This is a genomic window from Streptomyces mirabilis, from assembly GCF_018310535.1.
Lineage (GTDB): Bacteria > Actinomycetota > Actinomycetes > Streptomycetales > Streptomycetaceae > Streptomyces.
This window is the reverse complement of sequence record NZ_CP074102.1, coordinates 4,577,058-5,036,768: the sequence shown is the minus strand read 5'-3', so window position 1 is coordinate 5,036,768 and position 459,711 is coordinate 4,577,058. Positions and strand designations below refer to the sequence as shown.

General features: G+C 70.3%; 394 protein-coding genes, 5 tRNA genes, 23 pseudogenes and 1 riboswitch (2 of these 423 running past the window's edge). Of the genes and pseudogenes, 191 read left to right on the top strand and 231 right to left on the bottom strand.

The window, feature by feature from the left end:
• Positions 1-379: the 3' portion of a TetR/AcrR family transcriptional regulator gene (locus SMIR_RS22365; protein WP_422664457.1), read on the top strand. The gene continues 206 nt to the left of window position 1, outside the view; only the last 379 of its 585 coding nucleotides appear in the window; its start codon lies off the left edge, out of view; its stop codon occupies positions 377-379.
• Positions 380-427: 48 nt separating this feature from the next.
• On the opposite strand, the gene mfd is transcribed toward SMIR_RS22365, so the two are convergent.
• Entirely contained in the window at positions 428-3,958 is a 3,531-nt protein-coding gene (gene mfd, locus SMIR_RS22360) for a transcription-repair coupling factor (protein WP_168492412.1), read from the bottom strand.
• Positions 3,959-4,310: 352 nt separating this feature from the next.
• Here mfd and SMIR_RS22355 point away from each other — a divergent pair, with 352 nt between their 5' ends.
• Positions 4,311-5,747 (top strand): DUF2079 domain-containing protein, encoded by a 1,437-nt coding sequence (locus tag SMIR_RS22355; RefSeq protein WP_212727286.1) that lies wholly within the window; start codon positions 4,311-4,313, stop codon positions 5,745-5,747.
• A 109-nt stretch (positions 5,748-5,856) separates the two neighbouring features.
• Here SMIR_RS22355 and SMIR_RS22350 read toward each other — a convergent pair whose 3' ends face one another.
• Together SMIR_RS22350 and SMIR_RS22345 are read right to left on the bottom strand one after the other, a co-directional pair.
• Complete coding sequence (locus SMIR_RS22350; RefSeq protein ID WP_212727285.1) at positions 5,857-8,424, bottom strand: ABC transporter permease; 2,568 nt, start codon at positions 8,422-8,424, stop codon at positions 5,857-5,859.
• Positions 8,421-9,209: an ABC transporter ATP-binding protein gene (locus tag SMIR_RS22345; RefSeq protein WP_067376193.1), complete on the bottom strand. Its 789-nt coding sequence runs from the start codon at positions 9,207-9,209 to the stop codon at positions 8,421-8,423. The genes SMIR_RS22350 and SMIR_RS22345 overlap by 4 nt, the downstream gene beginning before the upstream one ends.
• A 409-nt stretch (positions 9,210-9,618) precedes the next feature.
• On the opposite strand from SMIR_RS22345, the gene SMIR_RS22340 reads away from it, so the two are divergent.
• From SMIR_RS22340 to SMIR_RS22330, 3 genes are all read left to right on the top strand, one after another.
• Entirely contained in the window at positions 9,619-11,112 is a 1,494-nt protein-coding gene (locus SMIR_RS22340; RefSeq protein ID WP_249938632.1) for an MFS transporter, read from the top strand.
• A gap of 212 nt (positions 11,113-11,324) precedes the next feature.
• Positions 11,325-11,822, top strand: coding sequence for a DUF485 domain-containing protein (locus SMIR_RS22335; RefSeq protein WP_168492418.1), 498 nt, complete (start codon positions 11,325-11,327; stop codon positions 11,820-11,822).
• A 32-nt stretch (positions 11,823-11,854) separates the two neighbouring features.
• Positions 11,855-13,465 (top strand): sodium/solute symporter, encoded by a 1,611-nt coding sequence (locus SMIR_RS22330; protein ID WP_168501085.1) that lies wholly within the window; start codon positions 11,855-11,857, stop codon positions 13,463-13,465.
• A 68-nt stretch (positions 13,466-13,533) separates the two neighbouring features.
• On the opposite strand, the gene SMIR_RS22325 is transcribed toward SMIR_RS22330, so the two are convergent.
• From SMIR_RS22325 to SMIR_RS22315, 3 genes are all read right to left on the bottom strand, one after another.
• Positions 13,534-14,421 carry a cellulose-binding protein gene (locus SMIR_RS22325; protein ID WP_212727284.1) on the bottom strand — a complete coding sequence of 296 codons (888 nt, stop codon included), beginning with the start codon at positions 14,419-14,421 and terminating at the stop codon, positions 13,534-13,536.
• Between the two features lie 187 nt (positions 14,422-14,608).
• The gene (locus tag SMIR_RS22320) at positions 14,609-17,407 is read right to left on the bottom strand and encodes an SUKH-4 family immunity protein (RefSeq protein WP_212727283.1); all 2,799 of its coding nucleotides are present in this window, start codon (positions 17,405-17,407) and stop codon (positions 14,609-14,611) included.
• A gap of 7 nt (positions 17,408-17,414) precedes the next feature.
• Positions 17,415-18,401: an SMI1/KNR4 family protein gene (locus tag SMIR_RS22315; protein WP_168492422.1), complete on the bottom strand. Its 987-nt coding sequence runs from the start codon at positions 18,399-18,401 to the stop codon at positions 17,415-17,417.
• A gap of 228 nt (positions 18,402-18,629) precedes the next feature.
• Here SMIR_RS22315 and SMIR_RS22310 point away from each other — a divergent pair, with 228 nt between their 5' ends.
• Both SMIR_RS22310 and SMIR_RS22305 read left to right on the top strand, forming a co-directional pair.
• Positions 18,630-19,139: a YwqJ-related putative deaminase gene (locus SMIR_RS22310; RefSeq protein WP_168492424.1), complete on the top strand. Its 510-nt coding sequence runs from the start codon at positions 18,630-18,632 to the stop codon at positions 19,137-19,139.
• Positions 19,140-19,221: 82 nt separating this feature from the next.
• A complete protein-coding gene (locus SMIR_RS22305; protein WP_168492427.1) occupies positions 19,222-19,755 on the top strand; it encodes an SUKH-3 domain-containing protein in 534 nt (177 codons plus the stop codon).
• Positions 19,756-19,995: 240 nt separating this feature from the next.
• On the opposite strand, the gene SMIR_RS22300 is transcribed toward SMIR_RS22305, so the two are convergent.
• Positions 19,996-21,303, bottom strand: coding sequence for a sensor histidine kinase (locus SMIR_RS22300; RefSeq protein WP_168492429.1), 1,308 nt, complete (start codon positions 21,301-21,303; stop codon positions 19,996-19,998).
• Between the two features lie 166 nt (positions 21,304-21,469).
• Here SMIR_RS22300 and SMIR_RS22295 point away from each other — a divergent pair.
• The 7 genes and pseudogenes from SMIR_RS22295 (at position 21,470) to SMIR_RS22265 (ending at position 27,162) form a co-directional block, all read left to right on the top strand.
• Positions 21,470-22,326, top strand: a pseudogene (locus tag SMIR_RS22295) (hypothetical protein).
• A 27-nt stretch (positions 22,327-22,353) separates the two neighbouring features.
• Positions 22,354-22,425 (top strand) — tRNA-Gln (locus SMIR_RS22290).
• 115 nt (positions 22,426-22,540) lie between these two features.
• Positions 22,541-23,989 carry a bifunctional UDP-N-acetylglucosamine diphosphorylase/glucosamine-1-phosphate N-acetyltransferase GlmU gene (glmU, locus tag SMIR_RS22285; RefSeq protein WP_168492431.1) on the top strand — a complete coding sequence of 483 codons (1,449 nt, stop codon included), beginning with the start codon at positions 22,541-22,543 and terminating at the stop codon, positions 23,987-23,989.
• A gap of 149 nt (positions 23,990-24,138) precedes the next feature.
• Positions 24,139-25,113, top strand: a complete 975-nt coding sequence (locus SMIR_RS22280) for a ribose-phosphate diphosphokinase (protein WP_168492433.1) — start codon at positions 24,139-24,141, stop codon at positions 25,111-25,113.
• A gap of 162 nt (positions 25,114-25,275) precedes the next feature.
• Positions 25,276-25,866: a 50S ribosomal protein L25/general stress protein Ctc gene (locus SMIR_RS22275; RefSeq protein ID WP_168492436.1), complete on the top strand. Its 591-nt coding sequence runs from the start codon at positions 25,276-25,278 to the stop codon at positions 25,864-25,866.
• Between the two features lie 81 nt (positions 25,867-25,947).
• Positions 25,948-26,559 carry an aminoacyl-tRNA hydrolase gene (gene pth / locus SMIR_RS22270; protein ID WP_168492438.1) on the top strand — a complete coding sequence of 204 codons (612 nt, stop codon included), beginning with the start codon at positions 25,948-25,950 and terminating at the stop codon, positions 26,557-26,559.
• 105 nt (positions 26,560-26,664) lie between these two features.
• On the top strand, positions 26,665-27,162 hold the full coding sequence (locus tag SMIR_RS22265; RefSeq protein ID WP_168492440.1) for a hypothetical protein: 498 nt from the start codon (positions 26,665-26,667) through the stop codon (positions 27,160-27,162).
• A 92-nt stretch (positions 27,163-27,254) separates the two neighbouring features.
• Here the strand turns inward: SMIR_RS22265 and ppc are convergent, their stop codons facing one another.
• Positions 27,255-29,987 (bottom strand): phosphoenolpyruvate carboxylase, encoded by a 2,733-nt coding sequence (gene ppc / locus SMIR_RS22260; RefSeq protein WP_168492450.1) that lies wholly within the window; start codon positions 29,985-29,987, stop codon positions 27,255-27,257.
• Between the two features lie 340 nt (positions 29,988-30,327).
• On the opposite strand from ppc, the gene SMIR_RS22255 reads away from it, so the two are divergent.
• On the top strand, positions 30,328-31,338 hold the full coding sequence (locus tag SMIR_RS22255) for an acyl-CoA desaturase (RefSeq protein WP_168492453.1): 1,011 nt from the start codon (positions 30,328-30,330) through the stop codon (positions 31,336-31,338).
• Complete coding sequence (locus SMIR_RS22250) at positions 31,335-32,015, top strand: TetR/AcrR family transcriptional regulator (RefSeq protein WP_168492455.1); 681 nt, start codon at positions 31,335-31,337, stop codon at positions 32,013-32,015. The genes SMIR_RS22255 and SMIR_RS22250 overlap by 4 nt, the downstream gene beginning before the upstream one ends.
• Here SMIR_RS22250 and SMIR_RS22245 read toward each other — a convergent pair.
• Together SMIR_RS22245 and SMIR_RS22240 are read right to left on the bottom strand one after the other, a co-directional pair.
• Positions 32,012-32,395 carry a VOC family protein gene (locus tag SMIR_RS22245; RefSeq protein WP_212727282.1) on the bottom strand — a complete coding sequence of 128 codons (384 nt, stop codon included), beginning with the start codon at positions 32,393-32,395 and terminating at the stop codon, positions 32,012-32,014. The genes SMIR_RS22250 and SMIR_RS22245 overlap by 4 nt on opposite strands.
• Positions 32,396-32,399: 4 nt before the next feature.
• Positions 32,400-33,209, bottom strand: coding sequence for a trans-aconitate 2-methyltransferase (locus SMIR_RS22240; protein ID WP_168492461.1), 810 nt, complete (start codon positions 33,207-33,209; stop codon positions 32,400-32,402).
• Positions 33,210-33,298: 89 nt separating this feature from the next.
• Here SMIR_RS22240 and tamR point away from each other — a divergent pair, with 89 nt between their 5' ends.
• Positions 33,299-33,796: a MarR family transcriptional regulator TamR gene (gene tamR, locus SMIR_RS22235; RefSeq protein ID WP_054233026.1), complete on the top strand. Its 498-nt coding sequence runs from the start codon at positions 33,299-33,301 to the stop codon at positions 33,794-33,796.
• Here the strand turns inward: tamR and SMIR_RS22230 are convergent.
• The gene (locus tag SMIR_RS22230) at positions 33,755-34,522 is read right to left on the bottom strand and encodes a LuxR C-terminal-related transcriptional regulator (protein WP_054233027.1); all 768 of its coding nucleotides are present in this window, start codon (positions 34,520-34,522) and stop codon (positions 33,755-33,757) included. The two genes, tamR and SMIR_RS22230, sit on opposite strands and share 42 nt — an antisense overlap.
• Before the next feature lie 256 nt (positions 34,523-34,778).
• Between SMIR_RS22230 and SMIR_RS22225 the strand changes: the two genes are divergently transcribed.
• Positions 34,779-35,234, top strand: coding sequence for a GNAT family N-acetyltransferase (locus SMIR_RS22225; protein WP_211118727.1), 456 nt, complete (start codon positions 34,779-34,781; stop codon positions 35,232-35,234).
• Between the two features lie 132 nt (positions 35,235-35,366).
• Here the strand turns inward: SMIR_RS22225 and galK are convergent, their stop codons facing one another.
• Genes galK through galT form a run of 3 tightly spaced genes read right to left on the bottom strand, consistent with a single transcriptional unit; the run spans position 35,367 to position 38,541 of the window.
• Positions 35,367-36,509 carry a galactokinase gene (gene galK, locus SMIR_RS22220; protein ID WP_168492465.1) on the bottom strand — a complete coding sequence of 381 codons (1,143 nt, stop codon included), beginning with the start codon at positions 36,507-36,509 and terminating at the stop codon, positions 35,367-35,369.
• 8 nt (positions 36,510-36,517) lie between these two features.
• Complete coding sequence (galE, locus tag SMIR_RS22215; protein WP_168492470.1) at positions 36,518-37,480, bottom strand: UDP-glucose 4-epimerase GalE; 963 nt, start codon at positions 37,478-37,480, stop codon at positions 36,518-36,520.
• Positions 37,477-38,541: a galactose-1-phosphate uridylyltransferase gene (galT, locus tag SMIR_RS22210; protein ID WP_168492472.1), complete on the bottom strand. Its 1,065-nt coding sequence runs from the start codon at positions 38,539-38,541 to the stop codon at positions 37,477-37,479. Before galT ends, galE begins: the two co-directional genes overlap by 4 nt.
• 153 nt (positions 38,542-38,694) lie before the next feature.
• Here galT and SMIR_RS22205 point away from each other — a divergent pair, with 153 nt between their 5' ends.
• Both SMIR_RS22205 and SMIR_RS22200 read left to right on the top strand, forming a co-directional pair.
• The gene (locus tag SMIR_RS22205; RefSeq protein WP_211118728.1) at positions 38,695-40,374 is read left to right on the top strand and encodes a sodium:solute symporter family protein; all 1,680 of its coding nucleotides are present in this window, start codon (positions 38,695-38,697) and stop codon (positions 40,372-40,374) included.
• Between the two features lie 20 nt (positions 40,375-40,394).
• Entirely contained in the window at positions 40,395-40,706 is a 312-nt protein-coding gene (locus SMIR_RS22200; protein ID WP_168492476.1) for a hypothetical protein, read from the top strand.
• Positions 40,707-40,749: 43 nt separating this feature from the next.
• On the opposite strand, the pseudogene SMIR_RS43650 reads toward SMIR_RS22200, so the two are convergent.
• Positions 40,750-41,109 (bottom strand): annotated as a pseudogene (locus SMIR_RS43650) (hypothetical protein); the annotation flags it as partial.
• A 134-nt stretch (positions 41,110-41,243) separates the two neighbouring features.
• On the opposite strand from SMIR_RS43650, the gene SMIR_RS22190 reads away from it, so the two are divergent.
• Positions 41,244-42,524 (top strand): ATP-binding protein, encoded by a 1,281-nt coding sequence (locus SMIR_RS22190; RefSeq protein WP_168501086.1) that lies wholly within the window; start codon positions 41,244-41,246, stop codon positions 42,522-42,524.
• Positions 42,525-42,573: 49 nt separating this feature from the next.
• Here SMIR_RS22190 and SMIR_RS22185 read toward each other — a convergent pair whose 3' ends face one another.
• The 11 genes from SMIR_RS22185 to rsmI all read right to left on the bottom strand — a co-directional run bounded on the left by SMIR_RS22185 (position 42,574) and on the right by rsmI (position 56,965).
• Positions 42,574-43,278, bottom strand: a complete 705-nt coding sequence (locus tag SMIR_RS22185) for a helix-turn-helix transcriptional regulator (protein WP_099922224.1) — start codon at positions 43,276-43,278, stop codon at positions 42,574-42,576.
• A gap of 225 nt (positions 43,279-43,503) precedes the next feature.
• A complete protein-coding gene (locus SMIR_RS22180; RefSeq protein ID WP_212727281.1) occupies positions 43,504-45,348 on the bottom strand; it encodes a BamB-related PQQ repeat family beta-propellar protein in 1,845 nt (614 codons plus the stop codon).
• A gap of 91 nt (positions 45,349-45,439) precedes the next feature.
• Positions 45,440-47,287, bottom strand: a complete 1,848-nt coding sequence (locus SMIR_RS22175) for a BamB-related PQQ repeat family beta-propellar protein (RefSeq protein ID WP_168492478.1) — start codon at positions 47,285-47,287, stop codon at positions 45,440-45,442.
• Positions 47,288-47,525: 238 nt separating this feature from the next.
• Complete coding sequence (locus SMIR_RS22170; RefSeq protein ID WP_168492480.1) at positions 47,526-49,334, bottom strand: ABC-F family ATP-binding cassette domain-containing protein; 1,809 nt, start codon at positions 49,332-49,334, stop codon at positions 47,526-47,528.
• A gap of 166 nt (positions 49,335-49,500) precedes the next feature.
• Positions 49,501-50,862 carry an acyltransferase family protein gene (locus SMIR_RS22165; RefSeq protein ID WP_168492482.1) on the bottom strand — a complete coding sequence of 454 codons (1,362 nt, stop codon included), beginning with the start codon at positions 50,860-50,862 and terminating at the stop codon, positions 49,501-49,503.
• A gap of 110 nt (positions 50,863-50,972) precedes the next feature.
• Positions 50,973-51,908, bottom strand: coding sequence for a 4-(cytidine 5'-diphospho)-2-C-methyl-D-erythritol kinase (locus SMIR_RS22160; RefSeq protein WP_248002951.1), 936 nt, complete (start codon positions 51,906-51,908; stop codon positions 50,973-50,975).
• Complete coding sequence (rsmA, locus tag SMIR_RS22155; RefSeq protein ID WP_212727280.1) at positions 51,905-52,831, bottom strand: 16S rRNA (adenine(1518)-N(6)/adenine(1519)-N(6))-dimethyltransferase RsmA; 927 nt, start codon at positions 52,829-52,831, stop codon at positions 51,905-51,907. The genes SMIR_RS22160 and rsmA overlap by 4 nt, the downstream gene beginning before the upstream one ends.
• A 117-nt stretch (positions 52,832-52,948) precedes the next feature.
• Positions 52,949-54,370 (bottom strand): resuscitation-promoting factor, encoded by a 1,422-nt coding sequence (locus SMIR_RS22150; protein WP_248002952.1) that lies wholly within the window; start codon positions 54,368-54,370, stop codon positions 52,949-52,951.
• Positions 54,371-54,509: 139 nt separating this feature from the next.
• Positions 54,510-55,382 (bottom strand): TatD family hydrolase, encoded by an 873-nt coding sequence (locus SMIR_RS22145; RefSeq protein ID WP_168492486.1) that lies wholly within the window; start codon positions 55,380-55,382, stop codon positions 54,510-54,512.
• A gap of 90 nt (positions 55,383-55,472) precedes the next feature.
• A complete protein-coding gene (locus SMIR_RS22140) occupies positions 55,473-55,907 on the bottom strand; it encodes a hypothetical protein (protein ID WP_212727279.1) in 435 nt (144 codons plus the stop codon).
• 200 nt (positions 55,908-56,107) lie between these two features.
• Positions 56,108-56,965 (bottom strand): 16S rRNA (cytidine(1402)-2'-O)-methyltransferase, encoded by an 858-nt coding sequence (rsmI, locus tag SMIR_RS22135; RefSeq protein ID WP_168492490.1) that lies wholly within the window; start codon positions 56,963-56,965, stop codon positions 56,108-56,110.
• A gap of 94 nt (positions 56,966-57,059) precedes the next feature.
• Between rsmI and SMIR_RS22130 the strand changes: the two genes are divergently transcribed.
• Entirely contained in the window at positions 57,060-58,799 is a 1,740-nt protein-coding gene (locus tag SMIR_RS22130; protein WP_168492499.1) for a dolichyl-phosphate-mannose--protein mannosyltransferase, read from the top strand.
• Positions 58,800-59,087: 288 nt separating this feature from the next.
• Here SMIR_RS22130 and SMIR_RS22125 read toward each other — a convergent pair whose 3' ends face one another.
• From SMIR_RS22125 to SMIR_RS22115, 3 genes and pseudogenes are all read right to left on the bottom strand, one after another.
• Positions 59,088-59,957 carry an META domain-containing protein gene (locus SMIR_RS22125; RefSeq protein ID WP_168492501.1) on the bottom strand — a complete coding sequence of 290 codons (870 nt, stop codon included), beginning with the start codon at positions 59,955-59,957 and terminating at the stop codon, positions 59,088-59,090.
• A 39-nt stretch (positions 59,958-59,996) separates the two neighbouring features.
• Positions 59,997-60,164: pseudogene (locus SMIR_RS22120) on the bottom strand (pyridoxine 5'-phosphate oxidase C-terminal domain-containing protein); the annotation flags it as partial.
• Positions 60,165-61,009: 845 nt separating this feature from the next.
• Entirely contained in the window at positions 61,010-61,417 is a 408-nt protein-coding gene (locus tag SMIR_RS22115) for a hypothetical protein (RefSeq protein WP_212727278.1), read from the bottom strand.
• 873 nt (positions 61,418-62,290) lie between these two features.
• On the opposite strand from SMIR_RS22115, the gene SMIR_RS44360 reads away from it, so the two are divergent.
• The 10 genes and pseudogenes from SMIR_RS44360 to SMIR_RS22065 form a co-directional block, all read left to right on the top strand.
• On the top strand, positions 62,291-63,169 hold the full coding sequence (locus SMIR_RS44360; RefSeq protein ID WP_168492507.1) for a hypothetical protein: 879 nt from the start codon (positions 62,291-62,293) through the stop codon (positions 63,167-63,169).
• A gap of 551 nt (positions 63,170-63,720) precedes the next feature.
• Positions 63,721-65,361, top strand: a complete 1,641-nt coding sequence (locus SMIR_RS22105) for a penicillin-binding transpeptidase domain-containing protein (RefSeq protein ID WP_168492509.1) — start codon at positions 63,721-63,723, stop codon at positions 65,359-65,361.
• A gap of 97 nt (positions 65,362-65,458) precedes the next feature.
• The gene (locus SMIR_RS22100; RefSeq protein ID WP_168492511.1) at positions 65,459-67,129 is read left to right on the top strand and encodes a penicillin-binding transpeptidase domain-containing protein; all 1,671 of its coding nucleotides are present in this window, start codon (positions 65,459-65,461) and stop codon (positions 67,127-67,129) included.
• Between the two features lie 292 nt (positions 67,130-67,421).
• Complete coding sequence (locus tag SMIR_RS22095; RefSeq protein WP_168492513.1) at positions 67,422-67,928, top strand: YbaK/EbsC family protein; 507 nt, start codon at positions 67,422-67,424, stop codon at positions 67,926-67,928.
• Positions 67,925-68,701, top strand: coding sequence for a DMT family transporter (locus SMIR_RS22090; protein WP_168492515.1), 777 nt, complete (start codon positions 67,925-67,927; stop codon positions 68,699-68,701). Before SMIR_RS22095 ends, SMIR_RS22090 begins: the two co-directional genes overlap by 4 nt.
• 321 nt (positions 68,702-69,022) lie before the next feature.
• Positions 69,023-69,595: pseudogene (locus SMIR_RS22085) on the top strand (methyltransferase domain-containing protein); the annotation flags it as partial.
• 527 nt (positions 69,596-70,122) lie between these two features.
• Positions 70,123-71,346 carry a S53 family peptidase gene (locus SMIR_RS44355; protein ID WP_168492517.1) on the top strand — a complete coding sequence of 408 codons (1,224 nt, stop codon included), beginning with the start codon at positions 70,123-70,125 and terminating at the stop codon, positions 71,344-71,346.
• Positions 71,347-71,701: 355 nt separating this feature from the next.
• Positions 71,702-71,900, top strand: a pseudogene (locus SMIR_RS22075) (peptide-methionine (S)-S-oxide reductase MsrA); the annotation flags it as partial.
• Between the two features lie 536 nt (positions 71,901-72,436).
• Positions 72,437-72,922 carry a hypothetical protein gene (locus tag SMIR_RS22070; protein ID WP_212727277.1) on the top strand — a complete coding sequence of 162 codons (486 nt, stop codon included), beginning with the start codon at positions 72,437-72,439 and terminating at the stop codon, positions 72,920-72,922.
• A gap of 183 nt (positions 72,923-73,105) precedes the next feature.
• Positions 73,106-73,483, top strand: a pseudogene (locus SMIR_RS22065) (replication initiator); the annotation flags it as partial.
• Between the two features lie 150 nt (positions 73,484-73,633).
• Here the strand turns inward: SMIR_RS22065 and SMIR_RS43635 are convergent.
• The 4 genes from SMIR_RS43635 to SMIR_RS22045 all read right to left on the bottom strand — a co-directional run bounded on the left by SMIR_RS43635 (position 73,634) and on the right by SMIR_RS22045 (position 77,040).
• Positions 73,634-73,792 (bottom strand): hypothetical protein, encoded by a 159-nt coding sequence (locus tag SMIR_RS43635; protein WP_248001964.1) that lies wholly within the window; start codon positions 73,790-73,792, stop codon positions 73,634-73,636.
• 92 nt (positions 73,793-73,884) lie between these two features.
• Positions 73,885-74,871 (bottom strand): hypothetical protein, encoded by a 987-nt coding sequence (locus tag SMIR_RS22055; protein WP_212727276.1) that lies wholly within the window; start codon positions 74,869-74,871, stop codon positions 73,885-73,887.
• A 97-nt stretch (positions 74,872-74,968) separates the two neighbouring features.
• Positions 74,969-75,448: a hypothetical protein gene (locus tag SMIR_RS22050; RefSeq protein WP_212727275.1), complete on the bottom strand. Its 480-nt coding sequence runs from the start codon at positions 75,446-75,448 to the stop codon at positions 74,969-74,971.
• A 143-nt stretch (positions 75,449-75,591) separates the two neighbouring features.
• Positions 75,592-77,040 carry a recombinase family protein gene (locus tag SMIR_RS22045; protein ID WP_212727274.1) on the bottom strand — a complete coding sequence of 483 codons (1,449 nt, stop codon included), beginning with the start codon at positions 77,038-77,040 and terminating at the stop codon, positions 75,592-75,594.
• A gap of 26 nt (positions 77,041-77,066) precedes the next feature.
• On the opposite strand from SMIR_RS22045, the pseudogene SMIR_RS22040 reads away from it, so the two are divergent.
• Positions 77,067-77,189 (top strand): annotated as a pseudogene (locus tag SMIR_RS22040) (EamA family transporter); the annotation flags it as partial.
• Positions 77,190-77,214: 25 nt separating this feature from the next.
• Here the strand turns inward: SMIR_RS22040 and SMIR_RS22035 are convergent.
• Positions 77,215-77,571: an SsgA family sporulation/cell division regulator gene (locus SMIR_RS22035; RefSeq protein ID WP_168492518.1), complete on the bottom strand. Its 357-nt coding sequence runs from the start codon at positions 77,569-77,571 to the stop codon at positions 77,215-77,217.
• Between the two features lie 204 nt (positions 77,572-77,775).
• Between SMIR_RS22035 and SMIR_RS22030 the strand changes: the two genes are divergently transcribed.
• The 6 genes from SMIR_RS22030 to SMIR_RS22005 all read left to right on the top strand — a co-directional run bounded on the left by SMIR_RS22030 (position 77,776) and on the right by SMIR_RS22005 (position 82,670).
• Positions 77,776-78,816 (top strand): energy-coupling factor ABC transporter permease, encoded by a 1,041-nt coding sequence (locus SMIR_RS22030; protein ID WP_168492521.1) that lies wholly within the window; start codon positions 77,776-77,778, stop codon positions 78,814-78,816.
• 1 nt (position 78,817) lies between these two features.
• Positions 78,818-79,579 carry a cobalt ECF transporter T component CbiQ gene (gene cbiQ / locus SMIR_RS22025; RefSeq protein ID WP_212727273.1) on the top strand — a complete coding sequence of 254 codons (762 nt, stop codon included), beginning with the start codon at positions 78,818-78,820 and terminating at the stop codon, positions 79,577-79,579.
• On the top strand, positions 79,567-80,328 hold the full coding sequence (locus SMIR_RS22020; RefSeq protein ID WP_168492526.1) for an energy-coupling factor ABC transporter ATP-binding protein: 762 nt from the start codon (positions 79,567-79,569) through the stop codon (positions 80,326-80,328). Before cbiQ ends, SMIR_RS22020 begins: the two co-directional genes overlap by 13 nt.
• A 10-nt stretch (positions 80,329-80,338) precedes the next feature.
• Positions 80,339-80,818, top strand: coding sequence for a MarR family winged helix-turn-helix transcriptional regulator (locus SMIR_RS22015; protein ID WP_168492528.1), 480 nt, complete (start codon positions 80,339-80,341; stop codon positions 80,816-80,818).
• Between the two features lie 150 nt (positions 80,819-80,968).
• A complete protein-coding gene (locus SMIR_RS22010) occupies positions 80,969-81,430 on the top strand; it encodes an organic hydroperoxide resistance protein (RefSeq protein WP_101404570.1) in 462 nt (153 codons plus the stop codon).
• Positions 81,431-81,497: 67 nt separating this feature from the next.
• Positions 81,498-82,670, top strand: a complete 1,173-nt coding sequence (locus SMIR_RS22005; protein ID WP_168492532.1) for a serine hydrolase domain-containing protein — start codon at positions 81,498-81,500, stop codon at positions 82,668-82,670.
• A gap of 187 nt (positions 82,671-82,857) precedes the next feature.
• Here SMIR_RS22005 and SMIR_RS22000 read toward each other — a convergent pair whose 3' ends face one another.
• From SMIR_RS22000 to SMIR_RS21990, 3 genes are all read right to left on the bottom strand, one after another.
• Positions 82,858-83,868, bottom strand: a complete 1,011-nt coding sequence (locus SMIR_RS22000) for a helix-turn-helix domain-containing protein (protein WP_168492536.1) — start codon at positions 83,866-83,868, stop codon at positions 82,858-82,860.
• A 137-nt stretch (positions 83,869-84,005) separates the two neighbouring features.
• On the bottom strand, positions 84,006-86,237 hold the full coding sequence (locus SMIR_RS21995; protein WP_168492540.1) for an MMPL family transporter: 2,232 nt from the start codon (positions 86,235-86,237) through the stop codon (positions 84,006-84,008).
• Positions 86,238-86,349: 112 nt separating this feature from the next.
• Positions 86,350-86,937: a TetR/AcrR family transcriptional regulator gene (locus SMIR_RS21990; protein ID WP_168492542.1), complete on the bottom strand. Its 588-nt coding sequence runs from the start codon at positions 86,935-86,937 to the stop codon at positions 86,350-86,352.
• A gap of 303 nt (positions 86,938-87,240) precedes the next feature.
• On the opposite strand from SMIR_RS21990, the gene SMIR_RS21985 reads away from it, so the two are divergent.
• Positions 87,241-90,645 carry a S41 family peptidase gene (locus tag SMIR_RS21985; protein WP_527252134.1) on the top strand — a complete coding sequence of 1,135 codons (3,405 nt, stop codon included), beginning with the start codon at positions 87,241-87,243 and terminating at the stop codon, positions 90,643-90,645.
• Between the two features lie 160 nt (positions 90,646-90,805).
• Here SMIR_RS21985 and SMIR_RS21980 read toward each other — a convergent pair whose 3' ends face one another.
• From SMIR_RS21980 to SMIR_RS21965, 4 genes are all read right to left on the bottom strand, one after another.
• Positions 90,806-91,045 (bottom strand): hypothetical protein, encoded by a 240-nt coding sequence (locus SMIR_RS21980; protein ID WP_168492546.1) that lies wholly within the window; start codon positions 91,043-91,045, stop codon positions 90,806-90,808.
• Positions 91,046-91,131: 86 nt separating this feature from the next.
• Entirely contained in the window at positions 91,132-92,016 is an 885-nt protein-coding gene (locus SMIR_RS21975; RefSeq protein ID WP_168492548.1) for an SDR family oxidoreductase, read from the bottom strand.
• Positions 92,013-92,942: an alpha/beta fold hydrolase gene (locus SMIR_RS21970; protein WP_168492550.1), complete on the bottom strand. Its 930-nt coding sequence runs from the start codon at positions 92,940-92,942 to the stop codon at positions 92,013-92,015. The genes SMIR_RS21975 and SMIR_RS21970 overlap by 4 nt, the downstream gene beginning before the upstream one ends.
• The gene (locus SMIR_RS21965; protein ID WP_212727272.1) at positions 92,939-94,513 is read right to left on the bottom strand and encodes a flavin-containing monooxygenase; all 1,575 of its coding nucleotides are present in this window, start codon (positions 94,511-94,513) and stop codon (positions 92,939-92,941) included. Before SMIR_RS21965 ends, SMIR_RS21970 begins: the two co-directional genes overlap by 4 nt.
• Before the next feature lie 161 nt (positions 94,514-94,674).
• Here SMIR_RS21965 and SMIR_RS21960 point away from each other — a divergent pair, with 161 nt between their 5' ends.
• Entirely contained in the window at positions 94,675-95,301 is a 627-nt protein-coding gene (locus tag SMIR_RS21960; RefSeq protein WP_168501089.1) for a MerR family transcriptional regulator, read from the top strand.
• Here SMIR_RS21960 and SMIR_RS21955 read toward each other — a convergent pair.
• Positions 95,289-96,092: an exodeoxyribonuclease III gene (locus tag SMIR_RS21955; protein WP_168492554.1), complete on the bottom strand. Its 804-nt coding sequence runs from the start codon at positions 96,090-96,092 to the stop codon at positions 95,289-95,291. The two genes, SMIR_RS21960 and SMIR_RS21955, sit on opposite strands and share 13 nt — an antisense overlap.
• Before the next feature lie 58 nt (positions 96,093-96,150).
• Here SMIR_RS21955 and SMIR_RS21950 point away from each other — a divergent pair, with 58 nt between their 5' ends.
• Positions 96,151-96,636, top strand: coding sequence for a GNAT family N-acetyltransferase (locus SMIR_RS21950; RefSeq protein ID WP_168492556.1), 486 nt, complete (start codon positions 96,151-96,153; stop codon positions 96,634-96,636).
• An 80-nt stretch (positions 96,637-96,716) separates the two neighbouring features.
• Here SMIR_RS21950 and SMIR_RS21945 read toward each other — a convergent pair.
• From SMIR_RS21945 to galU, 7 genes are all read right to left on the bottom strand, one after another.
• Positions 96,717-96,790: transfer RNA gene (locus tag SMIR_RS21945), tRNA-Ala, on the bottom strand.
• 85 nt (positions 96,791-96,875) lie between these two features.
• Positions 96,876-98,195: a divisome protein SepX/GlpR gene (sepX, locus tag SMIR_RS21940; protein WP_168492558.1), complete on the bottom strand. Its 1,320-nt coding sequence runs from the start codon at positions 98,193-98,195 to the stop codon at positions 96,876-96,878.
• 177 nt (positions 98,196-98,372) lie between these two features.
• Complete coding sequence (locus SMIR_RS21935; protein ID WP_101404558.1) at positions 98,373-99,026, bottom strand: GNAT family N-acetyltransferase; 654 nt, start codon at positions 99,024-99,026, stop codon at positions 98,373-98,375.
• On the bottom strand, positions 99,023-99,535 hold the full coding sequence (locus SMIR_RS21930; protein WP_211118730.1) for a MogA/MoaB family molybdenum cofactor biosynthesis protein: 513 nt from the start codon (positions 99,533-99,535) through the stop codon (positions 99,023-99,025). The genes SMIR_RS21935 and SMIR_RS21930 overlap by 4 nt, the downstream gene beginning before the upstream one ends.
• Positions 99,532-100,011, bottom strand: coding sequence for a cyclic pyranopterin monophosphate synthase MoaC (gene moaC / locus SMIR_RS21925; RefSeq protein ID WP_053852462.1), 480 nt, complete (start codon positions 100,009-100,011; stop codon positions 99,532-99,534). The genes SMIR_RS21930 and moaC overlap by 4 nt, the downstream gene beginning before the upstream one ends.
• A 61-nt stretch (positions 100,012-100,072) precedes the next feature.
• A complete protein-coding gene (gene glp / locus SMIR_RS21920) occupies positions 100,073-101,395 on the bottom strand; it encodes a molybdotransferase-like divisome protein Glp (protein ID WP_212727271.1) in 1,323 nt (440 codons plus the stop codon).
• A gap of 4 nt (positions 101,396-101,399) precedes the next feature.
• The gene (galU, locus tag SMIR_RS21915; protein ID WP_101404554.1) at positions 101,400-102,302 is read right to left on the bottom strand and encodes a UTP--glucose-1-phosphate uridylyltransferase GalU; all 903 of its coding nucleotides are present in this window, start codon (positions 102,300-102,302) and stop codon (positions 101,400-101,402) included.
• Positions 102,303-102,434: 132 nt separating this feature from the next.
• Here galU and SMIR_RS21910 point away from each other — a divergent pair, with 132 nt between their 5' ends.
• Positions 102,435-103,010 carry a 5-formyltetrahydrofolate cyclo-ligase gene (locus tag SMIR_RS21910; protein ID WP_422664456.1) on the top strand — a complete coding sequence of 192 codons (576 nt, stop codon included), beginning with the start codon at positions 102,435-102,437 and terminating at the stop codon, positions 103,008-103,010.
• Between the two features lie 90 nt (positions 103,011-103,100).
• On the opposite strand, the gene SMIR_RS21905 is transcribed toward SMIR_RS21910, so the two are convergent.
• Positions 103,101-105,866 (bottom strand): penicillin acylase family protein, encoded by a 2,766-nt coding sequence (locus SMIR_RS21905; RefSeq protein ID WP_168492561.1) that lies wholly within the window; start codon positions 105,864-105,866, stop codon positions 103,101-103,103.
• A gap of 304 nt (positions 105,867-106,170) precedes the next feature.
• Here SMIR_RS21905 and SMIR_RS21900 point away from each other — a divergent pair, with 304 nt between their 5' ends.
• The 6 genes from SMIR_RS21900 to mscL all read left to right on the top strand — a co-directional run bounded on the left by SMIR_RS21900 (position 106,171) and on the right by mscL (position 112,044).
• Positions 106,171-107,727, top strand: a complete 1,557-nt coding sequence (locus SMIR_RS21900; RefSeq protein WP_168492563.1) for a potassium/proton antiporter — start codon at positions 106,171-106,173, stop codon at positions 107,725-107,727.
• Positions 107,728-107,990: 263 nt separating this feature from the next.
• Entirely contained in the window at positions 107,991-109,253 is a 1,263-nt protein-coding gene (locus SMIR_RS21895) for an MFS transporter (protein ID WP_168492565.1), read from the top strand.
• 68 nt (positions 109,254-109,321) lie between these two features.
• Complete coding sequence (locus SMIR_RS21890) at positions 109,322-109,636, top strand: FmdB family zinc ribbon protein (RefSeq protein ID WP_168492567.1); 315 nt, start codon at positions 109,322-109,324, stop codon at positions 109,634-109,636.
• Positions 109,637-109,770: 134 nt separating this feature from the next.
• Positions 109,771-110,604 carry an S-methyl-5'-thioadenosine phosphorylase gene (locus SMIR_RS21885; RefSeq protein ID WP_168492569.1) on the top strand — a complete coding sequence of 278 codons (834 nt, stop codon included), beginning with the start codon at positions 109,771-109,773 and terminating at the stop codon, positions 110,602-110,604.
• A gap of 186 nt (positions 110,605-110,790) precedes the next feature.
• Entirely contained in the window at positions 110,791-111,423 is a 633-nt protein-coding gene (locus tag SMIR_RS21880; protein WP_249938458.1) for a hypothetical protein, read from the top strand.
• A gap of 150 nt (positions 111,424-111,573) precedes the next feature.
• The gene (gene mscL, locus SMIR_RS21875; protein ID WP_212727270.1) at positions 111,574-112,044 is read left to right on the top strand and encodes a large conductance mechanosensitive channel protein MscL; all 471 of its coding nucleotides are present in this window, start codon (positions 111,574-111,576) and stop codon (positions 112,042-112,044) included.
• Between the two features lie 211 nt (positions 112,045-112,255).
• Here the strand turns inward: mscL and SMIR_RS21870 are convergent, their stop codons facing one another.
• Positions 112,256-112,456, bottom strand: coding sequence for a hypothetical protein (locus SMIR_RS21870; RefSeq protein ID WP_168492573.1), 201 nt, complete (start codon positions 112,454-112,456; stop codon positions 112,256-112,258).
• A gap of 104 nt (positions 112,457-112,560) precedes the next feature.
• Between SMIR_RS21870 and SMIR_RS21865 the strand changes: the two genes are divergently transcribed.
• The 4 genes from SMIR_RS21865 to SMIR_RS21850 all read left to right on the top strand — a co-directional run bounded on the left by SMIR_RS21865 (position 112,561) and on the right by SMIR_RS21850 (position 117,180).
• Positions 112,561-113,805 carry a low temperature requirement protein A gene (locus tag SMIR_RS21865; RefSeq protein ID WP_212727269.1) on the top strand — a complete coding sequence of 415 codons (1,245 nt, stop codon included), beginning with the start codon at positions 112,561-112,563 and terminating at the stop codon, positions 113,803-113,805.
• A complete protein-coding gene (locus tag SMIR_RS21860; RefSeq protein WP_168492578.1) occupies positions 113,802-114,833 on the top strand; it encodes a P1 family peptidase in 1,032 nt (343 codons plus the stop codon). The genes SMIR_RS21865 and SMIR_RS21860 overlap by 4 nt, the downstream gene beginning before the upstream one ends.
• A gap of 273 nt (positions 114,834-115,106) precedes the next feature.
• Positions 115,107-116,273 carry a L,D-transpeptidase gene (locus tag SMIR_RS21855; RefSeq protein ID WP_168501092.1) on the top strand — a complete coding sequence of 389 codons (1,167 nt, stop codon included), beginning with the start codon at positions 115,107-115,109 and terminating at the stop codon, positions 116,271-116,273.
• A 157-nt stretch (positions 116,274-116,430) separates the two neighbouring features.
• On the top strand, positions 116,431-117,180 hold the full coding sequence (locus SMIR_RS21850) for a DUF6227 family protein (RefSeq protein WP_168492580.1): 750 nt from the start codon (positions 116,431-116,433) through the stop codon (positions 117,178-117,180).
• A 10-nt stretch (positions 117,181-117,190) separates the two neighbouring features.
• Here the strand turns inward: SMIR_RS21850 and SMIR_RS21845 are convergent, their stop codons facing one another.
• The 4 genes from SMIR_RS21845 to SMIR_RS21830 all read right to left on the bottom strand — a co-directional run bounded on the left by SMIR_RS21845 (position 117,191) and on the right by SMIR_RS21830 (position 121,538).
• Positions 117,191-117,448: a hypothetical protein gene (locus SMIR_RS21845; RefSeq protein WP_168492582.1), complete on the bottom strand. Its 258-nt coding sequence runs from the start codon at positions 117,446-117,448 to the stop codon at positions 117,191-117,193.
• A gap of 88 nt (positions 117,449-117,536) precedes the next feature.
• Entirely contained in the window at positions 117,537-119,621 is a 2,085-nt protein-coding gene (locus SMIR_RS21840; protein ID WP_168492584.1) for a PTS fructose transporter subunit IIABC, read from the bottom strand.
• Between the two features lie 205 nt (positions 119,622-119,826).
• Positions 119,827-120,780, bottom strand: a complete 954-nt coding sequence (gene pfkB, locus SMIR_RS21835; RefSeq protein WP_212727268.1) for a 1-phosphofructokinase — start codon at positions 120,778-120,780, stop codon at positions 119,827-119,829.
• Positions 120,777-121,538: a DeoR/GlpR family DNA-binding transcription regulator gene (locus SMIR_RS21830; protein WP_054233089.1), complete on the bottom strand. Its 762-nt coding sequence runs from the start codon at positions 121,536-121,538 to the stop codon at positions 120,777-120,779. Before SMIR_RS21830 ends, pfkB begins: the two co-directional genes overlap by 4 nt.
• Positions 121,539-121,763: 225 nt before the next feature.
• Between SMIR_RS21830 and SMIR_RS21825 the strand changes: the two genes are divergently transcribed.
• The 4 genes from SMIR_RS21825 (at position 121,764) to fxsT (SMIR_RS21810) (ending at position 129,084) form a co-directional block, all read left to right on the top strand.
• The gene (locus SMIR_RS21825; protein WP_212727267.1) at positions 121,764-122,570 is read left to right on the top strand and encodes a toll/interleukin-1 receptor domain-containing protein; all 807 of its coding nucleotides are present in this window, start codon (positions 121,764-121,766) and stop codon (positions 122,568-122,570) included.
• Entirely contained in the window at positions 122,567-124,078 is a 1,512-nt protein-coding gene (locus SMIR_RS21820; protein ID WP_168492588.1) for a VMAP-C domain-containing protein, read from the top strand. Before SMIR_RS21825 ends, SMIR_RS21820 begins: the two co-directional genes overlap by 4 nt.
• A gap of 186 nt (positions 124,079-124,264) precedes the next feature.
• Positions 124,265-125,245, top strand: a complete 981-nt coding sequence (locus SMIR_RS21815) for a MoxR family ATPase (protein ID WP_212727266.1) — start codon at positions 124,265-124,267, stop codon at positions 125,243-125,245.
• A complete protein-coding gene (fxsT, locus tag SMIR_RS21810) occupies positions 125,242-129,084 on the top strand; it encodes an FxSxx-COOH system tetratricopeptide repeat protein (RefSeq protein WP_249938457.1) in 3,843 nt (1,280 codons plus the stop codon). The genes SMIR_RS21815 and fxsT (SMIR_RS21810) overlap by 4 nt, the downstream gene beginning before the upstream one ends.
• 44 nt (positions 129,085-129,128) lie before the next feature.
• Here the strand turns inward: fxsT (SMIR_RS21810) and SMIR_RS21805 are convergent, their stop codons facing one another.
• The 3 genes from SMIR_RS21805 to SMIR_RS21800 all read right to left on the bottom strand — a co-directional run bounded on the left by SMIR_RS21805 (position 129,129) and on the right by SMIR_RS21800 (position 132,799).
• A complete protein-coding gene (locus SMIR_RS21805) occupies positions 129,129-130,901 on the bottom strand; it encodes an HEXXH motif domain-containing protein (RefSeq protein WP_212727265.1) in 1,773 nt (590 codons plus the stop codon).
• Positions 130,902-130,909: 8 nt separating this feature from the next.
• A complete protein-coding gene (locus SMIR_RS45145; protein ID WP_494486397.1) occupies positions 130,910-131,107 on the bottom strand; it encodes an FxSxx-COOH-like cyclophane-containing RiPP peptide in 198 nt (65 codons plus the stop codon).
• Between the two features lie 114 nt (positions 131,108-131,221).
• The gene (locus tag SMIR_RS21800) at positions 131,222-132,799 is read right to left on the bottom strand and encodes an MFS transporter (RefSeq protein WP_211118731.1); all 1,578 of its coding nucleotides are present in this window, start codon (positions 132,797-132,799) and stop codon (positions 131,222-131,224) included.
• 61 nt (positions 132,800-132,860) lie between these two features.
• Between SMIR_RS21800 and SMIR_RS21795 the strand changes: the two genes are divergently transcribed.
• Positions 132,861-133,904, top strand: coding sequence for a helix-turn-helix transcriptional regulator (locus SMIR_RS21795; RefSeq protein ID WP_212727264.1), 1,044 nt, complete (start codon positions 132,861-132,863; stop codon positions 133,902-133,904).
• Between the two features lie 33 nt (positions 133,905-133,937).
• Here the strand turns inward: SMIR_RS21795 and SMIR_RS21790 are convergent, their stop codons facing one another.
• Both SMIR_RS21790 and SMIR_RS21785 read right to left on the bottom strand, forming a co-directional pair.
• Positions 133,938-134,537 (bottom strand): TetR family transcriptional regulator, encoded by a 600-nt coding sequence (locus tag SMIR_RS21790; protein WP_168501095.1) that lies wholly within the window; start codon positions 134,535-134,537, stop codon positions 133,938-133,940.
• 630 nt (positions 134,538-135,167) lie between these two features.
• The gene (locus SMIR_RS21785; RefSeq protein ID WP_168492597.1) at positions 135,168-136,169 is read right to left on the bottom strand and encodes a sigma-70 family RNA polymerase sigma factor; all 1,002 of its coding nucleotides are present in this window, start codon (positions 136,167-136,169) and stop codon (positions 135,168-135,170) included.
• 169 nt (positions 136,170-136,338) lie between these two features.
• Here SMIR_RS21785 and SMIR_RS21780 point away from each other — a divergent pair, with 169 nt between their 5' ends.
• On the top strand, positions 136,339-136,878 hold the full coding sequence (locus SMIR_RS21780) for a GNAT family N-acetyltransferase (RefSeq protein WP_168492599.1): 540 nt from the start codon (positions 136,339-136,341) through the stop codon (positions 136,876-136,878).
• Positions 136,879-136,915: 37 nt separating this feature from the next.
• On the opposite strand, the gene SMIR_RS21775 is transcribed toward SMIR_RS21780, so the two are convergent.
• The gene (locus SMIR_RS21775; protein WP_168501096.1) at positions 136,916-137,677 is read right to left on the bottom strand and encodes a dioxygenase family protein; all 762 of its coding nucleotides are present in this window, start codon (positions 137,675-137,677) and stop codon (positions 136,916-136,918) included.
• A 179-nt stretch (positions 137,678-137,856) separates the two neighbouring features.
• On the opposite strand from SMIR_RS21775, the gene SMIR_RS21770 reads away from it, so the two are divergent.
• Positions 137,857-138,366: a MarR family winged helix-turn-helix transcriptional regulator gene (locus SMIR_RS21770; protein ID WP_168492601.1), complete on the top strand. Its 510-nt coding sequence runs from the start codon at positions 137,857-137,859 to the stop codon at positions 138,364-138,366.
• A gap of 191 nt (positions 138,367-138,557) precedes the next feature.
• On the opposite strand, the gene SMIR_RS21765 is transcribed toward SMIR_RS21770, so the two are convergent.
• Both SMIR_RS21765 and SMIR_RS21760 read right to left on the bottom strand, forming a co-directional pair.
• Complete coding sequence (locus SMIR_RS21765; RefSeq protein WP_211118732.1) at positions 138,558-140,108, bottom strand: MFS transporter; 1,551 nt, start codon at positions 140,106-140,108, stop codon at positions 138,558-138,560.
• 158 nt (positions 140,109-140,266) lie between these two features.
• Entirely contained in the window at positions 140,267-140,911 is a 645-nt protein-coding gene (locus tag SMIR_RS21760; RefSeq protein WP_168492605.1) for a TetR/AcrR family transcriptional regulator, read from the bottom strand.
• 581 nt (positions 140,912-141,492) lie between these two features.
• Here SMIR_RS21760 and SMIR_RS21755 point away from each other — a divergent pair.
• Both SMIR_RS21755 and SMIR_RS21750 read left to right on the top strand, forming a co-directional pair.
• Complete coding sequence (locus tag SMIR_RS21755; protein WP_168492607.1) at positions 141,493-142,776, top strand: M6 family metalloprotease domain-containing protein; 1,284 nt, start codon at positions 141,493-141,495, stop codon at positions 142,774-142,776.
• A gap of 128 nt (positions 142,777-142,904) precedes the next feature.
• A complete protein-coding gene (locus SMIR_RS21750) occupies positions 142,905-144,806 on the top strand; it encodes an IclR family transcriptional regulator domain-containing protein (RefSeq protein ID WP_168492609.1) in 1,902 nt (633 codons plus the stop codon).
• Between the two features lie 117 nt (positions 144,807-144,923).
• On the opposite strand, the gene SMIR_RS21745 is transcribed toward SMIR_RS21750, so the two are convergent.
• Positions 144,924-146,501, bottom strand: coding sequence for an MFS transporter (locus SMIR_RS21745; protein WP_212727263.1), 1,578 nt, complete (start codon positions 146,499-146,501; stop codon positions 144,924-144,926).
• A gap of 174 nt (positions 146,502-146,675) precedes the next feature.
• Between SMIR_RS21745 and SMIR_RS21740 the strand changes: the two genes are divergently transcribed.
• The gene (locus SMIR_RS21740; RefSeq protein ID WP_168492612.1) at positions 146,676-147,425 is read left to right on the top strand and encodes a TetR/AcrR family transcriptional regulator; all 750 of its coding nucleotides are present in this window, start codon (positions 146,676-146,678) and stop codon (positions 147,423-147,425) included.
• 68 nt (positions 147,426-147,493) lie between these two features.
• Positions 147,494-147,566, top strand: a tRNA-Arg gene (locus SMIR_RS21735).
• A 71-nt stretch (positions 147,567-147,637) separates the two neighbouring features.
• Here the strand turns inward: SMIR_RS21735 and SMIR_RS21730 are convergent.
• The 7 genes and pseudogenes from SMIR_RS21730 to SMIR_RS44960 all read right to left on the bottom strand — a co-directional run.
• Positions 147,638-148,228 (bottom strand): annotated as a pseudogene (locus SMIR_RS21730) (site-specific integrase); the annotation flags it as partial.
• 18 nt (positions 148,229-148,246) lie between these two features.
• On the bottom strand, positions 148,247-148,921 hold the full coding sequence (locus SMIR_RS21725) for a DUF4328 domain-containing protein (RefSeq protein WP_168492613.1): 675 nt from the start codon (positions 148,919-148,921) through the stop codon (positions 148,247-148,249).
• Positions 148,922-149,282: 361 nt separating this feature from the next.
• Complete coding sequence (locus SMIR_RS21720; RefSeq protein WP_168492614.1) at positions 149,283-149,750, bottom strand: hypothetical protein; 468 nt, start codon at positions 149,748-149,750, stop codon at positions 149,283-149,285.
• A gap of 368 nt (positions 149,751-150,118) precedes the next feature.
• On the bottom strand, positions 150,119-150,793 hold the full coding sequence (locus SMIR_RS21715) for a hypothetical protein (protein ID WP_168492615.1): 675 nt from the start codon (positions 150,791-150,793) through the stop codon (positions 150,119-150,121).
• Positions 150,794-151,136: 343 nt separating this feature from the next.
• Positions 151,137-151,607, bottom strand: a complete 471-nt coding sequence (locus SMIR_RS21710) for a hypothetical protein (protein WP_168492616.1) — start codon at positions 151,605-151,607, stop codon at positions 151,137-151,139.
• A gap of 1,609 nt (positions 151,608-153,216) precedes the next feature.
• A complete protein-coding gene (locus tag SMIR_RS21700; RefSeq protein ID WP_248002958.1) occupies positions 153,217-153,711 on the bottom strand; it encodes a hypothetical protein in 495 nt (164 codons plus the stop codon).
• Positions 153,712-153,926: 215 nt separating this feature from the next.
• Complete coding sequence (locus tag SMIR_RS44960; RefSeq protein WP_168492618.1) at positions 153,927-154,145, bottom strand: lactococcin 972 family bacteriocin; 219 nt, start codon at positions 154,143-154,145, stop codon at positions 153,927-153,929.
• Positions 154,146-154,255: 110 nt separating this feature from the next.
• Here SMIR_RS44960 and SMIR_RS21690 point away from each other — a divergent pair.
• Positions 154,256-154,402 (top strand): annotated as a pseudogene (locus tag SMIR_RS21690) (ISAs1 family transposase); the annotation flags it as partial.
• A gap of 281 nt (positions 154,403-154,683) precedes the next feature.
• Positions 154,684-154,761: pseudogene (locus SMIR_RS44955) on the top strand (Imm32 family immunity protein); the annotation flags it as partial.
• Between the two features lie 591 nt (positions 154,762-155,352).
• Here SMIR_RS44955 and SMIR_RS21685 read toward each other — a convergent pair.
• Positions 155,353-156,810 (bottom strand): amino acid permease, encoded by a 1,458-nt coding sequence (locus SMIR_RS21685; protein ID WP_211118733.1) that lies wholly within the window; start codon positions 156,808-156,810, stop codon positions 155,353-155,355.
• 336 nt (positions 156,811-157,146) lie between these two features.
• Here SMIR_RS21685 and SMIR_RS21680 point away from each other — a divergent pair, with 336 nt between their 5' ends.
• A complete protein-coding gene (locus SMIR_RS21680; RefSeq protein WP_168492630.1) occupies positions 157,147-157,881 on the top strand; it encodes a FadR/GntR family transcriptional regulator in 735 nt (244 codons plus the stop codon).
• A 74-nt stretch (positions 157,882-157,955) separates the two neighbouring features.
• Entirely contained in the window at positions 157,956-159,428 is a 1,473-nt protein-coding gene (locus tag SMIR_RS21675) for an APC family permease (protein ID WP_168492632.1), read from the top strand.
• Between the two features lie 192 nt (positions 159,429-159,620).
• Here SMIR_RS21675 and SMIR_RS21670 read toward each other — a convergent pair whose 3' ends face one another.
• Together SMIR_RS21670 and SMIR_RS21665 are read right to left on the bottom strand one after the other, a co-directional pair.
• Positions 159,621-160,418, bottom strand: a complete 798-nt coding sequence (locus tag SMIR_RS21670) for a bestrophin-like domain (protein WP_211118734.1) — start codon at positions 160,416-160,418, stop codon at positions 159,621-159,623.
• Between the two features lie 1,326 nt (positions 160,419-161,744).
• Positions 161,745-161,972, bottom strand: a complete 228-nt coding sequence (locus SMIR_RS21665) for a hypothetical protein (protein WP_168492634.1) — start codon at positions 161,970-161,972, stop codon at positions 161,745-161,747.
• A gap of 109 nt (positions 161,973-162,081) precedes the next feature.
• On the opposite strand from SMIR_RS21665, the gene SMIR_RS21660 reads away from it, so the two are divergent.
• Together SMIR_RS21660 and SMIR_RS43630 are read left to right on the top strand one after the other, a co-directional pair.
• A complete protein-coding gene (locus SMIR_RS21660; protein WP_168492636.1) occupies positions 162,082-162,375 on the top strand; it encodes a hypothetical protein in 294 nt (97 codons plus the stop codon).
• Between the two features lie 203 nt (positions 162,376-162,578).
• Positions 162,579-162,802 (top strand): annotated as a pseudogene (locus tag SMIR_RS43630) (ISL3 family transposase); the annotation flags it as partial.
• A 407-nt stretch (positions 162,803-163,209) separates the two neighbouring features.
• Here SMIR_RS43630 and SMIR_RS21650 read toward each other — a convergent pair.
• Entirely contained in the window at positions 163,210-163,944 is a 735-nt protein-coding gene (locus tag SMIR_RS21650; RefSeq protein ID WP_168492638.1) for a dienelactone hydrolase family protein, read from the bottom strand.
• 370 nt (positions 163,945-164,314) lie between these two features.
• Between SMIR_RS21650 and SMIR_RS21645 the strand changes: the two are divergent.
• From SMIR_RS21645 to SMIR_RS21635, 3 genes and pseudogenes are all read left to right on the top strand, one after another.
• A pseudogene (locus SMIR_RS21645) lies at positions 164,315-164,452 on the top strand (IS21-like element helper ATPase IstB); the annotation flags it as partial.
• A gap of 95 nt (positions 164,453-164,547) precedes the next feature.
• Positions 164,548-165,099 carry an SMI1/KNR4 family protein gene (locus tag SMIR_RS21640; protein ID WP_212727262.1) on the top strand — a complete coding sequence of 184 codons (552 nt, stop codon included), beginning with the start codon at positions 164,548-164,550 and terminating at the stop codon, positions 165,097-165,099.
• A gap of 134 nt (positions 165,100-165,233) precedes the next feature.
• Positions 165,234-165,524: a DUF4265 domain-containing protein gene (locus tag SMIR_RS21635; protein ID WP_168492643.1), complete on the top strand. Its 291-nt coding sequence runs from the start codon at positions 165,234-165,236 to the stop codon at positions 165,522-165,524.
• 274 nt (positions 165,525-165,798) lie between these two features.
• Here the strand turns inward: SMIR_RS21635 and SMIR_RS21630 are convergent, their stop codons facing one another.
• A complete protein-coding gene (locus tag SMIR_RS21630; RefSeq protein ID WP_212727261.1) occupies positions 165,799-166,008 on the bottom strand; it encodes a hypothetical protein in 210 nt (69 codons plus the stop codon).
• A 360-nt stretch (positions 166,009-166,368) separates the two neighbouring features.
• Positions 166,369-166,544, bottom strand: a pseudogene (locus tag SMIR_RS21625) (DUF2000 family protein); the annotation flags it as partial.
• Here SMIR_RS21625 and SMIR_RS21620 point away from each other — a divergent pair.
• Entirely contained in the window at positions 166,519-166,683 is a 165-nt protein-coding gene (locus tag SMIR_RS21620; RefSeq protein ID WP_168486601.1) for a hypothetical protein, read from the top strand. The pseudogene SMIR_RS21625 and the gene SMIR_RS21620 sit on opposite strands and share 26 nt — an antisense overlap.
• A gap of 217 nt (positions 166,684-166,900) precedes the next feature.
• On the opposite strand, the gene SMIR_RS21615 is transcribed toward SMIR_RS21620, so the two are convergent.
• Positions 166,901-167,203: a putative quinol monooxygenase gene (locus SMIR_RS21615; protein WP_168492645.1), complete on the bottom strand. Its 303-nt coding sequence runs from the start codon at positions 167,201-167,203 to the stop codon at positions 166,901-166,903.
• Positions 167,204-167,535: 332 nt separating this feature from the next.
• Positions 167,536-168,498 (bottom strand): carbohydrate kinase family protein, encoded by a 963-nt coding sequence (locus tag SMIR_RS21610; protein ID WP_168492647.1) that lies wholly within the window; start codon positions 168,496-168,498, stop codon positions 167,536-167,538.
• Between the two features lie 247 nt (positions 168,499-168,745).
• On the opposite strand from SMIR_RS21610, the gene SMIR_RS21605 reads away from it, so the two are divergent.
• From SMIR_RS21605 to SMIR_RS21590, 4 genes are all read left to right on the top strand, one after another.
• Positions 168,746-169,762, top strand: a complete 1,017-nt coding sequence (locus SMIR_RS21605) for a sugar ABC transporter substrate-binding protein (RefSeq protein WP_212727260.1) — start codon at positions 168,746-168,748, stop codon at positions 169,760-169,762.
• A gap of 128 nt (positions 169,763-169,890) precedes the next feature.
• Positions 169,891-170,886, top strand: coding sequence for an ABC transporter permease (locus tag SMIR_RS21600; protein WP_168492651.1), 996 nt, complete (start codon positions 169,891-169,893; stop codon positions 170,884-170,886).
• A complete protein-coding gene (locus SMIR_RS21595; RefSeq protein ID WP_168492653.1) occupies positions 170,883-171,719 on the top strand; it encodes an ATP-binding cassette domain-containing protein in 837 nt (278 codons plus the stop codon). The genes SMIR_RS21600 and SMIR_RS21595 overlap by 4 nt, the downstream gene beginning before the upstream one ends.
• Positions 171,720-171,794: 75 nt before the next feature.
• Positions 171,795-172,817 carry a LacI family DNA-binding transcriptional regulator gene (locus SMIR_RS21590; protein ID WP_168492655.1) on the top strand — a complete coding sequence of 341 codons (1,023 nt, stop codon included), beginning with the start codon at positions 171,795-171,797 and terminating at the stop codon, positions 172,815-172,817.
• 512 nt (positions 172,818-173,329) lie between these two features.
• On the opposite strand, the gene SMIR_RS21585 is transcribed toward SMIR_RS21590, so the two are convergent.
• Both SMIR_RS21585 and SMIR_RS21580 read right to left on the bottom strand, forming a co-directional pair.
• Positions 173,330-173,833 (bottom strand): hypothetical protein, encoded by a 504-nt coding sequence (locus SMIR_RS21585; RefSeq protein ID WP_168501098.1) that lies wholly within the window; start codon positions 173,831-173,833, stop codon positions 173,330-173,332.
• Between the two features lie 2 nt (positions 173,834-173,835).
• On the bottom strand, positions 173,836-175,164 hold the full coding sequence (locus SMIR_RS21580) for a molybdopterin-dependent oxidoreductase (protein WP_248002960.1): 1,329 nt from the start codon (positions 175,162-175,164) through the stop codon (positions 173,836-173,838).
• 307 nt (positions 175,165-175,471) lie between these two features.
• Here SMIR_RS21580 and SMIR_RS21575 point away from each other — a divergent pair, with 307 nt between their 5' ends.
• Positions 175,472-175,915, top strand: coding sequence for a GtrA family protein (locus tag SMIR_RS21575; protein WP_248002961.1), 444 nt, complete (start codon positions 175,472-175,474; stop codon positions 175,913-175,915).
• Between the two features lie 54 nt (positions 175,916-175,969).
• On the opposite strand, the gene SMIR_RS21570 is transcribed toward SMIR_RS21575, so the two are convergent.
• Positions 175,970-176,707, bottom strand: a complete 738-nt coding sequence (locus tag SMIR_RS21570) for a flavodoxin family protein (RefSeq protein WP_168492659.1) — start codon at positions 176,705-176,707, stop codon at positions 175,970-175,972.
• A gap of 196 nt (positions 176,708-176,903) precedes the next feature.
• On the opposite strand from SMIR_RS21570, the gene SMIR_RS21565 reads away from it, so the two are divergent.
• The 5 genes and pseudogenes from SMIR_RS21565 (at position 176,904) to SMIR_RS21550 (ending at position 182,172) form a co-directional block, all read left to right on the top strand.
• Positions 176,904-178,595, top strand: a complete 1,692-nt coding sequence (locus tag SMIR_RS21565; protein WP_168492661.1) for an acetolactate synthase large subunit — start codon at positions 176,904-176,906, stop codon at positions 178,593-178,595.
• Positions 178,596-179,586: 991 nt separating this feature from the next.
• Positions 179,587-179,976, top strand: coding sequence for a hypothetical protein (locus tag SMIR_RS21560; RefSeq protein WP_212727259.1), 390 nt, complete (start codon positions 179,587-179,589; stop codon positions 179,974-179,976).
• A gap of 467 nt (positions 179,977-180,443) precedes the next feature.
• Positions 180,444-181,739 (top strand): annotated as a pseudogene (locus SMIR_RS44615) (DUF7933 domain-containing protein); the annotation flags it as partial.
• Positions 181,737-181,946, top strand: a pseudogene (locus SMIR_RS43620) (chaplin family protein); the annotation flags it as partial. The pseudogenes SMIR_RS44615 and SMIR_RS43620, both read left to right, overlap by 3 nt.
• Positions 181,947-182,111: 165 nt before the next feature.
• Positions 182,112-182,172 (top strand) — tRNA-Leu (locus SMIR_RS21550).
• A gap of 506 nt (positions 182,173-182,678) precedes the next feature.
• On the opposite strand, the gene SMIR_RS21545 is transcribed toward SMIR_RS21550, so the two are convergent.
• The 6 genes from SMIR_RS21545 to SMIR_RS21520 form a co-directional block, all read right to left on the bottom strand.
• On the bottom strand, positions 182,679-183,458 hold the full coding sequence (locus SMIR_RS21545) for a polysaccharide deacetylase family protein (protein WP_168492665.1): 780 nt from the start codon (positions 183,456-183,458) through the stop codon (positions 182,679-182,681).
• 52 nt (positions 183,459-183,510) lie between these two features.
• A complete protein-coding gene (locus SMIR_RS21540) occupies positions 183,511-184,680 on the bottom strand; it encodes an acyltransferase family protein (protein WP_248002962.1) in 1,170 nt (389 codons plus the stop codon).
• A gap of 14 nt (positions 184,681-184,694) precedes the next feature.
• Positions 184,695-184,853, bottom strand: coding sequence for a hypothetical protein (locus SMIR_RS21535; RefSeq protein ID WP_168486603.1), 159 nt, complete (start codon positions 184,851-184,853; stop codon positions 184,695-184,697).
• 97 nt (positions 184,854-184,950) lie between these two features.
• Entirely contained in the window at positions 184,951-185,967 is a 1,017-nt protein-coding gene (locus SMIR_RS21530) for an ABC-2 membrane transporter-related protein (protein WP_249938455.1), read from the bottom strand.
• Positions 185,964-186,875, bottom strand: coding sequence for an ATP-binding cassette domain-containing protein (locus SMIR_RS21525; protein WP_212727258.1), 912 nt, complete (start codon positions 186,873-186,875; stop codon positions 185,964-185,966). Before SMIR_RS21525 ends, SMIR_RS21530 begins: the two co-directional genes overlap by 4 nt.
• Entirely contained in the window at positions 186,872-187,318 is a 447-nt protein-coding gene (locus tag SMIR_RS21520; RefSeq protein ID WP_212727257.1) for a GntR family transcriptional regulator, read from the bottom strand. Before SMIR_RS21520 ends, SMIR_RS21525 begins: the two co-directional genes overlap by 4 nt.
• Positions 187,319-188,695: 1,377 nt before the next feature.
• Here SMIR_RS21520 and SMIR_RS43615 point away from each other — a divergent pair.
• The 3 genes from SMIR_RS43615 (at position 188,696) to SMIR_RS21510 (ending at position 190,972) form a co-directional block, all read left to right on the top strand.
• Complete coding sequence (locus SMIR_RS43615; RefSeq protein WP_249938454.1) at positions 188,696-189,664, top strand: trypsin-like serine peptidase; 969 nt, start codon at positions 188,696-188,698, stop codon at positions 189,662-189,664.
• Positions 189,661-190,173 carry a hypothetical protein gene (locus SMIR_RS43610; RefSeq protein WP_249938453.1) on the top strand — a complete coding sequence of 171 codons (513 nt, stop codon included), beginning with the start codon at positions 189,661-189,663 and terminating at the stop codon, positions 190,171-190,173. Before SMIR_RS43615 ends, SMIR_RS43610 begins: the two co-directional genes overlap by 4 nt.
• A 187-nt stretch (positions 190,174-190,360) precedes the next feature.
• On the top strand, positions 190,361-190,972 hold the full coding sequence (locus SMIR_RS21510; protein WP_168492675.1) for a DUF4232 domain-containing protein: 612 nt from the start codon (positions 190,361-190,363) through the stop codon (positions 190,970-190,972).
• Positions 190,973-191,034: 62 nt separating this feature from the next.
• On the opposite strand, the gene SMIR_RS21505 is transcribed toward SMIR_RS21510, so the two are convergent.
• The 4 genes from SMIR_RS21505 to SMIR_RS21490 form a co-directional block, all read right to left on the bottom strand.
• Positions 191,035-191,676, bottom strand: a complete 642-nt coding sequence (locus tag SMIR_RS21505) for a hypothetical protein (protein WP_168492676.1) — start codon at positions 191,674-191,676, stop codon at positions 191,035-191,037.
• Positions 191,677-191,737: 61 nt separating this feature from the next.
• The gene (locus tag SMIR_RS21500) at positions 191,738-192,220 is read right to left on the bottom strand and encodes a DUF6114 domain-containing protein (protein WP_248002964.1); all 483 of its coding nucleotides are present in this window, start codon (positions 192,218-192,220) and stop codon (positions 191,738-191,740) included.
• A 77-nt stretch (positions 192,221-192,297) separates the two neighbouring features.
• On the bottom strand, positions 192,298-192,921 hold the full coding sequence (locus SMIR_RS21495; RefSeq protein ID WP_168492677.1) for a DUF6230 family protein: 624 nt from the start codon (positions 192,919-192,921) through the stop codon (positions 192,298-192,300).
• A gap of 267 nt (positions 192,922-193,188) precedes the next feature.
• On the bottom strand, positions 193,189-193,635 hold the full coding sequence (locus SMIR_RS21490) for a DUF7144 family membrane protein (RefSeq protein ID WP_422664455.1): 447 nt from the start codon (positions 193,633-193,635) through the stop codon (positions 193,189-193,191).
• A 180-nt stretch (positions 193,636-193,815) separates the two neighbouring features.
• Between SMIR_RS21490 and SMIR_RS44950 the strand changes: the two genes are divergently transcribed.
• The gene (locus SMIR_RS44950; RefSeq protein ID WP_422664454.1) at positions 193,816-194,343 is read left to right on the top strand and encodes an LmrA/YxaF family transcription factor; all 528 of its coding nucleotides are present in this window, start codon (positions 193,816-193,818) and stop codon (positions 194,341-194,343) included.
• On the opposite strand, the gene SMIR_RS21485 is transcribed toward SMIR_RS44950, so the two are convergent.
• The 6 genes from SMIR_RS21485 to SMIR_RS21460 all read right to left on the bottom strand — a co-directional run bounded on the left by SMIR_RS21485 (position 194,241) and on the right by SMIR_RS21460 (position 200,808).
• Positions 194,241-195,737: an FAD-binding oxidoreductase gene (locus SMIR_RS21485; RefSeq protein ID WP_212727256.1), complete on the bottom strand. Its 1,497-nt coding sequence runs from the start codon at positions 195,735-195,737 to the stop codon at positions 194,241-194,243. The two genes, SMIR_RS44950 and SMIR_RS21485, sit on opposite strands and share 103 nt — an antisense overlap.
• A gap of 361 nt (positions 195,738-196,098) precedes the next feature.
• The gene (locus SMIR_RS21480) at positions 196,099-197,487 is read right to left on the bottom strand and encodes a S53 family peptidase (RefSeq protein ID WP_168492679.1); all 1,389 of its coding nucleotides are present in this window, start codon (positions 197,485-197,487) and stop codon (positions 196,099-196,101) included.
• A 219-nt stretch (positions 197,488-197,706) separates the two neighbouring features.
• On the bottom strand, positions 197,707-198,099 hold the full coding sequence (locus tag SMIR_RS21475) for a hypothetical protein (RefSeq protein WP_211118736.1): 393 nt from the start codon (positions 198,097-198,099) through the stop codon (positions 197,707-197,709).
• A gap of 172 nt (positions 198,100-198,271) precedes the next feature.
• A complete protein-coding gene (locus SMIR_RS21470; RefSeq protein ID WP_212727255.1) occupies positions 198,272-198,502 on the bottom strand; it encodes a hypothetical protein in 231 nt (76 codons plus the stop codon).
• Between the two features lie 61 nt (positions 198,503-198,563).
• The gene (locus SMIR_RS21465; RefSeq protein WP_248002965.1) at positions 198,564-199,739 is read right to left on the bottom strand and encodes an acyltransferase family protein; all 1,176 of its coding nucleotides are present in this window, start codon (positions 199,737-199,739) and stop codon (positions 198,564-198,566) included.
• Between the two features lie 334 nt (positions 199,740-200,073).
• Positions 200,074-200,808: a rhomboid family intramembrane serine protease gene (locus SMIR_RS21460; RefSeq protein ID WP_168492684.1), complete on the bottom strand. Its 735-nt coding sequence runs from the start codon at positions 200,806-200,808 to the stop codon at positions 200,074-200,076.
• Positions 200,809-201,018: 210 nt separating this feature from the next.
• Here SMIR_RS21460 and SMIR_RS21455 point away from each other — a divergent pair, with 210 nt between their 5' ends.
• Positions 201,019-201,702 (top strand): GntR family transcriptional regulator, encoded by a 684-nt coding sequence (locus SMIR_RS21455; RefSeq protein WP_248002966.1) that lies wholly within the window; start codon positions 201,019-201,021, stop codon positions 201,700-201,702.
• Positions 201,703-201,796: 94 nt separating this feature from the next.
• On the opposite strand, the gene SMIR_RS21450 is transcribed toward SMIR_RS21455, so the two are convergent.
• Positions 201,797-202,639 (bottom strand): calcium-binding protein, encoded by an 843-nt coding sequence (locus tag SMIR_RS21450; protein ID WP_168492686.1) that lies wholly within the window; start codon positions 202,637-202,639, stop codon positions 201,797-201,799.
• Between the two features lie 161 nt (positions 202,640-202,800).
• On the bottom strand, positions 202,801-204,003 hold the full coding sequence (locus tag SMIR_RS21445) for an MFS transporter (protein ID WP_168492688.1): 1,203 nt from the start codon (positions 204,001-204,003) through the stop codon (positions 202,801-202,803).
• Between the two features lie 102 nt (positions 204,004-204,105).
• Between SMIR_RS21445 and SMIR_RS21440 the strand changes: the two genes are divergently transcribed.
• Positions 204,106-205,071 (top strand): ArsR/SmtB family transcription factor, encoded by a 966-nt coding sequence (locus SMIR_RS21440; RefSeq protein ID WP_168492690.1) that lies wholly within the window; start codon positions 204,106-204,108, stop codon positions 205,069-205,071.
• A gap of 47 nt (positions 205,072-205,118) precedes the next feature.
• On the opposite strand, the gene SMIR_RS21435 is transcribed toward SMIR_RS21440, so the two are convergent.
• Positions 205,119-206,051, bottom strand: a complete 933-nt coding sequence (locus SMIR_RS21435) for an SMP-30/gluconolactonase/LRE family protein (RefSeq protein WP_248002967.1) — start codon at positions 206,049-206,051, stop codon at positions 205,119-205,121.
• 111 nt (positions 206,052-206,162) lie between these two features.
• Here SMIR_RS21435 and SMIR_RS21430 point away from each other — a divergent pair, with 111 nt between their 5' ends.
• Both SMIR_RS21430 and SMIR_RS21425 read left to right on the top strand, forming a co-directional pair.
• Positions 206,163-206,669, top strand: a complete 507-nt coding sequence (locus tag SMIR_RS21430) for a glutathione peroxidase (RefSeq protein ID WP_168492694.1) — start codon at positions 206,163-206,165, stop codon at positions 206,667-206,669.
• A gap of 105 nt (positions 206,670-206,774) precedes the next feature.
• Positions 206,775-207,623 carry a MerR family transcriptional regulator gene (locus SMIR_RS21425; protein WP_422664453.1) on the top strand — a complete coding sequence of 283 codons (849 nt, stop codon included), beginning with the start codon at positions 206,775-206,777 and terminating at the stop codon, positions 207,621-207,623.
• A 159-nt stretch (positions 207,624-207,782) separates the two neighbouring features.
• Here SMIR_RS21425 and SMIR_RS21420 read toward each other — a convergent pair whose 3' ends face one another.
• Both SMIR_RS21420 and SMIR_RS21415 read right to left on the bottom strand, forming a co-directional pair.
• Entirely contained in the window at positions 207,783-209,711 is a 1,929-nt protein-coding gene (locus SMIR_RS21420) for a DUF8823 domain-containing protein (RefSeq protein WP_168492698.1), read from the bottom strand.
• 308 nt (positions 209,712-210,019) lie between these two features.
• Positions 210,020-212,665: a D-alanyl-D-alanine carboxypeptidase gene (locus tag SMIR_RS21415; RefSeq protein ID WP_212727254.1), complete on the bottom strand. Its 2,646-nt coding sequence runs from the start codon at positions 212,663-212,665 to the stop codon at positions 210,020-210,022.
• A 230-nt stretch (positions 212,666-212,895) separates the two neighbouring features.
• On the opposite strand from SMIR_RS21415, the gene SMIR_RS21410 reads away from it, so the two are divergent.
• The 3 genes from SMIR_RS21410 (at position 212,896) to SMIR_RS21400 (ending at position 215,382) form a co-directional block, all read left to right on the top strand.
• The gene (locus SMIR_RS21410) at positions 212,896-213,651 is read left to right on the top strand and encodes a GOLPH3/VPS74 family protein (RefSeq protein ID WP_101404483.1); all 756 of its coding nucleotides are present in this window, start codon (positions 212,896-212,898) and stop codon (positions 213,649-213,651) included.
• Between the two features lie 416 nt (positions 213,652-214,067).
• A complete protein-coding gene (gene relB / locus SMIR_RS21405) occupies positions 214,068-214,925 on the top strand; it encodes a type II toxin-antitoxin system RelB family anti-toxin (protein WP_212727253.1) in 858 nt (285 codons plus the stop codon).
• Between the two features lie 247 nt (positions 214,926-215,172).
• Positions 215,173-215,382, top strand: coding sequence for a DUF397 domain-containing protein (locus SMIR_RS21400; protein WP_067372206.1), 210 nt, complete (start codon positions 215,173-215,175; stop codon positions 215,380-215,382).
• A 144-nt stretch (positions 215,383-215,526) separates the two neighbouring features.
• Here SMIR_RS21400 and SMIR_RS21395 read toward each other — a convergent pair whose 3' ends face one another.
• Positions 215,527-216,366, bottom strand: coding sequence for a hypothetical protein (locus SMIR_RS21395; protein ID WP_168492703.1), 840 nt, complete (start codon positions 216,364-216,366; stop codon positions 215,527-215,529).
• Positions 216,367-216,485: 119 nt separating this feature from the next.
• On the opposite strand from SMIR_RS21395, the gene SMIR_RS21390 reads away from it, so the two are divergent.
• Positions 216,486-217,271 (top strand): SDR family oxidoreductase, encoded by a 786-nt coding sequence (locus SMIR_RS21390; protein WP_168492705.1) that lies wholly within the window; start codon positions 216,486-216,488, stop codon positions 217,269-217,271.
• Positions 217,272-217,629: 358 nt separating this feature from the next.
• The gene (locus tag SMIR_RS21385) at positions 217,630-219,210 is read left to right on the top strand and encodes a sodium:solute symporter family protein (protein WP_099922095.1); all 1,581 of its coding nucleotides are present in this window, start codon (positions 217,630-217,632) and stop codon (positions 219,208-219,210) included.
• A gap of 131 nt (positions 219,211-219,341) precedes the next feature.
• Here SMIR_RS21385 and SMIR_RS21380 read toward each other — a convergent pair whose 3' ends face one another.
• From SMIR_RS21380 to SMIR_RS21360, 5 genes are all read right to left on the bottom strand, one after another.
• Complete coding sequence (locus SMIR_RS21380) at positions 219,342-220,457, bottom strand: ADP-ribosylglycohydrolase family protein (protein ID WP_212728387.1); 1,116 nt, start codon at positions 220,455-220,457, stop codon at positions 219,342-219,344.
• Positions 220,458-220,760: 303 nt separating this feature from the next.
• Positions 220,761-220,913, bottom strand: coding sequence for a hypothetical protein (locus tag SMIR_RS43600; RefSeq protein WP_248002968.1), 153 nt, complete (start codon positions 220,911-220,913; stop codon positions 220,761-220,763).
• A 77-nt stretch (positions 220,914-220,990) separates the two neighbouring features.
• Positions 220,991-223,384, bottom strand: coding sequence for a tetratricopeptide repeat protein (locus SMIR_RS21370; protein ID WP_212727252.1), 2,394 nt, complete (start codon positions 223,382-223,384; stop codon positions 220,991-220,993).
• A 28-nt stretch (positions 223,385-223,412) separates the two neighbouring features.
• Positions 223,413-223,988: a hypothetical protein gene (locus SMIR_RS21365; RefSeq protein WP_168492709.1), complete on the bottom strand. Its 576-nt coding sequence runs from the start codon at positions 223,986-223,988 to the stop codon at positions 223,413-223,415.
• A gap of 92 nt (positions 223,989-224,080) precedes the next feature.
• Positions 224,081-226,666 (bottom strand): bifunctional FO biosynthesis protein CofGH, encoded by a 2,586-nt coding sequence (locus tag SMIR_RS21360; RefSeq protein ID WP_168492711.1) that lies wholly within the window; start codon positions 226,664-226,666, stop codon positions 224,081-224,083.
• Between the two features lie 240 nt (positions 226,667-226,906).
• Here SMIR_RS21360 and SMIR_RS21355 point away from each other — a divergent pair, with 240 nt between their 5' ends.
• Positions 226,907-228,454: a CehA/McbA family metallohydrolase gene (locus SMIR_RS21355; protein WP_212727251.1), complete on the top strand. Its 1,548-nt coding sequence runs from the start codon at positions 226,907-226,909 to the stop codon at positions 228,452-228,454.
• A 163-nt stretch (positions 228,455-228,617) separates the two neighbouring features.
• Here the strand turns inward: SMIR_RS21355 and SMIR_RS21350 are convergent, their stop codons facing one another.
• The 4 genes from SMIR_RS21350 to SMIR_RS21335 all read right to left on the bottom strand — a co-directional run bounded on the left by SMIR_RS21350 (position 228,618) and on the right by SMIR_RS21335 (position 232,030).
• Entirely contained in the window at positions 228,618-229,346 is a 729-nt protein-coding gene (locus SMIR_RS21350; RefSeq protein ID WP_248002969.1) for a TetR/AcrR family transcriptional regulator, read from the bottom strand.
• Between the two features lie 41 nt (positions 229,347-229,387).
• Positions 229,388-230,305: an SDR family NAD(P)-dependent oxidoreductase gene (locus SMIR_RS21345; protein WP_168492713.1), complete on the bottom strand. Its 918-nt coding sequence runs from the start codon at positions 230,303-230,305 to the stop codon at positions 229,388-229,390.
• A gap of 28 nt (positions 230,306-230,333) precedes the next feature.
• Positions 230,334-231,092, bottom strand: coding sequence for an SDR family oxidoreductase (locus SMIR_RS21340; RefSeq protein ID WP_168492715.1), 759 nt, complete (start codon positions 231,090-231,092; stop codon positions 230,334-230,336).
• A 95-nt stretch (positions 231,093-231,187) separates the two neighbouring features.
• Positions 231,188-232,030, bottom strand: coding sequence for an alpha/beta fold hydrolase (locus SMIR_RS21335; protein ID WP_168492717.1), 843 nt, complete (start codon positions 232,028-232,030; stop codon positions 231,188-231,190).
• Between the two features lie 85 nt (positions 232,031-232,115).
• On the opposite strand from SMIR_RS21335, the gene SMIR_RS21330 reads away from it, so the two are divergent.
• A complete protein-coding gene (locus SMIR_RS21330) occupies positions 232,116-232,736 on the top strand; it encodes a sigma-70 family RNA polymerase sigma factor (RefSeq protein WP_168492719.1) in 621 nt (206 codons plus the stop codon).
• A 57-nt stretch (positions 232,737-232,793) separates the two neighbouring features.
• Here SMIR_RS21330 and SMIR_RS21325 read toward each other — a convergent pair whose 3' ends face one another.
• From SMIR_RS21325 to SMIR_RS21295, 7 genes are all read right to left on the bottom strand, one after another.
• The gene (locus SMIR_RS21325; RefSeq protein WP_168492721.1) at positions 232,794-233,375 is read right to left on the bottom strand and encodes a hypothetical protein; all 582 of its coding nucleotides are present in this window, start codon (positions 233,373-233,375) and stop codon (positions 232,794-232,796) included.
• Between the two features lie 155 nt (positions 233,376-233,530).
• Positions 233,531-235,006 carry an aldehyde dehydrogenase family protein gene (locus tag SMIR_RS21320; RefSeq protein WP_249938452.1) on the bottom strand — a complete coding sequence of 492 codons (1,476 nt, stop codon included), beginning with the start codon at positions 235,004-235,006 and terminating at the stop codon, positions 233,531-233,533.
• A complete protein-coding gene (locus SMIR_RS21315; protein ID WP_282190391.1) occupies positions 235,003-236,787 on the bottom strand; it encodes an N-acyl-D-amino-acid deacylase family protein in 1,785 nt (594 codons plus the stop codon). The genes SMIR_RS21320 and SMIR_RS21315 overlap by 4 nt, the downstream gene beginning before the upstream one ends.
• Entirely contained in the window at positions 236,747-237,865 is a 1,119-nt protein-coding gene (locus tag SMIR_RS21310; RefSeq protein ID WP_097285170.1) for an LLM class flavin-dependent oxidoreductase, read from the bottom strand. The genes SMIR_RS21315 and SMIR_RS21310 overlap by 41 nt, the downstream gene beginning before the upstream one ends.
• A gap of 117 nt (positions 237,866-237,982) precedes the next feature.
• Positions 237,983-238,759 (bottom strand): SDR family NAD(P)-dependent oxidoreductase, encoded by a 777-nt coding sequence (locus SMIR_RS21305; protein ID WP_101404461.1) that lies wholly within the window; start codon positions 238,757-238,759, stop codon positions 237,983-237,985.
• Between the two features lie 53 nt (positions 238,760-238,812).
• Positions 238,813-239,718, bottom strand: a complete 906-nt coding sequence (locus tag SMIR_RS21300) for a TIGR03619 family F420-dependent LLM class oxidoreductase (protein ID WP_168501106.1) — start codon at positions 239,716-239,718, stop codon at positions 238,813-238,815.
• Between the two features lie 38 nt (positions 239,719-239,756).
• Entirely contained in the window at positions 239,757-241,028 is a 1,272-nt protein-coding gene (locus SMIR_RS21295; RefSeq protein ID WP_168492727.1) for an amidohydrolase family protein, read from the bottom strand.
• A gap of 275 nt (positions 241,029-241,303) precedes the next feature.
• On the opposite strand from SMIR_RS21295, the gene afsR reads away from it, so the two are divergent.
• The 4 genes from afsR to SMIR_RS21270 all read left to right on the top strand — a co-directional run bounded on the left by afsR (position 241,304) and on the right by SMIR_RS21270 (position 246,440).
• Positions 241,304-244,264 carry an SARP-family global regulator AfsR gene (afsR, locus tag SMIR_RS21290; protein ID WP_212727250.1) on the top strand — a complete coding sequence of 987 codons (2,961 nt, stop codon included), beginning with the start codon at positions 241,304-241,306 and terminating at the stop codon, positions 244,262-244,264.
• Between the two features lie 228 nt (positions 244,265-244,492).
• On the top strand, positions 244,493-244,663 hold the full coding sequence (locus tag SMIR_RS21285; RefSeq protein WP_168492731.1) for a hypothetical protein: 171 nt from the start codon (positions 244,493-244,495) through the stop codon (positions 244,661-244,663).
• A gap of 202 nt (positions 244,664-244,865) precedes the next feature.
• Positions 244,866-245,054 carry a hypothetical protein gene (locus SMIR_RS21280; RefSeq protein WP_168492733.1) on the top strand — a complete coding sequence of 63 codons (189 nt, stop codon included), beginning with the start codon at positions 244,866-244,868 and terminating at the stop codon, positions 245,052-245,054.
• A gap of 432 nt (positions 245,055-245,486) precedes the next feature.
• Positions 245,487-246,440 (top strand): hypothetical protein, encoded by a 954-nt coding sequence (locus SMIR_RS21270; RefSeq protein WP_168492735.1) that lies wholly within the window; start codon positions 245,487-245,489, stop codon positions 246,438-246,440.
• 2 nt (positions 246,441-246,442) lie between these two features.
• Here SMIR_RS21270 and SMIR_RS21265 read toward each other — a convergent pair whose 3' ends face one another.
• Positions 246,443-248,038 carry a FadD3 family acyl-CoA ligase gene (locus SMIR_RS21265; protein WP_168492737.1) on the bottom strand — a complete coding sequence of 532 codons (1,596 nt, stop codon included), beginning with the start codon at positions 248,036-248,038 and terminating at the stop codon, positions 246,443-246,445.
• Positions 248,039-248,140: 102 nt separating this feature from the next.
• Here SMIR_RS21265 and SMIR_RS21260 point away from each other — a divergent pair, with 102 nt between their 5' ends.
• Genes SMIR_RS21260 through SMIR_RS21250 form a run of 3 tightly spaced genes read left to right on the top strand, consistent with a single transcriptional unit; the run spans position 248,141 to position 250,509 of the window.
• On the top strand, positions 248,141-249,289 hold the full coding sequence (locus SMIR_RS21260) for a lipid-transfer protein (RefSeq protein ID WP_168492739.1): 1,149 nt from the start codon (positions 248,141-248,143) through the stop codon (positions 249,287-249,289).
• Between the two features lie 9 nt (positions 249,290-249,298).
• Complete coding sequence (locus SMIR_RS21255; protein WP_168492741.1) at positions 249,299-249,730, top strand: Zn-ribbon domain-containing OB-fold protein; 432 nt, start codon at positions 249,299-249,301, stop codon at positions 249,728-249,730.
• Positions 249,706-250,509 carry an enoyl-CoA hydratase/isomerase family protein gene (locus tag SMIR_RS21250; protein WP_249938451.1) on the top strand — a complete coding sequence of 268 codons (804 nt, stop codon included), beginning with the start codon at positions 249,706-249,708 and terminating at the stop codon, positions 250,507-250,509. Before SMIR_RS21255 ends, SMIR_RS21250 begins: the two co-directional genes overlap by 25 nt.
• Positions 250,510-250,773: 264 nt before the next feature.
• Here the strand turns inward: SMIR_RS21250 and SMIR_RS21245 are convergent, their stop codons facing one another.
• Both SMIR_RS21245 and kbpA read right to left on the bottom strand, forming a co-directional pair.
• The gene (locus SMIR_RS21245; RefSeq protein WP_168492743.1) at positions 250,774-253,098 is read right to left on the bottom strand and encodes a serine/threonine-protein kinase; all 2,325 of its coding nucleotides are present in this window, start codon (positions 253,096-253,098) and stop codon (positions 250,774-250,776) included.
• Positions 253,099-253,258: 160 nt separating this feature from the next.
• Positions 253,259-254,011 (bottom strand): AfsK-binding protein KbpA, encoded by a 753-nt coding sequence (gene kbpA / locus SMIR_RS21240; protein WP_168492745.1) that lies wholly within the window; start codon positions 254,009-254,011, stop codon positions 253,259-253,261.
• Between the two features lie 166 nt (positions 254,012-254,177).
• On the opposite strand from kbpA, the gene SMIR_RS21235 reads away from it, so the two are divergent.
• Positions 254,178-254,813 carry a TetR family transcriptional regulator gene (locus SMIR_RS21235; RefSeq protein WP_101404450.1) on the top strand — a complete coding sequence of 212 codons (636 nt, stop codon included), beginning with the start codon at positions 254,178-254,180 and terminating at the stop codon, positions 254,811-254,813.
• 85 nt (positions 254,814-254,898) lie between these two features.
• Here the strand turns inward: SMIR_RS21235 and SMIR_RS21230 are convergent, their stop codons facing one another.
• Together SMIR_RS21230 and SMIR_RS21225 are read right to left on the bottom strand one after the other, a co-directional pair.
• On the bottom strand, positions 254,899-255,411 hold the full coding sequence (locus SMIR_RS21230) for a nitroreductase family deazaflavin-dependent oxidoreductase (protein ID WP_168492746.1): 513 nt from the start codon (positions 255,409-255,411) through the stop codon (positions 254,899-254,901).
• Positions 255,411-256,601, bottom strand: coding sequence for an acyl-CoA dehydrogenase family protein (locus SMIR_RS21225; RefSeq protein WP_168501108.1), 1,191 nt, complete (start codon positions 256,599-256,601; stop codon positions 255,411-255,413). Before SMIR_RS21225 ends, SMIR_RS21230 begins: the two co-directional genes overlap by 1 nt.
• Before the next feature lie 114 nt (positions 256,602-256,715).
• Here SMIR_RS21225 and SMIR_RS21220 point away from each other — a divergent pair, with 114 nt between their 5' ends.
• Positions 256,716-257,882 (top strand): acetyl-CoA acetyltransferase, encoded by a 1,167-nt coding sequence (locus SMIR_RS21220; RefSeq protein WP_168492748.1) that lies wholly within the window; start codon positions 256,716-256,718, stop codon positions 257,880-257,882.
• Between the two features lie 64 nt (positions 257,883-257,946).
• Here the strand turns inward: SMIR_RS21220 and SMIR_RS21215 are convergent, their stop codons facing one another.
• From SMIR_RS21215 to SMIR_RS21200, 4 genes are all read right to left on the bottom strand, one after another.
• Positions 257,947-258,897 carry an AraC family transcriptional regulator ligand-binding domain-containing protein gene (locus tag SMIR_RS21215; protein ID WP_168492750.1) on the bottom strand — a complete coding sequence of 317 codons (951 nt, stop codon included), beginning with the start codon at positions 258,895-258,897 and terminating at the stop codon, positions 257,947-257,949.
• A 192-nt stretch (positions 258,898-259,089) separates the two neighbouring features.
• Positions 259,090-260,430 carry a COG1361 family protein gene (locus SMIR_RS21210; RefSeq protein WP_248002971.1) on the bottom strand — a complete coding sequence of 447 codons (1,341 nt, stop codon included), beginning with the start codon at positions 260,428-260,430 and terminating at the stop codon, positions 259,090-259,092.
• Positions 260,427-260,606 (bottom strand): DUF397 domain-containing protein, encoded by a 180-nt coding sequence (locus SMIR_RS21205; RefSeq protein WP_168492752.1) that lies wholly within the window; start codon positions 260,604-260,606, stop codon positions 260,427-260,429. Before SMIR_RS21205 ends, SMIR_RS21210 begins: the two co-directional genes overlap by 4 nt.
• Positions 260,603-261,433, bottom strand: coding sequence for a helix-turn-helix domain-containing protein (locus tag SMIR_RS21200; RefSeq protein WP_248003659.1), 831 nt, complete (start codon positions 261,431-261,433; stop codon positions 260,603-260,605). The genes SMIR_RS21205 and SMIR_RS21200 overlap by 4 nt, the downstream gene beginning before the upstream one ends.
• Positions 261,434-261,504: 71 nt before the next feature.
• Here SMIR_RS21200 and SMIR_RS21195 point away from each other — a divergent pair, with 71 nt between their 5' ends.
• Positions 261,505-261,912, top strand: coding sequence for a hypothetical protein (locus SMIR_RS21195; RefSeq protein ID WP_168492754.1), 408 nt, complete (start codon positions 261,505-261,507; stop codon positions 261,910-261,912).
• A 10-nt stretch (positions 261,913-261,922) separates the two neighbouring features.
• Positions 261,923-262,594 carry a pyridoxine/pyridoxamine 5'-phosphate oxidase gene (locus SMIR_RS21190; RefSeq protein ID WP_168492756.1) on the top strand — a complete coding sequence of 224 codons (672 nt, stop codon included), beginning with the start codon at positions 261,923-261,925 and terminating at the stop codon, positions 262,592-262,594.
• Here SMIR_RS21190 and SMIR_RS21185 read toward each other — a convergent pair.
• Entirely contained in the window at positions 262,531-263,511 is a 981-nt protein-coding gene (locus tag SMIR_RS21185) for a LysR family transcriptional regulator (protein WP_168492758.1), read from the bottom strand. The genes SMIR_RS21190 and SMIR_RS21185 overlap by 64 nt on opposite strands.
• A gap of 207 nt (positions 263,512-263,718) precedes the next feature.
• Here SMIR_RS21185 and SMIR_RS21180 point away from each other — a divergent pair, with 207 nt between their 5' ends.
• Positions 263,719-264,624: an SDR family oxidoreductase gene (locus SMIR_RS21180; protein WP_212727248.1), complete on the top strand. Its 906-nt coding sequence runs from the start codon at positions 263,719-263,721 to the stop codon at positions 264,622-264,624.
• 18 nt (positions 264,625-264,642) lie between these two features.
• Here SMIR_RS21180 and SMIR_RS21175 read toward each other — a convergent pair whose 3' ends face one another.
• Positions 264,643-265,542 (bottom strand): GNAT family N-acetyltransferase, encoded by a 900-nt coding sequence (locus SMIR_RS21175; protein ID WP_212727247.1) that lies wholly within the window; start codon positions 265,540-265,542, stop codon positions 264,643-264,645.
• 152 nt (positions 265,543-265,694) lie between these two features.
• On the opposite strand from SMIR_RS21175, the gene SMIR_RS21170 reads away from it, so the two are divergent.
• On the top strand, positions 265,695-265,961 hold the full coding sequence (locus SMIR_RS21170) for a hypothetical protein (protein WP_168492764.1): 267 nt from the start codon (positions 265,695-265,697) through the stop codon (positions 265,959-265,961).
• 253 nt (positions 265,962-266,214) lie between these two features.
• Here the strand turns inward: SMIR_RS21170 and SMIR_RS21165 are convergent, their stop codons facing one another.
• The 3 genes from SMIR_RS21165 to SMIR_RS21155 form a co-directional block, all read right to left on the bottom strand.
• A complete protein-coding gene (locus SMIR_RS21165) occupies positions 266,215-266,838 on the bottom strand; it encodes a GNAT family N-acetyltransferase (protein ID WP_212727246.1) in 624 nt (207 codons plus the stop codon).
• A gap of 30 nt (positions 266,839-266,868) precedes the next feature.
• The gene (locus SMIR_RS21160) at positions 266,869-267,357 is read right to left on the bottom strand and encodes a Zn-ribbon domain-containing OB-fold protein (protein ID WP_211119047.1); all 489 of its coding nucleotides are present in this window, start codon (positions 267,355-267,357) and stop codon (positions 266,869-266,871) included.
• 70 nt (positions 267,358-267,427) lie between these two features.
• Positions 267,428-267,880, bottom strand: a complete 453-nt coding sequence (locus SMIR_RS21155; protein ID WP_168492770.1) for a DoxX family protein — start codon at positions 267,878-267,880, stop codon at positions 267,428-267,430.
• Between the two features lie 255 nt (positions 267,881-268,135).
• On the opposite strand from SMIR_RS21155, the gene SMIR_RS21150 reads away from it, so the two are divergent.
• Positions 268,136-269,437, top strand: a complete 1,302-nt coding sequence (locus tag SMIR_RS21150; protein WP_249938450.1) for a flavin-containing monooxygenase — start codon at positions 268,136-268,138, stop codon at positions 269,435-269,437.
• 43 nt (positions 269,438-269,480) lie between these two features.
• Here the strand turns inward: SMIR_RS21150 and SMIR_RS21145 are convergent, their stop codons facing one another.
• A complete protein-coding gene (locus SMIR_RS21145) occupies positions 269,481-270,824 on the bottom strand; it encodes a COG1361 family protein (RefSeq protein ID WP_212727245.1) in 1,344 nt (447 codons plus the stop codon).
• Positions 270,825-271,091: 267 nt separating this feature from the next.
• Between SMIR_RS21145 and SMIR_RS21140 the strand changes: the two genes are divergently transcribed.
• Positions 271,092-273,317 (top strand): acetate--CoA ligase family protein, encoded by a 2,226-nt coding sequence (locus tag SMIR_RS21140; RefSeq protein ID WP_168492774.1) that lies wholly within the window; start codon positions 271,092-271,094, stop codon positions 273,315-273,317.
• A 73-nt stretch (positions 273,318-273,390) separates the two neighbouring features.
• On the top strand, positions 273,391-274,224 hold the full coding sequence (locus SMIR_RS21135; protein WP_212727244.1) for an enoyl-CoA hydratase/isomerase family protein: 834 nt from the start codon (positions 273,391-273,393) through the stop codon (positions 274,222-274,224).
• Between the two features lies 1 nt (position 274,225).
• On the opposite strand, the gene SMIR_RS44345 is transcribed toward SMIR_RS21135, so the two are convergent.
• Positions 274,226-274,357 carry a hypothetical protein gene (locus tag SMIR_RS44345; RefSeq protein ID WP_282190314.1) on the bottom strand — a complete coding sequence of 44 codons (132 nt, stop codon included), beginning with the start codon at positions 274,355-274,357 and terminating at the stop codon, positions 274,226-274,228.
• A gap of 104 nt (positions 274,358-274,461) precedes the next feature.
• Between SMIR_RS44345 and SMIR_RS21130 the strand changes: the two genes are divergently transcribed.
• The gene (locus tag SMIR_RS21130) at positions 274,462-275,079 is read left to right on the top strand and encodes a flavin reductase family protein (protein WP_212727243.1); all 618 of its coding nucleotides are present in this window, start codon (positions 274,462-274,464) and stop codon (positions 275,077-275,079) included.
• Positions 275,080-275,116: 37 nt separating this feature from the next.
• On the opposite strand, the gene SMIR_RS21125 is transcribed toward SMIR_RS21130, so the two are convergent.
• Entirely contained in the window at positions 275,117-276,514 is a 1,398-nt protein-coding gene (locus SMIR_RS21125) for an MFS transporter (RefSeq protein WP_168492780.1), read from the bottom strand.
• A 71-nt stretch (positions 276,515-276,585) separates the two neighbouring features.
• Here SMIR_RS21125 and SMIR_RS21120 point away from each other — a divergent pair, with 71 nt between their 5' ends.
• Positions 276,586-277,632, top strand: a complete 1,047-nt coding sequence (locus SMIR_RS21120) for a GlxA family transcriptional regulator (protein WP_212727242.1) — start codon at positions 276,586-276,588, stop codon at positions 277,630-277,632.
• On the opposite strand, the gene SMIR_RS21115 is transcribed toward SMIR_RS21120, so the two are convergent.
• The 4 genes from SMIR_RS21115 to SMIR_RS21100 form a co-directional block, all read right to left on the bottom strand.
• A complete protein-coding gene (locus tag SMIR_RS21115) occupies positions 277,513-278,811 on the bottom strand; it encodes an MFS transporter (RefSeq protein ID WP_168492784.1) in 1,299 nt (432 codons plus the stop codon). The genes SMIR_RS21120 and SMIR_RS21115 overlap by 120 nt on opposite strands.
• A 364-nt stretch (positions 278,812-279,175) precedes the next feature.
• Positions 279,176-280,225, bottom strand: a complete 1,050-nt coding sequence (locus tag SMIR_RS21110; RefSeq protein ID WP_168492786.1) for a Zn-dependent alcohol dehydrogenase — start codon at positions 280,223-280,225, stop codon at positions 279,176-279,178.
• A gap of 10 nt (positions 280,226-280,235) precedes the next feature.
• Positions 280,236-281,381 carry an acyl-CoA dehydrogenase family protein gene (locus SMIR_RS21105; protein ID WP_168492788.1) on the bottom strand — a complete coding sequence of 382 codons (1,146 nt, stop codon included), beginning with the start codon at positions 281,379-281,381 and terminating at the stop codon, positions 280,236-280,238.
• Between the two features lie 78 nt (positions 281,382-281,459).
• Complete coding sequence (locus SMIR_RS21100) at positions 281,460-282,374, bottom strand: SDR family oxidoreductase (protein WP_168492789.1); 915 nt, start codon at positions 282,372-282,374, stop codon at positions 281,460-281,462.
• A gap of 99 nt (positions 282,375-282,473) precedes the next feature.
• Here SMIR_RS21100 and SMIR_RS21095 point away from each other — a divergent pair, with 99 nt between their 5' ends.
• Positions 282,474-283,400: a cyclase family protein gene (locus SMIR_RS21095; protein ID WP_212727241.1), complete on the top strand. Its 927-nt coding sequence runs from the start codon at positions 282,474-282,476 to the stop codon at positions 283,398-283,400.
• A 427-nt stretch (positions 283,401-283,827) separates the two neighbouring features.
• On the opposite strand, the gene SMIR_RS21090 is transcribed toward SMIR_RS21095, so the two are convergent.
• The 4 genes from SMIR_RS21090 to SMIR_RS21075 form a co-directional block, all read right to left on the bottom strand.
• A complete protein-coding gene (locus SMIR_RS21090; protein WP_248002973.1) occupies positions 283,828-284,310 on the bottom strand; it encodes an ATP-binding protein in 483 nt (160 codons plus the stop codon).
• Between the two features lie 476 nt (positions 284,311-284,786).
• The gene (locus SMIR_RS21085) at positions 284,787-285,716 is read right to left on the bottom strand and encodes an acyl-CoA dehydrogenase family protein (RefSeq protein WP_212727240.1); all 930 of its coding nucleotides are present in this window, start codon (positions 285,714-285,716) and stop codon (positions 284,787-284,789) included.
• 9 nt (positions 285,717-285,725) lie between these two features.
• On the bottom strand, positions 285,726-286,880 hold the full coding sequence (locus SMIR_RS21080; protein ID WP_168492795.1) for an acyl-CoA dehydrogenase: 1,155 nt from the start codon (positions 286,878-286,880) through the stop codon (positions 285,726-285,728).
• Positions 286,881-286,887: 7 nt separating this feature from the next.
• Positions 286,888-288,081: an amidohydrolase family protein gene (locus tag SMIR_RS21075; RefSeq protein ID WP_168492797.1), complete on the bottom strand. Its 1,194-nt coding sequence runs from the start codon at positions 288,079-288,081 to the stop codon at positions 286,888-286,890.
• Positions 288,082-288,241: 160 nt separating this feature from the next.
• Here SMIR_RS21075 and SMIR_RS21070 point away from each other — a divergent pair, with 160 nt between their 5' ends.
• Positions 288,242-289,747, top strand: a complete 1,506-nt coding sequence (locus tag SMIR_RS21070; protein WP_212727239.1) for a class I adenylate-forming enzyme family protein — start codon at positions 288,242-288,244, stop codon at positions 289,745-289,747.
• A 45-nt stretch (positions 289,748-289,792) separates the two neighbouring features.
• Here SMIR_RS21070 and SMIR_RS21065 read toward each other — a convergent pair whose 3' ends face one another.
• Complete coding sequence (locus SMIR_RS21065; RefSeq protein ID WP_168492801.1) at positions 289,793-290,305, bottom strand: EF-hand domain-containing protein; 513 nt, start codon at positions 290,303-290,305, stop codon at positions 289,793-289,795.
• 155 nt (positions 290,306-290,460) lie between these two features.
• Positions 290,461-290,844: an STAS domain-containing protein gene (locus tag SMIR_RS21060; protein ID WP_168492803.1), complete on the bottom strand. Its 384-nt coding sequence runs from the start codon at positions 290,842-290,844 to the stop codon at positions 290,461-290,463.
• A gap of 395 nt (positions 290,845-291,239) precedes the next feature.
• Here SMIR_RS21060 and SMIR_RS21055 point away from each other — a divergent pair, with 395 nt between their 5' ends.
• Positions 291,240-291,821 carry a sigma-70 family RNA polymerase sigma factor gene (locus SMIR_RS21055; protein ID WP_168492805.1) on the top strand — a complete coding sequence of 194 codons (582 nt, stop codon included), beginning with the start codon at positions 291,240-291,242 and terminating at the stop codon, positions 291,819-291,821.
• Complete coding sequence (locus SMIR_RS21050; RefSeq protein WP_248002974.1) at positions 291,818-293,245, top strand: zf-HC2 domain-containing protein; 1,428 nt, start codon at positions 291,818-291,820, stop codon at positions 293,243-293,245. Before SMIR_RS21055 ends, SMIR_RS21050 begins: the two co-directional genes overlap by 4 nt.
• A 151-nt stretch (positions 293,246-293,396) precedes the next feature.
• Here SMIR_RS21050 and purU read toward each other — a convergent pair whose 3' ends face one another.
• Both purU and SMIR_RS21040 read right to left on the bottom strand, forming a co-directional pair.
• Entirely contained in the window at positions 293,397-294,278 is an 882-nt protein-coding gene (gene purU / locus SMIR_RS21045) for a formyltetrahydrofolate deformylase (RefSeq protein ID WP_168492807.1), read from the bottom strand.
• A gap of 142 nt (positions 294,279-294,420) precedes the next feature.
• Positions 294,421-294,867, bottom strand: a complete 447-nt coding sequence (locus tag SMIR_RS21040) for an SCO4402 family protein (RefSeq protein WP_101404420.1) — start codon at positions 294,865-294,867, stop codon at positions 294,421-294,423.
• A 171-nt stretch (positions 294,868-295,038) separates the two neighbouring features.
• On the opposite strand from SMIR_RS21040, the gene SMIR_RS21035 reads away from it, so the two are divergent.
• Positions 295,039-296,367, top strand: coding sequence for an ABC transporter substrate-binding protein (locus SMIR_RS21035; RefSeq protein WP_168492809.1), 1,329 nt, complete (start codon positions 295,039-295,041; stop codon positions 296,365-296,367).
• A gap of 39 nt (positions 296,368-296,406) precedes the next feature.
• Here SMIR_RS21035 and SMIR_RS21030 read toward each other — a convergent pair whose 3' ends face one another.
• Together SMIR_RS21030 and SMIR_RS21025 are read right to left on the bottom strand one after the other, a co-directional pair.
• Complete coding sequence (locus tag SMIR_RS21030) at positions 296,407-298,170, bottom strand: hypothetical protein (protein ID WP_212727238.1); 1,764 nt, start codon at positions 298,168-298,170, stop codon at positions 296,407-296,409.
• A gap of 225 nt (positions 298,171-298,395) precedes the next feature.
• Positions 298,396-299,781 (bottom strand): NsdA family TPR-like regulatory protein, encoded by a 1,386-nt coding sequence (locus SMIR_RS21025; RefSeq protein WP_168492813.1) that lies wholly within the window; start codon positions 299,779-299,781, stop codon positions 298,396-298,398.
• 298 nt (positions 299,782-300,079) lie between these two features.
• Here SMIR_RS21025 and SMIR_RS21020 point away from each other — a divergent pair, with 298 nt between their 5' ends.
• The 3 genes from SMIR_RS21020 to SMIR_RS21010 all read left to right on the top strand — a co-directional run bounded on the left by SMIR_RS21020 (position 300,080) and on the right by SMIR_RS21010 (position 303,236).
• Positions 300,080-300,742, top strand: a complete 663-nt coding sequence (locus SMIR_RS21020) for a bifunctional DNA primase/polymerase (RefSeq protein ID WP_168492815.1) — start codon at positions 300,080-300,082, stop codon at positions 300,740-300,742.
• Positions 300,743-300,834: 92 nt separating this feature from the next.
• Entirely contained in the window at positions 300,835-301,629 is a 795-nt protein-coding gene (locus SMIR_RS21015) for an ABC transporter ATP-binding protein (RefSeq protein WP_168492817.1), read from the top strand.
• Positions 301,626-303,236, top strand: coding sequence for a transporter (locus SMIR_RS21010; RefSeq protein ID WP_168492819.1), 1,611 nt, complete (start codon positions 301,626-301,628; stop codon positions 303,234-303,236). Before SMIR_RS21015 ends, SMIR_RS21010 begins: the two co-directional genes overlap by 4 nt.
• A 78-nt stretch (positions 303,237-303,314) precedes the next feature.
• Here SMIR_RS21010 and SMIR_RS21005 read toward each other — a convergent pair whose 3' ends face one another.
• A complete protein-coding gene (locus tag SMIR_RS21005; RefSeq protein ID WP_168492821.1) occupies positions 303,315-304,190 on the bottom strand; it encodes an alpha/beta fold hydrolase in 876 nt (291 codons plus the stop codon).
• A 959-nt stretch (positions 304,191-305,149) separates the two neighbouring features.
• Complete coding sequence (locus tag SMIR_RS21000) at positions 305,150-305,842, bottom strand: iron-dependent transcriptional repressor DtxR (protein ID WP_054235646.1); 693 nt, start codon at positions 305,840-305,842, stop codon at positions 305,150-305,152.
• A gap of 275 nt (positions 305,843-306,117) precedes the next feature.
• Here SMIR_RS21000 and SMIR_RS20995 point away from each other — a divergent pair, with 275 nt between their 5' ends.
• Complete coding sequence (locus tag SMIR_RS20995; RefSeq protein ID WP_168492823.1) at positions 306,118-306,873, top strand: SIS domain-containing protein; 756 nt, start codon at positions 306,118-306,120, stop codon at positions 306,871-306,873.
• 113 nt (positions 306,874-306,986) lie between these two features.
• Here SMIR_RS20995 and SMIR_RS20990 read toward each other — a convergent pair whose 3' ends face one another.
• The gene (locus tag SMIR_RS20990; RefSeq protein WP_212727237.1) at positions 306,987-308,372 is read right to left on the bottom strand and encodes a PAS domain-containing protein; all 1,386 of its coding nucleotides are present in this window, start codon (positions 308,370-308,372) and stop codon (positions 306,987-306,989) included.
• A gap of 250 nt (positions 308,373-308,622) precedes the next feature.
• Between SMIR_RS20990 and SMIR_RS44945 the strand changes: the two genes are divergently transcribed.
• A complete protein-coding gene (locus SMIR_RS44945) occupies positions 308,623-309,072 on the top strand; it encodes an RRXRR domain-containing protein (protein ID WP_422664452.1) in 450 nt (149 codons plus the stop codon).
• Between the two features lie 465 nt (positions 309,073-309,537).
• Positions 309,538-310,593 (top strand): isopenicillin N synthase family dioxygenase, encoded by a 1,056-nt coding sequence (locus SMIR_RS20980; protein WP_168492827.1) that lies wholly within the window; start codon positions 309,538-309,540, stop codon positions 310,591-310,593.
• A 69-nt stretch (positions 310,594-310,662) separates the two neighbouring features.
• On the opposite strand, the gene SMIR_RS20975 is transcribed toward SMIR_RS20980, so the two are convergent.
• Positions 310,663-311,763, bottom strand: a complete 1,101-nt coding sequence (locus tag SMIR_RS20975; protein ID WP_168492829.1) for a citrate synthase 2 — start codon at positions 311,761-311,763, stop codon at positions 310,663-310,665.
• A 434-nt stretch (positions 311,764-312,197) separates the two neighbouring features.
• Between SMIR_RS20975 and pdxH the strand changes: the two genes are divergently transcribed.
• Positions 312,198-312,836: a pyridoxamine 5'-phosphate oxidase gene (gene pdxH, locus SMIR_RS20970; protein ID WP_168501113.1), complete on the top strand. Its 639-nt coding sequence runs from the start codon at positions 312,198-312,200 to the stop codon at positions 312,834-312,836.
• 12 nt (positions 312,837-312,848) lie between these two features.
• Here the strand turns inward: pdxH and SMIR_RS20965 are convergent, their stop codons facing one another.
• The 10 genes from SMIR_RS20965 to SMIR_RS44340 all read right to left on the bottom strand — a co-directional run bounded on the left by SMIR_RS20965 (position 312,849) and on the right by SMIR_RS44340 (position 323,940).
• Entirely contained in the window at positions 312,849-313,451 is a 603-nt protein-coding gene (locus SMIR_RS20965) for a TetR/AcrR family transcriptional regulator (RefSeq protein ID WP_168501114.1), read from the bottom strand.
• 101 nt (positions 313,452-313,552) lie between these two features.
• The gene (locus SMIR_RS20960) at positions 313,553-314,296 is read right to left on the bottom strand and encodes an enoyl-CoA hydratase family protein (protein WP_168492830.1); all 744 of its coding nucleotides are present in this window, start codon (positions 314,294-314,296) and stop codon (positions 313,553-313,555) included.
• Positions 314,293-315,900, bottom strand: a complete 1,608-nt coding sequence (locus SMIR_RS20955; RefSeq protein ID WP_168492831.1) for a 4-coumarate--CoA ligase family protein — start codon at positions 315,898-315,900, stop codon at positions 314,293-314,295. The genes SMIR_RS20960 and SMIR_RS20955 overlap by 4 nt, the downstream gene beginning before the upstream one ends.
• Positions 315,901-315,933: 33 nt before the next feature.
• Positions 315,934-317,067: an acyl-CoA dehydrogenase family protein gene (locus SMIR_RS20950; protein WP_168492832.1), complete on the bottom strand. Its 1,134-nt coding sequence runs from the start codon at positions 317,065-317,067 to the stop codon at positions 315,934-315,936.
• A gap of 108 nt (positions 317,068-317,175) precedes the next feature.
• Positions 317,176-319,023 (bottom strand): acetyl/propionyl/methylcrotonyl-CoA carboxylase subunit alpha, encoded by a 1,848-nt coding sequence (locus SMIR_RS20945; RefSeq protein WP_168501115.1) that lies wholly within the window; start codon positions 319,021-319,023, stop codon positions 317,176-317,178.
• 58 nt (positions 319,024-319,081) lie between these two features.
• On the bottom strand, positions 319,082-320,680 hold the full coding sequence (locus SMIR_RS20940) for an acyl-CoA carboxylase subunit beta (protein WP_168492833.1): 1,599 nt from the start codon (positions 320,678-320,680) through the stop codon (positions 319,082-319,084).
• Entirely contained in the window at positions 320,677-322,374 is a 1,698-nt protein-coding gene (locus tag SMIR_RS20935) for an acyclic terpene utilization AtuA family protein (protein WP_212727236.1), read from the bottom strand. Before SMIR_RS20935 ends, SMIR_RS20940 begins: the two co-directional genes overlap by 4 nt.
• Positions 322,371-323,165, bottom strand: a complete 795-nt coding sequence (locus SMIR_RS20930) for a TIGR03084 family metal-binding protein (protein ID WP_168492834.1) — start codon at positions 323,163-323,165, stop codon at positions 322,371-322,373. The genes SMIR_RS20935 and SMIR_RS20930 overlap by 4 nt, the downstream gene beginning before the upstream one ends.
• A 257-nt stretch (positions 323,166-323,422) precedes the next feature.
• Positions 323,423-323,725: a nuclear transport factor 2 family protein gene (locus tag SMIR_RS20925; protein WP_248002975.1), complete on the bottom strand. Its 303-nt coding sequence runs from the start codon at positions 323,723-323,725 to the stop codon at positions 323,423-323,425.
• Positions 323,695-323,940, bottom strand: coding sequence for a nuclear transport factor 2 family protein (locus SMIR_RS44340; RefSeq protein ID WP_248002976.1), 246 nt, complete (start codon positions 323,938-323,940; stop codon positions 323,695-323,697). The genes SMIR_RS20925 and SMIR_RS44340 overlap by 31 nt, the downstream gene beginning before the upstream one ends.
• 130 nt (positions 323,941-324,070) lie before the next feature.
• Between SMIR_RS44340 and SMIR_RS20920 the strand changes: the two genes are divergently transcribed.
• Complete coding sequence (locus SMIR_RS20920; RefSeq protein ID WP_168492835.1) at positions 324,071-324,682, top strand: TetR/AcrR family transcriptional regulator; 612 nt, start codon at positions 324,071-324,073, stop codon at positions 324,680-324,682.
• Here SMIR_RS20920 and SMIR_RS20915 read toward each other — a convergent pair.
• The 4 genes from SMIR_RS20915 to SMIR_RS20905 form a co-directional block, all read right to left on the bottom strand.
• Entirely contained in the window at positions 324,638-325,666 is a 1,029-nt protein-coding gene (locus SMIR_RS20915) for an EamA family transporter (RefSeq protein ID WP_168492836.1), read from the bottom strand. The two genes, SMIR_RS20920 and SMIR_RS20915, sit on opposite strands and share 45 nt — an antisense overlap.
• Before the next feature lie 89 nt (positions 325,667-325,755).
• On the bottom strand, positions 325,756-327,960 hold the full coding sequence (locus SMIR_RS20910; RefSeq protein ID WP_168492838.1) for an ABC transporter ATP-binding protein: 2,205 nt from the start codon (positions 327,958-327,960) through the stop codon (positions 325,756-325,758).
• A 125-nt stretch (positions 327,961-328,085) separates the two neighbouring features.
• On the bottom strand, positions 328,086-328,217 hold the full coding sequence (locus tag SMIR_RS44335) for a hypothetical protein (protein ID WP_256258009.1): 132 nt from the start codon (positions 328,215-328,217) through the stop codon (positions 328,086-328,088).
• Between the two features lie 242 nt (positions 328,218-328,459).
• Positions 328,460-331,498, bottom strand: a complete 3,039-nt coding sequence (locus SMIR_RS20905) for an FAD-binding and (Fe-S)-binding domain-containing protein (protein WP_168492840.1) — start codon at positions 331,496-331,498, stop codon at positions 328,460-328,462.
• Positions 331,499-331,783: 285 nt separating this feature from the next.
• Between SMIR_RS20905 and SMIR_RS20900 the strand changes: the two genes are divergently transcribed.
• The 7 genes from SMIR_RS20900 to serC all read left to right on the top strand — a co-directional run bounded on the left by SMIR_RS20900 (position 331,784) and on the right by serC (position 338,764).
• Positions 331,784-333,541 carry a sensor histidine kinase gene (locus SMIR_RS20900; RefSeq protein WP_212727235.1) on the top strand — a complete coding sequence of 586 codons (1,758 nt, stop codon included), beginning with the start codon at positions 331,784-331,786 and terminating at the stop codon, positions 333,539-333,541.
• Entirely contained in the window at positions 333,538-333,945 is a 408-nt protein-coding gene (locus SMIR_RS20895; RefSeq protein ID WP_054235659.1) for a roadblock/LC7 domain-containing protein, read from the top strand. The genes SMIR_RS20900 and SMIR_RS20895 overlap by 4 nt, the downstream gene beginning before the upstream one ends.
• On the top strand, positions 333,942-334,289 hold the full coding sequence (locus tag SMIR_RS20890; RefSeq protein WP_101404396.1) for a DUF742 domain-containing protein: 348 nt from the start codon (positions 333,942-333,944) through the stop codon (positions 334,287-334,289). Before SMIR_RS20895 ends, SMIR_RS20890 begins: the two co-directional genes overlap by 4 nt.
• The gene (locus SMIR_RS20885) at positions 334,270-334,914 is read left to right on the top strand and encodes a GTP-binding protein (RefSeq protein WP_212727234.1); all 645 of its coding nucleotides are present in this window, start codon (positions 334,270-334,272) and stop codon (positions 334,912-334,914) included. Before SMIR_RS20890 ends, SMIR_RS20885 begins: the two co-directional genes overlap by 20 nt.
• Entirely contained in the window at positions 334,911-336,134 is a 1,224-nt protein-coding gene (locus SMIR_RS20880) for a cytochrome P450 (protein WP_168492844.1), read from the top strand. The genes SMIR_RS20885 and SMIR_RS20880 overlap by 4 nt, the downstream gene beginning before the upstream one ends.
• Entirely contained in the window at positions 336,131-337,351 is a 1,221-nt protein-coding gene (locus SMIR_RS20875) for a cytochrome P450 family protein (RefSeq protein WP_101404394.1), read from the top strand. Before SMIR_RS20880 ends, SMIR_RS20875 begins: the two co-directional genes overlap by 4 nt.
• A gap of 294 nt (positions 337,352-337,645) precedes the next feature.
• A complete protein-coding gene (serC, locus tag SMIR_RS20870) occupies positions 337,646-338,764 on the top strand; it encodes a phosphoserine transaminase (protein ID WP_099922014.1) in 1,119 nt (372 codons plus the stop codon).
• Between the two features lie 59 nt (positions 338,765-338,823).
• Here serC and SMIR_RS20865 read toward each other — a convergent pair.
• Positions 338,824-339,084, bottom strand: a pseudogene (locus SMIR_RS20865) (cellulose binding domain-containing protein); the annotation flags it as partial.
• A gap of 18 nt (positions 339,085-339,102) precedes the next feature.
• Positions 339,103-340,089 (bottom strand): WD40 repeat domain-containing protein, encoded by a 987-nt coding sequence (locus tag SMIR_RS20860; protein WP_168492848.1) that lies wholly within the window; start codon positions 340,087-340,089, stop codon positions 339,103-339,105.
• Between the two features lie 138 nt (positions 340,090-340,227).
• Here SMIR_RS20860 and SMIR_RS20855 point away from each other — a divergent pair, with 138 nt between their 5' ends.
• Entirely contained in the window at positions 340,228-340,902 is a 675-nt protein-coding gene (locus SMIR_RS20855; protein WP_168492850.1) for an SGNH/GDSL hydrolase family protein, read from the top strand.
• Here SMIR_RS20855 and SMIR_RS20850 read toward each other — a convergent pair.
• Positions 340,890-341,366, bottom strand: a complete 477-nt coding sequence (locus tag SMIR_RS20850) for a nuclear transport factor 2 family protein (protein ID WP_168492852.1) — start codon at positions 341,364-341,366, stop codon at positions 340,890-340,892. The genes SMIR_RS20855 and SMIR_RS20850 overlap by 13 nt on opposite strands.
• Positions 341,367-341,492: 126 nt before the next feature.
• Between SMIR_RS20850 and SMIR_RS20845 the strand changes: the two genes are divergently transcribed.
• Entirely contained in the window at positions 341,493-342,071 is a 579-nt protein-coding gene (locus SMIR_RS20845; protein ID WP_212727233.1) for a Uma2 family endonuclease, read from the top strand.
• A 60-nt stretch (positions 342,072-342,131) separates the two neighbouring features.
• Positions 342,132-343,124 carry an aldo/keto reductase gene (locus SMIR_RS20840; protein WP_212727232.1) on the top strand — a complete coding sequence of 331 codons (993 nt, stop codon included), beginning with the start codon at positions 342,132-342,134 and terminating at the stop codon, positions 343,122-343,124.
• Positions 343,125-343,377: 253 nt separating this feature from the next.
• Here the strand turns inward: SMIR_RS20840 and thpR are convergent, their stop codons facing one another.
• The 3 genes from thpR to SMIR_RS20825 all read right to left on the bottom strand — a co-directional run bounded on the left by thpR (position 343,378) and on the right by SMIR_RS20825 (position 346,123).
• Positions 343,378-343,950: an RNA 2',3'-cyclic phosphodiesterase gene (gene thpR / locus SMIR_RS20835; protein ID WP_212727231.1), complete on the bottom strand. Its 573-nt coding sequence runs from the start codon at positions 343,948-343,950 to the stop codon at positions 343,378-343,380.
• Between the two features lie 107 nt (positions 343,951-344,057).
• A complete protein-coding gene (locus tag SMIR_RS20830) occupies positions 344,058-345,341 on the bottom strand; it encodes an MFS transporter (RefSeq protein ID WP_212727230.1) in 1,284 nt (427 codons plus the stop codon).
• 344 nt (positions 345,342-345,685) lie between these two features.
• Positions 345,686-346,123 carry a MarR family winged helix-turn-helix transcriptional regulator gene (locus tag SMIR_RS20825; RefSeq protein ID WP_054235179.1) on the bottom strand — a complete coding sequence of 146 codons (438 nt, stop codon included), beginning with the start codon at positions 346,121-346,123 and terminating at the stop codon, positions 345,686-345,688.
• Positions 346,124-346,266: 143 nt separating this feature from the next.
• On the opposite strand from SMIR_RS20825, the gene SMIR_RS20820 reads away from it, so the two are divergent.
• Positions 346,267-346,449, top strand: coding sequence for a ribbon-helix-helix protein, CopG family (locus tag SMIR_RS20820; RefSeq protein WP_101404380.1), 183 nt, complete (start codon positions 346,267-346,269; stop codon positions 346,447-346,449).
• A 39-nt stretch (positions 346,450-346,488) separates the two neighbouring features.
• Here the strand turns inward: SMIR_RS20820 and SMIR_RS20815 are convergent, their stop codons facing one another.
• Positions 346,489-347,940: an NCS2 family permease gene (locus SMIR_RS20815; RefSeq protein ID WP_168492862.1), complete on the bottom strand. Its 1,452-nt coding sequence runs from the start codon at positions 347,938-347,940 to the stop codon at positions 346,489-346,491.
• A gap of 282 nt (positions 347,941-348,222) precedes the next feature.
• Between SMIR_RS20815 and SMIR_RS20810 the strand changes: the two genes are divergently transcribed.
• The 3 genes from SMIR_RS20810 (at position 348,223) to SMIR_RS20800 (ending at position 351,297) form a co-directional block, all read left to right on the top strand.
• Positions 348,223-348,501 (top strand): DUF2530 domain-containing protein, encoded by a 279-nt coding sequence (locus SMIR_RS20810; protein WP_075027055.1) that lies wholly within the window; start codon positions 348,223-348,225, stop codon positions 348,499-348,501.
• A 133-nt stretch (positions 348,502-348,634) separates the two neighbouring features.
• Complete coding sequence (locus SMIR_RS20805) at positions 348,635-351,034, top strand: cation-translocating P-type ATPase (protein ID WP_168492864.1); 2,400 nt, start codon at positions 348,635-348,637, stop codon at positions 351,032-351,034.
• 32 nt (positions 351,035-351,066) lie between these two features.
• On the top strand, positions 351,067-351,297 hold the full coding sequence (locus tag SMIR_RS20800) for a DUF7683 domain-containing protein (RefSeq protein ID WP_168492866.1): 231 nt from the start codon (positions 351,067-351,069) through the stop codon (positions 351,295-351,297).
• Positions 351,298-351,383: 86 nt separating this feature from the next.
• Here SMIR_RS20800 and SMIR_RS20795 read toward each other — a convergent pair whose 3' ends face one another.
• The 5 genes from SMIR_RS20795 to SMIR_RS20775 form a co-directional block, all read right to left on the bottom strand.
• Positions 351,384-352,148, bottom strand: a complete 765-nt coding sequence (locus SMIR_RS20795; RefSeq protein ID WP_168492868.1) for a calcium-binding protein — start codon at positions 352,146-352,148, stop codon at positions 351,384-351,386.
• A 104-nt stretch (positions 352,149-352,252) separates the two neighbouring features.
• The gene (locus tag SMIR_RS20790) at positions 352,253-353,176 is read right to left on the bottom strand and encodes a hypothetical protein (RefSeq protein WP_168492870.1); all 924 of its coding nucleotides are present in this window, start codon (positions 353,174-353,176) and stop codon (positions 352,253-352,255) included.
• A gap of 239 nt (positions 353,177-353,415) precedes the next feature.
• Positions 353,416-354,264: a DUF5707 domain-containing protein gene (locus SMIR_RS20785; RefSeq protein WP_168492872.1), complete on the bottom strand. Its 849-nt coding sequence runs from the start codon at positions 354,262-354,264 to the stop codon at positions 353,416-353,418.
• Between the two features lie 263 nt (positions 354,265-354,527).
• On the bottom strand, positions 354,528-357,737 hold the full coding sequence (locus SMIR_RS20780) for a sacsin N-terminal ATP-binding-like domain-containing protein (protein WP_212727229.1): 3,210 nt from the start codon (positions 357,735-357,737) through the stop codon (positions 354,528-354,530).
• 333 nt (positions 357,738-358,070) lie between these two features.
• Positions 358,071-358,997, bottom strand: a complete 927-nt coding sequence (locus tag SMIR_RS20775; RefSeq protein ID WP_168492876.1) for a DUF3027 domain-containing protein — start codon at positions 358,995-358,997, stop codon at positions 358,071-358,073.
• A gap of 476 nt (positions 358,998-359,473) precedes the next feature.
• Here SMIR_RS20775 and SMIR_RS20770 point away from each other — a divergent pair, with 476 nt between their 5' ends.
• From SMIR_RS20770 to SMIR_RS20755, 4 genes are read left to right on the top strand one after another with little or no spacing between them, the layout of a single operon-like run.
• Complete coding sequence (locus SMIR_RS20770) at positions 359,474-360,904, top strand: MFS transporter (protein WP_212727228.1); 1,431 nt, start codon at positions 359,474-359,476, stop codon at positions 360,902-360,904.
• Positions 360,905-360,963: 59 nt separating this feature from the next.
• The gene (locus SMIR_RS20765) at positions 360,964-361,449 is read left to right on the top strand and encodes a DUF2771 domain-containing protein (RefSeq protein WP_168492880.1); all 486 of its coding nucleotides are present in this window, start codon (positions 360,964-360,966) and stop codon (positions 361,447-361,449) included.
• Positions 361,450-361,475: 26 nt separating this feature from the next.
• On the top strand, positions 361,476-362,213 hold the full coding sequence (locus SMIR_RS20760; RefSeq protein WP_249938448.1) for a futalosine hydrolase: 738 nt from the start codon (positions 361,476-361,478) through the stop codon (positions 362,211-362,213).
• Positions 362,191-363,054, top strand: coding sequence for a 1,4-dihydroxy-6-naphtoate synthase (locus SMIR_RS20755; RefSeq protein WP_168492882.1), 864 nt, complete (start codon positions 362,191-362,193; stop codon positions 363,052-363,054). Before SMIR_RS20760 ends, SMIR_RS20755 begins: the two co-directional genes overlap by 23 nt.
• Positions 363,055-363,145: 91 nt before the next feature.
• On the opposite strand, the gene SMIR_RS44330 is transcribed toward SMIR_RS20755, so the two are convergent.
• Positions 363,146-363,529 (bottom strand): cold-shock protein, encoded by a 384-nt coding sequence (locus SMIR_RS44330; RefSeq protein ID WP_067371847.1) that lies wholly within the window; start codon positions 363,527-363,529, stop codon positions 363,146-363,148.
• A 207-nt stretch (positions 363,530-363,736) separates the two neighbouring features.
• Between SMIR_RS44330 and SMIR_RS20745 the strand changes: the two genes are divergently transcribed.
• A complete protein-coding gene (locus SMIR_RS20745; RefSeq protein ID WP_168492884.1) occupies positions 363,737-364,003 on the top strand; it encodes a hypothetical protein in 267 nt (88 codons plus the stop codon).
• On the opposite strand, the gene SMIR_RS20740 is transcribed toward SMIR_RS20745, so the two are convergent.
• Together SMIR_RS20740 and SMIR_RS20735 are read right to left on the bottom strand one after the other, a co-directional pair.
• Positions 363,979-364,641, bottom strand: coding sequence for an HAD family hydrolase (locus SMIR_RS20740; RefSeq protein ID WP_168492886.1), 663 nt, complete (start codon positions 364,639-364,641; stop codon positions 363,979-363,981). The two genes, SMIR_RS20745 and SMIR_RS20740, sit on opposite strands and share 25 nt — an antisense overlap.
• A 64-nt stretch (positions 364,642-364,705) precedes the next feature.
• On the bottom strand, positions 364,706-365,761 hold the full coding sequence (locus tag SMIR_RS20735; RefSeq protein WP_212727227.1) for a hypothetical protein: 1,056 nt from the start codon (positions 365,759-365,761) through the stop codon (positions 364,706-364,708).
• A 264-nt stretch (positions 365,762-366,025) separates the two neighbouring features.
• On the opposite strand from SMIR_RS20735, the gene SMIR_RS20730 reads away from it, so the two are divergent.
• Together SMIR_RS20730 and SMIR_RS20725 are read left to right on the top strand one after the other, a co-directional pair.
• Positions 366,026-368,614 carry a helicase C-terminal domain-containing protein gene (locus tag SMIR_RS20730; protein WP_212727226.1) on the top strand — a complete coding sequence of 863 codons (2,589 nt, stop codon included), beginning with the start codon at positions 366,026-366,028 and terminating at the stop codon, positions 368,612-368,614.
• 75 nt (positions 368,615-368,689) lie between these two features.
• A complete protein-coding gene (locus tag SMIR_RS20725) occupies positions 368,690-370,333 on the top strand; it encodes a DNA repair helicase XPB (protein WP_101404365.1) in 1,644 nt (547 codons plus the stop codon).
• Here the strand turns inward: SMIR_RS20725 and SMIR_RS20720 are convergent.
• Together SMIR_RS20720 and SMIR_RS20715 are read right to left on the bottom strand one after the other, a co-directional pair.
• Positions 370,291-371,379 (bottom strand): glycosyltransferase 87 family protein, encoded by a 1,089-nt coding sequence (locus tag SMIR_RS20720; protein ID WP_248003662.1) that lies wholly within the window; start codon positions 371,377-371,379, stop codon positions 370,291-370,293. The two genes, SMIR_RS20725 and SMIR_RS20720, sit on opposite strands and share 43 nt — an antisense overlap.
• Before the next feature lie 161 nt (positions 371,380-371,540).
• Entirely contained in the window at positions 371,541-371,735 is a 195-nt protein-coding gene (locus SMIR_RS20715; protein ID WP_168492889.1) for a hypothetical protein, read from the bottom strand.
• A 341-nt stretch (positions 371,736-372,076) separates the two neighbouring features.
• On the opposite strand from SMIR_RS20715, the gene SMIR_RS20710 reads away from it, so the two are divergent.
• Positions 372,077-374,119, top strand: a complete 2,043-nt coding sequence (locus SMIR_RS20710) for a HelD family protein (protein WP_212727225.1) — start codon at positions 372,077-372,079, stop codon at positions 374,117-374,119.
• A 78-nt stretch (positions 374,120-374,197) separates the two neighbouring features.
• Here the strand turns inward: SMIR_RS20710 and SMIR_RS20705 are convergent, their stop codons facing one another.
• Positions 374,198-374,902, bottom strand: a complete 705-nt coding sequence (locus tag SMIR_RS20705) for a copper homeostasis protein CutC (RefSeq protein WP_212727224.1) — start codon at positions 374,900-374,902, stop codon at positions 374,198-374,200.
• A 455-nt stretch (positions 374,903-375,357) separates the two neighbouring features.
• Between SMIR_RS20705 and SMIR_RS20700 the strand changes: the two genes are divergently transcribed.
• The 3 genes from SMIR_RS20700 to SMIR_RS20690 are packed head-to-tail and all read left to right on the top strand — an operon-like array spanning position 375,358 to position 378,424.
• Positions 375,358-376,041: an HD domain-containing protein gene (locus tag SMIR_RS20700; protein ID WP_212727223.1), complete on the top strand. Its 684-nt coding sequence runs from the start codon at positions 375,358-375,360 to the stop codon at positions 376,039-376,041.
• Positions 376,042-376,070: 29 nt separating this feature from the next.
• The gene (locus SMIR_RS20695) at positions 376,071-377,300 is read left to right on the top strand and encodes a Cmx/CmrA family chloramphenicol efflux MFS transporter (protein ID WP_168501120.1); all 1,230 of its coding nucleotides are present in this window, start codon (positions 376,071-376,073) and stop codon (positions 377,298-377,300) included.
• A gap of 20 nt (positions 377,301-377,320) precedes the next feature.
• Positions 377,321-378,424, top strand: coding sequence for a GNAT family N-acetyltransferase (locus SMIR_RS20690; RefSeq protein ID WP_249938447.1), 1,104 nt, complete (start codon positions 377,321-377,323; stop codon positions 378,422-378,424).
• A gap of 33 nt (positions 378,425-378,457) precedes the next feature.
• Here SMIR_RS20690 and SMIR_RS20685 read toward each other — a convergent pair whose 3' ends face one another.
• Both SMIR_RS20685 and SMIR_RS20680 read right to left on the bottom strand, forming a co-directional pair.
• Positions 378,458-378,724, bottom strand: coding sequence for a DUF4031 domain-containing protein (locus tag SMIR_RS20685; RefSeq protein WP_101404360.1), 267 nt, complete (start codon positions 378,722-378,724; stop codon positions 378,458-378,460).
• Positions 378,721-379,116, bottom strand: a complete 396-nt coding sequence (locus tag SMIR_RS20680; RefSeq protein WP_168492893.1) for a DUF8819 family protein — start codon at positions 379,114-379,116, stop codon at positions 378,721-378,723. Before SMIR_RS20680 ends, SMIR_RS20685 begins: the two co-directional genes overlap by 4 nt.
• A gap of 55 nt (positions 379,117-379,171) precedes the next feature.
• Here SMIR_RS20680 and SMIR_RS20675 point away from each other — a divergent pair, with 55 nt between their 5' ends.
• The 4 genes from SMIR_RS20675 (at position 379,172) to SMIR_RS20660 (ending at position 383,276) form a co-directional block, all read left to right on the top strand.
• On the top strand, positions 379,172-380,095 hold the full coding sequence (locus tag SMIR_RS20675) for a MurR/RpiR family transcriptional regulator (RefSeq protein ID WP_168492895.1): 924 nt from the start codon (positions 379,172-379,174) through the stop codon (positions 380,093-380,095).
• Positions 380,096-380,240: 145 nt separating this feature from the next.
• Positions 380,241-381,191 carry an N-acetylmuramic acid 6-phosphate etherase gene (murQ, locus tag SMIR_RS20670; RefSeq protein WP_168492897.1) on the top strand — a complete coding sequence of 317 codons (951 nt, stop codon included), beginning with the start codon at positions 380,241-380,243 and terminating at the stop codon, positions 381,189-381,191.
• 16 nt (positions 381,192-381,207) lie between these two features.
• Entirely contained in the window at positions 381,208-382,692 is a 1,485-nt protein-coding gene (locus SMIR_RS20665) for a PTS transporter subunit EIIC (RefSeq protein WP_168492899.1), read from the top strand.
• Positions 382,689-383,276 (top strand): hypothetical protein, encoded by a 588-nt coding sequence (locus SMIR_RS20660; RefSeq protein WP_168492901.1) that lies wholly within the window; start codon positions 382,689-382,691, stop codon positions 383,274-383,276. The genes SMIR_RS20665 and SMIR_RS20660 overlap by 4 nt, the downstream gene beginning before the upstream one ends.
• Positions 383,277-383,321: 45 nt before the next feature.
• Here the strand turns inward: SMIR_RS20660 and SMIR_RS20655 are convergent, their stop codons facing one another.
• The 3 genes and pseudogenes from SMIR_RS20655 to SMIR_RS20645 form a co-directional block, all read right to left on the bottom strand.
• Positions 383,322-384,692: a phosphoribosyltransferase family protein gene (locus SMIR_RS20655; RefSeq protein ID WP_212727222.1), complete on the bottom strand. Its 1,371-nt coding sequence runs from the start codon at positions 384,690-384,692 to the stop codon at positions 383,322-383,324.
• Positions 384,679-385,867 (bottom strand): annotated as a pseudogene (locus SMIR_RS20650) (CapA family protein). Before SMIR_RS20650 ends, SMIR_RS20655 begins: the two are co-directional and overlap by 14 nt.
• Before the next feature lie 9 nt (positions 385,868-385,876).
• Positions 385,877-387,418, bottom strand: coding sequence for a subtype B tannase (locus SMIR_RS20645; protein WP_248003663.1), 1,542 nt, complete (start codon positions 387,416-387,418; stop codon positions 385,877-385,879).
• A 554-nt stretch (positions 387,419-387,972) separates the two neighbouring features.
• On the opposite strand from SMIR_RS20645, the gene SMIR_RS20640 reads away from it, so the two are divergent.
• Positions 387,973-388,521, top strand: coding sequence for a zinc metalloprotease (locus SMIR_RS20640; RefSeq protein ID WP_248002979.1), 549 nt, complete (start codon positions 387,973-387,975; stop codon positions 388,519-388,521).
• A complete protein-coding gene (locus tag SMIR_RS20635; RefSeq protein WP_212727221.1) occupies positions 388,518-389,186 on the top strand; it encodes a hypothetical protein in 669 nt (222 codons plus the stop codon). Before SMIR_RS20640 ends, SMIR_RS20635 begins: the two co-directional genes overlap by 4 nt.
• Before the next feature lie 73 nt (positions 389,187-389,259).
• On the opposite strand, the gene SMIR_RS20630 is transcribed toward SMIR_RS20635, so the two are convergent.
• A complete protein-coding gene (locus tag SMIR_RS20630; protein WP_212727220.1) occupies positions 389,260-389,934 on the bottom strand; it encodes a hypothetical protein in 675 nt (224 codons plus the stop codon).
• Entirely contained in the window at positions 389,931-390,446 is a 516-nt protein-coding gene (locus tag SMIR_RS20625) for an RNA polymerase sigma factor (protein ID WP_248002980.1), read from the bottom strand. The genes SMIR_RS20630 and SMIR_RS20625 overlap by 4 nt, the downstream gene beginning before the upstream one ends.
• Positions 390,447-390,591: 145 nt before the next feature.
• Here SMIR_RS20625 and SMIR_RS43585 point away from each other — a divergent pair.
• A pseudogene (locus SMIR_RS43585) lies at positions 390,592-391,083 on the top strand (hypothetical protein); the annotation flags it as partial.
• Between the two features lie 30 nt (positions 391,084-391,113).
• Here SMIR_RS43585 and SMIR_RS20620 read toward each other — a convergent pair.
• The 6 genes from SMIR_RS20620 to thrC form a co-directional block, all read right to left on the bottom strand.
• Entirely contained in the window at positions 391,114-392,673 is a 1,560-nt protein-coding gene (locus SMIR_RS20620; RefSeq protein WP_168492911.1) for a carboxylesterase/lipase family protein, read from the bottom strand.
• Between the two features lie 154 nt (positions 392,674-392,827).
• Complete coding sequence (locus SMIR_RS20615) at positions 392,828-393,952, bottom strand: NADH:flavin oxidoreductase (RefSeq protein WP_168492913.1); 1,125 nt, start codon at positions 393,950-393,952, stop codon at positions 392,828-392,830.
• A 190-nt stretch (positions 393,953-394,142) separates the two neighbouring features.
• Complete coding sequence (gene groL / locus SMIR_RS20610) at positions 394,143-395,765, bottom strand: chaperonin GroEL (protein WP_101404348.1); 1,623 nt, start codon at positions 395,763-395,765, stop codon at positions 394,143-394,145.
• A gap of 384 nt (positions 395,766-396,149) precedes the next feature.
• Positions 396,150-396,356: a cold-shock protein gene (locus SMIR_RS20605; RefSeq protein WP_019057200.1), complete on the bottom strand. Its 207-nt coding sequence runs from the start codon at positions 396,354-396,356 to the stop codon at positions 396,150-396,152.
• Between the two features lie 460 nt (positions 396,357-396,816).
• Positions 396,817-397,092, bottom strand: coding sequence for a MoaD/ThiS family protein (locus SMIR_RS20600; RefSeq protein ID WP_168492915.1), 276 nt, complete (start codon positions 397,090-397,092; stop codon positions 396,817-396,819).
• Between the two features lie 102 nt (positions 397,093-397,194).
• Complete coding sequence (gene thrC / locus SMIR_RS20595; RefSeq protein WP_211118739.1) at positions 397,195-398,523, bottom strand: threonine synthase; 1,329 nt, start codon at positions 398,521-398,523, stop codon at positions 397,195-397,197.
• Positions 398,524-398,540: 17 nt separating this feature from the next.
• Positions 398,541-398,688: riboswitch (SAM riboswitch) on the bottom strand.
• A gap of 179 nt (positions 398,689-398,867) precedes the next feature.
• On the opposite strand from thrC, the gene SMIR_RS20590 reads away from it, so the two are divergent.
• Both SMIR_RS20590 and SMIR_RS20585 read left to right on the top strand, forming a co-directional pair.
• Positions 398,868-399,812, top strand: coding sequence for a glucosyl-3-phosphoglycerate synthase (locus SMIR_RS20590; RefSeq protein ID WP_101404345.1), 945 nt, complete (start codon positions 398,868-398,870; stop codon positions 399,810-399,812).
• Positions 399,813-399,925: 113 nt separating this feature from the next.
• The gene (locus SMIR_RS20585; protein WP_212727219.1) at positions 399,926-401,323 is read left to right on the top strand and encodes an alpha,alpha-trehalose-phosphate synthase (UDP-forming); all 1,398 of its coding nucleotides are present in this window, start codon (positions 399,926-399,928) and stop codon (positions 401,321-401,323) included.
• 108 nt (positions 401,324-401,431) lie between these two features.
• Here SMIR_RS20585 and otsB read toward each other — a convergent pair whose 3' ends face one another.
• The 3 genes from otsB to SMIR_RS20570 all read right to left on the bottom strand — a co-directional run bounded on the left by otsB (position 401,432) and on the right by SMIR_RS20570 (position 403,881).
• Positions 401,432-402,307 carry a trehalose-phosphatase gene (otsB, locus tag SMIR_RS20580; RefSeq protein ID WP_168492919.1) on the bottom strand — a complete coding sequence of 292 codons (876 nt, stop codon included), beginning with the start codon at positions 402,305-402,307 and terminating at the stop codon, positions 401,432-401,434.
• Positions 402,308-402,401: 94 nt separating this feature from the next.
• Positions 402,402-402,629 (bottom strand): DUF3263 domain-containing protein, encoded by a 228-nt coding sequence (locus SMIR_RS20575; protein WP_101404342.1) that lies wholly within the window; start codon positions 402,627-402,629, stop codon positions 402,402-402,404.
• Positions 402,630-402,663: 34 nt separating this feature from the next.
• The gene (locus SMIR_RS20570; protein ID WP_248002982.1) at positions 402,664-403,881 is read right to left on the bottom strand and encodes an ABC transporter substrate-binding protein; all 1,218 of its coding nucleotides are present in this window, start codon (positions 403,879-403,881) and stop codon (positions 402,664-402,666) included.
• A 209-nt stretch (positions 403,882-404,090) separates the two neighbouring features.
• Here SMIR_RS20570 and SMIR_RS20565 point away from each other — a divergent pair, with 209 nt between their 5' ends.
• The 3 genes from SMIR_RS20565 (at position 404,091) to SMIR_RS20555 (ending at position 407,269) form a co-directional block, all read left to right on the top strand.
• Positions 404,091-405,047: an ROK family protein gene (locus tag SMIR_RS20565; protein ID WP_168492923.1), complete on the top strand. Its 957-nt coding sequence runs from the start codon at positions 404,091-404,093 to the stop codon at positions 405,045-405,047.
• The gene (gene nagA / locus SMIR_RS20560) at positions 405,047-406,192 is read left to right on the top strand and encodes an N-acetylglucosamine-6-phosphate deacetylase (protein WP_168492925.1); all 1,146 of its coding nucleotides are present in this window, start codon (positions 405,047-405,049) and stop codon (positions 406,190-406,192) included. The genes SMIR_RS20565 and nagA overlap by 1 nt, the downstream gene beginning before the upstream one ends.
• A gap of 147 nt (positions 406,193-406,339) precedes the next feature.
• Positions 406,340-407,269: a 1-phosphofructokinase family hexose kinase gene (locus SMIR_RS20555; RefSeq protein ID WP_212727218.1), complete on the top strand. Its 930-nt coding sequence runs from the start codon at positions 406,340-406,342 to the stop codon at positions 407,267-407,269.
• Between the two features lie 553 nt (positions 407,270-407,822).
• Here SMIR_RS20555 and SMIR_RS20550 read toward each other — a convergent pair.
• Complete coding sequence (locus SMIR_RS20550; RefSeq protein ID WP_168492929.1) at positions 407,823-408,788, bottom strand: carbohydrate-binding protein; 966 nt, start codon at positions 408,786-408,788, stop codon at positions 407,823-407,825.
• A gap of 117 nt (positions 408,789-408,905) precedes the next feature.
• The gene (cdgB, locus tag SMIR_RS20545; protein WP_212727217.1) at positions 408,906-410,630 is read right to left on the bottom strand and encodes a diguanylate cyclase CdgB; all 1,725 of its coding nucleotides are present in this window, start codon (positions 410,628-410,630) and stop codon (positions 408,906-408,908) included.
• 430 nt (positions 410,631-411,060) lie between these two features.
• Between cdgB and SMIR_RS20540 the strand changes: the two genes are divergently transcribed.
• The gene (locus tag SMIR_RS20540) at positions 411,061-411,570 is read left to right on the top strand and encodes a flavin reductase family protein (RefSeq protein ID WP_168492931.1); all 510 of its coding nucleotides are present in this window, start codon (positions 411,061-411,063) and stop codon (positions 411,568-411,570) included.
• A 32-nt stretch (positions 411,571-411,602) separates the two neighbouring features.
• On the opposite strand, the gene SMIR_RS20535 is transcribed toward SMIR_RS20540, so the two are convergent.
• From SMIR_RS20535 to arfB, 3 genes are all read right to left on the bottom strand, one after another.
• Entirely contained in the window at positions 411,603-412,577 is a 975-nt protein-coding gene (locus tag SMIR_RS20535; protein ID WP_212727216.1) for a sigma-70 family RNA polymerase sigma factor, read from the bottom strand.
• Between the two features lie 84 nt (positions 412,578-412,661).
• A complete protein-coding gene (locus SMIR_RS20530; protein WP_054235132.1) occupies positions 412,662-412,949 on the bottom strand; it encodes a hypothetical protein in 288 nt (95 codons plus the stop codon).
• A 90-nt stretch (positions 412,950-413,039) separates the two neighbouring features.
• Complete coding sequence (gene arfB / locus SMIR_RS20525) at positions 413,040-413,477, bottom strand: alternative ribosome rescue aminoacyl-tRNA hydrolase ArfB (RefSeq protein WP_212727215.1); 438 nt, start codon at positions 413,475-413,477, stop codon at positions 413,040-413,042.
• A 196-nt stretch (positions 413,478-413,673) separates the two neighbouring features.
• Between arfB and SMIR_RS20520 the strand changes: the two genes are divergently transcribed.
• The 4 genes from SMIR_RS20520 to SMIR_RS20505 all read left to right on the top strand — a co-directional run bounded on the left by SMIR_RS20520 (position 413,674) and on the right by SMIR_RS20505 (position 416,504).
• The gene (locus SMIR_RS20520) at positions 413,674-414,249 is read left to right on the top strand and encodes a TerD family protein (RefSeq protein ID WP_101404331.1); all 576 of its coding nucleotides are present in this window, start codon (positions 413,674-413,676) and stop codon (positions 414,247-414,249) included.
• A 204-nt stretch (positions 414,250-414,453) separates the two neighbouring features.
• Complete coding sequence (locus SMIR_RS20515) at positions 414,454-415,089, top strand: MPN domain-containing protein (protein WP_212727214.1); 636 nt, start codon at positions 414,454-414,456, stop codon at positions 415,087-415,089.
• Between the two features lie 4 nt (positions 415,090-415,093).
• The gene (locus tag SMIR_RS20510; protein WP_168492937.1) at positions 415,094-415,915 is read left to right on the top strand and encodes an SgcJ/EcaC family oxidoreductase; all 822 of its coding nucleotides are present in this window, start codon (positions 415,094-415,096) and stop codon (positions 415,913-415,915) included.
• A gap of 70 nt (positions 415,916-415,985) precedes the next feature.
• Entirely contained in the window at positions 415,986-416,504 is a 519-nt protein-coding gene (locus SMIR_RS20505; protein WP_168492939.1) for a GNAT family N-acetyltransferase, read from the top strand.
• Between the two features lies 1 nt (position 416,505).
• Here the strand turns inward: SMIR_RS20505 and SMIR_RS20500 are convergent, their stop codons facing one another.
• Complete coding sequence (locus tag SMIR_RS20500) at positions 416,506-417,927, bottom strand: M1 family metallopeptidase (RefSeq protein WP_248003664.1); 1,422 nt, start codon at positions 417,925-417,927, stop codon at positions 416,506-416,508.
• Positions 417,928-418,122: 195 nt separating this feature from the next.
• On the opposite strand from SMIR_RS20500, the gene SMIR_RS20495 reads away from it, so the two are divergent.
• A complete protein-coding gene (locus SMIR_RS20495; protein ID WP_075027404.1) occupies positions 418,123-418,623 on the top strand; it encodes a hypothetical protein in 501 nt (166 codons plus the stop codon).
• A gap of 29 nt (positions 418,624-418,652) precedes the next feature.
• Here the strand turns inward: SMIR_RS20495 and SMIR_RS20490 are convergent, their stop codons facing one another.
• A complete protein-coding gene (locus tag SMIR_RS20490; RefSeq protein WP_168492943.1) occupies positions 418,653-419,354 on the bottom strand; it encodes a pentapeptide repeat-containing protein in 702 nt (233 codons plus the stop codon).
• Between the two features lie 180 nt (positions 419,355-419,534).
• On the opposite strand from SMIR_RS20490, the gene SMIR_RS20485 reads away from it, so the two are divergent.
• Positions 419,535-420,515 (top strand): zinc-binding dehydrogenase, encoded by a 981-nt coding sequence (locus tag SMIR_RS20485; RefSeq protein ID WP_168492944.1) that lies wholly within the window; start codon positions 419,535-419,537, stop codon positions 420,513-420,515.
• A gap of 57 nt (positions 420,516-420,572) precedes the next feature.
• Positions 420,573-422,081, top strand: coding sequence for an MFS transporter (locus SMIR_RS20480; protein ID WP_168492946.1), 1,509 nt, complete (start codon positions 420,573-420,575; stop codon positions 422,079-422,081).
• Here SMIR_RS20480 and SMIR_RS20475 read toward each other — a convergent pair.
• The 3 genes and pseudogenes from SMIR_RS20475 to SMIR_RS20465 all read right to left on the bottom strand — a co-directional run.
• Positions 422,070-422,450, bottom strand: a pseudogene (locus tag SMIR_RS20475) (GNAT family N-acetyltransferase); the annotation flags it as partial. The gene SMIR_RS20480 and the pseudogene SMIR_RS20475 sit on opposite strands and share 12 nt — an antisense overlap.
• Complete coding sequence (locus SMIR_RS20470; protein ID WP_249938630.1) at positions 422,351-423,493, bottom strand: aKG-HExxH-type peptide beta-hydroxylase; 1,143 nt, start codon at positions 423,491-423,493, stop codon at positions 422,351-422,353. The gene SMIR_RS20470 and the pseudogene SMIR_RS20475, both read right to left, overlap by 100 nt.
• A gap of 458 nt (positions 423,494-423,951) precedes the next feature.
• On the bottom strand, positions 423,952-424,122 hold the full coding sequence (locus tag SMIR_RS20465) for a hypothetical protein (protein WP_212727212.1): 171 nt from the start codon (positions 424,120-424,122) through the stop codon (positions 423,952-423,954).
• A 195-nt stretch (positions 424,123-424,317) separates the two neighbouring features.
• Between SMIR_RS20465 and SMIR_RS20460 the strand changes: the two genes are divergently transcribed.
• From SMIR_RS20460 to SMIR_RS20445, 4 genes are all read left to right on the top strand, one after another.
• The gene (locus SMIR_RS20460; RefSeq protein ID WP_212727211.1) at positions 424,318-424,620 is read left to right on the top strand and encodes a trypco2 family protein; all 303 of its coding nucleotides are present in this window, start codon (positions 424,318-424,320) and stop codon (positions 424,618-424,620) included.
• A 3-nt stretch (positions 424,621-424,623) separates the two neighbouring features.
• Positions 424,624-425,739 carry an effector-associated domain 2-containing protein gene (locus SMIR_RS20455; protein WP_212727210.1) on the top strand — a complete coding sequence of 372 codons (1,116 nt, stop codon included), beginning with the start codon at positions 424,624-424,626 and terminating at the stop codon, positions 425,737-425,739.
• Positions 425,740-425,870: 131 nt separating this feature from the next.
• Positions 425,871-426,041 carry an FxSxx-COOH-like cyclophane-containing RiPP peptide gene (locus tag SMIR_RS20450; protein ID WP_168492960.1) on the top strand — a complete coding sequence of 57 codons (171 nt, stop codon included), beginning with the start codon at positions 425,871-425,873 and terminating at the stop codon, positions 426,039-426,041.
• A 17-nt stretch (positions 426,042-426,058) separates the two neighbouring features.
• On the top strand, positions 426,059-427,873 hold the full coding sequence (locus SMIR_RS20445; protein WP_168492962.1) for an HEXXH motif domain-containing protein: 1,815 nt from the start codon (positions 426,059-426,061) through the stop codon (positions 427,871-427,873).
• 10 nt (positions 427,874-427,883) lie between these two features.
• On the opposite strand, the gene fxsT (SMIR_RS20440) is transcribed toward SMIR_RS20445, so the two are convergent.
• The 3 genes from fxsT (SMIR_RS20440) to SMIR_RS20430 form a co-directional block, all read right to left on the bottom strand.
• Entirely contained in the window at positions 427,884-431,768 is a 3,885-nt protein-coding gene (gene fxsT, locus SMIR_RS20440) for an FxSxx-COOH system tetratricopeptide repeat protein (protein ID WP_168492964.1), read from the bottom strand.
• 391 nt (positions 431,769-432,159) lie between these two features.
• Positions 432,160-433,581 (bottom strand): VMAP-C domain-containing protein, encoded by a 1,422-nt coding sequence (locus tag SMIR_RS20435; RefSeq protein WP_168492966.1) that lies wholly within the window; start codon positions 433,579-433,581, stop codon positions 432,160-432,162.
• Positions 433,582-433,755: 174 nt separating this feature from the next.
• Positions 433,756-433,832 (bottom strand) — tRNA-Thr (locus SMIR_RS20430).
• Positions 433,833-434,057: 225 nt separating this feature from the next.
• Between SMIR_RS20430 and SMIR_RS20425 the strand changes: the two genes are divergently transcribed.
• From SMIR_RS20425 to SMIR_RS20415, 3 genes are all read left to right on the top strand, one after another.
• The gene (locus SMIR_RS20425; RefSeq protein WP_054232444.1) at positions 434,058-435,194 is read left to right on the top strand and encodes an ABC transporter ATP-binding protein; all 1,137 of its coding nucleotides are present in this window, start codon (positions 434,058-434,060) and stop codon (positions 435,192-435,194) included.
• 248 nt (positions 435,195-435,442) lie between these two features.
• Positions 435,443-435,892: a hypothetical protein gene (locus SMIR_RS20420; protein WP_054232443.1), complete on the top strand. Its 450-nt coding sequence runs from the start codon at positions 435,443-435,445 to the stop codon at positions 435,890-435,892.
• A 95-nt stretch (positions 435,893-435,987) separates the two neighbouring features.
• On the top strand, positions 435,988-436,719 hold the full coding sequence (locus tag SMIR_RS20415) for a nucleotidyltransferase family protein (RefSeq protein WP_101404320.1): 732 nt from the start codon (positions 435,988-435,990) through the stop codon (positions 436,717-436,719).
• An 84-nt stretch (positions 436,720-436,803) separates the two neighbouring features.
• Here SMIR_RS20415 and SMIR_RS20410 read toward each other — a convergent pair whose 3' ends face one another.
• From SMIR_RS20410 to SMIR_RS20385, 6 genes are all read right to left on the bottom strand, one after another.
• Positions 436,804-438,489, bottom strand: coding sequence for a DoxX family protein (locus SMIR_RS20410; protein ID WP_249938446.1), 1,686 nt, complete (start codon positions 438,487-438,489; stop codon positions 436,804-436,806).
• Positions 438,490-438,655: 166 nt separating this feature from the next.
• A complete protein-coding gene (rlmB, locus tag SMIR_RS20405; RefSeq protein ID WP_075026990.1) occupies positions 438,656-439,597 on the bottom strand; it encodes a 23S rRNA (guanosine(2251)-2'-O)-methyltransferase RlmB in 942 nt (313 codons plus the stop codon).
• Between the two features lie 141 nt (positions 439,598-439,738).
• A complete protein-coding gene (cysS, locus tag SMIR_RS20400; RefSeq protein WP_101408003.1) occupies positions 439,739-441,139 on the bottom strand; it encodes a cysteine--tRNA ligase in 1,401 nt (466 codons plus the stop codon).
• Between the two features lie 142 nt (positions 441,140-441,281).
• Complete coding sequence (ispF, locus tag SMIR_RS20395; protein ID WP_212727209.1) at positions 441,282-441,791, bottom strand: 2-C-methyl-D-erythritol 2,4-cyclodiphosphate synthase; 510 nt, start codon at positions 441,789-441,791, stop codon at positions 441,282-441,284.
• A complete protein-coding gene (gene ispD, locus SMIR_RS20390) occupies positions 441,781-442,533 on the bottom strand; it encodes a 2-C-methyl-D-erythritol 4-phosphate cytidylyltransferase (RefSeq protein ID WP_054232437.1) in 753 nt (250 codons plus the stop codon). The genes ispF and ispD overlap by 11 nt, the downstream gene beginning before the upstream one ends.
• Before the next feature lie 429 nt (positions 442,534-442,962).
• Complete coding sequence (locus SMIR_RS20385) at positions 442,963-443,445, bottom strand: CarD family transcriptional regulator (protein ID WP_003953493.1); 483 nt, start codon at positions 443,443-443,445, stop codon at positions 442,963-442,965.
• A 646-nt stretch (positions 443,446-444,091) separates the two neighbouring features.
• Here SMIR_RS20385 and SMIR_RS20380 point away from each other — a divergent pair.
• Complete coding sequence (locus SMIR_RS20380; RefSeq protein WP_168492970.1) at positions 444,092-444,793, top strand: copper chaperone PCu(A)C domain-containing protein; 702 nt, start codon at positions 444,092-444,094, stop codon at positions 444,791-444,793.
• A gap of 92 nt (positions 444,794-444,885) precedes the next feature.
• On the opposite strand, the gene phoP is transcribed toward SMIR_RS20380, so the two are convergent.
• Positions 444,886-445,557: a two-component system response regulator PhoP gene (gene phoP / locus SMIR_RS20375; protein WP_010985401.1), complete on the bottom strand. Its 672-nt coding sequence runs from the start codon at positions 445,555-445,557 to the stop codon at positions 444,886-444,888.
• A gap of 5 nt (positions 445,558-445,562) precedes the next feature.
• Positions 445,563-446,840 (bottom strand): two-component system sensor histidine kinase PhoR, encoded by a 1,278-nt coding sequence (gene phoR / locus SMIR_RS20370; RefSeq protein WP_054232435.1) that lies wholly within the window; start codon positions 446,838-446,840, stop codon positions 445,563-445,565.
• Positions 446,841-447,066: 226 nt separating this feature from the next.
• Here phoR and phoU point away from each other — a divergent pair, with 226 nt between their 5' ends.
• Both phoU and SMIR_RS20360 read left to right on the top strand, forming a co-directional pair.
• Positions 447,067-447,756, top strand: a complete 690-nt coding sequence (gene phoU / locus SMIR_RS20365; RefSeq protein WP_067371613.1) for a phosphate signaling complex protein PhoU — start codon at positions 447,067-447,069, stop codon at positions 447,754-447,756.
• Positions 447,757-447,928: 172 nt separating this feature from the next.
• Positions 447,929-448,081 (top strand): hypothetical protein, encoded by a 153-nt coding sequence (locus SMIR_RS20360; RefSeq protein WP_167552125.1) that lies wholly within the window; start codon positions 447,929-447,931, stop codon positions 448,079-448,081.
• 349 nt (positions 448,082-448,430) lie between these two features.
• On the opposite strand, the pseudogene SMIR_RS44610 reads toward SMIR_RS20360, so the two are convergent.
• Positions 448,431-448,619, bottom strand: a pseudogene (locus tag SMIR_RS44610) (DUF4265 domain-containing protein); the annotation flags it as partial.
• A gap of 357 nt (positions 448,620-448,976) precedes the next feature.
• Here SMIR_RS44610 and SMIR_RS20350 point away from each other — a divergent pair.
• Both SMIR_RS20350 and SMIR_RS20345 read left to right on the top strand, forming a co-directional pair.
• Positions 448,977-449,363, top strand: a complete 387-nt coding sequence (locus SMIR_RS20350; RefSeq protein ID WP_168492972.1) for a VOC family protein — start codon at positions 448,977-448,979, stop codon at positions 449,361-449,363.
• A gap of 718 nt (positions 449,364-450,081) precedes the next feature.
• Positions 450,082-451,065, top strand: a complete 984-nt coding sequence (locus SMIR_RS20345) for a tetratricopeptide repeat protein (RefSeq protein WP_212727208.1) — start codon at positions 450,082-450,084, stop codon at positions 451,063-451,065.
• A 163-nt stretch (positions 451,066-451,228) separates the two neighbouring features.
• On the opposite strand, the gene SMIR_RS20340 is transcribed toward SMIR_RS20345, so the two are convergent.
• From SMIR_RS20340 to SMIR_RS44940, 4 genes are all read right to left on the bottom strand, one after another.
• A complete protein-coding gene (locus tag SMIR_RS20340; protein WP_168492976.1) occupies positions 451,229-451,624 on the bottom strand; it encodes a hypothetical protein in 396 nt (131 codons plus the stop codon).
• A gap of 665 nt (positions 451,625-452,289) precedes the next feature.
• Positions 452,290-452,784 (bottom strand): hypothetical protein, encoded by a 495-nt coding sequence (locus SMIR_RS20335; RefSeq protein WP_168492978.1) that lies wholly within the window; start codon positions 452,782-452,784, stop codon positions 452,290-452,292.
• A gap of 935 nt (positions 452,785-453,719) precedes the next feature.
• Complete coding sequence (locus tag SMIR_RS20330) at positions 453,720-454,097, bottom strand: hypothetical protein (RefSeq protein ID WP_212727207.1); 378 nt, start codon at positions 454,095-454,097, stop codon at positions 453,720-453,722.
• Positions 454,094-454,252 carry a hypothetical protein gene (locus SMIR_RS44940; RefSeq protein ID WP_168492982.1) on the bottom strand — a complete coding sequence of 53 codons (159 nt, stop codon included), beginning with the start codon at positions 454,250-454,252 and terminating at the stop codon, positions 454,094-454,096. The genes SMIR_RS20330 and SMIR_RS44940 overlap by 4 nt, the downstream gene beginning before the upstream one ends.
• Before the next feature lie 50 nt (positions 454,253-454,302).
• Here SMIR_RS44940 and SMIR_RS20320 point away from each other — a divergent pair.
• The 3 genes and pseudogenes from SMIR_RS20320 to SMIR_RS20310 all read left to right on the top strand — a co-directional run.
• Positions 454,303-454,963 (top strand): annotated as a pseudogene (locus SMIR_RS20320) (replication initiator); the annotation flags it as partial.
• Positions 454,956-455,192, top strand: coding sequence for a helix-turn-helix transcriptional regulator (locus tag SMIR_RS20315; RefSeq protein WP_168492984.1), 237 nt, complete (start codon positions 454,956-454,958; stop codon positions 455,190-455,192). The pseudogene SMIR_RS20320 and the gene SMIR_RS20315, both read left to right, overlap by 8 nt.
• Positions 455,192-455,791, top strand: a pseudogene (locus SMIR_RS20310) (phage integrase central domain-containing protein); the annotation flags it as partial. The gene SMIR_RS20315 and the pseudogene SMIR_RS20310, both read left to right, overlap by 1 nt.
• 491 nt (positions 455,792-456,282) lie before the next feature.
• On the opposite strand, the gene SMIR_RS20305 reads toward SMIR_RS20310, so the two are convergent.
• Positions 456,283-457,938, bottom strand: a complete 1,656-nt coding sequence (locus SMIR_RS20305) for an FAD-binding oxidoreductase (protein ID WP_249938445.1) — start codon at positions 457,936-457,938, stop codon at positions 456,283-456,285.
• A 533-nt stretch (positions 457,939-458,471) separates the two neighbouring features.
• Positions 458,472-458,927: a GNAT family N-acetyltransferase gene (locus SMIR_RS20300; RefSeq protein WP_248002987.1), complete on the bottom strand. Its 456-nt coding sequence runs from the start codon at positions 458,925-458,927 to the stop codon at positions 458,472-458,474.
• A gap of 201 nt (positions 458,928-459,128) precedes the next feature.
• Between SMIR_RS20300 and SMIR_RS20295 the strand changes: the two are divergent.
• A pseudogene (locus SMIR_RS20295) lies at positions 459,129-459,711 on the top strand (site-specific integrase) (its annotated part continues 14 nt past the right edge of the window); the annotation flags it as partial.

The following is a 459,711-nucleotide window of genomic DNA, read 5'->3' as shown; positions in this document are numbered from 1 at the left end:
CGAGGGCCACGCGCTGTTGTCGGCCGCGCTCACCGAGGCCACGGACCTACGGGACGCGGGCGTCCACTACGTACGCTTCGCGCGTGAGCACCCCGCGCACTTCCAGGTCATGTTCACGCCGGAGCTGCTGCGCGAGAACGACCTGGAGCTGACCACGGCCCGCGCCCTGACCGCGGACCGCCTGCGCCAGGCCGTCTCCGACCGAGTGCCGGAACCGGGCACCGACCCCCGCCTCGCCGGAGTCGCCGCCTGGTCCCTGGCCCACGGCTTCGCCACGCTGCTCCTCGGCCACAACCTGGACGGCGCGCTCGGCGACCAGGACCCCGAGGAGGTCTTCCGCACCCTGACGGGAATGCTGTTCCAGCCACCGTCGGCGTGACCTTGGCCTCCACCACCAGCGTGCCGATCCGTACGACTCCTCCAACCCCTACGACCCGAGAATCGTCGCCAGGAACTCCCCGGTCCACCCCAGCAACTCCCGCCCGACCAGCGGCTTCCCGCCGACCTTCGCCGTCTTCGGGCGGGGCACCAGGAGCTGGTGGGCGGCCGGCTTGATGACCGTGCCCGGGTAGAGCCGCTTGAGGCGGAGTTCCTGGGACTCGCGCAACTCCGCCGGTGCGAAGCGGATGTTGTTGCCCTGGAGCACGACCTCGCCGACGCCGCACGCCCGCGCGAGCATCCGCAGGCCCGCGACGAGCAGCAGGTTCTCCACCGGCTCGGGCAGCTTGCCGTAGCGGTCGGTGAGTTCCTCGCGTACGGCCTTGACGTCCTCCTCCGTGTTGGCGGAGGCGATGGCGCGGTAGGCCTGCAGACGCAGCCGCTCGCCCGGCGCGTAGTCGTGCGGGACGTGCGCGTCGACCGGCAGCTCGATCTTGACCTCCAGGGGCGGCTCCTCCTCGACTCCGCCTTCCAGGGAGGCCCGGTAGTCCGCGACCGCCTCGCCGACCATGCGGACGTACAGGTCGAAGCCGACGCCCGCGATGTGACCCGACTGCTCGCCGCCGAGCAGATTGCCCGCGCCGCGGATCTCCAGGTCCTTCATCGCCACGTACATGCCCGCGCCCATCTCCGTGTGCTGGGCGATGGTCGCGAGCCGCTCGTGCGCGGTCTCCGTCAGAGGCTTCTCCGGCGGGTACAGGAAGTAGGCGTAGCCGCGCTCACGGCCTCGGCCCACCCGGCCGCGCAACTGGTGCAGCTGCGAGAGACCGAAGTTGTCGCCGCGCTCCACGATCAGCGTGTTGGCGTTGGAGATGTCGATGCCGGATTCGACGATCGTGGTCGACACCAGCACGTCGAACCTCTTCTCCCAGAAGTCGACGACCACCTGCTCCAGAGCCTGCTCCCCCATCTGGCCGTGCGCCGTCGCGATACGCGCCTCGGGGACAATCTCACGCAGCCGCGCCGCCGCCCGGTCGATCGACTCGACCCGGTTGTGGATGTAGAAGACCTGGCCCTCGCGCAGCAGTTCGCGGCGGACGGCCGCGCCGATCTGCTTCTCCTCGTACGGGCCGACGAAGGTCAGCACCGGGTGCCGCTCCTCCGGCGGGGTGGTGATCGTGGACATCTCCCGGATGCCCGTCACCGCCATCTCGAGCGTACGGGGAATCGGGGTGGCGGACATCGTCAGGACGTCCACGTTGGCGCGCAGCTTCTTCAGCTGCTCCTTGTGCTCGACGCCGAAGCGCTGCTCCTCATCGACGATGACCAGGCCCAGGTCCTTGAACTTGGTCTCGGCGGAGAACAGCCGGTGGGTGCCGATGACGACGTCCACCGCGCCGTCCCGCAGGCCCTCCAGGACGGCCTTCGCCTCCGTGTCGGTCTGGAAGCGCGACAGGGCGCGGACGTTCACCGGGAACTGCGAGTAGCGCTCGGAGAAGGTCCCGAAGTGCTGCTGCACCAGCAGCGTCGTCGGCACCAGGACCGCGACCTGCTTGCCGTCCTGCACCGCCTTGAAGGCCGCGCGGACCGCGATCTCCGTCTTGCCGTAGCCGACGTCGCCGCAGATCAGGCGGTCCATCGGGACCGTCTTCTCCATGTCCTCCTTGACCTCGGCGATGGTCGTGAGCTGGTCGGGGGTCTCCGCGTACGGGAAGGCGTCCTCGAGTTCGCGCTGCCAAGGGGTGTCGGAACCGAACGCATGACCGGGGGCCGCCATGCGCGCGCTGTACAGCTTGATCAGGTCCGCCGCGATCTCCTTGACCGCCTTCTTGGCGCGCGCCTTGGTCTTCGTCCAGTCGGCGCCGCCCAGGCGGTGCAGGGTGGGGGCCTCGCCGCCGACGTACTTGGTGATCTGTTCCAGCTGGTCGGTGGGGATGTAGAGGCGGTCGCCGGGCTGGCCGCGCTTGGCCGGGGCGTACTCCACCACCAGGTATTCGCGAGTCGCGCCCTGGACGGTCCGCTGCACCATCTCGATGTAGCGGCCGACACCGTGCTGCTCGTGCACGATGTAGTCGCCCGCTTCGAGCGTGAGGGGATCGATGGTCTTGCGGCGGCGGGCCGGCATGCGCGCGCCGTCCTTGCCTGCCGCCTTCTGGCCGGAGAGGTCGGTCTCCGTGAGGACGGCGAGCCTGAGCGCCGGGTCCACGAAGCCGTAGTCGATCGAACCGCACGCGACCTGCACCACGGCGGGCGTCAGCTCGGTCAGCTCCGCGTCGAGGCGGGCCGCGATGCCCTCACCGCCGAGGACCTCGACGGTACGGGCGGCGGGGCCGTGCGCCTCGGTGACGTACACCGTGCGCCAGCCGTCCGCGAGCCAGCCCTTGGTGTCGGCGAGCGCCCTGGCCGTGTCGCCGCGGTAGGTCTCGGGGGCGTGCATGCCGAGCTTGAGGGTGTCCGCGTCCAGTTCCTCGTCGGCCGCGAACGGCGACACCGACCACCACATCATGTCCAGCTCGCGCGCCCGGTCGCGGACGTCCGCGATGGCCCACAGGGAGGCCGCGCCGACGTCGATGGGGGCCTCGCCGCCCCCGGCCGTCGCCGCCCAGGACGCCTGCAGGAACTCGTGCGAGGTCGCCACCAGGTCCGCGGCCCGCGTCCGCACCCGCTCCGGGTCGCAGACGACGGCCATCGAGCCCTTGGGCAGGACGTCGAGCAGCAGTTCCATGTCGTCGACGAGGACCGGAGCCAGCGACTCCATTCCTTCCACGGCGATGCCCTCGGCGATCTTGCCGAGCAGTTCGCCCAGCTCGGGGTGTTCCTCGGCGAGCCGGGCCGCCCGTCGGCGCACCTCGTCCGTCAGGAGCAGCTCGCGGCAGGGCGGCGCCCACAGTCCGTGCTCGGCGACCTCGAGGGAACGCTGGTCGGCGACCTTGAAGTAACGGATCTCCTCGACGTCGTCGCCCCAGAACTCCACCCGGAGGGGGTGCTCCTCGGTGGGCGGGAAGACGTCCAGGATGCCGCCGCGCACGGCGAACTCGCCGCGCTTCTCGACGAGCTCGACCCGGGAGTACGCGGCTGCCGCGAGCGCCTCGACGATCCCGCCGAGGTCAGCGCTCTGCCCCGTCCGCAGGGCGACCGGCTCCAGGTCTCCCAGGCCCTTGACCTGCGGCTGAAGCACCGAGCGTACCGGGGCGACGACGACCGACACCGGGCCGGTCTCGGGGTCGTCCGGGCGCGGGTGCGCCAGGCGGCGCAGCACGGCGAGACGGCGGCCGACGGTGTCCGACCGGGGGGAGAGCCGCTCGTGCGGGAGCGTCTCCCACGACGGGTACTCCACGACCGTGTCGGCCGGGAGGAGGGACCTGAGCGCCGCGGCCAGGTCCTCGGCCTCGCGTCCCGTCGCCGTCACGGCCAGTACGGGGCGGCCGGCGTCGCGGGCCAGGGCCGCCACCGCGAAGGGGCGGGCGGCGGGCGGGCCGACCAGGTCGATGTGCATCCGGTTGCCGTCGGTGGCGGCCTTCACCGCTTCCGCGAGGGCGGCGTCCTTGACGACGGCGTCGAGCAGACCGTGCAGGCTCATGAAGGGCTTCCATCCCGGAGAGAGGGCAACGCGAACCGCCCGACACGTCTCGACGGGCCGGGGTTGTCCAGCCTACGACGGCGCCGCGCTCCCTGTGAGACGCAAGAGGTGGACGGGTCCGGGCAGGGAATCGGGGCGCAGCCCCGTCTTGGGGGCGCGGGGCTGTGTCTATATGCGGCTCCGCCGCGGGGCGCGCCCAGCCCCCACCGGCCCGCAGCCGAACAACCCGGCCCAGCCGACTCCGTCCCACCCCACTGGAAGTGACCCGCACCACACCCCACCCCCAACCGTCAACCACTTCCCACGTCCCCGGCGTATACCCCGTGACACGTGATCACGTACCGGGAGCCGCATGAGCTCGAACCCGACCCCCGCCGACACCGCCACCGCCCCAAGAACCGACAGCGCTCCCATACCCCCGCCGGTCACGGCCGTCCCCGGCCATGACCGGCGCCCTCGCGACCCCCAGCTCCTGGCGGTCCTGTTCTTCACCGCGTACGCGACCCTGTCGGTCTGCCGCTGGCGGCATCTGGCGACCCGTTCCTGGGACCTCGGCATCTTCGAGCAGGCCGTCCGCGCCTACGCCCACCTGCGCGCCCCCGTCGCCGATCTCAAGGGCCCGGGCAGCAACCTCCTCGGCGACCACTTCAGCCCGGTCACCGCCCTCATCGCGCCCGCCTACCGCCTCTTCCCCACCCCGGTCACCCTCCTCGTCGCCCAGGCCGCGCTGCTGGCCCTGTCCGCGGTCCCGGTCACCCGTGCCGCCGCCCGGCTCCTCGGCCGCTCCCGGGGACTCGCGCTGGGCCTCGCGTACGGGCTGTCGTGGGGGATCCAGCGCGCCGTCGACTTCGACTTCCACGAGATCTGCTTCGCCGTCCCGCTGATCGCCTTCGCCCTGGAAGCGGTCCTGGAGCGACGGTGGCGCGCGACCCTCCTGTGGGCGTTCCCGTTGGTCCTCGTCAAGGAGGACCTCGGGCTCACCCTGGCCGCGATCGCCCTGGTCGTCGCGGGGCGGGCCCGGAAGGCCGCCCCGCGTACGGCCCTGTGCGCGCTCGGGGGCGCCGCCCTCGGAGTGCTGGCCGCGGTGCTCACCCTCATGGTGGTGATCCCGGCGTTCAGCACCGCGGACACCTACCCCTACTGGGACAAGGCTGGCGGTGATCCCCTCGACGGCCTGGGCACCAAAATCCGCACCCTCGCCTGGCTGCTGATCCCCACCACCGGTCTGCTCGCCCTGCGCTCCCCGCTCCTCCTGGTCGCCCTGCCGACCCTGGGCTGGCGTTTCCTCTCCTCCGACCCGCACTACTGGGGCACGGACTGGCACTACAGCGCCGTCCTGATGCCGGTCCTCTCCCTCGCCCTCGCCGACGCGCTCTCCCGGGCCCGCTGGAGCCCGCGCCCGTGGCTGCGCTCGTACGCGCTGCACCTGCCCACGGCCGTCGTCGCGGCCGCGCTCGCGCTGACGACCTCGCTCCCGCTGTCCGTGCTGGGCGAGTCCGCCGCGTATCGCAAGCCCGCGCGCGTGAGTGCCGTCGAACGGCTGCTGGCGCGAGTCCCGGACGGGGCGAGCGTCGAGGCGAACGTCGGCCCGAGCAGTCGGCTCGTCGCACGCTGCCGGGTCTTCTGGACGGGCGGCACCGGTGGCGTCACCCCGGACTTCATCGCCCTCGACGACTCCGACCACTCGATCCAGGACGTCCAGGCGTACGCGGGCCGCCTGCACCCCCGTGCCGCGTACGACGTCGTGGGCGCCGCCTACGGCTACGTACTGCTGGAGCGGCGCACCTGAGGCACCGCGTACGGCCGCGGGCCCGGCCCAGGAGGTGATGTCCTCCTGGGCCGGGCCCGTCCCCCGTAACCCCCGTATACGGTGGCTTTGCGGCGGCTGCTGCTGCCGGCTAGTCGGTGGCGATGGCGTTCAGTACGTTCATCCGGCCCGCCCTGAACGCCGGGATCAAGGCGGCGAACAGGCCCACGAACGCCGAGCCGATGAAGACCCCGATGATGGTCGGCCAGGGGATCTCCAGGACCTTCAGGCCTTCCAGGGCGAGGAGCTTCTGGGCGGTGGCGCCCCAGCCCATGCCCAGGCCGAGGCCGAGCAGCGCGCCGAAGAGGGCGATGACGACCGACTCCAGGCGGATCATGCGGCGCAGCTGGCGGCGGGACATCCCGATGGCACGCATCAGGCCGATCTCGCGTGTCCGCTCCACCACCGACAGGGCGAGGGTGTTGATCACGCCGAGGACGGCGACGACGATCGCGAGGGCGAGCAGGCCGTAGACCATGTTCAGGAGCTGGCCGATCTGGTCCTTGAGCTCCTGCTTGTAGTCGCTCTGGTCGCGGACCTGGTACTGCGGGTACTGCTCCATGGACTTCTTCAGAGCCGCGTACGCCTGCTTCTCCTGGCCGTTCTTGGCGCTGGCGAACATGATCTGGTCCGGCGGGATCCGGTTGGCCGGGAGGTACTTGCGCATGGTCTCGGTGCTGAGGTACCGCGCGCCCTGGTCGATGGCCACGTTGTCGTCGGTGATCGCGGCGACCTTGAGCTTCGCCGTGCTGCCGCCCTTGAAGGCGACGGTCAGGGTGTCGCCGAGCTTGACGTGGTGCTTGGTGGCGAACTTCGAGCCTACGGACATGGAGTCCTTGCCGTAGGCGGCGGTCAGTTCACCGGCCGTCGTCTTGCGGTGCAGGTCCTGTGCGTAGGTGGGGTCGGCGGCCGTGACGCCGTCGCTGTCCGAGGATCCGTCGGGGGCGACGATCTCGGCCTCGATGTCCCGGTAGTGCGTGACGTGTTCCAGGCCGGGCGTCGTCTCGATGGCCTTCGCCGCCTGCGGGACGATCCGCTGGTTGCCCTGGATGATGAAGTCGGTGCCGACCGTCTTGTCGAGTTCGTCGGTCGCGGAGGCGACCATGGACGAGCCGACGACCGACAGGCAGGCGACGAGGGCGAGGCCGATCATCAGGGCCGCGCCGGTGGCTCCGGTGCGGCGCGGGTTGCGCAGCGCGTTGCGTTCCGCCATCCGTCCGACGGGGCCGAAGAAGCGCAGCAGTACCGCGCTGATGACCCGGACCACACCGCCCGCGAGCAGCGGGCCGATGATGACGAACCCGATCAGGGTCAGGACGACTCCCGCGCCCAGCACCAGCGAACCGTCGCTCGCCTTGTCGGCATTGGCCGCCGTGAAGAGCGCGAAGGTTCCGGCGCCGGTGAGGACCAGGCCGATGATGCCGCGGACGAGACCGGCCTTGCCGTCCGCCGGTGTGCCGGCGTCGCGCAGTGCGGCCATCGGGGAGACCTTGCCGGCCCGGCGGGCGGGCAGGTAGGCGGCGAGGACGGTGACCACGACACCGAGCACGAGTCCGATGACCGGGGTCGTCGCCTTGACCGTCAGATCGCGGGTGGACAGGTCCATGCCCGCCGCCGACATGAGCTTCATCAGGCCGACCGCGAGGCCGACGCCCGCGCCGACGCCGAGGATCGAGCCGAAGACGCCGAGCAGGGTCGCCTCGACCAGGACGGACCGGTTGACCTGCTTGCGGGACGAGCCGATCGCCCTCATCAGGCCGATCTCGCGGGTGCGCTGGGCGACCAGCATGGAGAAGGTGTTGATGATCAGGAAGATGCCGACCAGGAAGGCGATCCCGGCGAAGCCGAGCATGGCGTACTTGATGACGTCCATGAAGGAGCCGACGCCGGAGCGGTTCTCGTCGGCGTACTCCTTCTGCGTCTGCACCTTGTACGCGCCGGCGCCGATCGAGGAGATGACGTTCTGCTTGAGCGTGTCGTTGGCGACGCCGGTGGCGGCGGAGAGGTTGATGTGGGTGAACCGGCCGGTGGCGCCGAGCAGTTCGCGCTGGGCGGTGGCGGTGTCGAAGTAGACGACGGCGGCACCGGGGTTGGTCACCTTGAAGGTGGCGATGCCGACGATCCGGGCCTTGAAGTCACCGGTGACGGCGATGGTGCGCAGTTCGTCGCCGAGCTTGAGGTGGTGCTTGTCGGCGGTGTCGGCGTCGACCATCGTCTCGGTCGGCCCGCGCGGGGCGCGACCTGAGGTGATCTCCATCGAACGCAGGTCGTTGCGCGTCCAGTTACCTGCGATCGTCGGGGCCCCGGTGCTCGACCCCATGTTCTTGTTGGCGCTGTTGACGACGGTCACGTTCATCGAACTGACCGCGCCCTCGGCGTACTTGACGCCCTCCGTCTTCTTGGTCCGCTCCAGGACCGAGGCGGGCAGCGAGTCGGGCCTGCCGTTCTGCGGGGTGCTGTCGGTCTTGGCCGCCTTCGGCGAGACGGTGACGTCGGAGGAGGTGGCGGCGAACAGCTTGTCGAACGTCGTGTTCATGGTGTCGGTGAACACCAGCGTGCCGCAGACGAAGGCCACGGACAGCAGCACCGCGACCGCCGACAGTGCCATCCGCCCCTTGTGCGCGAAGAAGTTGCGCATCGAGGTCTTCAGGACGGTCATGACGTACGCCCCCGCGCGTCGAAGTCCTTCATACGGTCGAGGACCTGATCGGCCGTCGGCTGGTACATCTCGTCGACGATCCGGCCGTCGGCGAGGTACAGCACGCGGTCCGAGTACGAGGCCGCCACCGGGTCGTGCGTCACGATCACGATGGTCTGGCCGAGCTCGTCCACCGAGCGGCGCAGGAAGCCCAGCACCTCGGCGCCCGCCCGGGAGTCGAGGTTTCCGGTCGGCTCGTCCCCGAAGATGATCTCGGGCCGCGCGGCGAGTGCCCGCGCCACCGCGACGCGCTGCTGCTGGCCGCCGGAGAGCTGGCTGGGCCGGTGCTTGAGCCGGTCGGCGAGTCCGACGGTCTCCACGACCTGGTCGAGCCAGCCCTTGTTCGGCTTGCGGCCCGCGATGTCCATCGGCAGCGTGATGTTCTCTATCGCGTTCAGCGTCGGCAGCAGGTTGAACGCCTGGAAGATGAACCCGATGCGGTCCCGGCGCAGCTGCGTGAGCTTCTTGTCCTTGAGCCCGGTGATCTCGGTCTCGTCGAGGTAGATCTGGCCACTCGTCACGGTGTCGAGTCCGGCGAGGCAGTGCATCAGCGTGGACTTGCCGGACCCCGAGGGGCCCATGATCGCGGTGAACTGCCCCCGCGCGATGTCCACGTCGACCTGGTCCAGGGCGACGACCCGGGTCTCCCCGGACCCGTACGCCTTGACGACCTGCCGCGCCCGCGCGGCAACGGCCGTACGCCCTCCAGTGCCCCCGTGCCTGGGAATGGTCACAGCCGATGTCACGGTGTATCTCCTATGTCGGTCAGCGGACGAAGTGCTCTTCGCTACGTCGGTAAGTCTGGTGGCGGGGGGTGGCCCGGCGCGCTGGTGCCCAGCGCAGTCTTCTACGGGGGAAAACCCCACCCCCGTGGGTCCGGCCCACCGCCCTCAGCGGCATAAAGCCAGGTTAAGGACGGCCCCGCCCCGTCTCGTCCTCCGCCGGTACGAACGCCCCCCGAGCCCTAGTGGGGAGAGACCCCTAGGGGCAGTCCACCCTTCGGTGGAGTCGCTCTCGGGGTTGCCTCCACCCTCAGTCCCAGTCAGCGTCCACCCTCCCGCTACGTGAAGGTCAAGTGAGATGGTGGGGGACGGCGGATAGGTGCAGGGGGAACCGATCAGGGGAGGCGCTCCAGTGGGCCAGGGGGACACCGGAATACGGGCCGCGGGGACGAAGCACCCATCGACCTCGCGCAGCCGCAGGGGTGCCGTCGTCGCCGCCCTGATGCTCTCCATGGCGCTGGCCGCGCTCGACTCCACCATCGTCTCCACGGCCGTACCGCAGATCGTCGGCGACCTCGGCGGCTTCTCCGTCTTCTCCTGGCTGTTCTCGGGCTATCTGCTCGCGGTGACGGTCACCCTGCCGGTGTACGGGAAGCTCTCCGACACCTTCGGCCGCAAGCCGGTCCTCGTCGCGGGCGCCACCGTCTTCCTCCTCGGCTCGCTGCTGTGTGCCACCGCCTGGAACATGGCCGCGCTCATCGCCTTCCGGATCGTGCAGGGCCTGGGCGGCGGCGCGTTGCAGGGCACGGTGCAGACGCTCGCCGCGGACCTCTACCCGCTCAAGGAGCGCCCCAAGATCCAGGCCAAGCTGTCCACGGTGTGGGCGACCTCGGCGATCGCGGGCCCCTCCCTCGGCGGGGTTCTCGCGGCGTACGCCGACTGGCGCTGGATCTTCCTCATCAACCTGCCGATCGGCGCGCTGGCGCTGTGGCTGATCGTCCGCCACCTGCACGAGCCGGTACGGGAGTCCTCCGGCCGCCGCCCCCGGATCGACTGGGCGGGCGCGCTGGCCGTCTTCGCCTGCGGCGGTGTGCTGCTCACCGCGCTGGTGCAGGGCGGGGTCGCCTGGGACTGGCTGTCGGCCCCGTCGCTCGCCCTGTTCGGCACGGGACTCGCGCTGATCGCTGCCGTGGTCGTGATCGAACGCCGGGCGGCCGAGCCGATCATCCCCGGGTGGGTGTGGCGGCGCCGCACGATCGCGGCCGTCAACCTGGCGCTCGGCGCACTGGGGTTGCTCATGGTCGCCCCCACGGTGTTCCTGCCCACGTACGCGCAGGCGGTCCTGGGCCTCGCACCCGTCGCCGCCGGATTCGTGCTCTCCGTGTGGACGTTGAGCTGGCCGGTGTCGGCGGCGTTCAGCCAGCACGTCTACGGGCGGATCGGCTTCCGCAACACCGCGATGCTCGGCATCGGCACCGCGACCCTGATCCTGCTCGCCTTCCCCTTCCTGCCCTACCCCGGCGAGCCCTGGCAGCCGGCCCTGCTGATGCTCCTGCTGGGCGGCGCCCTGGGCCTCTTCCAACTCCCCCTGATCATCGGCGTCCAGTCGACGGTCGGCTGGGAGGAACGCGGCACGACGACGGCGTCGGTCCTCTTCTGCCGCCAGACCGGCCAGACCGTCGGCGCGACCCTGTTCGGCGCGATCGCCAACGGGGTGCTGGCCGCGCGGCTCGGCGGCACGGGGGACCTGGACGCGGTGACGCGGGCGCTGGACTCGGGCGCGCCGGCCGAACACGTACGCCGCGCGGTCGCCGCCGCGGTCCACGCCGTCTACCTGGGCGCGGCAGGCGCCGCCGCACTCGCCTTCCTGGTCCTGCTGTTCGTGGCACCGCGGCGCTTTCCGGTCATCAAGAATCCCGGGGACTGACGAGACTCGAACCGAGGGCGGAGCGAACTGTTGATGAACGCCCGGTGTAAATGCAGGTAACACCCCGGGTCACCGAAGTAAGCGCATACCGACCGCTCAGTTTGGTGAAAGCCTCACGCATACCGGCTACCTGCGAGTAGCGTGCGTGCCTCGCCCACCCCCCAACTCCCTGCGGTCCGCACCGGGCCCGAGCCACGCAAGGAGATCACGGGATGCAAGACGCGTTCTCGTCCCCCGAGCACCAGAGGCGGCACCAGCCGCCGTACGACCCGCTCTACCCACCGCCGCACCCGTCCCCGTACCCGTCCCCCCGCCACACGCCCCCCTCGCACCTCACCTATCCCTGGCAACCGCAGCCCCAGCCACCCGAGCCCGAGAGAAAGCGACAACCGCGTCACCACGCACTCGGCAGGCACAGCGACATCCGCGTCCTGCGCGGCGCCTACCGCTGGCAACGGCGGGTCGCGACGCTCACCGCACTCGGCTACTTCACCCTCTTCCTCCTCCTGTCGGCGTTCGCGCCGGGGCTGATGACGAGCGAGGTGTCCGGCGGGCTGCCGACCGGACTGCTGCTCGGCCTGCTCCAGGTGCCGGTGACCTGCCTGGCGATCGGGCTGTACGAGTACACGGCGCGCCGACGCGTCGACCCGATCGCGGACCGGATCCGCCGGCAGACCCAGCTGGACGCGAAGCGGGAGGCGACCCGATGAGCCAGGTACCCGAGGTGACCGCCCTGACGAGCATGGTCGGGTTCAGCAGTTCCGCACGGGCCATGTCACTGGTGGCGTTCACGGCCGTCGCCACGATCACACTGCTGCTGTGCGTGATGACCGGCCCGGACCGCGACGACCTCGACGAGTTCTACACGGGCTACGGCTCCCTGTCGCCGATGCGCAACGGCCTCGCCATCGCCGGGGACTACATCTCCGCCGCGACCGTCCTCGGCACCGGCGGCGTCATCGCCCTCGCCGGGTACGACGGTGTCGTCCTCGCCCTCAGCACCGCCCTGTCGCTGATGCTGCTGATGTTCCTGCTGGCCGAACCGCTGCGCAACGCGGGCCGGTTCACCATGGGCGACGCGCTCGCACGACGGATGCCGGGGCGCGCGGTACGCATCACGGCGTGCGCCGCGACCCTCGTCGCCCTGCTGCCGCTGATGCTGGTCCAACTCGCCGGCGCGGGCGATCTGCTGGCCTTCATCCTCGGTTTCTCCAGCGACTCCCTCAAGACCGGCTGCATCATCGGCCTCGGCACACTGATGATCAGCTACGCGGCGATCGGCGGCATGAAGGGCACCGCCCTCATCCAGATCCTGAAGATCGTGATGCTGCTCGGCTCGGGCACCGTGGTCTCCGCCCTCATCCTGCAGCGCTTCGGCTGGGACCCCGGAGCCCTGTTCGACACCGCCGCCCGCAACAGTGGCGTCGGGACCGCCTTCCTGCACTCCGGTCTGCAGTTCGCGGGCGGACCCAACCCCCGTATCGACATGATCAGTTCGGAGCTGACCGTGGTCCTCGGCGGCGCCTGCCTGCCGCACATCACCATGCGCATGTACACCGCGGGCAGCGCCCGTCAGGTCCGCCGCTCGATGTCCTGGGCGGTGCCCTGCGTGGCCGTCTTCGTGCTGGTCATCACGGTCGTCGGGTTCGGGGCCACGGCGCTGATCGGACGGTCCGTGATCGCGGCCGCCGACCCGCAGGGCAACACGGCGTACCTGCTGGGATCCAGGGCCGCGTTCGGACCGGACGTGTCGACGGCCGAGACCCTCCTCTTCACGACCGTGACGACGGCGATCTTCCTCACGCTCCTCGCCTCGGTCGCCGGGATGATCCTCGCCTGCGCCAACTCCCTCGCCCACGACGTGTTCGCCGGGCGGATCCGGGAGCTGTCCCCGCGCCGCGAGATGACCCTCGCCCGGGTCTCCGCGCTCGCGGTCGGCGCGCCTGCGATCCTGCTCGCCACCCTCGTCCAGCACCGCAGCCTGCAACCCCTGGTCACGCTGTCGTTCTGCCTGGGCGCCTCGGCCATAGCGCCCGCGCTGGTCTACGGCCTCTTCTGGCGCCGCTACACCCGCACGGGCCTCCTGTGCACCCTCATCGGCGGAACGCTGACCGTCCTGATCCTCATGACCGGCACCAACCTGGTCTCCGGCTCCCCCACTTCGGCCTTCCCGGAGGCCGACTTCAACTGGTTCCCGTTCACCACCACCGGCCTCGTGTCCATTCCCCTCGGCTTCGCCTACGGGTGGCTGGGGACGGTGATCTCCGGGCGCCGTAAGGCGGAGGAACAGCGCAGACAGTACGAGGCGGTGGAGGGGTGGATCCTGGCGGGGGCGGTACGCAGGACCCCGTGAGGGGCGCGGGGAACTGCGCGACCAGCCACAACCCGCCCGCAGCGTAGGAACAACCCACACCTCGCCCACTACTCCACCGGTGCCCGCCCCATCAGCGTCACGAGACTCGTACGCACTTGATCCATCTGCGCCCGTACGTCGTCCCATCGCTCCCCGTGCTCGCGCAGCACCCGCTCGGTCTCGCGGGCGATCCGCTCCTCCTGCACCCTCGCCTCGGCGAGCACCTCGGCGGCCTGTGCCATCGCATCCTCCTGCCCGTGCCGAGCGAATTCCTCCGCCTCGGCCAGGGCACGCTCGGCCTCGGCCAACGCGGCCTCGGCGCGCACCCCCCGCTTCACGTGGTGCGCGTCGAGCGCGGCCGCCCGCTCCACCGCCGCACGCTCCGCCTCCTCCCAGCGCTCTGCGTGTTCCCTCTCCTGCTCGGCGAGGAAGCCTTCGGTGCGCTGCCGCACCTCGCGCAGCGCCGCCAGCACCTCCCCCCGGCCCTCCTTGACCGCGCGACGGGCGGCGATCCGCATCTCGTCTGCCTCGGCGCGGGCGGCGAGAAGACGGTGCCGGACGCGTTCCTCGGCCTCGCCGCGCAGTTCGTCGGCGTACGCCTGCGCCTCCTCACGCATCCGCCGCCCCTCCGCCTCGGCATCCTCGACGGCCAGCCGGGCCGCGCTCCGCGCGTTCTCGCGCACCGCCGCGGCCTCCTCCTCGCCGAGCTCGCGAATCCGGCAGGCGCGCTCGCCGAGCCTCTCGTACGTCTGCGGGGACAGCCGTGCCACGACCTCCCGCAGCCGCTCCACCTCCGCGTCCATCTCCTTGGCCAGGACGGTCAGCCGGGCGGCCCGTTCCCAGGCGGTGTCGCGGCCCCCCGAGAGCGCAGCGAAGTACGCGTCGACCTGCTCGGGACGGTAACCGCGCCCCCGTACGGCCACGAAGCCGTGCGGCGACACCGATGCGCTGCTCATCCCTGGACCCCTCTCCGCTGTGCGACGTACAACACGATTTGGCGCACATCTTGGTGGATCAGGCGTAAGTGTTCATAACGCGACACTCCGCGCATTCGTAGCGGTCAGCCGCGTAAAAAATGGGTTGGACCCGGTCATACGACCGGGTCCAACCCCTTCGACTCCCTGACGGACACTCAGCGGCGCATCACAGCAAGCCGTCCCACATCTGCTCCAACAGCACCGACCACCAGCTCTCCGGCGAGCCGAGCGCCGCCGGGTCGAGCGAGGCGAGCTGCGCCTGGAAGTCGACGGTCCAGCGGCCCGCCTGCTCCTGGTTGAGCCCGAACCGCAGCCGCCACATCCGGCCGAGCAGGGCCAGACAGCGCGCGAACTCGGGCAGCCCCGTGTTCACGAACTGCGGCGGCACCGAGGAACCGCCCGGACCCGCCTCCACCGGCACGGCCACGATGTTCGCGGTGCCGTACTGGACACAGATCGCCTTGCCGAAGTCACTGCCCATGACGAGGTACGAGCCCGCGTCCGCGGCCGGCTGCACCCCACGCTCCTGCGCCAGCTCGGCGAGCGTCGGCACCGGACGGCCCGGCTGCGCCTGTGCCCAGAAGAACGGGCCCATGTCGACCGGCAGTCCGGCCACCACCAGCGTGTGCGCCACGATGTTCGGCACACCCTGCCGCGACACCGCGGCCTGGTCGAACCGGAACAGACCCGGCCCGAACGCCGCCGCCAGCTCCTGCCCGATCGCCTCCGGCGGAACCGGCGGCGCGGGCTGCACCGGCGGAATCGGCGCACGCACCGGCGCCGGACGCGCGGGACCGTCCGCCACCTGGTGCAACTCGCCCTGGTGTGCGAGGAGTTGGTGCATGCCCTGCTGACGGCTCGCGTGATCCGTGCCGTACGGCGCGATGCTGGTGATCCGCGCCTGCGGCCAGCTCTCCCTGATCATCCGCGCGCAGTACGCGCCCGGCAGCTCGCACGACTCCAACTCCGTGTGCAGCTCCAGCACTTGCTGCGGCGGAACGTTCATCGCGCGCAGCTCGTGCAGGATCTGCCACTCCGGGTGCGGGGTCCCCGGCGCGGAGCGCCGGATCAACTGCTGCTCGGAACCGTCCTGCGCGCGGTAGCGCAGTACGGCCTGATACCCCGGCCCGACGGTCGGCTGACCGGCCTGCGGGTAGCCGTACGCCGGAGGCTGCTGCCCCGGGGGCGACATCGGCTGACCAGGCATGGGCTGACCAGGCATGGGCTGACCGGGCATCGGCTGACCGGGCATGGCTTGTCCCGGCATCGGCTGCGGCGCGCCCGGGGGCATGCCGGGGGCCTGCGGGGGCGGCGGTACACCGGGACCGGCGACCGGGGGGCCGGCCGGAGGACCGGCCAGCATGGTGGCGGCGTGGTGGACACCCCCGGGAGGCGTACCGCCCGGAGGCTGCGGAGCGCCGGGCGCGGCAGGTGCACCAGGAGGCTGGGGCGCACCGGGTCCGCCCGCGGGCGGACCCGCCAGCATGGTCGCGGCGTGATGGACACCCCCGGGGGGCGTACCGCCCGGGGGCTGCGGAGCGCCGGGCGCGGCAGGCGCACCAGGAACTCCGGGCCCGTTCGGGCCGAGCTGCGAGACGAGTTGCGTCGGTACGTACCCGCCCGCCGGGGTGCCCGGAGCACCGGGCCCGGACGACGGCGGCGGGGGCGGAGGCGGTGGGGCGCTCCCCGGCCGCGCACCCGGTACGCCGGGGGCGCTCGGCGGAGGCGGCGCGCTCACGCCCCCACCCCGCGCGCCCCTCGGCGGCGCCTGCGCCTTGCTGGTCGCGGCGTCGGCGATGTCACCGGCGTTCGGCGGCAGCGGCCGCGGCGGCGCGACGGGGGCCTGCCCCTGCGGGTACCCGTACCCGGGCGCACCGGGCGGGGGCGTGCCCTGCGGACCGCCCGGAGGCGGAGGGGGAGGAGGAGGCGTCCCGAGAGCACCGCCGGGCCCCTGCGGGTAGCCGTACCCGGCCGGCGGTCCAGAAGGAGGCGTGCCCTGCGGAACACCAGGGGCCGGCACAACCGGAGCACCAGGGGCCGGCACACCCGGAGGCGGCGTGCCCGGCATGCCCGGTGCACCCGGGCCGGCCTGCGGGTAGCCGTACGACGGCGGGGCCGCGGGGGCGTCGACCGCGGGCGCCTGCGCCGTGCGCGGGAGTTGGCTGCCGCCGGACATCAGAGCCGTCTTGGCGTCCGGGGTCACACCGGGCGGCGTACCCGGACCCGCCTTGTCGTCGACGTCGGTCAGCGGCGGCGCGAACACGGTCGCCGGCAGCGGCACGGAACGGTCCTCACCCCCGTCCCCGGCGGTGTCCGTCCCCGCCCACGGAGTCGCCGAAGCGGGCACGCCCGGCGCCCCCACGGCGTCTCGCGGACCCGCGTCCCGCTCGTCACCGGCCGCGGCGGCGGGCCACGGCGGCGGCGCGTCCGAAGGAGAAGAAGAGGGGGAAGAAGGGGAAGAAGGGGCAGGGGGAGAAGAGGGGGAAGGCGTCGTCGAACCACCCGCCGCGGAAGCCCCGTTGGCGTGGGGGCCCGCGCCGGGGCCCGCACCGTTCGCACCGCCGGACGTCGCACCCGCCCGCCGATCCGGAATGCCCAGCTTGTCCGCCGCCTCCTGCAACCACTCCGGAGGGCTCAACAAGAACGACGTCTGGTTCAGATCCACCCGGGCCGGAGGCGCCGGAGCCGCTTCCGGGGCCGCCTGCGGCACCCCGTACTCCTCCTCGTACCGGCGGATCACCTCACCGACCGGCAGTCCGGGCCAGAGCGTCGCCTCCCCGCTGTCCCGCGCGATGACGAGCCGCTGCGCGCCACCGTCGGAACGCGGACCGTCGACGCGGTCCTCGGCCCACACCACGAACCCGAGTTCGAACTCCCGCACCCTCACCTCACGGTGCTGGTACCCGGGCACCTCGCCGTTGATCCACTCTTCCGCGCGCTCCTGCGCCTGCGCGAAGGTCACCATCGGACGTTCACTCCCCCAGGGAAGAGACGGGAACGGCGCGCGCGAAGCCACCGTCCACCATCAGGTTCGCCACCGTCGCCAACTCCGGCGGATTGCCCGCGAGCCGGGACAGGAACTGGTCGAAGTCGGCGCCGCAGGGCAGCAACAGCCGCTGCACGCGCTCGGCCGGCGGCCAGGCGTCCTGGTCGCGGGCATCGTCGTACGCGCAGAACCAGACCGACCCGATCGCGTCGCCCTTCACCTTGACGGCGAGCAGGCCGCCCTGCACGAATCCGACGCACAGATAATCCTTGGTCAGATGGTCGCGCAGGCACTTGTTGATGTAGACGAGGTCGTTCACGGCGGCTTCCTCGCGCACCGTGAAGAACGGCTGGTCCACCAGCAGACCCAGCTCCGCGTCGAGCGCGGCACCGACCGGCGCGCACCCGCCCGCGGCCTTCAGGAAGGACCGATAGGCACCCGGCAGCCGATAGCCGAGATCCTCCTCGACCCCGAGCACCTGCTGCTCGCTCACCGCGACCGACGCCTTCGGCAGCCCGAAGTGCGCGGGCCGCGTGTCCTGCAACGGCCGCGTCCCCCGCTTGCCGTGATCGACGGCCGCCGTCGCGATACCGCCGTGATGCCTCAACAGCGCCTTGACCTCCACGGGGACGAGCTCCAGGCGCCGCGTGCCCCGCACGTGGTGCCAGGTCCATCCATGCGGAGTGGCCACGGGCGCAATCGTGTCCCACAGGTCGTGCCCCGAGGCGGCGAGCGCGGCGTTCGCCGACACGTAGTCCGTCAACCGCAGTTCGTCCACGCCGAAACCCTCCGGGGGTTCGGCGATCTCCGCGGCGGCACGCGCGTACGGCGAGAAGTCGGGGTAGCCGTGCGCGTCGACCCGTACACCTCTGGGGTGGCGAGTGGCCCGGACCGGGTCCGGGAAATGCACGACCTGCCCGGCGTAGGCCGCGTTCGGCGGCGCGGCTTGCTGCCCGAGCCGACCTGTCGTCATGGCGGTTGCCCCCTGCGGCGTTCTCAATAGCTGTATGGATCGCGGATATCGACAGCCTATGCGGTTGGAAGACACCGGTCACCGGGCCTCCAGTTCCGTGACCTGCCGTCACCCCGCCGTGACGGTATGACGAAGCCCGGGCGTGTCGCGCGCCCCAGCTTCCGCACCCGCCACGCCATTTGGCAGTCTGTAGCCGCATCGGGGGATGCACGGGAGGGAAGAACGATCATGAACGCGACACATACGGGCACGTCCGGGGACCCAAGGGTCGGCTGGAGCAGTGCCGAAGCAGCCCACGCACCCACCCTCCTGCACCGCCGCGACGGCATACTTCCCACCGTCGCCGCCGCCCTCTCCGTGCGCGGAGCCACCCTCACCGGCACCGCCGCCCGCGGCGACCAGCCGCCCGCCCTTCACCCGCTGGTCCAGGACTTCCTCGACACCCTCACCAGCGCGCAACGCGACCGCTTCACCGGCCGCTGCGCCGAAGCGATCCTCATCTCCCGGCACATCACCACCATCGACGCCACCCGCAGCAAACGCGCCGCCCGCAAGCCGATGACCAACGGCGAGGCACGCAAGGCCCTCAGACAGGCCAAACTCACCGCACGCCGCATCCGCGAGGACGGCGACCCGCTGCACGGCAGTTTCGCCGCACCCTGCCGCGCCTGCACGGCGCTCAGCGACCACTTCGGCGTCCGCGTCGTCGACCCGACCGCGACGACCGGCGGCTCCTGAACTCCCCCATCCCCGCACCCGTACGTACGACGGCGCCCCCGCCAGCGCGCCGATGTCCCGACCCTCGACGAACGAAGGGCAGATGCACGCCGACCGCTCCTCCTCCCCCAAGCTCTCGGCTCCGCTCGAGCAGGGGGGACCCTCAACACGCTTCTCCGTACCCGTGGACGCCGCGCTGCGCTCCGCGGGCTGGCAGCCCGGACGCTGGGACATAAAGCAGGCCGAGTACTGGGCCGACGCACTACGGGGACACGAGTCGTCCGCGGGACACCGGCACGCCGTGTTCCCCGCGGCGGTGGAGGCATGGGCGGAATTCGGCGGACTGCGCGTGAAGCCCTCCGGCCCCGGCCGCCAGCTCGCCCCCACCGCGCTCCACTTCGACCCCCTGCACGGCCTCCACATGGCCCGCACCCTCGGCGACCTCGGCCGCGCCCTGGGCACCGAGGTCTGCCCTCTCGGCGAGGAGTCCGACTCCCGCGCCCTGCTCGCCATCGACTCCGAGGGCCGCGTCTACGCACTCGACCACACCGGCGACTGGTACCTGGGCCCCGAGATCGACACCGCCCTCACCACCCTCCTGTCAGGCGTCGCCCCGGTCCGCCTGACCGTCGCCTGACCGCCACAGGGAGGGTTCTTCCGCCGCGGGCCGGTGGGGGCTGGTCGCGCAGTTCCCCGCGCCTTTAAAAGCCCTCCAGCCCGTCCGGCGTTCGAGGGCGCGGCCGTTCCAGCCCGATGCAGGGGGCCGGGGCGCAGCCCCGCCCCCAGGGGCGCGGGGCTGTGTATACATGCGGCTCCGCCGCGGGGCGCGCCCAGCCCCCCACCCACCCGCAGCCAACGACCGCGCCCCCCGAAGGGCCTACGCCGGGATCACCGCCGACACCCGGAACCCACCCGAATCCGTCGGCCCGGACACGAACACTCCCCCCAGCGCGGCAACCCGTTCCTTCATCCCCACCAGACCGTTACCACCACTGGGCAGATGCATGGCCGACGCCGACCCCGGCTCCGGCGGACACTCGTTCTCGACCTGCATCGCGATCTCCGCGTCCCGATGAGCGAGCCGGACATACGTCTTCGCCCCCGCCGCATGCTTGTGCACGTTGGTCAGAGCCTCCTGAACCACCCGGTACGCCGTCTGCTCGATCTCCGCCGCGTACCCCCGGGTGTCACCCTCCACCGAGAGATCCACCACCATCCCCGCAGCCGCCGACTGCCCGACCAACTCGTCCAGCTCGGCAAGACTCGGCCCCTCGGCCCCGTCATCGACCGCCCGCGAGGCCGCCGCCGCAGCCGCCACCCCCACGGCCGCCAACGGCACCGCCCGCACCCGCACGGACGACAACCCGTCCCCCGTACGCAGCACACCCAACATCTCGCGCAACTCCGTCAACGCCTGCCGCCCCATGTCCCCCACCAACGCGGCGTTCTTCACGGCCTTCTCGGGATCCTTCCGCGCCACGGCCTGCAGCGCCGCCGCGTGCACCACCATCAACGACACCCGGTGCGCCACCACGTCGTGCATCTCACGCGCGATCCGCGTCCGCTCCTCGTTGCGTGCCCACTCCGCCCGCTCCTCCGCCCGCTCGGCGAGCAGCTGCAACTCCCGCTCCAACGAGTCCGCCCGCTCCCGCAAGCTCTCCATCAGCCGCCGCCGCGCCCCCACGTACAGCCCGAGCAGGACGGGCGGCGCGGTCATCCCGATCGCGGTCGTGATGGAGACGAACGGAACGAACCAGTCCCCCATCGTCACGTCCCCACGCACCATGCCCTGGTGCGCCCGCACGAACGTGACGATCAGCATCCCCGCGAAGGACATCCCCGCGAGCGCCCCGATGATCCGGCGCGGCAGCTCGGACGCGGCCAGCGTGTACAGCCCGACGAGTCCCATCAGGAACCCCATCTGGGCGGGCGTGATGGCGATCGACACCAGCACGACCGCGATCGGCCAGCGTCGGCGCAACAACAGCGCGGAGCCGGCGACCAGCCCGAAACCCACGCCCACCGGAACCGGCAGGCCCGCGTCGCGCGCGAACGGAATCCCCTCGATCGCGCACTCCACCGCCGACACCGACGCGAGGCTCGCGTCCAACACGGCACTACGCCATCTGACCCACCACCACGGCCCGGTACCGGCCGCGGTGTGCTCTTCCCCCGTCGTGGTCATGCGTCCAGCCTACGTTCGCACCCCGCCCCATTTCCGGTGACTTTCACCTCCTGGCCTACACCACTCTCCGCAATCGAACAGAAGCGAAACCCACCGGTATCCCTCGAACTGCTGATTCCCTCACCGTTCACCCCCGGAAGATCACATTCCGCCGGACGGTATGCCCATGACACATCCACAGAACAAGTACGCGGATTTCGAGACCTTGCGCGAACGAGTGATCGCGCTGCGCCGGGCGGGACTCAGCCTCCGCCAAATCCGGGACGAACTTCAGGTCCACAACAAGGAGACCCTCCAACGCCTCGTCGCGGGCAAGCCGCCCCCGGAGTGGACGAAGCGCCCGAACGCGAAGGACGACCTGCGGGACAGGGCTCGTGAGCTGCGGGGGCAGGGCTGGACGTACAACGAGATCCAGGCGGAGCTGGGCTGCTCGAAGAGTTCGGTTTCGCTATGGGTGCGGGATTCGCCCCACCCGGAACCCCGTTGCACCCCGGAGGAACAGCGAGCCCGCATGAACGCGGGGCTCGCACGACTGCGCGCCGAGCAGGACCGGGTACGCGAGGAAACCAAGCGAGCGGCGGCCGCAGCCATCGGAACACTCACCGACCGCGAACTGTTCCTCGTGGGCGTCGGCTTGTACTGGGCCGAGGGCGCCAAGGACAAGCCGTACAGCCGCCGAGAACAAGTTCTCTCGTCAACAGCGACCCAGGGATGATCTCCGTGTTCCTCGCCTGGCTCGACCTGCTCCAGGTAGAACGGGAACGCCTGCGCTTCCGCTTCATGATCCACGAGTCCGCCGATGCGCCCGCCGCCGAGCGCTACTGGGCGGATCACGTGGAGGCCGACAGCGGCTCCTTCAACAAGAGCACACTCAAGAAGCACAACCCGAAAACGGTCCGCAAGAACGTCGGCGACAACTACAGGGGGTGCCTCGTGATCTACGTTCTCCAGAGCGCCGATCTGTACCGTCGCATCGAGGGCGCCCGGTACGGCATAGTGTTGGGTGCCGACTCGGCGACCTGACCAAATGTCCGGTTTAGTCGAGTTTCATCCCCCGTGGTGTAATTGGCAGCACTGTGGCTTTTGGTGCCATCTGTCCGGGTTCAAGTCCTGGCGGGGGAGCAATGCTCAGTTCGGGCCCTGACAGCACTGTCAGGGCCCGCTCTCATGTCCCCCCTGAAACACCCCGGTATCCTGCGGATGTCCACCCCACCCCATGAAGCCGAAGGGCATCCCCGTGAGCGCCAATCGCCCGGCAGCCGTCGTCGTTCTCGCAGCGGGTGAGGGCACCCGTATGAAGTCGGCCACACCCAAGGTCCTGCACGAACTGTGCGGCCGCTCCCTGGTCGGCCATGTGCTCGCGGCCGCACGCGCGTTGGAGCCCGAGAACCTGGTCGCCGTGGTGGGTCACGCCCGCGAGAAGGTCACCGCGCACCTCGCCGAGATCGACCCCGGCGTACGGACGGCCGTACAGGCCGAACAGAACGGCACCGGCCACGCCGTACGGATGGGCCTGGAGGAGCTGGGCGGCGTCGTCGACGGCACCGTCGTCGTGGTCTGCGGCGACACCCCGCTGCTCAGCGGCGGGACCCTGCGGCAGCTCGCCGCCACCCACACCGCCGACGGCAACGCCGTGACCGTGCTCACCGCCGAGGTCCCCGACGCCACCGGCTACGGCCGCATCGTGCGGGACGGCGCCAGCGGCGCGGTCACCGCGATCGTCGAGCACAAGGACGCGAACGAGGCGCAGCGCGCGATCCGTGAGATCAACTCCGGGGTCTTCGCCTTCGACGGGCAGCTCCTCGCGGACGCGCTCGGGAAGGTGCGGACGGACAACAGCCAGGGCGAGGAGTATCTGACCGACGTCCTCGGGATCCTGCGCGAGGCCGGGCACCGGGTCGGGGCGGCCGTCGCCGGCGACCACCGCGAGATCGCCGGTATCAACAACCGCGTCCAGCTCGCTGAGGCCCGCCGCATCCTCAACGACCGGCTGCTCACCGAGGCCATGCTCGCCGGAGTGACCGTCGTCGACCCCGCCTCGACCTGGATCGACGTGACCGTCACCTTCGAGCAGGACGCGATCGTCCACCCGGGCACCCAGCTCCAGGGCGCCACGCACCTCGCCGAGGGCGCCGAGGTCGGCCCCAACTCCCGCCTCAAGAACACCACGGTGGGCGCGGGGGCCCGCGTCGACAACACCGTCGCCGACGGCGCCGAGGTCGGGCCGCAGGCGACCGTGGGCCCGTTCGCGTATCTCCGTCCGGGCACGCGCCTCGGTCTGAAGGCCAAGATCGGCACGTACGTGGAGACGAAGAACGCCACGATCGGCGAGGGCACCAAGATCCCGCACCTGTCCTACGTGGGCGACGCGACGATCGGTGAGTACTCGAACATCGGTGCGGCGAGCGTCTTCGTGAACTACGACGGACAGGAGAAGCACCACACCACCGTGGGCTCCCACTGCCGTACCGGTTCGGACAACATGTTTGTGGCTCCTGTCACGGTCGGGGACGGCGCGTACACCGCGGCGGGCTCCGTGATCACCAAGGACGTACCACCCGGTTCGCTGGCCGTGGCCCGTGGCCAGCAGCGGAATATCGAGGGTTGGGTGGCTCGCAAGCGTCCCGGAAGCGCGGCCGCGAAGGCGGCGGAGACGGCCTCCCGGGAGCCGGAGGGCGACGCCTGACCGGAAACAGGTGCGCCCGACACGGCGTACCGTGATAAATGCGCACTCGCATAAATGCGCACCCGCACCCCCAGCTGAGAAGGCTTCTCGCGCTCCAGTTGAGAAGAGTCCTCACGCCCCAGCTGAGACACCTCTGAGGAGACAGTGCTGTGACCGGGTTCAAGACGACCGGCGAGAAGAAGATGATGTTCTTCTCCGGCCGCGCCCACCCCGAGCTTGCCGAGGAGGTCGCCCATAAGCTGGGTGTCGGGGTTGTCCCGACGAAGGCCTTCGACTTCGCCAACGGTGAGATCTACGTCCGCTACCAGGAGTCCGCGCGCGGCGCCGACTGCTTCCTGATGCAGAGCCACACGGCTCCCATCAACAAGTGGATCATGGAGCAGTTGATCATGATCGACGCTCTGAAGCGGGCCTCCGCGCGGAGCATCACCGTGATCGTGCCCTTCTACGGTTACGCGCGGCAGGACAAGAAGCACCGTGGACGTGAACCGATCTCGGCGCGCCTGATCGCCGACCTGATGAAGACGGCGGGCGCCGACCGGATCCTCACGGTCGACCTGCACACCGACCAGATCCAGGGCTTCTTCGACGGTCCGGTCGACCACCTCTTCGCGCTGCCGATCCTGGCGGACTACGTGGGGGCGAAGGTCGACAAGTCGAAGCTCACCATCGTCTCCCCGGACGCCGGCCGGGTGCGCGTCGCCGACCGCTGGTGCGACCGCCTGGACGCCCCGCTGGCGATCGTGCACAAGCGCCGCGACAAGGACGTCGCCAACCAGGTCACCGTCCACGAGGTCGTCGGTGACGTGAAGGGCCGGGTCTGTGTCCTCGTCGACGACATGATCGACACCGGTGGCACGATCTGCGCCGCCGCCGACGCCCTCTTCGCGCACGGCGCGGAGGACGTCATCGTCACGGCCACGCACGGTGTGCTCTCCGGCCCGGCGGCCGACCGTCTGAAGAACTCCAAGGTCAGCGAGTTCGTCTTCACGGACACCCTGCCGACCCCGGGCGAGCTGGAGCTCGACAAGATCACGGTCCTTTCGATCGCGCCGACGATCGCCAACGCGGTCCGTGAGGTCTTCGAGGACGGCTCGGTGACGAGCCTGTTCGAGGAGCAGTAAAGATCCTTTTGGGTGTGGCCTCCCTGCCGAGTAGACTGCTCAAGTTGCTCGGCGAGGGAGGCCGCACTTTTTTTGTGCGGCGGTCCGTTATCGACGCGCTCTTCGTAGCAGGCCGATTGTTTGGCCGGGTGACCCCCTTCCCCAGATCTACGAGGAGTGCACATGTCCGAGATCAAGCTCGCCGCCGAGACCCGTACCGAGTTCGGCAAGGGCGCCGCCCGTCGCATCCGCCGTGACAGCAAGGTTCCCGCCGTGGTCTACGGCCACGGTGCCGAGCCCGTCCACATCACGCTGCCGGGCCACGAGCTGCTGCTCGCCCTGCGCACCCCGAACGTCCTGCTCTCCCTGGACATCGAGGGCAAGACCCAGCTGGCGATCCCGAAGGCCGTCCAGCGCGACGCCATCAAGGGCTTCCTCGAGCACGTCGACCTGCTCCTCGTGAAGCGCGGCGAGAAGGTCACCGTCGAGGTGTTCGTGCAGACCGAGGGCGAGCTCGCCCCGGGCAGCTTCCTGCTCGAGCACGTGCTGAACACCCTCACGGTCGAGGCCGAGGCCACCCACATCCCGGAGTCGGTCACCGTCTCCATCGCGGGCCTGGAGGCCGGTGCCTCCATCCACGCCAAGGACATCCCGCTGCCCAAGGGCACCACGCTGGCGATCGACGAGGACGCGGTCGTCCTGCAGGTCCTGTCCGCGCAGGCGGAGGAGCCCGCCGAGGGCGAGGCCGCGGGCGACGAGGCCGCCGAAGCCTGATCGGCCTGATTCCCCCGGAATCTTCATCTGTGTCGGCCGCCGCTCCCCTCCGGAGCGGCGGCTGCCGCGTATCAAGGACACATGGGAGACACCGACGTGACGACCGATGCGGGCGCCCCCTGGCTGATCGTGGGCCTCGGCAACCCCGGCCCCGAGTACGCCATGAACCGGCACAACGTGGGCTTCATGGTCGCCGACCTGCTGGCGGAGCGGATCGGCGGCAGGTTCAAGCGGGCCGGCAAGGCACAGGCGCAGGTGATCGAGGGGCGCATCGGCCCGCCGGGCCCGGCGAACCGCCGGGTGATCCTGGCCAAGCCGATGTCGTACATGAACCTGTCCGGCGGCCCGGTGACCGCGCTGCGGGACTTCTACAAGGTGCCGACGGCGAACATCGTCGCGATCCATGACGAGCTGGACATCGACTACGGCGTCCTGCGCCTGAAGCTCGGCGGTGGCGACAACGGCCACAACGGGCTGAAGTCGATGACGAAGGCGATGGGCTCCGACTACCACCGGGTGCGGTTCGGCATCGGGCGTCCTCCGGGGCGGATGCAGGTCGCCGACTTCGTCCTGAAGGACTTCTCCTCGGCGGAGCGCAAGGAACTCGACTATCTCGTGGACCGGGCCTCGGACGCCGTGGAGTGCCTCGTCATCGAGGGGCTGGAGCGGGCGCAGGGCACGTACAACTCCTGAGCGGTTCCCGGGAGCGGTCGATGTACGCGTACAACTGCCGACTTGTCGCCCACCGGAACCGGCCGGAGTTGACCGGGCGCGCAGCCATGGCCAAGGATCGCCGCCATGCCTGCCGTCGCCGCACATCGAGGCTCCCGTCGGAGCGCACATCCGGCGCTGCGGTTCGGGCGGCTCGCGGCGATGGGCACGGTCGCGGCGCTGATCCTGATCGCCGGCGTCTGGGGTTCCTGGGGTACGGCCCAGCACGTGATGCTGAGCAAGGGCCGGGAGCAGGGGACGATGACCGTGGACGAGTGCTCCGGCGATGTCTGTACGGGGACGTACGCCCCGACCTCGACGGGGTCCAGGGCGCGGGCACGCGTCACCATCGACGAGGCGGTCGCGGTGCGCAAGGGCCGGACGTACACGGTGACCGTGAAGCCCGGGAGCAGTGATGTCGTCCGTAGCGGTCCGGCGGGCGTTCTCTACGCCTGGGTCCCGCTGGGTGGCGCTCTGTTGCTCGCCTCGGTGGTGGTGGCGGGTGGCCTGCGGCTGCGGCGGGCGGCGTGGGTGCTTGCGGGGGCGGGGATCGTGCAGCTGACGGCCACGTTCCTGGTTCTGTGACCTGTTCTTGAAGTGACAAGTGCCCCAAATGAGGGGTGCCCGGCGTTCGTACGAACGCCGGGCACCCCTTTTTTGCGTGAGTCCCGCAGGTGTCAGCCGGTGTTGCGCAGTCCGGCCGCCACTCCGTTGACCGTCAGGAGCAGCGCACGCGAGAGCAGCGGGTCCGGCTCGGCGCCGGCCGCGGCCTCGTCGCGCTGGCGCTTGAGGAGCGCGACCTGGAGGTAGGAGATCGGGTCCAGGTAGGCGTCGCGGATGGAGAAGGTCTGCTGGAGGACCGGGTTGGTGTCCAGGAGCTTCTTGCCGCCGGTGACGCGCAGTACCTCGCGGACGGTCAGCTCGTGTTCGGCCTCGATGGTGGCGAAGACGTGCTTGAGTTCGTCGGGGACGAGGGTGTCGACGTAGTGGCGGGCGATCCGCAGGTCGGTCTTCGCGAGGGTCATCTCGACGTTGGAGATGAAGTTCTGGAAGAAGTGCCACTGCTCGTGCATCTCGTCGAGCACGGTGTCCAGGCCCGATTCGCGCAGGGCCTTGAGGCCGGAGCCGACGCCGAACCAGCCGGGCACGATCTGCCGTGACTGGGTCCAGCCGAAGACCCAGGGGATGGCCCTGAGGCCGTCGAGACCGGCGCCGCTGTCGGGGCGGCGGGAGGGCCGCGAGCCGAGGTGCAGGTCGGCGAGCTGGTCGACGGGCGTGGCGGCGAAGAAGTACGCCGGGAGGTCCGGGTCCTCGACGAGTCGCCGGTAGGCGTTGTGGGCGGCGTCCGAGACGACGTCCATGGCCGCGTCCCAGCGCGCCAGCGCCTCGTCGGACTGACGGGGGGCGGTGTGCAGGGCGGAGGCCTGGAGGGTGGCGGCGACGGTGAGTTCCAGGTTCTCGCGGGCGAGCGAGGGCACGAGGTACTTGTCGGAGATGACCTCGCCCTGCTCGGTCACCTTGATCTCGCCCTCCAGCGTGCCCCAGGGCTGCGCGAGGATCGCGTCGTGGGAGGGGCCGCCGCCGCGGCCGACGGTGCCGCCGCGGCCGTGGAAGAGACGCAGGCGTACGCCGTAGCGGTGGGCGACGTCACGCAGGCGGCGCTGGGCGCGGTGGATCTCCCACTGGGAGGTCGTGATGCCGCCGAACTTCGAGGAGTCGGAGTAGCCGAGCATGACCTCCTGGACGTCCCCGCGCAGCGCCACGAGGCGGCGGTAGGAGGGGTCGGAGAGCATGTCCTCGAGGATCGTGTCGGCGGCCTTCAGCTCGTCCGTCGTCTCCAGGAGCGGGACGATGCCGATCTTGGCCCAGCCGGCGTGCAGGTCGAGCAGGCCCGCCTCCCGCGCGAGTACGGCCGCGGCGAACACGTCGTCGGCGCCCTGGCACATCGAGATGATGTACGACTCGATGACCTCGGGTCCGAAGATCTCCAGGGCCTTCTTGACCGTCCCGAAGACACCGAGGGTCTTGGCTCCGGCGGCGTCGAGGGGCGCGGGGGTCGGGGCGAGCGGGCGACGGGAGCGGAGTTCCTTGGCGAGGAGCTTGGCGCGGTAGTCGCGGGGCATGTCGACGTAGCGCCAGGATTCCTCGCCGAGGCGGTCGAACAGCTGGCCGAGGGCGTGGTGGTGGGCGTCGGCGTGCTCGCGTACGTCCATGGTGGCGAGCTGGAGGCCGAAGGCGGCCAGGGTGCGGATGGTGCGGTTCATCCGGCCGTCGGCGAACAGAGCGCCGCGGTGCTCGCGCAGCGAGGTCTGGATGAGGGTGAGGTCGCGCAGGAGTTCGCCGGTGCCGAGGTAGTCGCGGCCGTCCTCGTGCGGGGTGCCCTTGGCGAGGCGCTGCTTGGTGTTCTCGAGCTTCTGCCGGATGCAGGTGGCCTTGAGCCGGTAGGGCTCCTCGGCGTTGAGGCGCTTGTAGCGGGGGCTGATCTCGGGGAGCCGCTCCAGGTCGGTCTGGAGGGATTCGAGGAGCTCCTCGGTGGCGCCGGTGTAGCGGATGGAGTTGGAGAGGAAGCCGCGGAGTTCGTCGATGACGTCCAGGGCGTCATTGATGCCGTGTTCGTGCTGGAGGATCAGGACGTCCCAGGTGACGGCCGGGGTGACGTTCGGGTTGCCGTCGCGGTCGCCGCCGATCCAGGTGCCGAAGGTGAGCGGCCGGGTGTCGTCCGGGAGCTGCACGCCGACGCGCTCCAGCTCCGCGGTCAGATCCTCCAGGACGTCGCCCACCGCGCCCGCGTGCAGCTCGTCGAGGTAGTAGATGGCGTTGCGGGCCTCGTCCGCGGGCTCCGGGCGGACCACGCGCAGTTCGTCCGTCTGCCACACCAGGTCGATGTTCTCGGCCAGCCGGGTGTCGTAGCGGCGGCGGTCGGCCTCGATGACGGGGGTCTCCAGGAGCGCGGCGATACGGCGCAGCTTGTTGAGGACCGAGCGGCGGGCGGCTTCCGTCGGGTGGGCGGTGAAGACCGGGCGAACGTTCAGGTTCTTGACGGTCTGCTTCAGGTGTTCGGGGTCGGCGTCCTTGAGCCGGTCCGCCGTTCGGGCGAGGAGTCCGCCCTCGGCGGCCCGCTTGGCGCGCAGCTCGCGGCCGCGGTGCACCTGCTCGGTGACATTCGCCAGATGGAAGTACGTGGAGAAGGCGCGGACCAGCTTGGCCGCGGTCTCCAGCTCGGTGCCGCGCAGCAGCTCGGCGGCTGCCTCGCCGTCCTCGCGGGTCAGGCGGCGGACCTTCTCGACCAGTTCCAGGAGCTCGGGGCCCTCCTGACGGACGAGGGTCTCACCGAGCAGGTCGCCCAGGCGGCGGATGTCGGCGCGCAGCTCGCTGCTGGTCGTCGTGGTCTGGTCGTCGGCACTGCTCACAGGTGCGGCTCCTTGCAGTGTGGAAGCTCGGCTGAAGAGTGTGGAAGCTCGTCTGAAGCTCGTCAGGGAGGGAACCCGGATGGCGGCCGCGCGGCGGGGTGCCGCTTAGGGACGTGGCATCCGGGAAGAAAACAGAACGGACCGCGCTGTCCGACCGAATCCAAGGATAGGTGTCCATGCGGACGCGCAGGCTGTTGGGCTCTTGCCGCCGGGCTGCGCGCTGCCATACTTACGACGCCGTAAGTTACGGATGCGTAGGGCCTCCCGTCAGCTGGCAGGAGGACTCTGGGATCCCGTACCCGGCCACCTCCCCCGCCCTCGAACCCCACAGGGGATGCTCATGCCCTCGAGTTCCGACGTGATCGACGACGCCCCGCGGTCGCACAACGACGCCTCGCTCCCCGCCGCCACGCTGGGTGGCGAGCGGAAGGGGTCACTCGAACAGATCACGCTGCTTCTCTTCATCGCTGTTCCGTTCGTAGCCCTTGTGGCAGCGGTGCCGCTGGCCTGGGGCCGGGGGGTGAGCTGGCTGGACATCGGCCTGCTGGTCTTCTTCTACTACCTGGGTTGCCACGGCGTCACGATCGGCTACCACCGCTACTTCACGCACGGCTCCTTCAAGGCGAAGCGCCCGCTGCGGATCGGGCTGGCGATCGCCGGTTCGATGGCGGTCGAGGGCCCTGTGGTCCGCTGGGTCGCCGACCACCGCAAGCACCACAAGTTCTCCGACGCCGAGGGTGACCCCCACTCGCCGTGGCGCTACGGGGAGACGGTGCCGGCCCTGATGAAGGGCCTGTGGTGGGCGCACATCGGCTGGATGTTCGATGAGGAGCGGACCTCGCAGGAGAAGTACGCGCCGGACCTGATCAAGGATCCGGCGATCCGTGCGATCTCGCGCCAGTTCATCTACTGGACGGTGCTGTCCCTCGCCCTCCCCCCGCTGATCGGCGGTCTGGCGACGATGTCCTGGTGGGGCGCGTTCACCGGCTTCTTCTGGGGCTCGCTCGTGCGGGTGGCGCTTCTGCATCACGTCACCTGGTCGATCAACTCGATCTGTCACGCGGTGGGCAAGCGCCCCTTCAAGTCGCGGGACCGCTCGGGCAACGTGTGGTGGCTGGCCGTGCTCTCCTGCGGTGAGTCCTGGCACAACCTGCACCACGCCGACCCGACCTCGGCGCGGCACGGCGTACAGCGCGGCCAGGTCGACTCCTCGGCGCGGATCATCCGCTGGTGCGAGCAGCTCGGCTGGGCGTACGACGTGCGCTGGCCGTCACGCTCGCGTATCGATTCGAAGCGCAACACGGACGGGTCGGCCTCCCGGGGCAAGACGGAGACCGCTGAAGCGGCATGATTGACGGTGTGGCGACCGACTCCAGCAGCACCCCGAGCAGCAGTGAAAAGCCGCGGCGTGCGCGCCGCACCCGCATGACCGGTGCGGAGCGCCGTCAGCAGCTGCTGGAGATCGGTCGCACCCTGTTCGCGGCGAAGGGCTTCGAAGGGACGTCGGTGGAGGAGATCGCGGCGAAGGCCGGCGTCTCCAAACCGGTGGTCTACGAGCACTTCGGCGGCAAGGAGGGGCTGTACGCGGTGGTGGTGGACCGCGAGATGCGCCGGCTGCTGGACATGGTGACCGGCTCCCTCACCGCCGGTCACCCCCGCGAGCTGTGCGAACAGGCCGCGTTCGCTCTCCTGGACTACATCGAGGAGTACACGGACGGCTTCCGCATCCTGGTCCGCGATTCGCCCATCCCCCAGTCGACGGGTTCGTTCGCCTCGCTGATCTCGGACATCGCCACCCAGGTGGAGGACATCCTGGGCCGCGAGTTCAAGGTGCGCGGCTTCGACCCGAAACTGGCCCCCCTCTACGCCCAGGCCCTGGTCGGCATGGTCGCCCTGACGGGCCAGTGGTGGCTGGACGTCCGCAAGCCCCGCAAGGCGGAGGTGGCGGCCCATCTGGTGAACCTGGCCTGGCACGGCCTGGACGGTCTGGAGCCGAAGCCGCGTTTGATAGGGCATCGCAAGTCCTAGGACCCGAGCCGCTCCACGGATCCGAGCGGCTCAAGGAACTCCAGTCGGTTGCCGACGGGGTCCTCGGAGTAGAAGCGGCGGTGGCCGGGGAGGTTGTCGTCCCAGGTGACCTCGGCCTTGTGGGCCCGCAGGCGGGCGGCGAAGGCCTCGATGCCGGTGACGCGCAGCCCGGGGTGGGCCTTCTTCGCGGGCCGGAAGTCCTTCTCGATCCCCATGTGCAGCTGCACGGCCCCCGCCCGGAACCAGCAGCCGCCGCGGGCGGCGAGGACGGGCGGTTTGGGGATCTCGGTCATGCCGAGAACCTCGACGTAGTACACGCGCAGGAAGTCCTCCGAGCCGGGCGGGGCCGCGAGCTGGACGTGGTCGATGGCCGCCAGCATCCGCTCACGCTTCCTTGTGCGCCACGGCGAACAGGCGACGGAAGGGCAGCACCGTGCCGTACGGGGCCGTCGGATAGGCGTCGCGGAGCAGGTCGCGGTACTCGGTGACGAAGGCGTCGCGGGCCTCCGGGTCGTCGGCGAGGGCCGTCAGCACCGGGCGCAGCCCCGTTCCCTTCACCCAGTCCAGCACCGGATCCACACCGGTCAGGATCTGCTCGTACGTCGTCTGCCAGACGTCCGCCGCGCAGCCGAGGCGGGTCAGCCGGTCCAGGTAGACCAGCGGTTCGTGGACGGAGTCCTCGTGCCGCAGGACGCCTTCGAGGCGGTCCTTCCAGCGGGCGGAGGCGGCGAGCTCGCGCATCAGGGCGTGCAGGGGCGCGTCGATGTTGTCGGGGACCTGGAAGGCGAAGGTGCCGCCGGGTGCCAGTGCGGCCACCCAGTCGCGGAACCGCTCCACGTGCCCCGGCACCCACTGCAGCGCCGCGTTCGACACGATCAGGTCGTACGTCTCTGTCGGCGCCCAGGTCGTCGCGTCCGCGTGGGCGAAGTCGAGGCGTCCGCCGCCGGCCGTGGGGCCCGCGTACGGCTCGGTCCTGGCGAGCATCTCGGGTGAGTTGTCGTACCCGGTGATGTGCGCGGTGGGCCAGCGGTCGGCGAGGAGGACGGTCACGTTGCCCGGGCCGCAGCCGAGGTCGGCGATGCGGGGCGGGGTGCCGGGGAGGTCGGGGACCCGGGCGAGGAGGTCGGTGAACGGGCGGGCGCGGTGGCCGGCGTGGCGCAGGTACTGGGCGGGGTCCCAGGTGGGAGTGGTCATGTCTGCTACTTTCCCCTCAGACTTATCTCGACGTCAAGAGACTTGATATCAAGAGACTTCATGTCGACACAACCACTACACTGATCGTCATGGAGGACGAGGTCGATCGGCTGGTCGCAGCATGGCGCCGGGAGCGCCCTGACCTCGACGTGGAACCGCTCGAGGTACTCAGCCGGGTGAGCAGGCTCGCCCGGCACCTGGACCGCGCCCGACGGCTGGCGTTCTCCGAGCACAGCCTGGAGCCCTGGGAGTTCGACGTGCTGACCGCACTGCGGCGCGCGGGCTCCCCGTACCAGCTCTCCCCCGGCCAGCTGCTCACGCAGACGCTCGTCACCTCCGGCACGATGACCAACCGTATCGACCGGCTGACGAAGAAGGGCCTGGTGGAGCGCCTCCCGGACCCGAGCGACCGCCGGGGGGTACTCGTGCGCCTCACGGACGAGGGACGGGACCGCGCCGACCAGGCGCTCGCCGGTCTCCTCGACCAGGAGCGCGCGATCCTGGCCGAACTCAGCAAGGCGCAGCGCGGTGAACTCGCGTCCCTGCTACGCCAGCTGACCGCCCCGTTCGACAACATCCCCGGCTAGGTCGACGGGCCCGACCCCGGCCCGGCGAGCGAGGGCGACCGCGGCGAGCGTCGAGTGGACGCCCAACTTCCCCAGCACGTTCTGCATATGGGTACGGACGGTGTGCGGGGAGAGGAACAGCCTCTCCGCGACGGCCTTCCGCCCCAGCCCCGCGACCATGCACCGCAGCACTTCCCGCTCCCGCGGCGTGAGCGATTCGACCAGCCGCTCGCTCTCGGTGCGGTGCTTGCGCGCGGCGGTCAACTCCCGCAGTACGCCCGTGAGCAGGGCGGGCGGAAGATGCGTCTCGTCGCGCAGCACACCCCGTATGACGGTCAGGAGCCGCGACAGGGAACAGTCCTTGGCGACCCACCCCGAGGCGCCGGCCTGCAGTGCGAGGGCGGCGCGGCGTGGATCGTCCTTCTCGGCGAGCACGACGATGCGTACGCTCGGCTGTCCCGAACGGACGCCGGCGACGAGCGAGATGCCGTCGACGAGCCCGTCCTCGTTGCCCTCCTGGACCGGTACGGCAGGACGGGCGCCGGGCAGATTGCCGCCCAGGTCGGCGTCGACGAGCAGCACGTCGAATCTGCGGCCCTCCGCGGACGCCCGCTCCAGGCAGCGCAGCGCGGCCGGGCCGCTGCCGGCGGCGGACACGTCGACGTCGGGCTCGGCGGCCAGGGCGGCGGCGAGCGACTCGGCGAAGATGCGGTGGTCGTCGACGACCAGGACACGGATGCGAACCACTGATACCCCCACTGGTCGGGGGACGGACCGGCGCAGGTACGACACCCGAAGTGATCCCGAGCCCGCTCGAACTCGGAAAACGGAGTGCCGCAGCCGCACGGCCGCCGCCGTGCTGGAACTGCTACCCCCACTTCGGGCGTCGTACCCGACTGTCGCGCCCCCTGATCAGCACCGGCCCCCACCGGCGCTGTTCACAGGGTACGACCAGGGGCGGGCAGCGGAAGGCAATTTGCAGAACTGATTGGCCAGCGCGTTTATGGTGAGCCGTATGTTTCGTATGGAGACAGGAGACGACAAAGACCGGCGTGATCTGCTCCGCCGGCGACTGCGCGACACGAACACAGCGGCGTCCCCGATCCTCCGCGCGCTGCGCGGCACCCCCGCCGAACGGGAACTTCCGCTCCACGTCTGGGCCTTGGACGCCGACGGGGCGCTCGCGGGCGGGCTCGTCGGTCACACCTGGACGACGTGGCTGCACGTGACGTACCTCTGGGTGGACACCCCCCACCGCGGCGCGGGCCTCGGCGGCCGGCTCCTCGCCGAGGCCGAGCGCCTCGCCCACGAGGAGCGCGGCTGCCGCAACTCCCGCCTGGAAACCTGGGACTTCCAGGCCCCCGAGTTCTACAAGAAACACGGCTACGAGGTGGTGTGCGTGATCCCCGACTATCCGCCGGGGATCACGGAATACACCTTGACCAGACGCTTGCCCTGACCAGAACCCCCTCGCCTTCAAGCACCGGTCACCCCGAGGCTCTTAGGGGCGCGGGGCTGTCACATCATGCGGCTCCGCCGCGTGGGCGCGCCCAGCCCCCACCCACCCGCAGACAAAGAACAAACCCGAGCGTCAGCTCACCCGGCGGGCGCCAGCCGAAGGCACCGCCGGGAAGACGCGGGGAGCCGTGTAACCGGCGGAGCCGAACGCCTCGGTCACCGCCTTCGTCACCGTGTCCACATCCGCCGACTCCACCAGCACGATCGCCGAGCCACCGAAACCGCCCCCCGTCATCCGCGCACCCAGCGCCCCCGCGGCGTTGGCCGTGGCGACCACGAGGTCCAGCTCCTCGCAGGAGATCCGCAGGTCGTCCCGGAGCGAGGCGTGCCCGTCCGTGAGGACCGGCCCGATGGCCCGGACGTCCCCGGCGTCCAGCAGCGCGATGACCCGCTCCACCCGGTGGTCGTCCGAGACGACGTGGCGGACATACCGGCGTACGCGCTCGTCCGAGAGGCGCGCAAGCGCCGCGTCGAGCTCCTCGTACGCGACATCCCGCAGATGCGACACCCCGAGCTGCCGCGCGCCCTCCTCGCACCCCTCGCGCCGCTCGGCGTACGCCCCGTCGCCCAGCGCGTGCTTCACGCGCGTGTCGACGACCAGCAACTCCAGCCCCAGGGAGGCCAGATCGAAGGGGACCTGCCGGATGGACAGATCGCGGCAGTCGAGGTGCAGGGCGTGCCCCTCGGTGCAGCACGCGGACGCCGTCTGGTCCATGATCCCGCAGGGCACGCCGACGAAGTCGTTCTCGGCGCGCTGGGCGAGGCGGGCCAGTTCGGGCCCGGTGAGGCCGAGTTCGTACAGGTCGTTGAAGGCGAGCGCCGTCACGACCTCCAGAGCGGCGGAGGAGGACAGGCCCGCCCCCGTCGGCACGGTCGAGGCGAGGTGCACGTCCGCGCCCGTCACCGCGTGTCCCGCCTCGCGCAGCGCCCACACCACGCCCGCCGGGTACGCGGCCCAGCTGGTGTTGGTCAGCGGCGCCAGCTCGTCGACGTGCAGTTCGACGACCGGGCCCTCGATGTCGGCGGAGTGCAGCCGCAGCACCCCGTCCGTGCGCCGCGACACCGCCGCCACCGCCGTGTGCGGCAGGGCGAGCGGCATCACGAACCCCTCGTTGAAGTCCGTGTACTCGCCGATCAGGTTGACCCGCCCGGGCGCCGCCCAGACGCCTTCCGGTGCGGTCCCGTACAGCTCCTCGAACCCCTCGCGTACGCCCACCGAATTACCTACCGCTCCTTGTTCTGAGCGAACGCCCACGCGTCCGCGACGATCCCCGCGAGATCCGCGCGGGACGGGTTCCAGCCGAGCCGCTCGCGCGCGGTCGCCGCCGAGGCGACGAGCACGGCCGGGTCACCGGCCCGGCGCGGGGCCGTGACCTCGGGGATCGGGTGCCCCGTGACCTGGCGGACGGTCTCGATGACCTCGCGGACGGAGAAGCCGTTGCCGTTGCCGAGATTGCAGATGAGGTGCTCACCGGCGGTGGCCGCCTCGACGGCCAGCAGGTGGGCGTCCGCCAGGTCCGCCACGTGGATGTAGTCGCGGATGCAGGTGCCGTCCGGCGTGGGGTAGTCGTCGCCGAAGACGGAGATCGCGTCCCGCCGCCCCTGCGCGACCTGGAGGACGAGCGGGATGAGGTGCGACTCGGGGTCGTGGCGCTCACCCTGCGCCCCGTAGGCGCCGGCCACGTTGAAGTAGCGCAGCGACACCGCGCCCAGTCCGTGGGCCGCCGCCTCGCCGGTGATCATGTGGTCGACGGCGAGCTTGGAGGCGCCGTAGGGGTTGGTGGGCTTCGTCGGCGCGGACTCGACGATCGGGGTCTGCTCCGGCTCGCCGTACGTGGCGGCGGTGGAGGAGAAGACCAGCTTGCGCACGCCCGCCTCGCGCATCGCCGCGAGCAGCGCCATGGTGCCGCCGACGTTGTTGTCCCAGTACTTCTCGGGCTTCACGACGGACTCGCCGACCTGCGAGAACGCGGCGAAGTGCAGCACGGCGTCGTACGAGGAGTCCAGCCACTTACCGGCGTCACGGATGTCGCCCTCGATGAAGGCGGCCCCGGCGGGCACACCCTCACGGAAGCCCGTCGACAGGTTGTCGAGGACCGTCACCTCGTGACCGGCCTCGATCAGATGCTGCGCGACCACGCTGCCGACATAACCCGCGCCACCCGTGACCAGGTACTTCCCACTCATGAACTCGCTACCTCTCGCAGTCGCTGAGCCGCGGCTTCCGGCGGCACGTCGTTGATGAACACGCTCATGCCGGACTCGGAACCCGCGAGGAACTTCAGCTTGCCGGAAGTGCGGCGAATGGTGAAAAGCTCAAGGTGAAGCGCGAAGTCGTCCCTGCTCACACCTTCGAACTCCTCCAGCGCGCCGAAAGGCGCCTGGTGCCAGGCGGCGATGTACGGCGTCGGAGGCTCCCCTTCACCGAAGATCCGGTCGAAGCGCCTCAAGAGTTCCAGATAGACCTGGGGGAACTCTGTGCGCGTCTCCTCGTCGAGCCCGAGCAGGTCGGGCACCCGCCGCTTGGGGTAGAGGTGGACCTCGTAGGGCCAGTGGGCGGCGTACGGCACGAAGGCGACCCACCGCTCGGTCTCCAGGACGATCCGGTCGCCCTCGGCGAGCTCGCGTGCGACGACGTCGTCGAAGAGGTTCTCGCCGCCGGTGGCCTCCTTGTGCGCGGCCAGCGAGCGCAGCATCAGGGCCGTGCGCGGGGTGGTGAACGGGTAGCCGTAGATCTGCCCGTGCGGGTGGCCGAGGGTGACGCCGATCTCCTCGCCGCGGTTCTCGAAACAGAAGACCTGTTCGACAGAGGAGAGGTGGGACAGCTCCGCCGTGCGGTCCGTCCACGCCTCCAGGACGAGCCCCGCCTGCTCCTCGGTGAGGTCGGCGAAGGACGAGTCGTGGTCGGAGGTGAAGCAGACGACCTCGCAGCGCCCGGAGTCGCCGGCGAGCGAGGGGAAACGATTCTCGAAGACGACGACGTCGTACGAGGAGTCCGGGATCTCGCTCAGCCGGTCGCCCTGCGAGGGGCACAAGGGGCACTCGTTCGCCGGGGGGTGATACGTGCGTCCCTGGCGGTGCGAGGCGATCGCGACCGAGTCGCCGAGCAGCGGGTCGCGGCGCACCTGGGAGCTGGTGACGGTGGGCTCCAGCGGGCGGCGGTCCACCGCGTCACGCACCGTGTCGTCGCCCGAGTCGTAGTAGATCAGCTCACGACCGTCAGCAAGCCGGGTCGAGGTCTTCTTCACCGCTGGACTCCTCATCCACACCACACCCAACCATCAAACATAACCGAACACAACAAACCACAAAGCAACAGGAACGTCAATGCCTGCGGGGGTTTGGGGGGTGTCTGTGAAGCTTGGGCAGCGTCATGCGACTCATGGGGCATGGATACGGGCATGCATGCCCCCACATACCTCGCCGCAGGGCTCCGGCTCCCCACGAACGGGCTCGACTACACGATCCTCGGCATCTACTTCGTCGTCGTGCTCGGCATCGGTTTCGCCGCCAAGGCCTCGGTCAAGACCAGCCTCGACTTCTTCCTCTCCGGGCGTTCACTGCCCGCCTGGATCACCGGCCTCGCGTTCATCTCCGCCAACCTCGGCGCGACCGAGATCCTGGGGATGGCCGCGAACAGCGCGCAGTACGGCGTCTACACCGTGCACTGGTACTGGATCGGCGCGATCCCCGCCATGGTGTTCCTGGGCCTGGTGATGATGCCGTTCTACTACGGCTCGAAGGTCCGCTCGGTCCCGGAGTTCCTGCTCCTGCGCTTCGACAAGGCGGCGCACCTGCTGAGTTCGATCCTGTTCGCCTTCGCGGCGATCCTGATCGCGGGCGTCAACCTGTACTCACTGGCGATCGTGGTCGAGGCGCTGCTCGGCTGGCCCCAGTGGGTGGCGATCGTGATCGCGGGGTTCTTCGTACTGGCGTACATCACACTCGGCGGCCTGTCCTCGGCGATCTACAACGAGGTGCTGCAGTTCTTCGTGATCCTCGCGGCCCTGATCCCGATCGCCGCGCTCGGCCTGAAGCGGGTCGGCGGCTGGGACGGTCTGACCCACTCGCTCGACAAGACCCACGGCAGTGACTTCACCACCGCCTGGGGCGGTACGGGCATCGGCCATGTGAACCCGCTGGGCGCGAACTGGCTGACCATCGTCCTCGGCCTCGGCTTCGTCCTCTCCTTCGGCTACTGGACGACGAACTTCGCGGAGGTGCAGCGCGCGCTCTCGGCGAAGAACCTGTCGGCGGCCCAGCGCACCCCGCTCATCGCGGCGTTCCCCAAGATCTTCATCGTCTTCCTGGTGATGATCCCGGGCCTGGTGGCGGCCGTCCTGGTCCCCAGGATCGGCACGAGCGGCTCGAACCTCCAGTACAACGACGCGGTCCCGTACCTGATGCAGGAACTGCTGCCGAACGGCGTGCTGGGCATCGCGGTGACGGGACTCCTGGCGGCCTTCATGGCGGGCATGGCGGCCAACGTCTCGTCGTTCAACACGGTGTTCACGTCGGACATCTGGCGGCGGTACGTCGTGACCGACCGGGAGGACTCCTACTACGTCCGCTTCGGCCGCCTGATCACGGTGATCGGCGTCCTGGCGTCGATCGGCACGGCGTTCCTGGCGTCGTCCTTCTCCAACATCATGGCCTACCTGCAGACCCTCTTCTCCTTCTTCAACGTGCCGATGTTCGTGGCCTTCATCGTCGGCATGTTCTGGAAGCGCGCGTCGGCGAAGTCGGGATTCTGGGGCCTGCTGGCAGGCACGACGGCGGCGATGGTCAACTACTTCGTCATCTACAAGCAGGGGATCATCGCCATCCCCTCCGACCAGGGAGCCAACTTCGTCTCGGCGATCGCGGGCTTCGTGGCCGGCGCGGTGGTGATGGTCACGGTCTCCCTCTTCACGGCCCCCAAACCGGCGGAGGACCTCCAGGGCCTGGTCTACGGCACCGTCTCCCCCGGCATGGCCGAGCCGCCGGCCGTGGGCGACGACGCGTGGTACCGCAGGCCGGCACTGCTGGGCTGGGGCGCGCTGATCCTGGCGGCGGCCTGCTACATCCCGTTCTCGTTCTGACGCAGGAGGCCTGAGCAACCATGTCCGACCACTATTCGGACCGCGATGTCCAGCGCGAGGTCACGGAGCTGGAGCATCAGTCCGCGACCGCGACCCGCCTCTTCGACATCCGCACCATCATCGGCGGCCTGTTCGTCGTCTACGGCGTCATCGTCACCCTGGCGGGCCTGACCGCCTCCGACGCCGAACTCGCCAAGGCCCAAGGCGTCAACATCAACCTCTGGACCGGCCTCGGCATGCTCGCCCTGGGCGTGTTCTTCCTGCTGTGGCTGTGGCTACGGCCGCTGGCACCGCCGGTGCCGATGCCGGAGGAGGAGCCTCCGTCGGAGTAACCGGTGTCGGGCGGGGCTGGAGTGCGCCGGGGAACTCCGGCCCCGTACGGCTACGCGGACCCAGTGGTCCCAGCATCGCAGCGGCATCCGCCCCCTTACCATGCGTAATCGCCGAAAACACCGCGCGGGTGACGTCCCGTGCCGCCTCCGCCTCGTCCGCGATCACCGGCACGTGGTCGGGCCCGAGGACCAGCGGCCGTACGACCGGCGAGGACCGTCCCGGCAGACCGAACCGGATGGGCTGGGCCGCCCACCGGGCGGTGGAACGACTCTGGGTCATGACGATCAACACCGGCTCACAGCGGTACTTCTCGTGGAGGTACGAGAGGTAGTACGGCCAGCTCCCGCGCTTCCTCTCGTCCTTCTTGCCCTGCGACTCCAGCACGAGCAGGTAGTCACCTTCACCTCCTCCACCACATAAGGACCGGCAGGCTCGGCACGCCCCTGGCTTGATCGTGGGGGCCGCCCAGTCGCCCGGTATGTGGTCTGCCCGGAGAATGAGGAGGGGCAGGAGCGTGGGCCGGCGAGGTGGCGATGATGCCGACATGGCGACTGCGGGACTTCCGCGACGACGATCTGGACCGTGCCATCCAGATCTGGGACCAGGACCGGCAGACGGACGACTCCCCTCCGGTGTTCCCCGTCTCCGAGGTCATGGCCGTGGCCCGGGTCGGCGGCCCCGCGGTGGTCGCCGTGGTCGGCGACGACCTGGTGGGCATGGCGGTGGCGCAGGCCCAGGGTGAGCGGGCCTGGATCACGCTGGTGGCGCTCGCTGGGAACTGGCGCAGCCGGGGCATCGGCAGCGCCCTGATCGCCGAGCTGGAGCGACGCCTTCGCCCGCAGGGGATCCGTCGGATCGGTGCGCTGCTCGCCCCCGGGGCCACCGGAACCGCGGCGCTGGAGAACTCCGGCTACCGGGCCCGGGACGGACTGGTCTTCTACGAGAAGGTCGAGCACCTCGGCGCGAGCGACGCGGGTCTGCTCGCGGAGCTGGGCGGGCGGGTGCAGCCGGTCGGGCTCTGGGCCGCCCTCGCGGGGATGGAGCGGGAGAAGGAGACCATCGAGCGGCGGATCGTGCTGCCGCTGGCCGAACCCGCACTGGCCGACCGGTACGGGGTGGCGCCGCCGAAGGCGGTCATCCTCTTCGGGCCGCCGGGCACCGGCAAGACCAGCTTCGCGAGAGCCGTCGCCTCCCGGCTGGAGTGGCCGTTCGTGGAGCTCTTCCCGTCCCGGCTCGCCGCGGGCTCCGCCGGGGGCCTGGCGGCCTCGCTGCGGGACACGTTCCACGAGCTGGCGGGGCTGGAGACGGTGCTCCTGTTCATCGACGAGGTCGAGGAGATCGCCGGCGTCCGCTCCGGTGTGGCCGTCGACCCCGGCCACGGCGTCACCAACGAACTGCTCAAGCTGATCCCCGGCTTCCGCGACCACGACGACCGGCTGCTGATCTGCGCCACCAACTCCGTCCGCTCCCTCGATCCGGCGTTCCTGCGCCCCGGCCGGTTCGACTACGTCATCCCGGTCGGTCCCCCCGACGCGGCCGCCCGGGAAGCGATCTGGCGGCGCTACCTGGGCCGGGCCGCCGACGGGGTCGGGCTGCACCGGCTGGTGGAGGCCAGCGAGATGTTCACCCCCGCCGACATCGAGTTCGCCGCCCGCAAGGGCGCCCAGGCCGCCTTCGAACGCGAGATCACCGACCGTCAGGGCACCCCGGCCGACACCGAGGACTACCTCGCCGCCATCGCCGACACCCGTCCCTCGCTCACCGAACAGGCGCTCACCGAGTTCAGAGAGGACATCGAGCACCACATACGCATGTGATGCCGGGTTCTCCCGAGCGCGATCGGCGCCCGTGACGTCGTCGTCGGTCTCAGCCGGCGTCCTCCGCCGCGCCGCCGGGAGACGTCGGCACCGGCCCCGCCCGGTCCAGCAGTCCCGTCCTCGCGGCCAGGGCGGCCGCCTCCAGCCGCGACCCCACCCCCAGCTTCATCAGCACCCGCTGGACATGGGTCCGGGCGGTCGACGGAGCTATCCCCATACCGGCCGCGATGAGCCTCGTGTCCTCCCCGTCCGCGACCCTCACCAGGACCTCCACCTCGCGTGGGGTGAGCATCTGCAGAAGCCGCTGGCCCTCGTCGTCCGGTTGGGCGGCGGGGTTCAACAGCTCGCTGAAGGCGCCCTGGAGCAGGGCGGGGGCGACCGCCGCCTCGCCCGCCCTGGCCTTCATGATGGCGCGCTCGACTCCCTCTATGCGCTCGTCATGGCGTACGTAGCCCGACGCACCCGCGGCGAACGCGGCGGCGATGCCGCGCGGGTTCGGGACCGGGCCCAGGACCAGGACCGCCACCTGCGGACGCTCCCGTTTGATCCTGATCACCGGGTCGAAGATTCCCGGCTCGGCGGGTGTCGCCGTTCCGATCAGGCACACCTCCGGTGCCCTGGTGATCACCAGCTCCGCCGCTCCCGCGGCGGGCGCCGCCGCGGCGAGCACCCGGTGCCCCCGCAGTTTCAACGCCGAGGCCAACGCCTCGGCGAGCAGTCGGTGGTCGTCGACCACCATGAGCCGCACTCCCATCGAGCAACCCCCCAGTCCCCCCAAGCATCCCCACTGGTTCCCCGTGGATTAGGAGCCCCCCGGCTCTCCATCCCCCGGAAGCTACACGCTTGTTCGACGTTGCGCTTCCCCTACTGGTGAGAAGTGCCCCGGAATATCGAAATTCCTCGCATTCGGGAGTGATGAGGGGTAAGCGAACGGCCCCGTCCCTGAGCTGGGACGGGGCCATGGTCAAAAGAAGTTGACCTATTGCGAGCCGAACGCGATCACCAGGTATTCCTTCTCGGAGTCGCTGTACGGCTTGTGGGCGTAGATCCCGGACATGTACAGGTGACCCTTGCTGTAAAGGATCTCGGCGTAGTCCGGGAGCATGCTCGTCTCCGCGTCGTGGACCGACGCGGTCGCCGGGTTCTCCAGGAGTTTGGTCTCCTTGAAGGAGGTGCCGTCGATGCTCACGATCTGACCGCCCTTGTCGTAGGGCGGCCGCTTGTACGCCAGGAGGTTGCCGCCGTCCATGCGCAGCGGGGAGATGTCGTAGCCGTCGCCCGCGTCCGCGCGCTGGCCGGTCTGCTTGCCGGTGCCCAGGTCGAAGGCGACGATCTCGTTGATCTGGCCGGACTCGCCGCCGTCGTGCTGCTCGGTCGGGATGTAGAGCTTGTCGTTGCCGACCACCAGTCTCGCGCAGCTCTCGATCCTGGTGATGCCGTCGCACTTGGCCGCGTACGTCTTGCCCGGCGCGGAGATCCTGGTGCGCAGCTGACCGGTCTTGTTGTCGATGGAGAAGAAGTCCGAGATGCCGCTGCCGTCACCGGCGGAGTCGCCGACGTCGGCGGCCACCACCAGCGGGTTCGTCGACACGACGCTCGCGTACTCGATGCCGGGCGACATCTTGTACTCCGAGATCACCTTCCCGGACGTCGGGTCGATGGTCTGGATGTGCAACTGCCGCGTACTGCCGTACTCGCCGCACTTGCGGACCGCGACCAGCTTGTCGCCGCCGCCGTACCCGGCGTCGTAACAGCTGTCCGTGGGCTTCGGGACCCACAGCGCCTTGCCGGTGGAGATGTCGAACGCGGCGCCACCGTTGGTGCTGCCCACGGCGACGGTGTTCGCGCTGGTGGTGACGTTGTCGAGGCTGATCTTCTGGTCACCGGACTTGACCGACTTCGTCCACAGCAGCTTGCCTGCGGCGAGGTCGAGGGCGGAGACCTCGCTGCAGCCGTGCGAAGGCTTCGCCTTGGTCGGCATGGCGGGCTCGTAGACGATCGCGGTCCGGCCGGAGTCGGTGGTGTGGCGGCTGGCCGTGCACACCGGGCCGGGGAGCTTGATCGTCCAGACCTTGGCGCCCGAGTCGGGGTCGTAGCCGTTGATCTCGGCGTTGCCGCTCTTGGCGTACACCTTGTCGGTGAGCCAGGAGCCGACGGTGGACACGCTGCTCTCGGCGGGCACGGCGGGCGCGGGGACCTGGAAGAGGACCTTGGAACTGGTGTTGGCGGGGACCTTCTCCTTGCCGGTGGAACCGGTGGTCTTGTCGCCGCCCGAGCCGCCCTTGCCTCCGGTGCCGCCGCTCGTACCGGAGGAGTTGTTCTTGCTGTCGTCCTTGCCGGAGCTCGCGTACCAGACCCCGCCGCCGATGATCAGCGCGACGGCCGCGACGGCCGCCACGATGATGACCACCTGGCCGTTCAGTTTCCGCCCGCCGCCCCCGCCCTGGGGAACCTGGGGCTGCATCGGATAGGTCGGCGGTTGCTGCGGATAGCCGTAGCCGTACGGGGGGCCCGGGGGCTGGGCGGGCTGCTGGCCGGGGTAGCCGTATCCCGGCTGGGCCGGGGGTCCCTGAGGAGGCCCCTGCGGGGGCGCCTGCGGGTAGCCGTAGCCGGGACCCTGCGGAGGCTGCGGGGCGCCGAACCCACCGGGCGGCGGAGCCTGCGGCGCACCGAAGCCGCCCGGCGGAAGGTCCTGGGGGGCTCCGAAGCCACCCGGCGGCGGGTCCTGGGGCGCACCGAAGCCGCCCGGCGGAGGGTCCTGCGGGGCGCCGAAGCCGCCCGGCGGGGGCTGGTTCGGCGGTGGTGGGGGCGGCGGCTGGCTCATGACGTGTCTACCTCGGATGCGGATGCGTTGGGGACGGAGATGCCGGAGACGAAGAAGGTGGCGAACGGGGCGAAGGTGGCGTGCGCGTGCGTCACTTGCCGTAGGCCAGCATCAACTTCTCCTTCGACTGGTCGTTGCCCGTCAGCCGGGTGGTGGAGATGTAGAAGCGCCCGTCCACGTAGTCGACCGCCTTCGAGAAGAAGCCGTTCTCGACCGACGCCGTGCCCTGCGGGTTCTGCAGCAGCTTGGTGGGCTTGTGGCTGCTTCCGGTCGTGGGGATCGACACGATCTGCCCACCGGCGTCGTACGACGGCTCGACGTACGCGATCAGCTGCGTCCCGTCCATCTTCAGCGGCAGCATCGACTCGGCGGCCGGGGACTTGACGCGCCACTTCTCCTTGCCGGTCGACAGGTCGAAGGCGACGATCTCGTTGGCGCCGCTCTTCGCCTCGGTCGGCAGATAGAGCGTGTTCGCGTCGGCGGCGGTGCCGAAGCAGCCCGTCAGATCGCGGTCGAGGATGGCGAAACCGCACTCCGGCCTGAAGGCGTCGCTGCTCTTGAGCTGTGAGCGGACGGCGCCGTTGTCCTTGAACGTGGTGACGTTGACCTTCTTCTGATCCTTGTTGGTCATGTAGATGACGACGGGATCGACGGAGTAGGTGCGCTCGACCGTCCAGCCCTTGGGGATCTTCGTGGTCCACTTGGCCTTGCCGGTGGCCGGGTCCAGCTCCTGCACCTCGTCGTGCTCGGTGTCGGTGGCGGCACCGCAGGAGGCGACGGACAGCAGCTTGGCGCCGCCCGCGAACGCGGCCGGGTAACAGGCCTGGCCGTAGTTCGTCTTGTCCCAGAGCTTCTTGCCGCTGGTGATGTCGTACGCCGTGCCGGACTGCGAGCGGCCGACCATCAGCGTCTTGCCGGTGACCGACAGATCGACGGTGAGCGTGCTGTCGAAGAGCGCTCCGTCGGCGACCTTGCCGCTCCAGCCCTTGGCACCGGTCGCGAGGTCTATCTGCTGGAGCTGGTTGCACTTGGCGTTGTCGCCGGCACCGCTCTTGTACGCCACGACGACCTTGTCGTCGGACGTCTTCTGCGGGGTGACCGCGCAGATCGGCTGCGGGAACGTGATCGGGTCCCAAGTGGGCTTGCCGTCCCCGACGTTGTACGCGAACACCTGCTTGTACGCGGCCTTCACCGCCGTCTTGTCGGTGATCCACAGGCCGGGGGCGTCGGCGCCTGAACCGGGCGCGTCGGGCGCCTGCTTGTACCAGAGCACCTTCGCCTCACCGGCCTGGCGGCCCGCGTTGAGGTTCTCGGGGTCCCCGCCGCCGTTGCCGCCGCCGTCACCGGGGTTGACCGGATCGGCGGAGGAGGAGGCCTTCCCGCCCTTGCTGTCCTGGGCGACCGGCTTCTTGCCGTCGTCGCCGCCCCCGCCGCTGACGGCCCAGACGGTCCCGCCGACGACGAGCAGCGCGGCCACGGTGGCGCCGATGACCACGGCCGGGCGGCCCTTGAAGGGGTTCTTGGAACCACCGGGAGGAGGCGGAGGGGTGCCCGGGCCGCCGGGGCCGCCCGGGTACTGCGCCTGGCCCGGATAGCCGTATCCGGGCTGCTGACCGTAGGCGGGCTGCTGACCGTACGGGCCGGGCTGGGCGTACGGCCCCGGCTGCTGCGGCGGTTGTGCGTACGGGCCCCCCGGCTGCTGCGGCGGTTGTGCGTACGGGCCGGGCTGGGCGTAGGGCCCGGGCTGCTGCGGATATCCGTAACCGGGCGCCGGCGGACCGGCGGGCGGAGGGGGCGCGCCCTGGGGCGCGTTGGAGGGTGCGCCGAACCCGCCCTGCGCCGGTGCCGCCGGTGGAACCGGTGGCGTCGACGGCGTCGGTGGCTGGTCCTGCGGTGCTCCGAAGCCACCCTGCGGCGGCTCACTCGGCGGCTGACTCATCAGCGCGTTCCCCCTCATTCACTGATGTGGCGCCCCACCGGCGGCGCGGTCGGCGGCGCCGATTTCGCGCCACACCGGTGGTTCTCAGACTGTTCTCAGACGGACCTTTCTATCACTCTGGAGACCTCGAACCAGGGGCCGGTACTCCCCCTGTTCCCAAGGGAGGACCGGCCCGTGATGCCCTCGTTACGCGCCTTCACGCGCCCTTCACGGGACGCGCGCGCCGCCTGCCAGAGGCTTACGCGTCTTCCGCGAGCTCCAGCCAGCGCAGCTCCAGTTCCTCGCGCTCACCGGTCAACTGACGCAGTTCGGCGTCGAGTTTGGCGACCTTCTCGAAGTCCGTGGCGTTGTCGGCGATTTGGGTGTGGAGCTTGCTCTCCTTCTCGGAGATCTTGTCGAGCTGACGCTCGATCTTCTGCAGCTCCTTCTTCGCGGCGCGGGCGTCGGCGGCGGAGGCGGCCCTGGCGGACGGCGCGGGCGCGGCGGCGAGTACGGCGGCCGCGGCGACCTCCTCCATGCGCTTGCGCCGCTCCAGGTACTCGTCGATCCCGCGCGGCAGCATCCGCAGGGTGCTGTCGCCGAGGAGCGCGAACACGTTGTCCGTCGTGCGCTCGATGAAGAACCGGTCGTGGGAGATCACGATCATCGAGCCGGGCCAGCCGTCGAGCAGGTCCTCCAGCTGGGTCAGCGTCTCGATGTCGAGGTCGTTGGTGGGCTCGTCGAGGAAGAGGACGTTGGGCTCGTCCATGAGCAGCCGCAGCAGCTGAAGCCGCCGCCGCTCACCACCGCTGAGGTCTCCGACGGGCGTCCACTGCTTCTCCTTGTTGAAGCCGAACGTCTCGCAGAGCTGCCCCGCGGTCAGCTCGCGCCCCTTGCCCAGGTCGACCCGGTCACGGACGGCCTGCACGGCCTGCAGCACCCGCCAGGTCGGGTCGAGCTCGGCGACCTCCTGCGACAGATAGGCGAGCTTGACGGTCTTGCCGGTGCTGATCCGCCCGGCGACGGGCTGCGTCTCCCCCTCGCTGCGGGCGGCCTCGGCCATGGCTCGCAGAAGAGAGGTCTTGCCGGCTCCGTTCACACCCACGAGCCCGACCCGGTCGCCGGGCCCGAGCTGCCAGGTGAGGTGCTTGAGCAGGACCTTCGGGCCGGCCTGCACCGTCACATCCTCAAGATCGAAGACCGTCTTGCCCAGCCGCGAGCTGGCGAACTTCATCAGCTCGCTCTTGTCGCGCGGCGGCGGCACGTCCGCGATCAGCTCGTTGGCGGCCTCGACACGGAAGCGCGGCTTGGAGGTACGGGCGGGGGCGCCGCGCCGCAGCCAGGCCAGCTCCTTGCGCACCAGGTTCTGCCGCTTGACCTCCTCGGTGGCGGCGATGCGCTCACGCTCCGCGCGCGCGAAGACGTAGTCGGAGTACCCGCCCTCGTACTCGTACACCGCGCCCTTCTGCACGTCCCACATACGGGTGCAGACCTGGTCGAGGAACCACCGGTCGTGGGTCACGCACACCAGCGCCGACCGCCGTTCCCGCAGGTGCTGGGCGAGCCAGGCGATGCCCTCCACGTCCAGATGGTTGGTGGGCTCGTCGAGGATGATGAGGTCCTGCTCCTCGATGAGCAGCTTGGCGAGCGCGATACGGCGGCGCTCACCGCCGGAGAGCGGGGCGATGACCGTGTCGAGCCCCTGCGGGAACCCCGGCAGGTCCAGCCCGCCGAACAGCCCCGTCAGGACGTCCCTGATCTTGGCGTTGCCCGCCCACTCGTGGTCGGCGAGGTCGCGGATGACCTCGTGCCGGACGGTGGCGGTGGGGTCGAGTGAATCGTGCTGGGTCAGCACCCCCAGATGCAGCCCGCCGGAGTGCGTGACGCGGCCGGTGTCGGCCTCCTCCAGCTTGGCGAGCATGCGGATGAGGGTGGTCTTGCCGTCGCCGTTCCGCCCGACCACACCGATCCGGTCGCCCTCGCTGACGCCGAGGGAGACTCCGTCGAGCAGGGCACGGGTGCCGTACACCTTGCTGACGGACTCGACATTGACCAGGTTGACGGCCATTTCTCTCCTGAACAAGGGGGACGATCGACCCTCAAGGGTAGTCCGGCTCCCTCACCTCCCGAGCCACACGGGTGGGGGCCCGGGGCGCAGCCCCGGCCCCCAGGGGCGCGGGGAACCGCGCGACCGGCCCCCACCGGCCCGCAGACAACGCACCCGCCCCGCATATTCACGCGGCCACGGCCGCAGGCCGCCCACGTCCCGCCCGCTCCACCAGCAGCCACCCCGCGAGCGTCATCGCCACGGCGACCGGAGCCGTCACCCGGACCACGATCAGTACCGCCGTACGCCCTTCCAGCAACCCGCCGAACCCGACCATGGAGAGCCCGAGCACCCCGAAGAGGCACAGCGTCACGCCGAGCGCGGCGGCCGGCCGCGCACCCGCGGACGGTGCCCCCGGCTCCCGTACGACCGCCGCAGAGGGCTGTTCGAACCTCCGGAACACGGTGACGAGCAGCGCCGTCACCACACCGGCCACCACCACCCGCACCGGCACCTGGGCCCACCACGCCCCCGTCGCGGGCTCCGGCAGCCGTACGCCGAGGGCCAGCAGCGCCCCGTACACACCGAGCATCGCGGTGAGGTGCCACAGGAAGGCCGTCATGGACACGCCGTTGGCCGCGACGACCGCACGCCACACCCGCGGCCGGCGCAGCCACCGCTGCGCGGCGCCCCGCAGCAACTCCACCCCGCCGACCAGCCACAGCCCGTGGCACAGCAGCGCGAAGGTGGGCGGCGCCATGTTGGAGATCTTCTCGCCGGGCATCCCGACCATGGACAGCGGATACGGCCCGTACGCCACCAGCGCCACTGCCCCGGCGAGCCCTGCGCCCGCGAGGAGGTAGGGACGTCCCAGCTTCCCGTCCGCGCGCAGGAATCCGAGCTGATGGACGGCGAGCCAGACGAACGCGAAGTTCAGGAACTCCACGTACGGCACACCGAACCCGAACCGCAGCACGTCCACGAGTCCGGCCGCGGCGACGAGCCCGCCGAACGCGCCCCACCCGTACCGCTCGTGCAGCCGCAGCAGCGGCGGCGTGAAGGCCACCATCGCCAGATAGATCCCTATGAACCACAGCGGCTGGGCAACGAGTCGTAGCGACACGTCCAGCAACCCGCCTTCCCTGCCCGCGAGTTGCAGAGCGAGCGCGAGCGCTCCCCACACGCCGATGAACACCACGGTCGGCCGCAGCAGCCGTTGCAACCGGGCGCGCAGGAAGACGGAGTAGAGAGCCTCTCCCCCGTTCTCCCCGGCCTTGCGTCGCAGCGAGCGGTACGACAGTGCGTGCGAGAAGCCGCCGACGAAGAAGAAGACGGGCATCACCTGGAGGGCCCAGGTGAGCAGCTGGAGGCGGGGTTCCACGGCGAGCAGGTTCCCGACCTCGGCCCGTCCGTCGCCGCGCACCGACACGGCGGCCATCAGCCAGTGCCCGAGCACCACCGTGCCGAGCGAGGCGACCCGCAGCAGGTCGACGTACTTGTCGCGCGAGGCGGGTGTGGCCGCGGCGAGGGCGTGAGCGCTTGATGCCATACGAGTACGGTCGCGCCGTCCGCCGCTACGGCGTCAGCGCGCCCGTACTCAGTTTGCCTCTGAGTACCGCGACCCCGTGACGTGCCTCTGAGTACCGGCGCCCGTGCGGGTCAGACGGCCGTCGCGCCGGGGGCGGGCCCGTCGGTGACCCGTACCGTCCGGCAGGTGCCGGAGGCGCGCAGCGCGTCGGCGACCGCGCGCGCGGCCTCGGCGTCCGCCGCGAGGAAGGCCGTGGTCGGCCCCGAGCCGGAGACCAGGGCCGCGAGCGCACCGGCGTTCCGCCCCGCGGCGAGCGTGTCGGCGAGGGCCGGGAAGAGGGAGAGGGCGGCGGGCTGGAGGTCGTTGGAGACGGCGCGGGCGAGGGCCCCGGCGTCCCCCTTGGCCAGCGCGTCGAGCAGCTCCTGCGAGGCGACCGGCTCCGGGATCCGCACTCCCTCGTTCATCCGGTCGAACTCCCGGAAGACCGCCGGGGTCGACAGCCCGCGCTCGGCGATCGCGAAGACCCAGTGGAAGGTCCCGCCGACCTCGAGCGTCCGCAGCTGCTCGCCCCGTCCGACGCCCAGCGCCGCCCCGCCCACCAGGCTGAACGGCACGTCACTGCCCAACTCGGCGCAGATGTCGAGGAGTTCCTCACGTGAGGCGTTCGTCCCCCACAGGGCGTCGCAGGCGAGCAGCGCGCCGGCACCGTCGGCGCTGCCGCCCGCCATGCCGCCCGCGACCGGGATGTCCTTGGCGATGTGGAGGTGGACGGCCGGTTCGATGCCGTACCGGCGGGCGAGTTCGAGGGCCGCACGGGCAGCCAGGTTCGTGGCGTCGAGGGGGACCTGGTCGGCGTCCGGGCCCTCGCAGGTGATCCGCAGCTCGTCCGCCGGCACCACGGTGACCTCGTCGTACAGCCCTACGGCGAGGAAGACGTTGGCCAGGTCGTGGAAGCCGTCGGGGCGGGCGGCGCCGACGGCGAGCTGGACGTTGACCTTGGCGGGGACTCGAACGGTCACGACGTCCGTGCCCGTGCCCGACTTGGGCTCGGTCTTCGACTCCGTCACGGCTGAGTGCTCTCCTTGTTCTCTGCCTTGCTCTCGGCGTTCTCGGCCTTGCTCTCGGCGTTCTCGGCCTTGTTCTCGGCGATACGGGCGAACTCCTCCACCGTCAGCGACTCCCCGCGGGCCTGCGGTGAGACCCCGGCGGCGACGAGCGCGGCCTCGGCGGCGGCCGCGGAACCGGCCCACCCGGCGAGGGCGGCGCGCAGCGTCTTGCGCCGCTGGGCGAAGGCGGCGTCGACGACCGCGAAGACCTCGCGCTTGGAGGCCGTGGTCCTGATGGGCTCGGCGCGCCTGACGAGCGACACGAGGCCGCTGTCGACGTTCGGCGCGGGCCAGAAGACGTTCCGTCCGATGGAGCCGGCCCGCTTCACGTCGGCGTACCAGTTGGCCTTGACGCTCGGCACGCCGTACACCTTCGAGCCGGGGTCGGCGGCGAGCCGGTCGGCGACCTCGGCCTGCACCATCACCAGCGTGCGCTCGATGGTCGGGAAGGTGCCGAGCATGTGCAGCAGCACGGGTACGGCGACGTTGTACGGGAGGTTCGCGACGAGGGCGGTGGGGGCGGGGCCGGGGAGCTCGTTCACGTGCATGGCGTCGGTGTGCACGAGTGCGAAGCGATCGGCGCGGGCCGGCATACGGGCGGCGATGGTCGCCGGGAGCGCCCCCGCGAGTACGTCGTCGATCTCCACGGCGACGACCCGGTCGGCCGCCTCCAGCAGCGCGAGGGTCAGCGAGCCGAGGCCGGGGCCGACCTCGACGACCACGTCGTCGGCCCGTACGCCGGCGGTGCGCACGATGCGGCGCACGGTGTTGGCGTCGATCACGAAATTCTGGCCGCGCTGCTTGGTGGGCCGCACACCGAGGGCACCCGCGAGCTCGCGGACGTCGGCGGGGCCCAGGAGGGCGTCGGGGGTGGGGCTGTTCACGCCCCAAGACTACGGGGGTGCGGGCCGCGCCCCGCAGGGACGCGGGGCGTTGCTGGCTGTGCGGCTCCGCCGCGTGGGCGCGAGCAACCCCCACCGGGCCCGCAGCCGGAGAACCCGTCAGCTGTGCAGATGGGCTCCGCAGTGGGGCCACGGGCTCGCGCCCCGGCGGACGTACAGCTTCTTCGCCCGGCGGGTCTGCTCCGCGGCCGGCGCGTCCTGGGGCCGCCCGGACCCCCCGAGCGTGTGCCAGGTGTGGGTGTCGAACTGGTACAGGCCGCCGTAGGTGCCGGAGGGGTCCACGGCGCCGGGGCGACCGCCGGACTCGCACGCCGCGAGCCCGGACCAGTTCAGATGGTCCGCAACCTGCGCGGAATCGGGCCGCGGCTTCGTACCGACCCGCACCACCTGCCCCCGCGGCTCCCGCACCACCTCGTCCCCGAGCCTCCGCGGCTTCTGCCTGACCCCGTTGACGGTCCGCAGCAGGTAGGTGACCCGCCGGGTCCCGGGTTCCCCGGCCCGGTCGACGACCTCGGTGCCACGGAACAGCGAGGAGTCGTTCGTCCGTGTCGTCCGGAAGGGGATCGCCTCCTCGCGGACCTCCTGGGTGCCGGTGATCCGCATGACGCTGACCGTCTGTCCGTCCCGGGGGAAGCTCCCCGACGGGACGGACGTCGTGTCCTCGCCGTGGAGGGTGATCCCGGCCTCCTCGACGGCCTCGCCGACGGTCGCCGCGTTCGTCCGGATCGTCCGCGCCCGCCCGTCCGCCATGATCGTCACCGTCCGCTCGGTGCGGACGTCGAGCGCGAGGCCCTCCCGGCCGATGCGCCGGGAGCGCGAGGTCGACAGGTACGCCCCCTCGCCGCGCACCCCGAGCTGCTGGAGCGCCCCGTCCACCGTGTGCGCCGTCGTCCACACCTCGTGCGGCTGTCCGTCGAGGGTGAGCCGCACGGGCCGCCCGTAGTGGACCGCGATCTCGTCGCCGCTGGTCAGCTCGGTGCCGGGGGCGGGCGCGACGACGTCGTGCTCGCCGACGCGCACGCCCTCCTCGGCGAGGAGTCCGGTCACATCGTCGGCGAAGGTGTGCAGCGTGCGCGCCTTCCCGTCGACGCTGAGCTCGATGGCCTTGTCGTTGGCGACGAAGGCGGAGGCGCCACCGGCGAGGAAGGCGACGACCAGCGCCTGGGGCAGCAGCCGCCGCAGCGGGTCGGGACGCTCGGCGGCGCGCCGGCGCCGGGCGGCGCGCCGGGCAGCGGCCCGCCCGCCGGACCGGGGCTCCCCCTCCGACTCCTCCGTCGGATCCCCGAACGCCTGCGTCCGCGTCCGCACCAACGTCGGTGTCTGCGTCTGCCGGGGCAGTATCGGCTCGGTCGGCGCCTGGGACGCCGCCAGCGCCTCGTACGCGGGCCGGTAGGTGTCCACGTAGCCGCCGCGGTACGGGCTTCCGGCACCGTACGGCGACTGTTCACCACTCTCTCGGTCCTCGAACGACGTTTCAGTCAGGCCATACGTCTCGTACTGCGACTTGGGCGAGTTGCTCACGACGACACGCTCCAGGAGATCCGGATCGGGCGACCAGAACCTAGCGGAGCGGTCGTCACTCTCCCAAGCAACGCGGCTACGCTGTGTCGCGACACTGCCCTGAGGTGTGACCCGGAAAATTGGCCGGAAGCGTTATCCCTCAGTAACCGAAGGCCCGCGCCGTGTTCACAGAGAGCGCCGTTGCCAACGTGTCCTCATCGATGCCCCGCACGGCCGCCATGGCGCGCACCGTGACCGGAATGAGATAAGGCGCGTTAGGCCGTCCGCGGTACGGGGCGGGGGTCAGGAAGGGCGCGTCGGTCTCGACCAGGACGAGCTCCAGGGGGGCCGCGGCCAGCGCGTCGCGCAGTGGCTGGGCGTTCTTGAAGGTCATGTTTCCGGCGAAGGACATGTAGTACCCGGCCTGGGCGCAGATTTCGGCCATCGCCGCGTCGCCGGAGTAGCAGTGGAAGACGGTCCGCTCGGGCGCGCCCTCCTCCTTCAGGACGCGCAGCACGTCGGCGTGCGCGTCGCGGTCGTGGATGACCAGGGCTTTTCCGTGCCGCTTGGCGATCTCTATGTGGGCGCGGAAGGAGCGCTCCTGGGCGGCCTTGCCTTCGGGGCCCGTACGGAAGTAGTCGAGCCCGGTCTCGCCGACGCCCTTGACCTGGGGAAGGGCGGCGAGGCGGTCGATCTCGGCGAGGGCCTCGTCCAGGGCGCCGTCGCCGCCGGGCCCCCGTGCGCCCTGGCGGGACCAGCCGTCGGGGTCGCCGTGCACGATACGGGGTGCCTCGTTGGGGTGCAGGGCGACGGTGGCGTGGACGGCCTCGTACGCGGCGGCGGTCTCGGCCGCCCAGCGGGAGCCCTTCAGGTCGCAGCCGACCTGGACGACCGTGGTCACGCCGACCGAGGCGGCCTTGGCGAGTCCTTCGTCGACGGTGCCGGACTGCATGTCGAGGTGGGTGTGCGAGTCGGCGACGGGGACGCGCAGCGGCTCGGGGAGCGGTGGCGCTTCGGTCTTGTCGGAGGGCATGCCTCGATCCTACGAAAGGAGAGCATGCCCCCGATCCCGCGAAGGGTGCGGGCCGGACCTCACCCGGGCGAGGTCACCGCGCTCCCGCGATCAGCCCGCCTTGCGGTGGTGGAAGGGGTGCAGCAGGTCGGAGAGGTGCCAGTGGTGGGGTTCCTTGGGCACGGCCGGCTGGTCGAGGGCCTCGTCGTGGACCTGCTCGTCGTGGGCCTGCTCGGGGTGGGCCGACACCGGGCGGTGCGTGTGCTGGTGCATGGAGTTCTGGACGGAGGACACCTGTCCGGCGCGCATGATGCGCACCACGTGTCCGTCGCAGTTCTGGCAGGAGGGCCGGCTCAGCGGGGACGGCACGACATGGCCGTCCGCCACGTACATCACGAACTCGCCGCCCTCGGCGTCGCGGTGGTGCTCTATCTCGAACGACTGCTCCCAGCCGTGCCCGCAGCGCATGCATGCGAAGGAATACGACTCGTTGACGACGGCGGTCGCCGCGCTGCGGCTGCCGGTCTGCCCTGCGATCTCACTCATGCCAGCTCCTGCTGTTCCGCTGGACAAGCGCCCCCGGTCGGCGGGGGCGAGGGACGGGTACGTCCCTTCGACCAGTGGACGCTTCTCCGGGCGGGAACGCATCAGGCCTGTCGACTATTGGAGTCGTTTTGGCCTTTCCTTGTCGGAATGCCTCGGAGACACGGCCTGAGCTTTGCTTTCCGTGCCGGCCCTTTGCTCTTCTATGGGGCGCTGTGCGCCGCGTTCTTTGCCGCGACCACCGCATCGAAGACGTCGCGCTTGGGAATTCCGGCCTCGGCCGCGACCGCCGCGATGGCCTCCTTGCGGCGCTCTCCCGCCTCTTCCCGCACCCGCACCCTGCGCACCAGTTCGGCCGCGTCAAGTTCCTCGGCGCCCTTCTCCGGCGCGCCCTCGACCACCACCGTGATCTCCCCGCGTACGCCCTCGGCGGCCCAGGCCGCCAGCGCGCCCAGCGGCCCGCGCTTGATCTCCTCGTACGTCTTGGTCAGCTCGCGGCAGACGGCGGCCCGCCGACCGTCCCCGAAGACCTCGGCCATCGCGGCGAGGGTGTCGTCGAGGCGGTGCGGGGCCTCGAAGTAGACCATCGTGCGGCGCTCGCCCTCGACCTCCCGCAGCCGGGACAGCCGCTCGCCCGCCTTTCTCGGCAGGAACCCCTCGAAACAGAACCGGTCGACGGGCAGCCCGGACAGCGCGAGCGCGGTGAGCACGGCGGACGGGCCGGGTACGGCGGTGACCTTGATGTCCTTCTCGACGGCCGCGGCGACCAGCCGGTACCCGGGGTCGGAGACGGACGGCATCCCGGCGTCGGTCACCAGCAGCACGCGCGCCCCGCCGGCCAGCGCCTCGACGAGTTCGGGCGTACGGGCGGCCTCGTTCCCCTCGAAGTACGACACCACGCGCCCGGTGGGCTGCACGCCCAGCGCCTGGGTCAGCCGGCGCAGCCTGCGGGTGTCCTCGGCTGCGACGACGTCCGCGCCCGCCAGCTCCTGGGCGAGCCGGGGCGGGGCGTCGGCCACGTCGCCGATGGGGGTGCCGGCCAAAACAAGGGTTCCTGTCACGGTTCCATCCTCGCAGGGGCATTCGGCGGCAGCCGCATCCACCCATTAGGCCCGTGCACGGGACTCCCACAGACCTGTTCCCTACGATGGCGCGGTGACCAGTACCGCGTCCTCCACGGACACCCGGCAGGGCCAGGCAGCCGAAGAGCGGCGGCCGTCGTGGCAGCAGCGGCTGCGCCGCTTCGGATATACCGCGCCTCCAAGAAGCGATGTGCGTGATCGGCTCGTGCCGCCGTACGCCGAGCCCAGTCCCCGGATCTGGGCTGCGTTCGGGCTGCGCCACGAGGTCGCGGAACGCATCACGCGCTGGTCGGGCTGGGGCGGCCCGCTGCTCGTGACCCTGATGGCGGGGCTGATGCGGTTCTGGAACCTGGGCAGCCCGAAGGCGGTGATATTCGACGAGACGTACTACGCCAAGGACGCCTGGGCGCTGATCCACCGCGGGTACGAGGTCAACTGGGACAAGAACGCCAATGACCTGATCCTGCAGAACAACGGACACGTCGGCATCCCCTCCGACGCCGCCTATGTGGTGCACCCCCCGGTCGGCAAGTACGTCATCGGGCTCGGCGAATGGATGTTCGGCTTCAATCCGTTCGGCTGGCGTTTCATGACGGCGCTGCTCGGCACGCTGTCGGTGCTGCTGCTGTGCCGGATCGGGCGCCGGATGTTCCGCTCGACGTTCCTGGGCTGTCTGGCGGGCACGCTGATGGCGGTGGACGGGCTGCACTTCGTGATGAGCCGCACCTCGCTGCTCGACGGTGTGCTGATGTTCTTCGTGCTGGCGGCCTTCGGCTGTCTGATCGTGGACCGCGACCGGTCACGCGCCCGACTGGCGGCAGCCCTGCCCGCGGACGCGGACGGTCTCGTACGCCCCGACGCGCACATCGCCGAGACCACCCGCCTCGGCCGGCGCCCCTGGCGCTGGACGGCCGGTCTGATGCTGGGCCTGGCCCTCGGCACCAAGTGGAGCGGCCTGTACGTCCTCTTCGCGTTCTGCCTGATGGCGGTCCTGTGGGACGTCGGCGCGCGTCGGGTCGCGGGCGCCCGCCACCCGTACCTGTCGGCCCTCAAGCACGACACGGGCATCACGTTCCTCGCGACGGTCCCGGTGGCGATCGCCACGTACTTCATCTCCTGGACCGGCTGGATCCTCTCCCCCACCAACGGCAAGGGCGGCTACTTCCGCAACTGGGCCGCGACCGACGGCAAGGGCGGCAGCTGGACCTTCCTGCCCGACTGGCTGCGCAGCCTGTGGCACTACGAGCACGAGGTGTACGAGTTCCACGTCGGCCTCTCGTCCCCGCACACCTACCAGTCGAACCCGTGGAGCTGGATCGTCCTGGGCCGCCCGGTGTCTTACTTCTACGAGTCCCCGCTGCCCGGCAAGGACGGCTGCCCGGCGGACGCGGGCGGCAAGTGCGCCCGCGAGGTCCTGGCCCTGGGCACGCCCCTCCTCTGGTGGGCCGCCTGCTTCGCGATCGTCTACGTCCTGTGGCGCTGGGCGTTCCGCCGCGACTGGCGGGCGGGCGCGATCGCCTGCGGCATCGCGGCCGGCTACCTCCCCTGGTTCATGTACCAGGAGCGCACGATCTTCTTCTTCTACGCCATCATCTTCGTCCCGTTCCTGTGCCTGGCGGTCGCCATGATGATCGGCGCGATCCTCGGCCCACCCGGCTCCACGGAACGCCGCCGCGTCATCGGCGCGGCGAGCGCGGGCGTCCTGGTCCTCCTGATCGCCTGGAACTTCATCTACTTCTGGCCCCTGTACACGGGCACCGCGATCCCCATAGACCAGTGGCGGTCACGGATGTGGCTGGACACCTGGGTCTAGCTGGGCAGACGTAGCAAGGGGGCGCGGCAATCTGCCGCGCCCCCTTGGTCGTTGTTGGCCGTTGGCGGTTGTCGTTGGTCGCCCTCGCACGGCCCGAGGACGGCCCAGCTCTGGGCCCGGGAGATTTACAGACCGCGCGGCGGTCAGAACGTGAGCAGGGTCTTCGGCCGCGAAAAGCCCTGGTTCCCCATGGATGCCCCAGAGGCTCCCTCAGGGTCGGGTGCGGACCGCCGGCCGGCGAGCCGCACCGACTGTGAATCCAGACCCCTGGGCGCGGCGGTGTGCCGGTCACCTCACCCGGATGAAGTTGTAGGCGAGGCCGTCGAGGCCGGGGGTGCGGTCTACGAAGGTAATGTCGCGCGAGGCAACGACCGAGAACGTGCGCGGGTCCTGGTCGAGCAGGCCGTCCTCCTGGGACATGATCTTCCGTGAGCAGGTCCGGTGCGTGGTGCGGGTGAGCGGGTACAGCGTGACGTGCTCGCCTGCGAAGGCGGCCCGGCCCTTGAAGCCGTTGCAGCCTCCCTTTCCGGTGACCGTGCCGTCCCGGTGGAAGACGAAGTAGACCTCTTTGCCGGCCGTCATGTCGACGGGGGTGTCGGCGACGTCCAGATATTCGATTTGCCACGCCGCTCCGAAGAGCCCCTGAGGCCACAGCATTTGCAGCGCGACATAGTCGCCCCTCTGGTTCTTCAGGGTCATCGAGAATTCGTCGACCCGCTCGGCCACCGCCAGGGGGCCGCCGGTGAAGATCTTCCGCATCCGCTGCTCGAAGGCGCGCTCCTTCGCCGGACACGCGTCGTCCGGCGTCGCCCCCGACGTGTCCGTACCGACGGTGAGCGTCGTGGCGGTGACCGTGGCCGACGACTTGAACGGCGTGCATCCGTAGTCGCCCACGGCCGTGTTGTCGTAGCCGAACTCGACCCACGCGCCGGCGTCCGGCGGTGCGTCGATGTTGCGCCCGTCGACCGTGACCCAGTCGACCCGCCAGCGTGCGCCCAGGAGCCGCCCGCCGTAACCGCCCGGCCCCGTCGGCATGGTCCACGGCGTGGGCCGGTCCGGGGCCTTCCCCCCGCTCCCCGCCCGGGGCGAGCACGCGGTGACGGTGAGCAGAGCGACGAGCAGTGCGCCGAGAAAGGCGCCGGTCCGGTACATGCGCATGCCGATTCAGACCTCCGACCCACCTTCGGGGTTGCCCCGTCAGGGCCACAGCAGTTGCCGCGACCACCCCTCCGAGTCGTTCTTGCGACGGTAGGCCAGACGTACGTGCCTGCGGGCCGTATCGCCCTGGAAGAACTCCACATCCTCGGGCGGGAGGCGGTACAGCGTCCAGGTCGCCGCCGCGGCGTGCGGCTCCCGCCGGGCCCGCCCGCGACCGCGTCCCGGTCTGGCCCTCGCGACCTCGACGTGCGTCTCCGCTGATGCGAGCGCTGACATCCGGGTGGGCTGAGAGCTCGGCAGCTTTACAGTCCCCTCAAGATCGCCCGATCACGCGGGCCCCGACCAGGGGTTTTCTGTTTCTGTAGGGAGCGGCGGTTGATCGCCGTCCACGTCTCGTCCAAGGCACGCTCGCCTCACAACACGTCAGATCCCGGCTTGTTCGAATGGTCACCGGTGGCCGACGGCCCACACCCCCCGAAGCCGCCCTCGCGCTGCACGGAATCTCACGATCAAACCAGCCGAATGTAACTCTCCCCGGGATCCTGGCAAGGCACGACTCGCCATTGTCAAAGAAAGCGAGCCGTACCCTCGAAGACAAGCTCATCACGGGACCATGCAGAAATACGCGCGAGGTGACAGAGAGATGGCAAGATACAGGCGCCAAATCGCGTCCCGAATCGCTCCACTGGTTCGGATAGTTTCATGACCACCTCACGGCCACTATCCGTGACAGCGACAAGGCGGTCAATTCCCACCGCACACCGTGCCACTACGGACACAGGTGAGTCATCGGAATATCCGTAGGAGAAATTAACCATTGACTCCAGTGCAATAGGGCTTGTCCCACCGCCGCTGTCGATGAGGCGATCGCCACGAAACACATCAAGAAACGTGGCAATCACGCCTTCTCTGACCAGGCCGGCGCGCACCACCCATCGCATGTCCCCGGATTGACCAGTTAGTACCTCATCAAGGTCGTCCGCTGTGCCCACTCCCCATCCTTCCCAGTGAGGTGTGGCCCACCACCCTGGGGGGCCACACCTCACAGCGTTCTACCGGTGGATCCGAGCTGCCGGCTCGCCGTCGATGTTGTCCCAGTGGACGCTCACGACGTCACCATCGTTAAACGTGCGAGGCCTCTTGTAGCTGTACCAGTAAACGCCTGGTCCGTCCCCGTCAGGGCAGATGTTGTACCCGGTGTAGAGGAAACCCCAATTCCTGTGGTAGTGGGGGGCTGTGCATCCCACGTTCCCGAATCCCGAGGCGTTCATCTGTGTCACTCGGAGCCCGGTGCCGACCACGTCCAGGCACGTATCGGCGTCGCATTTGGATGCCGAGTTCGGATGGGCGACGATACCCATCGCCGCCGCGTCGTCGGGGTGAGCGTTGATGTATTCCTGAGACATCCATCCCCCGACGGCATCCCCCTCGGCGGACTCTACCCGGACATTGCCCTGCACAACTCCTCCGGTGTCAGCTTGGGCTGTCCCGAGCGTTAACGCGGACAGAGCGACTACCGTACTCGCGATTGCGAAGAATCTTCCCGCGGGCATCATGTTCCCCCATGGTCGCAGTGGTCGACTGCTTTCTTCGAACAGCGACGTTACCTGTGGGGTGCTAGTGACAGACAGCGAATCTCGGACATTCTTCGCCGTTCCTGGTGCTACAGGGACAGCGCCCCGGCGAAAGTCCATTGCATCGCGTCACGGAACGTCCTCTTCATGAGCCTCGCAAGGTGCGGTCCCTCACTCTCTGCGTGGACCACACCATCGGACATGGATGCCTCCAATAGGCGTCGCTCGTCGCCGTGTCGATTAGCCACCTCGACACGGTGTACGGGCGAACGATTCAGGCGGCACAACGTGGCCGAGACAGTTTTACAGCGGGCTACGCCCACCGTCTGCCACCTGCGGTTTTCCCTGAGCCCCCCTGCGCGTTTCCCGCTCCGGACGTACACGCACCTGATGCCGAATAGTGAGGGACGTACGCGAAAGGCCGTCGACAGCCTCTATGTCAAGTCCTCGCATGGAACCTCCGAGAAGCGCGCAGCGTAATCGCAGTGGTATCGCCGGCTTGGAGAGGCGAGGGGCCCCGGTCGCATTGCGTGCGACCGGGGCCCCTCGTTCCCGCCAAGGGCCTCCCCGCTCGCGGCACGCCGCTTCATCAGGGTCTCCACGTGGGCGACCGTGCAGATGGTTGCGCTCCGTTAGACCGATCGCTTGATCGTTCGGCGCGTTTGCCGCCAGGGCCGCCCAGCGGCGAAAAGCTGCCAGAGGATGCCCGAAAGCGGGATTCCCCATCCATTCGCTTGCTTCTCCGAGGAGTAATTGAGCATGAGTGCTGAGAACCGCACCCGGTCCGGCATGGGGCCGCTGCCCAGACAGGGCAGGTGGCGCGCCGGCGGTGCTGCGGCGTCGCTGGCCCTCGGGGTGCTTGGTTTCGCCCAACCTGCGCTTGCGGCCCCGTTGAGCTCTCTGTCGGCGCCCACGACCTCGGTAGGTGCCGTCGGCGGCGGTGACTGCCGGGACGACAGGAGTGCTCGCGGCGGCGCGCCCAGCTTCCGGGGCGACGGCCACGGACACAACGACAAGTGCAAGGTCGGACCACAGGGGCCGCAGGGACCGCAGGGCGCCACCGGATCGGAAGGACCTCAGGGCTCCACCGGCTCGCAGGGCTCGCAGGGCGTCACCGGACCGCAGGGATCGCAGGGCACCACCGGACCACAGGGAACCACCGGCTCGCAGGGCTCGCAGGGCGTCATCGGGCCGCAGGGAACCACCGGACCACAGGGAACCACCGGCTCGCAGGGCGTCATCGGGCCGCAGGGCGTCATTGGACCGCAGGGCGCCACCGGACCACAGGGCACCACCGGACCACAGGGCACCACCGGACCGCAGGGACCGGCAGGATCCGAACCGGTCTTCGGTCAGTTCCTCTCGACCCAGATCGTGCACGGCGCGACGCTCACTTGTGCGAGCACCACCACGAGCGCGTCCTCTACAACGTGCAATGGGCTAAAGATCAACGGTCTCGACGTCCAGCTCGCGGCTGGCGAAGCGACAGCCATCTGCAATGCCGTCACCGGTAAGGGCTACAGCTCGGGGAGTGGGTTCGGCACCGCCGCGACCCCCTACGTCATCTGGACCGGCACGACATGGGCACTCAGCTCGGCCGGCGCCCCGCCGATGCAAACTCTCAACTGCAATCGTTGAGCAGCGAGGCCGGTAGACGGCAAACCGCCCGCCGACAAACATGGGCCGTGAAAGTGCGCAAAACGGCAAATAGAGACGCGTGGGGGGTGTGTCCGCTGCGCAGCGTTCTACCCGCGAGGTGAGCCCCCATCCGGCCGACCGCTGGCCAGGGCGCCCCCTACGCCGCTCAAGATCACGGCCCACAGACGGCCCAGGCCGCCTGATACGTCTCCAGTCAAAGCAAAACACCCAGTTCAGAGCCCCGCGAGGGCTCCTCGCGCGGACTTCATCTACTTCTGGCCCCTGTACACGGGCACCGCGATCCCCATAGACCAGTGGCGGTCACGGATGTGGCTGGACACCTGGGTCTAGCTGGGCGGGTGCACGACGATGGCGCGGCGGGTGACTGCCGCGCCATCGTCGTTCCCTGCCGCGCCATCGTTGCTGTGTCTAACGATTCGGAGAATCTCCGCCCCACGTGTCACTCCTCCCGCATACAGTGCCCTGCAGACCGGCTTTTCTGAACGCGTTCAGAAGTTCGGGGGAGGGGTCCACGGGGAGGGTTTCGCGCGATGCGCAAGGGGGCAAAGGCCGCCGTCATCGGCAGTGTGTTCGCCGTGATGGTGGGGGGTGCCGGATACGGCGCCTTCAATGTGATGTCGGCGCTCAACGGGAGCGGGGGCGGGGGCTCGGGGAGCGGCGGACCCGCGGCCGTGAAGACGGGGCCGCCGAGCAGCGCGGAGGTCAAGGAGACCTCGACGAAGTTCTTCGCCGCCTGGGAGCAGGGTGACGCCGCCAAGGCCGCCGCCTACACCAACTTCGCCCAGAAGGCGCAGGAGTTGCTGGCTGGTTACCGCGACGACGCGCACCTCACCGGTGTGAAGATCACCCCGGGGGCGGCGGCGGGAGCCACCGTGCCGTTCTCCGTCAAGGCGACGGTGTCGTTCGAGGGGAAGTCCAAGCCCTTCGCGTACGACTCCCGGATGACCGTCGTGCGCGGCGAGACCACTGGGAAGGCGCTGGTCGACTGGAAGCCGTCCGTCGTGCATCCCGAGTTGCAGGAGGGAGACACGCTGGTCACGGGCGAGTCGGCGAGCCCGCCCATCGAGGCCGTGGACCGGAACAACGTTGTCCTGACGAAGGAGAAGTACCCCTCGCTGGGGCCGATCCTGGACGCGCTGCGCGAGAAGTACGGCGACACGGCGGGCGGTACGGCCGGAGTCGAGCTGGCGATCCATCACGCGACCGAGGGCGCGGGGGACACCGCCCTGGTGACCCTCGCCAAGGGCAAGGCCGGCAGGCTGCGCACCACCCTCAGCGCGAGCGTGCAGGCGGCGGCGGAGAAGGCGGTCGCCCGGTACGCCGAGTCGTCCGTGGTGGCCGTGCAGCCGAGCAGCGGCGAGGTGCTGGCGGTCGCCAACCACCGTGCGGACGGCTTCAACGCGGCCTTCCAGGGCACCCTGGCCCCCGGCTCCACGATGAAGATCATCACCGCGGCGATGCTCATCGACAACGGCGTGACCACCATGAACGGCCCGGCGCCCTGCCCGGAGACCGCGACCTGGCAGAGCCAGACCTTCCACAACCTCACCAACCTCGCGCCGAACGAGAAGGCGAGCCTCGCCAACAGCTTCATGCGGTCCTGCAACACGGCCTTCGTGAAACTGATCGACGAGAAGCCGCTCACGGACGAGTCCCTGACGACCGAGGCACAGACGCGCTTCGGCCTCGGCCAGAACAACTGGAAGACCGGCATCCCCTCCTTCGACGGCAGCGTCCCCGCCTCCGGCGGCCCGGACCGCGCGGCGAACGCGATCGGCCAGGGCCAGGTCCAGATGAGCCCGCTGAACATGGCGTCGGTCACGGCGACGGCGATGACGGGCACCTTCCGGCAGCCGGTCATCGTCTCGCCCAAGCTCGACGACCGGGAACTGGCGACGGCGAAGGGCCTGCCCAGCAGTACGTCCGCGCAGTTGCGCGCGATGATGAACCTCACCGCGACCAGCGGCACCGCCGCCCAGGTGATGGCGGGACTCGGCGGCAACATCGGCGCCAAGACCGGCTCCGCCGAGGTCGACGCCCAGTCCAAGTCGAACAGCTGGTTCACCGGCTATCGGAACGACATCGCGGCCGCCGCGATGACCCAGCAAGGCGGTCACGGGGTGGACGCGGCCGGTCCGATCGTCGCAGCTGTGCTACGAACGGGCGGCTGAAGTCACCCTTGACAGGGCGGGACCCTAGGGTGGGGGCTCTCGTTGAGGAGCATGAGGGTGCCGGGGGACTTGGGGAACAGGCGGAGGATCGAAAGCTGTGGGGAACAGAAGGCGCGTCGCCGAGCGACGAAAGACGAAGCCCGCCGTGGTCGGCGGGCTGATCGCGGTGGTCGTCGGCGGCGGGGCGTTCGGCGCCTACAGCCTGTACGCCGGCGGGGCGTCGGCCGAGGACCGTACGTCGGAGACCGCCGCCCACAAGGCCGTGAAGACCGGTCCGCCGTCGGCGGCCGAGGTCACGGCGCTGTCCACGCGGTTCCTGACCGCCTGGCAGAGCGGTGACGTCACGAAGGCGGCCGCCGCCACCGACGACTCGGCGGCCGCGAAGACCTTGCTGACCGGCTACGGCAAGGACGCCCACATCACCGGCGTCAAGCTCACGCCGGGCACGGCGTCCGGGGCCTCCGTCCCCTTCTCCGTCAAGGCCACCGTCACGTACAAGGGCAAGAGCAAGCCCCTGGCGTACGACTCGAAGCTGACCGTCGTGCGCCGCGCCAAGGACGGTGCGGCGCTGGTCGGCTGGCAGGCGTCGGTCGTGCACCCCGACCTCCAGGACGGCGACCGTCTGGTCACCGGTCCGGCGGGCACTCCCCCGGTCACCGCCCTCGACCGCGACGGCGGCGAGATCACCACGGCCAAGTACCCCTCGCTGGGCACAGTGCTGGACGGGCTGCGCGAGAAGTACGGCAAGATCGCCGGCGGCAAGGCGGGCATCGAACTGCGCGTGGCCCGCAAGGCCGCCGCCAAGGGCACCCAGAAGACGCCCGACAAGACCCTGGTGACCCTCAGCGAGGGCACCCCGGGGACCGTGAAGACCACGCTCAGCCCGACCCTCCAGGCGGACGCCGAGCAGCAGGTCGCCAAGAAGGACCGGGCGTCGGTGGTCCTGATGCGGCCCTCGACGGGCGAGATCCTCGCGGTCGCCAACACCAGCCACGGCTTCAACACGGCCTTCCAGGGCTCGCTGGCCCCCGGCTCCACCATGAAGGTCATCACGTCGTCGCTGCTCATCGACAAGGGGCTCGCCTCGGCCGACAAGCAGCACCCGTGCCCGAAGTACGTGACGTACGGCGGCTGGAAGTTCCAGAACGACGACAAGTTCGAGATCAAGGGCGGCACGTTCAAGGCGAGCTTCGCGCGCTCCTGCAACACCGCCTTCATCAGTCAGGCCAAGAAGCTGTCGAACTCCGACCTGACGAACCAGGCGCAGCAGTACTTCGGCCTGTCCATGAACAACTGGGCCATCGGTGTCCCGTCCTTCGACGGCTCGGTCCCGGTCCAGTCCGCGGCCCAGATGGCGGCCTCGCTGATCGGCCAGGGCGGGGTCCGCATGAACCCGCTGAACATGGCCTCGGTCGCCTCCACGGTCAAGACGGGCGTCTTCCACCAGCCGTACCTGGTGTCCCCGACGGTCGACAACCGCAAGCTGGCGACGGCCTCCCGCACCCTCCCCGCCACCACCCTCGCCCAGCTCCGCGAACTCATGCAGTATACGGCGGCGTACGGCACCGCCGCCGAGGCGATGTCCGGCCTCGGCCCCGACTACGGCGCGAAGACCGGCTCCGCGGAGGTCGACGGCCAGAAGAAGCCCAACGGCTGGTTCACCGCGTGGAAGGGCGACCTCGCCGCGGCGGGCGTCGTCCAACAGGGCGGCCACGGCGGCGACACGGCGGGCCCGATCGTGGCGGCACTGCTGAAGGCGGGAAGCTAGCCGGGCGGGGAGCCAGGGCACGTCCGGGCGGGCAGTCAGGACCTGTCCGGGCGGGGAACGGGTCGGCCCCGGGAGCGGCTCGGAGGCGCTCGGGGGCGATGCCAGTGGGGACTTCTACGCTCCGCGCATGACGTTCTCCCCTCCCCCAGGGCTGCCCGCAGGCCGTGCCGTCCCCGACGGCTCCCCCGTCATGTGACGCTTCTGGTGGGACTGGGGCCGGCACGAGACCCGGCACCCCGGCGCATCGGAACTCGCTCGCGTGCCTCCTGCACCGACCGATAGCGTGCCGCCCATGACGACCGACGCCGCCGAAGAGTCCGGAGCCCACCCCCGTTTCGCCGAGGCCCTGGAGGAGCTGGGCCTCGCTGACCTGCTGCCGCGCATCCGCCGCTTCCCGGACGCGACCCGTACCGCCGCCGAGGCCGCCGCCGCGATCGGGTGCGAGCTGAGCCAGATCTGCAAGTCGCTGATCTTCGCCGCGGACGGGGTCCCCGTGCTCGTACTCATGGACGGGGCGTCGCTGGTCGATCTGGAGCTCGTGCGGCGGGAGCTCGGGGCCGGAAAGGTGACGCGGGCCAAGGTCGATCTCGTACGGGAGACGACCGGGTACGCGATCGGCGGTGTGCCGCCCTTCGGCCACCGTACGAGGACGCGGGTGCTCGCGGACCGTTCGCTGCTCGACCACGACGTGGTGTGGGCCGCGGCCGGCACCCCGTACACCGTGTTCCCCATGGACCCCAAGACGCTGGTCGCGCATGCGGGCGGCACGCTGGTGGACGTGCGCGAGCAGCACCTGTGACCCCACTGGTCACCGCGGCGGTGCTGCTCGCCGCGGTCACCCACGCCAGTTGGAACGCGATCGCGCATCGCATCACCGACAAGCTCGTCGGGTTCACGCTGATCGCGGGCGGCGGGATGCTGATCGGGCTGGCGCTGATGCCGTTCGTGGCGGTGCCGGCGGCCGGGGCGTGGCCGTATCTGCTCGTGTCGGCCGGGATCCACGTCCTGTACTACGTCCTGCTGATGCGCTCCTTCCGGCTGGGCGACTTCGGGCAGGCGTATCCGATCGCCCGCGGGACCGCCCCGCTGGTCGTCACCGTGCTGGCGGCCGTGTTCGCGCACGAGGTGCCGAACGCCTGGGCGGCGGCGGGGATCGCGGTGTCGTGCGCGGGGCTGACGGGGGTCGCGCTGTGGGGAATGCGCGGGCGGTGCCCCAACTGGGCCGCCATCGGCGCGGCGTTGGCCACCGGTCTGTCGATCGCCGCGTACACCGTCGTGGACGGACTCGGCGTACGCGCCTCCGGTTCCTCGCTCGGGTACATCGCCTGGCTGATGGCGGTGCAGGGAGTCGTGATCCCGGCGTACGCCGCCTACCGCCTGCGCTCCCGGCTCGTCCCCGTCCTACGGCCCTTCGTCACCCTGGGGCTGCTCGGCTCGGTGCTGTCCGTGGCGGCGTACGCGCTGGTGCTGTGGGCGCAGTCGCGCGCGGCGCTGGCCCCCATTTCCGCCCTGCGCGAGTCCTCGGTCAATCCCCGCTCATGCGGTAATAACTTCGCTGTTCAGGGCTGCTGAGCCCGGCCCCAGGCCGCGGGGCCAGAGTGCGCGTTCGTGAGCCCGTCGGACCAGTCGGTCTCCGACCAGGCGGTGTCTGCCAGAGCGTGAGGTGGGGTGGTGGCAAGGGGCGCGACCTGCTGGACTTGGCCCATGGAGACTGCCGCTGCCGACCGTCCGTCGGCCACGTACGACCGCATCGGCATCGGGTACAGCGACATCCGACGGCCTGATCCCCGACTGCATGCCTTGATCGGCCAAGCGCTGGGAAGTGTCCACACCGTCCTCAACATCGGCGCCGGCACCGGTTCCTATGAGCCGGAGGACGCCGACGTCACAGCCGTCGATCCCTCTCAAGTCATGCTCGACCAACACCCTGGGACGAAGAAGGTGCTGGCCGGAGCCGAAGCACTGCCGTTCGCGGACGGCTCCTTCGACGCGGTCATGGCCATCATGACCGTCCATCACTGGCCCGACCTGCACCGCGGACTCGCCGAACTACGTCGCGTCGCCCGCAGGCAGGTCGTCTTCACCTGGGATCCGACGCACCGGCCGGAGTTGTGGCTGCTCGAGGAGTACCTGCCGGAGATCCGTGAGCTGGACCACGCCCGCTTCACCCCTCTGGCAGAGGTAGCCGAGGCGCTCGACGCGCACACTGTCACGCCCTTTCCCATCCCGCACGACTTCACCGACGGCTTCCAGTGCGCCTACTGGCGCCGACCGGAGTGCTACCTCGACCCGGTCATCCGCCAGGCCAGCTCCACCTTCGCCCAGCTGCCGCCCTCGGTCGTGGAACCGGCGATCGCTCGTCTCCGCGCCGACCTCGCCTCCGGCACCTGGCACCGCCGGCACGCCGACCTGCTGGACCGGCAGAGCATGGACTACGGATACCGGCTGCTCATCGCAGGCACGTAGCCCCGGCAGCCCTCAACACCACATCAGTCAACCCTCCTTCATGCAGTAATAGCTTGGCTGGTCAGGGGGCTGGCTGAGGCCATTCCGTACGCCTCGTCCGCCGGGCGCGCAGCATCGGCCAGTGCTGTGATCGGGAAGGCTCACCGGGTTCGATGCGTGCCTGCCCGAGGGCAGTGCAGTCCCCGGCATCGGGGAGTGGGCCGACCTCGGTGACGACTCCAGTCCACCAGCCCGGTTGATCGGTGGCCTGCCGCGAGACTTCCAGGTCTCGGTGGGTGCGCTCTTCGTATGGGTCGGGCGGTGAGCTGTACGGGTGGTTCGCATACGCCATCTGACGGCTTACCAGGTGACGTTCAGGCTGCCGTGCCGCTCCCGCACTGACAGTGGGCCGCACGGCAGACGCCGTGACGGGACGCGCGGACAGGTGCCGACACTGCGGCAGGACGGGTGAGGCCGCCGACCCGGATGTCCGGCGGCAGCAGCCCGCCAGAGAAAAGGGGACAGCCGTCCGGCCCCGAAGGAGTGTCATGCACGGTGCCCGCCCGATCCGGTCGCTGCTGGCCACGGTCCTCACGGTGGTGGGTCTGGCCGCCATCCCACCGACCACACCCGCCTTTGCGGCGCCCGCTGGTTCTCAACCGAGCGACCAGGGTGTCTGCACGCAACCGGTTGCGCCTGACCAGACGGCCTGCCTGGCCACGATCCGCACCGACGTGCCACCCATGTCCTCCGTCCCGCCGAACGCGAAGCCGCCCGGCTACGGTCCCCGGGATATCCGCAGTGCCTACGACCTTTCCGACCGCCACGGCGGCGGCAGGACCGTGGCTATCACCGTCGCCTTCCACAACCCCAACCTGGAAAGCGACCTGGCGGTCTACCGCCGCCAGTTCAACCTCCGGCCCTGTACGAAGGCCAACGGCTGCCTCCGCCAGATCAACCAGCGCGGCGGCCTCACTCCCCCGTCCGGCACCAACAGCGGCTGGGCACTGGAGTCCGCACTGGACGTCGACGCAGTGAGCGCGGCCTGCCCGGACTGCCGGATCCTGGTCGTCGAATCCGACGACAACTTCCTCAGTAACCTGCTCACCGCGGTCGACCAAGCCGTCACGCAGGGCGCCAAGGTCGTCTCGAACAGCTGGGGCCTTACCGTCGGGGAGACCCCTTCCGAAACTTTGTTCGATCACCATTTCAGTGACCACCCCGGCGTAGCCTTCACCTTCGCCGCGGGCAACGGCGGATACGGAACGACCTACCCGGCTGCCTCGCCCTACGTCACCTCGGTGGGCGGCACATCCCTGAACCGAGCCCGCAACCGCCGCGGCTGGACCGAGAGCGCCTGGTCCCGCACCGGCTCCGGCTGCTCCCTCTACGAGCCCAAGCCGCCTTTCCAGCACGACCCGCTGTGCGCCAACCGCACCATGAACGACGTCTCCGCGGTCGCCGACCCCGCGACCGGCCTTGCGGTGTACAACACCTTCGGCTCGTCCGGCAGAGGCTGGCAAATCGTCGGCGGCACCAGCCTGTCCAACGTACTGGTCGCCGCCATGTACGCCCTGGCCGGCAACCCCACGCCCGGTACGTACCCCAACTCCTACCCCTACGCCCGCCCGTATGCCTTCAACGACATCACCACCGGGTCCAACGGCACCTGCGGCGGCACCTACCTGTGCACCGCCGCCCCCGGATACGACGGACCGACCGGCGTTGGCACCCCGCACGGCGTCGCCGGACTGAGAGGCTGGGCCTGGTAGACGTCGACGGAGTCACGCCCTCGCGTCACACCCACGCACCGCCCACCGGGACGCGTGAACCGATCAGACCGGCTCACGCGTCCCGGAATTCGTCCGGCGTATCCGAGTGACCGTGCTACCGCTGATGAACCACCGAGAAGGTAGCGAGCCGCCGTCAGCCCTCCTTGCCCCGCTCCAGCCCGCTGGCCGCACCGCGGGCCCATGAGGCAGGCGCAGGGGAAAACGGCGGGTCTCACGATCTCAGTCAACTGCCGTTCATGCGGTAATAAGTTCGCTGGTCAAGGGGCGGCGTGAGGCAAGTCCGTAACCCCGGTCTCGTCCCGCGCCATGAGTCCTCGGTACGGTCTACGGCAACATCGAGACAGGGATCCTCCCGCAGGGGGTGGGGCTTCTACCCGGCCGAGGACTACCACCAGCAGTACCTTTCGGGCAGCAAAAACCCGGACGGGTACTGCGGGCTGGGTGGGACGGGGGTCAAGCTAAGTACCCTGTTCGGGACGAACTGGGGGGCGTCTTGCCCGACGGGGGTCACCCCCGCGCCGAACGCTGAATAGCAGCAGGGTGTGACCTTCTGATCCCCTTCCTTGATCAAGGAAGGGGATCAGTGCTGCTGTCCCTCGCAACTGCGAGTCAGTCCCGCTCGCCCGCTTCGGCTATTTCCGAGTTACAAGTTCCTCTACGGCTTCAAGTGCCCGCGCGAGCGCGGGCTGGCCCCTGGGCTTCGGCCCCTCTGCGCCTCCGGCGGGGGATCAGCCGGCACCGGGATGGAGGGGGCGCCGTACGCGGCCGCGGGTTCGTAGTCGCGAGAGCTTTCATGTCCCTCGCATGCTTGTCAAGTCAGTCACTGGTGTCTGACACCAGTGACTGACATCAACAGCGGCGAGCAACGGTGGACAGCGCCGAACCTCTGCGAACCGTCCACCCGGGCGGAAAGCCGATCGGCTCAGCACATCAAACCGCCATGATCGACCTGATAGGGATGAGGGCAGATCTCAAAATCTGCTTCCAGCGTCAGCGCTCCTGGGGTGAGCCCTGAGCCACTTGGAGCATCGCGCTAGCATCCCGCATGCCCATTCCGTGGAGATCCAGCGTGGACGTATTCGCGCGCATTTTGAGACAGCGTGCAGTCGAGCCCGAGTCTGTACGCGACGTCGACGCCGCCTGGGATGCCTTCGGTGAGTTCCTCCAGGTCGAGGTCGAAGGAATCGAGCGTCTTGAGAACGCTGGTGACGGCTTCATCGTCGAATGGGGCAGGTGGGGCTGGAACGACGACCAGCCTTCGATGTCCTTTGGGCGACTGCTTGCGGTCAACGGTGCCGACGACCGTGATGCCCCCGACCGGCAGCCGGAGTACTGGAAAGTCGAGCTGCAGCTCGTCTTCGGCGAGGACCCGGCATGGTCAGCGCTCGACAGCCTCGGGCATCAGGACACCGGGTTCGACTACGCCGCGATCGGCATGCCCAGGACTGTCGCGTTGGGAGAGATGCGCCGGTTCATCGAGTCTTACCCCCAGCTGGCGGCCATGTGGCGAGCCGAGCCCATTCGCAGCAACCTGACCCTGGAGCAAGCGGGCTAGCCGCCGAGCCCGGTACAGCACGGAAGTACAGCAACCGCAGCGACCGTCACCGGTCCAACAGACACCGCGCAGGGCCGCGCAGGAACCGCAATGACTGCCTCTGACCGATCCACTTTGAGCTACGGATCAGGTGTTGTCACTGGCCCGTAGCTCTGAGCGCAGGAGACAGGCGCCGGCACCGACCACAGGCTCACGGCCTGGGAAGACATCGACGCAGTCCCTGTCACCGACCACGTGCGGGCGCTCATGCGCACCTGCTGGCGCCTCGGCGGTCTGCCCGAACATGCACCCCTGAACCTCCGGGCCTGGGCCCACACCCTCGGCTACCGCGGCCACATCCTCACCAAATCCCGCGCCTACTCGACGACCTACGCGGCCCTTCGCGCCGACCGCGCTGAACACGTCGGTCCCGACACGGTGCCCGGCACGGCCACGGATGGGCACTGGCGCTACGTCGGCTCCGGCCACACCCCCGGCGCCGCACTCCTGGCCGCTGGAATCGCCGAAGACATCGCCACGAACCGTGAGATCGCCCGTGAAGAGCGTGAGGTGGCCCGGTGACGAGATGCCAGAGCGAACAGTGGGCTCGGGCGGTCGAGCGCCAGGCGGCCAAGTTCCCCACACGGATAGGGCCGAAAAGCGCTACGCGTCTCGCGCGGCTCCTCGGCCCTGCACGGAAGGATTCCTAGAAGATGATTGATTCCAAGGGGCTCAGCGGCGGCCTCGCCGGTCCTCGTAGTTGACGAAGAAGCTCACAACAATGAGCAAGCCGAAAATCCCCACGGCGAAGGTACCGAGGATCGTCCAGATCCCCTTGCCGTCCAACGCGGAGCGCACCCCACCGGCGAGCCCGCCGACGGACATGCTCATGCCGAGGACTAGAAACCGCGAACCCTGGGGTTTCAGCCAGTGCCGCAGGTCCGGGCGGCGGCGCCCACGCGTGGGTGGGCCGGCGGAGTGCGTCATTGGTATCTCACCTTTCCCGGTTCTGCCGGGGCGTCCACATGGGTGTCGCCCGGGGTCCTCGGCTGGTTGGGCGTGTAGTAGAAGTCGATCCCCGTCGCGACCGCAGCGACCGGCGCGCTGAATATCTTCTCTCCGAACTTGCCGATCGTGTTGATGAACGTGGGGCGATGGTGTTTTCCGCGTACGTTGCTCAGGATCGAGCCCTTGGCGAGGTCCGCGCTGGCCTTGCCGCCGGCCGCGGACGGGGCGCCGCCGATCAAGCCCTGTATCGCGCCGTTGATGTCTCCGTGCAGGAACGCCTCGCCACCACCCATCCAGGAGCGGTAACTGAGGAACTCGGCAATGGGCTTGATGGTGCCGCTGCCCCACTTCGCGGGCGGCGTGTACTCCACCGAATCCGTCTTCGTCTGCTGCGCCTGTCGGGCGTCGGTGCTCGCGTCCTTGAGGGAGCCGTAGTACGTGCTGCCGAACTCGTGCTTGTCCTTGGCGAGTTGCCACAGGCCCCAGGAACAGGTCGAGTCCGCTTCCGCTGCGCGGGCGATGATCGCATCGATGCGGCGTTGCAGGGCGTCGAAGTCGTCCTGGATCACCACGGACTCGGGATCCCCGTGCGACATTCGCTGGGGCTGGACGCTACGGCTCAGCGTGCCGTCGGCATGGATCGTGATGCCTGCGGGAGGATTCTCGCAGAGAACCTTCAGGTCGTCCCTGGCCGCCTTGATCTTGTCGTGCGCGGAACTCAGCAGGTTCCCGACGCTCTCCGCTTCGGTGACCGCGTCGGTGAACTCGTCCGACACCCGGACGACGAACGGCTTGGTGACGGAGGCGTTCTCGCCCTTCCACTCGGTGCCCTGGGCCAGGCTGCGCATACTCCCGGCCTCTTTGGCGACTTTGTTCAGCAGGGCCGCCATGGCGGCCCAGTCGTCTGCCGCCGACTGCAGCGGTGAGAGATTTACGTGGAAAAGTTCTTCGAAGGTCGGCACCGGCTCCCCCTGTTGGTCCCGGCGTCGCCGCCGGCGTTTTCCGGAGGGTTCCCGGTCCGCTCCGGAATCCCTCCGCCCCGCACACACTGACCAGACGTCACATGATGGGACCGTCCGCCTTCGGGACGTGGGGCGCGTCGGAGTCCGAGGTGGGCGGCGGCACGTCGAGGTACTCGGAGATCTTGGAGACCTGCATCTGCGCGGCAATGAAGTGATCGTCCTGCTTCGACGACTTCACCGAGTAGTCGAGATGGTTGGAGATCTGAGCGCAGGCGTCGACCAGCACCTGAAGCTGCCCCTGCCAGCCCTCTTCGGCCTTGGTCAGTGCGGCGCCCATGTCGAACCCGTCGTTCTCCAGGCTCTTCGCGGCGGCCTCGGTGTGTGACTGCGCATGCTTGCCGGCGCTCGACAAGTGCTGGTGCAGCAGGAACGCGGCATGCCCGATCTTCCCCATGTCGTCGTACCTGAGGATCAGGTCCGCGCCATCGGGCGACGATCCGCCGGCATCCGTGGGCACGCTGTCCAGCCGCATCGCGGACTTCGCCTTCAGTTCCGCCCACTCCTGATCGAACGACATGCTTTCACGCCCCCGATATCGTTGATCAAGCAAGGCTACCCCTGAAGGCGCATCCAAAGATTGCTGGCAGCGGTAGGAGGGCGTTAAGGGGAGTGCGGCCAGCCTCAGTGAGCTGTACAGCTCGCCACTCCTGCCCTCTCTGGCTAGTCCAGCGGGTTCGGCTTGATGTCCACCCGGTTGGTGTCGAACCCCCTGCCCTTCCTCGTCGGTGGGAGTACGACTACGGCCGCGAACAGGAAGCGGTAGATCGCGTTCATGCGCTCGTAGTCCTCGTCCTCCTCCAGCTTCTTCCAGTTGGCTTCGGCCTCCGGACCAGCAATCCCCTCCAGGACGGCGATCGGCCTCTTCACCGTCTTCCGCTGGCGCTCCTTCATCCGCTTGAGAACGACGGCGCGCATGGCGTGGAACTCGGCCGTCGTGAAGTCGTCATCCGTGAGCCACAGCTGTTTCAGCTCTTCCAGCTTCGCTCGGTCCTTCTCGTCCGCGAGAACATCGGCCTCGGGGCGCGTGGTCGCGGCGGGCTCATAGCCGGAGGTGTCCAACTTGGTCAGGACCTTGATTGCGACGTCCCGCGCGAAGGTTTCGAGAGGCACTGCGGACACGGATCGATTGCACTTCTGCTGATCAACGTCGTCGGCGCGAGTGCATCGGTAGTTGGCGTACCGGACGGTGTTCGTGCCACCCATGCGGGCTCCGCACGCGCATGCCACCACTCCGCGCAGCACGTAGTACCGGGTCGGGCGCTTCTGCTTGTCCCTGGCTTGCGCGGCCCGATACTCCCTGAACCGCTGAACCTCGTCCCACTGGCCGCGATCGATGATGGCGGTCCACGTCCCGGTTCCCACTTCCTCGCCCTGGTGGATCCGAACACCCGCCACGAAGTTGGACGACAGCAGATGTCGGACGTTCTCCGGCTGCCACGTCTTGCCCTTGGACGTCGTCACTCCCCGCGCGGTCAGGTCCTGGGCAATGCCCAAGGGTGACTCACCGTCCAGATACCGGCGGAAGACCTCGCGGACGATCTCCGCCTCTTCCTCGATGATCGCCTGACCGTTGCCCGTGTAGCCGTAGGGACGATTACCCACATGCGGCTTGCCCTCGCGGGCCTTGTCCTTCAGGGCGTCCTTCAGCCGTCGTGACGAGTCGTCGGAGGAGCGGCAGGCGTGGGCCACCTCGATACGGAGGATGAACCGGTCGTCGGGGTCCGACAGGTCGCGTCGGTTCGCCTCGCCGTGCAGGAGTACGCGCTTGTCGTCGGCTATCGAGAGAAGCTCTTCGAGGTCCTTGGGCTGCCGCATGAGGCGGTCGGGGTGGTAGACGATGACGTGCCGGATCTCTCCATCCCCCATCGCCCTGAGCATCTCTTCCCACCCGGGCCGCTTGCGGTTGCGCTGCCACGCCGAACGGTTGTTGTCCACGTAGATGTGGGCCGCCTCGACACGGAGCTGAAGCCGTTCGGCGATCTCCCGGCAGATGCGTTCCTGTCGGTCGACTCCGGTCTGGTCCTCGTCCTTGGTGTGGGAGATCCGGCAGTAGATCGCTGCGGGCTCGCCCGGGGTGACGGCAGTCTTGGCTAACTTGGATCGGCTCATGACAAATACTGTATGAGCCGGGTATGACATCGATCATCGTCGGCGCGGCGATCGGGGCGGTCTTCTTCAAGGAGCGGTTCGGGGCGCCCCGGATCGCGGCGGCGGGGCTGCTGGTGGTGGGAATCGGTCTGATGCTGCACGCGGGCTGATGCCGCACGCGGGGTGGACCGAACGTCAGTGAGCCACCGGAGTCACCGCTGTGTACGTACGACGGAGGAAGCGGATCAGAACCTTCGAGTCGAACTGCACCACCGACACCCCTTGCGCGGAGTGGAACTCCACGACCGCCTGCACCCGGCCGCACGGCCACACGCGTACGTCGCCGGACTCGACCGGAGCGCGCAGGCCTCGTTCGAGGAGCTCCCGGGGGAAGGCCCACTCGTGGGGGCCGGGCAGCGTCATGTGAACCTGCCGGGGATCGGCGTCGGGGTCGTAGCTGAGGGCCACCGGGACGACCTGGTGTTCGTCCTCGGCGGAGTCTGCCGTGTCGGTGACGATGTGGGCGCGTGCGTACTGTTCGACGGCAGACATGAACCGACTCCTTGCGCTGCGTTACCTGTGTGGAATAGATGAATCCGTCACCTCTCCAATGTCGCACATTCCGGAGATTTCGCCCACGGACTCCCTTACTCACCGGGTTCCCGGATCGGCCCCCGCCATGCATCGCCGCCCCGCCGCTATTCATGGACGCCTCGCTCTTGCAACTCATTCGCAACAAGGCACTATCATCGAACGGTGCATGTGCCTGACGGATTCATCAACGCCCCGGTCTCCGCGGTCACCGGAGTGGTCGCCGCCGGCGCCATCGCCGTGAGCCTGCGGGGCGCCCGCCGCGAACTCGACGAGAAGACCGCGCCGCTCGCCGGCCTGGTCGCCGCCTTCATCTTCGCCGTACAGATGCTGAACTTCCCGGTCGCTGCCGGGACCAGCGGACATCTGCTCGGCGGCGCGCTCGCGGCGATACTCGTCGGCCCCTTCACCGGGGTCCTCTGCGTCTCCGTGGTCCTGCTGATGCAGGGCATCCTCTTCGCCGACGGCGGCCTGACCGCTCTCGGCGTGAACATCACCGACATGGCGATCGTCACGACGGTCGTCTCGTACGCCGTCTTCCGGGGCCTGGTGAAGGTCCTGCCGCGCAAGAAGCGCTCCATCACCGTGGCGGCCTTCGTCTCCGCGCTCCTTTCCGTCCCGGGCGCCGCCGTCGCCTTCACTCTCATCTACGCCCTCGGCGGCACCACCGACGTCCCGATCACCAAGGTCGCCACCGCGATGATCGGCGTGCACGTCCTCATCGGCATCGGCGAGGCCACCATCACCGCTCTCACGGTCGGCGCGGTCATCGCCGTACGACCGGACCTCGTGCACGGGGCGCGCGGTCTGCAGCAGCGGCTGAAGCTGCGCGTCGGCGGTGAACTGGTCGACGCACCCGCGCCCGCCGTCCCCGTGGCCGCCCGGACCTCCCGTCGCAAGGTGTGGGCGGTCGGCCTCGTCACCTCCCTCCTCCTCGCGGGCTTCGTCAGCTTCTACGCCTCCGCGAGCCCCGACGGCCTGGAGAAGGTCGCCAAGGACCAGGGCATCGACAAGAACACCAAGAAGCACCACACCGAGGACTCCCCGCTCGCCGGGTACGGCGTCAAGGACATCTCCGACGCCCGGATCTCCGGCGGCCTCGCGGGCGTGATCGGCGTCGGCGTCACCGTCGTCGCGGGTACGGGGATCTTCTGGGCGGTGCGCAGGCGCCGCAGCGCCGACGTCTCCCCCGCGCAGGTGGCCTGAGGTGGGCGCGGGCCACGCGCACAGGCTCTACCGGCACGGGCACTCCCCCGTGCACGCCCTGCCCCCGCACACCAAACTCGCCGCGACCTTCGCCTTCGTCGTCGTGGTCGTCTCGACCCCACGCGAGGCGATGTGGGCCTTCGCGCTGTACGCCGCACTCCTGGCGGCGGTGGCGTACAAGGCCCGGGTACCGGCCGCCTTCCTGCTCAAGCGGCTGCTGATCGAGATCCCGTTCGTCGCCTTCGCCGTGCTCATGCCGTTCGTGGCGCAGGGCGAGCGGGTGGACGTCCTCGGCCTGTCGCTCAGCGCGAACGGCCTGTGGGGCGCCTGGAACGTCCTCGCCAAGGGCACCCTGGGCGTCGCCGCCTCCGTACTCCTCGCCTCGACGACCGAACTGCGCGAACTGCTGCTGGGGCTCCAGCGGTTGAAGCTGCCCCCGCTCCTCGTGCAGATCGCCTCCTTCATGATCCGCTACGGCGATGTCATCACCGACGAGATGCGGCGGATGCGGATCGCACGGGAGTCGCGGGGCTTCGAGGCCCGGGGTGTACGGCACTGGGGCGTCCTCGCGAAGTCCGCGGGCGCGCTGTTCATCCGCTCCTACGAGCGCGGGGAGCGCGTCCATCTCGCCATGGTGAGCCGGGGGTACGCCGGTTCGATGCCGGTCATCGACGAGGTGACCGCATCCCGGGCGCAGTGGTCGTACGCCCTCGCCCTCCCGTTCGCCGCCCTTGTCGTCTGCCTGCTGGGATGGACCCTGTGACCCCCTCTCTGGAAGTGGCCGGACTGGCCTTCGCCTACCCCGACGGCCACCAGGCCCTCTTCGGCGTCGACTTCCGCCTCGGGCGTGGCGAGCGCGTCGCGCTGCTCGGCCCGAACGGCGCCGGCAAGACCACCCTCGTCCTCCATCTCAACGGCATCCTGACCGGCGGCGCCGGAACCGTGACGGTGGCCGGACTCCCGGTCGGCAAGCGGCACATGGCGGAGATCCGGCGCAAGGTCGGCATCGTCTTCCAGGACCCGGACGACCAGCTCTTCATGCCGACCGTGCGCGAGGACGTGGCCTTCGGGCCCGCCGCGGCCGGACTGAAGGGCGCCGAGCTGGAGGAGCGCGTCCGTACGGCTCTGGAGCGGGTCGGCATGGCGGACTTCGCCGACCGTCCCCCGCACCATCTGTCGTTCGGACAGCGACGCCGGGTGGCCGTCGCGACCGTCCTCGCCATGGAGCCGGAGATCCTCGTTCTCGACGAGCCGTCCTCCAACCTCGACCCGGCCTCGCGCCGCGAACTCGCCGACATCCTGCGGTCGTTGGACGTCACCGTCCTCATGGTCACGCACGACCTGCCGTACGCCCTCGAACTCTGCCCCCGGGCGCTGATCCTGAGCGACGGCGCGATCGCCGCGGACGGGAAGACCGGTGAGCTGCTCTCCGACGACGAGCTGATGCGCACCCACCGCCTGGAGCTTCCCTTCGGTTTCGATCCGCGCTCGACAGCCGTGCGTACTCCGTGACAATGGGCGCGTGACGAAACAAGGGGACCAAGAGGACTTCGGATCGGCCGGGTCGCTGTTCCTCGACGACCAGCTGTGCTTCGCGCTGTACGCGGCCCAGCGCGCGGTGACCGCCGCGTACCGCCCGCTGCTGGAGGAGCTCGGCCTCACCTACCCGCAGTACCTCGTCCTGCTGTTCCTCTGGGAGCGTGGCGAGACCACGGTCAAGGAGCTGGCGGGCGCGCTGCGGCTGGACTACGGCACGGTGTCGCCGCTGCTCAAGCGCCTGGAGTCGGCCGGTCTGGTCCGCCGTGAACGCTCGGCGCGCGACGAGCGGTCGGTGCTGGTGGCGGTCACCGGGCGCGGCGAGGCACTGCGGGAGCGCGCGGCGGGCGTACCGCGGGCGCTGCTGGCGTCGACCGGACTCGCCGGGGACGAGGTGGCCAGGATGCGACAGGAGCTGTGGGGGCTGGCCGAGCGCGCGGACGGTGCGGCGGGGCGCGGGCGCTGACCTGCCCGTCCGGAACGGAGCAGGACAGGGCGGGACGGGGGTTACCGACGGTTTCTACCCCCTGGTAATCATGGCTTCCGTACCGGCCGGTACCTTGTGCACGATGTACTTGTGCACTTCTGTGTTTTCCGTCCTGGGGGAGGTCCCGCCATGATCGATGGCACCGCTGTCGGCGACACCGCTGTCGACACTCGTCCGACGAAGATCATGTACGTCGCCGAGGCCACCGCGCACGGCGGCCGGGACGGCTATGTCACCAGCCTGGACGGCCAGATCGAGCTGAAGGTCGCGATGCCTCCCGCGCTCGGCGGTGACGGCAACGGCACCAACCCCGAGCAGCTCTTCGCGGCCGGGTACAGCGCCTGCTTCCACAACGCGCTGGTGCTGGTGGGCCGCCGCGCCGGACTGGACCTGACCGGCTCCACCGTCGCCGCGAAGGTCGGCATCGGACCCAACAAGCAGCGCGGCTACGGCCTCGCGGTCGCACTGAGCGTCTCGCTGCCCGTCCTCGACCAGGACGTCGCGACCAAGCTCGTGGACGCGGCTCACGAGGTCTGCCCGTACTCGAACGCGACCCGGAACAACATCGAGGTCACGATCCTGCTCGGCTAGGAATCGAGCCTTCCGCGTGCGTGTTGCATCCAATGTTGAGGGTGGCCGGGCGACAGGGAGTACGGACGTGAACGTGAACGGCGAAGTGGCCGAGGGCTTCGAGCCGGTCAGGGAAGCGTTCATACGCAACTTCGAGACGCTCGGGGAACGGGGCGCGGCGGTCTCCGTGTACCGGCACGGGCACAAGGTCGTCGACCTGTGGGGCGGCGCGCGGGACGTGGACGGTACGGCGGATTCGGCGCCCTGGGAGCACGACACCGCCCACGTCATGCACTCGGCGACGAAGGGCGTCGGGGCCGCCGTACTCCTGATGCTGTACGAGCGCGGCGAGCTGGACCTGGACGCACCGGTCGGGGAGTACTGGCCCGAGTTCAAGGCTCGGGGCAAGGAACGGCTTCTGGTCCGGCATGTGCTGTCGCACCGGGCGGGCGTGCCCGTGGTCGACACGCCGCTGACCCCGGCCGAGGCCGCGGACCCGGACCGTACGGCCGCGTCGATCGCGGCGCAGACCCCCCTCTGGGAACCGGGCGCGGACCACGGCTACCACCCCCACACCTTCGGCTGGATGCTCTCCGAACTGGTCCGCCGCGTCACCGGCGGCCGGGGCGTGAGCGAGTTCATCGCGACGGAGATCTCCGCCCCGCTCGGCCTGGACCTCTGGGTCGGGCTGCCGGAGGCCGAGGCCCACCGGGTGGGCCGCGCGGGCCGAGTCGATGCGCCCGAGCCGTCGAGCGCCCTGCGCACCCGCCCGAAGCGGTCGGTGGCCGAGGCCTACAAGGACCCGGACTCGACGACCGTCCGCGCCTTCGCCGCGATCACCCCACCGCCCGACGACAACGACCCCGCCTACCGTGCGGCGGCCCTCCCCGCCTCCAACGGCATCGCCACGGCCGACGGTCTCGCCCGCTTCTACGCCGCCCTGATCGGCGAGCTGGACGGCACCCGCCTGTTCACCCCGGACACGGTCGAGCTGGCCCGCGCCGAGGCGTCCGCGGGACCGGACCGCACCCTGGTCATCAGCACCCGTTTCGGCCTCGGCTACATGCTCCACGGCACCGCATCTCCGCTGCTGGGCCCGGCCTCGTTCGGCCACCCGGGCCGCGGCGGCCCACTGGGCTTCGCGGACCCCGAGTCGGGCATCGCCTTCGGCTACATCACGAACGGCTTCCGCAAGACGGTGACGGCGGATCCACGGGCGCAGGCGCTGGTACGGGCGCTACGGGCGGCGCTGTCGTCGTAGCCGACCGGGGCGGGGCCGCGTCGTAGCCGACCGGGGCGGGGCCGCGTCGTAGCCGACCGGGGCGGGGCCGTGCCAGGACACCCCTGCGATCCTGGCCCGCCCCTTCCGGTCCGCCCGTCCCTCGCCGCGCGGCGATCACCAGAATGCGCGGCCGACCGCCCGTCTGTCGTTGGCGCACAGTCGCCACCTACTTGGCGCAGGGTCCACGGCCTTCCGAGTGTGCCTCGCGGTCCTCGGCCATCGTCCTCCTGCGCAGTTCGCTCGGCGGGACGCCATGTGCGGTGCGGAAGGCCCGGGTGAACTCGGCGGCGCGGGGGAAACCCCAGCGGGCGGCGACGGCATGGACCGGCATCGCGCGCAGCGCCGGGTCGGCGAGGTCGCGGCGGGCGTTCTCCAGCCGCTGATCGCGGATGTAGGAGGCCACGGTGAGGCCCTCGGCCTGGAAGAGGCGGTACAGATGGCTGCGCGAGATGTGGTGCGCGGCGGCGATCCGAGCGGGGGTCAGCTCCTGGTCGCCCAGATGCCGGCGGATGAACGCCTTGATACACAGGATCAGCGTCCGGCCGCGGGTCTCCGGCGGCAGCAGGACCTCGGCGTCCAGGGCGCCCGCGAAGACGGCCGTGACCAGATCGGCGAGGACCGTTCCCAGCCGGGGTCCGTCCGAGGGCTGGTAGGAGCCGGTGTCCGAGGCCAACTGGACGAGGAACTGCGCCAGGAGCGCGCCGACTCCCTCGCGGCCCGAGATCCGGCCGCCGATCACCCGGTCGGCCCGGTTCGCGGGCAGCGCCACCAGCGACCGCGGGATCTCGACTCCCACGAGGCTGACCGGGTCCGCGCCGGTGTGTATCTCGTACGACCGTGAGGAACAGTTGGTGTGGATGTCGTTGACCCGGTAGGCGGCCTGCTGTCTGTCCCAGGCGGCCGCTCCCTCTCCCCGCAGCAGGAGGGAGAGGTGGTACACCTCGGGATCGGACTGGCGGATCAGCTTCGGTGTCCGCCGGAAGACCAGATGGTCGAAGGTCGCCGGCCAGACCGTGACGTCCCCCAGCCCGATCATGCGCTGGTGTGCGCGGTAGTCCGCCGTGCGGTCGCTGGCCAGCTGCATGGGCGCGTGCGTACGGCCCATGCGCTGCGTCCACGCCTCGAACCGGTCACCGACCGGCAGGTCCGCGGTTTTGAAGACCGACTCGTGCAACACGATCAGCGGACCTCCTGGTGAGAGGGAGCCTGGGACCGGATGATTCCACAACCAGGAGCAAGAGTGAGGGGCACCCCGCCGCAACGCGGGGTGCCCCTCAGCACATCAGTCAGTCAGCCTGACAGACAAGTCAGGCCTCAGACCCGTACCAGCTCCCGGTCCTCGTCCCGGCCCCCGTCGCCGGGGCCCCGGCCCTTCTCCTCCGCCGTGCGCAGGCCCTCGCCCTCGACGTCCACGTTGGGAAGCGCCCGGTCCAGCCACTTCGGCAGCCACCAGGCCTTCTTCCCGAGCAGGGCCAGCACCGCCGGGACGATCGCCATGCGGACCACGAACGCGTCGAAGAAGACCGCGATCGCGAGGCCGAAGCCGATCATCTTGATCATCGACTCGCTGGAGCCGATGAAGCCGGAGAAGACGGCGATCATGATGACCGCGGCCGCCGTGACGACCCGTGCGCCGTGCTTGAAGCCGGTCACGATCGCCTGGTGGGGCTTCTCCCCGTGGACGTACGCCTCACGCATCCGGGTCACGAGGAACACCTCGTAGTCCATCGCGAGACCGAAGACGACACCCACCATGAAGATCGGCATCATCGACATGATCGGGCCGGTTTCCTCGACGCCCAGGAGGCCGGACAGCCAGCCCCACTGGAAGACGGCGACAACCGCGCCGAGCGCCGCCATCACGCTCAGCAGGAAGCCGAGCGCCGCCTTCAGCGGGACCAGGACCGAGCGGAAGACCACGATCAGGAGGAGGAAGGCGAGGCCGACGACCAGCGCGAGATACGGGATCAGCGCGTCGTTCAGCTTCTGCGAGAAGTCGATGTTCATCGCGGTGGTGCCGGTGACCAGCACCTTCGCGTCGGTTTCGGTCGAGATGGTGCCGCCCGCGTCACGGATGGCGTGCACCAGGTCCTCGGTCTTGACGGAGGACGGCTTGGAGTCGGGGATGACCGTGATCGTCGCGGTGTCCCCGGCCTTGTTGAACGCCGCCGGGCTGACCGACACGACGTCCTTCATGTCCTTGACCGTGTCGGTGACCTTGGTCGCCGCGGCCTTGGGGTCGTCGCTGGACTTGCCGTCCACGACGAGCATCAGGGGACCGTTGAAGCCGGGACCGAAGCCGTCGGACAGCACGTCGTACGCCCGGCGCTGCGTGGTCGACGTCGGCTGCGAACCGTCGTCGGGCAGACCCAGTTCGAGCGAGGCCGCCGGGAGCGCGGCGGCGCCCAGGCCGATCACGCCGAGCACCAGCACGGCGAGCGGCCGGCGCACGACGAAGCTCGCCCAGCGGGTGCCCATGTTGGGCTTGCCCTCCTTCTTCACGGCACGCCCGCCGCCGAGCAGCTTGCTCTTCTTGCCCGCGGGCTGGACCTTGCGGCCCGCGTAGCCCAGCAGGGCCGGAATCAGCGACAGCGCGATCAGTACGGCGATGGCGACCGTGCCCGCCGCCGCGACACCCATCTTCGTCAGCATCGGGATGTTGACGACCGACAGACCGACCAGCGCGATCACGACCGTCAGACCGGCGAAGACGACCGCCGAACCCGCCGTACCGACGGCCCGTCCGGCCGCCTCCTCGCGCTCCCGGCCCTCGGCCAGTTCGGCGCGGTAGCGGGAGACGATGAAGAGGGCGTAGTCGATGCCGACCGCGAGGCCGATCATCATCGCCAGGGTGGAGGTGGTGGTGCCCAGGTCCAGCGCGTTCGCCAGCGCCGTGATCGTCGAGACGCCGATACCGACGCCGATCAGCGCGGTCAGCAGCGGCAGCCCGGCCGCGATCAGCGAACCGAAGGTGATGACGAGCACGACCGCGGCGACCGCGATACCGATGACCTCGGTCGACCCGGTCTCCGGCGTCGCCTGGAGCGCGTCACCGCCGACCTCGACGCTCAGCCCGGCGTCCCGCGCCTGCTGCGCGGCCTCCTCCAGGGCGGTCTTCGAGGAGTCCTTCAACTCCATGCCGGACACCTTGTACTTCACCGAGGTGTAGGCGACCGACCCGTTCTTGCTCACCGCGTGGGACTTGAAGGGGTCGGACACGGAGGTGACCTCCGAGCCGTCGCCGAGCGCCTTGACGGTCTTCTCGACGGTCGCCTTGTTGGCCTTGTCACCCATCTTCTCGCCGGCGGGTGCCTTGAAGACCACGCGGGCGGTCGCGCCGTCGGCGCTCATCCCGGGGAAGCGCTGTTCGAGCAGGTCGAAAGCTTTCTGCGCCTCGGTGCCGGGGATCGAGAAAGAGGACGCTCCCGCGGTGGGCGCGGAGGCGGCGCCGACACCCGCCAGCGTCAGCAGGGCCACCCATATCAGGGCGACGAAATGGCGTCGCCTGAAGGCGAATCGGCCGAGTTTATAGAGGAATGTGGCCACGAGGGCGTACTCCCGGTCAGGTCGTTTGCTGGCAGCTGGGCAGGGGAGATCAGCCCGACGACGTGAGCGGTCGCGTCAGGTGCACGTAGGCGTTACTGAAGGTCGGGCAGGCTCAGGCGCCGAGAGCGGGGAGGATCACGGCGTCCATGTACGAGGTGAGGAAGTCCTGGGTGGGTGGCAGCTCGTCGACGATGCCGCGCACCGCGAAGGCGCCGATCATCATGTGCAGCACGTAGTCCTGAGCGGGGTTGTCCGCCCGGATCTCACCCCGGTCGACGGCACGCCGCAGGATCTCGCGGAGCATCTCGGTCTCCGGCTCGATGATCCACTCGCGGAAGGCGCGCAGGAGATCGGGGTTCCCGTGCAGTGCCGTGGCCAGACCCCGCATCAGCGCGGAATTCTGCTCCATGTGGCAGTCGTCCTCACGCCTCACCATGGCGTGGAAGTCGCCCCGCAGGGACCCGGTGTCGATGTCACTGGTGATCGGCTTCTCGTGCCGCAGCGCCTTCACGACGAGCTCGGCCTTGCCGCCCCACTGGCGGTAGAGGGTGGCTTTGCTGGACCGGGTACGGGCGGCGACGGCGTCCATGGTCAGGGCGTCGTAGCCGACCTCCCGGAGCAGTTCGAGCACGGCCGCGTACAGCTCGGCCTCACGCTCGGGAGTGATCCGACTGCGACGCACCGTTGCGACTTCAGCCATCCCACTCACCTTCTCTGCCCCGGACGACACGGTTTCGTACACCCATGAAGATACCCCGAGATTCAAAGAAACGAAACCGTTTCGTACGTGTGCTGGGTCACGCACACCCGAAAGGACACCTACTCACAAGTTGCCGGGCGCCTCCGGGAGGAAAAGCATGGGTAGGTGAGCGACGCGTATGAGAAGGCGACCACGGACCAGGCGCCCCCCGGGGACAGCGCGACCACCAGGGGCAACGCATCCGGCTATCTCCGTTTCCCCCATCTCAGCGGCGACCGCCTCTGCTTCGCCGCCGAGGACGACCTGTGGATGGCCCCCCTCGACGGGCCGGGCCGCGCCTGGCGGCTCACCGTCGACCGGACCAAGGTCGGCCACCCCCGCTTCTCCCCCGACGGCCGGCTCATCGCGTACACGAGCTGGCGCAGCCTCGTGCCGGAGATCCATCTGGCCCCGGTGGACGGCGGTCCCTCCCGCCGGCTCACCTACTGGGGCAGCGCGGACACCCAGGTCTGCGGCTGGTCGCCGCCCGACAAGGACGGGCACAGCGACATCCTCGCCGTCGCCTCCCACGGCCAGCCCTTCTCGTACTTCACCTGGGCCTACAAGGTCCCCACCGACGGCGACCCCGGCGGCGCACTCCCCTGGGGCCCGGTCTCCGCCATCCAGGTCGCCGACCTCGACGGCGAACACAAGACGCTCCTGCTCACCGGCACCCCGCCGCACGAACCCGCCGCCTGGAAGCGCTACCGGGGCGGCGCCACCGGCCGGCTCTGGCTGCACGGACGGCGACTGCTCGCCGACCTCGACGGCCACCTCGACTCCCCCATGTTCGTCGGCGGCCGTATCGCCTTCCTCTCCGACCACGAGGGCATCGGAAACCTGTACTCGTGCGCGTACGACGGTGGCGAACTGCGCCGCCACACCGACCATGACGCCTTCTACGCCCGGCACGCCTCCAGCGACGGCACCCGGGTCGTCTACCAGTGCGCCGGGGACCTGTGGATCGTCGACGACCTGTCCCCGGACTCGGTCCCGCGCCGCCTCGACGTCCGCCTCGGCGGTCCGCGCGCGGGACGCCGTACCTACCAGGTGCCCGCGGCGCAGCACGTGGACGGCATCTCGGTCGACGAGACGGGCCGGGCCAGCGCCGTCGTCGTACGCGGCAGCCTGCACTGGCTCACCCACCGAGACGGCCCCGCGCGCACCATCGCGGACACCCCCGGCGTACGCGTCCGGCTCCCCGAGATGCTCGGCTCCGGCGGCCGGATCGCCTACGTCACCGACGCGGACGGCGAGGACGCCGTCGAGATCGCCTTCCTCCCCCGGGCCTCCGGCCAGCGCGAGCCGCGCCGCCTTGCCTCCGGCGAACTGGGGCGCGTGCTGGAGATGGTCTCCGACCCGCAGGGCGAACGCCTCGCGATCGCCTCGAACGACGGACGACTGCTGATCCTCGACGCGACGGAGGAGTCGGGGACCACGTCCACGTCCCCGACGGAGCCCGCGGAAGCCTCCGTGACAGAGCCCGACAGCACCTCAGAGCCGGAGTCCGAGGACACCTCACGGACAGAGTCCGAGGGCACCTCGCAGACGGGGTCCGAGGAAGCCTCCCGGACGGAGCCCGGCGACACCTCACCGACCGAGGCCGAGGGAGCCTCCCGGACGGAGTCCGAGGACTCCTCACCGACCGAGCCCGAGGGAGGAGAGGTCACCGAGCTGATCACCTCGATCAACGGGCCGGTCCGGGACCTCGCCTTCTCCCCGGACGGGGCCTGGCTGACCTGGTCGCACCCGGGGATCGGCCGCTCCCTGCGCCAGATCAAGATCGCGCGCATAAAGGACCGGCTCATCGCCGACGTCACCAACGGCCGCTTCGAGGACGAGAACCCCGTCTTCACCCGCGACGGCCGCTACCTCGCCTTCCTCTCCTGGCGCGGCTTCGACCCGGTGTACGACGTCCACACCGGCGACCTCTCCTTCCCGCTCGGCTGCCGCCCCTACCTCGTCCCCCTGTCCTCCGCCACCCCTTCCCCCTTCGCGCTCAACCCCGACGGGCGGCCCGTCGCCGGGGGCCTTGACCCGATCGAGGACGAGAGCGCGGACGGCGCGGTGAGCGTCGAACTGGAAGGCCTGGAGAGCCGGGTGACCCCCTTCCCGGTCACCGCCTCCAAGTACTCGGCGCTGCACCCGGTCGCGGGCGGCGGCCTGGTCTGGCTGCGCTGGCCGATCTCGGGCGCCCTCGGCGAGACCTTCGTCAACCCCGACGACACCTCCGGGCGGCCGACGCTGGAGTTCTTCAACATCAGCAAGGCGAAGAAGTCCGAACTCGTCCAGCACCTGGACTGGTTCGCGGTCAGCGGCGACGGCTCCCGGCTGGTCGTCGTGGACGAGGGCGACCTGCGAGCGGTCCCCTCGACCGAGGTCGGTGACTCCGACTCGACGGTCTGGATCGACCTGCGGCGCATCATCCACGAGGTGGACCCGCCCGCCGAGTGGCGCCAGGCCTACGCGGAGGCGGGCCGCCTCACCCGCGCCTACTTCTGGGAACCCCACATGTGCGGCATCGACTGGGACGGTGTGCTCGCCCAGTACCGCCCGCTGGTCGAACGAATCGCCTCCCCCGACGACTTCGCCGACCTCCTGCGCGAGGTCCTCGGCGAACTCGGCACCTCCCACGCGTACGTCGCCGCCGCCCGCCGCAACGAGGGCCCGGCCCACTACCAGCGCTGGCAGGGCCTGCTCGGCGCCAACTTCGTCCGCCGCGACGGCAGCTGGATGCTGAAGCGGATCCTCCCCGGCGACTCCTCCGACTCCAAGGCCCGCTCACCGCTCGCCGGCACCGGCATCCGCGAGGGCGCGGTCCTCACCCACGTCGACGGCCGCCCGGTCGACCCGGTCACCGGCCCCTACCCCCTGCTCGCGGGCGCGGGCGGTACGACGGTGGAGCTCACGTTCATCCCGGCGGCGGGCGAGGGGCACTCACGCCGGGTGGCCGTCGTCCCGCTGATCGACGAGCGCCCCCTGCGCTACCAGGACTGGGTGGCCAAACGCCGCGAGGTCGTCCGGGAGTTGAGCGGGGGCCGGTGCGGCTACCTCCACATCCCCGACATGGGCGGCTCGGGCTGGGCCCAGTTCAACCGCGACCTGCGCCTGGAAGTCTCGCGCCCCGCGCTGATCGTCGACGTACGCGGCAACGCGGGCGGCCACATCAGCGAACTCGTCGTGGAGAAGCTCACCCGCACGATCCTCGGCTGGGACCTGACACGCAACGCCCAGCCGGTGTCGTACGCCTCGAACGCCCCGCGCGGCCCGATCGTCGCCCTCGCCGACGAGGCGACCGCCTCCGACGGCGACATGATCACCGCCGCGTTCAAACTGCTGAAGCTCGGGCCGGTCGTCGGCCAGCGCACCTGGGGCGGAGTCGTCGGCATGACCGGCCGCCACCGCCTCGGCGACGGCACGGTGATCACGGTGCCGATGAACGCGGCCTGGTTCGACGCGTACGGCTGGTCCGTCGAGAACCAGGGCGTCGCCCCGGACCTGGCGGTCCTGCGCACCCCCCTGGACTGGGCGGAGGGCCACCACACCGAAATGGACACCGCCATCCAACTGGCCCTCGACCTCCTGACCACCCACCACGCGGCCTCCCCACCCGACTACACAAACCCCCCCGACAGATCAAGACCAAAACTCCCCCCGAGATCTCAATAGGGGCAGGGGCAAGCGCCCTGAAGGGGCGCGGGGAACTGCGCGCCCAGCCACATCGAACCCGCACCCGACAACGCACCCCCCGACGCCAACCAAAAGCGTGGGGCGCCCCCAACAATCAGGGGCGCCCCACAACTCCGGCCTAAGCCGGCGCAGCGAACCGTCAGACGTCGTAGTCCTGGTCGAGCCGGTCCTTCGCCTCACGCTGCAGGCGCTCGGCCTCCGGGATCGACCGGTCGCCCCTCTGCGGGGAACGCTCGCCCGTCTGCGGGGTACGCGCACCCGGCTGCGGGGAGTGCTCGCCGGGACGGGCCTTCTCGTGGCCCGTGTCCTGGCCCATCTTCTTCTTGCCCTGCTGCTTCATCTGCTCGGCCTTGTTCTGCATCTGGTCCTTCTTGCCCATGAGGTTTCACTCCCATTTGTGGGTGAGGGGGATCGGGCTCGACCAGACTGACACGCGCCGACTACGCACGCATTTCGATCAGCTACTCACGGTGATATTCCCTGTTGGCGCTGCTCGTCGGCCGCCCCTCCGGCACCCACGAGCCCCGTACCCACGCCCTTGAGCCGCGGCTCGAACCGCCGCATCTCCCGCTGTCCGACCGCCCCGATGATCCCGGGGAGGTAGCCCCGGACGCCCTGCATCCCGCGCAGCCACCACTGTGCGTACACATGACTGGACCGCCGCTCGATCCCCGCGACGATACGGTCGACGGCCGGCCCCAGCGGATACGTCTTGTTGGACGGCCACGGCAGCCGCTGCCTCAACTCCCGCATCACCTCGTCCTGATCGGCTCCGCGCACCATGTCGGTGTCGGTCCAGGACAGGTAACCGACCCCGACCCGTACGCCCTTGTGGCCGACCTCGGCGCGCAGACTGTGCGCGTACGCCTCCACGCCCGACTTGGACGCGCAGTACGCCGTCATCATCGGCGCCGGGGTGATGGCCGCGAGCGAGGCGATCTGGAGCAGATACCCCCGGCTCTCCATCAGCACGGGCAGGAACGCCCGCGCGGTGACCGCCGATCCGATGAGGTTGACCTCGATGACCCGCCGCCAGGCGACGGGATCGGACTCGACGAAGGGACCGCCGTTCGCCACACCGGCGTTGGCGACGACGATGTCGACCTTCCCGAACCGTTCCTTCACCTCGGCCGCGACCTGGGCCATCGCCTCATGGTCGGTGACATCGGCGTACCAGAAGCCGCTTTCGCCGTGCAGCCGGTCCGAGACCTGCTTGAGCGCGTCCGGCTCCAGGCCGACCAGCGCGACCTTGGCACCGCGCGCGGAGAGCTTGCGGGCGAGGAGTTCGCCGACGCCCCGCGCGGCCCCCGTGACAACCGCGACCTGCCCTTCCAGGCTCACCTTGGTCATGCGCTGCCCTCCTTGATCTCTGCGTAGGTGGAGACGAGTTCGCGTATGCGGGCGGTGACCAGTTCCGGCGCCTCCACCGGTGTCATGTGCCCGAGCCCGGTCAGCTCGGTGATGCCGACACAGTTCGGCAGGGTCGCGACCAGGGCGCGCGCGTGCACCACGGGCGTCAGCCGGTCCGCCGTACCCACCACCACGGCCGTCGGCACCGCCAACGCCCGTACGCCGTGGTCGAGATCGAGCAGGTCGAGCACCTTCGACCAGGCGTGCCGCACCTTGCGCGGACAGGCGTGCACGATCCGCGCGCACGCCTCCACCATGCCCGGTGACGAACCGGCGCCCATGGTCGCGTACTTGAGGATCCGCCGGGCGACCGGTGTGACGGGCCCGAGCGGCGCGGCCGACCCGAGGATCCTCTTGGTCACCCGGGTCCGCAGCCATCCGGCCGGCATCGGCACCACCCGCGCCTCGGCCACCAGCCGCGAACTGCCCGTGCTGCACAGCAGAGCCGCCACCGCGTGCTCCCGGAATCGCGGCCGCGCCGAGGCGGCCATCAGCGTCATCCCACCCATGGAGTGCCCGACGAGCACGGCCTTCTCGCCGGGCGCGAGCGTGGCCCCGAGCACGGCTTCCAGGTCGTCGGCGAGCGCGTCCGCGGTGCACGTCTCGCTCACGGGACTGCGTCCGTGCCCGCGCTGGTCGTAGGCGATCACCCGGTGGTCGACGGCGAGATCCCGTATCTGCGCCGCCCAGAAGGCGGTCGAACAGGTCCAGCCGTGCGCGAGGACGACGATGGGCGCGGCCGGATTGTCCTCGGGTCCGTGCACCTCCACGTGCAACCGGGCGCCGTCGGCGGAGACGGCGGTCAGTTCGCGCGCGGGCGCGGGCGGCGCGTACGCCCCGTGCTCCACATGAGTCAGTCGGCTCACGCTCCCGCCTCCACCTTCTTGGTGCCCTTTGTGCCGGAGTTCTTGGTGCGCGACTCGGTTGTGCTCGGCTCGGTTGCGCTCGGCTCGGGGACGCTCGGCTTGGGGGCGCGCAGCACCTCGTACTCTCCCAGGTCCACCCGCCGGGTGGCGCTACGGAACTCGGTCGTCGTGCCGGGCCAGATGGTGGTGTTGCGGCCGTTCGCGTCGAGGTACCAGCTGGTGCAGCCGCCGGTGTTCCACACGGTGCGCAGCATCCGCTCCTGGACCCTGTCGTTCCAGCCCTCCACGGCGTCGGGGCGGGCGTCGAGAGCCGCGCGTCCGCCCAGGACGTCCAGCTGCCGCATGTAGTCGGCCATGTAGTTCAGCTGGGACTCGATCATGAGGATCATGCTGGAGTTCCCGAGCCCGGTGTTCGGGCCGATGATCGTCATCCAGTTGGGGAACCCGGCCGCGGTGGCCCCGCGCAGCGACTTCATGCCGCCGCGCCACGCCTCCGCGAGCGTCCTGCCCTCCGCTCCGACGACGCGGTCCGCGATCGGCATGTCGGTGACGTGGAAGCCCGTACCGAAGATGATCGCGTCGACCTCGGCCGTGCTGCCGTCGGCGGCGACGAGCGTGGAGCCGTCGATCTTGGCGAGCCCGGAGGCCACGACGTCGACGTTGGACCGGGTGAGCGCCGGATAGTAGGTGTTGGAGAGCAGGATCCGCTTGCACCCGATCCGGTAGTCGGGGGTCAACTTGGCCCGCAGCGCCGGATCCTGGACGGCCCGCGTCATGTTCCGCCTGGCCAGCCGCTCGACGAGGCCCAGCTCGCCCGGCCGCTTCGTGAACGCCTGGACCTGCAGCTCCCTGATCCCCCACAGCAGTCCGCGCCGGGCCTGTGTGGTGAAGGGCAGCTGCTTGTGCAGCCACCGTTCGGCGCCGGTGATGGCCCGGTCGACCCGGGGCATCACCCACGGCGGCGTGCGCTGGAAGAGGGTCAGCCGGGACACGTCCGGCTGGATGGCGGGCACGATCTGGATGGCGGAGGCGCCCGTGCCGATCATGGCGACGCGCTTGCCGCGCAGGTCGTAGTCGTGGTCCCAGCGGGCCGAGTGGAAGACCTTGCCGGGGAAGGAGTCGATCCCCGGTATGCCGGGGATCCTGGGATCGGAGAGCGGCCCGGTCGCGGACACGACGACATCGGCGGTGAGGAAGCCACGGCTGGTCTCGATCCCCCACCGGAACTTCTCCCGGTCCCACGTCATCATCTTCACTTCGGAGTCGAAGCGCAGATGCGGGCGCAGCCCGAAGACGTCGGTGACGTGTTCCAGATAGGCCCGGATGTGCTCCTGCCCCGAGAAGGTGCGCGGCCAGTCGGGGTGGGGCGCGAACGAGAACGAGTACAGGTGCGAGGGCACATCACAGGCGCACCCCGGGTAACTGTTGTCCCGCCACGTACCCCCGACGCTCCCGGCCCGTTCCAGGACGACGAAGTCGGTGATCCCTTCGCGGCGCAGCCGCACCGCGGCCCCCAGACCGCCGAACCCGGACCCGATCACCGCGACGCGCACATGCTCGTGCTCGGTCATCCCGACCATCCCACGCCTCCCTAGCCGCCCGACCCTGCCAGTGAACACTGGCGCAATGGGAGACTAGAGCAGCTCCGTACTGATGGGTAGGGTTGCGACCACGAAAGTTACCGACGGTACGACGTAGGGTTTCGCACGTGGCGGAGAAGCGTGAGTACCGGATGGAGGAGCTGGCCAAGGAGGCCGGCATCACCGTGCGCACCCTGCGCTTCTACCGGGAGCGCAAGCTGATTCCGCCGCCCCGCCGCGAGGGCCGTATCGCCTGGTACGACCACACGCACCTGGCCCGTCTGCGCACGATCTCGGCGCTGCTCGAACGCGGCCACACCCTCAGCGGCATCGCGGAGCTGGCCGAGGCCTTCGACCACGGACGTGACGTCGGTGAACTCCTCGGTCTGGGCGAGCCCACCGAGGAGACCCCCGTCCGCCTCTCCCCCGAGGAGCTCGCCGACGTCTTCGCCGGCCAGGCTACCCCGGAGAACCTCGCCGCGGCCCTCGACCTCGGTTATCTCGGCACCGACGGGGGTGAGATCGTCCACATCAGCCGCCGCCTGCTCGATGTCTCGGCGGCCCTGGTCCGCGAGGGCATCCCGCTGGCCGACGTCCTCACCGCCGCCCGCCGCGTCCGCGACCACGCCGACGCCCTCGCCGACCTCTTCGCGGGCATCGTCCTGACGGAGAACCGCACCACCGAGGACCTCAAACGCCTGCGCCCGCTGGCGAAGAGCGTGGTCGAGGCGGAGCTGTCGATGGCCCTGGACCGGCGGCTGCGGGACTACAGCTCATAGACGACCGTCACCGGCGCATGGTCGGACCAGCGCTCCGCGTGCGTCGCCGCCCGCTCCACGAACCCCTTCACGGCCTTGCCCGCGAGCCCCGGCGTCGAGACGTGGTAGTCGATGCGCCATCCGCTGTCATTGTCGAAGGCCCGCCCTCGGTACGACCACCACGAGTACGGCCCCTCGACGTCCGGGTGCAGCGCCCGTACGACGTCGACGTACCCGCCGTCGCCCTCGTCCAGGACCCGCCCCAGCCACTCGCGCTCCTCGGGCAGGAAGCCGGAGTTCTTCTTGTTGGCACGCCAGTTCTTGAGGTCGGCCTCCTGGTGCGCGATGTTCCAGTCGCCGCAGACGACGACCTCGCGCCCGTCGGCGGCGGCGCGCTCGCGCAGCTCCTTCAGATGGGCGAGGAACTCGTCCATGAACCGGACCTTCTCGTCCTGCCGTTCGGTTCCGACCTCGCCGGAGGGCAGATAGAGGCTGGCGACGGTGACACCGGGGAGGTCGGCCTCGACGTACCGTCCACTGGAGTCGAACTCCTCGGACCCGAACCCGATGCGCACCCGGTCGGGCTCGCGCCGGGTGTACAGGGAGACGCCCGCACGCCCCTTGGCGGCCGCGGGGGCGTGCACGACGTGCCACCCCTCCGGCGCCCGCACCTCCTCGGGCAGCTGCCCGGGCTCGGCCCGCACCTCCTGAAGGCACAGCACGTCCGCGTTGGTCTCCGCGAGCCACTCCACGAAGCCCTTTTTCGCGGCGGCCCTGAGCCCGTTCACATTCACCGAGGTAACAGTCAGCACCCGGGCACGATACTTAATCCATTCCACCCAGAGGGCGCATACATGTACGATACACCGCATGAGTATCCGCCCGGTCCCGTACGACCACCCCGACGCCGTCAAGCTCAACGACCAGGTGCAGGCCGAATACGCCGAGCGCTACGGCGATGAGGGCGACGTCACACCGCTCGACGCGTCGATGTTCAAGCCGCCGCTCGGCCTGTACCTCCTCGCCTACGACGAGCGGGACCGCCCGATCGCGTCCGGCGGCTGGCGCAGCCAGGACAGGAACGACGAGGGGTACGCGGACGGCGACGCCGAGCTCAAGCGCATGTACGTGACCCCTCAGGCCCGCGGTCTCGGCCTCGCCCGCCGCATCCTGGCCGCCCTGGAGAACGACGCCCGCACGGCCGGCCGCACCCGCATGGTCCTGGAGACCGGCGCCAAGCAGCCCGAGGCGGTCGCCCTGTACCTTTCCAGCGGCTACGAGCCCTGTGCCAAGTTCGGCTACTACCGCTTCCACGAACTCAGCCTCTGCTATGCCAAGCCGCTGGCCATTCGGTGAACACGACTCGGTGAACGAGAGAGTGTGGCCGCACAGGCAAGAACCCCGCCGGACGAATCCGACGGGGTTCTGAATTGCAGTGGACCTGAGGGGATTTGAACCCCTGGCCCCCTCGATGCGAACGAGGTGCGCTACCGGACTGCGCCACAGGCCCTTGCAACGAGTGAAACTCTAGCATCCCCGTCGGGGTGCTTGGAAATCCGTTCCTGGCTGGTCAGCCGGGGCTCCCGAGCTCCTGGTCATTCGTTGGCGGCGCGCGGCCGTTCGCCGTCCTCGTACTGGTCGAACAGCGGAGTGCGACCGCGCTCACGGGCCCGCCGGGCGGACGCGGCGCGTCGGGCGTCACTACGGCCGTCGTCGGCGGCCTCGGCCGTCTCGGCGGCTTCGTGGCCCTCCTCGGCGGCGGGCTCCGCCTCCGGCTCGCTCGGCTCGACGGCGCTGGAGCGCGCCGAGCTCCACGCGTCCGGCGCCCCCAGATCGACGCTGGACGTGGCCCTGGGCGCGACCGGCGCGGTCACGTACGTCGGCAGCGGAACCGGCACCGGGTCCCAGCTGTCGCCCCGGCCGGGGCCCCGCTGACGCTCCCGCTGCTGGTCGACCCACTCGGCGTGGTCGGTCTGCTCGACGAGGGCGCGGCGGTCGGCCGCGAGCGCGGACAGTCCTGGGTCGGTCTCCGGCTCGGGGCTGTCGTCGGGCTCGTCGGCGCCGGGGTCGAGGGTGGGCCGCCGGCGCGGCTGCCGCTCCCTGAGCCGCTGCGCCGCGGCCTCGGCCCGGCGCCGGTCCATGGTGTACGTGAAGCGCCGTCGCTCCTGGGCGCGCAGGTACACGATGTACGAGCTCAGCATCAGGGCGGGCACGCCGGGCGCCCAAAGGAACGCGAGCCCCCCGACGGCCGCCACGATCGCGCCGAGCGTGAAGGCGAGGAAGAGCATCACGGTCGTACGCCGCCGGCGCGCGAGCACCTTCGAGCGCCGGGCGCGCGCCGCGGCCTCCGCCGCGGAGGCCCGCCGCGCGGCCGGGACCCTGGAGGCCCCGGAGTTGGCCGAATCCGATCCCGAACCCGATCCCGAACTCGACTCCGACGCCGAACCCGACGACGGCGCCGAACCGGACCCCGACCCCGGTTCCTGCGCCGACGACTTCGGCGCGGGTTGGGCCGACTGCTGCGGCACCGCCCGGCCGGCCGCCGAGGAGCCCTGTGGGGCACCCTGCCGGGCGGCGGCCTGTGGCGCCTGCTGCGGTTCGGGCCGGGCGGGCGGCGGGAGTTGGGCCTTGGTCTGCTGCCGGACCGGAGGCATGGCGAAGGCCCGGACGTCCACCGAGTCGGTGACGGCGTCCGGATCGGCTCTGGGCTCCCCCTCTTCGGCGGAGCGCGCCCGCAGGTCCTTGGCGTACCGGCGCTCCATTCCCGCCCGTCCGGACAGCAGCCGGATGGCGGTGCTGAAGCGTTCCGTCGGACGGGCTTCATTCAGCTCGTCCTGCCTACGGAGCCACATCGGCACCAAGTAGGCGGCCCAGGCCCCGACGATGACTGCGTAGATGAGGCCGCTGCTGCTCACGCCTCACACGGTAGAGGGGTTTGCATGAGGCCATCTGCCAATTCGGCCGGTGTGTCGCACGATCCGGCTGATATTTCGAGCTTTTTTTGTGACCGATGCGATCAGCGGGCCGCAGGGAGCGCGAATTTAATGCCCCGAGCCGATCAGACACCGATCAATTTCGAACACACATTTCATTTACTGAGTGCCGGGCTTGCTCTGGTTCTCCGAACGGGCCTGCATCGATCGTGCCCGCCGCCAACGCCCCAGCAACCCCTCCGGCACCTCTTCCGCGGTGAGCGCGAAGACGAGATGGTCCCGCCAGGCACCGTCGATGTGGAGATAACGCGGCCGGAGCCCTTCCTCGCGGAATCCGAGTTTCTCCACGACCCGGCGGCTCGGCCCGTTCTCCGGGCGAATGCAGACTTCGATGCGGTGCAGTCCGACCGTGCGGAAGCAGTGGTCGGTCACCAGCGCCACGGCCGTCGGCATCACTCCGCGCCCCGCCACCGACTGGTCCACCCAGTAGCCGATGTGCCCGGAGCACATCGATCCCCAGGTGATCCCGGCGACGGTCAGCTGCCCGACCAGACGGCCCTGGTACTCGATGACGAAGGGCAGCATCCGGCCCGCGTTGGCCTCGGCACGCAGATGCCGGACCATCTGGCGGTAGGTCGGCCGGTGCGCTATCGGACCGCTGGGCGTGGGCGGCGGAATCGTCGCCTCCCAGGGCCGCAGCCAGTCCCGGTTGCGCCGGTTCACCTCGCGCCAGGCCCGCTGGTCGCGCACCTTTATCGGCCGGAGGACGACATCGCCGTCCACCAGCTCGACGGGCCAGGATGGGCTGTTCAGCTCGCACCCCCACTGCCGCTGGGTCTGGGGTGGTCGCCGCCACGGATCTGGTCGACGGCGTGGATCAGAAGGGGCTCCAGAACGGCCAGGCCGTCCTTCACCCCGCCGGTGGAACCCGGCAGGTTGACGATCAGCGTCCGTCCCGCGACTCCGGCGAGCCCCCGGGACAGCGCCGCCGTGGGCACCTTCTCTCTCCCGAACGCCCTGATGGCCTCGGGAATGCCCGGCACCTCGTGATCGAGCACGCGCCGGGTCGCCTCGGGCGTCCGGTCGGTGGGCGAGATCCCGGTCCCGCCGGTGGTCACGATCACGTCGTACCCGCCGTCGACACCCGCGCGCAGTGCCGCTTCCACGGGGTCGCCGTCCGGCACCACCCGGGGGCCGTCGACCTCGAAGCCGTACGCCGTGAGCCCCTCGGCGATCAAGGGGCCGCCCTTGTCCTCGTAGACCCCCGCGGCGGCTCTGTTCGAGGCCGTGACCACGAGCGCGCGGTATGACAGCGCCGTCATGCCCGGCTCCAGTCGCCCGACTTTCCGCCCGTCTTCTCTTCCACCCGTACGTCCGTGATGACCGCCCCCTTGTCGACCGCCTTGACCATGTCGATCACGGTGAGGGCCGCCACGCTGACCGCGGTGAGGGCCTCCATCTCGACGCCCGTACGGTCGGTCGTCTTCACGGTGGCGAGGATCTCGACGGCGTCGTCCGCGACCGACAGATCAAGCTTGACACCCGAGACCGACAACGGGTGACAGAGCGGGATCAGATCCGGGGTGCGCTTGGCGCCCATGATGCCCGCGATGCGCGCGGTGGCCAGGGCGTCGCCCTTGGGGACGCCCTCACCACGCAGCAGTTCGATCACACGGGGCGAGACCAGGACACGACCGCTGGCGCGGGCGGTGCGCGCGGTCACGTCCTTCCCGGAGACGTCGACCATGCGGGCGGCACCCGCCTCGTCGATGTGGGTCAGTCGGTCCTGCGTACTCATGTCTGCGCGGCGCTCCCGGTCGGGCCTCTTGTGCGCGACACGGTACCGCCACTCGGGGCACTCAGCCGAGCAGGACCACTTCGACCTCGGTGCCGGGCTCGACCGAGGTGACGTCCTCGGGGACGACGATCAGCGCGTCGGCCTGGGCGAGGGCCGCGACCAGGTGGGATCCGGCGCCGCCGACCGGGGTCACCTTGCCGTCGGCGTACCTCCCGCGCAGGAACTGCCGACGGCCGTCCGGCGAGGTCAGCGCCTTGCCCGTCTCCAGGGTCGCCCTGGTGGTGGGGCGGTGGATGTCGTCCAGGCCCGACAGCGTGCGGATCGCGGGGCGGACGAACAACTCGAAGGAGACGTACGAAGAGACGGGGTTGCCGGGGAGCGCGAGCAACGGGGTGTGCTCGGGGCCGATCGTGCCGAAGCCCTGGGGCTTGCCGGGCTGCATGGCGAGCTTGCGGAAGTCGATACCGCTGCCCTCCTCGTCCTCGTCGCCCACCGAGGACAGTGCCTCCTTGACGACGTCGTACGCGCCGACGCTCACGCCGCCCGTGGTGACCAGCAGGTCCGCGCGGATGAGCTGGTCCTCGATGGTCGCGCGGAGCGTCTCGGCGTCGTCGGCGACCGCGCCCACCCGGTAGGCGATGGCCCCGGCGTCGCGGGCGGCGGCGCACAGGGCGAAGCTGTTGGAGTCGTAGATCTGGCCGGCGCCCAACGGCTCGTCGGGCTGGACGAGTTCGCTGCCGGTGGACAGGACGACCACGCGTGGGCGCGGGCGCACGCGTACGGTGCCGCGGCCGATCGCGGCCAGCAGGCCGATCTGCGGCGGGCCGAGGATCGTGCCGGCCTCGAGGGCACGGTCCCCCGCCTTCACGTCGCTGCCCTTCGCGCGCACATGCGCGCGTGCCTCGGCCGGGCGGTGGACGCACACCTGGCCGGAGGCGCCCTCGGGGGCCGCGCTGCGGGCGCGCATCCCGGAGACGGGACCCTCCCCCAGGCCGCCGTCGGTCCACTCCACCGGGACGACGGCCTCGGCGCCGGGCGGCAGCGGGGCGCCGGTCATGATGCGGGCGGCCTCACCGGGGCCCACATGGAGCTGCTCGCCCTGGCCGGCCGCGACGTCGCCGACGACCGTGAGGACCGCCGGATACTCCTCGCTCGCGCCCGCGACATCGGCGACCCGGACCGCGTACCCGTCCATCGAGCTGTTGTCGAACGGCGGCAGGGAGACCGGCACCGTGACGTCCTCGACCAGGACACAGCCCTGGGCGTCGAGGAGTTGCAGCTCGATGGGTTCGAGAGGGCGAACGGTCGCGAGGATGTCCTCCAGGTGCTCGGTCACCGACCAGAGATGGTCCTGGCCGGTGACACGGGTCGCGGCGCTGCTCAAATTCCTACATCTCCTCGGCTACGTAACTGCGAAGCCAGGTCCGGAAGTCCGGGCCCAGGTCCTCACGTTCGCACGCGAGCCTGACAATGGCACGCAGATAGTCGCCGCGGTCGCCGGTGTCATAGCGGCGGCCCTTGAAGACGACGCCGTGCACGGGGCCGCCGACCTTCTCGTCCTGCGCAAGCTGCTGGAGGGCGTCGGTGAGCTGGATCTCGCCACCGCGGCCCGGCTCGGTCTTGCGGAGTATGTCGAAGATGTGCGGGTCGAGGACATAACGCCCGATGATCGCGTAGTTGCTGGGCGCGTCCGCCGGGTCCGGCTTCTCGACCAGGCCCGTCACCTTGACGAGGTCGCCCTCCGCGGTGGTCTCGACGGCCGCGCACCCGTAGAGGTGGATCTGCTCGGGCGCGACCTCCATGAGCGCGATGACGCTGCCGCCGTGCTGCTCCTGGACCTCGACCATGCGGGCGAGGAGGGGGTCGCGGGGGTCGATCAGGTCGTCGCCGAGGAGCACGGCGAAGGGCTCGTGGCCGACGTGCGGAGCCGCGCACAGGACGGCGTGGCCGAGGCCCTTGGGGTCACCCTGGCGCACGTAGTGCATGGTGGCCAGGTCGCTGGACTCCTGGACCTTGGCGAGCCGGTCGGCGTCACCCTTCTTCTGAAGGGCGGACTCCAGCTCATAATTGCGGTCGAAGTGGTCCTCAAGGGGGCGCTTGTTGCGGCCGGTGATCATCAGGACGTCGTCGAGACCCGCCGACACGGCCTCTTCGACCACGTACTGGATCGCCGGCTTGTCGACGACCGGCAGCATCTCCTTGGGAGTGGCCTTGGTGGCCGGCAGGAACCGGGTGCCGAGGCCTGCTGCGGGGATGACAGCCTTGCTGATCCTGGGGTGCGACTCAGTCATGCGCGTAACCATATCCGGTGGCTATGAGCGCAATCTGTTGGTCCCGTTAAATAGCTCTCATATGAGCACATAAGGAACGGTACGGAGTGAGCTGTGAGCCACGTGGGACGTGCGGCAGAGCCTGACAAGCGAATGTTGCGGCGAGGATTCCTCGCGGTGAGAAGCAGATTGACACCCTACGACCTGCGGGAAGCCGCCGGGACCCTGGCCCTGCGGGCACTGGAGCTGCCGGAGCTGGCGCACGCGCGCACGGTGGCGGCGTACGTCTCCGTGGGGAGCGAGCCGGGCACCCTCGCACTCCTCGACGCGCTCCACGCGCGCGGGGTGCGCGTGCTGCTGCCGGTCCTGATGGCGGACAACGACCTGGACTGGGGCGCGTACGCCGGAGAGGGCTCCCTGGAGCGTGTCCAACACGGCGGCAGGATGGCTCTCTTGGAGCCGGCGGGCGAGCGGCTCGGTCCCGAGGCCGTCCAGGACGCCGACGCCGTCCTGCTGCCCGGCCTGGCCGTGGACCGGCGTGGAATGCGTCTGGGTCGCGGCGGCGGCTCGTACGACCGCGTACTGGCCCGCCTTGAGCGCGCGGGGGCCGATCCCGCGCTGGTGGTGCTGCTGTACGACGCGGAGGTCGTCGAGCACGTCCCGGCGGAACCTCACGACCGTCCCGTCCACGCGGTGGTGACGCCTTCGGGGGTGCGTCGCTTCGGCTGACGGGCCCGGGTAGGCGAAAGGGCCCTCCACACGTGCGTGGAGGGCCCTTTCACCTGTCGCCGTCAGTGACTCACGGTCGCCGTCGGTGGCTCACGGCTTGAGCACCAGGGTGTCGCTCGTGCTCTTGTCGACCGCCTTGTCCGAGAAGGACCACGGCAGCAGTTCGCCCTTGGCCCACTTGTCCGTCTGGTCGGTGTAGTGGGCGCTGTAGGCGTGCCCGGAGGCGCCGGAGAGGTTGATCCACTTCGACTTGTCGAAGTCGTCGAGGTTGACCACCATCCGCATGGACGGCACCCAGACCACTCCGTAGCCGCCCGCGGCGTTCCAGCCGGTCGCGTTGACCGTGGCCTCGCCGCCGCTGAGCTTCCAGGGGCCGCGGTTGAGCATGTACTGCAGGACGCCCGGACCGTCGGTGCCCATGGTCTGGTTCTTCAGGAACAGGCGGTGCAGCCGGCCCCAGCTCCAGGTGTCCATGTCCTTGCCGAGCTTGGCGGTCAGCTCCCAGCGGGCGTCCTTCATGGCCCGCGCGAACAGCTGGTCGCGATTGCCGGCCGCATCGTCGAGGCGCGTCTTGGGCGCCTTCCACCAGTCGTTGTTCTGGTCGTCGATGATCTTGCGGACCACCTCGAACCAGCGGTCCCCGCCGTCAGGCTGCGCCTGGTCCGCCTCACGCTGACCGCACTCGCGCACGGTCTGGTTCTCGTCCGCGGGACCGGTGGTGTCGACCGGGGCGACGTTCAGGCACTGGCCCTTGACCCGCAGCTCCTTGGGCAGCTTGTTGCCGAAGGCGAGCTTGAGGATGTTGCGCCAGGTCGCGTTGAAGTACGCGGCCGCCGCGGAGTCGGCGTCCTGGGTGTAGTCCCAGCCCTCCAGGAGCTTCTGCGCCTCGCGGACGTTCTTGTCGGCGACGTCGATCTTGAGCAGCTTGGGCACGATCAGCTTGGCGATCTCGCTGCTGTCGTCGAGCTGCATCTGACGCATGTCGTCGGTCGAGATCTTGCCGCCGCCCTTGATCTTCGCCTCGATGAGATCGGTGATCCGCTGGCTGCGCGTTCCGTAACCCCAGTCCGTGGTGAGCGTGTAGGGGTACTTGTCCTTGTCGACGACCGCCTGGTTGGCGGTCACGATGTAGCCGCGCTTCGGGTTGTACTCGTAGGGCAGCTCGGACTGCTTGATGTAGCCGGTCCACGTGTACTTGGAGTCCCAGCCGGGCGACGGGAGCGAGCCGTCGTCGCCCTTCGACCGGGTCGGGATCTTGCCGGGCAGCTGGTAGCCGATGTTGTCGTTGGTGTCGGCGTAGATCAGGTTCTGCGAGGGCACGTCGAAGGACGCGGCCGCCTTGCGGAACTCGGACCAGTTCGACGCCTTGTCCAGCTGGAAGACTGCGTCCATCGAGTTGCCCGGGTCCAGGGCGGTCCAGCGCAGCGCGATGGCGTAGCCGTCGCCGCGGTCGGGCGCCCCGCTGTCGACGGTGGCCTTCTTGCCGACCTTGACCAGTTCGTCGTCGCGGTCGGAGAGCAGCGGCATCCCGTCCTTGGTCTCCCGGACGACGATCGTCTTGTTCGCGCCGCCCGCGACCTTGATCGTTTCCTTGCGGGTCGTGAAGGGCAGCACCTTGCCGTCGTACTCGTAGCCCTCGCCGGTGATCTTCTCCAGGTAGAGGTCGGTGACGTCGACCCCGGAGTTGGTCATGCCCCAGGCGATGTCCTGGTTGTGGCCGATGACCACGCCGGGCATGCCCGCGAAGGTGTAGCCGGAGACGTCGTACTGGCACTTGCTGGAGACGCTCGTGCAGTGCAGGCCCATCTGGTACCAGACCGAGGGCAGCGAGGCCGACAGGTGCGGGTCGTTGGCCAGCAGCGGCTTGTTGGTGATCGTGTACTTGCCCGCGACGACCCAGGAGTTCGAGCCGATGCCGTTGCCGTTCACACCGACGGCGGTGGGCACGTTGTCGAGCACGTTGTAGAGCTTGGAGAGCTGGCTCTGCAGGCCATTGGGCGCGGTGGCGTTCCCCGCGAGGCCGGTGCCCGACGTGGACTGCGTCCCGCTGCCCGACGTCGTGCTGCCGCCCTGGACGTACGACCCCGTGACGCTGTCGTACTGGCCCTCCTGGGTGATCGTCTTGTTCCGGCTGTACGGGTACTCCGGGTACAGGTCGGCGATCTGCTTCGGGCCCAGGCGGCTGGTCATCAGGGAGCGGTCGATCTCTTCCTGCATGTTGCCGCGCAGGTCCCAGGCCATCGCCTTCAGCCACGCGACCGAGTCGACCGGGGTCCACTCCTGGGGCTTGTAGTCGTTGGTGAAACCAAGGGCCGCGTACTCCAGGGAGATGTCCTTGCCGTCCTTGCCCCTCAGGTAGGCATTGACTCCCTTGGCGTACGCCTGGAGGTACTTCTTCGTGGAGGGCGACAGCTTCGTGTCGTACTCCTCCTTGGCAACCCGGTCCCAGCCCATCGTGCGCAGGAACTCGTCGTTCTTGACCTGGCTCGAGCCGAACATCTCGGACAGCCGGCCCGAGGTCATGTGACGGCGTACGTCCATCTCGTAGAACCGGTCCTGCGCCTGGACGTAGCCCTGCGCCATGAACAGGTCCTCGTCGGACGAGGCGTAGATCTGCGGGATCCCGTTGCCGTCCCTCTTGACGTCCACGGGACCCGACAGCCCGTCGAGCGTGAGGGAGCCCTTGGTCTGCGGGAAGGAGGCGCGGACGGTACTGACCCCCCAGTAACCGCCATAGGCAACGCCTCCGAAGAGGGCCAGAACCAGGACGATCAGGACCAGTCGGGCCTTGCGCCCCTTCTTCCTGCCGGACTTGCCCGGCTTCTGGCCGGAAGAGGCGGTGGTGTTCGGGGGCATCGCTGTCCTTGCTGTCCTAACGCGAGCGGCAGGCGGTCCTGGAGTGCTGGAGCAACCATAGGCGCAGGGCCCGACGCGCCTTGACGCGGAGTCGGGTACAGGACGGACGAGCGTTCGATCTCAGCCTCTCGAGCGTCAAGAAAGCGTCAAGAGTTAGGTAAGGTAACGAAGTACTTGGCCTCATGTACCGACTTCGGGTGTTCGGATCGACGTGCTCGGATGCACGCGATCACTTCGATTCCACGCGTCGACCGCGACGCGATCACATCGAATCGACGTGTTCACATCCACACGTTCGAATCCAGTGCCCGGATTGGCGAGAAGGGAACAGCCGCTGACTGTCCACCACCTCAACCAGCTCCTGCTCGTCTGCTCGCTCGTTCTGCTCGTCGCGGTGGCAGCGGTTCGTATCTCTTCGCGCAGCGGGCTCCCCAGCCTGCTCGTCTACCTCGGCATCGGCATCGCCATGGGCCAGGACGGGGTCGGCAATGTCCACTTCAGCAACGCCGAACTGACCCAGGTCATCGGATACGCGGCCCTGGTCGTGATCCTGGCCGAGGGCGGCCTCGGCACGAAGTGGAAGGAAATCAAGCCGGCGCTGCCCGCGGCCACCTCGCTGGCACTGGTCGGCATCGCGGTGAGCGTCGGAGTGACGGCCGCGGCCGCCCACTACCTGATCGGCCTGGAGTGGCGGCAGGCGCTCATCATCGGCGCGGTGGTGTCCTCGACGGACGCGGCGGCCGTCTTCTCGGTGCTGCGGAAAGTACCCCTGCCCGCGCGCGTGACGGGCATCCTGGAGGCCGAGTCCGGCTTCAACGACGCCCCGGTGGTCATCCTCGTCGTCGCGTTCTGCACGGCGGGCCCCGTGGAGCACTGGTACGTGCTGCTGGGCGAGATAACCCTGGAACTGGCCATCGGCGCGGCCGTCGGCCTCGCGGTGGGCTGGCTCGGCTCCTGGGGTCTGCGGCACGTGGCGCTGCCCGCCTCCGGCCTCTACCCGATCGCCGTGATGGCGATCGCGGTCACCGCCTACGCCGCCGGCGCGCTCGCGCACGGCAGCGGCTTCCTCGCCGTCTACCTCGCGGCGATGATGCTCGGCAACGCCAAACTGCCGCACTGGCCCGCCACCCGAGGCTTCGCCGAAGGGCTCGGCTGGATCGCCCAGATCGGCATGTTCGTCCTGCTCGGCCTGCTGGTCACCCCGCACGAGATGGGCGACGACATCATGCCGGCCCTCGTCATCGGCCTGGTGCTCACCATGGTGGCGCGCCCCCTGAGCGTCGTGGTCAGCCTGCTGCCCTTCCGCATTCCGTGGCAGGAGCAGACGCTGCTGTCCTGGGCGGGCCTGCGCGGCGCCGTACCCATCATCCTGGCGACCATCCCTATGGTGAGCGGCATCGCGGAGAGCCGCCGGATCTTCAACATCGTCTTCGTCCTGGTCGTCGCCTACACCCTCATCCAGGGCCCCACGCTGCCCTGGCTGGCCCGGAAGCTGCGGCTGGGCGAGTCCGAGGGCGCCGCCGACCTCGGGATCGAATCGGCACCCCTGGAGCGGCTGCGCGGCCATCTGCTGTCCGTCGCGATCCCGAAGGGCTCCCGCATGCACGGCGTGGAGGTGGCCGAGCTGCGCATGCCCTCGGGGGCCGCCGTCACCCTCGTCGTGCGCGACGGGACCTCCTTCGTGCCGCTGCCCACGACCGTCCTGCGCCGCGGCGACGAGCTGCTCGTGGTGGCCACCGACCCGGTCCGGGACGCGGCCGAGCGACGGCTGCGCGCGGTGGGTCAGGGCGGCAAGCTGGCGGGCTGGCTGGGCCTCGCGGGCAACGGCGCCGGACCGCACTCCCGACATTCCGGACAGTAAACGGGACATTAAGGGGCGATGTGCATTCGCAGGCGAACACCGCCATGGTGCTCACTTTCACAGGCACCGCAGCACTCGCCCCTGTACGATGAAGGCACACCTTGATCGAACCAACTCTGCCTGAAGCAGAGCTGGCGCGACCGTATGGCGGTCGTGACGCCCTCGCAGTGGGCGGCGCGGCATCTACCGCAGTTCCGCGCAAGAGGACAGCTCTCGGCGCCCCCCGCACGGGCGCGCTACCAGGCGGCAGAAAGGCACGGGCCGTGGCATCCACGGTCACCTCCCGCCCCGGGTACGGACAGCTGCTGCGCACCCGCGGCGCCTGGACGTTCCTGCTTCCCGGCTTCGCCGCACGTCAGCCCTTCGCGATGCTGACGCTCTCCCTCGTACTCCTCGTCCAGCACACCACCGGCTCGTACGGGGCCGCCGGCGCCGTCGCCGCCGTCACCGGCGTCTCCATGGCGCTGTTCGCACCCTTCACCGGCCGTCTCGCCGACCGCCACGGCCAGCGGGCCGTCCTGCTGCCCGGCGTCTTGGTGCACGCCCTGGCAGGCCTCTCCCTGACGACGCTGGCGCTGACGGACGCCCCCTTGTGGGCCCTTTTCCTCGCCGCCGTGCCGACCGGCGCCTCGGTGCCCCAGGTCGGGCCCATGGTGCGCGCCCGCTGGGGCGTGAAGCTCCAGGACTCGCCCCTGATGACCACCGCGGCGGCCTTCGAGTCCGTCACGGACGAGCTGACCTTCGTGTTCGGCCCGCTGCTCGCCACGGCGCTGTGCACCGCCGTGCACCCGGCCGCGGGCCTGCTGACCGAGGCCGGGCTGACCCTGATCGGCGGTCTCCTCTTCGCCGCGCAGAAGAGCACCCAGCCCGCTGTCGCAGCCGCCGGGCACACGCGCGTGGAGCACGGTTCCGCGCTGCGGGTCCCCGGAGTGCGCGTGCTGATCGTGACCTTCCTGGGCATCGGCTCCGTCTTCGGCGGTATGCAGGTCTCGCTCGCCGCGTTCAGCGAGTCGATCGGCGAGCCCGGCCTGAACGGCGTCCTGTACGGCGTCTTCGCCGCGGGCAACATGCTCTCCGGCGTCGTCTGCGGAGCCATCGCCTGGAAGGTGGCCCCGCAGCGGCGGCTCGTCATCGGCTACGCCGCCCTGGCGCTCGCCGCGTGCGGACTGTGGGCCGCGCACTCCGTGGTCGTGCTCGCCGCGATCGGCCTCCTGGTCGGCATGTGCATCGCTCCGTCTCTGATCACCGGCTACACGCTGGTCGAGGGCCTGGTCCCGGCGGGCGCCCGCACCGAGGCCTTCACCTGGCTGACCGGCGCCGTCGCGCTCGGCCAGGCGGCGGCCGTCACGGTCGCCGGACAGCTGGAGGACCGCCTGTGGAACGGTGCCGGATTCCTGGTACCGATGGCCGGTACGGCACTGGCGCTGGCGACCTTGCTGGCCCTGCGCTCACGGCTGGCCACGCGGCCCTCCGGACGCACCGTCGCACGTGGCGTCGGTCACCGAGTGCCGGTGACAGTGGACTGATCTCGCGGAATACGTCAGTATGGATCGTCGTTAGCACTCATTGAGTGAGAGTGCCAGGAGGAAGACAAGTGCCGACCTACCAGTACCAGTGCACCGAGTGTGGCGAGGGCCTCGAGGCGGTGCAGAAGTTCACCGACGATGCCCTGACCGAGTGCCCCAACTGCGGTGGACGCCTGAAGAAGGTGTTCTCGGCCGTCGGCATTGTCTTCAAGGGCTCCGGCTTCTACCGCAACGACAGCCGTGGCTCGTCGTCGAGCAGCTCGCCGGCGTCCAAGCCGTCGACCTCCTCGCCCTCGCCGTCGACGACTTCGTCGTCCTCGTCGTCCTCGTCCGACTCGAAGTCGTCGGGCAGCGGCTCGTCGAGCAGCAGCTCGGCCGCGTAGAACTTTCTGCCGGGGACCCCATCGTCGTACGACGATGGGGTCCCCGGCATTTTCGGGAGCAGGGCACCCGGCGTCGGGGCAGGGGCCTCGACGTTTTCCGAGGCAGGCCTTCGAAGCCCGCTACTGTGCTTGTCATGGCGAACGCAGAGATCGGTGTCATCGGCGGCTCGGGCTTCTACTCCTTCCTCGACGATGTGACCGAGATACAAGTCGACACCCCCTACGGGCCGCCGAGCGACTCCCTGTTCCTCGGCGAGATCGCCGGGCGACGGGTCGCCTTCCTTCCCCGCCACGGCCGCGGCCACCATCTGCCGCCGCACCGCATCAACTACCGGGCCAACCTCTGGGCGCTTCGTTCCGTCGGCGCCCGTCAGATCCTCGGACCCTGCGCGGTGGGCGGACTGCGCCCCCAGTACGGGCCGGGAGCGCTGCTCGTGCCGGACCAGCTGGTCGACCGTACGAAGACACGGACGCAGACGTTCTTCGACGGGCTGCCGCTGCCGGACGGCACCGTGCCGAACGTCGTGCACGTGTCGCTGGCCGACCCCTACTGCCCCGTCGGCCGCAAGGCCGCCCTCGAAGCGGCGCGCGGGCGCGACTGGGAGCCGGTGGACGGCGGCACACTCGTGGTGATCGAGGGACCGCGGTTCTCCACCCGCGCCGAGTCGCTGTGGCACCAGGCACAGGGCTGGTCCGTGGTGGGCATGACCGGCCACCCCGAGGCCGCGCTCGCCCGTGAACTCGAGCTCTGCTACACCTCGTTGACCCTGGTCACCGACCTCGACGCGGGCGCGGAGGCCGGCGAGGGCGTCTCGCACGACGACGTGCTGAAGGTGTTCGCGTCGAACGTGGACCGGCTGCGGGACGTGCTGTACGACGCGGTGGCGGCACTGCCGGAGAACGGGACGCGGGACTGTCTGTGCACGAAGGCGCTGGGTGGCATGGATCCGGGGTTCGAGCTGCCGTGACGGTGGCCCCGACGGGCGCTCGATGGGCGCTGACGGGCACTGACGGGCGTTTTCACGTGGTGGAACTTCCCGTTCGGGTGAGGGAGTTGTCCACAACTCGTCGGTAGTCCACCGGCGCCGACGGGCTCCGCCGTGAGGCCTCATCGTGGGATCGCAAGCCGATCTCTCGTCGCAGATGGTGGTCCCATGACACAGCACGCTCCTCTTGTACGCCCGCAGGACACGGATCTCGTACGAGCGCCGGGCACGGATCCTGTACGTCCGCCCGGTGTGGACGCGCCTCCGATCCGCGAGGTGCCGCAGTTCGCCCCCGTGCACGTGCGCGGCGGGCGGTACCGGCTGCGGCGCCTCACCCGTCACAAGCGGCGGGCCGTGGCCGCGGGGCTCGCCGTCACGGCGGCGGCCCTCGTGGCGGCGGGCCCCGGTGAGGCCGGGCGGGCGCGGGGCCATCCGACGGCGGCTCCTCCGTCCAGGTCCGCTTCCTCCTCCATGTCCTCTTCTCCCTCTTCCCCTTCCGCTTCCGCTTCCGAGTCCGTGCGGGGGCGGGGGCGGGGCGCGGTGGAGATGGTGGCGGCGCCGGTGCGGATCGCCGACGCGGCCACGGTGCGGCTGCTCAGGCCGGGTGACCGGGTCGACGTGATCGCGGCGGACGGTGGCAGCGAGGCCCGTGTGGTCGCGGCCGGGGCGCGGGTGGCCGAGGTCCCGGACTTCGCCGCCGGCGAGACCGGGGCGCTGGTGGTCCTCTCCGTGCCCCGGGCCACGGCAGCGCGACTGGCGGGCGCGGGCACGACGGCACGGCTGGCGGTGACACTGTGTTGAGCGTCGTGCGCAATGCCGTACTGACGGCCTCCCTGGATATCGAATCGGTGTCAACTCTCTCGATCGTGCTACCGAATTGGACAGCTCCGGCGGGCCCTGCCGTAGGTTGCGGAGCTGTTTGTTCCACAACTTGTGCAGAGGGGCCTCTTGGTGAGCGAGAAGAAGCAACCCGGTGTCTGGGAGGGCTTCAAGGCCTTTCTGATGCGGGGCAACGTCATCGACCTGGCCGTCGCGGTGGTCATCGGTGCGGCCTTCACCAACATCGTCAACTCGGTGGTGAAGGGCATCATCAACCCGCTGGTGGGCGCGATAGGCACGCAGAACCTCGACAGCTACAGCTCCTGCCTCAAACCTCCCTGCACCGGCACCGGGGACACGGCTACGGGCATCCGGATCATGTGGGGCTCCGTGCTGGGCGCCACGCTCAGCTTCGTGATCACCGCGGCCGTCGTCTACTTCCTGATGGTGCTGCCGATGTCGAAGTTCCTGGCCCGGCAGGCGGCCCGGCAGAAGGCGAAGGAGGGCGCCCAGGAGGTCATCGAGGTGTCCGAGCTGGAGGTGCTCAAGGAAATCCGCGACGCCCTGGTGGCCCAGCGCGGTTCGGGCAACAGCCACAACTGACGACGGAGGCCGGGGCCCCGCTCGGATCGCTCACGGACCGACTCCTGAAAGCCGGGGCCGGGCTCCGGAAGCGCGGGGGCCGACGCCGGACCATGGGAGTCGGGCTCCGGAAGCGCGGAGGCCGACTGCGGACGACAGTCGGGCTCCCGAAACACGGGGCCCAGCTGTGGACAGTCGGGGTCGGCGTCAGGCGGCGCCGCGGCACGGCGGCTCAGATGTGGTGCGGCGGCTTCTCGTCGAGGAACCTCTTCAGGTCCGCCGCGCTGTCACCGTCACCGCCGGACTGCTCACCCCATCCCCGGTCCGTGTCGTCCGAGGACTGCTGGCTCAGCGGGTCGTCGAAGATCAGCGCGGGCTTCGGAGCACGCGGTGCGGACGCGTCACGCGGTTCGGGGGCGGCGGCGGTACTCATGCGTCCCAGAGTACGCCGACGGGCCGCCGGCCCACCCCGGTACGGCCGCGTCCTCCGGCCGCCAACCCGAGCGACCTGGACTCTTTTCTGCTGTGCTTGGCCCCATGACGTCCAGCGCCGCTTCCGAACCCACCCCGACGCCCAGGACGGCCCGCCTCGGGCCCCTGCGCAGAATGACCGCCCGCAGGAGGGACGAGGCGCACCGCGTCGCGTCGCCGCTGGAGCTCTTCTTCGACCTGTGCTTCGTCGTGGCCATCGCCCAGGCGGGCAGCGAGCTGGTGCACGCCGTGGCAGCGGGACACGCGGGCGAGGGCATCCTCAACTACGCGATGATCTTCTTCGCGATCTGGTGGGCGTGGATGAACTTCACCTGGTTCGCCTCGGCCTACGACAACGACGACGCGCTCTACCGGATCGTGACGCTGGTGCAGATCGCCGGTGTCCTGGTCCTCGCCGCCGGGGTGTCGCAGGCGTTCGAGAACCATGTGTACCTGGCCGTCTGGCTCGGCTACGCGATCATGCGGTTCGCAATGATCGCCCAGTGGCTGCGGGTGGCCCGCAGCACGGAGGGCCCCGAGAGAACGATGGCGCTGCGGTACGCGGGCGGTGTGCTGCTGTGCCAGATCGGCTGGCTGGGGCTGCTGGTCCTGCCGGAGTCCGGGCGTCCCTGGGTGTTCCTGGTGATGGCGATCGCCGAGATGTGCGTCCCTGTGTACGCGGAGAAGGACTTCGTCACCTCCTGGCATCCGCACCACGTCTCCGAGCGGTTCGGCCTGTTCACGATCATCGTGCTGGGCGAGACGATCGCCGCGTCGACGATGGCCGTGAAGTCGGCGGTGGACGAGCACGACGCGCTGGGCGAGCTGTTGCCGATCGCCTCCGGTGGACTGCTGGTCGTCTTCTCCGCCTGGTGGATCTACTTCGTGGTGCCCATCCACGGGCATCTGCGGTCCAACAGACAGTCGTTCCTGTGGGGATACGGCCACTACCTGATCTTCGCGTCGGCGGCCGCGATCGGCTCGGGCCTGGAGGTCGCGGTCGAGCAGGCGGTCGGCAAGGCACAGATCTCGACGCTCGCCGCGTCCGCCGCGGTGACACTGCCGACGGCGCTGTACTTCCTCACGGTGTGGCTGTTGCACGCGCGCTATTTCAAGGTGGGCATCGCACAGCAACTCGTCCTGCCGACGACGGCGTTGCTGGTGATCCTGTGCACCTTCCTGCGCAGCTGGGCGGTGCTCGCGGCGGGCGTCGTGGCGGCGCTGTCGGTGGCGGTCGGGGTGGCCCTGACGGCACGGATGGTCACAAAGGAGGGGGCGGGGACCGCGGGGCGGGAAACACTGGAGGCATGACAGTTGACGCTCTGACGGATGTCGCGGGGCTGCGCGTGGGACACGCGACGCGTACCGGCGACGGTTGGCTCACCGGCACCACGGTCGTGCTCGCCCCCGCGGGCGGCGCCATCGCGGCCGTGGACGTACGCGGCGGCGGGCCCGGCACCAAGGAGACCGACGCGCTGGACCCCCGCAACCTGGTGCAGAAGGTGGAGGCGGTCGTACTGACCGGCGGCAGCGCGTACGGCCTGGACTCCGCGTCCGGGGTGATGGCCTGGTTGGAGGAGCGGGGCCGCGGGGTGCGGGTGGGCCCCGATCCGGCCCACGTCGTGCCGGTCGTGCCCGCCGCCTGTGTCTTCGACCTGGGCCGCGGCGGCGACTTCCGGGCGAGGCCGGACGCGGCCACGGGCCGGGCCGCGGTCGAGGCTGCCGACGCGAGCGGGCCGGGCGCGCCGGTGCCGGAGGGGTGCGTGGGCGCCGGGACGGGGGCGACGGTCGGGCGGATCAAGGGCGGGGTCGGGACGGCGAGCGCCGTGCTCGACTCGGGGATCACGGTGGCCGCGCTGGTGGTGGCCAACGCGGCGGGTTCGGCGGTGGATCCGGAGACAGGGGTGTTGTACGGGGAGTTGTTGCGAGACGGTCGTACGGCGTATCCGTCCGCCGAGGTCCACGAGGCGGCGCGGCAACGGCTCGCCGAAGCCGCCGCGAAGAACGCGCCTCCCCCGCTGAACACCACGCTCGCCGTCGTCGCCACCGACGCCGACCTCACGCGCGCCCAGGCCCACAAGCTCGCCGGCACGGCACACGACGGCATCGCACGCGCCGTCCGCCCGGTCCACCTCCTGAACGACGGCGACACGGTCTTCGCCCTGGCCACGGGCGACCGCACCCTCAATCCCGACAACCCTCTGGCCCTCAACGAGATCCTCGCGGCGGGCGCGGATCTGGTCACCCGGGCGATCGTCCGCGCGGTACGAGCGGCCGACCCGGTGGACGGACCGGGCGGGGTGTGGCCGTCGTACGAGGAGCTGTACGGGAGCGCCTAGGACTGGCCCTGGCCCGTGGTTCCGGGTGGCCTGGTGCTTCCGCTGACGCCAAGTGGGGCCAGCGGCAAGGGGAGTTCGCTGTGGGCCCGATGGGGATTGTCCCGGTTCTGTCACGTGATCGTGTTGGGCCGGGGACGGTGGGAACCCTTCGCGGCAGCGCTCGCTCTTTCTCCACGCACTGGAGCGGATCACGCACATCACGAGAAACTGGAGCAGCCCGTGGCAACGCCGAACATGACAGCGCGGCGCGCACTGGGGGCCTGTGCCGCCCTGATGGTCGGCGCCCTCACCCTGACCGGCTGCGGCGGCAACGCCAACGCCGACGCCAAGGACGGCAAGGACGGCGGCACCTCGGCCAAGACGTCCACGGCGAAGATCGTCATCTCGGCCAAGGACGGTTCGACGGACGCGTCCATCAACGCGACCGGCGTGAAGGTCAGCGACGGCAAGCTGACCGACGTCAAGATGACGGTGTCGGGGTCCGGGACGGCGGTGCCGGGGGCGATCACCGCGGACGGGACCGGCTGGAAGCCGACGGCGCAGTTGGAGCGCGGGACGAAGTACCAGATCTCGGCGACCGCGAAGGACGCGAGCGGACGCACGGCCGCCGCCAACTCCATCTTCACGACGGTCTCCTCGAGCAACAGCTTCATCGGCACGTACACGCCCGACAACGGCACCACGGTCGGCGTCGGAATGCCGGTGTCGTTCAACTTCAACAAGGTGATCAGCAACCAGAAGGCCGTGCAGTCGCACATCACGGTCACCTCCAGCAGCGGGCAGCAGGTGGTCGGGCACTGGTTCGGCTCGCAGCGGCTCGACTTCCGGCCCGAGGCGTACTGGAAGGCCGGTTCCAAGGTCACGATGAAGATCGACCTGGACGGCGTCGAGGGCGCGAACGGCGTCTTCGGGGTGCAGAAGAAGACGGTCACCTTCACCATCGGTCGCTCCCAGGTCTCCACGGTCGACGTCAACACGCAGACCATGACGGTCGTGCGTGACGGCACGACGCTCAAGACGGTGCCGATCTCGGCGGGCAGCCCGGAGCACACCACGTACAACGGTCAGATGGTGATCTCCGAGAAGTTCGTCCAGACGCGGATGAACGGCTCGACGGTGGGCTACGGCGGCGAGTACGACATCCCGGACGTGCCGCACGCGATGCGACTGACGTCTTCGGGGACGTTCATACACGGCAACTACTGGTACAACCGCGGGAACCCGCCCTTCGGACGGCAGGGCACCAGCCACGGATGTGTCGGTCTCGCCGATGTACAGGGCGCGCAGGGCGACACCAGCGCGAAGTGGTTCTACGACAACTCTCTCGTCGGGGACGTCGTAGTGGTGAAGAACTCGCCCGACAAGACCGTCTCGCCGGACAATGGACTGAACGGCTGGAACATGTCCTGGAGTGCGTGGACCACGGGAAGTACGGTCTGACCTGGGGCCGTTGACGTCACGGCGGGCCGCGCGGGAACTTGCCGCGCGGCCCGCTCGTTTTCTCTCCGTACGTTTTCTCGGTTCGCAGGATTGATGTCCGACCGAGGGGCTACGGTATGCACCCACAAGGTGACATGCAGCAACGCCGGGAGAAGCCTTGAGCGTTCCGTACGAGACAGCAGCGTACGAACCACCCGAGTCGCCCGAGTCTCCGGAGGAGCACCTCGAGCGGCTCCTCGGCCGTGCCCTGAACTCCTTCGAGCTGCCCGACGAGACGATAAGGCGGCTCGACTGCGCGCTGGCGCACGACAGTTCGCTGCACTCCGCGCACCACAGCGCGGGGCTGCACCGCGAGACGTACCGGCACACCTGGCTGCTCGCCGACGGCTCGGCGGTCACGTTGTGGGAGCTCGTGCACAACACGGCGCTCGGGAGTGAGCCGCAGCACGAGGTGTATGTCGACGAGGAGGAGCTGCGCGCCGCGACGGCCCGGCTGCCGCTGCCGCCGGACGCGCCGGACTTCGAACTGCCCGTGATGGTCCATCTGCCGCCGGTCCCCGAGCCGCGGCACGTCTACCTGACGGACGACTCGGCGGATCACGCGCGGCGGTTGCTGCGGCGGGCGGAGAACGCGGACCGGCCGGGGGCCGACATCACGACGCTGCTGCTGCGCACCGCGTTCGCGCACCAGATCACCCAGGCCTTCGGGCGCCCCTGCCGGGCGGGCCAGGTCGGGCTGTGCTTCTCGCTCTACGAGCACGCGTTCCTGCTCCGCGGCGGCCAGGAGATCTCCCTGTGGGAGGTCGAACACACGGCGACGCCGGACGGCCGGCACATGTGCGAGGTCTATCCGACGGAGCACGCGGCGCGGGCCGCCATGGAACGCCGGGCGGCACGGCTCGCCTAGGACCTGTTCGTCAGGGGCGGCTGTCGCTGAACTGGCGTACCAGGCCTGCGAACGCGGCGTGTTCCTCGGGGGTGAGTTCCACGGACTCCGCGGCGGGGCCTGACCGGCGCTGACGCGGCATGGCGCGGAGCAACTGTCCGTGGGGACGCACGGCGACCTCGGTGCGGGCGCGGCGCAGCAGGCGGGACAGGCCGACGACCCAGATGACGGTCGCGAGGGCGAGGACGGCCACGCCCATCAGCTGGAGGATCGACACATGCTCAGGCATGCCCTCCAGTAGACACCACGGTCCGGGACTTTGGCCCCGGACCGTGACGTATCTCGCAGATGCCCTAAAAGGGCGAGTAGTTGGCCGTTCAGGCCGCGACCGGCTCCTTGGAGTCGACCGTCGTCGCTATCGCGGCGTCGGCGGCCCCCTTACCGGTCCCCTCGGGGGCCTGCTTGCGCATGCCCTTCAGGACGACCACCAGGGCGGTGGTGACACAGACACCGGCCGCGATGGCGATCAGGTAGAGGAACGGGTTGCCGATCAGCGGGACCACGAAGATGCCGCCGTGCGGGGCGCGCAGCGTGGCGCCGAAGGCCATCGACAGGGAGCCGGTGACCGCGCCGCCCACCATGGCGGAGGGAATCACGCGCAGCGGGTCGGCCGCCGCGAACGGGATCGCGCCCTCCGAGATGAAGGAGGCGCCCAGGACCCAGGCCGCCTTGCCGTTCTCCCGCTCGGTCTGGGTGAAGAGCCTGCCGCGCACGGTCGTGGCGAGTGCCATGGCCAGGGGCGGAACCATGCCCGCCGCCATCACGGCCGCCATGATCTTCATCGCCGAGTCGCTGGGGCTCGCGACCGCGATACCGGCGGTGGCGAAGGTGTACGCGACCTTGTTGACCGGGCCGCCGAGGTCGAAGCACATCATCAGGCCGAGCAGCGCGCCGAGCAGGACGGCGTTGGTGCCGGTGAGGCCGTTGAGCCAGTCGGTCATGCCCTTCTGCGCGGAGGCGATGGGCTTGCCGATGACCACGAACATCAGGAATCCGACGATCGCCGCGGAGATCAGCGGAATCACCACCACCGGCATGATGCCGCGCAACGACGCCGGGATCTTCACCTTCTGGATCCCGATCACCACACCACCGGCGATGAGACCGGCGGCCAGACCGCCGAGGAAGCCCGCGTTGATGGTGAGGGAGATCGCGCCGCCGACGAAGCCGGGCACGAGTCCTGGGCGGTCCGCCATGCCGTAGGCGATGTAGCCGGCCAGGACCGGGACGAGGAAGCCGAAGGAGACGACGCCGATCTGGAAGAACAGCGCGCCCCAGCTGTCCGCCTGGGTCCACAGGAAGTGGTCCATGACCGACGGCGCCTTGTTGATCTTGTAGCCGCCGATCGCGAAGCCGAGGGCGATCAGCAGACCGCCCGCGGCGACGAACGGGACCATGTAACTGACGCCGGACATCAGCCACTTGCGGAGCTTGGTGCCGTACCCCTCGGTGGAGTCGCCGGAGCGCTCCACCGGCGTACCGGGCGCGGAGCCCGCGCTGACCTCGCCGCGCGCGGCCTTGCCACGCACCTCGGTGATCAGCTCGGCGGGCTTGTTGATGCCCGCCTTCACACCGACGTCGACGGTCGGCTTGCCGGCGAACCGGTCCTTGTCCCGTACGGGCACGTCGTGCGCGAAGATCACTCCGTCCGCGGCCGCGATGACCGCCGGGTCGAGCCGGGTGAAGCCGGCCGAGCCCTGCGTCTCGACGACGACCTCGACGCCCGCCTCGCGGCCCGCGTTCTCCAGCGACTCGGCCGCCATGTAGGTGTGCGCGATGCCGGTGGGGCAGGAGGTGACGGCGACGATCCGGAACGGACGCTCGCTCGTGGTGGTACCCGTGGCGGTGTCGGCGGAGGCCGCCGCCGACACCGCCACGGAGTCCTTGGAGCCCTCGGAGCCCTCGGAGTCCTCAGCGCTCCGGGCACTCTCGGGCGCGGTCGAGGCCGCGGCCGCCGGGGACTCGTCCCCGCGGATGAGCGCGGCCGCGGCCGCCGCGTCGTCCACGGCCCGCAGCGCGGACGTGAACTCGGCGTTCATGAGCTGACGGGCCAGCGACGACAGGATCGTCAGATGCGCGTCGTCGGCGCCCGCCGGGGCGGCGATCAGGAAGATCAGGTCGGCGGGGCCGTCCGGCGCGCCGAAGTCGATCCCGGCCGCGCTGCGCCCGAAGCCGAGCGTCGGCTCCGTGACGTGAACGCTCCGGCAGTGCGGGATGCCGATCCCGCCGTCGAGGCCGGTGGGCATCTGGGCCTCGCGGGCGGCCACGTCGGCGAGGAAGCCGTCGAGGTCGGTCACCCGCCCCAGGGTCACCATGCGCTCGGCGAGGGCGCGTGCCGCCGCCTCTTTGGTCTCGGCGGACAGGTCGAGATCGACCAGGTCCGCGGTGATCATCTCGCTCATCGCGGGCTCCTTCGCACGCGTATCGCCCGGGGGAAGTGGTGGGCGGGGGTGGGGACGGGGGTGCCGCACTCAAAGAGGGCGGGGTCTGCGGGTGTGGCGGAGGCGGGGCCGGGGAAACCCCGCCTCATCAGGGCCTGTTCAGGGGGTGCGACCGCGGCGGTACCGGTCGTCGGAACAGCTGGATTCGTCAGAGCAGCTGGGTTCGTCATGACACGGGCTCCGTGAGTACGCGGTCCGCGGGGACCTCCGACGTGACGGTCACGGCGGAGGGGTCGAGGTCTGCCGGGCCCGGCATCACACTGCCGGGCAGCTGTACGGCCGCAGCGCCATGGGCGACGGCGGAGGCGAGGGCCTCCGGGCCGCGGCCACCGGCGATCAGGAATCCGGCGAGGGAGGAGTCACCGGCGCCCACGTTGCTGCGTACGGCATCCACCCGGGCGCTGCCGAACCAGGCGCCCGCGCCGTCCACGAGCAGCTGCCCGTCCGCGCCGAGGCTGGCGAGCACGGCGTCGGCGCCCATTTCACGCAGTTCCTCGGCGGCCTTGACGGCGTCGCCGACGGTGGTGAGGGGGCGCCCGACGGCTTCGGCGAGCTCCTCGGCGTTGGGCTTCACCACGTCGGGCCGCTCACGCAGCGCCGCGAGCAGCGCGGGGCCGGAGGTGTCCAGCGCGATCCGGGCGCCCGCCGCGTGGGCGCGGGCGACGAGGTCGGCGTACCAGGAAGGACCGAGTCCGCGCGGCAGGCTGCCGCAGCAGGTGATCCAGTCGGTGTCGCCGGAACGATACTGCTGACGCACCGTCTCCAGGAGCAGCTCCGCCTCGGCGGCGGTGAGTTCGGGACCGGGGGCGTTGATCTTCGTGAGCGTGCCGTCCGGCTCGGCGACCGAGATGTTCGAGCGGGTGGCTCCGGCGACCGGGACCGGCGCGACCTCGATGCCCTGCGCGTGGAGCAGCTCGGCGACGAGCGCGCCGGGCGCACCGCCCAGCGGCAGTACGGCGATCGTGCGCTGCCCCGCCGCCGCGACCGCGCGCGAGACGTTCACGCCCTTGCCGCCCGGGTCCATGCGTTCGCCGGTGGCCCGGATGACCTCGCCGCGGTCGAGCGACGGGACCTCGTACGTACGGTCGAGGGAGGGGTTGGGGGTGACGGTGAGGATCATGCGCGCACTACTTCCGTGCCACCGCGCTCGATGTCGGTGGCGTCTTCGGGGCTCAGCCCGCTGTCGGTGATCAGCAGGTCCACGTCGCTCAGGTCGCCGAAGCGGGCGAAGTGCTCCTGGCCGTGCTTGGAGGAGTCGGCGAGCAGCACCACGCGGCGCGCGGCGCGGATGGCCGCGCGCTTCACGGCGGCCTCGGCGAGGTCGGGGGTGGTCAGTCCGTGCTCGGCGGAGAAGCCGTTGGCGGCGACGAACAGGACGTCGGCACGGATCTCGGCGTACGCGCGCAGCGCCCAGGCGTCCACGGCGGCGCGCGTACGGTGCCGGACGCGCCCTCCGACCAGGTGGAGCTGGATACCGGGGTGGTCCGCGAGGCGGGCCGCGATCGGCAGGCTGTGCGTGACGACGGTGAGCGTCGCCTCCAGGGGAAGGTCCCCGGCGAGCCGGGCGACCGTGCTGCCCGCGTCGAGGATCATCGTGCCCTGGTCCGGCAGCTCGGCGACCGCGGCCTGGGCGATGCGGTCCTTCTCGTCGGCCGCGGTGGACTCGCGCTCGGCGAGGTCGGGCTCGAAGTCCAGCCGCCCGGCCGGTATGGCACCACCGTGCACCCGCCGCAGGAGGCCCGCGCGGTCGAGTGTCTTCAGATCGCGGCGGATGGTCTCCGCGGTGACCTGGAACTCCTCGGCCAGCGAGAGCACGTCCACCCGACCGCCGTCACGGGCGAGCCGGAGAATCTCCTGCTGCCGCTCCGGTGCGTACATGTCCGTTCGCCTCCGATTACTGTGCGGCCGATGCCCGAACTTGTGGTTTCGCTTGGAGGCTACGCCCGGATTTCCGGAAAGTAAACAGGTTCGGGCGGCAGGTGGACACAAACGGGCATCCAGGTGGGCCCCTCCGCCCCGCTCGTTCCGGCCTCGCAGAAGCCCTGACGCCGTGTCATCGCGTCCGTATCCTGGATTGCGGGACACAACTTCTCGGGGGGTGTTGTGGACAGGGACGGTCTCCGCGCCCGCCCGGACCATGACTGGCAGCAAGCCGTGGTCCAGGCGCTGTGCGATTCCCCGGTCCTGGGCGACCGCAGTGCCCGCGCGATGCTGGCCGAGCTGATCGGCGACCGGCTGGGGCGGCCGGTGGTCCTGCGGGAACAGGCGACCACGCAGCTGCAGCTGCTCGAACTGGTGCGGTTCTGCGTCCGCGAGGAGCTCGCGGCGCACCACGGGCTGTCCGCGCTGGCCGACGCGGTGTCACTGCTGGAGGGCCACAGCCGGACGGCCGACGCCGTCGGTGAGCTCGTACGGGAGCACGTCGTACGGGAGCACGTCGTACGGGCCGCATCGCCACAAGCCCCCTCGCGCACCGACCGCCCTGTTCACCTGTTCCTCTCCTGCGCCGTCACCGATCTCGCATGGGCCTCCTGGATCGCCTGGCACCTGGAGGATGCGGGCGTCGGCGTACTCCTCGACCTGCTCGACGGACCGCTGAGCGGTCTGGAACAGTGCGAACGCGCTCTCCCCGTCCTGTCCCCGGCCTACGTCGGCTCCGCACCCGTCCAGCAGGCCTGGCAGGCCGTGCACCACCGAAACCCCGAGGGCATGGCCGCGTTGCTGGTGCCGGTCATGGTGGAGCCGTGCCGGCTCCCGTGGCCGCTGTCCACGGTCGCGTACACCGACCTCGCGGGCCTCGGCGAGGACGAGGCCCGCACCCGGCTGCTCGACGCCGTCGGCGTCACCCGAACCATCCCCACCAGGCACGCCGCACCTCCGCGCTTCCCCGACCCGGCGGGCCGACGTTGACGGGACAGGGCGGCGCGGGCCGCCACAACCCGGCGTTACGGATACGCGAGCGGATCGGCGAGGAGACCCTCGACGCACTGCTCGCGGTCCCCGCGCTCCACGACCGCTATGCGCGCGACCTGCTGACCGATCTGGTGGGCGAGGCACTGGGGCGCCGGGCCGACCTGCGGGAACAGGCCACCGTGCCGCTGCAGCTGCTGGAACTGTTCCGTTTCTGCACACGCCACCAGGACGGACTGTCGGCGCTCGCTCGGAAACTGCAGATGCTGGAGCCGGGCTGCCCCCAGGGACCCGTCGTGCAACGGCTCGCCGACGAATGGACGGCCGTGGACTCGCTCGACGGCCTGCCGGAGGTCACCGGCTCCTGGCAGTTCCTCGGTGCCACCCTGGGCACGCCGGCCATGTCGTACGCCATGCGGACGGCCCTCGTCCGGACGGCCACCGAGGCCAGGGTCTGCGCACCGCCGCCGCACGCCGACACCTGCTGGCACGACTTCCTGCACATGGCCGGGCAGGGAGCTCCGCGGGGCGGGCTGCCACCGTGGATGGTCTACCTCGACCGCGCTGCCGACGCGATGGGCCACCCCGTCGCGGTCGAGCTGCTCGCACGCAACCGGCAGTGGGCCCTGAGCTGCGGCCTGGCCGAGCTGCTCGACCTCGACCGCGCCCGGACTCCGGCGCCACCGCCGGCGGTCAGGCCGGGCCAGGAGTACCTGGCGATCCACATCGCGCCGGACCCGCTGGAGAACGGGCTCTACACGGTCTCGCACTCCCTCATGTCCGACGCGGGCGGCCCGAACTGGCAGCACGGCGACCCGATGCAGCGGGTGCCGACCGACGGGCTGCAGCAGGCCGTGACCCGCATCATCAAAACGGTCGAAGGAGGCGGCGGCGACCGGCTGGCCCATGTGTGGCTGGAGTTCGTGCTCCCCTTCGAACTGCTCAACCTGCCCGTCGACCGGTGGCCCCGGGACACCACCGAAGTACCGAACGTGCCGCTCGCGGTGGACTACCCGGTGGTCGTGCGCAGCCTGGACCGGCTGCAGAACCGGGACTGGTACCGGTTCTGGCGCACCCGATGGCAGCAGCTGGCGCGCGACGAGCACCCGTCGAAGTCGGTGTACGTCAACGTCGCGCACCAGAACGGCAACCATCTGCGCGGCCTGGAGGCCCGACTCGGGGACGACGAGCACTGCGTGGCCCTGGTGCTGAGCGAACCGCCGCTGCCCGACCACGGCAACGGCCGCCGGGAGCTGCACGCGGCCCTGCGCAGTGGGCTGCCCGTGGTGATCTGGCACCGCGAAGGCCGCTCCACCAAGGAGTTCCGCGGTGTCCTCGACGGGCTCCTCACCGACGGCCTGTCGCGGTTCCCGGCCAAAGTGGCCGCCTACCGCCGCCGTGCCGCGATCGACGCCGCAGACGACGAGGACGCCGCACACATCGGCCGCCACCTCGCGGTCCTGTGGGACGACCCCGACCGCAAACCCGTGCGCCCCGAGCCACCGTGACCACGGACCAGCAGTGCCGATCCATGATCCACGGACCAGCAGTGCCGATCCATGATCCATGGATCAGCAGTGCGGTTTCATGACCACCGACCAGCAGTGCGGATCCACGACCACCGACCAGCAGTGCGGACCGGCGCCACCGGTCCGTTCATCGCAGCCCAGTCGCCGTACGGAGGGACGCCGTTCATGCCGCCGAACAGCCAGTCGTGGGGACTGTACCGAGGCACGGGGCTGCCCGGTGCCACACCGGAGGAGTGGCCCCAGGCACCGGCCTGGCGCAGCTTCGGCGGCGGCCCCGAACTCCCCCCGCCACCCGTCGACGACCCGTGCGCCCCCGCGGCGCTGGGCACCATCAGGCAGCCACTGCCGGCTCCGCCGGACGAGGTGGCACGGGTGAACGTGGCGCTGCACCTGCGCCGCCCCCTGCTCGTCACGGGCGAGCCCGGCACCGGCAAGTCGTCCCTCGCCTACCGCATCAGCGAGGAGCTCGGCCTCGGCCGCGTCCTGCGCTGGCCGATCACCTCTCTGAGCACACTCCGGGAGGGCCTGTACGACGGCCCGTACGAGGGTCATGACGTGGGCGAGTACGGCGGTGGGATCCGGCTCGGGCCACTGGGTACCGCCTTCCTGCCGTACCGCAGGCCCCGTGTGCTGCTGATCGACCGGCTGGACCGGGCCGAGATCGGCCTGCCCGAGGACCTGTGCACGGTACTGACGGCCGGAGGGTTCGCCCTGCCCGGCGCCGGCTCCACCGGCCCACGGGTGTCGTCCCACGACGATCCGTCGGCCGCGGTGCCGCTGCCGGACGGAGCGGTGCGCTGCCGTGCCTTCCCCGTGGTGGTCATCACCACCACGGGTGAGCGGGATCTGCCATCGGATCTCGTACGCCGCTGTGTGACCCTGCGGTCCCAGCGGCCCGGCCCGGACCTGCTGCGCGCCATCGCCGCGAACCGGTTCCCGACGGAGCCCGGACGTCCCGGCCCGGCGCCGGACGCCGTGGACGCCTTCGTCGAACGGGCCGCCGCCGCCGAGGGACCGGTCCTTGAACGGTTCCTGGACGCACTCCGCCTGGCCGCCGACGGTGTCCTCCAGGCCGTGGCGGAGGGCGGCAACTGGCAGGAGGCCGTCGACACCCTCTGGCAGTGGACCGCGCCGGAGGAGCCATGACCGGGCCCGGCCCGTTTCCCGCGGCTCTCCCACCGGGGCTCCCGGAGGCCCTGCGGCACATAGGCACCGCGCTCGGCCGCACCGCCGTCCGGGACGTGGCGGTGGTGGCCGACGCCGGGCCGACGATGGGGATCTGGCACCGGACGGTCCACGAGCTCGCCACGGCACTGCATCGGTGCGGGACCTTCGGCCGGATCACCACGCACAGGCTGCCGCACGGGCACAGTGCCGACCCGGCGACCCTGCCGCGTCACCGTGCGGGCACCCGGCTGACCCTGCTCCTGACCGACGGCGCGGGCCCGCGCTGGCGCAGCCACGAGGTGGAACCGCTGCTGCGCCGCTGGGGCCAGTCCGGACCGCTCGCGCTGATCCACCTGTTGCCGCACCCGGTGTGGCACGCGACGGGACTGCGCGGCTGGCAGGTGCTGCTGCGCTCGCCCGCCCCGGGCGTGGCCAACCACCGGATGCGGTGGCGGCCCCGCGGCCTGGGCCCCGATGTCCACGGCCTGCCGCCCGCCCACCGCCCCGACGTGGCGGTGCCCGTGCTCGAACTCACCCCCCGCTGGCTGGACGCCTGGTCCGGCCTGCTGGGCGGGGGCCCGCCGTCGTGGCTGCCGATGACGGTGATGTTCCCCCGCGCACGCGTACCCGCCGGTCCGACGGCGGCGGAGCCCGTCCCCACCCCGGCGGCTCGGGTGGCGCGCTTCCAGTCGTCCGTGCCCCGGAGCGTGTTCACGCTCGCCACCATGCTCTCCGCGATACCCCTCAGCGCCGGGCTGATCGAGGAGGTGCGGGGCGCGCTCCTGCCCGGCACCTCCCTCACCGACGTCGCCCACCTGCTGGTGCACGGCCTGGTCCGGCCGGCGGACGGCGGGCACACCACCTTCGCGTTCGCCCCCGGGATCCGCGAGGAGCTGCTGGCCACCGGACGGCGTACCGATGTGGTGCGAGTAGTCGAGTTGATCGGGGATCGCCAGGGATCCGGCGGGGAACACTTGTGGCGACTGCCCCGGTTGCTGCGCGGGGCCGCCGTGCACCGACTCCCGCCGGTCGACGCGGAGTCCGGGCCGTGGCTCATGGCGGAGAGCGCTGTGCTCCACGCCCTGTCCGGGCCGTTCCTGGAGCCGGCGAGGGAGGTCGACGAGGCCCTCGCGGCCGCCCCGGCCGATCGGAAACGCCCGCAGCGCGCACAGCAGCACGGCACCACCACACCCGCACCATCCACAGCACCCAGCGATGCCGCCGCCCGGCCCCCGGGCGACGCCGACCGTCGGACCGATCAGGGGAAGAGGAGGCCGGTGATGCCGCAGCAGGCCCCGGCGAGCACGGTGGGCAACGGACGTACCAGGAGCACGCCCACGATCTGGGGAAACATCCCGCCCAGAAATCCGAACTTCACGGGCCGCGAGGAACTCCTCGACAAGCTGCACCAGCGGCTGCTGCGGGAGAAGGCGACCGCCGTGCTGCCCCACACGCTGCACGGCATGGGCGGCGTCGGCAAGAGCCTGCTGGCCGTCGAGTACCTCTACCGTCGTATGGCGGAGTACGACGTGGTCTGGTGGATCTCCGCGGAGCGCACCGCGCAGATCTCCCTGTCCCTGGTGGAACTGGCACCGCGCCTGGGCCTGCCGACCGGGTCCGACGTCTCCTCGACCGTCGCCTCGGTCCTGGAGGCGCTGCGCATCGGCGTGCCCTACACCAACTGGATCCTGGTCTTCGACAACGCCGAAAGCCCGGAATCCGTACGGCAGTTCTTCCCGGCCGGAGGGCCGGGCAACATCCTCGTCACCTCGCGCAACCCCCAATGGGCCTCCGTCGCCCGGCCGCTGGAGGTCGACGTCTTCATGCGGGAGGAGAGCAAACAGCTGCTGCGCGTACGCGGACCGGAGATCAGCGACGCGGAGGCCGACCGGCTCGCCGAGGCACTCGGTGACCTGCCGCTCGCCATCGAGCAGGCCGCCGCCTGGCACGCGGAGACGGGCATGCCCGTGGACGAGTACCTGCGGCTGCTCGACGAGAAGCGCGTGGACCTGCTGCGCGGCACCGCGCCGCTCGGCAACCAGCATCCGGTGATAGCCGCCTGGAACATCTCCCTGGACCGGCTGGAGGCCAAGAGCCCGGCCGCGTACCAGCTGCTTCAGGTGTGCTCCTTCTACGCGCCCGAACCCATCGCGCGAACCATGTTCATGCGGATGCCGCCCAGTCCCATCACCCCCGAGCTGGACACCGCCCTGGAGGATCCGATCCGGCTCGGCCAGGCCATCCGCGACATCGGCCGCTACTCCCTGGCCCGCTTCGACCACCGCACCAACTCCCTCCAGATGCACCGGCTGGTGCAGGCGGCGCTGCAGTTCCGGATGACCGAGGAGGACCGGGCCACCATGCGGCACGGGGCGCACATGCTGCTGGTGGCGAGCGACCCCAACGACCCCAGCAACGCGCTGCGCTGGGATCGGTACGGCGCGCTCTATCCCCACGTGGTCGTCTCCGGCGCGGTGCAGTCCGACGAGACCTGGGTGCGCAGGCTGGTGGTGAACGAGGTCAAGTACCTGCGGCGCTGGGGGGACTACGAGTCCTGTCTGGAACTCGCCCGAACCGCCTACGACGACTGGTCCGGTCGCCTGGGCGCGGAGCACACCCAGACCCTGCAGATCGCTCGCTGGCTGGCGTTCCTCCAGTTCAGCATGGGCCGTTACAAGGAGGCTGCCGAGCTCAACACGAAGACGCTGGAAGCACATCTCAGGTCGCTGGGTCCCCACCACCAGGACACGTTCGCCGCGCTCGGCAACGTCGCCATAGACCACCGCGTGCGCGGCGCGTTCACCGAGGCCCTCCAACTCTCCGACTCCGTGCACCAGCAGTCCCTGCAACTCATCGGTCCGGACGACCCGGAGACTCTGCGGGCCGCGCACAACCTCGGCGTGAGCCTGCGCCTGGTGGGGAAGTTCGCCCGCGCCTACGAACTGGACCAGCAGACCTGGCGCAACCGCATCCAGATCTTCGGCCAGGACCACATCGACTCACTGAGCACCTGGCTCGGGATGATCGTCGATCTTCGTGAACTCGGCGACTACGAAACAGCGTTGACCTACCACCGTGAGATCACCGAGCAGGCCACCACGCTGCTCGGCGGCAGCAACCCGTTCACCCTGTCCTGCATCCGCCTCCTGGCCGTCGCCCTGCGCAAGGCCGGCGAGCACGAGGAGGCCGCGGCGACGGCGCAGCGCATTCGCGCGGAGCTCGTACGCCGGTACGGCGACCGCAACCCCGAGTCGATGGCCGCCACCCTCGAACTGACCATCCACCTGCGCCACCGGGGAGACCTGGAGGAAGCACTGCGTCTGGGTACGGCGATCTGCCGGCGGTACGAGGAGACGTACGGCAAGCACCACCCGCATGCCCTGTCCGCCGCTGCGAACCTCGCGATCACGTATCGGCTCCTGGGCGACGCCGCGGCCGCACAGTACATCGACGCCGTGGCCCTCGATCAGCTCACACAGACTCTGGACGCGACGCACCCCTCCGCGCTGGTGTGCCGCACCAATCTCGCCAGCGACCACTACGCGCTCGGCGACGCGGCCGGCGCGCTGGACCTCGACACCGAAACACTCCGCAGGTCCCGGGAGGTCTTCGACGACGAACACCCCTCCACTCTGGCCTGCGCCGCGAACCTCGCCATGGATCTACGGGCCGTGGGACGGGACGAGGAGGCGGAGACACTGCACCGCGACACCCGCGACCGTCTCCACCGCACCTTGGGCAGCGGCCACCCGGCCGTCGCCCAGGCCGCGGACTGGGACCACCGCGCGGACTGCGACATCGATCCGATGCCTCTGTGACAAAATCCGCGCCGCCCGGCTCGGGACCGGCCCGACACGTGCCCCTACTCCGCGAGCCAGTGAGCCAGAAGCACCGGATCGGGCGGGGTGGACAGCGACCGGCTGACGGCCAGGGCCAGTTCGGGCCGTTCGATCAGGGCGGTCCCGGCGGCTCGCTCGCCACACTCGGCCAGCGCGAGGCCAAGTCCGGCCCAGGCGGCGGGTCTGGCGACCGGACCCATGAGTTCCTCGGTGTACAGCTTGACCGCGGTCGCGGCGTCGCCGTCCACCAGCGCCAGATCGGCGTGGACGACACCCGGCACCCTCCTCGCCGGGTTCTCCGCCGCGCGCAGGGCGTCGAACTCGCCGGGGGCGATGAGGCTGAGGCGCGCCAGCAGCGCGAGCGTGTCGAGCCGACAGGCGCCCGAATCGGCCCGCAACGCGCGCTCGGGGCGCATGCCGACATCCACGCGCCGCTCCGCCCGCCAGCTGTCAGCCAGCTCCCTCGCATGCGCCGGGGGCACATGGAGGTGATGCACACGCCAGGTCGCACGGTGGTGGACCACCGCGAGGTGCGCAAGGCGCTGTTCACGCGCTCCCACCGGCTCCGCATGCCAGGGCGCGGTCTGTTGGTCCAGGCCGCCGATCAGCGAGCGCCCCAGGGGAGTCAGTGCGGGGTGGTCGCGCAGGGTCCCGAGCACCGTGCGGACAGCGCTCCGCCACAGCGCGTACTCGAAGCCCGCAAGTCCTTCCGGACCGCGCGTGCGCCAGTAGTGCGCGACCCCCGAGAAGGCATAGGCCCCATGGACCAGCCCCCCGAGGGGGCGCGGATCGTCGCGCCAGGGCGCGTAGAACAGGTCGTCGCACTCATCGAAGAGCGGCGTGAGAAAGATGAGGCCGTTGAGCAGGGTGTGCCGGAACTCATGCAGGACGGCGACCCCGAGCTGCGCCGGTAGGACGTCCTCGTCCTCGTCCGGCTCGGACAGCAGCAGGCACCCGAACGCGTCGCTCGACGAAGCCGCCCGTGCGCGCAGCCGCTCGCCCCGCGGCAGTGGAACGACGGAACGCAAGCCCGCGGCCAAGGCCAGGGCGCCGTCCGTGTGATCCTCCACCAGTACCGGCCACATGCGCTCGAACCAGCGCTGCCAGGAAGCGAACTGCGCGGGAGCGAGACGTCCGGGCGCCGTCAGCTGCGGCACCGGTGCATAGGGTCCGAGGTCGTCGAGGGCGAGGGTGAGGCCGACTCCCGCGTGTTCCGCGCGCAGCCACCGCTGCCCCTCCCATCCCGGGGCGTCGGTCTCCGTCTCGTCCGGCACCGTCACGGTCACGCCGCCCGCGCCGACCCGGACCACCCCGTCCCGCCCCCACACCTCGGCGGTCCCCCAGAGATCGCCACCGACCGTGGCCCGGCCAAGGCCTGGCAGGAACACCCGCCCCTCCCGCACCGGCACACACGCACGGAAGTCGGCCCCGGCGGCGATGAACACGGCTGCCGCCAACTGTCCGAGGAACCCCAGCTCCACGTGCAGCGGTGTCTCGATCTCGGTCGCCGCCGGATCCGGGCGGGACAGTCTGCGCAGCAGGCTCGCCGCCCACACCCCCACCTGCGGGTCGAGGAGCACCGTACGGAAGGCCGTCGGGTCCGCCCGCTCGGCGGCTTCGAGCAGCTTCCAGGCCCGACGGACGTCGTCGGCGTCCGCCGCCGCGTCCAAGATCGCGCGCAACAGCAACAGTCGTCGGCTCGACTCCGCCTCAAGCAGAAATCCGACGGCTTCCTCGTTCTCGGTGACGGAGTTCAGCGCGTCCAGGACGGGGTTGGAAAGGTGGTGAAGACGCATCCGCGGGCCTAACCGCCTTCGCTGCCCGCGATCGTGGACACGGGACGGCCGACGCGATACGTCAAGCGCTCGATCGACGGCCGTAGAACGGCGTCATCAAGGGCCGCGACCTCCTCGAGCGAAAGTGCCGACAACGTGGGAAGCCAGGATCGCGGCGCCCCGGACACCACCGCTTCACGGGGGGTGACGTGTTCCCTCGATGACATGGCGTCACCGTATATCAACGTGTGCTCTCAAGAAACGCTGAACCACTCCCCAGCGAGGTGTGCCCGCCCTCCGGCGGAGGACGGGCACACAACCAGGGCGTCGGCACCAGGACGTCAGCCCAGCAGCACCGGCTCACTGTCGGACACCGGGGCGCCCGCGGCCGGGTTCGCGCTCTCCCGCTCGCCGGCCGGGTTGTCCTCCTCCGCCCCCTCGACATGCTGCGCCGGCCGCTTCGGCAGCGCGAACATCAGCAGGAAGATCGCCACCATCACCGCCACGACCCAGCCCAGCGCGTGCTGGAAGCCGTTGACGAAGGCCGGGCCCACCTGGGCGCGGGTCAAGTGGTCGCCGATCTGTCCGAAGAAGACCACGGACACCAGGCCGAGTCCGAGCGCGTTGCCCATCTGCTGCACGGTGTTGATGAGCCCGGACGCCGAACCGGAGTGTTCGCGCGGTACCTCCGACAGCACCGCGTCGGTCAGCGGGGCCACGATGAAGCCCATGCCCGCGCCCATGACGACCAGCGGAAGCGCCATCTGCCAGGAGGCGATGGACAGGCCGTACCGCTCGGACTCCCAGATGTAGAGCAGCACCCCGGCCGCCATGATCAGCGCGCCCGCCTGGAGCACCTTGCGCCCGAATCGCGGGACGAGCAGCTGCACCGACATGCCCGCCGCGGCCGAGACCGCGATCGAGAACGGGACCCCGGTCAGCCCCGCCCGCAGCGGCCTCCAGCCCAGGCCGACCTGCATGTACAGCGTCCAGACCAGGAAGAAGATGCCGAGGCCGACCCCGAAGACGGTCTGGACGGCGATGCCCGCGGCGAAGCTCTTCACCTTGAACAGGGACAGCTCGACCAGCGGCGATCCGTCCCGCGCCGCCTTGCGCTTCTCGTACGCCACCAGCGCCGCGAAGACGAGAAGGGCGCCGCCCATCGACACGTACCCCCACAGCGGCCAGCCCAGCTCACGCCCGCGTGTCAGCGGGTAGAGCAGCATCAGCAGGCCCAGCGTCACGAGGGCCACGCCGACGAGGTCGAGCTTGAGGGCCTTCGGGGCCTTGGACTCGCTGATGAAGCGTCGTCCCAGGATCAGCGCGGCGATGCCCACCGGCAGGTTGATGAGGAAGATCGGCCGCCACTCCAGACCGAAGAGGTTCCACTCGGTGAGCAGCGCGCCGAGGAGAGGGCCGGACACGGCGCCCAGACCGACGATCGCTCCGAAGAGACCGAAGACCTTGCCCCGCTCGTGCGCCGGGAAGGTCGCGTGCACGATCGACAGCACCTGCGGCACCATCAGCGCGGCCATCCCGCCCTGAAGAATGCGCGAGGCGACCAGCATCTCCGGGTTCGCGGCGAAGCCGCACAGCGCGGAGGCGATCGTGAAGCCGCCTATGCCGACCAGGAAGAGCCGCTTGCGGCCGTGGATGTCGCCGAGCCGTCCACCGGTGATGAGCCCGGCGGCGAAGGCGAGCGCGTAGCCGGCGGTGATCCACTGGATCTGGCTGAAGGACGCGCCCTCGTCCCGCTGGATCGAGGGAATCGCGATGTTGACGATCGTGACGTCGACCAGGTCCATGAAGGCCGCGGTCATCACGATGGCGAGCGCGAACCAGCGCCGCCGGTCGGCCACGGCTGCCGGTCCCTGCGGCGGCTCGGCCGGACTGCTGAGAGTGGTCTCGGTGGAGGTCATGGCTTGAAGGTAGACCCCTATTAGGTCAGATCACGTCCTAGATGTGCGGCACCCTGGAAACATGACGACGGACACCCCGGCCCGGCTCCTCCAGCTGCTCTCCCTCCTCCAGACGCCCCGCGAATGGCCCGGCGGCGAGCTCTCCGAGCGGCTGGGCGTGTCCCGGCGTACCGTCCGCCGCGACATCGACCGGCTCCGGGAGCTGGGCTATCCGGTGCAGGCGACGAAAGGGGCCGACGGCGGGTACCGGCTGGTGGCGGGCAAGGCGATGCCGCCGCTCGTGCTCGACGACGAGGAGGCGGTGGCGATCGCGGTGGGGCTGCGGGCCGGCGCCGGGCACGCGGTCGAGGGCGTCGACGAGGCCTCCGTACGGGCCCTCGCCAAACTGGAGCAGGTCCTGCCGTCCCGGCTGCGTCACCGGGTGTCCACACTCCAGGCCGCGACCACCCCGCTGACCAGCGGGGACGGGGCGAGCATCGCGCCCGAGACGCTGACCGTGATCGCCGCGTCGGTGACCGGGCGGGAACGGCTGCGGTTCGCCTACCGCTCCGGGGACGACACCCCCTCACGACGCCTGGCCGAGCCCTACCGCCTCGTCTCCACCGGCCGCCGCTGGTACCTCGTCGCCTACGACCTCGACCGCGACGACTGGCGCACCTTCCGCGTCGACCGGATCGCCGAGCCCTTCGCGATCGGCGTCCGTTTCGCGCCACGCGAACTGCCGACGGGGAGCGCGGCCGAGTACCTGCGGCAGTCGATGTACGGGCGCCAGGAGACGTACGACTTCGAGGTCGCCTTCGCCGCGCCCGCCGCGTTCGTCGCGGCCCGCCTGCCCAAGTGGTTCGGCGCGCCCGAGCCGATCGACGAGCGCAGCTGTCTGCTGCGTTCCTCCGCCGGGGACTCCGTGGAGTGGCTGGCGGTACGGCTCGCGATGGTCGACTGCGAGTTCTCGGTGCGACGGCCGGCTGAACTGGTCGAGTGCGTACGGGAGTTGGGCGGGCGCCTGACTCGGGCGGCAGGTGGCTCGGAAGACGGGTCGGGGGGCGGGACGGAAGACGGGTCGGAGGGCGGTCGCCGGGAAGGGCGCGGCGTCAGGGCCGGGTGAGCCCCGCGCGGGCCCGACCGGTCCGCGGCGCGCTCACACGGCTCCCCAGGGGAAGTCGCGCAGGGCTTCCAGATGGCGTACCGCGAGCGCGACCGGCCCGGCCGGACCGTCGGCCGGTTCGTCCCCGGCGGCCCAGGCCTCCACCGCCACGCGAACGGCCGCACCGGCCACGGCGGCACCGAGCCGGAACTCCGCCCTGCCACCGGCCAGGGCACCCACCCCGCCGCCCGCCGCGGAAGCCCTCGCCTCCAGCACACGCGCCAGTGTCCGCTCCGCGCCCTGACAGGCCTCGCCCCACACCCTCAGCAGCGCCGGGCTCCCCTCGGCCAGCCGAAGCAGGGCGCGAGCCCAGTCCATGGACTCCGGTCGCACCCCGACGCCCGGGGTGAGGGTCTGGACGACGGCGTGGCGAAGCGCCTCCGGCACGGACAGGTCGGCCGGGGCGTCGCGTACGGCCTCGGCCCACTTCTCGACGCCCGCGGAGAAGAGCGGGGCGAGGCATTCTTCCTTGCTGGCGAAGTAGCGGTAGAAGGTGCGTGGCGCGACACCGGCGGCGCGGGCGATGTCCTCGGCGCGGGTGGCGCGCAGACCGTGCCTCATGAAGAGCCCCGCCGCGGCCCGCGCGATCTCCATCCGGGTGGCGGCCTTGCGTCGCTCCGTGAGCGAGAGCCCGGGAGCGGCGGCCACGTCGGAGCGGACCTCGTCAAAACCCCCGGCACGAGCGGCCGACGACGAACCCCCCGGAACGCGGGGGTCGGACGCGCGGGCCGCACGGTTGGTACCGGTCACGGACGGCAGGTTATGCCCCTGTGGCACAATCTGCCATCCGGGTCACCCCGGGGTTCAGGTACGGGGTGGCCCGTCAGGCTGCCCGAAAACCACCGCTGCCCGGGAACGAGTCCCGGACCATCCCCCGAACGAGCCCCGACCGACCCCGACGAACCCTGCGCAAAAAGGAGCCGAGCCCCGGCGCCAGGGGGGGGAAGGCGCCGAAGCTCGGCTCTGGAGAGTCCCGGCGCGGGGGGGGAGTGCGTCGGGACTCGGTTCTGGGGGGTCTTGGGGCTTCGCCCCGGGACCCTGAACCCTGGGCCCTGAAGTCTTGTGCCCAGAGCCCAGCGAGTTAAGCGGCGTTACATGGCCATGTCCGGTCGACTTATGGCCGACCTTCGGCCATCAGGTCCGTCAGATCCGTCGAACCCGTACGAACCATACGTGGCGCACCAACCACATGAACCACGCAAACCGCACGAACCACGGACATTCTTAAGCCACCGCGTCAAAACCGGTGTCGCGAGCCAGCTTCTTCAGCTCCAGCAGCGCGTGCTTCTCGATCTGTCGGATGCGCTCACGGGTGAGCCCGTGCTCCTTGCCGACCTCCGTGAGTGTGCGCTCCCGGCCGTCGTCGATGCCGTACCGCATCTTGATGATCGAGGCAGTGCGCTGGTCCAGGCGACCGATCAGGTCGTCGAGCTCCTCGCTGCGCAGCAGGGTGAGGACGGACTGCTCGGGCGAGACCGCGGAGGTGTCCTCGAGGAGGTCACCGAACTGGGTGTCGCCGTCGTCGTCCACCGACATGTTCAGCGAGACCGGGTCGCGGGCCCAGTCCAGGACGTCCGTCACACGCTCCGGGGTCGAGTCCAGCTCGGCGGCGATCTCCGCGTGCTCGGGCTCGCGCCCGTTCTTGCGGTTGAACTCGCGCTGCACGCGACGGATCCGGCCCAGCTCCTCGACCAGGTGCACGGGGAGGCGGATCGTGCGCGACTGGTCGGCGATGGAGCGGGTGATGGCCTGACGGATCCACCACGTGGCGTACGTCGAGAACTTGAAGCCCTTGCGGTAGTCGAACTTCTCGACCGCGCGCACCAGGCCCGCGTTGCCCTCCTGGATCAGGTCGAGCAGGGGCAGGCCGCTACGGGGATACCGCCGGGCCACGGCGACGACCAGCCGCAGGTTGGAGCGGATGAAGACGTCCTTGGCCCGCTCCCCCTCGGCTATCAGCGCCTCGAGCTCCTCGCGGGTCGCGTCCGCCTTGGGGGCATCGACCTCGTCGTCGAGGATCTGCCGAGCGAACACACCCGCCTCGATGATCTGGGACAGCTCGACTTCCTTGGCGGCGTCGAGCAGCGGCGTACGCGCGATCTCGTCGAGGTACATGCCGACCAGGTCGCGGTCGGCGATTTCGCCGCCTACGGCGCGAACACTGCGTGCCGCGTCGCTGGTCTCGCCGGTGGCGGACTGACGACGGGCGACGGCACGGGTTGCCATGCGTGCTCCCTTGCGATGGTGGGCTTGCGGGTCCTAGTGGCGGCTCGGACACTCTTCCGAGTGCCCGGCATCCGAAGGAAACAACGACTGGAATCCGGACAGAATTCCCAACCCGCCCCCCTCTTTTTCTGATCATGCAGTACCCTGTGCCGCCACAGTGGGAGGTCGGATGCCAACGGAACGTACAGAGGTGCAGGTCAGGCCAGGAGTCGAGGCCGACCTCGACGCCCTCACGGCCATCTACAACCACTACATCCGTGAGACGCCCATCACATTCGACACTGCCGTCTTCACCTCGGAAGAGAGACGCCCTTGGCTGCTCTCCCACCCTGAAGACGGCCCGCACCGCCTGATGGTTGCCACGGACACGGACTCACAGGGGACTCCCGGGAACGCACAGCGAATTCTGGGATACGCCACATCCAGCGCCTTCCGCCCCAAGCCCGCCTACGCCACGTCCGTCGAGGTCACCATCTACCTCGCCCCGGACGCGGGCGGCCGGGGCGTCGGCACGCTGCTCTACAAGGCCCTCTTCGAGGCGCTCGCCGACGAGGACGTGCACCGCGCCTACGCGGGCATCGCCCAGCCCAACGAAGCGTCCGTGCGGCTGCACGAACGCTTCGGGTTCCGGCACGTCGGCACGTACCGGGAGGTGGGCCGGAAGTTCGGCCGGTACTGGGATGTGGCCTGGTACGAGAAGGGCCTCTAGCGGGAGGTCCTCCGGATCAGCCCGAAGGACCGCTGGATCAGCCGAACTGGACCGACCGCTTGGCCAGCCCCAGCCAGAACCCGTCGATCACCGACCGCTGCTCGTCCAGTTCGCCCGTGGCGTCCGCCGCGCCCATCGCCACGAAGAGCGGAGCGAAGTGCTCGGTACGGGGGTGGGCCAGGAGGCCGGCCGGGGACTTGCGGCCGAAGTCGAGCAGGGCGTCCCAGTCACGGGCGTCCAGGGCGCGGTGGCCCCAGTCGTCGAACTCGACCGACCAGGAGGGAATGCCGCCCTGGCGCAGCGCGGCCAGGTTGTGGGTGAAGAAGCCGGAGCCCACGATCAGGACGCCCTCGTCGCGCAGCGGCGCCAGCTTGCGTCCGATCTCCATCAGCTTCACCGGATCGAGGGTCGGCATGGAGATCTGCAGGACAGGGATGTCGGCGTCGGGGAACATCTCGACGAGAGGAACGTAGGCGCCGTGATCGAGGCCGCGGTCCGGGATGTCCTGGACGGGAACGCCGGGGGCGCGCAGCAGCTTCCGTACGGACTCGGCGAGTTGGGGGGCGCCGGGAGCCGCGTACCGGACCTGGTAGTAGTGCTCGGGGAAACCCCAGAAGTCGTAGACGAGCGGTACGGTCTGGACCGCGCCGAGGGCCAGCGGGGCCTCCTCCCAGTGGGCGGAGACCATCAGGATCGCCTTGGGACGGGGCAGTTCGGCGGACCAGGCGGCCAGCTCTCCGGGCCAGATCGGGTCGTCGGCGAGCGGCGGTGCGCCATGACTGAGGTAGAGGGCGGGCATGCGCTCCTGCGGCGCACGCCCCTCGGTGACGGCAGACGTGGCGACAGACATGGCGGCTACTCCCTCCGGGGGGTCCATCGTAAGACCGATTGGGAAGTTATTTGAAGTCTCAAGCTTCCATGCGGAACCATACTCCCGATTTGTTTAACATTCAAGAAGGGGCTCGTACAGTGGAGTGCATGAATACGGCATCCGCTTCCGCTGAAGAGCCGCGCTGGCTCACCGACGAGGAACAGCGCACCTGGCGTGCGTACATGAACGCCGCCACCCTCCTCGAGGACCATCTCGACCGTCAGCTGCAGCGCGACGCGGGCATGCCGCACGTCTACTACGGTCTGCTCGTCCAGCTCGTCGAGGCGCCGCGCAGAAGGCTGCGGATGACCGAGCTGGCCATGAACGCGAAGATCACCCGCTCGCGCCTCTCGCACGCGATCGCCCGCCTGGAGAAGAACGGGTGGGTGCGCCGCGAGGACTGCCCCTCCGACAAGCGGGGCCAGTTCGCCGTCCTCACCGACGCCGGTTACGAGGTGCTGAGCAAGGCCGCGCCGGGCCATGTCGACGCCGTACGGCAGGCCTTCTTCGACCGGCTCACGCCCGAACAGCACAAAGCCCTCGGCGAGGCCATGCGGATCATCGCCGAGGGGCTGCAGCCGAAGGACGCGGGCGCGGACCTGCCTTGGCTGCGTTGACGGGTTGACGGGTTGGCGGTTGGCGGGTTGGCGGTTGGCAGGGGGTGGACGTGGGTCCGCCCCGGCTCCGATGAACTCGGAACCGGGGCGGACCCTGGGATTCGTACGGGCGAGGCGTCCCCACCCCGCGCCCGTACGCGAAGCACCTGAAGCACCGGAGGTACCAGCGGCGGTACGGGCGGTACGGGTGATCAGTGGGCGATCACCGGCACCTTGACCTCGTCCTCGACACCGTCGCCCGCGCCGGAGGCCGCGGACATGTCCGGGCGGCCGGTGTTGACGAGGGTCGCGGCGATCGTGGCCGCGACCACCAGGATGCCGACGGCGAACCAGATGGCGTTGGTGTAGCCGTTCACCATGCCCTGCAGCTGGACGAGCTGCTGCTGCGGCTTGGAGGCGGCACCGGCGATGTGGTCCTTGATGTACGAGGTGGTCGCCGAGGCGGCGATCGTGTTCAGCAGGGCCGTACCGATCGCGCCGCCCACCTGCTGCGAGGTGTTGACCATCGCGGAGGCGACACCGGCGTCCTTCGGCTGAACACCGTACGTGGCCAGGGACATGGCGGGCATGAACGCCGTACCCATACCGAGGCCGAGCAGCAGCTGGGCCGGGAGCAGCAGACCCGCGTAGGAGGAGTTGATCTCCATCTGGGTCAGCAGCAGCATGCCCACGGCGGCCAGGGCGAAGCCCGGTGCCATCAGCAGCCGCGGCGGGACGCGGGTCATCAGACGAGCGCCGATCTGGGTGGAGCCCGTGATCATGCCCGCGATCATCGGCAGGAAGGCGAAGCCGGTCTTGACCGGCGAGTAGCCCTTCACGATCTGCAGGTAGTAGGTCAGGAAGAGGAACAGGCCGAACATCGCGATGATCGCGAGGCCGAGCGAGAGGTAGACACCGCCGCGGTTGCGTTCGGTGATCACGCGCAGCGGCAGCAGCGGGGCCTTGACCTTGGACTCGGTGAAGACGAAGGCCGCGAGCAGCACCGCCGAGGCGACGAACAGACCGATGGTGGTGGAGTCGCTCCAGCCGTTGGACTCGGCACGGGTGAAGCCGTAGACCAGGGAGACCAGGCCCAGGGTGGAGAGGATGACACCGGGGATGTCGAGCGGCGAGCGGTTGCGGCCGCCGGCCGGCTCACGGATGACGAAGTACGCACCCAGGGCGGCGATGATCGCGAACGGGATGTTCACGAAGAACGTCCAGCGCCAGTTCAGGTACTCGGTGAGGAAGCCGCCGAGGATCAGGCCGACGGCGCCACCGCCACCGGCGATCGCACCGTAGATGCCGAACGCCTTGGCGCGCTCCTTGGCGTCGGTGAACATCACCGCGAGCAGCGAGAGCGCGGCGGGGGCGAGCAGTGCGCCGAACGCGCCCTGCAGCGCGCGGGCGCCGAGCAGCATCGCCGAGCTCTGCGCGGCGCCGCCGAGGGCGGAGGCGCCCGCGAAGCCGATCAGACCGGTGACGAAGGTGCGCTTGCGGCCCCACAGGTCGGCGATACGGCCGCCGAAGAGCAGCAGACCGCCGAAGGCGAGGGCGTAGGCCGTGATGACCCACTGACGGTTGCCGTCCGATATCCCCAGGTCCTGCTGGGCGGAGGGCAGCGCGATGTTCACGATGGTCGCGTCGAGGACGACCATCAGCTGGGCGAGCGCGATGAACGCGAGCGCTTTCCAGCGGTTGCTGTGTGCGTCGGCGAGTTCGGCCGCCGACTTCGCCGAGGCTGAGGTGCCTGTTTCAGACATGGGGATACCCACTCCGGTACTTCGCAGTGAAAAGGTGAGGGAAAGTCACGGGAGCCGGCGGCTCGTCTTCGTCGACGGCCGCAAGCTTCCGGAAGCTTGTCGGACTAAGGACTGGCGCTGTGCGCCGATCTCATCGGTCGGGCTGGTCTGGCTGCTGGTCAGGCTGTTCGCAGATCCTCCACGGTGGCCGCCACTCCGGGCAGTACGGAGCGGGCCGGTGCCCGCAGACCGTCCAGGAACAGCTGCAGATGACGGTGCACGAAGCGGTCGATGCCCTGGCACGCGGTGCCGGGCAGCGGCCGGGTGAGCTGACTGACGGCGATCATCACGTCGCCGGACTCGACGTCGGGACGCAACTGCCCGGCCTCGCGGGCGCGCCTCATCAGCGCCTCGATCATCTCCATGGTCCGCTCGCGTGCGGCGAACAGATCCGGATGGTGCTGATCGAAGGCTTCGGAGAGCATGGGGCACAGGGCGCCGATCCGCTCGTCCGCCGCGAAGTGCACGAAGTCGCTCAGCGCCTGGAAGGCGTCGCCGCCCTCGGCGAGAGCCGACTCGATCCACTCCGACGTGCGGTCCATGACCGAGCAGACGACCTCCCGCGCGAGCGCGTCGCGGTCCGGGAAGTTGCGGTACACCGTGGCGTTGCCGACACCGGCGCGGCGGGCGATCTCGTCGAACGGCACGTCGGGGCCGAACTCGACGAACATCTCACGCGCGGCGGCGACGATCCGCTCCCGGTTGCGCAGGGCATCGGCGCGGGGCCGGGGCACGCGACGCTTCACGGGGGTGGCGGTCTCCACGGCGTACTCCTCAGACGTAGGTGTAGGAAGACTGTGGCGCGATCCGGGGAATCCATCCCCGTTTCGCTCGGACACATGGCTAAACGGGGAAACCGTCCCCGGTTATTTCCCGCATTCCCAGAGATTCGATGTGACCTGCGTCACTTGATATCGGGGGTGGTGCGCGGCCGGGCGGGCGGCCTGGAGTCCGGCGTCCGGCGCGGCGCGCGTCTGGCGTCCGGCGCGCGGCGTCCGGCGCGCGGCGTCCGGCGCGCGGCGTCCGGCGCGCGGCCAAGTATCCGCCGTGAGTACCGGCGGAGCATACGGCGCGGCTCCCGGCAGAGCATCTGGCGACTTCCAGCGGAGCATCCGGCGCGGCGTGGCGGGGCCGAACATCCGCGGCGGCCCGCGGCTCGGCATCCGCGCCTGAGCGTCCGCCTCGGCCCCTGGTCAAACCTCTGACGCGGCTCCCGTCACCCCTACCCCGGCAAGAAACCCACGTTCGGGCGCTTCCAACGCGCGGCCCCGCGTCCCCCGTCACAGGGTGATCGCACAGGGTGCAGCCGGTGACCAGGCGGCTGCCGTGAGCGAAGGGCCCATGCATGCAGCCGATGCAGCCCACCAGCCGCCGGATACGCTCGCGCCGCGTGGCCGCCCTCGCCACAGTGACCCTTCTGACGCTGACGGTCAGCACCTCCGCCGGCACCGGTCACCTCCCGGCGGGCTCCACGACGGCGGGCTCCATCGCGCTGGCCCGCTCCACGGCGCTCGGTCCCTGCATGATCAGCGGCGCGATGGGCGTACAGATGGGAGAGGGCATACCGACCCAACCCGGGTACGCCCGCTCCACCGGCACCGTCCGAGCCCTCACCCTGATGGTCGACTTCTCCGACGCGCCCGGCCCGGGTAGCGCACTCGACCGGCTCGCCGAGTTCTTCCCGCAGACCCAGAACTGGTTTCGCACCAGTTCCTACGGCCGCCTCGACTACCGCCCCGAGACCCCCATCCACCACTGGCTGCGCATGCCCAAGCCCTTCAAGGCGTACGGCATAGAACGCGGCGCCCCCTTCGACCCCGGCTACCGTGATCTGGTCCAGGACATAGTGGCCACGGCCGACCCCGAGGTGGACTTCCGCTCGTACGACCTCCTGAACGTGCTGGTGACGCCGAACGCCGGGCCCTCCGCCCTGGACACCGTCCTGTCCGTCACCTTCGCCGGCAACACCGAGGCACCCATCGCCGACGGCGTCCCCGTCTCCAACGCGTCCTTCGTCTACAGCCGCCAGGACGACGGCTCCGGCTCCTACGCCGAGACCGGCTACCGGGTACTCCCCCACGAGAACGGCCACACCTTCGGCCTGCCCGACCTCTACACCCCGGAGGGCGGAGGCGCGGTCGGCCACTGGGACATCATGAGCGAGGACTGGGGAGCCGACAACGACCTCCTCGGCTGGCACAAGTGGAAGCTGGGCTGGCTCGACGAGTCGCAGGTCAGATGCGCCGCGTCGCCCGGGACGACGGAGTACACCCTGACCCCGCTGTCCCGGCCCGGCGGCGAGAAGCTGGTCTTCGTACCCACCAGTACCAAGACCGGGTACGCCTTCGAACTGCGCACCCACGACGGCAACGACGCCGCCGTCTGCCGCCCCGGCATTCTCATCTACAAGGTCGACGCGGGCGTGGACACCGGAAACGGCCCCATCACCGTGTACGACTCCAAGCGCCACAGCGGCGGCTGCACCCGCAGCCCCAACGTCCACGCGGAGCTCTCCGACGCCCCCTTCACCCCCGGCGAGTCCTTCAAGGACCCCAAGACCGGCATCACGATCTCGGTCACGGCGACGGATCCGAACGGTGACTACCGGGTGTCCGTCACACGCCACTGACCGGTCTCTCCCCCGCCGCTCCCGGCCTCCGACCTGCTGACCTGGCCGTGCAAGGACTACGGTGTCTGTTCTGAGTCTCTTCGGAGATCCGCGACTGCGTCTCTTCAGAGATCCACAACGGAGAGCCCATGCCATCGAACGTCGCACCGGCCCCCGGGACCGGCACCAGCAGCGCCGCGGGCGCCGACGCCGTGGTGCCCGCCGAGGCCGTCACCCCCCTCATCCGCGGTATCGCCGTACTGCGGCGGCTGACCGACGCCGGCGGGGTGTCCAGCCTCAGCGGTCTGGAGCGGTCCACCGGACTCGCGCGCTCCACCGTCGACCGGATCACCGCGACCCTGGCGCGCCGGGGGTACGTACGCCTGGACGGCCGCGACGCCGTCCTGGCCCCCCGTCTGATGGAACTCGGCAACGCCTACCTGGCCGCCCTGCGACTGCCCCGCCTCCTCGACGCGCACGCCGACGCCCTCGCCGACGAGCTCGACGAGTCCGTCTCGCTCGCGGTCGGCGACCAGGACGGCATCCGCTTCATCCACCAGGCGACCCGGCGCCGCGCCATGTCGCTGAGCTTCCGCATCGGCGACCTGCTGCCCGCCGAACGCACCGCCCCCGGCCCGCTGTTCGCCACCGAGTGGGGCGAACGGGAGTGGGCGCGGTGGCACGAGCGGCGCGCGGCCGACCCGGAGGACCGGGGGTTTCCGGCAGTCCCGGCACGAAGCCGGCCGATCGAGTACGGCGAGGACGACCGGAACGACGAGAAGGACAGGAGCGGCGCGAACCGCACGAACGGCAAAAACGGCAGAGCCCTTGTGGACGGGAAGGACCTCGCGGGCGGGAAGGAACTCAGGGTCGGCAAGGACCTCACAGTCGGCAAGGGCCGCACGGCGGGCAGACCGGAGGAGCCGGACGCCGGCCGATACGCACGTCGACTCCCCGCCCTCGGCGACGACTTCGAGGAGCGTACGGCCGAGGCGCGGGAGGCCGGCTGGGCGCTGGACGACCAGTTGATCGAACCGGGCCTGGTCGCCCTCTCCCTGCCCGTACGGGAGGCGGGCCGCATCGCCTGTGTGGTGAGCGTGGTCAGCCACACCAGCCGGCACACCGCGGCCGATCTGCGCGACACCGTGCTGCCCCGGCTGCGGGAGGCCGTCGCCGCGATGGAACGGGAACTGCGCGAGGCACAGCACGCCGAACCCGACGTACCCCGCCCCACCGCCGCCCCCTCCGGCCTCGCCGTCTGGACCGGCGCCTCCAAGCAGGAACTGGGCCGGGAGTTCATCGAGTCGCTGGCCCGGGGCCTCACCGTCATCACCGCCTTCGGCGAGGGCCGCGCCGAACTGAACCTCACCGAGGTCGCCCAGGCCACCGGGCTCGCCCGAGCGACCGCCCGCCGCGCCCTGATCACCCTGGAACACCTCGGATACGTCACCGCGCACGACCGCGTCTTCCGCCTCACCCCCCGCGTGCTGGGCCTCGGCTTCCCTCCCCTGTCGCGGACCTCGCTCGCCGAGATCGCCGCCCCGCACCTCACCGAACTCTCGCAGCGGCTGCACGACTCGGTGTCGCTGGCGATCCTGACCGGCGACGAGATCCAGTACACGGGCCGCGTCTCCACCAGCCGCGTCATGAGCGTCCACATCACCATCGGCACCCGCCTGCCCGCGTACCCCACCGCGCTGGGCCGGGTGATGCTGGCGGACCTGCCCGAGCCGCCGCTCACCGAACTGCTCCCGTTGACCCCCCGCACGATCACGGACCCCGCTCGGCTGAAGGCCGTCCTGGACCGCGTACGAGAAGAGGGATACGCCCTGGTCGACGAGGAGTTGGAGGTGGGGCTGCGCTCGGTCGCGGTGCCGGTGCGCGAGCGCGGTGGGCGGGTCGTGGCCGCCGTCAATGTCGCGATGCACAGCAGCCGCCGTACGCCCGAGGAGTGCGTCGCCGAGGTGCTGCCGGAGTTGCGGGCCACGGTGGGGCGGATCGAGGAGGACCTGTGGGTGGCGGGACGGTTTCGGCGGGTACCGCGGACGTGACGCATGGGCGCGTACCCCTTCTGAAGACCGTTTGAGCACGTGAACGCCCGTGTCCGGGCCACGGGCAGGTGGTCCGGACACGGGCGGGAGCATGTGCAGGGGGAGTGACCCCGGGCGTCAGTGGGTGACCCCCGCGAGCCCGGCCTCCGCGGCCTCGGACCCACCCTCGTCCGACGCGGCCTCAGACCCACCCTCGTCCGACGCGGCCTCGCACGCACCCTCGTCCGGGGCTCCGGCGGGCCTGCCGTCCCGCATCAGGAAGACGGCGAGAACGGCCGCGACCAGGACTCCCGCCCCGCCCGCCAGGAAGCTCGCCGACATCGCGCTGGTGAAGGCGTCGTGGGCGGAGGCGAGGAGGGGCTTGTCGCCGGTGCGGGCGACGACGGCGAGGGCGTCGCCGATCGAGTGGCGGGCGGCGGCCGGGGCTGCGGCGGGCATGTGGCCGGTGAAGGTGCTGGAGAGGACCGCGCCGAGGACGGCGACACCGAGCGCGGCGCCGGCCTGCTGGACGGTGTCGTTGAGCGCGGAGCCCACACCGGCGTGCTCGTCCGGGATCGCGCCCATCATGGCCGCCATCGCCGCGGGCATCGTCAGCCCGCCACCGGCGCCCATGAGGCACATGGCACCGGCGAGCACTCCCCACCCACTCTCCGGGTTCAGCGTGGACAGCAGCCCGAACCCGGAGGCGATGACGAGAAGTCCGAAGACCGCCATGGCGCGGTTGCCGGTCTTCGGCAGCAGGGCGGCGCCGACGCTGTTGAAGGCGAGGGTCGCGAGGGCCAGCGGGGTGAAGGCGAGACCGGTCTGGGTGGCGGAGTAGCCGAGGACGAACTGCAGGTACTGGGTCAGCACCAGCATCAGGCCGCCCTGGGCCAGGGTCAGCAGTACGAGGGAGAAGCTGGCGCCGGTGAAGACACGGTTGCGGTAGAGCGAGACCGGGATCATCGGCGAGGAGCAGCGGCTCTCCCACACCCCGAACCCGACCAGCCCGAGCACCGCGACGCCGAGCGAGAACTGCGTGCCCTGCTGACCCAGCCCGCCCTTGGGAAACTCGATGATCGTCCAGATGAGCGCGGTCATGCCGACCATCGACAGCACCATGCCGATCGGGTCGGCCTTGCGCCAGGGCCCCTTGGACTCGGGCATGAGGACCAGCGCGGCGATGATCGCGAGACCGGCGATGGGAATGTTGAGGAGGAAGACGACCCCCCACCAGAAGTGGGCCAGCAGCGCGCCCCCGACGACCGGACCACCGACGAGCCCGACCATGGCGACGGCGCTCCAGGCGGCGATGGCCTTGGGCCGCTCGGCGTCGTCGAAGACGGTGATCAGGATCGACAGCGTGCTGGGCATGATCAGTGCGCCCCCGACGCCCATCAGCACCCGCCCCAGGATCAGCGCCCCGGGCGTGGCGGCCTCCATGGCCACCACCGAGGCCGCCCCGAAGAGCGCGAGCCCGATGACCATCACCTTCCGCCGCCCGAACTTGTCGGAGAGGCTGCCCGCGGTCAGCAGCAGCCCGGCGAAGACCAGCATGTACGAGTCGAGGATCCACTGAAGGTCCTGGGCACTGGCCTTGAGGTCCTCGGCGATCGTCGGGATCGCCACGGTGAGAACCATGTTGTCGACGACCAGCACCAGGGTGCTGAGGCACAACACGATCAGGATGAGCCAGCGGCGCGGATGACGGTCCATCTCACTACCTCTCGAACGGCGGGCCGAGTCGCACACACCGTGCGCTCCGCGGAACACCGTACGGCGATGCGCACACTGTATGCAAGAGAGAACGACGTACGAAAACATCGCCGCCTGTACGCACCCTGCGCATGCTGTGCGCTACGGTGGCCGGACCGGGAGAGAGGAAGCCGAATGCCCCCCCAGAAGCAGGCCGAAGCGGAGCCGCCGCCGCCCGTCCAGTCGGTGTGGACCCGCCCCCGGGCCGGCCGCGAACAGCCGGCGCTGAGCCGGGACCAGATCGTCGCCGAGGCGCTACGCCTGCTCGACTCCGACGGCATCGACGCCCTGAGCATGCGCAAGCTCGGCACCCGCCTCGGCGCCGGAGCCACCTCGCTCTACCGGCACGTGGCCAACAAGGACGAGCTCATCGAGCTGGCCATCGACGAGATCTACGGCGAAATCGAAATCCCCCGGTCCGCCGACCCCGCGACCTGGCGCACGGACGCGACCCTTTGCGCCCAGAGCCTGCGCGCGACGATGCTGCGCCACCCGTGGATCGCCTCGGTGCTCGGCGAGATGGGCATGTCGTACCTCGGCCCGAACGCGATGCGCCTGGCCGAGTTCCTGCTCGCCCTCTTCACCCGCGCGGGCCTGCCCACGACCGAGGCCGACCAGGCCGCCTCGACCCTCGTCGCCTACGTCACCGGCATGGCCACCAGCGAGGCCGCCTACCTCAACGTCCTCGCCCGCAGCGGCCACACCGAACAGCAGTACGTGGAGAGCCTCTGGCCCACCGCCGAACAGGCCGCCGAGTCCTACCCCCACCTCCGCGAGGGCTACGCCGAACAACGCGGCAAGGACCCCCGCACCACCCGCGACGAGAATTTCCGGTACGGCCTCGACCGCGTCCTGGACGGCCTGGAAACCCGAATCACCCGCTGACCGAACGCCAGAACCCCCACCCCACCGAATCCGCTACGCTAGTCGCCGGGTCTCACCGAGATCCCCCCGCCTTCGTAGCTCAGGGGATAGAGCACCGCTCTCCTAAAGCGGGTGTCGCAGGTTCGAATCCTGCCGGGGGCACAAGGGCAAAGGCCCCGGACCGATCATGGTCCGGGGCCTTTGACATCCACAGCTGACATCAACGAGCACGGTCACTGACGACCGGGACGCCTCCTGAGCAGCCGATCCATGTGACTCATGGCCTCGCGCTGCGTGTCCTGCACGACGTGCGTGTAGACGTCCATGGTGATGCTGATCTGGCTGTGCCCGAGGATCTCCATCACGACGCGGGGCGCGACTCCGGCCGCCGTGAGGAGAGTGGCGGTGCCGTGCCGGGCGTCGTGCAGCCGGACGACGCGGATGCCGGCGGAGTCGGCGATGCGGGTGAAGGAGCGGTAGACGTTCCGCGGCTCGACCTGGCGGCCGGTGCGGGTGGTGAAGACGTAGCCGGATGCCTGCCACTTCTCCCCCGCCTTGGCGCGTGCCGCGGACTGCCGCATCCGGTGCCAGCGCAGCGGGGCGATGCAGAGCGCGGGCAGCGGTACGGCGCGACGGCGGCGGCTCTTCGGATCGTCGTCGTACAGGACGCCACGGCGGCGCTGCGTCTGCTGACGGACGTACAGGACACGATTGTCGAGGTCGAGATCGGACCAGCGGAGGCCGATGATCTCGCCCCGGCGGAGCCCCATGGCAATGGCCAGCACGAAGGCCGCGTAGAGCGGGTCCTTGCGGGAGGCGGCGAGGACTGCGCCCCGGGACCTTCAGGATGTCGTTTGGCCCGTCGCCCAGACCTCAGCGGGCGCTATCGCAGCGGCCCGCTCCAGCCTGCGAATGAGCTGCCAGACGACGACGATCGACATCCCTGCGGCGCAGATGTACAGACCGTCGCTGAACATGATCTGCCGCAGGGCATGACGAGCCTGGGCCGCGCTGACAGCCTTCTTCAGATCCGCGGAGGCACCGCTGTACGCATTAGCCGCGATGAGGACAGACAGCCACCATGCCGCGAGCAGGGGATGTCCCCGACGACGCTGCGGTTCCGGCCGGCTGGCAGCCCACAGGTCGTTGACGAACATCTTGGGTACGAAGAGCTGCGCCACCGGTATCACCCACCCGAAGACCAGCCACGCCCTGCGCCGCCGCTGTCCCTTGCGCCAGAGCACGTCCGCGACGTCGCGCATGTTGGCGAGCCAAAGGCTGAACTGGAGCAGGGCCATGACGAGCAGAGCGGTCCGCCAGCCCGTCAGATTTCTGAAATACGTGTCGACCTCGACCAACGGGTTGTTGACGTACGGCCCTGCCGCCATCGGTCCGGCCAGCAGTTGGTACTTCTGCCACGCTGCCAGCCCGGCCGCGAGGGTCACCAGCGCGAACGCGGCGAGGGCGCCGGAGGCGAACCGGGCCTGCCCGCGCGGCACCTTGATCGATCCGGACACTTCACACCTCCTGGAGACCGCCCGTTCGGACTTCCCGCAGGTCGGCAGCGGATCTTAACCCTCAGGGAAGCGAATGCAACAGCGTCTTTGCAGGTCAAGACCGCCACAAGGAGCTGACACCAACAGGCGCGAACGTTGGCGGGCAACGCCGGATCCTTACGACGGCTCATCCTGCGACCACCAGGAGAAGACGAAGGCGGTCAAGTCCTCGTATTCGACCTGATAAGGATGAGGACAGACCTCAAAGTCTTGGACTCGTACGGGCGCCGTCCTCGCTGTCGGCCGGCGCACACCTTGACTCGGTCATTGAGACTCCGCCGACCTTGCGAATCCGGCCGTACGCCCTCGTCTATCAGGCTGACTAGCCGCGCCCTATCGCAAGATCCGCTCGCGCCGCCGCGTGGAGAACGTTCAGGGCCGTGACCAGAGGGACATCCTTGAGGGCGTCCTCCCCGTTGGCGGGATTGCGTGTCACTCGGAGTAGATCCCAGGCTCGCTGATTAACGACGTGGGCAGCAGTGGCAGCAGCTTCGTCGCTCAGCAGGATGAAGCTCTCAAAAAGGATCGATCGTTTGGCCTCGATCGCCTCCATCTCCGCCAGCGCACCGGTTGTATCCTCCTCCCGGTCACGAGCCCGCAAAGCTTCCCTGGCGGCTCTCATGATCTCTTTGACGCATGAGATGTACTCGATGTAGGTATCGAGCTTCCTCTCATCCCAACGGGTAGTCATCGTTCGTCGGAACTTTGCCCGCTCGGCTATCGCCGTCGCTAGGTAGGACGTCAGGGCGCCGATGAGGACGCCGACCAAGGTGACAATCTGGGTGGCCATGCCGATCAAGTTACTGGCCGCCGAAGTCGTGTGTGCCACAGCCGTGCCACATGGTGCGGTCAGTCACGGTCAACGATGGTTCACCGCAGTCGAGATACCCCACTGGACGACGGACCCTCGGTGCGTGGTGTGACCTGCCTGCCTCCGCTATCCCGCACCACCAGGCTTACAAGGCAGCGGTCAGGGCCGTGCTGTACAGCAGTGAAGTACAGCAACCACGGCGACCAAAGCCGACTCTCACCGCACCTGAGGAGCCGAGTGGCCAGCCCGGCAGACCTCAGCGACCGCTCCGCCCATAGTTCGCATCCAGGGGCTGAAGGCCAGGCGCCCCCTAGGGGACCCGGAGAACTACTGACTGGCAAGAGCTCTTAATCCGTTTCCCTCCGGTAGCAGTCTGGAGATTTGCTAGAGGAGTGGAACTTGGGCAGGTCATCGCGGAAAAAGAAGATCTGCCGTTGCTCTGCACCGCGGTTTTCATCGGCGGCTTTCTTTGAAACAACCAGGCAGAATTTCTTGGTCAAAGGATTATGATTCTCTGACCGGCTCAGCTGAAGCGACCCCTCGTACTGGCCGGGTTGGAAGGTCCAGTTATCGGCCCAGAAGTTTAGCGTGGGCTGCTGAGGTTTGTCCTGACTGACAATGAATGGGGCGGGGTCGCTGGTCCAGCGATAGTTGACCTTGTCTGAAGCGAAATCGTATACGTATGTTCCGGTTTCGTGCCAGTAGAAAATCGGCTTCTTCAAAGAGGAAATCGAGCCGACGGGAGTCAGTTGCAGATGTGCATCACGAATCACCTCGACGTCCTGGGTCTTGAACCTGGTGGACACCGTCGGCTGAATCTGGAAACCGATTCCATTGCCTACCGGTCCAACGCGCAACAGGTGAGGAAGTGTCGCATCGACTCTGGGCTTCTGTTGGAGTTCAGCGAAGTTGTAGCTTGACAAAGCAAGCGCAACAACAGCGGCTAGTGTGGCAGCCCACTTGTGCACACTGTCGAATCGCGTTCTTCGAGACTCCGTCGCCCTCTCATCCGTGCCGTTCACACTTCTACTCTATGCCGAGATCAAAGTCGTCGGTCTGCTGTATTGCTCCATTTGGACAGCACAATTAACACCTTGGCCCGCCAGCCAACCGCTCACTCTCGCACTCTCCGATGCCTGCAACGATCCTGCGCGGCGGACCCTGGGAGCTCCTAACACGATCATGCTCGGGTCTTCTTGAGACGTCTCCTGCAGACGAGGTCGCAGGCACCAAGGCCGCATTGAGTCGCTGTGGACTACCCGTGGACGGGTGACGCTCGCTCAAGCGCCCATGAAGCCCTGACCAGCCATCTTGTTGAGGAGCGAAGGGGCCTCCGGAGCCGTCGCGGTAGTGGTGCCGCAGAGTTCAGCGCAGGGACCGCCGCTCGTCTACGTGGCGTGCCGGCACACCCAGGAACACGTCGGGCATCGCAGAGCCATAAAGGATGTTGAACGTCTCCAGTCGATAGGACCAGCCCCCGTCACAACGGCCGACGAACCGGTAGTTGATCTGCCATTGCAGCCATTGGCCGGGAGCCAGACGAACGGCAGGCGGGCGCCGGTTGCGTCGTGGCATGGCAAACATGCTCACCTCTGGAGGATCCACGCGCAGTAGCCCATCGACCTCGCGGAGGATCGTCCCGGGTGCCGACAGATCCCGCATCTGTATTCGAGGCTCAAAGGAATCGGACTCCCGCATGGCGACCTCGTGGAGGGCAGAACTCAAGCCCGGAGGCAGCAAGAAGGCCGTCGGGGCGGCGTTTCTGTGAGCAGCTTCAGAACCGCCACGCGACTTCTTCGTCCACGACGTGCGCACTCGCTGAACGACAGCATCCATGGGCCCAATCATCGGTCGGGACGCCGCACTGCGGCCACAGAGTTACGTGTCGTGCCAGAACCGTGCCAGATCCTACGGGGAACCACGGGGAACACCAGGCAACGTTTCGGCACCATCCCTCGCACTGTCGCGGCTCCGCCGCAGGTCAGCCGAGCAACGGCTCCTAGACCACCTCAGCTTCCCAAGCTGAGAGCCTTGAGGAGGTGGACTCGGCTGTGCCCTGCGACCCGGCCAGCATGACTTGCTGTGGTCGACGGCAGGACGGCGTGGCTGAGGCCAGTGGGGGTGCAGCGAGGCATACGCGTGCGTGGTCGGTCGGCGCACCCGCCGTCGTGGCTGACTGTCGTCGGCTGAGGTTCGTGCCACTGCCGTGCCAGATGCAGGGGGCAGCCACGGTCAACAGAGGTGTTTCGCAGTTGAGTTCCTGACAGCTCGTCTCACGGTGACCCAACGATGGGAGGACGAGAAGAAGAACCAACTGTATTGCGTTGATAACCTCGACCAGCTATCCCGAGGTCGTGACGAATGGCGGCATGGAATCCGTCACGCGATGTTCGGTACCTCCTATACGACTTTTCCCACTCCGCTGCATCCACGTCAATCAATCCGCGTGCGTAGTCACTCAGTTGCCACAAGGCCGAGCGAAACGCGTGTGCAGCCCTACCAACTTGCTCATCTCCGAGCATTTGTACTGTTTCGTATGCGAGCGCCAGGTGCCTATCGGATTCGGCGATCTCTTTCATCCCGTCTTCAACAGAAACGGGAGGGGGACCTTCGAGAAGATTTCTTGTCGTAGCAAGCGAACGCGCAGCCCCAACCTGAATATGTGCTACATGAATTAGCTCTCGGTAGGCCTCGAATCGGCGCTGGCTCCACTCCCGTTGCACATCCCGCTTCCACCGGAATCGCTCAGAAAGCGCACTGCCGGCGAAGGAGACGACCCCACCGATCACTACGCCTATCAAGGCTGGAAGTTGAACCGTCAAGCTCACGTGTCCCCCAAATAGACCGGTAGCCCTCGATCGAGCTGGCCCATCGACTCCTCTATGTGTGCCGCCAAGTAGTCTGCCCCGCAGCGTGCTTGCCCAGCCCCTCCCTTGCGGTTAGGGCCCTACGGCACTTGCCGGGCCGGACGACGCGGGCAAAGTGCTCGCAGGAGAGCGCTCAGAGCCCCTCACTGGTGGTTCCTCCGCACGAGCACAGCACCGGGCGAGTGTCTAACTGCGCGACAACAGCGGCGGACAACCACGGACGTCTGCGGACCATCAGCACAGGTGAAGGACACACCGACCCAAGGCACCGCCCTCACCCAAGTTGCTTCGGGACGAAGAAGTCCTGGCACCAGACCGACCAGAGCACGCTGGTGCGGTGGGAGCTTGCAGCGGCGGTCACCCTTACGGGTGACGATGAGCATGGTGACCCACTCGACCAGGGCACGGGGCAGGTCGAGTGCGGCAGGTCAGGAAACCAACAGGGCTGCCGTGCCAGCGAGTTGAGACGTCGAACACCTCCCTCAACGGCACGGGGGCCTTGTCCGTTGCGGACGGTTACGTCGTCACTCGATCAGTGGTCACGCTAAACACTTCAGTGGCCACGCTGAAACACCTCGCTAGCCAACGCCCACCCCGGCGGAGCGATTACGGCGAGACCTCCACCAACCCCAGACCGTGTGGCCCACCAGAGCGACCGCAACGGCAACAGCCGTGAACCGAACGGTGGTCCAGGTACCCAGAACAACCTGACTCGGCCCGCGCGACTCCGTCTCCAGACGCATGGAAGTCTCATAAAAAGCCACCAGGGGAATAAGCAGCCGGAAGAACAGGCCGCCGATGCCCGGCACCTGCGCGAGGTTCCCCAGGAACCCAAGGGGTGCTCCGAAGAAGAATGCCAGCACACCCCAGAGGGCAATTCCGGATGACCCCGCACCCGAGGAATCCAGTCCACCCAGGGAGGCCAGGCTTCCCTTAGTCAGGTAGTAGGTCACGACACCGATAGCCAGCCCCAGAGACGCGAGAACAACCGATTCGATTTTAGACCAGCGGAAATAACCCACCAGAAACGCGTAACAGGCCCACGGCCACCCACCGGTGAAAACGGCGCCCACGGCCGCACCTGGACTGCCGCCCCAATGCTCAGCGGTAGGCCCTATCAGGCCAAGCAACAAGCCAAGCCCGAGTGGCACCGCAAACGACGCGGCCCGAGCACCCCAAAAGTTCACTCTCTCCCCTTCCGGCCCTAATGCGCCATTACTCCGGGCGCGTGTGCGCCCGGAGTAATGGCCCACCCGAGGGAGATCAACCCTCATCACGGCGGACAAATTTATGCATTATCGTAATATGCGTAGCAGGTATATGCCGCACCTTGTGTGTGGTTGGCGTAGGAAGTCTGCCCCTTCGCCACCCAGCCACTTGAATGGTCGATGTTGATGACCCTGACCGTTGACTTGTGAGTCACATCCGCGATGTAGTTCGAGTAGCACTTCTTTCCAGTTCCACCCGACACCGATTCGGACCCATAGCACCACTTGCCATGAGTCACATTCTCGCAGGTATTCAGGCCGATTTACGGCCCCGGCACGACCTGAAACCGTTGTCGGGCGGTGGTATTCACGGGCGGGGCCATGAACGCGCGGCCACGGCACGCGTGTTGTCAGGGCCCATAACACCCCCGCCGTCCTGGCCACCGTCCGCGACCTGATCCGCGGTGCTCTCAAGCTGGCCGGGCACGTCAACATCACCTTCGCCCGACGCGCCCACACCGACCAAAACCAAGTCCTCGCCCTCTACGGCATCACAAGATCACCCCGGACATCCAGGGGAGAACGCCGGGGCCCTGGTCGTCAACGTCGAGCACGACGACCCAGTTGGTCCGTGCCACGCGCTGCGCCCGGACCGCCACAGGTGACGCACGCCAGATAGCCGCAAATGGACTGGCTAAGGTCGGTGGGGGTAGAGCGAGACACAGGCGCCTGGTCGGTTGGCGCGCCCGCCGTCGTGGCCGGCTGTCGTCGGCAAGCGCTGCCGGGTTGCAGACCCTGGTCGGCCACCTCCTCCCGCTCGACTAGGACGGCACACCGGACGGTGCTCATCTCCACTTGGAGGAGGACAACGGGCTCGAAGAAGGCTCCGTAGGCCTGGTCTTGAACAAGCCCTAGACGCCCTGAGGTTCCCAAGCTGAGGGCTTCCGGCCGTCGCAACGGGCTGGCCGTCGCCGCTTGCTCTGGTCGACGAACACCCCCATAGCGTGGCTGACGTCGGTGGGGGTGCAGCGAGGCATACGCGTGCGTGGTCGGCCGGCATACCCGCCGCCGTGGCTGACTGTCGTCGGCTGAGGTTCGTGCCACAACCGTGCCAGATGCAGGGGTCAGCCACGGTCAATGGCGGTGTCGCGCGGTCGAGTTGCCAGCCACCACAAGACGTATCGAAGCCGCAGGTCACCAGCAAGGCACCCCCGCCTCTGTCCTAAAGCGGGTGTCGCAGGTTCGAATCCTGCCGGGGGACAGGACCTGGGGCCGACTCAGGAGGGGTTTCCCTCCCGGGCCGGCCCTTCGTCCTGTTCGAGACGATCGACGACGGTCCGGTCACGGTGGCCGGTCAGGCTGCCCGCCCTGCGGCCCGACGAAGACGTGTCCGTGGCAGAGGCACGCCGACGGCAGGATTGACCGCCAGGCAACGGGACTGGACCGCACCGCCGAGGACGTGACTGAGGACGACGTACGCCTTGCGGACCGACCGCGGGCCGGCCCCTACGACGGGGTTACCGCGCTGTGCCTCCTGTTCCGGCCCAGTCGCCCGCGGACCAGCGCGACGGCCACCACGCCCATGGCCACCAGGGTGGACAGGACCACCTGGTCGCGGCCGCCGCCCGCGGCCGTGTCGGTCAGCATGTAGCCCAGCACGAACGTGATCAGGGCGATGGTGGCCCAGGTCAGGTAGGGGTACAGCCACATCTTGACAATCAGCTTCTCCGGCGCCTCCCGCTGGATGATCTTGCGCATCCGCAGCTGGGAGAAGCAGATCACCAGCCAGACGAACAGGGCGATCGCGCCGGAGGAGTTGAGCAGGAACTGGAAGACGGTGTCCGGCCAGAGGTAGTTGAAGCCGACCGCGATGAAGCCGAAGACCACCGAGGCCAGGATGGCCGACTGCGGCACGCCGCGGCCCGTGGTGCGGCCGAGGGCGGCCGGGGCGTCACTGCGCCGGCCGAGGGAGAACGCCATGCGCGAGGCGGTGTACAGGCCGGAGTTGAGGCAGGACAGCACGGAGGTCAGCACGATCGCGTTCATGATCTGGGCGGCGTGCGGGATGCCGATGGAGCTCAGCGCGGCGACGTACGAGCCGTCCTTGAGGATCGCCGGGTCGTCCCAGCGCAGCAGAGACACCACGATCAGGATCGACCCGAGGTAGAACACCGCGATCCGCCAGATCACGCTGTTGGTCGCCTTGGTGACCGCACCCTGCGGGTCCTGGGACTCACCGGCCGCGAGCGTGACGATCTCACTGCCCATGAAGGAGAAGACCACCATCAGGACGCCGGTGAGGATCGCCCCCGGCCCGTGCGGCAGGAACCCGCCGTGCGCGGTCAGGTTGGAGAAGCCGGACGCCGGGTGGTCCGAGCCGGGTAGCAACCCGAAGATCGCGAGGGCGCCGACCACGATGAACGCGGCGATGGCGACGACCTTGATGCCGGCGAACCAGAACTCGAACTCGCCGTAGGAGCTGACCGAGGCCAGGTTGCTGGCGGTGAGGATGACCATGACGATCAGGGCCCAGCCCCACTGCGGGACCGCCGGTATCCAGCCGGCCAGGATCTTGGCGCCTGCTGTCGCCTCGACCGCGAGCACCACGACCCAGAAGAACCAGTACAGCCAGCCAATGGTGAATCCGGCCCAGCGGCCCAGCGCGCGGTCCGCGTAGGCGGAGAACGAGCCGGACGTGGGGTTGGCCGCGGCCATCTCGCCGAGCATGCGCATGACGAGGATGACGAGGACTCCGACGAGCGCGTAGGAGACGAGGATGCCGGGGCCCGCGGCGGCGATGCCGGCGCCGGAGCCGACGAAGAGGCCCGCGCCGATGACACCGCCGATCGCGATCATCGACAGGTGGCGGTTCTTCAGTCCGGCCTGCAGGCCGGAGGATCCTGCCGGGGCGCTTTCGGTGGTGGTCACGGGGTCTGCGGCGGAAAGAGGGGGACGTGTAGTCATCTCGACATCCAGGGAGGGGGTGCGGAAGAGGACATGCGTCGGCGAGCCGGGGCGGGGGTGACCGCGCAGCTTCGCCGAAGGGGGACGAGCGTCGTGACCGGGAAATTAGTTCATGACGATCGAAAAGAACAAGACTTGTATAAGTGTTCACCTTGCTCTATTTTTCGTGCAGCGCGGAGCCGCCCCATCTGTGGTGGCTGTCGCGTCGTCCCCTGTGTTCCGGCCCCCGTGGGAGCCCTCATGCACAACACACCGCGGCGTGGTCGCGAGAACCTCCGCTGCGCACGGCGCCACCGCCCGCCATGACCCCGCTCAGCAGGCCGTTAGGGTGACGTCGTGGTGAATGCAGCGGGCAAGTTCGGGCCCTACGACCAGCCGGGCCAGGCACGGCCGGCGCCGGTCGCCGGGATGCGGAACGCCCCTCTCCTGTCCGGCAGGGGCCAGACCGGTTCCGAACTCGTCCGATCACGGATCGCCCTGCAGGTGCGGCTGAAGTCCGTGTCACCGGGCGACCGGCTGCCGGACGCCGGCGTCCTCGCCGAGGAGCTGGGGATCAGTGAGATCACCGTGCGCCGCGCGCTGGAGGGGATGTGCCAGGACGGCTTGCTCGACCGCCGACGAGGCCGGGCGGGCGGCACCTTCGTCGCGCCGGGCTGGGATACGGTCGTCGCCCTGATGCACGACGCCGACGAGGCGGCCTCACTGAACGCGTTCCACCTGCTGCTCGAATGCGGCCTGGTGGCGCACAGTGCGGGCGAGCTCCCGGTCGACCGGCTCGAAGGGCTGCGGACGCTCGTCGACGAGATGGACCTGGCCGATGACCCGGCAAGACTGCTCGAACTGGAGGCGCGCTTCCATCTCGACCTCGCGGAAGCGCTCGGCGGCCCCGGAATCCGCGAGTTCGCGGGCGACCTGCTCGGTCGCCTGTGCCTGCTGCTGCCCGCTCCGACGCCCGCGGTGGTACGGGCACAGAATCGCTGCCACGCCGAACTGCTTGCCGAGCTCGGCCGCGGCGCGATGGACCCGGCCGTGCGAGCTGTGAAGCAACACCAGCATGTCCGCCCGAGCTGACGCCCGGTCGCGCCGACCCGAGTACCGGCAACGCGCGCCGCTCGCCCCGCCACACCGCGGAAGGAACTGCCGCCATGTCTGACCCCGGAGCCGTCGGCCCGTCGTCGACGTCGGGCCCCGCCGACAGCACGCCCCAGCGCCTGCGCGGTGGCGTTCTCGGCATGGCGGACATCGCCGCCGCCACGATGGCCAACGTCGGCCCGGCCATGAGCTTCTTCTTCGGCTTCGCCTTCCTCACCACCACTGCGGGTATCGCGTCCCCGCTGACCATCACCGCCGCGGGCATCGCGGTCGCGCTGCTCGGCAACACGCTCGCCGAGTTCTCCCGGGCGCACCCCTCGGCGGGCAGCTTCATCACCTTCGTCGGCAAGACCTTCGGGCCGGTCAGCGCGGTGACCACGGCCCTGCTCGCCGGGCTGGGCTACATCATCGCGATGGCCTCCGTCATCGCGATCTCGGGCGGGTTCGTACAGATCACCCTGCACCACTACACCGGCGTCGAGCTGCCGTGGATCATCTGGACGCTACTGCTGACCGGACTGTCGGTGGTGCTGATGCTGCGCGGGGTGGTGGTCTCCACCAAGTGGGCCGGCTACTTCTTCGGCGTGGAGATGCTGGTGCTGGTCGTCGTCTCGATCGCGGCGATCGTCGAACACCGCGGCCACCTCTCCGCCGACCCGTTCCTGCCCGGCCACATCCGCCACGGCCTCAGCGGCCTGGCAGCGGGCTTCCCGCTGGCGGTGTACCTGTTCGTCGGCTGGGAGAACTCGGCGGCGCTGGCCGAGGAGACGGAGAACCCGCGGCGCAACGTCGGCCGCGCCGTGTTCTTCTCCATCGCGATCATGACCGTGAGCTACATCCTCTTCTCCTACGCCACGGTGACCGGCTTCGACTACGACGTGGCCAGGCTCGGCGACGCCCGTATTCCCTTCATCGCCGTCGCCGACGACACGCTCGGAGCGCTGGCGTTCGTCGCCTACGTCGGGGGCTTGACCTCCACCCTCGGCGTACTGATCGCGGGCATCAACTCCCAGGCCCGCCTGGTGTTCAACGCGGGCCGCGAGGGGCTGCTCCCGTCCTTCTTCGGGTACGTGCACCCCACCCGCCGCACACCGACCAACGCAATCGTCACCTTCACCGCCACCGCACTGCTGATCATCGGAGGCTGGGGCCTGGGCCATGTCCTCGGGTCCGACGGCGGCTCGATGAACCCCGTGGTCTTCTTCACGGAGTCCTCGAGCCTGGGCGCCATCCTGATCCTGCTGGTCTACCTCGCGTCCAACATCGCCCTGCCGCTGTACTACCGCAGGTACCGTCCGCAGGAGTTCCGGACGGTCCGGCACCTGGTGCTGCCCGCGATCGGCGCCCTGGCCATCCTGGTTCCGCTCTACTACCTGGCCAAGCCCGGACAGCCCGCGCCGTACAACTGGTTTCCCTACGCGGCACTGGCCACCCTGCTCGCCGCCATCGGCTACGCAACGCTCCTGGTCCGCCGCGACCCGAGCCTGGCCGAACGCGTCGGTTCCGTCGTCGCCGACGCAGAGTGAGCAACTTCCGGCCGGAACGGATTCAGCACACATCAGGCCGGGAAACCCCGCAAACACCTGAGAACCACGGAGGGGTGTTTCCCAGGCGCAGCATTCGACGTTCCCGCAGGTCAAATGCCGCGCAGCTCGGCCGTGACGCCCGCCGCTTTCCTGGCCTGGACCCAGTCGTCGGCTACTGATCGCGCCCGTCCCCTACGGCCCGCCGTCGAAGAAGCCGGACTTCAGGTCCCCGATGACGGCGTCGAGTGGACGCCCACTGACGATGAACGGTCCACTCCAGGGCGCGCTGAGTGCGAAGAGCAACGCCAGGCTCAGCCCGACCACACTCGCAACACCTACGATCAGCAGTGACGTTCGCAGGCTGCTGCGGAAGACCAGTGCGCCGGAGTTCACGATCAAGGCCAGTCCGCTGACCACAAGCGTGACGACGTAGAGCGCGGGAACGTCGCGCGAGGCGGCCGCAATGCGGGCGCGACGACTACTGGTGACACCGTCCATGGAAACCACCAGCTCCGTGCCTGTCGGGGTTCCCACCTCGGAGCGGGCCGCCTCGGCGCGCACACTCCGCTCCAGCCGTGCGATCGCGCGTCCGGTGGCGGGGTCGTCACCGGACGCCGCTGCTGCAGCCTCCCACTCCCTGGCACGAGTGGTCTGCAAGTAGTCCAGCAGTGCCGCATGGATCGGCTCCGACTGGACTCGCGGACTTGTCGCCGCCCATGCCAGGCGGGAGGCCGCGGCCGCCTCGTCGCTCACCAATCCCTCGGCTGCGCGCAGGTAGCCGGCCTCGCTGGCCAGTGTGAGTGCCGCAAAGATCGCGAAGGCAGCGCCGAGTGTCGGCATCAGGGGTGTGGCGATCTGCGGCACCCGATCCCGTTCCTCGACCGGTACGAGCACCCTGACGCCGACCCGCGCCAAGGCCGCGACCAGTAAGGCCAGTAAGAGCCAGCCCACAACCAGCACCACCGCCGGCCGCGAGGTCAACCAGTTCACCACATCACCTACAGCGCGTTACCGCGAGCGCCCTGCGGCGGCGGCACATCGGCCCCCCGCGACCTGGAGCTCCTCGTCGATCACCTTTAATGAACGCTCCATGATCACAGGTCGAAGATCTTTGAAGCTCGCGACGCCCGGCACGGCATCTCGTTTCGTTGGTCAAACAGCCGAATACGGCCCAGTACGAGGCTGTACTGACAACGACCGCCGCGCCCCTCTTACTTTCCGTCTCATTCAGCCTCGTTCACCGTCGCTCAGCCGGGACCGGAAGCCGATCCCAATCCGGTGGTGAGCCGCCCATGAACGCAGGTGAACGCCCCCGTACACACACCCACACCCAACCAGCCCGGTGGGAAAGCGTGCACGAAGACGGACGAGTCAGTACTGGCGCTTACAGTCCAGGACATGACCATCAGACCATCTGTACGCTGGCGGGCCCGCGTGGACGACGAGGCAAGGGAACTCGCCTCCGGGGCGCGAGACCCGAGCGACGCCTTCTGGTCTGAACTCTTCCCTGAGTCACTGCTGACGGGGACGGACAAGGCGCTACACGCGTTCGAGTCCGATGTGCAGACGCTCCAGGACCAGGCCGACGGTCACGGGTCGGTCCTCACGGCTTGCTCTGGTCGACGAACACACCCCGACAGCGCGGCTGAGGCCGGTGGGGTGCAACGAGGCACGCGCGCGCCTCGTCGATCGGCGCACCCGCCGTCGTGGCTGACTGTCGTCGGCTGAGGAACAGACGAGCCCGAGCCCAGACGAGCCCGAGCCCACCTCTGAGGAGAAGTGCCCAGTCACCCGCCCGCGGCCAGCACATAGAGGGTGTGCATCCTGGGCGGCACGACGAATGCCGGCGGCCCGTACGTGAAGGTGCACTTCCGGCTTGAGATCGAAGACGACTGGCCCCCGGCGTCGGTGGAGAGTCTGTGGGCCGTCGACCAGGGCGACGGCACCGCACGGCTCGACAACACCCCTGGTTCGTTCAGGAAATCGCCTGCGGCGACATCGTGGAGGTCGAGCCCGACGAGGAGGACGTGTGGCTTTGTCGAGCAGTAGTGGGCTCTGGCTCTCGTTGTGTGGAGCGTGACGCTGCGTACACGACGTCGTGGGCAGCGCAAGGCTGTTGATGGCGCCGGGAGCCGCCGTTATCTAGTGGTCGCCGGACATCTGCGCAGTTCAGCGATGGTCTCGGTCGTTGAGGCACGTTAGGCACATCCTCATGCCGTCCGAGGCGAACCGTGGGCGAGGCCCGGGGCTATAGTCTGCGGCGAAAAGCGGGAGCCCGAGAGATCGCGTCGGGAGTGGGGGACTCATGACCTTCGACTACGGACGGGTCGCGGCCACCGCGGCACTGGCACTCGCAGCCTGTTTGGGCCTGGCGGCCTGCAACGACGGTTCCGGCCCGGCAGCGAGTGCGAGCGCCGCGGCTACGGCTGCCCGGAGTGCGTCGGGATCCGCAACGTCCTCGGCCTCGCCCACACCGACGGACTCGCAGGCGGTGACGGCATCCGCCAGCCCGACCGCGGTGGCGAGCACCTCTCCGGTCCCCACCGCCAAAGCGGTGGCCGGCGTCTCCCGGCCGACGGCAACGCCGAGCGCCGCCGCTGCCGTCCCTGCCGCGTGTAAGAACCTGGCGGTCCAGGCCGACGTGAAGTCTGCAGTGACCCAAACCTGGGAGCACGCCAAGAGGGTCAGCCACATCCAGCCGAAGCCCGGCAACTTCTACTACGGCAGCTGCGGCACCACGCTATACGCAGCCGTCCGCTTCGAAGCTGGTGCCGGCGCGACAGGCGACGACCGGGTCCAACTCCAGGACGAGGGCTCGGGCCTGCAGTCCTTCCGGTTCACCCCCAGCACCGGGTGGTGGTTCGTCGGCTCCGACGGTTATCCGGCCACCGATGACTGCTCGCGGTTCGCGCCCGTCGCCCTGGCACGCCAGTGGAACTGCTCCTGAACGGAGCCTCACCCGGCGGCCGAGCAGTGCGGCCCTGGCGGGGGTGCGGTTCTTCTTGACGGAGTCAGCCCAAACAATCGCGACCTCAGGATGTTTGAGGCGGATCCGGAGCAGCGGCTGGCGCCCGCGCGCCGAACCGGTCCCGTCCCCGTCCCCGTACCGTCCGTCCGGCAGGCAGGCAGGCAGGCAGGCAGGCAGAACGTCTACCGGCCTGGATCGCCCAGCTCATGACGATGCCCTGCCCAGCCTGCACCCCTTCGCATCCCACCTCGAACGCGACCTCGACGCCGTCGTCGCCGGACTCACCCTCCCCTGGGACTCCGGCGTCGTCGAACGACACGTCAACTGGATCAAGATGCTCAAGCGCCAGGTGTTCGGCCGGGCCAGCTTCGCTCTGCTCCGCAGGCGCGTCCTGCTCTACTCGTGAAGCGGAGCCGAATCCTCAACGAGTCCGAAGCCCTCCGGAAACCCTTCCAGGAACTCCCACCGAGCCGGATCCGTCTACGGGTACGTCGACATCAACATGGTCTCCCAGTACGTCAGCGAGATGAGGTCTGGCATCCCATCACACGCCTCAGCACGGTCGGTGAGCCCTCCACACAACGAGAGCCAGAGCCAGAGCCCGAGGAACCGACAGCACCTGTAGACGAGTTTGGGCAGCACTCGAAGCTCTGCAGAAATCGAACAGTTCATGACTTCAGGCAGCACGGGCCCCTGCCGGGAGTTCAGCAGGGGCCCACGGTGCAGAGAGCTGCGGAAGGCCGGGACCTGTCCTCGCTGAGCGGCATGCCGGCCGACGTCAGCTAGCGTCTGCTGCCGGTCCGACGGCCCGGCTCACTTCAGATGTCGGGTGAAGAACTGGGCCGCGGCGTCCCCCGCGAACTGCGGGACACCGGTGTGCCCGCCGAGATGGGCGTGCAGGGACTTCTCCTTGGAGCTGAAGGCGTCGAACAGGTCCAGGGCCGCCTGCCGGTTGTTCCCTTCGTCGTCCCACTGCAGCAGGACGTGCAGCGGAATGGTGACCTGCCGGGCCTCATCGAACATGGCGCGAGGCACGAAACTCCCGGCGAACAGAACGGCGGCCGAGATGCGAGGCTCGACCACCGCCAGCCGGATGCCGATGGAGATCACTCCCCCCGAGTACCCGACCGGACCGCCGATCTCGGGCAGCGAAAGGAGGGCGTCCAGGGCGGCCTGCCATTCCGGGACCGCCTTGTCGACCAGCGGGAGGATGAGGGCGTCGACGATCTGGTCGCTGACCGGCTCGCCGGCCTCCATCGCCCGGCGCAGGTCAGCGCGGGCCTGCTCGGCGGCGGGCCAACGGGGCCGGTCGCCGCTTCCGGGGAGCTCGATGGTGGCCGTGGCGAAGCCCTCCGCCGCGCAGTGCCGGGCCCGGGCCGCCAGTCGGGGGTACATCTTGCGCAGCCCGAGGGGAGGGTGGCCGAGCAGGAGCAGCGGCGCCGGTGCGGATGCCGATGCGGGTGTCCACAGGATGCCGGGGATCTCGCCGAGGGTGAATTCGCGTTCGAGGACGCCGTCGTCGAGGCGTTGTTCGGAAGTGAAGTCCATGGTCGTGCCTTTCGGGAGTGCGCTTGAACGGCGCTCCCGGACGACCTATCGCCCGACCGTGACCCCGGAGGGGAGCACCCATGTCGATACTGCGTTCACGGGTACCACCTCCTCGTTCTCTCGCACGGCCTCCGGAAAAGTAGCAGCGGTCGCCGTGGTCCGCCAACGGGTTTTTGCGGAGGCTCCGTGGCCGGATGCCACGAGGCACTGCGCAGAGCTACTTGGGGTGTCGTCGCGACTTCCCGAGTGGCCGCTCTGCGACGGCGGGGTGCACTGGCGCTGTCGTTTCTCGGTTCTGGCACAGATCTTGGGGAGCCGTCGCGGAGGGTGACGATGTCGTTCGATTGAAAGGGTGGTCACGAACCCCGGCACCTTCACCGACCCTCGGCTCTGCGCGGCCATCGTTGACCGCCTCGCCTTCAACGGCACCATCATCGAGACCGGCACCGACTCCTATCGCCTCGCCGGCACTCGAGCCCGGGCTGAGGAACCCGCCAAGGTCGGCTGAGTGCGATGGCTGCCGATCTCGACGTGAGCGACGAGGGGGTTGGACGAGGGGCTTGAGGGACATCGGAACGAAGACCGGTGCTAAAAGACTGTTGTATGTGGGTTCAGCGAGTGATCGAACTGACCGGGTGGGAGCCGCTCGGGATCTCCGTCGACTGGGCGGCGATCGAGGGAGAGCTGGGGGTTCCGCTGCCGGAGGACTACAAGGAGCTCTACGAGGCGTTCGGCGGCGGCGTCTTCAGTGATTCCGTCTACTTTCTGGGGCGCGACGAGGGCGTCGTGTTCGACTTCCTGACACAGTGGCGGGTCTCCCTGTCGGTCGACCAGGACAGCAGGCTCGGAGAGGTCTCCGCCCTCGATCCCTGTGCGATCTACGCGCCGGGCGGCAAGGGGTTGGTTCAGTGGGGCTCCACCGAATGGGCCGACGAGTACTGCTGGCTGATCGATGCCGAGCGGCCGGGCGATTGCCCCGTCCTCGCGCGGTCCGATGACGGCGGCTCATGGGACCGGTACGACATGTCCACCTCTGAGTTCCTCTACCGCGTCCTTGCCGATGCCGATTTTCGACCTTTCGGGATCGCGCAGTACGACCTCGGCACGACGTTCAAGCCCGGCTCCGGCGACCCCTTCGACGGCCAGCCGCTCTGACGAGAGGCTGGCCGTCCCACGTTCGTGGACACGACGGTGCCGTCGTTCCTCATCGAGACCCTGAGCCAGGTGATCACCAACTGGCTGCGGAACCGGTCGCCAAACGCTGTTCCCAGAGATCAACGAAGACAGTCGTGCGGTGGGCCGACGCCGTGGTTCGTGGCTCGGGGAACTGCAGCATTCGCCTCATCGTGCTGTGTGAGGGCGGCTCGGGAGCCGCACGGCAGAGCGTGATCAACGCGTTTCGGGAACTCGGCGTCGACGGCGAGGGGTTCGAGCGCTTCCGCATGGTCGCCCTGGACGTCCCGCCCACCGCCGATCTCGCCAAGGTGCAACGGCTGCTGAACCACGGAGTTGTCAAGGAGTGGTGGCACATGGAAAAAGGGTGCGTTACCGCGGAGTGGCGGGCTGCTTCCTCCGATTGAAGCCGACCATGGACTCCATGGCTGGGCCGTCCGAGGTCGCTCAACAGGGACCAACGACGACCGCTCAACCGCAGACGAGACCCGCCCCGAGCTGCGAAAACCCAGGCCACCAACATCCCCGGCAAGACTCAGGGCAAGAAGAAGCAACCCCTGACGATCAAGCCCCCTACCAGCGAAGACCCGCGGGTAGGGGGCGTGTCGCTGTGGACGCCGACCGGCGGTCAGGCTGCCGGTATCAGCGATCCCGCGATGAGGAAGTTCCGCGATCTGACGATCAGAAGGAGACGGTGACGCCGACCTGGTGGTACTGGCCGACGGCGTCCAGGACCCCGTCCTTGACCGCGCCGAACTGAGCCACGAGGTCCGAGCTGCTGGTCGCCGTGGGGCCGGCGGCGATGCCGACCTGCGGGCTCAGGCCGCCGGAGACGGTGTCGAGCTCGGCGTCAGAGATTTCAAGGGTCTGAACCTGGGGAGCGGAGTTCATGATGAAACTGCCCTTCGTATGGATGTTCCACAAGGGGGAGCGGCCAAGCTGGGGATAGCCGGTGGGCCGCGACCGCAGGCGCGCGCCATCCGTTTCCGGACGTCTTGGCGCGATCCCGGCGGCGCGAAGGATCAAATCACGGAGGGTGCCCGGCATCCAGTCGGTCGCCGCTCCCAGCACGGCAATTGAGACGGTCGGCTACTCATCCCTGCACGCACGCACACGAATTGAGGGCAGCTTCTCTACATGTAGCCCCGCACAGGAAACCGACAGCTATTGCCACGGCAGCCCCGACCAGGACAACTCCGTACCAATAGAACGCACCCGTGCCGCAGTTGCGCATTCGCTGTGCAGATTCGGTCACGTATGCATCCGCGCGCCCTTCCGCACCTTGTCCACCGCGTCCCGCGGCCCGTACACCGCCGGCTCCATCAGGTCCAGCTCCTCCGTCGGCACGGCCCGACGGCGGCACGATTGTCGCGGTCGTAGCCGGTCGCGAAGAGGTCGGAGGTGAAGACTGCACGGGGCCTCTGCCTGTACACAGCCACGGGACCGCCGAGCAACAACGTGAGGCTCTACGCGACGACGGTCCCGCCGACCGAGGGCAAGCAGGTCGCCTTCGTCGGTCTCCCCGACATCGAGCGGATACACATCTTCGCCGCCGCGATCAGCTGACCGCGGGCCCTGTCCTGCTCTGCCACGCCGGCCAGGCGCGGCAGAGCACGGCTGACCAGCAAAGCAGAGCGCGGCGGACCGTTCCTCCACAACCGCTCCGGCACCTCCACGACCCGGTGGTGCATGCACGCGTACAAACCCCGTCGACCCGGAGTTGGAGCAGCAGTTCGATCTTTCTGCGCTCCAGTTCCGGGTCGCCGCCGGTGTTCAGCGCCCGTTACGGATGCGTGGCCAGCGGATCGAGGAACGTCAGTACGGAGGCGTCCTCCTCGATCAACGGGGTGAGGGCGGCGTTGAACGGGGCACCGTACGGGGCGTCCAGGTGTGCCTTGAAGGCGTCCTCGTCCCGGTAGACCTCGAAGATCCAGTATCCGCGCGGGTTTGCCGCCTTGGTGTAGACGTCGAAGGCCAGGTTGCCTTCCTCTTCCCGCACCTTCAGGGCGTAGTCCCGGATCAGGCGGGCGACCTCCTCCTCCGCTCCCTCTCGGGCGGTGAACTCGGCGAGCAGGGTCTTCTTCACGGTTTCGTGTCCTTGTCAGTGAGCGGAGTCGAGGTGCCAGGCGACGGCGTTGCCCAGATTCACCGAGCCGATCCCTCGCATGCGGGCATGCCGGGTTACGCGTACAGGGCTCAGGATGTCTCCTTGTCCCCCGGCCATCCGCGCAGCGGTGACTGCGGCCCCGGCGTGGACGGACCGAAAGCCCCGGGCCGAGGCCGGCGTCCACGCCGCCCACCGGGGGTGTCATCGTCGACTTGTGTCATCGATGACATCGAGTGTCCGATTATGAAGCGCAATCCGGCCAGTGCGTCAATGGTTCGGGCGCGATTGCTCCGGTGCGGACCGACAGACCATCAGGCGTCGCCGACGGTCGCGAACCGCGCCAACTGGTTCGGCCACGGCGGGTTGGGGCCGGCAACCGAGCAGGTCAGGGCCGCGACCTGCGCGGCGAACAGGCAGGCTGCCTCGACATCGCCGAGACGCAGGTCCGTCAGCCTGCCGCCGAGGAGTCCGTGGGTGCCGAGGTGGTGCAGCAGTCCCGCGGTGAAAGAGTCACCTGCACCGACCGTGTCGACGACCGGCGTCGCCACCGCGGGCACCTGCACCCGCTCCCCGTCGAGTGAGGCCAGGGCGCCGTCGACACCGCGTGTGATCACGACGAGCCGCGTACCGGCGGCATGCCAGATGTCGCACGCCTGCTCGGGCGGTGTTCCGGGCAGGAGGAGTTCCAGGTCGTCCTCGCTCAGCCGCAGTACATCCGCGAGGGCGCACCAGTGCGCCAGCCGGGCGCGGTAGACCTCGGGGTGCACCAGGAGCGGGCGGACGTTGGGGTCGATGCTGATCGTGGCCCTAGGCGCGGCGGCAGCCAGGAAGTCCTCCAGCACGGCAGCTCCGGGCTCCTTGACCAGGGCCAGCGAGCCGGTGTGCACACAGGCGGTGTCGGCCAGGTCGACGCCGACCAGCTCCGCACTGGTCCACTGCCAGTCGGCGGTGGCCTGGGCATGGAAGGAGAACGCAGCCTGACCCTCGGCGTCCAGTTCGGCAACAGCCAGCGTGCTGGGCTCGGCGGCCGCGACGGCGTACGACAGGTCCACGCCGGACGCCTCGAGATGGGCCCGGAACAGGCGGCCGAACACATCGCCGGACAGGCGTGCCAGGAAGCGGGCCGGGGTACCCAGCCTGGCCAGGGCCACCGCCGTGTTCGCAGGTCCGCCGCCGGGCAGCACCCGCAGGGCGAGCTCATCCGGGGCGCTTGCGGGTTCGGTGAAGGCGTCCGCGACGCACTCCCCCAGGACGGTGATCTGGCGCGGGCTCATGGGCTGCTCTTCTCTCGGAATGCGCGGACAGAAACAAGCACGTCCCGGGCAGCCAGTGAACGGTTTCGGGCGGGCGACGGCCGCGGGCGTTGCCGATTTGTGACGGGCGCAAGGCATTGACGTTGCCGGGGAACGGAGTCCATCATCCTCGCCAAGCAGTGTCAACGATGACATAAGTCAACGATGACACCGAGGGACGGCATGCCCCGATGCCGGCCGTTCGCCCGCAATCCCGCAGGAGTCGTTCATGTCACGCATCTCTCGTCTGCCCTCCCCCTTGCTCAGAGCCGCTGCCTGCACGGGTGTCGCAGCCCTCGCCCTGACCGCCTGTGGATCCGGATCGGGATCGGGCACCACGAGCACCGGATCGGGCAGCGTCAAGGTCGGTCTGATCACCAAGACCGACACCAACCCGTTCTTCGTGAAGATGAAGGAGGGCGCGGAGAAGGCCGCCAAGGAGAATGGCGCCCAACTGTCCACCGCGGCAGGCAAGTTCGACGGGGACAACGCAGGTCAGGTCACGGCCATCGAGAACATGGTCGCCGCCGGCGTGAAGGGCATCCTGATCACCCCGAGCGACTCCAAGGCGATCGTGCCCGCGATCCAGAAAGCCCGCGCCAAGGGTGTCCTGGTCATCGCCCTGGACACCCCGACCGAGCCGGAGAGCGCGGTCGACGCCCTCTTCGCCACCGACAACCTCAAGGCCGGCCAGCTGATCGGCGAGTACGCCAAGGCCGCCATGAAGGGCAAGACGGCGAAGATAGCCGCCCTCGACCTCGCGCCGGGTGTCTCCGTCGGCGTCCAGCGGCACAACGGATTCCTGAAGGGCTTCGGCGCCACCGAAAAGGACGTCGTGTGCGCCCAGGACACGGGTGGCGACCAGGCCAAGGGCCAGACCGCGATGGAGAACTGCCTGCAGAAGGCGCCCGGCATCAACGTCGTCTACACCATCAACGAACCGGCGGCCCTGGGTGCGTACACCGCGCTGAAGGCCAAGGGCCGGGAGAAGGACGTCCTGATCGTCTCGGTCGACGGTGGCTGCACCGGCACCCAGGCCGTCAAGGACGGCAAGATCGCCGCGACTTCGCAGCAGTACCCGCTGAAGATGGCCGCCGAGGGCGTCAAGGCCGTCGTGACGTACGCCAAGGACGGCAAGAAAGCGTCCGGTTACACCGACACCGGCGTCACGCTGATCACCGACAAGGCGCAGGACGGGGTCACGTCGAAGGACACCGCCTACGGCCTGGACAACTGCTGGGGCTGAGCCGCTCACCCACCCCTGGCCGCCATTTCCAAACCCCTCAGCGGGGCGGCCGGCCCCACCTCCCCGACCGGGGACGGCCGCCCCCTTGTCCTCCCACCGGGACTTCTGTCTTCCGACAAGGACTTCGCATGACAGCCACGACCACGCCGTACGCCGAGCTCAAAGCGCCGACCACGGCCCGCAGACTGCTCACGGCACCGACCACCGGCCCTCTGGTCGCCCTCCTTCTCGCCTGCGCCTTCTTCGCCCTCTCGACCGACCAGTTCCTCACCGGCGGCAACTTCTCGCTGATCGTGCAGCAGGTGATGGTCGTCGGCACCCTCGCCATCGGACAGACCCTGATCATCCTCACCGCGGGCATCGACCTGTCCTGCGGAGCCGTGATGGCGTTCGGCAGCATCATGATCGCCAAGATGGCCGCCGAGGGCTCCCTGCCGCCGCTCGTCGCCATCGCGCTGGGCATAGCGGTCTGCGGCGGCTTCGGGCTGCTCAACGGGCTGCTGGTGCAGAAGATCCCGCTGCCGCCGTTCATCGTCACCCTCGGCATGCTCAACGTGGCGTTCGCGCTGACCCACATCTACTCCGAGGAGCAGACGGTCACCAACCTGCCCGGCCCGCTGACGGCCCTCGGGCAGACCTTCCCGCTCGGCCACACCGACATCACCTACGGCTCCCTGGTCACCATCGCCCTGTTCCTCCTGCTCGCCTACGCGCTGAGCAGCACCGGCTGGGGCCGGCACGTCTACGCCTTGGGCAACAGCCAGGAAGCGGCGCGGCTGAACGGTATCCGCACCTCCCGGCTGACGATCGGTATCTACACCGTGGCGGGTCTGCTGTACGGGATCGCCGCCCTGCTGCTCATCTCCCGCACCGGAGTCGGCGACCCCCAGGCGGGACAGACCGACAACCTCGACAGCATCACCGCCGTGGTCCTCGGCGGCACCAGCCTCTTCGGCGGACGCGGATCGGTCCTGGGCACCTTCATCGGCGTTCTCATCGTCGGCGTCTTCCGCAACGGCCTCCAGCTGATGGGCGTCGCCTCCATCTACCAGACCCTGATCACCGGTGTTCTGGTGATCCTCGCGGTGACCGTCGACCAGATCTCCCGGAAGAAGGCCCAATGACCGCCACCACTTCCCCCACACCCGTTCTGCAGGCCCGTGGTCTGGTCAAGCGCTACGGGCACGTCACCGCCATCGACGGCGCCGACTTCGACCTGCTCCCCGGCGAGGTCCTCGCCGTCATCGGCGACAACGGCGCCGGCAAAACCAGCCTGATCAAGGCCCTCACCGGCGCGGTGGTCCCCGACGCCGGCGAGATACGCCTCAACGGGGAGCCCATCACCTTCTCCGGCCCGCAAAGTGCCCGAGCCCACGGCATCGAGACGGTCTATCAGGACCTCGCCGTGGCGGCCTTCATGGACATCGCCTCGAACATGTTCCTCGGGCGTGAGCTCCGCCGTCCCGGCGTGCTCGGCAGTGTCTTCCGCATGCTGGACAAGAAGCGGATGCGGCAGGAGGCCGCCGAGCACATGGCCGACCTGAAGATCGGCCTGCGCTCGCTGACGCAGTCGGTGGAGACGCTCTCCGGCGGACAGCGGCAGGCCGTTGCGGTCGCCCGTTCCGTCGCCTGGGCCCGCAGCGTCGTCGTCATGGACGAGCCCACCGCAGCCCTCGGCGTCAAGGAGTCCGGTCAGGTCCTGGACCTCATCCGCCGCGTTCGCGACAAGGGCATGCCGGTCGTTCTGATCAGCCACAACATGCCCCACGTCTTCGAGATCGCCGACCGGATCCACGTCCACCGGCTGGGCCGGCGCGCTGCCGTGATCAAGCCGTCCGACTACTCCATGGCCGAGGTCGTCGCCATCATGACCGGCGCGCTCAGCATCGACGAGGCCGGAGATACTGTCGTAGCGGATTCCAAGGCCGCGAAGGCCGCCGGAGTCCAGGCCACCTGACGGCACAACCCAGCTCTCGCAGTTTCCGGCCGAGGCCGCGGCCGGAACCGAGAGCCCTCAGGAGACGGTTTCTCCATGGCAGCGAACCGCCGCCCCACCCTGGCCGACGTCGCCCGCGAAGTCGGCGTCAGCGCCAAGACGGTCTCCCGAGTCCTCAACGAGGACGGACCCGCCTCCGCGCAGACCAGGGAACAGGTGCTGGCCGCAGTGGCCAAGCTCGGCTTCCAGCCGAACCTGATGGCCCGCAACATCCGCGTCGGCGGCCCGGACACCACCATCGGCCTGGTCATTCCCGACCTCGCCAACCCCTTCTTCGGAGCCGTGGCCCGAGCCATTGAGGACACCGTCCGCGACCGCGGACTGACCCTGCTCATGGGCTCCTCCGCGGACGACCCCGATCGCGAACGCGCCCTGACGGACAAGTTCCTCGCCCGGCGGGTCAGCATCCTGATCGTCGTTCCGTCCGTCGGCGCGGACCACTCCCACCTCAAGTCCCACCGCACGGCGGGACTGCCCGTCGTCTTCCTCGACCGCCCCGGAGCCGGCCTCGCCACGGACAGCATCGTCAGCTCCAACCGCGCCGGAGCCCACGACGGCGTCGCCCACCTCATCGCCCACGGCCACCGGCGCATCAGCTTCGTCGGCGACCTGCCCCCGAAGCTGTACACCCGCCGTGAACGTCTGGCCGGCTACCGCTCCGCGCTGCAGGAAGCCGACATCCCCTACGACCGCTCACTCGTCACCAACGCCCACGACCAGCAGGGCGCCGAGGCCGCGACCGCCCAACTCCTCGGCCTGGCCGATCCCCCCACTGCCCTGTTCGCCGGCAACAACATCATGGCGCTGGGCATCGTGGCCGAACTGGCCCGCAGCAAGCGCAAGGATGTCGCCGTCGTCGCCTTCGACGACGTAGCGCTGGCCGAGGCACTCGAACCGGCCCTGACCGTCGTCGCCCAGGACGCGGAAGAACTCGGCAGAACAGCGGCCACCATGGCGCTGGCACGACTCGACGGCGACCGCTCCCGCGCCCGCACCATCACCGTTCCCACACGACTGATCGTCCGAGGCTCGGGGGAGCAACCCGTGCCCAAGCCATAGGCGGCTTCCCCTGTCCAGGCAAAACTCCTACAGCGGGTGTCGCAGGTTCGAATCCTGCCGGGGCATCATTCACTATCTCTCTGACGCGTAAATACGAACCGGCGTGGGCATAACCGCAGGTAGCTGACCTCGCCTCCTGCGTTGCCACCCCGCGGCACGGTGTTGATCAAGGGCTACGGGGCGTTCGTCCTGCCCATTTACCCGTCCCACGGCGGGCGGCGAAGCCGCCCTGGGTCGCTGACCTGGGGTTTCTCTCCCAGTCAGGGGTCCTGCTCGGCCTCGGACGTCTCGTCCGGGGCCGTTTGCGTGAGCGGTGTGCTCGGTGTCGTAACCGCCCGGCTGTTGCTGACCCACACGGTCGGCGTACCACCGTGGGCCGCTCGTGCCGGCAGTGCACCGGCATTCGGATCCGGCGCCCGTCCACCAGCCGCAGATACACCGGTCCGCGGCCGGGTCGCAGGGCAGCGCGTAGGGATCCTCGCCGACGCCGTACAACTCGTCCTCGTCGGTCGTCACGGTGTGGCCCCATGACCTGTGGCGGGTCGGTTCTCGTCGCCGCGGCCGGCCCGCCGGACGCGGCGAAGCCTGAGCGCGAGGGCCACTGCGGAGGCGGCGAAGAGCACGCCGGTGATCGCCAGCCATCGACCGAGGTAGACGTCGTAGGACAACCCGGTGTCACCGGGGTAGGGGACCGCAAGTCGGAAGACGAGGGGGAACCAGACCAGCAGGAGCAGACCGGACAGGAAGGCGGGGACGCGCAGGTAGTTGATCCACGGCACCGTCGGTCCGGCGGCAGCGCGATGCCGTAGTACGGAGAGGGCCGACAGGTCGGCCAGCGAGTACAGGGGCAGCAGGATCAGGTCGTGGAGGATGGCGGCACCGACGAACCAGATCGCCACCTGCAGCGGCTGTACGGCGAACAGACGCACCATGGCGTAGCCGGTGAGGGCGAACGAGGCGATGAGGACGAGAAAGTGCAGGGGGCCTGAGCCGTACCAGCGGACGAATCGTGCCATGGTCACGCCCTGAAGGTGAGCCGGTGGACCCACTTGGTGTTGTTCACGCCGGGGTTGGCCGGGACGATGATGCGGGCCGGGTAGCCGTGGTCGAGTGAGAGGTCCGCGCCGTTGACGCGGAGGGCGAGCAGTGCTCGGGGGTCGCGGATCTGATTGCCCCGCAACACCACCCTGGTGAAGGGGCCGGGGGGTTGGATGGATTCGACCAGAACGCTTCCGGCGGCGGACATGCCGGCCATGGCGGCGAGGTCGACCAGCCGGAGGCCGCTCCAGTGCTGGTCGTCGGTTGACCATCCCTCCACGCAGGCGATCGGCAGTGCGGCGGCATGCCGGGGCATCGCCAGGAGCTGCTCGCGGGTGAAGATCAGTGGCTCTCCGCGTCCGTGGATCTCCAGTCGCCAATCCGGTCCGACGAGCGCGGGCGTGACGCCGACGGCCGCCGCCGTCTTGTTGATCTGGAAGCTGCTGGGGCCGCTGCCCGGATCGCGGTTGTGCGGTGCGAGGAGAGCGGTGCCGCGCAGCCGGCCGCCGATGCTCTGGCCGGCGGTCACGGCGAGCAGGAGCAGCGATCCCGCTCCCACCATGCCCACCGCGCCGCGGCGCGTCATCGTCGGCGGGGCGGGAGCGGCTGCCACCAGGCCGTCGGGGTCGGGTGGTTCGGGCAAGGTGTGGGCGAGGTCGGTGCGCAGTTCGGCGCCCGGGCTGCGAGAGCGCAGGGCCCGGGTCATCCGGCCGAGTCTGAGGCACACGTGGACGACGAAGGCGGCGATGAACACCCAGGCGCCGTAGAAGTGCAGGCGGTAGAACGAGCCCGGGAAGACGTAGTAGAGCTGGATGTTGAAGATGCCGGTGACGAACTCGAAGATGACCCCGCCGACCAGCGTCAGCAAGGACAGCCGCTCCAGGCCATGGGCGACGGAGCGCACCGGCAGCCACTCGAACAGCTTCGGGATCACCGACCACAACTTGGCCAGCAGCACCGGCACCAGGACCACACCCAGCGTCACGTGCACGCCCTGGAGCAGTCGGTAGAGCCAGTACGGGTGCGTGGGCCAACTGAAGAGGTAGAAACCCAGTACGCCCTTGTCCGGGGTCTCGTCGTTGAGGGGGCTCAGCCCGGGGTTGTAGGCGGCGTAGGAGAGCAGTCCGGTGATGAACAGCAGCGGGATGCCGATCAGCAGCACCAGGCCGAACACCGAGGTCAGCCAGGGCCCGCGAATCGGACTGCGCCAGAACCCGGGGCGGAACGGACCCGGCGGCGGGGGCGTCCGGCCGATGCGCCGCGCCGCCGCCCGGGTTCGCGTGGTGGCAGCCGCCAGAGCAGCCTCCACGCGCTCACGCCACGCCCGCGTGCGGTCTCCGTCCGATCCCCGACGTTGCGACTCATCGGATGGAGCCGGCCCCGACGGCCGTCCACCACTTTTCATCGGCCGTCTCCTCCAGTCGCCGAGCAGCCCCCATGACGGGGCGATCCCATGCCGCGACCTGTGCCTGACGAACAGGACACTCACAAGCTGACACAGGCCAGGGCGGCTGTCCGGCCCTGAGGTGCATGCGGGTGTCTGTCACCGGCCGAACGGTCGAAGAACTGCTTCAAGTGGTCCCCCGGGTCCCCGGGTCCCGGCTCATGATGGACAGGTGCGACGCCTCAGCGCAGGGCACGGCGCCTCCGACCGACCCGGCCGCGCCACCCTGACCAGGCAGGTTGGCTGGTTCGCCATGATCGGCATCGCCTCCACGGCGGGTCAGGCCCTGCTGTACTGGGTGCTGCGCCACTGGTCGCCTCCTCTCGTGGCCAATCTGGCCTCCCTCAGCGTCGTCACCGTCCTCAACACCGAGGCGAACCGGCGGCTGACCTTCCGCGGCTCTCCGGTCCGTGCCGTCCAGGCGCACCTGGCGGCGGGCGTCTTGTTCGTCCTGGCGTACCTGGTCACGTCCGGAGCAGTCCTGCTCTTCCGCCACTACCGGCCCACCGCCTCACCCGCACACGAGACCCTGGTGCTGGTACCGAGCTTCGCCCTGGTGACGGTGGTGCGCTTCACCTTGCTGCGTCTGGTCGTCTTCGGAGGCCACCACCGCTGAGTCCCTCACATCGACGTGCCCGGCACACCGCCAGGAGACCGAACGCGTGAATCCCTAGCGGTGCTCGGGGTTCTCGTAGTCGCGGCGGCAGCCGGCGTCCCAGGCGGTGCGCTGGTTGCCGTAGGCCGGGATGCCACCCAGGTCCTTCAACGCCCGGGCCAGATGCAGCAGGTTCCAGGTCATGAAGGTGGTGTTGCGGTTGGTGAAGTCGTTCTCCGGACCGCCCGAGCCGGGATCGAGGTACGAGGGGCCGGGACCCGCCTCACCGATCCATCCGGCGTCGGCCTGGGGTGGGATGGTGTAGCCCAGATGCTGGAGGCTGTAGAGCACGTTCATGGCGCAGTGCTTGACTCCGTCCTCGTTGCCGGTGATCAGGCATCCGCCGACACGGCCGTAATAGGAGTACTGGCCGGCGTCGTTGAGCAGGCTGGAGCAGGAGTAGAGGCGTTCGATCACCTGCTTCATCACCGAGCTGTTGTCGCCCAGCCAGATGGGGCCGGCCAGCACGAGAATGTCGGCCTCCATGACCTGCTGGTACAGGTCCGGCCAGACGTCCGTCTCCCAGCCGTGCTCCGTCATGTCGGGCCACACACCGGTGGCGATGTCGTGGTCCACCGCCCGTACGACATCCACGTGCACTCCCTGCGCGTCCAGGATGGCGGTGCACCGGTCGATCAACCCCTGAGTGTTACTCGTCTCCGGCGAGCGCTTGAGGGTGCAGTTGATCACCAGCGCCCGCAAGTCGTCGTACCGGGCCGGCGGCGCGTCGGTAGCGGGCGACGAAGTAGTCACACGGTCCTCCCAGAGCCCTTGCGCCACGCGGCGCGCGGCGGCGATTCCGTGTCCAGCGTGCGGGCCGTCCCTGGCAGCCGCCACCACAACTCATCCGAACAGCCCGGGCGAGGTGGGGACGTAGGTACCCGAACGGCCGCCTCGCTCGGCTGCTGATGAGTGGCCGGGGCCGGCGGAGCGTGCCTACGTTCGTCTCATGGGTACCGAAGGATCGACCGATGCGCGGACCACGGCAGCGGTGGAGGACGTCGCGCACCTGTTGGTGCGCTGTCTGCGGGCCGAAGGCGTGGAGTACGTCTTCGGAATCCCCGGCGAGGAGAACATCCGGTTCGTCGACGCGCTGAACGGCTCCGGGATCCGGTACGTCCTGGTGCGCCACGAGCAGGCTGCCTCGTTCATGGCGGAGATCTACGGGCGGCTGACCGGCCGCGCCGGGGTGTGCTCAGCCACGCTGGGACCCGGCGCGATCAATCTGCTCCTCGGTACCGCGGACGCCATGACCAACAGCGCGCCGATGGTGGCCCTGGCCGCCCAGGGGTCCCTGCGGCGCATCCACAAGGAGTCACACCAGATCATCGACCTGGTGTCCATGTTCGCTCCCGTCACCCAGTGGGCAGCCCAGATCGAGTGTCCGGACGCGGTGCCGGAGATGACGCGCAAGGCGTTCAAGACCGCCCAGAGCGAGCGTCCCGGCGCCGTGTTCCTGGCGGTGCCGGAGGACATCGAAGCGGAGCGTCCCACCGAGCCGCTGGCACCCCTGCAGATCGATGCGGTGCGCGCCGACGCGCCGTCCCCCTCCCAGATCGCGCGGGCGGTCGAGGTGCTCACCGCCGCGCGGCACCCCGTGGTGCTGGCGGGCCACGGCGCCGCCAGAGCCGGGGCCTCGGCCGCCCTGGTGCGGTTCGCCGAACGGCTGGACATCCCGGTCGCGACCACGTTCCACGGCAAGGGCGTCTTCCCCGACGACCACCCGAACGCCCTCGGCACGGTCGGCTTCATGCGCCACGACTACGGCAACTTCGGCTTCGACGCGGCCGACGTACTGATCTGCGTGGGCTACGAGATCCAGGAGTTCGACCCGGCCAAGATCAACCCGAACGGCGACAAGCGGATCCTTCACGTGCACCGCTTCCCCGCTGAGGTCGACGCCCACTACCCGGTGGCAGTGGGCGTCAAAGGGGACCCCTCACAGGCCCTGGACGCGCTTGCCGCAGCACTGCCCGACGGACTCACCTACGACTCGGGAAGCAGCGAGAAGATCCGTACACTGCTCGACGAAGAACTCCAGTACGGACGCGACAACGACGCTTTCCCTCTGGTGCCGCAGCGCGTGGTGCACGATGTCCGCACCGCGCTGGACCGCCACGACATCGTGCTCGCCGACACCGGCGCCGGAAAGATGTGGATGGCCCGCCTCTACCCGACCTACGAACCGGACACCTGCCTGGTCTCCAACGGCCTGTCCACCATGGGCTTCGCGCTGCCGGGTGCCATCGCCGCCAAGCTGGCCCGGCCGGACCGGCGAGTCCTGGCGATGATGGGCGACGGCTCGTTCCTGATGAACTCCCAGGAACTGGAGACCGCCGTCCGCGAGCGCGTCCCGCTGGTCGTCCTCGTCCTGGTGGACCAGGAATACGGCCTGATCACCTGGAAGATGGAACTCGAACTCGGCCGCCACAGCCACACCCGGTTCACCAACCCGGACCTGGTCGCCTACGCCGCAAGCTTCGGCGCACGCGGCTACGCGATCGAAGCCGCCGACCAGCTGCTGCCCGTACTGCGCCGCGCCCTCGACGACGACACGGTTTCCGTGATCGCGTGTCCCGTCGACTACTCCGAGAACCTGCGCCTGACCGACAGACTCGGCAGTCTCCACGGCCCCTTCTGACGCGTCATGACGTGCAGTCGTCCCCCTCTTTCCGTCCGTCCCAGACCCCGGGCGGGTTCGATCAGCCGACTGAGTCCCCGAAGGCGGGTGTACATCAGCAACCTGACCGGGTCGACCATGTGGTACCAGTCACCGCAGACGTTCAGCGACCCCGTCACCGGCAGGTACCGCACCGCGACGTCCTCGTGGCGGGCCAGGCCCGACGACTTCAGCATCGCCTCCTCCGGACGGCCACCCGACGCTCCCCGGACAAAGGGCCTTGAATCGCAGACGGGGCGGGCCGACGTGCCGCGCATGGCGTAATGAGCCACTGCGGCGACTTCCCAGGTCACCTCGTGCGGTCGAACGGGCCTTCGCGCGTGCCCGATGCGTGAGCGGACTGTCCGACACATGGCGTGATGCGCGGGATCGAGCACGAAGCCGCGTGGTGCCGACCAGGTGAAACAGCACCACGCAGCAGCGCCGGACACCACCTGGCAAGGATTCGATCCCACTCCTGGCGGGTGTCACAGGTTCGAATCCTGCCGGGGGCACAGCGAGAAGGGCACCTACGGATCGCCGTAGGTGCCCATTTGCATACAGGTCTGACGACCGGCTCACCCGACACCCTGCTGCCGATCGACCGGTCGCCGCGGACCACAACGGGTCCCCCGAACAGAGGCCTCCCGTCGTTACTGAAGCCATTGGGCCGTTCGAAGGAGTTGAGGCAGCGAGACAGCCAAGAGTGTCACGGACTGTCAGCTGCCCTTTTTCCTGCTCTCAGCGTGATTCCAAGCCAGGACAGAGCCGACACCGAGTCCCCTCCCCAGCGTCAATGGCCCATACAAGGGAGAGTTACGGATATATCTGCACTTTGTAACGCGAATCGTTTCCTTGGTCTGGTGTCGCAGTGGAGGGCCACAGTGTGGGCCTCGGCACCGAGCCGGGAATTACGGATTGCACGCCCGGCCCCGACCAGGGTCGGTGTGCACGAACGTGAGGTGACAGATTCATGTCTGTTTCTCGTACGACGATCCGCCTGATCGCCACCTGTGTGGCTTCGGGCGCACTCGTCGGCGCGGCCGCCATGCCGGCTCTGGCCGCCGGAGCCGGCCACGACCGCGACAACGGGAGGGGTTACTCGCACAGTCACAGGAGCGACCACGACCACGACGGCCACTTCGGCGACCGGGACCGGGGCCGGGGCTGGGGCTGGGGCTGGGACCGGGGCCACGACCGGGACCGGGACCGGGATCGGGGCCACGACCGGGACCGGGACCGGGACCGGGGCTGGGGCTGGGACCGGGGCCACGACCGGGACCGGGACCAGGACCGGGGCGGGCGCCACGGCTGGTACGGCGACCAGCACCGGGATCAGGACCGCTACCTCGGCCACCACTGACCCGCCTTGGAGGCTGTGCTCTGACGCGGAGGCCCACACCCTCTGCCACCCGTCGTCACAGCCGGCACGGCCGCTACACCCAGCCGGAGGGCCGAAGACTGTTCCTTGCAGTCTTCGGCCCTCCGGCCACTTGTCGCACCAGTCGACGGCAGCAGCCAGAGCGCACCCGGATCGAATCCCTAGAGCGGGTGTCGCAGGTTCGAATCCCGCCAGGGGCACAGCAAGAAGGGCCGGCTCAGGAGGGGTTTCCTCCAGGGCCGGCCCTTGGCCGCTTCCGGTGCCATGCACTACGTCCGAGCGACGTCCTTGTTCTTGCTGTCCGAGGGGTCTCCCCGTGTATGGCGAACTCAGAGAAAGCGAGCGCGGACATCGGGCCGTCCGTCTAACCGACACCCATAAGATTCACCGGATCAAATTCTGATATGCGCCTACAGGATTGGCTCCGAGTGCGACCAATACGGTGAAAAATGCAGTCGCCATGCTCGCCGGTTGTCTTCTTTTGGCGGCATGTGCTGGGATGTCGGCGACATGCCCTTTCGGAGTGCATAGTAAATGGTCTGGGCCGCCTCATTTCAGCCCGTGCCCGCTGTTGCTTGTACGCCGTGGCAATTGGAAAAGAGGTGGCGGCAATTTCCGTGGTGAAGCTTTCTTGGTGTACGCGCACCGCATCAGTGGCCCTGATGGCACTTGCGATCACGAGCGCTCTAGCGACCGCTCAAGCCCAGGCCCTGGGAAATCCGGCGCGCGTGGACGCCCTTCGCGCATCCGGCACCCCGGGAGTCCCGCAGGCCCCGGTCACGGTGTTCGTCGAGAACTTCGAAAACAACACAGGCGACACCCCGACTTTCCTGGAGGACTACGTTGGGGCTCCACCGCTCAACGAGAGGTACACGGCCGACCCACCGTGGCTTGACCACGGACAGTGCAACGGCATCATCCTGAACCAGACTGGCGCTGATCAGCCTGACTGCCGGTGGGTGCAGTATTTGAAGGACATGGCCAATGCGCTGGGGCAGGTCGGCGGGATGAATCCGCCGACCAACCACGCGGTGTCGGCGTACAGCGACACTGTGAACCCTGGCTCCGACCGGGTGGAATTCCGGACCGAGCAGCCGATCCCGATCGCGAAGCCGAATCGCTACATCACCTTCGCGGTGGACGTAGCTGCGGATAATTGCGCACTCGAGAATCCGCTGCTGAAGTTCTATCTGACCGGCAGTGGTCCGGACATCCCGACCTTCACCACCCCCATCAATCCCTGTACCGACCCCAAATCCAAGCCCTACCCCGGAGGAATGAGAGGGCTCAAGGCCGGGTCGTTCGCCGGCGACAGAGCCGTACTGTTCAACGGCACCCAGTTGGGCATCAAGATGCTCAATGGGCAAGGAGGATCGAACGGCAACGACCACGCCTTCGACAACATCCGGATCCTGGATGCGACTCCGCAGCTGGACAAGTCGTTCAGTCCCGCCACCATTGACGAGGGCGGCACCTCGACGCTCACCATGACGGTGACCAACACCAGTGAACTGGCGGCGAAGAACGACTTCGCCCTCACCGACAGCCTGCCCGCGGGCGTGAGCGTGGCCCCGTCCCCCAACGCGTCGACGACCTGCGGCAACGGCACGGTCTCCGCGGCGGCGGGGGGCTCGTCCGTCGCTCTGACCGGCGGCGACCTGGCCGCCGGCGACAAGTCCTGCACGGTCACGGTGAATGTCACCGCCGACAAGGCGGGAACCTACGTCAACCGCCCCGAAGCGATCACCACGGTTGGCCTGAATCCCCCGGGCCCCGCGACCCTGACCGTCAAGCAAAAGGGAGCAACAGCGGCGGGCACCGCGACAGGCTCGGGCGGTCTGCTGTCCGGCAATGTGGTGCAGGTACCGGTGGACATCCCGGTCAACGCTTGCGGCAACTCCGTGAACGTCATCGGACTGCTCAACCCGGCGGCGGGAAACGCCTGCGTCAACGGCTAGCCGACCAGGTCACTCGCCGCGCCGGGACCGGGCGGGTCCCGGCGGGCACAGATCGTCCGGCCGACATCACCAGTTGACACCAACGGCGCTGAACGAGGGCGGACAAGGGCAACTCTGCCCGCAGGGGCAGACAGCCATAAGGGCCCGTTCCGTGAGGTCGCCCCACGCAGCGATCGAACCCCTCAAGCGGGTGTCGCAGGTTCGAATCCTGCCGGGGGCACAGCGAGAAGGGCCGACTCGGGAGGGGTTTCCCCCCGGGCCGGCCCTTGGCCCATGGCGTCCAGGTCGTTCTCATGCGAACTCCTACAGCGGGGGTCGCAAGTCCGAGTCCTGCCGGGGTGCAACAGCAAAGGCCCCGGACACACCGCACGCACGGCCGGCGGGCTGTGCGTGCGGGTTCCTGAAGAGGTCGGCGGCGCCCCGACTCGTGTCGGTTCAGCTGCGGGTGCTGGACGGTCCCGAGGGCTTCGGCCTCCGTCGGTGCCGGCGCCGCCGCTGATGAACAGGTGTCCGTGCGGAGCGTCCACGACCATGTGCGCGAAGTGCGCGATCGGCAACGGTACGTCCGACGCCACGTACGAGTCGACCACGCCGGGACCGATGACGGTCGTCAGTCCCAGGAGCAGCGCTGCGGCGGTCGGCGGCGAGAATCTCGCCAGCTTCATGAAAGGCCCCCGCATAACCTTCACGATCAAGGAGCGCAACTTAACACGGGGAAGGGGTTGTTCAAGGCCGGTAGACCATCCCCGGCTGGGGCTTGGCAGGGGCGAGCAGCTGCGACACCGTGACGATGGTGTAGCCGCGCTGCTTGAGCGCCTTGATGATTCCCGGGACGGCGGGCACGGTCCCTTTGTGCAGGTCGTGCAGCAGGATGATGCCGTCGCGGTGGGTCTGGTCGAGCACCCGTTTGGTGATCAGGGCCGAGTCGGTCGTCTCGTAGTCCTTGGCCGTGACACTCCACAGCACCTGCGCCAGTCCCAAGTCCCGGCAGATCTTGGCCACCTCGCGGTTGGTGCGGCCCTCCGGCGGACGCATCAGGATGGGCCTGGTGCCAGTGATCTTCTCGATGGCGCTCTGTGTCCGGGTCAGCTCCTGACGGGCGTCGTCCACGTCGATATCCGTCAAAACCTCGTGATACCACGTGTGATTGCCGATTTCGTGCCCCTCATGCGAGATGCGGCGCAGGATCTCGGGATACTTCTCGATGTGGCCCTTGCCCTGCACGAAGAACGTCGCGTGCAGATCCTCCTGCTTCAGGATGTCCAGCAGCTTGGGGGTCGTCAGGCTGGGACCGCCGTCGAAGGTGAGAGCCACGCACTTCGCCTTGCGGCAGTCGACGTTCCCGGCCACCGATCCCGATGCCTTGCCGCGGGCGGCTCGTGGCGAGGTGTGATCGTAGGTCGTGACCGTCAGGGCCAGAATCAGCGCGACGGCCAGGGCGGCGGCCACGGCTGATGCGACGGCGATGAGTATTCGAGACCGTCGTATTCGCACGTTCAGGGGCATGCGAGACCTTTCCCTGGATCGAGTTGTTGCTGCAATTGGTTATTGACGACCTTCACGGCGCCCAGGTTGCTCTCGGCGCGGCAACCGTGGGACCACTCGAACCCGCTACCGCGTGCGGATGAACCCCGGCTTCGGCGAGGTCTCGCAGGTGCAGGTCAACTGTCAGGCGTTGCCTCAGGAGGCGTCCGAGCCGACGCTCCACCCACGTGTGGACCAGCGCGGCCAGACCCAGCATGCAGATGACGGACACCGCCATCGAAGGCAACGGCCCCAGCCCTGGAACTGCCTTGATCAAGCCCTTGGCCAAGGGAATTCCGATGCTTTGGTGGACGAGGTAGAAGGGGTAGGTGAGCCCCCCGGCGGTGACCAGCCAACGCCATTGCAGTCCCGCCAACGGTCCGACGCCGGCCAGTGCCAGCAGCCCGAGACAGAGTGTGACCATGGCCGCGCACACGGCCCAGGAGGGCCGGCCCTCGCCGGGGGACGTGGTGGCATGGTCGGCGACCCGGAATTCGAGCACGGTGAGTTCGTAGCACCAGGCGAAACCCAGCAGAAGCCACAGCAGGAGGTTCCGTCCGAACCTGCGCATGAGGTAGAGCACGATCCCGGCGACGAAGAGGCCGATGTACCGGGTCAGCACGAATTCGTTGAGCAGTGGCGAGTGAAGTTCAAGGGTGATGACACCGGCCAGGAGCCAGACTCCGCAGAAGGCCACCATCCGCCGATAGGACAGACCGGAGATGAGCAGCACGGCCATCAGGAGGTAGAAGCGAGCCTCCACCCAGAGTGTCCAGCTGACTCCGCTGACCAGTTTGACCCCCAGTGGCCCCGGAACCATCGTCAGGTTTCCCAGAACTGTACGAGTGTCGACGTGTGTGGCGGCAGGCCAATGGCCCATCCGTGCGACCAGGACAAGCACGACGACCAGGAGCACCGCGCACCAGTAGGCCGGGAAGAGCCGTGATATGCGGGAGACGGTGAACTGTGCGGGAGTCCGTCCCCAGCAGCTCATGCAGATGACGAATCCGCTGATGATGAAGAAGAACTCGACGCCGAGCCAGCCGTAGCGGCTGACCTCATGCAGTAACGGGGCGAAGTCTCTGAGCTCGGTCTTTCCCCAGAAGTGCGGGGTGGGCGTCCCCAGAAAGTGATACGCAGCCACCATCACCGCTGCTGCCAGGCGGAGCCCGTCTATTGCGGCCAGGCGCGTCTGAGTGTCCACATTCCGGGGGCACCTCACTTCTTGGCAGCCATCAGATTGTCGGGCGAGATGTCGGTGCCGTAGAGGTTGCCGGTATCGAGGTGGTCGATGAAGCGCAGGGCGTAGCCGGTCCTGTGGGTGGCGGCGGCACGGCTGTTGCGCAGTTTCTTCGGTGACGTGGCGTCGGCGGGCATGGTGAAGTGACCTCCGTACTGAGGGAATCGTTGAGGAGGGGCCCGGATCGAGGGGCACCCCTGATGTGGGAACGGCAGACGCGATGCTGCGGCGCAGTCAGATGCGACGGCGCAGAAGCAGCACGGTGACGGCCGTGAGCAGGAGGGCGAGGCCGCCGAGGACGGCGGTGTCGGTCCACTGGAAGGTCCAGTAGTCGCCGACCGGGTTGGCTTCGTAGAAACGGGCGACGTACCCGTGCTGCGCCATGCACTCCCTGAGCTCGGCGCCCGAGGGGAAGGGGCAGTTCAATACGTCGTCGTGGCGGCCGGAGGCGGTGATCAGGCCGTAGTGGCCGGTCGACCACTTCTCGCCCATCGGCGGCTTGGGAACGCTGCCGGCGCTTACGTACGTATGCGGCGAGACCAGCAGGCGCGTCCTGTGCGACCACTCCAGCAGCAGGGTCGTCGCCCCGGTCACCAGGAGGGTCAGGCCCATCGCGGCCAGGACCCGACGGGCCAGCAGACCCAGCAGCGTGCCGGCCGCCAGGCCGAAGAGAGCGGCGGCCACGACGCGCGGGCCCGAGCCGCTCAGGGCCGTGTTGTCGTACCAGAACAGGCCGTAGCTGCGGTCGGCGGCGGGTCGCCACCACCATGCGAGCACTCCCGCGAGCAGGCCGGAGACGGCCACCGTGGTCGCCGCGGCGAGGGCGATCCGGGAGGCGAACCACTGGCCGCGGCTTATGCCCTGGGCAAGGACCATGCGGTGCGTGCCCAGTTCCCGGTCCCGGCCCAGCAGTGGGGCGCCCCAGAAGACGCCGATCAGGACGGGCAGGGCGATGTTCGACATCCCCAGGTACTTCAGCGGGTCGGTGTCCAGCAGCACGGGCAGGCCGGTGTCGGGGCGCGTGCAGTACAGCGGCCCGGTGCCGCAGTGGTCGAACAGCCCGCTGTGCAGGGCGTCCAGCATGCCCGAGCGGGAGTACACGGCGATCGCCGCGGCGGCGGCCAGAAGGGCCGCGCCGGCGCCGACCAGCACTCGCTGCTGACGCCACGCGAGCCAGAGGGAACCGTTCCAGAGGGAACCGTTCCGGAGGGAACCGTTCCGGAGGGAACCGTTCCGGAGGGAGTCCTTCACGCCGCGGCCTCCGTCAGCTCGGCGTCGGTCGGGCGCACCGTGTCGTCGGCATGGAGGTAGCCGATCAGGATGTCCTCCAGCCTGGGCCGCTCGACGTGCCAGTCGCCGCGCAGTGGCCCTTGCTGCCGTACCAGGGCGGTCAGCTGTCGGCCACCGGCCCGGCGGTGCACGACGGTGTGCCGTGCGGCCAGGGTGTCGGCCTGGTCGGCGTGCCCGGTCAGTACGGCGTGGTTCTCGCGCAGTGCCTCGGCGTCCTCGCTCAGCTCGATACGCCCGTCCCGCAGCACCAGTACCCAGTCGCAGGTCTGCTCCAGTTCGGGCAGGACGTGCGAGGACAGCACAATGCTCGTGCCGCGCTCGGCGGCCTCGGCCATCAGCGCCGCCATGATCTCAGCGCGCGCCACGGGGTCGAGGTCGGCCATCGGCTCGTCGAGCAGCAGCAGTTCGGGCCGTTTGCCGAGCGCCAGGGCGAGCGCGACGCGGGTGCGCTGCCCGGGGGACAGCTCGCCGACACGGGCCGCGAGTGCGATGCCGCCCTCGCGGACGGTCCGCTCGGCGGCAGCCTGGTCCCACGAGAAGTTCAGCTTCCGCCCCATCCGCAGGGTGTCCGCCACGGTGAAGCGGGGGTAGAGCGGCTTGTCCTGGGTGAGCAGAGCGACTCGGGCGCGGGCCTCGGGAGTCCCCGGGGCGGCGTCCAGTACCTGTATCTCCCCGGTGCGGGGCCGCAGCAGGCCGCCGGCCAGGTGCAGCAGGGTGCTCTTGCCGGCGCCGTTGCGTCCGACAAGGGCGGCGACACGGCCCCCGGGCACGGTGAATTCGCAGTCCCTCAGGGGCCAGCCGCCCCGCGCCCGGTACCGGAATCCGAGTCCCGTGGCGCGCAGCGCGGCGGGCGCGTCAGGCCCGGTCATGCGTCCTCCTCTTCCGCTCCCGGTCGCCCGGGGTGTTGATGTCTGTCCTGCTCGTTGTCGCAGGCGTCCAGGGTGGCGGTGACCAGGGCGAGGATGTCGGCCCGTTCGAGCCCTGCCGCCCGTGCACGTGCCGTCCAGGCGGTGAGGTCCGCGCGCAGGGGCGAGTCGTCCTCCGCGCCGGGCCGCGCGAGCGACCGGGTCACGAAGGTCCCCAGCCCGCGGCGCAGTTCGACCAGACCGGCCTGCTCCATGTCGCGGTAGGCCCGCAGCACGGTGTTGGGGTTGATGGCGGTCGCCGCCACCACCTCCCTGGCCGTGGGCAGCTTGTCCCCGACCCTCAACGTGCCCATCCGAAGCGCCCGTTCGGTCTGCTCCACGATCTGCACGTAGGCCGGTACGCCGCTGCCACGGTCGATCCGGTACTCGATCACATCACCTTCCATGACCACAGCATGCCGCCCACGCCGCGCTCAGTACGCTTGTGTTAATGAATTAATACAAGCATGGTGGAGGCGTGGCAGGGATGTCAACCAAGAGCACTGCCCGAGCGGCCCTCGTCGCCCCTGTTCCGCCGAGGCTCGACGAAGGGCGTGGTGACGGCCGTCACCGCTTGGGACGCAGCAGGGCTGATGCTCGGGTCGCGCCGCTGCGGGTGAGGGGTCTCGCGTTTCCACGTCTCAGGACACAGCCTCCAGCCCTCAAGTTATGCTCAATTCCCTGGTCTTGATTCGAGAACTCATGCGAGCATCGCGTGGCCTGCTGCCATCCGACCAGGCGGCGGGCATGATTCAGGGGGAATCTCCATGCTCTTTTCGCCGAATTCGCCGGCGTACCGCCATGACCACCGTGCACTGGCAGCTGTCGGCGCGGCGCCCGTCTCATCGAACCGGGCTTTGCCGTGCGAAGCCGTGCAACGTCCGGCCCAGCTGGGACACCACTGCCAAGTCTGATCGCGCCTACCCATGTTCCTGGGTGCTGCTCACCAGCGAGACCGCTGAAGACCCCGCGAAACAAGGCCCAATTCCGCGCCGCGGTGGCCAGTTTCGGCGAGTGCGATAAACGAGAAGCGAAATTCCCAGGGCGGCGGCGCGGCCGAGCCGCCACCAGCACCACCTCGTGACATCAAGGGAATGGCGGCCGTAGTGCTGCTGCGTGCCGTTGCGTGCACTGACCACCTTATCCATCGCGTTACCGCCGGCTTTCCGCGGAACTACTCGGGACAGTAAGTCAATTCTGCACCCTGCGAGTCGGCGGAAGGTCGATTCTTCGTGCTCAGATTCCGTGAAACCCACAGGAGTGGAACGTTGTCGTACCGAAGACACCTGCCAGCCGTCGCCGCGCTGTGCGCGGTCGTGCTCGGCGCTGCGGCCCCGACCACATGGGCTGTGTCACCGTCACCGCGTCCGTCCTCCGTCGCGGACCCTGCCACGCCGACCACCACGAACAAGCCTCGGTCAGCCGCGTCAGCGTCCGCGCCTACGCGGAGCCCCTCTGCGGTCGTCTCTCCGCCCGCGGGCTCATCCCCGCCCGCAGTCTCATCCCCGTCGGCGACCCCGTCCCCGTCGGCGACCTCGTCCCCGTCTCCGGGTGCTGCTGCGGGCCAGGAGGCTCAAGAGGCCGCCAAGTACTGGACCGCACAGCGCATGGCCGACGCCCAGCCGCTGGACGCCCTACGGTCAGCACCGTCCGCCCACAAACATGCAACGTCAGCGGCGGGGAACGCCTCCCAGAACGGCACCCTGTTCGGTGGAACCCGCCTCGTAGGAACGTTCTTCGGCTCCAGCAGCACAACCGGTACGAACTGGTCGTGCACCGGCAGCGTGATCGATACCCCGGCCAGGAACGTGATCCTCACCGCAGCACACTGCGGACTTGGCTACAGCAACAACTACATCTTCGTACCGAAATTCATCAAGGGCGCGGGACCCGACCAGCAGCCCTACGGCATCTTCCACATCCAGCACATCTTCATCGACCCCCGCTACATACCCGACAAGGGCCATTCGTCGACCAAGAAGCCCTGGTCCGATCTGGACACCGCGTTCGCGCGCGTCTCGGCGAATCAGCGCGGCCGGCAGCTCCAGGACGCCGTGGACGGAGGGCTGACCTTCACCCAGCCGACCGGCTACAACCACAAAGACATCACGGTCGTGGGCTATCCGGGCAAGGACCACAACGGCGCCGGACAGGCCATCAAGTGCACCGTACCGACGGCGCAACTGCCGGGGTTCCGTCAGATGTCGATGACCTGTGGCGGCTACTACGGTGGCGTTTCCGGCAGCCCGTGGATCACCGACTACCAGGACGACGCACGTTCCGGCCATGTCATCGGCAACCTCGGTGGCTACAACGGCGGCGGCAACGACGCGGACGTCGACTACATCAGCTATGCCCCGGCGTTCGGTTCCGACGCCGCCAACCTCCTGGCCGACGCCGTAGCCAACCGGGAGCCTCCGTCCAACCTGCCCCCGTACCAAGGCATCCAGGCGAAGCTCCCTGGAGGAGCGGCGCTGTGGCAGCACGCGAAGCTGCTGGCCTCGGGCGACTACACGGGGACCCGCCGCAGCGACATGATCGTGGTCTGGTCCGACGGCGAAGTCACCCTGTACCCCGGTGACGGCAAGGGCGGGTTCCTCCCGGAGAAACGGCTTCAGGCGCCCAACTCCACCTGGACACACGCGGAAACCATCACAGGCGGAGACTTCACCGGCTCCGATCTTTCCGACCTCATGGTGCGCTGGTCCGACGGTGAGTCACCCTCTATCCGGACGTCAGCGCTTCGGGCATGACCGGAGAAGTCCAGATGGCACCCTCCGGCTCCATCTGGAAGAACGCAATTCAGATCTCGGCCGGACAGTTCCACAACGGCAAGTACGCCACGGACCTGATGGTGCGCTGGGTCGACGGCGAACTGACCCTCTACACCTATGTCGGTGCCGGCACCTTCGGGACCGAGAACCGCCTTATGGCTCCGAACGACATCTGGAAGAACGCCACCTTGCTGACCAGTGGGAACTTCAGCGGCAAGGCCAACTGGGACGTCCTCGTACGCTGGGTGGACGGCGAGCTCGACACCTACGTGGCCACCTCGACCGCGGGCCTCGGCGCCGAGTCCCGCATGCGCGACCCCAACGACCTGTGGAAGCACGACCTGGTCATGACGGCAGGCAACTACACGCCCAATTCCTTCAACGACGACCTGATCGTTCGTTGGTCCGACGGCGAGACCACCCTGTACGCCGATACTGCGTACACCTCCCTCGGTACCGAGAACACGCTGGTCTACCCGGGCACTTGACACTCACGGCAGTTCCGCAGGACCCAACGGCCGCCTCGCGCGGCACCGGTTGCGTGCGCCGACCAGGTAGGCACTGTCGGGCGAGGCGGCCCGCGCGTACTGATACACAGAATTTTCCGGCCGCTGACTGTGACCGCGGCGCCCAACCGTTCGTCAAACGGATAGACCATGCATTCAGGGGGGAACGATGCGAGCGACCACACGTCTCACCGCCGGATTGGGAGTGCTCATGGTGGGCTTGACTGTGACGGCCTGTGGCCACAAAGCCGGAGAGGGCAGGACCACCACTCCCGCAAGTGGCGTGGCAAGTCCGTCCGTTCCGTCCGCCACTTCCTCCGAGGCTCCGAAACCGGCCGAGTGCCGAACCGGTTCTTTGACGTGGACGCTGGTCCTGCTCCCCACGAAAAGCAGTAGTCGGCGCAACGCACTTTTGACCGCTGCCAACAATGGGCCCAAGACCTGCGTGTTCGCCGGATACCCGGGTTTCAGCGTCCACAACGGGAAGGCGAACAGCCTTGAGGGCGTCGGCCACGGACACCCCAAGCCGGTCACCCTGCACAAGGGGGCAAAAGTGACGGTCGGCCTTCAATACACCCCCCGCGGTGCGAAAGGCGCCGGCGACTATTGCGTCAAGGAGGGCGAAGCGCTGGTCTCGGCGCCACACAACCCCGACCGTGAGCGCACGAACGTCCCCGTCATGGACACACATCATGCGGCGGCCCAGATCGACGCCTGCGGCGACTCCATCTCCCTGTCACTACCGCATGACACGACGACACCCACAGCCACTACAAAATGAGTCCGTGCCCCGCGTGGGGAGGGCGGATCACGCGTTCTGGGTCCTTTCCGCCCTGCCGCAGGTCACCCGGCCGCGACGCTGAGGGTCGGCCCGGCGATGGACATGTCGCCGCTGAGCTGGGCGACCTGTGAAACGGTCACGTTCTCGAAGGTGATTGTGCGGGTGGGAACGGCGGGGTGGGAGAGCCACGGGGGCAGCGCGTCGGGCGTGACGGTGACGCTGCGGTCCGCCGGGAGCGGCTCGCCGCCCAGTCCGACGAGCGTGCCGGAGAGTTTCTGGGTGTACAGAGTCACGTCCTTGCCCTGGACCGTGGACGTGGTCGCGGGCTTGGCCCGCAGACGCATCGCCGCGCGGCCGCGGCCCGCCGTCAGGTCGAGGTCGCCGAAGTCCAGCGACCGTGCGGTGAACTTCAACACCCGCTGGGCCCCGGACGCAGCCCGGACGGTGACCACGCCGCGGAAGGCACTGCCGTGGAGCACGAGTCTGTCCGCGCGTAGCACCCAGGGGACGTTCGCCGGACGGTCCGGCAGTCGGGCGACCGGCGTGCCGGCACCCGCTGGTGCCTTGGACGTGCGGATGCCGCCAGGGGCGAGCAACGCCTTCGAGGCCGCTGGTGTGGCGAGCTGTAGGACCAGGGACAGGGCGGCCACCGCCAGCGCGCAGGCGAGGGGCCGCAGCAGTTGGCCGGCCGAGCGGCTCTTCACCGCACTGCTCAGAGGACAGGGATCGGACTCCGGCCCGCTTGCCGCACAGCCGGTCAGGGCGTCACTTGCCACCGTGGTCCTCACCCGCGGGGCTGGGGGTTGACGCACGGTTCGCTGCGGGCTGCGAATCGGCGGCGCCCGTCGGAGGAATCCAGGCACAGGCCAGGGATCCGCCGATCAGGCCGGAAACCAACCCGATGAGGAGGCCCCCGAAATTGGCGACGGGAAACGAGATGAGGGCAAGCAGAATGACCGTGATCCCTGCGAATACGCGCACCTGCTGGTGGAACCAGAGGGAGATGGCCAGGGTCACGAGCAGAACCCCGATGATCAGCGACCCCGCGCCGGCCGAGGTCGACAGTGCCAGTGGGATGGCGCCGAAGTTCAGGTGCGCGTACGGAAAGTAGAGGATGGGCAAGCCCGCTGCGAAGGTGAACAGTCCTGCCCAGAAGGGACGTGCGTCCCGCCAGGTCCTGAATCCTCGTCGGGCGTCGGTGGCGGCGACGCGCAAGTTCCGGCGTCTGCCGAATCGTTCGAAGAACACGTGGGCTTTCCATGATGTTCGGCGGGCGGGAGTGTGCGACGAGCGGGCGCGAAGGGTGCGTGTTTCGTGCCGATGGGTCAGAAGCACTCGTGGTGGCCTTGCCTGAGCCGCACATCGAGGTCCGGAACGTTGAACGTGGCGGCCGAGACTGCGACCGTGGTGAAGTGCACGTCCCTCAGGAAGGCGGAATCCGCCTGCTGAGCAAAGCCGTTGGGATCGAAGAACCGGGACTTCCTGTCCTGCCGGCTGATCGGGCCCTTGCTGACCGCTCCCGCCGCCACACCGATGTCGAGGTCGTCGAAATTCGCCTGGCTGCTCGACAGGGATGTCGCGTCGAGGAACAAGTTCTTCGCCTCGACCCGCCTGCGTTCGCCGCCGGTGACCCTCAGCGTGTACGGGCCCAGGACCGGGATCGGGACCACCACGGACTGGCACAGCCCGCTGATCTCCGCACGGCTGGCCCCGGTGACCACGACCGGCACGAGTGCGCCCTTCCTGCTCACGTCCACCATGCCGTAGATGCTCAGACCACGGACGTCCAGGGTGTCCAGGGCCACCTGGAACTTCTGACCGGAGATGAGGAACGACGCGGCCAGTGCTCCTTGCGCCATGCCGATACCGAGCGCTGCGGCGGCCATGGCACTCGGGACGAGAATGCCGGCAAAGCGCTTCCAGGAGGTCCTGCCGGCGCGGTGCAGCATCCCCGTCTCCTCCAGTCATGAGATGGACCCGCCAGTGCCGGACAGGGGTAGGCGACGTCCCTTTCTCTAGTGGCGGATCCTAGGCTTCCCGGCGCGGCAGGCGACGGCACGTCGGGTCGGCCGGACGGGTGATGCGGTTTCCGTTGCGGCATCCGGATGACACGCGGTGCGGTGACGCCGTCGATGTCTCCGGTCTGCCGACGATCGCCGAGTGGTCCGAGACCTGGCCGGCGCAAGCTGTGCAGCGTGCCACCGCCGTGGACCTGCTCAGGCCTTCCGTCCGTCGTCGGCCTCTCTGTGCATACCCGTGCACAGAGCCCAGACGACGAAGACGTTGACGGCGACCAACGTCAGGGCCCACAGGGGGTAATACGGCACCCACAGGAAGTTGGCGATCGCGCCGAGCCCTGCCACGGATACACCGAAGAAGCGCGCCCACAGCGCTCCGCTGAGCACGGCGCACCCCGCTAGGACGATGACGATGCCCAGAATGAGGTGCACCCAGCCCCAGCCCGCCAGACTGAACTCGAACGCGTAGTGACGCGTCGCGATGAACAGGCTGTCCTTGGAGATGGCCGCGATTCCTTCGAAGATCGCCATCGCACCACCGAAGATCATCAGTGCCGCTGCGAAGACGGTGGTGTTCGACGTGGGCGCATGCCACGGGCGCGGGTTGGCATGGGCCGTTCCGGATCGGACGGCGTCACCGGCCATGTCGGCCTCCTTGGGTGGCAGGGCCATCCGGTCAGCCGAGCTCCCGGAGCGGCGTGATCCCTCTCAGCCTGGCACGACAACACTCCGTCGGCATTTTGGAGCTGTGGCGCGCCGACTCCGTCCGTCCCCGGCCCGGGGAGCCCCGCAACGGCGGAAAGCAGGCCCGCACTCATACCCGCAGTGCAGACCCCGACTGCCCTCGTCGCCGCCACCGAGGCGTTCGACCGCTGGGAGCAGTTGCTCGCCGAGGCGCCGCGCGAGCACGGCGCCGCCCCCGGCCAGGCTCCCGGGCTCGCGACCCTCATCGTGGCATCTGTCGAGGGCGCCATCGCCATGTGCCGCGCCAAGCGCAGCATGGAGCCCCTGGACCAGGTCGCACAGCGACTCGAAGCCCTGATCCTCGGCGCGCTCGACGGGCCGGTGCGACAGGCGTCCCGGTCTGAGGATTCGGGACGCCTGCCAGGACAGTCCCCAGGCGCTGGAACCCGACTCGCGCGACCGGCGCGAACCGGTCGGCCTCGGGCACGAGCACCGCGTCCGTCGACAGCGAGAAGGGCCGGCTCGGGAGGGGTTTCCTCCGGGGCCGGCCGTTTCCGTTGCTTCGGTCAGCAGGACGCGGGCGGGATGCTCTGCTCGTACCGGAAGACGTTGCGAGGGTCGTACTTCGCCTTGATCTTGCGCAGCCGGTCGAAGTTGGATCCCCAGTAGGCGGTCTCCCAGTCCTGCATTCCGATGTTCGGCACGTTGACGTACGCGCCGTTCACGTAGGACCGCAGTGCCTGGCTGAACTCGGCGATCCAGGCCTGGGCCTGCGGGGTGAGTGGGTCGCAGACGCCTGGTTGTCCTGTACGAGGCCCCCAGCCGGCGCCGGGCTCGGAATAGAACAGCGTGTCCCGGTGCGGGAACGACGAGCCGCCGCGGGGCTCCTTCTTCACCGCCCCGCCGAAGGCCTGGGTGAAGAAGTTACTGTCGTCCGTGGGGGCGTCTCGCATGAATGAGGCGACTACACTGATCGCCTTCTTCGGGAACGGCTTGCTGGAGAACTGCGAGAAGAACTTCCAGTTTCCGGGCTCGGCGCTGGTCGGAACCTGGAATCCCGCGTATACGTCGCCCCAGTTACCGACCTGTACCGAGACACTGGGATTGCCGACCGACAGGATCGGAGCCAGCTGCGCCCTTACCTCTTCCGCCGACCCTTCCGCGAGAACCCCGAACAACAGGATCTGGTTTTTGTGGATCTCGAGCTGGGTTCCGAGGCGCTTGTCCGCGAACAGCGCCGTACGCTGCCATGCGTCGAAGACCCCGTGGAGGTCCCCGATGCCTTCCCATGTCGCCTGCAGATAGGCGACGCTCTTCAGTGGAGACGCCTTATAGGTGAGTGAGGTGACGATGCCGAAGTTGCCGTTTCCCGCTCCGCGGAGCGCCCAGAGCAGGTCCGAGTGGTTCTTCAGATCCGCCCTGATCACCTTGGCGCAGTCGGCACCCGACGGCACGACGACCTCAGCCCCCGTCAGACTGTCGCAGGCCATGCCGAGGTAGCGGACGAGGAAGCCGAAGCCGCCGCCGAGCGTCGCACCGGACAGGCCTACGCGGCCCTCCGTTCCGGTCGTCACCGCGAGGTCCTTCTTCGCGAGTGCGGTCACCGCTTCCAACTGGTTGAGCCCGGCACCGAGGACCGCGGTACGAGAGTCGGTGTCGATGTCGACCGACTTCAACTCGCTGACGTCGATCACGATGCCGTTGTCCACGTTCGACCAGCCCTCAAGGCTGTGGCCGCCGCTCCGCACCCGCAGCGCGACGTTGTTCTGCCGCGCCCACGTGAGGGCGTTGACCACGTCCTGGGTCTCCTGGGCATAGACGATGACCAGCGGATAGTGAGAGAAGAGCTCGTCCCAGCCGAGGCTCGCATCCGCGTACCCGGGATCGTCGGGACGGACGATGCGGCCGGTCAGCTTCGCCGGCTTGCATTTCGCGTTTCCGGCCCCTTCGGTCTCGGCGCTCGCGCCCGGGGCTTCTGCGGCCGCGATGCCCGGGAGAACCACCGCGCCGGCACCGGCGGCCGCCGTCGCTTTGAGCAGGCCGCGACGAGAATAATCGTGCATGGTCCGTATCCTCTCGACCGAACTGCGCCAGTATTCGACTAAGGCTAATACTGTCCGCCGACCGGCGCGTGACATCCTTGTGGACAATCCTTGGGACCCGCACCGCAACAAGGGCGACCGTGGCCGCTTTGTCCGACACGCTAATTGAAGAAGTCGGCAGCATATCGAAGGAGGACAGGCGCAAGCGGACATGAATCAGCCTGCGCCAATTTCGAGTATTTCGATAATCTCAGCCTGAATCCACCGACTTGATTTCTACAGATAAACAGACGGACGGCCCGGGTGTGGAACCCGGGCCGTCTCAGGGGTGAATCTCAGGGGCAACTCTCAGGGGACGAAACCCCGGTGCAGCGGTATGGCGTCAGCCGCGGTGGCTCGCCCGGGCGAGGGCGGGCACGAAGCGGAGGGCGTCGACGGTGCCGACGCCGGTGGCCATGTCGTAGCCGTTGACGGCCTTGTAGCCGGTGACGCCTTCGTAGGTGTTGTTCGTGCCGTCGTTCACGTCGACGATGCCGGTGCTCTTGTCGTGGTGGGCGGAGCGCTTGGAGAGGGCGTACAGCGCCTCGTTGATGTTGCCCACCCGGTGGCCGGCCGCCTGGTCGGCGAGGGCGATGATGCCCGAGAAGAGCGGGCTGGCCTCACTGGTGCCGCCGGTGACGTCCCAGCCGATGGCGGTCGGGTCGTAGCTGGAATAGATCCAGGCACCGCCGTTGACCGCGGCGGCCAGCGACACGTCCGGGGTGCCGCGGCGGGCGCCGACGACGTTCTTCACACCGCTCTGGAAGGCCGGGCGGGAGAAGACGTGGGACTGGCCGCCGCCGCCCGAGCCGTAGTCGTTGTAGACGCTGTCGGGCTTGACGCGCCGGCCCTTGTCGTCCAGGTGGAGCTGGGTGCCGCCGATGGAGGTGACCAACGGGTCCGACGAGGGCCAGGAGTTGACGCGCTTGTTGTAGTAGGTCTTGCCGTCCGCCTTCAGGTCGGTGGCGCCGCCGTCGCCGGAGGAGGCGAGGACGGTCACGTGCTTGCGGTTCGCGTCCTGGAAGGCGTAGCGCAGCTTCTTGATGCTGGAGAAGTCGCCCTTGTCGAAACCGGGGAAGGTGTCCTCGGTGGCGCCGAAGCTCTGGCTGATGACGTCGCCGACGCCGTGGTCGATCATGTGCTTCTCGGCGTCCATCATCTCCGGCAGACCGGTGACGCCCTCGGTCTCGGCGACCGCCGTCTCCACCAGGACTATCTTGGCGTCGGGCGCCACGGCGTGGGCCATCTCGACGTCGAGGGTGGTCTCGCCGGCCCAGCCGGTCATGTCCGAGTTCTTGGGGTCGAACACGGGGACCTTGCCCCACTTGACCACGTTGACCTTGGTGCTGCGCAGACCGAACTGCTTGCTGTAGACGTCGAGGTCGTGCTGGATCGTCGGGGAGCCGAACGAGTCGACGATGACGATGGTGCGCCCCTTGCCCGTGATGCCCTTCCGGTACAGCGCGTTGAGGTCGTACGCGGTGCGGTACTGGAGCGGGTTGTAACAGGCGATGTGCCACTTGGCCTGGCACTGCTCACTGGAGAGCGGGCTCGCCACGTCGCGGACCAGGGTGTGCCCGGCGATGGCCGGGACGGCCTTGGTGTGCGGTACGGCGGCGGGTGCGGCGGCGGTGACGCCGGCCAGCGGAGCGGTCGCCAGCGCGGCGACGGCGAGGGCGGCGGTGGCGGCCGTGGAAGCCGCGACACCGCGCCCGGTACGGGATATGCGCATGAGTCCCCCTGGGTGGTCCTGAGTTGCACGGAATGGTCTCCGTGCATCTCATCGAGTGAGACATGCACAGGACAAGACCATTGAACTGTCGATGCCGAACCCTTTACCCAAACAGCACCTCCGGTGCGAAGGGACTGCCTGGCCAGCACATTCGTGGCGCGCGGACGAAGCCGACGCCCGTACGGCCCTCACAGGCTGCTCATGGCTGCTCATGGCTGCTCATGGGGCCTGCCCGAGGAGCTCCTTCATGCCGTACGGGTACAGCCACGGGCTGTGGTCACCGGCTTCGAGTCGGTCGAGCGCGATCAACGCGTCCGCCGCTGTCTTGCAGCGCGGATGCCGCGTGGCGAAGGCGGCGATGCGGGCTCGCTGGGTGGGCAGCCAGGCGGCGATCACCTGAGGGTCGCCGTCGTACCACCACGTGAACCGGGACTCCTCCCAGAGGAGTTCGGTCGCCCAGTCGAGGCCGAGGCGGACGAGCCCGGCGTCCGCCTCGGAGCCGGAGAGCCCGGCCATGTGCTCCAGCCACGGCTCCAGTTCACCCGTCGCCTGCGCGATTCCCGCCAAGAGGTCGGAGATGTCCGAGGGAGACCGACCGTCGACCAGAGCCATAACCAACAGCGCGCGGAAGGCCTCCTCCACCACGGCGTTCGGGCGCCGGCCAGTCGACGAACCTCGCCCCGTCCCGGCCGAGATGGCCGATTTCCGCGGACGGATCGATGTCGGGGCCCTCCGGCCCCCAATAGCGCAGCGCACGCGGCATGAGACGACGCCACAGGACGACCTACTGGTCCGCGTCCCAGTGGCCGACGACCTCACGCATGAAGTGTCCGAGGAGATCGTCCGATACGTCGGCGGGATCGCCACCGAGAATGCGCAGCTCCGACTCCGCAGTGCAGTAGGTGCAGCCGTCCACCGGGCTGTCGAGACCGGGAGGTGCCGCGAAGACCCGGTCGACCTCGGCGAGCGCGTGCCGCCACCGTGCGTACGGATCGAGGTCGGGAGAAACGGCCATGGCACGACCTACCGCGGGGACTCCACCAGGGGGAACCCGGCGAAGAGATGGACTCTACCCGTCAAGAGCGCGGCGTCGGCGGCTGCGGGCCGAACGCGGCGGTGTTCAGCGAGCGCCGCATGGCCAGCGCGATCGGGCGCTCGACGAAGCGGTGCACGAGGTACGACAGGACGATCAAAGCGGTCACGGTGGCCACGACCAGCGCCGAGGGGTCGATCCGGTGGCCGTAGTGGTGGGCGACGGTCATTCCGATCGTGTCGTGCAACAGGTACAGCGGGAAGGTCATCGCGCCCGCGACGGTCAGCCCGCGCCAGCGGATCCGGCGGGTCCCGCCGAGCGCGATGGCGCCCATCACCAGGAAGAACCCCGTGGTCACGAGGATCAGCCAGCCGCGCCACGGCGACCAGGTGGCCCAGTTGACGCGGCCGCCGTGGGGCGCCAGCAGGAAGTGCAGCGCCAGCAGCCACGACATGGCGACGATCCCCCACAGCAGCGGCGTCGGCCGGTAGCGGTGCATGAGGTAGAAGGCCATGCCGGCGATGAAGTACGGGGCGGACGTCGGGTTCACGATCAGCGTGAGCAGCGGGATGTGAGCGCTGGGCGCCAGCACCGCGGCGACCGTCCACAACCCGCAGAAGATCACCACCCGCTGGTGGGTGAGGCCCTTCCACACCACGACCGCGAACGTGAGGTAGAAGCAGAGTTCCGGCCAGAGCGTCCAGTAGACCGGATCCAGGTTGGCGACACCGAGCGGAGTCTGCAACATCGTGAAGTTCGCGAACAGCACCCGCGGGTTGGGGTGCCCGAACGGGGTGTCGGCGAAGTAGATGACGCACGCCGACACCATGATCGCGATCCAGTACATCGGGTACAGACGGGTGACGCGTGAGATGAAGAAGTCACGTGGGGTGCGCCCCCATGCGCTCATGCAGATGACAAAACCGCTGATCAGGAAGAACAGGTCGACGCCGAGCCGTCCGAAGGCGAAGTAACCGTGCGCCTCCGGGAAGGTGCTCCGGTACGGGCGACCCCAGACGACGACCATCGCCCCGGGGGTCTGGCCGACGAAGTGGAAGAGGACCACCGACAGCGCCGCCAGGAATCGCAGCCCGTCCAACGCGGCGAGCCGGTCCTTGCGGGCGCCCGGCCTGACCGGGATCACCCGTGGCGCGGGGGCCGCCTGCGGCAACGGCGCCTCTTCCACGACCGCCGCCTCGAGCCCCTGTCTCGTGGCCACGCCGGCCAGTCCCCTGCGATCATCCGCCTGGGTCATGCGTCTCCCGTTCCAGGGTCGTCCTTCTTTCGCGGACAGGCCGCGGAAGCCCCCGATCACGTGCCCGACGGCCAAATGACAAGGTTGCCGGATTTGTGCCCTTCAGGGTGGATGACGGCGCCGCCGAGGCCCACGGATGGCGCGTACCCACTGTCCACCGCGCAATACGGGCCTGTCCGTGTGAGCCGGGACGCATACGGCGGGGGTCCGAGGCAGCGGTGTGCGGTGTCTCGTGGATCAGCGGGCAGACAGGCGAGGGCGGGGCTCTGCGGGCCGGGAGTAGGGCGAAGGGCGGGTTCTAGAGCAGGCCCAGGTCGCCGAGTTCCTTGTGGAGGTCGGCGCGCGGGTTGTCGGCGCGGGGCTGAAGGGCGCCGCGGGTGGTCGGGCCGGTGCCGCCGCCGGAGTGGGTGTCCTTGGCGGGCCGGGGGCGTCGGTCCCGGAAGAGCCAGGCCCCGACCAGGCCGCCGATCAGGCCGCCGAGGTGTCCCAGCCAGCTCACCCCCGGCGTCCCCGGCACCGCCACGGTGAGCATGTAGGCGAAGGAGGCCGCCATGACGACACCGATCAGCGTGTCGATCAGGTGCCGGTCGAAGAGCCCGCGTACCACGACATAGCCGAAGTACCCGAAGATCAGGCCGCTGGCGCCGACCGTGTCCACGTTGCCCTGCTCGAGGAACCAGACCGTGAGACCGCTGGTCACCACGATGAGCAGGCTCAGCCCGAGGAAGCGGACCACACCTCGGTAGGCGGCCAGGAATCCGAAGACGAACAGCGGTCCCGAGTTGCTCTCGATGTGTGCCCAGTTCCAGTGCAGGAAGGGTGCGGTGAGGATGTCGGGCAGCGTGCCGATGTCGCCGGACACCACTCCGTAGTCCCGCGAGAGTGCGTAGTGGTCGGCGAAGTTCGCGAGCTGCGCCAGCCAGAGCAGCGCGAGGAATCCGAACATCACGAAGAACGCCTTCCGCGCCTCCGCGATCATCTGCTCGGGACCCATCGGCCCCGTACCGACCCGATCCCGTTCCGCCCCGCCCATGGCACGCTCCCCTCCCCGGCGGATCCGCATCCGCTCCACGACCACACCCCCAGAATGCCAGCAGCCACCGGGCCCGGATCCCAACTGCCGGGGCCAGATTGTTGACGATTTTGTGTACCCATCCTACGGTCGGTAACCATCTCCAAGGAGAGCGGAGAGCTCAAGGAAGCCCGAGGCGCTCCAGGAGTTCGAGACCGAAGGAGTACGTACGTGTCCCCAGCTACCGGCAGTGCCAAAGGCAGCGGCGCCGCGGCCAAGGAGCAGGCCCTCGTCGCGCTGCGCAGGGCCATCCTCGCCGGTGACATGGCGCCAGGACAGCGCCTGGTCGAGGCCGAGTTGGCCGAGCAGTTCGATGTCACGCGGGCCAGCGTGCGGGCCGCGCTGGTCGATCTCGCCGCCGACGGTCTTGTGGAGCGGATCCGCAACCGCGGTGCCCGGGTCCGTACCGTGTCCGTGAGCGAGGCGGTGGAGATCTACGAGTGCCGCATGGTGCTCGAAGGGCTGTGCGCGGCCAAGGCCGCCGAACGGGTCACCGATGAACAGAGCACGCACCTCCTCGCGCTCGGCGAGCAGTTGCGCGCCGCCGTCCAGGCCGCCGAGCCCCTGAAGTACTCCGACCTCAACCGCCAACTGCACGACTTCGTCAGGGACATCTCCGGCCAGGACACCGCCGCCGAACTCCTCACCCGCCTGAACGCGCAGATCGTCCGCCACCAGTTCCGGCTGGCCCTGCAGTCCGGGCGCCCCCAGGTCTCCCTGGGCGAACACCTCGCCCTCGTCGAGGCCATCGCCGCGCGTGATCCGCAGCGCGCCGAGGCGGCCGCCCGCGCTCATGTGGCCAGCGTCATCGAGGCCCTGCGCGCCGTCGAGGGGTCCGGGACGGGCAAGGCCTGACCTCAGGGGGACGTTCCGGCTCTCGGCCCCGGGGGAGACCGAGAGCCTGTCGGGCCGGCGTTCCTCACGCCCGCCCGGCCACCCCGCGAACGGGTCAGTTCTGGTACGTCTTGTTGCGGCCGGGACCGCCGGACAGGAAGTCCTTGCCGGCGCCTCCGTGCAGGACGTCGTTGCCGCTGTTGCCGTACAGCTTGTCGTCGCCCGCGCCGCCGTACAGGGTGTCGTTGCCGCGGCCGCCCTGGAGGAGGTCGCGGCCCGCGTTGCCGTACAGCTTGTCGTTGCCGTCGTCGCCGAACAGGGAGTTGTCGCCGCTCGTCCCCGACAGGCTGTCGTTGCCCGCGCCGCCATGGCACTCGGCGCTGCAGTTGACGAGGGTGTCGTTGCCCGCGCCGCCGTTCGCACCCTCGTCGTAGACCCCGCCGCCGCCGGAGAGACGGTCGTTGCCGCCCTGGCCGTAGAGGACGTCGACGCCGTGGCCGGTCAGGGTGTCGTTGCCCGGCCCGCCGTAGATCCTCGTGTACCCGCCGCTGGTGTTGCTGGTCGTCGCGGTGTCGTTGCCGTCTCCGAGGTCGACGATCAGGGAGTCGAGGTCGGACGCCGAGGTATTGGGCTCGGTCACCGTGCAGACCGCCTTGGTGTCGTCGCCGCCGGCCGGGCGGACGCAGCCCGCGCCGAGGGAGATCTTGACGGTGTCGTCGAAGGTGTAGATGAAGTCGCTCAGCTGGGAATCCGGGTCGGTCGCGCCGAGCGCCCAGGAGATGGACAGATGGTTCGTCTGACCGGCGGCCGCCTTGTAGTACAGCTTCTGGCCGACGACGACCGCGGTCGCGCTCCTGGCGGGCGCGGCGTGTGCCACGGGGGCGGCGACGGTCACGGCCACGGCGGCGGTGGCGAGCGCCAGCGCCCTCGGCAGAGCGGTGATGCGGCGACTGAACATGGTCGGTTCTCCTCCACGGGGCCCGATGGGCCCAACGGGGCCCTGGGGGCCGATGAGGTCCGCGCGTATGTCTGTGTGTATGTCTGTGCGCGTGTGGTCATCCCGTTCGACGACGTCCTCCGAGGGCGAGTTGTGGCTGTCATCGCACAACCTTTTGGGGTTCAGAGGGAGTTCACTTCTGGTTGCTTCTGTTGTGGTGTGGATACTTCCGTGCGTTGGCGGGGGCCCGAAATCAGCAGTGTCGCCGCGACCGATGTGATCGCCATCACCGTCATCGCCGTTCCGGGTGAGGTGAGTTGGGCGACCGTTCCCGCCAGTGCCGCGCTCACCCCCTGCATCGTGAGCATGCCCGAGGAGTGCAGTCCCAGGGCGTGCCCGCTCAGCTCGTCCGGGGTCAGGGCCATCAGGCGTTCCTGCTGGATCAGACTCGCCCCGAAGCCGACCGAGGCGAGGGCGACCGCGCCCGCCGCCACCGCCACCCCCGGCCCCAGCGCGAACGGCAGATACGGCGTCGCCAGGAGCAGCAGGAACGGAATGCCCAGGCGGCCGCGGACCGCGGGCGGGATGAACCGGCCCGTCGTCACATCGCCGACGAACATGCCGAACGCCGCGAAGGCGAAGAGCAGACCCGCCCGGTCCGGGGCGTACGACACGTACAGGGACTCGCAGCCGACGATCAGACCGTTCGGGATCCACAGGAGCAGATACGTCGTCCGGCGCCGGGGCGCGGACCACAGCAGCGCGTTGGTGCGCCAGGTCTGCGCGATCGAGGGGCGGCCGGTGGCCCTCGGCGCCCGCCGGGTCATGCCGAGGCGGGTGACCAGCGCCGCCGCGAGATACAGGGCCGCCGCGCTCGCCAGAGTGATCCTCGGCGAGAGCACCGCCACCAGGACGCCGCCCGTCGCGTAGCCCGTGATCTGCGCGAGGCCGGCCACCATGTTCATGACCGAACGGCCCAGCAGAAAGCCGTCCTTGGACAGGATCTCGTTCAGCAGACCCCAGCGGACACCGCCGCCGAGGGACGAGACCAGACCCAGGACGAAGATCAGGAGGAACAGCCCCAGGACCGGGAGTCCCGGCGTCGCCATCACCGCCGTACCGACGGCGAAGGACAGCGCGATGGCCGTCATCGTGGCGCGCGGCGCCAGCCGGTCCGCCGCCGACAGCAGGGTGGTCGCGCCGACCACCTGCGCGAGCTGCGGCCCGAACATGCTCACCGCCGACAGCAGCGGCGAGTCCGTCGCCCTGTACACCAGCGTCCCGACGGCCAGGCCGCCGATCGTCGAAGCCGCCGAGTTGAGCGCGGAGGACAGGAAAAGAGGGGTGAACTCCCGGGTGCGGAAGAGGTCGGAGTAGCTGCGCATGCACGGAGTCTCGGGTGGCGCCCGGCGTGGTCGTATTGTTTCGCGGAGAAGCGAAACCACGCAGGGCAATGGACCGCGACGGAGAAGCGGTGGGAGGTGCGGATGGGCTGGTGGCAGATCAACGCCGACACCCTCGCCCGCACCCGTTTCGTGCTCTCCCCGCTCGCCGAGACCTTCGCCGCCGTCAAGCTGCTGCACGCGCGGACGGCCGCGCACCCTGGGGAGCGGGCCTGGCTCGACGTCCATCTGCCCGCGTACAAAAGGCGGCTGGCCGGTGACCCCGTCACCGCGCTGCTCATACGCTCCGGACTCGGGCGGGACTGGATCGCCGACTTCCTGACGCCGACGCCGCGCGGCGAGACCGACTTCGAGGAGGAGGTCGCCCGGGTGCGGGAGGCGTCGGCCGCGGACGCCCGGGCCCATCTCGGCGTCTCCCTTGCCGGACCGCTGCCCGCCGCCCTGCACCGCGACGACCTCCCGGAGCGCGCCGCGGACCTGCTCACCCACGTCTGGACCGAGGCCGTACGCCCCTACTGGGACCGGCGGCGGCGCGTTCTGGAGGCCGATGTCGTCGCCCGGACCGCGCAGTTGAGCCAGGGCGGCTGGGCGGCGGCCCTCGACGCGCTGCGGCCGGGTACGCGCTGGCTCGGCGACAACCGGCTGCAGGTCAATCTCCACGAGTACCCGCCACGCGAGATCTCCGGCGCCGAGCTGGTGTTCGTACCGATCACACCGCAGCGGCACGGCTGGGTGTCATGGGAGGAGCCGGACCGGTACGCCGTCGTCTACCCCTGCTCGGGCGTACTCGCCGACACCGGCCCCGAGGCCGTGCCGGAGAGTCTGGGCGCGCTGCTCGGACCCGCCCGCGCCGGGGTCCTCGTCCTCCTCGACTCCCCCATGAGCACGACGCAGTTGGTGGCCCTGACCGGGCAGGGTCTCGGCTCGGTCGGACGCCATCTGAAGGTGCTGCTGGACGCCCGGCTGGTGCGGAGGGGGCGAGCCGGGCGGTCGGTGCTGTACTCCCGTACGCCCGCCGGGGAGGTACTCGTGAAGGCCCAACGGGAGTAGGACGGGGGACGGAAGGAGCGAGTGCCGCGGGGCAGCGGTGTGCCGATTCACCGGTGCCGCTGGATGCGAGGGGCGCCGGTCACCGACATCATCAGCGAGTACAAGGACGTGGACGCCGTGATGAAGAGGCGGTTGTTCTTGGGGCCGCCGAAGGTGATGTTGGAGACCCTCTCGGGGACCAGGAGCCGGCCGATGAGGGTGCCGTCGGGGTCGTAGCAGTGCACCCCGTCGTCCAGGGCGGCCGCCCACAGCCTGCCCTCGTCGTCGAAGCGGATGTTGTCGAAGTGGACGCCACTCTTTGCTTCCGCGAACGTTCTCCCGCCCGTGAGGGTGCCGTCGTCGCGGACGTCGAAGACGCGGATGCGGGCGGCGCGGGAGTCGGAGACGTACAGCTGCCGTTCGTCGGGCGAGAAGACGACGCCGTTCGGCCCGTCGAAGCCGTCCGCGGCGAGCCGTACCTCGCCGGTCCCCGGTTCCAGGCGGTAGACGTGGCACGCGCCGATCTCCGACTCGGCCCGGTGGCCCTCGTAGTCGCTCAGGATCCCGAAGTCCGGGTCGGAGAACCAGACCGAACCGTCCGACCGTACGACCGCGTCGTTCGGGCTGTTGAGCCGCTTGCCGTCGTAACGGTCGGCGAGGACCGTGACCGATCCGTCGTGCTCCGTCCGGGTCACCCGGCGGTTGCCCTGCTCGCAGCTGATCAGGCGGCCCTCGCGGTCCAGGGTGTTGCCGTTGCTGTTGCCCGCGGGGGTGCGCAGGACGCCGACCGTGCCGGTGGGCTCGTCCCAGCGCAGGATGCGGTCGTTGGGGATGTCGCTCCAGATCAGCTGGCGCCAGGCGGGCACGTACAGCGGCCCCTCGGCCCAGCGGGAGCCGTCGTGGAGGACCTCCAGCCTGCCGTCGCCGTTCGTGCAGCGGCCGGTGACGAAGCGGTCGTCGAGTACCTCGTAGATGCCCTTGATCGTGTTCGCTGTGGTCACGTTCGCGACCTTACCGAGCGGACGGGGACCCGGCCGGGCGGACGCTGAGCGGATGCGGGGCGGACGACGGGCGGCGGCCGGGGCGACATCGAGCGGAGTTAGCATCCGTTTATGACTACTGACAGTTCAAGCAGTTCCGTGCTCGACGTCCAGATCGATTCCCTCCAGGGCGGCTCCGCGGACCTCGGGCAATACCGCGGCAAGACCGTGCTCATCGTGAACGTGGCCTCCAAGTGCGGGCTGACACCTCAGTACGCGGGGCTGGAGCGGCTGCACGAGCAGTACGCGGGGCGGGGCTTCACGGTGCTCGGTGTGCCCTGCAACCAGTTCATGGGGCAGGAGCCCGGCACCTCCGAGGAGATCGCCGAGTTCTGCTCCGCGACCTACGGCGTCACCTTCCCGATGACCGAGAAGGTCGACGTCAACGGGGACGCCCGGCACGAGCTGTACCAGCGTCTTGTGGACACCGCCGACGGCGAGGGCCACAGCGGTGACATCCGCTGGAACTTCGAGAAGTTCCTGATCGCGCCGGGTGGAGACGTCGTGGCGCGGTTCTCGCCGCAGACCGAGCCGGAGTCGGCGGAGGTCGTGGCGGCGGTGGAGAAGGCGCTCGCGTAACTCCGGGTTCCGCTCTTGAGAGCCGTTGGTTGACCTTGCCCCTGGGGCAGGGAGCAGCGTCCTTTGTCACCGGGCCGAAGGCTCCCGGTGACGGAGGATGGGCTCGTGCAACAGGAACTGCTCACGATCGGCGCGTTCGCCGCCCGCGCGCGGCTCTCGCCGAAGGCGCTTCGGCTGTACGACCGGCTCGGACTGCTCGCTCCGGCCCACGTCGACGAGGTCAGCGGATACCGCTACTACCGCGCCGACCAGGTCGAGCGCGCCCGCCTGGTCGCGCTGCTGCGGCAGCTCGACATGCCGCTCGCGCGGATCGCCGAGGTGGTGGAGGTCGGGGCGGCGCAGGGCGCGGTGCTCCTCGCCACGTACTGGGCGGATGCCGAGACCCGGTTCGCTTCGCAGCGGACGCTCGCCGAGTACCTCCGTGGACGGCTGTCAGGGAGGAGTACCGACATGTACGGGAAGTTCGTGGTCGAGACGGTGGATGTGCCGGAGCGGGTGGTGCTGACGGAGAAGCGGCACACGCTGGCGGATGAGCTGCCGGTCTGGATTCCGGCCTCGCTGGCACGGCTGGAGGACGGGGCGCGGGAGTGCGGCGGGACGACCGGCTCGCCCTTCGTCGTCTATTACGCCGAGGTCAGCATGGAGAGTGACGGGCCCGCCGAGTCGTGCGTGCCGGTCGCCGACGAGGAGGCTGCGCGGGCGTGGGCCGATAAGCGGGGGCGGGCGTCGGGGATCGGGGTGCGGGTGGAGCCGGCGCGGCGGCTCGCGTACGCGCGGATCACCAAGGCGCAGGTGGCTCATCCGCAGATCATCGCCGCGTTCGAGGCGGTCGAGGCGTGGATCGGGGAGCGGGGGCTGTCGTACGACGGTCCCTGCCGGGAGGTGTACTTCGCGGACTGGGATGCGGCGGGTCCGGAGGACGCGGTGTGTGACGTGGCGTTTCCGGTGAAGTGAGCCGCGGGCGGGGCGGGCACCGGGGGTTCTCGCCCCCGGTGCCCGCCCACGGGCTGAAAGATGCGCGCCGACGCTCTCAAGCGGCGCGGGGAACTGCGCGACCAGCCCCCACCGGCCCGCAGCCGAAGCACTCCACGCGGAAGGTGGCCGTGGGGCGGGTCAGCGCAGTTCCTCGGGGCACGGCGTCCCCCGGGGGAGTTGGTACGGGGCCGCCAGGCGGTAGGTGCCGGGGGCGGGGGCCAGGAGCTCCGTCCACTTGTCCCCGGAAGCGTTCTCCGGGGTTTCCATGAGGCAGCCGTTGAGGTTGTCGTACGTCTTCGGCTTGCCCTCCGCACGGTGCTTGGACTTCTGCGTCTCCTGCGGCGGCTTCACGCTCTTGCCCTTGGCGTCGACGAGCCCGAGCCACGGGGAGTACGGAATGCGGATGAGGACGCGGCCCGCCTTCTTCACCTCGATGGTCAGTTCGCCCTGCTCCGCCCGGTCGACGACGGCCGGCGGATCGGCCAGCGGCGTGGGGTCCGTGACCGAGAAGAGCTGCCAGTTCGCGTCGCCCCAGATCTGGCGGAGGTAGGGCATGCCGCGCTGGACCAGCCGCCGCTCGCGTTCGCCGCCGTCCCCGTCCGGTTCGCCCTTGGGCAGCACCACGTAGTGGACGGCCCAGCGCTGAAGCCACTCGTGGTAGTTCGCGGAGTTGAGGGTGTCGTCGTAGAAGAGCGGGTTGCGCTCCATGTCGGCCTGGCGGTTCCAGCCGCGGGCGAGGTTCACGTACGGCGCGAGCGCGGACGCCTCGCGGTGGGAGCGGGCGGGGACCACCTCGACGCGGCCCTTCTCGGCACCGACCACCTGGAGCTGGTTCACCAGCGGAGCGAGTTCGCGGGCCCAGGACGCCGCCGGTGTCGTATGGACGATGTCGTCGACCGACTTGAAGCCGATCCACCCGACGAATCCGGCGAAGGCGAGGACGGTCACGTACCACTTGCGTGACTTCGGCACGGTGAAGGGGAGCGCGGCGAGCAGCACGACGCCCTCGAGCAGCATCGCCAGGCGGGTGATGTTCGAGCCGATCTGCGAGCTGATCAGCCACACGAGGAGCACGGCGAGGCCGTACACCGCCGCCGTGATCCGTACCGTCTTCCACTCCTTGGGAACGAGCGCGAAGACCAGTCCGGCGGAGATCAGTGGCAGCGAGGCCGAGCCGAAGGACATCGGCTGGGTGCCGGAGAAGGGGAACAACCAGGCCGAGAGCGCGACGACGACGGTCGGCGCGATGCCGAGCGCGTACGCGCCGGGGCGGCGCTTCTGGAGGAAGAGGGCGGCCGCGACCAGGCCCACGAACAGTCCGGCCACCGGCGACGCGGCGGTCGCCAGCGCGGCGAGCGGCGCCGCGCACAGGGCCTTCGCCCAGCGCTTGTAGCGCCAGCGGTGCGGCCAGCAGAAGACCACGGCGGCCGCGGCGAGCCCGAAGACCATGCCGAGGCCGTACGTCACCCGCCCCGATATCGCGTTGCAGATGAGCGCGAAGACACCCGCGAAGGCCGGCGCCAGCGGCTGCCGTATCGCGCGGCTGCGGATGAGGATCATCGTCAGCAGGCCCGCCGAGATCGTCCCGGCGATCATCATCGTCGTACGGACGCCGAGGACCGACATCAGATACGGCGACACCACGCTGTACGACACCGGGTGCATACCGCCGTACCAGGCGAGGTTGTACGCCGAGTCCGGGTGCCGTCCGACGAACTCCGCCCACGCGTCCTGCGCCGCGAGGTCTCCGCCGCTGTTCGCGAAGGTGAAGAACCAGACGACGTGCAGGAGGCCGGCCACGACGGTGACGAAGGCGACGGGGTGACGCAGGGCGAAGGCCTTGAGGCGGGTACGCCGCCTCTGGACCGCGGACTCCCGCGTCAGCGACTCCGGCGTCACGGGCTCCCGCGGCTCGTCGTCCGTGAGGCTGCCGTCAGCGGGGGGGCCGTCGGTGGCGTGTGCGGGCAGCCGTATTCGCGAGCCCGGTCCGCGATCCGGTTCAGGACCTGGTCCAGGGCCAGGGCCAGGATCGGCGTCGTCGGCGTGTGTCGGCTCCGCTGTCGCCACTGCAAGGCTCCCGTGTCCCGTTTTCTCGTGTTCGGCCCGGGACCCGCGGCCCGCGACCTGCCCCGATCTCGCGACGCTAGCACGCACCCCGCCGGGGAGCTCCCGGGTGGGGCGCCCCGACGGGGTGCGGTGCGTTCGTGCCGCGCTCACGGCGGGCTCACGGCGCGTTCACATGGCGTTCGGGGCGCTTGCGGCGTACGGGGGATACGCCCCCTGCCGGAAGCGCGCCCCACTCGTACGCCCGTACCCGTACCCGTACGCCCGTACCCTCCTGTGTACGTCCACTCGGGCTCGCTGTGTACGGCCGCTCAGCTCACGCGGGTCAGCTTGGCGCCGAAGCCCGGCTCGACGAGGTCCTTCTGGAGCTCGACGGGAACCTGCACGGCGCTGCTGCTGCCGCCGTCACCCACGGTGAGCGAGCCCACCTTGGTGCCGGCCTTCGCGGAGTGCGGCAGTTCCGAGGAGACGAACGACAGCTTGACCTTGAGCCCCGCCCAGCCGACCGCCGTGACGTCCTTGGTGATCACGACCGGCGTACGGCCACCGAGCCCGTCGTCGACGTAACCGACGACATCGCCCTTCTTCAGGATCGTCGCGGACTTCAGCGAGGCCTGCGCGGCACGGATCAGCTTGTCGCCCGCGGCCAGGGCGCCGCCGAGGATGGTGTTGTCGTTGCCGCCGGGGCCCTGGCTGATCACCGCTCCGACGATGGTCCGCACCTCGCCGCCGATCTCCTTGGTCGCCGCGAAGACGAGGTTGCCGCCGGCCGCGGTGGTGGTGCCCGTCTTGATGCCGATGACGTTGTTGGAGCCGACGAGGTGGTTCCAGTTGCTGTGCCTGGTGCCCTTGTAGTCGGTGTACTCCATCATCCGGGCGACCTCGCGGAAGGAAGCGTCCTTCATCGCGGCCTTGGCCAGCTTCACCTGGTCCGCGGCCGTGCTCACGGTCGTCTTCGTCAGGCCGGACGGGTCGGTGTACGTCGTGTTCGTCATCCCGAGTTCCTTGGCCGCGGCGTTCATCTTGGCGACGAAGGCCGTCTCGGAACCGGCGTCCCAGCGGGCCAGCAGCCGGGCCACGTTGTTCGCCGAGGCGATCAGGACGCCCTCCAGGGCCTCCTTCTGCGTGATGGTGTCGCCCGCGTGCACGTTGACGGTCGACTCGTCGCCGGCGTCCGACTGATCCTCGGCCTTCTGGTCCACCTTGATCTTCGCGCCGTCGCCGGACTTGATCGGGTGGTCGCGCAGGATCAGGTACGCCGTCATCACCTTGGCGACGCTCGCGATGGGCGCCGCCTTCTGCTCGCCGGACGTGCCGAACGAACCGATGCCCTGGACGTCGAGCGCGCCCTGACCGGAGGCCGGCCACGGGATGGAGGCGCCGCCGCCGCCGAAGGTGTAGCTGGATTCGGCGGTGAGGTCCAGCGTGGGGGTCGGCACCGGCCGGAGCGACTGTGCGACCGCAAAGATGACCGCAAGCAGCAGGACCAGCGGCGTCCAGATCTTCACCCGGCGCGCGAGCGTCCGCACGGGGGTCTGCGGGGGCGGCGGCGTGTTCGTCAGCTCGGCCAGCAGGTCCAGCGGCGGCTTCGGCGGCAGCGGCTGCTGCGTGGTGCGCTCGGGGCCGACCTGCGGGAGGGCGGCGGTGGCGTCGGCGGGGGCCACCCTGGTGGGCGAGGAGGAGGCGGAGGGAACGGACGGGGTCGCGGTGGTCTTCGGCTTCACTCTCGACACGGGTTCGTCGAGGGGCTTGAGGGCCACGAATTTGCTGGTGCGCTCGGACGGGGTCTCGGGCCTCGGCCGGTCCGCCTTGGGCTGGTCGGCCTTCGACTCGTCCACGGGCTTGTCGGTGGCCGGCTTGGCGCCGCCCAGCTTGAGCATGGTGGTGGGCTGGTCCACCGCCGGGCGCTTCGGCGCCTTGAAGATGGCGGTGGGCTGGTCGACGGGGGGCTCGGGCGCGTCGTCGGTGTCCGGGGCGTCCTTCGCCGACGGCAAGTCGTCGGCGGACGTCGAATCGTCCGCGGCCGGCGTGTCCTTGGAGCCCTCGACGTCCGAGGGAGCCTCGGGGGTCGCGGAATCTTCGGGGTCTTCGGAGGACTCGGAGGACTCGGAGGACTTCTTCGAGGTCTCAGAGGTCTCGGACGCGTCCTTCGGAGAGTCCTTCGCCTCCGGCTTCGAGTCCTCGGTCTCGGACTCCGTCTCGGACTCGGTCTCGGACTCGGCGTCCGACGTGGACTTCGCGTCCGTCTTCGGTTCGGCGTCGGCGTCATCCGCCGCCGTGCCCTCGGCCTCGACCTCGGCATCAACTTCGGCCTCGACCTCGGCATCAACTTCGGCCTCGACCTCGGACTTGGCGTCAGAGTCCGCGTCGGAGTCGGAGTCGGAGTCGGCATCAGCGTCGGCATCGGCATCGGCATCGATGTCGGCACTGGCGTCGGCCCCCGAAGCCGACTCCCCGTCAGCCTCGTCCTCAGCCCCAGCCTCAGCCTCAACCTCGGCCCCAGCCCCAGCCTCAGCCCCCGTCCCGGCCTCGGCCCCGTCCCCCTCCGCCGCCGCAACGGCCTTCTCCGCGCCCTTGGAGGCCTTGGAGGCCTTGTCGGAGTCCTCCGGGCCCGTGGAGGCTTCCGGAACCTCGGACTCCCCCTCAGGGGCCTCCTCGTCCGCCCCTGCGACCCAGGCGGCCACGGCCTCGCGCAGTCGCGCGTCCTCCGCGGGGCCCTTCCCCCCGGACCCGGCGGAACCTTCCGCCAACGCCCGCGTCGAGAACACCGCCGTCGCCTGATCCACCCGTACCGTGGCGGCCCGTTCTCGGGCCACCGCCAGACGGGGATCGGCCGACGCCGCCGCCGCGGCGGCCCGGCTCGGGCCCGGAACCGCGGCCGGGGTCCCCGGCGTCGCTTCTGCCGACGAAGCCGACGACTCGTGCTGCTTCGACCTGTCGGGGGACTCGCCCGCCACCGATGCCTCCTCCGTGCGCCACCCACCGGGCGCCCAACGAACCGTGAACCCTTGTCCCGCCGCCCGGACATCGCTGTCCGAACCATGTACCAGTGTCCTGTGTGCGGGCTTAACCCCTGCGGTAGACGAGAACGACATACCTGCTGGTTCCATCACGAACCGGTCAGGCACTCTCGACAGACCAATGTGAGAGGGGTCACCCTGTCATTCATCCACGCGGGGAGGCATGGATGGGCAGGAGCCGCAGAACTCTTCCGGAAGAGCTTCTGCTGCTGGCGTTGGACCCGACCACGGGTACCACCGCACAGCCGCAGTCGCTCGACCTCGGTCTGGCCGGAGCACAGCTAGTAGAGCTGGCGCTGGCCGGACGGATAGCCCCAGACGGGGATCGTATCGCCGTGGTGCAGCCACGGCCGACTGGAGATCCAACACTGGACTGTGCGTTGGAACTGCTTCGCCGACGCGGAGCACCCGTACGCGCGGTCAACTGGATTGGCGGACCCCGACTGGGGCTGCGCCAGACCTACCTCTCGCATCTGGAGAGGTGCGGCATGGTCCATGCCGTGGCCGGCCAGATGTGCGGGGTGCTTCCGACAACTCGCTACCAAGCGACGGACACGGAGATCAGCCGGGAGATCAAGTCCCGGCTGGACAGCGCGATCCGCACCGGCGTACCGCCGGACCCGCGGACCGCGGCGCTCGCCGCGCTGGCCCATGCGGTCGGTCTCGGCAAGCACCTGTATCCGGGCAACGAGGGACGCTCGTCCCGCTCCCGGCTACGGGACCTGATCAGGCATGACCCCATGGGCGGCCTCGTGGCCCACGCGGTCATGGACGTTCAGAACGGTGTGGGTGCACAGCCACGCCGCAACCCGGCACCGGCAGGCCGCCCGGCCACCGCCGGAGTCAGGTCCGCACCGGAACCCGCCCACGGCGTTCCGATGCAACCGCGCCACGGTTCCATGGCGCGCGCCGTGGTCCACTGAGCCGCAGTCCCACGGCGCCACCAGGCACCGCACGCACCACCACGCACAACAGCACCGCCAAGCACCACAAAGAGCACCGCCACGCACCACCAGCACGACCCCAGCGCCGCACCGCAGTCCCCAAGACCCGGTTCGGGAGCCGCTGGCTCGCGCGGGACGGTGGGGCCGTACGTCCGGACGACGACACGGCTCCACCGTCCCGCGCGGCCGCATTTCGCGGGCGTCGCGCATATGCGGGCGGTACGAGTGAAGGCGACGTACGCGTACGCGATCTGCGCGATATGTACGCCAGATCTCCGAACGGGCGTGTACCCAGCGCATATCCGGTGTTTTCCAGCGGTAGAACGCACCTTGGTGGCAGTCTGCTCAACAGCAGATACGCAAAGTAGAGGCCCGCAGCCGGAGGTGCACGTCCCGTGGCGTCCAATGTCAATCCCACCGTCCGGCGGCGCCGGCTGGGCCAGGAGCTGCGCCGGCTCCGCGAGCTCAAGGGCATGACGGCCGAAGAAGTCGCCGAGCGGCTGCTGGTCTCGCAGTCGAAGATCAGCCGGCTGGAGAACGGACGGCGCAGTATCAGCCAGCGTGACGTCCGCGATCTGTGCGGGGTCTACGAGGTCGAGGACCACCGGATCGTCGACTCCCTGATGCAGATGGCCAAGGACTCGCGCCAGCAGGGCTGGTGGCACTCCTTCGGCGACATCCCGTACAGCGTCTACATCGGGCTGGAAACCGACGCCGCGTCACTTCGCGTCTACGATCCCCAGGTCGTCCCCGGTCTCCTGCAGACCCGGCCGTACGCCGAGGCGCTGATCGCGGGCGCGCTGCCCGAGACCGCTTCCGGTGACATCGACAAGCGCGTCCAGGTGCGCCTGCGTCGACAGGAACGTATCTCCGCCCCGGAGAACCCGCTCCGGCCGTGGACCGTTCTCGACGAGGCCGCCCTGCGTCGCGTCGTCGGCAACCGCTCCGTCATGCGCGACCAGCTGGAACACCTCGTCGAACAGTCCCAGCTCCCGCACGTCACCGTGCAGGTGATCCCCTTCGACATGGGCGCTCACCCGGGACTCAACGGGCAGTACGCGATCCTGGAGTTCCCCGACGCGGCCGACTCCAGCGTGGTCTACATCGAGGGCGTCACCAGCGACCTGTATCTGGAGAAGGCGAACGACGTCCAGAAATACAGCGTGATGTACGAGCATCTGCGGGCGCAGGCCCTGAACGTGGAGCAGTCACGGCAGTTCATCGCGGACATCGCCAAGGAGTACGCGCGCTGACGCGCACCCCTGAGAACGGGCCCCGGCGGGAAAGCGCCGGACACTACACCCTCACCACGCCAGGACGGAAGACTCCACTGGAATATGCCACCCGGACGAGTGAACGGTCACTTCGCCCGCCGATGTTGGCGAGTAGCGTCGATCACGCCATCGAGCAACAACGTTGGCGCAAACCGCACGGCGAGTTCCGTAGCGAACCCGCAGTGCGGTGACAGCAACTCTCAACAACTGGCTATCCGGAGCGAACATGGCAATCCAGCAAGGCGCCACGGACACGTGGACCAAGTCCTCCTACTCCACCGGCAACGGCGCATGTGTCGAGGTCAAGTCCCCGGTTCTCGCGGCGATGGCCGTACGGGACTCCAAGGTGCCCGCGGGCCCCACGCTGGCGTTCCCCGCGGACTCGTGGAACGCCTTCGTGGCCGAGGTCAGCCGGGGGGCTTTCGACCTCGCCTGATGCGTCGACATCTGCACCCACCACCACAACTGCACCGACCAACCGCATACGCACCACCGAAATAGCCCTCTCGACTGGCCCGCCGTCCTGGCCGAGGGGGCTAACCCCCTTTTTGGGCTCGGTTCGCCTCCGGGGCGCCCCCGTTCACCTCAGACGATCCACGTACCTGTCCGTCCCCGGCACCGTCGGAATGAACGGGGCCACCAGCTCCACCTTCCCCAACCCCCCTTCCGCGACCGCTTCCTCCAGTCCGCCGAAGTGGTCCTCCCAGCACTCCCTCGGGTCCGTCTCCAGGAACCACAGGAGGGTCAGCCGGGTGTCGACGCCCTCGACCTGCTTCACGTAGGTCATACGGTCGCCGGGGAGTGGGGTGGGGCGGAAGAGGGTCACCATCGCGGCCGGGGAGCCCGCCAGGCGCCGGGGAAGGTGGCGGGCGCGCAGCCACTCCAGCAGTTCGGCGCGCCGGTCGGCGGAGTCGGCGTCGACGACCTGGAGGACGAGGCCCGCGTAGGGGTGGTCCAGAGCGTGGAAGTCGCGGGGGCCGGCGGCGCCGTCGCGGTACACCGTGGCCTCGTGGTCCTGGAAGGCCGTGAAGACATGTGTCCGGTCCTGGTACACACGGCCGTCGCGATTCAGCCGTTTGTTGATGCCGACGGTCCACCTCATGTGGTCGTCGTAGCGGCCCTCGGTGACCCAGTACGTCGAGAGGTAGCAGCCGGCGGTGACCGGCTGGGCGACCGCCGACTTCTCGGGGTACCGCAGGAGTTGCAGATCGCGGGTGGCGACCCAGCGGCGGCCCGCGTACATCCAGGGCATGGCCATCGCGCCGGCGTAGTAGTGGTCGTCCTCGTACCAGCGGTTGTACGCGTACTCGTGGCCCGGATGCGGCTCGACCATGGTGATCAGGGCGTGGCCCGGGTGGACGCCGTACGGGCCGAGGGCGGCCAGTTCCGCGTACACCTCGCTACGGGTCTCCTCCGACATGACGATCCCCTTCCTCGCTCTTCCTTCCTCCGCCGGACGCCCATACTCTGACGCCCCGTCAGACAATGCGCCAGAGCCACGTCAGGGCGAACCGAGCCACAAAGAAGGGGAGGCCTCGGATGTCACTGCTTGCGGGGAAGACGGTCATCGTCTCGGGGGTCGGCGCCGGGCTCGGCCATCAGGTCGCGGCGGCCGTCGTACGGGACGGGGGCAACGCGGTACTGGGGGCGCGCACGGAGGCCAATCTCGCCTCGTCCGCGGCCGAGCTCGACCCGGACGGCGCGCACACGGCGTACCGGGCCACGGACATCACGGACGAGAAGCAGTGCGAGGCGCTCGCGGAGCTCGCGGCGGAGCGGTTCGGGCGGATCGACGCGGTGGTGCACGTGGCGGCCTGGGACAGCTACTTCGGCGGCCTGGAGGACGCGGATTTCGCCACCTGGCAGTCGGTCATCGACGTGAATCTGCTGGGCACCCTGCGGATGACCCGGGCCTGCCTGCCCGCGCTGAAGGTGTGCGGCGGCTCGGTCGTCATCATCGGGACGCAGTCGTCGGTGGCCGCGCCGAGCCAGGTGCGGCAGGCGGCGTACGCGGCGTCCAAGGGCGCGCTGACGAGCGCGATGTACTCGCTGGCGAGGGAGCTGGGCCCCCATCGCGTCCGCGTGAACACCGTGCTGCCGGGGTGGATGTGGGGGCCGCCCGTCGAGGCGTACGTCCAGTTCACGGCACACACCGAGGGCGTGCCGGAGGCAGACGTCCTGAAGCGGCTCACCGAGCGGATGGCGCTGCCCGAGCTGGCCACGGACGGGGATGTGGCGGACGCCGCGGTGTTCCTGGCGTCCGACCGGGCACGGGCGATCACGGGCCAGTCGCTGCTCGTGAACGCCGGCGAACTCATGCGCTAGCGGAACCGGTGGTGGATTCGAGTCGGCCGTCCCCTCCCAGCCGCGCGGGACCCGCATCCCGTACGTCTGATCGACTTGTCGGTGTGAACCTGCCTGTGTGGTCTGACGAAGTGCCCGCTCATGGTGTGGTCCACGTCACGAGCACGACAACAGCCGTACGGGTAAAGTGGAGGCAAAATCGTTCTGCTTTCTGATCTGTGTTCATATCTGTGACCGGGAAAGGTCTTGACCGCCCCCTCCGAACGGCGGTTCAATCCCCAAAGTCCCCGCTCCCGCACGGGGGCGCCGCCCATGTACGTACTGGCGAAGTGCCGTCCGGTATCTGCAGGTTCACAAGGCGGACCCCTGGAGGGGGCACATGAACGGCTTCGACTGGGCCGTCCTGGTCGCGTACTTCGGCGTCATGACCGCGATCGGTGTCTGGTCCCACAAGCGTGTGGACGACGTCAGCGACTTCTTCACCGCGGGCGGCAAGATGCCCTGGTGGCTGTCCGGCATCTCGCACCACATGTCGGGCTACAGCGCGGTGATGTTCACCGGGTACGCCGGCATCGCATACACGTACGGCATCACCTCGTACGTCACCTGGGCGCTGCCCATCGCCATCGGCGTGCTGCTCGGCGCGAAGCTGTTCGCGCCCCGGCTCAACCGGCTGCGCTCCCGGCTGCACGTGGCCTCACCGCTCGAATACCTCAAGGACCGCTACAACGTGCCGACGCAGCAGGCACTCGCCTGGTCGGGCATCCTGCTGAAGATCGTGGACGTCGGTGCGAAGTGGGCGGCGATCGCGACCCTGCTGAGCGTCTTCACCGGGGTCACGCTCACCCAGGGCATTCTCATCACCGGTGGCATCACGGCCGTGTACTGCACGATCGGCGGTCTGTGGGCGGACGCGCTGACGGAACTGGGCCAGTTCGTGATCCAGTTGCTGGCGGGGCTCTCGATGCTGATCATCGTACTGAACAAGATCTCCGACCAGGGTGGCCTGTCCAAGGCTCTCGACTCGCCGAAGCTGCACGGTCACGCGAACGGATTCGCGGGCCCGTACCTCACCGTGTTCTTCATCGCGTACCTGTTCATCAAGCTGTTCGAGTACAACGGCGGGATGTGGAACCAGGCCCAGCGCTACATGGCGACGGGCAGCGCCAAGCAGGCCACGAAGTCGGCCTTCCTGTCCGCCGCGCTCTGGTTCGTGTGGCCGGTGATCCTGTTCATCCCGATGTGGCTGTCGCCGCTCCTCGTCACGGCGAAGAAGCCCGACGGCTCGGACGCGTACGGTCTGATGACCGAGCAGCTCCTCCCCCACGGGTTGCTGGGCCTGGTCGTGGTCGGCTTCTTCTCGCACACGATGGCCATGTGCTCGTCGGACGCGAACGCGATCGCCGCGGTCTTCACCCGGGACGTGGCCCCGGTGCTCTCCAAGGCCGCTCGTGCCTGGGACACCCGGACCGGGCTCATCGCGGGGCGGATCACGACCGTCGCCTTCCTCGGGTTCTCGATGGCGGTGGCGACGCAGGTCAACTCCCCCACGTTCAAGGACATCATCACGGTCGTCATCAAGTGGGTGGCCGGGCTCATGGGGCCGATCGCGATCCCGTTCATCCTGGGCCTGCTGCGGCCGTTCCGTAAGTCCGGCCCGACGGCGGCGCTCATCAGTTGGGCCTGTGGTCTGCTCGCGTTCTTCTTCGTCAACTACAACCTGGACTTCTCCCAGCGCACCGATGTGAAGCTGGAGTATCAGGTCTCCGTCCCGATGGTCATCTCCCTCGTCCTGTACATCCTCATCGGCTTCCTGAAGCCCGAGGACACGCCGGAGCGGGACGCGATCATCGAGAAGATCAACACGGATGACGACGGGGACGGGGCCGCTGCCGCGGCGATCCCGGCCCCGGCGGAAGCCGCGGACGGGGCCGGCACCGCCAGCCCGTCCGGCGTCTGAGAACCCCCGGCGGCCGGCAGTCGTCCGACTGCCGGCCGCCGGGGGCCTCAACCGGGCCGTCGTTCGGCTGCGGGGCGGTGGGGGCTGGTCGCGCAGTTCCCCGCGCCCCTGGGGCGGGGACGAGGAACGTCTCAGGCCCGCGGGTAGCGGGCCAGCCAGCCCGGTGCGGAGCCGCCTGGGCCGTGCAGGGCCGGGCCCTGGGTCATCTCCATGGCGAAGTCGTCCGCCAGGGCCAGCATCGTGGGACGGCCCTCCAGCTCGGCCAGCCAGGCCGGCGGGAGGGCCGTCTCGCCGTGCAGGGCCCCGAGTAGCCCCCCGGTGAGGGCGCCGGCCACCCCAGAGGGCCCACTCTGGTTCACCGCGAGGCACAGGCCGTGCCGGATGTCCTCCCCCACCAACGCGCAGTAGACGGCGACCGCGAGCAACCCCTCCGCCGTACCGTCCCCGGCGAGTTCCTCGACGCGCCCTGGCGTCGGCATCCCCTGCCGCACAGCCCCCAGCGCATGCTGGAGCGCGTCCGCGACGGGCTGCTGCCCCGGCCGCGCCGCGAGAATCGCGAGCGCCCGCTGCACGGCCCCGTCGAGGCTCTCGCCGCGGGCCAGCGCGTGCACGATGACGGCGTACGCGCCCGCCGCGAGGTACGCCGTGGAGTGCCCGTGCGTCTGCGCGGCGCACTCGACGGCGAGCTGCATCACGAGCTGCGGCTCCCAGCCGACGAGCAGCCCGAAGGGCGCGGAGCGTGCGGCCGCCTCGGGCCCGACCTCGCCGGGGCTCTTGGGCGCGTCCAGCGTGCCCATGATGTCGTCGCCGAAGCCGATCAGGCAGGAGCGGGCCGGGTCCCGGCGCGCGTACAGCCACTCCTCGCGGGCCAGCCAGCCGTCGTCCTTGCGGCGCTCGTCGGGGCCCCAGTCGCTCTGGGTGGCCGCCCAGCGCCGGTACGCCCGGTGGAGGTCGGTGGGCGGATGCCAGGCGCCGGTGTCACGGCGTACCTGGGCACGTATCAGACCGTCCAGGGTGAAGAGGGTCAGCTGGGTCAGGTGGGTGACGGCGCCGCGCCGGCCGTGCCCGAAGGCGAGGTCGACCAGCCCCTCCACGCCGTGGGCCTCCCGGATCCCCTCCAGGGTGAGCCCGTCGACCGGCGCCCCGAGGGCGTCCCCGACGGCCGCGCCCAGCAGGGTCCCGCGTACCCGGCTACGGAAGTCCTGCTGCTCCGCACGGCCCCAGACGGCACCGGCTGTCGCACCCACCGAGACCTCCCCAGGCACAGTCCGTACGTCCGACAGCTCAGCACTGTAATCGACCGGGAACGGTCCGTTCAGGGCACGATCGGTATACGGAGTGTGGGGCGAGTGAACCCGCCCGGTCAGGTTGCGACGGCTCCCTCGGCGACGTGGCCTTGGTGAGGGCCTGGATCCACTCGGTCCTCCGGGGAGGCCGATGGTCAGCCGTACCAGGTCACGCAGACGGGCGGCACGTTCCGGGTGTCGCTCGATCGCCACGAACACCGCCCAGGAGTGGACGAAGGCCCGCAGTGGCGCGAGGCTCTGCGTCTACTGGGCATTCGTCGTGGCTTCGAAGAGGTGTTGTGTGAGGGCGCGGACGCGGCTCGGCGCGATCCGCGCGACCGCTGCCCGCAACGCGTCCGGGTTGAGTTCCGGCATGGGAATCAGCGGTCCGTACGGGCCGTTGGTCTGGGCGCTCACGGTGACCTCCGGTGCGGGTGGCTCGGCCCTCGTACGGTACCGGCGGAGGGGGTGTTGCGCTGCTGCGGCTGCGCCTGTCATGCGGATTCTCCGGGGCCCAGGAGGCGGGCGCGCAGGGCGCCGGCCCACTCGTAGGAAGGGCGGAGCTCCAGCGCGCGGTCCAGGGCGGCGAGTGCCTCCTCACGGCGGCCCAGGTCGGCCAGCGCCGCGCCGCGGCTGGCGTGGGCCGAGGCGTACTCGGGATCGATGGTGAGCGCCTCGTCGTAGTCGGCGAGGGCCTCCTCGTGGCGGCCGGCCACTCGGAGGGCGTCGCCACGTTCGCAGTGGCCCCAGCCCCAGTCGGGCCAGAGGGCGAGGGCCCGGTCGAGGTCGGCCAACTGGCGGTCGTGTTCGGCCAGTCCACGCCAGACCCGGGCCCGGCGGCCCAGTGCCCAGGCGTAGTCCGGCTTGAGGTCGAGCGCGCGGCCGAAGTCGGCGAGGGCCGCATCGGGGTCTCCGGCGCGCTCGTGGGTGGCGCCTCGGGAGGCCCAGGCGAAGGCGTTGGCCGGGTCGCGTCGAATGCCTTCGCTCAGGTCCCGGACCGCCTCGTCGTCATGGCGCAGGAGGCGGTGGTGCTCGCCGCGCAGGACGATGTTGTTCGGGTTGTCCGGCTCCAGCTCCACCACGCGCTCGACGTCGGCGAGTGCGCCCTCGTGGTCGCCCAGGCCGCCGCGGGTCAGGGCCCGCCCTCGGTGGGCCCGCACCAGGTACGGGTCCAGGGCGAGGGCGCGGCCGTACTCCTCCAGGGCGCGCTCGTAGGCACCGTCCCGCGCGAGAAAGTCGGCCAGCTCCGCCCGCGCCCGCGCCCGCCAGGGCTCGTCGCCCCGTGCCCGCCCGAGCAGGAACCGGAGCACCTCGGGCTTGCCTCCCTCGTCGAGCACCCGCGTCAGGTCGCTTCCGCAGGCCCGCACGGCCTGGGCGTCCGTGTCCTGTCCCGCGTCGGCCAGCAGCCGCATCCAGCGCCTCACCAGGTCGTCCGCCTGACCACAGGCATCCACGACGTCGGTGAGGACGGCGGGAAGCGCGGATCGGGGTGCGGCGCACAGCAGGTGGTACGACTCCGCGAGCCGCAGCTCCCGCCAGTCCTCGTCGGCCCACTCGTAGCCGTCCTCCAGCCTGGCCTCGGTCTCCTCCCGCCACCCGGCGAAGGCCGCCGCGAGCCGCTCGTGCCGCTCGGCCCACCGCCTGGGCGAGCCCTTGCGCTGGAGGCGCAGCATCGGGGCCCGTACGACGTCGTGGTACTGCATCCGGTCGCCGCGTTCGTCGACGAACGGTCGTTCCCGCAACCAGCCGTAAAGGACGTCGAGTTCGATATCCGTACCGTCCACCACCGCCCGGAACACGTCCGCGTCCAGGCGCCGCGGCAGCGCACACGCCAGAGCGACCGCGCGCCGCACCGGGTCCGGCTCCCACTTCAGGAACCGCTCCACCGCCGTCGTGCTCGGGTCTCCCACGTCGTCCGGATCGGCCGGCCGGGTCTCCGCGAGGGTCGACACCAGCACCGGCAGCCCGCCCGTGAGCCGCAGCACCTCGTCGACAACCGGCTCGGCCACCACCCCTTTGCCGGCGAGCAGCCCCCGTGCCTCCGCCTCCGTGAACGGCCCGAGCGGCACGTCCGTCATGAAGTCCGCGAAGCCGCCCCAGCGGGCGGTGTCGAAGGGCCGTTGGCCGGAGGTGACGATGACGACGTCGGCGGACAGAGTGCCGTAACGGTCGGTGGTGATCACCTCGTGCAGCCAGCCGTCGAGGAGCGGCCCGGTGCGTTCGTAGGTGTCGAAGAACAGGACGATCCAGGGCGCCGTCGACGCCGCCTCCGACAACTCGCCCAGCAGCACCGGCGTCAGCACCCGTTCGGGTGTCAGGACCAGCTGCACGTCCTCTTGGCTGCGGAAGCGCGCGCTGAGACTCGCCCGCAACCTGTCAGCACTCTGGGCGAGTTGGCCCGCGTCCAGGGCGCCCGCGAAGGCGCCCACGCCCGGCACCATGCCAAGTCCGACCAGTCCGGCGCGTGCCACCACCAGACCGGCCGCCGAGGGCTCACCGGGTTCGGTGTCGACCAAGGCGACCGTCTCGGCCTCGTGCCGCCGCTCCCGGTGAACGGCGAGCAGCCGATCCAGTTCCTTGAACCTCCGGCCCTGCAGACCGAGTTGGCGACTGATCGCGCTCATGGCCTCGGGCACGCTACCGACGCTCTCGTCGACGTACGCCGTCAAGGCCCCGCGGTCCCGGGCGATCTGCTCGAACTCCCTCACCAGGAAGGTCTTTCCGACCCCCGCGTTGCCGTGCACATGGAAGAGGAAGCGGTGGCGTTCGTCCTCGGGCGGCAGCTCCAGGTTCCGGTGGAAGACGGCCCGTTCGTGGCTTCGCCCCACGAATCCCGCCCGTCTGCGCCGAGCGATCAGCTCCTGCATCGACGGCCGCGCACGCCCCATCCGCCAGCCCCCTCCATCGCCCTGGCCGTTACTTCACCACGGAGACCTTCGTACCCTTGCTGCCGAACGCCCAGACGGCGTCCCCGTCCGCGCTGTGCATGCGGATCCCGCCGGTCTTCACGCCCGCCGCGGGCTGTGGCGAGGAACCGTCCTGGGCGTTGGAGAACGCGATGTTCACGCCGGAGGCGACGGTGAAGTAGACGATGTTCTCGACCTTCGTGCCGTCCGTCCCCGTGGTGGAGGCGACGGTGGTCGACACCGCGTACCGGCCCGGCGCCGGGCTCACCGTGCCCGGCCACACCGCGAAGGTGCGTCGGACGGCCTCGCCGGTGTCGACCAGCCACACCCGCCGCTGGGCGAGCGAGTAGACGATCCGCCGTCCGGTGCCCGAGCCGTCGGGCACGGCGACCGGGTCGGCCTTCCTGGGCGAGGCGGAGGGCCGCGGGCTCGCCGACGCGGACGGCTTCGCCCCGGCGGCGTGGGCGGCTGTCGGGTGCGCGCCTTGGTCGGCCTGCGCGGCCAGGGCGGTGACGCCCACGATCGCCGCGGCGGTCAGACCGGTGACCCAGATCCAGGAGGGAAGCCGTCGGGCAGGCACGGACACGCAACTCCTCAGGCTCACAAGGCTTCTGTGCCCTCCACCGAGGGTCGGATCATCGTACTCCGACGCGCCCGGGCCACCGCACGCTTCGGCCGTCAATCCAGGACCGGCAGCAGCTCCGGCAGGTGCCCGTCCGACACCTCCGCCGCTCGCTGCCGTTCCTCGGAGACCTCCCCGTACAGGGTCGTCCGCGGCTTCGCCGGACGCCCGGCCGCCTCCGCGACGGCGACGAGGTCCTTGACGGACTTGTACGAGCCGTACGAGGAGCCCGCCATCCGGGAGATGGTCTCCTCCATCAGCGTGCCGCCGAGGTCGTTGGCGCCGGAGCGGAGCATCTCCGCCGCGCCCTCGGTGCCCAGCTTCACCCAGCTGGTCTGGATGTTGGGGATGTGCGGGTGGAGCAGGAGGCGGGCCATGGCCACCACGGCTCGGTTGTCGCGGGTGGTCGGGCCCGGGCGGGAGATGCCCGCCAGGTACACCGGCGCGTTGGTGTGGATGAACGGGAGCGTCACGAACTCGGTGAAGCCGCCGGTCTGCTGCTGGATGCGGGCCAGGGTCCGGAAGTGGCCGAGCCAGTGGCGGGGCTGGTCCACATGCCCGTACATCATCGTGGACGAGGAGCGGATGCCGAGCTCGTGCGCGGTCGTGACGACCTCGATCCAGGTCGCCGTGGGCAGCTTGCCCTTCGTCAGGACCCAGCGGACCTCGTCGTCGAGGATCTCCGCCGCAGTGCCGGGGATGGTGTCGAGGCCCGCCTCCTTCGCGGCGGTCAGCCACTCACGGATGGACATCCCCGTACGTGTCGCGCCGTTGACGACCTCCATCGGGGAGAAGGCGTGCACGTGCATGCCGGGGACGCGCTCCTTCACCGCCTTCGCGATGTCGAAGTACGCCGTACCCGGCAGGTCCGGGTGGATACCGCCCTGCATGCAGACTTCCACGGCCCCCAGGTCCCAGGCCTGCTGGGCGCGGTCGGCCACCTGGTCCAGCGACAGCGTGTACGCGTCGGCGTCCGTGCGGCGCTGGGCGAAGGCGCAGAAGCGGCAGCCGGTGTAGCAGACGTTGGTGAAGTTGATGTTCCGGGTGACGATGTACGTGACGTCGTCGCCGACGGCGGACTTGCGCACGTCGTCCGCGATCCGGCAGAGGGCGTCGAGCGCCGGACCGTCCGCGTGCAGCAGGGCGAGCGCCTCGTCGTCGGTGAGCTTCGTCGGGTCGTCGGCCGCGGTCGCGAGAGCCGCCCGTACGTCGGTGTCGATGCGGGAGGGCACCATCCCGGGCGCCGCCGCCTCCCGCAGCGCCTCCCAGTCGCCGTACACGAGGTCGAAGTCGTCCCGGCGGTCGCCGGTGCGCCCCTCGGTGTCGATGGTGTGGTGCAGATCGGTGCGCCCCGACGCCGTGAAGGCCTCCTCCGGCTCCTGCCAGGGGTGCCCCTCGACGACGGCGTCCTCGAGGGCGAGCCCCGTCTCCGGGTCCGCGAGCGCCCGTACGTGCGGCAGCAGCCGCGGGTCGAGCCAGGGCTCCCCGCGCTGCACGAACTCGGGGTACACACACAGCCGCTCGCGCAGTTCGAAGCCGACGGCACGCGACTGCTCGGCCAGCTGCTCGATCTGCGGCCAGGGGCGCTCGGGGTTGACGTGGTCGATGGTGAGCGGCGAGACCCCGCCCCAGTCGTCGATCCCCGCGCCGATCAGCCGCCCGTACTCACTGTCCACCAGGTTCGGCGGGGCCTGGAGGCAGGCGGCCGGTCCCATGATGTGCCGGGCGACGGCCACCGTGGCGACCAGCTCGTCCAGTTCGGCGTCCGGCATCCCGCGCATCGCCGTGTCCGGCTTGGCGCGGAAGTTCTGGATGATCAGTTCCTGGATGCCGTGGTAGGACCGGGACACGCGGCGCAGCGCGAACAGCGACTCGGCACGCTCCTCGTACGTCTCCCCGATCCCGATCAGCAGCCCGCTGGTGAAGGGAACGGACGACCGCCCCGCGTCCTCCAGGACCCGCAGCCGTACGGCGGGCTCCTTGTCCGGAGACCCGTGGTGCGGACCGCCGGGCTCGCTCCACAGCCGCGTCGCCGTCGTCTCCAGCATCATGCCCATGCTCGGCGCGACGGGCTTGAGCCGCTGGAAGTCGGTCCAGGACATCACCCCCGGGTTGAGGTGAGGCAGCAGCCCCGTCTCCTCCAGGATCCGGATGGAGATGGCACGGACATACGCGATCGTGTCGTCGTACCCGTGCGCGTCCAGCCACTCCCGGGCCTCGGGCCAGCGGTCCTCGGGCTTGTCGCCGAGCGTGATGAGGGCTTCCTTGCAGCCGAGTTCCGCGCCGCGCCGGGCGACGTCGAGGACCTCGTCCGGCGACATGAACATCCCGTGCCCGGCGCGGCGCAGCTTGCCCGGCACGGTGACGAAGGTGCAGTAGTGGCACTTGTCACGGCACAGCCGGGTCAACGGGATGAAGACGCTCTTGGAGTACGTGATGACGCCGGGCCGGCCGGCCGCCTCCAGGCCCGCGTCCCGCACCCGGGCGGCGGACGCGGCGAGGTCGTCGAGGGCCTCGCCGCGCGCCTGGAGCAGCACCGCGGCCTCGGTCACGTCGAGGGCGACGCCGTCACGGGCGCGTTTGAGGGCGCGACGCATGGAGTTCTCGGTCGGGCCGGTTCCGGAGGTCGCGGTGGTCGTCATCCTTCGAGCATACGATCGTGGTGATCAGGCATTACAGGGCGTGGCCGTATTCCTCCGGGGCGGCAGATCGTTACAGGCTGCCACTGGCACCCCGCGCGGGTCGGGCCCTGGCAGGCGCGCCGCCTCCCCGAAAGCTGTCGATTTCCTTCCCTTGCCCCGCAGTTCACAGCCGACTACCAGGGTTGTACGTGCCAACGTGCACCACCCATGTCACTCTCACGACACCCTGGGAGCAGCAGCATGTGCGAGGACGACCACGGCATCGAGAGTTTCGACGGAATCGGCAGACGCGCGCTGTTCGTGACGGGGGCGGCGGCCGCCCTTACGTTGGGAAGCGTGACCTTCGCGAGCGGCTCCGAGGCGACCGACCGTACCGAGACCCGTACGGTGTCCGGCACCCTGCCCACCGGTTCACCGGACTTCGTGTACCTCCCGGTGGAGGTCCCGCGCGGCGTGCGGGAGATCCACGTCGCGTACACCTACGAGAAACCGTCCGTCCCGGCCGGCACCGCGGGCAACGCGCTCGACATCGGCCTCTTCGACGAGCGCGGCACGGCACTGGGCGGCGAGGGCTTCCGCGGCTGGTCGGGCGGCGCGCGCACCGAGTTCTTCGTCCGCGCGGACGACGCGACGCCGGGCTACATCCCCGGCCGGATCCACCCCGGCACCTGGCACATCGCGCTGGGCCCCTACACGGTGGCGCCGCAGGGCCTGCCGTACGAGGTCACGATCACGCTGACGTACGGGGAGCAGGACGCCACCCCGGTCCCGGCGTACCCGCCGTCCCGTGCGAAGGGCCGGGGCCGCGCCTGGTACCGGGGTGACTGCCACCTCCACTCCTGGTACTCGGACGGCCGCCGCACCCCCGCGGAGATCGCCGCGCTGGCGCGCGCCGCGGGCCTGGACTTCATCAACACCTCGGACCACAACACGCACTCCTCGCACCCCCACTGGGCGGACCAGGCGGGCCCCCATCCCGACGGCGAACTGCTGATCCTGCTGGGCGAGGAGATCACGACCCGCAACGGTCACGTGGTGGCCCTCGGCACGGACCCCGCCACGTTCGTCGACTGGCGCTACCGGGCCCGCGACAACCGTTTCGGCCGTTTCGCCCGTCAGATCCGTCGCGCGGGCGGCCTCGTCGTCCCCGCCCACCCCCACGCCACCTGTGTCGGCTGCGGCTGGAAGTTCGGCTTCGGGGAGGCGGACGCGGTGGAGGTGTGGAACGGCCCGTACACCCCCGACGACGAGGTGACCCTCGCGGACTGGGACAACACACTGGTGGCGGCCGTACGTTCGGGCACCCCCGACCGCTCCTGGCTCCCGGCGATGGGCAACAGCGACGCCCACCGCGACCCCGATCCGGTCGGCAGCCCGCAGACGGTCGTCCTCGCCGACGACCTGACCCGCGAGGCCATCCAGGAGGGCCTGCGCGCGGGCCGCTCCTACGTGGCGGAGTCGAAGGTGGTGTCGCTGTCCTTCACGGCGACAGGCTCGAAGGGCGAGCACGCCGGGATCGGCGAGCGCCTGCGGGTCGCCCCCGACACCCCGGTCACCGTCCGCCTGGAGGCCACCGGCGCCCCCCGTTGCACGGTCCGCTTCGTCACCGACCAGGGAGTTCTTTTCACGAGCGCCCCCTTGCCCGTCTCGGGTTCCGGGACGGTGGAGTGGAACACGACGGCGCAGTACGCGGCCTACGTACGGGCGGAGTTGCGCCACGAGACGGCGGCGGGGCCGGTGCCGGGGGCGTTGGCCGCGTTCACGAACCCGATTTTCCTGGGGGCTTGAGCCGGCCGGGGCGACACCGCCGTCGGCGGCGGAACTGTCCCGGCACTCACGGGCCGAGGGCCGGCAGCGTCACGTGTTCGGGCGGCATCCGGCGTCGTACTCAGGTTGCCGCGAGGCCGTGACCTGTCGTGGCCCGTCGTGGCCCGTCGTGGCCTGAGTACGGCTATTCCGGTGTCGTGTTGGAGAGACGGTCCAGCCACTCGCCCAGGAGGGCGGACTCGCCCGGGGTGAAGTCCTGCCTCGGGGTCTGGCGGAGGAGGGCGGCGAGGTGGGTGGCGGTGGCGGGGAGTACGTCTTCCTCTTTCGCTTCCTCCTCGCCGGCGGACGCGGTCTCCGGCCCCGTCGCCTCCGGGGTGAAGACCACCGCGTGCACCGCGTCCCGTATCCGCCGGGAGAGCGTCTCGTCCGTGAAGGTCGCCTGGCGGGAGACCAGCATCAGGGAGACGCCGACGTTGGCAGACATGATCATCTGGGCGGCGAGTTCGGGGGCCAGGCGCAGCTTGCCCTGTTCGGCCGCGCGCCGGAGGTCCGCGGTGAGGATGCGGTGGGACTCCAGGGCGGCGGCCGGCGGCGTGCGCATCGCCGGGGAGTTCATGAGGCGGTACAGGTTCGGGTTGCGCAGGGCAAAGTCCGTGTGGGTGTCCCAGCCGTCGCGCAGGTCCTGGATCGGATCCGTGCCGGGCCTGCGGCTGCGCTTGGTCGTCAGGTACTTCTCGTACCCGTGGTCGACCACCGCCGACAGCAGGCCCTCCTTGTCCCCGAAGTGGCGGTAGAGGGCGGGGGCGCCGACCCCCGCCGCCTCGCAGACCGCCCGGGTGGAGACGTCCCCGTCGGGGGAGTTCGCCACCAGCTCGGCCGCCACTTCGAGGATGCGCGCTTTCGTACTGCTCACGGACGTACTCACGGTAGCGACGTTATCCGAGTCGTCCGAGGTCACGCCGTCTCCTTCTGCGCTACGGGGGACAGCAGGTCCGCCAGGCCGATCCGGGTCAGGAACTCGGCGCGGACACGGTCCGCGACCACGCTGACCTCCTGCGAACCGTCGTCCGCCGGGTCTACGTGCACCCGGAAGGGACGCTTCCCGTACGGGGTGTCCACCACGTCGACGATGGCGTCGGCGACGAGCGACACGTCCGCGTCGGGCGGCGTGAGGGCCGCCAGGCGTCCCGCGACCTGGTCCATCAGGCCCGCGTAGTGCTCCTCGTAGGCGGGCAGCACGGTCTGTTCGGAGGGGTGGCCGCCGCTCGCGAAGTGGTTCGTGCCCGAGGTGAACGCGCCCGGCACCACGATCGTCGTCTCGATGCCGAAGCGGGCCAGCTCGGCGGCGTACGACACGGCGAGCGCGTCCATCGCGGCCTTGGCGGCGAAGTACGGCGCCAGGTACGGCGGGGTGCCGCCGCGCGTGGAGGTGGAGCCGACCCACAGCAGCAGGCCGTGGCCCTGGGCCCGCAGGTGCGGCAGCGCGGCCCGGTTGACGCGCTGGGTGCCCAGCACGTTCGTGTCGTGGACCGCGGCCAGTTCGGCGGGCGTGAAGGCCTCCGCCGGGCCGGTCACCATGTGCCCGGCGTTGTGGACGAGGACGTCCAGCCGGCCGGCCCCCGCCAGCACCGTGGCGATCGCCGCGTCCGCCGACTCCTGGGAGAGGACGTCGAGTTCGACCGTACGGAGGTCCACCGCGTGCTCGGCGGCGTACGCCTCGGCCTCCGCGACCCGGGCCGCGTTGCGCCCGCCGGTGTCCCGCATCGCGGCGTACACCGTGTGTCCGGCGCGGGCGAGGGCACGGGCGGACAGCGCGCCGAAGCCGGATCCGGCCCCCGTGATGACGATCGTCTTGCGCGAAACAGCATCCATGACCGAACTCCTTCTGGATTGGGGTGGGTTACGCGATGCCGCCGTTGGCCCGCAGCACCTGGCCGTTGACCCAGCGGCCCGCGGGACCGGCGAGGAAGGACACCACGTCGGCGATGTCCCGGGGGGTGCCGAGGCGCTCCAGCGGCGGCTGGGCCGCCATCCGCGCGATGGTCTCCTCGTCCTTGCCGTCCAGGAAGAGGGCGGTGGCGGTCGGGCCGGGGGCCACGGCGTTGACGGTGACGTCCCGGCCGCGCAGCTCACGCGCGACGATCAGGGTCATGGCCTCGACGGCACCCTTGGTGGCGGCGTACGCGCTGTACCCGGGGATCGCGAGCGCCAGCACGGAGCTGGAGAAGTTGATGAGCGCGCCGCCCGCGCGCAGCCGTCGTGCCGCCTGCTGGTCGACGACGAACGTGCCGCGGATGTTGGTGCGGTGCATGCGGTCCAGCGTGTCGAGGTCGAGGTCGACCAGGGGCGCGAGAACCATGACACCGGCCGCGTGGACGACGACGTCCACCCCGCCGAAGGCGGATTCGGTGGCGTCGAAGAGGGCGGCCACCTCGGTCTCGTCGGCCACGTCGGCGCGGACGGCGATCGCTTCTCCGCCCGCCTCGGCGATCGCGGCGACGGTCTTGTCGGCCTCGGCCTCGTTGCCCGCGTAGTTCACGACGACGGCGTAACCGTCGGCCGCGAGGCGCTCGGCGGCCTCCCGGCCGATTCCGCGGGATCCGCCCGTGACGACGGCCACTCGGCGGGACGTTCCCGACGTGCTGGAGTGCTCGGTCATGACGATGCTCCTCGATGTCGCGGGGTAGCGGCGTTCACCACCCGACGAGAGCAACGCTAACACTATTTCGATAGCAACGCTACCGTCAGCCGCGCTCAGCCCAGAAACGCCGCTACGGTCGCCACGAACCGCCCGGCGTCGTCGAGCCAGGGGTAATGACCGGCCCCCGGCTGCACGACGAGTCGCGCGTCGGGGAACAGCCCCGCGAACTCGGCCGTCGCCCCGGGCGGGCTGTTCAGGTCGAACTCCCCGGTGAGCAGCAGGGCGGGGGCCCGGCAGACGGCGAGCGCGGCGCGGGTGGCGGGCGGGTCGAAGGCACCCTCGGCCGCGAAGAGGGCCACGGCTTCCGCGTTGCGCGGCCGGGCCGCCGTATGGTGCCGGCGCGCCGCGGCGTCCCAGCGGCCCCAGAAGAAGGGGGCGATGGCCTCCCAGTCGCTGCCCGTTCCGGCGCCGATCGCCTCCAGGGCCCCGAACGCCGCCGGGAACCAGGGCTCGTCCTCTCTGAGCCGCGCGAGTGCGCGCCGCGCCTCCCCCGTGACCTCGATGCCGACGGCCCGGGTGCCGGGGCCGATCAGGGCGAGCCTGCCGACGCGCTCCGGATACCGGGCCGCGTACTGCGTCACGACGTTCGCTCCGGCGGAGTGGCCGAGCAGGTCGAGCCGGGCCGGCCCGAGGTGCGCGCGCAACGCCTCGACGTCGTCGACCAGGCGGTCGCAGCGGTAGCCGGCGATGTCGTGCGGGAGCGCGGACCGGCCGGTACCGCGCAGGTCCAGGACGGCCAGCCGACGGTGGGCGGAGAGGCCTCCGAGGTCACCGAGGTAGCGGGAGTCCGTGGGGCCGCCGGGGACACAGAGGACCGGATCGCCGCCGCCCCCGTTCCCGCCTCCCATCAGGCGGTAGGCGAGGCGGGTTCCATCAGGTGCGGTGAAGGTGGGCATGGCACGGATCCTGACAGCCATAACCGAGTTATACAACCAGGTTATGGCTCGGCTGAGACACTCGACCTCGGTATATAACCGAGCTATGGCAGCCGAAGAGGACACGCGTCGAACCCCCCAGCCCCCGACCGGGCCCCTGACCGAGGCGCAGGCCGAGCGGATGTTCGCCGACATGAACGACGTCATCCGCGCGGGCGAGGAGATGCGCCGGCTACGCGCCGAGATGATCAAACTCTTCGCCGGTCTCGGCTGGACCCAGGACAGGATCGCCCACCTCACCGGCATGAGTCAGCCCGCCGTGTCCAAGCAGGTCACCAAGCACAAGGGGGACGATCCATCACCCCCGCCTCGCCTCTCCCTCGACCAGCACGACACCCCCTGGCTCCAGGGACGCCTCTGGGGCCTCGCCGAGGAGATCTCCGAGACCCTCCACGACACCGCCCACTGCACCCGCCACCTCAACGCCGTCGCCCGGGGAAAGAAGCACTTCACACCCCAGAGCGTCGACGAACTCCGGCGCCTGGTCGAGGAGGACCTGCGGCTGCACCGGGCCACTCTGCCCGGCGGCCACCGGCACGCCTACGACGAGATCAGCCGCGCCCTCGACCTTCCCGGCCCCACGACGGCCAACCCCACCGAATCGGCCTCCGTACGCCGCACCCTGGCCCGCCAGATCCAGCGCGCCAACCTCAGGGAGGATGCCTGAGCACCCCATCGGGGCCGGTGTTTCCATGTTCGCCGTACTCACCACGCCGGACAGGCCCTAAGGCTCCTTCGTCGCCCGAGCCCGGTCGCGGGCCCACGCACCCGCGCCTACCAGCACGGCCACCCCGGCTCCGTACAGGGGCAGCCACAGGGTCGTCGTGGCCGCCAGGCAGTCGGCGACGGCCTCATCGCTCTGGGCCTGCTGTGCGTACGCCAGGGCGGCGCCGTCGCGATCCGCCAGGTTCGCCAGCGCGGCCTCCGACTTGATGGCCTCGTACCTGCCTTTCCCCTCGCACCCGCTACGCGTGCCCGACATCGGAAACAGCCAGGCCCAGCGCTGCATCATGGGGGCCAGTGCGATCGCCACGCACAGGCCGACGACCAGCGAATACGCGACCAGCCCGCGCATGTATGCCGACCGGATGCCGGGCGTCCATGCCGACCGCCGCTGAAAGGCGAAGATCACGGCGAGAAGCGTCACCCCGATGTACGTGGAGAACCACTGCCAGGAACCCTGCGCGAGTGCGAACGTCAGCACAGCGGCGAGTCCGATGCCGATGACCCCGGCCTGGCCTGCGCTGTCACCTCCCGCTCCGGTGGATGCCGCCCTTCGGGTTACTTGAGGGCTGGGGTGGTTCATGGGCCTCTCCTGCCGGGTGGGAGTCATCAGCATCCGCCGCGTGACGCCGCGAGCCCCGGAACCATGCCGGACGGGTTCGGCACCCCGCCCGGATGACGCACCCCGCCGGTCCGGGCAGGCCCAAGGCCTGTCCGGCCGGTCATGCCGCAGAGGCCCTAGTTCCCCGACGGCCACACGATCGCCTGCACCTCGCTGTACGCGTGCAGTGCGTACGACCCCACGTCCCGCCCCACCCCGCTCTTCTTGAAGCCGCCGAACGGCGCCTCCATGTTGCGGCCGACGGTGTTGACGCCCACCCCGCCCGCACGCAGCGCGCGGGCGACGCGGAAGGCGCGGGCGACGTCGCCCGACCAGACGTAGTCGATCAGCCCGTAGTCGCTGTCGTTGGCGAGGGCGATGCCTTCCTCCTCGTCGTCGAAGGGCACGACCACGACGACGGGCCCGAAGATCTCCTCGCGGACCACCCTCATGTCGGGGGTGCAGTCCGCGAGGAGGGTCGGGGCGACGTAGAAGCCGCGGTCGTACGGGGGGCGCGTGCCGCCCGTGACGATCCGCGCGCCCTCCTTGCGGCCGAGTTCGACGTAGGCCTCGACCCGGTCCCGGTGGGCCGCCGAGATGACCGGCCCGACGACCGTCCCGGGCTCCCGCGGATCCCCGACCGTCAACCGCCCGGCGTACGCGGCCAGTTGCTCGACCAGGCGGTCGTGGACACCCCGCTGTGCGATCACCCTCGTCGGCGCCGTGCAGATCTGGCCGCTGTAGAAGGAGAACGTCGTGCCGATGCCGAGCACCGCCGACTCGACGTCCGCGTCGTCGAAGACGACCGCCGCGCCCTTCCCGCCCAGCTCCATCAGCTGGCGTTTCATCCCCCGCCCGCACACCTCGGCGATGCGCTGCCCCACCGCCGTCGAGCCGGTGAAGCTGACCATGTCCACGTCCTCGCAGTCCACGGCCGCCTCGCCGACCTCCGCGCGCGAACCGCTCACCACGTTCACGACACCCGCCGGTACGCCCGCCGCCTCCAGGACCTGAGCCATCCGGTACACGGAGAGCGGGTCCTGCGGGGCGGGCTTCACGACCACCGTGTTGCCCATGGCCAGGGCGGGGGCGATCTTCCCGGCCGGGTTGGCCCAGGGGTTGTTGTAGGAAGTGACGCAGGTGACCACGCCGACCGGCTGGCGGACGGCGAGGGCGCCCATCACCGCCGCCTTCCCGAACGGCCCGGCCTCGTTGATCTGCGGCGGCAGCGGCTGCTCGACGGGCTCCACGCGCGCGTAACGCCGGAAACGGGCCGCGCCCACCCCCACCTGCATCCCGCGCGCGGTCCCGGTCGTGGCACCGCTCTCGGCCTGGGCGAGATCGGCGTAGGGGAGGAAGTTGCGCCGGATGATGTCCGCCGCCCGGCCGAGGAGCGCCGCGCGCTCCTCGGGGGGCGTCCGTGACCACGGGCCGAAGGCCTCCCGGGCCGCGGCGGCGGCCGCGTGCACCTGCCTCCGCGAGGCCTCCGGCGCCATCCCGACGACACCCTCCGTCGCCGGGTCGATCACCTCGTAGTGCCCGTCGTCGGGCTCCACCCAGGAGCCGCCGATGAACAGCCGCCGCTCGTCGCCCGCCCCCCGCACATCGGTCACCGCGTGCTCACCGTCTGCGTGTCCCGCCCGGAGCGGAGAACCTTCCCGGGGACGGCGCCCGTCACCACGTCCCCCCGGATCGACTCGACGCCGTTGACCCAGACCGCCGTGATGCCGATCGCCTTGGAGTCGAGTCGCGGGCTGTCTCCCGGCAGGTCGTGCACCAGGGTGGCCTTGCCGGCGTCGATGCGCTCCGGGTCGAACAGCACGAGGTCCGCATGGAAGCCCTCCGCGATCCGCCCGCGTTCCCTCAGTCCGAAGAGCCGCGCCGGGTCGTCCGTGAGCATCTTCACGGCCGCCTCCAGGGTGGTCAGCTTCCGCCCGCGCAGACAGTCCCCGAGGAACCGGGTCGTGTACGGGGCCCCGCACATGCGGTCCAGATGGGCCCCCGCGTCCGAGCCGCCGAGCATGACGTCCGGGTGCTGCCAGGTCTCGGCGCGCAGCGTCCAGGAGTCGGTGTCGTTGTCGGTGGGCATGGGCCACAGCACCGTCCGCAGGTCGTCGTGCGCGCAGATCTCGACCAGGCACTCGAAGGGTTCCTGGTGGCGCCGGGCCGCGATGTCCTTCACGACCTGCCCGGTGAGGCCGTCGTTCGCCGGGCTGTAGGTGTCCCCGATGACGTACCGGCCGAAGTTGGCGAGGCGGCGGAAGACGCCCGCCTCCTTACTGTTCGCCCGGGCCAGCATCTCGGCCCGCACGGAGAGGTCCCGCAGCCGTGCGATGCGCTCCGGGACGGGCAGGGCGAGGATCGGCCCCCACCCGGGGATCAGGTTCAGCGCGCAGAACGTGCCCAGGGACATGTTCATGGGGGTGAGGATCGGCATGGTGAGGGCCACCACCCGGCCGCCCGCCTTCCGCGCCCGTTCGCTCGCGACCAGTTGCCTCGGCACGCGCTCGGGGACGGCGGCGTCGACGGTCAGCACGTTCCAGTTGAGCGGGCGGCCCGCCGCGGCGCTCATCTCGACGAAGAGGTCGATCTCGTCGTCGCTGAACTGGTCGAGGCAGCCGGCGACGATCGCCTCGATCTGGGTGCCCTCGTGCTCGCCGACGGCCCTGCTCAAAGCCAGCAACTCCGCAGGTTTCGCGTGCCGGGACGCCACCGGTTTCCCGTCGCCGTCGGAGTGGGTGGAGGACTGGGTGGTGGACAGGCCCCAGGCTCCCGCCTCCATCGCCTCGTGGAAGAGGGCGAGCATCTGCTCCAGCTGTTCCCCGGTCGGCTGCCCGCCCACCGCGTCCGCGCCCATGACGTACCGCCGCAGCGCGCAGTGCCCCACCATGAAGCCCGCGTTGACGGCGATCCGCCCCTCCAGGGCGTCGAGGTAGTCGCCGAAGCTGTGCCAGTTCCAGGGCGCCCCCTCCTCCAGGGCGACCAGCGACATCCCCTCGACCTTGGACATCATGCGGCGCGTGTAGTCGGCGTCCTCGGGCCGTGCCGGATTCAGCGGGGCGAGGGTGAAGCCGCAGTTGCCGCCCGCGACCGTCGTCACCCCGTGGTTCAGGGACGGGGTGGCGTAGGGGTCCCAGAAGAGCTGGGCGTCGTAGTGCGTGTGCGGGTCGACGAATCCGGGGGCCAGGACGAGACCGGAGGCGTCCTCGCTCGTGCGGGACGCCTCCGTGACGGTGCCGATCGCGGCGATACGGCCGTCGCGGATGGCGACGTCCGCGGTGTAGCCGGGCGCGCCCGTGCCGTCCACGACGGTCGCGCCCTTGATGACGTGGTCGAGCATGGCCGCACCCTCCTCAGACCGCTTGCCGGAAACGGGTCGTCCGGTGCACCGGATCCGTGTCGATCTTCGGAATCACGTGCTCGCCGATCAGCCGGATCGTCTGCAGGGTCTCCTCCTTCGGGACCCCGACCGGCAGCCCGAAGGAGAGCTGGTCGGCTCCCGCCTGCTCCCACCGCTTGCACTGGGTGAGCACCTCGTCCGGGTCACCACAGATCAACAGCTCCTCCTCGATGAGGAGTTCGACGAACTCCGCGTTGTACTCGGGGAGCGTCTCCGGCCAGACGGGGAAGCCCTCGGGGCGCGGGAAGGTGTCGTGGTAGCGGAAGACGAGGGAGGGGAGGTAGTGCAGTCCGCCGCCGACCGCGATCCGTATCGCCTCGTCGTGGGTCGGCGCGCAGATGGCCGTCGTCGTCACCATCACGTTGTCGTTGACGAAGGCCCCGACGGGCTCGGCGTCCACGATGGCGGTCTTGTACTGCTGGAGCACCCACTCCATGTCGGAGACCTTCTGCACGCTGAAGCCGAGCACGCCCAGGCCCTTGCGGGCGGCCATGGCGTACGAGGGTGGCGACCCGGCGGCGTACCACATCGCGGGGTGCGCCTTCCCGTACGGCTTGGGGAGCACCTTGCGGGGCGGGAGCTGCCAGTGCTTGCCCTGGAACCCGACGTACTCGTCCTGGAGCCACATCTTCGGGAACTCGGCGATGGTCTCTTCCCAGATCTCCTTGGTGTAGTTCATGTCGGTGATGCCGGGGAGGAAGCCGAGGATCTCGTGGCTGCCCGCGCCCCGTCCGCTGCCGAACTCGAAGCGGTTCTCGCTGAGGTGGTCGAGCATGGCGACCTTCTCGGCGACCTTCACCGGGTGGTTGACCTGGGCGAGCGGGTTGAAGATGCCCGAGCCGAGGTGGATGCGGTCCGTGGCGTGGGCGAGATAGCCGAGGTAGACGTCGTTCGCCGAGAGGTGCGAGTACTCCTCCAGGAAGTGGTGCTCGGACGCCCAGGCGTACTTGAAGCCGGACTTGTCCGCCTGGATGACGTACTCGGTCTCCTCCATCAGCGCCTTGTGCTCCGCGAGCGGGTCGGTCTCGGCGCGCTTGCCCACGTATCCCTGTACAAAGAGCCCGAATTCCAAGGAGGTTCACCGTCCCCACATTCGTATCTGACGTTCCGTCAGATCTACTTGCCGCCGACTGTTGCACCGAGCCCGTGAAGCGTCAATAGCTGACGAACCGTCAGCTGGTGCTGGGCCTCACAGAACGCTGACCCCCGCCAGCCACCCCCCGTCGATCACGAACGGCTGCCCGGTGATGTACGAGGAGTCCTCGGAGGTCAGGAAGAGGGCGAGCCGGGCGACCTCCTCGGGCCTGCCCACCCGCCCGAGCGGCACGAGCTTGCTGTACAGCTCGTCCAGGGCCCTGGTCATCTCCTCCGGGTCGGCCGTCGGGTCGAGCTGGGCCGGGTTCGACATGGGGGTGTCGACGGCGCCCGGGCAGATGGCGTTGACCCGTATCCGCTGGTGCGCCAGCTCCAGGGCGGCGACGCGGGTGAGGCCGAGGATGGCGTGCTTGGTCGCCGTGTACGTGCCCACGGCCGCCATCCCGGTCATCGCGGTGTACGAGGCCGTGTTGACGATCGTGCCCCCGCCGGCCGCGGCGATCTCCCCCGCCACCGTCTTGATCCCGAGGAAGCAGCCGACCTGGTTGACCTGCACGACCTGGAGGAACTCGTCCAACGGGGTGTCCACGAGGGCGTTGAAGCGCAGGATGCCCGCGTTGTTTACCAGCCCGTCGATCCGCCCGTACGCGCCCTTCACGGCGGCGACGGCGGCCGCCCAGTCGTCCTCCCGGCCCACGTCGAGGTGGACGTAGAGCGCGTCCAGCTCCTTGGCCACGTCCTCGCCCCGGTCGTCGAGCACGTCCGCGACGACGACCCTGGCACCCTCCGCGGCGAACAGCCGCGCCTCCTGCTCGCCCTGCCCGCGCGCCGCCCCGGTGACGATGACGACGCGTCCGTCCAGCTTGCCCATGCCCTGACTCCCTGCTTGAGGTGAGGCGCGATCTGGTTGAGATGGGGTGCGATCTAGTTGAGGTGGGGCGCGACGTCGGCGCCGAACGCCGCGATCTGGTCGACGAGCTCACTCAGCCCCCGCGCCCGGAACCGCACCTGGATCTGGTGCACCCCCATCGCCCGGTACGCCCGCAACGACTCGGCGACCGCCTCCGGGGCCCCGCTCACGGTGCGCCGCCCGACCTGCCAGCCGGGCGTGCCGACATACAGGGGCTCGGTGATGGCCCCCACGACGAGAGGCGCGGAGATCCCCGCCTCCTCCCTGATCCGGTACAGGCGGGCGATCTGCTCCGGCAGCCGCTCGCGCGGATCCCCCTGCGGCAGCCAGCCGTCGCCCCGCAGCGCGGCCCGGCGCACGGCGGCGGGCGAGGAGCCGCCGACCCAGATGGGCACGCGCTCCTGCGCGGGCCTGGGCCGCTGCCCGAGCCCTTCGAAGTCGTACAGCTTCCCGTGGTGCACGGGGAACTCGTCCGCCCCCAGGGCGGCGCGCAGCGCGTCGATGGACTCGTCGAGCACCGCCCCCCGCCGCGCGAAGTCGGCGCCCACCGCCTCGAACTCCTCCTCCACATGCCCGGCGCCGACCCCGAGGATCAGCCGCCCGCCGGAGAGGTGGTCGAGGGTCGCGTACTGCTTGGCCGTGATCAGCGGATGCCGCAGCCCGACGACCGCGACATGACTGAGCAGCCGTACGCGCTCGGTCACGCCCGCGAGGTAGGCGAGGGTGGCGACGGGGTCGTACCAGATCGTGCTCATGGCGTCCGCGAGACGGCGCGGCACGGCCACGTGGTCGCAGCTCGCCACGTACGCGAAGCCGGCACGGTCGGCGGCGCGGGCGACGGCGACGAGCTCGCCGGGACCGGCCGCCGCCTCCCAGGGTTCGGCGTAGATCGTGCTCTGGGACTGGATCGGGAGCTGCATCCCGTAGAGCAGGGGCGCCGGGTTCGACGGGGACTGGTTCAACGGGGACCACCCGGCCCGGCCCAGAGCCCGTCCTCCGTCAGCCCCAGCAGCTCGATGGCGTTGCCCCGGACGATCCGTTCCACCACGTCCGCGTCCAGGTGCCCCATCTGGGCCTCGCCGACCTCGCGGGACTTGGGCCAGGTGGAGTCGGAGTGGGGGTAGTCGGTCTCGTAGAGGACGTTCGGGACCCCGATGGCGTCGAGGTTCCGCAGGCCGAACGCGTCGTCGAAGAAGCAGCCGTAGACGTGGCCGGCGAAGAGTTCGGACGGCGGGCGGTGGACCTTGTCGGCGACGCCGCCCCAGCCGCGGTTCTCCTCCCAGACCACGTCGGCGCGCTCCAGGATGTAGGGGATCCACCCGATCTGGCCCTCCGCGTACATGACCTTGAGGTTCGGGAAGCGTTCGAACTTGCCGCTCATCAGCCAGTCGACCATCGAGAAGCAGCAGTTGGCGAAGGTGATGGTGGAGCCGACGGCGGGCGGCGCGTCGGCCGAGGTCGACGGCATTTTGCTGCTGGAGCCGATGTGCATGGCGACGACCGTGCCGGTCTCGTCGCAGGCGGCGAGGAAGGGGTCCCAGTCGTCGGTGTGGACGGAGGGCAGCCCGAGGTGGGGCGGGATCTCGGAGAAGGCGACCGCGCGGACGCCACGAGCGGCGTTGCGGCGCACTTCCGCGGCGGCGAGTTCCGGGTCCCAGAGGGGTACGAGGGTGAGCGGGACGAGCCGGCCGTGGGCCGCCGGGCCGCACCACTCCTCCACCATCCAGTCGTTGTAGGCCTTCACTCCGAGCAGGCCCAGCTCGCGGTCCTTGGCCTCGGTGAAGGTCTGGCCGCAGAAGCGCGGGAAGGTGGGGAAGCACAGGGCGGACTGGACGTGGTTGACGTCCATGTCGGCGAGGCGCTGGGGGACGTCGTACGAGCCGGGGCGCATCTGCTCGTACGTGATGATCTCCAGCCGTATCTCGTCCCTGTCGTAGCCGACGGCGGTGTCGAGACGGGTGAGGGGTCGGTGCAGGTCCTCGTAGACCCACCAGTCGCCGACGGGTCCGTCGTCGCCGGGGCCGCCCATCACCGGGGCGAACCTGCCGCCGAGGAAGGTCATCTCCTTCAGCGGCGCGCGGACTATGCGGGGTCCGGTGTCCTGGTACTTCGCGGGGAGGCGGTCGCGCCAGACGCCGGGTGGCTCCACCGTGTGGTCGTCCACGGAGATGATCTTCGGGAACGGGGGCGCGGGCGCCTGGGCGGCCTCAGTGGTCCTCGTGGTCTCCATACGGCTCACGGTAGCGCCGATCTGACGACCCGTCAGCTATCCGTCGGCCACCTGTCGCCGACCCGTCGGCCGCCCACCCCGCCGCCGTACGCCCCCGCACGCCTCTGGAATGGGCGGCTCTGTGCGGAGATGTGCGCAGAGGTTGTGAGAGCCCTGTGATCCCCCGTGCCTGTACGGTGTGCGGGCCTGTGATCGCTGTCTCGCACGGCTGACGCATCCGCCATGAACAAGGCAAACTGGCCCCGTAGTACTGACGGTTCGGCAGGGGGACGGCGATGGACGGTGTACCGCGAGTGCCGGAGCAGCGACGTGCCGGGGAATCGGCGGCGTTGCGCTTCAGCGTGCTCGGCCCGGTGCGCGCCTGGCACGGCGAGGATTCCTTGCCCACGGGGTCCCCGCAGCAACGCGCCCTGCTGGCCGCGCTGCTGCTACGGGAGGGCCGGACGGCCACGTCCGGCGAGCTGATCGACGCCCTGTGGGGCGAGGAGTCCCCGCCCCAGGCGCTGGCCGCCGTACGGACGTACGCCTCCCGGCTCCGCAAGGCCCTGGACCCCGGCGTCCTGATCAGTGAGTCCGGCGGCTACGCGATCCGGCTGGCCGGGAGCGACAGCTCTCTCGACCTCGCCGAGGCCCAGGAACTCGCCGCCGACGCCGAGAAGGCCAAGCACTCCGGAGACCTGCGCTCCGCCCGCGACCTGCTGAACCGGGCGCTGGGCCTGTGGGACGGGGAGCCGCTGGCGAGCGTGCCCGGGCCCTACGCAGAGACACAGCGGGCGCGCCTGGAGGAGTGGCGGCTCCAACTCCTCGAATCCCGCCTCGACATGGACCTGGAGCAGGGCTGCCACGCGGAGGCGGTCTCCGAACTCACCGCCCTGACCGCGGCGCACCCCCTGCGCGAGCGGCTGCGCGAACTGCTGATGCTCGCCCTGTACCGCAGCGGGCGGCAGGCCGAGGCGCTCGCCGTGTACGCCGACACGCGCCGCCTCCTCGCCGACGAGCTCGGCGTGGACCCGCGCCCGGGCCTGAAGGAGCTCCAGCAGCGGATCCTCCAGGCCGACCCGGGCCTCGCGGAACCCTCGGCCCCGGTGGCCGAGCCCACCGCGGCACCGGTCCGCCCCGCCCAACTCCCCGCCACCGTCACGGACTTCACGGGCCGCGCGTCCTTCGTCCAGGAACTGAGCGACGTCCTGGCCTCCGCCTCCTCCGCCGAGGGCGAGGGCCAGGTCATGGCCGTCTCGGCGCTCGCGGGCATCGGCGGCGTGGGCAAGACGACCCTCGCCGTGCACGTGGCCCACCAGGCGCGCACGGCGTTCCCCGACGGGCAGTTGTACGTCGACCTGCAGGGTGCGGGCCAGCGGGCGGCGGAGCCGGAAACGGTCCTCGGCGCGTTCCTGCGTGCCCTGGGCACGGCGGACTCCTCCATCCCCGACTCCCTGGAGGAGCGCTCGGCGCTCTACCGCTCGGTCCTGGACGGCCGCCGGGTCCTGGTCCTCCTGGACAACGCCCGCGACGCGGCCCAGGTCCGCCCACTCCTGCCCGGCACGGAGGGCTGCGCGGCCCTCGTCACGTCCCGGGTACGGATGGTGGACCTGGCGGGCGCCCACCTGGTCGACCTCGACGTGATGTCCCCGGAGGAGGCCCTCCAGCTCTTCACGAAGATCGTCGGCGAGGAGCGGGTGGCGTCGGAGCGCAAGGCGGCCCTCGACGTCGTCGCGGCCTGCGGCTTCCTCCCCCTCGCCATCCGTATCGCGGCCTCCCGGCTGGCCGCACGCCGCACCTGGACCGTCTCGGTCCTGGCGGCGAAGCTCGGCGACGAGCGCCGCCGCCTGGACGAGCTCCAGGCCGGCGACCTCGCGGTCAAGGCCACCTTCGAACTCGGCTACGGCCAGCTGGAGCCGGCCCAGGCCCGCGCCTTCCGCCTGCTGGGCCTGGCCGACGGCCCCGACATCTCCCTCGCCGCGGCGGCCGCCGTCCTCGACCTCTCGATCGACGACACCGAGGACCTCCTCGAATCCCTCGTCGACACCTCCCTCCTGGAGTCCGCCGCCCCAGGCCGCTACCGCTACCACGACCTCGTACGCCTCTACGCCCGCGCCTGCGCGGAACGCGACGAACAGCCCCCGAGCGAACGGGACGCGGCGATGTCGCGGTTGCTGGACTTTTATCTGGCGACGGCGGCGGGGGTGTACGCGCTCGACCGGCCCGGCGACCGGTTGGTGGAACACCTTGAGGCCACGGAGTACCCGGGCCTGGTGTTCGAAGACCGCCACCAGGCCCAAGACTGGCTGTACGCGGAAGCGGTCTGCACGCTGGCCTGCGTACGGCAGTCGATCGGCGCAGAGACGTTGGCACGGGCCGTCGACCTGCTGTGGGCCGCCTGCGACCTGGCCGAATCGGGCGCGAACTCCAAGGAGTACGAGGACATCGCCCAAGCCGCGGGCGCCGCCGCGCGGCAGATCGGCGCCACCCGGGCGGAGGCACGAGCGCTGACGACCCTCGCCTTCGTTCACCACATCACCGGCCGCTTCGATCCGGCCGACCAGGCCGCGACCCGCGCCCTGGAACTGGCCCTGGCCTCCGCCGACCCGCTGACGAGCTGCTGGTCGTCCAACATCCTCGGCGTGATCGCGCTCTACCAGAACCGGCACGAGGACGGAGAGGCGCACCTGACGCGCGCCATCGAGAACTTCCGCACCTGCGAGGATCGCCCCGGCGAGGCGAGCGCCCTGTGCAACCTGTCCCGCATCCACCTCGCCCAGGGCCGCACCGCGAGCGCGGTGGCGCTGGCCCAGCAGGGCACGGCCATGTACGACGACATGGGGCACGCCCTGAAGGGCGCCAACGGCCGATACGCACTGGGCCTGGCACTCACCCAGAGCGGCCAGCTCGCCCAGGCCGTCGACCGCCTCCAGGAAGCCCTGAACGTCTTCCGGGACAGCCGCCAGCGCCTCTGGGAAGGCATGACCCTGTTCCGGCTCGCCGAGGCCGATCTCGCCGCCCGACGCCCCGCGCAGGCCGCCGCGAACGCCGAGTTGGCGCTGACAGTGCTGCGAGGGATCGGCGGCGACTGGCGGCGCGGCAACGTGCTCACGGTGCTCGGTCGCGCCCTGAGCTCGATCGGGCAGATCGGTCGCGCACAGGTCTGCTGGCGTGAGGCCCTGGACCTCTTCGAGGCGATGGGCGCCCCGGAGGCCGACGAGGTACGGGCTCTCCTCAAGCCCCTCGCCGTCGCATAGGGCCTCGTCGCAGGCCTCACGCCTGGACGTTCATCATTCGTTTATCGCCGCGCGGCACTCTCAACGAGTCGATCCGTCGCGTCGGGGGGCAGACGGGATGACAGTCGGCCGCACCTCTAAGGTGAACCGGCCCAGAAGTGCCCGCCCGGCGGCCCTCGGGGGAGTTGCCGGGCGGGCGCTTTACGCCTTACCGCCCTACCGCATCGAAGAACTGCAGGGGAGCCAGTCATGACCGACACCAACAGCACCGACAACGTCCACGCCACCGACGAGCCCACGGCCACCACGGACAACGTCCACGCGACCAGCGAGCCCCTCACCGGCAAGAACCCGATCGCCCCGGCCGAGACCGGCGACGCCACCACGGACAACGTCCACGCCACGGACGAGCCGGTCTAAGCCCGACCCGGGGGGACACCGAGCTCACACCACACGGGGATCGGCCGCGGCGGCGCGGAGGGGGAGCCGTCGCGGCCGATGTGTGTCAGGTGCATGGTTCAGGTCAATCCGTGGCGGGAACCGTTCGGCCCTCTCGAACAACCGCCCCACCGGCCACTAGCGTCACTTGGAGTTCGGAACTCCCCTCTCTCCAAGAGCTGGAATGACCCGTACCAAGAAGGTCCTCGTGACTCTGGCTGTCGCAGCCGCTGCTGCTGGTGGGGCTGCTGCTCCAGCCTTCGCCGACCAGCACGCCACGGTAGTCACGCCGCAGGACCAGCACGCCACGGTCATCACGCCGCAGGACCAGCACGCCACCATCGTGACCCCGCTGGACCAGCACGCCACCTGATCAACGCCTCAAGCCACACTGCGGGGCCGAGCCAAAGCTCGGCCCCGTTCGCGTCCAGCCCCCTCAAACCGCCCAGCTCTTCAACACCACCGCAACACTCCCCGCCGTGCAGCTCTCCTCCTTCAGCTCGGCAGCCACGGTGACGCTCCAGGTCGCCGTCGGCCTCCCCGCCGTCATCCCCGTCCGGGACTCGAAGCTCCAGGACGGCCCCGTACTCCTAATCACCCGCCCCTGCCCCGCTAACCCCGCACCCCACTGGGCGTTTGGCAGGTTTGGGCCACCTATGCCGCCCGATGACCGCCAGATCACCCCACCGCAGCAACCCCACGTCGGCCCAAACCCGCCAATCCCCAACCCGCCAGCCCGGCCCCGTGAGGCTCGGTTGTCCACAGGGGGGAACGGCTGGGGGGCTGCTCCGGGATCCTCGGGGGTGTGGAGCTGAGGGAGCTGGTCGAAGGGGGCGTGTTGCTCACCTCGCGTGCCCGGGAGGCCGGGTGGGCGCGGAGGTCGCTTCTCCGGGCGCTCGGAAGGGAGGGGTGGACCCGGGTTCAGGCAGGGGCCTGGATCGAGCCGGGCCGGGATGCGGACTTCGCCACTCGGCTGCGGGCCGTGCAGCTCCTCAAGCCGCGGCTCGTCGTGAGTCACCGTTCGGCGACCGCGCTCTGGCGGATCGAGACGCTCACCCCGAGGGCCGAAGGGACCCTGGAGTTCATCGATCCCGAACTCACCCTCCGCAGCGGCGGGACGGGCGTGCTCGTACACCGCATGCCTCTCGGCGCGGGAGACGTGGTCCGGTGTGAGGGCCTGCGCGTCACGGGCGCCGACCGTACGCTCGCCGACCTCCTCCGGGCCGGTCCCCGCGACGAGGCTCTCGTCTCCGTCGAGTCGGCCCTGACCTGGCGGAGGGTCGGAGGCGTCCGCCGCGCGCCGGTCACGACCGCCGCCCTGGTCTCCCTCGCGCTCGAAGCGCCCATGCGGGGCGCGGAAAGCGGCCGCGGACGGCTGAAGCTCGCCGATCCGAACTCCGGCTCCCCCGCGGAGACCGTCGCGCGCCTGCGCCTGCACGACGCGGGCCTTCGGCCCGAGAGCCAGGCCGAACTCCGTACGCCCGACGGCCGCCGCCGCTATCTGGACTTCCTGTTCCGAGCCGAGGGGCTGGCCGTCGAGATCGAGGGCTACGCGTACCACGGCACACGCGAGTCGCACCGCCAGGATGTCGCCCGCTTCAACCAGGTACTCCAGTGCCCGGAGGTGCTTCTTCTCCTCCGCTACACCGCCGCGGACGTCTTCCACCGTCCCTCGATGATGATCGAGGAGATTCGCGCCGCCCTCTCCCGGCTCCGAGATCGCGGCCGTGACCGTGACTCAGGAATCCCCGCGCCCTAGCTTCAGAAGGTCCCGGACCGTAGCTCCCCCTTCACCACCTTCCCGCTCGCGTTCCGCGGGAGTTCCCGTACGAATTCCACCGTCCGCGGGACCTTGTAGTTCGCCATCTCCCGGCGGGACCAGGCGAGGAGGTCGTCGGAGGTGAGGGCGGAGCCCTCCCGCCGTACGACATACGCCTTGCCGACCTCGCCCAGCCGGCCGTCCGGTACGCCGATCACCGCAACGTCCGCGATGTCCGGGTGGAGGCCGAGGAGTTGTTCTATCTCGGCGGGGTAGGCGTTGAAGCCGCCGACGATGAACATGTCCTTGATGCGGTCGGTGATGCGGAGGTTGCCGGCCGGGTCCAGGACGCCCACGTCGCCGGTGCGCAGCCAGCCGTCCGGGGTCAGGACGCGGGCGGTCTCCTCGGCGTCCTCGAAGTAGCCCCGCATCACGTTGAAGCCGCGGACCAGCACCTCGCCCGGGGTTCCCGCCGGCGCCTCGACGCGCACCTCCACGCCCGGGATGGCGCGTCCCGAGGTCGACGCGATCACGGACGACGGGTCGCCCCGGCGGCACATCGTCACGAATCCGCTGGCTTCCGAGAGGCCGTACGCCGTCAGGACCGTCTCCACGCCCAGTTCGGTGTGCAGGCGTTCCACCAGGCGCAGCGGGACCACGGCGGCTCCGGTCACCACCAGCCGCAGCGTCGACAGGTCGTACGACGCCCGCGCCGGGTGGTCGAGGAGGGACTGGTGGAGGGTCGGCGGGCCAGGCAGGACCGTGACCCGTTCGGACGCGATGTTCGCCAGCACCGTGTCCACGTCGAACACCGGCTGCGGGATCATCGTCGCGCCCCGCATCAGACAGGCGAGCACCCCGGCCTTGTAGCCGAAGGTGTGGAAGAAGGGGTTCACGATCAGGTAGCGGTCCTCCCGGCGCAGACCGGCCAGCTCGCACCACACCTCGTACGCCCGCAGGCTCTGCGCGTGCGTGATCACGGCGCCCTTGGGCCGGCCCGTCGTACCCGAGGTGAAGACGATGTCCGACGGCGCCGATCCCGGCACGGCCGCCGCCCGTTCCCGCACCTCCGCCGCCCCGACACCCTCCCCGTCCGCCAGGAAGTCCTTCCAGGTGCGGAAGTCGGCGGGGGCGTCGTCGGCCAGTACCACCACCTGTTCGAGGTGCGGCAGTCCGGGGAGGGGGCCGTTTCCGGCGCTCTCCCCCTCCTCCCCCGCCGCCCGTCGCAGCGACGCCACGTACGACGTCCCCAGGAACGTCCCCGTCACGAACAGCAGCCGCGCGCGGCTCCGGGACAGTACGTACGCCGCCTCGGCGCCCTTGAAGCGGGTGTTGAGCGGGACGAGCACCGCGCCCGCCGACACCGCGCCGAGGGCGGAGACGATCCAGTCCAGGGTGTTCGGCGCCCAGATGGCGACCCGGTCGCCGAGCCGTACGCCGTTCGCGAGGCAGGCGGCCGCCGCACGTTCGACGCGGGCGCCCAGCTCGGCGTAGGAGATCCGCGTACGGCCCTCGATGACGGCCTCGCGGTCCGCGAAGCGCGTCGCCGCCGACCGCATCAGCCCCGGGATGCTGCCCCACTCCAGGTCTCCGCGCATCTCACGCCTCCGTAGGCACGAACCCCACTAGCTGACTACCCGTCAGATTAGCTGTAGCCTGACGGCCTGTCAGCAGTCGGGCCCTTCCGTGGAGGTGCACCCATGCCGGGGATCAAGGACGCCACCGCCGTCGTCGGCATCGGTCAGACCCCCTTCGCCAAGCAACTCCCCGAGCCCGAGAAGACCTTGGCCTGCCGCGCGATCCTCGCCGCCCTCGACGACGCCGGAATCGCGCCCTCCGAAGTCGACGGGCTCGCCTCCTACACCATGGAGGAGACCGACGAGGTGGAGGTCGCGAAGGCGGTCGGCCTCGGCGATCTCACCTTCTTCAGCAAGGTGGGCTACGGGGGCGGCGGCTCCTGCGCCACCGTCGCGCACCTCGCCGCCGCCGTCGCCACCGGCCAGGCGACGGTGGGCGTGGCCTGGCGGTCACGCAAGCGCGGCAGCGGGCCGAGGCCGTGGAAGAACACCGCCGTCCAACTGCCCACCCCCGCCCAGTGGACCCGCCCCTTCGGGCTGCTCAGACCGGCCGACGAGATAGGCGTGCTGGCTCGTCGCTACATGCACGAGTACGGCGCCACCCGCGACCACCTCTTCAACGTCGCCCTCGCCTGCCGCAACCGCGCCAACCAGAACCCCGCCGCGATGATGTACGAGCGCCCGCTGACCCGCGAGATGTACATGACCTCCCGCTGGATCAGCGAACCCCTCTGCCTCTTCGACAACTGCCTGGAGACGGACGGCGCGTTGGCGTGCGTGATCGTGTCCGCCGAGCGCGCCCGGGACTGCCGGCAGCGCCCCGTGTACGTCCACTCCGCCGCCCAGGGCCTGCCCGCCCAGCACCACGGCATGGTCAACTACTGGAACGACGACCCGCTCACCGGCCCCGCCTGGACGGCCGCCCGGCACCTGTGGAAACACGCCGACTTCACCCCGGACGACGTCGACGTGGCCCAGATCTACGACGCCTTCACCCCCCTCGTTCCGCTCTCCCTGGAGGGCTACGGATTCTGCGGACGCGGGGAGGGCGCGGCCTTCACGGAGGGCGGCGCCCTGGAGATCGGGGGCCGGCTGCCCCTCAACACCGGCGGGGGCGGACTCAGCGAGGCGTACGTCCACGGCTTCAACCTCATCAACGAGGGCGTGAAGCAGTTGCGGGGCACGAGCACCGCCCAGGTCCCCGGGGCCGCCACCTGCCTGGTCACGGCGGGGGAGGGCGTCCCCACCTCCGCGATCCTGCTGCGGAACTGAGGAGCCGAGATGACCGAGCCCCTTCTCACCCCCGTCCTCGACGACGACGGCGCGCCCTTCTGGGGGTACGCCGCCCAGGGCGAGCTACGGATCCAGGCATGCGCCGACTGCGGCGAGCTGCGCTTCCCGCCCCGCCCCTGCTGTCCCCACTGCCAGTCCTTCGGCAGCGAGTGGCGACGGATGAGCGGACTGGGCCGCGTCTGGTCGTACGTCGTCCCGCACCCGCCGCTGCTCCCGGCGTACGCGGCCCTGGCCCCGTACAACGCGATCGTCGTCGAACTCGCCGAGGCACCTCACATCCGCCTGGTCGGCAACCTGGTCACGGCCCCGGGCGCACCGCTCGACTCCTTCCCCCCGGACCGGATCCGGATCGGAGCGCGGGTACGGGTGGTGTTCAGCGGGGAGGGGCTGCCGCAGTGGGTTCTGGACGGCCGGTCGTGAACGGCGGCGCGCTGCGGATCGCGGCGGACAAGGACACCGGCGTCGCGGTCCTCACCCTGGACCGCCCGGAAAAACTGAACGCCATCGACGAGGCCCTGGCGTCCGAACTCTCCGCCGCCTGGCTGGCGTTCCGCTTCGACGACTCGGTACGGGCCGTCGTCCTGACAGGGGCGGGCGAACGGGCCTTCTCCACGGGCCTCGACCGCACCACCGAGACCCCCCAGCCCGCCTCCCCCTACATGGTGGACGACCCGCTCCTGCGCATCGGCCCGAAGGCCAACGACCTGTGGAAGCCGGTCGTCGCGGCCGTGCGCGGGATGGCGTGCGGAGGGGCCTTCTACCTCCTCGGGGAGGCGGAGTTCGTCGTCGCCGACGAGACCGCCACCTTCTTCGACCCGCACACGACGTACGGCATGGTCAGCGCGTACGAGTCCGTGTACGCGGCGCACCGGATGCCGTACGGGGAGGCGGCGCGGATGGCACTCATGGGGAACGCCGAACGGATGTCCGCGCGGCGGGCGTACGACATCGGGTGGGTGTCCGAACTCACCCCGTCCGGTGGTGCGTTGGAGGCCGCCGTCCGCTGCGCCACGGTGATCGCCTCCTACCCCTCCGAAGGAGTGCAGGGCACCGTCCGCGCCCTGTGGACGGCCCACGAGGCCGCCCGCGCCCACGCCTTCACGCAGGCGCCGCACCTCATCTCCCTCGGCAACCTGCCCCCGGCCCGGCAGACGGAGTTGTTCTCCGCACGACGACCGAACGGGTTCCGGGTGCGGTGATTCGGCTGTGGCCGAGTGGGGGCTGGTCGCGCAGTTCCCCGCGCCCCCAAAAGCCTCCGGCCGACCGGCGTTCGAGAGCGAGGCCGCTCAATCCGACGCGGGGGCCGGGGCCTGGGGCCCGGGCGCAGCCCCGCCCCCAGGGGCGCGGGGAACTGCGCGATCAGCCCCCACCGGCCCGCGGCCGAAGAAACCGTCCGGGGTCTGGGGCGGAGCCCCGGGTACGGGATGGGACGGGTAGGGGCGGGCGGGGAAAGGCCGGTCACCCTACGCCGTGCGGGCCGTCCCCGTCCCCTTCTCCGCGTCCAGCGCGTACACGCACCGGTCCTTGCTGCACGCGTACACCACCCCGTCCTTGACCACCGGTGCACCGGTGATCTCCCCGCCCGTCGCCAGCTTCCAGCGGAGCCGGCCGTCGTCCGCCTTCAGGGTGTAGAGGAGATGGTCCGTGGAGCCGAAGTGGATGCGGCCCTCGGCGACCGCCGGCGCGCCCACGACGTCGCCCCCGGCCTGGAAGCGCCACTTCGGGGTGCCGGTGACCGCGTCGAGGGTGTACAACCCCTTGCCGCTGCCGACGTGGACGTGGCCGGCGGCGACCAGGACGGGATCGATCGAGGACCGGGCCTCGGTCGCGATGCGCCAGCGGTCGCGACCGTCCGTCGCGTCGAGGGCGTACACCGTGCCGAGGTAGTCGGCGAGGTAGACGCCGCCTCCCGTGACCGCGGGGCCCGGCACGAAGGTCGGCGGGGAGAGGAAGACCGCGGGGGCCTCGAAGTGCCAGCGGACGTGCCCGCTCGCGACGTCGACGGCGAGGACGCGGGTGCCCGCGGAGATGTAGACGTAGCCGTCGGGGGCGGACGTGATCCGTACGGGTACGCCTCCGCACGACGCCGCGTCGCCGATCGGGTACGACCACCGCTCCTCACCCGTACGGGCCTCCAGGGCACGCAGCCGGGCGTCCTTCCAGACGTACACCGTGCCGTCGTGGACGGCGGGCCCGGCCTCCGGGGACTCGAAGTCGGTCTGGGCGCCGGTGATCTCCCAGAGTTTCTGGCCGTTGGAGGCCTCCCAGGCCTGGACGCCGCCCCCGCGCGTACCGGTGATGACGGTCCCGCGGTCGGCCTTCAGGGAGTACACCCAGGCGTCCGTGGACAGCCGCCACAGGTCCGCGCCCTCCCGCGCGTTCAGGGCGAAGAGGGTGGGGCCGTCGGAGGCGTGGATGCGGCCGTCCGCGACCGCCATGGACCAGGCCACGTCCCGCGTCTTGAAGCGGCGGCGGCCGGTCGCGACGTCCAGGGCGTGGACTTCGAAGGAGGTGACGTAGACGAGGTCGCCCGCGACCGAGGGCGTACCCCAGACGTCGTTCGACATACGGAAGCGCCAGGGCCGCCAGCCGGACGGGGAGTCCGGTGCGGGCGGCGGAGCGACCACCGGAGCGGGGTCGGCGCCGTTGACGCCGACGCGCGGTCGGGACCAGGAGGCGGCGAGGCCCGCCTCCGGAGGAGGTGCCTTCACGGCGGCGGCACGGGCGTCGGCGACACGCGGCCCGGGGCCGATGGGCACCTGGCCGCCCGCGAGCCGTACGGGGCCGGCGTCGGGCGCCCCGACGGGCACGGGAGCGTGCGAGGGCGGCGGAGGAAGGGCGGGGCGTCCGCCACCGCTGCGACCGCCGGAGGACGGGGGCTTCAGCGCCGGACGGCCCCCGCGGCGCGCCTCGATCAGGCCTACCGCCCGCTCGGGCAGCCACGCCGACGCCGTACCGCTGTCGTCGGAGCCGGAGCCGAAGAGGTGGGGTGCCAACTGGGCCTGGAGGTCGGCGGGGTTGGGGCGGCCGGTCGCCTCCATCTGCATACAGGACTCGATGAGGGGGCGCAGCTCGTCCGGGAGGCCCTCCAGGTCGGGGCCCTCCCGCAGCAGCATGAAGACCGTCTCGACCGGGTTGGCGCCGTGGAAGGGCGCATGCCCCGTGGCGGCGAACACCAGCATCGAGCCGAGCGAGAAGACATCGCTCGCACCGGTGACGCTGCGCGAGTCCTTCGCCTGTTCGGGGGACATGTAGGCCGGGGTGCCGACGGCGACGTTCGTCATCGTCAAACGGGTGTTCGAGACACCGGAGGCGATACCGAAGTCGATGACCCGCGGCCCGTCCTCCACCACCAGCACGTTCGAGGGCTTCAGGTCACGGTGGACGAGCCCGGCGCCGTGGATCGACTGCAGCGCCTCCGCGACGCCCGCGGCCAGCCAGCGCACCGCCTGGGCCGGCATCGGCCCGCACTCGTTCACTATTTCTTCGAGGGAGGGCGCCGGAACGTACGCGGTGGCCAGCCACGGCACGGCCGCGCGCGGATCGGCGTCGACCACGGCCGCCGTGTAGAAGCCGGAGACCGCTCGCGCGGCCTCCACCTCACGAGTGAAGCGGACCCGGAACAGCTGGTCCTCGGCGAGCTCGGTCCTGACCGTCTTGATCGCCACGCGCCGGCCCGAAGCCGAGCGCGCGAGATAGACCAGCCCCATGCCGCCGGCACCCAGCCGTCCCAGCACCTCGAACGGCCCGATCCGCCGCGGATCGTGCTGTGTCAGCTGATCCACCACTTGCCTGCCACCTCCCCGTACGAGCCACGTCATCCACGTATGAACGCGGCCCCGTGCAGCGTCTCACCACCGCACCGCCATGGCGGCACGCACCCCGATTCTTCCTGTCCGGGCCACAGGTTGCGAACCCGGGGGCGGAACGGGGTGTCTCGGGACAAAATCACCGGCCCCGTACCTGGAGTACGGCGAACGACGCCCCTTGATTGTCCGTGACGACGGCCGCCCTTCCGTACGACGTGTCGAAAGGGGGCGTCTGGACGCGTCCGCCGAGCCGGTTCACCGTACCGAGAACCGCGTCGACGTCCTCCACTCCGAAGTGCACGAGGAAGTGCGGCGGCATCTCGGCCGGGAAGACCGCGGAGACCGGGGCGCGGCCGAAGTCCGGCGAGGCGTCGGGGCCGAACAGGGCCTCATGGAACAGGGTGCCGTAGAAACGGTCGACGGTTTCCGGGTCCCGCGCGTACAGCTCGGCCCAGCAGAAGGAGCCCGGCTCGTGCCGCTTGCCGAAACCGGGGTGGGTGCCCGCCTGCCACAGGCCGAAGACCCCGCCCTCGGGATCGGTCGCGAGGGCGGCCGTACCGTAGGGGCCCAGCTGGGTGGGCGCGGTGATCACCTGCCCGCCGGCCGCCTGGATCCGGGCCGCGAGCGCGGCGGCGTCCGGGGTCGCGAACGACACCGTCCAGACGGTGGGCATCCGGCCGTCCCGCTTGGGGGTGAGGGCGGCGACGGGCTCCCCGTGATGGCGCGCCCACACGCCTTCCATGTGCGGCCCGAACCCCTCCCCGAAGGTCCAGCCGAACAGCTCACCGTAGAAGCGCCTGCCCGCCTCCACGTCGGGAAGCTGCGCGTCGACCCAGCAGGGGACGCCCTCCGAGTAGGCGTGCGTTGCGTCGGATGCCCGGGATACGGCCATGCGGCCAAGTTAACGGCCTTTCATCCACTCCGCGCGACGACCCGGACACCCTCAGGCATCCCCCAGGGCCCCCACTCGCCGCCCGCACTCCCCCACGCACCCCATTTGCAGTCGGCCGAATCGCGCTCCGATCACCCCTCGGTAAGCTGACGGCATGACAGGACAAGTGCGTACCGTCGACGGCCGCGTGGCCGGACGGCGAGGGCAGGCGACCAGGCAGAAACTGCTCGACTGCCTCAGTGAAATGCTCAGCTCGTCGCCGTACCGGGACGTCAAAGTCATTGATGTCGCCCGGAAGGCGGGCACGTCGCCGGCGACTTTCTACCAGTACTTTCCGGACGTCGAAGGCGCCGTTCTGGAGATCGCCGAGCAAATGGCCGCGGAGGGCGCCGGGTTGACCCAGCTCCTCGAAGGGCGCTCCTGGGTCGGCAAGGCCGGCTGGGCGACCGCGCAGGAACTCGTGGACGGTTTCCTGGAGTTCTGGCGGAAGAACGAGGCGATTCTGCGCGTGGTCGACCTGGGCGCCGCCGAGGGCGACAAACGCTTCTACAAGATCCGCATGAAGATCCTCAACTCGGTGAACAACTCCCTCTCGGACTCGGTCGCCGAGCTCCAGTCCAAGGGCAAGGTCGACAAGGACGTGAACCCCGGGGCGATCGCCGGTTCGCTCGTCGCGATGCTCGCCGCGGTGGCCTCGCACCAGAAGGGCTTCCAGACCTGGGGGGTCAAGCAGGCCGAACTCAAGCCGAACCTGGCGCTCTTGGTGCACCTCGGGGTGACCGGGAAGAAGCCGACCAAGTAGCGCGACCGTATCTTCTGGGGCTCCTGTTCGGCCCAAATCCTGTCATGCGGGCGGCAGTCCACTTCGTGGACTGCCGCCCGCTGCACTATGCGCCGCGGCGCACGATGCGAAACAGCCTGATCTCACGATCGATCCGCGCCTGGTACGTGGCGTACGGCGGCCAGAACGCCAGCACCGCCTTCCAGACCGCGTCCCGCTCCTGCCCCTCCAGCAGACGGGCCGTCACGGGGATGTCCTCGCCCTGCCAGCTGATGACGGCGTCCGGATGGGCGAGGAGGTTGGCGGTCCAGGCCGGATGATCGGTGCGCCCGAAGTTGGACCCGATGAGAATCCAGCTGCCTGCCCCCTTTTGCCCCTGTGCCCCCTCTGGCATACAGGCCAGTGGCGTGCGCCGCTCGAGCCCGCTGCGGGCCCCCCGCACGGTCAGCACGATCCCCGGCAGCAGCTGCGCGCTGAGCAGCACCTTGCCGCGCGTCAGCCGGTGCACCGCGCGGTCGAGGGCCGGGACGAGGTGCGGGGCGACCCGGGCGAAGGCCCGCGTCGAGGACACCTTCTGCACACTCCGTACGACGGCTCGTGACCGGATTCCCGGCGCCATCAGACCGCCACCTCCGCACCGTCGAAGAGCCGCGCCGCGTCGGCGGCGTACGCACGCAGCCGGTGCACGGGCCCGAAGAGCAGTTCGTCGCCGGCCGCGCGCTTGAAGTACAGCTGGGCCTCGTGCTCCCAGGTGAAGCCGATGCCGCCGTGCAGCTGGATCGCCTCGGCGGCGGCCGTGCGCAGCGCCTCCAGGCCCTGGGCGAGCGCGAGCCCGCCGACCCGCTCGCCCCCGGCCCCCGCCGCCCAGGCGGCGTAGTACGCGGCGGACCGCGCCGCCTGCACCCGCACGTACACATCCGCGAGCCGGTGCTTCACCGCCTGGAAGGACCCGATCGCCCGCCCGAACTGCTCCCGCTGCCGCACGTGGGCGACGGTCCGCTCCAGCGCCCGGTCGGCGGCTCCGACGGCTTCGACGGCGAGCAGGGCGGCGGCGCTGTCCCCGACGGAGGCGAGCGCGCCGAGCACGTCGCCTTCCTCCTCGCCCAGCAACTCGGCCCGCACCTGCCGCAGTTGCACCCGCCCCTGCGCACGCGTCTCGTCCAACGACGTCTGCCGCATCCGCACGAGTCCCTGGGCGCCCTCCGTCACGAGGAAGATCCGGGTCCGGGCCCGGGCGAACCCCCCGGTGTGCGCGGCGACCAGCAGGAGCCCGGCGCTGTGCCCGTCGAGGACCTGTTCCACCTCTCCGTAGAGGCGCCAGCCGCCCTCCTCGCCCCGCCGGGCCTGTACGCCCCCGGCCCGGCCGCCGCCCGCCCAGTCCCCGGCGTTGTCGCCGACCAGGCCGAGCGCGGTGGGAAGCCCGGCGCCCGGTACCGCGAGGGCGGCGGTCAGCTCACCGGCCGCGATCCCGGGCAGCAGCGCGGCGCGCTGTGCGCCGGTGCCGAGGGCGAGGATCAGCGGGGCCGCGAGGGCGGCCGTGGCGAGCAGCGGCGAGGGCGCGAGGGCCCGCCCCGACTCCTCGCAGGCGAGGGCGAGGTCGGCGAACGAGCAGCCGACCCCGCCGTACGCCGTGGGCAGGGCGAGCCCCGGCAGCCCAAGCTGCTGTGCGAGTGCTTCCCAGAGCCCGGTGTCGTATCCGACCCCGGTGCGCACGGCCGACCGCACCTCCTCCGGACCGCAGCGCTTGAGCAGGAGTTCCCGCAGGGTGCGGCGGATCTCGTCCTGTTCGGCGGTGAAACGGGCGTCCATGGCCAGGCCCTTTCTCCCGATCTGACGGTCCGTCACATTAGCGCCGTGCGGTACGGATGCCCAGAGCCGTGACGACCTCCCGCGCGCCGCCACATCTGATGTACCGTCAGATTCATGACTCCGGGGAAGCGCAAGGTCGCCGTCGTGGGTGTCTCCCTCTCGGACTGCGGTCGCGTGGACGACGCGACGCCCTACGCCCTGCACGCCCAGGCCGCCAGGCGTGCGCTGGCGGACGCGGGGATGGACCGCTCGCTGGTCGACGGATTCGCGTCGGCGGGCCTCGGCACCCTGCCGCCGGTCGAGGTGGCCGAGTACCTGGGCCTGCGCCCCACCTGGGTCGACTCCACCGCTGTCGGCGGTTCCACCTGGGAGGTCATGGCCGCGCACGCGGCGGACGCGATCGCGGCGGGCCACACCCGCGCCGTCCTCCTCGTCTACGGCTCGACCGCCCGCGCCGACATCAAGGCGGGCCGCCGCACCGGCAACCTCTCCTTCGGCGCCCGGGGTCCTCTCCAGTTCGAGGTCCCCTACGGCCACACACTCATCGCCAAGTACGCGATGGCCGCGCGCCGCCACATGCACGAGTACGGCACGACACTCGAACAGCTCGCGTCGGTGGCCGTCCAGGCCAGGGCGAACGCGGCGCTGAACCCGGAGGCGATGTTCCGCACCCCGATCACCACCGACGACGTCCTGTCCGGCCCGATGATCGCCGACCCCTTCACCAAGCTGCACTGCTGTCTGCGCTCCGACGGCGGCGCGGCGGTGCTGCTGGCGGCCGAGGAGTACGTACGGGACTGCCGTACGGCCCCCGTGTGGATCCTCGGCACCGGCGAGCACGTCTCGCACACGACGATGTCCGAGTGGCCGGACTTCACGGTCTCCCCCGCGGCGGTGAGCGGACGCCTCGCCTTCGAGCGGGCGGGGGTGCGGCCCGACGAGATCGACGTGGCCGAGATCTACGACGCCTTCACCTACATGACCCTCGTGACCCTGGAGGACCTGGGCTTCTGCGCGAAGGGCGAGGGCGGTCAGTTCGTGGAGAAGGGGCGCCTGACGGTGGGCGGAGAGCTGCCCGTGAACACGGACGGGGGCGGACTCTCGGCCCAACATCCGGGCATGCGGGGCCTGTTCCTCCTGGTGGAGGCCGTACGGCAACTGCGCGGGGAGGCCGGGGAACGGCAGGTCAGGAAGGCGGGCGGACGCCTCCCTGAGCTGGCGGTGGCCTCCGGGACGGGCGGGTGGTTCTGCTCGTCGGGGACAGTGGTGCTGGGGCGGTAGGGGCCGGTGGTGCTCGGACGGTCGGCCCCGTCGGCGCTGGGGCGGACAGGGGCCGGGCAGCGGTTCAGCGTGCGGCCCAGCGGCGTCTGGCCCGGCGCAGGGCGCGGGCGTCGGAGTAGCCGAGGAGACCGGCCTTGCCGCCGGAGGGCGCGGCCGGGTGCCGGTGGAGCCGCGCGAACTGCGCCTGCCGGGCGCGGTCGAGCTCATGGCGCCAGGTGGTGCCCGCCTCGGCGAGCCGGCGCTGGAGAGTTCTGGGGCTCGTCGTCAGCCGTCGCGCGACGGAGGTGAGGGAGAGGGTGCCCTCCGCGAGCGCCGCGGCGGCCAGCGCCTGCTGGACGCGGTCGGGCCAGCTGGTGGGGCGCGGCTGGATGCGCGGCAGCAAGGCGGCGTGGCGCTCCATGATGGAGGCGAGGGCGGGATCCGCGGTGCGCAGCGGCAGCTCCAGATCGGCGGCACGCAGGGTCACGCTGTCGGTGTCGGCCCCGTACGTGATCCGGGTGGTGCCGAGGAAGTCGCTGAACATGGTGGACCTGCGCGGTGCGCGCTGCCGCAGGCTTACCTCCACGGCTCCGATCGGCCGTCCGGTCGCCCAGCGGGAGCGGGAGAGCAGGTCGGACATCCCGGTCTGGATGGCCAGCTCCCGCCCCCGGTCCTCGTCCTCGGCCAGCGAGAACGTCACCCGCACGACTCTCTCCGTGGCGGCCACGACGGCGCACTGCCCCACACCGGTGATCAGGTCCACATACCGCCCGCTCGCCGCGTAGCCCTCCCCGAGAGTCCGTGCCGTGGTGAACAGGTAGTCGTAGACACCGAGTTGGCCGGGCGCGAAGTCGGCGCCGACGCGCAGTCCGACGTCGGGCACACCGTGGTGGTGCTCGGCCAGTACCAGGGTCCGCAGGAAGCAGTCGTTGGCGACGGTGATGTCGTCGCTGTCCATGGCCCACGCCGGGATCCCCGCTTCCCGGGCGAGGCGGCCGGCCTCGTATCCGGTTCCCGCCGTTCTCGCGAGCACCATCTTCGGCAGGGCAACGCTGTACAAAACAGGCACCTCACAACACCGCGGCGGTGACTGGCGTGTTCAGCCGCGTCGCTGACACGTTCGGTCCTCCCGCACAGGCCGATCCGCGCCACATCTTAGAGGCAGCGGAAAACGCGACAGCCCCTTCCGTTCCCTGGCGTCACGGGGGTGCGCCAGGGACACGGGAGGTCAGGGCAGAACGGTGACAGGAGCCGTGTCGTTGGCCGGGTTCGGGTCGCGGCGGCCGGTGGACGGCTCGGTGTCCTGGAGGGCCACGCCGCCCTGCCCCGGCCCGTCGAGGCTCAGGGTGAACTCGAAGTCACGGGTCTTGCCGGGGTCGAGTCGGCCCACGAGGCAGCTGTACGCCGGGCCGTCGGAGTCGCAGTACGGCTCGTACGCGTCCTCGTCGATGGCCTCCATGGGTTCTTCCAGCACGGTGCCGGGCGGCGGCGTGAACAGCAGCTTCGTACCGGCGCCGGGGATGCCGGGCCCGTTGTTGCGGACCTTGAGCCGCAGCGAGCGCTTCGTGCCGGGGCTGCCCCGCAGTTCGACGTCGAAGACCTCGTAGTCGGCGTGGGTGTCCAGACGCACGTCGGTGAAGACGCCTCCCTCGGCGAACGTGCCGTCGGTGTCGTCGGCGCCGCGCACGGCCTCGGCGGTCAGGGGTGGGCCGTCACCGTGGTCGCCGCCCGGCGGCACCACGGTGTACTGTCCGGGCCCCGAGTCCAGCGGCCAGGCCTCCTGACTGAAGGAGCCGTACATCCGCGTCTTCGACGCGCGCAGGCGCAGGGCCGGATGCAGGACGACGGACCCACCCGGCGGGACACGCAGGTCGGGAAACCGGCAGACGGCCGTGTGGCCGTGATGCTGAGGCGGGTAAAGGCAGTTGGCGTACCGCTGCCGGAAGTCCAGGTCCCCGGAGCCGAGTTCGAGGGCGAGCCCCTTCACCGGCACCTCGCCGTCATTGCGGACGACGACCGGTACGGTCACGTCGGCGCCGGGGCGCACGTCCTTGATGACCTTGAGTGTTCGCACCTTCACCACGGGCTCGCCGACCACGACCCGGGTGCGGGTGGTGAGCGTCTTCCCGTCCTTCGTGGTGAACGTGAAGCGCACGATGCCGGTGTCGCCGGGTTTGCTGCCCTCGGCGGCGACCGGGTGGACACGGTCCAGGTCCGACCAGCTGTCGTAGGCACCGCTGACGTCGCAGATGGCACGCACGGTGTCGTTGATGCACCGGGTCCCGCCCTTGCGCAGGCCGACCGCCTTCAGCCGTACGACGCCCTCGGACCCGCGCACGTCGACGGTCAGCCGGTGATCCTGCGTGCCGTAGCGGCTGGTCGCCTTGACGTCCTCGGCCTGCAGATGGAACGGCATCTTGGCCTTGGGCCCCGATTTGTCACCGACGGGACGCAGATAGAAGACCTCGGGGGCGGAGATCGAGGACTTGGGGTCCTCCGCGAGGGGGCCGCAGGCGGCGAGGGGGAGCAGGAGGGCGCCGCTGAGAGCGACGCCCGCTGAGCGCCTCAACGGACGGTACGGAGGAAGGCCGTCCAGGTGGTGGGGGTGACGGCGAGGGTGGGGCCGGTGAGGTTCTTTGAGTCGCGGATGTGGACCGTTTCGGAGCGGGTTGCTATTTCGAGGCATTCGCCGCCTTCATTGCCGCTGTAGCTCGACTTGAACCAGGCCAATTCGGTCGCGTTCACAGTTCTCCCGCTTTCTGCTTGATGAGCTTTGCGGACTCCCAGGGGTCGAGCGCCTCCGCCCGCAGGATGCCGAAGAGGTCGAACAGATCGGATACTTGCTCCGGCTTATGGATCAACCTATCGCCGCCGCGCGCCTCCTCGTACACCAGATTGCGCCCCTCCTCGGTACTCATCAGCTTCAGTGGCCCCATCAGCCCGGCGTGCGTGTACCGCTTGGTCGGCATCACCTGAACCGTGAGGTGGTGCTTCATCCTCAGGCTGCACTGCAGGATGTGCTCTAACTGCTCCCTCAGCACTTCCTCGCTCCCGAGATCTCGCTCCAGAACCGACTCCTCGATCACGTATCCCACGTACGGCGGCGGGTTGCGCCTGAATACCGACTGCCGTTCCAACCGAGCCGATACATGGCGCTCGATCTCCTCCTCGGTGTACGCCGGTCGCCGCGCTTCGTACAGCGCCCGCGCGTACGCCGGTGTCTGAAGCAGCCCAGGGATGAGCATCGTTTCGTACGCGCTGATCACCCGCGCTCGCCGCTCCAGCCGCACCCAATCAAGGAATGTCGGCGGGTACTTCTCCCTCTCGATGATCTCGATGCACGCGAGCAGCGCACCCTTCGCATCCAGCCCCTTGTCCGCATCCTTGAGGAACTCGATCGGCGGGATCCGCTCGGCCCTCTCGTACGCTCCGAAGATCGACTCGGAGACGAGCAGCAGCTCACCGGCCTCCTTCTGCGTAAGCCCCCGCACCCCCCGCTGAATGCGCAACAGCTCCCCCACCAACCTGCGCCCCACGGACGCCCCACCATTCGCCCCCACAACGACCACCATCCTCCCCACAACCGGCAATGTGGACCGTGTCCACCTAGTCACGCTACGCAACCACCGGCACGCTCATGGTCATGACGAACAAACTCACCCCGAATTGGGTCCCGAGGTCCGGTCTTCAACTACGCCTCGCCGGGGTCCACTTCGACGCCATCCGCGTGTGCGGCGTACGCGGGGAAGCCGTGCTGCACCACCTCGTCGCGCTCACCGACGGTCACCCCGGACCGGTCGTCAGGGAATCCAACGGCTGCCGCTGGACGTACTTCCTGCTGGCACCCGGCGAGGGCGCGGAGCACGCCTGGCCGCCCGGCGCCCGCCGGTTCACGCGTTCGGCGCACGACGAGTACGTGGGCGTACCCGCGCCGGAGGGGAACACATACCCCCTGAGCTGGGGGCATGGCGCACCGGAGGTGGGTGAGTTCGTGGACGCGGAGCTGCTGCACGGGGTGCTCACGGCGCAGCTTTGTCGGACCTCCGAGTGATACTTGGGGCATGGGAACGGATCTTCACGAGCTGCTCAGGTCACTGCGGGTGTGGGACGTAGAGCTGCCCTCCTTCGACCCGGCATCCACACCCGCCGAACCGCTCCCCCTGTTCACGGAGTGGTTCGCGGACGCGGTCGCGGCGGGGCAGAGCGAACCGCACACGATGTCGCTGGCGACGGCGGACGAGGACGGGCTCCCCGACGTCCGGATCGTGATGCTGCACGGCGCGGACGCGGACGGCTGGGCCTTCGCGAGCCATGTCACCAGCCGCAAGGGCCGCCAGCTGGCCGCGCGCCCGTACGCGGCTCTGGGGTTCTACTGGCCCGCCCAGGGCCGTCAGATCCGGCTGCGGGGGCCGGTCGAGGTCGCCCCGGCCGAGGAGGGGCAGGCGGATCTGCACGCCCGTTCGACGGAGGCGCTGGCCGCCGCGCTCGTGGGCGGGCAGAGTGAAGTGCTGGGTTCCGTAGCGGAGTTGGGGCGGGTCTCGGACGAGGCCTGGGACCGCGCTCAGCGCGAGCCCGACGCCCCGGCCCCGACGTGGACCCTCTACCGCCTCCGGCCGGAAGAGGTGGAGTTCTTCCAGGGAGACGCGAGGCGTCGGCACGTACGGCTCGTCTACCGCCGTACGGAAGCCTCTCCGGAGGGCGGAGGCTGGCGCAAGGAGCTGCTCTGGCCCTGAGACCCGGGACCGGTCAGGTGGGCCTGGGCGCACTTGCGGAAGGCCGTCACGAGGCGGCTGCGGTCGTCGGCGCGGGTCGCGAGCACGACGTGGCTCGGTTCGACGCCGTGCAGGGGGACCGTGGTGAGGTCGGGGCGGATGGTGTCGACGCGCGGGTCGGCCGGGACGATGCCCACGGCCTGCCCGGAGGCGATGAATTCGAACTTGTCCTCCAGGGCCTCGATGAGCGGACCGTCGGGCGCCCGGCTGCCGTCGGGGCGCGGGTCGATGCGCCAGAACGCGTTCCAGGACGCGTCGGACACCCGGGGCAGGGGTTCGTCGGCGATGTCGTCGAGGGTGACGGATTCCTTGCCGGCCAGGCGGTGGTCGACAGGGACGAGGAGCACGCGGGGCTCGTCGTAGAGGATCGTGACGTGCAGCTGGTCGGTCCGCATCGGAAGGCGGGTCACGGCCACGTCCACCCGGTGCTCGACCAGGGCCGCGTGGGCGTCGTTCCAGACGAGGTGCTGGGCGACCACCTCGGCGTCCGGGTGCAGCCGGCGCATCTCGCGCACCGCCGGGGTGACGATGATGCTGGAGGTGTAGCCGATGGTGACACGGCTGGGCTGGGCGGCGGCCCGGGTGCGCGCCGCGGCCTGAGTGGCCGAGCGCAGCAGCGCCTTGGCCTGGGGCAGGAAGACCTCGCCGGCCTCGGTGAGCCGGCTGCCCTGCGGGGTGCGGTCCAGCAGCCGGGCGCCGAGCTGCTGTTCGAGGCGGCGGATCTGCCGGCTCAGGGACGGCTGGGCGATGCACAGGGCGGCGGCGGCACGGCCGAAGTGCCGGTGCTCGGCGACGACCGTGAAGTACCGCACGAGGCGCAGATCGAGGTCGACCGGAGGCGAAGGCTGCTGCTGCTGCGGCGACGAGTCGGACGTCATGCCTTCATGGTATTCCCCGCACGCATCGGGTGACAGCACGCTTCGGGCATTGAGCTGTGGTGATACCTGAAACGCATGCACTGTTTCGAAACAGGCCTTGGACGCGGATCCCCACGTGGCCGCACGGTGGATCCGGAACCACCGGACGGAGAACCGACAGGCGGGGAACCGCCGGGCCGGACCTCATCACCCCTTTTGGAGTGCACCATGCGTGTGTTCGTCACCGGAGCCACCGGATTCGTCGGCAGCGCCGTCGTACGCGAACTGCTGGACGCGGGACACCGGGTTCTCGGCCTCGCCCGCTCGGACCGGGCCGCCGCGTCGCTGACGGCCGCGGGGGCGCAGGCGCACCGCGGCGCCCTCGACGACCTCGACAGTCTGCGGGCGGGCGCGGACGCGGCGGACGGCGTGATCCACACGGCGTTCCAGCACGGCTCCTCCGACTTCGCGGCCGCCGCCCGGTCGGAACTCCGTGCCATCCAGCGGCTCGGTGAGACGCTCGTGGGATCCGGTCGGCCCTTCGTCGTGACCTCCGGGACCGCCGGTCTCACGCTCGTGCCGGGCCGTGTCGCGACCGAGGACGACGAGCAGGATCTCTCGTCGCCCGCGGCGGCCCGGATTCGCGCGGAGGCGGAGACGCTGTCGTTCGCCGAGCGCGGTGTGCGGGCCTCGGTGGTGCGGCTGCCGCCGTCGGTGCACGGCGAGGGGGACCACGGCTTCGTCCCGCAGATCATCGCCGTCGCCCGCGCGAAGGGCGTCTCCGCCTACCCCGGCGACGGCTCCAACCGCTGGGCCGCCGGGCACCGGCTCGACGCCGCGCACCTGTACCGGCTGGCCCTGGAGGAGGCACCCGGCGGAGCGCGGCTGCACGCGATCGGCGACGAGGGCGTACCGGTCCGCGACATCGCCGACGCCGTCGGCCGGTACCTGAAGCTGCCGGTGGCCGCCGTCCCCCGCGAGGAGGCGGCCGACCACTTCGGCTGGCTCGGACACTTCTTCTCGATGGACCTACCGGCGTCGAGCACCCTCACGCAGAAGCGACTGGGATGGCGCCCCGTGCGGCCCGGCCTCGTCGAGGACCTCGAAGAGGGCCACTACTTCACGCAGTCGTAGACGGGTTGTCGTAGCCGGCTACTTCACGAAGTCGTGGACGGCGAAGTCGGCGACGGGGCGGTATCCGATGCGCTGGTAGAGGCCGTTGCTGGTCGGATTGGCGAGGTCGGTGAAGAGGAGCACCTCGTCCGCTCCGGTGGCCAGCGCGGCCCTGCTGACCTCGGCGGTGGCGGCCCCCGCGTAGCCGCGTCCGCGCAGGGGTGCCGGGGTGTAGACGGGGGCGATCCGGATCTGCCCGGCGATCAGGGGTGTCACTCCGGCCATGGCCACCGGCGTACCGTCCGGCGTCTCCCAGAGCGTGACGCCGCCGTACGCGATTCGGCTCTCGGCCCAGCGGTCCGGGTCCTGCCTCTCGTTCCGCCCGAAGATCCCGGCGAACTCGGAGTACCAGCGCGCGACAAGCGCGTGGTCGCCCTCACCGGCCACCCGGGCGCGGCCGGGCGGGACGGGCGTCGGCGGCGTGAGCGTGCCGAGCCGGTACAGGCGTTCGCTTCTCCTGAGTTGGGCCCGCGCGCCGGCATGGCGCTCCCAGGCGGCGGCGAAGTCCGCGGCCGTTTCCACCGGACCGCCGACGCCCGGGAACGAGTACCCCTCGTCCGCGAGCCGCGCGGCCAGCGCGTCGATGTCCTCCGCCGGGAGGTCGGTGAGGTTGAGCTGGTACGGCGGAGTGTGGAACAGCACGGCCGACACTCCACCGCCCCCTGCCCCGACCCCGTCACCATCCGCATCCGCGTCGGCGAGCCGCCCGAAGAACGGAGCCTCCTCCCCGTACACGTCCGGCCCTCGTCTGCGCAGCGCGTCGGTCACGGACAGCGCCACGGTGTGCGCCGCGGGCCGCGAGCGCAGGAAGTCCCCCGCGCTCGTGAGGAATTCGTCCAGATCACGGGTGAACACCCAGCCGTGCGCGTCACGAGTCATACCCGGCATGATCCCGCTCACGGCATGCCTGGTGCCTCCGGTTTTTCCTGACCCGCGCCGTGTCCACGGACACCAGCCAGACGTGTCCCGCCGTGCGCCACACCGTGGGAGGGACCCGGAATCCGCACTCCCTGCACCGGCCGAGCACTCCCATGGGGTCACAGTTCCCGACCACCGTCTGTGAGCTGACGGTGCCCCTCCCGGCCTCCGACGCGGTGCTGGAACGGACGTCAATCCGAGCGGCCACGGTGCATCCCGCGAACCGCCGGCTCCCCTTGCCGAAGTGGACCTCGATGACGCGTCCCGGCAAGATCGCCGTCATCGGTGACGCGGGCTGCGAGGTCCCGATGACCGGTCCCGTGCAGAACTGCGCGAACCATCGGACCGGCCGGCCCTTCCAGCGGATCGCGGACAGCTGATCGGCACGCCCTTGCAGGCCGTCCATAAGTCGATCACCGCGAAAGTGAACCCTGCGGGAGGCGTGGGGTCTTCGGATACGCGGTCCTCGAAGACAACGGCGGGACCTGGAAGCTCGCCTTCCATGACACGGCCGGTGCCGTACGGGGCGAGACCTGCGCGCTGAGTGCGAGCAAGACCCACAAGTCGTTCGCCTGCCACTGAGACAGACCGGCAGACCAGCAGACCAGCAGGTCAAGGACTCGGGACCGGGTCCTACTGGAGCCCGGAGCCCGTCACCGGCAGCGTCGGCTCCGGGTCCGTCGCGATCCGTGCGTGCAGGTGGACGTCCCGGAACGCGTCGTGCCGCCCCGACTCGAACATCGCCTCCCGCAGCGTCCCCTCGTACGGGAACCCGCACCGCTCGGCGATCCGGCAGGACGCGTCGTGGCCGAGGGCGTGGCCCAGTTCGATGCGGTGCAGACGGACGGCGCCGAAGGCGTAGCGGGCGGCCAGGGCGAGGGCGCGGGTGGCGACCTGGTGGCCGCGGGCCTCCGGAAGGACCCAGTAGCCGACGATGCCGACGCGTATGACGTGGTTGATGTCGTTGACGCCTATGTGACCGAGGGTCGTACCGGTGGCCGCGTCCGTGATGCAGAAGGCGACAGCGGTGCCCTCGGCGACGCTCTCGGCGCGCGAGCGGAGCGAGTCACGGGCGCCGTCCAGGTCCCGGACGAGCTTGACCGGGGTGTTCCAGCGCTGGAACTCCGGGTCGGACAGCCCGCGCAGCCAGGTCTCGACATCGGCCTCGGATTCCGGGTCCCAGGGGCGCAGCCGCAGGCCGTGGCCGTCGAGCACGGGGAAGGGGTGGGCGAGGGACTTCTCGTGAACGTCGGACATCCGGCCATTATTCACGGGGCCCAAAGGGGTTCAGGAACTGGTTTTCGACACGGAGGAAGGGGATGGGACGGCGGAGGAAGGGGAGTGGACGGCGGAGGAAGGAGGCGGGACTGCGCCGGACCGCGGCCGGAACACGGGCACCCCCGCCCTGAACGCGACCTCCAGCCCCATCCCGATCCGCAGCGCGTCGCCCTCGCACTCCACCACCTCGGTCATCATCCGCGGCCCCTCCGCGAGGTCGACGACCGCGGCGACGTACGGCACCCGCTCGCCGAACGGTGGGAGGTCGTTGCGGTGCACGACGGACCAGGTGTAGAGCGTGGCGTGACCGCTCGCGGACTGCCAGCGCACGTCCTCGCTCCAGCAGTGCGGGCAGAACTCCCGGGGGTAGTGGTGGGCCCGGTCGCAGCCGGCGCAGTGGCGGATCAGCAGCCGTCCCGCCGCCGCCGCGTCCCAGTACGGCCGGGTGAAGGCATCGACTTCGGGCAGGTCGAAACGCGCCCCGGCCGACGCACGCACTTCGCCCGACGGACGCTCCCCGCCCGACGCACGCTCCCCGCTCACGGGCACACCCCGATCGGCAGGCGCCTCACGAGAAGAGCCCGATCGCACTGTCCAGCGACCACGTCTGCCACCCCATCCCGAAGAAGGCGACGACCGAGATCAGCGCCATCATCGCGTTCTGCCCCTGCTCGGCCCAGTCGTGGATCATGAGGGTGAAGTACAGGACGTTGAGGAGCAGCCCGCCGACCAGCGCGATCGGCGTCAGGAACCCGGCCACCAGTCCCAGTCCGAGGGCCAACTCCGCGTACACGACGACGTACGCCATCGTCCGCGGCCTGGGCGCGACCACGACGTCGAAGCCGGAACGCACCGCGTTCCACCGGTGCTCGCCGGCGACGTCCGCCGCCCACGCGATCCCGGTCCCCCGCTCGAACCAGCCCTTCTTGTCCTTGTGCCGCCAACTTTCCAGCCACCACAGCCCGAGCCCGATCCGCAGCACGGCCAGCCACTCCGCCCCGCCGAGCCAGATCGTGTCCATGGCAGTCCACGCCCCCTTCGATATCTGACGGTACGTCAGTTCAGCGCACGGAGGGCGCCCGCGCAAGAGGCGTACGCCACCCTCCCTTCCCGTTCACTCCTCACCGCCCCTCGCCACTCCTCACCATCCTTCGAACACAACCAAGTGACCTACGCCACCGGTCCCACCCACTCCTCCTACAGCCGTGATCAGTTCGCAACCGATTCCGGGCTTGACCGAGACCTATCAAGTGACGACGTGATTACGCTCGCGCTCATGGCCGACTCGACTGCTTCCTCCACATCCCGCCCGGTGCCGTCGCACGAAGACCGCCCCGTGTACGTGATAGGCGGCGGCCCCGGGGGGCTCGCGACGGCGTACGCGCTGCGCGCCCAGGGCGTACGGGCCGTCGTACTGGAGAAGTCCGACCAGGTCGGAGCATCCTGGCGGCGCCACTACGACCGGCTGCACCTGCACACGACCCGGCGGCTGTCCGGCCTGCCCGGCCTCGCGATGCCGCGCAACTTCGGGCGGTGGGTCTCCCGCGACAACGTGGTGCGCTACCTGGAGAAGTACGCCGATCACCACCAGCTGGAGATCGTCACGGGCGTCGAGGTCTCGCGCGTCGAGCCCGCCCCGGGCGGAGACGGCTGGCTGCTGCACGCCACCGGCGGCCGTGAGCTGACCGGCAGCGCCGTGGTCGTCGCCACCGGCCACAACCACACCCCGCGCCTCCCCGACTGGCCCGGCCGCGACACGTACACCGGAGAACTCCTGCACGCCGGCGACTACCGCAACCCCGCCCCCTACGCCGGCCGGGACGTCCTCGTCGTCGGCATCGGGAACACGGGCGCCGAGATCGCCGTGGACCTGGTCGAGGGCGGCGCCTCCCGGGTACGGCTCGCCGTGCGCACCGCGCCGCACATCGTGCGCCGCTCCACGGCCGGCTGGGCCGCCCAGTTCACCGGGATCGTCGTACGACGGCTGCCGGTGCGTCTCGTCGACGCGCTCGCCGGACCGATGGCCAAGGTCAGCGTGCCGGACCTGTCGGCGCATGGGCTGCCCCGCCCCGACACCGGCCTCTACTCCCGCGTCAACGAAGGCTCCATCCCCGTCCAGGACGTCGGCCTCATCAACGCCGTCCGCAAGGGACGGGTCGAGGTCGTGGCCGCGGTGGAGGGTTTTGAGGAGGGCAAGGTCGTCCTCGCCGACGGAAAGCGGATCGGCCCGGACGTCGTGATCGCCGCGACGGGGTATGTACGCGCCCTGGAGGGCATCGTCGGCCACCTCGACGTCCTCGACGGGCGGGGCCGCCCGGTCGTGCACGGCGCCCGCAGCCCGAAGAAGGCACCCGGCCTCTACTTCACCGGCTTCACCAACCCCATCAGCGGCATGTTCCGCGAACTCGCCCTCGACGCGGAGAAGATCGCGAAGGCGGTCGCGAGGACCGCGGAGAAGGCGGAGAAGGCAGCGGCCAAGGCGGGGGAGAAGGCGGCCAAGGCGCAGGAGAAGGCGGCGACGAAAACCGGGGCGAAAACGGGGGCGCGCGACACGGGAGACACCCGCGCCGCGCACTGAGTCACCGCATTACCGAGCGTTGTTCACTGCTGCTGAACCATCGTCAGTTGACAGCGAGCACCGCGGTGTTGTTCGTGGTGTCCGGGTCGAAGACGAAGTCGCCGAACTCGGGGTGGATACTGACCTCACCGGTCGTGCCGGGCACCGCCGCGTCGATCCGCAGCTGGAAGGCGTAGGTGCGCTCGGTGCTCTCGGACACCCAGTACGGGAGAGCGCAGTCGTAACGCGGGGCGCCCGTCCGCTGCCCGTAGTACCCGCCTGTGAGGGTGTGCGGGACGCAGTCCGCGGGGACGCCGGTGACCGTCGTACCGGTCGGGACGATCAGCCTGACCTTGGCGGCCGGGTCGCCGGAGCCGAGGTTCGCGAACCAGGCCGGACCGTTGTTCTTGAAGGTGAGCGGGGCGGTCACCGTCTGGCCCGCCGTACCGGTGACCGCGGCGCCGGTCACCGAGAAGTCCGCGGTGTTGTCCGTGCCGATCTGCAGCGCCGCGTAGTTGTCGCGGCTCGCCAGGTCGGTCGCGCCGTCGGCCGGGTCGACACTGATGTCCAACCGGTCGTTCAGCGCGTGCCGCGCGATCGCCAGCTCCAGTGGCGCGGGCAGTTCGAAGGAGTCGCCGGGGGCCAGCACCTGGTCGAACGTGCAGGTCGCGTCCGTCATCGGCGCGTACTCGTCACCGCCCGACCGCGTGTAGGTGCAGGCGTCGTACTTGTTCAGGAAGTCCAGCCCGTATGAGGCCGTCATCTTCACCTTGACGCCGTGCGCGCTCTCGTTGCCCTTGTTGGTCAGCGCGAAGGGGATCGTCTCGGTGCCGCCCGGCTGCGCGTGCTCGACGTCGGCCATGGGGGCGAGGGAGAGGTCGGGACCCGAGGCGACCGTGAAGTCGGTCTCGAAGCTGTCCTCGGGCGCGGTGAGCGTGCCGTCGGGGCCGCCGGTCGCCGTCGCCGTGTAAGTGATCCTGCCCTGCGCCCCGGTCTGCGCACCGTCGGCCGCGCGGATCCCGAGGTGGATCTGCCGGCTGTAGCCGGACCCGATCACGGGCACGTCCGGCACGCTGCACACCGCGGTCGCACCGCTCGGTGCGCAGTTGTCCGGCCAGGTCACCTCGCCGACCCCGGCCAGCCCGGAGGCATCGACGGTCACCTTGCCGTCGGTCACCGTGAAGTGGTCGTTGTCGTGGTAGATCCCCACGTCGACCGTCCGGCTCTGCGGCGCGCCGCCGTCCGTGCCGAGCGGCAGAGTCTGCTCGGAGGGTGCGTCGACCCACAGCTGGTCGGACTCGGTGCCGGCCAACGCGGGGGCGGCGGTGAGCCCCACGGTGACGAGTCCGGCCGCGAGCGTCGTACAGGCTCCGAGCCGCAGCGCGCGGCCGAAGGAGACAGGTCTCATGACATCCCCCAGGGTGAGAAGAAAGGTGAGGAGAAGGAGAGAAGCGGTGGCTTGGCCGGCGTAAGCCGACAGGGCCATGTCATAGACGATCAAAGGGAGTTGAAGGTTGTGCACCGCTCCCACGGGTTCCGGCCCCGCATGCGGCGGGTACGAACCAGATCCCCGCCGGACAGCCTTTTGCTTGCACGACGGTTCCTGACGCGGCGTCAGTTAAGTAATCTGACAGTGCGTCAGTTAATTGGCTGTCACACAGGAGCGGGCGGACCGATGCTTGGATCAACCCACGGCACCCTCACCACCGACTCCCGCCGGGCCCGCGTCATCGCCTGCGGCGAGCAGCCCTCACCCGTCGTGCACGGCCGCCCGGCCGACGTCGACGACCTGGACGTCAGCGGCCGTCCGCTGTACGCCGACGTACCCGATCTGGACCGCTTCTTCCGTCCCGAGTCCGTGGCCGTCGTCGGCGCCTCGGACGCCGAGGGCCGGCCGAACACCGGCATCACCCGGCAGCTGATCGCCTGGGCCGAGCGGGTCGGAGCCCGACTGCACCCCGTGCACCCCACCCGTCAGTCCGTCTTCGGCATCCCCTGCTCCCCTTCCCTCGCCGGCCTGCCCGAGCAGGTCGATCTGGCCGTGCTCCTCGTCGGTGATCCGCTCCCCGTGATCGGGGAACTGGCCGAGGCCAAGGTGAAGTTCGCCGTCGCCTTCGCCTCCGGGTTCGCCGAGACCGGGGCCGAGGGCGCCGCCGCACAGGCCCACCTCGCCGCCGCCGTACGCCGCTCCGGCCTCCGGCTCCTGGGGCCCAACACCAACCTCAACGCCTTCGAGAAGTTCCGCGACGATCTCGACGGTCCCGCGATCGCCCTCATCACCCAGTCCGGACACCAGGGCCGGCCGGTGTTCGCGATGCAGGAGCTGGGCGTACGGCTCTCCCACTGGGCGCCCACCGGCAACGAGGCCGACCTCGAGACCGCCGACTTCATCTCCTACTTCTCCGAGCAGTCGGAGATCGGCGCGATCGCCTGCTACGTCGAGGGGCTCAAGGACGGCCGCTCCTTTCTGCTCGCCGCCGACCGCGCCGCCCGCCGTGGAGTTCCCGTCGTCGCCGTCAAGGTCGGCCGCACCGAGACCGGCGCCCGCACCGCCGCCTCACACACCGGCAAGCTGACCGGCGCCGACACGGTGGTGGACGCGGCGATGCGGCAGTACGGCGTGATCCGCGTCGACGGGCTCGACGAACTCCAGGACACCGCCGCCCTGTTGGCCCGCGCCCGCGCCCCACGGGCCGAGGGTGTCGTGGTCTATTCGATCTCGGGCGGCACGGGGGCGCACTTCGCCGACCTGGCGACGGCGGCGGGGCTGCCGCTGCCGGGTCTCTCCGCCGTCAAGCAGGCCGAGCTGCACCAGTGGATACCCGAGTACCTGAGCGTGACCAATCCCGTCGACAACGGCGGGCATCCGGTCGGCGACTGGCGCGGGCGGAAGATCATCGACGCGATCCTCGCCGACCCCGAGGTCGGCGTACTGATCTGTCCGATCACCGGGCCCTTTCCTCCGATGAGCGACAAGCTCGCGCAGGACCTGGTGGACGCGGCGGAACAGACGGACAAGCTGGTGTGCGTGGTGTGGGGCTCGCCGGTCGGCACCGAGGCCGCGTACCGCGAGACGCTGCTCGGCTCGTCGAAGGTCGCCACCTTCCGGACCTTCGCCAACTGCATCACGGCCGTGCGCGCCTACCTGGACCATCACCGGTTCGTCGCCGCCTACCGCTCCCCCTTCGACGAGGCTCCCCGCACCCCCTCGCCGTCCTTCCGCAAGACGCAGGCGCTGATGCGGCCGGGACAGCAACTGAGCGAGCACGCGGCGAAGCAGCTGCTGCGCGCCTACGGGATCCGGGTGCCGCGCGAGCAGTTGGTGACCAGCGCGGCGGCGGCCGTGCGCGCGGCGAGTCTCGTCGGCTACCCCGTGGTCATGAAGGCGTCCGGCGCCCAGATCGCCCACAAGACCGAACTGGGCCTGGTGAAGATCGGACTGACCTCCGCCAGCCAGGTCAGGGACGCCTACCGCGAGCTCACCGACATCGCGCGCTACGAGGGGATCTCGCTCGACGGCGTGCTGGTGTGCCAGATGGTCGAGCGGGGCGTGGAAATGGTCGTGGGCGTCACGCACGACCAGCTCTTCGGGCCGACCGTGACCGTCGGGCTGGGTGGTGTGCTCGTCGAGGTGCTGCGGGACGCGGCCGTCCGCGTGCCGCCGTTCGGCGAGGACCAGGCGCGCGGCATGCTCGGCGAGCTGCGCGGGCGGGCCCTTCTGGAGGGCGTGCGCGGGGGGCCGCCTGTGGATGTGGACGCGCTGGTCGAGGTCGTCATGCGCGTACAGCGGATGGCTCTGGAACTCGGGGACGACATCGCCGAGCTCGACATCAACCCGCTGATGGTGCTGCCCAGGGGCCAGGGAGCGGTGGCCTTGGACGCGCTGGTCGTCTGCCGCTGACCCCCAGCGCCCCAGCCCCCGCGCCATCGCCCGCCCCCGCCGCACCGCCCCCCGTAAGAACCGGAGCACCCCCATGACATCCTCCCCCGAGAAATCTGCCGAGAAATCTGCCGATCCCGTCGACTCATTGGTACTGCACGCCACTGACAATCACGTCTCGTGGATCACCCTCAACCGCCCCGAAACCCTCAACGCCATCACCCCTGACCAGCGCGAACGCCTCATCCAGCACCTCTCCCACGCCTCCTCCGACCCGGACGTACGGGCCGTCGTGATCACGGCGACCGGACGTGGTTTCTGCGCGGGCGCGGACCTGCGTGGGGGGCCGCCGGCCGGGGAGCGGGTGGCCGGTGACGTGGCCCGCACGATCCGGCTCGGCGCTCAGCGCCTGATCGGCGCGGTCCTCGACTGCGAGAAACCCGTGATCGCGGCGGTCAACGGCACCGCGGCCGGCCTCGGCGCCCACCTCGCCCTCGCCTGCGACCTCGTACTCGCCGCCGATTCCGCCAAGTTCATCGAGGTGTTCGTGCGCCGCGGCCTGGTCCCCGACGGCGGCGGCGCGTATCTGCTGCCCCGTCTCGTCGGACCCCAGCGCGCCAAGGAACTGATGTTCTTCGGCGACGCGCTGACGGCGGCGGACGCGGCGCGGCTCGGGCTCGTCAACAGAGTCGTACCGCCGGACGATCTGGAGAAGACCGCCCGCGACTGGGCCGAGCGCCTGGCCACCGGCCCGACCCGCGCCCTCGCCCTCACCAAACAGCTGGTCAACGCCTCCCTCGACACCGACCGCAGCACCGCCTTCGCCGCCGAAGCCGCCGCCCAGGAGATCAACATGACCACGACGGACGCGACCGAGGGCGTGACAAGCTTCGTAGAACGCAGAACCCCGCACTACCGGGGCCGCTGAGTCAGTCCCGCCTCAGCCTGCGCAGATCCCCCGAGCCGGGATCGCCGAACAGGACGTAGAGCTGGAGCTCGTCGGCGTCCGACCACTTCAGCCCCGTGCGTCCCGGCTTGCGTGCCGTGTCTGCCCACCCCATGGTCGCGAAGATACGCGCAGGTTGGGCCAGGAGTTCCCGCCGGGCTCCGTACCGGCTCCCACCCCTTCCTATCTGACACATCGTCAGCTTCAATGGGTGGTGTGATGGGACACGCAGGGATGGCGGCAGCCGCCGTCCGTTACCTCAGGTCGGCCGGGGCTTCCACCGTCGCGGGGCGCGTCGAGGCGCTGCCTCGGCCGGAGTTGCGCGCGGTGGGGGACGATGAGCGGGCGCCGGTCGATCAGGCCGCGTTTCGGCGGGTGTTGGGGAACTTCGCGACGGGTGTCACCGTCATCACCGCGCCGGGCGTCGAGGGCGAGGCAGGTGACGGAGGCCCGGCCGGGTTCGCCTGTCAGTCGTTCGCGTCGCTCTCGCTCGACCCTCCCCTGGTCTGCTTCATGGTGGGGCGCACGTCGGCGACCTGGCCGCGGATCGCCCGCGCGGGCGTGTTCTGTGTGAACGTACTGGGGGCGCACCAGGGTGAGTTGTGCCGTGGGTTCGCGGTGAGCGGGGCGGACAAGTTCGCCGGGGTCGTGTACGACGCGGCGCCCGTTTCCGGTTCGCCGCGTCTCGCGGGCGCCGCGGCCTGGGTCGACTGCACGATCCACGCGGTGCACACCGGCGGGGACCATCTGATCGTGGTGGGACGGGTGGACGCGCTCGGCGCGAGCGCCGGTGACGACGCCGCGCCGCTGCTGTTCCACAAAGGGCGGTTCCTCTAGCTCGGTGGCAGGCCGCCCGGCCGGAGTGCCGGAGTCGTCAGGCGATCGCCGGTACCGCGGGCGTGCCCGTCGCGGGGCGCCGTCGGATCACCAGTGCCATCAGGGCCGCCGCCGCGCACAGCGCGCCCGAGGCGTACCAGACCATGTCGTACGAGCCGAACGTGTCCCGCGCCACACCGCCGAGGAAGGCGACGAGGGCGGCGCCGACCTGGTGGGAGGCGAGGACCCAGCCGAAGACGATGGCGCTGTCCTCGCCGTACTGCTCGCGGCACAGGGCCAGCGTGGGCGGAACGGTGGCGACCCAGTCGAGGCCGTAGAAGACGATGAAGAAGATCATCGGAGGGTGCACGGACGAGGCGAGAAGCATGGGGAGGAAGAGGAGCGAGATGCCGCGCAGCGCGTAATAGACGGCGAGCAGCCTGCGCGGTTCGAAGCGGTCGGTGAACCAGCCGGAGGCGACCGTGCCGACCACGTCGAAGACCCCGATGACCGCGAGCAGGGAGGCCGCCGCCGTGATGGGCATTCCGTGGTCGTGAGCCGCGGGCACGAAGTGCGTCTGGACCAGGCCGTTCGTCGAGGCGCCGCAGATCGCGAAGGTGCCGGCCAGCAGCCAGAACGGGCCGGTGCGGACCGCGGAGAGCAGGACCGTCACCGCGCGCCGGGCGGCGCCCTGCACGGGCGCGGGCTTCGGTACGAACTCCGCCGACCCGTACGGCTTCACGCCCACGTCCGCCGGGTGGTCCCGCAGCAGCAGCCATACGAAGGGGACGACCGCGAGCGCCGCGAGGGCCACCGTCACTGCGGCCGGGCGCCAGTCGTGCTCGGTGACGATCCAGGAGAGGAGCGGCAGGAAGATCAGCTGGCCGGACGCCGAGGCCGCCGTCAGGATGCCCGTGACCAGGCCCTTGCGCGCCGTGAACCAGCGGTTGGTGACCGTCGCCGCGAAGGCCAGCGCCATGGAGCCGGACCCCAGTCCGACCAACAGGCCCCAGCAGAGCAGCAGCTGCCAGGCGGCCGTCATCCACACGGTCAGACCGGAACCGAGCGCGATCACCATCAGGGCGACCGCCACCACCCGCCGGATGCCGAAGCGGTCCATCAGCGCCGCCGCGAACGGCGCCGTCAGCCCGTACAGCGCGAGGTTGATGGACACCGCCGCGCCGATCGTGCCGCGCGACCAGTGGAACTCCTGGTGCAGCGGGTCGATCAGCAGACCCGGCAGTGAACGGAAGGCCGCCGCGCCGATGATCGTCACGAAGGTGACGGCGGCGACGAACCAGGCGCGGTGGATGCGGACGCGGGGGGTGGAGGGGCCGGTCGGCTCGGTGGAGTCGGTCGGCTCGACGGAGTCGGTGGAGTCGGTCGGCTCGGTGGGGCGGGGGTCCTCCGCGGCTGCGGCGCCCCCCGGGGAGGCGGCTTCGGTTGTCTGGGTCACGACATAGAGCTTCGGGCCTGCCGTTCTCGCGAACGAGTGGCCCGAAGGACATCATTCGCTAGGATCGGGCCATGGCCTCTCAGGGTACGCATCCTCGCCACCGCGTCGTCGTCCTCGCTCTCGACGGGTTGCTGCCCTTCGAGCTCGGCATCCCGCAGCGCATCTTCGGCAAGGCACGCGACGCGGACGAGCACCCGCTGTACGAGATCGTCACCTGCTCGGTCCGGCCGCCCGGCCCCGTCGAGACGGACGCCGACTTCGCCGTCCTCGTCGCGAACGGCCCCGAAGCCCTCGCCACCGCCGACACCGTCGTCATCCCCGCCTCCTACGAACTCGGCCCCGTCCACGCCGAAGGCGTCCTCACCCCCGAACTGGCCGCCGCCCTCGCCCACATCCGCCCCGGCACCCGCCTCGTCTCCATCTGCACCGGCAGCTACGTCCTCGCCGCCGCGGGCTACCTCGACGGCCGCCCGGCCACCACCCACTGGATGCACGCCGAGCACTTCCAGCGGCTCTTCCCGAAGATCAAGGTCGACGCCGAAGTGCTCTTCGTCGACGACGACGACGTCCTCACCTCCGCCGGCGTCGCCGCGGGAATCGACCTGTGCCTCCATCTCGTACGCCGTGACCACGGCGCCGCCGTCGCCAACGACGTGGCCCGCCGCACCGTCGTACCCCCGCACCGCGACGGCGGGCAGGCGCAGTACATCCAGCGGCCGGTGCCGGAGCCGCAGGCGGCCACCACGACCGCCGCCCGGGCCTGGGCGCTGGCCCGCCTCCACGAGCCGATCCAGCTCCGCGACATGGCCGAACAGGAAGCCATGTCCGTACGCACCTTCACGCGCCGCTTCCGCGAGGAGGTCGGCGTCAGCCCCGGGCATTGGCTGACCCAGCAGCGCATCGAGCGGGCCCGGCACCTGCTGGAGACCAGCGACCTGTCCATCGACCAGGTCGCGCGGGACGCCGGCTTCGGCACGGCCCAGTCGATGCGGCAGCACCTACAGGCCGTGCTCGGGGTCACCCCCACCGCGTATCGGCGCACTTTCCGGACCTCCGGGGCCTCCAGAGTCGAGGACCTCGGCGAGGGGGACGTCGCCCGTCTCGGGGTCATGCGTTGAGCGCGGGCCGGGGACGACGGTCTTCGTCCGAACGCGCTCGCCCAGTGCGCCCACCAACGTGAGCAGCAGGGTGAGGCCGACGCCGGCCAGGATCGCGGTCGAGGGCGCGACGAAGCGGAGGAGGGCGCCCGCGAGGGAGCCCGTCGCGGCGTAACCCACGCCCACGGCCGCGTACATCACCGAGTACCCCGCCGCCAGCGCGCTCGGCGGGAGCATCTCGCGCAGCGACAGGTTGCGGGTGAGCATCACGCCCGCCTGCAGGACACCCGCGGCGGTGAGCGCGGCCGCCATCCCGGCGAGGGTCGGTATCAGCGCGACCAGCGTCAGACAGACCGCCATGCCGCACATCAACACCACGCTCCGGGTGCGCAGTTGCCCCGGCCAGGAGCGCAGCCCGTACAGGAACGCGCCCACCGCCGCGCCCAGCGACAGGCCCGTGAGCAGTGGGCCCGCCCAGCCGACGGCCGTCCCGCGCTGTTCGAGCAGGGCAGGCAGCACGAGTTCGGCGAGGGCGAGCAGGGACAGGCCGGCCGCGCCCGTCACATACGCCGGCCACGCTCTGGCCAGTACCCGGTGCATCGACTCGCCCGCGCGGTCCGTGTCGTCCGCCTCCCAGCCCGCAGGCAGCAGCCACAGGCCCGCGACCGACAAGGCCATCAGCGCGGCGGCGAGCAGGAGTGGGGCTCTGGGGGCGATGCCCAGGGCGAGGCCCGTGACCGCCGCCGGGGTCAGGGCCCATATCCCGAACGTCAGCATCGACTCGGCGGACAGTGCTTGGGCCGCCGCTCGCTTCGGGACCAGGCCGGTCAGCAGGGTACGGAGGGCGCCGGGGGCCGCGGCGGGGGCGGCGCCGGCCAGGGCGGCGAACGCGGCGAGGAGGGGTGGGGGCGCGTGGGGGAACGCGGCGAGGGCGGCGAAGCCGGACGCGCCGATCGCCAGGCCTCTGGCCAGGTGGGGGCGGGCTCTGTCGGGGTGCATGCGGGTGCCGAGGAGGGGGGCGCCGATGATCTCGCCGATCACGTATGCCGCTGCCAGGGTTGCGCCCAGGGTGTAGCCGGCGGGGCGTTCTCGGACGAGGAAGACCAGGGCCAGGGGGGTCATGGCGACCGGCATACGGGCGCAGATGGCCACGACGGCCCAGGCCAGGACCTGTTTACTGGCGACGTCTCGGTAGCTCATGCGACGACGTTAGGGGACCGGTCCGACAACGCCCCACGGGATTTCCCCGCCCTGTGGATAACCCGGCCCACGTCCACCGCCCCAACGGTCCTCGCCCCCGCCGCCCCTACCCGTCCCCTCCCAGACCCCGCCGGAGGCTGCCGCCCCCGGACCCCCGCATCGCCCGAAGGGCTCGTCCTCAAACGCCGGACGGGCTGGAGGGCGCGGACCGGGGTCGGTGGGTGGACCAGGTGGGTGGGGCATCGGCCCTCGGCCTTGTCCTCGAGCGCCGGACAGGCTGAAAGATGCACGCCGGCGCTCTTGAGGGGCGCGGGGAACTGCGCGCCCAGCCTCCACCCGCCCGCAGACGAATTTACCGCCCCCCCTAGAACGTCAGCACCGCCCGCGCCACCCTCCCACCCTCCGCATCCTGCGCCGCCTTGTCGAAGTCCTCCACCGGGTAGGTCTGGGTGACCAGTTCGTCCAGGAGGAGGCGGCCTTCTCGGTACAGGTCGGCGTACAGGGCGATGTCACGCTGGGGGCGGGAGGACCCGTATCGGCAGCCCAGGATGGACTTGTCCAGGTACATGGACGAGACGAGGAAGGACGCCTCGGCCGTGGCCGGAGGTACGCCGAGGAGGACCGCCTGGCCGTGGCGGTCCAGCAGGTCGATGGCCTGGCGGATGAGTTCGACGCGGCCGACGCACTCGAAGGCGTGGTCGGCACCCGTGGGAAGGATGTCCTTCACGGCCTCCGTCGACGTCAGGAAGTGCGTGGCGCCGAAGCGCCGGGCCACGGCCTCCTTCGCCGGATTGGCGTCGACGGCGACGATCTTCAGTGCGCCCGCGATCCGCGCGCCCTGGAGAACGTTGAGTCCGATGCCGCCGGTGCCGATGACGAGGACGGTGTCCCCCCGGTCCACCCTCGCGCGGTTGAGGACCGCGCCCACTCCCGTCAGGACTCCGCATCCGATCAGCGCGGCGGACGCGAGGGGGATGTCCTTGGGGATGCGGACGACTTGGACGGCCTTCACCACCGTCCGTTCCGCGAACGCGGAGTTGGACGCGAACTGGTACAGCGGCCGCCCGCCCCGCGCGAACGGCTGCCGCGGCATCCCGATCGCCTTGCGGCACATCGTCGGCCGCCCCCGGTCGCACTCCGCGCACGCCCCGCAGTTGGCGAGCGTGGAGAGCGCGACATGGTCGCCGGGCCGGACATGGCCGACGCCCGCGCCCACCGCCTCGACGACCCCCGCGCCCTCATGTCCCAGGACCACGGGGACGGGGAAGGGGATCGTCCCGTCCACCACCGACAGGTCACTGTGGCAGAGGCCGGCCGCGGAGATCGCGACCTGCACCTCGCCGGGCCCCGGATCCCGTATCTCCAGGTCGTCCACGACCTGCGTCCGCTTGCCGTCGAAGATCACGCCTCGCATCGCGACTCCCTCAGCCCTTGGGTTCCCTCGGCAGGCCGAGCACGCGCTCGGCGATGATCGTGCGCTGGATCTCGTCCGAGCCGCCGTAGATGGTGTCGGCCCGGCTGAACAGGAACAGGTGCTGGGAGGAGTCGAGTTCGTACGGTGCCGAGGCCGACCAGTCCGCGGGACCGGTCGCGGCCTCCGCGCCCCGCACCCGTACCGCCAGTTCGCCGAGCCGCTGGTGCCAGCGGCCCCACAGCAGCTTGGCGACGCTGGGCGCGCCCGCGTCGCCCGAACCGCCCAGCGTCCGCAGCGCGTTCCAGCGCATCGTGCGCAGCTCCGCCCACTGGCGTACGAGTCGGTCCCGGATCACCGGGTCGGCCGCCGCGCCCGTGGCGACGGCCGTCTCGATCACCCGCCCCAACTCCTCCGCGAAGCCGATCTGCTGGGCCAGCGTCGAGACCCCTCGTTCGAAACCGAGGAGACTCATGGCCACCTGCCAGCCGTTGCCCGCACCGCCGACGACGTGTTCGGCGCGGGCCACCGCCCCGTCGAAGAAGACCTCGTTGAACTCGCTCGTGCCGGTGAGCTGGCGGATCGGGCGGACCTCGACGCGACCCGGCTGGTCCATCGGGACGAGAAGGAAGGACAGACCGTGGTGGCGGGCCGACCCCGGTTCCGTACGGGCGAGGACGAAGCACCAGTCCGCCTCGTGTGCGAGCGAGGTCCAGATCTTCTGGCCGGTGACGCGGTACGTGTCGCCGTCCCGTGCCGCGGCCGTACGGATCCCCGCCAGGTCCGAGCCCGCGCCCGGCTCGCTGTATCCCTGGCACCAGAGTTCCTCGCCGCGGGCGACCGGGGGCAGGAAGCGTGCCTTCTGTTCCGGGGTCCCGTGGGCGATGAGGGTGGGGGCGAGGAGCTTCTCTCCGATATGGCCGGAGCGGGCCGGGGCCCTGGAACGGGCGTACTCCTCGGCCCAGACGACCTGTTGGGTCAGGCTCGCCCGCCGGTTGCCGTATCCGTCCTCCGCCCAGCCAAGGCCGATCCAGCCACCCCGGCCCAGTTCCCGTTCCCAGTCCTGGCGGACGACCGGCTCACCGACCGGGTGGGCGGTCAGCCAGTCCCGTGCCGTGCGCCGGAAGGCCTCGTCCTCGGCGTCGAATCCGAACTCCATGTGTCCCCCTCGCCCGCGGGCCCAACAGAACAACGGCACCTCACGCGTTCAGCCGCACCTCACGCGTTCAGCCGCACCTCACGCGTTCGGCCGCGCCTTTTGCGCGGCCGCCCGCGCCATCGCCTCCACCTGTTCCAGCAGGGGCATGGGGTCCACGCCCACGGTCCCCGGCAGGAAGTCCGCGATCCGCTCGGGAGTCCAGGGGCCGCCGTCCGCGTATCCGGCGCGCAGCTCCCGCGGCTGTGCCCACACCGCGATCTTCGGGCCGGCGATCGTGTAGACCTGCCCGGTGATGCGTTCCTCGCGGGCACGGTCGGAGAGGAGGTAGACCACCAGCGCGGCCACGTCCTCCGGTTCGCCGATCTCCTTCAGCTCCATGGGGACATTGGCCGACATGCGGGTACGGGCGACCGGTGCCACCGCGTTCGCCGTCACCCCGTACTTGTGCAGGCCCAGTGCCGCGCTGCGGACCAGCGAGATGATCCCGCCCTTCGCCGCGCTGTAGTTGGCCTGCGCGACCGAGCCCTGGTGGTTGCCGCTGGTGAAGCCGATCAGCGTGCCCGCGCCCTGTTTGCGCATGACCGCCGAGGCCGCCCGGAAGACCGTGAACGTGCCCTTCAGGTGGGTGGCGACGACTGGGTCCCACTCCTCCTCGGACATGTTGAAGAGCATCCGTTCACGCAGGATGCCGGCCACGCACACCACTCCGTCGATGCGCCCGTACGAGGTCAGCGCCGCGTCGACGACCCGCTGGCCGCCGGCCATCGTGGAGATGTCGTCGGCCACCGCGACCGCTTCCCCGCCCGCCGCCTCGATCTCCTTGACCACGGCGTCGGCGATCGAACTGGTCGGCTCGGCGCCCTCGATGGACACCCCGTAGTCGTTGACGACGACCCGTGCGCCCTCGGCCGCCGCGGCGAGCGCGACGGCGCGGCCGATCCCGCGGCCCGCCCCCGTCACGGCGATGACCTTTCCTGCCAAGAAGTTCCCCACGTCCGGCCCCTTCCCGCAGTTTCTGACGGTCCGTTAGATTCGGTCTCCTCGGATTCTACGACCCGTCAGATACCCGGAGACAAGCCCCGCGGAGGACTCATGTCACTTCCGGTCGAGTTCCACGACATCGCCAAGCGCGTGAACAACTGGGGGCGTTGGGGCGCCGACGACGAGATCGGGACCCTGAACCTGATCACCGACGAGGTGGTACGAGAGGCCGTCGCCTGCGTCCGCACGGGGCGGCGTGTTCCGCTCGCGCTCCCTCTCCAGCAGGACGGGGTGCAGACCGGGATGATCCCTGGGCGGATCAATCCGCTGCACGTCATGGTGCAGATCAACCAGGAGATCTTCGGCCCGGGAACGGTCGCGTGCAGCGACGACGCCGTGACTCTGGGGCTCCAGGCGGCGACCCACTGGGACGCGCTCACCCATGTCTCGCACTCCGGGAAGCTCTACAACGGCCGCCCGGCCGGCACGATCACCCCGCACGGCGGCGCCGAGTTCAGCGGCATCGACAAGCCCCGGCACCTCGTCTCGCGGGGGGTCCTGCTCGACATCCCGCGCGCGCGGGGCGTCGACCGCCTCGACGGCGGTCACGCCGTGACCCCCGAAGACCTCGACGCGGCGGAGGAGTTGGCGGGCACGCGGGTGCGGTCCGGGGACATCGCGCTCGTACGGACCGGGCAGATCCAGGTCTACCTGGCCGGCGACAAGCACGCGTACGGGTATCCGTCGCCCGGGCTGTCGATCCGCACACCGGAGTGGTTCCACGCACGCGATGTCGCGGCCGTCGCGAACGACACTCTCACTTTTGAGATCTTCCCTCCCGAAATCGAGGACCTGTGGCTGCCCGTACATGCGCTCGACCTGGTCGAGATGGGGATGCTGCAGGGCCAGAACTGGAATCTCGAAGAGTTGTCCACAGCCTGTGGACAAGAGAATCGCTACGCCTTCCTGCTGTCCGCGATGCCGGAACCCTTCGTCGGCGGCACGGGCACCCCCGTGGCACCGGTGGCCATCCTCTGAGATGAGCCCCAAGGAGCCTTCGGGGAAAGGTCGGCCGGCGGCCGGGGAAAGGGTCGGCTGGCGGCGCGCCACTGCGCGCCCCGAGCACGGCATCGCGCGCCGCCAGTCGGTTCCGGCGTACCCGCCCTGCTCCCTCTGGCCCTGTAGGAGCCGACGCCGAATCGCGACCCGCACTCACCGAGGGCTCCCGTCACCGAAACCCTCGCCGTCCCCTCGCGGCGAATCGCTGAACACAAGCGTGATCAAACGGACACGCCACGTCAACACCCGTTCGGGGAATTATCACTTACGCGCCCTTTGCGACGGCGCGCACGGAAGCACATCCCGGCGCACTCGGCCCCGACCCGGGCCGTGGAAACGGAACGCGTGCACAAATGCACGAACCGTGCTCCCGCACCAGAGGTACGGGAGCGGGTGCGGACGCGGACTAGACCGCCTCGTACGCCTCGTACGCGAAGCCCTCGTAGGAGGAAGCCGCGTACGCGACCCCCGCCCGGGCACCCTGCGTACAGCGGTCGACCTCACACCAGATGCTCTTGCCGGCACCCTCGGGATTCCAGCCCCAGCGGTCCGCCAGACCGTCGACCAACTCCAGGCCGCGGCCGTTGGTCTCGTCGCCCTCGGCGTGCCGGGGCACCGGGGGGCGGGCGCTGGAGTCGGCCACCTCCAGGCGGACGGTCCCGATGGACTCACCGAGGACGCCCGGCAGGGACAGCCGCAGCACGGCCGGACAGCCGGTGTGCACCACGGCGTTGGTGACGAGTTCGGAGACGAGCAGGATCAGCGTCTCGGCGAGCGGCTCATCGACCCCTATCCCGGACCCGGCGAGCCGCGAACGGGCCCACCTCCGAGCTCGCCCCACCTCCGCGGGGTCGGGCCGGATCTCCAGCTGCACTTGAAGCACCTGCACCGCTCACACCATCCGAACCGGCGGACACATCGCCTCGCGCCTCACGAGGGCCACGATCGTGGCCATGACCTGCATGACCAGAACCAGGATCACGGAACGTGATTCCCTTGAGAGACAGCATGGTTGACGTACAGTCACCCCAACAAGCGCTTCGGGCATATTCCAGCGCGAAGGAGTACGCGTGCGGCATACTGTGCGACGCTCGCCACGGGGAGTCGAACAGGCAGTCGCGGGGGTCCGCACTGCCTTGCGAGCGGCGAGCATCGCCGGATCCGGCGCGGCCTCAAGGGCAACACCGGGATCGCTCGATCTCGGAACCACTCGCATCCCACACAAGGTACCCGAGCCCGCCGCCGACTCCAGGCCGTGACAAGTCACGCGTAGGACACAACCCGATATCAACGCTCCGTAATTCCGGTATGCCACGATCCGCGACATTCATCGCGCCCCTTTCCGGACCGTGCCTGTGCAGAGCCCTATCGGCCCACCGCGGACACCAGGTCGGCCGCCAACAGTTCCTCACTCTCCGTAACACCGCCCGTACGTTGGGTTCGCGTCCAAGCCCGCTTCAGAAACAGATGGACGTCGGACTCCCAGGTGAAGCCCATGCCGCCGTGCACCTGGAGGCAGTCGCGGGCGCCGCGCACGGCGGCCTCGTCGGCGAGCAGCCGGGCCGCCGCGATGTCCACGGGGTCGGCCGTGACGGCGGCGGCGTAGACCGCGGCGCGCGCCAGTTCCACCCGCACCAGCATCTGCGCGCACAGGTGCTTGATCGCCTGGAAGGCCCCGATCGGCTGCCCGAACTGCTCGCGGGCCCGGGCGTGTTGCACGGCCGTCTCGCAGGCGCGGGCGGCGGTGCCGAGCTGTTCGGCCGCCGTGAAGAGCGAAGTGAGGGGAGCCGTGGGGAGTGCGCCGGTGGAACCCACGGGGCGTACGCCGGTGAGACCGGCCCCGCCGGATACGGGTACCCGGTGCAGCGGCGTCAGTGGGTCCACCGGCCGCAGCGGCTCGGCGCCGGTCGCGTCCCCGCGTACGACGTCCGCCTCGGCCAGCCACTCCACCAGGCCGCCGCCGTCCACGGCCGTCACCACGGTCTCCCCGGTGGCGGCCCCGTCCACCACGCCCGCCGCGAGATGCGTGGCGATCAGCGGGCCGGGCAGCAGGACCCGCCCCGCCTCCTCGAAGACGAGCACCGCCTCCGGGAGGCCGAGCCCGACGCCGCCGTCCGCCTCGGGCAGGCGCAGCGCGAAGAACCCCGCCTCACCGAGCTCACGCCACAGGGCCCGGTCGAGCCTCGGCCCCTCGTCCACGGCGGCGCGCAGCCGTTCCCGGCCGAACCGCGCCGCGAGCAGCTCGCGCACGCCCGCCTTCAAGGCTCGCTGGTCGTCCGTGAGTTGGAAGTCCACGGGGAGTACTCACCGTCCCTTCGGCAGGCCCAGGATCCGCTCGGCCACGATGTTGTGCTGGATCTGCGAGGTGCCGGCCGCGATGGTGTACGACAGGGAGCTGAGCCGGTCGAGGGTCCACTCTCTGCCCAGGTCCAGTGCCTCGGGCCCGAGAACCTCGGCGGCGGCGTCGTACAGCTCCTGCCGCGCGTGTGAGTACCTCAGTTTGAAAACCGAACCGCCGACTCCCGGCACTCCCCCGTTCCTCTGTGCCTCGCTCACGTTCCACTGCGTGAGCCGCCACAGCGCGCGGAACTCGGCGTTGAGCCCGCCCAGCCGCCGCCGGAGTGCCGGATCGTCCCAGCGGCCGTTCTTGCGGGCCTCGCGCGCGACCTCCCCCAGCACCCGCCGGCAGGCCACGACCTCGCCCACGAAGGCGGTACCGCGCTCGTACGACAGGGTCACCATGGTCACGCGCCAGCCGTCGTTCTCGGCGCCGACCCGGTGTGAGACGGGCACCCGCACCTCGTCGAGGAAGACCTCCGCGAACTCGGTCGAGCCCGCGAGGGTGCGCAGCGGCCGGACGGTGATCCCGGGCGCGTCCATGGGCATCGCGAGCCACGAGATCCCGCGGTGCTTCGGGGCCGCCGGGTCGGTCCTGACCAGCAGCTCGCACCAGTCGGCGACCTCGGCGTGGGAGGTCCAGATCTTGGACCCGCTCACTACGTAGTCGTCGCCGTCCCGCCACGCGCGTGTGCGCAGCGCCGCGAGGTCCGAGCCGGCGTCCGGTTCGCTGAACCCCTGGCACCAGACCTCCTCGCCTCGCAGCACCGGCGGCAGCCAGCGCGCCCGCTGTGCGGGGGTCCCTTCGGAGGCGATGGTCGGCCCGGCGTGCAGCAGTCCGACGAAATTGGCCCCTACGTAGGGGGCGCCCGCCTTTTCCGTCTCCTCCAGGTAGATGAGGTGCTGGGTCGGCGTGGCACCCCGGCCCCCGGCGTCGACGGGCCAGTGCAGCCCCGCGTATCCGGCGTCGTACAGCATCCGCTGCCACCCGAGGTCGTACGCCCGCCGGCCGGGCCAGTCGTCCGGGGACGGTTTCGGGGGCAGCGCCGGGAGCACCCCGGCGAGCCACTCCCGCAGCCGGGCGCGGAACTCCTCCTCCTCGGGGGTGTACGTGAGGTCCATGGGCCCGCTACTTGTCGAGGTCCAGGTCGAGCATGCGGATGGCGTTGCCGCGCATCAGCTTGTAGATCGTCTCGTCGTCGAGGCCCTTCACATGGTCGAGGGCGACCTCCTTGGTGTGCGGGAAGGTCGAGTCGACGTGCGGGTAGTCGGTCTCGAAGGTCGCGTTGTCCCGTCCCACGACGTCCAGCGAGGCGACGCCGTGCTTGTCGCGGAAGAAGCAGCAGAAGATCTGCCGGTAGTAGTACGTCGAGGGCGGCTCCGGGATGAGGTCCCGGACGCCACCCCAGGCGCGGTGCTCCTGCCAGACGTCGTCTGCGCGCTCCAGGGCATACGGGATCCAGCCCATCTGCCCCTCGGAATAGGCGAGTTTGAGGCGCGGGAACTTCACCAGCACCCCGCTGAACAGGAAGTCCATCATCGAGGCCATCGCGTTGTTGAAGGACAGCGAGGCCTGCACGGCGGGCGGCGCGTCCGGGGAGGCGGCGGGCATCTGCGACGAGGAACCGATGTGCATGTTCACGACCGTCCCCGTCTCCTGGCAGACCGCGAGGAACGGGTCCCAGTAGCCGGAGTGGATGGAGGGCAGGCCGAGGTGGGTGGGGATCTCGGAGAACGTCACCGCCTTCACTCCGCGCGCGGCGTTGCGCCGGATCTCCGCGACCGCCAGTTCGATGTCCCACAGCGGGATGAGGCACAGCGGGATCAGCCGGCCGCCGCTGTCGCCGCACCACTCCTCGACCATCCAGTCGTTGTACGCGCGCACGCAGGCCAGGGCCACTTCCTTGTCGTGCGCCTCGGCGAAGGTCTGCCCGCAGAAGCGGGGGAAGGTCGGGAAACAGAGGCTTCCCTCGACGTGGTTGAGGTCCATGTCCTTGAGCCGCTCGACGGGGTCCCAGCAGCCGCGCCGCATCTCCGCGCGCGTGATGCCCTCCAGGGTCATCTCGTCGCGGTCGAAGCCGACGGCGGCGATGTTGCGCTTGTACGGGAACTTGAGGTCCTCGTAGATCCACCAGTCGGTGGGCGGGCCGTCCGGGTCCATGGTGATCTGGTACTTGCCGCCGACGTAGGCGAGTTCACCGATTCCGGCCGTGAGGGGCTTGGGTCCCCGGTCCTGGTACTTCTTCGGCAGCCAGGTCTCGAAGAGGTGCGCGGGCTCGATCACATGGTCGTCGACGCTGATGATGCGGGGCAGTTCGGTCATGGTTCCCCTCCGCCTGGCGTACATATCTGATGGGTCGTCAGATTTCCACTTCCCCAGCAGGCTAGCCCCGCACCCCTGGACCGACAAGGCGCCGAGCCCTACGCTCTGCCCACGATCTGACTGTCCGTCAGCTGCATCACGGTCACAGGGGGCCGCCGCCGTGAACGACATCGCCCACGCACTGAGCGCATCCCGCACCCTCTGGGAACTGGTCGCCCGCCGGGCCGACCTCACCCCCGACCGCCCGGTCCTCCTCCAGGGCGACCGCACCCTGAGCTTCGGCGAGTTGCGCGACCGCGCCGAGCGGGTGGCGGCGGGCCTGTACGACATGGGCGTACGCCCCGGCACGGTGGTCGCCTGGCAGCTGCCCACCCGTGTCGAGACCGCTCTGCTGTCCTTCGCCCTGGCCCGCCTCGGCTCCGTGCAGTCCCCGGTGATCCCCTTCTACCGCGACCGCGAGGTCGGCTTCGCGCTCAGGGAGTCCAAGGCCGAGTACTTCGCCGTGCCGGGCGAGTGGCGCGGGTTCGACCACACGGCGATGGCGCGGCGGCTCGGTGCGAAGGGTGTCTTCGAGGCGTACGACGTGCTGCCGGACGGCGATCCCGCCGTGCTGCCCGCGCCGCCCGCCGAGGGCACCTCGGTCCGCTGGATCTACTGGACCTCAGGGACGACGTCCGACCCCAAGGGGGTCCTCCACACGGACCGTTCGCTGATCGCGGGCGGGTCGTGCCTCGCCCACGCGCTGCGGCTGTCGGCCGCCGACGTGGGCTCGATGGCCTTCCCGTACGCGCACATCGCCGGGCCCGACTACACGGTGATGCTGCTGCTGTACGGCTTCCCCGCGGTGATGTTCGAGCACTTCGCGCTGCCGGCGGCGCTGGCGGAGTACCGGCGGCACGGGGTGACGGTGGCGGGCGGTTCGACGGCGTTCTACTCGATGTTCCTCGCCGAGCAGCGCAAGCGGCCGTCCGAGCCGGTCATCCCCACGCTACGACTGCTGGCGGGCGGGGGCGCGCCGAAGCCGCCCGAGGTGTACCACTCCGTCGTACGGGAGATGGGTGTGCAGCTCACCCACGGGTACGGGATGACCGAGGTCCCGATGATCACGATGGGGGCGCCGGACGACACGGCCGAGAACCTCGCGACGACGGAGGGCAGGCCGCCGGCGGGCATGGAGATACGGATCGTGGACGGCGAGGTACGGCTGCGCGGGGAAGCCGTCTGTCAGGGCTATCTGGACCCGGCGCAGACCTCCGAGGCCTTCGACGAGGACGGGTTCCTGATCACCGGTGACGTGGGCCGTCTGACGGAGAGCGGGCACCTCGTCCTCACCGGGCGACTGAAGGACGTCATCATCCGCAAGGGCGAGAACATCTCCGCGAAGGAGATCGAGGACCTGCTGCACCGGCACCCGGCCGTCGGCGACGTCGCGGTGATCGGCCTCCCGGACGCCGACCGCGGCGAGCGGGTCTGCGCCGTGGTCGAACAGCCCCCGGGCGCCGCCGAACTGACGCTCGCCGTCGTGGTCTCGTACCTGCGCGGGGAAGGACTCTCCGTCCACAAAATCCCCGAGCAGTTGGAGGTGGTGGACGCCCTCCCCCGCAACGAAACACTCCGGAAGGTACTCAAGTACAAGCTCAGGGAGCGGTTTTCGGGGGAGGGGTGAGGGTGGGGACCGGACGGCCAGTGGGAGTGCGGGTGCCGTAGGGGTCTACTCCGGAACCGTGAAGTAGCGGGCGAACGAGGTGACGACCTCCGTTTCGCCGATCCGGCCGTCGGCGTCCGTGTCGAGCGTGGCGGCCGCCACGGCCGCGACGCCGTCGGGCACGCCCAGGGCCCTGAGTACGCGGACGGCCTCCTCGACCGTGGCCGCGCCGTCCCCGTCCGTGTCCGCGACGGCGAGGGCCGCGTGCAGGAAGGGACGGGCGATCTCCCCGAAGCGGTCGGGGTTGTCCCGCAGCCGCTTCACGGCGCCGTTCACGAACTCTTCCCGGGTGATGCGCTGATCGCCGTCACGATCCGCTATCCCCGCCATGCCCTGCCAGAACGCCTCCGCGCCGACGTACAGGGCCTGACCCTTGTCCGACCGTGCCGGCGTACCGAACTCGGCGAGAACCGCCTTCGTCGCGGCGTTGAAGTCCTCCCGGTCGATGTAGCCGTTGCCGTCCTGGTCGAAGCCGGCGAAGCGGGCGGCAATCCTGCGCTCGTACTCGGTGCTGACCATGGTCTTCTCGGACCGCCTTACAACTCAGCCGGAATCTCAGCCGGACTGCGGTTTCATCTGGCACGGAGCGTACGACGCCCGGGCAACCCGGGGTGCGGGAAAACGACGGTTGTGCCAAGACCGAGGGAATTCCCGGACAACTGTGTGGCGCGGGTTCACGCCGACAGCGGGCTCGACTCCTCGTCGACGGCCGAGACGACGTCCGGATAGACGTCGAAGAGGCGGCGCACTCCGAGGGCCCCGAGAACACGGTTGACGTGAGAGACGTCCGACGCGCCCTGCGCCGGCAGGATCAGCCGCAGGCGCCCCTGGCAGGAGCGGACCAGGCGGCGGGTCGCGATGAGAACGCCGACGCCGCTGGAGTCGCAGAAGAGGACCTCGGAGAGGTCGAGGACCAGACTGCGGCGACCCTCCGCCACCGCCTCGTGCACCCGCCGGCGCAGCACCGGAGACGTCACGAGATCCATCTCGCCCGACACCCGGAGCACGGCCCACTCGCCCCACTCGCCCCACTCGTCGTCGGTCACCTTGAGCGTCACCGCAACGCCTCCCGCTCGCCTCGCCCGCCGAAAAACGGAAGCACTTCTTACGCTTCCTGTCAGCGCGGCTGCCCCACCGTCGTTCCATGAAACACCGGTACGCGATCGATGAAACGTCGGTCTACGGTCGAAAATGCTGGATGACCGAGCCGTTTCGGTCGTCTAGTGGTCACGTACGGTCTAGTTCGATCGAATCCAAGGGGGGAAGCGATGGGCTTCTACCATCCGCACCCCGCCCAGGGGCGCACATTGACGTAAAGGGGCGTGCGCTGTCGGACGTGCCGACTACATTCGAGACAGCGATGCACACAGGCTGGACGGGGACTCCGGCCGTCGACAGGTACGGACAGGGACGCAGGGACAGGCGCCGGGCAGGAGCAGAGTGAGGGGGCCGCATGGCGACGAAGGACGCACCGCCCCGCTGGGACCGCAAGATGCAGCAGCGGCTCGCACGCGGGGAGGCGGCGGCGCTCGGTGAGCTCTACGACCGGTTCGCCTCGCTCGTGCACGGCCTCGCACACCGCGTACTCGGCGACGAGCGGTCCGCCGACAACATCACCCGCGAGGTGTTCGCCCACGTCTGGCAGAGCCCCGAGTCGTACGACCCCAAACAGGGTCCCCTGCGTTCCTGGATCGCCACGCTGACCCACCGGCTCGCCGTGCAGCGGCTGCGCGCCACCGAGACCGCCGCGCTCGCCCTGGACGGCGGCAGCACCACCGAGGAGTTGGAACGCAAGGTGCGCAGCGCCTCCGTCGCCGCCCGCGCGGACTACATCGTCACGTCCATGCCGACCCCACTGCGGGCCGCCCTGGAGCTGGCGTACTTCCAGCGCCGCGACTACCGCCAGGCCGCCGCCGACCTCGGCGTCACCGAGGACGAGGCCCGCCGCCGGCTCCGTCTCGGCCTGCAACTGCTGTCCACCGCCCATGACGCCGGGCTCTCCGGCACGCCGCCCGAATACGGAGGTGCGCGGTGAGCGGAGGAACAGACCGGTTCGATCCCTTCGACGAGCCTTTCGACGAGCCTTTCGACAATCCTGTCGCCGAACACGAGGAGCACAAGGAGCACGAGGCGAAGGAGGCGAAGGAGCAGGGCGGTGAAGGGGACGGTGGGGACGGAAGCGGGGGTGCCGACGGGGACGGTGGCGGCGATGGGCCCACCGGTCCCGCCGGGCCCGCAGGGTCGGGGCAGCCACCGCGCATCCCCATGCCGCGTTCCTCCGTCGAGGACACCGGACTGCCGCTGCCGGAACCCGCGCCGCTCGTCCTGGAGCACCGGGTGCTGAAGTCGCTGCTGGGCGCGTGGGCGCTGGCCGCCTGCTCGGCGCAGGAGACGGCGGCGGTCGAGGAGCACCTCGGGGAGTGCGGTTCGTGCGCGGACGAGGCGCTGCGGCTGCGCGAGGCGGTCGGGCTGCTGCACCCGCCGGAGAGCCTCGATCTCGACCCGACGCTGCGCACCCGGGTCCTGGAGGGCTGTCTGGACCGGCGTCCGGCGCGTATCCCGGTGCCCGAGTGGGCGGCGCCCTACGACGCGGAGGCCGCGCGACTCGACGCGCTGTTGCAGGACATAGGAGACGCGGAGTGGCACGCGCCGGTGCGGTTGCGCTGGTTCGAGGGCGACGGGCCCGTGAGCCGGCGCACGACCGTGGCCGGGGTCATCGCGCATCTGCTCTCCGTGGACGGGCTGGTGGGGGTCGCGCTGGGCCTGGAGGACCCGCTCGGCGGAGCGACGGCCGGGAATACCGGGGCGAAGGGGGCGGCTGCGGGCGCCCCGACTCCTTCGCAGCGCACCGAGGCGTACTGGCGTGCCTCGCACTTCCCGCCCACCCGGGCCGTGCGCGCGCCCTGGCGGGAGCAGAGCCACCACCTCGTCCGTACGGTGTCGTTCGCGGGCGGAGGCTCCGGGCGGCTCGCCGTGTCGTACGGCGCTTTCGAACTGCCGCTCAGCGACTCGATGCTGGATCGCGCCTTCGAGTGCTGGGTGCACGCGGGGGACATCGCGGACGCCGTGGACTATCCGTACGAGCCGCCCGCGCCGCGTCATCTGCACCGGATGATCGACCTGGCGGCGCGGATGCTGCCCATGTCGCTCGCCGAGCGGCGGCGGGCGGGGCTGTCGGCTCCGGCGCCCCGCCGACTCGTCGCCGCCGGGGCGCCCGGGCGCAGTCTGCGTCTGGAGATCGAGGGCTCCGGTGGGGGCGAGTGGCTGATCCCGCTCGACTCCCCGGCAAGCGTCGCCTCCGCCGAGCACGAGGTCGCGCATGTCGCGCTGGACGGGGTGGAGTTCTGTCGGTTGGCCGCGGGGCACGTGTCGCCGGAGGAAGCGGCGGCGGGTCAGGTGGGCGACCGTGAGGCCATCAGGGACGTACTCTTCGCCGCCGCGTCCCTGAGCCGCATGTAGGCCGCCCCGTCTCCCTCGTCCTCGAACGCCGGACAGGCTGAGTGATGCGGGCCGGGGTGAGGCTTCCAGGGGTGCGGGGCTGTTTTCACTGTGCGGCTCCGCCGCGTGGGCGCGAGCAACCCCCGCCTATCCGCAGCCGAAGAACCCGGCCCTACGCGAACACCACCGTGCGGCGGCCGTTCAGGAGGATCCGGCGCTCGGCGTGCCACTTCACCGCGCGCGCCAGTGCCTGGCACTCCACGTCCCGCCCGATGGCGACCAGCCCGTCGGGCGTCACGTCGTGGCCGACGCGCTCGACCTCCTGCTCGATGATCGGCCCCTCGTCGAGGTCGGCGGTGACGTAGTGCGCCGTCGCGCCGATCAGCTTCACACCGCGCGCATGCGCCTGGTGGTACGGCTTCGCGCCCTTGAAGCTCGGCAGGAAGGAGTGGTGGATGTTGATGATCCGGCCGCTGAGCTGCTTGCACAGGTCGTCCGAGAGCACCTGCATGTAGCGGGCCAGCACGACCAGTTCGACCCCTTCGGAGCGGACCAGTTCGAGCAGCTGCGCCTCGGCCTGCGCCTTGGTGTCCTTCGTCACCGGAATGTGGTGGAAGGGGACGTCGTACGAGGCCACGAGCTCGGCGAAGTCCGTGTGGTTGGAGACCACGGCCGCGATGTCGACGCGCAGCGCGCCGGTCCGCGCGCGGAAGAGCAGGTCGTTCAGACAGTGGCCGAACTTGCTGACCATCAGCACGACCCGCATCTTGTCCTCGGCCCGGTTGAGCTGCCAGTCCATGCGGAAGGAATCACCGATCGCCGCGAAGCTCGCGCGCAGTTTGTCCACGGTCACCGGCGCCTCCGCCGAGAAGTGGACACGCATGAAGAACAGTCCCGTGTCGTGATCGCCGAACTGCTGGCTGTCCTCGATGTTGCAGCCGGTCATGAAGAGGTAGCTCGACACGGCGTGCACGATTCCCTGCTTGTCCGGGCAGGAGAGGGTCAGGACATATTGTTCGGCGGGCGCGGCGGCGCGGGTGGACTGATCATTCATGCAGGACAGGGTCCCATACGAGGCACCGCGCCGGACGAACCGTCCCGCCACGCGGACGCCCACGGCATCCGGGCGCACGGCCCTCCCAGGTGGCAGGACCCTTCAGGTCCCGACCCTCGGGTCGCGGCCCTCGGCCCGGCCGCTACGCCGACCGCGTCAGGATCCGCAGGATCTCCAGCGTCCGCGGTGGAGTGTCCGGATCCTCGCCGTCGCTCACCGCGAGGCGTACGTGCGCGTCGCGCGCCGCCCGCAGTGCCTCCGGCCACGCCTGGTGGTCGAGGTAGGCGGAGACGGGTGCGTCGGGCCCGACCTGGTGCATGATCCGCAGGACGCGGAGCACGGCGGTGTCGACGAGGGCCGCCTCCTGGGAGTCCCGGAAGATCGTGCCGACGTACTTCTCGGCGGACCAGTTGTCCAGCCAGGTGTCCTCGACCAGGCGGTACACGGCGTCGGTGACGTCTCCGTACCCGTCGATCCCGGCGAGCCAGACATCGCGTTGGAAGGTGGGGTCGGAGAGCATGTGCAGCGCGGAACGCACATTGCTGCGCCAGCGCCACCAGGGCATGTCGTTCAGTGGCATGCCGCCCATGGTGGAGGAGCGACGGCCGCGACGGGAAGAGTTCTCCGAACCTTGCACAGTCGACGATCGTACGTTCTCCGCGAAAATGCGATCATCGCCCCCCGCAATTCACCTCTACGTCACCTCACGTTGACCGCCGGTCACACGCGGGTTAGTGATGTGACGGAATCGTGCGTGTCCATGACCGGTAGGCGACGCACGAGCACCACCCCACCCGTCCGCCCCCAGCGGACCGGGACCAGAGTCTCGACGAAGGTCAGGACCAGAGTGCTGTTGGCGGGCGCGGTGGTGGCGTGTGCGTCGATCGCTGTCGGGTGCGGGGTCGTCCCCGGTATCACGGGGGGCTCCGGGGACGACCCGATCACCGTCATGACCTGGGCGCCGCAGGACACCCCCGCGACCAACAAGCCCGGCATGCCCGCCATGGCCGAGGCCTACGCGCGCTGGATCAACGCGAACGGCGGCATCAACGGCCACAAGCTCAAGGTCCTGACCTGCAACGACCACAACGACACCGTGTACGCGGCGAAGTGCGCCCGGCGCGCGGCCGACGAGAACGTGGTCGCGGTCGTCGGGTCCTACAGCCAGCACGGCCGTTCCTTCCTGGCCCCGCTGGAGGCCGCCGGCATCCCGTACATCGGCGGCTACGGCGTCACCGACGACGAGTTCTCGAGCCCGCTCTCCTATCCGATCAACGGCGGCGAGCCCGCCCTGCTGGCCGGTCTCGGGGAGCAGCTGGGCAAGAAGTGCGGCCCGGTGGCGCTCGTGCGCCCCGACACCGTCGCGGGCGACCAGCTCCCGGTGCTGCTCAACGCCGGTCTGAAGGCGGAGGGCCACACGCCCACCGCCGACCAGCGGGCCGCCGAGGACGCGACCGAGTACTCGGAGCAGACGAAGTTCGCGCTCGGCCGCGCGAGCTCGGACCCGCTGAAGCAGGGCTGCGTGGTGTCCGCGCTCGGGGACCGTACGGAGACCTTCATGGACTCGTTCCGGCGCGACCGCCAGGAATATCCGAAGGTGGGTACGGGCACGGTGCTGGGCAGCCTCGACCAGTCCCTGATCGACTCCACCGGCGGCCAGTCGAGCCCGTACGAGGGCGCGCACGTCACCGGCTGGTACCCGGTGGCGAGCGACGCGCGCTGGGACCCGATGCGCAAGGTGATCAAGGAGGAGGCCTTCGGCGACAACCGGATCGACCCCGCGGACGCCGGCGTGCAGACCACCTGGATCGCGTACAACGTGCTCAAGTCGGTCGTCGAGTCACTCGGCGACAGCCAGGTGACCTCGCTCGCGATCCGGCACGCCCTCGACAACGGCCTCAAGGTGACCACCGGCCGGCTCACCCCGACCCTCAGCTGGCGCTACGAGGACCTGATCGCGGCCGTCGACTTCCCGCGCCTGGTCAACGCCCACGTCACCTTCCAGGTCGTACGCAAGGGTCAGCTGGCCTCGGAGCGCAACGGATTCATCGACGTGTCGAAGACTCTGGAGAACGCGGACTCGAACTGAGACCCGGGCCCGGTCCGGGCGGTCACTCGGACCGGGCGGTCACAGTTGGGTCGTCGTGCGCCGCGTCAGTCCGTACGTCGAGGCGATCGAGTTCCACAGCCTGGCGGCCTTCGCCTTCTGCGCGCTCGCGGTGCCGCTGGCCTGGGTGGCCGCCGCGGTCTGGCCGGTGGTGCGGGCGTGGCCCTTCTTGCAGCCCTTCTTGCCCTTGACCTGGTCGGCCCAGGCCGCGTAGTGGTTGTCGGCCGACGCGGAGGCCTGCCAGGCGCTGTTCAGCGCGGCGGTCAGCTCGGCGTTGTTCGGGAGCTTGTCGACCGAGAGGCCGGAGAGCCTGGTCACCAGTCCGGACCGCTGCTTGGCCGCGTCGCGCAGGTCACTGGCCGCCTGGTCCAGGTTGTTGCACGCCTTCACGTTCTCCACGGCGTTGATCACCGAGTCGCGGCTGTTGTTGCTGTCCGCGAGGAGCTTGTCCAACGCGACGGCCTGCGCCTTGGCCGGGTCGGCCGCCGACGACGAGCCGTCCGTGGCCCCGGCTGTCGCCGACACGTTCTTGCTGCTGTCGTTCTTGCCGCTGTCACTGCCTCCGCCGCCGCTGAGCATGGCGCCGGCCCCGATACCGAGCACGACGATGCCGATACCGACGGCCGCGATCAACGGGACGCGCGAGCGGCTGCGTCCACCGCGGCCACCGCCGCCGCCGTCGTCGGCCGCGCCGCGCCGGGTGGCGGCCCGCCCGCCCGGCGTTCCGGGCATCCCCGGGGCCTGCGCGGCATACGGGGCGTGCGGAGTCTGCGGGGCGTGCGGTGCGGGGGCCTCGAACCGCGGCAGCTGCTGCGTGGACGCGGGCCCCTCCGACGCACTCGGCACGCCGGGCGCGCTGCGGAACAGGTTGTCGAACTCCGCGGGCGGCTGCCGGTCCTCCGGGCCGCCCGGACGTATCCCGTACGGCGCCGCGCCCGGCTCCGCGGGCACGGGGGCGATGTACTGCGTGGCCTCGGCGTCGGGGTGCGCGGCCGGGGGCAGCGGTCCCGAAGGCACCTCGGGCGGCAGCGCACCCGGGCCCACCGGCGGGATGTACTGCGTGGCCCCCTCGTCGGGCGTGGCGGGGACGGGCGGCAGGAACTGGGTCGCGCCCTCGGGGGCGGCCGGAACCGGCGGGATGTACTGCGTGGCGCCCTCGTCGACGGCGGGCGGCAGCGCCCCGGGAACAGCGGGCGGCAGCGCGGCAGCGTGCGCGCCCTGGGGCTGCTGCTGGGGTGCGGCACCACCCTGGTGGCCGCCGTACGCCGGATCCTGTTGGCCGCCGTAGGAGGAAGTCTCCTGACCGCCGTACGACGGCGGCTGCTGGTCCCCGTACGGCCCCTGGTCCCCGTACGACGGCTGCTGGGTGCCCTCGGCCGGCAGCGGGCCTGCGCCGGGTGCCTGCTGGGCCGGGAAGCCCTGCTGCTGGGCCGGGGCGGCGCCCCAGCCCTGCGCCGGTTCCGCGGGCGCGGCCCAGGTCTGGGTGGACGGGTCGTGACCGCCCCAGTCCGGGGCGGGGGCGTTGGACGGGGCCGGCTCGGAGCCGCCCCAGGTCTGGGTGCCGTTCACGGGCGCCCCCCAGCCCTCGGCCGGCTGCGGGGCCGGTGCCGCCGACGGGTCCGGTCCCCACGGCTGGTCCCAGGTCTGACCGCCCGCCGGGACCGCCGGAACGGCCCGGTCGCCCGTCATGCCCGGCAACAGCGGCTCGCCGCCGTCGGAGGGCAGCACGATGCCTTCGCGCGCCGTGCGCGCCGAGGGCTGCTCGCCCTGTCCACTCTGCGTCACCGGGACTCCTACTAATGGGGGACCTTCGGAATCGTCGGCTCACGCTACCGGGTCCCCACGCGCCCGTGCCACGCAGCACAGGGCGTTACCCCCGCCCGCTGTGACCGGGGTAACGAATACGCCCCACCGTGCGCTGTATCTGACTCCTTCCACTCCAGGCGCCTTCGTTTGCCCGGCGTTCACGCCCGTGCACACCGCGTGTTCACCGGCGCACACACGATCCGCTCACGCCGCCGCCTGCAACTCCAGCCGCGCCCCGAACTCCCGTACCACCGGCTCGTCCCGGTACGGCTCCAGACGCTGCTGGAAGTCGTCCAGGTACTCGGCGCCGCGGTTGGAGCGGAGCGTGCCGAGAAGTTCGACCGCGCGCAGACCTGTGTGGCACGCCTGTTCCACCTCGCGCTGCTGGACCTGCGCGGTGGCCAGCAGGACGTAGCCGATGGCCCGGCGGCGGGCCCTCGACTCCGGGTGCCCGGCGAGGGACTCCTCGGCGCAGCGCGCGGCGGCCTCCGCCTGACCCAGGTCACGGTGGCAGTGCGCCAACTCGTCGGCGAGATAGGCCTCGTCGAAGTGCGCGATCCACGTCGGGTCGTCCCCGGAGGCCGCGTCGGCGCCCTCCAACGCGGAGATCGCACGCCCGGACGCCACCTGGGCGGCGCGCGCGTCGCCCATCAGGGCGTGCCCGCGCGCCTCCGCGGCGTGGAACATCGACTCCGCGCGCGGTGTCACCCGCCCCCGCGCCCCCTCCTGCGCCGCGCGCGCCAACTGCGCGATCTCACGCGGGTTGCCGAGCTGCGCCGCCAGGTGGCTCATGGACGCGGCCAGGACGTACCCGCCGTATCCCCGGTCCCCGGCCGCCTGGGCGAGCCGCAGCGCCTGGATGTAGTACCGCTGGGCGAGGCCCGGTTGACCGGTGTCGATGGCCATGTAGCCCGCGAGTTCCGTCAACCGCGAGACCGCCGAGAAGAGTTCCCGTCCGACGCCCTCCCGGTACGAACCCGCGAGCAGCCCGGAGACCACGCTGTTCAGGTAGTGCACGACGACCGGGCGTACATGCCCGCTGCCGTACTGGTGGTCCAGGTCCGTGAGCGCCTGGGTCATCGCGCGGACCGCCGCCACGTCCGAGAGCCCGACGCGCGGGCCCGCCGCACGCGCCACCTGCGAGTCCGGCGCGGAGATCAGCCAGTCGCGGCTCGGCTCGACGAGCGCGGAGGCGGCGACGGACGAGCCGGACAGGAAGTCCCTGCGTCCGACGTCACTGCGCCACAGCTCACAGACCTGCTCGATGGCGCCGAGGACGGTCGGCGAGAACTGCAACCCCACGCCGGACGCGAGGTTCTTGCCGTTGGCCATGCCGATCTCGTCGATCGTGACCGTACGGCCCAGCTTGCGGCCGAGCGCCTCGGCGATGATCGCGGGAGCGCGTCCCCTCGGCTGCTGACCGCGCAGCCAGCGCGCCACCGACGTCTTGTCGTAGCGCAGATCGAGGCCGTGTTCGGCGCCGCACATGTTGACCCGGCGGGCCAGGCCGGCGTTGGAACAGCCCGCTTCCTGGATGAGCGCCTGCAGCCGTTCGTTCGGCTGCCTGGCGACGAGAGGCCTTGCGGCCATGGCGTACCCCCTGTGGCTGCGGTGCCTGCCCACGCACCGAGTTGACGTGTCCTCATCGGCCAACCGCAGCGAAGGAAGTCGGCCATGAAGATCAATGCCCCGCCGACATACCGAAGATGCGAGACATGTGAGGATTGCCGGAGTAAAGGCGACTGCCCCGACCCCACCCCTGGTTACCCACCGCCCGCTGCCGTTCCCCCTGCGCGCCCCCGCCCGTGCATCCATGCGCCCCACACGCGGGAACGATGCCCCTCCCCCGCGCACGGGCCCCCCGTAACCCCCTGTGGCAGCTAGAGTTGTGTTCATCGTGGAAGAGACCATCGCGGGGCCCGAGGCCGTCCAAATCCCGAAGCAGCGTGGCGAATCATTGCTTGACACCGCCGTGCGATATGCCGAAGAGCGCCATTGGGACGTGTTCCCGGGCACGTGGCTGGAGGCCGTCGACGGGATGCAACGCTGCTCCTGCGGCGAGGCCACCTGCCCCACGCCGGGCGCACACGCGGCGCGCGAGGACTGGGCGACGCAGGCGACGGGCAGTGCGACCGTCGCGCGCCGGATGTGGTCGAAGCAGCCGAACGCGTCGATCCTGCTACCCACCGGGCGTACGTTCGACGCGATCGATGTGCCGGAGACGGCCGGATTCCTCGCGCTCGCCCGCATGGAGCGGATGGAACTGACGCTGGGGCCGGTGACGTGCACGCCGGACCGGCGCATGCACTTCTTCGTCCTTCCCGGCGCGGCGACGAAGGTCCCCGACCTGGTACGCCGACTGGGCTGGCCGCCCGCCTCCCTCGATCTGGTCACCCTGGGCGAAGGCTCGTACGTGGCGGCTCCGCCCACCCGGTTCGGTTCGCGGGGTGCGGTGCAGTGGGCCTGCCGGCCGACGCCGGCGAACCGGTGGCTGCCGGACGCGGAGGAATTGATCTCGCCGCTCGCCTATGCGTGCGGCCGGGATCGATGACCGTGGTTCGGCGCCGTTCTCGACCGCAGGTTCGTCGTGGCTGGTCGCGCAGTTCCTCGCGCCCCTGAAACCTTGCCCCTTAGGGTGCTCACATGGCCGAGCAAACAGGGGCAGGCGTTCCCGCCGTACGCGTACGTGGGCTCTGGAAGCGGTTCGGGGAGCAGGTCGCCGTCGCCGGGATCGATCTGGAGTTGCCCGCGGGGCGGTTCATCGGGCTCGTAGGGCCCAACGGCGCGGGCAAGACGACCACTCTCTCGATGGTGACCGGGCTGCTCAGGCCCGACCAGGGCGGCGTCGAGGTCGTCGGCCATGACGTGTGGCTCGACCCGGCGGCGGTCAAAGCCCGGATCGGCATACTCCCCGAGGGCCTGCGGCTCTTCGAACGGCTTTCCGGGCGTGAGCTCCTCGCCTACACCGGCCGGCTGCGCGGCCTGCCCGGCGCCGAGGTCGACAAGCGCACCACCCAGCTCCTCGACGTCCTCGACCTCGCGGGCGCCCAGCACAAACTCGTCGTCGACTACTCGACGGGCATGCGCAAGAAGATCGGCCTCGCCGCCGCTCTCCTCCACAACCCCGAGGTCCTCTTCCTCGACGAGCCGTTCGAGGGCGTCGACCCCGTCTCCGCGCAGACCATCCGCGGCGTCCTGGAGCGCTACACGGCATCGGGCGCCACGGTCGTCTTCTCCTCCCACGTCATGGAACTCGTCGAATCGCTGTGCGACTGGGTGGCCGTCATGGTCGCGGGGCGCATCCGCGCGCACGGCCCGCTCGCGGAGGTCCGCGGCGAAGCGCCCTCCCTCCAGCAGGCGTTCCTGGAACTGGTCGGCGCACAGGGCCGCGACCGCGGGTCCGACCTGGACTGGCTGGGCGGCGGGGCGACGCGATGAGCACGGGTGTCTCCGAGGCCTCCATCACCCCCGTCGTCGTACGGCTGAAGCTGTCGCTGCTGCGCAACGGGCTGCGGCAGTCGGCCGGGCGGCGGGCCGCGTACATCACCTCGGTCGTCGTCGTCCTCCTCTTCGCCGCCCTCCAACTGCTCGGCCTCATCGCCCTGCGCGGCAACGCGCACGCCGCGTCCGTCACCGTCCTGCTGATCGCGGTCATGGCGCTCGGCTGGGCCGTGATGCCGCTGTTCTTCCCCAGCGGCGACGAGACCCTCGACCCGACCAGGCTCGTCATGCTGCCGTTGCGACCGCACCCGCTGGTCCGGGCGCTGCTCGTGGCCTCGCTGGTCGGTATCGGACCGCTGTTCACCCTGTGCCTGCTGGTCGGTTCCGTGATCTCCGTGGCGCACGGCACGGCGGCGTACGTCACCGGGGTCGTGGCCGTGCCGTTGGCGCTGCTCGTCTGTGTGGCCCTCGCGCGGGCCGTCGCCGCCGCCAACATTCGGCTGCTGTCCAGCCGCAAGGGCCGCGACCTGGCCGTACTGAGCGGCCTCGTCATCGCGGTCGGCGCGCAGCTCGTCAACTTCGGAGCGCAGCGGCTCGGTTCGGCGGGCGGACTGTCCCGGCTCGACCCGGCGGCGGACGTGCTGCGCTGGGTGCCGCCCGGGTCGGCGATCGGCGCCGTGGACTCGATGAGCAGGGGCTCGTACGGGTCGGGGGTCGCCCAACTCGTCCTGAGCGTGGCGGCGCTGGTGGGGCTGCTGGCGCTCTGGTCGAGGCACCTGACCCGGCTGATGACCTCGCCGGACGGGTCGACGTTGCAGGCGGGCGAAAGTGCGGCGCGGGAGCGGGTCCCGACGGGCGGGCTGCGCCGGCTGCTGCCCTCGGGGCGCACCGGGACCGTGATGGAGCGCAGTCTGCGGTACGTGTGGCGCGACCCGAAGACGAAGGCCGCGTGGGTGACCTCGCTGGCGATCGGGCTGATCGTGCCCGTGTTCAACGCCCTGCAGGGCACCGGCTCGATCTACTTCGCGTGCTTCGCGGCCGGGATGCTAGGCATCCAGATGTACAACCAGTTCGGTCAGGACACCTCCGCGTTCTGGATGGTCGCGATGACCATCGCGTCCCCGCACGACGCGTACGTCGAACTGCGCGGGCGTGCGCTGGCGCTGCTGATGATCACCCTGCCGTACGCGACGCTCGTGACCGTGCTGACGACGGCGATGCTCGGCGACTGGTCCAAGCTGCCCGAGGTGCTCGGCCTGTCCTTCGCGCTGCTCGGCGCGATGCTGGCCACCGGCGCCTGGTCCTCGGCCCGCTTCCCGTACTCGATCCCGCAGGAGGGCTACAAGAACGTGGCCCCCGGGCAGGCGGGCCTCGCCTGGATCGCCATCTTCGGCGGAATGGTCTCGGCGGCGCTGCTGACCGCTCCTGTCATCGCCCTCACGATCTGGCTGAACGTGTCGGCGGACGGGGACCGGTGGAGCTGGCTGCTGCTGCCGCTGGGGGCCGGATACGGGGCGCTGATCACGGTGTTCGGGCTGCGGATGGCGGCGCCTCGGACGGCCCGGCGGCTGCCGGAGATCCTGGCGGCGGTCAGCAAGGGCTGAGCCGACGGGAAGGACGGCGGGGAGGGCGAGCTGTCCGGTCGGCGCCCCGCGGCCCAGGCCTGATCCGAACGACGGGCCCTAGCGGTCCTGGCCGGTGAGTACGCCGTCGAGGAAGGGCTCGATCGCGGCGCGCCACGCCTCCGGCTGGTCGTAGTGCACGAGGTGACCGGCGTCGGCCACCTCCGCGTACTGGCCGTGCGGCAGTACGCGGACCATCTCCTGGGCCTCGGCCCGGCCGAGCTCGCCGTCGAGGCCGCGTACGACCAGTGCGGGGCACTGGACCTGGGCGAGCTCCTCCCAATGGGCGTCGTACACCCAGGTCTGGCGGGACTTGAGCATCTGCTCGGGTTCGAAGACCGGGCGCCAGCCGTCGGCGGACTCGTGCATCACCTCTGCGTAGAACTCGCCGCGGGACGGGTTCGGGCGCTCCACCCAGGGGTCGTCCTCGCCGAACCACTTCCGTACGTCGGCGAGCGTGGCGAAGGGCATGGGCCAGGCCTTGAACCAGTCCTCCCACTCACGCTGCGACGCGGCTCCTAACGCCGAGGCCCGCATGTCGCAGATGATCAGCCCGCGGACGAGGTCGGGGCGCTTGGCGGCGAGTTGCCAGCCGGTCAGCGCGCCCATCGCGTGGCCGATGAGGACGGTCGGGGCGAGACCCAGCTGCTCGAGAGCGGCCTCGGCGTCCTCGACGTAGGCCTCCCGTGTGTACTGCCCCTCCGGCGCCTTGTCGCTCTGGCCGTGGCCGCGCTGGTCGAGGGCGACGGCGCGGTGCCGCTCGGAGAGCCAGCGGGCGGTGGACGCCCAGTGGGAGGCGCGGCCCATGAGGCCGTGCAGAAGCAGCACGCCGGGGGCGGGCGGGGTCCTGGGAGGGTCGGTCTTGGGAGGATCGGCGAACTCCCAGGCGGCGAGGCGTAGACCGCCCGCGCCCGTCACGTCGATGCGCCGCACCATAGGTCTGGCACCCCCCTAGCTCGCTCGGACCGCTCGCTCCCGCTCGAGCCGGCCGGTCCACTCGTAACCGCTTCCTGCCGCTTCCTGCTGCCGTGCCGCTGAGTCTGCTGATGTGTTGCTCTACGTGTACCCGATGTGCCTGTGATACGCCGCCAGGCTATCGAATGGGTATTCGAAAATACTCCTCTCGGCGGCAACACCCCTCGTTCGAGTGACCACACTCGGGGATTGACCGCCGCCGCCGAGGGGAGATCTTCAGCGGGAGGCGGACCGCTCGGGGAAATCGGTCCGAAGGGGATGACCCTGGGAGCTCGGGGCTCCGGGTCAGCACAGGGGAGGACAGGCCCCGGCGCCGTAAGGTGCCGGGGCCCTCTCCACATCTACGGCACATCCTCCCCGCCCCCTCCCCAACCGTGCGACATCCCTCTTGGACACGGTCAAGAGCCCTCAGGTCATATGCCTCTCGGGCCAGCCTCGCACGCAAACGGTCCCGGCGCTGCGATTCCGCACACTGAATCTTGGTTTCGGCCATGTAGCGAAAACATCACAACTACCCCTGTGGTCGCGGGAGTTGACATGACGGGGGTGAGTCGACGGAGGTGCGGGGAGGGGATGGAGTGTTGGGTCATCGCAGGCGGACGACACGCTCCACGGCGAGCGACCCGCGCCATGGCGCCCACGCCCGCGCCCGGCGCGTCGAACGGAGCGCCGGGTCGTCCCCGACGCGCGGTGCGCAGTCTGGAGCGCCACCGTCCCATGACGGGCGAGCCGGGCCACCACCGAACCACGACAGGCGAGCCGGGCCACCACCGGCCCACGACGGTCGGCGGGCGCCCGGAGGTCGACCCGGGGTTCGGCGGATGCCGGACCCCGTGGCCCACCCCCGGGAGCTGCCCCTCGCGGGCTCAGGGCCGGGAAGCCCGCACCCGGGGTGCGAGGCCTCCCACGATCACCGGATGTCAGCGCTTGGCGACGAACACGTGGGACGCGACGTCCGACTCCAGCTCCGCCGCCTCACCACCGCTGCCGACGAGCACGCCGCCCGCCGACTCCGTCACGCTCACCACGGAGCCGGGCTGCACACCCGCGCGCCGCAGCGTGTACATCAGCTGCGCGTCCGTCTGGATGGGCTCGCCGATCCGGCGTACGACGACGGTCTTGCCGTCCAGGCCGGGGTCGAGCTCGGCCAGCGACACCATGCTCTCGTCCAGGAACGGGTCGGCGCCGTCCTTCTCGCCGAGCTCCTCCAGTCCGGGGATCGGGTTGCCGTACGGCGACTCGGTCGGGTGACGCAGCAGCTCCAGCACGCGCCGCTCCACCGCCTCGCTCATCACGTGCTCCCAGCGACACGCCTCGGCGTGCACCTGCTCCCACTCCAGACCGATCACGTCGACGAGCAGGCACTCCGCGAGGCGGTGCTTGCGCATCACGCGGGTGGCGAGACGACGGCCCTCCTCGGTGAGCTCCAGGTGCCGGTCGGTGGCGACCGCCACCAGACCGTCGCGCTCCATGCGCGCCACCGTCTGGCTGACCGTCGGCCCGCTCTGGTCGAGCCGCTCCGCGATCCGGGCGCGCATGGGGACCACGCCTTCCTCCTCCAGCTCGAGGATGGTGCGGAGATACATCTCCGTGGTGTCGATCAGTCCGGACATACGTGCCCCTTGATTAGCTCTGCCGAAGGCTCGGTGGCTCACCGGCGTGTGCGCTGGCCCTGAACTCAATTCTGACGCATACCACTGACAAGCGTGCCTCGCCGTTGAAACCACGGAGTTACGGGTGCCCCTGCGGACGCCCCGCGGGGTGCCTCGGCGGACACCTCCGCAGGCCGTATTGACAGCACGCTGGTCCAGACCGCAACGTGATCCGCGGCACAAAGCGTGACCCAGCGCCCACCCGACGCCGACGAGACTTCTAAGGGGCTTCGCCGATGAGCGACCGCAAGCTGGCCGGGCAGTTCTTCGACGCGGCGATCGGCCTGCTCCAGCAGGTGCGGGACGAGGACGCGGGAGACATCGAGGCGGCCGGCACTCTGATCGCCGACACCGTCGCGGGCGGCGGCCGGCTCTTCGCCTTCGGCGCCGGGCACTCCTCGCTCGCCGCGCAGGACGTCGTCTACCGCGCGGGCGGTCTGGCCCTGATGAACCTGCTCGCCGTGCCGGGCGTGGTCGGTGTCGACGTCATGCCGGCGACGCTGGGCTCGGCCCTGGAGCGGGTCGACGGCCTCGCGAGCGCGGTCCTGGACTCCAGCCCGGTCCGCGCCGGCGACGTACTCGTGATCATCTCCCTGTCCGGCCGCAACGCGCTCCCGGTCGAGATGGCCATGAACGCGCGGGCCCTGGGCGTGAGGGTCATCGGCGTCACCTCGGTCGCCTACGCCTCGGAGACGAAGTCCCGGCACGTCTCGGGGACGTACCTGAAGGACCACTGCGACATCGTCCTCGACTCGAAGATCGCGGTCGGCGACGCGGAACTGACCCTGGAGACGATCGGGGCGCCCTTCGCTCCCGCCTCCACGGTGGTCACGACGGCGCTCCTGCAGGCCGTCATGGCCACGGCCGCGGGCGCGCTGGCCGACCGGGGCATCGAGCCGCCCCTGCTCCGCTCGGGCAACGTCGACGGCGGCCACGAGTGGAACGGCCGGGTGATGACGGAGTACGGCGACCGGATCTTCTACCGCCGCTGAGCCGAGCGAGATCTTTCACCGTCGCTGGGCCGAGCGAGATCTTTCACCGTCGCTGGGCCGAGCGAGATCTTTCACCGTCGCTGGGCCGACCGGGTGGGAAACGCGTGGCGGTGCTACGTCCGTCCCGCCAACCCCTCCAGATCCAGCGCCATGGCGATGCGTACCGCCACGTCCTCCGCGTACGTCGCGTCCGTGCGCTCGAACTGGCTGCGCCCCACACCCCGCAGAAACGTCACGACGCCCAGCGTGCGCCCCCGGCTGCGCAGGACCGCGCACAGGGCGTGCACCGAGTCCGGCGGCCACTGGCGGGCCGTGGCCCACTCCCGCATCCGCTCGGGGGTGATCTCACCGGAGCTGGCCCGCACGGACCCGGCCCGCTCCACGCACTGGAGCGCGGGATGCCCCTCGGCGTACCGCACGGGCAGTCCGGCCTTCCCGGTGAGCAGGCTCGGCCCGGGGGCCCCGGCGGGCGTGGTGACGGTGCGTACCAGCCGTACGGGCCCGTCGTCGTCCCCCGCCGGCCACCCGCTGGCGACCCGGTCGATCAGCGCGTGGTCGGCGAACCCGGCGAGCGCGAAGTCGAGGTGGACGGTGGCGGCCTCCCCTGGGTCCTCGCACTCGGCCGCCGCCCGTGCGGCCCGGTGCAGCTGATTGGCCCTGAACCGCAGCAGGGCCGCCTCCTGCTCGGTGTGCTTGGCCTCGGTCACATCCTGGAAGAGCCACCCGACCCCGAGCGGAACCGGTTCTTCCGTGAGCGGCGAGGCGAGCCGCAGGAACCCGCTGCGCCAGCACCGTCGCTTCTCGCCCTCGGCCGACCGCACGCTCACCCACATCTCGGCGGGCGCGGGCGGCGCGCCCTCGGCAAGCACGTGCGTGAGCGCGCTCTCCAGTTCCTCGACCCCTTGGGAGAGCAGCTCCCCCAGCGGCCGTCCGAGCACCGCCGTACGCCCGATCCCCAGGGCTCGGGCCGCGTGCGCGTTGACGACGGCGGGCCGCAGGTCCGCGTCGACCAGGACCACACCCCAGCTGGCGTCCTCGAACAACGCCTCGCTCAGGGCGATGGACCGCTCGAGATCGATCTGCGCGTGCACCTCGCTGAAGGCGCAGTACACCCCGGCGGGCTTCCCGTCGGCTCCGCGCACGGCGGCGGACTGGGTCCGTACGAGCACGCGCCCGCCGTCCTTGGTCAGCAGCGCGAACTCGTGCACCTGGCGCCCGGGGGCCTCCATGGCGGACAGCAGCCGCGCCTCGACCTCCTCGGCGTCCGCGGTCCGCACGGCCCACCCGGCGAACCCGCGCCGCCCCACGGCCTCGGCCGCGGTCCAGCCGAGAATCCGCTCGGCCTCGCGGTTCCAATGGGTGACGACCCCATCGGCGTCGAACGCGCACAGCGCCGCGTCCATCCCGTCCAGCAGCGCGGCAAGCAGATCGGAACCAGCCGGCTCGGGCTCGTCCGGCCCCAGCTCGTCGGTGGTCCCACTACGCCGGGAAGCACTCACCTGGACCCCCTGCAGGCTGCGTCCGCACGTACGGCGAGACAGTTCGCTCACTCGCCTTCATTCAACTCGAACGTGACCCAGCCCACATCGTGTTCCCCAAAGATTGGACGAAATCGTTGTACGCAGGGATTTCGCCCCCTCAGCCCCAGGAATCGCGCCCCACCCACCCATCGAAGTGGCCGTCCCAGGCTCCTGCCTAACAACCGCTCCGGCCATCCGTTCGACGATTCACCTGGATTCGCACAAACGGATGCCTTTAGGCGGTCTGCGCGGGGCACGGGCACTCAGCGCGCCGAGGCCTGTTCGCGGTCGAGCTGAACCACCGCGGCGCTCAGATCCGCGACGGCATGAAGCCCGGCGTCGGCGGCGCAGCGGGAATCTCCGTTACCGCGCGCCCCGATTCGACGACAGAAGGCGACCGGCGGGCTGGCTCGCGCCGTCCCTGCGGCACCGAGTCGAGGGCACGATCGACGGCTTCACCACGGGTGATCTCGTACGTGCGGTCATCCCACGTGGCAAGTACGCGGGAACCCACATCGGACGCGTCGCGGTCCGCGCCAACGGGTGCCACGGCATTCCCGTCCCAGGCGGCCACGCAGGCACCAGCCACCAGAACCTGCGCCTGCTCCAGCGGGCTGACGGATACGCGTACGGCACCAGGTTCGAAAAACCTGTTGAGCCGCGTTCGATCGGTTCCTAAGGTGGGCCGTACGCCGAAGGGAGGTGATCGGGTACATGTATGAAACCCGGACTAGCGAGGTGGCTGCGGGCTAGCGGCCCGTCACCACATCCAGTGCGGTGCCGGACCAGCGCTTGAAGTGAGCGCGCAGCCGGCCCCAATCCCAAGCAGTCACCCGACCCGCGAGCTCGCCGGTACGTCCGGCCGGCTCCTCCGCCGTGAGGCGGGGGGGACCCGAGCTCGCGGGTCGTCTGCGTTTCGCAGGGCATGTGAGGTGGGGCACATGCGTTTCGCGGGGTCCGCAGTACCCTTGGGCCATGCTTCCGATGCTCGTTCGACGCCGACACGTGGACTTCGTGCGCGTCACAAGCATGGGCTGTCGGGCTTCTTCCTGACCTCGGCCCCCTCTCTTCCCCTTGGCACCCGTGGCCCCCGCCCCACCCCTGGCGGCCGCCCGGGCACCCGTACACCCTGCGGACGCACCTCATGACGACGAACACGTCTTCTGCTCAGTACCAGCAGAGCCGGCAGCACCGGCCGTACCAGCAGCTTCCGATCATCGATCTCTCCGCGGCCGACCGCGGCCCCCAGGCCCGTGCCCTGCTGCACGCGCAGTTGCACAGCGCCGCCCACGACGTGGGCTTCTTCCAGCTCGTCGGGCACGGGGTGACCGAGGGGGAGACCGCCGCCCTGCTCGACGCCATGCACCGGTTCTTCGCGCTGCCCGAGGCCGAGCGGCTCGCCCTCGACAACGTCAACTCGCCGCACTTCCGCGGGTACACGCGCACCGGCGACGAGCGCACGGGCGGCAGCCGGGACTGGCGGGACCAGCTCGACATAGGGGCCGAGCGGCCCGCGCGCGGGCCCGGTCCGGGCGAGCCCGCCTACTGGTGGCTGGAGGGGCCCAACCAGTGGCCGGCCGCGCTGCCGGAGCTGCGGACCGCCGCGCTGGCATGGATCGACCGGCTCAGCTCGGTCGCGGCCCGCCTGCTGCGCGAGCTGCTCACCGCGATCGGGGCGCCCGCCGACTTCTACGAGCCGGTCTTCGGCGAGCGGGCCCATCCGCATCTGAAGCTCGTGCGGTATCCGGGCAGCGCGGGCGACGGCGCCGACCAGGGCGTGGGCGCGCACAAGGACTACGGATTCCTGACGCTGCTGCTCCAGGACCAGGTCGGCGGCCTTCAGGTGCAGCGCGAGGACGGCCTCTTCCACGAGGTGCCGCCGCTGCCGGGAGCGTTCGTGGTCAACCTGGGCGAGCTGCTGGAAGTGGCCACCAACGGGTACCTCGTCGCCACCAACCACCGGGTCGTCAGTCCGCCCGGGGCCACCGAGCGCTTCTCCGTGCCCTTCTTCTACAACCCGCGCCTGGACGCGCGCGTGGAGCCGCTGCCCTTCCCGCACACCTCCGCCGCGCCCGGCGTCACCGACGACCCGGCGAACCCTCTGTTCGCGGAGTACGGCTTCAACGAGCTGAAGGGCAAGCTGCGGGCCCACCCGCTGGTCGCCACCCGTCATCACGCGGAGCTGCTCACCCCCGCGTGATGACCGGCAGACCCGGTGAGTGGGCTCAGAGGGCTCGAGGGCTCAATGCACTCAGCGCACTCAGTGCGCTCAGTGCGCGATGTCCTCGTAGCCCTTGATCTCCTGGGGGCTGCGCGGGCCGGGGCCCACATAGTGCGCGGACGGCCGTACGAGCCGTCCCGTGCGCTTCTGCTCCAGGATGTGCGCCGACCAGCCTGCCGTACGGGCGCAGGTGAACATCGATGTGAACATGTGCGCCGGGACCTCGGCGAAGTCGAGCATGATCGCGGCCCAGAACTCGACGTTCGTCGCCAGGACGCGGTCCGGGCGGCGCGCGTGGAGCTCCTCCAGGGCCGCCTTCTCCAGCGCCTCGGCGATCTCGAAGCGGGGGGCGCCTAGCTCGCGGGCGGTGCGGCGCAGGACACGGGCGCGCGGGTCCTCGGCGCGGTAGACGCGGTGGCCGAAGCCCATCAGGCGTTCGCCCTTGTCGAGGGCCTTCTTGACGTAGGCCTCCGCGTCGCCCGTGCGCTCGATCTCCTCGATCATGCCGAGGACGCGGGAGGGCGCGCCGCCGTGCAGCGGCCCGGACATGGCCCCGACGGCGCCGGAGAGGGCGGCGGCGACATCCGCGCCCGTCGACGCGATGACACGGGCGGTGAAGGTGGACGCGTTCATGCCGTGCTCGGCGGCGGACGTCCAGTAGGCGTCCACGGCCGCGACGTGCTTGGGGTCGGGCTCGCCGCGCCAGCGGATCATGAAGCGTTCGACGACGGAGTGCGCCTTGTCGATCTCGCTCTGCGGAACCATGGGCCGACCCTGGCCGCGGGCGGACTGGGCGACGTACGAGAGGGCCATGACGGCGGCGCGGGCGAGATCCTCGCGGGCCTGGGCCTCGTCGATGTCGAGGAGGGGTTTGAGGCCCCAGACGGGGGCGAGCATGGCGAGCGCGGACTGGACGTCGACGCGGATGTCGCCGGAGTGGACGGGGATCGGGAACGGCTCGGCGGGCGGCAGTCCGGGGTTGAAGGCGCCGTCGACGAGGAGGCCCCACACGTTTCCGAAGGAGACGTGGCCGACCAGATCCTCGATATCGACGCCCCGGTACCGGAGTGCGCCGCCCTCCTTGTCCGGTTCGGCGATCTCCGTCTCGAACGCGACGACTCCTTCGAGTCCGGGTACGAAGTCGGACATCAGGCGGCTCCTCGTGATGTGTACGACGGGGGGTTTATGGGGGTGACGGTGGGGGTGGTGGTGGGGGCGGGTCTTGCGGTCGGAAGGGGAAACCGTGCGTCGGTGATGGGTGGTCGACGTCCGGCTCCACGGTCGGCTCGTGGACTCGCGGTCCGGTACGTCTTCCCGGTGATGCCCCGTGCGGCCGGCGGTCATCCCACCGCAACCGTGGCAGCACCATATCCCCGAGTGCCACCTTTGGGGAGGCCCCGCGGCACTCAGTGCCATCCGCTGTCACTCAATGCCGTACCGGGATACGGCAAGATGACCGCGTGACCGACCGCGACCGCTTCCCGGATGAATCCGCCGCCGAGCCCCTCGTCCTGCGCGCCGCGGAAGCCGCCGCCGCAGAAGCCACGGGCGACGCCGAAGAACTCGCCGCCGACCCTGCAGCGATGCGCGCCCACTACCGCGCCGAGGGACTCGTCGAGGCCGATCTCGCCGCGCATCCCATGGACCAGTTCGCCCGCTGGTTCAAGCAGGCCGCGCAGGCCTCCGTGCAGGGCATGGTGTACGAGCCGAACGCGATGATCGTCTCCACGGCGGACGCGGAGGGCCGGCCCAGCTCACGCACGGTGCTGCTCAAGCAGTACGACGAGCAGGGCTTCGTCTTCTACACCAACTACGACTCCCGCAAGGCCCGCGAGCTGTCCGAGAACCCGTACGTCTCGCTGCTCTTCCCCTGGCACCCGATGGCCCGCCAGGTCATCGTCACCGGAACGGCACGGCGCACCGGACGCGACGAGACCGCCGCGTACTTCCGCACCCGCCCGCACGGCTCCCAGCTCGGCGCGTGGGCCAGCCCCCAGTCCTCGGTCATCTCCTCCCGGGACGAGCTCGACGCCGCCTACGAGGAGTTGAGCGCCCGCTACCCGGAGGGTGAGCAGGTCCCCGTGCCCCCGCACTGGGGCGGCTTCCGCGTCGCCCCCCGGACGGTCGAGTTCTGGCAGGGCCGCGAGAACCGCCTCCACGACCGGCTGCGCTACGTGGCGGAGCCGGACGGCAGCTGGCGGGCGGAGCGCCTCGGTCCGTGACGTCGGCGAGGCTCAGCCCAGCGCCTCGTCCAGCAGTACGCCCCACTGCGCCACCACCCGTTCCCGTCGCCCCCCGTCGTTCGTGAGGAGGTTGGCGAGGCCGAGGCCGCGGGACATGTCCAGGAGTCCCTGGACCGTTTCGCGTACGCCCGGGCGGGATTCGTCGGCGGCGAGGAGTTCCACGGCGATCCGGTGGGTCTCGCGGCCCACGCGGGCCTCCAGCTCGGTGACCCTCGGGCGGAGCTGCTCCTCGTTGGAGGCGGCGACCCAGAGGTGGAGGGCGGCGCGGAAGAGGGGGCCGGTGTAGAGGTCGACCAGGGCCGCGACCACCTCGCGGCGGTCGGCGGCACCCTCCGGGAACAGGGCGCGCAGCGCGGTGGAGCGCTCCTCGGCGACGTACTCCACCGCCGCGGTGAACAGCTCCTCGCGGGTGCGGAAGTGGTGCTGGGCGGCCCCCCGGGACACTCCCGCGCGCTCGGCGACGACGGAGACCGTGGAGCCCGCCCAGCCGTGCTCGGCGAGACAGGCCACGGCGGCCGCGAGCAGCCGCTGCCGGGTGGCGCGACTGCGGTCCTGCTTGGGAACGTGCGGAAGCCGGGGACTGCGGGGGGCGATTTCGGCAGGCTCTGTCGCGTCCGTCGACGCGTCCGTGGCGTGCGTGGTCGCGTCCGTGGTCGCGTCCGTGGGCTCCGCGCGCTCCGCGGCTTCCGTCGTGCTCACACCACCCATGCGGGATCCCGTCGTTCGAGGAAGGCCGTCATCCCCTCGCGCGCCTGCGCGGAGGAGAACAGTTCGGCCGAGAGCGCGGTCAGGGCGCCCGCGTCCCGGTCGAAGGCCTCCAGCACCCTAGCCGTGAGCAGCCGTTTCGTCTCGGCCAGGCCTTGGGGGGAGGCGCGGCGCAGGCCGTCCAGGACGGGTTCCAGGGTGACGTCGACGTCGTCGCCGGTCGCCGTCAGGAGTCCCGTCCGTACCGCCTCCGCCGCGTCGAAACGTTCGCCCGTGAGGTAGTAGCGGGCGAGAGCGCGGGGGTCCGTCCGGGGCAACAGGGGAAGGGAGATCACGGCGGGCGCGACGCCGATGCGTACCTCCGTGAAGGCGAACGTGGCCTCCTTGGAGGCGATCGCCAGATCGCAGGCTCCGAGGAGTCCCAGTCCGCCCGCCCGCACATGTCCCGTCACCCGGGCCACCACGGGCTTGTGCAGCTCGACGATCTGCCGCAGCAGGGCGACGAGCGCGTCCGGGTGCGGGGGGTCGCGCAGGTCGGCGCCCGCACAGAACGTGTTCCCCGTGTGGGCGAGGACTACGGCGCGGACGTCACGGTCCTTGCCGCACCGGGTGAGCCCGTCCGCGAGCTCGCCCACGAGGGCGGCGGAGAGGGCGTTGCGGTTGGCGGGCGCGTCGAGCGTGAGCGTGGTGACGGCGCGGTCGTGCGTCACGCGGACAACCGGTTCAACGGTCATGACAGGCCTCGCAGTTCCCGGCGCAGGATCTTCCCGGAGGCCGCACGTGGGACGGCGTCGATGAAGGTGACGCCGCGGACCCTCTTGTACGGGGCGACGCGCTCGGCGACGTACATCATCACCTCTCCTTCGGAGAGGCCGGTGACGTCGGAGAGGTCCGCCGCCGGACCGGCCGGGCCGGCCCCGGACGGCTGGCGCACCACAAAGGCGTGCGGGACTTCGTTGTTGTCCTCGTTGTAGACACCGATGACCGCGGCGTCCGCGATGCCGGGGTGGGTGAGGAGCAGTGCCTCCAGTTCGGCGGGCGCGACCTGGAAGCCCTTGTACTTGATGAGCTCCTTGACGCGGTCGACCACGAACAGCCAGCCCTCGGTGTCCACGTGACCGACGTCTCCGGTGTGCAGCCAGCCGTCCGGGTCGATCATCGCGGCGGTGGCGTCGGGCTGCCCCAGATAGCCCTTCATGACCTGGGGACCGCGGATGACGATCTCGCCCGCCTCCCCGACGCCCAGGTCCTTGTCGGGGTCGTCGAGGGAGACGATGCGCATCTCGGTGCCCGGGACGAGCCTGCCGACCGTTCCCGGGGGCGCGTCCTGGGAGGCGTCCAGGGGGACCAGGTGCGTGCAGGGAGACAGTTCCGTCATCCCGTAGCCCTGGCCGATGGGCGGCAGCCCGAGCCGTTCGGCGCAGGCCAGCGCGAGCTTGGCGTCCAGGGGCGCGGCGGAGGAGACGATGTACTTCAGGGACGACAGGTCGTAGCGCGCGACGGCCGGGTGCTTGGCCAGGGCCAGCACGATCGGCGGCGCCACGAAGAGGCCGCTGATGCGGTGTTTCTCGATGGCCGCGAGGAAGGAGTCGAGGTCGAAGCGGGGCAGTACGACGACGGTGGCGCCCTGCCTGAGGGGTGCGTTCATCAGGGCCGTCAGCCCGTAGATGTGGAAGAAGGGCAGCACCGCGAGGATGCGCTCGCCCTCGCCCATCGGCAAGAAGGGCACCAGCTGCGCCAGATTGGTGGCGATGGACCGGTGGGTGAGCATCACCCCCTTGGGTATGCCGGTCGTCCCGGAGGAGTACGGCAGGGCCGCGACGTCCGTCACCGGGTCGATGTCGATCTCCGGTTCGGGCGCGGTCGAACCGAGCAGATCGATCAGCGAGCGATGCCCCGGCGCGCTGTCACAGACGAAGATCTCCCGTACCCCACCGGCGAGCTCGGCGGCCTGCCGCGCCGTCTCCAGGAGGGGCGACACGGTCACGATCCAGTTCGCGGCGCTGTCCCGCAGCTGCTTGGCGAACTCCTCGGGCGTGGCGAGCGGGTGCACGGTCGTGACCGACGCCCCCGCGCGCGTGGCGGCGTAGAACGCCGTCGGGAAGGCGATGGTGTTCGGGCTGTGCAGGGCGAGGACGTCGCCCTTGCGGACGCCCGCGTCGGCGAACGCGGCGGCCAGCCTGCGGTGGAACCGGTCCAGCTGCCCGTAGGTGAGCGTGGTGCCGTCGACTCCGTCGATCAGCGCGGGCGTGTCGCCGCGCTCGGCGGCGCGTCCCAGGACCGCCTCGTGAATGGGTTCCTCTACGGCCGGGACTTCGGCGTACTCGCTGCGGAACACGGTTCCTCCTAGAGCGGCTCGTGGAGCAACGGGCTAGTACGACTTGGGCAGGCCCAGGGTCTGATGGGAGACGTAGTTGAGAATCATCTCCCGGCTCACCGGAGCAATACGAGCCACGCGCGAGGCCGTTATCAACGAGGCGAGGCCGAATTCGCGGGTGAGGCCGTTGCCGCCGAGGGTGTGCACGGACTGGTCGACCGCCCTCACGCAGGCCTCGCCCGCCGCGTACTTGGCCATGTTGGCGGCCTCACCTGCGGCGACGTCGTCCCCGGAGTCGTACAGGTACGCCGCCTTCTGCATCATCAGGCGGGCGAGTTCGAGGTCGATGTGGGCCTGTGCGAGGGGGTGGGCGACGGCCTGGTGGGCGCCGATGGGCGCCTTCCAGACGGTGCGCTCGCGGGCGTACTCGACGGCCCTGGAGAGCGCGTAGCGGCCCATGCCGATCGCGAACGCGGCCGTCATCACCCGCTCGGGGTTGAGTCCCGCGAAGAGCTGCAGCAGGCCCGCGTCCTCGTCTCCGACGAGCGCGTCGGCGGGCAGCCGCACGTCGTCGAGGGTCAGCTCGAACTGCTTCTCCGCGCTGTGGAGTTCCATGTCGATCCGGCGCCGCCCGAAGCCGTCGGCGTCGCGCGGGACGATGAACAGGCAGGGCTTGAGGCGGCCCGTCCGCGCGTCCTCCGTGCGCCCCACGATGAGGGTGGCGTCCGCGATGTCGACGCCGGAGATGAACACCTTGCGGCCGCTGAGGAGCCAGTCGGCGCCGTCCCGGCGGGCGGTGGTGGTGATGCGGTGCGAGTTGGAACCCGCGTCGGGTTCGGTGATGCCGAAGGCCATGGTGCGGGTGCCGTCGGCCAGGGCCGGAAGCCACTCCTGCTTCTGGGCGTCCGTGCCGAAGCGGGCGATCACCGTGCCGCAGATCGCCGGCGACACGACCATCATCAGGAGGGGGCAGCCCGCGGCGCCGAGTTCTTCCAGGACGATGGAGAGTTCGGCTATGCCGCCGCCCCCGCCACCGTAGGCCTCCGGCAGGTTGACGCCGAGGTAGCCGAGCTTGGCCGCCTCGGACCAGAGGGCGTTGATGTCGTAGTCGCGGCCGTGGCGTTTGCCGAGGGCGGCCACGGCGGATCGGAGGGCCTTGTGTTCTTCGGTCTCTGTTGCGGGGCTCATGGGGGCCTCCTGCTGAGTACGAAAAGTGCGGGTTGTATGTGGCTGGTCGCGCCCATGCGGCGAAGCCGCATGATGTGACAGCCCCGCGCCCCTGACGGGGCGCTCTTCTCACAGAGTTGGATCTACGACTGCCAACAAGGTCCCGACCTCGACCTGTTGGCCGGGGATGGCGTGGAGGGCCGTGAGCGTGCCTGCCGCCGGCGCGGAGATCTTGTGTTCCATCTTCATCGCCTCCAGCCACAGGAGGGGCTCTCCGGCCCGTACGGCGGCTCCCGTGGCCAGTCCCTCGGCGACGCGGACGACGGTTCCGGGCATGGGGGCCAGGAGGGAGCCGGGGGCCTGCTGGGCGGTGGGGTCGGGGAAGCGGGGCAGGGCGGTGAGGGCGGTGGCGTTCACGAACACCTGGTCGCCGTACCGTGTCACCGCGAACTTCCGCCGTACGCCGTCCACTTCGAGTACGACGAGACGGGCGTCGGCGTGCACCACACGCACCCCGTCGGCCGTGAGGCCCTCACGGGTGTGCCGGTAGCGCACCTCGTGCTCGGTGCCGGCCAGGTCGTAGCGCTTGACCTGGGGTTGCGAGGGGAGGTTGCGCCAGCCGCCGAACCGGGAGCGGGAGTGGCCCCGCGCGTCCGCCAGGGCCGCCGCCAGGGGCGCGTACGGGTCCGGGGCCGGCGTCGTGAGGGCGGCGAGGTGGCGCTCGTAGAACCCGGTGTCCATGCGCGCCTCGGCGAACTCCGGGTGCCGCAAGGAGCGTACGAGCAGATCCCTGTTGGTCGTCGGGCCGTGGACGTCGGCCCGCTCCAGGGAACCCGACAGCTTGCGCAGGGCCTCCGCGCGCGTGGGCGCGTACGCGATCACCTTCGCCAGCATCGGGTCGTAGTGGACGCCGATCGGGTCGCCGTCGGTGTAACCGGTGTCCAGGCGGACGCCCTCCGGGACGGCGAGGCGGTGCAGGGTGCCGGTCTGCGGCGCCCAGGCCCGCGCCGGGTCCTCGGCGTACAGGCGGGCCTCGATCGCGTGCCCACGCGCGCGTGGCGGGTCGTTCGCGAGCGCCGCGCCCTCCGCCACCTGGATCTGGAGCGCGACGAGATCGACGCCGAAGACCGCCTCCGTCACCGGGTGTTCGACCTGGAGTCGGGTGTTCATCTCCAGGAAGTGGGCCTTGCCGTCGGCGACCAGGAACTCGACCGTTCCCGCGCCCACGTAGTCGACGGCTCGGGCGGCCCGCACGGACAGGTCGTAGAGGGTTTCCGTCAGGTCTCCGAGACCGGGGGCCGGGGCCTCCTCGACGACCTTCTGGTGGCGGCGCTGGAGGGAGCAGTCGCGGGTGCCGAGCGCCCAGACCGTGCCGTGCGCGTCGGCGAGGATCTGCACTTCCACATGCCGACCGCCCTCTACGTAGGGCTCGACGAAGACCTCACCGTCACCGAAGGCGCTGAGGGCCTCGGCGCGGGCGGCGGTCAGTTCGGCGTCGAGGGCGTCGAGTTCGCGTACGACGCGCATGCCGCGGCCGCCGCCACCCGCGGCCGCCTTGACGAGCACCGGGAGATCGGCGGCGGTGACCGTCTCCAGCGGTTCGAGACCCATCAGTTTCTTGGCGCGCGTCTTGGAGGCCATCGCCTCGATGGCCTCGGGCGGCGGCCCGATCCAGACGAGGCCCGCGTCGAGGACGGACCGCGCGAAGTCGGCGTTCTCGGAGAGGAAGCCGTACCCGGGGTGCACGGCGTCCGCGCCGGCGCTCAGGGCCGCCTTCACGATCAGGTCGCCGCGCAGGTACGTGTCCGAGGGCGCCGCCCCCGGCAGCCGTACCGCCTCGTCGGCCACACGCGTGTGGAGGGCGTTCTCGTCGGCGTCCGAGTACACGGCGACCGACCGGATCCCCGCCTCACGGCAGGTGCGGAAGACCCGGCAGGCGATCTCGCCCCGGTTGGCCACGAGGACGGAGCCGATCACCCGGCCGATCGCTGGGCTGGTCGTCGGGCTGGTCGTTGGGCTGGTCACTGGGGAGACCTCACATCCGGAAGACGCCGAAGCCACCGCGCGCACCCTCATAGGGGGCCGTGTGGATCGCGGACAGGCACAGGCCGAGGACGGTGCGGGTGTCGCGGGGGTCGATGACCCCGTCGTCGTACAGCCGCCCGGACAGGAACATCGGCAGGGACTCCGACTCGATCTGCTGCTCCACCATGGCGCGCAGGGCCGCGTCGGCGTCCTCGTCGTAGGGCTGCCCCTTGGCCGCGGCCGACTGCCGGGCGACGATCGAGAGGACGCCCGCGAGCTGCTGGGGGCCCATGACGGCGGACTTGGCGCTGGGCCAGGCGAACAGGAAGCGCGGGTCGTAGGCGCGCCCGCACATGCCGTAGTGACCGGCTCCGTAGGAGGCCCCCATGAGGACGGACAGGTGGGGGACCTTCGAATTGGAGACGGCGTTGATCATCATCGCGCCGTGCTTGATGATCCCGCCCTGCTCGTACTCCTTGCCGACCATGTAGCCGGTGGTGTTGTGCAGGAAGAGAAGGGGGATGTCGCGCTGGTTGGCGAGCTGGATGAACTGGGCGGCCTTCTGGGACTCGGCGCTGAACAGCACTCCCCGGGCGTTGGCCAGGATGCCGACGGGATAGCCGTGGAGGGTTGCCCAGCCGGTCGTGAGGCTCGTCCCGTAGAGGGGCTTGAACTCGTCGAAGTCGGAGCCGTCGACGACGCGGGCGATGACCTCGCGCGGATCGAAGGGGTGTCGGAGGTCGCCGGGGACGATGCCCAGGAGCTCGTCCTCGTCGTACTTGGGGGGCGCGGCCGGACCGGGATCGCCGAACGCCTTGCGGTGGTTGAGCCGGGCGACCACGCGCCTGGCCTGACGGAGGGCGTCCTGTTCGTCGACGGCGAAGTAGTCCGCGAGACCCGACACGCGCGCGTGCATCTCGGCGCCGCCCAGGGACTCGTCGTCGCTCTCCTCGCCGGTCGCCATCTTCACCAGCGGCGGCCCGCCCAGGAAGACCTTCGCCCGCTCCTTGACCATGATCACGTGGTCGGACATGCCGGGGATGTACGCGCCTCCGGCGGTGGAGTTCCCGAAGACGACGGCGACGGTCGGGATCCCCGCCGCCGACAACCTGGTGAGGTCGCGGAAAATCGCTCCCCCGGGGATGAAGATCTCCTTCTGCGACGGCAGATCGGCGCCGCCCGACTCCACCAGGCTGATGCAGGGCAGCCGGTTGGCCAGGGCGATGTCGTTGGCCCGCAGGGCCTTCTTCAGGCTCCAGGGGTTGCTGGCGCCGCCCCGCACGGTCGGGTCGTTCGCGGTGATCAGGCACTCCACGCCCTCGACGACCCCGATCCCGGTCACCAGCGACGCGCCGACCGCGTACTCGCTCCCCCAGGCCGCGAGCGGCGACAGCTCCAGGAACGGTGTGTCGGGGTCGAGCAGCAGCTCGATGCGTTCACGGGCGAGCAGCTTGCCGCGCTTGCGGTGCCGGGCCACGTACTTCTCGCCGCCGCCCGCGAGCGCCCTGGCGTGCTCGGCGTCAAGCTCGGTGAGCTTGGCGAGCATGGCCTCGCGGTGAGCGGTGTAATCGGGGGCGGCGGTGTCCAGAGCGGACGCCAGGACCGTCACAGCAGGGCCTCCGGGATGTCGAGGTGGCGGGAGCGGAGCCATTCGCCCAGGGCCTTGGCCTGAGGGTCGAAGCGGTGCTGGGAGGCGACGCCTTCGCCGAGGATTCCTTCGACGACGAAGTTGAGGGCGCGGAGGTTCGGCAGAGTGTGACGGACAACTTTCAGATGACAGCTTTCAGTTATCAGATTCTGAAATCTGTCAGCTGTCAGCTGATGAACCAACCAGCACCACGCGTCATCCGATCTCACCCACACCCCGACATTCGCGTTCCCGCCCTTGTCCCCGCTGCGCGCACCCGCGACCACACCAAGAGGAGCGCGTCTCGTCGGCCCCGGAGGGAGCGGTTCGGGCAGGGCGGACTCGGGCGCGGGTTCGAGTGCGAGGGTGTCGATGGCCGAAGCGACCGGTACCCGGCGCCCGTCATGGAGGACCGCCACGTGCTCCACGGAGTCCTGAGGGACGTACACGTCCTCGAAGACCCCGTACGGGGAGCCCTTTCCCGGCGGCGCGATCACGTGGAAGCCGGGGTAGCTGGCCAGCGCGAGTTCGATGGCGGCGCCGCTGAGGGTGCGGCCCACCGCGTCCTGGTCCCGGTCGCGTACGACGAGGCGCAGGAGGGCGCTCGCGGTCTCCTCCGTGGGAGCGTCGGGGTGGTCGGTGCGGGCGAGGTCCCAGCGGACCTCGGAGGGGCGGGACTTCGCGGCATCCAGCGCGGCTTCCATCTGGTCCCGGACGAGGGCGGCCTTCGCCTCGATGTCGAGGCCGGTGAGGACGAAGACGACTTCGTTGCGGTAGCCGCCGAGGCGGTTGAGGCCGACCTTGAGGGTGGGGGGCGGGGCCTCGCCGCGTACACCGGAGATGCGGACGCGGTCGGGGGCTTCCTGGGTGAGGCGGACCGAGTCGAGGCGGGCGGTGACGTCGGGGCCCGCGTACCGGGCGCCGGAGGTCTCGTACAGGAGTTGCGCGGTGACCGTGCCGATGTCCACGAGGCCGCCGGTGCCGTCGTGTTTGGTGATGACGCTGGTGCCGTCCTCGTGGAGTTCGGCGAGCGGGAAGCCGGGGTGGCGAAGGCGTGTCGGGTCGTGGTCGGTGAAGAAGGCGTAGTTGCCGCCGGTGGCCTGGGTGCCGCATTCCAGGACGTGACCGGCGACGACGGCGCCGGCGAGGCGGTCGTACGCGTCCGGCGCCCAGCCGAAGTGGGCGACGGCGGGCCCGGTGACCAGCGCCGCGTCCGTGACCCGCCCGGTCACCACGATGTCCGCGCCCTCACGCAGACAGGCGGCGATCCCGGCACCGCCGAGGTAGGCGTGCGCGGCGAGGCTCCTGGGGTGGCCGGCGGTCAGGTCGTCGCCCTCGACGTGGGCGACGCGCGCCGGTATGCCGAGACGGTCGGCCAACTGCCGTACGGCGTCGGCGAGTCCGGCGGGGTTGAGACCGCCCGCGTTCGCCACGATCCGCACGCCCCGCTCGAGCGCGAGGCCGAGGCATTCCTCCAACTGGCCCAGGAAGGTGCGGGCGTAGCCGCCGGAGGGGTTCTTGAGGCGGTCGCGGCCGAGGATGAGCATGGTCAGTTCGGCGAGATAGTCGCCGGTGAGAACGTCCAGGGGGCCGCCGGTGAGCATCTCGCGCATCGCGTCGAAGCGGTCGCCGTAGAAGCCGGAGGCGTTGCCTATACGGAGGGGCGCGACGGTCACTTGGCGTCTCCCTTGGACTCGCGCCCCTGTCCCGGTGGCCCCGCGAAGGCCTGCGCGATGTCCAGCCAGCGGTCGGCATCGGGGCCGTCCGCCCGTACGGCGAGGTCGTCGCGGTGGGCCCGTTGGGTGACCAGGAGACAGAAGTCCAGGGCGGGGCCGGTGACTCGCTGGGGGGCCTCTTCGGGCCCGTAGGTCCACAACTCGCCTTGCGGGCCACGCAGTTCGACGCGGAACTCCCCGGCGGGTGGCGTGAGTCCCCGTACGTGGAAGGCGAAGTCCCGGGCCCGTACGCCGATGCGGGCCACGTGGCGCAGGCGGTCGGTGGGAGTGCGCGCCACACCCAGCGCGTCCGCCACGTCCTGGCCGTGGGCCCAGGTCTCCATCAGGCGGCCGGTGGCCATGGAGGCGACCGACATGGGCGGGCCGTACCAGGGAAATCGGATGCCTGTGGGGGCCGCCCGAAGGGCCTCCTCCAGCGCCTTTCGTCCCGACCGCCAGTCGGCGAGCAGTGTCGCGGGCGGCAGCAGCGCCCCTTCCTCCGCGCCCTCGTCCACGAATCCGCCGGGCGAGGCCATCGCCTTCTCGACCTCCTTGGCGAAGGCCTCGGCGTCCGTCACGGCGAGCAGGGCGGAACGGTCCGTCCAGGCCAGGTGGGCGATCTGGTGAGCGACGGTCCAGCCGGCGGCGGGAGTGGCGAGTGCCCAGCGGCCCTCCGCCAAGTCCCTGACCAGCAGGTCGAGTTCTTCGCTCTCCCGATGCAGATCGTCGATCACTGACGACGGGTCGGACACGATGGAGCTCCCCTCGGGGCACGACGGTGTGCGGCGGCGCGCGGCGATGCGCGGCGGGCGTGCGGAGTCTTTCGCGGTGCGCTCTGGAGCATGGCAGCGGGCACAGAAACAAGCAAGCATGCTTGCATTAATTGATGTGCTGCGCCGACCACAAGCAGATGTCCCGCGCGGGCTTCAGGAAGGCGCCCCGCGCGGACTACAGGGAGCGGAAGACGCCATCGGGCGGCCCATCCGGCCCGGCCCGATCAGTCCGATCCTCACTCCGCCTCCTGGTGGACCCGGTCTGCGGGCTGCGCGAGCATCGCGCGAGGTCCCTCGGTTGCGTCGAGGTTGGCGTTGATCCGCTCGGCGATGCGCCAGCCCTGCGGAGTGCGCACCCAACGCCAGGTGTTCGCGGAGACCTGGAACACCCAGAAGCGGCCGGCGTCGGCGTCCCAGCGGAGGTGCAGCGCGTGGCCGCGGCCGGTGGCCCGGTCGCCGTCGACGACGATGTGCGGCACGGTCAGGACGTGGCCGCAGCCGTTGTGGATCACGCTCTGGTGACCGGCGCCGTGGACCATCCGAGGACGCCCTTCCGGCCCTCCATCCGCAGGTGCGGGACCGCGTCGAAGACGCCGTCCTCGGCCCAGAGGTCCGCCGCGGCCTCGCCGGATCCGCTGTCGACGGCGGGCCCGTACTGGGCGACGAGCTGCATGATCTCGACCTGGTCCTCCGGGGCGTGGACCTTGGCCGCCAGTAACTCGGCGGTGGCGCGCAGCTCTTCGGTCTCGGTCATCCGTCACAGCCCTTCCCCACGCGGATCCCTGCCCGGATCCCCACTCGGACTGTAGCGACGCAACGACATTTACAGAAGAGGCCCTCCTATAATGGCCTGCCGTGAACGGCCGGTCATTACGATGTCCGCCATGACAGAGCCGCGCCGCCGCCCCGGTCGTCCCCGGGACACGAGCATCAACGAACGGGCCCTCGCGGCGGCGCGCGAACTGCTCGTCCAGCGCGGCTTCGACGCGACGACGATCCAGGCGGTCGCCGAACACTCCGGCGTGCACGCCTCCGCGATCTACCGCCGCTGGCCGTCCCGGATCGAGCTGATCGAGGAGGCCACGTTCCCCGGGCTCAGCCCGCTGAGCGTGCGGCCGACGGGGGATCTCCCGCGCGATCTACGCCGGTTCATCCGTGCCTACTTGGCGGCCTTCAGCACACCCGCGGCCCGCGCGGCCGCCGCCGGCCTGCTCGCGCACCACCAGACGTCGGACCGGACCGGCCCTCCGGAGGTGTACGTGCGCATGTCGGCGCGACCGCACTTCCTGGACATCCTGCGCGCCGCGCCACCCGGGACCGTCGACCCCACCGTGGACCCTGACGACGTGTTCGACATGCTGCTGGGCGCCGTCCTGACCCGCACGCTGCTGTTCGGCGCCACGGCACGCGCCCGCCCCGTCGAGCGGACGGTGGAGATGATCCTCCGGCTGCTACGCCCCCTCGACCGAGTCGACGGACCGGGCCGAGTCGGCTGAACGGACGGAACCGACCGACCCGACGTTCTTCGCCCTGCCCCGCCCCACCTGCGTCCGTACCGCCCCCATGCTCGCGGCGATGACCAGGGCGATCGCGAGGGCCTCGGTGGTGGAGAGGGCCTGGTCCAGGACGAGGAAGCCGGCGGTCGCGGCGACGGCGGGCTCCAGGCTCATCAGGATGGCGAAGGTGGCGGCGGGCAGGCGGCGCAACGCGAGCAGTTCGAGGGTGTACGGCAGCACGGAGGACATCACGGCGACCGCGCCGCCCAGAGCCACGGTCGTCGGGTTGATCAGCCGGGTCCCGGACTCGGCGATCCCCAGCGGCAGGAACGCCACCGCCGCGACCACCATGGCGAGCGCGAGCCCGTCCGCCTGGGGGAAGCGTCGGCCCGTACGCGCGCTGAAGACGATGTACGCCGCCCACATCGCGCCCGCGGACAGGGCGAAGGCGACGCCGACCGGGTCGAGGGAGCCGAAGCCTCCGCCGCCGAGCAGGAAGACACCGCCGAGGGCGAGGCCCGCCCAGAGGAGGTTCAGGGCGCGGCGGGAGGTGAGGACCGAGAGGACGAGCGGGCCGAGGACCTCGAGGGTGACGGCGGGGCCCAGCGGGATACGGGCGACCGACTGGTAGAAGAGGCCGTTCATCCCGGCCATGGTGAGACCGAAGATCACGACCGTGCCCCAGTCCGCCCGTGAGTGCCCGCGCACCTTGGGCCGGCAGACGGCCATCAGCACGATCGCGGCCACCAGGAGGCGCAGGGTGACGACCCCGAGCGCGCCCGCGCGCGGGATGAGGGTGACCGCCAGCGCGCCGCCGAACTGCACCGAGATGCCTCCGGCCAGGACCAGTCCCACGGGGCCGAGGGCACCCCACCGGTTCGGGGTGCCCTCGCCCGGGGTGGGCGCGGGCGCCATCGCCGGGGCGGCCGAGGCCGGGGAGGACGGACCCGCCGGGGAGGACGGGGCGGCGCTGGGGGTGTTCACGGGGCCTTCCAGGGGCTCGACTCAAGAGTCGTGCATCAAGGTGCACTTCTCGGTCCACAGTAATGGACTAAGTCAGGCACGTGAACCCCTTATGCGCCTGTCCAGGGTGCCTCGTCGCGGAAGAGGGGCCGACCGTCGGGCAGATAGCCGTCAAGGGGGTCCCGCAGTGGATCGGGGTCGGGGAGAGGGTCAGGGAGGGGGTCGGGAAACGCGCCGGGGTACCAGGCTCCCTCGGCCCCGTACTGCCCTGCGGCTCCGTAGTACGCGTACTGCGGAACCGCTTCTGCCACGAAGCCCCCCGCGTAATCCACCGGCACCCCCGCAGGCACCCCGGTCGGCGCCCCCACAGCCATCCCCGTCGGCATCCCCGTCGGCATGCCGGTCGACATCCCCACCGGCACCGCGCCGCCCACCGTAACCTCCGCCTCCGTGAACAGCGGCAGCCGCAGCTCACCGGTGTCCATCAGCGCGTTGTTCTGCGATCCGTGCAGACGGGCGTACGCGCCGCCGCGGGCCAGGAGTTCGTCGTGGCGGCCGGTTTCGACCACACGGCCGCGGTCGACGACGAGGATCCGGTCGGCGTCGGGCGCCAGGTTGAGGTCGTGGGTGATCATGATCGTCGTACGGCCCTGCATCAGACGCCGCAGTGGCTTGATCACGCGGCGCGCTGCCATCGCGTCCAGGCCGGTCGTCGGCTCGTCGAGGACGAGGACCGGGGCGTCGCGCAGGATGGCGCGGGCGATGGCGAGCCGTTGGAGCTGGCCGCCGGAGAGGCGGGCCGAGTTGGGGTCGATCTTGGTGTCGTATCCGTCCGGCAGCTTCATGATGAAGTCGTGCGCGTCGGCGGCGCGCGCGGCCTCCACGAGCGCCTCGTCGCTCGCGCCGGGGCGCCCGCAGCCGATGTTGGCGCGGACGGTGTCGTGCAGGACGAGGGTCTCCTGTGGCAGCAGCGTGACGTACTCGCGCAGCCGGGCCAGTGGGAAGTCGCCCACCGGGACGCCGTCGAGGAGGACCGAGCCGGCGTCCGGGTCGTAGAAGCGCAGGAGGAGCTTGGACACGGTGGACTTGCCCGCGCCGCTCGGGCCGGTGACGATCACCAGCTCGCCGGGGCTGACCGTGAAGGACAGACCGCGCAGGGCGTCGCTCTCCGCGCCGGGGTAGCGGAAGGTGGCGTCGCGGACCTCCACGGCGCCGTCGGGGCGGCCGAGCCGGCTCTCGGCCGAGCTCGTCGGGTCGGCGACCGCGGGCCGCACATCGAGAATCTCGATCAGCCGTTCGGCCCCGGCGGTGGCGGCGGCGATGGTGAGACCGAGCTGGGCCAGGCCGCGCACGGGCGGGTAGAGGTAGCCGAGGAACGCGGCGAAGGCGAGCAGCTGGCCGAGGGTCATCCGGCCGCCGGAGATCTCCCACACGCCGAGGCCGATGACCGCGAGCACGCAGATCGTCTCGATGACCTGGACGAGCTGCTCGTACAGCTCGTTGAGGCGCCCGGAGCGCACGGAGGCCCTGAACCAGGCGTTCGCCTCCTGGTTCAGCCGCCGCCGCTCGGCGTCGCGGCGGTCGTACGCCTGGGTGAGGACGATGTTGCCGAGGGACTCCTCGACGACGGAGGTGATCGCGCCGTCGGCGACCCGGCCGTCGCGCGAGACGGACTTGATGGAGCCGGAGAAGCGGCGGGCGGCCAGCCAGAACAGGGGTGCGAGCACGAAGGTCGCCGCGGCCAGGTCCCAGCGCAGCCAGAAGGCGGCCGCCGCGTAGAACAGCGCGCTGAACGCCGCCGACGCCGCGCCCACGAGCCCGGACACGACCATCGTCTCGATCGAATCGACGTCGCTGGTCAGCCGGGACAACAGGTCGCCCTGGCGGTGGCGTTGGAAGAAGTGCGGCGGCAACTGCTGTACGTGGTCGAAGACGTGCTCGCGCAGCCGCATCACGAAGCGCTCGGTGACCCAGGTGGCGAGGGAGTTGCCCGCGTAGGCGACGGCGGCGCCGAGCACGGCGACGGCCAGCCATTCGGCGGCCGGGGCCCAGAACGCGGCCAGTGAGCCCTGTTGCAGGGCGTGGTCGGTCAGATCGCTGAAGAGGAGGATCGCGGCGGTTTCGGCGAGTGCGGCGAGCACCGTGCACAGCCAGATGGCCAGCAGCCAGCTCCGCAGCCCCTTGGTCAGCGGCCAGAAACGCCGGAAGGCGGTACGGGCGGGGATGGTCGGCGTGTCGTGGTCGAGTTCGTCCTCGTACTCGTCGTCCGCGTCCGCGTATTCCTCGTACTCCTGATTCTGCCTTTGCCGGGTCATGGCCCTCCTCGATTAAATTGCAGGCCGTGCCGTGGAATTTCCGTTCGCCGCCGGAATCGTTTATGGCAGCCCCACCAAAAGAGAGAGGCCGACGGCGCACCGTCGGCCTCTCTGCTACCGCCCGATCAGCGTTCGTCGTTGGGGAACGGCTTGGGGAGCGGCTTGTGCGCCTTCTTGCGCGGCTTCGGCGCCGGCGGGGGCGGGAGCTGCTTCGACTTGGGCTTGGGGGGCAGGGGGGCAAGCTTCTTGAAGCTCATGCCAACTCCTTGAGGTTTCTGGCTACGCAATAGCGAGCGCAATAGTGCGATGGTGCGAGAATTCTCTACGGAAACGGGCGGGAATCCCTGGTCGTCACCTCGGTTTTCCCTGCTGCCCGACATGAAGGAACCTACACGCCCCGCGCCCCGAGGCACAGCAAAATGCGGCACATGACGACTGTGAATCCCCTTATGAAACCTGAGAGTTGCCTAAAAAACCTGGGTATTGCTTATCCACGCCGTCAGTCCGCCCCTTGGTCGCCCTCCAGGTCCACCCCTCGGTCCACCCCTCGGTCCGCCCCTCGGTCCAGCGCCTCGGCCAGCGCCTCCGCCAGATGGCGCCCCTTGCGCCCCGCCAGCTGTTCCAGCTGTGTGCGGCAGGAGAAACCGTCCGCGAGAAGCAGGGTGTCGGGCGTGGCGGCCCGCGCGGCCGGGAGCAGCTGTTCCTCCGCGCAGGTCTTCGACACCTCGTAATGGCCCTTCTCGAAGCCGAAGTTGCCCGCGAGTCCGCAGCAGCCGCCCGCGAGGGAGCCGGTGAGGCCCGCCGCCTCGCGCAGCCGGCGGTCGGCGGCGTCGCCGAGGACGGCGTGCTGGTGGCAGTGGGTCTGGCCGGTCACCGGACGGTCGAGGTCCGGGGGTGACCAGTCCGGGGCGAGGCGCTCCAGGGCCTCGGCGAACGTCAGCACCGCCGAGGCGAGGCGCGCCGCGCGCGGGTCGTCGTGGAGGAGCTCCGGGAGGTCCGTGCGCAGGGCGGCGGCGCAGCTCGGTTCCAGGACGACGACGGCGGGTGGCCGCGGGTGGACGTCCGGGTCCAGGAACACACCCATCAGGTCGAGCGTGCGGCGCATCACCGCGCGGGCTCGGTCGAGTTGGCCCGTGGAGACGTACGTCAGTCCGCAGCAGACGTGGCCCCGGGCGCCCACCGACCAGGGGAGGTGCGAGAGCGACACGCTCTCCCCGGCCCGCGGCGTCCGCTTGCTCATCGCCACGGTCGGCGGGAGCATCACGTCCACCCCGGCCGCCTCCAGCACCCGTACGGCCGCCTTCCCCACGGAGGGCGACAGGTGCTCGGTGAAGGTGTCCGGCCAGAGGAACGCCACCTCCCTCGGGGCCCTGTCGAGCTCCGCCTCGGGGCCGTAAACCCCCTCCCGCATCATCCGCCGCACCCGCTCCTTGAACCGCCGCTCCCACCACCGGCTGAACGTCTCCGGCGCCAGGCGCGGGATCTCCCGCTCGGGTGCGATCCCGCCGAGCCGTTTGGCGAGCGCCGCGAACGGCCTTACGGACGCGAGGTAGTTGAGCAGCGGCGCCGTTCTCGTGCGGTCGGCCAGGCGCAGCCACACCGGCAGCCGGCCCATCGTGTAGTGCGCGGCGGGGCGCCTCCTGCCTTCGTAGTGGTGGTGCAGGAACTCCGCCTTGTACGTGGCCATGTCGACGCCCACCGGGCAGTCGGACCGGCAGCCCTTGCAGGACAGGCACAGGTCGAGCGCGTCCCGGACCTCGGTCGAGCGCCAGCCGTCGGTGACCACCTCGCCGGCGAGCATCTCGTGCAGCAGCCGGGCCCGTCCCCGCGTGGAGTGCTCCTCCTCGCCCGTCGCCCGGAACGACGGGCACATGACGCCTGCGTCGGCGGCCGTCGTACGGCACTTGGCGACCCCCACGCATCTGCGCACCGCGGCCGAGAAGTCTCCGCCGTCCGCCGGATATCCGAACGCCACGTCCACCGGCTCGCGCGGCAGCACCGCGAACCGCAGGTTCTCGTCCAGCCGGTTCGGGCGCACCAGCATCCCGGGGTTGAGCAGGTCGTCCGGGTCCCAGAGGTCCTTGGCCCGCTCGAAGAGGCCGACCAGCTCCGTGCCGTACATCCTGGGCAGCAGTTCGGCCCGTGCCTGCCCGTCCCCGTGCTCGCCCGAGAGGGAGCCCCCGTGGGAGACCACCAGTTCGGCCAGTTCCTCGGAGAAGCGGCGGAAGCGGCCGATGCCCTCACTGGTCAGCAGGTCGAAGTCGATGCGGACGTGGATGCAGCCGTCGCCGAAGTGCCCGTACGGGGTGCCGCGCAGGTCGTAGGCGCTCAGCAGGTGCCGGAAGTCGCGCAGATACGTGCCGAGCCGGGCCGGCGGCACCGCGCAGTCCTCCCAGCCCGGCCATGCCTCGCTCCCGTCCGGCATCCGGGTCGCCGTGCCGCTCGCGTCCTCGCGCAGCCGCCACAGGACGCGCTGCCCGGCCGGGTCGGTGACCACGAGGGAGTCCAGGACGTCGGCGGCCCGGACGATCGCGTCCGCACGCGCGCGTGCCTCCGCCGGGTCCGCGCCGCCCGTCTCCACGAACAGCCACGCGCCGCCGCGCGGCAGCCCCGCGTCCGGCGGTACGAGGTCCGCGGCCATCCCCTCCACGGTGAGCGGCCCCAGCGGCAGCAGCCCGGCCGCCGCCTGAGCCGCCGCGCTCTCGTCCGCGTAGGCAAGCACGGCCAGCGCCCGCGAGCGCGGTGTCTCGACCAGTCGTACGACCGCCTCCGTGACCACCCCGAGCGTGCCCTCGGAGCCGCAGAAGGAGCGGGCGACGTCGGCGCCCTTCTCGGGGAGCAGCGCGTCGAGCGCGTAGCCGGAGATACGGCGGGGCAGCTCCGGGAAGCCCGTGCGCAGGCGGGCCAGCTCGCCCTCGACCAGTGCCCGGAGGCCGTCCGGGGCGCCCTGCCAGTTCTGTCCCAGCCGTACGAGGGAGCCGTCCCCCTTGACCACCGACAGTTCGCGCACGCTGTCCGCCGTCGTGCCCCAGGCCACCGAGTGCGAGCCGCACGAGTTGTTCCCGATCATGCCGCCGAGGGTGCATCGGCTGTGGGTGGAGGGGTCGGGTCCGAAGCGCAGGCCGTGCGGGGCCGCGGCCTCCTGGAGACGGTCGAGGACGACACCGGGCTGGACGACGGCCGTGCGCGCCTCGGGGTCGAGCGCGACGATCCGGTTCATGTGGCGGGTGAGGTCGAGGACGACTCCGGTGCCGGTCGCCTGTCCCGCGATCGACGTGCCGCCGCCGCGCGGCACGACCGGCACCCCGTGGGCCCGGCACACGGACAGGGCGGCCGCCACGTCGTCGGCGTCGCGCGGGCGGACCACTCCGAGCGGGACCCTGCGGTAGTTGGACGCGTCCATGGTGGTCAGCGCCCGCGCGGTCACGTCGAAGGCGACCTCGCCGCGCATCTCCGCCGCGAGGGCGGCCCGCAGCCCGTCCACGTCGGGCGGGTCCGCCGCGCCGTTCGTGCCGTCCTTCGCGCCAAGATCCGTCATGTCTCCAGGATGACCCCGCGCACCGACAACGGTTCGTAACCGTGACGCATCGATCACCGGCCGATCGTCGGCGGATCACTGACCGATCACCGACCGATCGCCATCGCGATCACAGAACGATCACCGGCGGATTATGAGCTCGGATCCAGAACCTTCCCAATGCGATCACGAACTCTCATATAGTGACGGCAAATTGAGCAACCGGTGTCGGCTCTCGCCCAGGAACCTCCCCCCAGGAACCTCGCCCCAGGAACTTCGCCCAGGACACGACCGAGGACACGATTCATGACCGCGCCCATCCCCTCCGGCGAACGACCCACCCTCCGCGCGACAGCCCCCGCGCCCCTGCTCACCGCCGTCGCGGCAGCGGTCGCGGTCGTCGTCGCCGTCTCCCTGGCACCCGACTCGGCACGCGTCCCCCTCGCCTGGGGCGCGGGCGCCGCCGCCGTGCTCCTGTGCGTCGCCGTCGCGGTCGCCGCGCGCGCCCTGCAGACCGCCAAGCTCGCGCGCCGCCGCCTCGACGCCGTGACCCAGGACGCCGGACGGCTCCTGCAGGAACGGGCCCGCATGGCCGAGGAGTTCAACCAGGAGCGGTCCCGGCTCGCGGAGGAGTCCGCCCGCGACCGCGCGCGCCTGGCCGACGCCGACGCCCGCGAACGCGCCCTGCTCGCGCAGGGGTTCGAGGAGGAGCGGCACCGCCTCGCCACCGAGATCGCCGAGGAGCAGCGGCGGTTCGCCGAACTCTCCGAGGAGAACGCCCGGCTGACCGAGCGCATGCGGCGTGCCAACAGTGACCGGGCGGCCGCGATCTCGGCCACCGCCAACGCGGCCGGGCGGATGCAGGCCCTGTCCACCGGCATGCTCGCCGACCTGCGCGCCATGGAGGAGAAGCACTCCGACGAGGAGGTCCTCGCCGACCTCCTCCACCTCGACCACCGCACCGCGCAGGCGGGCCGCCTCGCCGACTCCGTCGCCGTCCTCGCGGGCGCCCGCTCCGGCCGCCGCTGGGCGCGTCCCATCGTCATGGAGTCGATCCTGCGCGGCGCCATGGGCCGCATCGGCGGCTACCAGCGGGTGCGCGTCCACTCCGCGAGCGACGCCGCCGTCGCCGGGCACGCCGCCGAGGGCGTGATGCACGCGCTCGCCGAACTCCTCGACAACGCCGCGAACTTCTCGCCGCCGACCGCCGAGGTCCACGTCTACGTCGAGGAGGTCCCGGCCGGTGTCATCGTCTCCGTCGAGGACAGCGGCCTCGTCATGGGCGACGTCCAGCTGCGCCGCGCCGAACGCGCCGTCTCCGCGGACGCCGAGAACGCCGCCGACCTTGGCGGCCTCACCGGCACCCGGCTCGGCCTCGCGGTGGTCGGCCGGCTCGCCCGCAAGCACGGCCTGAAGGTGTCCTTCCGGCCCTCCGCGCGCGGCGGCACGGGCGTCCTGGTGCTCATCCCCCAGGACATCCTGAGCCTGCCCTCAGTGCCGGCCCCGGCCGCCCCGGCGGCGACGGAACCCCAGGTCAAGCCCGCCGCGGCGACCCCGCCCGCCGAGGACAGCTCCCTCGCCGAGCCGCACCCCCAGGCGTCGTACGCCGCCGCCCGCGCCCCCGAGGACCTCGACCCGGACCCGGTCCCCACCCACGAGTCGCCCCGGCGCGACACCGACACCCCGCCGAACGGCACCCCCACGACCGGCACTCCCGCGACCGGCGGCCTCCCCAAGCGCCGCCGCGGCCGGACCCTCGCGCACGCCGAGCGCAGCCGCGCCCACCTCACGAACCAGGCCGACCCGGAGCCCCGTACGACCGACTCCAAGGCCACCGCCGCCCGCTTCAGCAGCTTCCGCCAGGCCGTCCGGGGCACCGCGCCGGACCAGGCGGCGGTCCAGGGAACGGTGCCCGAGGACGACGCCGTACGGGCCGAATCCGTACAGGACGAATCCGCGAACGCCGTACGCGGCGAAGAAGCCGTACGGGAGTCCGCCCCCGCGCATCCCTCGCACGCCCCCTCGCACACCCCCTCGCATCCGGAAGGCGACACCACTTCATGACCGGCACCACCACCGCCGACGAGAAGCTCTCCTGGCTCATCGAGGGCCTCCTCGAGCGCACCCCGGGCGCCCGGCACGCGCTCGTGCTCTCCCGGGACGGCCTGAAGCTGTGCCGCACGCCGGAGCTCACCGTCGACCGCGCCGACCAGCTCGCCGCGATCGCCGCCGGCATCCAGTCGCTGTCCCACGGGGCGTCCGTGGAGTTCGGCGACGGCACCGGGGGCGTGCGCTCGGCCATGACTGAGTTCTACGGCGGGGTCCTGTTCATCGTGGAGGCGGGCGACGGCGCCCACCTCGCCGTGGTCACCGCCGAGGACGCGGACGCCGGTCTGGTCGGGCACAACATGAGCGAGCTCGTGGAACAACTCGGCGAACACCTGAGCGCGCAGCCCCGGACGTCATGAGCCGTCCGGGCAGGGACGACGCGCCCGACCGGCTCTACACCCTCACCGGAGGGCGCAGCCGGTCCGCGCCCGACACCCCGTTCGACCTGGTGACACTCGTGGTCGCCGAGTGCGATCCGGTGGTGGGCATGCAGTCGGAACACGCGGCGATCCTGCGGTTGTGCGAGCGGCCGACGGCGGTCGTGGAGATCGCCGCCGTGCTGAAGCTGCCGGTGTCCATCACCCGCATCCTGCTCTCCGACCTGCTCGCCGCGGGCCGCGTCAGCGCCCGCCACCCCCAGAAGGCCGCTCTTCCCGATCCCGACATCCTGGAGCAGGTGCTCGTTGGACTCCGTAACCTCTGATGCCCGTACGTCCCAGGGGGCCGACGCCCCTGCGCCCCTGGGGGCACAGGCCGACAACGGTCTGAAGATCGTCGTCGTGGGCGGCTTCGGCGTCGGCAAGACCACCCTGGTCCGCTCCGTGAGCGAGATACGTCCCCTCAACACCGAGGAGACGATGACGCAGGCCGGCGCGGCGGTCGACGACATCAGCGAGGTGCGCGACAAATCCGCGACCACGGTCGCCTTCGACTTCGGGCGCATCACGCTGGACGCCCGCAATGTGCTGTACCTGTTCGGCGCGCCGGGCCAGGAGCGATTCTGGTTCCTGTGGGACCGGCTGTTCTCGGGCACGCTCGGCGCCGTCGTCCTCGTCGACACCCGGCGCATCGACGACTCCTGGTACGCGATCGACCGGCTGGAGCACCACGGGACGCCGTTCATCGTGGCCTGCAACGACTTCGGCGGCTCCGCGCACACCCCCGCCCAGATCCGCGAGGCCCTCGACCTCGATCCGCAGGTCCCGCTGCTCGACTGCGACGCGCGTTCGCGGGAGTCCAGCAAACGGGTGCTGATCACGCTGGTGGAGCACCTGAAGACTTTGTACGCCACCGAAAGCGCCCTCAAATCCCCGGAGTTGGCCCTGTGACCCCCGCCCCCGTGCCCCTCAGCGGGCCCCGGTTCCAGACCGAACCCGCCGAGCTGTACCGGGAGATGCGGCGCGACCACGGTTCCGTGACTCCCGTCGTCCTGGACGGCGACATCCCGGCGTGGCTGGTGCTCGGCTACCGCGAACTGCACCAGGTCACCGGCGACCCCGTGCTGTTCAGCCGCGACTCCGAGCTGTGGAACCAGTGGGACCGCATCCCCGACGACTGGCCACTGCTGCCGATGATCGGCCGCAAGCAGCCCTCGATCCTCTACACCGTCGGCGAACGCCACCGCGAGCGCGCCGCGATGATCAGCGACGCCCTCGAAGCCGTCGACCCCTTCGAACTGCGTGCCCAGGCCGAGAAGTTCGCCGACGAACTCATCGACGCGGCGTGCGCCAAGGGCGAGACGGACCTCATCGGGGACTACGCCGCCCTGCTGCCCGTCCGCGTCCTCGCCACGCTCTACGGCTTCGCCGAGGAACAGGGACCCGGCCTCGTCACCGCCCTCAACGACATGATCAACGGCCGTGAGGACGCGCTGGCCGGACAGCAGCACCTGGCCGGTTCCATGGCCCGGTTGATCGCCGACCGGAAGGCCGCGCCCGCGAACGACGTCGTGTCCCGCATGCTCGCGAACACGGCCGGCTTCTCGGACGAGGAGATCATCCAGGACCTGATGGTCATGATGGCCGCCGGCCACCAGCCGACCGCGGACTGGATCGGCAACTCGCTGCGCCTGATGCTGACCGACGAACGCTTCGCCGCCTCCCTCTTCGGCGGTCGCAACAGCGTCGCCGAGGCCATGAACGAGGTCCTCTGGGAGGACACCCCCACCCAGAACGTGGCCGGCCGCTGGGCCTCCCGCGACACCCAGCTCGGCGGCCACCGCGTCCGCGCGGGCGATCTCCTCCTCCTCGGCCTCCAGGGCGCCAACTCCGACCCGCAGGTCCGCACCGACGGCTCCGCCCTCACCGGCGGCAACAACGCCCACTTCTCCTTCGGCCACGGGGAGCACCGCTGCCCGTTCCCGGCGCAGGAGGTCGCGGAGGTCATCGCGCGGACGGGGATCGAGGTCGTAATGGACCGCCTGCCGGACATCGACCTGGCGGTCCCGGCCGACACCCTGGCCCGGCGCCCCTCACCGTGGCTGCGGGGCCTGACCGAACTGCCCGTGCGCTTCACCCCGACCCCGGCCCTGGGAGGCACCCCCGCATGACCAGTCGTATCGTCCTGGACCCGTTCGTGTCCGACCTGGACGGCGAGAGCGCTCGGCTCAGGGAGGCGGGACCGCTCGCCGCCGTCGAACTGCCCGGCGGCGTCCCGGTCTGGGCCGTCACCCACCACGCCGAGGCACGCGCCCTGCTCACCGACCCCCGGCTGGTCAAGGACATCAACGTCTGGGGTGCCTGGCAGCGCGGCGAGATAGCCCCCGACTGGCCGCTGATCGGGCTCGCCAACCCCGGCCGCTCCATGCTCACGGTGGACGGCGCGGACCACCGCCGGATGCGCACGCTGGTCGCGCAGGCGCTCACACCGCGCCGGGTGGAGCAGATGCGGGAGCGCATCACGAAACTGACGGAGGGTCTGCTGGACTCCCTGGCGCCGGGCCCGGACGGGGTCGTCGACCTGAAGGCCGACTTCGCCTACCCCCTCCCCATGTACGTCGTCGCCGACCTCATGGGCATCGAGGAGTCCCGGCTCCCCCGCCTCAAGGAACTCTTCGAGAAGTTCTTCTCGACGCAGACCCCGCCCGCGGAGGTCATCGCCACGCTGACGGAGTTGGCCGGGATCATGGCGGCGACGGTCGCCGCGAAGCGGGCGGAGCCCGGTGACGATCTGACCTCGGCCCTGATCCTGGCCTCCGAGGACGGCGACCATCTCACCGACGAGGAGATCGTCTCCACCCTCCAGCTGATGGTCGCGGCGGGCCATGAGACGACGATCTCCCTGATCGTCAACGCGGTGGTCAACCTCTCCGCCCACCCCGAGCAGCGCGCCCTCGTCCTCTCCGGCGAGGCGGACTGGTCGGCGGTCGTGGAGGAAACCCTCCGCTACTCGACTCCGACCTCGCACGTCCTGATCCGCTTCGCGACGGAGGACGTACCCGTCGGGGACAAGGTGATCCCCGCGGGCGACGCCCTGATCGTCTCGTACGGCGCGATCGGCCGCGACGAGAACGCGCACGGTCCGAGCGCGGGCGACTTCGACATCGCCCGCACCACGAAGAACCGTCACATCTCCTTCGGCCACGGCCCGCACGTCTGCCCCGGCGCCGCCCTCTCCCGCCTGGAGGCGGCGGTCGCCCTCCCGGCCCTGTACGCCCGTTTCCCGTCCCTGGACCTGGCGATCCCCTCCTCAGAACTCCGCAACAAGCCGGTGGTAACCCAGAACGACCTGCACGAACTCCCGGTACACCTGACCCCGACCCCCTGACCCACTCCCTCGCCCCGGGCCTCCGCCCCGGACCCAGCTGGACGTCTTTCCGGCTGCGGGTGGGTGGGGGCCGGTCGCGCAGTTCCCCGCGCCCCTGAAGGGGCGCTGCGCGCATCTTCAGCCCGTCCGGCGTTCGAGGACGAGGCCGTTCAGGCCGATGCGGGGGTCTGGGAGCGGAGCCCCCAGGGATGGGACGGGTAGGGGCGGCGGGGGCGAGGAAAAGTGGGCCCCCGCCCCGTCTCACCCGCCGGACGAGGTTTCCACCACGTTTCGCATAACGGATACGCTCCCACCGTGGCTGATATCCAGATCCCCGCTGACATCAAGCCCGCCGACGGACGTTTCGGCGCGGGCCCCTCCAAGGTGCGCACGGAGGCGCTGGACGCGCTGGCCGCGACCGGTACCTCCCTGCTCGGCACCTCCCACCGCCAGGCCCCGGTCAAGAACCTGGTCGGCAAGGTCCGCGAGGGCGTGCGCGACCTGTTCTCGCTCCCCGACGGCTACGAGGTCGTCCTCGGCAACGGCGGCTCCACCGCCTTCTGGGACGTCGCGACCCACGGCCTGATCGACAACAAGTCCCAGCACCTCACCTTCGGCGAGTTCAGCTCCAAGTTCGCGAAGGCCGCCAAGCTCGCCCCCTGGCTCGCCGAGCCCACCGTCATCTCCTCCGACCCGGGCACGCACCCCGAGCCGGCGGCCGAGGCGGGCGTGGACGTCTACGCCTACACCCACAACGAGACCTCCACCGGCGTCGCCGCCCCCCTCAAGCGCGTCAACGGAGCCGACGAGGGTTCCCTCGTTCTGGTGGACGCCACCTCCGGCGCCGGTGGCCTCCCGGTCGACATCACCGAGACGGACGTCTACTACTTCGCCCCGCAGAAGTCCTTCGCCTCCGACGGCGGCCTGTGGATCGGCGTCTTCTCCCCCGCCGCCATCGAGCGCGCCGAGCGCATCCACGCGAGCGGGCGTCACGTGCCGGAGTTCTTCTCGCTCCCCACGGCGATCGACAACTCCCGCAAGAACCAGACGTACAACACCCCGGCCCTCGCCACCCTGTTCCTGCTCAACGAGCAGCTGGAGTGGATCAACGGCCAGGGCGGTCTGGAGTGGTCCACGGGCCGTACGAAGGACTCCTCGACCCGCCTCTACACCTGGGCCGAGGAGAGCAAGTACGCGACCCCGTTCGTCGCCGACCCCGCCAAGCGCTCGCAGGTCATCGGCACGATCGACTTCGCCGACGAGATCGACGCCGCCGCCGTCGCCAAGGTCCTGCGTGCCAACGGCATCGTCGACACCGAGCCCTACCGCAAGCTCGGCCGCAACCAGCTCCGTATCGCGATGTTCCCGGCGATCGACCCGGCGGACGTCGAGGCGCTGACGAAGTGCGTCGACTACGTGATCGAAAAGCTGTAGTCCTCACTCGTACGCAGAGGGGGCGCCCGGCGCGGACATGCGCGCCGGGCGCCCCCTTCTCACGTCGCCGTGCACGTCACCGTCGGCATGGCCCCACCCCCCGGCGCTCCCCCGAACCCCAAGCTCACCGAACCGCCCACCGCGACGGCCCCGTTGTGATCGGCGTTCGACGCGGTGACGCTCGCCCCGCTCTGCGTGTAGCTCGCGTTCCACATGGTGGCGACCTGCTGCGCCCCGCACCAAGTCCAGCTCACCTTCCAGGACTTGAGAGCGACCGTCCCCGTGTTGGTCACCTTCACGTCGCCGTCGAAGCCACTGCCCAGCGATCCATGGGGCGACTACGACTTGCGCAACAACCTCCGCAGCCCGAACCCCGCCGCCAGAACCGCGGCGACGGCGAGCGCCCCCTTGGCACCGGAGCTCATGCCGCCGCCGCTCCCGCCGGCCGACGCCGATCCCCCGCCCTCCGAAGGCGACTTGGAGCCGGAATCGCCCCCGGGAACCGAACCGGGCTGGACCGGGCTGTCCTTGCCCTCGCTGCCGTACATGAGCTTGGCCCCGTCGGGGGTGTACGTGACCGACTCCCCCTGCCGCTGGAGCGGCACGTTCAACCGCCCCTGGCGCTTGGGCTTCCCGTCGTTCCAGGCGTACGCGATCCCGCCGAAGTACCCGCGCACGACGAGCTGTTCGCCGTCGGGCGAGAAGGCGCCGTCGGTGACCCAGAGGTCGATGGTGGCGACGGGCCGGAAGATGTTGGTGCCCGACGTGGAGAGCCGGGCCGGACCCTCGTACAGGTGGCCGCCGTCCTCGTTCTTGTCGGCGATGTAGACCCGTCCGGTCTTCGGGTGGACCATCAGCGCTTCGGCGTTGCGGGGGCCGTCCGCGTACTTCACGACGTACTGCGTGGCCCGGATCGTCTGGTCCTTGAGCACCTTCGGCTCGGGCAGCTTGTAGATCCACACGTAGGACCACTTGCCGCCGAGGTTGTCGCCGATGTCGCCGACGTAGAGGTCGCCGTCGGGCCCGAGGGAGATGGCCTCGACGTCACGCGGCGCGCCCACCCCCTTCATGGTGATGGTGGCGACGGTCTCGCCGGTCCTGCTGTCGACGGCGTAGAGGTACGGACCGTCGTCGCTGTCGTTGTGGGTCCAGTAGATGCCGGGGTGGAGATGCGAGGCGGCGAGCCCGCTCGACTCGGCGATCCGGGGATCCTTGATCGTGAACCCCCCGTCCCCGTCGGCGGCAAGGGCCGGCGCCGGCAGCGCGAGGGCGAGAACGGCAGCGGCGGAGGCGGCTCCGGCGAGGAACGAGGACGATCGGCGCATGGCCCAAGCCTGCCATCCCGGCGCCGCCGGGACCCGGGTGCGCCCGCGGGGAGCCGCGGCCGCCGGCGTGTCCATCCTCACACCTCACACCCCACACGGCCCTTACTGATCGCCCGCCCGATCATCCATGATGAGCGGATGCTCAGGTTCATGCCCGTCGGCGACTCCATGACGATCGGAAGCGCGGGCGAACACACATGGCGTTACCGAATGTGGCAGCACCTGCGCGCGACGTACGGGGGCCCGTTCCGGATCGTCGGCCCGCGCGAGACGCTGTACGACAAGGCGACGGAGTCCGCCGACTCGCACGAGTACGCGGACCCGGACTTCCCGCGCGCCCACCTCGCGGGCTGGGGCGAGGGCTGGCAGCACATGGTGCCCCTGATCGGTGAGGCGGTCCGCACCCAGCGCGCGGACGTGCTCCTGGTCTCCCTCGGCCTGATCGACCTGGGCTTCTACACGAACGCCGTACAGACGGCGGCGAACGCCCGCGCCTTCGTCGCCGAGGCCCGTGCGGCGAACCCGCGCATCCACCTGGTCCTCCTCCCGGTGATACCGAACGTCCGCGCGGAGTCCGACGCGCCCTTCGCCGCCGAGGTCGCCGCCTTCAACGAACTCCTGGCGAAGGCGGTGGCCGACCTGGACGAACCCCGCTCCCCCGTCCTCCTCGCCTCCCCGCCCCCCGGCTACGACTTCCGCCACGACACGTACGACGGCACGCATCCCAACGCGACCGGCGAGCACAAGATCGCGGAGGCCTTCGCGGAGGCGATGTACCAGGCCTGGGACCTGGGCGAGCCCTACTCGGCCTGACCGCCGACACCGGCCGGCGGCTTTCCCCGGGTCCAGATCACCTCTATGGCCGTGTCGCGGAAGCGCCAGCCGTCGGGGGTACGCCGAACCTCGGCCCGGCAGTGACCGCCCACGGTGAAGAGGGTGCCGTCGTGGTGAACGTGAGTCATCAACGCGTTCCAGGAGACGGCGGCCACCGCCCCGCCCTCCGCCACCTCACTCATCACGTCGGTGGCGATGTGCTGCGTACGAGCGAAGCGCCCGAGCGCCTCGACGGTGTGCCGCAGCACGGCGTTGCGCCCTTCGTTGTCACCGATGGGCGTCCGCTCCCGCACGTCTTCCGTGAAGTACTCCCGTGCCCACTCCTCGTCGATCTCCCGCACGTCGAGCGAACGGAAGAACCGGCTGACGAGCAGACCGATGGCGCTGTGGTCGGCGTAGTTGGGGTGGTTGGCGTGATCTGTGCGATCGGTTGCCGAGGTCATGCCGCCAGCCTGATGTCTCAACCAAGGTTGAGGTCAAGCATGCCCCCACGTAACCGGGTCACCGTGCGTATCGTTGTACCGCGCGGCTGCACTCGACCCGGTTGCGGGCCGGGGAGGAACGCCACGATGACCGTCCTTGAAGACAGGATCGAGATGGCCGACAGCGACGACATGAGCGCCTTGGACAGGCTCTTTGAGCGGCTGTCCGTCCCCGAGGGCTACCGGGCCGAGATCGTCGAGGGGGCCGTCTACATGGTGCCGCAGCGGAGCATTCACTGGTTGATCATCCGCAGGATCGTGCGCGCCCTGGACGAGAGGTTCGGCATGGACGCCATGGTCTTCTCGGACGTGCGCATCGACTTCCCCGGCGGCCTGAACGGCTTCTGCCCGGACGTGGCGAAGTTGCGCGACGGGGCGGAGCAGAACTCGGCGAACCACTGGCTCCACCAGGACGTCGAGTTCGTCGCCGAGGTGATCTCCAAAGGGACTGCCGCCAACGACTACGGCCCCAAGAAGACCGCGTACGCCACCGCCGAAGTCCCCGTGTTCCTGGTCGTGGACCCGTACGTCGGCAAGTGCCACGTCTACACCCAGCCCAAGGACGGCGAGTACGTCACGGAGACGACGGTCTCCTTCGGCGGAGACGTCGACCTGACCACCACCCTCGGACTCACCCTCAAAACGGACGAGTTCCCCCGCGACTGAGCCCCCGTCCCGCACGCCTCCCTTGCCTAGAGCGCACTCCACCCCGTTGGCTAGGGAGTCATGAAGTACACGCAGCTCGGACGCACGGGACTCAAGGTCAGCCGACTCGTCCTCGGCACCATGAACTTCGGTCCGCAGACCGACGAAGTCGACAGCCACGCCATCATGGACGCGGCGCTGGACGCAGGGATCAACTACTTCGACACCGCGAACGTGTACGGCTGGGGCGAGAACAAGGGCCGTACGGAAGAGATCATCGGAAACTGGTTCGCGAAGGGCGGTGAGCGGCGCGACAAGGTCGTGCTCGCCACCAAGGTGTACGGGAACATGGCCGCCGACGGCGACGCCTGGCCCAACCACGACAAGCTGTCGGCCCTCAACATCCGACGGGCCGTGGACGCCTCCCTCAAGCGGCTGCGGACCGACTACATCGACGTCTACCAGTTCCACCACGTCGACCGCCGCACTCCCTTCGAGGAGATCTGGCAGGCCGTCGACGTGCTGGTGCAGCAGGGCAAGATCCTCTACGTGGGGTCCAGCAACTTCCCCGGGTACAAGATCGCCCAGGCCAACGAGATCGCCGCCCGGCGCCACGGCACCATCGGTCTCGTCAGCGAGCAGTGCCTCTACAACCTCGCCGAGCGGCGCGCGGAGATGGAGGTCATCCCGGCCGCGCAGGAGTACGGCCTCGGGGTCATCCCCTGGTCGCCGCTGCAGGGCGGACTGCTCGGCGGCGTCATCAAGAAGGAGGTCGAGGGCGGACGCAGGGCGAGCGGCCGGGCCGCCGACTCCCTCGCCAACACCACCATCCGCGCGCAGATCCAGTCGTACGAGGATCTGCTCGACAAGCACGGGATCGAGCCCGGCGAGGCCGCCCTGGCCTGGCTGCTGACCCGCCCCGGCGTCACCGGCCCCATCGTCGGCCCCCGCACCGCCGCACAGCTCGACTCGGCCCTGCGCGCGGTCGAACTGGAGCTGTCGGACGAGCTGCTGACCGGCCTGGACGAGATCTTCCCGGGTCCTGGCCCGTCCCCGGAGGCCTTCGCCTGGTAGCGCTCCCCAGGGGGCGCCCGCCAGGGCGCCCCCTCAAGGGGCGTGGGGAACCGCGCGACCGGCCACGACCTGCCCGCGGGCAGACGAGCTGCGCGGTGTTCCGGCCGACCCGGCGGAGCGGTCAGGTCGGCTCTACTTGACCGCCGCCGCCAGCGCCACCACGACGAACATCAGCACGAGCACACCGGCCATGATTTGGTTTCGGGTCTTCGGGTTCACGTCATCGAGGTTAACCGGCCGTCCCCGGGCGCCTTCAGCCGCCCGCCCCGTCCAGCGGCCAACGCGCCACCGTCTCGTAGCGGGGCTGCTCCCCCCGCACTCCCGACCTCGGCAGATTGCTGCGTACGAGACACAGTTCCCGGGCCGTCCAGTCCCGCCCGGCGAAGGCGTCCAGGGCGGCGACGTACGGGGCGAAGTCCGCGGTGTCCCGGCTGCGGGCCAGCGTCAGGTGCGGGCGGTAGCGACGGTGCTCGCCCGTCTCGACGCCCGCCTTCCGCGCCGCCGCCTCCGCCCGGTCGGCCAGCAGCCGCATCGTGGGAACGTCCCCCGACACCCCGGTCCACAACGCCCGGCCCCCGAAGTGGCCGCCGCCATGGAGGGCGAGAGGGAAGGAGGGGGTGCGGTGGGCCGCGCGGGCCAGGCGGTCCGACAGGGGCTGGACGAGTTCCTCCGCCACCTCGCCGTAGAAGGCGAGGGTGAAGTGCCAGCCGGGGCGGCCCGTCCAGCGCAGTCCGTCCGCGCCCGGCAGGCGGTGCAACTCGTCGACCACCGTGCCGAGTTCACGCACCGCGGCCTGAGGTGGCAGCACGGCCGCAAAGAGTCTCATGCCCATCACCCTTCCAGGAAATGGATCACCTGACCACCTTCGCGCCGTGCCGCCGGCCGAGCGACCGCCGTACCGCGGTCGGCCGGGCAACCGTACGGCGGCCGTCGTCACACCGCCGCGGCCAGCCGCTCCTTCTGCTCCCCCGCTTCCTTCGGTACGAAGCTGACCTGCGGGTGGCCGTGATGCCAGACCACGGACAGACGCAGCCCGCCGACACGGGTCAGGACCAGGCCGACGGTGGTCGCGGCGACGGCCGAGACCAGGCCGCCGAGGGCGAAGCCCACGCGCGGACCGTAGGCGTCGGTGACCCAGCCGACCAGGGGCGCCCCCAAGGGCGTACCGCCCATGAAGACCATCATGAACAGCGCCATCACCCGGCCGCGCATGGCCGGGTCGGTGCCCATCTGGACGGCGGTGTTCGCCGTGACGTTGACGGTGAGGCCGAAGATCCCGATCGGGACCATGAGGAGGGCGAAGAGCCAGAAGGGCGGGGCCAGGGCCGCCACCACTTCCAGGATGCCGAAGGCCATGGCCGCCGCGATCAGGATGCGCAGTCTCGCCGTGCCGCGGCGGGCGGCGAGCAGCGCGCCGGCCACCGAGCCGACCGCCATCAGCGTGTTGAAGAGGCTGTACCCGCCGGCGCCCGCGTGGAAGATGTCGTCCGCGTACGCCGAGAGCCAGACCGGGAAGTTGAAGCCGAACGTGCCGATGAAGCCGACGAGGACGATCGGCCAGATCAGCTCGGGGTGGCCGGCGACATAGCGCAGGCCTTCGCGGAGCTGGCCCTTGCCGCGCGGCGCCCGCTCGACCGGGTGCAGGTCGCGGCCGCGCATCAGGAGCAGGCCGACGATGGGCGCCACGAAGGACAGGCCGTTGAAGAGGAACGCCCAGCCCGTGCCGACGCCGGTGATCAGGACGCCCGCGACGGCGGGGCCGACCAGGCGGGCGGACTGGAAGTTGGCGGAGTTGAGGCTGACCGCGTTCTGCAGCTGGCCCGGGCCGACCATCTCGGAGACGAAGGACTGGCGGGCCGGGTTGTCGACGACCGTGGCGAGACCGACGGCGAAGGCCGCCAGGTAGACGTGCCAGACCTGGACGTGGCCGGAGAGGGTCAGGAAGGCGAGCGCGAGGCCGGTGACGCCCATGGCGGTCTGGGTGGCCAGCAGGGTGGGGCGCTTGGGGAGGCGGTCGACGAGGACGCCGCCGTACAGCCCGAAGAGCAGCATCGGCAGGAACTGCAGCGCGGTGGTGATGCCGACCGCGGCGGAGGAGCCGGTGAGGCTCAGGACCAGCCAGTCCTGAGCGATGCGCTGCATCCAGGTGCCGGTGTTGGAGACGACCTGGCCGAGGAAGAACAGCCGGTAGTTCCTGATCCTCAGCGAGCTGAACATCGAGGAGCGGGGGGAGCGGGAGGAATTCTCGGGGGCGGGCGGGGAGTCGGGGGTGGCTGGTCCGGGGGCGGAAGGTATTCCGGATCCCGTACTCAAAGGGATTCGCCTCCTAGCGTGGGACGTCATTGCACGCGGGCGCGGCCGCGTCTGTCACGGTGAGGTTCGGGCACGGCGGAGCGTGCGGGGCAGTGCGCACGGCCGTCACGGCGTGCCCCTGGCGGTGCATGGGACACCGTGGCCGGCGCACATCCGGCGCTGTGCCGTGCGCGGCTGCGACCGCCGCGCGGCGCCCGCGCCGAAGCCGCGCCTGTCGCGTGCGGGCCCGGGCCGGGTGTGCGCCCCTGTCACAGTTGCGCGAGCTTTTCGAGGACGGGCGCGGCCTCGCGGACCTTCGCCCACTCGTCCTCGTCGAGGGCCTCGACCAGTCCGGCAAGGAACGCGTTGCGCTTGCGGCGGCTCTCCTCGAGCATCGCCTCGGCCTTGTCGGTCTGGGTGACGACCTTCTGGCGCCGGTCCTCGGGGTGCGGCTCCAGTCTGACCAGGCCCTTGGCTTCCAGCAACGCGACGATGCGGGTCATCGACGGTGGCTGCACATGCTCCTTACGGGCGAGCTCGCCGGGCGTGGCGGTGCCACAGCGGGCGAGGGTGCCGAGCACCGACATCTCGGTCGGGCTCAGCGACTCGTCGACCCGCTGGTGCTTGAGTCGACGCGACAGCCGCATTACTGCGGAGCGCAGGGCGTTCACGGCGGCAGCGTCGTCGCCATGGGTGAGGTCAGCCATGTCTTTAGGGTAACTCATTACTCTCGCTAAAGAGCCACGGAGTGCCCGTGACGCGGGCCACTGAACCTTTACGTCACCCATATGAGTGAGTCGCATCCAGAAAGTGACCCCTCGTCCACCCGGCGCCCGCGACCCTTGACTGCATGGGGACCAGCGTGCTCAGCCTGCGGATGGACGGGGAGCTGCTCGACCGGCTCCGACACCATGCCGCCAAACGCGGAATGAGCGTCCAGGACTATGTCGTCCGGACGCTCATTCGCGATGACTTCGACGAGCGGTTCCAGACCGCGGTCGAGGAGACGGAGAAGTTCTACGGGGTCACGTGAGCCCCCGTGGGGCCGCTCGCGTGACCCCCACGGGGCCGCTTACGTCAGGCCCAGGGCCGGCATCAGGTAGTAAAAGGCGAACACCGCCGAGACGACGTACATCGCGACCGGGATCTCCCGGGCGCGGCCGGCGGCCAGGCGCAGTACCACGAAGGTGATGAAGCCCATGCCGATGCCGTTCGTGATCGAGTAGGTGAACGGCATCATCACCATGGTCACGAAGGCGGGCATGGCGATCGTGTAGTCCGCCCAGTCGATCTCCTTGACCGAGTGGGACATGATCAGGAAGCCGACCGCGATGAGCGCGGGCGTGGCGGCCTGGGACGGGACCATCGTGGCGACCGGGGTGAGGAACAGCGCCACGGCGAAGAGCGCACCGGTGACGACGTTCGCGAAGCCGGTGCGGGCGCCCTCGCCGACGCCCGCCGTGGACTCCACGAAGCAGGTGGTGGCGGAGGAGGAGGTCGCGCCGCCCGCGGCGACCGCGATGCCGTCGACGAAGAGGACCTTGTTGATGCCGGGCATGTTGCCCTGCGCGTCGGTCAGCTTGGCCTCGTCGCTGATGCCCATGATCGTGCCCATCGCGTCGAAGAAGGTCGACAGCAGCACGGTGAACACGAAGAGGATGCCGGTCAGCACGCCGACCTTGTCGAAGCCACCGAAGAGACTGACCTTGCCGACGAGCCCGAAGTCCGGGGTGGCGACCGGGTTGCCGGGCCACTTCGGGGTGGTCAGACCCCAGGACGGGATCTTGGCGACGGCATTGATGATCACCGCGACGACCGTCATCGTGACGATCGAGATCAGGATCGCGCCGGGCACCTTGCGCACCATCAGCGCGAGGGTGAACAGCGTGCCGAGGATGAAGACCAGGACGGGCCAGCCGTTGAGGTGGCCGTCGGCGCCGAGCTGGAGCGGCACGGTCGTCTGCGCGATGTCCGGGATGCGCGTGACGAAGCCGGAGTCGACCAGGCCGATCAGCATGATGAACAGGCCGATACCGATCGCGATGCCCTTGCGCAGGCCCAGCGGCACGGCGCTCATGACGCGCTCACGCAGACCGGTGGCGACAAGCAGCATCACGATGAAGCCCGCGAGGACGACCATGCCCATGGCGTCCGGCCAGGACATCCGCGGGGCGAGCTGGAGGGCGACGACCGTGTTCACGCCGAGGCCCGCCGCCAGCGCGATCGGCACGTTGCCGATGACGCCCATGAGCAGCGTGGTGAAGGCTGCGGTCAGGGCGGTCGCGGTGACCAGCTGGCCGTTGTCCAGGTGGTGCCCGTACATGTCCTTCGCGCTGCCCAGGATGATCGGGTTCAGCACGATGATGTAGGCCATCGCGAAGAAGGTGGCGAGACCGCCGCGGATCTCGCGGGGCAGGGAGCTGCCGCGCTCGGAGATCTTGAAATAGCGGTCCAGGGCGCCTTGCGCGGGGCCGGGCCCGGGCTGGTCCGGGGCGGGGGCCTTGGTGGTGGCCGAGGTGGACATGGGTGACCTCATACGTGCGGGGCCTTGCGGGCCAGGACTGGCGCCGGGCGGGGACGGCGCCGGGCTGGGGGAAACATGATCGAGTCTGGCCGCTGCGCGATCACCAACAGGTTTCTCAGATGTTTCTGTTGGAGTTTCGTACGAACAGAAAGAGCCAGACTCAGACCGTTTCAGTATGAACATATGAGTCTGAAATCGCTATCTCCGCGCGTAGACCGTTGGTATACAAGGGGCCGCACGGGTCCGGCGGAGCCGGGGCGGACGGCCTCGTAAGCTGTGTCCATGGCGAAGTGGACCCCCAAGCACGAGGCGCCGGAGCCCCTGGAGGGCCCCGTCGTCGCCACCATCACGGGCGGCACGATCCTCTGGTTCGTCCTCTTCCTGGTGCAGCTGCCGTTCTACGGCTGGTTCGACGACCACGGGCACCTGTGGTGGGTGTGGACCTGCCTGGCCGGCGCGGGCCTCGGCCTGATCGGCATCTGGTACGTCCGCGGGCGCGACGCCGCCCTCAAGAGGGCCGCCACCGAAGCGGAGCAGCAGCCCACCGCCACGACGGAGTAACCGTCCGCTGCTGCGGAGCAACCAGCTCCCCCTACAACCACGGCATCACTCACCGCCGCCCCGGTCCTCCCCTGGTCGGATCTTTGGGGCGCTCGGCGGGTGAAGCCGTATTTCCGCACGTACCGTCGAATGCATGACGCACATCGACGCGGGCGCCGAACTCGACCCTGTTCACCCCGTGCCCCTGCCCGCCCCCAAGCGGGCCCCGGGGCTGTCCGCCGCCGAAGTGGCCGAACGGGTCGCCCGCGGCGAGGTGAACGACGTCCCCGTACGCAGCAGCCGCTCCATGGGCGAGATCGTCCGCGCCAACGTCTTCACCCGGTTCAACGCGATCATCGGTGTGCTCTGGTTGATCATGCTGTTCGTGGCACCGTTCCAGGACAGCCTGTTCGGGTACGTGATCATCGCCAACACCGGGATCGGCATCATCCAGGAGTGGCGGGCCAAGAAGACCCTGGACTCGCTCGCGGTGATCGGCGAGGCGAAACCGACGGTCCGCAGGGACGGGGTCGCGGGCGAGGTCAGTACGTCGGAGATCGTGCTGGACGACGTGATCGAGATCGGGCCCGGGGACAAGATCGTCGTGGACGGCTCGTGCGTCGAGGCCGACGGTCTGGAGATCGACGAGTCACTGCTCACCGGCGAGGCGGACCCGGTGGTCAAGCACCCCGGCGACGAGGTGATGTCGGGCAGCTTCGTGGTCGCGGGCGGCGGTGCGTTCACCGCAACGAAGGTGGGACGGGAGGCGTACGCGGCACAGCTCGCCGAGGAGGCGTCCCGCTTCACGCTGGTCCACTCCGAGCTGCGCAGCGGTATCTCCACGATCCTCAAGTACGTGACGTGGATGATGATCCCGACCGCCATCGGTCTGGTCATCAGCCAGCTCGTGGTCAAGCAGCACGGCTTCAAGGACTCCATCGCCCGTACGGTCGGCGGGATCGTCCCGATGGTCCCCGAGGGCCTGGTCCTGCTCACCTCCGTGGCCTTCGCGATCGGCGTCATCCGGCTTGGCCGGAAACAGTGCCTCGTGCAGGAACTTCCCGCCATCGAGGGCCTCGCCCGCATCGACACCGTCTGCCTCGACAAGACCGGCACCCTCACCGAGGGCGGCATGGACGTCACCGAGCTGCGGCCGATCCAGGGCGCCGACGAGACGTACATACGCAAGGCCCTCGGGGCGCTCGGCGAGTCCGACCCGCGCCCGAACGCCTCCCTCCAGGCGATCATCAACTCCTACCCGGACAGCGAGGACTGGCGCTGCACCGAGTCGCTGCCGTTCTCCTCGGCCCGCAAGTACAGCGGGGCGTCCTTCAGCGAGGGCAACGGGGAGTCGAGTACGTGGCTGCTCGGCGCCCCCGACGTGCTGCTGCCCGACGGGGACCCGGCGCTCGCCGAGACCGCGCGGCTGAACGAGGACGGGCTGCGGGTGCTGCTGCTCGCCAAGGCCTCGAAGGACCTCGACGATCCCGGGGTGACGGAGGACGCCCGGCCCACCGCCCTGGTGGTCCTGGAGCAGCGGCTGCGCCCGGACGCGGCGGACACCCTGCGCTACTTCGCCGAACAGGACGTCAAGGCGAAGGTCATCTCCGGCGACAACGCGGTCTCGGTCGGCGCGGTGGCCGGGAAGCTCGGCCTGAGCGGCACTGTCGTGGACGCGCGCCACCTTCCCGACGAGAAGGAGGAGATGGCGAAGTCGCTGGACAAGGGCACGGTGTTCGGACGGGTCACCCCGCAGCAGAAGCGGGACATGGTGGGCGCGCTCCAGTCACGTGGCCACACGGTCGCGATGACGGGCGACGGCGTGAACGACGTGCTCGCCCTGAAGGACGCCGACATCGGCGTGTCCATGGGCTCGGGCTCGGAGGCGACCCGGGCGGTGGCCCAGATCGTGCTGCTCAACAACAGCTTCTCGACGCTGCCCTCGGTGGTCGCGGAGGGCCGCCGGGTCATCGGCAACATCACCCGCGTCGCGACCCTCTTCCTGGTGAAGACGGTCTACTCGGTGCTGCTGGCCATCCTGGTGGTGTGCTGGCGGGTCGAATACCCCTTCCTGCCCCGGCACCTGACCCTGCTGTCCACCCTGACCATCGGCATCCCGGCGTTCTTCCTCGCGCTCGCCCCCAACACGGAGCGGGCGAAACCGCACTTCGTCCAGCGGGTCATGCGGTACTCGATCCCCGGGGGCGTCGTCGCTGCCGTCGCCACCTTCATCACATACCTGGTGGCCCGTCACCACTACACCGGGCCCGGCGAGTTGGACGCGGAGACCAGCGCCGCCACGCTGACGCTGTTCCTGATCTCGATGTGGGTGCTGGCGATCATCGCCCGCCCGTACACCTGGTGGCGCGTCGCCCTGGTGGCCTCGATGGGCCTGGCTTTCCTCGTCGTACTGATCGTGCCGTGGCTCCAGCACTTCTTCGCCCTGAAGCTGGTGGGCGTGGAGATGCCGTGGATCGCGGTGGGCATCTCGGTGGTGGCGGCGGCCACCCTGGAGTTCCTGTGGAAATGGGTGGACCGCCGTTTCCCGGCCTAACCTTGCCGTCCCACCACGCGGAAAGTGATGCCATGCGGTTCGTTGTCGCCCGCTACGAGAAAGACGCGGACTCTCCGGATTCGGTCACGGATCTGTCCACCGTCGACGTGAACGCCGTGTCGGCGATGCTGGGAGTTCCGGCCGCCGAACTCACCGACGTCTATCCCCTGGAGAAGCCCCACAGGAGTGAATTGCAGCGCCTTACGGGAGTCGGCCTCGACCTCGAACACCACGAGTACTTTCTTGAGGTCCTGGCCGACTGAGGGTCGGCGCGCACCGGGAGGAGAAAAGGCCGGATGCCGCCCGTCAACAGGGCGGCACCCGGACTTCGTGTTGCGGCCCGCGCGGGTCAGCGCACGTCGATGTAGTCACCGGTGGCGTTGACCGCCGGGGTGGTCGTGGTGCCGGCGAAGGCGTAGCGGTAGGTGCCGTCGACGGACGCCTTGACCGTCGTCTTCAGGGCGCCGCCGCTGGTGGTCGTGATCGTCTTGACCGTGGTGTAGGCGTTGGCGCCCTTCTTCTTGAACTGCAGCTTCACCGGTCGGCCCGTGTAGCCGACGTACTTGCCGTACTCCCAGCTCGCGCGCGTCAGGGCGCCGGTGACCGTGATGGTCTTGCCCTTCTTCACCGGCTCCGGGGCCGCGTTCACCGTCAGCTTGGAGAGGCGCTGGAGCTTGAAGCTGCCCGCCTTCTCCTTCCAGATGAAGTTGGAGTCGTCGCCGCTGGCGTCGACCCAGGCGTCCACGTACCAGGTGCCCGCCTGGTCGCTCGTGACGTCGTACACCCGCGGGTCGACGGTGAAGCTGGTGGAGCAGGTCGACGTCGTGGCGCTCGCGGCGACGCACTTCACCGAGGACGTGGTGAGGATGCCGTAGCCGGGGCCGTTGAGGGTGATGTCGGCGCTCTTGATGCCTTGGTTGTCGGTGGCGGTGACCGAGACCGTGAACTTCTTGACGGTCGTCGCGCCGATGACGACGTCCTTGCCGCCGTTCACGACGACCTTGGTGATCTTCGTGTCCCCCTGGCTGCCGTCCGCGAAGGCCGCGGGCGCCAGGGCGGCTCCGGCGGCGGCGAAGGACGCGAGCAGGGCGACGGTGGTGGTGCGCTTGCGCATGGATTCCCCCCCATGGAATGTGTACGGCTGGAACGCGTGCGGTCCCCGCGCCCCTGGCGGGAGCGCGGGGACCGCACGTGATGACTGGTTAGTACGGGGTGGGACTACTTCACGTCGACGTAGTCACCGGTCGCCGAGACGGCCGGGGTGGTCGTGGTGCCCGCGAAGCTGAAGCGCCAGTAGCCGTCGTAGTTGGCGGTGGTGGTGGCCTTCACGTTGCCGTACGAGTCCGAGTACACCGTCTTGATCGTGGTGTACGTGCTGGTGCCCGCCTTGCGGAACTGCAGCTTGACGGGCTGGTTGGTGAAGCCCTTGTAGGTGTTGGTCTCCCAGTTGGCGCGGGTCAGCTTGCCCTTGGCGGTCAGGGTCTTGCCCTTGTAGACCGGCTCCGGGGTCGCGTCGACCGTCAGCTTCGAGTAGCGCTGAACCTTGGTGGTGCCCAGGCCGCCCTGCTCGGCGTAGCCGACCTTGGTGAGGTCGAAGGTGGAGCTGTTCGGGTCCTGCCCGTTGTACGCGACGGCGAGGGCACCCGCCGACCAGGTGCCGGCGTCGGAGTTCAGCAGATCGCCGTCGGCCGGGTAGATGTCGATGTTGCCCTTGCAGCTGGCGGTGGTCGACGAGGTGACGGTGCAGGTCGCCGGGTTGTCACCCATGAGGAGGTTGTCCGGCGAGTCATACGAGCCCTTGTAGATTTCGGGGCCGGAGAAGAAGTCGCTCGCGGTGATGTCGACGTCGCTGCCGTGCGTGAGCGTGTACGTGACCGGGACGGCGACGTGGTTGGTGGTGCCGACCTTGATCGCGCTGCCGACCTTCAGGTTGGAGAAGGTGACGTCCATCGTGTACGGGGCGGCGTCCGTGGCGGCGTCGGTGCTGAACGCGGTCATGCCGGAGGCGGCGTGGGCGGCCTCCTGCACCTTGGCGACGTCCGCGCGATAGGCGGCGGAGTCGGTGGCGTGCGCGGCCGACACGGCGAACGCGGAGAGGGCCAGGGCGCCGGAGACGGCGGCCACAGTGGCGCGAATACGCATGCGATCCCCAAGTGGAGAAAGGGGCCCCGACGGTTGGCCGTTCGTCACGGCTCGTCTTCACATGGGGCCCAGGTGATCATTGAGTCTGTTGACTCGGATGATCAGATCAATGGCGCAAACTGATGGTTGTACGGGTCCTGATCTTTTTGTTGGCGCATTACCCGGCCGCGCCGTCCGCGAAGGTCCGGCCCCCACGTCCCGGGCGGGGCGCGGGGGCCGGACGCTCACGTCACGTCACGTCACGTCACGTCGATGAAGTCGCCCGCCGCGTTCACCGCCGGGGTGGTCGTGGTGCCCGCGAAGGCGTAACGGAAGGTGCCGTCGACGGACGCCGTGACCGTCGTCTTCAGCGCGCCACCCGTGGTCGTCTTGATCGTCTTGACCGTGGTGTAGGCGCTGGCGCCCTTCTTCTTGAACTGCAGCTTCACCGGCTGGCCCACGTAACCCGTGTACTTGCCGGTCTGCCAGTCGGCGCGGGTCAGGGCGCCGGTGACCGTGATGGTCTTGCCCTTCTTCACCGGCTCCGGGGCCGCGTTCACCGTCAGCTTGGAGGCGCGCTGGACGTAGAAGCTCTTGGCGTTGTCCTTCTGGACGTAGTTGGCGTCCTTGCCCTGCGCGATCGCCCAGACCTTCCAGGTGCCCGCGTGCGCGTTGAGCAGCTGCTCATTGGCCTGGATCGTGAAGGTCTCCTTGCAGTTCGAGGTCGTGCTGCTGACCGCGGTGCAGGAGGCCTTCTCGCCCCCGTTCTCGTTCGGCACGGCACCGTTGTCGGAGTCGTCGATGTTCGCGCCGTGGTACAGGATCGCGAGCGCCATGTTGATGCCGGAGTTGTCGGAGGCCGTGAAGGTGACCGTGAAGGTCTTCTTCGTGGTCGTGCCGAAGACGACCGCCTTGCCGCCGTTGACGACGACGTTCGAGATCTTGGTGTCACCCTGGGTGACGTCGGTGGGCGACTTCGCCGTGTTCGGCCGGACGCTGCCGGCGAGCGCGGCGGCGCCCGGGGCGTCTGCGGCCTGAGCGGCCGGGACGACGAAGGCGGAGAGGGCCAGGGCGCCGGAGACGGCGGCCACAGTGGCGCGAATGCGCATGCGATCCCCAAGTGGAGAAAGGGGCCCCGGTGGTGAGTGGTCGTTCCTCACGGCTCGTCTTCCCTTGGGGCCCAAGTGATCGTGGAGTCTGTTGACTCGGGTGATCAGATCCGCGACGGGAGCGAATGGTTGTACGGATGGTGGAACCTTTGTGCGGGCATGATGAAGGTCACAACACAGGCCCGCCGGAGGGGACGCGAACGACCGCGCACGCCCTCCGACGGGCCCGTATCCCGCACCCTCTGACGGGCCTGTACCCGGTCTCAGTCGAACCAGCGGTCCCGGGCCAGTTCCTCCGTGCGGGACGGGTCCTCCAGCAGGGCCGCGACCTCGAAGCGGCGCGGCCACTGTCCGGCCGCCCAGGCGAGACCGGCCGCCACGCCCTCCAGGGTGGCGGCGTGCAGCACCCCGTCGCGTGTGCGGCGCCAGTCCAATTCGGTTCCGTCGACGACGAGTTCCTCGTGTTCGACGTACGAGGTGGGGGTCGAGGGACCCAGCAGGACCCGCACGGACTCCGGTACGTCGTGCTCGGAGCCCTCCGAGGTCACCTCCCCGGTCACCGACTCGCTCAGCCGCCGCACCTGGAACAGCTCGGCGAGATCGGCGGCGCGCGCGGGCCGTACGGGGAGCAGCGGCATGCCGCCGGTGAAGGGCAGCAGGTCGGGCGAGTCGACGACCACGGCGTCGGCGGCGTCCACGACGACCACCTCGCCGTCCACCACGGCCCGCAACTCGTCCGGCAGCGTCACCTGTTCGGGTTCGAGGTCGGCCAAGGCCCCGTAGAGAGCGTGGAGTTGCGCTCCGGAGACCTCGCGGTCGGGGTCGGCGAGCCGGTCGAGGAGTTCGGCGGCGCCGCCGGGCTCCTCCAGGAGGGCGGCCACGGAGGTGCGTACGCCCAGGGCCCGCAGAACCTGCTCGTCATCGAAACCGGTGGCGTCGGCGGCGTCGTACAGGCCGTGCAGGAGGGGGTCGCTGCCCTCCGCCCGCAGACCGGCCGGGCGGCGGCCGTCGAGGACGGGGTGGCCGCGCAGCCACCAGGCCGTGTACGGCCGGACGATCTCGTGCGTGCCGTCCGGGAGGAGGATCCGCACCGGCTGGGTGAGCGCGTCCCGCAGGGGCGGCTGGGAGAGCAGGGTGAGTGCCTGCGGCCAGCGGTCGTCGTCGACCAGGTCCAGGTCCCGTACGGCGACGATCTCCGTCGCGACCGGCGGCACCGGCGTGTCGGGCAGCCGGTCGAGGACGTCCTCGCACCACACGTCGACGGCGTCCAGCAGACCCGCGTCGTCGGGTTCGGCGAAGTCCGAGTCGCGGGGCTCCAGTTCGTCCGGGTCGAGAACGACGTCGGTGGCGCGGACGAGGGTGAAGCCGGCGAGCACGCCACAGGCCGCGAGCGGCTGTTCGCCCCAGCGGTCGGCCAGCTCGTCGTCGACGAAGGCGAGTTCGTCCTCGCGCATGACCTGCGCGAAGGAGCTGCCGGGCAGCACGAGTTCGCCCGCGGGGAGCAGTTCGCCCTCCTCGTCGGGCAGGGCGAGGGCGCCGAGCCAGGGTTCGTCGCCGGGTTCGAGGGCGGCGTCACGGACGAGGGCGAGGACGAGGTCCGCCAGCTCCTCGGTGTCCGGGGTCTCCTGGTCCCAGGCCGCCCCCTCGTCGTCGAGGGAGGCGGCGACGGCGGCACGCACCTGCGGGGTGGTGAGGACGGCGCGGGCGGTGGCCGGGAGGGCGCCCAGCTTCTCCAGGAGGGGGTGGGCGGCGTCCGGGTGGGCGACCTTGAGGCCGAGCCGGGCCAGGGTGTCGGGGGCGGCGTGCTGGGCGCCGTCGGGGTCGGGCAGCAGGATCTGGCGGGGGCCGATGGTCGTACGGCCGTCGGCGAGCGGTACGGGCAGGCCGGAGAGCCGGTCCGGGTCGACGCCGGCGAGGCTGTCGTACAGCCGCCACCACCAGCCCGGGTCCTTCTCGAGGCCGGCCAGCCGGTCCACGGCCTCGGTGAGCGGGACGCGGGCGACACCCAGCGTCCGCAGCTCCACCCGGCGTTCCAGTCCGGCGGGCAGCAGGCTGGGGATCACCTCGGCGAGGACGCGGACGGTGTCGGCACCGGCGCCCTCGACGACCTCGGCGTCGCGCGGCCGGAGGGCGTCCGGGTTCTCCGCGATCTCCGCGAGACCGATCCCGCCCGCGGCCCCGGTTCCGCCGTCGCTCTCGCCCTCGGGCCAGTCCGCCGGGGTGTCCTGGTCCTTGGCCCGAGGGACGGCGGGCGGCAGGAAGGCGGTACGCGGCAGCCGGTCCAGGATCGCCTGGCGCAGGGTGCCGTCCAGCTCGCCCTTGCCGAGCGGGCCGGGCACGAGGTCGATGATCCCGGTGTCCACCGGGCGCCAGGCGGCGAGGAGTTCGGCGTAGGCGTCCGCGGCGCGCTCCACCAGGAACTCGGTGAGCGGGCCGGGTGCGGCGTGGCGCCGGGTGGTGTCGAGCGGGAGGGAGGCGATGAGGAGGGCCGGCACGCCGAGGGGTTCGTCGCTGGGCGTGGGCGCGTGCACGACGGGGCTGGTGCGGGGCCGCGCGGGCGTGCCGTCCGCGTCCACCGGTACGGCCCAGGTCACCGACCAGTGCGGGCGCAGGCGCTCCTCGACCGGGCGGTCGGCGAGGAGCGCGGGGTCGAGGGGGCCGTGGTGGGAGACGGTGCGGTAGGGCGTGGTGCCGTGGCGGGAGTCCTCGATGGTGACGCCGTGCTCGTCGTCGCGGCGTCGCAGCGTGCGTACGTCCTCGCCGCCCTCCCCTACCTCGACGATCACTTCCTCCAGGCCCGGGAGGGCGAGCAGGAGGGCGTCGTCGATGTTCTGCAGGAGGCGCTCGGCGAGGCCCTCGGCGGCGGGGTCGCGCAGCGGGAGGATCACGACGGTGTCGTACGGGTCCGGGGCGGTGCCCTCGGCCGCGAACGGCAGCCGGAGCAGCGGCACATGGCCGTCGCGCCGACGGATCTCGTCCCCGAGGCCCGGGCTGTGGCGGGCGGTGTCCGCCGCCAGTTCGCGGGCCTCGGCGAGGGACCAGCGCACGCCGCCGTGCCGGCCGACCACGGCGGGCTCGTCGGTCACCGCGAGGACGGCCGCGAAGCCGACGCCGAAGCGGCCGACGGCGGTGTCGTGCGCGTCCCGCTTCGCGGAGGCGCGGAGGGTGGCGAGCGATTCGACGCCGGCCGCGTCGAGGGGGGCGCCGGTGTTGGCCGCGAGGAGTACTCCGTCGCGGAGGGTGAGGCGGAGACGGCCGGGGACGCCGGCGCGGGCTGCCGCGTCGGCGGCGTTCTGGGCGAGCTCGACGACGAGCCGGTCCCGGTAGCCGCCGAGGACGAGGTCCTCCTCGGCGTTGGCGTCCTCACGGAACCGGGCCGGGCTGGTGGCCCAGGCGTCCTGCACGCCGCGGCGCAGGCGGGCCGTGCCGAACGGGTCCGCGCCCTCGGCTGCCGGCCGCACGAACTTGCTCACGGTTCACTCTCCCTCTCGCTTCACGCGATCGCGAGCGCTGGGCCCGGCCGCGGCACGAAGGTACCGCGCGGCGGGAGGGGTTCCGGCCCGGCCCACGGTGCATCTCGGCCTGCGGCCCTCTCCCGACGGGGCCGGGCCCCGAATTCCGGCCTGCCCGGATCCGCCGGACCGCGGGCTGCCGGGACCCCCTGAACCTGGGCTACGCCCCGGATCCCCACCCACCCACGGATCCCTTGCCTGCGGGGCCGGTGGGGGCTGGTCGCGCAGCTCCCCGCGCCCCTGAGAAGCGCTGCGCGCATCTTCAGCCCGTCCGGCGTTCGAGGACGAGGGAACTTACGAGTGGCCCAGTTCCGCTGTGGTTTCGTCGGGGGTGAGGGAGACCGAACCGGAGTCCGGGGAGGGGCGGAGGGGGAAGGGGTCGACCTGGGTCTCGTCGATGACCGGAGGGGCCGGGCGGGGAGGTTTGGGCATGACCGCGGCCTCGGAGTGGCCGCCACAGCCGTACGAGAGGGAGACGACACGCCCGTCCGCCGGAGAGAACTCGTTCGCGCAGACACCGAACGCCTGCCCGAGCGAGCCCCCGATGGGGTTCAGGAAGCCGCAGCTGACGCAGGACGCGGGGGCGGCCTGGGCCATCGCCGTCTTGGGGCCGTACGACTCCTCCCAGCGGTCGGCCGCGACATGCAGGCCGTACCGGGACAGGACACGGGCCCGGCGCAGGCCGAGTTCCTCCGCGACGGCCGCGATCGAGCCGCGGCGCGGGGCGACCGGCAGGTGCGCGGGGGTGCCGACGGTGACCTCGGCGTCCTCCGCCTCGACCAGTTCCGCCATGTCCTGGGAGACCGCGGAGTTCGGCGCGGGCTCGTCCTCCCCGGAGAAACCGGGCTCGAGACGGAGATCCTCGGCGTCGGTGGGCAGCAGGTCGCCCGGGCCCATGTCCCCGGGGCGCAGCCGCTCGCTCCACGGCACCCACTCGGGGGCGAGCAGGGAGTCGGGGCCGGGCAGCAGCACCGTCTCGTCGAGGGTGACGACCTTCGCGCGGGAGGCACGGGCGACGGTCACGGCCCAGCGCCAGCCGCGGTACCCGAACTCCTTGCACTCGAAGTAGTGCGTGACAACGCGGTCCCCCTCGGAGACCAGTCCCACGTGCTCGCCGACGACGCCGGGGGCGGCGGCCTCCTCGGCGGCGGTGCGCGCGAGGTCGACGGCCTCGGCGCACAGGCGGTCGGGGGTGCGGCTTCGCGTTGTCGCTGCGCTCACAGGTATCGCTTCTCTCCTACGCCGTCTCACGGGTGCGCCATTCCTCGGCGGGAGTGCGGACGGAGCGGACCGGTGGGCCGCGTCGACGTCCACGCCCGATCGCACTCGGGCGCACCTACGTCATCCATTCTGCGGGATGACCGAGAGGCGCGCGGCCGAGAACAACCGCCGCAGGCGCGCTACGCACGCTACCTTCTCCTGAGCCCTGGGCCCACACCGGCGGGGCTCTTCCGCACTCCGCGCCGGGTTTCCGGACCGCTCCGAGGCAGTGTTTTCCCACCCCACACCCCCTCTCGTACGGATCGAAAAGAACCTCGCACAACCGTCCCGGTCGGCCGGAAAACGCTCCTCGCCCCCGCCCCGGTCCGGTTCGGCACCCCGACACGCGACCCGCGTGCGGCCCGTCACCAGCCCACTCGGCCGCCATACGCGCGGTAACCACACTACGTACGCACTTCTCGGGGCACTATTGCGGAGTGGCAGCCGCAAGGTCGCCCCAAGGAGCCGCCGGTGTCGGCGCTGCCAAGGGGGGCACCAGAAATGGCGGATCGGGCCGGATGACCGGTTCCGTCCGCGCGGTGGGCCGTGCCCTGCACTTCCCGGTGACCGGAACGGCGCGCGGGATCCGCAAGGCGACGCACGCGCACGGGGCGGGCGAATCCGGCCTCGGGAAACTGATCGAGCTGCACGCGGTGAACGGCGCCGGCGATGTCATGATCACCGTCGCCCTCGCCTCCACCGTCTTCTTCTCGGTGCCCACCGACGAGGCGCGCGGGCGCGTCGCCCTCTACCTCGCCATCACCATGGCGCCCTTCACCGTCCTCGCCCCGGTGATCGGCCCGCTCCTGGACCGTCTCCCGCACGGCCGCCGGGCCGCGATGGCGGGCGCGATGTTCGCGCGGGCCATGCTCGCGCTGCTGCTGTCGGGCGCGGTCGTGACCGGCAGCCTGGAGCTGTATCCCGCCGCGCTGGGCGTGCTGGTCGCGTCCAGGTCGTACGGGGTCGTACGAAGCGCCGTGGTGCCACGGCTGCTGCCACCTCGGTTCTCCCTGGTGAAGGCGAACTCCCGGGTCACCCTGGGCGGACTCCTGGCCACCGGTGTCGCCGCGCCGATCGGGGCGGGGTTGCAGGCCCTCGGCCCGCGCTATCCGCTCTACGGCGCCTTCGTCATCTTCATCGCGGGGACGTTCCTGTCGTTCACGCTGCCGCCCAAGGTCGACTCCGCCAAGGGCGAGGACCGGGCGCTGCTGGTCGCGGACGAGGAGCATCTGCATGGACCGCAGCTCATCAAGGACAAGCTGCGGCGGCCGGGGCTGCGCACCGTCGGTACGGCCGTCACCCACGCCCTCGGCGCCAACGCCGCCCTGCGCTGCCTCTCCGGCTTCCTGATCTTCTTCCTCGCCTTCCTGCTCCGCGAGCACCCGCTCACCGGCGAGAGCGCGGCCGTCTCGCTCGGGATAGTGGGCGTCTCGGCGGGCGCGGGCAACGCGCTCGGCACGGCGGTCGGGGCCTGGCTGAAATCGCGCGCCCCGGAGATCATCATCGTGACGGTCGTCGCGGGTGTGCTGGGGGCCGCGATCACCGCCGCCATATTCTTCGGGGCCTTCCTGGTGGCCTGTCTGACGGCTGTCGCGGGGTTCTCGCAGGCGCTGGCCAAGCTCTCCCTGGACGCACTGATCCAGCGGGACGTGCCGGAACTCGTCCGTACGTCGGCGTTCGCGCGCTCGGAGACGCTGTTGCAGGTCGCCTGGGTGTTCGGCGGCGCGATCGGCATCGTGCTGCCCCTCAACGGCACGCTCGGTCTGTCCGTGGCCGCCGCGATCGTCGCCGTCGGATGGCTGACCACCGTGCGGGGGCTGCTCGGTGCGGCGCGGCGCGGGGGCCCGGTGCGGTCACGCGTGGCCTGAGGGCGGCACGCCGTACCCCACGTGGGGGGAGCGGTGGACGTGCCCGATAGCCTTCGGCCATGACCTCCCTGCCCCGCGGCAGAGCCGCCAATGGACATCGCCGTCGCGCCGTTGCCGCTCTCGGCGCCGTTTCCGCCGGACTTCTCGTCCTGTCCGCCTGTGACAAGCCGACGCCGCTGGCCACCATCACGGTCGGCAAGAACTCCGTGAGCTCCGAGACCGACTGCTACAACGACGGCAAGGAGGTGAAGACCGCGGACCTGGCCAAGTGCCTCAAGGGCACGGACATCAAGTCCATCAAGGTCGACCCCGACGAGACCGTCCGGTTCGGTGTGGACCCGAAGATCGCCGACAACGGCTGGACGATCCTGATGAACGGTCAGCCGCTGACCGACTCCAGCAAGAAGACGTACCGCACGATCCCGGGCAGCGTGTTCTTCAACGCGCAGTACGGCGCGAGCGGCAACTCCACGCTGGTCTCCATCAAGGAGGGCGACAAGACGGTGACCGGGCTGTGGACCTTCAAGTTCAAGAAGGACGCCTGATCGCTGCCGCTGGGCTGAAGGTGCTGGTGGCCACCGCCGTTCCCGTGGAGAGGGACGCGGTGGCCGGGGCGTTCACTGCCGTCGGCCGTTCGCTGCGGCTGCCCGGGACGACCCTGGAGCGGCTGTCCCCGGCCTCCCGCGACAACACGGCCGCCCGCGTGACCCTCGATCTGCTGGCCGCCGGGGTGGGGCCCGCTCCGGCCGCCGCGTCCACCGCGGGCGCGCTCACCGCGGCCACCCTGGACGGCGCCCCCTACGACCTCGTCGTCTCCACCGGGATCGGGGGCGGTTTTCAGCCTGAGGCCCCGGTGGGATCCCTCGTCGTCGCCGACGAGATCACCGTGGCGGATCTGGGCGCCGAGACCGCGGACGGGTTCCTGCCGGTCACCGAGCTCGGCTTCGGGACCGTCAGCCACCGTCCGCCGCAATCACTCGTACGAGAAGTCGTGTCGGCCACGGGTGGACGTGCCGGAACCGTACTGACCGTGTCCACCGTGACCGGCAGCGCCGAGCGCGCCGCCGAGCTGCGGGCCCGCCACCCGCGCGCCCTCGCCGAGGCCATGGAGGGCTTCGGGGTGGCCGAGGCGGCCGCCGCGCACGGTGTGCCCGTGCTGGAGATGCGCGCGGTCTCCAACCCCGTCGGCCCGCGCGACCGCGCCGCCTGGCGCATCGGCGAGGCTCTCGCGGCCCTCACCGAGGCGTTCGGGAAGCTCGCGCCCGTCCTGGAGAGTTGGAACCCACATGACCCAGACCACCAGCCCTGAGAAGACGCTGCAGATCGCGTACTCGCCCTGCCCGAACGACACCTTCGTCTTCGACGCCTGGGCCCACGGCCGCGTCCCGGGCGCGCCCGCGCTCGACGTGACCTTCGCGGACATCGACATCACCAACGGGATGGCCGAGCGCGGCGAGTTCGACGTGCTGAAGGTGTCGTACGCCGTCCTGCCGTACGTCCTCGACGAGTACACGCTGCTGCCGTGCGGGGGCGCGCTGGGCCGGGGGTGCGGGCCGCTGGTCCTCACCCGTGAGCCGGACGCGGACCTCACCGGGCGCACGGTCGCCGTGCCGAGCGAGCGGTCGACCGCCTACCTGCTCTTCCGCCTCTGGGCCGCGGACACCGTTCCCGGCGGGGTCGGCGAGATCGTCGTCATGCCCTTCCACGAGATCATGCCGGCGGTACGGGACGGGAAGGTCGACGCCGGACTCGTCATCCACGAGGCCCGTTTCACGTACCAGAACTACGGGCTGCACAAGCTCGCCGACATGGGCGAGCACTGGGAGCGCACGACCGGACTGCCCATCCCCCTCGGCGCGATCATCGCCAAGCGCGCGCTGGGCGAGGAGCGTCTGAAGGGCCTCGCCGACGCCACCCGCGCCTCGGTCCGCGCCGCCTGGGACGACCCGGAGGCCTCCCGCCCCTACGTGCTCGAACACGCCCAGGAGATGGACCCGGCCGTCGCCGACCAGCACATCGGCCTGTACGTCAACGAGTTCACCGCCGACCTCGGAGAGGACGGCTACGCCGCGATCCGGGGCCTGCTCACCCGCGCCGCCGCCGAAGGGCTGGTCCCGGCACTCGGACCCGACGCCCTGTCGTTCCCCTGATCCCCGGCCGGCGGCATGGACGGGCCCGAGGGACTGATCACGCCCCTCGGCCCGCCTACGCTTCCGGCGCTTCCCTCCGCCCGCCCGCGGGCTATACGTCGAGTTGGTCGGCGACCGCTCGCAGGAGGCCCGCGATCTTCTTGCCGGAGGCCTTGTCGGGGTAGCGGCCCTTCTCCAGCATTGGCGTGATGTTTTCGAGAAGGGTCGTCAGATCCTGCACGATGGAGGCCAGTTCGTCCGGCTTACGGCGCTGAGCGGCCGCGACGGAGGGGGTCGGGTCCAGGATGGTCACCGAAAGCGCCTGGTCACCGCGCTGGCCGGCGACGACGCCGAACTCCACGCGCTGGCCGGGCTTGAGCACATCTACTCCGGCGGGCAGGACCGAGGAATGAACGAAGACGTCGCCGCCGTCGTCGCGGGAGAGAAAGCCGAAGCCCTTCTCGCTGTTGAACCACTTGACCTTGCCGGTAGGCACGTCTGTCCTCGTCCTCGTACTCGTCGGAAACTGCTCTGAAAACTGCACGGGCGCACACTCGGACCGTTGCACGGGCAACGGTCGGAAACTGCCCCGGATAGCACTACAGCGGGTCGTCGGACCCGCCGGTACCAAGGCTAATGGTCCCGGGGCCGGTGACAAGACGTCGCCGGATTGTTCCTTCGCGCTGGGAACTACCCTGGTCGGGTGCGTGACAAAACCCAACCGAATTCCGCCGAGCCCGGTGACCGGCTGATCCGTGCCGGTGCCATCGTGTTCTTCGTCGGAGCCGTGGCCACACTCGTCACCGTGGCCCCGCTACTCCTCCATACAAAGCCTTTTCCGACGTACATGTTCGGCTTGAGCATGCTCATGGGCGTCGGGTTCCTGATCGCCGCGGCGGGGGTGTTCCGGTCCGTCGCCGCGGGGCGCCGTCAGGCCCGCGCGGTTCAGGCTCGTACGGCCTCCCGGTAGTCCCCGCGGTAGTCGCTCAACCACGCCGGGAACTCCGTCAGGTCGGCCAGCACGACATCCGCGCCCGCCGCACGCAGCTCCGCCGCGTCGCACGGGCCGGTGGCGACCGCGACGGAGTACGCGTCCGCGGTGCGCGCGCCGCGGACGTCGCCGGTGTGGTCGCCGACGTACACGCTCGCGCCGTGCTCCCGCAGCGCCTGCGCCTTCTGCTCGGCCCACAGGTTGCCGACGACCGCGTCGGCGTCGATGCCCAGGTGGTCCAGGTGCAGCTTGGCGTTGGGCTCCCACTTCGCGGTGACGACGACCGCGCGCCCGCCCGCCGCGCGGACCGCCGCGACGGCCTCGCGGGCGCCGGGCATCGCGAGCGTGCCGGTGATGGCATGCATGGGGTACATCTCGCGGTAGAGATCGGCGATCGCGGGCACCTCGTCCGCCGGGAACCAGTTGACCAGCTCCTCCGCCAGCGGCGGTCCGAGCCTCGTGACGACCAGGTCGCAGTCGATGTACGTCCCCGTGCGCTCCGAAAGTTGCTGGTAGCAGGCGCGGATGCCGGGGCGGGAGTCGATCAGGGTCATGTCGAGGTCGAAGCCGACGGTCAGCAGGCGGGGAGTTTGGGGGGGCGTCGATGCGATAGGCATATGGACCATTGTGCCCATGTGCCCACGTGCCCATGTGGTGGCCGGTGGCGGTCGGTCGCGCGGGTCAGCGGCGTCGCTGTGAGCGCCACACCAGGTACAGCGCCGAGGCCACGGCCGCGCCCCTGACCACCCACGGCCAGGTCTGCGCGACCGCCTCGTTCATGTGCCCCTTGACGATGGGGTCGCCCCAGCGGCCGTCCGTACGGCCCCACAGCCAGACGACGCCCGCCGTCACGGCGAGCCCCGGCATGCCGAGCACGGCCCACTTCGACTCGACGGGGCTCAGCCGGCGGGAGGCCCAGGCGATGAGCCAGCCGAGGCCGAGGGCGAACCAGTTGCCGAGGGCGGCGCCGACGACGAGGAGGACGGCGGCGAGCAGAAGGAGGGGGTTGCTCCAGTTGCCGGGGCGGGGGAGCCGGCGACGGGGCGCGACGGCGACATCGGCCTCTTCGACGGCGGCGGCCTTCTCGGCCCTGGGCGCCTTGGGCGCCCTGGAGAACTTGGAGGACTTGGAGGACTTGGCCGGCTTCGGCCCCGCTTCCTCCACGGAGTCGGATTCGTCCTCGTCTCCGTCCTCGTGCCTCGGTGGCGGCTTGAGCAGTTCGGGGATCTCCACGCCACCGACGAATCCCGGCACGCTGTCCCCCAGCCCGAACGCGCTGGTGTCCTTGCGCCACCAGTCCGGATCCGCGGAGCCGTCGCCCAGTTCGTGCGTGCTCGCGAGGTGCGGCGGGGAGGGGGCGTCGTCGGCCTCGGTGGGGCGGGGCGTGGGTTTCGGTACCGCCGGGCGCGGCCTCGGGACGACTCGGCGCAGGCCCTTGGGGCGGTCGTCGTCCTCGCCGGCGCGCTGGGTGGGGACGGCGGCCCAGGTGTCCGTACCGGCCTCGGGGGCGCCCTCGCGGGCGGCGGCGACGATGTCGTCCGGGGTGCCGAGGCGGGAGAGGATGCGGCGGACGGCGGACGGGCTGTCGACGGGGGCCTTCGCCCGGCGTCGGTCGATCTCGTTGCGCAGCTCCGAGACGAGTCGCATGCGGGTGGCCGAGGGCAGCTGGCGCTGCTGGGCCAGGTCTCCGACGCGGCTCAGATAGTCGAATACGAGCTGGTCGCTCTCAATCCCCACGAAGTCCCCTCCGGGGCGCGCACGTTGTAAACCCCGCGGCCACGACGGTACCGCGTACACCCCGAGTTCTCCGCCCCCGCCGCCCCCGCCCACCCCATCCCGGGCGGGCCGAAGATGCGCGCCGCGCCCCTTCAGGGGCGCGGGGAACTGCGCGGCCGACCCCCACCGGCCGTCAGCCGGACAACACACCCGGGGTCCGGGGCGTAGCCCCGGGGATGGGGCGGGTAGGGGCGGCGGGGGCGAGAAACCACTACCGTTGAGCGGATGAGCACAGAGGAGCACCCCACGCCGGACCGCGCCCCGCAGGGCACCGCTCCGCGCTCCCTCGCGGAAGCCCTCCGCGCCCGGGACGACGCCTCCCTGTCGGCCCTCCTCCGCACCCGCCCCGACCTCATCACCCCCGTCCCCACGGACCTCACCCAGCTCGCCACCCGCGCCGGCACCCGCGCCTCGGTGGTCCGCGCCCTGGAGCGCCTGGACCGGTTCGCGCTCCAGACCGCGGAGGCCCTCGCCGTCGCGTCGGACCCGGCGACGTACGACGAACTGCTCGCGCTGCTGGCGGGCGACGACAACGACCCGGCGGTCACGGCGGCGTTCCCGCGCGCTGTGGGGACGCTGCGCGAGCAGGCCCTGGTGTGGGGCCCCGACGACCGCCTGCGCCTCGTACGGACGGCGCGCGAGCTGCTCGCGCCGTCCCCCCAGCACCCGTCCCCCACGGGCCTCGGACCGACCGTCGCCGAGGCCACGGCCGGGATGTCCCCTGGACGTATTCAGGAGATCGTGGCCGAGGCCGGGCTGGCGACCACCCACGACTCCGTCTCCGCCGTCGCCTCGCTCACCGGACTGTTCGCCGACCGGGCGCGGATGTCGGCGCTCCTCGACACCGCCCCGGCCGAGGCGGTGGACGTGCTGTCCCGGCTGGTGTGGGGGCCGCCGTACGGCCAGGTGACCGCCGAGCCGGCACGCCATCTGCGCTGGCTGATCGACCGCGGGCTGCTGCTGCCGACGGCGCCCGGCACGGTCGTACTGCCCCGGGAGGTCGCCCTGCACCTGCGGGCGGGCCGCGCGCACCGGGCGACGGAACCGGTGGCCCCGGCGGTCGAGGCCGCGCGGACGCACCGTCCACAGGTTGTGGACAGTGCGGCGGCGGGCCAGGCGTACACGGCGCTCGCCACCGTCGAGGAGCTGCTGAAGGACTGGCACGAGGGCGGGCCCGCCGTACTGCGCGCCGGTGGGCTCAGCGTCCGGGACCTGAAGCGGACGGCGGTGGCGCTGGACGTCGCGGAGCCGGTCGCCGCGTTCTGGGTCGAGCTCGCCTACGCGGCGGGGCTGCTGGCCTCGGACGGGGAGGCCGACGAGCGGTACGCGGCCACCCCCGCCTATGACGAGTGGCTGGAGAGGCCCGCCGCCGAACGGTGGGCCATGCTCGCCTCGGCATGGCTGGCCGCGACCCGTACGGCGGGCCTGATCGGCGGGCGGGACACGAAGGACCGTACGTTGTCGGCGCTGGGCCCCGGCCTTGACCGCTCGGCGGCCCCCGAGGTCCGCCACCGCGTCCTCACCCTCCTCGCCACCCTGCCCGAGGGCGCCGCCGCCACCCCGGAGTCGGTCCTCGCCCACCTCCAGTGGGAGCGTCCGCTGCGCGGGGACCGGAGCACGGCCGAGGATCTGCGGGCCCGGCTCGCCCGGTGGACGCTGTCCGAGTCGGAGCTGCTGGGAGTCACCGGCCGGGGCGCCCTCTCGGCGCAGGGGCGGGCGCTGCTGGGGCTGCCTGCGGCGAGCGAGCGGGAGACCGCGGCGCGCGCCCCGTCCGGTCCCGGCGACAAGCTCCCCGCCCACAAGCACCACCGCCCCGCCGTCGAAGCCCCCCTCTCCGAAACCCCGCGCTCCCCCGCCGAGCAGGCCGCTGCCGCCGCCCACGCCGCCCGGCTCCTCGCCCCGCTGCTGCCCGAGCCCCTGGACCACGTCCTCCTCCAGGCGGACCTGACCGCCGTCGCCCCCGGCCCGCTGGAGCGTCCCCTCGCCGACACGCTCGGCGTGCTCGCGGACGTCGAGTCGAAGGGCGGGGCGACGGTCTACCGCTTCACCCCGGGGTCGGTACGGCGGGCCCTGGACGCGGGCCGGTCGGCCTCGGACCTGCACGCTTTCCTCGCGGCCCACTCCCGCACGCCCGTCCCGCAGCCGCTCGCCTATCTGATCGACGACGTGGCGCGCAGGCACGGCCATCTGCGGATCGGGGCGGCCTCGGCGTACGTCCGCTGCGACGACGACGCGCTGCTGAGCGAGATCCTCGCCGACAAGCGCTCGCAGGGACTGCGGCTGCGCCGCCTCGCGCCCACCGTGCTCGCCGCCCAGGCCGACCCGGCGGCCCTGCTGGAGGGCCTGCGCTCCATGGGCTTCGCGCCCGCCGCGGAGTCCGCCGAGGGTGATGTGCTGATCACCCGCGCCCACGCCCACCGCACCCCGCCGCGCTCCGCCCCCGTGCCGGTCCCGGAGGGCCCGCCGGTGCCCGACGCCACGCTCCTCGGTGCCGCGGTCCGCGCCATCCGCGCCGGTGACCTGGCCTCCACGACCCCGCGCAAGGACACGCAGGCACAGGCGCCGGGCAACGGCGAGCTGCCGCGCACCAGCTCCGCCGAGACCCTCGCCACCATGCAGGCCGCCGTCATGACCGGCGAGGCGGTGTGGATCGGGTACGTGAACGCCGAGGGCGCCGCCAGCCAGCGCGTGATCGCCCCGATCCGGGTCGAGGGCGGCTTCGTGACGGCGTACGACCACACCGCGGACGAGGTCCGCACCTATCCGTTGCACCGCGTGACCGGGGTCGCCGAGCTCGCCGACGACCAGCCGTGATCACCGCCCCTTGAGGCACACTGGACGTTTGGCCGGTCATCCGCGCGGGGTGACGGCACGCAGAAAGGGACGGGTGTGAACGGACCCCTCATCGTCCAGAGCGACAAGACCCTGCTCCTGGAAGTCGACCACGAGCAGGCCGACGCCTGCCGTCGGGCCATCGCGCCGTTCGCGGAGCTGGAGCGGGCGCCCGAGCACATCCACACCTACCGGGTGACACCGCTCGGCCTGTGGAACGCGCGCGCCGCGGGCCACGACGCCGAGCAGGTCGTCGACGCGCTCGTCGAGTTCAGCCGCTACCCCGTACCGCACGCCCTGCTCGTCGACATCGCCGAGACGATGGACCGCTACGGACGTCTCACCCTCAGCAAGCACCCGGCCCACGGGCTGGTCCTGACCACCACCGACCGGCCCGTCCTGGAGGAGATCCTGCGGTCGAAGCGGATCATCCCGCTCGTCGGCAACCGGATCGACCCGGACACCGTGGCCGTGCACCCCTCCGAGCGCGGGCAGATCAAGCAGACGCTGCTGAGACTGGGCTGGCCGGCCGAGGACCTCGCCGGATACGTCGACGGGGAAGCTCACCCGATCGAGCTGGCGGAGGACGGCTGGGCACTGCGGCCGTACCAGAAGCAGGCCGTGGAGAACTTCTGGCACGGCGGGTCGGGCGTTGTCGTCCTGCCCTGTGGAGCAGGGAAGACGCTCGTCGGCGCCGGCTCCATGGCGCAGGCCAAGGCCACCACCCTCATCCTCGTCACCAACACCGTCTCCGCCCGGCAGTGGAAGCACGAGCTGGTGAAGCGGACCTCGCTGACCGAGGACGAGATCGGCGAGTACAGCGGCACGAGGAAGGAGATCCGCCCGGTCACCATCGCCACCTACCAGGTGCTGACGACCAAGCGGAAGGGCGTCTATCCCCACCTGGAGCTCTTCGACTCCCGGGACTGGGGACTCATCGTCTACGACGAGGTGCACCTGCTGCCCGCGCCCGTCTTCAAGTTCACTGCCGATCTCCAGGCGCGGCGGCGGCTGGGCCTGACCGCGACCCTGGTCCGCGAGGACGGGCGCGAGTCGGATGTCTTCTCGCTCATCGGGCCCAAGCGGTTCGACGCGCCCTGGAAGGAGATCGAGGCGCAGGGGTACATCGCGCCCGCCGACTGTGTCGAGGTCCGCGTCAACCTCACCGACTCCGAGCGGCTCGCGTACGCGACCGCCGAGACCGAGGAGAAGTACCGCTTCTGCGCGACGACCGCGACCAAGCGGAAGGTGACCGAGGCGCTGGTACGGAAGTTCGCGGGGCAGCAGATCCTCGTGATCGGCCAGTACATCGACCAACTCGACGAGCTGGGCGAGCACTTGAACGCGCCCGTCATCAAGGGCGAGACCAGCAACGCGCAGCGGGAGAAGCTGTTCGACGCCTTCCGGGAGGGCGAGATCAGCGTGCTCGTCGTGTCGAAGGTCGCCAACTTCTCCATCGACCTGCCGGAGGCGACCGTCGCCATCCAGGTGTCGGGCACGTTCGGCTCGCGCCAGGAGGAGGCCCAGCGCCTTGGCCGCGTGCTGCGCCCGAAGGCCGACGGTCACCAGGCGCACTTCTACTCCGTCGTCGCCCGCGACACCATCGACCAGGACTTCGCCGCGCATCGGCAGCGGTTCCTGGCGGAGCAGGGGTACGCCTACCGGATCGTCGACGCCGACGAACTCCTGGCCGACAACTGAACCAGCAGTACCAACCCCAGCAGGGGGTACGGCGAGGCGAACGGCTGCTGCCACCAGGGGAGATGGAGGTCCAGATCGCCCTGGTGCGGGACCAGCCAGAGGGTGCGGGCCGCGAACACCGCGGCCGTCGCGGCGGCCGGGCGCGGGCCGTGTCCGGCGTACAGCACGGCGATCAGCGGGACGCACCACACCCAGTGGTGCGACCAGCTGATGGGCGAGATCAGCAGGGCCGTGAGGGCGGTGACGAGGACGCCCTGGCGGTCGGTGCGCGCGCGGCGGGCCAGCCACAGTCCCGCCGACGCGACGGCCAGCGCGGGTACGGCCCACAGTGGACCCGGTGCCGGGTCCCCCAGCATCCGGGCGATCAGCCCCTGGAGCGACTGGTTGTCGACGATCCACACCTTGCCGACGCGGCCGGTCTCGTAGAGCCGCCGGGTCCAGAAGTCGACGCTCGCGGCGGGAAGGGCGAGCGTTCCCAGGAGTACGGTCCCGGCGAAGGCCGCCAGGGCGGTGGCCGCTTCCCGTCGCCGGCCCCTGAGCAGCAGATACGCCACGAAGACGGCGGGGGTCAGTTTCACCCCGGCCGCGATGCCGAGGGCGATGCCCTTGCCCGGGGCGCCGGGCGGCCGTGTCAGGTCCCAGAGGATCAGGCAGGCGACGGCGAGGTTGATCTGGCCGAAGAGCACGGTCTGGAAGACGGGTTCGAGCCACAGGGCGAGCGCGGTGGCGGCGCAGAGCGCGGGCAGCCGTGTCGGCAGGCCCGCGAGACGGCAGGAGAGCCGGACCAGCACGGCCAGCAGGGCCACGTTCCCGGCGACGAAGGCCGCCTTGAGGACGGTCGGCGGGAGCCAGGCCAGCGGGACGAAGAGGACCGCCGCGAAGGGCGGGTACGTGGCGGGCAGCTGCCACTCGGTGACGGTGAACCCGTAGAGATCCGTGCCGTGGACGACGGCCGCACCCTCGGCCCGGTAGACGAGCGCGTCGGCCATGGGGGTGCGCCGGAGGAGACACAGCGCGGCGAACGCGGCGAGGGAAGTGGCAAGCAGAAGGAAGGGAAGAAGCGACGTGGGGAAGCGGGAGCCGGAGAAACGGAGGACGGAGAGACGGGGGACGGAGAACGGGAGAACTTCGTTGAGTGAGCGATCGGTCACGTTCCGCTGAAGCACTCAGTGACCCTAGTGCGGGACAGTTCAACCCGGCGAACGGCTCACCGGCGTCGTACGCCCGCCTCCTCCTCGTACTCGCCGAGGAGCACCACGCCGAACGCCGCGCCCACGTAGACCTTGACGGCGCGCAGGGCGTCGCCGACACGGTGGCGGTGGTGGCCGACGGAGAAGGCGGTCGCGCCGCGAGCGGCGGGACCGCGCCGGGAAGGGCCTGGGGTGAAGGTTGCTGCGCTCATGTATCCATCATGGAATCCGCGACCCCTTATGGCGTCGGCCTATGGACCGAACCTCGGCGGCCCCTCGTACACCTGGGGGCCTCTGCGTGTACGCCTCACGACGGACGGCGACCCCTAGGGATATGGGGGTCGCATCCCTGATGCCGCGCATGACGCAGCGAACGACGCGGCGAACGACGCCGCGGAAAAGGGTTGGCCCGGACCTCCTCCCCTGACCTAGAATCTCCGCTCTTGCCCGCCTCCCTCGACGGAGTGCCGCCGCCCGGACGGAAACCGGACGGCATCCAACGGCTCGACCGCCGTACCCACTCACACGCAGCAGGTCTTCCGGAGGCACCACGTTGTCCACTCCACCCGCCCAGGACCCCCTCTCCCGCGAGCGCGCCCACCTCGGCGAGTCCCGCGCGGCACTGCGCGCGATGCGCGAGGACGTGGAGAACCTCGACATCAGAGACGTCACCGCGAACTGGGTGAACGCCGCGGTGCTCCAGCACCAGATCGACGAGCGGATCAAGGCCCTCGCCGACCTCAGCCACACCCCGCTGTTCTTCGGCCGCCTCGACTATCTGCACGCACCCGGCGCCGACAAGGCGGAGGGCGCGGAGGGCGAGCGTTTCTACATCGGGCGCCGGCATGTGCACGACGCCGATGGCGACCCGATGGTCATCGACTGGCGTGCTCCGGTGTCGCAGCCGTTCTACCGGGCCTCGAAGAAGGACCCGATGGACGTCGGGCTGCGCCGCCGCTTCGGGTACACCGGCGGCGACCTCACGGCGTACGAGGACGAGCACCTGTCCGACCCCTCCGAGGCCGCGGCGACCAGCAAGCTGCTCCAGCAGGAGATCGAGCGCCCGCGCGTCGGCCCGATGCGGGACATCGTGGCGACCATCCAACCGGAGCAGGACGAGATCGTACGGTCGGGTCTTACGGGCTCCGTCTGCGTGCAGGGCGGCCCCGGCACCGGAAAGACGGCCGTCGGCCTGCACCGCGTCGCCTACCTCCTCTACGCCCACCGGGAGCGGCTGGCCCGCACCGGCACCCTGGTCATCGGGCCGAACAAGTCCTTCCTGCACTACATCGAGCAGGTGCTGCCCGCGCTGGGCGAGCTCGAGGTCAAGCAGGCGACGGTCGACGACCTCGTCGCACATGTGGAGGTACGCGGGACGGACGACGCGACCGCCGCCGTCGTCAAGGGCGACGCCCGGATGGCCGAGGTGCTGCGCCGGGCCGTCCGCTCGCATGTGACGCTCCCGACCGAGGGCGTCGTGGTCGTGCGCGGCTCGCGGCGCTGGCGCGTCCCGGCGTACGAACTCGAGGCGATCGTCGTGGAGTTGCTGGACCGCGACATCCGCTACGGCGCCGCCCGCGAGGCCCTTCCGCAGCGGATCGCGCACGCCGTGCTGGTCCAGATGGAGCGCTCGGGCGAGGCACCGGACGACCGAGTGCAGGACGCCGTGGCCCGCAACACCTCGGTGAAGGCGGCCGTCAAGGCGATCTGGCCGCCGGTCGACCCCGCCAAACTGGTGCTGCGGCTGCTCACCGACGCCGACTTCCTCGCCGTCCACGCGGAGGGGCTCCTCGACGAGGACGAGCAGAAGGAGATCCTCTGGCCGAAGCCGGTGCGGTCGGTGAAGTCGGCCAAGTGGTCGCCCGCCGACGCCGTGCTGATCGACGAGGCCACCGATCTCGTCCAGCGCACCCACTCCCTCGGACATGTCGTGCTCGACGAGGCGCAGGATCTGTCGCCGATGCAGTACCGGGCGGTGGGGCGGCGCTGCACGACGGGTTCGGCGACCGTGCTCGGTGATCTCGCCCAGGGCACGACCCCCTGGGCGACGCGGAGTTGGGACGAGGCGCTCGCCCACCTCGGCAAGGGGGAAGCGGTGATCGAGGAGCTGACCGCCGGTTTCCGCGTCCCCACCGACGTCATCACCTACGCCTCCCGACTGCTGCCGCACATCGCGCCGGGCCTGACCCCGGTGGCGTCGGTCCGTGAGAACCCCGGTTTCTTCGAGGTGCGCCCGACGACCGCCGACGAGCAGGTCATCGGCGCCTGCGAGGAGCTGCTGCGCAACGAGGGCTCGATCGGCCTCATCGCCGCCGACGCCCGGATCCCGGCGCTGACCGAGGCGCTGACGGGGGCGGGCCTGACCTACCTGGGCCCCGGCGAGGAGACGACGGCACAGACCCGACTCACCCTCGTCCCCGCCTCCCTCGCCAAGGGCCTGGAGTACGACTACGTGGTCCTGGACGAGCCGCAGGCCGTGGTCGACGGCGAACCGGACGAGCGGACCGGCCTGCGCCGCCTGTACGTGGCCCTGACCCGAGCGGTCTCGGGCCTGACCGTCACCCACGCGGCTCCACTGCCGCAGCAACTGGGGTAGGACCTGGCCCAGCCGGGCGGGCCCTTCGACGGCGGCGCCGCACGCATGCGGCCGGGTTGTTCATGCCGCCGCGGGCCGCTACGCGTCCAGGGCCTGCCGCCACTCCCGCACGGCCGCCACCGTCACCGGGCCGCTCCACCCGCCGGGCCGAGCCGCCCCGCCGATGTGGAAGGCGTCGATCCCCGCGACCCTCAGCCGAGGAACGTGATCGAGACGCAGCCCGCCGCCCACCATGATCCGGGGCTCGTAACCGGGTTCGGTGCGGCGGGTGGCCTCGGCGAGGAGGGTCGGGAACCCGTCGTCCACGCCGTCCGGGGAACCCGCCGTGAGGTACGCGTCCAGGCCCGGCAGGTCCGCGAGCTGCTTGCGCAGGGAGTCGCGGTCGGCGGCGCGGTCGATCGCACGGTGGAACGTCCAGGGGCAGCCGTCCAGTTCGGCGACGATCCGCTCCACGGCGGACAGGTCGGGGCCGCCGTGCTCGTCGAGGAACCCGAGCACGAACTCGTCCGCTCCGGCGGCCCGCATCTCCCCCGCGAGACGTACGAGCGCGTCGACGCCCTCGGCGCCGCCCGCCGCGAAGCCGTCCGCCCGCCTCAGCATCACGCGCAGCGAGATGTCGACGGCGGCGCGGATCCCGACGAAGGTCTCCACCGCCGGGGTGAGCCCGTCGGCGGCCATGTCGGTGACCAACTCCAGCCGGTCGGCGCCTCCGGCCTGGGCGGCGACCGCGTCCTCCACGCCGAGGGCGATCACCTCCAGAACTGCACGCTTGCGCTCGCTCATGGGGCCTCTTCCTCTGGGGCGGCTACAGGTCTAGTCCAATCCCAGCGTACGCCGCGCCCACCGACCACCGCGAGAAGGCCTCGCCCTTTACCGGGGCACACCATCGGGGCTCCGCCCCGAATCCCCGTCCACCCGGATTCGTTCGCCTGCGGGCGGGCGAGGGCTGATCGCGCAGTTCCCCGCGCCCCCAGGACGGGGCTCCGCCCCGATGTCCCGCCCGGGGGGGGTGTGCTTTGGCTGCGGACGGTGGGGGCTGGGCGCGCAGTTCCCCGCGCCCCTGAAAGCCCCGGGTCCGCATCCTCCAGCCCGTCCGGCGTTCGAGGACGAGGCCGTTCAGGCCGATAAGGGGGTCCGGGGGCGGAGCCCCCGGGGATGGGACGGGTAGGGGCGGCGGGGGCGAGGGAGGGCTGCCCTCCGCGCTAGGACCCAAGGAACGCAAGCGGGAGAATCGACGCATGCCCGACCTCGACGCGCTGCGCACCCGCTGGTCCCATGCCCTCGACGGCGCCCGCTCCCCCGGCGGCCCCGACCCGGCCCCATACGCGGACAACCTCCTCACCCGCTGGCAGGAGCCACAGCGCCGCTACCACACCGTCGCGCACCTCACCGCGGTCCTCGACCACATCGACGTACTGGAGGAGTACGCGGACGACCCCGCCCTCGTCCGCCTCGCCGCCTGGTTCCACGACGCCGTCTACCTCCCCGACCGCTCCGAGAACGAGGAACGCTCCGCCCGCCTCGCCGAACGCGCCCTCCCCGAGGCCGGGGTAAGGGAGGAGAAGACGGCCGAGGTCGGGCGTCTTGTCCGGCTCACCGTCACCCACGCCCCGAGCGACGACGACCGCAACGGCCAGGCCCTCTGCGACGCCGACCTGGCGATCCTCGCCTCGCCCCCGGACACCTACGCCGCCTACACCGCCGCCGTCCGCGAGGAGTACGCCTTCGTCCCGGACGAGGCGTTCCGGGCGGGCCGGGCGGCCGTACTGCGTCAACTCCTCGACCTGCCGAGGCTGTTCAGAACGCCGTACGGAACACAGGAGTGGGAGGAGCGGGCCCGGGAGAACATCCGGCGCGAGCTCGCCCACCTCACCGAAGCCACCCCGGACTCACCCAACCCACCCCGGAAGGCAGCCAAGTGACCCGCCCCAGTCCGCCGTCCGGCCCCCGCATGCCCCTCGCCGTCTACATCCTCGCCCTCTCCGTCTTCGCCCTCGGGACCAGCGAGTTCATGCTCTCGGGGCTCCTGCCGCCCATCGCCGACGACATGGGTGTCACGATTCCGCAGGCGGGTCTGCTCATATCGGCGTTCGCCATAGGCATGGTCGTCGGGGCGCCGCTGCTCGCCGTGGCCACCCTCCGCCTCCCCCGCCGTACCACCCTCGTCTCGCTCATCGCCGTCTTCGGGTTCGGCCAGATCGCCGGCGCGCTCGCGCCGACGTACGCCGTGCTCTTCGCCTCCAGGATCGTCAGCGCCCTCGCCTGTGCGGGCTTCTGGGCGGTGGGCGCGGCGGTGGCGATCGCGATGGTCCCGGTGACGTCCCGGGCCCGCGCGCTCGCGGTGATGATCGGCGGGCTGTCGATCGCGAACGTGCTCGGGGTCCCGGCCGGTGCCTTCCTCGGCGAGCATCTCGGCTGGCGGTCCGCGTTCTGGGCCGTCGGCGCGGCCTCCGCGATCGCCCTGGTCGGGGTCGTCACCCTCATCCCGCGCATCCCGCTCCCCGACGAGAAGCCGCAGCTCAGGCGGGAAGTCACCATCTACCGTGACCCGCAGGTCCGGCTCACCGTCGCTGTCGTGATGCTCGCCGCGGGCGGGGTCTTCTGCACGTTCAGCTATCTCTCGCCGCTGCTCACGGATGTCGCAGGGCTCGACGACGGCTGGGTGCCGAGCGTGCTCGCGCTCTTCGGGGTCGGGGCGCTGATCGGTACGACGATCGGCGGGCGGGTCGCCGACGCGCACCTCTTCGGGGTGCTCCTCTCCGGTACCGCGGCCTCGACCACCGTCCTCGTGGCGCTCGCGCTCCTCGGGCAGTACGCGATCGCGGCCGTGGCTCTTTCCTTCCTCCTCGGCGTCACCTGCTTCTTCACCGCCCCGGCACTCAATGCCCGGCTCTTCAACGTCGCCGGGGCCGCCCCCACCCTGGCCGGTGCCACCACCACGGCCGCCTTCAACCTCGGCAACACCGGCGGCCCCTGGGTCGGCGGCACGGTCATCGACGCGGGTCTCGGCTACGCGGCGACGGCCTGGGCGGGCGCGGCCATGACGGTGACGGGCATGGGGGTGGCCGCGGTCTCGCTGCGCCTCCAGCGCCGTACCCGGGCCTCCCGTGTGGTGGTGTCCATGAACAAGAGGGCCGAAAAGGCCGACAGGACCAACAATCGAGTACGTAACGACGTCTGACCGCGCCTATCCTCAGCCGCATGCGATCCATGGGTGGGGACCAGGTGGAGGAAGCCGTCGCGGGCGCCGTCGCGCTGTTGCGGGCGGTGGCCGGGCGGGACTGGGACACGGTCGGGGCGGGCCGCCTCGAGTGGAGTTGCCGAAAGACCGCCGAGCACATCGCGGACGATCTCCTCGCGTACGCGGGGCAGTTGGCGGGGCGGGCCACCACGGCGTACGTGCCTTTCGGGATCGTCCTGGACGACGGCACCGACAACGCGGGCGTCGTCGACGTGATCGAGACGACCGGCGCCCTGCTCGCCGCCGCCGTGCGCACGGCGCCGCGCGAGGTGCGCGCCTTCCACCCGTATCCGTTCCGCAGCGCGAACCGCGAGGGCTTCGCCGCGATGGGTGTCACCGAGGTGCTGCTGCACACGCATGACATCGCGCAGGGTCTCGGGATCGCCTACGAGCCGTCGGCCGAGCTCTGCGCGGACGTACTCTCCCGGATCTTTCCGCACGTCAGGCCGAGGTCCGACCCATGGCTCACGCTCCTGTGGGCGACCGGCCGTGGCGAGCTGCCCGGCCGCGCCCCGCTCACCGAGTGGCGCTGGAGCAACAACCTGGTGATCGAGGCCGAACGGCTCGCGCTCCAAGGAGTCACCCCGGCGGCCGCCGCCGATCTGCGCGCCGGTGGCACCGGCGGCTTCGAGTGGATCGAGGGCGGCCCCTTCGACGGCACGCGGGACGCCGCCGGGATGGTCATGAAGGCCTACGAGAGCGGGATGCACCGCCCGGAGTGGGGCATGTTCGTGCTCGTACGGAGCGAGGACGGCCGGGCGGTCGGCGCGATGGGCTTCCACGGCGCCCCCGACGAGGACGGCCGCGCGGAAGTCGGCTACGACCTCGCCGAGAACGCGCGCGGCCACGGCTATGCGACCGAGGCCCTGCGCACCCTCTCCGCCTGGGCCCTCGCCCGCGACGAGCTCGACATCCTCTTCGCGGCCATAGAGCGGACCAACGCTCCCTCCCAGCGGGTCATCGCGCGCGCCGGGTTCACTCGGGTGAGCGAGGACGCGGAGGAGTACGCGTACGAGTTGCGCGCGCTGGATCCGTCGCTGCGGGTGTACGCCCGTACGGACTGACCTCCGCCCACCGGGGTGGGCCGACCGGTCCTCCTATCGGCCGGCGTACTTGCGCCGGCGCAGCCCCGCCCCGTACAGCAGCCGCACCACCTCGCGGCTGCTGACCTCCACCGCCCCGGCGCGCACGGCGTCCGCGTACCGGTGGGAGGGAAGGTCGTAGTGATCGCGCTCGAAGGCGCGCGGAGGTATGCCCAAGTCCGCTGCGAACAGGTGTAGTTCGTCGTACGAGACGTCGCTGACCAGGTGGGACCAGAGCCGCCCGTGGCCCGGCCAGGTGGGCGGGTCGATGTAGACGGTCACGAGGACGGCATCTCGCCGGTCGCCGACCCCAGGCACCCCACGGACGCGACCTTCACGCCCGCCTTGTGGCAGACCCAGTGCGGGTCGGGCCCGAGCTCCGGCTCGACGTCGAGGGCGTGCGGGTCGCCCGAGCCGCAGACCGGACACAGCGGCCACCGTCCGTACCGCTCCAGCAACGCGTCCTGGACGTCCTGGGCGACGAGCCCGGCCACATAGCCGACGCCCTCCGGCCACTGTTCGACCCACCATCGGCGCTGCACCACCGAGTCCTCGACGAGCGAGACGACATCCGCCTCGGCGACCTCGCCCGCGACGAGATCGGCGAGAACGAGGGCGCGGGCCGCGTGCAACGCCTGCTCCAAGGGGCTGACGGGACGGCTGATGGGGTCCATGCACCCATTGTGCGCACCCTTGACCGCATACCCCAGCAGAAAATATCTTTCACAAGTGACCCAAGACGTGAAGGAAATTTTCGCCGGTGAGGCTCCGCCCGCTCCCGCCGCCCTCGCGGCCAAGGTGCGGACGCTCGCCCCGTCGATGACCCGCTCCATGCAACGGGTCGCCGAGGCCGTCGCCGGCGACCCGGCCGGCTGCGCGGCCCTCACGGTCACCGGCCTCGCCGAGCTCACCGGCACCAGCGAGGCCACGGTCGTGCGCACCGCCCGCCTGCTGGGCTACCCCGGCTACCGCGACCTGCGCCTCGCGCTCGCCGGCCTCGCCGCCCAGCAGCAGTCGGGCCGCGCCCCCGCCGTCACCGCGGACATCGCGGTCGACGACCCCATCGCGGACGTCGTCGCGAAACTCGCCTACGACGAGCAGCAGACCCTCGCCGACACCGCGGCGGGGCTCGACACGGTCCAGCTCGGCGCGGCCGTCACCGCGCTCGCCGCCGCCCGCCGGATCGACATCTACGGCGTCGGCGCCTCCGGGCTCGTCGCCCAGGACCTGGCCCAGAAGCTGCTGCGCATCGGACTCATAGCCCACCCGCACAGCGATCCGCACCTCGCCGTCACCAACGCGGTGCAGCTGCGGGCCAAGGACGTGGCGATAGCGATCACCCACTCCGGCTCGACGGGCGACATCATCGAGCCGCTGCGGGTCGCCTTCGAACGCGGGGCGACGACGGTCGCGATCACCGGCCGCCCGGACGGGCCCGTCACGCAGTACGCCGACCACATACTCACCACGTCCACGGCCCGCGAGAGCGAGCTGCGTCCCGCGGCGATGTCGTCGCGCACCAGCCAGTTGCTGGTGGTGGACTGTCTGTTCGTGGGGGTCGCCCAGCGGACGTACGAGACGGCGGCGCCGGCGTTGTCCGCGTCGTACGAGGCGCTGGCGCACCGCCACAGCCCTCGCGGCCGTATGCGCTGACGCTCCGCGGGAAGCCGTGGCTGGATGCAGTGACCGAGACTGGATGTAGTCGTAACGCTGCGGGCCCGTTGTGGCTGGTCGCGCAGTTCCCCGCGCCCCTAAGGGGCGCGCCTTCACCACCCAGCACTGGAAAGAGCCGTTCGTCATGACCTTTTCCACCGCCGACGCCTCCTCCAACTACCACTCCCTGCGGGCCGAGTTGGAGACGTTGACCACTGAGGCGTTCCGTCCCGAGCTGTCCGAGATCGACCGGCTGTCGACGCTGGAGATCGCGAAGATCATGAACGCCGAGGACGCGACCGTGCCGACGTCCGTCGCGACCCAGCTGCCCCGTATCGCCGCCGCGATCGACGCCGTCGCCGAGCGCATGTCCCGCGGCGGCCGGCTGATCTACGCGGGCGCGGGCACCGCGGGCCGCCTCGGGGTGCTGGACGCCTCCGAGTGCCCGCCCACCTTCAACACCGACCCGTCCGAGGTCGTGGGCCTGATCGCGGGCGGCCCGAGCGCCATGGTCACCTCGGTCGAGGGCGCCGAGGACTCCAAGGAGCTGGCCGAGGCGGACCTGAAGGAGCTCTCCCTGACCCCCGACGACACGGTGGTCGGCGTCTCCGCCTCCGGCCGCACCCCGTACGCCGTCGGCGCGGTCGAACACGCCCGCGCGCGCGGCGCGTTGACGATCGGCCTGTCCTGCAACGCGCGCAGCGCGCTGGCCGCCGCGTCCGAACACGGCATCGAGATCGTCGTCGGGCCCGAGCTGCTGACCGGCTCCACCCGTCTCAAGGCGGGCACGGCACAGAAACTCGTCCTGAACATGCTCTCGACGATCACGATGATCCGTCTCGGCAAGACGTACGGGAACCTGATGGTCGACGTCCGCGCCTCGAACGAGAAGCTGCGGGCCCGCTCCCGCCGTATCGTCGCCCTCGCGACCGGCGCCTCGGACGAGGAGATCGAACAGGCCCTCACGGCCACCGACGGCGAGGTGAAGAACGCCATCCTCACCATCCTCGGCGGCGTGGACGGGCCCACCGCGGCCCGCCTTCTGGAGGAGAGCGACGGCCATCTGCGCGCGGCGCTCGCGGCATCGACGGGCTGACGAGCACCCTCGTGGAGTGCGCACAACGAACGACCTCACCCCTCATGCCGCCACGGCCGCCGCGATCCTCCCCCTGGTCGGCGGCGCCGCGAACATCACCTCCGTCGCCCACTGCATGACCCGCCTGCGCCTGGGCCTGCGGGACCGGACGCTCGTACGCGAGGACGCTCTCAGGTCCCTGCCCGCCGTACTCGGCGTGGTCGCGGACGACGACAGCTACCAGATCGTCCTGGGACCGGGCACGGTCGCGCGGGTGACCCCCGAGTTCGAGGCGCTCGTCACCAGCACGGCCGACGTGCTGGCCGCACGCGGCGCCCAGTGGAAGGCGGCCCGGCAACAGCGCAACGCCACCCCTCTCAAACTCCTCCTCCGCCGGATCGCGAACATCTTCGTCCCCCTGATCCCCGCCCTGATCGGCTGCGGAGTCATCGCGGGCCTGGGCGGCCTGCTGGTCAATCTGGGGTGGCTCCCCTCCCTCACCCCCGCCCTCGCCGCGATCGCCTCCGGCTTCATGGCCCTGATCGCGGTCTTCGTCGGCCACAACACGGCGAAGGAGTTCGGCGGCACCCCGGTCCTGGGCGGGGCGGTGGCGGCGATCGTCGTGTACGCGGGGGTCGCGAAGGTGACGGCCTTCGGCATGACCCTGGCACCGGGCCAGGGCGGGGTACTCGGCGCACTGGCCGCCGCGCTCCTGGGAACGTACGTGGAGAAGTGGTGCCGCCGCTGGGTCCCCGAAGCCCTCGACGTCCTCGTCACCCCCACCCTCACCGTCCTGATCACCGGCCTGGTGACGCTCTACGCCCTGATGTACACGGCGGGCGAGCTGTCGACGGCCATCGGGACCGGCGCGAACTGGCTCCTCGACCACACGGGCGTCTTCGCGGGCCTGGTCCTGGGCGGCCTGTTCCTCCCCCTGGTGATGCTGGGCCTGCACCAGGCCCTGATCCCGCTCCACACCACCCTCATCCAGCAGCAGGGCTACACGGTCCTGCTCCCCGTCCTGGCGATGGCGGGCGCCGGGCAGGTCGGCGCGGCACTCGCGGTCTACGTCCGCCTCCACCACGACCAGTCCCTCCGTACGACGATCAGGTCGGCGCTGCCCGCGGGCCTCCTGGGCGTCGGCGAACCCCTGATCTACGGCGTCTCGCTCCCCCTCGGCCGCCCCTTCGTCACCGCCTGCGCGGGCGGGGCGGCGGGCGGCGCGTTCGTCGGCTTCTTCTCGATGCTCGGCGACAAGATCGGCTCCACGGCGATCGGCCCCTCGGGCTGGGCGCTGTTCCCCCTGCTCAAGGGCACGGGCGGACTGGCCCTGACGGCGGCGATCTACGCGGGCGGGCTGCTCACCGGGTACGCGGTGGGGTTCGCGGCGACGTACTTCTTCGGCCTCGGGAGGACGGTCGGAGGTGTGGGGGCCGTCGGGGGCGGAGGCGCTGTCAGTGGCGTGTGCGATTCTTCGAAGGAGGGGCAGGACACCGACCCGGGAGGGAATCCACCACCGTGAACCACGCACAGCTGACCGCCCTCGGCCGCGCCCTGCGCGTGCTCGGCGAGCACGGCGACGCGCTGAACGCCGACACGCCCGACGCGAAGCTGCACGAGGTGAAGGCCGACCTGAAGCGGGCGCTGGACCTGCTGGAGGAGACGGTGACGACGGCGGTGCCCACGACGCGCTGCGCCGAGCACCCCAATGGCCCGGTGGACGAGGGCGCCGTCGACCTCTGTCTGCTCTGCGAGACGCGGCGGCGCACCGCCCGCCGCACCGAGGTCAACGACGCCTTCCCGCAGGGCCGCCCCAGCGGCGCCGACGAGGCACCCGAGCGCACGATGTCCCGGTACGGCGTGCGGGCCGACCGCCCCCAGCCCCAGCAGCGCTGGCTGCCGGAGGTGTGGACGGGCCAGGCGTGGCAGCTGTGCGGCACCCCGCGCCGCGACCGCGTCGAGGCGGAGCGGTATCTCGCCGCGGAGCGCCGCACCCCGCGCCCCGGCATGGCCTACCGCCTGGTCCACGAGTTCACGGACTACGAGGTGCTGCGCATCTGGGGCACACCGGTGAAGGTGGACATCGAGCCGATGGGCAATCTGTAGCCGGTCCAGGTGCGTTGGCCATCGCGTTGATGATCAACGCGATCATCAACGCCCGGGTCGCCTGTGGGCTCCCGCGCTCGGGACGGCGGAGGCGAGATGCCTGCTGAACCAGTCCGTGGCCAGCTCGGCGGCCGAATCCAGGGTGCCGGGTTCCTCGAAGAGATGGGTGGCGCCGGGGACGACGGCCAGCTGATGCTCGCAGCTCAGGCGCGCCGCGGCCTGCCGGTTGAGGTCCAGTACGACGTGGTCCCGGCCCCCGACGATGAGCAGCGTCGGAGCCTTCACCTCCGGCAGCCTGGCGCCGGCCAGGTCCGGCCTGCCCCCGCGGGAGACGACTGCCGCGACGTCCGCCGTGGGCTCCGCCGCGGCCCACAGCGCGGCGGCGGCGCCTGTGCTGGCACCGAAGTAGCCGAACTCCATGTCCTGGGTGCCGGGCTGCTCACGCAGCCATTCGGTCGCCTGGATCAGACGGCGGGCGAGCAGGGCCGTGTCGAACACGTTGTCCCGGTTCACCGCCTCGGCCTCGGTGAGCAGATCGAACAGAAGGGTGCCGAGACCGGCGCGGTTCAGCCCGGTGGCGACGAAGCGGTTGCGTGGGCTCTTCCTGCTGCTGCCGCTGCCGTGGGCGAAGAGGACGATCCCGGGGGCGCCGCGGGGTACCGTCAGCCGCCCGTCGAGCGCGGCGCCTGTGGCCGGTATCCGGACCTCCCTGTCATAGGGAGGGGGAGCGTGCTCCGGGGAGGCGCTGCCCTCAGCCGGCGATGCGTCGGACGCGGCGTGCGCCGCGCGGCTCCGCTCCAGGCAGGCGATGACCTCCTTGTCGCTCGTCTGCCCGAAGTCGGCGTAGAACTGACCGATCGCATAGAAGAGCCGGGGGGTGTGCAGACAGACTCCTTCGTCCGCCGCGCCTCCGAGGCGGGCCGACCAGTCGTGCGGCGCCACGGGAACCGCCAGCACGATCCGTGACGCGCCGCGGGCGCGCGCGATCCGGCAGGCCGCGAGGGCCGTGGAGCCGGTCGCCAGCCCGTCGTCCACCACCAGGACCGTCCGTCCCTCGTACCGGGCGGGCGCCCGCTCGCCCCGGTAGTGGCGGGCCCGCTGCTTCAGGACACCGCGCTCGTGTTCCTCCACCGCCGCCAGAGCACGGTCCGTCACCCCCGTCGCACGCAGCACCTCTTCATTGATGACGCGGACGCCTTCCTCGCCGATGGCGCCCATGGCCAGCTCCGGCTGGAAGGGCACCCCCAGCTTGCGCACGAGGCAGACGTCGAGCGGGGCGCCGAGGGCCTCGGCGACCTGCGCGGCGACCGGGACGCCGCCGCGGGGAAGTCCCACGACCACGAGGTCCTGGCCCTTGAGGTGGTGCAGTCGGGCGGCGAGCCGCCGGCCCGCGTCGGTTCTGTCAGCGAAAATCATGGTCGCCTCCCGGGGTGAGGTGAGGTCCTCGAATCCCGAGTGAAGTCCGGTCCGAACGGTCCGGAGCCGGCCGGACGGTGAGGGTGCCGTCCGGATTGAGTTCGACGCGTGAGCCGTAGGCCCGGCTGATCCGGCTCAGAACGTCCCGCGTCCACCGCGAGTCCTCCATCGTCGCGCGCTCCAGCCGCATCCGCCGGGACCGCATCGGGACGATGCGCACGTCGTGGAACCTGCCGTCGTCCGGGTCCACGGTGACGAAGTACAGCAACCGGAGATCGTCCCGGTACTCCTCGTAGCCGCCGATGCCCTCGTAGTCGTTGATCAGATCGCCGCAGCCGTGGGTGATGAGCTTTCCCCGGTACGACTCCAACGGCCGCGGATGGTGCGAGGAGTGCCCGTGCACGACGTCCGCGCCACCGTCGACGAGCGCATGGCCGAAAGCGGACCTGGTCACGCGGGACGAGGTAGCCCCAGTTGGATCCCCAGTGGACCGAGACGACCACGATGTCGCCCGGGCGCTTGGCCGGACGCAGCCGGGTCGCGATTCCGGCCGCGGCGGCGTCCGACGGCTCGGCGACGAAGTCGACCCCGCCGCGCCGAGCCGTGGCGGCCCAGCCGCGGGGTATTCCGCTGGAGGCCATCCCCACGGAGAAGACCAGGACGCGCCGGCCGCCTGTGACGGGGACGGTCGCGGGACGCCGGGCCTCGTCGGCGTCCCGCCCCGCTCCCGGCGCGCGAAGACCCGCGTCCGCCAGGGCGTCGAGGGTCTCCTCCAGCCCGCTGCGGCCGTAGTCCAGCACATGGTTGTTGGCCAGGGCACAGACGTGCGGACGGGCGGCGGCCAGGGCGGGCAGATTGGCCGGGTGCATCCGGTAGTGGATCTCTTTGCCGGGCGCCGCCTCGTCGTTGCGCGTGACGGCGGTCTCCAGGTTGAGGATCCGGGCGTCGGGCGCCGCCGCGGCGAGCACGTCCAGCGCGTCGCCCCAGGGCCAGGAGAAGCCGGCCGGCCGGGGAATCACGCCGTTCGCCGCCTCGGCCAGCTCCACATAGGCGCGGGCATCCTTGACGTACGACTCCCGCAGTTTCGGATCGCCGGGGTGCGGAAGGATCTGGTCGACTCCCCGGCCGAGCATCACATCGCCGGCCAGGAACAGCGAGACAAGGCCACCGCCCATACCTCCAGGCTAGGACCTGTAGCCCGACACCGTGGCGATCCACTTGATGAAGTCGCCCGGGTCGTTGTCCGCGCCGTGGCCGGCGTCCCAGTAGTACGAGGTGTCGACGTCGTCGCCGAGGTTCTTCAGGCGGGCGGCGAGGTTGCTCGCGACGGTGAGCGCGGTGTCGCTGTCCTTGGTTCCGAGGCGGATCCACCAGTGCTTCGACCGGTTCCCGTTGACCTTGTCCACGAGGTGGTGCATCGGGTTCATCAGGTGGAGCTTCGCGGGGATGTCACTGTCGAGACGCGCACTGGCACCCTCTTCGTGGCGCAGGCTGTAGAGGGTGAAGTGCCGGTTGGCGGTGGTCCCCGTACCGAACTCGTTGTTCTCACCGGCGGACAGGTCGAAGGCGTCGAACGCCGGGGTGTCCTTCTTGCGGGCGCCCACGTGGGTGAGGAAGTCGGCCCAGGAGAAGGTCGCCCTGCCGCCGGACCACGTGATGAACGAGTTCGCGGCCAGGTAGGCCGAGCGGTCCGCGTCCGACAGCGCCGCGAGGTACTGGGTGGCCGACGGCTCCAGGTGGGTCTTGACCAGGTACTCGTCGAGGTTGCGCGCCGTGAGGGTGCCGAAGCCCTTCGCCGTCAGCCTCAGGGAGGCGAGATAGTCGCCGTACGCGCCGGCCAGCGCCTTGGAGACGGTCTGGTCGACGACCGAGCCGCTGCTGAGCAGGTTGGCGCCCCAGTTCCACTCGTACGCCATGTCGGCGTGTTCGAGGTCGGTGATCGGGCACCAGGCACCGGTGGCGAAGATGGCGTCGCTCGCGTCGGCCGCACCCAGCTCCTCCAGGTAGGAGTCGTAGGCCGGACTGTCGCCGGACGCGCCGAGCAGCGAGGACAGCGCGCCGCCGGCGCTGACTCCGGCGGAGACGATCCGGTTCACGTTGCCCGGGATACGCCCCCTGTTGAACTTCACGTACCGCACCGCGGCCTTGAGGTCGACGATGGCGGCGGGCGCGGTGCCGTAGTACGTACCGCTGGAGTCGACCAGTGACCGCCCGCGCGCGCCCGGCTCCACGACGACGTACCCGGCGGCGAGCGCCAGCTGCTGGCGGCTCGCGACGGAGTCGGCAGCGGGAGCGGGCCCGCCCGGGCCGCCGGGGCCCATCCCGCCGCCCGCGCCGACGCCCGTGGCGTTCGCGACGGACGAGGGCATGTAGCCGCCGATCTGGTTGGCGAAGAGGATGGGGGCACCGGACGCGTCCACGACGCTTCCGTCGATCTTCACCGGCACGCTGACGTTGAGGGACTGATAGGTGGCGTCCACCGGGTCGGCCACGTACGAGGCCACTTTGTAGAAGTGGTAGACGACCTCGTGGGCGGTGCCGGTGGTGTCCGTGATGCTGGTGGTCAACTCCGTGTAGCTGTCCGGGTCGAAGACCAGGGAGGAGTCCGTGGACGCGGCGGACGACGCCGCGGACGTTCGGCTCGCCGCCCGCGCGCCGGAGGCGAACCCGACCGCTGGCACCGCGGTACCCACGGTGAGCCCCATGACCACTGTCCTGCGCTTCACTGACTTCACTACCGTCTCCTGTCTTCGCGGCTCGTTCGAACAACGAGCCCCCAGGACAACAGCCGTTCCTTAAGCCCTCCTTTGTGTCTCCAGTGACGGCACCGGAACCGGCCACCGCCCTGACCAGCCACACGGTCACCCTGCTGCGGCGGCCTCCAAACCGAAGTAATCGCCCACAAAATTGTCAGCAATTTTGGCGCGATCTGGCGCCCGGCCGAGGCCCCCCTCGGTGCACCGACCACGAAGTGCCGCGCATCCAGGGCGTATCGCGAACTCGAGCAACCGCCCTGTCAACTCCCTTACCACAATTGCCCATTGGGCCCACCCATCCCATTGACCACCCTTTAATTCGCACATACGATCCGTTTACGTGGCCTGCCGAGACACGGGGGAAGCTCGGCCCTTCTTTGATGCAGAACCGGAATCCGCATCCGCCACTTCTCCCACGGTCTCCGTTTCCGGGGGACATGGACTGATCACCCATGCTCCGGCCGCGAACACACGACCATGCGCGGGGCGCTGCCGCCCGCGAACACAGACACGGGGAAGTCTCTTTGACAATCAAATACGCCCGAACCGCAGCCAGACTGGCCACCGGCACCGCCCTGACCACGGCGATCGCCATCGGCGGAGCGACGGTCGCCCATGCCGACTACTACGACGGCGGCATGCCGTCGCGCAGCTGGAACGTCAAGGCGGTCGGCATCAATGACACCTGGGTCGGATTCCTCGACACGGGCCGGAAGAACTGGAACAACGCGGGCGCCGGAGCGAGCATCGGACGGACGTCCAGCGCCAAGGCCGAATTCACGGCGGGACGCTATTCCCAGAGTTGGTACGGGCTTTACTCACCGTCCGGCTTCCGCCACATCAACCGCGTCTTCAAAATCAAGGTCAACGCACGCACCCTGGATCGCGACTCCGGCTCCCACATGACCGAGTGGTGCCGCAGCACGGCCACGCACGAACTCGGGCACGGGCTCAGCCTCGACGACAACCCGAACACGTCGAGGGCGTCGCTCATGAAGCACAGCCGCAACCGCACGACCGTGCAGAAGCCACAGCCGTACGACGTCTCCGAGGTGAAGAGGATCTACTCATGACCGCGGTCAGGAACGTCCTCGTAGCCAGTTCGGCGCTGCTCGCCGCCGTCGTCCTCGTCGGCTGTTCCGCCGACGGTTCGGCCAAGGAGAAGGCCGGGAACAAGGCCGGTGCCGCGGCGGCGGACGTCGTCCCGTACGAGGCCGACTACCCGTCGTACGACTCGGTCGACGCACTGGTGAAGCAGTCGGACGTCATCGTCCGGGGCACCGTCGTCGGCTCCCAGGTACGGGAACTGAGCCCGGAGGCGCCCACCGGCGACGACCCCGTGGCCAACCCTCAGGCGGGGCTCTCGCCCGAGGAGGCCGCCGAGTCCGACCCGGTGGTCGTCACCGTCTCCACGGTCAAGGTCGCCCAGGTGCTCTCCGGCGCCGGCGACGTGAAGGTCGGGGACACGGTCGAGGTATCCCAGCTCGGCGGCACGCTGGACGGGGTCACGTACCAGGAGAAGCAGACCACCACCCTGACCGAGGACGACACCCAGTACGTCCTCATGCTCGCCGACCAGGGCAACAAGAACCCCTACGACCTGCTCAACCCCGAGCAGGCTCTCTACACCGTCGGTTCCGACGACCAGGTCACACCCGTGGTCGACGGCGGGTTCGACGGCATCGGCAAGGTGGACGAACTCGCCGCCAAGGCCGAGGCGATCGACGAAGCGAAGTAGCTTCGCTGATTCCACTGGTTCCACTGGTTCCACTGGGGGCGGCCGTCGCTTGCGGCGGCCGCCCCCGGCTCCGTCAGGGCGTCAGCTTCAGGGCCTTGAGCACTCCCGCGCTCAGAGTGACGTCGTTGTCGGCGCCGGCGACCGCGTGCCCGCCATCGACCCCGTACACGCCCTGGGTGGTGTTGACCGGGGTGAAGCGCCCGCCGTCCAGCTCATCGAGCAGCAGGACGTACTCCTTCCCGGCGGCGAGGTCCGCCGTCTCGGGCCCGGACCCGGGTGTCGTGTAGGCCAGCTCGATCCTGCCGCCCGTCGGGGACGTGCCCTTGGCCGTTGCCAGCACCTGAGCCGTGGCGACGGTCTCGGTCAGGCCGTCGGACGTCTCCTCGTGCCCGGCACCCAGCCGCGCGCGGACGATCAGGACCGAAGCGGACTCCAGCTCGGCGGTCGTCTTGAAGTACGGCTCGTCCGCCATCGGGTCCCCGCCGCCCCCGCCGGGCTCCTTCGGGTCGTTCAGGGCGAAGACGGCGACTCCCGCGACCACCACGGCGGCCGTACAGGCGACGGCGGCCACAAGGACTCCCCGCCGGGACGGCCTCCGGGCCGGTCCCCGCCGCTCCGTCTCGACGGCCCCGACCAGGTCGGACCCGATCAGGTCGGCGAGTTCGCCCCGCGCGCGCGCCGACATGCCGTCCGTGGGCGCATCCGGCACCGGATTGACGTGCTGGACAAGGGATTTCACATTGATCATGCCGACTCCTCGGATGTGAGGGACGCGGGTGAGGCGTAACCGTCGCGGAAGGCTTCACGGGCGCGGTGCAGCCGGACCCAGACCGCTGGGCCACTGCACCCGAGGACCTCGGCGGTCTCGGCCGTGCTGAGGCCGTCCCAATAGCGCAACAGCAGGACGTCCCGGTGTCGTTCGGGAAGCCGTTCGAGGGTTTCGAGCACCACGGAGTCCTCCGCGGACGCCGGCGCACGGTCCAGTTCGTCGGTGATGCGCCGGTGCAGCTCGGTCAGCCGGGTCGCGGCGCGGTAGTGATTGCTCAGCAGATTGCGCGCGGTGACGAACAGCCAGCCGGTGGTCGCCTCCGTGCCCCCGAGCGCGCGTTCCCAAGCGATCCGGAAGACCTCGGCCGTCAGTTCCTCCGCCGCATCGCGGTCACCCACCCGCCGGTGCACGAAGGCGGACACACGCGGGTGGTCGCGGACATACAAGGCCGTGAACCGTGCGGCGCGTTCACGGTCGGTCGCGGTCTTCATGTTCTCCACACCCTGTAGATGTCATGAGCCCGGCATTTCCTTACAGGCGCCGGAGTCTTTCTCTCTTCGGCACCGCCTCACGGCAGCCGCCCCTCCTCGTTGATGCGCCGCACCCGCGCCCGCAGCACCTCCCCCTTTCGATCTCATGGCTGAAGCCAACTTCAGTGCTGCACCCCGTCCCGCGCACGCCCTCCCCCACCCCATGGCCAATCCCGGTTACGGAAAACGCAGCGCCCCGGACCAACACCCCCGCACCAAGCACGACTTCGCGCACCTCCCGCCCCGCGAGGCAGCGATCGCCGCGTACGTCGACCGGCTCCCCGACGGTGCCGACATCTCCGTAAAGACGCTGGCCAAAGAGCTCCCGTACGGCCAGTGCGCCCTGCGCACGGCCCTCAACAACCTCACTCGGGCGGGCCACTTGCGCCGGGGCCGCGAACACCTGACCGAGTCGGGCGGCTTCCGCTGGATCACCCGATCGTGGTTCACCCGAACGGCACGCGACGACGGCTGGTGGGCGACGTTCACCCGCGGCGATGTACCTCAGGAGCCCCCGGACCGGCCGACCGCCCCCACCCGCTCCCGCGCCCACATCCTCGTCCGCGGCCGGCGGCGACGGCTCGGTCGGCGGCGCCCTGACCCACAGGAAAGAACCCGGCGCCCCTCCTCAGCCCATCAACGACAGCGCCCCGAAGTCATGGTGCTCCCAGAGGCGGCGCGAGGTCTCGTGCGGGTACGGGGTGACCGCGGAGTCCGTGTCGAAGACCTGGGTCGGCCGCCGCTCGGTGTCGTACGCGGGCCAGCCCGGGTCTCCCGTCGTGGCGAACGCCGTCCAGGCCGTGCGGAACCGGGACGACAGGGCCTCGGCCTCCGGGGACGACCCGACCCCGGCGAACAGCATCAGGCCGAGGTCGGCGCCGAAGGTTCCGAACAACAGCGGTATGTCGAGGCCGTGACAGGCGCCCAGCCTGCCGCCGTAGGCGGGCGCGGGCCAGGCCAGCTCGTAGACGTGCGCGCGGCCGCCGCCCGCGAGCTGCGCATCGGCCAGGCGCAGCGAGGGCATACGGAACACCGCGTCGGAGTGCACCCACTCGTAGAGCTCCTCGGGAGAGGCGTCGGGAAAGGCGGCGCGGTAGGCCCGCTCGCCGTCAGCCCCGGAGTCCGGTCCCGGTCCAACTCCCGGTCCCGGTCCCGGTCCGAAGGTGCGCAGTGCCTCCGTCGCCTGCTCCTCCGTGATCGTCCCGAGTTGGCCGCCCAGCGCGGCGAACAGCCGGTACTCGTTCCGGGTGTGCCCGACGATCAGTTCCACGTCCCGTGCCGAGCCGGCCGCGAGCGCCTGCCAGGGGGCGGTCGGCAGTACCTCTCCGTCGACGACGGGCGAGAAGGCGGTCAGCGTGTGGGCGACCGTGCCCCACCTGTCCTCGAACTCCCGCATCTTGGGCCCCAACGCCTCGCCCACGGCGGTCAGTCGGCGGGGATCCACCGAGGACAGGTCGGTGACCGTCGGGCGCAGGCCCGCCTCGGCGGCGATGGCGACGGCGATGTCACGGGCGAGGTCGTCGGAGAAGAAGGGGCCGGGCACGCTCTGCGCGATCGCCCGACCGAACAGCCCGGCCGCGCTCGGCATGGCCAGCAGAGAGGCGACGGACCCGGCGCCCGCGGACTCGCCGAAGACGGTGACCCGGCCGGAGTCGCCGCCGAAGGCCGCGATGTTCTCCCGTACCCATTCCAGGGCCGCGACCTGGTCGAGCAGCCCCCGATTGGCGGGGGCTCCGTCGATCCGGGCGAAACCCTCCACGCCGAGGCGGTAGTTGAGGGTGACGACGACCAGGTCGCCGTCGCGGGCGATACGGCGGGCGTCGTATCCGGGACTGCCGGAGTGGCCGAGCTTGTAGGCGCCGCCGTAGATCCAGACCATCACCGGAAGGCGGGCGGCCGGGTCCGGGTCGGGCGTCCAGACGTTGACGGTCAGCCAGTCGTCGCCCATGGGGGCGTCGATCACCCCGGTACGGCCCTGGAATCCCGACTCCTGCGGGGGCGGCGGCCCGAAGGCGAACGCGTCCCGGGTGCCGTCCCAGGCGGCCACCGGACGCGGGGCAGCGAACCGCGCGTCCCCCACCGGCGGTTGGGCGAACGGAATGCCCCGGAAGACCACCAGCCCGTCCTCCCGACGGCCACGCACCGCACCGGCATGGGTGCGCACCACGCTCGCTCCTGCTGACGTCACGACGGCTCCCTCGGTACGGGTGGAACGGAACGGGTCCTTGAGGGAACAGCGTGCTACGAAACAGCCGGGCGATCACCCCCCGGGGATGGGGAGGTGATCGCCCGGATGCGATTTCGGACAGGTCGGGTCACGTCCGGTCCGACCGGCCCGAGGTTCAGCTGAGCGTGCTCATCGCCTTCGGGTCGTACGACCCGAGCTCCTCGAACCGTCCGTCCAGTACCTTCGCCGCCCACTCCGGGTCCTGGAGGAGGGCGCGGCCCACGGCGACGAGGTCGAACTCGTCGCGCTCCAGGCGGTCGAGGAGGTTGTCGAGGGAGGCCACCGCGGAGCCCTCGCCCATGAAGGCCTTGATGAAGTCGCCGTCGAGGCCGACCGAGCCGACGGTGATGGTGGGCCTGCCCGTGAGCTTCTTGGTCCAGCCCGCGAGGTTCAGGTCGGAACCGTCGAACTCGGGGAGCCAGTAGCGGCGGGTGGAGGCGTGGAAGGCGTCGACGCCGGCGGCGGCGAGCGGGGTCAGGATGGCCTCCAGCTCCTCCGGGGTCTCGGCGAGCCGGGCGTCGTAGTTGTCCGACTTCCACTGCGAGTAGCGGAACAGGACGGGGAAGTCGGCCGAGACCGAGTCACGGACCGCGGCGACGATCTCCGCCGCGAACTTCGTACGGGCGACGGGGTCACCGCCGTACACGTCCGTACGCCGGTTGGTGCCCGCCCACAGGAACTGGTCGAGCAGATAGCCGTGCGCGCCGTGCAGTTCGACGCCGTCGAAGCCGATGCGTTCGGCGGTGGCGGCGGCCTCGGCGAACGCGGCGATGACCTCGTCCAGGTCGGCCTGGGTCATGGCCTTGCCGGTGCCCTCGGTGCCGTCGAGACGGATGCCGGAGGGGCCGACCGCGGGGGCGTCGGCGTACGGCGGCCGTCCCGCCTTGCGCACCATGCCGATGTGCCACAGCTGCGGAACGATCGTGCCGCCCGCCGCGTGCACCGCGTCGGCGACCTTCGTCCAGCCCGCGAGCTGCTCCGTGCCGTGGAAGCGCGGGACGCGGTCGCTCTCGCCTGCCGAGTCGTGGCCGACGTACGTGCCCTCGGTGACGATGAGGCCCACGCCCGCGGCGGCGCGGCGGGCGTAGTACTCGGCCACGTCCTCACCGGGGACGCCGCCCGGGGAGAACTGCCGGGTCATCGGTGCCATCGCGATCCGGTTCGGGACGGTCAGGCCGTTCAGCGAGACGGGGCGGGACAGGATCTCGGCCGCGCGGGAGGCGGGGGCAGTCGTAGACACGTGTGGGGGCTCCTCGGGTACCGGATGGTATGTGCGTATGCATCGATGGTGCGTCAACCACAACTCCCCGGTCGGTCATGTCATTCCGGCCGCCCGGCACCTCGCCCTGTGACCCCGGACACGCCCGAGGGCGGCACCCCCTGTTTCCAGGGAGTACCGCCCTCGGCAGGAAAACCGATCCTCGGAGGGATCAGAAGTCCATGTCACCGCCCGGCATGCCGCCGCCGGCCGGCGCGGCGGCCTTCTCCGGCTTGTCGGCGATGACGGCCTCGGTGGTCAGGAACAGCGCGGCGATGGAGGCGGCGTTCTGCAGAGCAGAGCGGGTCACCTTCGCCGGGTCGATGATGCCCTCGGCGATCATGTCGACGTACTCACCGGTCGCGGCGTTCAGGCCGTGGCCGACGGGCAGGTTGCGCACCTTCTCGACGATGACGCCACCCTCGAGACCACCGTTGACGGCGATCTGCTTGAGCGGGGCCTCCAGGGCGAGTCGCACGGCGTTGGCGCCGGTCGCCTCGTCACCCGAGAGCTCGAGCTTCTCGAAGACCGAGGAGGCCTGGATGAGGGCCACGCCACCACCGGCGACGATGCCCTCCTCGACGGCCGCCTTCGCGTTGCGAACGGCGTCCTCGATGCGGTGCTTGCGCTCCTTGAGCTCGACCTCGGTGGCGGCACCGGCCTTGATGACGGCCACGCCGCCGGCCAGCTTCGCCAGGCGCTCCTGGAGCTTCTCGCGGTCGTAGTCCGAGTCGGAGTTCTCGATCTCGGCACGGATCTGGTTGACCCGGCCCTGGACCTGGTCGGCGGAGCCGGAGCCGTCCACGATCGTGGTCTCGTCCTTGGTGATGACGACCTTGCGGGCACGGCCCAGCAGGTCCAGACCCGCGTTCTCCAGCTTGAGGCCGACCTCCTCGGAGATGACCTCGCCGCCCGTGAGGATGGCGATGTCGCCGAGCATGGCCTTGCGGCGGTCACCGAAGCCCGGAGCCTTGACGGCGACGGACTTGAAGGTGCCACGGATCTTGTTGACGACCAGGGTCGACAGGGCCTCGCCCTCGACGTCCTCGGCGATGATCAGCAGCGGCTTGCCGGACTGCATGACCTTCTCGAGGAGCGGCAGCAGGTCCTTGACGTTGCTGATCTTCGAGTTGGCGATCAGGATGTACGGGTCGTCGAGGACGGCCTCCATACGCTCCATGTCGGTGGCGAAGTACGCCGAGATGTAGCCCTTGTCGAAGCGCATGCCCTCGGTGAGCTCAAGCTCCAGACCGAAGGTCTGGGACTCCTCGACGGTGATGACGCCTTCCTTGCCGACCTTGTCCATCGCCTCGGCGATGAGCTCGCCGATCTGGGTGTCGGCGGCGGAGATGGAGGCCGTGGAAGCGATCTGCTCCTTGGTCTCGACATCCTTGGCCTGCTCAAGGAGGGCACCGGAGACGGCCTCGACGGCCTTCTCGATACCGCGCTTGAGAGCCATCGGGTTGGCGCCGGCGGCTACGTTGCGCAGGCCCTCGCGGACGAGAGCCTGGGCGAGAACGGTCGCGGTGGTCGTACCGTCACCGGCGACGTCGTCCGTCTTCTTGGCGACTTCCTTGACCAGCTCGGCGCCGATCTTCTCGTACGGGTCCTCGAGCTCGATCTCCTTGGCGATGGAAACACCATCGTTGGTGATCGTGGGGGCGCCCCACTTCTTCTCGAGGACGACGTTGCGGCCCTTGGGGCCAAGGGTGACCTTGACGGCGTCGGCGAGCTGGTTCATCCCGCGCTCGAGACCGCGCCGTGCCTCCTCGTCGAACGCGATGATCTTGGCCATGTGAAGTGGTCCTCCCGGACTGGGGTGGATTGCTCCGGACCGCGCTGGCGCCCGCGACGGACGGCCTGCCTGCCCCGTGGTTCCTTGCACCACCTGGCCTGCGGGCCTCACCGACCCGGTCCTTCGTTATCACTCTCACCTTCAGAGTGCTAACGCCAATGATTAGCACTCGCCCCTGCCGAGTGCAAGCGCCTCCCCTTGATCCGCAGGTGAGAAGGGGCGCGCAACCCGCGCGTCGCGCCGGTGCGCGAGCGGGCCCGCACCGACGGGCAGACAGCCGCGCCGGCGGGCAGACAGTCACATCTACGGACAGACAGACCGAAGGGCTCGCACCCCATGGGATACGAGCCCTTCGTCACGTCGAACAGTCAGTCGGCGCGTGCTTCAGCTGGTCGCGAGCCGGACCATGTCCGCCTGCGGCCCTTTCTGGCCCTGCGAGATCTCGAAATCGACCCGCTGACCCTCTTCCAGGGTGCGGTAGCCGTCCATCTGAATCGCGCTGTAGTGGACGAATACATCCGCACCACCGTCGACCGCGATGAAGCCGTACCCCTTCTCCGCGTTGAACCACTTGACGGTGCCCTGAGCCATGCCTAACTCCCCTATTACTGGCCCTTGCACAGGACCGCACTTCGCGGACCCGGGTCAGACCTCACCCCCCAACGGTTGGGGGTGTGCGCCGGAACGCGTCGACCGCGGCTGAATGTATCTGTCCAACTGCCGTCTGCAACAGGTCAATCGGACGAGAATTCCGGGCATGACTGATCGGGAATATGGGGAGAATTTGCGAAGATTCAGGGCAAGTCGGGCCCCATAAATGCCATATAAGGCTCAAAAGTGCGGGACACTTTGGCTACTTCTTGCCGGACTTCGGGCGCGAACTCATATGCGCCCGGCATGCAAAGTGGAGCGGCTTCCCCAACTCTACCGCGCTCAACCATACAGAATTGCCCCCTCCGCTTCTCTCGCGGAGGGGGCAATTCGATGAACTCTCGGTAATTGGCATTACCAAGGGTAACAATCTCACCCTGGGTAACGGCCCGCGAGGTGGTCAGCCACCGGCGACGGCAGGAATGATCGAGACGCCCGCGCCGTCCGGTGTCGCCGTCTCCAGGCCCTGCTCGAAGCGGACGTCGTCATCGTTCACGTAGACGTTGACGAACCGGCGCAGCTTGCCCTGGTCGTCGAGAACGCGGGCGGAGATACCGGCGTGGTTCTTCTCCAGATCGGCGATGACCTCGCCGAGGGTCCCACCCTCGGCCGTCACCTCGGCCTGACCACCGGTGTAGGTGCGCAGGATGGTGGGGATGCGGACGTTGACGCTCATTCCTTGTGACCTCCGGTCGGGTAGCGCCCCAAAGGGGCGCGGGGAACTGCGCGACCGGCCCCCACCGGCCCGCAGCAGAGAAACAACCCTCCGAGCCAAGCCCTAGGCGAGCCCGGCCTCTCGGAAAGAGTCCAGGTTGGGACGAATGGTCGCCGTCAGCCCCGTACCGGCCACCGCATCCAGCGTCTTCAGACCATCACCGGTGTTCAGAACGACGGTGGTCAGCGTCGGGTCCAGCAGCCCGTTCTCGATCAGCTTCTTCGTCACACCCACCGTCACACCACCGGCGGTCTCCGCGAAGATGCCCTCCGTGCGCGCGAGCAGCTTGATCGCGTCCACGACCTGCTCGTCGTTCACGTCCTCCACGGCCCCACCCGTGCGCCGCGCGATGTCCAGCACGTACGGCCCGTCCGCCGGGTTGCCGATCGCCAGCGACTTGGCGATGGTGTTCGGCTTCTGGGGCCGTACGACGTCGTGGCCAGCCTTGTAGGCGACGGACACCGGCGAGCAGCCCTCGGCCTGGGCGCCGAAGATCTTGTACGGCTTGTCCTCGACCAGTCCGAGCTTGATCAGCTCCTGAAGACCCTTGTCGATCTTCGTGAGCTGGGAGCCGGAGGCGATGGGCACCACGAGCTGGTCGGGGAGCTTCCACCCCAGCTGCTCGCAGATCTCGTACGCCAGGGTCTTGGAGCCCTCCGCGTAGTACGGCCGCAGGTTGACGTTGACGAAGCCCCAGCCCTCGCCGGCCGGGTCGCCGATCAGCTCGGAGCAGAAGCGGTTCACGTCGTCGTAGTTGCCCTCGATGCCGACGAGCTCGCCGCCGTAGATCGCGGCCATGACGACCTTGCCCTGCTCCAGGTCGTGCGGGATGAACACGCAGGAGCGGAAGCCGGCGCGGGCGGCGGCGGCACCCACGGCGCCGGCGAGGTTGCCGGTGGAGGAGCAGGAGAGAGTGGTGAAGTTGAAGGCACGCGCCGCCTCGATGGCCTGCGCCACGACGCGGTCCTTGAAGGAGTGCGTCGGGTTGCCGGAGTCGTCCTTGACGAAGAGCTTGCCGGCCTCGACGCCCAGCTCGCGGGCGAGGTTGTCGGCCTTGACGAGCTTGGTCCAGCCGGGGTTGATGTTCGGCTTGTCGGCGACGTCGGCCGGGACGGGCAGCAGCGGCGCGTAGCGCCAGATGTTCGCGGGGCCCGCTTCGATGCGCGCCCGGAGCTCTTCGGTTTCGTAGGCCGAGAAGTCGTACGCGATCTCCAGCGGGCCGAAACACTCCTCGCAGGCGAAGACCGGGCCGAGCGGCACGCGGTGCCCGCACTCGCGGCAGGAAAGCGCGTCGGCGGGTCCGAGATCCACACCGACTACGGTGGTGGTGTCGCCCGCGACAGGGTTCGTGGTGCTTGCAACAGTCGAACTTGCAACAGTCTGCGCAGCCATGGAGGCGAGGCCCTTTCTCCTCATCTTCCTCACGACGCACTTCGCCGTGAGACGGATTTGGCACCTTCCCTAGCCGGGAGCCTCGCCACATCAATGTGACAGGAACCAGCTGGAGGGTTGCCGGGGCTTCATCGGGCCGTATCCCTCTGCCCCTCTGGATGAGCGGTATTCGGTTGTGTCGTGCGGGTGGTGCGGTGGTCCGCAAATGATCTACGACATGCGATGGTCATCCGCGTTGTTCAAGACTGTAACCGAAGGCCAGGACAGTTGAGATAGTCGTCCGAACCGCGAGATGGATCACACCGTGAGACACCGGGTGATCAGACAGTGAGGAGCCGCAGACTGTGCTGAAGGAAACTGAGCGCTGGCTGAGCAATCGCTCCTGGTCCGTGACCGATCGCCCGCTCCACAGGCTCATGTCCGCCAAACGGGCCACGGGCTCCTCGGTGAGCGTCGTCCTGCCGGCGCTGAACGAGGAGGAGACGGTCGGCGAGATCGTCGCCATCATCCGCCACGACCTGATGCAGCAGGTGCCCCTCGTCGACGAGATCGTCGTCATCGACTCGGGCTCGACCGACCGCACCTCGGAGGTGGCCGCCGCGGCGGGCGCGCGCGTGGTGCACCGGGACGAGATCCTGCCGCGCATCCCGACCGTGCCCGGCAAGGGCGAGGTGCTGTGGCGTTCCCTCCTCGTGACGAGCGGGGACATCATCTGTTTCATCGACGCGGATCTGAAGGAGTTCTCCTCGGACTTCGTCTCCGGGATCGTGGGGCCGCTGCTCACCGAGCCCGGTGTGGACCTCGTCAAGGCGATGTACGACCGTCCGCTCGGCGGTGCGGCGGGGCAGGGCGGCCGGGTCACCGAACTCATGGCCCGCCCCCTCCTCAACATGCACTGGCCGCAGCTGGCCGGCTTCGTGCAGCCGCTCGGCGGGGAGTACGCGGCCCGCCGCTCGCTGCTCGAACAGCTCCCCTTCCCCGTCGGGTACGGGATCGAGCTGGGCATGCTGGTCGACGCCCTGCACCTGGTGGGCCTGGACGCGCTCGCCCAGGTCGACGTGGGCGTGCGCAAGCACCGCCACCAGGACGGGCAGGCGCTGGGCCGGATGTCCGCCGCGATCTACCGAACGGCCCAGCTCCGGCTGGCCCGCGGTCACCTGATCCGCCCGGCCCTCACCCAGTTCGAACGGAGCAGGGACGGTTTCGAGCCGCGCACGTACTCGGTGGACACGGAGGAACGTCCGCCGATGGTCGAAATCTCCGAGTACCAGAAACGAAGGGCGGCGTAGCAGCGCCCCGTCAGGGGCGCGGGGAACTGCGCGACAAGCCCCCACCGGCCCGCGGACGGCATACGGCTGAAGGGAACGTTTGAGCGTTTCGACGCCGGGCTAGGTTTCGATGCATGGCTTCCCCCGCTTCAACGCAAGGCGCCCACAACATCCTCGTCGCATCCAACCGCGGCCCGGTCACCTACGAGGTCCAGGAGGACGGCTCGCTGCGCGCCAGGCGCGGTGGCGGCGGGCTGGTCTCGGGCCTCTCCGCGATCGGGCCGGACGCGGGAGCCCTGTGGGTGTGCTCGGCGCTCGGCGACGGCGACCGCGAGGCGGTCCGGCGCGGGGTCGCCGAGGACGGCGTACGGATGCTGGACATCGACGCCGACGTGCACGCGGACGCGTACAACGGCATCGCGAACTCCGTGCTGTGGTTCGTCCACCACATGCTGTACCAGACCCCGCTGGAGCCGGTCTTCGACGCGGAGTTCCGGCGCCAGTGGGCGTCGTACGAGGCGTACAACCGCGCGTTCGCCGAAGCTCTGGCCGCGGAGGCGGCGCAGGGCGCGGTGGTGATCATCCAGGACTACCACCTGACCCTCGTCCCCGGGATGCTGCGCGAGCTCCGTCCCGACCTGCGGATCGGCCACTTCTCGCACACCCCCTGGGCGCCGGTCGACTACTTCCGGATGCTGCCCGACGACATCGCCGAACAGGTGCTGCGCGGCATGCTCGGCGCGGACCGGCTCGGCTTCCTCACCCAGCGCTGGGCGGACGCGTTCACCGCCTGTTGCGACGCGACCGTCGGCGGGCTCGGCGACACCCGGATCGGCGTGCACGGGCTCGGCGCGGACGCGGACTTCCTGCGCAGGCGCTCGCACGAGGCGGACGTCGCGGAGCGCATGGCCGCGCTGCGCGAGCAGATCGGCGAGGGCCGCAGGACGATCGTGCGGGTCGACCGGACCGAGCTGTCGAAGAACATCGTGCGGGGCCTGCTGGCGTACCGGCAGCTGCTGGAGGACCACCCGGAGTGGCGCGAGCGCGTCGTCCACGTGGCCTTCGCCTACCCCTCCCGCCAGGACCTGGCCGTCTACCGGGACTACACGGCCGAGGTGCAGCGCGTGGCGACCGAGATCAACGCCCGCTACGGCACACCGGGATGGACCCCGGTCGTCCTCCACGTCAAGGACGACTTCGCCCGCTCCCTGGCCGCGTACCGGCTCGCCGACGTCGCCCTCGTCAACCCCATCCGCGACGGCATGAACCTCGTCGCCAAGGAGGTGCCGGTCGTCTCCGACGAGGGATGCGTGCTGGTGCTCTCACGGGAAGCGGGGGCGTACGAGGAGCTGGGCGAGGACGCGATGGTGGTGAACCCGTACGACGTGGTCGGCACCGCGCGGGCGCTGGACTCGGCGCTGACCATGCCGCTGGGCGAGCGGGCGGAACGTACGAAGCGGTTGGCTGCCGCCGGGACGGCGTTGCCTCCGGCGCAGTGGTTTCTTGAGCAGTTGCGGGAGTTGGAGGGCTGAGTCGGGAGTCTTCGGCTGCGGGTGCGTTGTGGCTGGTCGCGCCCACGCGGCGGAGTCGCATATGTCACAGCCCCGCGCCCCTGACGGGGCGCTGTAGTCGGCCGGGGATCAGTGGTCCAGGCGACTCGCCAATGCCTTCAGCAGGCGTACGACTCCTCCGGGGCCGTCGACAACGAGGTCCGCGCGTTCGGCCAGTTCGGTGACTTCCGCGCTGCCGCTGCACACCAGCAGGCCCGGGACGCCGTCCGAGCGGAGTTTGTCGACGGCGGCGAAGGCGGGGAGGTCGCCCAGGTCGTCGCCGGCGTACATGACGGCCTCGGCGCGGACCTCGCGGACGTACTCCAGGAGGGCGACGCCCTTGTCCATGCCCGGGGGACGGAGTTCGAGGACCATCCGACCGGGTTCGACGATCAGGCCATGGCGGGTGGCGAGGTCGGTGAGGGGTTCGCGCAGTGCCTCGAACGCGGCCTGGGGGTCCTCGGCTCGGCGGGTGTGGACGGCGACCGCGCGGCCCTTCTCCTCGATCCAGGTGCCGTGCCAGGCGCCGATCCTGTCGAGGACCCCGGGCAGCTCGGCACGGACGGCGGCGACGCCGGGGTGCGGGGCGGGGGCGTTGACGGTGCCGGTGCGGGCGTCCCAGCGTTCGGCGCCGTAGTGGCCGAGGACGACGAGGTGGTCGAGGCCCGGGACGCCCGCGAAGCCGCCGTGGCGGACCGCTACGCCGGCCGGGCGGCCGGTGACGACGGCCACGGAGGCGACCTTCGGGGCGAGGGCCGCGAGGGCGGGGACCGCGTCGGGGTGGGCGCGGGCCTGCTCCGGGTCGGCGACGATGGGGGCGAGTGTTCCGTCGAAGTCGAGCGCGATGACGGCCCGGTCGGGCCGGGTGAGGATGGCGTCGAGGCCGTCGCGTCCGGCGGGGGTCACGGGGGTCGGCAAGGGTTCCGTGACGTCCGGGGATTCCGGGATTTCCGAGTGGCTGCCCATGCTCCGACCCTATCCGCGCACCCCCGGGCGCACCCACGGCTCACCGAGTCACAGTCCTCGAACGCCGGACGGCCACCCCCGGCCGGTGCCGCTGTCAGCGGTCCGCGCGGCGGCTGTCCCGGATGCGGCGGAGGCGGTTCACCGTGATCGGGTCGTGCGCGAGGGCGCGGGGGTCGTCGAGGAGGGCGTTGAGGAGTTGGTAGTAGCGGACGGGGGCGAGGCCGAGTTGCTCGCGTATCGCTCGTTCCTTCGCGCCGGGCCCCGCGAAGGAACGGCGCTCCATGGCGAGGATCCCCCGCTCCCTCCCGCTCAGTTCGTCCATGACCGCACCGTAGCTCCCGCCACCGACAGCGGGGCTACCCCGCGGAGTCCGTCGTGGTCGCCGCCTGCTGGAGCGAGCCGAGGATCCCGGCCGGGCTGCCGTCCGGGGAGACCGCCTTGCCGATCTGCTTCTTGATGTCGGCGCTGACGGCGGCCCAGGACGTCTTGCCGACCGGATAGAGCTGGGAGGAGGGGAGCTCGTGCAGGAACGGGCTGAGGTCCGCGTCGTCACTGTCCGCCGCCATCGCCTCGGACGCGGACGTCGTGACCGGCAGCAGGTCGTACTCGTGCGAGAAGGCGAGCACGTTCTTCTCGCTGTAGACGTAGTCGAGGAACGTACCGATCTGATCCCGGTGGCCGTTCTTCTTGAAGGCCATCATCCAGTCGGCGACACCCATCGTGGCCCGGCTCTTCCCGCTGACGCCGGGCATCGGCACCATCCCGAACTTCACGCCCTTGTCGGCGGCCATCTTCATCAGCGTGGGGTGCCCGTTGAGCATCCCGACCTCGCCGCGCGCGAACGCCGCGAAGGCGTCCGCGCGATTGAGCTTCGCGGGCGCGACCGGTCCGGTCAGCCCCTTGCCCACCAGGTCGTCCTTGAGCCAGGTGAGGGTGGCGACGTTCTGGGCGGAGTCGAGGCTGTAGGTGCCGACGTCGTCGGTGTAGCCGTCGCCGCCGCTCAGCAGCCACTGCATGGTCTCGGCCTGCGCCTCCTCGGGACCGAGGGGCAGCGCGTACGGGATCTTCACGCCCCGGGCCTTCAGCGCCTGCGCGTCGGCGGCCAGTTCGCTCCAGGTCGTCGGCGCGCTGAGACCCGCGGCGGAGAACAGCTTCTTGTTGAAGAAGAGCAGCCGGGTGGAGGCGGCGAACGGCATGCCGTACTGCACCCGGTTCATCTTCCCCGCGTCGGTGAGCTGCGCGACGAAGTCGGCCTGGACGGGTATGGAGAGCACCTCTTCGGCCTTGTACAGCTCGCCCTTGTCGGCGTAGTCGGCGTACGCGCCGATCTGCGCCATGTCGGGGGCGTCGCCCCGCGCGACCATCTCCTTGACCTTGCGGTCGACGTCCGTCCACGGGTAGACGCTGACCTCGACCTTGGTCCCGGGGTGTTCGGCCTCGTACGCCTTGACGAGCTTGTCCCAGTACTTCTGGGAGCTGTTGGCCTTGGAGTCCCCGTAGTCCGCGGCCACGAGTCTGAGGGTCACGTCCCCGGAACCGGCCGAGCCGCCGCAGCCCGCGAGGGTCGCCGTCATGCCCAGCGCGGACGCCGCCGCGATCAGTACTGTCCTACGTCCTGTCCTACGCCGCTGCACCGCACTTCTCCCAACCCCCGGCCGCCCCTGTCCAGAGGCTGTCCGTCTTTGCTTCTGCGTCCGTTGCATCCGTCTCGGAATGCGGATACAAGGTCTACACCACGCGAGTGGACTAGACCTCTCCTGGGGTAAGGGGCGACACTGTCCCCGTGAGACATGTCATCGCCCTCGATGTGGGCGGCACCGGGATGAAGGCCGCCCTGGTCGGGTCGGAGGGCGAGCTCCTCCACCAGGCCCGCCGGCCCACCGGCCGCGAGCGCGGTCCGGACGCCGTGGTCGACGCGATCCTCGACTTCGCGGCCGAGCTGCGCGCGTACGGCGAGCACCACCTCGGCGAGCCGGCGGCGGCGGCCGGAGTCGCCGTCCCCGGCATCGTCGACGCCGAGGGGGGCGTGGCGGTGTACTCGGCCAACCTGGGCTGGCGCGACGTCCCGATGCGCCGGCTGCTCGGCGACCGGCTGGGCGGGGTGCCGGTGGCGCTCGGACACGACGTGCGCACCGGCGGGCTCGCGGAGGGCCGGATCGGCGCGGGGCAGGGGGCCGACCGTTTCCTGTTCGTCCCCCTCGGTACCGGCATCGCGGGCGCGATCGGCATCGACGGCGGCGTCGAGGCGGGCGCGCACGGTTTCGCGGGCGAGATCGGCCATGTCGTCGTACGCCCCGGCGGGACCCCGTGTCCGTGCGGGCAGCACGGCTGTCTGGAGCGGTACGCGTCCGCCGCCGCCGTCAGCCAGGCCTGGGCCGAGGCCTGCGGGGACCCGAAGGCGGACGCCGCCGACTGTGCGAAGGCCGTCGAGTCCGGGGACGCGCGGGCGCGGGAGGTCTGGCAGGACGCCATCGACGCGCTCGCCGACGGGCTCGTCACCGCGCTCACCCTGCTGGACCCGCGCACTCTGATCATCGGTGGCGGTCTCGCCGAGGCCGGGGAAACCTTGTTCACACCGCTACGGGCCGCCGTCGAGCGGCGCGTCACCTTCCAGAAACTGCCGTCCCTCGTCCCCGCGGCCCTCGGGGACACGGCCGGCTGCCTGGGCGCGGGCCTGCTCGCCTGGGACCTGCTGAATCAGCCGACCACTTCCCAACCGACTTCGGAGGTATCCACCTGATGGCCCCTAGAACGGTTCTCGCCGGTGCCAGGGTGGTACTGCCCACCGGAGTCGTCGACGACGGTCGTGTGATCGTCGACGGCACACGCATCGCCGGCAGCGCGCCCTCGTCGGCGCGGACACTGGACCTGTCGGGCCACTGGCTCGTCCCCGGCTTCGTGGACCTCCACAACCACGGCGGCGGCGGCGCCTCCTTCACCTCCGGCACCGTCGAGGAGGTCCTGCGGGGCGTCCACACCCACCGGCTGCACGGCACCACCACCCTCGTCGCCTCGACCGTGACCGGTGACATGGACGGACTCGCCCAGCGCGCCGGGCTGCTCTCCGAGCTGGCCGAGCAGGGCGACATCGCCGGCATCCACTTCGAGGGCCCGTTCATCTCGCCGTGCCGCAAGGGCGCGCACTCCGAGGAACTGCTGCGCCACCCGGACCCGGCCGAGGTCCGCAAGCTGATCGACGCGGCGCGCGGCCGAGCCAGCATGGTCACCCTCGCCACCGAGCTGCCGGGCGGCATCGACTCCGTACGCCTGCTGGCCGAGCACGGGGTGATCGCGGCGATCGGGCACACGGACGCGACGTACGAGCAGACGGTGGAGGCCATCGAGGCGGGCGCGACCGTCGCCACGCACCTGTTCAACGCCATGCCCGCGCTCGGACACCGCACGCCCGGCCCCATCGCCGCCCTCCTGGAGGACGAGCGGATCACCGTCGAGCTGATCAACGACGGCACCCACCTCCACCCCGCCGCGCTCCAGCTGGCGTTCCATCACGCGGGCGCGGACCGGGTGGCGTTCATCACGGACGCCATGGACGCGGCGGGCTTCGGCGACGGCCGCTATCGGCTCGGCCCGCTGGAGGTCGAGGTCAGCGAAGGGGTCGCCCGGCTGGTGGAGGGCGGCTCGATCGCGGGCTCCACGCTCACCCTCGACCGCGCCTTCCAGCGGGCGGTGACCGTCGACCGGCTGCCGGTCGAGGACATCGTCGCGGCCCTGTCGGCCAACCCGGCCCGTCTGCTCGGCCTGTACGACACGGTGGGCTCCCTGGAACCGGGCAAGGACGCCGACCTGGTGGTCCTGGACGCGGAGTTCGCCCTCAAGGGCGTGATGCGCCGGGGCGAATGGGTGGTTGACCCACAACTGGGCTGATTCGCCCTCCGATTGGAGCGCGATGTGACGTACGGCGGTCGTCCCGGGACTGGGCCGACCGCCGTTGTCTTTGGCATGATCGAGCCTCCGGATTCCCCGGAACTCGAAACTGTCGGCCAGCGCATTCATCGAGGGAGGTCGGTCCGGATGATCCTCACGGTCACACTGAACACCGCTCTCGACATCACCTATCGCGTACGGTCCCTGCGCCCGCACACCGCGCACCGGGTGACCGAGGTGACCGAACGCCCCGGCGGCAAGGGCCTGAACGTGGCCCGGGTGCTCGCCGCCCTCGGCCACGAGGTGACCGTCACGGGCTTCACGGGCGGCGTGACGGGCCGCGCCCTGCGGGACCAACTCACGGACACACCCGGGGTGGTGGACGCGCTGATCCCGGTCGAGGGGCCGACGCGCCGCACGATAGCCGTGGTGGACACGACGACGGGTGACACCACTCAACTCAACGAGCCAGGACCGGAGATCACCCCTGCCGAGTGGGCGGCCTTCCAGGAGGCGTACGAAGTGCTGCTGCGCTCCGCCTCGGCGGTGGCCCTGTGCGGCAGCCTGCCGCCGGGGGTGCCGGTGGGCGCCTACGCCGGGCTGATCCGCGCGGCCCGCGCGGCGGCCGTCCCGGTCCTCCTGGACACCAGCGGCGAACCCCTGCGACGGGGCGTCGCCGCCCGTCCCGACATCGTCAAGCCGAACACCGACGAACTGGCCGAACTCACCGGCTCCCACGAACCGTTGCAGGCGACCCGGGACGCCCGCAGGCGCGGCGCGCACGCCGTCGTGGCCTCACTGGGCGCCCAGGGCCTGCTCGCCCACACTCCGGACGGCCTCTGGCGCGCCACCCCACCACGCCGCGTCCACGGCAACCCGACCGGCGCGGGCGACTCGGCGGTCGCGGGCCTGCTGTCGGGACTGGTGGAGCACCTGCCATGGCCGGAGCGCCTGGCCCGGGCCGTCGCCCTGTCCGCGGCGACCGTACTGGCACCGGTGGCGGGCGAGTTCGACCGGGTTGGATACGAGGCGTTGCTGAGGCGAGTGGCGGTGACGGGGGAGCCATCGGCGGCGTGAGAGTGTCCCAGCTCTCGCCTTCTAAGCCGCCGCAGGAACTGACCAAGAACCGCTCTTCCCCTCGCGCCCGACAGATGATCTGATGATCATCTATTCGTCGCGCTGACCAGCGGCGAAAGAACCAGAATTGGGGACTCTGTGATACGAACAATCACGCGCATGGCTGCCGTGCCCGGCGCGCTGGCAGCGTCGCTCCTCTTCGCTGCCGCACCTGCACACGCTTCCGTTTCAGGTGCGTATGGCTCCACGGACTGGACTCTCCGTGAAGGTACGTCGACATCCTCAACTGCAGTGCTCAGGGTCCACGCGCTTGGCCATGGCACACCGGACGCCGTTCCCTGCTGGGTATCCAATTGCACAGGCGACGTCACAGGTGGGTCATATCGCTGCACGAGCGGAGGCGCGACGCACAACACATGGACACCCCTCAAATGGGAGGGCAAGAAGCGGTGGGTCGCAGATCAGTGTGTTGGGTTCGGCCGTATCGCCTGATCTGAGGCTCTCATGACGGTCCGCCGGAGCTCCCCGGCGGACCGTTTGCGTTATCGGACCCCTACTGCAGCCACAATTGGTCCAGGAAGGCGTTGCATTGGTTCCCCTGGCCACAGGAGATCTCCAACACGTTGGTCCCCTTGCTCAGGTTCACGGGAGCCCAAGTGGACTGCCAACCCTTCTCCAAGTCGCCCTTCGGTGAGCCGATGAAATTCTTCATGCCCAGGGGCTGTGCGTTGGCCTTGCCGTTGACTGTCAGTGTCGCGTCGGCGTCCACGCCCGGGATGTCATAACGCACGTACAACCGGTAGGAGCCAGCCTTCTCAATGCCATTGACGGTCCACGTGACTTTGGCGCCAACCTGGTTGAAGCCAGTCACATAGACCCCGCCGTCCGCCTTCGCTCCCTTGGTGTCGGATGCCCTGCTCACTCCTGGCCCGAGGTTCAACGCCTTCGCGTCGATCGTCGGCAGGTCCCCCGCGCTCGCGCTGCTGCTGGCCGACTGGCTCGGCTGGGCGCTCTGGGACTGCGACGGGGTCGAACCCGCCGTGTTACCGCTCTTATTGTCGTTCGAGTTGTCGTTCATCATGGCGATGCCGATGCCGATGACGACGGCGGCGACCACGGCGATGGCGCCGATCAGCAGGCCCTTGGTGTTCGGTCCGCGGCCGCGACCGCCGCCTCCCGACGACTGCCGGCCGGTCGGGGACTCGCCGGGGACGGTCTCGGGCGCCGCGTAGTGCGCGTTCGGCTGGCCGTAGGCGCCCTGCTGCGGCACCTGGCCGTACGGTGCGGTCGGCGCGCCCTGCTGGCCGTACTGCGCGGTAGGAGCCTGCTGGCCGTAACCGGGCTGCTGCTGTCCGTACTGGCGTTCGCCGACCGCCCGCACCCGGTTGACCGAGCCGGGGTAGCCGTAGCCGCCGCCTCCGCTGGGCGGAGTGGCGCCGTTGGCCTGACCGTCGGCGTACAAGTAGCCGAACGGGTCGTCGTCCTCGGGCGTGCTCGCGCCGTTGTTGCCGGGCGTCATCCCTTGGTCTCCTCAACAGGTGCGGTTCAGATGCGGTACATGGATGAATGGCGAGCCTACCCGCTCCCAGGGGGCCAAACGGGTGGGCTTCACCGCATCAACCCACTGACCTGTGACTTATCCGGCACGCCGATGCTGTTTGGGACGAGACCGTTTCTCGACGTACATACGTTCGTCAGCGGATTTCAAGACCTCGTCCGCCGTCATGCCACAGTGTGCCCACCCGATGCCGAAGCTGGCGCCCACCCGGACGGCCCGGCCGTCCACACGGATCGGCGGGATGATCGCGTTCCGCAGTCGTACGGCGAGGTCGGCCGCGTCGGCCCGGCCGAGCCCGTCGGCGAGCACCACGAACTCGTCACCGCCGAGCCTGGCCACCGTGTCGCCGTCCCGGACACCGTTCGTCAGGCGTCTGGCGACCTCGATGAGCACCGCGTCGCCCGCGTTGTGCCCGAAGCGGTCGTTGATCGACTTGAAGCCGTCGAGGTCGCAGAAGAGCACCGCGAGCCCCTTGGTGCCGTCGTCCGTCTCGCCCTCGGGCGCGATGGTGTGCACATGGTGGTCGAAGGCGTCGTACGCGTCGAAGCCCGCGGCGAGGTCGAACCCGTGCCCGCTCCCGTTGCCCGCGGCGCCTGCGCCGCCTCCGGGGTGGCCGTCGTAGGAGTTGTGCTCGGCCGCCTGGTCCGCGAACGGACCGTGCCCGTACGCCGCGTCCAGCGACTCGACCGTGCCCGGCTGAAGGGCCCCGGGGCGCTGGCAGAGGCGGGAGCCGAGGCGGGAGCGCAGCTCGGCCGAGTTCGGCAGGCCGGTGAGCGAGTCGTGCGAGGCGCGGTGGGCGAGCTGGAGCTCGCGGCGCTTGCGTTCCTCTATGTCCTCGACGTGCGTGAGCAGGAAGCGGGGGCCGTCGGCGGCGTCCGCGACGACGGAGTTGCGCAGCGAGACCCAGACGTAGGTGCCGTCGCGGCGGCCGAGTCTGAGCTCGGCGCGCCCGCCCTCGGCGGACGTCCGGAGCAGGGTGCCGATGTCCTCGGGGTGCACGAGGTCGGAGAAGGAGTAGCGGCGCATCGCGGAGGCGGGGCGGCCGAGGAGGCGGCACAGGGCGTCGTTCGTACGCAGGATGCGGCCGTGCTGGTCGCCGCCCATCTCGGCGATGGCCATGCCGGAGGGGGCGTACTCGAAGGCCTGCCGGAAGCTCTCCTCGCTGGCGCGCAGGGCCTGCTGCTCACGCTCGAGGCGGACCAGGGCGCGCTGCATATTGGCTCGTAGACGCGCGTTGCTGATGGCGATGGCGGCCTGGAAGGCGTACATCTGGAGCGCCTCGCGCCCCCACGCGCCGGGGCGCCGTCCGTTGCGCGGCCGGTCCACGGACAGGACGCCGATCAGCTCACCGGTGCTGGCGCCGGAGACACCGGGGCTGTACATCGGCGCGAAGAGGCGGTCGGAGGGATGCCACTCGTCCTCGAAGCGCGGCGCGGGCCCGTCGGTGTACCACTGCGGTACGTCGTCGTCGTCGAGGACCCAGCCCTCGGTGTGCGGAATGAAGCGCAGATCACCCCAGGCCTCGCCCATGTTCAGCCGGCGGTCCCAGGAGGCGCGGGAGCCGACCCGGCCGGTGATCAGCGCTTCGGCGGCGGAGTTGCCGGCGAGCGCGGCGACCACGAGGTCGCCGTCGGGGCGTACGAGATTGACACACGCCAGCTCGTAGCCGAGGCCCGTGACCACGCCGTCGGCGACGGTCTGCAGCGTGTCCGCCAGGCTCCGCGCGGTGTTCATGTCCGCCATCACCTGATGCAGTTGCCGCAGGGTCGCAAGACGGACATAGGGCTCCGACTCGGTCTCCATTCGCCCTCCCCTCGAGACCTCGCAGCAACTCCAGGGTTGTCTTCGGCGTACCTGGTTCTCTTACGGTTCTCTCGCGTACTACTTGGTAGCTTCGTTCATAGCTTCCCCGCCACTGAATCACAGCGCGCTGCCCACTCGGTACACAGGGTCAACAAAATATGGCTCCTGTGACTCAAGTCACAGCAGAAGATGAGCAATTGAGTGGGGTTTCTGCATTCCCTCCGTGTGTTTACTGAACGCTTATTTGGACGCTGTGTAGACACTGTGAGCAGTTGTGTCCGTCCCGAGACCTAGGACCGGCTTAGGACCAGGCTTAGTACCGGGCTCGGACCGAGGCCCGATGTGGCTCCCCGGGGTCGGAGACTAGCGTTTCGGCGTGCTGAACACTCCCTCTGCCGCTCCACTCACCCCCTCCGTGCATGCTGAGGGGGTGAGCAACGACGAGTTCCGTGCCGCCATGTCCCGGCTGGCCGCGGGTGTGGTCCTGGTGACCGCGCACGAGCCCGCGCTGGACCCGGAAGGCCCCGGCGGTGAGGACGTCGGCATGACGGCGACGGCCTTCCTGTCCGTCTCCCTGGACCCGCCCCTCGTCATGGTCAGCCTGCGCGAGGGCTCCCGCATGGACGACCTGCTCGACGAACAGCCCTTGTGGGCCGTCTCCGTGCTCTCCGAGAGCCAGCGCCACATCGCGGGCCGCTTCGCCATGAAGGGCCGCATCAGCGACCGTCTGCTCTTCGAGGACATCCCGTACGTCCGTGGCGAGACGTCCGGGGCACTCCTGGTGGGCGGCGCCCTGGCGACCCTGGAGTGCCGCACCGAGCAGCGGGTCGCCGCCGGTGACCACACCCTCGTCATCGGGCGGGTGCTGACCGCGTCGGTACCGAGCGGGGACGGCGGACCGCTGCTGTACTTCAAGGGGCGCTACCAGCAGTTGGGCTGACGCCCTTTCTTCGAGGGACTGGGGGCGAGGAGCTACCGGTCGAGGACGGTGACGTCCAGCCCGGCCAGCCGCTCCGGGTCGTTGAGGATGTCGATGACGGCGATCCTGCCGTGCACGACCGTGAAGGCGAGGACACCGACGACGCGTCCCTCCGCGACCACGACCACACCCGCGGCGCCGTTGACGAGGGCGGGCCGCGCGATCCGGGCCAGGTGCGCGTACCCGCTCGCCCCCGAGGCCACGGCGATCGCACCCGCCGTCACCCCGCCCTCGCTCCGCGCCACCACGTCCGGGTCGAGCACCGCGACGAGCGCGTCGAGGTCGCCCTCCCGCGCCGCCGCGAGGAACGCGTCCACGACCGCCCGCTGCCGCGCCAGGTCGGGATCGGGCACGGGCGCCCCGCCCTGGACCCTGCGCCGGGCCCGGCTGGCGAGCTGACGGGACGCCATCGGCGTACGGCCCACGATGGGCGCGATCTCCTCGAAGGGCACCGCGAACAGGTCGTGCAGCACGAAGGCGAGCCGTTCGGCGGGCGTCAGCGTCTCCAGTACGACCAACAGGGCGAGGCCCACCGAGTCGGCGAGCAGCGCCTCCTGTTCGGGGTCGATGCCCGAGACGGGGCTGAGCACCGGCTCCGGCATCCGGACGCCGGGCCCCTCCGCCAGGGGGCCGAGCGGCTCCTCGGCACGGGTTCGGCGGGAGCGCAGCATGTCGAGACAGACCCGGCCGACGACGGTCGTCAGCCAGCCGCCGAGGTTGTCGACCCGGTCGGCGTCGACACGGCTGAGCTTGAGCCAGGCCTCCTGGACGGCGTCGTCGGCCTCCGCGAGGGAGCCGAGCATGCGATAGGCGACGGCGCGGAGGTGATCGCGGTGGGATTCGAATCGCGCGGCGAGAAATTCGTTCGCGTTCGCGCCGTCCTTCGCGTTCTCGGCCTTCTTCGCGTTCGCGTTCTTCGCATTCTTGTCGTCATTCCCGTTCTCTCCGGGAAATTCGCTGTCGCTCATACGTCACATCTCCTGGTCGCCGCCGCGGTCCGGCACGGACTTGCCCGTCATGGCATTGACGGACCGCGGCCTCCTGATGTGACGTCACGTCTCCGGGACGGCGCTCAGCCGCAGCCGACCACCGTCCCCGGAGCGCTCCACTTCGACCTCGTTCACGGAATCGTCCGCGAAGCGGAGGGTGAAGTACGGACTGGCCTCGATCAGGAACTGCATGTCCTCCCGCGCGCCGCTGTCCAGCGGCGCGGAGACGACGGCGTCCCACGCACGGGCGTCGGGCACGGCGGCCTGCCGCAGCCGGACGGGGATCCGCGCCAGGCAGGTCGATCGATTGGCCCACCACTCCAGGTGCGCCCTGTCCTCGTATCCGTCCATTCCATGAGATTAGCGACAACTCGCCACAAAGGCCTGTCACCTCATACCCACTCAGTGGCCGACACGCCCGCGGAAGACTCGCGGGTGCCCCTAACCCCAGTCGCGTCCGGAGCGGCCCCGCTTGGTGTCGGAGCGCTGTTTCTTCTCGCGCAGCCGCCGTTCGTTGATCCCCCGGGGGATGCGGGTGGCCCGGCGGGGCTTGGGCGGTGGCGCGGTGGCCTCGGCGAGCAGGGAGGCGAGTCGTACGGCCGCGGTCTCCCGGTTGCGCCACTGCGACCGGTGCTCGGACGCGCGGACGCTGATGACGCCGTCGGCGAGCCGCCCGGCGAGCTTGGCGAGGGCGCGCTCCTTCCAGACCGGGGGCAGCGCCTCGGTCTTCGCGAGGTCGAACCTCAGCTCGACCTGCGAGTCACTGGTGTTGACGTGCTGTCCGCCGGGCCCGCTGGAGCGGGAGAAACGCCACAGGAGCTCGGCCTCGGGCAGGGAGACGGAGCCGCGGATGACGTAAGGACCGGACATGGGGTCCATGGTCGCGTGGATGTCCGGTCCACGTCACCCCGTTTTCGCCGCCACGTGTCCGCCAAGAGGGTAAAGAAAGTAAAGAGACCAGGAACCTTCGACACCCCTCTTGGCGTTCTTAGGGGTAGCTGTAGCTTCGTGCCCGTACGAAGCCCATACGTACGGGCACAGCGCACGTACGCAACGAGGGAAGGGACTCCCAACAATGGCTGTAAGCCTGTCCAAGGGTGGCAACGTCTCGCTCACCAAGGAGGCTCCGGGCCTGACCGCCGTCACCGTGGGCCTCGGCTGGGACGTCCGCACCACCACGGGCACCGACTTCGACCTCGACGCCTCGGCCATCGCGGTCAACACTCAGGGCAAGGTCTACTCCGACGCCCACTTCGTCTTCTTCAACAACAAGCAGACCCCGGACCAGACCATCGTCCACACCGGCGACAACCGCACGGGCGAGGGCGCCGGCGACGACGAGGCGATCAACGTCAACCTGGCGGGTCTCCCCGCCGACGTGGACAAGATCGTCTTCCCGGTCTCCATCTACGACGCGGAGAACCGCTCGCAGAACTTCGGCCAGGTCCGCAACGCCTACATCCGCATCCTCAACCAGGCCGGCGGCACCGAGATCGCCCGCTACGACCTGAGCGAGGACGCCGCCACCGAGACCGCCATGGTCTTCGGCGAGCTCTACCGCAACGGCGCGGAGTGGAAGTTCCGCGCGGTCGGCCAGGGTTACGCCTCGGGCCTCGTGGGCATCGCCCAGGACTTCGGCGTCAACGTCTGATCCGTACAAGGCGGTTGAAGGAGCCCCTGGCCCGGGACACCGGGCCGGGGGCTCCTCGCGTTCCCGCTGCCCACTGCCCCCGCCCCATAGGGATATCCCCACATTCCGAGCAAGTTACTGAAACCTTCAAGCACTTGCCTCTAGGCTCCAGGCGTCCCACTCACCCCCCACGGGAAACGGAGCCCCCACCTCATGTCCCACTCCATGTCCGACTTATCGGACGAGCACTGTACGAACGACAGCACTCCCCCCACCGTCCTGATGGACAACCAGGCACTCGACGACTTCCTCACCGCCGCGGTCACCGAGTACCAGCTCATCACCCCCCGAACCCCCCTCCCCTGCTTCGCCCTCCTCCTGGGCAACGCCGGCCGGGGCACCCTCCACGTCGAACGCGTCGCCTTCGGCCGCAACGCACGCACCTCGGACCCGGCCGCCCGTGTCGAGTTCAGCGAGACGATCGTGCCCCGCTTCGGACCGGCCTACGAGAACGAGCACCGTGCCTGGTGGATCGACTCCCGGGACCTCCTCAAGGCCTCCAAGGAAGCGGACGCCCTGGGCCTGGAACTGCTGGGCTCCATTCACATGCACCCCGACTGGCACCGCATAGGCCCGCCGCGGGAGCGCGCCGTCGTCCTCAGTGAGCGCCCCACTCCCATGGACCGCCACGTCTTCGGGCAGACGGCCTGGCCGATCAACATCATCTGCTATCTGGAGCGCCGGGCCGACGCGTTCTACCACGCGCTCGCGGCCTGGGCCCCGCCTCCGGCCGAACATCTCGACAGCGACTGCACCGAACTCCCCCTGCGCGTCCGTACGAGCACCTCGGTAGGTGTCTGACGTCATGACGACCGCCGAAACGCACTCGATCCACGCCCTGTGGGAAACGATGGCCCGAGCCTGGGCCTCGGCCGACGCCACGCTCTTCGCCTCCGTCTTCTCCCCGGACTGCGACTTCACCACCGTGCGAGGGGACAAGCCACCGGGCCGGGCGGGCATCGCGGCCGGCCACGACCGCCTGTTCCGCACCCAGTACGCCTCGACGCGGCTGGACGCGAGGATCGTCGCGGTCCGTCACCTGCGCCCCGACCTGGCGACGGTCGAGGCCGAGTCGACGGTTCTCACCGCCGTGGGCGCGCCCCTGGCGAAGACACACGCCTTGGCGGTGGCGGAGCGGACCGCCACCGGGGACTGGCACCTCACCGCGTTCCACAACATGATCCCGGCGATCCCGAAGGAGACAGCCGCCGTGCCGCAGCCCACCGAGTCCGAACAGGCCCGTCCCAAACTCCGCCACCTGGCGATCGTCGCCAAGGACCCGGAGAAACTGGCCGCCTTCTACACCTCGGTCTTCTCGATGGAACTCTTCCACCGGGACCCCGACGGCAGTTGCTTCCTTTCCGACGGCCACCTCTCCCTGGCCCTCATCAAGCACCGCCTCGACGGCGACACCCCGCTCGGCATGAACCACTTCGGTTTCCACATCTCCGACACGGAAGCCACCTCGGCGGCCCTGGCCGAAGCGGGCGCGGACAAGCCCGCCGAACGCTTCACCAACCGCCCCTTCGCCGAATACCGGGCCATGGACCCGGAGGGCAACTGGTTCGACCTCTCCGAACACGGTTTCGGCGGCCCCCGCCCCCCGTCCGCCCCTGACGAGACCTGACCGTCCCCCGCTCCCCCCTCACCCGTGCCCGGCCACCACCGGGCACGGGACAGGCCCTAGCCTGCACCGCGTGATTCTCGAAGCCCTCGCGCCCGGCCACGACATCCCCGTCGCCCTCCTCGGCGAACTCACCTCCCTCTACGCCTCCCACCACGAGTTCTTCTCCCTGAGCGGGGATTTCCCCGACGCCCACGACATCCGGCCGGAGCAGGTCGCGGCGGCGCTCACCGAGGAGATGGCGCATCCGGGGGTCGAGGTGCTGCTCGCGCGGAGTGCGGGGCGACTCGCCGGGGTCGTGATCACCCTCGCGCACCACCCCGACCCCACCGATCCGGATCCGTGGATCGGGCTGCTGATCGTGGACGCGAGGGAGCAGCGCAAGGGGTACGGGCGTGAGCTCGTGGCACTCGTCGAGGAGAGGTTCCGCCGCACCGGCCGAGACGCCGTCCGCCTCGCCGTCCTCGACAACAACCCCCGGGGCCTCGCGTTCTGGACCGCCCTCGGCTACGAGACCATCGGCCATCGCGAGGACCTCCAACTGGGCCGCCCCTGTGCGGTGCTGCGCAAGGCGCTGAACGGGAGGACCTGAGTCACGCCCGGGGCGGCTTGCCCTCTCCGTACAGCCAGTCCTTCCAGACGCCGCTGAAGTCCTTGTCCGGGGCCTTCTTCTCGACGTAGGCCGTGAAGTCGGCCGTGGACGCGTTGGCGTGGCGGTGGGTGGCGGCCCAGCCCTGGATGATGTCGTAGAACGTGTCGTCGCCGACGGTCCGGCGGATCTTGTGCAGGACCATCGCGCCACGGTCGTAGACGGGCGGGTCGGAGATGTGGGCCGCGCTGGAGGGCTTGGCGGGCGGAAAGGCCCAGATCGCCTTGTTCTTCTCGGGGGTGTCGTAGTAGTCGCCCCGGTAGAGGGAGTTGAAGATCTCGTCGGCGGTCTCGCCGTCGTGGTCCTCCTGGTACAGCCACTCCGCGTACGTGGCGAAGCCCTCGTTGAGCCACATGTCCTGCCAGGACTTGGGCGTGACGGAGTCGCCGTACCACTGGTGGGCCAGTTCGTGGACGAGGATGCCGGTGTCCGGGGCGCCGGGGAAGACGGGGCGGGTCTGGGTCTCCAGGGCGTAGCCCGAGTCGTCGCCGCGGTCCACGATCGCGCCCGTCGAGGAGAAGGGGTACGGGCCGAAGTTGTACGCCTCCCAGTCCATGATCTCGGGTATCTCGGACAGCACCTTCTTCGCGGCCGCGGTCTGCGTCGGGTCCACCGCGACGTACACGGGCAGGCCGTTCTTCGTCGTCGAGCGCGTGATGTCGTACCGGCCGATCGCGACCGTGGCGACATAGCTCGCCATCGGTTCGGCGGTGTGCCAGGTGAAGGTCCTGCGACCGTCGGCCGCCGTCGTCTCGCTCGTCAACTCGCCGTTGGAGACCGCCTGCAGGTCCTTCGGGACGGTGACGGCGATGTCGTACGTCGCCTTGTCGGAGGGGTGGTGGTTGCCGGGGAACCAGGCCATCGAGCCGGTGGGTTCACCGAGGGCGAGAGCGCCGTCGGCCGTGGGCAGCCAGCCCTCCTGCGAGCCGTCCTGGTCGGTGAGCGTCTCGGGGGTGCCCGAGTAGCGGACCGTCGCACGGAACGTCTCGCCCTTGTCGAGGTCGGTGTGCGGGCGCACGGTCAGCTCCTGGCCCGCCCGGTTCCAGCGGGCCTCCTTGCCCTCGACGGTGACGGCGGCGACGTCCAGGCCCTTCAGGTCCAGGTCGAAGGCGCTGAGGTTCTGGGTGGCCCGGGCGGTGATCTCGGCGGTGCCGTCGAGATGGTGCGCCTTGGGGTCGTAGGAGAGGGTCAGGGCGTAGTGCGTGACGTCGTAGCCGCCGTTGCCCATCTTCGGGAAGTACGGATCCCGGACCCCGGTGGCACCGGGCTTGCCGTGCACACCTCCGCCGCCGCACGCGGTGAGCGCGAGAGCGAGGGCGAGAGCCGGGGCCGGAGCAAAGCGGACGGTGATGGAAGATCGGGGCACACCAGCGATCCTACGAGGCCCCGACAACCCCACTCCAGGCCGCGAGCCCCGCCCGAGGGCCCGGCTGCCGGCCGGCGGGGGCCGGTCGCGCACGCGCGGCGGAGCCGCATATGTCATGGCCCCGCGCGTCTTGCGGAGCGCGGCCCCTCCGCGGAGCCGTACCCGCTCCCCCGGGCCCGTGACACCATCACCTACGTGCTCGACATCGGCTACGCCCTCTCCAACCGCTTCCCCGACCCCCCGCAGACCGACTACCGCCGCGCGGACGTCCACGCGCTGCGGCACGACCTGTTCTGCGGCGACGTCTATCTCGCCGACACCAAGGCGGACCGGGAGCTGTCCACAGCCTGGGGATGGGTGCCGGTGCTCGACTTCGCGTGGGCCCTGTGCGACATCGTGGAGCAGCTCGACCGGGACCCGCGCGGCAGCCGGGCCTCGCGCCCCCAGCACGCGGAGCTCGACTTCACCGAGTCGACGGACCGCATGCTCTTCGAGCGCCGCTTCGGCTGGGTGGACATCGAGGCCGACTGGATGCCGGGCGACGAGGAGCCGCTGACCTTCTCCCACTCCGCACTGCGCCGCGAGGCCCGCGACTTCCTGCACGATCTGATCGCCGACCTCACGGACCTGCACGACGACCTCGCCGAGAACCCGGCGATCTGGACCCTCCAGGCCCGCTTCCCCCGAGTGGGCTGAGACCCCCGTACCCCCCACTCGGCCCCGGCTCACGCTCCCGGTCCCGGCCCCCCGTCCACCCGCACCCCCAGCGCCGCGGCGAACACGGGCGCCAGGTCGAGCAACTGGCTCGGACTGATCACCGCCCCCGCCAGCCGGTCCACGCCCCGTGCGATGTCCAGCTCCGCCGCGTGGCGCAGGTCCACGTCCGTCAGGGTGGCCGCGGTGAGGTCCGCCCCCTTCAGGACGCAGTCCACGAACTCCACGCGCTCCAGCCGAGCACCCCCGAAATCCGGCTCGACCAGCACGCATCCCTCGAAGACGACGTCCTTGAGCCGGGCCTTGCGCAGGTTCAGGTAGTCGATCTTGCCGCCGCGGATCAGAACCCGCTCCAGCACCGCCCCGTGCAGCTGCACCCCGCCCAGGCGGGCGTCCACCAACTCGACGTCGCGCAAGGTCGACTCGGCGAGATCGGTGCCCACACCCCGTATGCCCGTCAGGACCGAGTCCAGCAGGCGCGCGTGGTGCAGTCGCGTCTCGTCCAGCGCGCACCCCGTCAGGGCGCAGTCCATGAAGGTCGCTCCCGCGCCGTCCTGCCCGACGAAGTCCGCCTCCCGGAACTCCAGCCCGTCATAGTCGCCGTCCGGCTCCAGTCCGGAGCCGTCATGGGGTTCCAGCGGCGGCAGCCGCACCTCCGGCCGCCGCGCCCCCCGGTCCCGCCCACTCGCCCTGCCCGCCGCTTTTCGCACCATGCCCCCATCGTGCACTCCGCCACTGACAACGCCCCCGACCCGCGCCTTTGACCACGCCCCGCACCCGCGCCTTGACCTCAAGCGCGCTTGAGGCTGAACGCTAAGCCGCACCACCGCCGAGCAATCAAGCACGCACCGAGCAATCGAGTACGCCTCAGCACGTCAGCGAGGGAGACCGTCATGCACGCCGTCCGCCTGCACGCCTTCGGCCCGGCCGAGAACCTCACCTACGAGAGGACCGAGGATCCCGAGCCGGGCCCGGGCCAGGTGCGTATCGCCGTGGCCGCGGCCGGTGTCCACCTCCTGGACGCCGCCCTGCGCGCGGGTGCCCGGGGCCCGGCGCCCGCCCCCACCCCGCTGCCCACGATCCCCGGCCGTGAGGTCGCCGGCACCGTCGAGTCCCTCGGCGCGGGCGTCGAAGGCCACTGGCTCGGCAGGCGCGTCGTCGCCCACCTCGGGTTCGCGCCCGGGGGCTACGCCGAACTGGCCGTCGCCGACGTCGACCGCCTGCACGAGATCCCGGAGAACCTGGACTTCGCCCAGGCCGTCGCCATGATCGGCACGGGCCGTACGACGATGGGGATCCTCCGGTTCGCCGAGCTGGGCCCCGACTCCGTCGCGCTGATCCCCGCCGCCGCGGGCGGTATCGGCACCCTGCTCGTGCAGTACGCCCGGCACACGGGTGCCACCGTGATAGGTCTCGCGGGCGGCCCGGAGAAGGTGGCCCGCGTCCACGAGAACGGCGCCGACCTGGCCGTCGACTACAAGGACGGCGGCTGGCCGGACCGGGTCCGCGCCCATCTGGACGGGAAGCCGGTCACCGTCGTCTTCGACGGCGTCGGCGGTGACGTCGCCCGCGCCGCCGTCGAGCTCCTCGGCCCCGGCGGGAAACACCTCGTCTTCGGCTGGTCCGGCGAGGGCATCCAGAACGGCGGGCCGCTGCTCGTGGAGGGCGTGTCCGAGCAGGTCCTCGGCCCCGTGATGCTGCGCGGGGCGGGCGGTCCCGACCCCCTCCGCACGCTGGAGCTGCGGGCTCTCGCCGAAGCCGCCGCGGGCCGCCTCACCCCGGCCGTGACCCGTTTCCCGCTGGCCGCCGCGGCAGCCGCCCACCGGGCCCTGGAGACCCGCGCCACCCTCGGAAAGGTGGTCCTGGAGCCATGAATCGAGATCGACATCCGGAAAGATGCGATATATACCAATTCATGGTCTTCTAGGCAAGTGAGCCGCACCCGATCAGGTGAACGCGGCGCCCCTGCAACCCCCGAAGGCGCCGACTCCCGCCGCTGGTGGGGCCTGGTGATCATCGCCCTCGCGCAGCTGATGGTCGTCCTCGACGCGACCATAGTGAACATCGCGCTTCCCTCCGCACAGCGCGCTCTGGGCATGTCCGACGGCAACCGGCAGTGGGTCATCACCGCGTACACATTGGCCTTCGGCGGCCTTCTGCTGCTCGGCGGCCGGATCGCGGACCTCGTCGGCCGCAGACACACCTTCGTCTTCGGCCTCATCGGCTTCGCGGCCGCCTCCGCGATCGGCGGCGCGGCCACCAGCTCCGCCATGCTCTACGGCGCCCGCGCCCTCCAAGGCGCCTTCGCCGCCGTCCTGGCCCCCTCCGCGCTCAGCCTGCTGACCACCACCTTCACCCACCCGAAGGAGCGCGGAAAGGCCTTCGGCGTCTACAGCGCCCTCGCGGGCAGCGGCTCGGCGATCGGACTCATCATGGGCGGGCTGCTGACCGAGTACCTGAACTGGCGCTGGTGCCTGTACGTCAACATCCCCATAGCCGTCGTCGGGGTCTTCGGCGCGTTCGCGCTGCTGCCCGACCCCCCGGGCAACGCCCGCGCCCGGCTCGACATCCCCGGTGTGCTGCTCGGCTGCGGCGGACTGGTCACGATCGTCTACGGAGTCAGCGAGGCGGAGGCGCGCGGCTGGACGGACCCGCTGGTGCTGGCCCTCCTCGCGGGCGGAATCGTGCTGCTGACCGCGTTCGTGTACTGGCAGACGAGGGCCCCGAGCCCGCTGCTCCCCCTCCACATCATCAAGGACCGCACGCGCGCGGGCTGTTTCCTGACGATGGCCCTCGCCGTCATCGGCATGTTCGGCATTTTCCTGTTCATGACCTACTACCTACAGGTCGTCCTCGGATACTCGCCCGTGTGGGCGGGCCTGGCCTTCCTGCCCATGACGGCCGCGATCGTCATCTGTACGACGCAGATCTCGGCGCGGCTGCTGCGCCGCGTGGCGCCGCGCGTGCTGATGGTCCCCGGAGCGCTCCTCGCGGCCTCCGGGATGCTGTTCTTCACCCACCTCACGGTCGACGCCGACTACGTGGGCCGGCTGCTGCCCGGTCTGATCCTGATGGGCCTCGGCATGGGCCTGATCTTCATGCCGGTCTTCGCCACCGCCACCGCCGGGGTCGCCCCACAGGACTCCGGCGTGACCTCCGCGACCGTCAACACCTCACAGCAGGTGGGCGGTTCGATCGGTACGGCCCTGCTGAACACCATCGCCACCACCAGCGGTGCGGCGTACATCACCGCACACCTCGCCAACCCCGCCCGGAAGGCCCTGATCGTCCGCGAAGGCGTCGTGCACGGCTACACGGTCGCCATCTGGTGGGCCGCCGGAATCATGCTCCTGGCCGGTCTGGTCGCGGGCCTCATGGTCACCGCGCGGACCCCCGAACACGCGACCGCACCGGCCCCCGTGCCCGAGTCAGTCCCCTGAACCCGGCTCCCCCAGCCGCCGCAGCGCCCCGTCCGTCAGCCGGTACACCGTCCACTCGTCCTGCGGACGCGCGCCCAACGCCTCGTAGAACTCGATGGAAGGCCGGTTCCAGTTCAGGACCGACCACTCCAGACGCTCGTACCCGCGTTCGACGCAGATCCGCGCCAGCTCGGTGAGCAGCGCCTTCCCGTGCCCGCCGCCGCGCGCCCCGGGCCGGACGTACAGGTCCTCCAGGTAGATCCCGTGGACCCCGCGCCAGGTCGAGAAGTTCAGGAACCACAGCGCGAAGCCGACCGGTTCCCCCGCCGCCTCCGCGATGTGCGCGAACGCGGCCGGCCGCTCCCCGAACAGCGCCTCGTGCAGCTGCTGTCCTCAAGGCGCGCGCCGGCGACCACCGCGCCGGGGTCGTCCCGCAGCGCCGCGAAGCCCGCGGGGTCCGCCAGCAGCCATCGCAGCAGCACCGCCCGGGTGTCGATGCCCCGCGCCGGACTGCCCGGGACGGGCACGGGCACGGGCTCGTCCGCCGTCCTGGGCAGCGGGATTCCGTCGGACCAGGCTGTCGCGAGGGCGCGGAGGGTCCCCGGCGCGGGCCGCAGATGGCAGGCGCGCCAGGTCGCACGGTGGTCGGCGACCGCCAGGGCCGCCGCGGACCGGGCCCGGGCGTCGACCGGTTCGTCCAGCCAGGGCTCGATGCGCCGCGTCAGCTCGGCCACCAGCCGCCGCCCCAGATCGTTGAGCCCGTCCGCCGAGCCCACGGCGCGCAGTGCGTACGCGGTCTGGCTCCGCCACAGCGCGAACTCGAACTGCCCGAGGGCGTGACCGCGCCGCCGCCAGAACGCGGTGACACCGAAGAAGGCGTACACACCCTGGAGCAGGCCGCCCAGGGGGCGGGGGTCGTCACGCCAGGGGGCGTAGTGGAGCCGGGCACCCTGGTCGTCGTACAGGGTGAACAGGTGCATGAACGCGCTGAGCTTGTTGTGCTGGAACTCGTGCACCAGCGTCGAGGCGAACTGCTCGGCGTCGTCCGGGGCCGATGCCAGGGCGGTGCCGAAGGCGTCGCCCGAGGACGCGCTGTGCGGCCGGAACCTCTCGGCGCGCGGACGGGGCACCACCGACACCAGCCCGCCCGCCAGCGCCTCGGCCACCTCGGTGTCGGTGCGCCGCAGGATGTCCCAGGCGGGGCCGAACAGTTCCTGCCACTCGGCGGCGGAGTCGATCGGTTCCACCCCGGCCGGTTTGCGCAGGTCGCGGTAGGGATCGGTGTCGTCCAGGAGCAGGGTGCAGCCGTCGGCGCGCAGCTCGGTCAGGGCGTGCCAGTCCGGCCCTTCGAGCGGACGCCCGGCGATCCGCACGGATCCCCCCAAGGCGCGGACCTCGACCACGTCCCAGTCCGCCCGGCCGGGCACCCGCATCGCCCCGAGCGCGGGCAGGACCACCCAGCCGTGGCGGACCGGGACGTCGGTACGGAACTCCAGGCCGGCGCGGACGGCCGCGGCGGCGGCGATCGCGTGGAGGTGTCCGGTGTCCGCCCAGAGGGGTGCGTCGTCCTGGGCCGTCCCGCGCAGCCGGCGCAGCGTGTGCGCCGCCCACACGCCCACGGCCGGATACGCCAGCAGGTCTTCCACCGCCTCCTTGGACACGGCCCAGGCGCGCGACAGCAACTTCCAGCCGTCCGCCAAAGGGGGCAGGGGGCCGGCCGGTGCCGTCGCGGCCGACTCCAGCAACGCCCGGACGACGAGCAGCCGCCAGCTCCGCTCGCTCACACGCAGACGGTCCACCGTCGCCGGGCTGCCTCCACCGGCCAGCAGTTCGTCGAACGACTGCGGTGACAGAACGTGGGGTCGGGCCGTCTGGTGCATCGGTCGTGCCGCTACGCGTCGCGCTGCGGGTTGTAGCCGCCGAGGCTGCTCGCGGGGTCGTCGATACGGCTGAGCAGCCGACGCATGGAGCCCCGCGCGGACGGCAGGTCCAGACGGGGCCACTCGTCCAGCGGAACGTCGCTGAGGTCGATCAGCTCGGACTCGACTCCGGACTTCTCCATGGCGGCGCCCCTGTGACAGTGAGGTGATGCGATCAATGCCTTACATATCACTGAATACGGCGTTTCCAGGGATTTCAGGCTACTTGGGTGACCCTATTGCATCAACGCCGTCACGCAGGGCCACAGCGCGGAATCGGCCCGGATCGGGTGACGGAAGGGCGGTGGGAGCACGCGCGGTGCGGGTAGGGACCGGGTGTGATTGAACTCGCTGAACTGATCGAGGAGTTGCGCAGGGAACTGACCGCGGCCCGGACGGCCGCGGAGGGGGAGGATCTGTACTTCGAGGTGGGTCCGGTGGAGCTGGAGGCGGCCGTGGTCGTAGAGCGGTCGGCGACGGCGGGCGGCAAGATCCGCTTCTGGGTGGTGGAGGCGGGCGCGGACGGACGGGTGGCGGACAACGTCACGCACCGGGTGAAGCTGACGCTCGACCCGCGCACCCACAGCGGCGGCGGACGAGCCCCGTGGGTGGGCGGGGTCGAGGCCGAACGAGAGCGCTGAGCCGTGGCGGCACAGGATCCGCGCCGCGGACTGGATCCGGTCCGGGTGGCGGAGGTGATGGTGCGACCGCCCGCGGGGCGGGGCCCCGGGCGGCGCGGTTCCGGCTACCGGGTGGGTCCCTGGTGGGTGCTCACCGCCGCACACGTCGTCCGTGACGCGAGCGCGGGAACCACCGACGTACGGTTCGAGGCCGACCGCGCCGACGAGTGGACCGTGGCCGCCCGGGTGGTGCTGGCCTCGGAGAACGCCGACGTGGCGCTCCTGGAGCTGGACGGATCCGCGCCGCACGGCGTCCACGCGGCCGCGACCGAACCCCCCTCGTACGGGGCCGTGCCCGACGCGGACGTCGTCCTGCCGTGCAGCGCGATGGGCTTCCCCCGGTTCAAGCTGCGCGAGGACCGGATGCGACGGCTCGACGACGGCTCGGCGTCCCAGTACCGCGACTCCTGCCACGCGACGGGCATGACCTCGGTGCTGTCCAACCGCCGCGAGGGCACGCTCGAACTCGCCGTCACCCCGCCCGAGTCGGACGCCGAGCCCGACCGGTCGCCCTGGGAGGGCATGTCGGGCGCGGCGGTCTGGCACGACGACTCGATCGTCGGCCTGGTCAGCGCGCACCACCGCACGGACGGTCTCGGACGCCTCGCCGCCGTCCGCGTGGACCGCTGGTACGAGCTGTTGACCAGGTCCGAACTGGCCCTGCTGCACGAGTGCGCCGGCCTGCCCGCGTCGGTGCCCGAGCTGCCCCGCATCCCGTCCGCACGGTCCGCCGCCGCGGTCCCGGTCACCCTGGCCGACCTGCGCGACGACCTGCCGCTGCGCGAACTCGACGGTCTGGTGGGCGCGTTGACGGCACTGCCGACGGTGAGCGACCGCACCACCCTGGCCCTGGTCCTGGGCGGCATCAACCCGGCCATCGCGGCCATGAGTCCGAGAACACCGGCACTGAGACCGGACGTGTTCGGAATCCTGCGGACCTGCCTTCGCTACCCGGGGACCTTGGACCAACTCCTCGAAGCGATACGGTTGATGGAGGGCGACTCCGCCGGGGTGGCCCGCATGGACGAAGAGGCGGTGGAGTTGTCCCGGCGCCACCGTCGAGCCGGTGAAAGCCGCTGACCTGATATCGCGCCGCCCCGCGGGTGCGGGGTTTCATCCTCGGCACGGCGGGCCATTATCAGGAGGATGTGAGCAGCCCGCATCCGCAAATGCAGCCGGGGGGAAGGGGTTTGGCCGTCATGGAGCCGTCTGTGGCCGCCGTCGAGTCCAGCCTGATCGATCTCGCGGGGGTATCTCTTGAAACGCTGCGCTCTATTGACAGCCGGGTCCTCGCCACGTCGCTGGAGGAACTGCAGCGAAGAATCGACCACCAGATGGCCAGCGTCAGCGGAATCGACGGCGGTGCCGAGCGTTTCGACTGACACCGCCGGGGTCGCTCGTGAGCGCTGAGCCGTCCCTGCCGCATCATCGCCTGCCGCCCGACAGCCTGGCCGAACTGGTCCGTGGTGAGGGCGGCCCGGCCACCCTCACCTCTTTGCTCGGGGCCGAACGCAGCCGTCGTCTGCTGCTGCTGAGGATGCTCGACGACGCCACGGAACTCGGCCCCGCGTGGGACCTCCTCAGCCAGGCGCAGCAACGCGCGCCCGCCCTTGTCGACGACCTGCTCATGTATCCGCAGACGGGCATGTGGCTGGCCACAGCGCTGCACCGGCTGCGGGGGACGGCATCCGGGGCGGAGCCGCCGCTATGGGTGGTGCTCGGCCACTTCTCGGCGCTCGCTGCGGCGGCAGCGCTACGCGCGGAGCTGGATTTCGGCATCGAGGTGCCGGTTCGGCACGGCCGGGTGCCACTGCCGACCCTGGGCTGTGCGGTGCTGCCCACGACCGAGCCATGGACGACGGCCACGGTGCGGGCCGAGGCCGGACGCGCCGTGGTGGAAGCGTCCGGGGCCAGGGTCGTCATACCGCTCCCGTTCGGCTCGGCGGGAGCGGAGTGGCATCCGGTGCGCCGGCTGACGGTCGGCCCGGCAGGCCGACGGCTCGAGATCGCACTGGACGACGTGGATCCGTACCGGACGTACCCGCAGCCGACCGAGCCACGTCCCCTGTCCGAGGAGGCCGCCGCGCACTGGCGGCAACTGCTTGAGCGGGCCTGGACGGTGTTGCTGGGAGAGCAGACCGACACGGCGGAGGCCATGCGGCGGAGCGTGTTCTCGCTGACACCGACAGCGGCCAGGGAAAGGTTTCGGCCACGCAGTGTGACAGCTGGGGAAGCCTTCGGGGGCATCGAGGCCTCGGAGCCGGACGACGCCATCGAACTGGCCGTCACCCTCGTGCACGAGTTCCAGCACACCAAACTGGGCGGACTGCTCCATCTGACGCCGTTGCTGACGGACAGTTCCGACGGCAGTACGGAGCTGTGGTACGCGCCTTGGCGGGACGATCCCCGGCCTCTTGAGGGGCTGCTGCAGGGCATTTACGCGTTTGTGGGGATCACCCGCTTCTGGCGCGCGCACCGCACGGCCGCAGCCGCGCAGACCGCCATGGCGCAGTTCGAGTTCGCGCTGTGGCGGACCCATGTGGCGACGGCGATGGAGCAGGTCCAGCGGCATCCGCGCTTCACACCGCTCGGCACGGTCCTGCTGGACACACTGCACGATCACTGCGCGCGGTGGCTGGCGGAGCCGGTTCCCGAGGAGCAACGGGCCCTGGCCCGGTTGTGCACCGACGACCACGTCGCGCGCTGGCGGGCACACCACCTGCGGCCCGCCGCGCCGGCGGTCGACGAGGCCGTACGCGCCTGGCTGGACGGGGCGAGCGGGCCGCCCGGTGCCCTGGCGGCCGAGCCCGAGGTCGTGCCCGATCCCTCGGCCCGCTGGCTGGACAGCCTGGCGATGCTCGTCCGCTACCGCCTCAGCGACACGGACGACGACCGGCCCTCGCCCGACTGGCCCGAGAAGGCGGCGGCCCGCGTCACCGGAGCGCTGACCGGCGACGCCCTCCTGGCCGCGGGCGACGCCACGGCGGCCCAGCACGCCTATCTGGCGGACCTGGCCGCGGAGCCCGACCAGGCCGGAGCCTGGGCCGGCCTCGGCCGCGCCCTCGCCGTGGCGGACACCGAACCGACGGCGGCCCACCTGCTGTGCCACCACCCCGAACGGGCGCGAGCGGTGCACCGCTCGCTGCGGCAGCTCACGGACATCCCACCGGACCCGATCCGCCTCGCCACCTGGCTCGGCTCGCCCCCGGCCTGACCCGGACGGATCACATCGGCATCGGGTCGATGTCGCAGTCGGTCCGCTTCCTGGCCCGGGCCTGCACGGTCGCCGGGTGGGGAGCGGACTCGGCAGACCTGAGGCGGGGCCCGTCCAGGACCCTCTCCATACGGGCCAGGGTGTCCGCGCGCAGCGCCTCGCCCGCCGCCTCCTCCCCGAGGGAGACCAGGTCCAGGGAGAGGTTCGCCGCACCCACCAACGTGGTCGGGTGGTCCTCACCCAGCCGCGTCCGGCACAACGCCACCGTCTTCTCGCCGAGTTCGCGGGCTTCCTCCACCCGCCCCAGCGCACTCAGATCGCTCGCCAGGTTGATGGCACAGGCCAGCACGATCGGATGGCTCTCGCCGAGGCGCCCGGTCAGTGACTCCAGCGCCGCCTCGTCGAGTTGCCTGGCCTCCTGCGCCCGGCCCAGCAGCCGCAGCGTCACCGCCAGGTCCACGTCGGCCGCCAGGACGTGGGGGTGGTCGTGCTGGTAGATCGTGCGGAAGCGCTCGCTGGCCTTCTCGCCGCGCTCCCGGGCGGCCTCCAGCTGGCCGTTCTGCCGCAACGCCACCGAAAGGGCGAGCGCGGCCGTCAGCGACTCCGGGTGCGTATCGCCGTAGCGGCGGGTGAACTGGTCGAACGTGTCGCGCGCCAGTTCCAGCGCGGTGGTGTGGTCGCCCTCCTTGCGGCAGGCCTCGCTCAGTTGCCGCACGGTCCGCAGAGTCGTGGGGTTACCGGCTCCGAAGGCCGCCCGGTAGCCGTCGGCGACCGCCTGCTGCAGCGACCGCGCGCCGACGTAGTCACCCGTCTCGCGCACGTCGACGGCGACACTCGCCTCGGTCACCAGTGCCTGCTGGTGATCGCGGCCGAACAGTCGTGTCTTCATCGCGTGCGTGTGCCGGTCCAGTTCCAGCGCCCGCTGGAACTCGCCGACCAGCCGGAGGCTCACGCCGAGGTTGTGAGCGGTGACCAGCGTGGTGGGGTCGTCCTCGCCGAAGGCGCGCCGAGCCCGCTCATAGGCCATCTCGTCCAGTTCGGCACCGGCACCGAAGTCCCCCTGGTGGCGGCGTACCGCGGCTTCGAGGTTCAGCGCCACCAGTGCGTCCTCGCGCGTGTCCTCCTGGTCCGCGGGCGCGGTGCGGTCGTAGACGTCCCTGAGCTGGGCCACGAGCCGGGAGGCGTCGTCGTAGCGCCCCACCATCAGGTACAGGAAGCCCAGCCACCAACCCATCAGAAGCGTCTGCTGGTCCTCCTCCCCGAACAGCCGCTGCCACACCTCCCAGGCCTGCTCCGAGAACTCACGGGCGACCTTGTGATCCCCCCAGTACCAGAGGTACTTGGCGACGTTCATCACGAGCTCGCGGACCCACGGCTGGTCGGACTCGACGGCGCCCGACGCGATGACATGGCCGTAGAGCTCGGCGTAGCGCGGCCAGTTGGCCGACTGGTTGGGTCCCTTGGGGTCGGAGGCGGCCAGAAGGGTGTGGGCCCCATTGCGCATGCGGTTCTGTTCCTCGGGGGTCATGCGGTTGATCAGCACGGCCTGCACCAGGCGGTGCATCTCGATCGAGTTGGTGCGGTGGTCGATGCGGGCGAGGGAGTAGCGGTTGATCTCCCGAATGGCGCGGGCGAGCCGCATCGGGTCGTTGAGGGCCCGGTCGAGTTCGGGGTCGATGCTGGAACCGCCGAGGCCGGAGAAAATCGAACGGGAGATGGGGTCCGGCGCGAAGTACGAGCAGAGCTGGAGCAGGCGCAGCGCGGCGAGGCTGCGCGTCTCCAAGTGGTCCAGAGAGACGTTCCACGCGGCCGCGACCGGAAGCTGGTAGTCCGGCGGCGGTGACACCTCAAGGAGTTCACTGCGCTTGTCCTCGAACAGGCGCAGGTACTCCGATACCGGCATCCCCGTCTCCGCGCGCCAGGCGGCGGCCTGTTCCAGCGCGAGCGGGAGGTCCCCGAGGGCATCGGCGAGGCGGTCCGCCTCGGCGTCGTCGAGGTCCCCGGGGGAACCGGAACGCCGCAGCAGCTCCTTGCTCTCCTCCCGGGTGAAGACGTCGACCTCCAGAGAAGGACCCACGACGCTCCAGCGCCGGTTGCGGGAGGTGACGAGGATGGTGCCGCTGCCGCCGGTGGGGAAGTAGTCGCGGACGCGTTCGGGACTGTCGGCGTTGTCGAAGATCAGCAGCCAGCGGGAGTACGGCCGCCCCTCGCGCAGCGCCTCGCGCACCGCGGGTCCGGCGATGTTGGCCTCGGCGCTGGTGCCCAGGCCGAGCCGCTGGGCGAGTTCTACCAGCGCCTGGCCGATCTGGCCGGGACGCTCGGCGGGGATCCACCAGACGACGTCGTACTCGGACTGGTGCCGGTAGGCGTACTCGATCGCCATCTGGGTCTTGCCGACACCACCCATGCCGTGGATGGCCTCGGGCAGCACAGTGGTCGTGCCTTCCTGAAGGCGCTCTCGCAGTCGTTCCAGAAGGTCCACGCGACCGGTGAAGTTCGGATTGCGCGGGGGAATGTTCCCCCAGATCCGTGGCGGCGTCGAGCGCGCGTTCTCCACCGGCTGCTGCGTGGTCGCCATGGTCGTGGCTCCTTCTGAAGTTGTCTCGGGCCCCCTCGGGGCGTGTGCGGCATCCCGGTGGGCCCGGGTGGCGGGGTCCTGGTGCCGCGTGTGGGTACGTGCGTCCTTGCCCAGGTTGACCGTGTTCCGCAGGTCGTACGCGCGCAGTGCCCGTGCGAGACGCTCGGCCTGGGGCAGGAAACGTCCGGTCAGGGCGCGCAGCGCGGCCAGTTCGATGCGCAGGAACGCCACGTTCCGCGGAGTCACGGGCGGCACAACGGTGGTCTCGAGGAGTTCGTCCGCGGCGGGCAGGATCGGGTCGGAGCCCTCCGGGACCGCCATCAGCACCCGTACGTCGTGCAGCACGCGGATGGTGTCCCGGCGGCGGGCCAGCGCCAATAACTCCTGGCGGATGTTCGGGCCGAAGGCGAAGACCACGTCGGCCGCGCGTTCGGCCTCCGCGCCCGCGGGCCGCACCAGACCACTCATCAGCAGCTCGGTGAGGTGGGCGGGTCCGGCACCCGGCACCGAGGCCGTCAGGGCGCTCATGACGGGCAGCGTCAGAGGAGCCGCCGCGAGGCGGGTGGCCAGCGCGAACGCGGTGGGCGAGGCGGCGGCCCGGAACTCCGAGACACGCTCCCACGGGGGTACGGCGCTGGCAGGGTCGGGCACGTCGTCGACCCAGGGCACGGCACGCGCGGCGTCCGGCCGCCGCTTCCAGTCGCGGGCCCGCACGCCCGACATCTCCACGCCCTCGGAGGCCCGGCCCGTCACCAGGTCGACCCAGCAGGTGAGGGAGTGCCCGGTCCGCTCCAGGACCGGGACGGGCACCACGCCGGCCCGTGCCGCCGAGTCGTCGTCCACCGGTTCGAGGGGTGAGGTGCGCAGCTCCCAGCCCAGGGAGTCGTTGGGCGCCCAGGGGCGCCCGGAGCCCAGGCGCATGCGGTAGACGTCCAAGCCGGTTCGGAACCAGAGCCGCTGGGGCAGCAGGTGCAGGACCGCGAGGGGCTCGGAGCGGCCCAGTTCGCGCAGCAGCGGCAGCACCGCGTCCGAACGCCAGCCCGCGGCCAGCCCGTCGGTCAGCACCAGCACCACCCGGTGTTCACCCACGGGCGGGGGCAGGTGCTCCAGCCGGATCCGACCCGGCTCGGTGTCGTCCGAACTCAGCAGACGTAAGCGGGTGATCGGGCCCAGCGCCTCCTGGCGGGCGAGTTCGTCGGCCAGTCGGGCGACCGTCTCGTCCCAGACCCGCATGGTCACGTAGTCGTCGACCACGAGCAGTACGTCCGGACGGTCCGCGGAAGAAGCCCGCCCGAGGCCACGCAGGGCGTGCGACACCACGCCGAGTGACGCATCGTCAGATGCCGATACGGATACCGATGCGGATGGTGGTCGTGGACCGTCGTCACACTGCATAAGCGCCCTCAGAGCGTCCGGTCATGCCCGACGACGGAGGGAGCACCGAGGAGGAGTCCCGCAGTCCGCGGGCATGCGTGACATCCACGTGCCAAGCCTGGCAGTGGTCTGCTTGCGGTGCAACATGGCAGGCCACAGGAGACGGTAGAAGGGTCCGAAAGTCAATCGCCGGGTGGTACTTGCCCCCTGGGGACAGCCGGTGGCGCTGTCTCGTCAATAGCCTGACAGTCGGCGTCGGCGTGTGCAAGACCGTGCGGCATCCGCCGCCGCGCGCCGGTCGGAGGCCTCTTCCGGGCCATGGGCACATGATGACCTACACCGGTCCGGGCGGACTCGGCTTGCGCTCGGGGTCGTCGAGCAGAATGGCCAGATGGCGACCCACGTGCAGGTCCCACGCCCCGGGGCCGAGGGCCAGCGCGTCCTTGCGCCACTCCCCGACCCGTTCCGCCAGGCTGCCCAGCCCCCGGTCCTGGAGTATCTCGCCGATGGCGTCCTTGAATTTCGGGTCCGCGCAGTCGTTGCGGTGCCAGATCATCGCGGGCACCCCGGCCCGTAGCCCGGCGAGAACCTCACGGCGGCCGGTGCCCGACTCGTCGCCCGGGGGCTGACTGAGTACCAGGCACACCGCGTGCCGGTCCTCCTTCAGCTCACGCTCCAGATGGAAGAAGTACGCCTCGTCCTGCGCCGGGCTGCTCCAGTGCGGGTGGCTGTCCGCCGGGCGCTCCCGCAGCTGCCGCCACTTGTGGTGCCAGGGCCGGTGCCAGGCGGCCCTCTGCAGGCGCTCGATGCTGCGCACCACCACCGGATAGTCCATGACCAGCGGGGTCGGGGCCTCGGAGCCGGACTCCTTCGACCACCACTCCACGGGCTCGTTCAGCAGCTCCCAGGGCAGGATGAACTCCAGGATCACCGGCTGCCGCAGGTCGGCCCACTTCTCCTCAGCCTCCTCGATCAGCCGCTCCACCGCGCCCGGGAGCTCCTCCCGGCCCAGGTGGACGGTCTCGCCGCGCACGGGATGCCAGCCCTCGGAGTCGGACTGGCGCCAGTGCGAGAGGTAGTACCTGTCCGGCTCGATCCGGTCCGGCTCGAACTGGATCATCAGATACGCCGGGACGAGGGAGGGCGCGGGCTGCGGAAAGTCCGAGTGCTGCCAGTCGGAGAGCAGGCCCTCCATGCCCAGGGCGACGGTCTGGGTTCGGTTGAAGCGGCGCAGCACCTCGGCGGCCTCTGGCTGGCCGTCCTCCATCAGCCGATCGGCCGACAGCGCCAGGAAAGCCATGCTGGGCGGGAGTTCACCGGCCGGGGAGTTCTCGCCCGCCAGCCGCAGGAAGACCTGCCACCCCGTCTGGCACCACCCGGGCAGCTCCTGGACGCGGGAGCGGCTCGCGCGGCGCGCCATGACGGCCAGATCCGTGGAGCCCATCGCCAGCAGGACGGGGCGCAGGTGACCGAGATCGGCGTTGTTGAAGAAGTCGACGGCCTCCCACTCGTCCACGAGCGGCCACAGCTCGGCAACCGTCGCCGACTGCTGTTCCACGTACTCCAGCGACCGCACCAGGCAGGCCAGGCCGTCACCGACGGCGGTGCACTCCTTCACCACCTGTAACAGCCAGGGCCGCAGCCGGTCCCCGCCGAAGGGTTCCACGGGCGCGGCCAGTTCACCGGCCAGCAGATCCCGCCAGACCTCGCGGCTGCTCGCCTGGCTCACCGTGGCCGACCCCTGCAACGCGTCCACGATGGAGACAATGAGCTCGTTGCGGACCCGATCCGGACTGCGCCCTCTCACCCCGTTACCTCCACACAGCTGGCGCGGCACCCTGATGGTGCCCAACAGGGTAAGGCCGTAAAGCGGGGCACGGCAGGAAAAAGCACGGGCATCACGGCGGGATGTCCGTGTTGTTTGCGCTGTTGGAGCCCCCTGTCGGATTCGAACCGACGACCTTCGCTTTACAAGAGCGGCGCTCTGACCAGCTGAGCTAAGGAGGCCTGCACGCGTGTGCCCGTGCAGTGTACCCAGGTCCCAGCCGCGCCTTCTCGAAAATTTCCGCGAAGTTCACAGCCCCTGGGCTACTGACAGACCAGGTGAACGCCAGGTACCGTCCTGAGCCAGTTCACTCTTGTGGACTACACCACCACGAAAGCTTCGCGGTGGACACCACCTTTACAACGGATCGTCCGGCACGTTCCTGCCGGTGAAGGGGGCCCCTCACCATGGCCACTGTCTCGTTCGACAAGGCGACCCGGATCTACCCGGGTTCCGAGAAGCCCGCCGTCGATGCTCTGGAGATCGACATCGAGGACGGCGAGTTCCTCGTCCTCGTCGGTCCCTCCGGCTGCGGCAAGTCCACCTCGCTCCGCATGCTCGCGGGGCTCGAGGACGTGAACGCCGGCGCCATCCGCATCGGTGACCGCGACGTCACGCACCTGCCGCCCAAGGACCGGGACATCGCCATGGTGTTCCAGAACTACGCGCTCTACCCGCACATGACGGTCGCCGACAACATGGGCTTCGCGCTCAAGATCGCCGGTGTCCCGAAGGCCGAGATCCGCCAGAAGGTCGAGGACGCGGCGAAGATCCTCGACCTCACGGACTACCTGGCCCGCAAGCCGAAGGCCCTCTCCGGCGGTCAGCGCCAGCGTGTCGCGATGGGCCGCGCCATCGTGCGTGAGCCCCAGGTCTTCCTCATGGACGAGCCGCTGTCGAACCTCGACGCCAAGCTCCGCGTCTCGACCCGTACGCAGATCGCCTCGCTGCAGCGCCGCCTCGGCATCACCACCGTGTACGTCACCCACGACCAGGTCGAGGCCATGACCATGGGCGACCGTGTGGCCGTGCTCAAGGACGGTCTGCTCCAGCAGGTCGACTCGCCGCGCAACATGTACGACCGCCCCGCGAACCTCTTCGTCGCCGGGTTCATCGGCTCCCCCGCCATGAACCTCGTCGAGGTCCCGATCACGGACGGCGGCGTGAAGTTCGGCAACTCCGTCGTGCCGGTGAACCGCGAGGCCCTGAAGGCCGCCGCGGACAAGGGCGACCGCACCGTCACGGTCGGCGTCCGCCCGGAGCACTTCGACATCGTCGAGCACAACGGCGAAGCCGCCAAGTCGCTGTCGAAGGACAGCGCGGACGCCCCGGCCGGCCTCGCCGTCTCGGTGAACGTCGTCGAGGAGCTCGGCGCCGACGGTTACGTCTACGGCAGCGCCAAGGTCGACGACAAGCTCACGGACCTGGTCGTCCGCGTCAGCGGCCGCGCGGTCCCGGACAAGGGCGCCACGCTGCACGTCGTGCCGCGGCCGGGCGAGACCCACGTGTTCTCGACCTCCACGGGCGAGCGTCTTTCCGACTGATCACTCCCTGATCATCGCGAAAAGCAAGTCGGGCGGACGAAAACCGCGCCGCGGTCGAATTCACCCAAGTTGACGAAGAAGGCCCCACAGTCTGCTGTGGGGCCTTCTTCATTGTCGACAAATACCCCGGCAAGCCGGTCATTTCGATCCCTGTACGTCAACTCGCCGCCCAGCGAAAGCCGTTCCTCTATCCCCCGAACTGATTACTAAATGTCGCCAAATCATCACCCCGCGCTACCCTCACTCGCGTGAAGCACTCCACCACTAACCAACGGACCCGGCGTGGCCGTGGCCCCGCGCGCCGGATCGGTCGCACCCTCGCCCTCGTTCTGCCTGTCGTCCTGGTGCTCTCCGGGACCCTCGCGGTCACCCGAGTCAACTGGTCGGGGAACTCCTCGGACTCGGTGCTCACCGCCTCCTCCTCGGACGTCTCCTCGCGTGCCGTCTCCCGTGCCCCGCAGGACGTGCTGCGCGACCGGCTCCTGCTGGAGCTCCAGGAGAAGAACCCGGGCGTCGCCCTCACCCACCTCCAGGAGGCCGTGAACGGCCGCCCGTCGCTCGCCAAGCACTGCGTCTCCATCGCCCGCGCTCTCGGCCGCGCCGCGGTCCGGGCGTACGGCCCGACGCGCGCCCAGGCATTCGCGCGCCCCGTCTGCGACACGTCCTTCGCATCGGGGGTCGCGGCCACGCATCTCTGAGCCCCACCGGCCACACCTGTTCTGTCAGGTAACAGCTGTTTAAGGGAACGGTTGCCGACAGAAGCCGTGAGCGGGGCGCCACGTACAGTTCGGGCATGACCCATCCGAACGCCGCGTCACGCCCCGTTCAAGCCGTCGTCCTGGCCGGTGGTCAGGGCTCCCGACTGCGTCCCTACACCGACGACCGGCCCAAGCCGATGGTCGAGATCCCCGGCACCGGGACCCCGATCATCGGTCACCAGCTGACCTGGCTCGCCGAGGAGGGCGTCACCGACGTCGTCGTCTCGTGCGGCCACCTCGCCGAGGTCCTCCAGAAGTGGCTGGACTCGGCCGACCTCCCGGTCAACATCACGACGGTCGTCGAGACGGAGCCCCTCGGCCGGGGCGGCGGCCTGAAGTACGCCGCCGCGCACCTTCCCTACCCGGACAAGCCCTGGTACGCGACGAACGGCGACATCTGGACCCGTTTCTCGCTGCGCGACATGGCGGACTTCCACACCGAGCGCGACGCCGTCGCGACCCTCGCCCTCGCCCGCCCGCGCATCCCGTGGGGCGCCGTCAAGACCGACGGCTTCGGACGCGTCACGGACTTCATCGAGTCCCCGCCGACCACGTACGAGATCAACGCGGGCGTCTACGTTTTCTCCGCCGAGTTCGCCGACCTGCTCCCCGAGCGCGGCGACCACGAGCGCACCACGTTCCCGCACCTGGCCCGCGAACGCCGCCTGGCCGGCTTCTCGCTCCCGCAGGGGGCCTACTGGCGCGCCATCGACACCGCGAAGGACCTCACGGAGGCGGCGAAGGAACTCGCGGCCCTGGGGCGCTGAGAGCCCCTTTCCGCAGTACGAGGACGGGCCCCGCACATTTGATGTGCGGGGCCCGTCCTCGTACTGCCAGGGGGGCGATACGTGTTACCCGAGGAGACCTCCGACCAGCTTGTCCGAGCCGCCGGAGGTGCCGCCGCCGCCGCTCGAACCGCCGGAGGAGGTCCCGCCGCCCGAGCCGGTGCCGCCGGTGCTGGAGCTGCCGCCGCTGGACGTCGGGCCCGCGCTGGTGCTCGGGGCCTGGTGGACAGGCGAGGACTGCTGGGGCGGGGCCTGTCCGGTGCCCTGGGTCTGGCTGGGGCCGCTGGTGACCGTGCCGCCCGTCTCGCGGACCACGGCACCCGGCGTGGTGGCCGCACCCGACGGCGAGGAGGAGCTGCCGTGGGTGGGCGCCTTGGCCGAGGCCGACGGAGTGGTGGCCTTCCGCTGGGGCGTGCCGGGCTCCTCGGGAAGCGGGGAACCGGGCAGCTCGTTGCGCGGGGCCTCGCCCGGTCCCGGCACGACCACGCGGTCGGCGTCACGGACGGCGCCGCCGAGGAGCGAGCCGATGAGGAGCGTGAGGCCGACGACGACGGCCGAGACGAGCGCGCCGCGGCGCAGCACCCGGTGCCGCAGGTCCCAGATGTCGGCGCGGGGCCCGAGCGTGCGCCAGGCCTCGCTCGCGAGGCGTCCGTCGACGGAGTAGACGGGGGCGCCCGCGATGATCAGCGGGGACCAGGCGGCGAGGTAGATGATGTCCGGCGCGTCGTACGCGGGGACCGTCTTCCAGCTGACGGTGACGATGAGCGCGGCCGACAGCATCGCGCCGACCACGGCGGCGACCCGCTGCCACAGTCCGAGCACCGTGAGGACGCCCACGATGACCTGGAGGAAGGCGATGACGAGGCCGGAACCGACGGGATGCTGGAGCGCGAACTGGCGCAGCGGCTCGGCGACGTCCCAAGGGTGCAGCGTGTTCAGCCACTTGACCATGGAGCCGCGCTTGCCGCCGTCGAAGTAGACGGGGTCGCAGAGCTTGCCCATGCCGGCGTAGATGGAGATGAAACCGAGGAAGACGCGGAGCGGGAGCAGCACCACGCCGAGGTTCATCCGGCGCCCGGGGTAGTAGGCGTGCCGGACCGGGTCCGAGCCGTGCCGCCTGGTCGGTGTGCCGCCGCCGTCGCTGTCGTCGTCGGGGCCCTCCGCCGCGAACTGCCCGCCCGTGTAGAGCGGTTCGTCGTAGGCGCTGTCCACGCTGCGCATGTTCGGCAGCAGCCGGGTCCCCGCGGAGTCGTGGTCGTGGCCGCGCTGGCTGCCGACGAAGGGCGTCTCGACCGTGTCGACGGTCAAGTCGCCCGCGTAGCCCTGGTGTTCGTCGAGGCGGGGGATGACCTGGGTGGCGCCGGCGTCGCCCGTCGGGTCCGCGGCGCCGTGGCGCACGCTGGTGCTGCGCACGGCCTGCAGAAGGCGGTGGGCGCCAGTGTCGTCGGGGTCGGACCGCCCGCTCCAGACGACGGGCGCGCGGCGGCGGGCCCCGGTGGCCGGGCCGCCCGCTCTGCCCGCCGTACCGACGGCGGGGATCCGCGCGGTGTCGTCGGTGCCGCTCAAGTGCCGTGCGACGCGCGAGGATGGGCTCCGCGTCGCGCCGCCTAGCTGCACGCGGAAGCTCGCATGATTGACGATGACCTGCGCCGGATCGCTCGGCACCTTCACCATGCTCAGCGCGGGAGCGTCGTCGAATCCCGACGAGCGGTCCCCCGTGGGTGTGCGGGGTGTTCTGGTGTCCACACTCATCTAACCGAGTGATGTGTGTTTAGGACACTGCTTTGACTGCGCCGATCTGTCCGGACCGCGTCAAGGTCATCCCGAACATACCGATTGCCCCACGGGGGTGACTCACTCAGACGTCCGCTCAGACGTCTGTTCAGACGTCTGAACAGATATCCGTTCGGACGTCCGCTCAGACGCGTCGGCGCGAGGCCTCGTACAGCACAACTCCCGCCGCGACACCGGCGTTCAGCGACTCGGTGCCGCCCGGCATCGGAATCCGTACCCGGAAGTCGCAGGTCTCGCCGACCAGTCGGGACAGGCCCTTGCCCTCACTGCCGACGACGATGACGACGGGACCGCCGAGGGCCTCCAGATCACCGACCTCGACCTCGCCGTCCGCGGCGAGTCCGACCACGACGAGGCCGGCCTTCTTGTACGACTCAAGGGCCCGCGTCAGGTTGGCGGCGCGGGCGACGGGCGTACGAGCGGCGGCACCGGCCGACGTCTTCCAGGCGCCGGCGGTCATGCCGGCCGCACGCCGCTCGGGCACGACGACGCCGTGGCCGCCGAAGGCCGAGACGGAACGGACGACGGCACCCAGGTTCCGGGGGTCGGTCACGCCGTCGAGGGCGACGATCAGCGGGTCCTGGCCCTCGTCGTACGCGGCGGCCGCGAGGTCCTCGGGATGCGCGTACTCGTACGGCGGGACCTGGAGGACGAGACCCTGGTGGTTGAGTCCGTTGGTCATGCGGTCGAGCTCGGGGCGCGGGGCCTCCATGAGGTGGATGCCGCCGCGCTCACCGGCGAGCTGGAGCGCCTCGCGCACCCGCTCGTCGTTGTCGATGAACTGCTGCACGTACAGCATCGACGCGGGCACGCCCTCGCGCAGCGCCTCCACGACCGAGTTGCGTCCGACGACCATCTCGGACGTGCCCTTGCCGCCGCGCCCGCGCGGGGCGGGACGGCGTGCGATCTGCTTCGCCTTGGCGCCCGCGATGCGGTTCTTCTTGTGCCCCTTGCGCATCTCGGCGGGCGGGGTGGGGCCCTTGCCTTCCAGGCCCCGGCGTCGCTGGCCGCCACTGCCGACCTGCGCGCCCTTCTTGCCGGACATGCGGCGGTTGTTAGCGGCCATGACCTACCTGTCTGTGTGAGGCGAGCGTGCGTACGCACTTGAAGTGTCGTATATGCAGTGTGCCGCCCGGAGGCCCGGGCGGCACAATCGATCAAGGCCGGGGGCACCGAGGAGCCCCCGGGAAGGCCCCGAGGGGGCCGCTCAGCGAGGGCCGAGCGTCCAGCGCGGCCCCTGCGGGCCGTCCTCGATGACCAGGCCGGACTGGTTGAGCTGGTCGCGGATGGCGTCCGCGGTGGCCCAGTCCTTGCGGGTGCGGGCGGCCTCCCGCTGGTCGAGGACCATCCGGACCAGGGTGTCGACGACGCCGTGCAGATCCTCGCCGCGGTCGCCCTCGCCGGCCCACTGCTCGTCGAGCGGGTCCAGGCCGAGGACGCCGAGCATGGCCCGCACCTCGGCGAGGCGGGCGACGGCGGCTTCCTTGTCGTCGGCGGCCAGGGCGGAGTTCCCCTGTCGCACGGTCGTGTGCACGATCGCGAGCGCCTGCGGGACGCCCAGGTCGTCGTCCATGGCCTCGGCGAAGGCGGGCGGCACCTCGGCGGCGGGCTCGACGACGCCCCCCGCCTTCTCGACGACCCGCTGCACGAAGCCCTCGATGCGCGCGAACGCCGATTCGGCCTCGCGCAGGGCCTCTTCGCTGTACTCGATCATCGAGCGGTAGTGCGGGGTGCCGAGGTAGTAGCGCAGCACGATCGGACGCCACTGCTTGACCATCTCGGAGACGAGTACGGAGTTGCCCAGGGACTTCGCCATCTTCTCACCGGCGATGGTGACCCAGGCGTTGTGCACCCAGTACGAGGCGAACTCGTCGCCGAAGGCCTTGGCCTGCGCGATCTCGTTCTCGTGGTGCGGGAAGATCAGGTCGATCCCGCCGCCGTGGATGTCGAACGCGGTGCCCAGGTACTTGTGAGCCATGGCGGAGCACTCCAGGTGCCAGCCGGGCCGGCCCCGTCCCCACGGCGTCTCCCAGCTCGGCTCGCCCGGCTTCACGGCCTTCCACATGGCGAAGTCGCGCGGGTCCCGCTTGCCGGTCTCGCCGACGCCGGACGGCTGCTGGAGGTTGTCCAGCTCCTGGTTGGACAGCTGGAGGTACCCGGGGAAGGACCGCACGTCGAAGTAGACGTTCCCGTCCGCCTCGTACGCGTGCCCGCGCTCGATGAGCCCGCGCATCATCTCCACCATCTCGGTGATGTGCCCGGTGGCCCGCGGCTCGTAGGTGGGCGGCAGGCAGCCGAGCGCGGCGTACCCGTCGTTGAACGCGCGCTCGTTCTCGTACCCGATCGACCACCAAGGGCGGCCCTGGTCCGCCGACTTGGTGATGATCTTGTCGTCGATGTCGGTCACGTTGCGGATGAACGTGACGTCGTACCCGCGGTACTCGAACCAGCGGCGCATGATGTCGAAGTTGAGGCCCGAGCGGATGTGCCCGATGTGCGGTGCGGCCTGCACGGTGGCGCCACACAGGTAGATCGAGACACAACCCGGCTTGAGCGGGGAGAAGTCACGGATCTGCCGGGCGCTGGTGTCGTACAGACGAATGGTCACCACTCCAGGGTAGTGGGCCCCGGGGAGTGCCCCACGACCTTCCCTCGCAAGGAGGACGTATTCGTGACATCTGTGGGCGGTCACCGCCCTCTCGGCACCACCGGCACCGGCACCCCGGCCCCGGCGCTGGGGCCGACGCGCGTCAGGGCGTGCGGGCCACCAGGGCCGTGGCGATCGCCATCAGGCCCTCGTCACGGCCCGGGAAGCCGAGGCCGTCCGTCGTGGCGCCGGAGACCGACACCGGTGCCCCGACCGCCTCGGAGAGGATCTTCTGCGCCTCGTCCCGTCGCTTCCCGATCTTCGGGCGGGGCCCGACGACCTGGACGGCGACGTTGCCGATGGTGAAGCCCGCCGCGCGGACGATCCGCGCGGCCTCCGTCAGCAGCGTGACCCCGGACGCGCCGGACCACTCGGGCCGCCCGGTCCCGAAGTGGGCGCCGAGGTCACCGAGCCCCGCCGCCGAGAACAGCGCGTTGCAGGCGGCGTGCGCGACGACGTCCGCGTCGGAGTGCCCGGCGAGCCCCGGCCCCTCGCCCTCCCACAGCAGCCCGGCGCACCACAGCTCCCGTCCCTCTTCGAAGGCGTGGATGTCGGTACCGATGCCGACCTGCGGCAGCACCACGGGAACCGGTGCGGGTGGCTCAGAAGCCATCGTTGGCCCTCCTGCGCGCGAGGACCGCCTCCGCGAGGACGAGGTCCAAAGGACGCGTCACCTTGAACGCCTCCTCGTGCCCCGGCACGACCACCACCCGCTCCCCGAGCTGCTCGACCATGCTCGCGTCGTCGGTCACGTTGTCGGTGACGGTCTCGTGGGCGCGGACGAGAGTGGCGCGGTCGAACCCCTGCGGCGTCTGCACGGCCCGCAGCCGCGCCCGCTCGGGCGTGGCGACGACCGGCTCCGGCATCCCCGGCTCGCTCGCCGGCTCGACCTGCTTGACGGTGTCCGCGAGCGGCAGCGCGGGTACGACGGCGGGCGCGCCGTCGCGTACGGCCTCGATGACGGCGTCGACCGTGTCGACCGGCACGAGCGGGCGGGCCGCGTCGTGCACGAGGACGATGTCGATGCCGGGGGGCAGCGCGTCGAGCCCGTACTTCACGGACTCCTGGCGACTGTCCCCGCCGGGGACGACAAGGAAGTCCGTGCGCTCGGGCAGTGCGTGCGTGTCGAGCAGCGCCTTCACCTCGGCGGCACCGTCGGGCGGGGCCACGACGACGACCAGCGACACCGCGCGGGAGGCGGCCATGGCGCGCACCGCGTGGATGAGCATGGGGGTACCGTTCAGCGCGCGAAGCGCCTTGGGGGCGCCCGGACCGAGGCGCACGCCCCGTCCGGCGGCCGGAATCACGGCCGCCGTGCGGCCTCCGGACAGCGAGGAGCGCGAATCGTCAGACATCGGTTCCTGTCAGGTTTGTGTACTCGGCGTGCTTGGGTATGGCCTGGGCGTGCCCCTTGCTCGAGCGAAGCAGAGAGCTCGGGGCAGTGCCGGGCGCGAGCCCTGACCGGACCCTTCCGTGACATCCGGTCGAGCAAGCTGTCCGGGCCCGGCACGCCAAGTATCGGGGACGCGGGTATCGACGCGGGTATCGGGGACGCAGGCGTCGCATGGGACGCAGGCGTATTCGAGGCCACACGTTTCCGAAATTGCGCGGGTACGAACATACCCGGGTACGAACATGCCGCAGCGCCCGGCGACAGCCATCGCGTGGAGCGACGGTAATTACGTCATCGGGCACCGCGGCATTTCATTGCGCAGCTGTGCGGCCTTGTGTGGACGTCGGGACGACCGCCGGGTGAGCGGCCACCGTCTCGACGACTGCCTGAGTCAGGACGCGAGAACCTCGTCGAGCAGAGCCTCGGCCTTGTCCTCGTTCGTGTTCTCCGCGAGGGCGAGCTCGCTCACCAGGATCTGCCGGGCCTTGGCGAGCATGCGCTTCTCTCCGGCCGAGAGTCCACGCTCGCGCTCACGACGCCACAGGTCACGCACGACTTCCGCGACCTTGATGACGTCGCCGGAGGCGAGCTTCTCCAGATTTGCCTTGTAACGACGAGACCAGTTCGTGGGCTCCTCGGCGTACGGCGCGCGCAGCACCTCGAAGACCCGGTCCAGCCCATCCTGACCGACCACATCACGCACGCCGACGAACTCCGCATTGTCCGCTGGCACACGCACCGTCAGGTCGCCCTGGGCGACCTTCAGCACCAAGTAGGTCTTGTCCACGCCTTTGATCTGGCGAGTTTCGATGGCCTCGATCAGCGCGGCCCCGTGATGGGGATAGACCACGGTGTCGCCAACCTTGAACGTCATGTGACAGGTACCCCTTCCGTGGCTATCCAGGGTAACACGGAAACGGCGTCTTCTGAATGGCGTTTTCGCAGGTCAGGGCATATCTCGGGGCTTGACAACCGCGACAGGAACGTGCTGCGAAGGGGGAGCGGAAGAGGGTATTCGCAGGTGGGAGCGGCTGTTCAGGGCAAGAGAAACGCGTACGTTACACACACCGGACGTTCCTGACCAGGGTCTGAACATCCCGGTTTGTCCCGCTCCAGGAGCTCGACTTCCGCTACTCCGTTCGGTGAGCGGAGTCGGGTACGAGACGAATCCGGAATTGATCACGGGCCGCACCGATCTACTGATGATCAATTTTCCGGACCGCCGCGGATTCCTTACCGGAAAACCCCAAGCGGATCTCGTCGCTACTCTCGCGGCAACTCGTACAGCCGCTTATGTGAATGGCGGACGAACAGAAGCTCAAAGTAGCTGATGAGGCGGACCGGAACCACCCGAGGACCAGGGCGCACGAGCGGCGCAACGGGGCTCGCGGGGGCCAAGGGGCGGGTCGGGTGCAGCGGCATGGGAACGGCTCGGTAACCTAAGGCCGCTGACAGACCCTTAGGGCGGCTTTACACCGGAGCCGCTCTGCTTCGCCCACGTTCAAGGAGTTGCCGCCGCCGTGAGCAGCAGCCTTCGACGCGGCGCTCTCGCCGCCGCCGCCATTGCGTTCTCGATCGCCTCGCTCGCCGCGTGCGGCGCCGGCAACAACGCACAGACGCTGGAGGTCAAGCCGGACAACGCGGCGACCAGCGTCGGCGACATCAAGATCCAGAACGCCCTCGTCATCACCCAGCCCGACGCGACGTCCACGGGCCCGGCGGTGGTCTCCGCGACCGTCTTCAACAACGGCCGCACCCCGCAGACCCTCGACTCGGTCAAGATCGGCGGCGACGGCGTCGCCCAGATCACGCCCGCCAAGGGCGGCGGCAAGCTGACCATCCCCGCCGGCGGCCACGTCATCCTGGGCGGCGAGGGCAACGCCTCCGCGGCCCTGAGCAACCCCGGTGCGGCCGTCAAGGACGGCAACGCCCAGCCGATCACCTTCACCTTCAGCAAGACCGGTGACGTGAAGCTGCGCGCGTTCGTCGTCCCGGCCGAGAGCTACTTCACCAAGTGGGGCCCCACCACCATCCCCGCGGCGCCCGGCGCGACCGCCACCGGCTCCGCGACCTCCTCGAAGTCGCCGAAGAGCTCGAAGTCGCCGAAGGCCTCGACCTCGCCGTCCGACTCCGTCTCGGGCACGCCCACCGACGCGGCCTCGGCGAGCGCCACGGCGACGGGCACCGCCACCGCGACGGCCTCGACGTCGGCCGGCCACTGATCCAGCACGCACGAAGGGCGGTACCCCGAAGGGTGCCGCCCTTTGCCGTACGTGTGGTCGCGTCGTACGTGCCGCCGTCTGACGGAGCCGGTTTACGGCTCGAACTTGTAGCCGAGGCCACGCACCGTGACCAGGTACCGCGGCGCGCCCGGGTCCGGCTCGATCTTGGCGCGCAGACGCTTCACATGGACGTCCAGCGTCTTGGTGTCGCCCACGTAGTCGGCCCCCCACACCCGGTCGATGAGCTGCATACGGGTCAGCACGCGGCCCGCGTTCCTGAGCAGCATCTCCAGGAGGTCGAACTCCTTCAGAGGCAGGTCGACCTTGGAGCCGGAGACGGTCACCACGTGGCGGTCGACGTCCATCCGGACGGGACCCGCCTCGAGAGCGGCCGGGGTGACCTCCTCCGGCTCCCCGCGGCGGCGCAGGACGGCCCGGATGCGGGCGACCAGTTCGCGGGAGGAGAAGGGCTTGGTGACGTAGTCGTCGGCTCCTATTTCCAGCCCGACGACCTTGTCGATCTCGCTGTCCTTGGCGGTGACCATGATCACCGGGACGTTGGAGCGGCCGCGCAGCTGGCGGCAGACCTCCGTACCGGGCAGCCCCGGCAGCATCAGGTCGAGGAGGACGAGGTCGGCGCCGTTGCGCTCGAACTCGTCGAGTCCGTCGGGCCCGGTGGTCGCGATGGCGACCTCGAAGCCCTCCTTGCGGAGCATGTACGACAGGGCGTCGGAGAAGGACTCCTCGTCCTCGACGACGAGCACACGGGTCACGGAAGGACCTCCGGAGCGGGAAGCGGTTCATACGGGGATGTGACGGTGGTCGTCCCGTCGGGCTGCCCGTTCTCGTCCTCATCGTCGAGTCCGGGCATGTCGTGGTCGATCCCGCGGTCGCGGGCCGCGGCCGCCTCCGGCAGCCGCAGGGTGAACGTGGAGCCCTGACCCTCGGAGCTCCACACCGTGACCTCCCCGCCGTGCGAGGCGGCCACGTGTTTGACGATCGCGAGACCGAGACCCGTACCGCCGGTCTGGCGGGAACGGGCCGGGTCGACGCGGTAGAAGCGCTCGAAGACGCGCTCCCGGTCCTTCTCCGAGATGCCGATGCCCTGGTCGGTCACGGCGATCTCGATGAGGTCCCCGCCGGGCGCGGTCACCCGGCGCGCGGCTATGCCCACCCGGGTGCGGGCGGGCGAGTAGTTGACGGCGTTCTCGACGAGGTTGCCGAGGGCCGCGGCCAGCTGGCCCCGGTTCCCCCAGATGCTCAGGTCGGCGGTGCCGCCGGCGGCCATGGTGATCTGCTTGGTGCCGGCCTGGTGGCGGCACCGGTCGATGGCCTCGGCGACCAGCTCGTCCACGCGGACCGGCTCGGCGTCCTCGAGGGGATCGTCGTTCTGCACCCTCGACAGGTCGATGAGCTCCTGGACGAGGTTGGTGAGCCGGGTGGCCTCTATCTGCATACGTCCGGCGAAGCGCTCGACAGCCTCCGGATCGTCCGAGGCGTCCATGACGGCCTCGGAGAGGAGGGAGAGCGCGCCGACGGGCGTCTTGAGCTCGTGGCTGACGTTCGCGACGAAGTCGCGCCGTACCGCTTCGATCCGCCGGGCCTCGGTGAGGTCCTCGACGAGGAGCAGCACGAGCCGGGAGCCCAGCGGGGCGACCCGCGCGGAGACGGCCAGGGCCTCCCCCCGTCCGGTTCCCCGCCTCGGCAGATCCAGCTCGACCTGGCGTATTTCCCCGTCGCGACGGGTGTCGCGGGCCATCTGCATCATCGGCTCGACGGCGAGCTTGCCGCCGCGCACCAGCCCGAGGGCATACGCGGCGGAGCTGGCCTTGACGACGGCGTCGGCCTCGTCGAGGACGACGGCCGAGGACCGGAGCACGGAGAGCACCGTGTCGACGCCCGGCGGAAGCACCGGGTCCGTGTGCAGGGATGTGCGGGTGGGGCGTTTCTGGTCGCGCTCGCTCCAGCGGAACGCCAGCATGGCGATGACACCGGTGAGCACTCCGGCGATCGCTGCCGCTGCGGCGACCGCCGCGTTCACGTCCATGCCCCCAGGTTAGGCATGTCGTCACGCCAGGCCACAGCCATCGGAGTGCGACCTCGAACACTCGTCGCCCAGAGTTCACCCAGGAGCCAGGGATGGTTCATTTGGGGTGACTGAAACGGACGCGTACGGGCCGGAACGTGGGAGCGTGGGGTTCACGGGGCCCGTCCGGCGGTCCGTCCGGCGGGCAGCCCGGGCCCCAAGGTGACGTAAGAGAGGGACAAAGCAGATGCGTGACGCGTACCACGAGGAACTTGACTCGATCGGCGACGGCCTGGTCGAGATGGCCCGGCTCGTCGGGTCGGCGATCGGGCGCGCCACCACGGCCATCCTCGACGCCGATCTGAAGCTGGCCGAGAGCGTGATCGCGGCCGACCAGAAGGTCGACGATCTCCAGCACGAGCTCGAAGCCCGCGCGATAGCCCTGCTGGCCCGCCAGCAGCCGGTGGCGACGGACCTGCGTATCGTCGTCACCTCGCTCCGCATGTCCGCCGACCTGGAGCGCTCCGGCGACCTGGCCCAGCACGTGGCGAAGCTGGCCCGGCTGCGCTTCCCCGAGCGGGCGATCCCGCACGACCTGCACGCCACGATCCTGGAGATGGGCCAGCTCGCGCAGCGCCTGATGGCGAAGGCGGCCGAGGTGATCATCACGAAGGACGTCGACCTGGCGCTCCAGCTGGAGCAGGACGACGACGAGATGGACCTGCTGCACCGCACGCTCTTCCAGCACCTGCTGGACGACCGCTGGAAGCACGGCATCGAGACCGCCGTCGACGTCACCCTGCTGGGCCGTTACTACGAGCGCTTCGCCGACCACGCGGTGTCGGTGGCCAAGCGTGTGGTGTACCTGGTGACGGGTGAGCACGCGGACGAGCTCCAGCCCGACATTCAGCCGGTCACGGGGGCGGAGGGCGTCTGAGGTCCGCGGGGGCCTCCGTCTCACTCCGGGGGCGCGGGCGAGCCTCAGTGCGCCGTTGATGCGCCCAGTGGAGCGGGCATGCAATGGGGGTAGGCACCCGTGCCTCGCCTAGGTGTATAGGCGTAGGCCCCTGGCCTCGATGCCTCATTGAGGCCTCATTGAGGAGGACACCATGGCCGATTCTCCCGCCACGCCCGACCCGACCCTGGACCGCGACACCGACCAGCCCGCCGACATCAAAAGCCTCCCGCTGTTCGGCGCCTGCGGCTGCGGCTCCGGCTGCGGCTGCGGCTGCCAGTCGGGCAACCCGTGCCAGTGCGGCTGATCACGTAGCCCCACCCAGAGGGGCCCCGTCACCACGACGGGGCCCCTTCTGCATGCGGTCGCCAGGCCTGAGGACCCGCCAGGACCCCCGGTACACGGGTACACGACCAAGCCCCCTGCCCACGGAGGAAACCGCGGGCAGGGGGCTTTATCAGCTCGCGTTACTTCTTCTTGCCCTGGGTCTTGCCGGGGATCTTGGTGAGCTGGGGCTTCGCTGGTCAGGGCCCTAGTCCGCCCCTTCACAGAGGTCGTCATTGGTCGTCGTTGGCCGCCGCCGATCGGCCTCGGACGGCCCAGGGACGGCCCAGCCGTGGCCCACCTGAACGGCGTCAGCCGGCGGAAGCGGCCGGTCAATGCGCGGTGATGCACCCCTCTTCCATGTCCCACCACTCCTCGGATACACCGTGGTTGAGCAGCCTTTGCACCTTGGCGACATCAGCGGCGGGCGGGACGTCCAGGGCGACCATGCCGAACCGTTCTATGCCCTCGCCGTCGACTCCGAGTTCCTGAAACGCATTGATCACGCTCTGCCGTGCAGCTCCAGGGAGGAAGAAGTGCTCGTCCCCGCAGTAGTCGTAGCCCCAGAAGATGAGACCGCCGGGCTGAGAGTGGAATGGGTACGGGAAGCCATCCGGACGACCGGGGCGAGTCACGTCGAAGGTCTCTTGGCTCCGCTGCATGCGCTTCAGGAGCGGGGTGTGCCCTTGTGGGTGGAAGACAACGAGCTCATCGGTGATGACCCCGGTCCATAGGGGTCCAGGAAGGGTCCTCGTTCCCCTGGTTCTCGGTCTCGGTCGCAGGTCGGAGCTGGACGGGACCAGAGACGGATGGCGCCGGCCCGGGCGGTTGCTAGCGTGGAAAGTGGTTCTGGCACCCAGGGGGAAGGAAGCCGACCGATGGCAGTCGAACTCAACCACACGATCGTCGCCGCGCACGACAAGATGGCGTCCGCACGGTTCCTCGCGGATCTGCTGGGTTTGGAGGTGGCACCGGAGTACGGTCCGTTCGTCCCGGTGCAGATGCCGAACGGCGTGACGCTGGACTACATGGACACGGCCGAGTCGATCAGCCCACAGCACTATGCGTTCCTCGTCTCCGAGGACGACTTCGACGCGATCTTCGCCCGTATCCGCGAGGCGGGCCTGACCTACTGGGCGGACCCGCATCACCACCACCCCGGCGAGATCAACCACAACGATGGCGGCCGCGGGGCGTACTTCGACGACCCCAACGGACACAACCTGGAGATTCTGACCAGGCCGTACGGCAGCGGCGAGGACTGACCCCGGAGCGGTGCCGGGAGCAGGAGGCCCCTCGGCGACCGTGTGCCCAGGGCACCGTTCGGACCACGACTCCGTTACCACAGACCCGAGTTCCCGTCCCCGGTGCGCGGTGATCTCGCCTGGCGTTTGTCTGGGGATGGGGCGCGGCCCGCTCGTCACCGGGGGTGTAGGCGGTGCCGTGCTGGCCTCCTTCGGCTATGGCGGCTCTGGGAGCTGCTTCTCCCGCCAGGCGAGGGCGGCGTTGCCGGTTGGCTGGTGTAGCGGGAGCACGTTTGCCGTGGCAGCTGTATTCGTCGCCTACGCCTTGTCCTGCGGCTGCTCCTGAGCGGTCAGGCTGGCCACAAGCTTGAAGACCGTCGTGGCAGCGATGTCACCGTGGGTTCAAATCCCACACCCACCGCAGGTGAACGGCCCCTGACCAGTTGAATCGGTCGGGGGCCGTTCTCGTGCGCGCTGTCCGTCAAGCACCGTGGTTCCCCGTCAGTTACCGGTCGATCGGGCACGACAAGGGCACGGGTACCTTCTGATCCGTAGGATCGGGCAGCTTGTTGGGAGGGTGGTCACCCCTCCCCTGGATTGACTGCCAACCGTGGTGATCATCGGCCTCTGTGTGCCGTCGTTGCCGTCAGGGTTGCCGTCATTCACGGATCACCGATGGCTGTGCCGCCGGGCAAGCGGAAGGGCCCACAGCACCTTTGGCCGTGGATATTCTCTGGCGATGTCGAACCAGTCAGTGGCAGCGGGAGTCGGTCTCGCTCGTGTGATGGCGCACTGCGGCGGAAGCCCGGTCAGCGCCGTGGAGTTTCTAGTGGGGGCGATAGCCTCAGCACCGGCGGACCCGGAGCCCTATACGGCCCTCGCCGAGTTGTGGCGAGACCGGCGCGCGGAACTGGAGGAGGGCCTCGAAGGGGACGGCTCCTTGAGCGCTGTGTTGGCGCAGGCGTACTTCCTATTCCTCGAAGGAAACATGGACGACGCGGTGATGGCCCTGGGTTCGGTCACGGGGGTACGGCCCGACGTGGCGTGGGGCGCTGCCCCATGGTTCGGCGATGCGCGCTTTCTCGGCGCGGTGAGCTCCGAGGCGCTGGCCGAGGCGTGTCTGCGGACGTTGGACTACGGCCACGACCTGGACACCGACGAGATGCGTGAGCCATTCGCGCCCTGGTTTCATGCCATCGACGTGGTGTCCGAACGGAGTCCCGCGCCGGAGTCGCTGGCCGCCATGGCCCGGCTACCCCGGGCCTGCGGCCGCTACGAGCTGTCCTTCGCCCTGTGCGACCGCGCCGATGCCACTGATCGGGTCATGTGGACCGCGGTCGCACGAGCGGCCACCTGGCGCGTGATGGGCGACCTGGACCAGGCTGCGGCAGCCTTCGAAGACGCCCTACGCCTGGACCCTGCCAACTGGTCCCTCTACCTGGACCTTGCCGACGTGCGTGCCGAACAGGGCGACTTCGCCACGGCCGTGGGCCTCGTCGAACGGGGCCTGGCATACGCACCGCACGAAGTCTCCTTGCGCGCGGCGGGTGCCGCCTACCGCACACGCCTGTCCGGCTCGTCCGACGACCTGCGGGCCCTGATCGTCCTGGCGCCGGAGCTCGCGAACATCTCCTACCGGAAGCTGCTGATCGACTACGCATGCTCGGGACCGGGACTGCCACGGGGACTCGTGGCCAAGGCCCACCGGATCCGCGAGAACTGAACACGCGCCCTCTGGCAGGACGCTCAGGTGCTGATCTTCAGCACGGAGTACAACGAAAAGGGCCCTGGGACGATCTCCCAGGGTCCTTAACCTGTGTGCACTCGGCAGGATTCGAACCTGCAACCTTCTGATCCGTAGCTCTAGCCAGTTCAGTCAACGACGGTCATTCCGGTCGCTCCGAGGACTCTGAGGGGCGCCAACGGGCGGTGGCAGTCGCTGGGGTTGCGGTACCGCGCTGCTGTACAGCTTGCTTCGCTGCCAGATTCCGGGCGTGAGCTTCGCGTCGTAGTCGGCGTTCGTAGTCGGCGATCTGACGGGCCACGGGGACGCTGGTAGCTGTACGGATCAACCGCTCGTTTTCACGATCCACCAGGAATGGACCGTTGCCTCCCAACCGAGGGCGCTGTCCGCTCTGACCGTCCCAGGCCGCGCCCCAGTAGAAGATCCACCCGAACGACAAGGCCTCCACCCGCAGGATCTGAAGGTCGTACTCGACGCAGCCCCGTTCGTCGTCGATCTTGGCAAGCACCAGTCGGCGCGCGTCCTCCTCGGTCAGCATCGCCCAATGGTGACATGGCTCCTCCACATGCCGGGACGTCTCTCACACACTCCCGTACACCCGCTTTAGGAGAGAGGCTGAGGCGTCTTGGGGGTGACCTGCGGCTTCTTTGGGCGAGATAGCGGGCCCGGATGCGACCTGGATCCACCCTGGTTGACCGTGGCTGACCCCTGTATCTGGCACGGCTGTGGCACACGGCCATCTTCGTCGTGCACCTTCCGATCCGTAGCTCTAGCCGGATCCGTCAGCGACAGCCATACCGGCCGCTAGGAAGCCCCCAAGGGACGGATTGACTGCCGGGACGGTCTCTGCTGATGAACCTGCCTGAACGGCGGTGAACGTAGCTGGATGAGACGGAAACTGAGACGGCCTGGCACGAGGCCAGACCGTCTCCGCTGGTGCAACCCTCTGATCCGTAGGATCGGGCAGGGTGTTGGGCAGCGAGTGCGCCCTCTTCCGGGTTGATGGCTGACGGTGGTGATCACCGGTCTGTGTCAGCCGTCTTTGCCATCAGGGTTGCCGTCATTCTCCGTGGCGACCGCTGGTGAGTGTGATCACCAGACCGCTATGTTCCCGCCGCGACTGAGTGGCGGATGCGGCTTCGGCGGCACGGGTGCTCCTGCCCCTGCGCGTGGTGCTGGACGAAGGGCTGGTGTCGCAGCAGGTCAGACCGGGACGTGGATCGTACCGGTCCCGATCGGGTCGGGCGTGGCGTGCTTCATGGTGCCGCCCTGATCGAAGACGAAGGTGTTGGAGTAGGTCACCTTCTCCAGGAACAGGGTCTGTCCCGATGGGCAGCTGAAGTCACCCGGTCCGGGCGGGCCCACGGTCAGGCTCCCGGTGGTCTGCCCGTTGCGCACGCGGAAGGTGCCGGAGCCGATCAGCGCGGCCGTCACAGTCTCCTTGTTTCTTGCCTTGGGGTGGTTGCCGCCATTGTTGTAGCACTGGTAGAGAGCGGTCGCGTCCGCCGTGAGCGTGATGTTGATGCTGGAAGCGCCGGTTCCCAGGCCGACCTCCTTGAACGAGGTCGTGAGAGCCCCGCTGGTTTGGTTCACGTCGTTGGTTGCGAACAGGAAGTGCGGGCTGTCGGCGAGTGCCGGTGTGGCGACCAGAACGGTGCCGCATGCAGCCGAGATGAGTCCGAGCGCGATGCGTCGCATGTCTTCTTCCTCTTGTCTGTCAGGTTCCTCGAATAGACCGAGAAAGCCCGGGGTCCCACCTCCTGCGGTGCATTGCCGAGCGGCCGGGCCCGAGAGGGCACGGCCGAGAGGGGCGGGAAGCCCACCAAGGGGGAGAGGCGGCACGGACCATTGCTGACGGTGATTCAGGTTCGCATCGCACATGCCCCGCCGCGGCCCGACATCGCACGTTCCGGAGGTGTTTGGCCCAACGCTATGCGTATCAGAAATGGATAACAAGAACTAAAGGGGCATAACCTTACAAAACGTCACTCTTGGCCCTCGCGGCCAGGGGTTCTGCCTCGTTGGGGTGCCCTACTGCCCCGTGTGACAAGCCTTCGTCGGCCCTGATGAGCGGCTGACGGCGTGTCGCGCTCACTGCGGTGGAGAGCTGGTCCACGGTCCAGGCCGAGGCCTTGGCGATGCCGTCCGCGAGTGAAGCCAGCGGATCGAGTGGCGACGTGGGGTCGAGTTGGAGAGGGTTCTGACCTGAGCCACCGAAAGTCAGCCACGACTGCGGGTGCGCCGAACGAGCACCCGTCACGTGTTTCCAGTAACCCCGCGCCGGCCTCAGCCACGCTTCTTCCATGCGTCGCGGACCGCACCTCGACCCGGCCTGTACGTTGCCGACGCGCCATGCCAACTGGGCTCGGACTGCGGCGCTGAGGGCCATGCGGCCTTGAAGCGGTGGACGGTTGGGTGGCGTGGTCGCGCTTGGTGGGTGTCGGCCCGGTCCTGGTGCTCGGAGCGGTCGGGTTGCTTCCTGGTCTGGCTGTGCGCCTTGGTGGTGCTGCGCGCTGAGCGGGTGGGGGCCGCCGGAGCGCTGGCGGAGACATGGAGCGGCGGCGGCCCATGGCCGCCAGCGCGCGCGGGCCGCCGTAGGCGGGCCGCCTTGAACCAGTAGAGAAAGTTGTAACTCAGTACTTGGTGTAGGGCTTGAAGTCGTATGCGCAGGACGGAAGTTCAAGACTTCGCCGGTGCGCCAGAGGTAGGAAGAGCACGGGTCGGGCCGCCCAAGTGATGCGTGTGCCGCCCTGGTTGATCGTGACCGTGCAGGGCTCCGAGCACAGGAGAGCTCTTCTCGTCTCGATACGGCCCTCGTACAGCCACTCCCAGGCTTCGTCGGAGGCTCTGGGATCCAGTGCTGGTGTGATGGTGCGCAGTGCGATCGCTATCCAGCGGTCTGCCTGTCCGGCCGAGTGGGCGTCGAAGGAGCCGCGGAGGGTCGGCTGTTCTGTCTTGGTGAGGTCTTGGGCCCAGCATTCGCACCAGAAGCCGCGGGTGTATCCGTTCACGAGGTCGCTCCCGGCGGGTACGCCACGAGGATGTAGCGCGTGTTCTCGTCGTGCAGGGTGAGTTGGTGGGCCGTGCCTGCTGTCAGGTAGGCGAGGGCTCGCTCGTGTTCGGTCTCGTCCCGCAGCCAGTAGCGGCCCGGCTGGGCGTATGCCATGTCGAGTTGGTCCGTGACGTTCCTCGTGCGCTCGCGGAGCCATCGCAGCGCCAGGCGGGGGCTCGCCGCCTCGTGTGATCCCAGGGAGATGGAGCCACCGCCGAGCTTCTCACCGACGCCATCGGTGCCGCCGCTGCCCACGTCCGCGTGGACGGCCCGGCCGTCGACGGACGCGCCCACTCCTTCACCTTCGGTCGTCAGCTCGACGTCCGCACCATCCGCAGTGCCGACTTCGACGGTGGCCAAGAACTCACCGAACGGGCCGTTGCCTCGTACATCGCCAAGTACGCCACCAAGGGCGCCGAGACCGCCACGGGAGCTCTCGACCACCCGTTCAAGTTCCTCGCCGAACTCGCCCAGCTCGACATCACCGATCACGCCCGCCGGATGATCCGCACTGCCTGGACCCTCGGCGCACGCAAAGACCTGGAAGACCTCCGACTTCGAGCCTGGGCCCACATGCTCGGCTTCCGCGGCCACTTCTCCACCAAATCCCGCCGCTACTCCACCACCCTCGGCGCCCTCCGAGACGCCCGCGCCGAATGGCGCCGCATCCAAGCCGCAGCAGCCATCGAGGGCGAGACCGACACGACGACCCTCGTCCTCTCACACCGGGTCTTCTCAGGAACTGGCCTCTCCTCCGCCGAAGCCTGGCTCGCCGCATCCCTCGAACCCGCCCCCGGAACTGAAGGAGAGCCCACCCGTGGCTGAGCGCCGCCTCACCGTGGCACAGGTCGCCGATACACCGCGCACCCTGCCCGCGCGGTACCTGACTCCTTCGGACGTCGCCGCACTCCTGGGCGTGCCGATCGAGACGGTCCACCAATGGCGCCGCAAGCGCACCGGTCCCCGCGGTTTCCGGGTCGGCCGGCACCCGCGCTACGACCCCGACGACGTCCGGGCCTGGGTCGAGTCCCTGATAGAAGGGGCCGCTGCCTGATGGCCGGACACATCCAAGATCGCTGGTACAGGGCTGAGACTGGCCCGGGCGGCAAGGTCCGCAAAGTCAAGAGCGACCGTTACGGCTCCGGGCTCCGCTACCGAGCTCGGTACGTGGGCCCGGACGGTACGGAGAAGTCCAAGAGCTTCCCCGACCGACAGAAGCGGCTCGCTGATCAGTGGCTCGCCCACATCGAGGCGGACATGGCTCGCGGGCAGTACATCGACCCTCGCGCGGCCCGGATCACCTTCCAGCAGTACGCCGAAAGCTGGGTTGCGACCCAGGGGGCTGACCCGAACACTCAGGCCTCGATGGAGTCGCAGCTTCGACTGCACGCCTTCCCGTACCTGGGTTCGCGCCCGCTCGGTTCCTTCCAGCCTGCCCACATCCGGGACTGGGTGCGGCAACTTCAGGAGAACGGCATCCGGGGCTCGTACGCCCGGACGGTCTACTCCAACGTGCGCGCCGCCCTGAGCGCGGCCGTGGATGACGGGCACCTCCCCCGCAACCCGTGCGCTGCTCGCTCGGTCCGGCCGCCGACCGTCGACACCAAGCGCGTAATCCCGTGGACGCCGGAACAAGTCTTCGCGGTTCGCGCGGGCCAACGTCGCACCTTGCTTCAGGTAACCGTCCGTGACTATGCACCGCTGTCCGTGCTTGTTGATGTCAGCTGCTGATGTCAGCACCGCGCGTCCGCGCCGAGGACCGCATCCGCGCCGCCCGTTCCACCGGCCTGCGCAACCTGCCCTGCACGACACGCCCCAGAGCCAGATCTGGCTGGAGATCATCCAGATCGCCCTCGACCGGCTCGAAGCTCTGCCCAACCCTGGCTGACCAGCAGCATCCCATACCTGCTACCAGCACCATCACAACCGGAGCCGTGGAACCCGGCGCCCACCCGGCACGACAGCCGGACCATCAGCCCTGCCCGCAAGCAGAAATCTTCACTCTGAACGAGCAAAGGGATCGTCAGCAAGCTGACGATCCCTCATGCAAGATCGAGGCTAACGACACCCCTTCGACTGCGTCGGTCCCTTCTGCGTGAAAGGCCGAGCCTGACCGGGGCGGGGCCCCGACGGCGAACTGTCGATCAGCGTGACGCGGGCGGGATGCTCTGCTCGTACTGGAAGACGTTGCAGGGGTCGTACTTCGCCTTGATCTCGCGCAGCCGCTCGAAGTGGCGTCTCCCCCAGTAGGCGGTCTCCCACTCCTGCATGCCGACGTTCGGCACGTTGACGTAGGCGCCGTCCACGAAGCTGCGCATCGCCTGGCTGAATTCGGCGGTCCAGGCCTGGCACGTCGAGGTGAGCGGGTCGCAGACGCCTGGTTCCGTTGAAGGAGTCCCCCAGGCTGCGCCGATCTCGCCGTAGAAAATCGCGTCGCGGTGCACGAACGCGGTGCCGCCGCGGGGCTCCTTCTTGATCGCCCCGCCGAAGGCATCGACGAAGTAGTTGCTGTCCTCCGTGGGAGCGTTTCGCATGTAGTAGCCGATGACGTCGATCGCCTTCTTCGGGAACAGCTTCTTGGCGAACTGTGAGAAGAACTTCACGTTGGCGGGCTCCTGCGAGCGCGGGACCTGGGATCCCGCAAAGATGTCGCCCCAGTTACCGACCTGCACCTTCACATCGGGCGTGCCGACCGACAGGATCGGGGCCAGCATCTCTTTGGCCTCTGCCGCCGACCCCTCCGCGAGCCACCCGAACAGCAGGATCTGGGACTTGTGGATCTCGACTTCGGATCCGAGGCGGTTGTCGGCGAACGGTACCGTACGCTGCCATGCATCGAAGATCCCATGCAGGTCCGTAAGGCCGTCCCAGGTCGCCTGCACATAGGCGATGCGCTTGAGCGGGTGCACCTTGTAGGTGAGTTGCGTGACGATTCCGAAGTTGCCGTTTCCCGCCCCACGGAGCGCCCAGAGCAGGTCTGAGTGGTCCTTCAGGTCGGCATGGATCACCTCGGCGCAGTCGCGACCCGACGGGACGACGACCTCGGTCCCGATCAGGCTGTCACAGGCCATGCCGAGCCAGCGGTTGAGGGGGCCAAGGCCGCCGCCGACCGTCGCACCGACCAAGCCGACGCTGCCCTCGCTTCCGGTCGTGACCGCGAGGTCCTGCTTGGCGAGCGTCGTCACCGCTTCCAACTGGGTCAGGCCGGCGCCGACCGTCGCGATACGAGCGTCGGTGTCGATGTGGACCGACTTGAGCTGGCTGACGTCGATCACGATGCCGTTGTCGATGTTCGACCAGCCCTCCAGGGCGTGGCGGCCGCTGCGTACCCGCAGTGCGACGTTGTGCTGCCGCGCCCAGGTGAGGGCGTTCACCACGTCCTGGGTCTTCTGGGCGAAGACGATGACCAGCGGGTAGTGAGAGAACAGCTGATCGTAGTCGATGCGATCATCCGTGTACGAGGCGTCACCGGGGCGGACGACGCGACCGGTCAGCTTCGCCGGCGGACATCCCGACGACCCTTTAGTCGGGTCGCTCGCGGCCAGAAGGCCCGAGGTGCTCGCGGCCGCAATGTCCGGCGCGCCTGCGGCCGTAAGGCCCGGGACGACGACCGCCCCGGCGCCGGCGGCCGCTGACGCCCTGAGCAGGTAGCGGCGGGAAAAATCGCTCAAGGTCCAGATCCTCTCGATCGGGCTACGCCGGTACGCGGCTGAGGGAGCCCTTACCCGCCAGCCGCCGGGCAGTCCTTTGTGGTCGACCCCCGCACGGTAACGGGGCGACCATGCGGTGTTTCCCGACACGCCAATTGAGGACGATGACGACAGCCTGAAGGAGTAACTCAGCGGGATCCCGTCATAACCGATTTGGGATGCACCGCGCCCTGCTCGAAGCTATCCCTTGGCCCAAGCGGTCAGAATACGCGGGTGCTCTCAAAGATGATGGGCTCGCCGATGTCGCTACTCAGGTCAGCATCTCGCAATGGCCCGACGAACCGCCTTTCTGATAAGAATTTGTGGGCGTGCCCCCGTAATCACCACTCTCCGCCTGGAGAACCCAGCTGGTCACTCGCGGGACTCATCGTGCGAACGGTGTGCCGTTGTGCGCACGTGTACGCCGGTTGGTGTCGGCCGCTGATGTCAGGCCGCCCGCCTGTTTTTCCTGGCCACCACTGGCAGAAGGCCACGGTCGCGTCATCACCGGATTTGTAGGCGCTTTTACCTCGGAAGCCCGCTTCCTCGACCAGCTATTCAACGCGGTCGGTCCACGATGACGGGCCCTCATCGGTACGTAGTTGTGCACTGGTGTACGTGACTGTTGATGTCAGCCGTTGATGTCAGGGCGTCGTTCCCTTTTCGCTGGTCAAGTCTCCGTTGGTCTGCGTCTCAGCTCTCTGCGAGGGCACTTCGACGCGCGGATCCGTATCGCCGTGCCGACCGTCGATGGAGCCAACGGACAAGAGATCATGCGGCAAGGCCAGCTCACCCGCCCGTCGTTGGGCAAGCCACCCCGAGCGTCTGTGGGGTGGCGCCTCGGTGCGCATGTGCTTGAAGCCCAACCGTTCGTAGTAGGCGTGGAGCTCCGTGTTCGTACGCCACGTGTCGATGCGTACCCAGCTTCGCCCTTCGAGCTCTGCGAGGCGGGACACCCAGTCGATTAGCCGTGTGCCGAGCAGTCGGCCGGACGCTTCCCGCGACACGATCAACTTGTACAGGTACAACGCCGATTCAGGGCGGTCATCGTCCGTCCAGAAGTCCCGATCGACGGATCCGCGGCTGCCGGTCGCGAGCACCTTGTCACGCTCGCCAACCACAACTCACGCACGCCCGTCATCTATCTCCCGCGCCATTTGGCGATGGCCCGTTCCCCGGTCTCTGGGTCGCTCCACTGGTCTGTGCCCTTGGTGCGCAACCACCCTTCCGCCTCTGCTCGCAGAGACAAAAGGGCGGGTACGTCCTCCGCCGCCGCGGGGCGGGGGTACTCAGTCCGTACTGCCGGATGCGGACTGCGACAGGGCGAGATCCTCGGACTGTGCGTCGATGAGCTGGACTTCGACAACGGCACGCTGCACGTGGTGCAGCAACTCAAGCTGAGTTTGAGCAAGGCCGTTTTCGCGCCTCCGAAGGGCGGCAAGCTCCGGGACGTACCTCTGCCCGATCCCGTGGCGGAGGCGCTCAGGGAACACATGGAGCGCTTCCCGCCGGTCGAGGTCACGTTGCCGTGGATGCGCGCGAGCGGCCAACCCGTGACCAAGCGTCTGATCTTCAGCGGGCCCAAGGGCGGACACGTCTGGCGGACGTCGCTGAACGAGGACCACTGGAAGCCCACCCTCGCGAAGGTGGACGTCATCCCGAAGGCGAAGAGCCGCGAGCACGCAGCCGCTCGCGAGCACGGCATGCATGCCCTCCGGCACTTCTACGCGTCCGTTCTCCTCGACGCCGGCGAGAGCATCAAGGCGGTCAGCGAGTACCTCGGACACTCCGACCCGGGGCTGACGCTGAAGGTGTACGCGCACCTCATGCCCAGTAGCCAGGACCGGGCCCGGAACGCCATCGGTCGCGCGCTCCGGCTGCAAG

What these genes read in the sequence shown, in the direction of transcription:
- SMIR_RS21560 (WP_212727259.1), top strand. Translation starts at nt 179,587, where the DNA reads ATGTCTGTTTCTCGTACGACGATCCGCCTGATCGCCACCTGTGTGGCT.
- SMIR_RS21740 (WP_168492612.1), top strand. Translation starts at nt 146,676, where the DNA reads ATGCCCCCCCAGAAGCAGGCCGAAGCGGAGCCGCCGCCGCCCGTCCAG.
- SMIR_RS20925 (WP_248002975.1), bottom strand. Translation starts at nt 323,725, where the DNA reads ATGGTCCACGGCGCCGGTCACCAGAGCGTGATCCACAACGGCTGCGGC.
- SMIR_RS20765 (WP_168492880.1), top strand. Translation starts at nt 360,964, where the DNA reads ATGACCTCCCTGCCCCGCGGCAGAGCCGCCAATGGACATCGCCGTCGC.
- SMIR_RS21610 (WP_168492647.1), bottom strand. Translation starts at nt 168,498, where the DNA reads ATGAGCCCGCGCCAGATCACCGTCCTGGGGGAGTGCGTCGCGGACGCC.
- phoR (WP_054232435.1), bottom strand. Translation starts at nt 446,840, where the DNA reads ATGGACGTGAACGCGGCGGTCGCCGCAGCGGCAGCGATCGCCGGAGTG.
- otsB (WP_168492919.1), bottom strand. Translation starts at nt 402,307, where the DNA reads ATGGGCAGCCACTCGGAAATCCCGGAATCCCCGGACGTCACGGAACCC.
- SMIR_RS44360 (WP_168492507.1), top strand. Translation starts at nt 62,291, where the DNA reads ATGAGTGCTGAGAACCGCACCCGGTCCGGCATGGGGCCGCTGCCCAGA.
- SMIR_RS21215 (WP_168492750.1), bottom strand. Translation starts at nt 258,897, where the DNA reads ATGGTGCTCGCGAGAACGGCGGGAACCGGATACGAGGCCGGCCGCCTC.
- SMIR_RS20415 (WP_101404320.1), top strand. Translation starts at nt 435,988, where the DNA reads ATGACCCATCCGAACGCCGCGTCACGCCCCGTTCAAGCCGTCGTCCTG.
- SMIR_RS43610 (WP_249938453.1), top strand. Translation starts at nt 189,661, where the DNA reads ATGACCGGAGAAGTCCAGATGGCACCCTCCGGCTCCATCTGGAAGAAC.
- SMIR_RS20715 (WP_168492889.1), bottom strand. Translation starts at nt 371,735, where the DNA reads ATGAGCGCAGCAACCTTCACCCCAGGCCCTTCCCGGCGCGGTCCCGCC.
- SMIR_RS22095 (WP_168492513.1), top strand. Translation starts at nt 67,422, where the DNA reads ATGACGACCGACGCCGCCGAAGAGTCCGGAGCCCACCCCCGTTTCGCC.
- SMIR_RS20825 (WP_054235179.1), bottom strand. Translation starts at nt 346,123, where the DNA reads ATGGCTGACCTCACCCATGGCGACGACGCTGCCGCCGTGAACGCCCTG.
- SMIR_RS21525 (WP_212727258.1), bottom strand. Translation starts at nt 186,875, where the DNA reads ATGACCGGGCCTGACGCGCCCGCCGCGCTGCGCGCCACGGGACTCGGA.
- SMIR_RS22245 (WP_212727282.1), bottom strand. Translation starts at nt 32,395, where the DNA reads ATGCTGGCGGCCATCGACCACGTCCAGCTCGCGGCCCCGCCCGGCTCG.
- SMIR_RS21340 (WP_168492715.1), bottom strand. Translation starts at nt 231,092, where the DNA reads ATGACCGAGCACTCCAGCACGTCGGGAACGTCCCGCCGAGTGGCCGTC.
- SMIR_RS21110 (WP_168492786.1), bottom strand. Translation starts at nt 280,225, where the DNA reads ATGCGAGGCGTGATCTTCGACGGCAAGCGGACGCAGGTCGTGGACGAC.
- SMIR_RS21265 (WP_168492737.1), bottom strand. Translation starts at nt 248,038, where the DNA reads ATGCGCGGAGACCTGGAGTGGGGCAGCATCCCGGGGCTGATGCGGTCG.
- SMIR_RS20600 (WP_168492915.1), bottom strand. Translation starts at nt 397,092, where the DNA reads ATGAGCGTCAACGTCCGCATCCCCACCATCCTGCGCACCTACACCGGT.
- SMIR_RS21910 (WP_422664456.1), top strand. Translation starts at nt 102,435, where the DNA reads ATGTTGCGGCGAGGATTCCTCGCGGTGAGAAGCAGATTGACACCCTAC.
- SMIR_RS20860 (WP_168492848.1), bottom strand. Translation starts at nt 340,089, where the DNA reads ATGCGCCGATCGTCCTCGTTCCTCGCCGGAGCCGCCTCCGCCGCTGCC.
- afsR (WP_212727250.1), top strand. Translation starts at nt 241,304, where the DNA reads ATGGACGGTGTACCGCGAGTGCCGGAGCAGCGACGTGCCGGGGAATCG.
- SMIR_RS21630 (WP_212727261.1), bottom strand. Translation starts at nt 166,008, where the DNA reads ATGAACTCCGCTCCCCAGGTTCAGACCCTTGAAATCTCTGACGCCGAG.
- purU (WP_168492807.1), bottom strand. Translation starts at nt 294,278, where the DNA reads ATGAATGATCAGTCCACCCGCGCCGCCGCGCCCGCCGAACAATATGTC.
- SMIR_RS21055 (WP_168492805.1), top strand. Translation starts at nt 291,240, where the DNA reads ATGGCGACGAAGGACGCACCGCCCCGCTGGGACCGCAAGATGCAGCAG.
- SMIR_RS22355 (WP_212727286.1), top strand. Translation starts at nt 4,311, where the DNA reads ATGAGCTCGAACCCGACCCCCGCCGACACCGCCACCGCCCCAAGAACC.
- SMIR_RS21395 (WP_168492703.1), bottom strand. Translation starts at nt 216,366, where the DNA reads ATGTCGGAGGAGACCCGTAGCGAGGTGTACGCGGAACTGGCCGCCCTC.
- SMIR_RS44940 (WP_168492982.1), bottom strand. Translation starts at nt 454,252, where the DNA reads ATGGCATACGCCCAGCCGGGCCGCTACTGGCTGCGGGACGAGACCGAA.
- SMIR_RS21600 (WP_168492651.1), top strand. Translation starts at nt 169,891, where the DNA reads ATGACAGCCACGACCACGCCGTACGCCGAGCTCAAAGCGCCGACCACG.
- SMIR_RS21710 (WP_168492616.1), bottom strand. Translation starts at nt 151,607, where the DNA reads ATGGATGCTGTCGTTCAGCGAGTGCGCACGTCGTGGACGAAGAAGTCG.
- SMIR_RS20820 (WP_101404380.1), top strand. Translation starts at nt 346,267, where the DNA reads ATGGGGACCAGCGTGCTCAGCCTGCGGATGGACGGGGAGCTGCTCGAC.
- SMIR_RS44945 (WP_422664452.1), top strand. Translation starts at nt 308,623, where the DNA reads ATGCCTTTAGGCGGTCTGCGCGGGGCACGGGCACTCAGCGCGCCGAGG.
- SMIR_RS21605 (WP_212727260.1), top strand. Translation starts at nt 168,746, where the DNA reads ATGTCACGCATCTCTCGTCTGCCCTCCCCCTTGCTCAGAGCCGCTGCC.
- SMIR_RS21390 (WP_168492705.1), top strand. Translation starts at nt 216,486, where the DNA reads ATGTCACTGCTTGCGGGGAAGACGGTCATCGTCTCGGGGGTCGGCGCC.
- SMIR_RS21255 (WP_168492741.1), top strand. Translation starts at nt 249,299, where the DNA reads ATGACCGAGCCCCTTCTCACCCCCGTCCTCGACGACGACGGCGCGCCC.
- SMIR_RS22250 (WP_168492455.1), top strand. Translation starts at nt 31,335, where the DNA reads ATGATTGACGGTGTGGCGACCGACTCCAGCAGCACCCCGAGCAGCAGT.
- SMIR_RS21145 (WP_212727245.1), bottom strand. Translation starts at nt 270,824, where the DNA reads ATGAGACCTGTCTCCTTCGGCCGCGCGCTGCGGCTCGGAGCCTGTACG.
- SMIR_RS21460 (WP_168492684.1), bottom strand. Translation starts at nt 200,808, where the DNA reads ATGGGCGGGGCGGAACGGGATCGGGTCGGTACGGGGCCGATGGGTCCC.
- SMIR_RS21025 (WP_168492813.1), bottom strand. Translation starts at nt 299,781, where the DNA reads ATGGCCGCAAGGCCTCTCGTCGCCAGGCAGCCGAACGAACGGCTGCAG.
- SMIR_RS20890 (WP_101404396.1), top strand. Translation starts at nt 333,942, where the DNA reads ATGAGCCGTCCGGGCAGGGACGACGCGCCCGACCGGCTCTACACCCTC.
- SMIR_RS21120 (WP_212727242.1), top strand. Translation starts at nt 276,586, where the DNA reads ATGGCCTCTCAGGGTACGCATCCTCGCCACCGCGTCGTCGTCCTCGCT.
- SMIR_RS21480 (WP_168492679.1), bottom strand. Translation starts at nt 197,487, where the DNA reads ATGCGCATATCCCGTACCGGGCGCGGTGTCGCGGCTTCCACGGCCGCC.
- SMIR_RS21165 (WP_212727246.1), bottom strand. Translation starts at nt 266,838, where the DNA reads ATGTCCGACGTTCACGAGAAGTCCCTCGCCCACCCCTTCCCCGTGCTC.
- SMIR_RS21370 (WP_212727252.1), bottom strand. Translation starts at nt 223,384, where the DNA reads ATGGGGCGTGCGCGGCCGTCGATGCAGGAGCTGATCGCTCGGCGCAGA.
- SMIR_RS20690 (WP_249938447.1), top strand. Translation starts at nt 377,321, where the DNA reads ATGCGATCCATGGGTGGGGACCAGGTGGAGGAAGCCGTCGCGGGCGCC.
- SMIR_RS21650 (WP_168492638.1), bottom strand. Translation starts at nt 163,944, where the DNA reads ATGGACTTCACTTCCGAACAACGCCTCGACGACGGCGTCCTCGAACGC.
- SMIR_RS20975 (WP_168492829.1), bottom strand. Translation starts at nt 311,763, where the DNA reads ATGTCCGACTTCGTACCCGGACTCGAAGGAGTCGTCGCGTTCGAGACG.
- SMIR_RS21790 (WP_168501095.1), bottom strand. Translation starts at nt 134,537, where the DNA reads ATGGAGATCGCGCGGGCCGCGGCGGGGCTCTTCATGAGGCACGGTCTG.
- galU (WP_101404554.1), bottom strand. Translation starts at nt 102,302, where the DNA reads ATGACTGAGTCGCACCCCAGGATCAGCAAGGCTGTCATCCCCGCAGCA.
- SMIR_RS21720 (WP_168492614.1), bottom strand. Translation starts at nt 149,750, where the DNA reads ATGGCCACCCAGATTGTCACCTTGGTCGGCGTCCTCATCGGCGCCCTG.
- SMIR_RS20520 (WP_101404331.1), top strand. Translation starts at nt 413,674, where the DNA reads ATGGCTGTAAGCCTGTCCAAGGGTGGCAACGTCTCGCTCACCAAGGAG.
- kbpA (WP_168492745.1), bottom strand. Translation starts at nt 254,011, where the DNA reads ATGGCCGTATCCCGGGCATCCGACGCAACGCACGCCTACTCGGAGGGC.
- SMIR_RS21225 (WP_168501108.1), bottom strand. Translation starts at nt 256,601, where the DNA reads ATGGACGCCCGTTTCACCGCCGAACAGGACGAGATCCGCCGCACCCTG.
- SMIR_RS21040 (WP_101404420.1), bottom strand. Translation starts at nt 294,867, where the DNA reads ATGGGCGGCATGCCACTGAACGACATGCCCTGGTGGCGCTGGCGCAGC.
- SMIR_RS21385 (WP_099922095.1), top strand. Translation starts at nt 217,630, where the DNA reads ATGAACGGCTTCGACTGGGCCGTCCTGGTCGCGTACTTCGGCGTCATG.
- SMIR_RS21960 (WP_168501089.1), top strand. Translation starts at nt 94,675, where the DNA reads ATGGAGGAGCTGGCCAAGGAGGCCGGCATCACCGTGCGCACCCTGCGC.
- SMIR_RS21440 (WP_168492690.1), top strand. Translation starts at nt 204,106, where the DNA reads ATGGGCTGGTGGCAGATCAACGCCGACACCCTCGCCCGCACCCGTTTC.
- SMIR_RS22165 (WP_168492482.1), bottom strand. Translation starts at nt 50,862, where the DNA reads ATGGCATCAAGCGCTCACGCCCTCGCCGCGGCCACACCCGCCTCGCGC.
- SMIR_RS22050 (WP_212727275.1), bottom strand. Translation starts at nt 75,448, where the DNA reads ATGTCGTTCGATCAGGAGTGGGCGGAACTGAAGGCGAAGTCCGCGATG.
- SMIR_RS21105 (WP_168492788.1), bottom strand. Translation starts at nt 281,381, where the DNA reads ATGGAGTTCGGATTCGACGCCGAGGACGAGGCCTTCCGGCGCACGGCA.
- SMIR_RS21485 (WP_212727256.1), bottom strand. Translation starts at nt 195,737, where the DNA reads ATGCACGATTATTCTCGTCGCGGCCTGCTCAAAGCGACGGCGGCCGCC.
- SMIR_RS22105 (WP_168492509.1), top strand. Translation starts at nt 63,721, where the DNA reads ATGCGCAAGGGGGCAAAGGCCGCCGTCATCGGCAGTGTGTTCGCCGTG.
- SMIR_RS22010 (WP_101404570.1), top strand. Translation starts at nt 80,969, where the DNA reads ATGATCGATGGCACCGCTGTCGGCGACACCGCTGTCGACACTCGTCCG.
- SMIR_RS21685 (WP_211118733.1), bottom strand. Translation starts at nt 156,810, where the DNA reads ATGACTACACGTCCCCCTCTTTCCGCCGCAGACCCCGTGACCACCACC.
- pdxH (WP_168501113.1), top strand. Translation starts at nt 312,198, where the DNA reads ATGCGCGCCCACTACCGCGCCGAGGGACTCGTCGAGGCCGATCTCGCC.
- SMIR_RS21595 (WP_168492653.1), top strand. Translation starts at nt 170,883, where the DNA reads ATGACCGCCACCACTTCCCCCACACCCGTTCTGCAGGCCCGTGGTCTG.
- SMIR_RS20585 (WP_212727219.1), top strand. Translation starts at nt 399,926, where the DNA reads ATGGCTTCCCCCGCTTCAACGCAAGGCGCCCACAACATCCTCGTCGCA.
- SMIR_RS21155 (WP_168492770.1), bottom strand. Translation starts at nt 267,880, where the DNA reads ATGGACACGATCTGGCTCGGCGGGGCGGAGTGGCTGGCCGTGCTGCGG.
- SMIR_RS20485 (WP_168492944.1), top strand. Translation starts at nt 419,535, where the DNA reads ATGCACGCCGTCCGCCTGCACGCCTTCGGCCCGGCCGAGAACCTCACC.
- SMIR_RS21770 (WP_168492601.1), top strand. Translation starts at nt 137,857, where the DNA reads ATGAATACGGCATCCGCTTCCGCTGAAGAGCCGCGCTGGCTCACCGAC.
- SMIR_RS22265 (WP_168492440.1), top strand. Translation starts at nt 26,665, where the DNA reads ATGCCTGCCGTCGCCGCACATCGAGGCTCCCGTCGGAGCGCACATCCG.
- SMIR_RS21330 (WP_168492719.1), top strand. Translation starts at nt 232,116, where the DNA reads ATGGCAGCCGAAGAGGACACGCGTCGAACCCCCCAGCCCCCGACCGGG.
- arfB (WP_212727215.1), bottom strand. Translation starts at nt 413,477, where the DNA reads ATGGACCCCATGTCCGGTCCTTACGTCATCCGCGGCTCCGTCTCCCTG.
- SMIR_RS22205 (WP_211118728.1), top strand. Translation starts at nt 38,695, where the DNA reads ATGCATGCCCCCACATACCTCGCCGCAGGGCTCCGGCTCCCCACGAAC.
- SMIR_RS21065 (WP_168492801.1), bottom strand. Translation starts at nt 290,305, where the DNA reads ATGGTCAGCACCGAGTACGAGCGCAGGATTGCCGCCCGCTTCGCCGGC.
- SMIR_RS21840 (WP_168492584.1), bottom strand. Translation starts at nt 119,621, where the DNA reads ATGAGCGAGATGATCACCGCGGACCTGGTCGATCTCGACCTGTCCGCC.
- SMIR_RS21565 (WP_168492661.1), top strand. Translation starts at nt 176,904, where the DNA reads ATGGGTACCGAAGGATCGACCGATGCGCGGACCACGGCAGCGGTGGAG.
- SMIR_RS20840 (WP_212727232.1), top strand. Translation starts at nt 342,132, where the DNA reads ATGAAGTACACGCAGCTCGGACGCACGGGACTCAAGGTCAGCCGACTC.
- SMIR_RS21950 (WP_168492556.1), top strand. Translation starts at nt 96,151, where the DNA reads ATGAGTATCCGCCCGGTCCCGTACGACCACCCCGACGCCGTCAAGCTC.
- SMIR_RS21280 (WP_168492733.1), top strand. Translation starts at nt 244,866, where the DNA reads ATGACCCGTACCAAGAAGGTCCTCGTGACTCTGGCTGTCGCAGCCGCT.
- pfkB (WP_212727268.1), bottom strand. Translation starts at nt 120,780, where the DNA reads ATGATCCTCACCGTCACCCCCAACCCCTCCCTCGACCGTACGTACGAG.
- SMIR_RS22310 (WP_168492424.1), top strand. Translation starts at nt 18,630, where the DNA reads ATGAACGCGACACATACGGGCACGTCCGGGGACCCAAGGGTCGGCTGG.
- SMIR_RS21885 (WP_168492569.1), top strand. Translation starts at nt 109,771, where the DNA reads ATGGCGAACGCAGAGATCGGTGTCATCGGCGGCTCGGGCTTCTACTCC.
- SMIR_RS20605 (WP_019057200.1), bottom strand. Translation starts at nt 396,356, where the DNA reads ATGGCTCAGGGCACCGTCAAGTGGTTCAACGCGGAGAAGGGGTACGGC.
- SMIR_RS22300 (WP_168492429.1), bottom strand. Translation starts at nt 21,303, where the DNA reads ATGACCACGACGGGGGAAGAGCACACCGCGGCCGGTACCGGGCCGTGG.
- SMIR_RS21975 (WP_168492548.1), bottom strand. Translation starts at nt 92,016, where the DNA reads ATGACCAAGGTGAGCCTGGAAGGGCAGGTCGCGGTTGTCACGGGGGCC.
- SMIR_RS20350 (WP_168492972.1), top strand. Translation starts at nt 448,977, where the DNA reads ATGGCAGTCGAACTCAACCACACGATCGTCGCCGCGCACGACAAGATG.
- SMIR_RS20705 (WP_212727224.1), bottom strand. Translation starts at nt 374,902, where the DNA reads ATGAGCGAGCGCAAGCGTGCAGTTCTGGAGGTGATCGCCCTCGGCGTG.
- SMIR_RS20805 (WP_168492864.1), top strand. Translation starts at nt 348,635, where the DNA reads ATGACGCACATCGACGCGGGCGCCGAACTCGACCCTGTTCACCCCGTG.
- SMIR_RS20950 (WP_168492832.1), bottom strand. Translation starts at nt 317,067, where the DNA reads ATGAGCCCCGCAACAGAGACCGAAGAACACAAGGCCCTCCGATCCGCC.
- SMIR_RS21410 (WP_101404483.1), top strand. Translation starts at nt 212,896, where the DNA reads ATGGGCAGGAGCCGCAGAACTCTTCCGGAAGAGCTTCTGCTGCTGGCG.
- SMIR_RS20630 (WP_212727220.1), bottom strand. Translation starts at nt 389,934, where the DNA reads ATGATCAATGTGAAATCCCTTGTCCAGCACGTCAATCCGGTGCCGGAT.
- SMIR_RS22315 (WP_168492422.1), bottom strand. Translation starts at nt 18,401, where the DNA reads ATGACGACAGGTCGGCTCGGGCAGCAAGCCGCGCCGCCGAACGCGGCC.
- SMIR_RS21775 (WP_168501096.1), bottom strand. Translation starts at nt 137,677, where the DNA reads ATGCCCGCCCTCTACCTCAGTCATGGCGCACCGCCGCTCGCCGACGAC.
- SMIR_RS21140 (WP_168492774.1), top strand. Translation starts at nt 271,092, where the DNA reads ATGCTTGGATCAACCCACGGCACCCTCACCACCGACTCCCGCCGGGCC.
- SMIR_RS21795 (WP_212727264.1), top strand. Translation starts at nt 132,861, where the DNA reads ATGACGACGGACACCCCGGCCCGGCTCCTCCAGCTGCTCTCCCTCCTC.
- SMIR_RS20815 (WP_168492862.1), bottom strand. Translation starts at nt 347,940, where the DNA reads ATGTCCACCTCGGCCACCACCAAGGCCCCCGCCCCGGACCAGCCCGGG.
- SMIR_RS20960 (WP_168492830.1), bottom strand. Translation starts at nt 314,296, where the DNA reads ATGACCGTTGAACCGGTTGTCCGCGTGACGCACGACCGCGCCGTCACC.
- SMIR_RS44345 (WP_282190314.1), bottom strand. Translation starts at nt 274,357, where the DNA reads ATGGGGTGGGCAGACACGGCACGCAAGCCGGGACGCACGGGGCTGAAG.
- SMIR_RS20470 (WP_249938630.1), bottom strand. Translation starts at nt 423,493, where the DNA reads ATGCGGGTGCCCGGCCGGGCGGACTGGGACGTGGTCGAGGTCCGCGCC.
- SMIR_RS20625 (WP_248002980.1), bottom strand. Translation starts at nt 390,446, where the DNA reads ATGAAGACCGCGACCGACCGTGAACGCGCCGCACGGTTCACGGCCTTG.
- SMIR_RS22180 (WP_212727281.1), bottom strand. Translation starts at nt 45,348, where the DNA reads ATGAGCCAGCCGCCGCCCCCACCACCGCCGAACCAGCCCCCGCCGGGC.
- SMIR_RS21185 (WP_168492758.1), bottom strand. Translation starts at nt 263,511, where the DNA reads ATGACGTCCGACTCGTCGCCGCAGCAGCAGCAGCCTTCGCCTCCGGTC.
- SMIR_RS21325 (WP_168492721.1), bottom strand. Translation starts at nt 233,375, where the DNA reads ATGAACCACCCCAGCCCTCAAGTAACCCGAAGGGCGGCATCCACCGGA.
- SMIR_RS22045 (WP_212727274.1), bottom strand. Translation starts at nt 77,040, where the DNA reads ATGAGCCGATCCAAGTTAGCCAAGACTGCCGTCACCCCGGGCGAGCCC.
- SMIR_RS21010 (WP_168492819.1), top strand. Translation starts at nt 301,626, where the DNA reads ATGAGCACGGGTGTCTCCGAGGCCTCCATCACCCCCGTCGTCGTACGG.
- SMIR_RS21905 (WP_168492561.1), bottom strand. Translation starts at nt 105,866, where the DNA reads ATGCCCCCGAACACCACCGCCTCTTCCGGCCAGAAGCCGGGCAAGTCC.
- SMIR_RS21430 (WP_168492694.1), top strand. Translation starts at nt 206,163, where the DNA reads ATGACTACTGACAGTTCAAGCAGTTCCGTGCTCGACGTCCAGATCGAT.
- SMIR_RS21360 (WP_168492711.1), bottom strand. Translation starts at nt 226,666, where the DNA reads ATGACGACCACCGCGACCTCCGGAACCGGCCCGACCGAGAACTCCATG.
- SMIR_RS20850 (WP_168492852.1), bottom strand. Translation starts at nt 341,366, where the DNA reads ATGACCTCGGCAACCGATCGCACAGATCACGCCAACCACCCCAACTAC.
- SMIR_RS20855 (WP_168492850.1), top strand. Translation starts at nt 340,228, where the DNA reads ATGCTCAGGTTCATGCCCGTCGGCGACTCCATGACGATCGGAAGCGCG.
- SMIR_RS20410 (WP_249938446.1), bottom strand. Translation starts at nt 438,489, where the DNA reads ATGAGTGTGGACACCAGAACACCCCGCACACCCACGGGGGACCGCTCG.
- SMIR_RS20345 (WP_212727208.1), top strand. Translation starts at nt 450,082, where the DNA reads ATGTCGAACCAGTCAGTGGCAGCGGGAGTCGGTCTCGCTCGTGTGATG.
- cdgB (WP_212727217.1), bottom strand. Translation starts at nt 410,630, where the DNA reads ATGGAGACCGAGTCGGAGCCCTATGTCCGTCTTGCGACCCTGCGGCAA.
- SMIR_RS22275 (WP_168492436.1), top strand. Translation starts at nt 25,276, where the DNA reads ATGTCCGAGATCAAGCTCGCCGCCGAGACCCGTACCGAGTTCGGCAAG.
- SMIR_RS21520 (WP_212727257.1), bottom strand. Translation starts at nt 187,318, where the DNA reads ATGGAAGGTGATGTGATCGAGTACCGGATCGACCGTGGCAGCGGCGTA.
- SMIR_RS21220 (WP_168492748.1), top strand. Translation starts at nt 256,716, where the DNA reads ATGACTCCGGGGAAGCGCAAGGTCGCCGTCGTGGGTGTCTCCCTCTCG.
- thpR (WP_212727231.1), bottom strand. Translation starts at nt 343,950, where the DNA reads ATGAGACTCTTTGCGGCCGTGCTGCCACCTCAGGCCGCGGTGCGTGAA.
- SMIR_RS20340 (WP_168492976.1), bottom strand. Translation starts at nt 451,624, where the DNA reads ATGCTGACCGAGGAGGACGCGCGCCGACTGGTGCTTGCCAAGATCGAC.
- SMIR_RS21765 (WP_211118732.1), bottom strand. Translation starts at nt 140,108, where the DNA reads ATGTCTGAAACAGGCACCTCAGCCTCGGCGAAGTCGGCGGCCGAACTC.
- SMIR_RS21965 (WP_212727272.1), bottom strand. Translation starts at nt 94,513, where the DNA reads ATGACCGAGCACGAGCATGTGCGCGTCGCGGTGATCGGGTCCGGGTTC.
- SMIR_RS20530 (WP_054235132.1), bottom strand. Translation starts at nt 412,949, where the DNA reads ATGGACGGATACGAGGACAGGGCGCACCTGGAGTGGTGGGCCAATCGA.
- SMIR_RS20910 (WP_168492838.1), bottom strand. Translation starts at nt 327,960, where the DNA reads ATGACCCGGCAAAGGCAGAATCAGGAGTACGAGGAATACGCGGACGCG.
- SMIR_RS21640 (WP_212727262.1), top strand. Translation starts at nt 164,548, where the DNA reads ATGTGGGTTCAGCGAGTGATCGAACTGACCGGGTGGGAGCCGCTCGGG.
- SMIR_RS21750 (WP_168492609.1), top strand. Translation starts at nt 142,905, where the DNA reads ATGCCATCGAACGTCGCACCGGCCCCCGGGACCGGCACCAGCAGCGCC.
- SMIR_RS21545 (WP_168492665.1), bottom strand. Translation starts at nt 183,458, where the DNA reads ATGCCCCTGAACGTGCGAATACGACGGTCTCGAATACTCATCGCCGTC.
- SMIR_RS20790 (WP_168492870.1), bottom strand. Translation starts at nt 353,176, where the DNA reads ATGCGTATTCGCGCCACTGTGGCCGCCGTCTCCGGCGCCCTGGCCCTC.
- SMIR_RS21785 (WP_168492597.1), bottom strand. Translation starts at nt 136,169, where the DNA reads ATGGCAACCCGTGCCGTCGCCCGTCGTCAGTCCGCCACCGGCGAGACC.
- SMIR_RS21015 (WP_168492817.1), top strand. Translation starts at nt 300,835, where the DNA reads ATGGCCGAGCAAACAGGGGCAGGCGTTCCCGCCGTACGCGTACGTGGG.
- SMIR_RS21755 (WP_168492607.1), top strand. Translation starts at nt 141,493, where the DNA reads ATGCAGCCGATGCAGCCCACCAGCCGCCGGATACGCTCGCGCCGCGTG.
- SMIR_RS21300 (WP_168501106.1), bottom strand. Translation starts at nt 239,718, where the DNA reads ATGCAGCTCCCGATCCAGTCCCAGAGCACGATCTACGCCGAACCCTGG.
- SMIR_RS44340 (WP_248002976.1), bottom strand. Translation starts at nt 323,940, where the DNA reads ATGACCGAGACCGAAGAGCTGCGCGCCACCGCCGAGTTACTGGCGGCC.
- moaC (WP_053852462.1), bottom strand. Translation starts at nt 100,011, where the DNA reads ATGAGTACGCAGGACCGACTGACCCACATCGACGAGGCGGGTGCCGCC.
- SMIR_RS21860 (WP_168492578.1), top strand. Translation starts at nt 113,802, where the DNA reads ATGACAGTTGACGCTCTGACGGATGTCGCGGGGCTGCGCGTGGGACAC.
- SMIR_RS21930 (WP_211118730.1), bottom strand. Translation starts at nt 99,535, where the DNA reads ATGACGGCGCTGTCATACCGCGCGCTCGTGGTCACGGCCTCGAACAGA.
- SMIR_RS20845 (WP_212727233.1), top strand. Translation starts at nt 341,493, where the DNA reads ATGACCGTCCTTGAAGACAGGATCGAGATGGCCGACAGCGACGACATG.
- SMIR_RS20905 (WP_168492840.1), bottom strand. Translation starts at nt 331,498, where the DNA reads ATGACGGATCTTGGCGCGAAGGACGGCACGAACGGCGCGGCGGACCCG.
- SMIR_RS21115 (WP_168492784.1), bottom strand. Translation starts at nt 278,811, where the DNA reads ATGAGCTACCGAGACGTCGCCAGTAAACAGGTCCTGGCCTGGGCCGTC.
- SMIR_RS21865 (WP_212727269.1), top strand. Translation starts at nt 112,561, where the DNA reads ATGACGTCCAGCGCCGCTTCCGAACCCACCCCGACGCCCAGGACGGCC.
- fxsT (WP_249938457.1), top strand. Translation starts at nt 125,242, where the DNA reads ATGACCGGGCCCGGCCCGTTTCCCGCGGCTCTCCCACCGGGGCTCCCG.
- SMIR_RS21490 (WP_422664455.1), bottom strand. Translation starts at nt 193,635, where the DNA reads ATGGCCGGTGACGCCGTCCGATCCGGAACGGCCCATGCCAACCCGCGC.
- SMIR_RS20635 (WP_212727221.1), top strand. Translation starts at nt 388,518, where the DNA reads ATGACCGCGGTCAGGAACGTCCTCGTAGCCAGTTCGGCGCTGCTCGCC.
- SMIR_RS21780 (WP_168492599.1), top strand. Translation starts at nt 136,339, where the DNA reads ATGCCAACGGAACGTACAGAGGTGCAGGTCAGGCCAGGAGTCGAGGCC.
- SMIR_RS21830 (WP_054233089.1), bottom strand. Translation starts at nt 121,538, where the DNA reads ATGTACGCACCGGAGCGGCAGCAGGAGATTCTCCGGCTCGCCCGTGAC.
- SMIR_RS22225 (WP_211118727.1), top strand. Translation starts at nt 34,779, where the DNA reads ATGGTGAGCCGTATGTTTCGTATGGAGACAGGAGACGACAAAGACCGG.
- SMIR_RS21815 (WP_212727266.1), top strand. Translation starts at nt 124,265, where the DNA reads ATGCCGCCGAACAGCCAGTCGTGGGGACTGTACCGAGGCACGGGGCTG.
- SMIR_RS21130 (WP_212727243.1), top strand. Translation starts at nt 274,462, where the DNA reads ATGGGACACGCAGGGATGGCGGCAGCCGCCGTCCGTTACCTCAGGTCG.
- SMIR_RS22125 (WP_168492501.1), bottom strand. Translation starts at nt 59,957, where the DNA reads ATGCGCATGTACCGGACCGGCGCCTTTCTCGGCGCACTGCTCGTCGCT.
- SMIR_RS20810 (WP_075027055.1), top strand. Translation starts at nt 348,223, where the DNA reads ATGGCGAAGTGGACCCCCAAGCACGAGGCGCCGGAGCCCCTGGAGGGC.
- SMIR_RS20875 (WP_101404394.1), top strand. Translation starts at nt 336,131, where the DNA reads ATGACCAGTCGTATCGTCCTGGACCCGTTCGTGTCCGACCTGGACGGC.
- SMIR_RS20700 (WP_212727223.1), top strand. Translation starts at nt 375,358, where the DNA reads ATGCCCGACCTCGACGCGCTGCGCACCCGCTGGTCCCATGCCCTCGAC.
- SMIR_RS20425 (WP_054232444.1), top strand. Translation starts at nt 434,058, where the DNA reads ATGGCCACTGTCTCGTTCGACAAGGCGACCCGGATCTACCCGGGTTCC.
- thrC (WP_211118739.1), bottom strand. Translation starts at nt 398,523, where the DNA reads ATGGCTGCGCAGACTGTTGCAAGTTCGACTGTTGCAAGCACCACGAAC.
- SMIR_RS22255 (WP_168492453.1), top strand. Translation starts at nt 30,328, where the DNA reads ATGCCCTCGAGTTCCGACGTGATCGACGACGCCCCGCGGTCGCACAAC.
- SMIR_RS21800 (WP_211118731.1), bottom strand. Translation starts at nt 132,799, where the DNA reads ATGACCTCCACCGAGACCACTCTCAGCAGTCCGGCCGAGCCGCCGCAG.
- murQ (WP_168492897.1), top strand. Translation starts at nt 380,241, where the DNA reads ATGACCTTTTCCACCGCCGACGCCTCCTCCAACTACCACTCCCTGCGG.
- SMIR_RS20830 (WP_212727230.1), bottom strand. Translation starts at nt 345,341, where the DNA reads ATGTTCAGCTCGCTGAGGATCAGGAACTACCGGCTGTTCTTCCTCGGC.
- rlmB (WP_075026990.1), bottom strand. Translation starts at nt 439,597, where the DNA reads ATGGCCGCTAACAACCGCCGCATGTCCGGCAAGAAGGGCGCGCAGGTC.
- SMIR_RS20730 (WP_212727226.1), top strand. Translation starts at nt 366,026, where the DNA reads ATGAGCACAGAGGAGCACCCCACGCCGGACCGCGCCCCGCAGGGCACC.
- SMIR_RS21135 (WP_212727244.1), top strand. Translation starts at nt 273,391, where the DNA reads ATGACATCCTCCCCCGAGAAATCTGCCGAGAAATCTGCCGATCCCGTC.
- SMIR_RS22145 (WP_168492486.1), bottom strand. Translation starts at nt 55,382, where the DNA reads ATGCCCTCCGACAAGACCGAAGCGCCACCGCTCCCCGAGCCGCTGCGC.
- SMIR_RS20785 (WP_168492872.1), bottom strand. Translation starts at nt 354,264, where the DNA reads ATGCGCATTCGCGCCACTGTGGCCGCCGTCTCCGGCGCCCTGGCCCTC.
- SMIR_RS22320 (WP_212727283.1), bottom strand. Translation starts at nt 17,407, where the DNA reads ATGGTGACCTTCGCGCAGGCGCAGGAGCGCGCGGAAGAGTGGATCAAC.
- SMIR_RS21355 (WP_212727251.1), top strand. Translation starts at nt 226,907, where the DNA reads ATGTGCGAGGACGACCACGGCATCGAGAGTTTCGACGGAATCGGCAGA.
- SMIR_RS21535 (WP_168486603.1), bottom strand. Translation starts at nt 184,853, where the DNA reads ATGCCCGCCGACGCCACGTCACCGAAGAAACTGCGCAACAGCCGTGCC.
- SMIR_RS21305 (WP_101404461.1), bottom strand. Translation starts at nt 238,759, where the DNA reads ATGGGCAAGCTGGACGGACGCGTCGTCATCGTCACCGGGGCGGCGCGC.
- SMIR_RS20980 (WP_168492827.1), top strand. Translation starts at nt 309,538, where the DNA reads ATGACGACGAACACGTCTTCTGCTCAGTACCAGCAGAGCCGGCAGCAC.
- phoU (WP_067371613.1), top strand. Translation starts at nt 447,067, where the DNA reads ATGCGTGACGCGTACCACGAGGAACTTGACTCGATCGGCGACGGCCTG.
- SMIR_RS20900 (WP_212727235.1), top strand. Translation starts at nt 331,784, where the DNA reads ATGACCGCGCCCATCCCCTCCGGCGAACGACCCACCCTCCGCGCGACA.
- SMIR_RS44355 (WP_168492517.1), top strand. Translation starts at nt 70,123, where the DNA reads ATGCACGGTGCCCGCCCGATCCGGTCGCTGCTGGCCACGGTCCTCACG.
- SMIR_RS22240 (WP_168492461.1), bottom strand. Translation starts at nt 33,209, where the DNA reads ATGACCACTCCCACCTGGGACCCCGCCCAGTACCTGCGCCACGCCGGC.
- SMIR_RS21745 (WP_212727263.1), bottom strand. Translation starts at nt 146,501, where the DNA reads ATGGACCGTCATCCGCGCCGCTGGCTCATCCTGATCGTGTTGTGCCTC.
- SMIR_RS21180 (WP_212727248.1), top strand. Translation starts at nt 263,719, where the DNA reads ATGCGTGTGTTCGTCACCGGAGCCACCGGATTCGTCGGCAGCGCCGTC.
- SMIR_RS43635 (WP_248001964.1), bottom strand. Translation starts at nt 73,792, where the DNA reads ATGAGCATGTCCGTCGGCGGGCTCGCCGGTGGGGTGCGCTCCGCGTTG.
- ispD (WP_054232437.1), bottom strand. Translation starts at nt 442,533, where the DNA reads ATGTCTGACGATTCGCGCTCCTCGCTGTCCGGAGGCCGCACGGCGGCC.
- SMIR_RS20515 (WP_212727214.1), top strand. Translation starts at nt 414,454, where the DNA reads ATGTCCGACTTATCGGACGAGCACTGTACGAACGACAGCACTCCCCCC.
- SMIR_RS20995 (WP_168492823.1), top strand. Translation starts at nt 306,118, where the DNA reads ATGAGCGACCGCAAGCTGGCCGGGCAGTTCTTCGACGCGGCGATCGGC.
- SMIR_RS20535 (WP_212727216.1), bottom strand. Translation starts at nt 412,577, where the DNA reads ATGAGCGACAGCGAATTTCCCGGAGAGAACGGGAATGACGACAAGAAT.
- SMIR_RS22185 (WP_099922224.1), bottom strand. Translation starts at nt 43,278, where the DNA reads ATGGGAGTGCGGCTCATGGTGGTCGACGACCACCGACTGCTCGCCGAG.
- SMIR_RS20360 (WP_167552125.1), top strand. Translation starts at nt 447,929, where the DNA reads ATGGCCGATTCTCCCGCCACGCCCGACCCGACCCTGGACCGCGACACC.
- SMIR_RS21195 (WP_168492754.1), top strand. Translation starts at nt 261,505, where the DNA reads ATGACGAACAAACTCACCCCGAATTGGGTCCCGAGGTCCGGTCTTCAA.
- SMIR_RS20655 (WP_212727222.1), bottom strand. Translation starts at nt 384,692, where the DNA reads ATGATTTTCGCTGACAGAACCGACGCGGGCCGGCGGCTCGCCGCCCGA.
- SMIR_RS20555 (WP_212727218.1), top strand. Translation starts at nt 406,340, where the DNA reads ATGATCCTCACGGTCACACTGAACACCGCTCTCGACATCACCTATCGC.
- SMIR_RS20920 (WP_168492835.1), top strand. Translation starts at nt 324,071, where the DNA reads ATGACAGAGCCGCGCCGCCGCCCCGGTCGTCCCCGGGACACGAGCATC.
- nagA (WP_168492925.1), top strand. Translation starts at nt 405,047, where the DNA reads ATGGCCCCTAGAACGGTTCTCGCCGGTGCCAGGGTGGTACTGCCCACC.
- SMIR_RS20895 (WP_054235659.1), top strand. Translation starts at nt 333,538, where the DNA reads ATGACCGGCACCACCACCGCCGACGAGAAGCTCTCCTGGCTCATCGAG.
- SMIR_RS22325 (WP_212727284.1), bottom strand. Translation starts at nt 14,421, where the DNA reads ATGAGCAGCGCATCGGTGTCGCCGCACGGCTTCGTGGCCGTACGGGGG.
- SMIR_RS20550 (WP_168492929.1), bottom strand. Translation starts at nt 408,788, where the DNA reads ATGACGCCCGGCAACAACGGCGCGAGCACGCCCGAGGACGACGACCCG.
- SMIR_RS22140 (WP_212727279.1), bottom strand. Translation starts at nt 55,907, where the DNA reads ATGAGTGAGATCGCAGGGCAGACCGGCAGCCGCAGCGCGGCGACCGCC.
- SMIR_RS21510 (WP_168492675.1), top strand. Translation starts at nt 190,361, where the DNA reads ATGCGAGCGACCACACGTCTCACCGCCGGATTGGGAGTGCTCATGGTG.
- SMIR_RS21200 (WP_248003659.1), bottom strand. Translation starts at nt 261,433, where the DNA reads ATGGTGGTCGTTGTGGGGGCGAATGGTGGGGCGTCCGTGGGGCGCAGG.
- SMIR_RS22190 (WP_168501086.1), top strand. Translation starts at nt 41,244, where the DNA reads ATGCCGACATGGCGACTGCGGGACTTCCGCGACGACGATCTGGACCGT.
- SMIR_RS21150 (WP_249938450.1), top strand. Translation starts at nt 268,136, where the DNA reads ATGGCCGACTCGACTGCTTCCTCCACATCCCGCCCGGTGCCGTCGCAC.
- SMIR_RS21445 (WP_168492688.1), bottom strand. Translation starts at nt 204,003, where the DNA reads ATGCGCAGCTACTCCGACCTCTTCCGCACCCGGGAGTTCACCCCTCTT.
- SMIR_RS21845 (WP_168492582.1), bottom strand. Translation starts at nt 117,448, where the DNA reads ATGCCTGAGCATGTGTCGATCCTCCAGCTGATGGGCGTGGCCGTCCTC.
- SMIR_RS21230 (WP_168492746.1), bottom strand. Translation starts at nt 255,411, where the DNA reads ATGGCGCCGGGAATCCGGTCACGAGCCGTCGTACGGAGTGTGCAGAAG.
- SMIR_RS21980 (WP_168492546.1), bottom strand. Translation starts at nt 91,045, where the DNA reads ATGGGCAAGAAGGACCAGATGCAGAACAAGGCCGAGCAGATGAAGCAG.
- SMIR_RS22020 (WP_168492526.1), top strand. Translation starts at nt 79,567, where the DNA reads ATGGACCCTGTGACCCCCTCTCTGGAAGTGGCCGGACTGGCCTTCGCC.
- SMIR_RS20795 (WP_168492868.1), bottom strand. Translation starts at nt 352,148, where the DNA reads ATGCGCAAGCGCACCACCACCGTCGCCCTGCTCGCGTCCTTCGCCGCC.
- SMIR_RS20680 (WP_168492893.1), bottom strand. Translation starts at nt 379,116, where the DNA reads ATGGACCCCATCAGCCGTCCCGTCAGCCCCTTGGAGCAGGCGTTGCAC.
- SMIR_RS21870 (WP_168492573.1), bottom strand. Translation starts at nt 112,456, where the DNA reads ATGAGTACCGCCGCCGCCCCCGAACCGCGTGACGCGTCCGCACCGCGT.
- SMIR_RS21080 (WP_168492795.1), bottom strand. Translation starts at nt 286,880, where the DNA reads ATGGACCTCACGTACACCCCCGAGGAGGAGGAGTTCCGCGCCCGGCTG.
- SMIR_RS21295 (WP_168492727.1), bottom strand. Translation starts at nt 241,028, where the DNA reads ATGGAGACCACGAGGACCACTGAGGCCGCCCAGGCGCCCGCGCCCCCG.
- SMIR_RS21175 (WP_212727247.1), bottom strand. Translation starts at nt 265,542, where the DNA reads ATGACTCGTGACGCGCACGGCTGGGTGTTCACCCGTGATCTGGACGAA.
- SMIR_RS20510 (WP_168492937.1), top strand. Translation starts at nt 415,094, where the DNA reads ATGACGACCGCCGAAACGCACTCGATCCACGCCCTGTGGGAAACGATG.
- pth (WP_168492438.1), top strand. Translation starts at nt 25,948, where the DNA reads ATGGGAGACACCGACGTGACGACCGATGCGGGCGCCCCCTGGCTGATC.
- SMIR_RS21400 (WP_067372206.1), top strand. Translation starts at nt 215,173, where the DNA reads ATGGCAATCCAGCAAGGCGCCACGGACACGTGGACCAAGTCCTCCTAC.
- SMIR_RS22175 (WP_168492478.1), bottom strand. Translation starts at nt 47,287, where the DNA reads ATGAGTCAGCCGCCGAGTGAGCCGCCGCAGGGTGGCTTCGGAGCACCG.
- SMIR_RS22335 (WP_168492418.1), top strand. Translation starts at nt 11,325, where the DNA reads ATGCAAGACGCGTTCTCGTCCCCCGAGCACCAGAGGCGGCACCAGCCG.
- SMIR_RS20385 (WP_003953493.1), bottom strand. Translation starts at nt 443,445, where the DNA reads ATGACGTTCAAGGTTGGCGACACCGTGGTCTATCCCCATCACGGGGCC.
- galE (WP_168492470.1), bottom strand. Translation starts at nt 37,480, where the DNA reads ATGAGTGGGAAGTACCTGGTCACGGGTGGCGCGGGTTATGTCGGCAGC.
- groL (WP_101404348.1), bottom strand. Translation starts at nt 395,765, where the DNA reads ATGGCCAAGATCATCGCGTTCGACGAGGAGGCACGGCGCGGTCTCGAG.
- SMIR_RS20800 (WP_168492866.1), top strand. Translation starts at nt 351,067, where the DNA reads ATGCGGTTCGTTGTCGCCCGCTACGAGAAAGACGCGGACTCTCCGGAT.
- SMIR_RS21035 (WP_168492809.1), top strand. Translation starts at nt 295,039, where the DNA reads ATGACCGGTAGGCGACGCACGAGCACCACCCCACCCGTCCGCCCCCAG.
- SMIR_RS21495 (WP_168492677.1), bottom strand. Translation starts at nt 192,921, where the DNA reads ATGCTGCACCGCGCCGGCAGGACCTCCTGGAAGCGCTTTGCCGGCATT.
- SMIR_RS21170 (WP_168492764.1), top strand. Translation starts at nt 265,695, where the DNA reads ATGGGGTCACAGTTCCCGACCACCGTCTGTGAGCTGACGGTGCCCCTC.
- SMIR_RS20695 (WP_168501120.1), top strand. Translation starts at nt 376,071, where the DNA reads ATGCCCCTCGCCGTCTACATCCTCGCCCTCTCCGTCTTCGCCCTCGGG.
- SMIR_RS21450 (WP_168492686.1), bottom strand. Translation starts at nt 202,639, where the DNA reads ATGTTCAGTCGCCGCATCACCGCTCTGCCGAGGGCGCTGGCGCTCGCC.
- SMIR_RS22035 (WP_168492518.1), bottom strand. Translation starts at nt 77,571, where the DNA reads ATGTCTGCCGTCGAACAGTACGCACGCGCCCACATCGTCACCGACACG.
- SMIR_RS21335 (WP_168492717.1), bottom strand. Translation starts at nt 232,030, where the DNA reads ATGCCCACCTTCACCGCACCTGATGGAACCCGCCTCGCCTACCGCCTG.
- SMIR_RS21190 (WP_168492756.1), top strand. Translation starts at nt 261,923, where the DNA reads ATGGGAACGGATCTTCACGAGCTGCTCAGGTCACTGCGGGTGTGGGAC.
- ispF (WP_212727209.1), bottom strand. Translation starts at nt 441,791, where the DNA reads ATGGCTTCTGAGCCACCCGCACCGGTTCCCGTGGTGCTGCCGCAGGTC.
- SMIR_RS21855 (WP_168501092.1), top strand. Translation starts at nt 115,107, where the DNA reads ATGGTCGGCGCCCTCACCCTGACCGGCTGCGGCGGCAACGCCAACGCC.
- SMIR_RS20570 (WP_248002982.1), bottom strand. Translation starts at nt 403,881, where the DNA reads ATGACGGCGACCCTCGCGGGCTGCGGCGGCTCGGCCGGTTCCGGGGAC.
- SMIR_RS21345 (WP_168492713.1), bottom strand. Translation starts at nt 230,305, where the DNA reads ATGGATGCTGTTTCGCGCAAGACGATCGTCATCACGGGGGCCGGATCC.
- SMIR_RS21805 (WP_212727265.1), bottom strand. Translation starts at nt 130,901, where the DNA reads ATGCGTCTTCACCACCTTTCCAACCCCGTCCTGGACGCGCTGAACTCC.
- SMIR_RS21095 (WP_212727241.1), top strand. Translation starts at nt 282,474, where the DNA reads ATGTCACTTCCGGTCGAGTTCCACGACATCGCCAAGCGCGTGAACAAC.
- SMIR_RS22350 (WP_212727285.1), bottom strand. Translation starts at nt 8,424, where the DNA reads ATGACCGTCCTGAAGACCTCGATGCGCAACTTCTTCGCGCACAAGGGG.
- SMIR_RS21880 (WP_249938458.1), top strand. Translation starts at nt 110,791, where the DNA reads ATGACACAGCACGCTCCTCTTGTACGCCCGCAGGACACGGATCTCGTA.
- SMIR_RS20465 (WP_212727212.1), bottom strand. Translation starts at nt 424,122, where the DNA reads ATGGAGAAGTCCGGAGTCGAGTCCGAGCTGATCGACCTCAGCGACGTT.
- SMIR_RS20575 (WP_101404342.1), bottom strand. Translation starts at nt 402,629, where the DNA reads ATGGACGAACTGAGCGGGAGGGAGCGGGGGATCCTCGCCATGGAGCGC.
- SMIR_RS22330 (WP_168501085.1), top strand. Translation starts at nt 11,855, where the DNA reads ATGGTCGGGTTCAGCAGTTCCGCACGGGCCATGTCACTGGTGGCGTTC.
- SMIR_RS21075 (WP_168492797.1), bottom strand. Translation starts at nt 288,081, where the DNA reads ATGACCGAACTGCCCCGCATCATCAGCGTCGACGACCATGTGATCGAG.
- SMIR_RS20740 (WP_168492886.1), bottom strand. Translation starts at nt 364,641, where the DNA reads ATGCCTATCGCATCGACGCCCCCCCAAACTCCCCGCCTGCTGACCGTC.
- SMIR_RS21590 (WP_168492655.1), top strand. Translation starts at nt 171,795, where the DNA reads ATGGCAGCGAACCGCCGCCCCACCCTGGCCGACGTCGCCCGCGAAGTC.
- SMIR_RS21585 (WP_168501098.1), bottom strand. Translation starts at nt 173,833, where the DNA reads ATGGCACGATTCGTCCGCTGGTACGGCTCAGGCCCCCTGCACTTTCTC.
- SMIR_RS21475 (WP_211118736.1), bottom strand. Translation starts at nt 198,099, where the DNA reads ATGGCTCTGGTCGACGGTCGGTCTCCCTCGGACATCTCCGACCTCTTG.
- SMIR_RS45145 (WP_494486397.1), bottom strand. Translation starts at nt 131,107, where the DNA reads ATGTCATCGAGGGAACACGTCACCCCCCGTGAAGCGGTGGTGTCCGGG.
- SMIR_RS21005 (WP_168492821.1), bottom strand. Translation starts at nt 304,190, where the DNA reads ATGGTGCGGCGCATCGACGTGACGGGCGCGGGCGGTCTACGCCTCGCC.
- SMIR_RS20335 (WP_168492978.1), bottom strand. Translation starts at nt 452,784, where the DNA reads ATGCGACGCATCGCGCTCGGACTCATCTCGGCTGCATGCGGCACCGTT.
- SMIR_RS44335 (WP_256258009.1), bottom strand. Translation starts at nt 328,217, where the DNA reads ATGAGCTTCAAGAAGCTTGCCCCCCTGCCCCCCAAGCCCAAGTCGAAG.
- SMIR_RS22170 (WP_168492480.1), bottom strand. Translation starts at nt 49,334, where the DNA reads ATGGCCGTCAACCTGGTCAATGTCGAGTCCGTCAGCAAGGTGTACGGC.
- SMIR_RS21000 (WP_054235646.1), bottom strand. Translation starts at nt 305,842, where the DNA reads ATGTCCGGACTGATCGACACCACGGAGATGTATCTCCGCACCATCCTC.
- SMIR_RS20755 (WP_168492882.1), top strand. Translation starts at nt 362,191, where the DNA reads ATGACCCAGACCACCAGCCCTGAGAAGACGCTGCAGATCGCGTACTCG.
- SMIR_RS22305 (WP_168492427.1), top strand. Translation starts at nt 19,222, where the DNA reads ATGCACGCCGACCGCTCCTCCTCCCCCAAGCTCTCGGCTCCGCTCGAG.
- SMIR_RS22200 (WP_168492476.1), top strand. Translation starts at nt 40,395, where the DNA reads ATGTCCGACCACTATTCGGACCGCGATGTCCAGCGCGAGGTCACGGAG.
- SMIR_RS21470 (WP_212727255.1), bottom strand. Translation starts at nt 198,502, where the DNA reads ATGGCCGTTTCTCCCGACCTCGATCCGTACGCACGGTGGCGGCACGCG.
- SMIR_RS21285 (WP_168492731.1), top strand. Translation starts at nt 244,493, where the DNA reads ATGACCGACACCAACAGCACCGACAACGTCCACGCCACCGACGAGCCC.
- SMIR_RS21260 (WP_168492739.1), top strand. Translation starts at nt 248,141, where the DNA reads ATGCCGGGGATCAAGGACGCCACCGCCGTCGTCGGCATCGGTCAGACC.
- tamR (WP_054233026.1), top strand. Translation starts at nt 33,299, where the DNA reads ATGGAGGACGAGGTCGATCGGCTGGTCGCAGCATGGCGCCGGGAGCGC.
- SMIR_RS20490 (WP_168492943.1), bottom strand. Translation starts at nt 419,354, where the DNA reads ATGGTGCGAAAAGCGGCGGGCAGGGCGAGTGGGCGGGACCGGGGGGCG.
- mfd (WP_168492412.1), bottom strand. Translation starts at nt 3,958, where the DNA reads ATGAGCCTGCACGGTCTGCTCGACGCCGTCGTCAAGGACGCCGCCCTC.
- SMIR_RS21675 (WP_168492632.1), top strand. Translation starts at nt 157,956, where the DNA reads ATGTCTGACCCCGGAGCCGTCGGCCCGTCGTCGACGTCGGGCCCCGCC.
- SMIR_RS21990 (WP_168492542.1), bottom strand. Translation starts at nt 86,937, where the DNA reads ATGGCTGAAGTCGCAACGGTGCGTCGCAGTCGGATCACTCCCGAGCGT.